The 461,373-nt window shown below is 72.0% G+C and carries 397 protein-coding genes, 3 tRNA genes, 8 pseudogenes and 1 riboswitch (1 of these 409 only partly in view); of the genes and pseudogenes, 168 read left to right on the top strand and 240 right to left on the bottom strand.

Annotated features, from left to right (window positions below; translation table 11 throughout):
• From atpA to ASC82_RS09260, 21 genes are all read right to left on the bottom strand, one after another.
• Positions 1–276 carry the beginning of a F0F1 ATP synthase subunit alpha gene (atpA, locus tag ASC82_RS09360; protein WP_024761912.1) on the bottom strand. 1,323 nt of this gene lie to the left of the window's left edge, so only the first 276 of its 1,599 coding nucleotides appear in the window; it begins with the start codon at positions 274–276; its stop codon lies beyond the left edge, outside the window.
• A gap of 143 nt (positions 277–419) precedes the next feature.
• A complete protein-coding gene (locus tag ASC82_RS09355; protein ID WP_056644112.1) occupies positions 420–1,235 on the bottom strand; it encodes a F0F1 ATP synthase subunit delta in 816 nt (271 codons plus the stop codon).
• Positions 1,232–1,777: a F0F1 ATP synthase subunit B gene (locus ASC82_RS09350; protein ID WP_024761914.1), complete on the bottom strand. Its 546-nt coding sequence runs from the start codon at positions 1,775–1,777 to the stop codon at positions 1,232–1,234. Before ASC82_RS09350 ends, ASC82_RS09355 begins: the two co-directional genes overlap by 4 nt.
• A 40-nt stretch (positions 1,778–1,817) precedes the next feature.
• Entirely contained in the window at positions 1,818–2,084 is a 267-nt protein-coding gene (atpE, locus tag ASC82_RS09345) for an ATP synthase F0 subunit C (RefSeq protein ID WP_024761915.1), read from the bottom strand.
• Positions 2,085–2,175: 91 nt separating this feature from the next.
• Positions 2,176–2,985, bottom strand: coding sequence for a F0F1 ATP synthase subunit A (gene atpB / locus ASC82_RS09340; RefSeq protein ID WP_055641315.1), 810 nt, complete (start codon positions 2,983–2,985; stop codon positions 2,176–2,178).
• A gap of 222 nt (positions 2,986–3,207) precedes the next feature.
• Complete coding sequence (locus ASC82_RS09335; RefSeq protein ID WP_024761917.1) at positions 3,208–3,621, bottom strand: hypothetical protein; 414 nt, start codon at positions 3,619–3,621, stop codon at positions 3,208–3,210.
• A gap of 262 nt (positions 3,622–3,883) precedes the next feature.
• Positions 3,884–5,215, bottom strand: coding sequence for an MraY family glycosyltransferase (locus ASC82_RS09330; protein ID WP_056644110.1), 1,332 nt, complete (start codon positions 5,213–5,215; stop codon positions 3,884–3,886).
• A 107-nt stretch (positions 5,216–5,322) separates the two neighbouring features.
• Positions 5,323–6,570 carry a serine hydroxymethyltransferase gene (gene glyA, locus ASC82_RS09325; protein ID WP_056644108.1) on the bottom strand — a complete coding sequence of 416 codons (1,248 nt, stop codon included), beginning with the start codon at positions 6,568–6,570 and terminating at the stop codon, positions 5,323–5,325.
• A gap of 104 nt (positions 6,571–6,674) precedes the next feature.
• On the bottom strand, positions 6,675–7,322 hold the full coding sequence (locus ASC82_RS09320) for a protein-tyrosine-phosphatase (RefSeq protein WP_056644106.1): 648 nt from the start codon (positions 7,320–7,322) through the stop codon (positions 6,675–6,677).
• The gene (locus tag ASC82_RS09315; RefSeq protein ID WP_024761921.1) at positions 7,319–7,966 is read right to left on the bottom strand and encodes an L-threonylcarbamoyladenylate synthase; all 648 of its coding nucleotides are present in this window, start codon (positions 7,964–7,966) and stop codon (positions 7,319–7,321) included. Before ASC82_RS09315 ends, ASC82_RS09320 begins: the two co-directional genes overlap by 4 nt.
• Positions 7,967–8,015: 49 nt before the next feature.
• Positions 8,016–8,861 carry a peptide chain release factor N(5)-glutamine methyltransferase gene (prmC, locus tag ASC82_RS09310; RefSeq protein ID WP_024761922.1) on the bottom strand — a complete coding sequence of 282 codons (846 nt, stop codon included), beginning with the start codon at positions 8,859–8,861 and terminating at the stop codon, positions 8,016–8,018.
• A gap of 37 nt (positions 8,862–8,898) precedes the next feature.
• A complete protein-coding gene (gene prfA / locus ASC82_RS09305; protein ID WP_056644103.1) occupies positions 8,899–9,975 on the bottom strand; it encodes a peptide chain release factor 1 in 1,077 nt (358 codons plus the stop codon).
• Positions 9,976–10,072: 97 nt separating this feature from the next.
• Positions 10,073–10,294: a 50S ribosomal protein L31 gene (gene rpmE, locus ASC82_RS09300; RefSeq protein WP_024761924.1), complete on the bottom strand. Its 222-nt coding sequence runs from the start codon at positions 10,292–10,294 to the stop codon at positions 10,073–10,075.
• Between the two features lie 146 nt (positions 10,295–10,440).
• A complete protein-coding gene (locus ASC82_RS09295; protein WP_056644101.1) occupies positions 10,441–11,571 on the bottom strand; it encodes an LCP family protein in 1,131 nt (376 codons plus the stop codon).
• A 206-nt stretch (positions 11,572–11,777) separates the two neighbouring features.
• Positions 11,778–13,844, bottom strand: coding sequence for a transcription termination factor Rho (gene rho, locus ASC82_RS09290; RefSeq protein WP_277914782.1), 2,067 nt, complete (start codon positions 13,842–13,844; stop codon positions 11,778–11,780).
• 429 nt (positions 13,845–14,273) lie between these two features.
• Positions 14,274–15,191 carry a homoserine kinase gene (thrB, locus tag ASC82_RS09285; RefSeq protein ID WP_056644096.1) on the bottom strand — a complete coding sequence of 306 codons (918 nt, stop codon included), beginning with the start codon at positions 15,189–15,191 and terminating at the stop codon, positions 14,274–14,276.
• A 296-nt stretch (positions 15,192–15,487) separates the two neighbouring features.
• Positions 15,488–16,558: a threonine synthase gene (gene thrC / locus ASC82_RS09280; protein WP_024761928.1), complete on the bottom strand. Its 1,071-nt coding sequence runs from the start codon at positions 16,556–16,558 to the stop codon at positions 15,488–15,490.
• A 7-nt stretch (positions 16,559–16,565) separates the two neighbouring features.
• A complete protein-coding gene (locus tag ASC82_RS09275; protein ID WP_056644094.1) occupies positions 16,566–17,858 on the bottom strand; it encodes a homoserine dehydrogenase in 1,293 nt (430 codons plus the stop codon).
• A gap of 147 nt (positions 17,859–18,005) precedes the next feature.
• Complete coding sequence (lysA, locus tag ASC82_RS09270; RefSeq protein WP_056644092.1) at positions 18,006–19,397, bottom strand: diaminopimelate decarboxylase; 1,392 nt, start codon at positions 19,395–19,397, stop codon at positions 18,006–18,008.
• An 18-nt stretch (positions 19,398–19,415) separates the two neighbouring features.
• On the bottom strand, positions 19,416–20,384 hold the full coding sequence (gene nrtL, locus ASC82_RS09265; protein WP_056644090.1) for an ArgS-related anticodon-binding protein NrtL: 969 nt from the start codon (positions 20,382–20,384) through the stop codon (positions 19,416–19,418).
• 199 nt (positions 20,385–20,583) lie between these two features.
• On the bottom strand, positions 20,584–21,090 hold the full coding sequence (locus ASC82_RS09260; RefSeq protein ID WP_056644086.1) for a response regulator: 507 nt from the start codon (positions 21,088–21,090) through the stop codon (positions 20,584–20,586).
• Between the two features lie 160 nt (positions 21,091–21,250).
• On the opposite strand from ASC82_RS09260, the gene ASC82_RS09255 reads away from it, so the two are divergent.
• A tRNA-Arg gene (locus tag ASC82_RS09255) sits at positions 21,251–21,322 on the top strand.
• Between the two features lie 289 nt (positions 21,323–21,611).
• On the opposite strand, the gene ASC82_RS09250 is transcribed toward ASC82_RS09255, so the two are convergent.
• The 4 genes from ASC82_RS09250 to ASC82_RS09235 form a co-directional block, all read right to left on the bottom strand.
• The gene (locus tag ASC82_RS09250; protein WP_056644084.1) at positions 21,612–22,226 is read right to left on the bottom strand and encodes a hypothetical protein; all 615 of its coding nucleotides are present in this window, start codon (positions 22,224–22,226) and stop codon (positions 21,612–21,614) included.
• 238 nt (positions 22,227–22,464) lie between these two features.
• Positions 22,465–24,069 carry an HNH endonuclease gene (locus tag ASC82_RS30355; RefSeq protein ID WP_056644082.1) on the bottom strand — a complete coding sequence of 535 codons (1,605 nt, stop codon included), beginning with the start codon at positions 24,067–24,069 and terminating at the stop codon, positions 22,465–22,467.
• A gap of 199 nt (positions 24,070–24,268) precedes the next feature.
• Entirely contained in the window at positions 24,269–25,768 is a 1,500-nt protein-coding gene (locus ASC82_RS09240) for a M4 family metallopeptidase (protein ID WP_107105872.1), read from the bottom strand.
• Between the two features lie 303 nt (positions 25,769–26,071).
• A complete protein-coding gene (locus ASC82_RS09235; RefSeq protein WP_056644080.1) occupies positions 26,072–27,013 on the bottom strand; it encodes a Ku protein in 942 nt (313 codons plus the stop codon).
• A gap of 53 nt (positions 27,014–27,066) precedes the next feature.
• Here ASC82_RS09235 and ligD point away from each other — a divergent pair, with 53 nt between their 5' ends.
• From ligD to ASC82_RS09220, 3 genes are all read left to right on the top strand, one after another.
• Positions 27,067–27,963 (top strand): non-homologous end-joining DNA ligase, encoded by an 897-nt coding sequence (gene ligD, locus ASC82_RS09230; protein ID WP_056644078.1) that lies wholly within the window; start codon positions 27,067–27,069, stop codon positions 27,961–27,963.
• 89 nt (positions 27,964–28,052) lie between these two features.
• Entirely contained in the window at positions 28,053–28,931 is an 879-nt protein-coding gene (locus ASC82_RS09225) for a DNA ligase (protein WP_242427616.1), read from the top strand.
• A gap of 272 nt (positions 28,932–29,203) precedes the next feature.
• On the top strand, positions 29,204–31,342 hold the full coding sequence (locus ASC82_RS09220; protein ID WP_056644076.1) for a hypothetical protein: 2,139 nt from the start codon (positions 29,204–29,206) through the stop codon (positions 31,340–31,342).
• 111 nt (positions 31,343–31,453) lie between these two features.
• On the opposite strand, the gene ASC82_RS09215 is transcribed toward ASC82_RS09220, so the two are convergent.
• The gene (locus ASC82_RS09215; protein WP_079039167.1) at positions 31,454–32,344 is read right to left on the bottom strand and encodes a type II CAAX endopeptidase family protein; all 891 of its coding nucleotides are present in this window, start codon (positions 32,342–32,344) and stop codon (positions 31,454–31,456) included.
• Between the two features lie 282 nt (positions 32,345–32,626).
• On the opposite strand from ASC82_RS09215, the gene ASC82_RS09210 reads away from it, so the two are divergent.
• From ASC82_RS09210 to ASC82_RS09195, 4 genes are all read left to right on the top strand, one after another.
• The gene (locus ASC82_RS09210; protein WP_056644075.1) at positions 32,627–33,412 is read left to right on the top strand and encodes a hypothetical protein; all 786 of its coding nucleotides are present in this window, start codon (positions 32,627–32,629) and stop codon (positions 33,410–33,412) included.
• Positions 33,413–33,477: 65 nt separating this feature from the next.
• Positions 33,478–34,824: a HAMP domain-containing sensor histidine kinase gene (locus ASC82_RS09205; RefSeq protein ID WP_107105871.1), complete on the top strand. Its 1,347-nt coding sequence runs from the start codon at positions 33,478–33,480 to the stop codon at positions 34,822–34,824.
• Positions 34,825–34,891: 67 nt separating this feature from the next.
• Positions 34,892–36,271 (top strand): FtsW/RodA/SpoVE family cell cycle protein, encoded by a 1,380-nt coding sequence (locus ASC82_RS09200; protein WP_056644071.1) that lies wholly within the window; start codon positions 34,892–34,894, stop codon positions 36,269–36,271.
• 60 nt (positions 36,272–36,331) lie between these two features.
• Complete coding sequence (locus ASC82_RS09195; RefSeq protein ID WP_056644069.1) at positions 36,332–37,807, top strand: penicillin-binding transpeptidase domain-containing protein; 1,476 nt, start codon at positions 36,332–36,334, stop codon at positions 37,805–37,807.
• Between the two features lie 54 nt (positions 37,808–37,861).
• Here the strand turns inward: ASC82_RS09195 and ASC82_RS09190 are convergent, their stop codons facing one another.
• The gene (locus ASC82_RS09190) at positions 37,862–38,971 is read right to left on the bottom strand and encodes a ferritin-like domain-containing protein (RefSeq protein WP_056644067.1); all 1,110 of its coding nucleotides are present in this window, start codon (positions 38,969–38,971) and stop codon (positions 37,862–37,864) included.
• A gap of 167 nt (positions 38,972–39,138) precedes the next feature.
• Here ASC82_RS09190 and ASC82_RS09185 point away from each other — a divergent pair, with 167 nt between their 5' ends.
• The 5 genes from ASC82_RS09185 to ASC82_RS09165 all read left to right on the top strand — a co-directional run bounded on the left by ASC82_RS09185 (position 39,139) and on the right by ASC82_RS09165 (position 44,243).
• A complete protein-coding gene (locus tag ASC82_RS09185) occupies positions 39,139–40,074 on the top strand; it encodes a diiron oxygenase (protein WP_056644065.1) in 936 nt (311 codons plus the stop codon).
• A gap of 211 nt (positions 40,075–40,285) precedes the next feature.
• The gene (locus tag ASC82_RS09180; protein ID WP_056644063.1) at positions 40,286–41,008 is read left to right on the top strand and encodes a TetR/AcrR family transcriptional regulator; all 723 of its coding nucleotides are present in this window, start codon (positions 40,286–40,288) and stop codon (positions 41,006–41,008) included.
• 42 nt (positions 41,009–41,050) lie between these two features.
• Positions 41,051–41,377 (top strand): hypothetical protein, encoded by a 327-nt coding sequence (locus tag ASC82_RS09175; RefSeq protein WP_056644061.1) that lies wholly within the window; start codon positions 41,051–41,053, stop codon positions 41,375–41,377.
• Positions 41,378–41,451: 74 nt separating this feature from the next.
• On the top strand, positions 41,452–42,873 hold the full coding sequence (locus ASC82_RS09170) for a C40 family peptidase (RefSeq protein WP_056644059.1): 1,422 nt from the start codon (positions 41,452–41,454) through the stop codon (positions 42,871–42,873).
• A gap of 95 nt (positions 42,874–42,968) precedes the next feature.
• Complete coding sequence (locus ASC82_RS09165; protein ID WP_056644056.1) at positions 42,969–44,243, top strand: MFS transporter; 1,275 nt, start codon at positions 42,969–42,971, stop codon at positions 44,241–44,243.
• Here the strand turns inward: ASC82_RS09165 and ASC82_RS09160 are convergent.
• From ASC82_RS09160 to ASC82_RS09135, 6 genes and pseudogenes are all read right to left on the bottom strand, one after another.
• Positions 44,224–44,752: pseudogene (locus tag ASC82_RS09160) on the bottom strand (DUF6584 family protein). The gene ASC82_RS09165 and the pseudogene ASC82_RS09160 overlap by 20 nt on opposite strands.
• Before the next feature lie 175 nt (positions 44,753–44,927).
• Complete coding sequence (locus tag ASC82_RS09155; protein ID WP_056644054.1) at positions 44,928–46,163, bottom strand: styrene monooxygenase/indole monooxygenase family protein; 1,236 nt, start codon at positions 46,161–46,163, stop codon at positions 44,928–44,930.
• A gap of 40 nt (positions 46,164–46,203) precedes the next feature.
• Positions 46,204–46,830 carry an ATP/GTP-binding protein gene (locus ASC82_RS09150; RefSeq protein WP_241775998.1) on the bottom strand — a complete coding sequence of 209 codons (627 nt, stop codon included), beginning with the start codon at positions 46,828–46,830 and terminating at the stop codon, positions 46,204–46,206.
• 37 nt (positions 46,831–46,867) lie between these two features.
• Entirely contained in the window at positions 46,868–47,287 is a 420-nt protein-coding gene (locus ASC82_RS09145; RefSeq protein WP_056644895.1) for a DUF742 domain-containing protein, read from the bottom strand.
• Between the two features lie 22 nt (positions 47,288–47,309).
• Entirely contained in the window at positions 47,310–47,801 is a 492-nt protein-coding gene (locus ASC82_RS09140; RefSeq protein ID WP_056644052.1) for a roadblock/LC7 domain-containing protein, read from the bottom strand.
• On the bottom strand, positions 47,798–50,773 hold the full coding sequence (locus ASC82_RS09135) for a nitrate- and nitrite sensing domain-containing protein (protein ID WP_079039166.1): 2,976 nt from the start codon (positions 50,771–50,773) through the stop codon (positions 47,798–47,800). The genes ASC82_RS09140 and ASC82_RS09135 overlap by 4 nt, the downstream gene beginning before the upstream one ends.
• A gap of 359 nt (positions 50,774–51,132) precedes the next feature.
• Between ASC82_RS09135 and ASC82_RS09130 the strand changes: the two genes are divergently transcribed.
• A complete protein-coding gene (locus ASC82_RS09130) occupies positions 51,133–51,915 on the top strand; it encodes a protein phosphatase 2C domain-containing protein (RefSeq protein WP_056644048.1) in 783 nt (260 codons plus the stop codon).
• A 15-nt stretch (positions 51,916–51,930) separates the two neighbouring features.
• On the opposite strand, the gene ASC82_RS09125 is transcribed toward ASC82_RS09130, so the two are convergent.
• On the bottom strand, positions 51,931–52,413 hold the full coding sequence (locus ASC82_RS09125) for a MarR family transcriptional regulator (protein ID WP_056644045.1): 483 nt from the start codon (positions 52,411–52,413) through the stop codon (positions 51,931–51,933).
• A 259-nt stretch (positions 52,414–52,672) separates the two neighbouring features.
• Between ASC82_RS09125 and ASC82_RS09120 the strand changes: the two genes are divergently transcribed.
• The gene (locus tag ASC82_RS09120) at positions 52,673–53,503 is read left to right on the top strand and encodes a lysozyme (protein ID WP_056644043.1); all 831 of its coding nucleotides are present in this window, start codon (positions 52,673–52,675) and stop codon (positions 53,501–53,503) included.
• A gap of 209 nt (positions 53,504–53,712) precedes the next feature.
• Entirely contained in the window at positions 53,713–54,597 is an 885-nt protein-coding gene (locus ASC82_RS09115; protein ID WP_056644041.1) for a lytic polysaccharide monooxygenase, read from the top strand.
• Between the two features lie 15 nt (positions 54,598–54,612).
• Here the strand turns inward: ASC82_RS09115 and ASC82_RS09110 are convergent, their stop codons facing one another.
• Complete coding sequence (locus ASC82_RS09110; RefSeq protein WP_056644894.1) at positions 54,613–55,227, bottom strand: DUF4240 domain-containing protein; 615 nt, start codon at positions 55,225–55,227, stop codon at positions 54,613–54,615.
• 156 nt (positions 55,228–55,383) lie between these two features.
• A complete protein-coding gene (gene lon / locus ASC82_RS09105) occupies positions 55,384–57,801 on the bottom strand; it encodes an endopeptidase La (protein ID WP_056644039.1) in 2,418 nt (805 codons plus the stop codon).
• A 131-nt stretch (positions 57,802–57,932) separates the two neighbouring features.
• On the opposite strand from lon, the gene ASC82_RS09100 reads away from it, so the two are divergent.
• Genes ASC82_RS09100 through ASC82_RS09070 form a run of 7 tightly spaced genes read left to right on the top strand, consistent with a single transcriptional unit; the run spans position 57,933 to position 63,443 of the window.
• Positions 57,933–58,571 carry a GNAT family N-acetyltransferase gene (locus ASC82_RS09100; protein ID WP_056644037.1) on the top strand — a complete coding sequence of 213 codons (639 nt, stop codon included), beginning with the start codon at positions 57,933–57,935 and terminating at the stop codon, positions 58,569–58,571.
• A gap of 44 nt (positions 58,572–58,615) precedes the next feature.
• Entirely contained in the window at positions 58,616–59,161 is a 546-nt protein-coding gene (locus tag ASC82_RS09095; protein WP_056644035.1) for a hypothetical protein, read from the top strand.
• Between the two features lie 56 nt (positions 59,162–59,217).
• Positions 59,218–59,826: an RNA polymerase sigma factor gene (locus ASC82_RS09090; RefSeq protein WP_056644032.1), complete on the top strand. Its 609-nt coding sequence runs from the start codon at positions 59,218–59,220 to the stop codon at positions 59,824–59,826.
• The gene (locus ASC82_RS09085) at positions 59,823–60,719 is read left to right on the top strand and encodes a hypothetical protein (RefSeq protein ID WP_056644030.1); all 897 of its coding nucleotides are present in this window, start codon (positions 59,823–59,825) and stop codon (positions 60,717–60,719) included. Before ASC82_RS09090 ends, ASC82_RS09085 begins: the two co-directional genes overlap by 4 nt.
• Positions 60,716–61,525: an ABC transporter ATP-binding protein gene (locus ASC82_RS09080; protein WP_242427615.1), complete on the top strand. Its 810-nt coding sequence runs from the start codon at positions 60,716–60,718 to the stop codon at positions 61,523–61,525. Before ASC82_RS09085 ends, ASC82_RS09080 begins: the two co-directional genes overlap by 4 nt.
• Entirely contained in the window at positions 61,522–62,847 is a 1,326-nt protein-coding gene (locus tag ASC82_RS09075; RefSeq protein WP_056644027.1) for a hypothetical protein, read from the top strand. The genes ASC82_RS09080 and ASC82_RS09075 overlap by 4 nt, the downstream gene beginning before the upstream one ends.
• Entirely contained in the window at positions 62,844–63,443 is a 600-nt protein-coding gene (locus tag ASC82_RS09070; protein ID WP_242427614.1) for a hypothetical protein, read from the top strand. The genes ASC82_RS09075 and ASC82_RS09070 overlap by 4 nt, the downstream gene beginning before the upstream one ends.
• 126 nt (positions 63,444–63,569) lie before the next feature.
• Here ASC82_RS09070 and ASC82_RS09065 read toward each other — a convergent pair whose 3' ends face one another.
• Positions 63,570–64,130: a TetR/AcrR family transcriptional regulator gene (locus ASC82_RS09065; RefSeq protein ID WP_056644025.1), complete on the bottom strand. Its 561-nt coding sequence runs from the start codon at positions 64,128–64,130 to the stop codon at positions 63,570–63,572.
• A gap of 134 nt (positions 64,131–64,264) precedes the next feature.
• Here ASC82_RS09065 and ASC82_RS09060 point away from each other — a divergent pair, with 134 nt between their 5' ends.
• Positions 64,265–64,873, top strand: coding sequence for a DUF2867 domain-containing protein (locus ASC82_RS09060; protein WP_056644024.1), 609 nt, complete (start codon positions 64,265–64,267; stop codon positions 64,871–64,873).
• A gap of 22 nt (positions 64,874–64,895) precedes the next feature.
• On the opposite strand, the gene ASC82_RS09055 is transcribed toward ASC82_RS09060, so the two are convergent.
• Positions 64,896–65,537, bottom strand: coding sequence for a TetR/AcrR family transcriptional regulator (locus ASC82_RS09055; RefSeq protein WP_056644022.1), 642 nt, complete (start codon positions 65,535–65,537; stop codon positions 64,896–64,898).
• Between the two features lie 173 nt (positions 65,538–65,710).
• Here ASC82_RS09055 and ASC82_RS09050 point away from each other — a divergent pair, with 173 nt between their 5' ends.
• The 7 genes from ASC82_RS09050 (at position 65,711) to ASC82_RS09020 (ending at position 76,947) form a co-directional block, all read left to right on the top strand.
• Positions 65,711–66,997, top strand: a complete 1,287-nt coding sequence (locus ASC82_RS09050) for an MFS transporter (RefSeq protein WP_056644020.1) — start codon at positions 65,711–65,713, stop codon at positions 66,995–66,997.
• A gap of 28 nt (positions 66,998–67,025) precedes the next feature.
• A complete protein-coding gene (locus ASC82_RS09045) occupies positions 67,026–68,771 on the top strand; it encodes a glycoside hydrolase family 3 N-terminal domain-containing protein (RefSeq protein WP_056644018.1) in 1,746 nt (581 codons plus the stop codon).
• 135 nt (positions 68,772–68,906) lie between these two features.
• Complete coding sequence (locus tag ASC82_RS09040) at positions 68,907–69,983, top strand: 5'/3'-nucleotidase SurE (RefSeq protein ID WP_056644016.1); 1,077 nt, start codon at positions 68,907–68,909, stop codon at positions 69,981–69,983.
• Positions 69,984–70,149: 166 nt separating this feature from the next.
• Positions 70,150–70,821: a hypothetical protein gene (locus ASC82_RS09035; protein WP_056644013.1), complete on the top strand. Its 672-nt coding sequence runs from the start codon at positions 70,150–70,152 to the stop codon at positions 70,819–70,821.
• A gap of 71 nt (positions 70,822–70,892) precedes the next feature.
• Positions 70,893–71,630: a response regulator transcription factor gene (locus ASC82_RS09030; RefSeq protein ID WP_056644011.1), complete on the top strand. Its 738-nt coding sequence runs from the start codon at positions 70,893–70,895 to the stop codon at positions 71,628–71,630.
• Positions 71,631–71,791: 161 nt separating this feature from the next.
• Positions 71,792–72,844, top strand: coding sequence for a HAMP domain-containing sensor histidine kinase (locus tag ASC82_RS09025; RefSeq protein WP_056644885.1), 1,053 nt, complete (start codon positions 71,792–71,794; stop codon positions 72,842–72,844).
• A 290-nt stretch (positions 72,845–73,134) separates the two neighbouring features.
• Entirely contained in the window at positions 73,135–76,947 is a 3,813-nt protein-coding gene (locus ASC82_RS09020) for a multifunctional oxoglutarate decarboxylase/oxoglutarate dehydrogenase thiamine pyrophosphate-binding subunit/dihydrolipoyllysine-residue succinyltransferase subunit (protein WP_056644010.1), read from the top strand.
• Between the two features lie 83 nt (positions 76,948–77,030).
• Here ASC82_RS09020 and fxsT read toward each other — a convergent pair whose 3' ends face one another.
• The 7 genes from fxsT to ASC82_RS08985 all read right to left on the bottom strand — a co-directional run bounded on the left by fxsT (position 77,031) and on the right by ASC82_RS08985 (position 88,718).
• The gene (gene fxsT / locus ASC82_RS09015; protein ID WP_056644008.1) at positions 77,031–80,048 is read right to left on the bottom strand and encodes an FxSxx-COOH system tetratricopeptide repeat protein; all 3,018 of its coding nucleotides are present in this window, start codon (positions 80,046–80,048) and stop codon (positions 77,031–77,033) included.
• A 59-nt stretch (positions 80,049–80,107) separates the two neighbouring features.
• Complete coding sequence (locus ASC82_RS09010) at positions 80,108–81,376, bottom strand: HEXXH motif-containing putative peptide modification protein (RefSeq protein WP_056644005.1); 1,269 nt, start codon at positions 81,374–81,376, stop codon at positions 80,108–80,110.
• A 78-nt stretch (positions 81,377–81,454) separates the two neighbouring features.
• Positions 81,455–81,664: a hypothetical protein gene (locus tag ASC82_RS09005; RefSeq protein WP_056644002.1), complete on the bottom strand. Its 210-nt coding sequence runs from the start codon at positions 81,662–81,664 to the stop codon at positions 81,455–81,457.
• 90 nt (positions 81,665–81,754) lie between these two features.
• Positions 81,755–84,967: an SAV_2336 N-terminal domain-related protein gene (locus ASC82_RS09000; RefSeq protein WP_056644000.1), complete on the bottom strand. Its 3,213-nt coding sequence runs from the start codon at positions 84,965–84,967 to the stop codon at positions 81,755–81,757.
• Positions 84,968–84,974: 7 nt separating this feature from the next.
• Complete coding sequence (locus ASC82_RS08995; protein WP_056643998.1) at positions 84,975–85,991, bottom strand: MoxR family ATPase; 1,017 nt, start codon at positions 85,989–85,991, stop codon at positions 84,975–84,977.
• A 211-nt stretch (positions 85,992–86,202) separates the two neighbouring features.
• Positions 86,203–88,227: a trypsin-like peptidase domain-containing protein gene (locus ASC82_RS08990; protein ID WP_056643996.1), complete on the bottom strand. Its 2,025-nt coding sequence runs from the start codon at positions 88,225–88,227 to the stop codon at positions 86,203–86,205.
• The gene (locus ASC82_RS08985) at positions 88,224–88,718 is read right to left on the bottom strand and encodes a CU044_2847 family protein (RefSeq protein ID WP_242427613.1); all 495 of its coding nucleotides are present in this window, start codon (positions 88,716–88,718) and stop codon (positions 88,224–88,226) included. Before ASC82_RS08985 ends, ASC82_RS08990 begins: the two co-directional genes overlap by 4 nt.
• A 99-nt stretch (positions 88,719–88,817) precedes the next feature.
• On the opposite strand from ASC82_RS08985, the gene ASC82_RS08980 reads away from it, so the two are divergent.
• A complete protein-coding gene (locus tag ASC82_RS08980) occupies positions 88,818–89,003 on the top strand; it encodes a DUF6104 family protein (protein ID WP_024761804.1) in 186 nt (61 codons plus the stop codon).
• 42 nt (positions 89,004–89,045) lie between these two features.
• On the opposite strand, the gene ASC82_RS08975 is transcribed toward ASC82_RS08980, so the two are convergent.
• Positions 89,046–89,861 carry a hypothetical protein gene (locus ASC82_RS08975; RefSeq protein ID WP_056643994.1) on the bottom strand — a complete coding sequence of 272 codons (816 nt, stop codon included), beginning with the start codon at positions 89,859–89,861 and terminating at the stop codon, positions 89,046–89,048.
• A 148-nt stretch (positions 89,862–90,009) separates the two neighbouring features.
• Between ASC82_RS08975 and ASC82_RS08970 the strand changes: the two genes are divergently transcribed.
• Complete coding sequence (locus ASC82_RS08970; protein ID WP_056643992.1) at positions 90,010–91,005, top strand: DUF4097 family beta strand repeat-containing protein; 996 nt, start codon at positions 90,010–90,012, stop codon at positions 91,003–91,005.
• A gap of 1 nt (position 91,006) precedes the next feature.
• Positions 91,007–91,951: a helix-turn-helix transcriptional regulator gene (locus ASC82_RS08965; RefSeq protein ID WP_056643990.1), complete on the top strand. Its 945-nt coding sequence runs from the start codon at positions 91,007–91,009 to the stop codon at positions 91,949–91,951.
• An 86-nt stretch (positions 91,952–92,037) separates the two neighbouring features.
• Here the strand turns inward: ASC82_RS08965 and ASC82_RS08960 are convergent, their stop codons facing one another.
• The 3 genes from ASC82_RS08960 to ASC82_RS08950 form a co-directional block, all read right to left on the bottom strand.
• The gene (locus ASC82_RS08960) at positions 92,038–93,417 is read right to left on the bottom strand and encodes a cellulase family glycosylhydrolase (protein WP_056643988.1); all 1,380 of its coding nucleotides are present in this window, start codon (positions 93,415–93,417) and stop codon (positions 92,038–92,040) included.
• A 77-nt stretch (positions 93,418–93,494) separates the two neighbouring features.
• The gene (locus ASC82_RS08955) at positions 93,495–94,460 is read right to left on the bottom strand and encodes a zinc-binding dehydrogenase (protein WP_056643986.1); all 966 of its coding nucleotides are present in this window, start codon (positions 94,458–94,460) and stop codon (positions 93,495–93,497) included.
• Positions 94,461–94,650: 190 nt separating this feature from the next.
• Positions 94,651–95,859, bottom strand: a complete 1,209-nt coding sequence (locus ASC82_RS08950) for an NADP-dependent malic enzyme (RefSeq protein WP_024761798.1) — start codon at positions 95,857–95,859, stop codon at positions 94,651–94,653.
• A 537-nt stretch (positions 95,860–96,396) separates the two neighbouring features.
• Here ASC82_RS08950 and ASC82_RS08945 point away from each other — a divergent pair.
• From ASC82_RS08945 to ASC82_RS08935, 3 genes are read left to right on the top strand one after another with little or no spacing between them, the layout of a single operon-like run.
• A complete protein-coding gene (locus ASC82_RS08945) occupies positions 96,397–97,371 on the top strand; it encodes an ABC transporter substrate-binding protein (protein WP_056643984.1) in 975 nt (324 codons plus the stop codon).
• A gap of 31 nt (positions 97,372–97,402) precedes the next feature.
• Positions 97,403–98,344 (top strand): amino acid ABC transporter permease, encoded by a 942-nt coding sequence (locus ASC82_RS08940; RefSeq protein WP_056643981.1) that lies wholly within the window; start codon positions 97,403–97,405, stop codon positions 98,342–98,344.
• Positions 98,341–99,102: an amino acid ABC transporter ATP-binding protein gene (locus ASC82_RS08935; protein WP_056643979.1), complete on the top strand. Its 762-nt coding sequence runs from the start codon at positions 98,341–98,343 to the stop codon at positions 99,100–99,102. Before ASC82_RS08940 ends, ASC82_RS08935 begins: the two co-directional genes overlap by 4 nt.
• 145 nt (positions 99,103–99,247) lie before the next feature.
• Here the strand turns inward: ASC82_RS08935 and ASC82_RS08930 are convergent, their stop codons facing one another.
• Positions 99,248–99,997, bottom strand: a complete 750-nt coding sequence (locus ASC82_RS08930) for a class I SAM-dependent methyltransferase (protein ID WP_056643977.1) — start codon at positions 99,995–99,997, stop codon at positions 99,248–99,250.
• Between the two features lie 94 nt (positions 99,998–100,091).
• Between ASC82_RS08930 and ASC82_RS08925 the strand changes: the two genes are divergently transcribed.
• A complete protein-coding gene (locus ASC82_RS08925; RefSeq protein ID WP_056643975.1) occupies positions 100,092–100,721 on the top strand; it encodes a CGNR zinc finger domain-containing protein in 630 nt (209 codons plus the stop codon).
• Here ASC82_RS08925 and sodX read toward each other — a convergent pair.
• A complete protein-coding gene (gene sodX / locus ASC82_RS08920; protein ID WP_056643973.1) occupies positions 100,625–101,059 on the bottom strand; it encodes a nickel-type superoxide dismutase maturation protease in 435 nt (144 codons plus the stop codon). The two genes, ASC82_RS08925 and sodX, sit on opposite strands and share 97 nt — an antisense overlap.
• Positions 101,060–101,233: 174 nt before the next feature.
• Here sodX and sodN point away from each other — a divergent pair, with 174 nt between their 5' ends.
• Positions 101,234–101,629 (top strand): superoxide dismutase, Ni, encoded by a 396-nt coding sequence (gene sodN, locus ASC82_RS08915; protein ID WP_015036129.1) that lies wholly within the window; start codon positions 101,234–101,236, stop codon positions 101,627–101,629.
• A 121-nt stretch (positions 101,630–101,750) separates the two neighbouring features.
• Here sodN and ASC82_RS08910 read toward each other — a convergent pair whose 3' ends face one another.
• Complete coding sequence (locus tag ASC82_RS08910) at positions 101,751–102,992, bottom strand: protein kinase (RefSeq protein WP_079039164.1); 1,242 nt, start codon at positions 102,990–102,992, stop codon at positions 101,751–101,753.
• Between the two features lie 65 nt (positions 102,993–103,057).
• Here ASC82_RS08910 and ASC82_RS30350 point away from each other — a divergent pair, with 65 nt between their 5' ends.
• Positions 103,058–103,234 carry a hypothetical protein gene (locus ASC82_RS30350; protein WP_157863456.1) on the top strand — a complete coding sequence of 59 codons (177 nt, stop codon included), beginning with the start codon at positions 103,058–103,060 and terminating at the stop codon, positions 103,232–103,234.
• On the opposite strand, the gene ASC82_RS08905 is transcribed toward ASC82_RS30350, so the two are convergent.
• Both ASC82_RS08905 and ASC82_RS08900 read right to left on the bottom strand, forming a co-directional pair.
• Entirely contained in the window at positions 103,211–103,828 is a 618-nt protein-coding gene (locus tag ASC82_RS08905) for a GNAT family N-acetyltransferase (protein ID WP_056643969.1), read from the bottom strand. The genes ASC82_RS30350 and ASC82_RS08905 overlap by 24 nt on opposite strands.
• A complete protein-coding gene (locus tag ASC82_RS08900; RefSeq protein ID WP_199862503.1) occupies positions 103,825–104,793 on the bottom strand; it encodes a LysR family transcriptional regulator in 969 nt (322 codons plus the stop codon). Before ASC82_RS08900 ends, ASC82_RS08905 begins: the two co-directional genes overlap by 4 nt.
• A 186-nt stretch (positions 104,794–104,979) precedes the next feature.
• Here ASC82_RS08900 and snpA point away from each other — a divergent pair, with 186 nt between their 5' ends.
• Entirely contained in the window at positions 104,980–105,636 is a 657-nt protein-coding gene (gene snpA / locus ASC82_RS08895; RefSeq protein ID WP_056643967.1) for a snapalysin, read from the top strand.
• A 94-nt stretch (positions 105,637–105,730) separates the two neighbouring features.
• On the opposite strand, the gene ASC82_RS08890 is transcribed toward snpA, so the two are convergent.
• The 3 genes from ASC82_RS08890 to ASC82_RS08880 all read right to left on the bottom strand — a co-directional run bounded on the left by ASC82_RS08890 (position 105,731) and on the right by ASC82_RS08880 (position 107,125).
• Positions 105,731–106,150, bottom strand: coding sequence for a DUF6304 family protein (locus ASC82_RS08890; protein WP_056643964.1), 420 nt, complete (start codon positions 106,148–106,150; stop codon positions 105,731–105,733).
• 42 nt (positions 106,151–106,192) lie between these two features.
• Positions 106,193–106,468: a hypothetical protein gene (locus tag ASC82_RS08885; RefSeq protein ID WP_157863455.1), complete on the bottom strand. Its 276-nt coding sequence runs from the start codon at positions 106,466–106,468 to the stop codon at positions 106,193–106,195.
• A gap of 75 nt (positions 106,469–106,543) precedes the next feature.
• Positions 106,544–107,125, bottom strand: a complete 582-nt coding sequence (locus ASC82_RS08880) for a dihydrofolate reductase family protein (protein WP_056643960.1) — start codon at positions 107,123–107,125, stop codon at positions 106,544–106,546.
• A 107-nt stretch (positions 107,126–107,232) separates the two neighbouring features.
• Between ASC82_RS08880 and ASC82_RS08875 the strand changes: the two genes are divergently transcribed.
• Positions 107,233–107,808, top strand: coding sequence for a TetR/AcrR family transcriptional regulator (locus ASC82_RS08875; RefSeq protein ID WP_056643958.1), 576 nt, complete (start codon positions 107,233–107,235; stop codon positions 107,806–107,808).
• An 18-nt stretch (positions 107,809–107,826) separates the two neighbouring features.
• Here ASC82_RS08875 and ASC82_RS08870 read toward each other — a convergent pair whose 3' ends face one another.
• Together ASC82_RS08870 and ASC82_RS08865 are read right to left on the bottom strand one after the other, a co-directional pair.
• A complete protein-coding gene (locus ASC82_RS08870; protein ID WP_199862502.1) occupies positions 107,827–108,891 on the bottom strand; it encodes a family 2 encapsulin nanocompartment cargo protein polyprenyl transferase in 1,065 nt (354 codons plus the stop codon).
• A gap of 75 nt (positions 108,892–108,966) precedes the next feature.
• On the bottom strand, positions 108,967–110,379 hold the full coding sequence (locus ASC82_RS08865) for a family 2B encapsulin nanocompartment shell protein (RefSeq protein ID WP_056643956.1): 1,413 nt from the start codon (positions 110,377–110,379) through the stop codon (positions 108,967–108,969).
• Between the two features lie 255 nt (positions 110,380–110,634).
• On the opposite strand from ASC82_RS08865, the gene ASC82_RS08860 reads away from it, so the two are divergent.
• Together ASC82_RS08860 and ASC82_RS08855 are read left to right on the top strand one after the other, a co-directional pair.
• Positions 110,635–111,225, top strand: a complete 591-nt coding sequence (locus ASC82_RS08860) for a peptidoglycan recognition family protein (protein ID WP_056643954.1) — start codon at positions 110,635–110,637, stop codon at positions 111,223–111,225.
• A 58-nt stretch (positions 111,226–111,283) separates the two neighbouring features.
• A complete protein-coding gene (locus ASC82_RS08855) occupies positions 111,284–112,198 on the top strand; it encodes a pyridoxal-phosphate dependent enzyme (protein WP_056644873.1) in 915 nt (304 codons plus the stop codon).
• Between the two features lie 62 nt (positions 112,199–112,260).
• Here the strand turns inward: ASC82_RS08855 and ASC82_RS08850 are convergent, their stop codons facing one another.
• Positions 112,261–113,859 (bottom strand): Na+/H+ antiporter, encoded by a 1,599-nt coding sequence (locus tag ASC82_RS08850; RefSeq protein WP_056643952.1) that lies wholly within the window; start codon positions 113,857–113,859, stop codon positions 112,261–112,263.
• Positions 113,860–113,898: 39 nt separating this feature from the next.
• Between ASC82_RS08850 and ASC82_RS08845 the strand changes: the two genes are divergently transcribed.
• The 3 genes from ASC82_RS08845 to ASC82_RS08835 all read left to right on the top strand — a co-directional run bounded on the left by ASC82_RS08845 (position 113,899) and on the right by ASC82_RS08835 (position 116,052).
• Positions 113,899–114,159 (top strand): UBP-type zinc finger domain-containing protein, encoded by a 261-nt coding sequence (locus ASC82_RS08845; RefSeq protein ID WP_024761154.1) that lies wholly within the window; start codon positions 113,899–113,901, stop codon positions 114,157–114,159.
• A gap of 412 nt (positions 114,160–114,571) precedes the next feature.
• Positions 114,572–114,985 carry an anti-sigma regulatory factor gene (locus ASC82_RS08840; RefSeq protein WP_024761155.1) on the top strand — a complete coding sequence of 138 codons (414 nt, stop codon included), beginning with the start codon at positions 114,572–114,574 and terminating at the stop codon, positions 114,983–114,985.
• A 77-nt stretch (positions 114,986–115,062) separates the two neighbouring features.
• A complete protein-coding gene (locus tag ASC82_RS08835) occupies positions 115,063–116,052 on the top strand; it encodes an RNA polymerase sigma factor SigF (RefSeq protein WP_242427612.1) in 990 nt (329 codons plus the stop codon).
• Positions 116,053–116,070: 18 nt separating this feature from the next.
• Here the strand turns inward: ASC82_RS08835 and ASC82_RS08830 are convergent, their stop codons facing one another.
• Positions 116,071–116,496, bottom strand: coding sequence for a hypothetical protein (locus tag ASC82_RS08830; protein ID WP_056643947.1), 426 nt, complete (start codon positions 116,494–116,496; stop codon positions 116,071–116,073).
• Positions 116,497–116,630: 134 nt separating this feature from the next.
• Between ASC82_RS08830 and ASC82_RS08825 the strand changes: the two genes are divergently transcribed.
• Together ASC82_RS08825 and ASC82_RS08820 are read left to right on the top strand one after the other, a co-directional pair.
• Positions 116,631–117,599: a diacylglycerol kinase family protein gene (locus ASC82_RS08825; protein ID WP_056643945.1), complete on the top strand. Its 969-nt coding sequence runs from the start codon at positions 116,631–116,633 to the stop codon at positions 117,597–117,599.
• 318 nt (positions 117,600–117,917) lie between these two features.
• Positions 117,918–118,175: a WhiB family transcriptional regulator gene (locus ASC82_RS08820; protein WP_004937597.1), complete on the top strand. Its 258-nt coding sequence runs from the start codon at positions 117,918–117,920 to the stop codon at positions 118,173–118,175.
• 151 nt (positions 118,176–118,326) lie between these two features.
• Here the strand turns inward: ASC82_RS08820 and ASC82_RS08815 are convergent, their stop codons facing one another.
• Both ASC82_RS08815 and ASC82_RS08810 read right to left on the bottom strand, forming a co-directional pair.
• Positions 118,327–119,793, bottom strand: a complete 1,467-nt coding sequence (locus ASC82_RS08815; protein ID WP_056643943.1) for a PAS domain-containing sensor histidine kinase — start codon at positions 119,791–119,793, stop codon at positions 118,327–118,329.
• Between the two features lie 293 nt (positions 119,794–120,086).
• On the bottom strand, positions 120,087–120,752 hold the full coding sequence (locus ASC82_RS08810) for a TetR/AcrR family transcriptional regulator (protein ID WP_056643941.1): 666 nt from the start codon (positions 120,750–120,752) through the stop codon (positions 120,087–120,089).
• Positions 120,753–120,836: 84 nt separating this feature from the next.
• Here ASC82_RS08810 and ASC82_RS08805 point away from each other — a divergent pair, with 84 nt between their 5' ends.
• Positions 120,837–121,598 carry an SDR family oxidoreductase gene (locus ASC82_RS08805; protein WP_056643939.1) on the top strand — a complete coding sequence of 254 codons (762 nt, stop codon included), beginning with the start codon at positions 120,837–120,839 and terminating at the stop codon, positions 121,596–121,598.
• Positions 121,599–121,808: 210 nt separating this feature from the next.
• On the top strand, positions 121,809–122,594 hold the full coding sequence (gene nagB, locus ASC82_RS08800; protein ID WP_024761162.1) for a glucosamine-6-phosphate deaminase: 786 nt from the start codon (positions 121,809–121,811) through the stop codon (positions 122,592–122,594).
• Between the two features lie 64 nt (positions 122,595–122,658).
• On the opposite strand, the gene ASC82_RS08795 is transcribed toward nagB, so the two are convergent.
• The 4 genes from ASC82_RS08795 to ASC82_RS08780 all read right to left on the bottom strand — a co-directional run bounded on the left by ASC82_RS08795 (position 122,659) and on the right by ASC82_RS08780 (position 127,516).
• Positions 122,659–124,182, bottom strand: a complete 1,524-nt coding sequence (locus tag ASC82_RS08795) for a glycoside hydrolase family 3 N-terminal domain-containing protein (RefSeq protein ID WP_056643937.1) — start codon at positions 124,180–124,182, stop codon at positions 122,659–122,661.
• Between the two features lie 9 nt (positions 124,183–124,191).
• Positions 124,192–125,028: a carbohydrate ABC transporter permease gene (locus ASC82_RS08790; protein WP_185909411.1), complete on the bottom strand. Its 837-nt coding sequence runs from the start codon at positions 125,026–125,028 to the stop codon at positions 124,192–124,194.
• A gap of 26 nt (positions 125,029–125,054) precedes the next feature.
• On the bottom strand, positions 125,055–126,077 hold the full coding sequence (locus tag ASC82_RS08785) for a sugar ABC transporter permease (protein ID WP_079039162.1): 1,023 nt from the start codon (positions 126,075–126,077) through the stop codon (positions 125,055–125,057).
• Positions 126,078–126,217: 140 nt separating this feature from the next.
• Complete coding sequence (locus tag ASC82_RS08780) at positions 126,218–127,516, bottom strand: extracellular solute-binding protein (protein ID WP_056643935.1); 1,299 nt, start codon at positions 127,514–127,516, stop codon at positions 126,218–126,220.
• Between the two features lie 286 nt (positions 127,517–127,802).
• Here ASC82_RS08780 and ASC82_RS08775 point away from each other — a divergent pair, with 286 nt between their 5' ends.
• The 6 genes from ASC82_RS08775 to ASC82_RS08750 all read left to right on the top strand — a co-directional run bounded on the left by ASC82_RS08775 (position 127,803) and on the right by ASC82_RS08750 (position 134,907).
• Positions 127,803–128,567: a GntR family transcriptional regulator gene (locus ASC82_RS08775; RefSeq protein ID WP_024761167.1), complete on the top strand. Its 765-nt coding sequence runs from the start codon at positions 127,803–127,805 to the stop codon at positions 128,565–128,567.
• A gap of 169 nt (positions 128,568–128,736) precedes the next feature.
• Positions 128,737–128,991 (top strand): DUF3311 domain-containing protein, encoded by a 255-nt coding sequence (locus tag ASC82_RS08770; protein ID WP_056643933.1) that lies wholly within the window; start codon positions 128,737–128,739, stop codon positions 128,989–128,991.
• Entirely contained in the window at positions 128,988–130,634 is a 1,647-nt protein-coding gene (locus ASC82_RS08765) for a sodium:solute symporter family protein (RefSeq protein ID WP_056643931.1), read from the top strand. The genes ASC82_RS08770 and ASC82_RS08765 overlap by 4 nt, the downstream gene beginning before the upstream one ends.
• Positions 130,635–130,717: 83 nt before the next feature.
• Positions 130,718–131,218, top strand: a complete 501-nt coding sequence (locus tag ASC82_RS08760) for a GNAT family N-acetyltransferase (RefSeq protein WP_056643930.1) — start codon at positions 130,718–130,720, stop codon at positions 131,216–131,218.
• 36 nt (positions 131,219–131,254) lie between these two features.
• A riboswitch (cobalamin riboswitch) is annotated at positions 131,255–131,396 on the top strand.
• A gap of 131 nt (positions 131,397–131,527) precedes the next feature.
• Positions 131,528–133,891, top strand: coding sequence for a ribonucleoside-diphosphate reductase subunit alpha (locus ASC82_RS08755; protein WP_056643928.1), 2,364 nt, complete (start codon positions 131,528–131,530; stop codon positions 133,889–133,891).
• Positions 133,891–134,907, top strand: coding sequence for a ribonucleotide-diphosphate reductase subunit beta (locus ASC82_RS08750; protein WP_024761173.1), 1,017 nt, complete (start codon positions 133,891–133,893; stop codon positions 134,905–134,907). Before ASC82_RS08755 ends, ASC82_RS08750 begins: the two co-directional genes overlap by 1 nt.
• A 63-nt stretch (positions 134,908–134,970) precedes the next feature.
• Here the strand turns inward: ASC82_RS08750 and def are convergent, their stop codons facing one another.
• From def to ASC82_RS08710, 8 genes are all read right to left on the bottom strand, one after another.
• Positions 134,971–135,609, bottom strand: coding sequence for a peptide deformylase (gene def, locus ASC82_RS08745; RefSeq protein WP_024761175.1), 639 nt, complete (start codon positions 135,607–135,609; stop codon positions 134,971–134,973).
• A 60-nt stretch (positions 135,610–135,669) separates the two neighbouring features.
• Entirely contained in the window at positions 135,670–136,650 is a 981-nt protein-coding gene (locus ASC82_RS08740) for a hypothetical protein (protein ID WP_056643926.1), read from the bottom strand.
• Between the two features lie 80 nt (positions 136,651–136,730).
• Positions 136,731–137,987: an HD domain-containing protein gene (locus ASC82_RS08735; protein WP_056643924.1), complete on the bottom strand. Its 1,257-nt coding sequence runs from the start codon at positions 137,985–137,987 to the stop codon at positions 136,731–136,733.
• A complete protein-coding gene (locus ASC82_RS08730) occupies positions 137,984–139,558 on the bottom strand; it encodes an HD-GYP domain-containing protein (protein ID WP_347336075.1) in 1,575 nt (524 codons plus the stop codon). Before ASC82_RS08730 ends, ASC82_RS08735 begins: the two co-directional genes overlap by 4 nt.
• 178 nt (positions 139,559–139,736) lie before the next feature.
• Positions 139,737–140,054 (bottom strand): mycothiol system anti-sigma-R factor, encoded by a 318-nt coding sequence (rsrA, locus tag ASC82_RS08725; RefSeq protein ID WP_024759461.1) that lies wholly within the window; start codon positions 140,052–140,054, stop codon positions 139,737–139,739.
• The gene (locus ASC82_RS08720) at positions 140,051–140,707 is read right to left on the bottom strand and encodes a sigma-70 family RNA polymerase sigma factor (RefSeq protein WP_055641410.1); all 657 of its coding nucleotides are present in this window, start codon (positions 140,705–140,707) and stop codon (positions 140,051–140,053) included. Before ASC82_RS08720 ends, rsrA begins: the two co-directional genes overlap by 4 nt.
• 252 nt (positions 140,708–140,959) lie before the next feature.
• Entirely contained in the window at positions 140,960–141,601 is a 642-nt protein-coding gene (locus ASC82_RS08715; RefSeq protein ID WP_056643922.1) for an alpha/beta family hydrolase, read from the bottom strand.
• A 37-nt stretch (positions 141,602–141,638) separates the two neighbouring features.
• On the bottom strand, positions 141,639–142,454 hold the full coding sequence (locus ASC82_RS08710) for an SOS response-associated peptidase (protein WP_056643920.1): 816 nt from the start codon (positions 142,452–142,454) through the stop codon (positions 141,639–141,641).
• A 49-nt stretch (positions 142,455–142,503) separates the two neighbouring features.
• Between ASC82_RS08710 and ASC82_RS08705 the strand changes: the two genes are divergently transcribed.
• From ASC82_RS08705 to ASC82_RS29385, 4 genes are all read left to right on the top strand, one after another.
• On the top strand, positions 142,504–143,187 hold the full coding sequence (locus ASC82_RS08705) for a M50 family metallopeptidase (RefSeq protein WP_056643918.1): 684 nt from the start codon (positions 142,504–142,506) through the stop codon (positions 143,185–143,187).
• 20 nt (positions 143,188–143,207) lie between these two features.
• Entirely contained in the window at positions 143,208–144,539 is a 1,332-nt protein-coding gene (gene aroA / locus ASC82_RS08700) for a 3-phosphoshikimate 1-carboxyvinyltransferase (RefSeq protein ID WP_024759456.1), read from the top strand.
• A 3-nt stretch (positions 144,540–144,542) separates the two neighbouring features.
• On the top strand, positions 144,543–145,556 hold the full coding sequence (gene rsgA / locus ASC82_RS08695; protein ID WP_056643916.1) for a ribosome small subunit-dependent GTPase A: 1,014 nt from the start codon (positions 144,543–144,545) through the stop codon (positions 145,554–145,556).
• Between the two features lie 92 nt (positions 145,557–145,648).
• Positions 145,649–145,972: a multidrug efflux SMR transporter gene (locus tag ASC82_RS29385; protein ID WP_078627169.1), complete on the top strand. Its 324-nt coding sequence runs from the start codon at positions 145,649–145,651 to the stop codon at positions 145,970–145,972.
• Here ASC82_RS29385 and ASC82_RS08690 read toward each other — a convergent pair.
• Complete coding sequence (locus ASC82_RS08690) at positions 145,864–146,508, bottom strand: TetR/AcrR family transcriptional regulator (protein ID WP_056643914.1); 645 nt, start codon at positions 146,506–146,508, stop codon at positions 145,864–145,866. The two genes, ASC82_RS29385 and ASC82_RS08690, sit on opposite strands and share 109 nt — an antisense overlap.
• Positions 146,509–146,643: 135 nt before the next feature.
• On the opposite strand from ASC82_RS08690, the gene hisN reads away from it, so the two are divergent.
• Together hisN and ASC82_RS08680 are read left to right on the top strand one after the other, a co-directional pair.
• Positions 146,644–147,453, top strand: coding sequence for a histidinol-phosphatase (hisN, locus tag ASC82_RS08685; protein ID WP_056643913.1), 810 nt, complete (start codon positions 146,644–146,646; stop codon positions 147,451–147,453).
• A gap of 248 nt (positions 147,454–147,701) precedes the next feature.
• Positions 147,702–148,094 (top strand): CBS domain-containing protein, encoded by a 393-nt coding sequence (locus ASC82_RS08680; protein ID WP_056643911.1) that lies wholly within the window; start codon positions 147,702–147,704, stop codon positions 148,092–148,094.
• Positions 148,095–148,155: 61 nt separating this feature from the next.
• Here ASC82_RS08680 and ASC82_RS08675 read toward each other — a convergent pair whose 3' ends face one another.
• On the bottom strand, positions 148,156–149,625 hold the full coding sequence (locus ASC82_RS08675) for a catalase (protein WP_056643909.1): 1,470 nt from the start codon (positions 149,623–149,625) through the stop codon (positions 148,156–148,158).
• Between the two features lie 152 nt (positions 149,626–149,777).
• On the opposite strand from ASC82_RS08675, the gene ASC82_RS08670 reads away from it, so the two are divergent.
• Positions 149,778–150,197, top strand: a complete 420-nt coding sequence (locus ASC82_RS08670) for a Fur family transcriptional regulator (RefSeq protein WP_056643907.1) — start codon at positions 149,778–149,780, stop codon at positions 150,195–150,197.
• 132 nt (positions 150,198–150,329) lie between these two features.
• Here the strand turns inward: ASC82_RS08670 and ASC82_RS08665 are convergent.
• From ASC82_RS08665 to ASC82_RS08650, 4 genes are all read right to left on the bottom strand, one after another.
• Positions 150,330–150,403: transfer RNA gene (locus ASC82_RS08665), tRNA-Met, on the bottom strand.
• Between the two features lie 60 nt (positions 150,404–150,463).
• Entirely contained in the window at positions 150,464–152,479 is a 2,016-nt protein-coding gene (locus ASC82_RS08660) for an SEL1-like repeat protein (protein ID WP_056643905.1), read from the bottom strand.
• 202 nt (positions 152,480–152,681) lie between these two features.
• Positions 152,682–152,755 (bottom strand) — tRNA-Met (locus ASC82_RS08655).
• A 45-nt stretch (positions 152,756–152,800) separates the two neighbouring features.
• On the bottom strand, positions 152,801–155,692 hold the full coding sequence (locus ASC82_RS08650) for a UPF0182 family protein (protein ID WP_079039160.1): 2,892 nt from the start codon (positions 155,690–155,692) through the stop codon (positions 152,801–152,803).
• A gap of 135 nt (positions 155,693–155,827) precedes the next feature.
• Here ASC82_RS08650 and ASC82_RS08645 point away from each other — a divergent pair, with 135 nt between their 5' ends.
• Positions 155,828–156,379 (top strand): PPA1309 family protein, encoded by a 552-nt coding sequence (locus ASC82_RS08645; RefSeq protein WP_056643902.1) that lies wholly within the window; start codon positions 155,828–155,830, stop codon positions 156,377–156,379.
• A 136-nt stretch (positions 156,380–156,515) separates the two neighbouring features.
• On the opposite strand, the gene ASC82_RS08640 is transcribed toward ASC82_RS08645, so the two are convergent.
• The 4 genes from ASC82_RS08640 to ASC82_RS08625 form a co-directional block, all read right to left on the bottom strand.
• On the bottom strand, positions 156,516–157,604 hold the full coding sequence (locus tag ASC82_RS08640) for a PDZ domain-containing protein (RefSeq protein WP_056643900.1): 1,089 nt from the start codon (positions 157,602–157,604) through the stop codon (positions 156,516–156,518).
• A gap of 75 nt (positions 157,605–157,679) precedes the next feature.
• The gene (locus ASC82_RS31355; protein ID WP_277914781.1) at positions 157,680–157,814 is read right to left on the bottom strand and encodes a hypothetical protein; all 135 of its coding nucleotides are present in this window, start codon (positions 157,812–157,814) and stop codon (positions 157,680–157,682) included.
• 312 nt (positions 157,815–158,126) lie between these two features.
• Positions 158,127–158,588, bottom strand: a complete 462-nt coding sequence (locus ASC82_RS08630; protein ID WP_024759046.1) for a molybdenum cofactor biosynthesis protein MoaE — start codon at positions 158,586–158,588, stop codon at positions 158,127–158,129.
• 118 nt (positions 158,589–158,706) lie between these two features.
• Positions 158,707–159,816: an SDR family oxidoreductase gene (locus tag ASC82_RS08625; protein WP_056643896.1), complete on the bottom strand. Its 1,110-nt coding sequence runs from the start codon at positions 159,814–159,816 to the stop codon at positions 158,707–158,709.
• A 208-nt stretch (positions 159,817–160,024) separates the two neighbouring features.
• Here ASC82_RS08625 and ASC82_RS08620 point away from each other — a divergent pair, with 208 nt between their 5' ends.
• Both ASC82_RS08620 and ASC82_RS08615 read left to right on the top strand, forming a co-directional pair.
• On the top strand, positions 160,025–161,455 hold the full coding sequence (locus ASC82_RS08620; protein ID WP_056643893.1) for a zinc-dependent metalloprotease: 1,431 nt from the start codon (positions 160,025–160,027) through the stop codon (positions 161,453–161,455).
• Complete coding sequence (locus tag ASC82_RS08615) at positions 161,452–161,976, top strand: NUDIX hydrolase (RefSeq protein ID WP_056643890.1); 525 nt, start codon at positions 161,452–161,454, stop codon at positions 161,974–161,976. Before ASC82_RS08620 ends, ASC82_RS08615 begins: the two co-directional genes overlap by 4 nt.
• Before the next feature lie 104 nt (positions 161,977–162,080).
• Here the strand turns inward: ASC82_RS08615 and ASC82_RS08610 are convergent, their stop codons facing one another.
• The 4 genes from ASC82_RS08610 to ASC82_RS08595 all read right to left on the bottom strand — a co-directional run bounded on the left by ASC82_RS08610 (position 162,081) and on the right by ASC82_RS08595 (position 165,889).
• On the bottom strand, positions 162,081–162,836 hold the full coding sequence (locus ASC82_RS08610) for an AIM24 family protein (protein ID WP_056643888.1): 756 nt from the start codon (positions 162,834–162,836) through the stop codon (positions 162,081–162,083).
• A 19-nt stretch (positions 162,837–162,855) separates the two neighbouring features.
• The gene (locus tag ASC82_RS08605; protein ID WP_056643887.1) at positions 162,856–163,536 is read right to left on the bottom strand and encodes an AIM24 family protein; all 681 of its coding nucleotides are present in this window, start codon (positions 163,534–163,536) and stop codon (positions 162,856–162,858) included.
• Positions 163,537–163,550: 14 nt separating this feature from the next.
• A complete protein-coding gene (locus ASC82_RS08600) occupies positions 163,551–165,182 on the bottom strand; it encodes a TerD family protein (RefSeq protein WP_056643885.1) in 1,632 nt (543 codons plus the stop codon).
• A gap of 131 nt (positions 165,183–165,313) precedes the next feature.
• Positions 165,314–165,889 (bottom strand): M48 family metallopeptidase, encoded by a 576-nt coding sequence (locus tag ASC82_RS08595; RefSeq protein ID WP_056643883.1) that lies wholly within the window; start codon positions 165,887–165,889, stop codon positions 165,314–165,316.
• 212 nt (positions 165,890–166,101) lie between these two features.
• Here ASC82_RS08595 and ASC82_RS08590 point away from each other — a divergent pair, with 212 nt between their 5' ends.
• Together ASC82_RS08590 and ASC82_RS08585 are read left to right on the top strand one after the other, a co-directional pair.
• A complete protein-coding gene (locus tag ASC82_RS08590; protein WP_056643880.1) occupies positions 166,102–167,253 on the top strand; it encodes a TOMM precursor leader peptide-binding protein in 1,152 nt (383 codons plus the stop codon).
• 41 nt (positions 167,254–167,294) lie between these two features.
• Positions 167,295–168,644: an AarF/ABC1/UbiB kinase family protein gene (locus ASC82_RS08585; RefSeq protein ID WP_056643877.1), complete on the top strand. Its 1,350-nt coding sequence runs from the start codon at positions 167,295–167,297 to the stop codon at positions 168,642–168,644.
• Positions 168,645–168,678: 34 nt separating this feature from the next.
• Here the strand turns inward: ASC82_RS08585 and ASC82_RS08580 are convergent, their stop codons facing one another.
• From ASC82_RS08580 to ASC82_RS08560, 5 genes are all read right to left on the bottom strand, one after another.
• The gene (locus ASC82_RS08580) at positions 168,679–168,861 is read right to left on the bottom strand and encodes a hypothetical protein (RefSeq protein ID WP_024758716.1); all 183 of its coding nucleotides are present in this window, start codon (positions 168,859–168,861) and stop codon (positions 168,679–168,681) included.
• A gap of 115 nt (positions 168,862–168,976) precedes the next feature.
• Positions 168,977–169,300, bottom strand: coding sequence for a hypothetical protein (locus ASC82_RS08575; protein WP_056643875.1), 324 nt, complete (start codon positions 169,298–169,300; stop codon positions 168,977–168,979).
• Complete coding sequence (locus ASC82_RS08570) at positions 169,297–169,668, bottom strand: WhiB family transcriptional regulator (RefSeq protein WP_056643873.1); 372 nt, start codon at positions 169,666–169,668, stop codon at positions 169,297–169,299. The genes ASC82_RS08575 and ASC82_RS08570 overlap by 4 nt, the downstream gene beginning before the upstream one ends.
• A gap of 171 nt (positions 169,669–169,839) precedes the next feature.
• On the bottom strand, positions 169,840–170,160 hold the full coding sequence (locus ASC82_RS08565; RefSeq protein WP_024758719.1) for a hypothetical protein: 321 nt from the start codon (positions 170,158–170,160) through the stop codon (positions 169,840–169,842).
• A 182-nt stretch (positions 170,161–170,342) separates the two neighbouring features.
• Entirely contained in the window at positions 170,343–172,520 is a 2,178-nt protein-coding gene (locus ASC82_RS08560; protein WP_199862501.1) for an ATP-dependent DNA helicase UvrD2, read from the bottom strand.
• A 161-nt stretch (positions 172,521–172,681) separates the two neighbouring features.
• Here ASC82_RS08560 and ASC82_RS08555 point away from each other — a divergent pair, with 161 nt between their 5' ends.
• Entirely contained in the window at positions 172,682–172,939 is a 258-nt protein-coding gene (locus ASC82_RS08555; protein WP_024758721.1) for a mycoredoxin, read from the top strand.
• A 138-nt stretch (positions 172,940–173,077) separates the two neighbouring features.
• Here ASC82_RS08555 and nudC read toward each other — a convergent pair whose 3' ends face one another.
• From nudC to ASC82_RS08520, 7 genes are all read right to left on the bottom strand, one after another.
• Positions 173,078–174,025, bottom strand: coding sequence for an NAD(+) diphosphatase (gene nudC, locus ASC82_RS08550; RefSeq protein ID WP_056643868.1), 948 nt, complete (start codon positions 174,023–174,025; stop codon positions 173,078–173,080).
• Between the two features lie 38 nt (positions 174,026–174,063).
• Entirely contained in the window at positions 174,064–175,473 is a 1,410-nt protein-coding gene (locus ASC82_RS08545) for a dipeptidase (RefSeq protein ID WP_056643866.1), read from the bottom strand.
• A gap of 10 nt (positions 175,474–175,483) precedes the next feature.
• A complete protein-coding gene (locus ASC82_RS08540; protein WP_056643863.1) occupies positions 175,484–178,876 on the bottom strand; it encodes an ATP-dependent DNA helicase in 3,393 nt (1,130 codons plus the stop codon).
• Between the two features lie 60 nt (positions 178,877–178,936).
• On the bottom strand, positions 178,937–179,788 hold the full coding sequence (locus ASC82_RS08535) for a hypothetical protein (protein WP_056643861.1): 852 nt from the start codon (positions 179,786–179,788) through the stop codon (positions 178,937–178,939).
• A 97-nt stretch (positions 179,789–179,885) separates the two neighbouring features.
• Positions 179,886–180,641, bottom strand: a complete 756-nt coding sequence (locus ASC82_RS08530) for a hypothetical protein (RefSeq protein ID WP_056643859.1) — start codon at positions 180,639–180,641, stop codon at positions 179,886–179,888.
• Positions 180,642–180,804: 163 nt separating this feature from the next.
• On the bottom strand, positions 180,805–184,323 hold the full coding sequence (locus ASC82_RS08525) for an ATP-dependent DNA helicase (RefSeq protein ID WP_056643857.1): 3,519 nt from the start codon (positions 184,321–184,323) through the stop codon (positions 180,805–180,807).
• 191 nt (positions 184,324–184,514) lie between these two features.
• Positions 184,515–184,880, bottom strand: a complete 366-nt coding sequence (locus ASC82_RS08520) for an MGMT family protein (RefSeq protein WP_056643855.1) — start codon at positions 184,878–184,880, stop codon at positions 184,515–184,517.
• 204 nt (positions 184,881–185,084) lie between these two features.
• Between ASC82_RS08520 and ASC82_RS08510 the strand changes: the two genes are divergently transcribed.
• The 3 genes from ASC82_RS08510 (at position 185,085) to ASC82_RS08500 (ending at position 191,034) form a co-directional block, all read left to right on the top strand.
• Positions 185,085–187,733, top strand: coding sequence for a lysylphosphatidylglycerol synthase transmembrane domain-containing protein (locus ASC82_RS08510; RefSeq protein ID WP_056643851.1), 2,649 nt, complete (start codon positions 185,085–185,087; stop codon positions 187,731–187,733).
• Between the two features lie 119 nt (positions 187,734–187,852).
• Positions 187,853–189,427 carry an alpha/beta hydrolase gene (locus tag ASC82_RS08505; RefSeq protein WP_056643849.1) on the top strand — a complete coding sequence of 525 codons (1,575 nt, stop codon included), beginning with the start codon at positions 187,853–187,855 and terminating at the stop codon, positions 189,425–189,427.
• A gap of 44 nt (positions 189,428–189,471) precedes the next feature.
• Complete coding sequence (locus ASC82_RS08500) at positions 189,472–191,034, top strand: alpha/beta hydrolase (protein WP_056643848.1); 1,563 nt, start codon at positions 189,472–189,474, stop codon at positions 191,032–191,034.
• Between the two features lie 62 nt (positions 191,035–191,096).
• Here the strand turns inward: ASC82_RS08500 and moeZ are convergent, their stop codons facing one another.
• The 12 genes from moeZ to ASC82_RS08445 form a co-directional block, all read right to left on the bottom strand.
• The gene (gene moeZ / locus ASC82_RS08495; protein ID WP_024759121.1) at positions 191,097–192,275 is read right to left on the bottom strand and encodes an adenylyltransferase/sulfurtransferase MoeZ; all 1,179 of its coding nucleotides are present in this window, start codon (positions 192,273–192,275) and stop codon (positions 191,097–191,099) included.
• Positions 192,276–192,338: 63 nt separating this feature from the next.
• On the bottom strand, positions 192,339–193,085 hold the full coding sequence (locus tag ASC82_RS08490) for a spherulation-specific family 4 protein (RefSeq protein WP_056643846.1): 747 nt from the start codon (positions 193,083–193,085) through the stop codon (positions 192,339–192,341).
• Positions 193,073–194,044, bottom strand: a complete 972-nt coding sequence (locus ASC82_RS08485; RefSeq protein WP_056643844.1) for an NAD-dependent epimerase/dehydratase family protein — start codon at positions 194,042–194,044, stop codon at positions 193,073–193,075. Before ASC82_RS08485 ends, ASC82_RS08490 begins: the two co-directional genes overlap by 13 nt.
• A 130-nt stretch (positions 194,045–194,174) precedes the next feature.
• The gene (locus tag ASC82_RS31005) at positions 194,175–195,773 is read right to left on the bottom strand and encodes a hypothetical protein (RefSeq protein WP_056643842.1); all 1,599 of its coding nucleotides are present in this window, start codon (positions 195,771–195,773) and stop codon (positions 194,175–194,177) included.
• Positions 195,774–195,786: 13 nt separating this feature from the next.
• Complete coding sequence (locus ASC82_RS08475) at positions 195,787–197,451, bottom strand: glycosyltransferase (RefSeq protein ID WP_056643840.1); 1,665 nt, start codon at positions 197,449–197,451, stop codon at positions 195,787–195,789.
• 190 nt (positions 197,452–197,641) lie between these two features.
• Entirely contained in the window at positions 197,642–199,294 is a 1,653-nt protein-coding gene (locus ASC82_RS08470; RefSeq protein WP_056643838.1) for an ABC transporter ATP-binding protein, read from the bottom strand.
• Positions 199,291–200,280, bottom strand: a complete 990-nt coding sequence (locus ASC82_RS08465; protein WP_056643836.1) for an ABC transporter permease — start codon at positions 200,278–200,280, stop codon at positions 199,291–199,293. Before ASC82_RS08465 ends, ASC82_RS08470 begins: the two co-directional genes overlap by 4 nt.
• Positions 200,277–201,224, bottom strand: coding sequence for an ABC transporter permease (locus tag ASC82_RS08460; RefSeq protein WP_056644859.1), 948 nt, complete (start codon positions 201,222–201,224; stop codon positions 200,277–200,279). Before ASC82_RS08460 ends, ASC82_RS08465 begins: the two co-directional genes overlap by 4 nt.
• Positions 201,225–201,265: 41 nt before the next feature.
• Positions 201,266–202,999, bottom strand: a complete 1,734-nt coding sequence (locus ASC82_RS08455; protein ID WP_199862500.1) for an ABC transporter substrate-binding protein — start codon at positions 202,997–202,999, stop codon at positions 201,266–201,268.
• A 198-nt stretch (positions 203,000–203,197) separates the two neighbouring features.
• Entirely contained in the window at positions 203,198–203,293 is a 96-nt protein-coding gene (locus tag ASC82_RS31450; protein ID WP_312846791.1) for an Ms4533A family Cys-rich leader peptide, read from the bottom strand.
• 101 nt (positions 203,294–203,394) lie between these two features.
• The gene (locus ASC82_RS08450) at positions 203,395–204,867 is read right to left on the bottom strand and encodes a DUF3152 domain-containing protein (protein ID WP_079039159.1); all 1,473 of its coding nucleotides are present in this window, start codon (positions 204,865–204,867) and stop codon (positions 203,395–203,397) included.
• Positions 204,868–204,875: 8 nt separating this feature from the next.
• On the bottom strand, positions 204,876–205,841 hold the full coding sequence (locus ASC82_RS08445) for an alpha/beta hydrolase (protein ID WP_056643832.1): 966 nt from the start codon (positions 205,839–205,841) through the stop codon (positions 204,876–204,878).
• Between the two features lie 142 nt (positions 205,842–205,983).
• On the opposite strand from ASC82_RS08445, the gene ASC82_RS08440 reads away from it, so the two are divergent.
• The 4 genes from ASC82_RS08440 (at position 205,984) to ASC82_RS08425 (ending at position 207,878) form a co-directional block, all read left to right on the top strand.
• Positions 205,984–206,199, top strand: coding sequence for a hypothetical protein (locus ASC82_RS08440; protein ID WP_024759554.1), 216 nt, complete (start codon positions 205,984–205,986; stop codon positions 206,197–206,199).
• A gap of 146 nt (positions 206,200–206,345) precedes the next feature.
• Positions 206,346–207,005: a TetR/AcrR family transcriptional regulator gene (locus ASC82_RS08435; RefSeq protein WP_056643830.1), complete on the top strand. Its 660-nt coding sequence runs from the start codon at positions 206,346–206,348 to the stop codon at positions 207,003–207,005.
• Between the two features lie 163 nt (positions 207,006–207,168).
• On the top strand, positions 207,169–207,396 hold the full coding sequence (locus ASC82_RS08430) for a DUF3107 domain-containing protein (RefSeq protein ID WP_015036001.1): 228 nt from the start codon (positions 207,169–207,171) through the stop codon (positions 207,394–207,396).
• 212 nt (positions 207,397–207,608) lie between these two features.
• The gene (locus ASC82_RS08425) at positions 207,609–207,878 is read left to right on the top strand and encodes a hypothetical protein (RefSeq protein ID WP_056643828.1); all 270 of its coding nucleotides are present in this window, start codon (positions 207,609–207,611) and stop codon (positions 207,876–207,878) included.
• Between the two features lie 70 nt (positions 207,879–207,948).
• Here the strand turns inward: ASC82_RS08425 and ASC82_RS08420 are convergent, their stop codons facing one another.
• Positions 207,949–208,671 carry a ferritin-like fold-containing protein gene (locus ASC82_RS08420; protein ID WP_024759557.1) on the bottom strand — a complete coding sequence of 241 codons (723 nt, stop codon included), beginning with the start codon at positions 208,669–208,671 and terminating at the stop codon, positions 207,949–207,951.
• Between the two features lie 484 nt (positions 208,672–209,155).
• Between ASC82_RS08420 and ASC82_RS08415 the strand changes: the two genes are divergently transcribed.
• Together ASC82_RS08415 and ASC82_RS08410 are read left to right on the top strand one after the other, a co-directional pair.
• Complete coding sequence (locus ASC82_RS08415; protein ID WP_056643826.1) at positions 209,156–211,639, top strand: DEAD/DEAH box helicase; 2,484 nt, start codon at positions 209,156–209,158, stop codon at positions 211,637–211,639.
• Between the two features lie 112 nt (positions 211,640–211,751).
• Entirely contained in the window at positions 211,752–212,642 is an 891-nt protein-coding gene (locus ASC82_RS08410) for an alpha/beta hydrolase (RefSeq protein WP_056643823.1), read from the top strand.
• Between the two features lie 5 nt (positions 212,643–212,647).
• Here ASC82_RS08410 and ASC82_RS08405 read toward each other — a convergent pair whose 3' ends face one another.
• A complete protein-coding gene (locus ASC82_RS08405; protein WP_223835462.1) occupies positions 212,648–213,481 on the bottom strand; it encodes an NYN domain-containing protein in 834 nt (277 codons plus the stop codon).
• 349 nt (positions 213,482–213,830) lie between these two features.
• On the opposite strand from ASC82_RS08405, the gene ASC82_RS29935 reads away from it, so the two are divergent.
• Positions 213,831–213,983, top strand: coding sequence for a hypothetical protein (locus ASC82_RS29935; RefSeq protein WP_099054331.1), 153 nt, complete (start codon positions 213,831–213,833; stop codon positions 213,981–213,983).
• 103 nt (positions 213,984–214,086) lie between these two features.
• Here ASC82_RS29935 and ASC82_RS08400 read toward each other — a convergent pair whose 3' ends face one another.
• The 4 genes from ASC82_RS08400 to ASC82_RS08385 all read right to left on the bottom strand — a co-directional run bounded on the left by ASC82_RS08400 (position 214,087) and on the right by ASC82_RS08385 (position 217,399).
• The gene (locus tag ASC82_RS08400; RefSeq protein WP_056643821.1) at positions 214,087–214,692 is read right to left on the bottom strand and encodes a MarC family protein; all 606 of its coding nucleotides are present in this window, start codon (positions 214,690–214,692) and stop codon (positions 214,087–214,089) included.
• A 333-nt stretch (positions 214,693–215,025) separates the two neighbouring features.
• The gene (locus tag ASC82_RS08395; RefSeq protein ID WP_056643819.1) at positions 215,026–215,886 is read right to left on the bottom strand and encodes a PHP domain-containing protein; all 861 of its coding nucleotides are present in this window, start codon (positions 215,884–215,886) and stop codon (positions 215,026–215,028) included.
• A 96-nt stretch (positions 215,887–215,982) separates the two neighbouring features.
• Positions 215,983–216,621 carry a DUF6758 family protein gene (locus ASC82_RS08390; protein ID WP_024758885.1) on the bottom strand — a complete coding sequence of 213 codons (639 nt, stop codon included), beginning with the start codon at positions 216,619–216,621 and terminating at the stop codon, positions 215,983–215,985.
• Positions 216,622–216,814: 193 nt separating this feature from the next.
• Positions 216,815–217,399, bottom strand: a complete 585-nt coding sequence (locus ASC82_RS08385; RefSeq protein ID WP_056643817.1) for a suppressor of fused domain protein — start codon at positions 217,397–217,399, stop codon at positions 216,815–216,817.
• A gap of 440 nt (positions 217,400–217,839) precedes the next feature.
• Between ASC82_RS08385 and ASC82_RS08380 the strand changes: the two genes are divergently transcribed.
• Together ASC82_RS08380 and ASC82_RS08375 are read left to right on the top strand one after the other, a co-directional pair.
• Positions 217,840–218,967, top strand: coding sequence for a magnesium and cobalt transport protein CorA (locus ASC82_RS08380; RefSeq protein WP_056643815.1), 1,128 nt, complete (start codon positions 217,840–217,842; stop codon positions 218,965–218,967).
• Positions 218,968–218,992: 25 nt separating this feature from the next.
• On the top strand, positions 218,993–219,499 hold the full coding sequence (locus tag ASC82_RS08375) for a hypothetical protein (protein ID WP_056643813.1): 507 nt from the start codon (positions 218,993–218,995) through the stop codon (positions 219,497–219,499).
• 12 nt (positions 219,500–219,511) lie between these two features.
• Here ASC82_RS08375 and ASC82_RS08370 read toward each other — a convergent pair whose 3' ends face one another.
• Complete coding sequence (locus ASC82_RS08370; RefSeq protein WP_056643810.1) at positions 219,512–220,270, bottom strand: hypothetical protein; 759 nt, start codon at positions 220,268–220,270, stop codon at positions 219,512–219,514.
• A gap of 295 nt (positions 220,271–220,565) precedes the next feature.
• Between ASC82_RS08370 and ASC82_RS08365 the strand changes: the two genes are divergently transcribed.
• The 3 genes from ASC82_RS08365 to ASC82_RS08355 are packed head-to-tail and all read left to right on the top strand — an operon-like array spanning position 220,566 to position 223,589.
• Positions 220,566–221,849, top strand: coding sequence for a CBS domain-containing protein (locus tag ASC82_RS08365; protein ID WP_056643808.1), 1,284 nt, complete (start codon positions 220,566–220,568; stop codon positions 221,847–221,849).
• The gene (locus ASC82_RS08360) at positions 221,839–222,411 is read left to right on the top strand and encodes a DUF1003 domain-containing protein (protein ID WP_056643806.1); all 573 of its coding nucleotides are present in this window, start codon (positions 221,839–221,841) and stop codon (positions 222,409–222,411) included. The genes ASC82_RS08365 and ASC82_RS08360 overlap by 11 nt, the downstream gene beginning before the upstream one ends.
• 44 nt (positions 222,412–222,455) lie before the next feature.
• The gene (locus ASC82_RS08355) at positions 222,456–223,589 is read left to right on the top strand and encodes an Mrp/NBP35 family ATP-binding protein (RefSeq protein WP_056643804.1); all 1,134 of its coding nucleotides are present in this window, start codon (positions 222,456–222,458) and stop codon (positions 223,587–223,589) included.
• Positions 223,590–223,634: 45 nt separating this feature from the next.
• Here the strand turns inward: ASC82_RS08355 and ASC82_RS08350 are convergent, their stop codons facing one another.
• The 5 genes from ASC82_RS08350 to sigE all read right to left on the bottom strand — a co-directional run bounded on the left by ASC82_RS08350 (position 223,635) and on the right by sigE (position 228,405).
• Positions 223,635–224,261, bottom strand: a complete 627-nt coding sequence (locus tag ASC82_RS08350) for a hypothetical protein (RefSeq protein WP_056643802.1) — start codon at positions 224,259–224,261, stop codon at positions 223,635–223,637.
• Positions 224,262–224,335: 74 nt separating this feature from the next.
• Complete coding sequence (locus tag ASC82_RS08345; RefSeq protein WP_056643799.1) at positions 224,336–224,779, bottom strand: sec-independent translocase; 444 nt, start codon at positions 224,777–224,779, stop codon at positions 224,336–224,338.
• A 104-nt stretch (positions 224,780–224,883) separates the two neighbouring features.
• Complete coding sequence (locus tag ASC82_RS08340; protein WP_056643797.1) at positions 224,884–226,638, bottom strand: trypsin-like peptidase domain-containing protein; 1,755 nt, start codon at positions 226,636–226,638, stop codon at positions 224,884–224,886.
• A 76-nt stretch (positions 226,639–226,714) separates the two neighbouring features.
• Positions 226,715–227,650: a zf-HC2 domain-containing protein gene (locus ASC82_RS08335; RefSeq protein ID WP_199862499.1), complete on the bottom strand. Its 936-nt coding sequence runs from the start codon at positions 227,648–227,650 to the stop codon at positions 226,715–226,717.
• The gene (gene sigE, locus ASC82_RS08330) at positions 227,647–228,405 is read right to left on the bottom strand and encodes an RNA polymerase sigma factor SigE (RefSeq protein WP_079039157.1); all 759 of its coding nucleotides are present in this window, start codon (positions 228,403–228,405) and stop codon (positions 227,647–227,649) included. The genes ASC82_RS08335 and sigE overlap by 4 nt, the downstream gene beginning before the upstream one ends.
• 142 nt (positions 228,406–228,547) lie before the next feature.
• Here sigE and ASC82_RS08325 point away from each other — a divergent pair, with 142 nt between their 5' ends.
• Positions 228,548–229,213, top strand: coding sequence for an O-methyltransferase (locus tag ASC82_RS08325; protein WP_024759307.1), 666 nt, complete (start codon positions 228,548–228,550; stop codon positions 229,211–229,213).
• 135 nt (positions 229,214–229,348) lie between these two features.
• On the opposite strand, the gene ASC82_RS29370 is transcribed toward ASC82_RS08325, so the two are convergent.
• Entirely contained in the window at positions 229,349–229,516 is a 168-nt protein-coding gene (locus tag ASC82_RS29370) for a DUF3117 domain-containing protein (RefSeq protein WP_017239934.1), read from the bottom strand.
• 312 nt (positions 229,517–229,828) lie between these two features.
• On the opposite strand from ASC82_RS29370, the gene ASC82_RS08320 reads away from it, so the two are divergent.
• The gene (locus tag ASC82_RS08320; RefSeq protein ID WP_056643792.1) at positions 229,829–230,632 is read left to right on the top strand and encodes an enoyl-CoA hydratase-related protein; all 804 of its coding nucleotides are present in this window, start codon (positions 229,829–229,831) and stop codon (positions 230,630–230,632) included.
• Positions 230,633–230,665: 33 nt separating this feature from the next.
• Here ASC82_RS08320 and ASC82_RS08315 read toward each other — a convergent pair whose 3' ends face one another.
• Positions 230,666–231,250 carry a DNA-3-methyladenine glycosylase I gene (locus ASC82_RS08315; protein ID WP_056643790.1) on the bottom strand — a complete coding sequence of 195 codons (585 nt, stop codon included), beginning with the start codon at positions 231,248–231,250 and terminating at the stop codon, positions 230,666–230,668.
• A complete protein-coding gene (locus tag ASC82_RS08310; protein ID WP_024759310.1) occupies positions 231,247–231,570 on the bottom strand; it encodes a hypothetical protein in 324 nt (107 codons plus the stop codon). Before ASC82_RS08310 ends, ASC82_RS08315 begins: the two co-directional genes overlap by 4 nt.
• A gap of 102 nt (positions 231,571–231,672) precedes the next feature.
• Here ASC82_RS08310 and folP point away from each other — a divergent pair, with 102 nt between their 5' ends.
• Positions 231,673–232,533: a dihydropteroate synthase gene (folP, locus tag ASC82_RS08305; RefSeq protein ID WP_056643787.1), complete on the top strand. Its 861-nt coding sequence runs from the start codon at positions 231,673–231,675 to the stop codon at positions 232,531–232,533.
• Between the two features lie 118 nt (positions 232,534–232,651).
• On the opposite strand, the gene ASC82_RS08300 is transcribed toward folP, so the two are convergent.
• Together ASC82_RS08300 and dapE are read right to left on the bottom strand one after the other, a co-directional pair.
• Entirely contained in the window at positions 232,652–233,401 is a 750-nt protein-coding gene (locus ASC82_RS08300; RefSeq protein ID WP_056643785.1) for a TIGR00730 family Rossman fold protein, read from the bottom strand.
• A gap of 84 nt (positions 233,402–233,485) precedes the next feature.
• The gene (gene dapE, locus ASC82_RS08295; RefSeq protein ID WP_056643783.1) at positions 233,486–234,580 is read right to left on the bottom strand and encodes a succinyl-diaminopimelate desuccinylase; all 1,095 of its coding nucleotides are present in this window, start codon (positions 234,578–234,580) and stop codon (positions 233,486–233,488) included.
• 29 nt (positions 234,581–234,609) lie between these two features.
• Here dapE and ASC82_RS08290 point away from each other — a divergent pair, with 29 nt between their 5' ends.
• Together ASC82_RS08290 and ASC82_RS08285 are read left to right on the top strand one after the other, a co-directional pair.
• Positions 234,610–235,584, top strand: a complete 975-nt coding sequence (locus tag ASC82_RS08290; RefSeq protein WP_107105855.1) for a hypothetical protein — start codon at positions 234,610–234,612, stop codon at positions 235,582–235,584.
• Between the two features lie 302 nt (positions 235,585–235,886).
• On the top strand, positions 235,887–236,336 hold the full coding sequence (locus ASC82_RS08285) for a hypothetical protein (protein WP_056643779.1): 450 nt from the start codon (positions 235,887–235,889) through the stop codon (positions 236,334–236,336).
• Positions 236,337–236,402: 66 nt separating this feature from the next.
• Here the strand turns inward: ASC82_RS08285 and ASC82_RS08280 are convergent, their stop codons facing one another.
• Both ASC82_RS08280 and fdxA read right to left on the bottom strand, forming a co-directional pair.
• Positions 236,403–237,497: a bifunctional succinyldiaminopimelate transaminase/glutamate-prephenate aminotransferase gene (locus tag ASC82_RS08280; RefSeq protein ID WP_056643777.1), complete on the bottom strand. Its 1,095-nt coding sequence runs from the start codon at positions 237,495–237,497 to the stop codon at positions 236,403–236,405.
• Between the two features lie 85 nt (positions 237,498–237,582).
• Positions 237,583–237,903, bottom strand: a complete 321-nt coding sequence (gene fdxA, locus ASC82_RS08275) for a ferredoxin (RefSeq protein ID WP_015035968.1) — start codon at positions 237,901–237,903, stop codon at positions 237,583–237,585.
• 112 nt (positions 237,904–238,015) lie between these two features.
• On the opposite strand from fdxA, the gene ASC82_RS08270 reads away from it, so the two are divergent.
• The 5 genes from ASC82_RS08270 (at position 238,016) to ASC82_RS08250 (ending at position 243,440) form a co-directional block, all read left to right on the top strand.
• Entirely contained in the window at positions 238,016–239,017 is a 1,002-nt protein-coding gene (locus ASC82_RS08270; RefSeq protein ID WP_079039156.1) for a GNAT family N-acetyltransferase, read from the top strand.
• Between the two features lie 7 nt (positions 239,018–239,024).
• Positions 239,025–239,909 carry a transglutaminase-like domain-containing protein gene (locus tag ASC82_RS08265; RefSeq protein WP_056643772.1) on the top strand — a complete coding sequence of 295 codons (885 nt, stop codon included), beginning with the start codon at positions 239,025–239,027 and terminating at the stop codon, positions 239,907–239,909.
• A gap of 100 nt (positions 239,910–240,009) precedes the next feature.
• Complete coding sequence (locus tag ASC82_RS08260; protein WP_056643771.1) at positions 240,010–241,575, top strand: serine/threonine-protein kinase; 1,566 nt, start codon at positions 240,010–240,012, stop codon at positions 241,573–241,575.
• Complete coding sequence (locus ASC82_RS08255; protein ID WP_056643769.1) at positions 241,572–243,143, top strand: serine/threonine-protein kinase; 1,572 nt, start codon at positions 241,572–241,574, stop codon at positions 243,141–243,143. The genes ASC82_RS08260 and ASC82_RS08255 overlap by 4 nt, the downstream gene beginning before the upstream one ends.
• 72 nt (positions 243,144–243,215) lie before the next feature.
• On the top strand, positions 243,216–243,440 hold the full coding sequence (locus ASC82_RS08250) for a hypothetical protein (RefSeq protein ID WP_056643767.1): 225 nt from the start codon (positions 243,216–243,218) through the stop codon (positions 243,438–243,440).
• A 69-nt stretch (positions 243,441–243,509) separates the two neighbouring features.
• On the opposite strand, the gene ASC82_RS08245 is transcribed toward ASC82_RS08250, so the two are convergent.
• The 4 genes from ASC82_RS08245 to ASC82_RS08230 all read right to left on the bottom strand — a co-directional run bounded on the left by ASC82_RS08245 (position 243,510) and on the right by ASC82_RS08230 (position 247,422).
• Positions 243,510–245,801: a hypothetical protein gene (locus tag ASC82_RS08245; protein WP_242427611.1), complete on the bottom strand. Its 2,292-nt coding sequence runs from the start codon at positions 245,799–245,801 to the stop codon at positions 243,510–243,512.
• 73 nt (positions 245,802–245,874) lie between these two features.
• The gene (locus ASC82_RS08240) at positions 245,875–246,303 is read right to left on the bottom strand and encodes a DUF6113 family protein (protein WP_056643765.1); all 429 of its coding nucleotides are present in this window, start codon (positions 246,301–246,303) and stop codon (positions 245,875–245,877) included.
• On the bottom strand, positions 246,300–247,190 hold the full coding sequence (mshB, locus tag ASC82_RS08235) for an N-acetyl-1-D-myo-inositol-2-amino-2-deoxy-alpha-D-glucopyranoside deacetylase (protein ID WP_056643763.1): 891 nt from the start codon (positions 247,188–247,190) through the stop codon (positions 246,300–246,302). The genes ASC82_RS08240 and mshB overlap by 4 nt, the downstream gene beginning before the upstream one ends.
• Positions 247,191–247,227: 37 nt before the next feature.
• Positions 247,228–247,422, bottom strand: coding sequence for a hypothetical protein (locus ASC82_RS08230; protein ID WP_024756440.1), 195 nt, complete (start codon positions 247,420–247,422; stop codon positions 247,228–247,230).
• A 169-nt stretch (positions 247,423–247,591) separates the two neighbouring features.
• On the opposite strand from ASC82_RS08230, the gene ASC82_RS08225 reads away from it, so the two are divergent.
• Positions 247,592–249,769 carry a prolyl oligopeptidase family serine peptidase gene (locus ASC82_RS08225; protein ID WP_056643761.1) on the top strand — a complete coding sequence of 726 codons (2,178 nt, stop codon included), beginning with the start codon at positions 247,592–247,594 and terminating at the stop codon, positions 249,767–249,769.
• A gap of 1 nt (position 249,770) precedes the next feature.
• Here the strand turns inward: ASC82_RS08225 and ASC82_RS08220 are convergent, their stop codons facing one another.
• From ASC82_RS08220 to ASC82_RS08120, 22 genes and pseudogenes are all read right to left on the bottom strand, one after another.
• Positions 249,771–250,730, bottom strand: coding sequence for a hypothetical protein (locus ASC82_RS08220; protein WP_056643758.1), 960 nt, complete (start codon positions 250,728–250,730; stop codon positions 249,771–249,773).
• A gap of 193 nt (positions 250,731–250,923) precedes the next feature.
• Complete coding sequence (locus ASC82_RS08215) at positions 250,924–252,084, bottom strand: dipeptide ABC transporter ATP-binding protein (protein WP_079039153.1); 1,161 nt, start codon at positions 252,082–252,084, stop codon at positions 250,924–250,926.
• Entirely contained in the window at positions 252,077–253,060 is a 984-nt protein-coding gene (locus ASC82_RS08210) for an ABC transporter ATP-binding protein (protein WP_056643756.1), read from the bottom strand. The genes ASC82_RS08215 and ASC82_RS08210 overlap by 8 nt, the downstream gene beginning before the upstream one ends.
• A 6-nt stretch (positions 253,061–253,066) precedes the next feature.
• Positions 253,067–254,053 (bottom strand): ABC transporter permease, encoded by a 987-nt coding sequence (locus tag ASC82_RS08205; RefSeq protein WP_056643753.1) that lies wholly within the window; start codon positions 254,051–254,053, stop codon positions 253,067–253,069.
• Positions 254,046–254,969 (bottom strand): ABC transporter permease, encoded by a 924-nt coding sequence (locus ASC82_RS08200; RefSeq protein WP_056643752.1) that lies wholly within the window; start codon positions 254,967–254,969, stop codon positions 254,046–254,048. Before ASC82_RS08200 ends, ASC82_RS08205 begins: the two co-directional genes overlap by 8 nt.
• 142 nt (positions 254,970–255,111) lie before the next feature.
• A complete protein-coding gene (locus tag ASC82_RS08195) occupies positions 255,112–256,740 on the bottom strand; it encodes an ABC transporter substrate-binding protein (protein ID WP_056643749.1) in 1,629 nt (542 codons plus the stop codon).
• A 182-nt stretch (positions 256,741–256,922) separates the two neighbouring features.
• Positions 256,923–257,315, bottom strand: a pseudogene (locus tag ASC82_RS31000) (peptidoglycan-binding protein); the annotation flags it as partial.
• 102 nt (positions 257,316–257,417) lie between these two features.
• Positions 257,418–257,843: pseudogene (locus tag ASC82_RS30995) on the bottom strand (peptidoglycan-binding domain-containing protein); the annotation flags it as partial.
• A 43-nt stretch (positions 257,844–257,886) separates the two neighbouring features.
• Positions 257,887–258,870 (bottom strand): peptidoglycan-binding protein, encoded by a 984-nt coding sequence (locus tag ASC82_RS08185; RefSeq protein WP_056643744.1) that lies wholly within the window; start codon positions 258,868–258,870, stop codon positions 257,887–257,889.
• A 52-nt stretch (positions 258,871–258,922) separates the two neighbouring features.
• On the bottom strand, positions 258,923–259,999 hold the full coding sequence (locus ASC82_RS08180; RefSeq protein WP_056643742.1) for an N-acetylmuramoyl-L-alanine amidase: 1,077 nt from the start codon (positions 259,997–259,999) through the stop codon (positions 258,923–258,925).
• 12 nt (positions 260,000–260,011) lie between these two features.
• Positions 260,012–260,443 (bottom strand): DUF2690 domain-containing protein, encoded by a 432-nt coding sequence (locus ASC82_RS08175; RefSeq protein WP_056643739.1) that lies wholly within the window; start codon positions 260,441–260,443, stop codon positions 260,012–260,014.
• Positions 260,444–260,459: 16 nt separating this feature from the next.
• The gene (locus ASC82_RS08170; protein ID WP_056643737.1) at positions 260,460–260,891 is read right to left on the bottom strand and encodes a DUF2690 domain-containing protein; all 432 of its coding nucleotides are present in this window, start codon (positions 260,889–260,891) and stop codon (positions 260,460–260,462) included.
• A gap of 23 nt (positions 260,892–260,914) precedes the next feature.
• Positions 260,915–261,340: a DUF2690 domain-containing protein gene (locus ASC82_RS08165; protein ID WP_056643735.1), complete on the bottom strand. Its 426-nt coding sequence runs from the start codon at positions 261,338–261,340 to the stop codon at positions 260,915–260,917.
• Between the two features lie 25 nt (positions 261,341–261,365).
• Positions 261,366–261,776 (bottom strand): DUF2690 domain-containing protein, encoded by a 411-nt coding sequence (locus tag ASC82_RS08160; protein ID WP_056643733.1) that lies wholly within the window; start codon positions 261,774–261,776, stop codon positions 261,366–261,368.
• Positions 261,776–262,201: a DUF2690 domain-containing protein gene (locus ASC82_RS08155; RefSeq protein ID WP_056643731.1), complete on the bottom strand. Its 426-nt coding sequence runs from the start codon at positions 262,199–262,201 to the stop codon at positions 261,776–261,778. The genes ASC82_RS08160 and ASC82_RS08155 overlap by 1 nt, the downstream gene beginning before the upstream one ends.
• Before the next feature lie 392 nt (positions 262,202–262,593).
• Entirely contained in the window at positions 262,594–263,682 is a 1,089-nt protein-coding gene (locus tag ASC82_RS08150) for a dipeptide ABC transporter ATP-binding protein (RefSeq protein WP_056643729.1), read from the bottom strand.
• Entirely contained in the window at positions 263,675–264,733 is a 1,059-nt protein-coding gene (locus tag ASC82_RS08145; RefSeq protein ID WP_056643727.1) for an ABC transporter ATP-binding protein, read from the bottom strand. The genes ASC82_RS08150 and ASC82_RS08145 overlap by 8 nt, the downstream gene beginning before the upstream one ends.
• A 14-nt stretch (positions 264,734–264,747) precedes the next feature.
• Entirely contained in the window at positions 264,748–265,701 is a 954-nt protein-coding gene (locus ASC82_RS08140; protein ID WP_056643724.1) for an ABC transporter permease, read from the bottom strand.
• Positions 265,694–266,626, bottom strand: coding sequence for an ABC transporter permease (locus ASC82_RS08135; RefSeq protein WP_056644848.1), 933 nt, complete (start codon positions 266,624–266,626; stop codon positions 265,694–265,696). Before ASC82_RS08135 ends, ASC82_RS08140 begins: the two co-directional genes overlap by 8 nt.
• Positions 266,627–266,802: 176 nt before the next feature.
• Positions 266,803–268,443: an ABC transporter substrate-binding protein gene (locus ASC82_RS08130; protein ID WP_056643722.1), complete on the bottom strand. Its 1,641-nt coding sequence runs from the start codon at positions 268,441–268,443 to the stop codon at positions 266,803–266,805.
• A 479-nt stretch (positions 268,444–268,922) separates the two neighbouring features.
• Positions 268,923–270,824, bottom strand: coding sequence for a translational GTPase TypA (gene typA, locus ASC82_RS08125; RefSeq protein ID WP_024756472.1), 1,902 nt, complete (start codon positions 270,822–270,824; stop codon positions 268,923–268,925).
• A 380-nt stretch (positions 270,825–271,204) separates the two neighbouring features.
• Positions 271,205–273,613: an ABC transporter family substrate-binding protein gene (locus ASC82_RS08120; RefSeq protein ID WP_056643720.1), complete on the bottom strand. Its 2,409-nt coding sequence runs from the start codon at positions 273,611–273,613 to the stop codon at positions 271,205–271,207.
• A gap of 248 nt (positions 273,614–273,861) precedes the next feature.
• Between ASC82_RS08120 and ASC82_RS08115 the strand changes: the two genes are divergently transcribed.
• Genes ASC82_RS08115 through ASC82_RS08100 form a run of 4 tightly spaced genes read left to right on the top strand, consistent with a single transcriptional unit; the run spans position 273,862 to position 277,673 of the window.
• On the top strand, positions 273,862–274,086 hold the full coding sequence (locus ASC82_RS08115; RefSeq protein ID WP_056643718.1) for a hypothetical protein: 225 nt from the start codon (positions 273,862–273,864) through the stop codon (positions 274,084–274,086).
• A 32-nt stretch (positions 274,087–274,118) separates the two neighbouring features.
• Positions 274,119–274,940: a hypothetical protein gene (locus tag ASC82_RS08110; protein ID WP_056643716.1), complete on the top strand. Its 822-nt coding sequence runs from the start codon at positions 274,119–274,121 to the stop codon at positions 274,938–274,940.
• A gap of 49 nt (positions 274,941–274,989) precedes the next feature.
• Entirely contained in the window at positions 274,990–276,906 is a 1,917-nt protein-coding gene (locus tag ASC82_RS08105; protein ID WP_056643714.1) for a fumarate reductase/succinate dehydrogenase flavoprotein subunit, read from the top strand.
• Positions 276,903–277,673: a succinate dehydrogenase/fumarate reductase iron-sulfur subunit gene (locus ASC82_RS08100; protein WP_056643711.1), complete on the top strand. Its 771-nt coding sequence runs from the start codon at positions 276,903–276,905 to the stop codon at positions 277,671–277,673. Before ASC82_RS08105 ends, ASC82_RS08100 begins: the two co-directional genes overlap by 4 nt.
• On the opposite strand, the gene ASC82_RS08095 is transcribed toward ASC82_RS08100, so the two are convergent.
• Both ASC82_RS08095 and ASC82_RS08090 read right to left on the bottom strand, forming a co-directional pair.
• Complete coding sequence (locus tag ASC82_RS08095) at positions 277,654–278,493, bottom strand: transglutaminase domain-containing protein (RefSeq protein ID WP_056643709.1); 840 nt, start codon at positions 278,491–278,493, stop codon at positions 277,654–277,656. The two genes, ASC82_RS08100 and ASC82_RS08095, sit on opposite strands and share 20 nt — an antisense overlap.
• A 70-nt stretch (positions 278,494–278,563) precedes the next feature.
• Positions 278,564–279,562 (bottom strand): hypothetical protein, encoded by a 999-nt coding sequence (locus ASC82_RS08090; RefSeq protein WP_056643706.1) that lies wholly within the window; start codon positions 279,560–279,562, stop codon positions 278,564–278,566.
• 160 nt (positions 279,563–279,722) lie between these two features.
• Between ASC82_RS08090 and ASC82_RS08085 the strand changes: the two genes are divergently transcribed.
• Both ASC82_RS08085 and ASC82_RS08080 read left to right on the top strand, forming a co-directional pair.
• Entirely contained in the window at positions 279,723–281,831 is a 2,109-nt protein-coding gene (locus tag ASC82_RS08085) for a TPM domain-containing protein (protein ID WP_056643704.1), read from the top strand.
• Between the two features lie 56 nt (positions 281,832–281,887).
• A complete protein-coding gene (locus tag ASC82_RS08080) occupies positions 281,888–282,595 on the top strand; it encodes a PspA/IM30 family protein (RefSeq protein WP_056643702.1) in 708 nt (235 codons plus the stop codon).
• A gap of 56 nt (positions 282,596–282,651) precedes the next feature.
• Here the strand turns inward: ASC82_RS08080 and ASC82_RS08075 are convergent, their stop codons facing one another.
• From ASC82_RS08075 to ASC82_RS08050, 6 genes are all read right to left on the bottom strand, one after another.
• Entirely contained in the window at positions 282,652–285,219 is a 2,568-nt protein-coding gene (locus tag ASC82_RS08075) for a SpoIIE family protein phosphatase (RefSeq protein ID WP_056643699.1), read from the bottom strand.
• A 144-nt stretch (positions 285,220–285,363) separates the two neighbouring features.
• On the bottom strand, positions 285,364–285,786 hold the full coding sequence (locus ASC82_RS08070; protein WP_056643696.1) for an ATP-binding protein: 423 nt from the start codon (positions 285,784–285,786) through the stop codon (positions 285,364–285,366).
• 143 nt (positions 285,787–285,929) lie between these two features.
• Positions 285,930–286,403 (bottom strand): (deoxy)nucleoside triphosphate pyrophosphohydrolase, encoded by a 474-nt coding sequence (locus ASC82_RS08065; RefSeq protein ID WP_242427610.1) that lies wholly within the window; start codon positions 286,401–286,403, stop codon positions 285,930–285,932.
• A gap of 40 nt (positions 286,404–286,443) precedes the next feature.
• Positions 286,444–286,623 carry an SPOR domain-containing protein gene (locus ASC82_RS08060; protein ID WP_024760848.1) on the bottom strand — a complete coding sequence of 60 codons (180 nt, stop codon included), beginning with the start codon at positions 286,621–286,623 and terminating at the stop codon, positions 286,444–286,446.
• Between the two features lie 154 nt (positions 286,624–286,777).
• Entirely contained in the window at positions 286,778–288,553 is a 1,776-nt protein-coding gene (locus ASC82_RS08055; protein ID WP_242427609.1) for a hypothetical protein, read from the bottom strand.
• Positions 288,554–288,789: 236 nt separating this feature from the next.
• Complete coding sequence (locus ASC82_RS08050) at positions 288,790–289,542, bottom strand: GntR family transcriptional regulator (RefSeq protein WP_024760850.1); 753 nt, start codon at positions 289,540–289,542, stop codon at positions 288,790–288,792.
• A gap of 295 nt (positions 289,543–289,837) precedes the next feature.
• Between ASC82_RS08050 and ASC82_RS08045 the strand changes: the two genes are divergently transcribed.
• Positions 289,838–291,169: a glycoside hydrolase family 18 protein gene (locus tag ASC82_RS08045; RefSeq protein ID WP_056643694.1), complete on the top strand. Its 1,332-nt coding sequence runs from the start codon at positions 289,838–289,840 to the stop codon at positions 291,167–291,169.
• A gap of 142 nt (positions 291,170–291,311) precedes the next feature.
• On the opposite strand, the gene ASC82_RS08040 is transcribed toward ASC82_RS08045, so the two are convergent.
• Both ASC82_RS08040 and ASC82_RS08035 read right to left on the bottom strand, forming a co-directional pair.
• On the bottom strand, positions 291,312–292,508 hold the full coding sequence (locus ASC82_RS08040) for a DUF4190 domain-containing protein (protein WP_056643692.1): 1,197 nt from the start codon (positions 292,506–292,508) through the stop codon (positions 291,312–291,314).
• A 218-nt stretch (positions 292,509–292,726) separates the two neighbouring features.
• Positions 292,727–294,298 (bottom strand): S8 family peptidase, encoded by a 1,572-nt coding sequence (locus ASC82_RS08035; RefSeq protein ID WP_056643690.1) that lies wholly within the window; start codon positions 294,296–294,298, stop codon positions 292,727–292,729.
• A 177-nt stretch (positions 294,299–294,475) separates the two neighbouring features.
• On the opposite strand from ASC82_RS08035, the gene ASC82_RS08030 reads away from it, so the two are divergent.
• Positions 294,476–295,609, top strand: coding sequence for a threonine synthase (locus ASC82_RS08030; RefSeq protein ID WP_079039148.1), 1,134 nt, complete (start codon positions 294,476–294,478; stop codon positions 295,607–295,609).
• An 80-nt stretch (positions 295,610–295,689) separates the two neighbouring features.
• Here ASC82_RS08030 and ASC82_RS08025 read toward each other — a convergent pair whose 3' ends face one another.
• From ASC82_RS08025 to ASC82_RS07975, 11 genes and pseudogenes are all read right to left on the bottom strand, one after another.
• Positions 295,690–296,478, bottom strand: a complete 789-nt coding sequence (locus ASC82_RS08025; protein ID WP_056643687.1) for a DUF4232 domain-containing protein — start codon at positions 296,476–296,478, stop codon at positions 295,690–295,692.
• 103 nt (positions 296,479–296,581) lie between these two features.
• Entirely contained in the window at positions 296,582–299,242 is a 2,661-nt protein-coding gene (locus tag ASC82_RS08020) for a transcriptional regulator (protein WP_056643685.1), read from the bottom strand.
• Between the two features lie 290 nt (positions 299,243–299,532).
• On the bottom strand, positions 299,533–300,003 hold the full coding sequence (locus ASC82_RS08015) for a DIP1984 family protein (RefSeq protein ID WP_056643684.1): 471 nt from the start codon (positions 300,001–300,003) through the stop codon (positions 299,533–299,535).
• Between the two features lie 252 nt (positions 300,004–300,255).
• Positions 300,256–300,486: pseudogene (ilvN, locus tag ASC82_RS08010) on the bottom strand (acetolactate synthase small subunit); the annotation flags it as partial.
• Entirely contained in the window at positions 300,483–302,213 is a 1,731-nt protein-coding gene (locus ASC82_RS08005; protein WP_056643682.1) for an acetolactate synthase large subunit, read from the bottom strand. The gene ASC82_RS08005 and the pseudogene ilvN, both read right to left, overlap by 4 nt.
• Positions 302,214–302,601: 388 nt before the next feature.
• Positions 302,602–303,816, bottom strand: a complete 1,215-nt coding sequence (locus ASC82_RS08000) for an MFS transporter (RefSeq protein WP_056643679.1) — start codon at positions 303,814–303,816, stop codon at positions 302,602–302,604.
• Between the two features lie 30 nt (positions 303,817–303,846).
• Positions 303,847–304,914: a methyltransferase gene (locus tag ASC82_RS07995; RefSeq protein ID WP_056643676.1), complete on the bottom strand. Its 1,068-nt coding sequence runs from the start codon at positions 304,912–304,914 to the stop codon at positions 303,847–303,849.
• Between the two features lie 11 nt (positions 304,915–304,925).
• Positions 304,926–306,752 carry an FAD-dependent monooxygenase gene (locus ASC82_RS07990; RefSeq protein ID WP_079039146.1) on the bottom strand — a complete coding sequence of 609 codons (1,827 nt, stop codon included), beginning with the start codon at positions 306,750–306,752 and terminating at the stop codon, positions 304,926–304,928.
• Positions 306,731–307,897, bottom strand: coding sequence for an FAD-dependent monooxygenase (locus ASC82_RS07985; RefSeq protein ID WP_056643674.1), 1,167 nt, complete (start codon positions 307,895–307,897; stop codon positions 306,731–306,733). The genes ASC82_RS07990 and ASC82_RS07985 overlap by 22 nt, the downstream gene beginning before the upstream one ends.
• Positions 307,898–307,901: 4 nt before the next feature.
• Complete coding sequence (locus ASC82_RS07980) at positions 307,902–308,570, bottom strand: cupin domain-containing protein (RefSeq protein WP_056643672.1); 669 nt, start codon at positions 308,568–308,570, stop codon at positions 307,902–307,904.
• Positions 308,554–309,390 carry a sugar phosphate isomerase/epimerase gene (locus ASC82_RS07975; RefSeq protein ID WP_157863454.1) on the bottom strand — a complete coding sequence of 279 codons (837 nt, stop codon included), beginning with the start codon at positions 309,388–309,390 and terminating at the stop codon, positions 308,554–308,556. The genes ASC82_RS07980 and ASC82_RS07975 overlap by 17 nt, the downstream gene beginning before the upstream one ends.
• 583 nt (positions 309,391–309,973) lie before the next feature.
• Here ASC82_RS07975 and ASC82_RS07970 point away from each other — a divergent pair.
• On the top strand, positions 309,974–310,810 hold the full coding sequence (locus ASC82_RS07970) for a UbiA family prenyltransferase (protein ID WP_056643668.1): 837 nt from the start codon (positions 309,974–309,976) through the stop codon (positions 310,808–310,810).
• A gap of 26 nt (positions 310,811–310,836) precedes the next feature.
• On the opposite strand, the gene ASC82_RS07965 is transcribed toward ASC82_RS07970, so the two are convergent.
• The gene (locus tag ASC82_RS07965) at positions 310,837–311,457 is read right to left on the bottom strand and encodes a helix-turn-helix transcriptional regulator (protein ID WP_242427608.1); all 621 of its coding nucleotides are present in this window, start codon (positions 311,455–311,457) and stop codon (positions 310,837–310,839) included.
• A gap of 292 nt (positions 311,458–311,749) precedes the next feature.
• Positions 311,750–312,838, bottom strand: coding sequence for a redox-regulated ATPase YchF (gene ychF, locus ASC82_RS07960; protein WP_024760863.1), 1,089 nt, complete (start codon positions 312,836–312,838; stop codon positions 311,750–311,752).
• A gap of 320 nt (positions 312,839–313,158) precedes the next feature.
• Here ychF and ASC82_RS07955 point away from each other — a divergent pair, with 320 nt between their 5' ends.
• Entirely contained in the window at positions 313,159–313,764 is a 606-nt protein-coding gene (locus tag ASC82_RS07955; protein ID WP_056644836.1) for a DUF6542 domain-containing protein, read from the top strand.
• Positions 313,765–313,929: 165 nt separating this feature from the next.
• Here the strand turns inward: ASC82_RS07955 and ppgK are convergent, their stop codons facing one another.
• Positions 313,930–314,673, bottom strand: coding sequence for a polyphosphate--glucose phosphotransferase (gene ppgK, locus ASC82_RS07950; RefSeq protein WP_056643664.1), 744 nt, complete (start codon positions 314,671–314,673; stop codon positions 313,930–313,932).
• Positions 314,674–314,702: 29 nt separating this feature from the next.
• Positions 314,703–315,737: a 4-hydroxy-3-methylbut-2-enyl diphosphate reductase gene (locus tag ASC82_RS07945; protein ID WP_107105854.1), complete on the bottom strand. Its 1,035-nt coding sequence runs from the start codon at positions 315,735–315,737 to the stop codon at positions 314,703–314,705.
• Positions 315,738–315,800: 63 nt separating this feature from the next.
• On the opposite strand from ASC82_RS07945, the gene ASC82_RS07940 reads away from it, so the two are divergent.
• From ASC82_RS07940 to ASC82_RS07925, 4 genes are all read left to right on the top strand, one after another.
• The gene (locus ASC82_RS07940; RefSeq protein ID WP_056643660.1) at positions 315,801–317,162 is read left to right on the top strand and encodes an APC family permease; all 1,362 of its coding nucleotides are present in this window, start codon (positions 315,801–315,803) and stop codon (positions 317,160–317,162) included.
• A gap of 118 nt (positions 317,163–317,280) precedes the next feature.
• Positions 317,281–318,498, top strand: a complete 1,218-nt coding sequence (gene xseA / locus ASC82_RS07935; RefSeq protein WP_056643658.1) for an exodeoxyribonuclease VII large subunit — start codon at positions 317,281–317,283, stop codon at positions 318,496–318,498.
• A 77-nt stretch (positions 318,499–318,575) separates the two neighbouring features.
• Positions 318,576–318,824, top strand: coding sequence for an exodeoxyribonuclease VII small subunit (locus ASC82_RS07930; RefSeq protein ID WP_024760869.1), 249 nt, complete (start codon positions 318,576–318,578; stop codon positions 318,822–318,824).
• A gap of 217 nt (positions 318,825–319,041) precedes the next feature.
• The gene (locus ASC82_RS07925; RefSeq protein ID WP_056643655.1) at positions 319,042–319,632 is read left to right on the top strand and encodes a malonic semialdehyde reductase; all 591 of its coding nucleotides are present in this window, start codon (positions 319,042–319,044) and stop codon (positions 319,630–319,632) included.
• A 79-nt stretch (positions 319,633–319,711) separates the two neighbouring features.
• Here the strand turns inward: ASC82_RS07925 and ASC82_RS07920 are convergent, their stop codons facing one another.
• Positions 319,712–320,245, bottom strand: a complete 534-nt coding sequence (locus ASC82_RS07920) for a DUF4245 domain-containing protein (protein WP_199862497.1) — start codon at positions 320,243–320,245, stop codon at positions 319,712–319,714.
• Positions 320,246–320,378: 133 nt separating this feature from the next.
• On the opposite strand from ASC82_RS07920, the gene glpX reads away from it, so the two are divergent.
• Positions 320,379–321,413 carry a class II fructose-bisphosphatase gene (gene glpX / locus ASC82_RS07915; RefSeq protein ID WP_024760872.1) on the top strand — a complete coding sequence of 345 codons (1,035 nt, stop codon included), beginning with the start codon at positions 320,379–320,381 and terminating at the stop codon, positions 321,411–321,413.
• A 140-nt stretch (positions 321,414–321,553) separates the two neighbouring features.
• Here glpX and ASC82_RS07910 read toward each other — a convergent pair whose 3' ends face one another.
• Both ASC82_RS07910 and ASC82_RS07905 read right to left on the bottom strand, forming a co-directional pair.
• Complete coding sequence (locus tag ASC82_RS07910; RefSeq protein ID WP_055641534.1) at positions 321,554–321,928, bottom strand: WhiB family transcriptional regulator; 375 nt, start codon at positions 321,926–321,928, stop codon at positions 321,554–321,556.
• 263 nt (positions 321,929–322,191) lie between these two features.
• Positions 322,192–322,911, bottom strand: a complete 720-nt coding sequence (locus tag ASC82_RS07905; RefSeq protein WP_056643653.1) for a DUF1707 domain-containing protein — start codon at positions 322,909–322,911, stop codon at positions 322,192–322,194.
• 252 nt (positions 322,912–323,163) lie between these two features.
• On the opposite strand from ASC82_RS07905, the gene ASC82_RS07900 reads away from it, so the two are divergent.
• The 3 genes from ASC82_RS07900 (at position 323,164) to ASC82_RS07890 (ending at position 326,643) form a co-directional block, all read left to right on the top strand.
• The gene (locus ASC82_RS07900; RefSeq protein WP_056643650.1) at positions 323,164–324,834 is read left to right on the top strand and encodes a fumarate hydratase; all 1,671 of its coding nucleotides are present in this window, start codon (positions 323,164–323,166) and stop codon (positions 324,832–324,834) included.
• A 244-nt stretch (positions 324,835–325,078) separates the two neighbouring features.
• Positions 325,079–325,738: an HAD family acid phosphatase gene (locus ASC82_RS07895; RefSeq protein ID WP_056643648.1), complete on the top strand. Its 660-nt coding sequence runs from the start codon at positions 325,079–325,081 to the stop codon at positions 325,736–325,738.
• A gap of 245 nt (positions 325,739–325,983) precedes the next feature.
• On the top strand, positions 325,984–326,643 hold the full coding sequence (locus ASC82_RS07890) for a lipoprotein (RefSeq protein WP_056643646.1): 660 nt from the start codon (positions 325,984–325,986) through the stop codon (positions 326,641–326,643).
• Between the two features lie 96 nt (positions 326,644–326,739).
• Here ASC82_RS07890 and ASC82_RS07885 read toward each other — a convergent pair whose 3' ends face one another.
• The gene (locus ASC82_RS07885; RefSeq protein WP_056643644.1) at positions 326,740–328,269 is read right to left on the bottom strand and encodes a ricin-type beta-trefoil lectin domain protein; all 1,530 of its coding nucleotides are present in this window, start codon (positions 328,267–328,269) and stop codon (positions 326,740–326,742) included.
• A gap of 142 nt (positions 328,270–328,411) precedes the next feature.
• Between ASC82_RS07885 and ASC82_RS07880 the strand changes: the two genes are divergently transcribed.
• The 3 genes from ASC82_RS07880 to ASC82_RS07870 all read left to right on the top strand — a co-directional run bounded on the left by ASC82_RS07880 (position 328,412) and on the right by ASC82_RS07870 (position 332,939).
• Positions 328,412–329,821: a class II fumarate hydratase gene (locus ASC82_RS07880; RefSeq protein ID WP_056643641.1), complete on the top strand. Its 1,410-nt coding sequence runs from the start codon at positions 328,412–328,414 to the stop codon at positions 329,819–329,821.
• Between the two features lie 74 nt (positions 329,822–329,895).
• The gene (locus ASC82_RS07875) at positions 329,896–330,561 is read left to right on the top strand and encodes a DUF402 domain-containing protein (RefSeq protein ID WP_056643639.1); all 666 of its coding nucleotides are present in this window, start codon (positions 329,896–329,898) and stop codon (positions 330,559–330,561) included.
• A 311-nt stretch (positions 330,562–330,872) separates the two neighbouring features.
• Positions 330,873–332,939, top strand: coding sequence for an ATP-binding SpoIIE family protein phosphatase (locus ASC82_RS07870; protein ID WP_056643637.1), 2,067 nt, complete (start codon positions 330,873–330,875; stop codon positions 332,937–332,939).
• 78 nt (positions 332,940–333,017) lie between these two features.
• On the opposite strand, the gene ASC82_RS07865 is transcribed toward ASC82_RS07870, so the two are convergent.
• A complete protein-coding gene (locus tag ASC82_RS07865; protein ID WP_056643634.1) occupies positions 333,018–335,285 on the bottom strand; it encodes a transglycosylase domain-containing protein in 2,268 nt (755 codons plus the stop codon).
• A 277-nt stretch (positions 335,286–335,562) separates the two neighbouring features.
• Between ASC82_RS07865 and ASC82_RS07860 the strand changes: the two genes are divergently transcribed.
• Genes ASC82_RS07860 through ASC82_RS07850 form a run of 3 tightly spaced genes read left to right on the top strand, consistent with a single transcriptional unit; the run spans position 335,563 to position 339,139 of the window.
• Positions 335,563–336,087: a PadR family transcriptional regulator gene (locus ASC82_RS07860; protein WP_024758654.1), complete on the top strand. Its 525-nt coding sequence runs from the start codon at positions 335,563–335,565 to the stop codon at positions 336,085–336,087.
• Positions 336,084–336,767, top strand: a complete 684-nt coding sequence (locus ASC82_RS07855; RefSeq protein ID WP_056643632.1) for an ABC transporter ATP-binding protein — start codon at positions 336,084–336,086, stop codon at positions 336,765–336,767. Before ASC82_RS07860 ends, ASC82_RS07855 begins: the two co-directional genes overlap by 4 nt.
• Positions 336,764–339,139 carry an FtsX-like permease family protein gene (locus ASC82_RS07850; RefSeq protein ID WP_079039197.1) on the top strand — a complete coding sequence of 792 codons (2,376 nt, stop codon included), beginning with the start codon at positions 336,764–336,766 and terminating at the stop codon, positions 339,137–339,139. The genes ASC82_RS07855 and ASC82_RS07850 overlap by 4 nt, the downstream gene beginning before the upstream one ends.
• Before the next feature lie 151 nt (positions 339,140–339,290).
• Here the strand turns inward: ASC82_RS07850 and ASC82_RS07845 are convergent, their stop codons facing one another.
• A complete protein-coding gene (locus ASC82_RS07845; RefSeq protein ID WP_056643627.1) occupies positions 339,291–340,265 on the bottom strand; it encodes a hydrogen peroxide-inducible genes activator in 975 nt (324 codons plus the stop codon).
• 134 nt (positions 340,266–340,399) lie between these two features.
• On the opposite strand from ASC82_RS07845, the gene ASC82_RS07840 reads away from it, so the two are divergent.
• A complete protein-coding gene (locus tag ASC82_RS07840; RefSeq protein WP_024758658.1) occupies positions 340,400–340,954 on the top strand; it encodes a peroxiredoxin in 555 nt (184 codons plus the stop codon).
• A 12-nt stretch (positions 340,955–340,966) separates the two neighbouring features.
• Positions 340,967–341,500 carry an alkyl hydroperoxide reductase gene (locus tag ASC82_RS07835; protein ID WP_024758659.1) on the top strand — a complete coding sequence of 178 codons (534 nt, stop codon included), beginning with the start codon at positions 340,967–340,969 and terminating at the stop codon, positions 341,498–341,500.
• Between the two features lie 96 nt (positions 341,501–341,596).
• On the opposite strand, the gene ASC82_RS07830 is transcribed toward ASC82_RS07835, so the two are convergent.
• The 5 genes from ASC82_RS07830 to ASC82_RS07810 form a co-directional block, all read right to left on the bottom strand.
• Complete coding sequence (locus tag ASC82_RS07830; RefSeq protein ID WP_056643625.1) at positions 341,597–342,343, bottom strand: hypothetical protein; 747 nt, start codon at positions 342,341–342,343, stop codon at positions 341,597–341,599.
• Positions 342,340–343,860: an AI-2E family transporter gene (locus ASC82_RS07825; protein WP_056643624.1), complete on the bottom strand. Its 1,521-nt coding sequence runs from the start codon at positions 343,858–343,860 to the stop codon at positions 342,340–342,342. Before ASC82_RS07825 ends, ASC82_RS07830 begins: the two co-directional genes overlap by 4 nt.
• 131 nt (positions 343,861–343,991) lie before the next feature.
• Positions 343,992–344,732 carry a transglycosylase SLT domain-containing protein gene (locus ASC82_RS07820; protein WP_199862496.1) on the bottom strand — a complete coding sequence of 247 codons (741 nt, stop codon included), beginning with the start codon at positions 344,730–344,732 and terminating at the stop codon, positions 343,992–343,994.
• Between the two features lie 360 nt (positions 344,733–345,092).
• On the bottom strand, positions 345,093–346,418 hold the full coding sequence (locus ASC82_RS07815) for a PhoH family protein (RefSeq protein WP_056643620.1): 1,326 nt from the start codon (positions 346,416–346,418) through the stop codon (positions 345,093–345,095).
• A 319-nt stretch (positions 346,419–346,737) separates the two neighbouring features.
• The gene (locus ASC82_RS07810) at positions 346,738–347,499 is read right to left on the bottom strand and encodes an isoprenyl transferase (RefSeq protein WP_056643618.1); all 762 of its coding nucleotides are present in this window, start codon (positions 347,497–347,499) and stop codon (positions 346,738–346,740) included.
• A gap of 127 nt (positions 347,500–347,626) precedes the next feature.
• Here ASC82_RS07810 and mgrA point away from each other — a divergent pair, with 127 nt between their 5' ends.
• The gene (mgrA, locus tag ASC82_RS07805; protein ID WP_024758665.1) at positions 347,627–348,664 is read left to right on the top strand and encodes an L-glyceraldehyde 3-phosphate reductase; all 1,038 of its coding nucleotides are present in this window, start codon (positions 347,627–347,629) and stop codon (positions 348,662–348,664) included.
• Between the two features lie 258 nt (positions 348,665–348,922).
• Here the strand turns inward: mgrA and ASC82_RS07800 are convergent, their stop codons facing one another.
• Positions 348,923–349,660, bottom strand: coding sequence for an A24 family peptidase (locus tag ASC82_RS07800; protein ID WP_056643615.1), 738 nt, complete (start codon positions 349,658–349,660; stop codon positions 348,923–348,925).
• Positions 349,661–349,699: 39 nt separating this feature from the next.
• Between ASC82_RS07800 and ASC82_RS07795 the strand changes: the two genes are divergently transcribed.
• Positions 349,700–350,071: a DUF192 domain-containing protein gene (locus ASC82_RS07795; RefSeq protein ID WP_056643613.1), complete on the top strand. Its 372-nt coding sequence runs from the start codon at positions 349,700–349,702 to the stop codon at positions 350,069–350,071.
• Here ASC82_RS07795 and ASC82_RS07790 read toward each other — a convergent pair.
• Together ASC82_RS07790 and ASC82_RS07785 are read right to left on the bottom strand one after the other, a co-directional pair.
• Positions 350,043–351,164: a mannosyltransferase family protein gene (locus ASC82_RS07790; RefSeq protein ID WP_056643611.1), complete on the bottom strand. Its 1,122-nt coding sequence runs from the start codon at positions 351,162–351,164 to the stop codon at positions 350,043–350,045. The two genes, ASC82_RS07795 and ASC82_RS07790, sit on opposite strands and share 29 nt — an antisense overlap.
• Before the next feature lie 30 nt (positions 351,165–351,194).
• Positions 351,195–351,557: a hypothetical protein gene (locus ASC82_RS07785; RefSeq protein WP_056643609.1), complete on the bottom strand. Its 363-nt coding sequence runs from the start codon at positions 351,555–351,557 to the stop codon at positions 351,195–351,197.
• Positions 351,558–351,722: 165 nt separating this feature from the next.
• Between ASC82_RS07785 and ASC82_RS07780 the strand changes: the two genes are divergently transcribed.
• On the top strand, positions 351,723–352,658 hold the full coding sequence (locus ASC82_RS07780; RefSeq protein ID WP_056643607.1) for a hypothetical protein: 936 nt from the start codon (positions 351,723–351,725) through the stop codon (positions 352,656–352,658).
• Here the strand turns inward: ASC82_RS07780 and ASC82_RS07775 are convergent.
• The 12 genes from ASC82_RS07775 to ASC82_RS07720 all read right to left on the bottom strand — a co-directional run bounded on the left by ASC82_RS07775 (position 352,655) and on the right by ASC82_RS07720 (position 362,002).
• The gene (locus ASC82_RS07775; RefSeq protein ID WP_056643605.1) at positions 352,655–353,284 is read right to left on the bottom strand and encodes an OmpA family protein; all 630 of its coding nucleotides are present in this window, start codon (positions 353,282–353,284) and stop codon (positions 352,655–352,657) included. The two genes, ASC82_RS07780 and ASC82_RS07775, sit on opposite strands and share 4 nt — an antisense overlap.
• Before the next feature lie 9 nt (positions 353,285–353,293).
• Complete coding sequence (locus tag ASC82_RS07770) at positions 353,294–353,866, bottom strand: hypothetical protein (protein WP_056643603.1); 573 nt, start codon at positions 353,864–353,866, stop codon at positions 353,294–353,296.
• A gap of 31 nt (positions 353,867–353,897) precedes the next feature.
• A complete protein-coding gene (locus ASC82_RS07765; RefSeq protein ID WP_056643601.1) occupies positions 353,898–354,506 on the bottom strand; it encodes a pilus assembly protein TadG-related protein in 609 nt (202 codons plus the stop codon).
• Between the two features lie 8 nt (positions 354,507–354,514).
• Positions 354,515–354,727 carry a Flp family type IVb pilin gene (locus ASC82_RS07760; protein ID WP_242427606.1) on the bottom strand — a complete coding sequence of 71 codons (213 nt, stop codon included), beginning with the start codon at positions 354,725–354,727 and terminating at the stop codon, positions 354,515–354,517.
• Positions 354,728–355,005: 278 nt separating this feature from the next.
• Positions 355,006–355,893: a DUF5936 domain-containing protein gene (locus tag ASC82_RS07755; protein ID WP_056643599.1), complete on the bottom strand. Its 888-nt coding sequence runs from the start codon at positions 355,891–355,893 to the stop codon at positions 355,006–355,008.
• Between the two features lie 18 nt (positions 355,894–355,911).
• Positions 355,912–356,856 carry a type II secretion system F family protein gene (locus tag ASC82_RS07750; protein ID WP_056643597.1) on the bottom strand — a complete coding sequence of 315 codons (945 nt, stop codon included), beginning with the start codon at positions 356,854–356,856 and terminating at the stop codon, positions 355,912–355,914.
• A 10-nt stretch (positions 356,857–356,866) separates the two neighbouring features.
• Complete coding sequence (locus ASC82_RS07745) at positions 356,867–358,210, bottom strand: CpaF family protein (RefSeq protein ID WP_056643595.1); 1,344 nt, start codon at positions 358,208–358,210, stop codon at positions 356,867–356,869.
• Entirely contained in the window at positions 358,207–358,593 is a 387-nt protein-coding gene (locus ASC82_RS07740) for a TadE/TadG family type IV pilus assembly protein (RefSeq protein WP_056643593.1), read from the bottom strand. Before ASC82_RS07740 ends, ASC82_RS07745 begins: the two co-directional genes overlap by 4 nt.
• The gene (locus ASC82_RS07735; RefSeq protein WP_056643591.1) at positions 358,590–358,961 is read right to left on the bottom strand and encodes a TadE family protein; all 372 of its coding nucleotides are present in this window, start codon (positions 358,959–358,961) and stop codon (positions 358,590–358,592) included. The genes ASC82_RS07740 and ASC82_RS07735 overlap by 4 nt, the downstream gene beginning before the upstream one ends.
• Before the next feature lie 3 nt (positions 358,962–358,964).
• Positions 358,965–360,218 carry a P-loop NTPase gene (locus ASC82_RS07730; protein ID WP_056643589.1) on the bottom strand — a complete coding sequence of 418 codons (1,254 nt, stop codon included), beginning with the start codon at positions 360,216–360,218 and terminating at the stop codon, positions 358,965–358,967.
• A gap of 7 nt (positions 360,219–360,225) precedes the next feature.
• Entirely contained in the window at positions 360,226–360,936 is a 711-nt protein-coding gene (gene cpaB, locus ASC82_RS07725; protein WP_056643587.1) for a Flp pilus assembly protein CpaB, read from the bottom strand.
• Between the two features lie 61 nt (positions 360,937–360,997).
• A complete protein-coding gene (locus ASC82_RS07720) occupies positions 360,998–362,002 on the bottom strand; it encodes a hypothetical protein (protein WP_056643585.1) in 1,005 nt (334 codons plus the stop codon).
• A 487-nt stretch (positions 362,003–362,489) separates the two neighbouring features.
• Between ASC82_RS07720 and ASC82_RS07715 the strand changes: the two genes are divergently transcribed.
• Positions 362,490–364,205 carry a glycoside hydrolase family 18 protein gene (locus ASC82_RS07715; RefSeq protein ID WP_056644827.1) on the top strand — a complete coding sequence of 572 codons (1,716 nt, stop codon included), beginning with the start codon at positions 362,490–362,492 and terminating at the stop codon, positions 364,203–364,205.
• A 357-nt stretch (positions 364,206–364,562) separates the two neighbouring features.
• Positions 364,563–365,930: a M14 family metallopeptidase gene (locus tag ASC82_RS07710; protein WP_056643583.1), complete on the top strand. Its 1,368-nt coding sequence runs from the start codon at positions 364,563–364,565 to the stop codon at positions 365,928–365,930.
• A gap of 69 nt (positions 365,931–365,999) precedes the next feature.
• On the opposite strand, the gene ASC82_RS07705 is transcribed toward ASC82_RS07710, so the two are convergent.
• The 3 genes from ASC82_RS07705 to ASC82_RS07695 are packed head-to-tail and all read right to left on the bottom strand — an operon-like array spanning position 366,000 to position 368,487.
• Entirely contained in the window at positions 366,000–366,410 is a 411-nt protein-coding gene (locus tag ASC82_RS07705) for a RidA family protein (protein ID WP_056643581.1), read from the bottom strand.
• Positions 366,407–367,171, bottom strand: coding sequence for an IclR family transcriptional regulator (locus ASC82_RS07700; protein WP_056643579.1), 765 nt, complete (start codon positions 367,169–367,171; stop codon positions 366,407–366,409). Before ASC82_RS07700 ends, ASC82_RS07705 begins: the two co-directional genes overlap by 4 nt.
• Complete coding sequence (locus ASC82_RS07695) at positions 367,168–368,487, bottom strand: sugar kinase (RefSeq protein WP_079039142.1); 1,320 nt, start codon at positions 368,485–368,487, stop codon at positions 367,168–367,170. The genes ASC82_RS07700 and ASC82_RS07695 overlap by 4 nt, the downstream gene beginning before the upstream one ends.
• Before the next feature lie 72 nt (positions 368,488–368,559).
• Here ASC82_RS07695 and ASC82_RS07690 point away from each other — a divergent pair, with 72 nt between their 5' ends.
• Both ASC82_RS07690 and ASC82_RS07685 read left to right on the top strand, forming a co-directional pair.
• Positions 368,560–369,888: an alanine racemase gene (locus tag ASC82_RS07690; RefSeq protein WP_199862509.1), complete on the top strand. Its 1,329-nt coding sequence runs from the start codon at positions 368,560–368,562 to the stop codon at positions 369,886–369,888.
• An 11-nt stretch (positions 369,889–369,899) separates the two neighbouring features.
• Complete coding sequence (locus ASC82_RS07685; protein ID WP_056643573.1) at positions 369,900–371,495, top strand: D-aminoacylase; 1,596 nt, start codon at positions 369,900–369,902, stop codon at positions 371,493–371,495.
• A 54-nt stretch (positions 371,496–371,549) separates the two neighbouring features.
• Here the strand turns inward: ASC82_RS07685 and ASC82_RS07680 are convergent.
• The 4 genes and pseudogenes from ASC82_RS07680 to ASC82_RS07665 all read right to left on the bottom strand — a co-directional run bounded on the left by ASC82_RS07680 (position 371,550) and on the right by ASC82_RS07665 (position 376,590).
• Positions 371,550–371,979, bottom strand: a pseudogene (locus ASC82_RS07680) (glutaredoxin domain-containing protein).
• A 176-nt stretch (positions 371,980–372,155) separates the two neighbouring features.
• Entirely contained in the window at positions 372,156–373,589 is a 1,434-nt protein-coding gene (mptB, locus tag ASC82_RS07675) for a polyprenol phosphomannose-dependent alpha 1,6 mannosyltransferase MptB (protein ID WP_056643572.1), read from the bottom strand.
• An 11-nt stretch (positions 373,590–373,600) separates the two neighbouring features.
• On the bottom strand, positions 373,601–375,622 hold the full coding sequence (locus ASC82_RS07670) for a bifunctional polysaccharide deacetylase/glycosyltransferase family 2 protein (RefSeq protein ID WP_056644824.1): 2,022 nt from the start codon (positions 375,620–375,622) through the stop codon (positions 373,601–373,603).
• Positions 375,623–376,071: 449 nt separating this feature from the next.
• Complete coding sequence (locus ASC82_RS07665) at positions 376,072–376,590, bottom strand: hypothetical protein (RefSeq protein WP_157863453.1); 519 nt, start codon at positions 376,588–376,590, stop codon at positions 376,072–376,074.
• A 135-nt stretch (positions 376,591–376,725) separates the two neighbouring features.
• Here ASC82_RS07665 and ASC82_RS07660 point away from each other — a divergent pair, with 135 nt between their 5' ends.
• The 7 genes from ASC82_RS07660 to ASC82_RS07630 all read left to right on the top strand — a co-directional run bounded on the left by ASC82_RS07660 (position 376,726) and on the right by ASC82_RS07630 (position 384,163).
• On the top strand, positions 376,726–377,937 hold the full coding sequence (locus ASC82_RS07660) for a pyridoxal phosphate-dependent aminotransferase (RefSeq protein WP_056643568.1): 1,212 nt from the start codon (positions 376,726–376,728) through the stop codon (positions 377,935–377,937).
• A gap of 81 nt (positions 377,938–378,018) precedes the next feature.
• Complete coding sequence (locus ASC82_RS07655) at positions 378,019–378,408, top strand: hypothetical protein (protein WP_056643565.1); 390 nt, start codon at positions 378,019–378,021, stop codon at positions 378,406–378,408.
• 219 nt (positions 378,409–378,627) lie between these two features.
• The gene (locus ASC82_RS07650) at positions 378,628–379,758 is read left to right on the top strand and encodes a hypothetical protein (RefSeq protein WP_199862494.1); all 1,131 of its coding nucleotides are present in this window, start codon (positions 378,628–378,630) and stop codon (positions 379,756–379,758) included.
• Positions 379,755–380,978: a toxic anion resistance protein gene (locus ASC82_RS07645; protein ID WP_079039141.1), complete on the top strand. Its 1,224-nt coding sequence runs from the start codon at positions 379,755–379,757 to the stop codon at positions 380,976–380,978. Before ASC82_RS07650 ends, ASC82_RS07645 begins: the two co-directional genes overlap by 4 nt.
• Positions 380,978–382,615 carry a VWA domain-containing protein gene (locus ASC82_RS07640; RefSeq protein WP_056644817.1) on the top strand — a complete coding sequence of 546 codons (1,638 nt, stop codon included), beginning with the start codon at positions 380,978–380,980 and terminating at the stop codon, positions 382,613–382,615. The genes ASC82_RS07645 and ASC82_RS07640 overlap by 1 nt, the downstream gene beginning before the upstream one ends.
• Positions 382,602–383,192 (top strand): hypothetical protein, encoded by a 591-nt coding sequence (locus ASC82_RS07635; RefSeq protein ID WP_199862493.1) that lies wholly within the window; start codon positions 382,602–382,604, stop codon positions 383,190–383,192. Before ASC82_RS07640 ends, ASC82_RS07635 begins: the two co-directional genes overlap by 14 nt.
• Before the next feature lie 17 nt (positions 383,193–383,209).
• Entirely contained in the window at positions 383,210–384,163 is a 954-nt protein-coding gene (locus ASC82_RS07630; protein WP_056643561.1) for a poly-gamma-glutamate hydrolase family protein, read from the top strand.
• 124 nt (positions 384,164–384,287) lie between these two features.
• On the opposite strand, the gene ASC82_RS07625 is transcribed toward ASC82_RS07630, so the two are convergent.
• Positions 384,288–386,111: a phosphoenolpyruvate carboxykinase (GTP) gene (locus ASC82_RS07625; protein WP_056643559.1), complete on the bottom strand. Its 1,824-nt coding sequence runs from the start codon at positions 386,109–386,111 to the stop codon at positions 384,288–384,290.
• Between the two features lie 197 nt (positions 386,112–386,308).
• On the opposite strand from ASC82_RS07625, the gene ASC82_RS07620 reads away from it, so the two are divergent.
• Positions 386,309–387,013, top strand: coding sequence for a hemolysin III family protein (locus ASC82_RS07620; protein WP_056643557.1), 705 nt, complete (start codon positions 386,309–386,311; stop codon positions 387,011–387,013).
• Positions 387,014–387,060: 47 nt separating this feature from the next.
• On the opposite strand, the gene ASC82_RS07615 is transcribed toward ASC82_RS07620, so the two are convergent.
• From ASC82_RS07615 to ASC82_RS07605, 3 genes are read right to left on the bottom strand one after another with little or no spacing between them, the layout of a single operon-like run.
• The gene (locus ASC82_RS07615; RefSeq protein WP_056643555.1) at positions 387,061–388,089 is read right to left on the bottom strand and encodes a glycosyl hydrolase; all 1,029 of its coding nucleotides are present in this window, start codon (positions 388,087–388,089) and stop codon (positions 387,061–387,063) included.
• A gap of 1 nt (position 388,090) precedes the next feature.
• Positions 388,091–388,741, bottom strand: coding sequence for a vitamin K epoxide reductase family protein (locus ASC82_RS07610; RefSeq protein ID WP_056643553.1), 651 nt, complete (start codon positions 388,739–388,741; stop codon positions 388,091–388,093).
• A 28-nt stretch (positions 388,742–388,769) separates the two neighbouring features.
• On the bottom strand, positions 388,770–389,273 hold the full coding sequence (locus tag ASC82_RS07605; protein WP_221890723.1) for a DUF5949 family protein: 504 nt from the start codon (positions 389,271–389,273) through the stop codon (positions 388,770–388,772).
• Between the two features lie 149 nt (positions 389,274–389,422).
• Between ASC82_RS07605 and ASC82_RS07600 the strand changes: the two genes are divergently transcribed.
• Together ASC82_RS07600 and ASC82_RS07595 are read left to right on the top strand one after the other, a co-directional pair.
• Positions 389,423–389,836, top strand: coding sequence for a tyrosinase family oxidase copper chaperone (locus ASC82_RS07600; protein WP_056643549.1), 414 nt, complete (start codon positions 389,423–389,425; stop codon positions 389,834–389,836).
• Positions 389,820–390,686 carry a tyrosinase family protein gene (locus ASC82_RS07595; RefSeq protein WP_056643547.1) on the top strand — a complete coding sequence of 289 codons (867 nt, stop codon included), beginning with the start codon at positions 389,820–389,822 and terminating at the stop codon, positions 390,684–390,686. The genes ASC82_RS07600 and ASC82_RS07595 overlap by 17 nt, the downstream gene beginning before the upstream one ends.
• Positions 390,687–390,753: 67 nt before the next feature.
• Here the strand turns inward: ASC82_RS07595 and ASC82_RS07590 are convergent, their stop codons facing one another.
• The 6 genes from ASC82_RS07590 to ASC82_RS07565 all read right to left on the bottom strand — a co-directional run bounded on the left by ASC82_RS07590 (position 390,754) and on the right by ASC82_RS07565 (position 394,920).
• Entirely contained in the window at positions 390,754–391,032 is a 279-nt protein-coding gene (locus ASC82_RS07590; RefSeq protein WP_056643544.1) for a chaplin, read from the bottom strand.
• Positions 391,033–391,318: 286 nt separating this feature from the next.
• Complete coding sequence (locus tag ASC82_RS07585) at positions 391,319–391,831, bottom strand: hypothetical protein (RefSeq protein ID WP_056643542.1); 513 nt, start codon at positions 391,829–391,831, stop codon at positions 391,319–391,321.
• A gap of 118 nt (positions 391,832–391,949) precedes the next feature.
• Positions 391,950–392,927, bottom strand: coding sequence for a chaplin family protein (locus ASC82_RS07580; protein WP_079039140.1), 978 nt, complete (start codon positions 392,925–392,927; stop codon positions 391,950–391,952).
• A gap of 158 nt (positions 392,928–393,085) precedes the next feature.
• Positions 393,086–393,355, bottom strand: a complete 270-nt coding sequence (locus ASC82_RS07575) for a hypothetical protein (protein WP_056643537.1) — start codon at positions 393,353–393,355, stop codon at positions 393,086–393,088.
• Between the two features lie 199 nt (positions 393,356–393,554).
• On the bottom strand, positions 393,555–394,403 hold the full coding sequence (locus ASC82_RS07570) for a hypothetical protein (RefSeq protein WP_056643535.1): 849 nt from the start codon (positions 394,401–394,403) through the stop codon (positions 393,555–393,557).
• Between the two features lie 277 nt (positions 394,404–394,680).
• Positions 394,681–394,920, bottom strand: coding sequence for a chaplin (locus ASC82_RS07565; protein WP_055646045.1), 240 nt, complete (start codon positions 394,918–394,920; stop codon positions 394,681–394,683).
• A gap of 382 nt (positions 394,921–395,302) precedes the next feature.
• Between ASC82_RS07565 and ASC82_RS07560 the strand changes: the two genes are divergently transcribed.
• From ASC82_RS07560 to ASC82_RS07520, 9 genes are all read left to right on the top strand, one after another.
• Entirely contained in the window at positions 395,303–396,361 is a 1,059-nt protein-coding gene (locus ASC82_RS07560; protein WP_056643533.1) for a DUF3344 domain-containing protein, read from the top strand.
• Between the two features lies 1 nt (position 396,362).
• Positions 396,363–397,508 (top strand): glycosyltransferase, encoded by a 1,146-nt coding sequence (locus tag ASC82_RS07555; protein ID WP_242427605.1) that lies wholly within the window; start codon positions 396,363–396,365, stop codon positions 397,506–397,508.
• The gene (locus tag ASC82_RS07550; protein ID WP_056643531.1) at positions 397,505–398,956 is read left to right on the top strand and encodes a sugar transferase; all 1,452 of its coding nucleotides are present in this window, start codon (positions 397,505–397,507) and stop codon (positions 398,954–398,956) included. The genes ASC82_RS07555 and ASC82_RS07550 overlap by 4 nt, the downstream gene beginning before the upstream one ends.
• 2 nt (positions 398,957–398,958) lie before the next feature.
• Positions 398,959–400,296 carry an O-antigen ligase family protein gene (locus ASC82_RS07545; RefSeq protein ID WP_056643529.1) on the top strand — a complete coding sequence of 446 codons (1,338 nt, stop codon included), beginning with the start codon at positions 398,959–398,961 and terminating at the stop codon, positions 400,294–400,296.
• Positions 400,297–400,573: 277 nt separating this feature from the next.
• Positions 400,574–402,274: a lipid II flippase MurJ gene (locus ASC82_RS07540; RefSeq protein ID WP_242427626.1), complete on the top strand. Its 1,701-nt coding sequence runs from the start codon at positions 400,574–400,576 to the stop codon at positions 402,272–402,274.
• A complete protein-coding gene (locus ASC82_RS07535) occupies positions 402,171–402,983 on the top strand; it encodes a polysaccharide deacetylase family protein (RefSeq protein WP_056643527.1) in 813 nt (270 codons plus the stop codon). Before ASC82_RS07540 ends, ASC82_RS07535 begins: the two co-directional genes overlap by 104 nt.
• Positions 402,980–404,113 (top strand): glycosyltransferase, encoded by a 1,134-nt coding sequence (locus ASC82_RS07530; protein WP_056643525.1) that lies wholly within the window; start codon positions 402,980–402,982, stop codon positions 404,111–404,113. The genes ASC82_RS07535 and ASC82_RS07530 overlap by 4 nt, the downstream gene beginning before the upstream one ends.
• Positions 404,114–404,126: 13 nt before the next feature.
• The gene (locus ASC82_RS07525) at positions 404,127–404,819 is read left to right on the top strand and encodes a hypothetical protein (protein ID WP_056643523.1); all 693 of its coding nucleotides are present in this window, start codon (positions 404,127–404,129) and stop codon (positions 404,817–404,819) included.
• Positions 404,816–405,955 carry a GNAT family N-acetyltransferase gene (locus ASC82_RS07520; protein WP_056643521.1) on the top strand — a complete coding sequence of 380 codons (1,140 nt, stop codon included), beginning with the start codon at positions 404,816–404,818 and terminating at the stop codon, positions 405,953–405,955. Before ASC82_RS07525 ends, ASC82_RS07520 begins: the two co-directional genes overlap by 4 nt.
• A 699-nt stretch (positions 405,956–406,654) precedes the next feature.
• Here the strand turns inward: ASC82_RS07520 and ASC82_RS30990 are convergent.
• A pseudogene (locus ASC82_RS30990) lies at positions 406,655–407,503 on the bottom strand (glycosyl hydrolase); the annotation flags it as partial.
• 427 nt (positions 407,504–407,930) lie between these two features.
• Between ASC82_RS30990 and ASC82_RS07510 the strand changes: the two are divergent.
• On the top strand, positions 407,931–409,154 hold the full coding sequence (locus ASC82_RS07510) for an ATP-grasp domain-containing protein (RefSeq protein ID WP_242427604.1): 1,224 nt from the start codon (positions 407,931–407,933) through the stop codon (positions 409,152–409,154).
• A 35-nt stretch (positions 409,155–409,189) separates the two neighbouring features.
• Positions 409,190–410,446 (top strand): FAD-dependent oxidoreductase, encoded by a 1,257-nt coding sequence (locus ASC82_RS07505; protein ID WP_056644802.1) that lies wholly within the window; start codon positions 409,190–409,192, stop codon positions 410,444–410,446.
• A gap of 68 nt (positions 410,447–410,514) precedes the next feature.
• Here the strand turns inward: ASC82_RS07505 and ASC82_RS07500 are convergent, their stop codons facing one another.
• Positions 410,515–410,748 (bottom strand): chaplin, encoded by a 234-nt coding sequence (locus ASC82_RS07500; RefSeq protein WP_056643515.1) that lies wholly within the window; start codon positions 410,746–410,748, stop codon positions 410,515–410,517.
• Between the two features lie 176 nt (positions 410,749–410,924).
• The gene (locus ASC82_RS07495) at positions 410,925–411,338 is read right to left on the bottom strand and encodes a rodlin (RefSeq protein WP_056643513.1); all 414 of its coding nucleotides are present in this window, start codon (positions 411,336–411,338) and stop codon (positions 410,925–410,927) included.
• 219 nt (positions 411,339–411,557) lie between these two features.
• Here ASC82_RS07495 and ASC82_RS07490 point away from each other — a divergent pair, with 219 nt between their 5' ends.
• The 3 genes from ASC82_RS07490 (at position 411,558) to ASC82_RS07480 (ending at position 413,906) form a co-directional block, all read left to right on the top strand.
• The gene (locus ASC82_RS07490) at positions 411,558–411,968 is read left to right on the top strand and encodes a rodlin (protein WP_056643511.1); all 411 of its coding nucleotides are present in this window, start codon (positions 411,558–411,560) and stop codon (positions 411,966–411,968) included.
• A 392-nt stretch (positions 411,969–412,360) separates the two neighbouring features.
• Positions 412,361–413,401, top strand: a complete 1,041-nt coding sequence (locus ASC82_RS07485; protein ID WP_056643508.1) for an LCP family protein — start codon at positions 412,361–412,363, stop codon at positions 413,399–413,401.
• 97 nt (positions 413,402–413,498) lie between these two features.
• On the top strand, positions 413,499–413,906 hold the full coding sequence (locus ASC82_RS07480) for a rodlin (RefSeq protein ID WP_056643507.1): 408 nt from the start codon (positions 413,499–413,501) through the stop codon (positions 413,904–413,906).
• 77 nt (positions 413,907–413,983) lie between these two features.
• Here the strand turns inward: ASC82_RS07480 and ASC82_RS07475 are convergent, their stop codons facing one another.
• From ASC82_RS07475 to mca, 5 genes are all read right to left on the bottom strand, one after another.
• Positions 413,984–416,011: a thioredoxin domain-containing protein gene (locus tag ASC82_RS07475; protein WP_056643506.1), complete on the bottom strand. Its 2,028-nt coding sequence runs from the start codon at positions 416,009–416,011 to the stop codon at positions 413,984–413,986.
• 70 nt (positions 416,012–416,081) lie between these two features.
• A complete protein-coding gene (locus ASC82_RS07470) occupies positions 416,082–417,623 on the bottom strand; it encodes a hypothetical protein (RefSeq protein ID WP_056643505.1) in 1,542 nt (513 codons plus the stop codon).
• Positions 417,620–418,252, bottom strand: coding sequence for an ATP-binding cassette domain-containing protein (locus ASC82_RS07465; protein ID WP_056643503.1), 633 nt, complete (start codon positions 418,250–418,252; stop codon positions 417,620–417,622). Before ASC82_RS07465 ends, ASC82_RS07470 begins: the two co-directional genes overlap by 4 nt.
• A 113-nt stretch (positions 418,253–418,365) precedes the next feature.
• On the bottom strand, positions 418,366–418,611 hold the full coding sequence (locus tag ASC82_RS07460) for a hypothetical protein (RefSeq protein WP_198540449.1): 246 nt from the start codon (positions 418,609–418,611) through the stop codon (positions 418,366–418,368).
• The gene (mca, locus tag ASC82_RS07455) at positions 418,604–419,485 is read right to left on the bottom strand and encodes a mycothiol conjugate amidase Mca (RefSeq protein ID WP_056643502.1); all 882 of its coding nucleotides are present in this window, start codon (positions 419,483–419,485) and stop codon (positions 418,604–418,606) included. Before mca ends, ASC82_RS07460 begins: the two co-directional genes overlap by 8 nt.
• A 98-nt stretch (positions 419,486–419,583) precedes the next feature.
• Between mca and ASC82_RS07450 the strand changes: the two genes are divergently transcribed.
• The 4 genes from ASC82_RS07450 to ASC82_RS31350 all read left to right on the top strand — a co-directional run bounded on the left by ASC82_RS07450 (position 419,584) and on the right by ASC82_RS31350 (position 425,548).
• Positions 419,584–419,985, top strand: a complete 402-nt coding sequence (locus ASC82_RS07450) for a DUF4307 domain-containing protein (RefSeq protein ID WP_056643497.1) — start codon at positions 419,584–419,586, stop codon at positions 419,983–419,985.
• Positions 419,986–420,174: 189 nt separating this feature from the next.
• Positions 420,175–420,672, top strand: a complete 498-nt coding sequence (gene greA / locus ASC82_RS07445; RefSeq protein ID WP_024757817.1) for a transcription elongation factor GreA — start codon at positions 420,175–420,177, stop codon at positions 420,670–420,672.
• 121 nt (positions 420,673–420,793) lie between these two features.
• Positions 420,794–423,199 (top strand): protein kinase, encoded by a 2,406-nt coding sequence (locus ASC82_RS07440; protein ID WP_079039138.1) that lies wholly within the window; start codon positions 420,794–420,796, stop codon positions 423,197–423,199.
• Between the two features lie 63 nt (positions 423,200–423,262).
• Positions 423,263–425,548 (top strand): serine/threonine-protein kinase, encoded by a 2,286-nt coding sequence (locus tag ASC82_RS31350; protein WP_056643491.1) that lies wholly within the window; start codon positions 423,263–423,265, stop codon positions 425,546–425,548.
• 15 nt (positions 425,549–425,563) lie between these two features.
• Here the strand turns inward: ASC82_RS31350 and ASC82_RS07430 are convergent, their stop codons facing one another.
• The 3 genes from ASC82_RS07430 to ASC82_RS07420 all read right to left on the bottom strand — a co-directional run bounded on the left by ASC82_RS07430 (position 425,564) and on the right by ASC82_RS07420 (position 430,468).
• Positions 425,564–426,370: an ABC transporter permease gene (locus ASC82_RS07430; protein ID WP_056643489.1), complete on the bottom strand. Its 807-nt coding sequence runs from the start codon at positions 426,368–426,370 to the stop codon at positions 425,564–425,566.
• Positions 426,367–427,413 (bottom strand): ATP-binding cassette domain-containing protein, encoded by a 1,047-nt coding sequence (locus ASC82_RS07425; RefSeq protein WP_056643488.1) that lies wholly within the window; start codon positions 427,411–427,413, stop codon positions 426,367–426,369. The genes ASC82_RS07430 and ASC82_RS07425 overlap by 4 nt, the downstream gene beginning before the upstream one ends.
• Positions 427,414–427,549: 136 nt before the next feature.
• Positions 427,550–430,468: a BTAD domain-containing putative transcriptional regulator gene (locus ASC82_RS07420; RefSeq protein ID WP_056643487.1), complete on the bottom strand. Its 2,919-nt coding sequence runs from the start codon at positions 430,466–430,468 to the stop codon at positions 427,550–427,552.
• 258 nt (positions 430,469–430,726) lie between these two features.
• On the opposite strand from ASC82_RS07420, the gene ASC82_RS07415 reads away from it, so the two are divergent.
• Positions 430,727–431,203, top strand: a complete 477-nt coding sequence (locus ASC82_RS07415; protein WP_056643485.1) for a helix-turn-helix domain-containing protein — start codon at positions 430,727–430,729, stop codon at positions 431,201–431,203.
• Positions 431,204–431,340: 137 nt separating this feature from the next.
• On the opposite strand, the gene ilvA is transcribed toward ASC82_RS07415, so the two are convergent.
• On the bottom strand, positions 431,341–432,570 hold the full coding sequence (gene ilvA / locus ASC82_RS07410; RefSeq protein WP_056643483.1) for a threonine ammonia-lyase: 1,230 nt from the start codon (positions 432,568–432,570) through the stop codon (positions 431,341–431,343).
• Between the two features lie 148 nt (positions 432,571–432,718).
• On the opposite strand from ilvA, the gene ASC82_RS07405 reads away from it, so the two are divergent.
• From ASC82_RS07405 to ASC82_RS07390, 4 genes are read left to right on the top strand one after another with little or no spacing between them, the layout of a single operon-like run.
• A complete protein-coding gene (locus tag ASC82_RS07405) occupies positions 432,719–433,255 on the top strand; it encodes a MarR family transcriptional regulator (RefSeq protein ID WP_024759499.1) in 537 nt (178 codons plus the stop codon).
• Between the two features lie 31 nt (positions 433,256–433,286).
• Positions 433,287–433,781 carry a sigma factor-like helix-turn-helix DNA-binding protein gene (locus tag ASC82_RS07400; protein ID WP_056643481.1) on the top strand — a complete coding sequence of 165 codons (495 nt, stop codon included), beginning with the start codon at positions 433,287–433,289 and terminating at the stop codon, positions 433,779–433,781.
• The gene (locus ASC82_RS07395) at positions 433,778–434,026 is read left to right on the top strand and encodes a hypothetical protein (protein WP_079039135.1); all 249 of its coding nucleotides are present in this window, start codon (positions 433,778–433,780) and stop codon (positions 434,024–434,026) included. Before ASC82_RS07400 ends, ASC82_RS07395 begins: the two co-directional genes overlap by 4 nt.
• A 59-nt stretch (positions 434,027–434,085) precedes the next feature.
• Positions 434,086–434,277, top strand: coding sequence for a DUF1059 domain-containing protein (locus ASC82_RS07390; RefSeq protein ID WP_056644791.1), 192 nt, complete (start codon positions 434,086–434,088; stop codon positions 434,275–434,277).
• Positions 434,278–434,371: 94 nt separating this feature from the next.
• Here ASC82_RS07390 and ASC82_RS07385 read toward each other — a convergent pair whose 3' ends face one another.
• Positions 434,372–435,526, bottom strand: coding sequence for a cystathionine gamma-synthase (locus tag ASC82_RS07385; protein WP_056643479.1), 1,155 nt, complete (start codon positions 435,524–435,526; stop codon positions 434,372–434,374).
• Positions 435,527–435,598: 72 nt separating this feature from the next.
• Between ASC82_RS07385 and ASC82_RS07380 the strand changes: the two genes are divergently transcribed.
• The 3 genes and pseudogenes from ASC82_RS07380 to erm (ASC82_RS07370) all read left to right on the top strand — a co-directional run.
• A complete protein-coding gene (locus tag ASC82_RS07380) occupies positions 435,599–436,708 on the top strand; it encodes a hypothetical protein (protein WP_056643477.1) in 1,110 nt (369 codons plus the stop codon).
• A gap of 120 nt (positions 436,709–436,828) precedes the next feature.
• Positions 436,829–437,497: a peptide-methionine (S)-S-oxide reductase MsrA gene (msrA, locus tag ASC82_RS07375; RefSeq protein WP_056643473.1), complete on the top strand. Its 669-nt coding sequence runs from the start codon at positions 436,829–436,831 to the stop codon at positions 437,495–437,497.
• Between the two features lie 413 nt (positions 437,498–437,910).
• Positions 437,911–438,663 (top strand): annotated as a pseudogene (gene erm, locus ASC82_RS07370) (23S ribosomal RNA methyltransferase Erm); the annotation flags it as partial.
• A gap of 293 nt (positions 438,664–438,956) precedes the next feature.
• On the opposite strand, the gene erm (ASC82_RS07365) reads toward erm (ASC82_RS07370), so the two are convergent.
• Positions 438,957–439,943 carry a 23S ribosomal RNA methyltransferase Erm gene (erm, locus tag ASC82_RS07365; protein ID WP_079039133.1) on the bottom strand — a complete coding sequence of 329 codons (987 nt, stop codon included), beginning with the start codon at positions 439,941–439,943 and terminating at the stop codon, positions 438,957–438,959.
• A gap of 3,026 nt (positions 439,944–442,969) precedes the next feature.
• Between erm (ASC82_RS07365) and ASC82_RS30580 the strand changes: the two are divergent.
• The 3 genes and pseudogenes from ASC82_RS30580 to ASC82_RS07340 form a co-directional block, all read left to right on the top strand.
• Positions 442,970–447,313: pseudogene (locus ASC82_RS30580) on the top strand (acyltransferase domain-containing protein); the annotation flags it as partial.
• Between the two features lie 280 nt (positions 447,314–447,593).
• On the top strand, positions 447,594–454,619 hold a 7,026-nt coding region (locus tag ASC82_RS07345; RefSeq protein ID WP_277914780.1), incomplete at its 5' end, for a type I polyketide synthase.
• 113 nt (positions 454,620–454,732) lie between these two features.
• Positions 454,733–461,373, top strand: a 6,641-nt coding sequence (locus ASC82_RS07340; RefSeq protein ID WP_079039193.1) for a type I polyketide synthase, incomplete at its 3' end; no start/stop codon positions are given.

Below are 461,373 nucleotides of genomic sequence, written 5' to 3'. Positions count from 1 at the left end.
CACCGACTGTCCCTCCTCGATGCCGCTGAATTCGCCGAGGACGATCGCACCGATCTCGCGCTCTTCGAGGTTCAGCGCGAGGCCGAGGGTGCCGTCCTCGAACTTCAGCAGCTCGTTCGCCATGGCCGAGGGAAGACCCTCGACCTTCGCGATGCCGTCGCCGGCCAGGCTGACCGTGCCGACCTCCTCGCGCGAGGCCGCGTCCGGCTGGTACGACTGGACAAAGTTCTCCAGTGCGTCCCGGATCTCCTCCGGCCGGATCGTGAGCTCCGCCATCTGGGTTCCCTGCTCTCCTTGTTGGGCCCGAAGTTTCTTAAGGGGTCTGGGGGCCGACCCCCAGGAATCTTCTGCAATCTCTGCACGGCCCAACCGGGCCGCTGGTGATGCTGTGATGCTTGTTGCTTTGGTGGCCGCAGCCGTCAGCCGGCCAGTCGTCGGGTCGCCTCGCCGAGGCGCTCCGCGATGGTCCCGTTGATGACCTCGTCGCCGACCTGCACCGTGATCCCGCCGAGGACCGCCGGGTCCACGTCCAGGTTCAGGTGCATCTCCCGGCCGTACAGCTTGGCCAGGACGGCACCGAGCCGCTGCTTCTGCTGGTCGGACAGCGGCACCGCCGAGGTGACGACGGCGACCATCCGGTTCCGGCGCGCCGCGGCGAGCTTGGAAAGGGACTCGAGTCCCGCTTCCAGGCTACGTCCCCGGGGCTGGGTCACCAGACGGACGACCAGGCGCTCGGTGGTCGCGTGGGCCTTGCCGCCGAGCAGGCTGCGGAGCAGCTCGCCCTTGGCGGTGGCCGTGGCGGCCTTGTCCGTCAGCGCCGAGCGGAGCTCGGGGCTGGAGGACACGATCCGGCCGAACCGGAACAGCTCGTCCTCGACGCCATCGAGCGCGCCCGCCTTCTGCGCCGCGGTGAGGTCGGCGATGTTCGCCAGCTCCTCGGCCGCGTCGACCAGGTCACGCGAACGCGACCAGCGGTTGCGCACCATGCCCGAGACCAGGTCGACGGTCTCGCCGCCCACCTGTCCGCTCAGGAGTCGCTGCGCGAGCTCGGCCTTGGCCTCACCCGACTGAGCGGGGTCGGTCAGGACCCGGCGCAGCGACACCTCGCGGTCGAGGAGCGCGGTGACGGCGGCCAGCTCGTCCGAGAGCTTCGTCGCGTCGACCGGCGTGTTGTCGGTCAGCGCGTCGAGGGACTCGCGGGCGGCGGACAGTGCCTCGCGGCTCGCTCCGTTCATCGGACGGCCTCTGCCTTCTCCTCGAGCTCATCGAGGAAGCGGTCGATCGTCCGGCTCTGGCGGGCGGTGTCCTCGAGGGACTCGCCGACCAGCTTGCCGGCCAGGTCGGTGGCGAGCTTGCCCACGTCCTGACGCAGCGACGCGGACGCGGCCTTGCGGTCGGCCTCGATCTGCGAGTGGCCGGCCGCGATGATCTCCTCGCGCTGGCGCTGGCCTTCCGCCTTCATCTCCTGGATGATCGCGGTGCCCTGCTCCGTCGCCTCCTGGCGAAGACGCGCGGCCTCGTGGCGGGCCTCGGCGAGCTGAGCCTTGTACTGCTCCAGCACGCTCTGGGCCTCGATCTGGGCCGACTCGGCCTTCTCGATGCCGCCCTCGATGGCCTCGCGACGCTCGTCCAGAACCTTGTTGATGTTCGGGAGGAGCTTCTTGGCGAGGAAGCCGAAGACGATGACGAAGGCGATCAGGCCGATGACGAGCTCGTCAAGATGCGGGATCAGAGGAGGCTGGGGCTCCTCCGCCTGCGCAAGAAGAAGCGCGTTCACATCAGTGCCTTCCGTAAAAGAATCGGGCAGTCGGTCCGGCTTACTGGTAGACGAAGCCCATGACGATGCCGATGAGGGCGAGCGCCTCACAGAAGGCGAAGCCCATGATCTGGTTGGTGCGGATCAGGCCGGCAGCCTCGGGCTGGCGGGCGAGAGCCTGCGTACCGTTACCGAAGATGATGCCGACGCCGACGCCGGGGCCGATCGCGGCGAGGCCGTAACCGATCGAGGCGACGTTGCCGACGACGTTGGTCTTGGCGCTGCCACCTTCGGCGGCAAGGTTGATCATGTCGAGAGCAGCGGACATGCCGTTACTTCCTTCTCTTTCAATGACCCGGTGGGGGTTGGCCACCGGACGACTGATGGTTTCGGGGGTGGAGCTACGGGGCCGGGACGGCTCAGTGGTGCTCGGAGAGCGCGCCCTGGATGTAGCTGCAGGCCAGGAGCACGAAGACGTACGCCTGGACGGCCTGGATGAAGAGCTCGAAGGCGGTCATCACGAGGACCATCACGAACGAGGCGCCGGCGTAGACGAAGCCCAGGCCGTTCATGAGGTACCAGGTGGCCAGCGAGAACATCACGATCAGCAGGTGCCCGGCGAACATGTTCGCGAACAGTCGCACCGCGTGCGTGAAGGGCCGGATCAGGAGGTTCGAGAAGAACTCGAGGACGACGACCATCGGGAGGATGGCACCGAGGGACTTGTCGTAGCCGACGATGTTCTTCCAGCCGCCCACGAAGCCGTGCTTCTTGAAAGTGAGCGAGATCCACATGACGTACACGATCAGCGCGAGACCGGCCGGGAAGGCGATCAGCGAGGTGACCGGGAACTGGGCGAGCGGAATGATCGACCAGAGGTTCATGATCCAGACGAAGAAGAACAACGACACCATGAAGGGGACGTACTTCTCGCCGTCCTTCTTGCCGATGATCTCGTAGACGATGCCGCGGCGCACGAAGTCGTAACCGGCCTCGCCGACCATCTGCATCTTGCCGGGGATCAGCTTGGGCTTGTTGAAGGCGGCCCAGAAGAACCCGACGACCACGATCGACCCGAGCACGGCGAGCAGCATCGGCTTCGTGATCTCGATGCCGGCCACCGTGGCGATGGGCTCGTACATGAACGTGTGCAGGCCCGGAGCCGGGAAGCCGCATCCACTGAAGATGTGGCAATCCGGGTCGAAGGCAAGCGTCTGGTCAGCACTCACCGCGGGCTCCTTCAGCGTGGCGCATAGGTACGGCAACCTCGTTGTGTCGGCGCGGCACGCAGCCGCGGGTCGGCACTGGACTGGTCTTACGGATAAGGGGGCGGCGGTTCGGCATCGAGCCTCGCGCTGGGACAGGCGTCTCGGATGCCCGCGCCCGCAGTGCCGCAGTTGGCACCGGACGATAGCAGGAAGCCGAACGTGGCTTTATCCCGGCCCTACCCTTCACGACTTCGACCCCGTGTTTCCGGGGTCGATGTACGTGATCTTGGCCTTCATGTAGGCACGGGCCTGTGCGGCGACCCACACCACGGTCGTCGCGAGCAGCGTGAAGGCGAAGGCCTTGAAGTCGAACAGCGTGGTGTTCTTGAGCAAGGCAAGGAAGATGAAGAGCACCAGCAACTGGGCCGTGTAGAGCATCAGCCCCATGGCCTGGAAGAGGTGCGGAAGCGACTTCGCCGTCCGCTGCAGAACCAACTGCCCGATGCCCATGAAGAGGATCACGACCAGAGTGCCGACGACGGCGCCGATCGCGCCCTTGCCACCCGCGAGCACGCCGCTGATGACCGTGGCGACAGCGCCGACGACAGCGGTGGGAACGATGGTGTGCAGAAGGATGCGTGCGTCGTTGGACGGCATGGCGGTGTCTCCGCTTGCTGGAGGGGGCGATGGTGTCGTCATGGACGAGCGTAAGCCCGGTCCGAGGTGGGTCTCGGGGCCAACGGACCGTCGCACTACGGTCTTTCGGCACTGTCGCCGGGTCTCGTGAACGGTATCACAAACTATTTGAGTAGTTCTTTACCCGTAAGGTGTGCCAACTGTCACACATGAGGGTTACTCCGCGCGTGTGTGCACGACACGAGGGCGAGTTGTCTGGTATTGGCCGCCGAAGCGGCTTTCGTCAACTCGGCGTTCCGGCCTTCCGCCGATCGGTGAAGCGCCCTCGGTTGCCGATGGCGGTGGCCCCGTGGAGCCCCGCGGGCACCGGAACCCGCTCTTCCTCCGACGCCGTCGGGTCCTCGTCGTCGTCACCGATCGCGACGGCCTCCGGCACGGGGGCCGGCTTGCGGCGCCGGTAGCGCGGCGGGACGACGGACTGCGCCCAGCGCGGGGCACGCGGCGTGAACCGCGGCAGCAGGAGCAGCACCAGACCGATCGCGCTGAGCACGGTGATGCCGAGGACGATCCACATCGAGGCCGAGTGGACCGAGTACGCCAGCGTCCCGAAGGCGATCAGCGCCGACCAGAAGTACATGATCAGCACCGCGCGGCTGTGGGAGTGCCCGATCTCCAGGAGCCGGTGGTGCAGGTGCCCGCGGTCGGCCGCGAACGGCGACTGGCCCTTCCACGTACGGCGCACGATCGCGAGGATCAGGTCCGCCATCGGGATCGCGATGATCGTCAGCGGCAGCACCAGCGGGATGAAGACGGGCAGGGCGGCGTGGGTGGCCTGCCGGGTCGAGCCCTCGAAGATCTTCAGCGCGTCCGGGTCGACCTGGCCGGTGATCGAGATCGCCGAGGCGGCCAGGATCAGGCCGATCAGCATCGAGCCCGAGTCGCCCATGAAGATCCGCGCCGGGTGCATGTTGTGCGGCAGGAAGCCCAGGCACATGCCCATGAGGATGGCGGTGAAGAGCGTCGCGGGGGCGGCGGCCTCGATCGTGTAGCCGTACCAGAGCCGGTACGCGTACAGGAAGAAGGCCGCGGCGGCGATGCAGACCATGCCGGCGGCGAGGCCGTCGAGACCGTCGACGAAGTTGACCGCGTTGATGGTGACCACGACCAGGGCGACCGTCAGGAGCGTGCCCTGCCCCGAGGTCAGCGAGACCACGCCGACGCCGGGGATCGGCAGCCACAGGATCGTCAGACCCTGCGCGACCATCACGCCCGCCGAGATCATCTGCGCGCCCAGCTTGATGAGCGCGTCCAGCTCGAACTTGTCGTCGAGGACGCCGATCAGCCAGATCAGCGCGGCGCCGGAGAGCAGCGCGCGCGGTTCGTTGGACTGCTCGAAGACACCGTTCAGGTTCTGCAGGTTGTCCGCGACGAGCAAGCCCGTGCACAGCCCGAAGAACATGGCGATGCCACCGAGCCGCGGAGTCGGTTCTCGGTGTACGTCGCGGGCGCGGATCTCCGGCATCGCCCCGGTCGCGATGGCGAACTTCCGCACCGGACCGGTGAGCAGATAGGTCACCGCGGCCGTGACACAGAGCGTCAGCAGGTAATCACGCACGGGCTGCCCCACAGGAATCGCTGGCCATCTCAGCCCCACACCCTAGCCGTGCCGTCCATGTGCTTGGAGACACGCGGGCCACCCGAACGGTTGCGCTCGGGTCCTCCTCAGCGTCCATACGGGGGAAATCGGCCGGTCAGAGCACGTACTTCCGCCCTGACGCGGGCGGTCTCAGCGGGTTCATCACGCAGCGCCGCGGTGAACAGTGCGGCAATTCTCGCCATCTCCGGGGCGCCCATGCCCTGCGTGGTGACGGCTGCCGTGCCGAGCCGGATGCCGCGCCCCTCCCCGTACGGGAGGGCGCAGGTGTCGAGCACCATGCCGGCGGCGGCCAGCCGGGCGCGGGCGGTGCGGCCGTCGATGCCGAGGGGTGCGGGGTCGGCGGTGATGACGTGGGTGTCGGTCCCGCCGGTGGTGAGCGCGAAGCCCTCGGCGGCGAGCGCGGCGGCGAGCACCTTCGCGTGTTCCACCACCTGATGGGCGTACGTGGCGAACGCCGGAGTGGACGCCTCGCCGAACGCCACCGCCTTGGCCGCGATCGTGTGCATCTGGGCGCCGCCCTGGGTGAACGGGAACACCGCCCGGTCGATCCGGCCCGCGAGCTCGGCGCCGCACAGGATCATCCCGCCGCGCGGTCCGCGCAGGACCTTGTGGGTGGTCGCGCAGACGACGTCGGCGTACGGAACGGGGCTGGGGGCCGCTCCCCCGGCGACGAGCCCGATGGGATGGGCCGCGTCGGCGATCAGATACGCCCCGACCTCGTCGGCGATCTCCCGGAAGATCCGGTAGTCGAGGTGGCGGGGGTACGAGATGGAGCCGCAGACGATCGCCTTGGGGCGGTGGTGCCGGGCGAGCGCGGCGACCTGCTCGTAGTCGACGAGGCCGGTATCGGCGTCGACCCCGTACGGGACGAAGTCGAACCACCGGCCGGAGAAGTTCGCGGGCGACCCGTGCGTGAGGTGCCCGCCGTGCTCCAGGCCCATGGCCAGGACGGTGTCCCCGGGCCTCAGGAGGGCCGCGTAGGCCGCCAGGACGGCCGAGGAGCCCGAGTGCGCCTGCACGTTCGCGTGGTCGGCTCCGAAGAGCGCGGTGGCCCTCTCCACGGCGATCCGCTCGGCGGCGTCGGCGTACTCGCAGCCGCCGTGGTGCCGGGCGCCGGGATACCCCTCGGCGTACTTGTTGGCGAGCGGCGACCCGAGGGCGGCGAGGACGGCGGGCGAGGTGAAGTTCTCGGCCGCGATCAACTGCAGACTGTCGCTCTGCCGCCGCACCTCGCCGAGCAGCACGTCGGCGATCTCCGGGTCCTGCCGGCGCAGGACGTCGAGATCCTCATCGGGGGGCGCGGTGACCGGCATGCCACCAATGTAGGCACGCCCCCCTCAGCCCGCCCGTTTTAGACCTGCTCCCGACGCGCCCCTCCGACCGCCGGGCCTGGCCGGGGTCACACGGCCGAGGGACGTCAGCCCCGCGCCGAAACGCCCGTCAGCGCCGTCACCACAGGATCCAGCGCCTGGTTGATCTCGTCGCCGATCGAGCGGAAGAAGGTGATCGGGGCGCCGTACGGGTCGTTGACCTCGTCCGCGTCCACCGAAGGGGCGAGGAGCCACCCGCGTAGAGCCGCTGCCGCGCGGACCAGGGCACGCGCGCGTTCCACCATGCCCTCGTCGTGGGCGTCCGGGAGGGTGGCGGGGTCGATCGCGCGGACCAGGCGGGTGAACTCCTTCAGGGTGAAGGTGCGCAGGCCCGCCGAGTGGCCCATCGAGATGACCTGGGCGCGGTGGTCGCGGGTGGCCGTGAGGACCAGGTCCGCGCGGATGACGTGCTCGTCGAGGAGCTCGCGGCCCACGAAGCCGCTGTAGTCCGCGCCGAAGTCGGCGAGGACCAGTTCGGCGTTGGCCTCCATGGGGGCGCCCTCGTGGCCCCAGGTGCCCGCGCTCTCCACGATCAGGCCGCCGCCGAGAGGGTCGCCGAGGCGGTCGCACAGGGCATGGCGGGTCAGCCGCTCGGTGATCGGCGAGCGGCAGACGTTGCCGGTGCTGACGTGGAGGATGCGGAAGGTGTTGCTGTCGTCGAACCCCGCTATGCCACGCCCCTCAGGGGCGGTCAATGTGCCACCTCGAGGTCGGGTACGACCTTCCGGAGCTCCTCCGGGGACAGCGCGCCCTCGCGCAGCAGCACCGGCACCTTGCCCGTGACGTCGACGATGGACGAGGGGACGATGCCGGGCGTGGGGCCGCCGTCGAGGTAGACGGAGACGGAGTCGCCGAGCATCTGCTGGGCGGCGTCACAGTCCTCCGGCGACGGGTGGCCCGTCAGGTTCGCCGAGGAGACGGCCATCGGGCCGACCTCGGTGAGCAGCTCGATCGCGACCGGGTGCAACGGCATGCGGATGGCGACGGTGCCGCGGGTGTCGCCCAGGTCCCACTGGAGGGACGGCTGGTGCTTGGCGACGAGGGTCAGGGCGCCGGGCCAGAAGGCGTCGACGAGCTCCCAGGCGTGCTCGGAGAAGTCCGTGACCAGGCCGTGGAGGGTGTTCGGGGAGCCGATGAGCACGGGCGTGGGCATGTTGCGGCCCCGGCCCTTGGCGGCCAGCAGGTCCGCGACGGCCTCGCTGCTGAAGGCGTCCGCCCCGATCCCGTACACGGTGTCGGTGGGCAGCACGACCAGCTCGCCCCGGCGGACGGCGGACGCGGCCTCGCGCAGACCGGTCACACGATCGGTGGCTTCGTTGCAGTCGTATCGCCGTGCCATCAGTTCCCGGCCTCCTCGTACGCGTGGTTCGTCATGGCGGTCATGCCGGTCATGGCATGGCCTTGCGGGCGGTCGCGAAGCGCGGCCGGTTGTTCAGGTCCGGGTGGTCGGCGGCGTCGGCCCAGCCGGCCTCTTCGTTGAAGATCCACGGCACCTGCCCGCCCTGGGTGTCCGCGTGCTCGATGACGACGAGGCCGCCGGGACGCAGCAGCCGGTGGGCGGTGCGCTCGATGCCGCGGATGGTGTCGAGGCCGTCCTCGCCGGAGAAGAGGGCCATCTCCGGGTCGTGGTCACGGGCCTCGGGTGCCACGTACTCCCACTCGGTGAGCGGGATGTACGGCGGGTTGGAGATGACCAGGTCGACCTGGCCGTCGAGCTCCGGGAGGGCGGTCAGCGCGTTGCCCTGGTGGACGGTGACGCGGGAGCCCTCGGCGTTCTTCCGGGTCCACACGAGGGCGTCGTCGGAGAGCTCCACCGCGTGCACGCGCGAGCGCGGGACCTCCTGCGCCATGGCGAGGGCGATGGCCCCCGAGCCGGTGCAGAGGTCGACGATGAGCGGTTCGACGACGTCCATGGCGCGTACGGCGTCTATGGCCCAGCCGACGACCGACTCGGTCTCGGGGCGGGGCACGAAGACGCCGGGCCCCACCTGGAGCTCCAGGTAGCGGAAGAACGCCCGGCCGGTGATGTGCTGGAGCGGTTCGCGGGCCTCGCGGCGGGCGATCGTCTCCCAGTAGCGGGCGTCGAAGTCCGCGTCCTTGACGTTGTGCAGCTCCCCCCGCTTGACGCCGTGCACGAACGCGGCGAGCTCCTCCGCGTCGAAACGCGGTGAGGGAACGCCGGCGTCGGCCAGCCGCTGGGTGGCCTGGGCCACCTCGGCAAGCAGCAGGTTCACGCTGGTCCTCCGTGGTGCGGGGTGGGGCTTACGGAACTTACGCCGCGGCGAGCTTGGCGGCCGAATCGGCGTCGACGCACGCCTGGATCATCGCGTCCAGGTCGCCGTCGAGCACCTGGTCCAAGTTGTACGCCTTGAAGCCGACGCGGTGGTCCGAGATGCGGTTCTCCGGGAAGTTGTACGTCCGGATCTTCTCGGAGCGGTCGACGGTGCGGACCTGGCTGCGGCGGGCGTCGGCGGCCTTGGACTCGGCCTCCTCCTGCGCGGCGGCGAGCAGTCGGGACCGCAGGATGCGCATGGCCTGCTCCTTGTTCTGGAGCTGGCTCTTCTCGTTCTGGCAGGAGGCGACGATGCCGGTCGGCAGGTGGGTGATGCGGACGGCGGAGTCGGTGGTGTTGACCGACTGGCCGCCGGGGCCCGACGAGCGGTAGACGTCGATGCGCAGGTCGTTGGCGACGATCTCGACCTCGACCTCCTCGGCCTCGGGCGTGACGAGCACGCCGGCGGCGGAGGTGTGGATGCGGCCGGCGGACTCGGTCGCGGGCACGCGCTGCACGCGGTGGACGCCGCCCTCGTACTTGAGGCGGGCCCAGACGCCCTGGCCGGGCTCGGTGGCGCCGTTGCCGCCCTTGGTCTTCACGGCGACCTGGACGTCCTTGTAGCCGCCCAGCTCGGACTCGGTGGCGTCGATGATCTCGGTCTTCCAGCCGACGCGCTCGGCGTACCGGAGGTACATGCGGAGCAGGTCGCCGGCGAAGAGGGCGGACTCGTCGCCGCCCGCGCCCGCCTTGATCTCCAGGATGACGTCCTTGTCGTCGCTGGGGTCGCGCGGGACGAGCAGGAGGCGGAGCTTCTCGGTGAGCTCCTCCCGCTGCTTCTCCAGCAGCTTGACCTCTGCGGCGAAGTCGGGGTCGTCGTGCGCGAACTCGCGGGCGGTCTCGATGTCGTCACCGGTCTGCTTCCAGGAGCGGAAGGTGGCGACGATCGGGGTCAGCTCGGCGTAGCGCTTGTTCAGCTTGCGCGCGTTCGCCTGATCGGCGTGGACCGAAGGGTCCGCGAGCTTGGTCTCGAGATCGGCGTGTTCGCCGACCAGTTCCTCGACCGCCTCGAACATCGGGGGCTCCTGGGTTTTCGTCAGTTGCTACGGGGACGGCAAAGCGCCGGTCCCGGCCACCCGCGCGGGGGCGACCGTGGACCGGCGCAGGGGCTCGCTACTTCGCGGCGGAGCCGGCCTTGCCGAAGCGGGCCTCGAAGCGAGCCACGCGGCCGCCGGTGTCGAGGATCTTCTGCTTGCCCGTGTAGAACGGGTGGCACTCGGAGCAGACCTCGGCACGGATGGTGCCTTCGGAGAGGGTGCTACGGGTGGTGAACGACGCGCCACAGGTGCAGCTGACCTGGGTCTCGACGTACTCGGGGTGAATCTCGCGCTTCAAGGTGTCTCCTAGTTTCGGGAGGGCACCGGGTCGCCTCCGCGGATTGCGGAAGACGTGAACCGGGGCCGACGTACCAGTCTGCCAGGACCGGCCGCATCTCCCCAAACCGGGGTCCGGCCGAAAGTATTCCCCGGCTGTCCGGGGGGCTACTTCACGAGGCCGTCGGCCTTGCCGGTGGCGGCGTCCTTCGTCGCCGACGCGGGGATCGGCCTGTCGGTCTTGAGGGCCGTCCAGACCTGCCGGGACTGGGCCTCCAGCGGGATGACGCGGTTGGGGTCGACGGGGTCGTACTCGACCGGCAGCGTGACCATGTGGACGTTCTGGGGGGCGATGCCGGAGAGGCCCTTGGCGAAGCCCATGAGCTCCTGGACGGAGTCGAGCTCGGAGTCCGGGGTGATGGCCTTGGTGGCGGCGTCGGCGAGGTCGAGGAGCTTGGCCGGGTTGGTGAAGACGCCGACGTCCTTGACCTGGTCGATGAAGGCCTTCATGAAGGCCTGCTGGAGCTGGATGCGGCCGAGGTCGCTGCCGTCGCCGACGCTCTTGCGGGTGCGGACGAGGCCGAGGGACTGCTCGCCGTCGAGGGTGTGGGTGCCGGGGGCGAGGTCGAGGTGGCTCTTGGAGTCCTGGATCGGCTGGGTGGTGGTGATCTCCACGCCGCCGAGTTCGTCGATGAGCTTCTTGAAGCCGGTGAAGTCGACCTCGATGTAGTGGTCCATGCGGATGCCGGACATCGCCTCGACGGTCTTGACGGCGCAGGCCGGGCCGCCGACCTCGTACGCCGTGTTGAACATCGCGCGCTGCTCGCCGGGGACGGAGGTGCCCTTCCCGTCGGTGCACCGCGGCCGGTCGATGAGGGTGTCGCGGGGGATGGAGACCACGCTGGCCTTCTTGTGGCCCTCGTAGACGTGGACGACCATCGCGGTGTCGGAGCGGGCGCCGCCCTCGTCCTCGCCGTACGCGGCGTTGGCGCCGGAGCGGGAGTCGGAGCCGAGGACGAGGATGTCCAGCGAGCCGTTGTCGACGTCGTCGGGGCGCTCGGTGCCGAGCTGGGCGTTGATGTCGACGCCCTTGATGTTGCCGTCGAGCTTGACGTACACGTACCCCAGACCGGCCCCGCCCAGGACGAGGACCGCGGCGGCCCCCGACAGGAGGATCGCCAGGCGGCGCCGGCCCTTGGCGGGCGGCTTGCGGCGGCGGCCGCTTCCCGCGCCTGGGGGTCCCCCCACGCCCCCGGGGCGTCGGGGGCGTATTCGGCCGGTGTTGTTCTGCTCGGTCATCGTCTTCCCTCAGGCCCTCGGTTCACCATGTGTGACGGCGAAGCACCCAAAAGGGTTGCATACGGACCTGTGAGGTTTCGGGGCACAACGCACCGCGCCCACCGTGCGGGGCACGGTGGGCGCAGTGGTTTGTGCAGGTCACGACGAGGTTACGAGACCGAGGCCCCGCTCCTGTCGCGCGACCGACGCGTGACGCAGGTCACACGTCAGTCGTCGTTCTTGCCGCCAGGCGTCGTCTTCTGGATCTGGAGCAGGAACTCGCCGTTCGACTTCGTCTGCTTCATCTTGTCGAGGAGCAGCTCGATCGCCTGCTGCTGGTCGAGCGCGTGCAGCACGCGACGCAGCTTCCAGGTGACGGCGAGCTCGTCGGCGCCGAGCAGGATCTCTTCCTTACGGGTGCCGGACGCGTCGACGTCCACCGCCGGGAAGATGCGCTTGTCGGCGAGCTTCCGGTCGAGCTTGAGCTCCATGTTGCCGGTGCCCTTGAACTCCTCGAAGATCACCTCGTCCATGCGCGAACCGGTGTCGACGAGCGCGGTCGCGAGGATGGTCAGCGAGCCGCCGTCCTCGATGTTGCGCGCGGCACCGAAGAAGCGCTTCGGCGGGTAGAGCGCGGTCGAGTCGACACCACCGGACAGGATGCGGCCGGAGGCCGGCGCCGCGAGGTTGTACGCGCGGCCCAGGCGGGTGATCGAGTCGAGCAGGACGACGACGTCGTGACCCAGCTCCACGAGACGCTTGGCGCGCTCGATGGCCAGCTCGGCGACGGTCGTGTGGTCCTCGGCCGGACGGTCGAAGGTCGAGGAGATGACCTCGCCCTTGACCGACCGCTGCATGTCGGTGACCTCTTCCGGACGCTCGTCGACCAGGACGACCATCAGGTGGCACTCGGGGTTGTTGTGCGTGATCGCGTTGGCGATCGCCTGCATGATCATGGTCTTGCCGGTCTTCGGCGGGGCCACGATCAGACCGCGCTGGCCCTTACCGATCGGCGACACGAGGTCGATGATGCGGGTGGTCAGGACGCCCGGGTCCGTCTCCAGACGGAGGCGGTCCTGCGGGTACAGCGGGGTGAGCTTGTTGAACTCCGGGCGGCCGCGGCCGGAGTCGGCGGCCATGCCGTTCGCGGAGTCCAGGCGGACCAGCGCGTTGAACTTCTCGCGGCGCTCGCCGTCCTTCGGCTGACGCACGGCACCGGTGACGTGGTCACCCTTGCGCAGGCCGTTCTTGCGGACCTGGGCGAGGGAGACGTACACGTCGTTCGGGCCGGGCAGGTAGCCGGAGGTCCGGATGAACGCGTAGTTGTCGAGGATGTCCAGGATGCCCGCGACGGGGATCAGGACGTCGTCGTCGGAGACCTGCGGCTCGCCGGCCTGGAAGTCGTCACGGCCACGACGGCCACGACGGTCGCGGTAGCGACCGCGACGGCCGCGACGGCCGCCCGCCTCGTCGTCGTAGTCGTCCTGCGGGCCGGCCTGCTGGCCACCCTGCTGACCCTGGCTCTGGCCCTGACCCTGGCCCTGCTGGCCCTGACCCTGGCCGCCCTGGCGCTGACGCTGGCCGCCCTGGCCACCGCCCTGCTGCTCGTCGCCCTTGCCGCGGTCGCGCTGACGGTCACGGCGGTCACGGCGCTCGCCGCGCTCCCCGCGCTCGCCACGGTCACGGCGGCCACGACCCTCGGCGCCGTCGACGGCACCCTCGGCCTTGGCGTCGGCCTGCGCGTCGGTCTTGACCTCGGTACGGGTCTCGGCACGGGCCTCGGTCTTGACGACCTGCGCGGCCTCGGCCTTGGCCTCGCCCTCCGGCGAACCGGCGGGGGCGGTGGCGCGACGACGACGGCGCTCACCGGCCGGCTGGTCCTCGGAGGCGGGCTGACCCGGGATGTCGATCTGCTGCTGGGCGACGGCCTTCTCGGCCTTCTCCGCCTGCGGCGCGGCGGCCTCGGCCGCGGTCTCGCCCGTACGGGTCTTGGAGGTGGCGCGGCGCTTCGGCTTGGTCTCAGCGGCCTCGGCGGTCTTGGCGGGGGCGGCGGAACCGCCTCCGGCCTGCGCCTCCTTGATGACCTCGATCAGCTGGCTCTTGCGCATGCGCGCAGTGCCCCTGATGCCGAGGCCGGACGCGACCTGCTGCAGCTCGGCCAGGACCATGCCGTCGAGGCCGGTGCCGGAGCGGCGGCGCCGTGCGGTGCCGCCGGAGGCAGCACCTGCGGCGGGCGCGGCGGTGTCGACACTGTTGTCGGCAGTCACGCCCATCAGATCGGTGGTGTCGCTCACGAAGGGTCCTTCCCTGGAGCGGACGTCGGCCATCTGGCTCGGCGACCGGTTGTGCTGTCCGGCAGCGGTCCCGTGTTGGGTGGACCGTGTCCGGGGCGGTGGTCCCGCCGGGTACGGCGGAGAGAGAAACGTGCTGGGGTCCGGCCCGAGCGCCCCCTGCTCGGCCCTCACTGCAGAAGAGCGAGGGGTGTCGTGCCGGTTCCGGAGCGTGCTCGAAACTGCTCAGGCAGGCTGCTCAGGCAGTTGGGGAGGCTCCCGGAAGAATCGGTGGTCCCTGATGGGGACACTCAGCACCGCGCCACAAAGGCGCCGGGTGCTGACTTGAGGTTAACACTACCGGCTCCAACAAACATTCCCCCTCTCCCTCACCGGCAATCTCTTGTCCGGAGCAGTGCGGGGGCGCTGCCCGGCGCCCCCGCCGCCGCGCCCCTAGGGCGCCAGCGGCAGCACGCTCGCTCCGGACGCGTCGAGGTCGAGCCGGTTCGCGGCCCAGCCCTCGCCCGCCAGTCGGGCGACCTTGTCGGCCGTCCCGTGTTCGGCCAGCGCGAGGACCGTGGGGCCCGCGCCGGAGATGACCGCGGGGACGCCGTCCGCGCGCAGTCGGTTCACAAGCGCGATGCTCTCCGGCATCGCGGGGGCCCGGTACTCCTGGTGCAGCCGGTCCTCGGTGGCCGAGAGCAGCAGCTCGGGGCGTCGGGTCAGGGCCTCGACGAGGAGCGCGGCGCGCCCGGCGTTGGCCGCGGCGTCCACGTGCGGGACGGTGCGCGGCAGGAGTCCGCGGGCGGTCTCGGTCAGTACGGGCTTTCCGGGGACGAAAACCACCGGAACGATGGAATCCGAGGGATCCATCCTGATCGCCCGCGCGGCGCCGGACTCGGTCCAGGCGAGCGTGAAGCCGCCGAGCAGACAGGCGGCGACGTTGTCGGGGTGCCCCTCGATCTCGGTGGCGAGTTCGAGCAGGGCCGCCTCGTCGAGCTTCGCGTCCCCGCCTATGGTCACGGCGCGGGCGGCGACGATGCCGGCGCAGATGGCGGCGGAGGAGGAGCCGAGGCCGCGGCCGTGCGGGATGCGGTTGGCGCAGACGACCTCAAGGCCGCGCGGCTGCCCGCCGAGCAGGTCGAAGGCCGTGCGCAGGGAACGTACGAGCAGGTGGCTCTCGTCGCGCGGGAGGGTCTCCGCGCCCTCGCCGGCGATGTCGACGTGCAGCCCCGAGTCGGCTACCCGGACGACGACGTCGTCGTAGAGGCCCAGCGACAGGCCGAAGGCATCGAAGCCCGGGCCGAGATTGGCGCTGGTGGCGGGGACGCGCACCCGTACGACGGCGGCGCGGAACGCTGGACCGGCCATCGCTCGATGACTCTCCTTGATTGCGACAACGGGTGGTTCACACAACAGGCTTGGCTTGAGAGGTACTCGGGGACCCGGGGGCCGTTTCGGCCACGGAGGCGACAACGGCAACAACACCGCGCATATGCGTCGGGGCGGGTTCGGTACAGCCTATCGAAGGAAGGTTCTGTGGCGACATAGGGCGCACAGGAGGCGCACGATGCGTGTCGCGAGCCAACCTGTGCGCCTATGTACGTTCCTGATCGGGTTTCGATCAGTGCTTCACCCCGCACGAAGCGCGGGGTGAAGCGGTGGGATCAGGCCAGACCCAGACGCTCGGCGGCGGCCGCGGCATCGACGGGAACGGTGACCGGCTGCGGCGCGCCGGCGACGGCCCAGTCGGGGTCCTTCAGGCCGTTGCCCGTGACGGTGCAGACGATCGTCTGGCCGGGGTCGACCTTGCCCTGCTCGGCGGCCTTCAGCAGACCGGCGACAGAGGCGGCCGAGGCGGGCTCGACGAACACGCCCTCCTGGGCCGCCAACAGGCGGTAGGCGCGCAGGATCTCACGGTCCGTCACCTCGTCGATGAAGCCGCCCGACTCGTCGCGCGCGGCGATCGCGTAGTCCCACGAGGCCGGGTTGCCGATGCGGATCGCGGTGGCGATCGTCGACGGGTCCTTGACGACCTCGCCGCGCACGAGCGGCGCGGAACCGGAGGCCTGGAAGCCCCACATGCGCGGCCGGCGCGTGGACATCGCGTCGGCGGCGTACTCGGTGTAGCCCTTCCAGTACGCCGTGATGTTGCCGGCGTTGCCGACGGGCAGCACGTGGATGTCGGGGGCGTCGCCCAGCATGTCCACGATCTCGAACGCCGCGGTCTTCTGGCCCTCGATGCGCACCGGGTTGACCGAATTGACCAGCGCCACCGGGTAGTTCTCGGAGAGGCTGCGGGCCAGCGTCAGGCAGTCGTCGAAGTTGCCGTCGACCTGGAGGATCTTCGCGCCGTGGATGAGCGCCTGGCCCATCTTGCCGAGGGCGATCTTGCCCTGCGGCACGAGGACGGCCGACACCATGCCGGCGCGTACCGCGTAGGCCGCGGCCGAGGCGGAGGTGTTGCCGGTGGACGCGCAGATGACGGCCTGCGCGCCCTCCTCCTTGGCCTTGGTGATGGCCATGGTCATGCCGCGGTCCTTGAAGGAGCCGGTGGGGTTGGCGCCCTCGACCTTGAGGTGCACCTCGCAGCCCGTGCGCTCGGAGAGGACCTGAGCGGGGACGAGCGGCGTGCCGCCCTCACGGAGCGTGACGACCGGCGTCGTGTCCGTGACCGGAAGGCGGTCCCGGTACTCCTCGATGATGCCGCGCCACTGGTGGGTGCCCTTGCTGGTCATGGGTCCTTTACTCCCCTTCAACACGCATGATGCTGGCGACACCGCGCACGGTGTCGAGCTTGCGCAGCGCCTCGACGGTCCCGGAGAGGGCGGCGTCGGGCGCGCGGTGGGTGACGACGACGAGAGAGGCCTCGCCGTCCTTGCCCTGCTGGCGCACCGTATCGATGGATACGCCGTGCTCGGCGAAGACCGTCGCGACCTGGGCGAGGACGCCCGGCTTGTCGGCCACGTCGAGGCTGATGTGGTACCGCGTCACCACGTCGCCCATGGGGCTCACGGGCAGCTGGGTGTACGCGGACTCGCCGGGGCCGTTGGCCTCGTTGAGCTTGTTGCGGCACACGGCGACGAGGTCGCCGAGGACGGCCGAGGCCGTCGGGGCGCCGCCGGCGCCGGGGCCGTAGAACATGAGCTGCCCGGCGGCGTCGGCCTCGACGAAGACCGCGTTGTACGCCTCGCGGACGGAGGCCAGCGGGTGGCTCAGCGGGATCATCGCGGGGTGCACGCGCGCGGTGACGGACTCGCCGTCGGCGGCCCGCTCGCAGATCGCGAGCAGCTTGATGGTGCAGCCCATCTGCTTCGCCGAGGCGAAGTCGGCGGCGGTGACCTCGGTCATGCCCTCGCGGTAGACGTCGTCGAGGCGCACGCGCGTGTGGAAGGCGATCCCGGCGAGGATGGCGGCCTTGGCGGCGGCGTCGAAGCCCTCGACGTCGGCGGTCGGGTCGGCCTCGGCGTACCCGAGGGCGGTGGCCTCGTCGAGCGCCTCGGAGTAGCCGGCGCCGGACGTGTCCATCTTGTCGAGGATGAAGTTCGTCGTGCCGTTGACGATGCCCATGACGCGGTTGATCTTGTCGCCGGCGAGGGACTCGCGCAGCGGCCGGATCAGCGGGATGGCACCGGCGACGGCGGCCTCGTAGTAGAGGTCCTGCCCGTGCTGCTGGGCGGCGGCGTAGAGCGTCGCGCCGTCCTGGGCGAGGAGCGCCTTGTTCGCGGAGACGACGGAGGCGCCGTGCTCGAAGGCGGTGGTGATGAGGGTGCGGGCCGGCTCGATCCCGCCGATGACCTCGACGACGACGTCGATGTCGCCCCGTTTGACGAGGGCGGTCGCGTCGGTGGTGATCAGCTCGGCCGGGATGCCCCCGCGGACCTTGTCCGGGCGGCGGACGGCCACGCCGGCGAGCTCGACCGGGGCGCCGATGCGCGCGGCGAGGTCGTCGGCGTGCGTCGTCATGATGCGCGCCACCTCTGAGCCGACCACTCCACAGCCCAGCAGCGCCACCTTCAGCGGACGCGTACGCATCATCCGACCTCTTTCTCGTACTTCTGCTTCGTATCTCTACGTTCGTATTTCTACGGTGGAACCAGTCTCACTCACCGGACGGGGGATTCCGCCCCCTGTCCGGATCCTGAGACATCTATTTCATCACTCGGCTATCACTCGACTATTTCATCACCCGACGTCGAGGCGCAGGAGATCTTCCTCCGTCTCGCGCCGGACGATCACCCGCGCCTCACCGTCCCGGACGGCGACGACGGGCGGCCGGAGGGCGTGGTTGTAGTTGCTGGCCATGGACCGGCAGTACGCGCCGGTGGCGGGCACGGCGAGGAGGTCGCCGGGCGCCAGGTCCGAGGGCAGGAAGGCGTCCCGTACGACGATGTCACCGCTCTCGCAGTGCTTGCCGACGACGCGGGTGAGCATCGGCTCGGCCTCGCTGGTCCGCGAGACGAGGCTGACGCTGTACTCGGCGTCGTACAGGGCGGTGCGGATGTTGTCCGACATGCCGCCGTCGACGCTCACGTACGTCCGCAGCCCTTCGAGGGGCTTGATGGTGCCGACCCGGTAGAGCGTGAAGGCGGTGGGCCCGACGATGGCGCGCCCGGGCTCGACGGAGATCCGCGGCGTGGCGAGCCCTGCGGACTCGCACTCCCGCGTCACGATCTCGCTGAGCGCCTTGGCGATCTCGTGCGGCTCGCGCGGGTCGTCCTCGGAGGTGTACGCGATGCCGAGGCCGCCGCCGAGGTCGATCTCGGGCAGCTCGACCCCGTGCTCGTCCCGCACCTCGGCGAGCAGCTGCACGACACGGCGCGCCGACACCTCGAAGCCGGCCATGTCGAAGATCTGCGACCCGATGTGCGAGTGGATGCCGATGAGCTCGAGCCCGTCGAGCTTCAGCGCCCGGCGCACGGCCTCCGCGGCCTGCCCGCCGGCGAGCGCGATGCCGAACTTCTGGTCCTCGTGGGCGGTGGCGATGAACTCGTGCGTGTGGGCCTCGACGCCGACGGTGACCCGGATCTGCACCCGCTGCCGCTTGCCGAGCGACTGCGCGATGTGCGCGACCCGGACGATCTCCTGGAAGGAGTCGAGGACGATGCGCCCGACGCCGGCCTCGACGGCCGTACGGATCTCGTCCTCGCTCTTGTTGTTGCCGTGGAAGGCGATGCGCTCGGCCGGCATACCGGCCGACAGCGCGGTCGTCAGCTCTCCCCCGGAACACACGTCGAGGTTGAGCCCCTCCTCCTTGAGCCACCGGACGATGGCCCGGGAGAGGAACGCCTTCCCGGCGTAGAACACGTCGGCGTCCTTACCGAAGGCCTCGGCCCAGGCGCGGCAGCGGGCGCGGAAGTCGGTCTCGTCGAGGAAGTAGGCGGGGGTGCCGAACTCCTCGGCGAGCGCGTCGACGGCGATCCCGCCGACGGTGACGACCCCCCGCTCGTCCCTCGCGACCGTCCGGGCCCACACCTTCGGGTCGAGGACGTTGAGGTCGGCGGGAGGCGCGGAGTAGTGCCCCTCGGTGAGGACGTCTGCGTGGCGGGGGCCTGCGGGGTGGGCGGAACGGCTCATGTCTGCTCTTCTGCTCTTTCAGATCCGGTCGGGTGCGCTGATGCCGAGCACGGAGAGGCCACCGGCGAGCACCGTCCCGGCGGCTTCGGCGAGCGCCAGCCGGGAGCGATGGGCGGCCGAGGGTTTCTCGTCGCCGAGCGGCAGGACGGTGTGCTGGAACGCGAGCAGCGCGTCGGCGATGGCTTCCAGGTGCCGGGCGACCCGATCGGGGGCGCGGTGGCGGGCGGCGGCGAGGAGGACGACGGGGTGGTCGCCGAGAACGCCGAGGAGTTCGGGTGCGTCGACGGGCGTCTCGCACGAGGGACCGACACCAAGCTGCTCACCATTGACGAGCAGCCGCTGGACACGGGAGTACGCGTACCGCACCCGGAAGAGAGAGTTGCGCTCGTGCTGCGCGAGGAGGGGCGCTCCGTCGAGGGGCCGATCGTGCGGGGCGGCCCGCAGCAGGGCCCACCGAGCGGCCTCCCGCCCGAGCCGCTCCTCTTCATAGCCCCCGGGAAACACGTACACCCGCTCGCCGTCACGCCCCCCGACCCCGGCATCACACCCCTGGGAACGCAGCAACCGGACAAGGGTCTCGGCCACCACAACGCCCCGCGACTCTGTCACCTCGGCGAAGCGGACGGTGGTGCCGGCGAGGGCGGTGCCGTGCCCGTACGAGGAGCCGGCGGCGAGGATCGTACGGACGAGGTCACTCCCGGCGTCACTCCGGAGGGTGAAGTTCAGGAAGCCGGGCCCGGTGATCTCGACACCGCGGATCCCGGGTGCGTCACGGAGGCGTTCCTCGATGATGGCGGCAACGTCACGCGCACTGCGCCCGGCGGACCGCGCAAGAGTCAGGGCGACGTTACTGGCGTACTCCCCGGAACCACCGGGCCGGGCCCGCTCGACCTTGACCCGCGGGGGCACCTCGACCCGCAGCGCACCGTCGTCGACCGCACGGCGCACGGCGTGCAGCACGGTGAGGGAGAGGTCCGCGGGGGTCACGGGGCAAGCCTAGGGGAGGAGGGGGGTGCGAACGCGAACCGGTTTCGCCATGCGGGCACCGGGCCTCGCCCACTGACTCCTCAGATCACTAGTCGACTACTCGTCGACCCACCCTTCAACCCACTCGTCGACCCAGCCTTCGACCCACTCGTCGACCCACTCGTCGACTCGCTCCTCGGATCAATCCTCGGGTCACTCCTCAGAGGGCGCCGGGCGCACTCCCGGCGCGCCGGGATCCCTCCCGGCTGTCCTGCCGCCCCTCCCCTGCGGGCGGCTCCTCTCCCCCGTCCTGCCCGGTGGCCTCCCGGCGCTCCCGACGCTCGTGGTGCATCAACTGACGCACGACACGGACGAGCTCGGAGGGCTCGAAAGGCTTGGCAAGAAAGGCGTCGACACCGGACCCGCTACCGGACCCGACCCCACCGGCCACCTCGTGCTCGCCGCAGGCACTGATGATCGCCACCGGCAGATGTCTGGTCCGAGGATCGGCACGCAGCCGCTCGGCCGTCTTGATCCCGTCCAAGCGGGGCATGACGACATCCAGGGTGACGACATCAGGACAGACCTGATGTACGACATCCAGACACTCGGCACCATCGGCCGCGGTCACGACCTCGAACCCCTCGAGTTCGAGATTGACCCTGATCAACTGCCGGATCACCTTGTTGTCGTCGACAACGAGCACCCGACCGGACACGCCTGACACACGAATGAGAGTAGGACGCCCCGAGGGGCTGCGTCCGGGTTTTGCCCACTTCCGACCCGTGCGAGGGACCCAGCCCCTGGTGACACCACGGAAATACCTGTTCACAGGCACGCCCAACGAGCTGGTAGGGTTCTACCCGTCGCCGCCGAACGCGGCGGACGCCCCCGTAGCTCAGGGGATAGAGCAACGGCCTCCGGAGCCGTGTGCGCAGGTTCGAATCCTGCCGGGGGCACTTCGCAGGAAGTGCCACACAGACCCCGTCAACAGCGGAAACGCTGAGGACGGGGTCTTGTTGTATGTGCAGGCGTGCGTCGGGGTGAGCGGCCGTAGGGCAGAGCGGGATGCCAGGCGGGGGAACCCTGGGTCCCACCTTGGGCCGGGATTCCGGGTCGTTAGTGGGCCGCGCGAGGAGGCTCAGGGGTGACCGGGAGTGACCAACATTGACGGGTCGGCTACTGGGGTGACTCGGGAACGCTCGGGTCAGAGGCCCCCGCCTACGGGCCGCTGCTGAGTGGTGGCGGTCAGGCAAGACGAGGTGCTTCTTGACGTGGCGGCGGATGAAGTTGTTCGTGATGGTGCCAGATGAGGTATCGGTCCTCTTGGCGCAGTTCCGCGGAGCCCCATTCGATGCGCATGACACCCTGAGCCATGGAGCAGGCGTAGGCGACGAGGACGAGCTTGACGTTCGCCGACAACAAGGCGAGGTCAGGGTGCGGTTCTTGCTCGTTCAACTCGTCGAGGCCCAGGTCGAAGGCTTGTTGCATGGGTTCAGGGCCGTGCCGGCGTATCAGGTCGGCACGGAAGCCCGTGGCCCGTCGTAGTCGTGCTGCCGTGACGGGTACGTCCTTCTTCGCGTAGCGCAACGGATAGATCACGTAGTCACCCAGGACCACGAGGGTTCGTCCTTGTAAGCGCATCGGGGCGGCGGCCGGAAGCGAGGCGAGGCCGACTTCCAGTTCTTCGTACTGAGCGGCGTACAGGCCGTGTCCGTAGGCCTCTAACGTCTGCGTCTGCACTCCCTCGTGGCCGCTACGCGCTCGCTCGTGGGCACGAACGAGGCCGGCAGGGATCAGGTCGGTCAACTGCCTTGCGGCGTCGCCGAAGGTCTTCTCAGCCCAGTTCGTCACGGTCCCCACGGCCTACCGCCCTTCCCCCTTGTGGCACCTGGGTGCCGAGCAGCATTCAACGGAACCGTGCAGCGTGAGGGTCAGCAGCGCAAGTGTGCATCCGTCGCACGATGGGGGGCGCACGGTGCGACGGAGCCGCGCTCCCGTCCATCGTGGACACGGTGAGGGCGGGGTCTTGTGCTTGCGCGGGCTTGTGCGGCTGTTCCTGGAGGCCGGTGCGCCGGTCTCCAGGAAAGGGAGGCGTCGTTCAGGCAGGCGCGCCTGGAGGTGTGTGCTCCGTTGTGTCCTTGCCGCAGAGCGCTCGGTGGTAGCGAAGGTGCGCTTCGCTAATGTGGTGGGTGGGATGCAGGCGGAGGCGGCCGGTGGTGCTGTCGTCCGCGGTCGAGCGAACGGCGCCCTGTTCGTCGATGTAGATCGCCAGCGTGTCGAACTGAACGTGGTGATTCGGGCACAGGACGATCAGGTTGGGCTGTTCGTCGGGGCCGTTGTGCGGTCGGCCCAGACCGCGGACGTGCGCGGCCTCGCTGTACGTACCGAAGCGGGTCTTCAGCTGTAGGTCGCAGATCTGGCAGCGGTCGCCGTGCAGGCGCTTCACTCTGGCCGTCAGTGCGGTATCGCGCACGACACGGGAGGAAGCAACCGTGCGGCGGGCTGCGGGGCCCGTTTCCCTCACGTCGCCCTCTGCAGCGTCCTCGATGCCGCTCGCGCTTTCGTGGCCGGCCAACCCCAGTCGCTCCATGAGGGCATGCTGGTCGACGTCGGCCAGGTACGTCTCCCTCAGGACGGCCACCGCCTGGGACCGCACATAGGGGTCCCCCAGCAGTCGTCCGGCCTGTTCGGACATTCCCCCTTCGGGATTGAGCCTGTCGAGCGTGCCGGCGTGGGTCACGGCAGCTCGATCGTGTGGGAGACCGTGGACATCCCACAGTCGGCTCGTCTGCAGGTGCCAGAACGGGTACTCGGGCGTGACGGAAGAGTCGGGAAGGCCGAACTCGGCCATCAGTCCGCCCACCTCGTCGCGGAACTCTCGCCAAGGCGCACGGTACGGCTTGCCCGTCGCCACCCGGGAGATGCCCCACAGCAGAGCCAGTGGCTTGTGCCTGGCCTGACGCCCGGCTCTCGTATGGACCCTGAGGTTCCTCAACCTCTCCATGAGGTTGCCGACCGTGAGCTCGGCGGACGACTCGACCGGGCCGATCGACCGGCGTCGAACGTCGGGCAGGGCAGCCCGTCCACTCTCCACCCATCGACGCCAGGCACGGGGAGCGAGCTCGAGCGCCTCTGCGGCCGACAGGTCAGGGTTGCCCCGGGCTTCGATCCATGACCATTCGACCCGATCGCCCTCTTCGCTCAGGTCCAAGACGGAGAGGTCGTAACGGTAGTTGGGAAACGCGCCGTCGTCCGACTGCTGCTCGATCTGCTCGGCGGAGTCGACGACCGCCACACCACAGAACTCGACGTACCCCTTGGGGGTCTTGTTCCGGGAGACCGCGGCGAACACCAACAGCGGTGCGGCCAGTGCGCGTTGCTCTGCCGTGCGCCCTTGGTGTTCTGCCAGCGTCTCCAGCAGTACGGCATTGCCCTGGGTGGTTCCCACCGGCACGGTGTGATCGGCCCTGTGGTCTCCGAAGTAGCGAATGCGACCGTTGGCCAGGTCGAACACGTCGCGCCAGGGAGTTTCGGCCGTGCCGGCCTTCCACGGGCTGGAACGGATCAGGATGCACGGGCGGCGGCGCCCGTCGGGTGCCGCGATCCTGGCAGTCGGGTTGATGCCCTTGCTGAGCTGGATCTGAGGGAGAACCTCGGAGGCTGTCGCGTGATGAATGTTCGGGTACCCGTCGATGTGCGTCACCGCGGGGTCCCTGTTCCGAGCAGATCGAAACACTTCACCGACACGCAAGTGGCTTCCCACCGGGCCTCCCCCATAACGCCGCTCCCCGGCACCGATGGTGCCAGGTCGGCGGAGGCACCGCCCATCCGGGTGGCAACGCACAGACCCCGCCTGCGGCATGAGCGCCGTGACGGGGTCCTCCGTGCGTGCAGGTACGGCGTTACTTCACGTTGATCGCCGTCCAGGCCTTGGCGACCGCCGTGTACTCCGGGCTGTTCGCGCCGTAGAGGTCGGTGGCTGCCGAGAGGGTGGCCGTGCGGGCGCCGGCGTAGTTCGTGGAGGAGGTCATGTAGGTGGAGAGGGCCTTGTACCAGATCTTGTAGGCCTTGGTGCGGCCGATGCCCGTGAGGGTGGAGTTGTCGTAGGTGGGGGAGTTGTAGGTGACGCCGTTGATCGCCTTCGTGCCGCTGCCTTCGGAGAGCAGGTAGAAGAAGTGGTTCGCCGGGCCCGAGGAGTAGTGGACGTCGAGGCGGCCGACGGAGCTGGACCAGTAGTCGGCGGAGTTGCCGTCCCTGCTGGGCTTGTCCATGTAGCGGAGCGGGGTGCCGTTGCCGCGGATGTCGATCTTCTCGCCGATGAGGTAGTCGCCGACGTCGGTGGCGTTGCCCGCGTAGAACTCGACCGAGGTGCCCAGGATGTCGGAGGTGGCTTCGTTGAGGCCGCCCGACTCCTTGCTGTAGCGGAGGCCCGCGGTGGAGGCGGTGAGGCCGTGGGACATCTCGTGGCCCGCGACGTCGAGGGACGTGAGCGGCTTGAGGTTGTTCGTGCCGTCGCCGTACGTCATGCAGAAGCAGGAGTCCGACCAGAAGGCGTTGACGTACGCGTTGCCGTAGTGGACCCGGGAGTAGGCGGCGACGCCGTCGCCGCGGATGCCGTTGCGGCCCAGTTCGTTCTTGTAGAAGTCCCAGGTGACGGCCGCGCCGTAGTGGGCGTCCGCGGCCGCGGTCTCCCGGTTCGTCGCCAGGCCGTTGCCCCAGGTGTCCGTGCTGTTGGTGAAGAGGGAGCCCGTGCCGTTGGTCCCGCCGTTCAGGTCGTACGTCTTGTGGCCGCCTCGCGTCGTGTCCGTGAGGGTGTAGCCGGGCGCCGTGCCGAGCGTGACCTGGCCGCTGTACTGGGTGTTGCCGACGCCCGTCTCGATCGCCTCGTACGAGTGGAGCTCCTTGCCCGTGGTCGCGTCCGTGATCACGTGGCGCTCGCTCGGCGTACCGTCCCGCTGGGTACCCGTGACGACCGTCTCCCAGGCCAGCGCCGGCTTGCCCGTGGCCGCCCAGATCACCTTGCGGGCCGTGCTCCGCGCCGTCGCCGCCGGGGCCTCGGCCTCCGTCGTCGGGACCGATATCCGGGCGCCGGTCGCCTTCGTGGTCGCGCGGGCGCCGTCCTTCTTCTGGTGCACCACCAGGTCGCCGCCCAGGACCGGCAGGCCTTCGTACGTGCGCTCGTAGCGGGTGTGGACCGTGCCGTCCGCGTCCTTGACGACGTCGCGGACGACCAGCTTCTCGCGGTCGGCGAGGCCGATCGCCTTGGCGGTGGCGGCGGCTCCCGCCTGCGCCTCCTGGACGGCCGCCGCGCGCTGCGGGCCCGTGAGGACGAGCGCGGTCGCGCCCGCCTCGCGCTGGGCGTCGGCGCTGGCCGATCCGGTCTGGATTCCGACGACGAGCATGGCCGCCGAGGCGATGAGGGCGGTCGAGAGGGCGGTACGGCGGTGCGAGGACTGCTGGCGGATCACGCGGGCTCCTTCGCTGAAGCACGTGGGGGTTGTGGGGGGGGTGGCGATGGTGGCGCGGCTGTGAGCGTGCCAGCGAAGGTGATTGTTTGGCAGGTCTGCGACAAGAATTTGACCATCTGTTGTCCGAAGGTCGGTCACTCCTGTCCGGTGTGCGGGGAGTTATCCGCGCAACGCCGAGGCCCCCGGTTCAATACCGGGGGCCTCTGGGGTGGGCTCTGTGGGTGCCTTGTTCGTCGTTCAGGCTGGGCGTTTGCGCGTCGCCTTCTTCGCCGGGGCCTTCTTCGCCGTTGCCTTCTTCGCCGTCGTCTTCCTTGCCGCCGTCTTCTTTGCCGTCGTCTTCTGTGCCGCCGTCTTCTTTGCCGCCCTCGGCTTCAGTTCCGTCACCTCCGCGTCCTCCCCCCGCGCCTCCTTCGCCGCCCGCACGCTGTTCTCCAGGGCCGCCATCAGGTCGATGACCTGGCCTCCGCCCTCCTCGCCCGGCGTCGGAGGCGCCACCGCCTCGCCGCCCTCCGCCTTGGCCGCGATCATCTGCTCCACCGCCGTGCGGTAGTCGTCGTGCAGCGTGTCCAGGTCGACCTCGCCGAGCGTGGCCATCAGGGCGTCCGCCAGGTCGAGTTCCGCCTCCCTGACCGTCACCGGCGTCTCCGGGGCCACGCCCTCCGGCGCCCTGATCTCGTCCGGCCAGAGCAGGCCGTGCATCGCGATCACGTCGTCCACGACCCGCAGCATGCCGAGCCGTTCCCGTCCCCGTAGCGCGAACTTCGCCACCGCCACCTTGTCGCTGCGCTTGAGGGCTTCGCGGAGCAGGGTGTACGGCTTCGCGGCGGGCACGCCGTTCGCCGAGAGGTAGTACGCCGCCTCCATCTGGAGCGGGTCGATCTCCCCCGCCGGCACGAAGGCCACGATCTCGATCGTCTTCGCCGTCGGGAGCGGCAGCGCGGCCAGGTCCTCGTCGGTGATCGGGATCATGGTCCCGTCGGCCTCCTCGTACGCCTTGCCGATATCCGCCGCGGCGACCTCCTGGCCGTCGAGCTCGCACACCTTCTTGTAGCGGACCCGGCCGCCGTCCTCGGTGTGGATCTGGCGGAACGATACGGACCGGCTCTCGGTGGCGTTCACCAGCTTGATCGGGATGCTGACCAGCCCGAAGGAAATGGCGCCGTTCCAGATAGATCGCACGTTTTCGTTCTCTTTCGCGCAGATATTTCCGGTACACGTGGGATTCTCATCGTATGACGCCCATCACAGAGGTGGAGGGGCGGCGCCTGGCGCTCAGCAACCTGGACAAGGTGCTCCACCCGCTCACCGGCACGACGAAGGGCGAGGTGCTCCACTACTACGCCACCGTCGGGGCCGCGATCCTGCCGCATCTGCGCGATCGGCCCGTCTCCTTCCTGCGCTATCCGGACGGCCCCGACGGGCAGCTCTTCTTCACCAAGAACCCTCCGCCCGGCACACCCTCCTGGGTGAACACCACCCCCGTCCCCCGCTCCGAGGACCCCCGGGCCCGGCAGGTCGTGATCCAGGACCTGCCCTCCCTCATGTGGGCCGCGAACCTCGTCGTCGAGTTCCACACGCCCCAGTGGCGCACCTCCTCCCCCGCCGTAGCCGACCGGCTCGTGTTCGACCTCGACCCCGGGCCGCCCGCGACCGTCGTCGACTGCTGCCGGGTCGCCCTCCACCTGCGCGAGCGGCTCGCCGCGGACGGCCTGGAGGCCTTCGCCAAGACCTCCGGCGCCAAGGGGCTGCACCTGCTGGTCCCGGTCGTGCCGACGCCCTCCGAGCTGGTCTCGGCGTACGCGAAGCAGCTCGCCGTCGAGGCGGAGGCCGCCCTCCCCCGGCTCGTCGTGCACCGGATGGCCCGCGCCCTGCGGCCCGGCAAGGTCTTCGTCGACCACAGCCAGAACGCCGCCGCCAAGACCACCGCCACCCCCTACACCCTGCGCGCCCGGGCCCGGCCCACCGTCTCGGCGCCCGTCACCTGGGACGAGGTGGCGGGCTGCGCCGACCCCTCCGCCGATCCGGAGGAGCTCGTTCTGACGATGGACGACATCGCGCCACGTCTGGAGCGGTACGGGGAGCTCTTGGCGCCCCTTTTCGCGCCCTCGCGCGCCGGGGGCGTGCCGTGAAGCCCGTGCGCGGGGGCGGAAGCGGGGAGGGTGGTGGGGGTCGGAGTGGGGGTGGGAGTGGGGGTGAGAGCCTGCGCGGCGGGGGGCTCGTGCTGCCTCCGCCCGTCGACGTCATGCGGCCCCGGTCCGCCGACGAGATCCCCGCCCAGGCGGAGCCGCCGCGGGAGCTCCAGTACTCCCTCAAGCTCGACGGGTTCCGCGCCCTCGCCTTCGTCCTCGACGACGGGAAGGTCGTCCTCCAGTCCCGCTCCCGCCGGGACCTCGCACCCGAGTTCCCCGAGATCACCGCCCACCTGCGCGAGCAGCTGCCGCCCGGGATCGTGCTCGACGGCGAGCTGTGCGCCTACCGCGACGGGCGGCTCAGCTTCACCGACCTGCTCCGCTCGCACGCCGACCGCGTACGGGCCGGGGTGCCCGTCTCGTACATCGCCTTCGACCTCCTCGCCGTGCCGGGGCGGGACGTGCGCGCCCTTCCCCTCCGCGACCGGTGGGAGCTGCTCGGGGCCGCCCTGCGGGAGGCGGAACCGCCCCTCCAGCGCGTCCTCGCCACCCTGGACGAGGAGACCGCCCGGGGCTGGTTCCGCGACCTGCGCGCCGCCGGTGTCGAGGGGCTCGTGGCGAAGTCGCTGAGCTCCGCCTACCGCGCCGGCGGCACCTGGGCCTGGCGCAAGATCCGGCACGCCGATACGAGCGACGGCCTGCTGCTGGGAGTGATCGGCCCGGCCGAGCGGCCCCGGGACCTGCTCGTTCGGCTCCCCGACGGCCGTACGGTCACGACCTCGCCCCGGCTCACCCCCGCACAGTCCCGCCAGGTCGGCTCCCTCGTCGCCGACCGTGCCGGCGCCCTCGCGACCGACCCGGAGCACGGGCCCGTGCGGTGGGTGGAGCCGCCCCTTCCCGTCGAGCTCCGGCAGCTCGCGGGGCGGCACGAGAACGTCGCCTTCGTCCGCATCCGGTCGGAAGGATGAGCGGAGGGACGGATCGGAGGATGCGCGGGAGGGGTGCGGGGGTGCGGTGAGGGGTGGGGGCACGGGCGGAGGTGCGGCGCGCGGGACGGCCGTGGCGAGGGTCGATCGGAGTGGATACCTAGAGCAACCGGGCAGCTCCGCCCCGTACATGGCGCAAAGAGAGCGCAACAAGGCTCCCCCGCGCGGCCGGTGTCGTCGGCACGGCGTTGTTGTCCTTCCTGTGGTGCACACTTGCTCACTGGTACAGCGCTCACGGGGAAGGCGGCCTGGCAATGCTGACGGGGATCGAGGAGGTCGACTGGGCCTCGCTGGGGCACGCCTACGGGCCCGCGGACGACGTGCCGGCGCTGCTCCGCGGACTCGCCTCCGCCGATCCCGCGGAGCGCGAGACCGCCCTCGACGGCATGTACGGCGCGGTGCACCACCAGGGCGACGTCTACGACTCGACGCTCGCCTGCATCCCCTTCCTCCTCGAACTCGTCGCCGACCCCGCCGTCCAGGACCGGGGCGGCATCGTCGAGTTGCTCACCAGCATCGGCGGGATCGAGCTGGACGACGATGAGGAACTGGACGAATTCGACCCGGACGACGAGGAGTTCATACCGGCGGCCAACTACGCGATGGCCGCGGCCGCCATCGCCGCCGGGGCCGACGTGTTCCTCGGGCTCGTCGGGGACCCCGACCCCGAGGTGCGGCTCGCCGCGCCCTGCGCGCTCGCCTCGCTGCACCCCGACCCCGCGCGCGTCCTGACCCTGCTGCGGGAGAGCCTCACCGTCGAGCGGGACACCGAGGTGCGGCTCGCCCTGGTGGCCGCGGTCGGGCGGATCGCCCTGCGCCACGCGTCGCTGCGCTCCGAGACCGTCGAGTGGCTCGACTGGCTGGCCCGCGCCGCGCAGGACCCCGGGCTGCGGCTCGCGGCCCTCGCCCAGCTGGCGCGCTGCGCGCCGGGCGAGATCCCGGACGACATCGTGCGGTGGGTGACGGAGCTCCTGGAGGAGATCAGGACCGCGGCCCACGGGGGCGGTGGGTGTACCGGCGCCGCCGGCGAGGGCGGTACGGGAACCGAGGGCGTACGGCCCGCCACGCCCACGCTCGCCGGACAGGTCAGGGAGCTCCTGGAGGAGCAGGTGGCCGGACGGCCCGCCCCCTGGACCGAGGAGCTGCTGCGGACCCTGCACTCCGCGCTCGACGACCGCGTCGACGACCGGATCGCGCTGATCCTGGCGCAGCTGCGCAGCCCCGACCGGTGGCAGCGGTCGGACGCGATCTGGCTGTGCGGCGGGTTGATCCGGGTGTGGCGCGGGCGGTACGAGGAGATCGTCCGGCTCGTCGGCGCGCAGCTCCACGATCCGGAGCCCCGGCTCCGGGAGGCCGCCACCTCCTTCCTTGAGCGGCTCTTCGAGCTCGGCGGTCCCGCCGCGGACGCGCTCACGAGCCGGCTCACGGCCGGGCCCGCGGGGCCCGGTGCCCGGCGGGACGGCTACGGCGGGCTCGTCGGGCGGTCCGGGCGGGACGGGGCGCTCCTCGCGCTGGCCCGCGCCGGGGACACCCGCGCGGTCCCGCTGCTCGCCCGCGCCCTGGAGGAGCCCGAGGTGCGGCGCGAGCTGCTGTACGCCATGGACGGCCTCGGGCCGGCCGCGGCGGGCCTCGCCCCGCTGCTGCGGCGCCGGCTCGCCGAGGTCGAGCTCGACGAGGGTCTGTTCGACCGGGCGGCGCCGCTGCTCTACGCCCTCGCGGCCGTACGGGGCGGTCAGGCGCTCCCCGAGGTGCTGCGGGTGCTGCGCGGTGCGCCGGAGCACCGGCGCGACTGGGTGCGGGAGGCGGCCCTGCGGACCCTGGCGGCCTTCGGCCCGGCGGCCCGGGAGGCCGTACCGGACCTGCGCGGGCTGCTGACCGCGGAGTCGGCCGCGGTCGCCACGATGGCGGCGCGTGCCCTGTGGGCCGCCGAGGGCGACAGGGGGGACGTGCTGCCGGCCCTGGAGCAGTGGCTGCGGCCCGGTTCCTCGGCCCCGGACTGGTGCTGCGCGGCCCTGTCCCTGGCGGCGATCGGCCCGGCGGCGGCCGGTTCGGCGACCGCCCTCCGGCCGGGGCTCGCCTCCCGTGACCTGTGGGTACGGGTCCGCAGCGCGACGGCCCTGTGGCGGGTCTCCGGCCGCGCCGACGAGGCGCTTCCGGTGCTGCTCGCGGCCTGGGAGGAGAACCGGCACGCGCGCGTGGACATCGCGGAGTGTCTGGCGGAGATGGGCCCCGCCGCGCGGGACGCCCAGCTCACGATCCTCACGGAGCTCACCCGCCGGCGCCGCCACAACGCCCGCGAGGGCGGCTCGGGCAGCCACGACATCCACCAGGACGAGAAGCTCCTGACCCTGTGCAGGGCGGCTCTGGCGAGGATGGAGCGGGGGGCGTTCTAGGTCCTGCCCGGCGGACCTGCCCGGCGGACGGGCCCGACGGACGGGCCCGACGGACGGGCCCGACGGACGGGCCGGGCAGGTCTCGGGGAGCGTCTTGTCGATCAGGGCCCTCTAAGGGGCATGAGGCGACGTCCGGGCGAGCGCCGGATCGGGCTCGTCTCCCCCGGCGTGCGGTGCCTTCGGGTCGTCGCGGACCAGGAAGACCGCGACGAAGGCGAAGACGACCATGAGGATCGTCGCCGACGAGGCCAGGAGCGCCCAGCCGCCCGACTGGGCGGTGACCGCCTCGTCGAGCCCGCCCGACGCCAGGAACGTCGACGGGTCGGTCATCCCGTGCAGCACGATCGCGGTCCAGATCGTCCCGGTCACCCGCATCGACAGGTACATGCAGGTGCCGAAGGCGAAGGTGTACACGACGGTCACGAGCACCGTGCCCAGCTCCATGCCGGACAGCAGGTTGGTGAGGTGCATGAGCGCGAACAGCACCGACGACACGACCATCACGAAGCGCTCGGGGCGTCCGGCGCCCCGGAGCATCCTCACCGTGAGGCCCCGCGTCGCGAGCTCCTCCGCCAGGCCGACGAAGACGCCGAGCAGCAGGATCAGGGCGATCCGGCCCGGATCCCAGGCGTCCCAGCCGGTGCCGCCGACGTGCCCGACGACGGCGAGCAGGACGAGGGCGGGCGCGATCCACATCCAGCGCCGGCCCCGTACGCTCTGGCGGCCGAAGACGTCCCGCAGCCAGCCGGCCGCGGCGGTGAGGCCGACCAAGGCCAGGGTGCCGATCGCGACCGGCAGGACGAGCGCGAAGAAGATGCTGCCGCCCGTCCCGAGCACGTCGTCGGTGTCGATCTCGTCCCCGGCGAAGAGGCCGATGAGCTGTCCGACGAGCAGGTAGAAAACCAGGTAGGCGACGATCACCAGGATCGCTTTCCCTGTCGTCGGACGGTCGAAGAACCGCCTCACCCAGGATGTGCGCCGTTCGCCGGTCCGGTGTGTCATGCCGTCTCCCCGCCCTCGCCGTGTCCATCTGTGTGTGCACGCTCGCGCACACAGCAGTACAGAGCGCTTGTTCCCGCATGTAACGTGCAGATAAGCGGTCGATTCGCCCAATCGAACAATAGGCCAATCGGGACGCGGGCAGTGCCACGACCCCGCCGCTCCCCGCCGAGAGGCAGGGGGAAGTTCTCTCCGCATAGGGTCCGCATAGGGTCCGCATAGGGTCGGCATCGGGCCGGCATCGGGTCGGCGGGACACCGGACCGCCGTGACGGAGGAGCAGCGCGTGAGACCGCAGGCCGCAGCCACCTTGGGAGTGGCCGGAGTCCTGTGCGCGCTCGCCGCGGTGACCGGCTGCGGCGGCGCGGAGGGCGGGCTCAAGAGCGCCGGGCCCACGCCCACCGCCGTCGGGCCCGTACGGCTCTGGCCCGAGCTGCCGCCCGCAACCGACCCGCCGATCGACTACGGCGAGTCGGACACCCAGCGCGTCCCCGGCGTGAAGGTGCCGGACAACGACGTCCACGGCGTCACCCCCGCGGCCGTCGTCCTCGCCGAGGTGCGGGCGCACCCCGACACGTACTCCGGCGCGGACGGTCTGTACGAGGAGACCGCCCGGGCGATCGAGGACTGCGCCGCGAAGCCCGCCGGGTGTCCCGTCCTGCGGCCGTACTACCGCGACCTCACCGGCAACGGGCGGGACGAGCTGATCGTCGGGATCCGGATGCCCGACCAGCAGGTCGGGGTGCGGGTCTACCTCGCCGAGAACGGCGGTCTCACCCGGATCATGTCCACCGTCGACCAGGTCATCAGCGTGGAGCTGGCCGGCCGGGACCTGATCATGCGGGTGAGTTCGGCCGGCATCCCCGGGTACGAGTACCGCACCGCCTGGTCCTGGGACGAGCAGCAGCACAGCATGCTGCCCACCCGGGACGAGATCGTGCGCGTGAAGCCGCCCGGCACCGGGGCGTCGGTCGCGCCGCCCGCGCCGAAGCTCGTGAGCCCGACGGCCACGCCCCCCGGGCCGGCGCCGGTGCCCGCGCCCGTCCCCCTGCCCGTGGAGCCGGGGCCGTGAGAGCGCCCCGGCTGCCCGCCTGGACCGCGACCCTCACCTGGAAGGCCGCGGTCTTCATCGCGGTCATGTGCTGCGCGCTCGCCGCGCTGCTCGGCATCCTCGTCCACGTCTCGGTGACCGGTCAGACCGTGCACGACGCGCGGGAGAAGGCCCTCACGCGGCTCACCGAGGTCAGCCGGCTCTACGAGGCGGGCGAGCCGCTCCCCCGGTTCTCCGGCATCGACCCGGCCGGACTCCCGGACTCGCTGCGGGCGCTCGCCGCCCGGGGCGAGCGCGGCACGATGGTCGCGAACCACGAGGGCCGGCCGACGATGTGGGCGGCGGGCCCCGCGGACGGCCGGGCGCTCGCCGTCCGGTTCGACTACACGCAGAGCGCCGAGACGATCGACGGGCTCGACCGGTCGATCCTCGGCTCCTCCGTCCTCGCGATCGGCGCGACGCTGCTCGTCGGCGCCTTCGCCGTCACCCGGGTCACGCGCCGCCTGCACCTCACGGCCCAGGTGGCCCGCCGGATCAGCGCCGGTGACCTGGACGCGCGCGTCAACGACCCCCGTACCGAGGACCCTTCCCGCCCGCAGGACGAGGTGGCGACGGTCTCCGGGGCGCTCGACACGATGGCCTCCTCGCTCCAGCGGAAGCTGCAGAGCGAGCAGCGGTTCACCGCCGATGTCGCGCACGAGCTGCGGACCCCGCTCACCGGGCTCTCGGCCGCCGCCGAACTGCTGCCGGACGGGCGGCCGTCGGAGCTCGTCCAGGACCGGGTGAAGGCGATGCGCGACCTCACCGAGGACCTCCTGGAGATCTCCCGGCTCGACGCCCGCAACGAGACCGTGGACCTGGCGGTGCACGAGCTCGGCCCGCTCGTCGCGCGGACGGTCCGCGCCTCGGGCACGCCGACGGAGGTGCGGGTCGCCCGGGACGCCACCGTGGAGACGGACCGGCGGCGCCTGGAGCGGGTCCTCGGCAATCTGATCGCCAACGCGCACAAGCACGGGGCCCTTCCGGTGGTGGTGACGGTGGACGGGCCGACGGTGACCGTGCGGGACCACGGGCCGGGCTATCCCGAGTACCTGCTGGAGTCGGGGCCGCAGCGGTTCCGTACCGAGAGCGGGGGCAAGGGGCACGGGCTCGGGCTGACGATCGCCGTGGGGCAGGCGGAGGTGATCGGGGCGGAGCTGGTGTTCGCGAACGACGCGGACCGCGGCGCCGTCGCCCGGCTGCGGCTTCCCGAGTACGTGCGCCTCGCCGAAGCCGAGCCCGGGTCCGAGCCCGGCTCCGGCTCCGAGCCCGGCCCCGGCTCCGAGTCCGGTCCCGGCTCCGAGTCCGGTCCTGGGTCCGGTCCCGGGTCCGGCTCCGAGCCCGGTCCCGGGTCCGAACGCGATCCCGGCCCCGGTCCCGTCCCGGAGGACTGAACAGCACCACACGGCACACCGTCACACAAAAGGGACATACGGCATACCGCTTGCTACGTTGCGGACCATGACCACACCGCGCTCGGACGCTCCCCCTCCCGGGGTCCGCATCCCGAAGCGCCGCGGCGTGGAACTCTCCCTCCTCGTCTGCGCCGTCCTCATCTCCGTCTACGGCTACGCCGCCGTCGGCCTCGCCCGCAGCGGCGCCGTGCCGCCGGACGCCGCCCGCTACGGCGCCGGGCTCGGACTGCTCGCACTCCTCGCCCATCTCGCGGTCCGCTTCCGCGCCCCGTACGCCGATCCGCTGCTGCTGCCGATCGCGGTCCTGCTCAACGGCCTCGGCCTGGTGCTGATCTACCGCCTCGACCTGGAGACGCCGAAGGACCAGGCGGCGGCGACCCAGCTGGTCTGGTCGACGCTCGGGGTCACGCTCTTCATCGTGGTCGTCCTGCTGCTGCGCGACCACCGCACGCTCCAGGGGTACGCGTACGTCTCCGTGGCCGCCGCGCTCGCCCTGATGATCCTGCCGATCTTCTTCCCCGCCGTGAACGGCGCCAAGATCTGGATCAGGATCGGCGGGCTCTCCTTCCAGCCCGGGGAGTTCGCGAAGATCCTGCTCGCCGTCTTCTTCGCCGCGTACCTCGCAGCGAACCGCAACGCCCTCGCGTACACCGGCCGCCGGATCTGGAAGTTCCAGTTCCCCACGGGCCGGGTGCTCGGGCCGATCGTGGCGATCTGGCTGCTGAGCGTCGGCGTCCTCGTCCTGGAGCGGGACCTCGGCACCTCCCTGCTCTTCTTCGGCCTCTTCGTGATCATGCTGTACGTGGCGACCGGCCGGACCGGCTGGATCGCGGTCGGCCTCGTCCTGGCCTCCGCCGGTGCCTTCCTCGTCGGCTCGCTCGAACCGCACGTGCACGGCAGGGTGCAGGACTGGCTCGACCCCTTCGCCTCGATCCGGGCCGGCGACGGACCGGGGCAGCTCGCGCAGTCGCTGTTCGCCTTCGCCGCCGGCGGCATGCTCGGGACCGGGCTCGGGCTCGGGCACTCGATCCTCATCGGCTTCGCCGTGAAGTCGGACTTCATCCTGGCGACGGCGGGCGAGGAGCTCGGGCTCGTCGGCCTCACCGCGCTCTTCCTCCTGTACGCGCTCCTCGTCGCCCGCGGCTACCGCGCCGGCCTCTCGCTGCGCGACCCCTTCGGGCGGCTGCTCGCGATCGGACTCGCCTCGATCGTGGCGCTCCAGGTCTTCGTCATCGCGGGCGGAGTGATGGGGCTGATCCCGCTCACCGGCATGGCGATGCCGTTCCTGGCCCAGGGAGGCTCGTCGGTGGTCACCAACTGGGTGATCGTGGCGCTCCTCATCCGGGTCAGCGACTCGGCCCGCGCGCCGCAGCCGGACTCGGCCGACACCGGGACGCTCGCCCCGGTCAGCGAGGACGCCCGGTGATCCGGTACGCCGAGAAGGGCGCCGCCCCGTGACCCCGTACGCCCGGAAAGGCGCCGCCCCGTGATCCGGTACATCCGGCGGGCCGCCGCCCTCTGTCTCGTCCTGCTGGTCGCGCTGCTCGTCAACGCGGCCCGCGTCATGGTCTTCGAGGCCGAGGAGCTCGACGACAACCCGGCCAACCGGCGGATCTCCATCGACCGGTACGCGGAGCCGCGCGGCGAGATCGTCGTCGACGGGAAGCCGGTGACCGGCTCGCGGGACAGCGGACAGCAGCTGCGCTGGGAACGGACCTACCGGCAGGGCCCGTTGTACGCACCGGTGACCGGCTACGCCTCCCAGACGTACGGCACGACGCTCGTCGAGCACGCCGAGGACGCGGTCCTCGGCGGGACGGACCCGATGCTCGCGCCGCTGCCCCTCTGGAACGACCTCACCCGGGGCCGACAGCCGGGCGGCGACGTCCTGACGACGGTCCGCGCCCCGATGCAGGAGGCCGCCTACCGGGGGCTCGACGGGAAGCGCGGCGCGGTCGTCGCCGTCGAGCCGTCCAGCGGCCGGATCCTGGCGCTCGTCAGCTCGCCCTCGTACGACCCCGGGGTCCTCTCGGGGACGGGCGGCGAGGTCAAGGCCGAGTGGAAGCGGCTCAACTCCTCGCCGAACCAGCCGATGCTGAACCGGGCGCTGCGCCAGACGTACCCGCCCGGCTCCACCTTCAAGATCGTGACGGCCGCGGCGGCCCTGGACGCGGGGGTGGTGCGGGACGTCGACGCGCCGACCGACACCCCGGACCCGTTCGTCCTGCCGGGCACCCGGCAGGTGCTGCCGAACGAGGCGCGGGGGTGCGGGGACGCGTCCCTCGCGTACGCGATCCAGTGGTCGTGCAACACGGTGATGGCCGGGCTCGGGGTGGAGGTCGGGCTCACCGGGATGGTCGACGCGGTGGAGCGCTTCGGCTTCAACGACACGGGCCTCCGGGTGCCGTCCTGGGTCGCGAAGTCCAACTTCGACCGGGCGATGAGCCCGGACCAGCTGGCGCTCTCGTCGATCGGGCAGTTCGACACGACGGCGACCCCGCTCCAGATGGCGATGGTCGCGGCGGCCGTGGCCAACAACGGGGAGATCGCCCAGCCGTACCTCGTCGAGCGCACCACGACCTCCGGCGGGACGACGGTGGACCGCACGGGCCGCCGCAGCTACCGGCAGGCGATGAACCCCTCGACGGCGATGCAGCTCCAGCGACTGATGGTGCGGGCGGTCGAGGACGGCACAGGCACGAACGCGGCGATCCCCGGGGCCCGGGTCGGCGGCAAGACCGGCACCGCGCAGCACGGCTTCGGCAACACCGGCACCCCGTACGCCTGGTTCATCGCCTGGGCGCAGGCGGAGGGCACGGCCCAGCCGGCCGTCGCGGTGGCGGTCGTCGTCGAGGACGCCGAGGCGGCCCGTACCGACATCAGCGGGGGCGGCAGCGCGGCCCCCATCGCGCGGGCCGTGATGCAGGAGGCGCTGCGACTGGAGGAGGAGGCACGGGGGTAGGCCGACGGGTGCCCGTGGGGCCTGTCCGACCCGCCGCCCCTCGCCCGGTGCGCCCTACTCCGCGGCCGCCCCCTCCTCGATCGCCTCCTCCACCTCCGCGACCCGCGCCCGCTCCTCCGCCGCGAAGCGCTCCGCGTCGAGCCGCTCCGCGATCTCCTCGTCCTGGGTCATCAGGAGGTCGAGGTTGGAGTCGCCGAGGTCGAAGACGCCCATGTCCAGATAGGCCTTCTGGAGGCGCTCGCCCCACAGGCCGATGTCCTTCACGCAGGGGACGATCCGGCTGAAGAGGAGCTTCCGGAAGAGCTGGAGGAACTCGCTGCGCTCGCTCAGCTCCTCGGCCTCGGCCTTGGGGATGCCGAAGTTCTCCAGGACCTCGACCCCGCGCAGCCGGTCGCGCATCAGGTAGCAGCCCTCGATCACGAACTCCTCGCGCTCGCGAAGCTCCGCGTCCGACAGCTGTCCGTAGTAGTCGCGCAGGGCCATCCGGCCGAAGGCCACGTGCCGGGCCTCGTCCTGCATGACGTACGCGAGGATCTGCTTGGGCAGCGGCTTGTCGGTGGTGTCGCGGATCATGCCGAAGGCGGCGAGCGCGAGGCCCTCGATGAGGACCTGCATGCCGAGGTAGGGCATGTCCCAGCGGGAGTCGCGCAGGGTGTCGTCGAGCAGGCCCTTGAGGTTGTCGTTGATCGGGTAGAGCATCCCGATCTTCTCGTGGAGGAAACGGCCGTAGATCTCGGCGTGCCGGGCCTCGTCCATGGTCTGGGTGGCGGAGTAGAACTTGGCGTCCAGGTCGGGGACGGACTCGACGATCCGGGCGGCGCAGATCATGGCGCCCTGCTCGCCGTGGAGGAACTGGCTGAACTGCCATGAGGCGTAGTGCCGGCGCAGGTCGCCCTTGTCCTTCTCGGTCATCTTCGCCCAGTGGCGGGTGCCGTAGAGGTTGAGGACCTCGTCGGGGGTGCCGAGCGGGTCGTACGGGTCGACGTCGAGGTCCCAGTCGATCCGGGTGGCGCCGTCCCACTGCTTGTCCTTGCCCTTCCGGTAGAGGGCGAGGAGGCGCTCGCGGCCGTCCTCGTACTCCCAGGAGAACCGGGCCGCACCGCCCGCCGGCACCTGCCAGACGGGTCCGGCGGGGGCGTTCACGTAAAGGTCGTGCGTCGACACTGACGACTCCTTCCGTCCGTTTCCAGCAGGCTCACACGTTGGTAGACGGGTGGTCAACAAGTCGCGCGCAAGGGATTGACGGCGTTACTGACGGGCAGTCTCATAAGGGTGACCCCCGGTAATGGATCCGGCGACGCGACGGCGAGTGCAGCGAGGTGCCCTCCACCATGACCCCCTTCACCGAGCCCGACTTCGGCCTCCTCCGGGACGCCCTGGGGCCGCTGCGCGACCGCGAACAGGTCGCCGAGCGGCTCCTGGAGTCCTCCCGCAAGCACTCCTACGACCCGGACACCGAGCTGGACTGGGACGCCCCCTTCGAGGACGGCAAGTGGTTCTGGCCGCCCGAGCTCGTCTCCCTCTACGACACCCCGCTGTGGCGCCGGATGTCCGAGGAGCAGCGGATCGCGCTCTCCCGCCACGAGGCGGCCTCGCTCGCCTCGCTCGGCATCTGGTTCGAGATCATCCTGATGCAGCTGCTCGTCCGGCACATCTACGACAAGTCCCTGACCAGCCATCACGTCCGGTACGCGCTCACCGAGATCGCCGACGAGTGCCGGCACTCGATGATGTTCGCCCGGCTCATCCAGCAGGGCGGCACCCCGGCGTACCCCGTCCCGCGGCTCTACCACAACCTCGCGCGCCTCCTGAAGACCGTCTCCACGACCCCCGGATCCTTCGCCTCCACCCTGCTCGGGGAGGAGATCCTCGACTGGATGCAGCGGCTGACCTTCCCGGACGAGCGGGTGCAGACCCTCGTCCGCGGGGTGACCCGGATCCATGTGGTCGAGGAGGCCCGTCACGTCCGGTACGCCCGCGAGGAGTTGCGCCGCCAGATGGCGACCGCCCCGCGCTGGGAGCGGGAGTTCACCCGGCTGAGCTGCGGCGAGGCGGCCCGCGTCTTCTCCACCTGCTTCGTCAACCCGCAGGTGTACGAGGCCGTGGGCCTGGACCGGCGCGAGGCCGTCGCCCAGGTGAAGGCGAGCGGGCACCGGCGCGAGGTCATGCAGTCGGGCGCCAAGCGGCTGACGGACTTCCTCGACGACATCGGCGTACTGCGCGGGGCGGGCCGCCGCCTCTGGAAGTCCTCGGGGCTGCTGGCCTGACGGGGGCGGGGAGGGGAGCCGGGTCGGGAGCCGATCGGGAGCCGGGTCCGGAGCAGGGTCGGAAGCCGGTCGGGAGCCGGGTCCGGAGCAGGGTCCGGAGCCGGTCCGGAGCCGCGTCCCGAGCAGGGGCGGAAGCCAGTCGGGAGCCGGGTCCGGAGCCGGTTTGGGACGGGCCGCCTGACCGGCGCGTTCCGCGGTTACGCTGCGGAGCATGACGAGCGCCGCCACACCCGCGTACCGCAGGCTCAGTGTCGAGGAGCGGCGCGGCCAGCTCCTCGACGCCGCCCTGGAGCTCTTCGCCCACCGGACGCCCGAGGACGTCTCGCTCGACGACGTCGCCGAGGCGGCCGGCGTCTCGCGGCCCCTCGTCTACCGCTACTTCCCGGGCGGCAAGCAGCAGCTGTACGAGGCCGCCCTGCGCTCCTCCGCCGACGCCCTGAACCACTGCTTCACCGAGCCGCCGGTCGGCGCGCCGACGGAGCGGCTCGGCCGGGTGCTCGACCGGTACCTGACCTTCGTCGACGAGCACGACGCCGGTTTCAGCGCCCTGCTGCGGGGCGGCAGCGTCGCCGAGACCTCGCGGACCACCGCGATCGTGGACGAGGTGCGGCGGGCCGCCGCCGAGCAGATCCTCGTCCACCTCGGGGTGGCGCGGCCGGGCCGCCGGCTCTCGATGCTGGTGCGGACGTGGATCGCGGCCGTGGAGGCCGCCTCGCTCATCTGGCTCGACGAGGAGAAGCAGCCCCCGGCGCGCGAGCTGCGGGAATGGCTGGTCGACCATCTCATCGCCCTCCTCGCGGCGACCACGGCGAGCGACGAGGAGACGGCGGCGGTCGTCAGCCGCCTCCTCGCGCAGGAGACGCCCGAGGGTCCGGTGGCCGCGCTCGCCCGCAAGGTGATCCCCGTGGTGGGCGAGGCGGCCCATCTGCTGTGAGCCGATGGGGGGCTCCCGGCGGCCAGGGGTGAGACTGGAGGGGTGAGAAGCGAGAACACGCCCTTCCGCGGCGGCCCCCTCGACGGCCGGGTCCTGCCGATCCTGGTCGGTCCGACCGGCCACCCGCCGAAGTGGTACGAGGTGCCGGTCCCGGCCCACGACGGACGCCCGCCGATGCTGCACGCGTACCGGCGCGAGCCCGCGGGCCACACGAAGCGGCTCGGGATCCAGCGCGGCTGGGTCTATGAGTACGTCCCCGAGGGCCGCGAGCGGCGCGAGTTGAAGTGGCCGTGGTCCAAGCCGAGCGGCGGGACGGACGGCGGTGCCGGCGGCGCGGCGCGGCCGACCGATGCTGAGCCGAACGGGTGAGCACGCCGAGCGCGACCCGATTCGTACGGTAATCGGATGAAGTGACACGTCATCATCCCCCTGGAGGTGGTGACGTGTCGCGAAGGCTGCTGCGTACGGTCTGCACGGGGGCGCTGGCCGCTGCGACGGCCCTCACGGGGGTGGTCCCGGCGGCGGGCGCGGGACCGACGGATCCACCCGTGGACCCGTCGGCACAGGCCCCGATCGCCTGGGCGGACCCGGCAGCGGAACCGGTCGGCCCGGTGGATCCGGAGGCCGGGACCGGGACGGGGACCGGAACCGGGGGCGATCCAGTGGCTCCGACCGCAGAGGCACCACCGGCACCACCGGTGACCCCGGACGCACCGGACGCACCGGACGCACCGGACGCACCGGAAACTCAGACCGACCCGGACGCGCAGACCGATCCCACGACCCCACCCACCACCCCCGTCGGCGACGACGCCTCCGCGCTGCCACCCCCCGGCGGCGACTCCGTCGCCGGGCTCCTCACGCGCCTGCGGACGCTCTACCGGCAGGCCGAGGAGGCCACCGAGCGGTTCAACGCCGCCGAGGAGGCACTCAAGGTCCAGGCCGCCGACACCAAGAAGGTCACCGCCCGGCTCATCGCCGCCCGGACCGACCTCGCCCGGGGCCGGGCCGCGGCCGGACGGCTCGCCAGGGAGCAGTACCAGGGCAGGGGCGCGCTCGCCTCGCTTCCCCCCTCCCTCCAGATGCTCTTCGCGCAGGACCCCCAGTCGGCCCTGGACCAGGGGCGGCTGCTCGCCCGGGCGGCCCGCGACCGGGCCGGGACCGTCGCGCGGCTCGAAGGGGCCGAGCGGCGGGCGGACACGCTCGCGAGCACGTCGCGCAAGGCCCTCGACCGGCAGCAGTCCCTCGCCGCCGCACAGCGCACCCGGCGCGACGAGGTGACGGCGAAGCTGCGCGAGGTCGAGAAGCTGCTCGCGTCCCTCTCCCCCGAGCAGCTCACCCGGCTCACCGAACTGGAGCGGGTCCAGACCGCGGGCGCGCAGCGCGAACTCCTCGACTCCGGCGCCCTGGACGGCCTGCGCACCCCGTCCCGGGCGGGCGCGGAGGCCCTGCGCTTCGCGGTGGGGCAGATCGGCAAGCCGTACGTATGGGGGGCCGAGGGCCCGGAGTCGTACGACTGCTCGGGGCTGACCCAGCAGGCGTGGGCGGCGGCGGGGCGGGAGATTCCGCGGACGAGCCAGGAGCAGTGGGCGACGCTGCCCCGGGTGTCGCTGTCCGAGCTCCGCCCGGGCGACCTGGTGGTCTACTTCCCGGGCGCCACCCATGTGGCGCTCTATCTCGGCGAGGGCCTGGTGGTGCAGGCGCCGCGGCCCGGCGGGAAGGTGAAGGTCTCCCCCGTCGCGGCGAACCCGCTGCTCGGCGCGGTCCGCCCCGATCCGGGCGGGGACGCCCTGGAGAAGTACGCGCCACCGGCGCTTCCGGAGGGGGCCACGGACGGCGGGGACGAGGGGTACGACCGCCCGTGAACTCCCCTTCATGGCAGGCCCCTTGCCTCACTACGTAATAAGCGAGAAGCTCTTCGGGTCCTTACAATCACCCGCCCCGGACCGGGAGCCCCGCCATGCCCAAGCTGCTGCCGGACACCGGCCCCCAGCGCACCCTCGCCGCCTCGAACTTCGTCTACACCGTCGGCAGCGGCCTCTTCCTGACCGCCGGGGTCCTGTACTTCACCCAGGCCGTGCACCTCCCGGCCGCCACCGTCGGGCTCGGGCTCGGCATCGCCGGGCTCCTCTCACTGGCCGTGGGCATCGCCGTCGGCCATCTCGCGGACCGGCACGGAGCCCGCACCGTCTACGCGACGACGCTGGTCGTGCAGGCCGTGGCCACGGCGGGCTTCGTCCTCGCGGACGGCTTCTGGCCGTTCGTGCTCGCCGTCTCGACGGCCACCGGGGCGAAGGCGGCCGGACTCGCCGCCCGCGCGCCGCTGATCCGGCACTACGGCGGCGACCGGCCGCAGGAGTTCCGCTCCTATCTGCGGGCCGTCACCAACGTCGGCATCTCCCTCGGGGCGCTGCTCGCGGGCTGGGCCGTCCAGGTCGGCACCCTCGACGCGTACCGGATCCTGGTCGCGGGGAACGCGCTCGCGTTCGCGGCCGCCGCGGCCGTCCTGGTCCTCCTGCCGCCCGTCGCCCCCGAGCCCGCCGCCGCGGGGCCCCGCCGGATCGCCCTGCGGGACCGGCCGTACCTCGTACTCACCGCGCTCGACGGCATCATGGCCATCCAGTTCAAGGTGCTCACGGTGGCCGTGCCGCTCTGGCTCGTCGGGTCCACGACCGCGCCGCACTGGCTGGTGTCGGGCGCGATGCTCGCCAACACCGTCATCGTCGTCGGACTCCAGGTCCGGGCGAGCCGCGGCATCGACTCGCCCCGGGCCGGCGGCCGCGCCTACCGTCGCGCCGGGGCGGCCTTCCTCGCCTCCTGCGGTCTGGTCTCGCTCTCCGCGGGCGTCCCGGCGTGGGCGGCGGTCGCCCTGCTCCTGACCGGCGTGGTGGTCCACACGGTCGGTGAACTCTGGCACTCGGCGGGCGGCTTCGAGGTGTCCTTCGCGCTCGCCCCGCGCCACGCGACCGGCCAGTACCTGGGCGTCTTCGGCCTCGGCGCGGGCCTCTCCGAGGCCGTCGGCCCCGGGCTCCTGATCGCCCTCTGCATCACCTGGGGGCGCCCCGGCTGGTTCGTCATCGGCGCCCTCTTCGCGGTCGCGGGACTCCTGACCCCGCTCGCGGTCCGCCGGGCGGAGGCGAGCCGCGTCCCCGCGCCCACATCCGCCCCCGCACCCACAGCCGTAGCCCTGCCTGCGCCCGCCGTTCGCCGGACCGTCACTCGAACAGGGCGATGACCCCGCGGATCCAGACCCCGACCGTCACGGTGACGCCGAGGAAGGCCCCGATCGCCGCGACGACCGCCGACCCCCGGCTGCCCCCGTCCGGCACCTCGTGGTACTCGTCGTCCTCCAGGGGAATCGGGTCGCCCCAGGCGACCGCCCGCCCCACCGCCTCCGAACAGGCCGTCCTCACCGCGACCAGCTGCCCCTCGGCGAAGGCCGTGCCGGCCAGCGCCTCGGGGCCGCTCCAGGCGAGGGCCTTCATCCGCCACCCGGGAGACCCGTACCGCTCCTCGAAGGCGGCGGTCTCGACCACGTCCCGGTCCTCTTCGAGGTACATCCAGCGCCCCGCCTCGGCCGCGTCGCCGTACAGCCGGTAGACCTCGGCCAGACGTCGGCGGAGGGTCAGGTCGTACGGGAAGGACGAGACGAGGCCGCGCAGACGCTGGCGCGCCATCGGCACGCGGCCCGCGGCCCGCGGCCAGGTCCGCGTCCACGCGGTCCAGGGTGTTCGAGAGGGACATGCCCGCATCATCGAACACCCTGAACCGGAATCCCGAATCCTTTTTCGACCGGAGACCTGCCGCCGGAGACGGCAGACCCGGAAGCCGGAGCTCAGAGCTCAGAGCTCAGAGCTCAGAGCTCAGAGCTCAGAGACTGGAGCTCGGAGACTGGAGGCCGAAGACCGGCGGCCTTTGGTCAGCCGCCCGCGACCTCCGCCAGGTACGCGGCCGTCTTCTCCGGGTCGAAGAAGAAGTTCTCGAAGTCGGACGGGTCGTTGAAGCCGTTCGCGAAGCGGTCGGCGACCGGCTGGAGCTCGCCCGCGGCGCCGATCAGCTGGAGGACGTGCTCCGGCGGGACGCCCAGCATCGCGTTCGTCCACTTGGTGACGTGCTGCGCGGTGTCCCAGTAGCGGTCGAAGGTGGCCTGCATCCACGCCTCGTCGAAGGGCTTGTCGCCGTGCTCGACGATCGCGTCGAGGTACGCGGCGGCGCACTTGGACGCCGAGTTGGAGCCCTGGCCCGTGATCGGGTCGTTGGCGACGACGACGTCGGCGACGCCGAGGACGAGCCCGCCGCCGGGCAGCCGGCCGATCGGGTTGCGGACGGTCGGCGCGTACCGGCCGGCGAGGGTGCCGCCCGCGTCCGTCAGCTCGACCTTGGTGGCCCGCGCGTACTCCCAGGGCGTGTACTTCTCCATCAGCTCCAGCGTCAGCGCCAGGTGCTCGGAGGGGTCCTTGATGCCCTGGAAGACGTCGACGGGGCCGCCGGGGACGCCTTCCCAGAAGAGGATGTCGGCGCGGCCGCCGGTCGTCAGGGTCGGCATGACGAAGAGCTCACCGACGCCCGGGACCAGGTTGCAGCGGACCGCGTCGAAGTCCGGGTGCTCGGGGCGCGGGCCGAGGCCGTGGACGTACGCGACGGCGAGCGCCCGCTGCGGCTCCGCGTACGGCGAACGGGACGCGTCCCGGCCGAACATGGAGACCAGCTCGCCCTTGCCCGCCGCGACGAGCACCAGGTCGTAGTTGCGGGAGAAGTAGTCCAGGTCGCCCACGGCGGCGCCGTGTATGACGAGCTGGCCGCCGCGCTGGGCGAAGGTCTCCATCCAGCCGGCCATCTTCACGCGCTGGTCGACCGACTGCGCGTAGCCGTCGAGCTTGCCGACCCAGTCGATCGCGCGGCCGGCGTCGGGGGCGGCGACGGAGACGCCGAGGCCCTCCGTCCGGGGGGCCTGCGACTCCCAGAAGTTGAGGCCGAGGTCCCGCTCGTGCTGGAGGGCCGTGTCGAACATGCACTGCGTGGACATGACGCGCCCGGCGCGGATCTCGTCCGCCGTCCGGTTCGACATGAGGGTGACCTCGTACCCCTGCGTCTGAAGTCCGAGGGCGAGCTGCAGACCGGACTGGCCGGCGCCGACTATGAGTATCTTCCGCATGGGTGGTGCTCCTGGCGACTGTGAGAACTGCTCGTGCGAACTATTCGGGGGTGGCTTCGAGCGCGTGCGCGACCATGGAGAGCAGGGTCTCGACGACGCTGTAGCGCTTGCGCGCGTCCATGATCACCACCGGCACGTCCGGGGAGACCGTCAGGGCCTCCCTGACGTCCTCCGGCTCGAAGCGTTCGGTGCCCTCGAAGTGGTTGACGGCCACGATGTACGGGAGGCCGCAGCTCTCGAAGTAGTCCAGGGCCGGGAAGCAGTCGGTCAGCCGGCGCGTGTCGGCGAGCACGATCGCCCCGATCGCGCCGCGCACCAGGTCGTCCCACATGAACCAGAAGCGCTGCTGTCCCGGCGTACCGAAGACGTACAGCACGAGGTCGTTGTCGAGGGTGATCCGGCCGAAGTCCATCGCCACCGTGGTGGTGAGCTTGTCCGGCGTGGACGTGAGGTCGTCGGTGTCCTCGCTCGCCCGGGTCATCAGCGCCTCGGTCTGGAGCGGAGTGATCTCCGAGACCGCGCGGACGAAGGTGGTCTTGCCGACGCCGAAGCCGCCCGCGACCACGATCTTCGTCGCTATCGGGGCCCGGGTGTGGTCGAGCTGCCAGTCCTGGGCGCCGTCCTCGGTATCGAGCAGGGGATCCTCGGCCCGCGGCTGGACGGGGATGCCGGCGACGGCCGGCGAGTCGGAGACGGCGGTGGCGTCAGAGACGACGGAGTCCACTCAGCACCCTTTCGAGGAGCGCGCGGTCGGGCTGGCCGGTGCCGTGACCGGTCCCGTACACACGGATCTTTCCCTGGTCGGCCAGGTCGCTGAGCAGCACCCGGACGACACCCAACGGCATCTTCAGGAGTGCCGAGATCTCCGCGACCGTACGCATCCGGCGGCAGATCTCGACGATGGCCCGCATCTCCGGCATCAGACCGCGGGCTGCGGGCCCGCCGTCCGTCAGGACCTTGCGCACGGGGGCCGCTTCGAGGGCGGCCACGAAGGTCTCGACGAGCAGGACGTGGCCGAAGCGGGTCCGGCCGCCGGTCAGCGAGTACGGGCGGACGCGCGAGGGGCGCCGCCCGTCGCCGCGGACCGGCAGTTTGTGGGCGTGAAAGGCGGCGGACGCGGACACGGACGTCACTGGGTGCTCTCCATCACTGGGTGCTCTCCATCGATTTGCGCAGCTCACTGCGGACTTCGGGGGTGAGTACGTGTCCGGCGCGGCCCACGAAGAGCGCCATGTGGTACGCCACGACGCTCATGTCGCAGTCGGGCGTGGCGTGGACGCCGAGCAGCGAACCGTCGCTGATCGACATCACGAAGACGCTGCCCTCCTCCATCGCCACCATGGTCTGCTTGACCCCGCCGCCGTCCATCAGCCGGGCCGCACCGATGGTGAGGCTGCCGATGCCCGAGACGATGGTGGCCAGGTCGGCGCTGGAGCCGCGCGGCCCGTCGGGACGGCCGGCGTCGGCGGCGGCCGTCGTGGCCAGCTGGGTGGCCGGGTCGGACGAGAGCAGCATCAGCCCGTCGGAGGAGACGACGGTGACCGAGCGGACTCCCGGTACCTCCTCCACGAGATTGCCCAGCAGCCATTGCAGGTTGCGGGCCTCCGTGCTCAGTCCGAACGTTCCCGTCGCAGTCAACTGCGTGCCTCCTCGACTGTGTCCCCCGTCATCTCCTCTGTACGTGCAGGCCTTACGGCGTCTATCCGCCCCGTGTCCATCTCCGCCTCGACGTCCCGGCGGCCGGCCTTGGCACCTTGGTGGAATCCGCCGAGCCGACGGCGCAGGGCCTCGGCGTCCACGCCTCCCTGACGGGGGGTGGTGGGGGCTTCGGCCTTGCGGATCACCTGCGGGGTGCGCTTGGGGAGTCCCTTGTCGGTGACCCGCTCCCACTGCGCGGTGCGCGGGCCGGGAACCGGCTGGTCGGCGACCGGTTCGGGGGCCGGGGCCGCGGGGGCCGCCGGGACGGACGGGGCCGGGGGCTCGATGTGGGCGCCGGCAAGGGCGTCCCCGTCGGCGGCGCGCTCGTGGGCGTCCGGCTCGGGCTGCGGGTCGGGCAGCCGGACCTGGAGCGTGGTCTCGGAGATCGACTCCACGAACGCGGCGGGCTCGGGCTCGGGTTCCGGTTCGTACGTCTCCTGCTGCGCGGGCTCGTACGTCTCCGCGGGCGCGGCTTCGTAGGTCTCCGCGGGCGCGGCTTCGTACGTCTCCGCCTGCGTCCGGACGCCTGTCGTGCTCGCCGCCTCCGTCTGCGCCTCCGCCTCCGCCTCGAGGAACGCGCGCTCGGCGGCCTCCACCAGCGGGTCGCGGGTCCGGGACGGCAGGGTGTTGGAGTTGGCCTCCGCCGCCGAGCCGGGCAGGTGGAGCGTGGGCGCCGTGCCCGGCACCCGTACCGGCTGCGGCACGGCCGCCGGAGGGGCCGTGGGCAGCAGGGGCAGCGGCAGGACCACGACGGCCGCGATGCCGCCGGGCTTCTGCTCGCGCAGCTGGACGCGGACGCCGTGGCGGGCGGCCAGCAGGGCGGTCACCCGCATGCCGAGGCCGTCGCCCTCGAAGGCGTCCGGGTCGGCGTCGGCGAGGCGCGCGTTGAGCTCGGTGAGCCGGGAGTCGGTCATGCCGATGCCCGCGTCCTGGACGGAGAGCATGACCTCGCCGGTCTCCAGGAGCCAGCCGGAGAGCTGGACCTCGGCGTCGGGCGGCGAGAACGACGTGGCGTTCTCCAGGAGCTCGGCGACCAGGTGGCTCAGGTCGTCGGCGGCGAAGCCCGCGATCTGGGCGTGCGGGGGCAGGGACTGGATGGTGACGCGCTCGTACCGCTCGATCTCGCTGACGGCGGCGCGCAGCACGTCGACCAGCGGGACGGGCCCGGCGTGGCCGTGGACGTGCTCGTGGCCGGCGAGGACGAGGAGGTTCTCGCTGTGGCGGCGCATGACGGTCGCCAGGTGGTCGAGCTTGAAGAGCGTCGCGAGGCGGTCCGGGTCCTGCTCGCGCTCCTCCAGCTTCTCGATGACGCCGAGTTGTCGCTCGACGAGCCCGAGGCTGCGCAGCGAGAGGTTGACGAAGGTGTGGTGGATGGTGCCCTTGAGGCGTTCCAGGTCGGCGGTGAGGAGGGCGACCCGGCCCTGGAGCTCGGCTCGCTGGGCGGCGATCTCCGCGCCGAGCGTCTCCTTGGCGGCGGCGAGCTCGGCGTGCTCGCCGGTGAGCCGGTCGCTGTGGGCGGCGAGGCCGGAGAGCTTGCCGTGCAGGGTGTTGAGGGAGCGGACGACCTGCGCGAACTCGTCGTTGCGGCCGGTGAAGCGGACCGGCTCCTCACCGTGCGGCTCGGGTGCCGCGGCGAGCCGGGCGGCGCCGATGCGCAGCACGGCGAGCGGCCGGGTGAGGGTGCGCGCGACGTACGTGGAGATGCCGATCGCGACGAGGAGGCAGCCGCCGAGGAACGCGATGCGCAGTTCGAGGGCGGTGACGTCGTCGTCCCGGAGCGCGGCGAGGTGCTCGACCCGCTCGGCGGCGAGGCGGGACTCGACGCCGCGCATCTGCTCGATACGGGCGGAGAGCGCGGCCTCCAGGTCGGTCGGGTCCGTGCCGCGCTCGGCCTCGGTCAGCCGGGGCTGGTCGGTGAGGGAGGCGAGCGCGAGCTCGGCGGTCTTGACGTCGGGGCCGGTGACGGTGGCCGCGAGCGCGTCTCGGGCGGCGGTGCCGGCGGCCTGGTCGAAGTCGCCGAGGGCGGCGAGTTCGCGGACGCGGGCCTGCTGGGCGCCGGCGGTGAGGGCGTCGCGGGCCCGGTCGGCCTCGGCGGTGCCCTCGGGCACGTCGGCGACGTAGGTGCCGGTCTGCGGGTCGTAGTGGACGTCCCCGGTGGGCTCGGGCTGCGGCACGGAGAGCGCGGCGACGAGCAGGCCGCGGGCGGCGGAGGCCTGTTCGACGGCGCGGCCGAGGGCCGCGGGGGCGCGGGTGGCCTCGGTGAGCGCGGAGTCGGCGGCGCGCGGCGGGGTCTTCTCGGCGAGCTCGTCGGAGAGGGCCTGGAGCTTGGTGATGACGTCCGAGTACGCCTTGTGGGCCTCCAGGGCCGTGCCCTTGCCCGTGAGGGCGGTGCGGCGGATGGAGGGGACGCCGGCGAGATCCCGGCGGAGCTCGGTGGCGGCCGCGGGGCGGATCTCGTCGATCTGGCGGTCGACGCGGGCGGACCGGGCGTCGGTGATCTGCCGCTTCTTCTTGGCGTCGCCGGTCTGCGCGTCGCGGCCCGCGGCGATGTAGGCGACGACCTCGTCGCGCTCGTCGGCGAGGGAGTGCGCGAGGGTGACGGCCTGCCGGTCGAGCTCGGCGAGGGTGACCAGGCGCTGGGAGTCGGTGAGGTCGGCGGAGGCGGTGAGGATCGCGGGGGTGCCGGCGACGAGGACGGTCACGCCCACGAGGGCGACACCGGCGACCAGGCGGTTGCGGACGCGCTTGGCGCGGCCGGCCGGGGGCTGCGCGGGGAGCGTCGCGGCGGTCTCCGAGGGGTGGCCGCCGGTGGACGCCGCGGCGCTGCCGACCGGGGTCGGCGGTACACCGGGGGTCTGGCTCCGCGCGCCGTTCTTGCTCCGAGGCCGCTTCTTCTCCACCGGTGCTCGCATTCTTGACTCGTCCGCCCACAAAGCAGAGGTGACGACCGGTCACGTGGAGCGCCCCCACCCCTGGTACGGCTTCCGACCATTCCAGCGCTTCTGGGAAGGGGGCGCGCATCGGCCGCTCCGCCACCCGAACGAGTGAACAACACTCATGAGTTGGCGAACAACTCCCCGGGGCGGGGCTCACGGGCCTCCGTGGACCCCCGGTTGGATCTTCCGCGCGGGCTTTGGCAGGATGCCCGCCCGCAGCTCGGCGGAGGTCCCGATTCCGCCTCGCGCGCCACCATCGGCGGGTTGGTACAGGCCTTTTCCGGCCGTTTGGAGGTGCCGTGAAGGAGTGTGGCGGGCCGGGCACACTGGGCATCATGCGCAGCGACGTCACCACCCTCCCCGGCAGCCCCGAACGCCCCAACGAGGACTGGGCAGCCGCAGCTCTGCCCGCCTCGGGCACCGGAGGGACGATCGTCCTCCTCGACGGCGTCACACCGCCGGCCGGTGATGACGGTTGTGTGCACACCGTGCCGTGGTTCACCGCTCGCCTTGGCGGGGCTTTGACCGAACTGTCCGCTTCTCGGCCGGACATGCCCTTGTTCGAGATCCTGGCCCGGGCAATCCGGCGCACCGCGGATGCCCACCGGGACACCTGTGACCTTTCTCACGTGCGTACGCCGCAGGCGACCGTGGTGCTGGCCCGCTGGGACGAGACCACGGTCGAACATCTCGTCCTCTCCGACTCCGCCCTCCTCCTCGAAGCGCCGGACGGCTCGGTCCGGGCGGTGCTCGACGACCGGCTCGACCGGGTCCCGGACGAGATCCTGCGCTCCCGGGAGGCCACGGACCGGCTGCGGAACCAGGAGGGCGGCTTCTTCACGGCGGCGGCCGACCCGGCGGTCGCGGAGCGGGCGGTGACGGGGACGACCCCGCGCGCGGAGGTACGGGCCCTGGCAGCGCTCACGGACGGGGCGAGCCGCTGGGTGGAGCTGTTCGGCGCGGGCGACTGGACGGACTGCTTCGGCGTCCTGCGCGAGGAGGGCCCGTCGGGACTGCTCCGGCGGGTGCGGGCGCTGGAGCAGGCGGACGCGGAGGCGGGCGGGATCCGGCGCTGGAAGCTCCACGACGACGCGACGGCCGTGTACGCGGAGCTGTGAGGTCCGGGGCCGGATTCAGCCCTCGGAGCGGACGTTGAAGTGGTGGAGCAGCCTCGCCAGTTCGGCGACCTCGGCGCGGTCCCAGTCGACGAGCTTGCGGACGTACCGCTCGCGCCGGGCGTCCCGGACGTGCCGGAAGCGGTTGCGGCCCTCCTCGGTGAGGCGGACGAGGGAGGCGCGCCCGTCGGCGGGGTCGGGGTCGCGGACGACGAGCCCGAGCATTTCGAGCGCGCGCAGCTGGCGGCTCATGGTCGCCTTGCCGACGCCGAAGTACCCGGCGAGCTCGGTGGCCCGCTGCGGGCCGGCGTCGTCGAGGCGTACGAAGAGCCCGTAGGCGGCGGGCTCCAGTTCGGGGTGGACCTCGCGGGCCATCTCGCCGGACTGGGCGCGGGCGCGGCGCAGGAAGACCGCCAGCTCCCGTTCGAGAGCGAGGAATTCCGGGTCGACCCCGGCGGGCGTGACGGCCCGGCCTTCACTTCCCGTACCGCTTCCGTGCACGTCAGCACCTCCCAGGCGTTCTCCGGCGGCTTCCCGGTGGCTCCTCGCGGCTTCCCGGCGGGTTTCCGGCCGCTGAAAGTTTCTTCCCGTCACGGCGAACGCCGCAGCTCCTCCAGTATTTCGCAGGATTAGACCAACGGCGGTATCCGGGCCCCCTTCCGCCGGGCGGGTCTACGTGCGTAGCGTCTCTCTCGACTCAATGACATGTCCACACCAGGACCTGTCGACATCGGTCCCCCACCGCCTTTCGGAGGCACGCATGCGTGTGCACAGATCCGGAACGACCCTCGCCGGTGCCGCCCTCGCGGCGCTGGCCCTCCTTCTCCCCCTCGCCGGGTCCGCCGGCGCCGCCCAGGACCCGGGGGCCCGGCAGGTGCCCGCCCGTGGTTCCGCCTCGATGGGGATGGGCGTCCTCAAGCACGACGGCAGCGGCGGCGCCCCCGGCGGGATCTCGATCCAGGCCGTCCAGACGGAGGGCGTGGACGTCTCCTCGCACCAGGGGAACGTCGCCTGGTCCACGCTGTGGAACAGCGGGGTCAAGTGGGCCTACGTCAAGGCCACGGAGGGCACGTACTACAAGAACACGTACTTCACGCAGCAGTACAACGGCTCGTACAACGTCGGCATGATCCGGGGCACGTATCACTTCGCCACCCCGGACACGACGACCGGCGCCGCCCAGGCCGACTACTTCGTCAACAACGGCGGCGGCTGGTCGGCGGACGGCAAGACGCTGCCGGGCGTCCTCGACATCGAGTGGAATCCGTACGGCGCGACCTGCTACGGCAAGACCGCGTCCGGGATGGTCGCCTGGATCCAGGACTTCGTGAACCGGTACAAGTACCGGACCGGGCGGGACGCCGTCATCTACACGGCGACGAGCTGGTGGAAGCAGTGCACCGGCAACTACGGGGGCTTCGCCTCCACCAACCCGCTGTGGATCGCGCGGTACGCCACGACCGTGGGCGAACTCCCGGCCGGCTGGCAGTACTACACGATGTGGCAGTACACGTCCTCCGGCCCGACGGTCGGCGACCACAACCACTTCAACGGCGACTACTCGCGCGTGCAGGCGCTCGCCAACGGCTGATCCCCCAAGGGTGATCCCTCCCCTCCTTCCGCGGCGGCTCTCCGGGTGCACGGCACCCCGGGGGGCCGCTGCGGTTTTTCCGCCCACCCCCTTGCCCATTGGTATGGACCAATGCGAGGCTCTACGGCGGTCGCCCGGAATTCAACTTCCGCGTACCCAGCGCGCGTTGCTCGTCCCGTACTCCCCCACGCACGAGAGAGAGCCCCCGCATGCCCTCCTACCGCCGCACCTCCGCCGTCGCCGCCTCCGCCCTGTCCGCCGCCGCGCTCGTCGGCCTCACCCCCGCCACGGCCGGTGCCCACGGCGCCGTCTTCAACCCCGTGAGCCGGGTCGCGGCCTGTTACGCGGAAGGCCCCGAGACCCCCAAGTCGCAGGTGTGCAAGGACCTCGTCGCCGACTCCGGCACCCAGCCGCTCTACGACTGGAACGAGGTCAACATCGCCAACGCCGACGGTCAGCACCAGGCCCTCATCCCGGACGGCAAGCTCTGCTCGGCGAACCGCGCCAAGTACCGGGCGCTGGACTGGGCGCGCACCGACTGGCCGGCGACGGCCGTCGCGGCGGGCTCCTTCGACTTCAAGGTCCGGGCCACGGCCGCCCACTCGGGCACGATGACGGTCTACATCACCAAGGCGGGCTTCGACCCGACGCAGCCCCTGAAGTGGTCGGACCTGGACGCGACCCCCGTCGCCGTCTACAACACCACCCGCACCGCGACGGACGGCTACTACAACTTCACGGGCACCCTGCCGGCCCGCACCGGCCGCCACATCGTCTACAAGGTGTGGCAGCGCAACGACAGCCCCGAGGCCTTCTACAGCTGCTCGGACGTCACCTTCGGCGGTGCGGCGGCGGCGCAGACCCAGGTGAAGGCCCACGCACCGACCGAGGCGAAGATCGCGGCGGGCGCCGACCTCTCCACCGTCAGCCACGCCGGCCACGGCGGCGACGAGCAGGCGCCGGCGCTCTCCGCCGAGACCGCCGCGGCCCCCACCTCGCCGCTCCCCCTGGCCCTCGCGGGCGCGGGCGCCCTCGCCGCCTTCGCCGGGGGCACCCTGCTCCTGGGCCGCCGCCGGAACCCGTCCGCCTCCTAGGAACCCTCCGGGGCCCTAGGAGCCGGACGATCCGAGGGGGAAGAGGGCGGCGAGCCGGGGCAGGGCCAACCCCTCCGGCCGGGACCCCCGGGGCCCGCCGTCCTCTTCCCCTTCTCCCTCGCCGAATTCCTCGAGGTCCTCGAATTCCTCGGCCTCTTCGGCCTCTTCGACCGCGTCGAGGAACTCGTCCCCCTCGTCGTCCTCCTGGCCGGTCAGCTCGTCGTACGCGTCCTGGGCGACGTAGTCGAGCTCCTCCCACTCGGGCCACTCGTGGTCGTGCCACTCGTCCCGGTGGCGCCCCACGAGGGCCCGGATCCCGGGGACGTCCGCCAGCGCGTCCGGGTCGGCGACGACCGACTCGTACACCTTCCGCCCCTGCCCCACCAGCCAGAGCGTGAAGTAGTGGAAGCCGTCGTCCGTGCAGCCGCCGCCCTCGACGCGGTTCGCCGCGGCCCAGACCGCGCGGGTGTCGGCCCGCTCGCACGCCTTCTCCAGCCGTACCTGGAACGCGACGCTCTCGCTCTCCGGACGCCGTGTCAGCTCCGCCCGCAGCCACTCCAGCCGCTCGTCCCGGTCACCGGTGCGGCGGCTCAACTCGTCGATGAGAGCCCAGAAGGCGTCGTCGTTCATGCGTACGAGCATGCCAGCCCCGACTGACATCCGCGTACACGGACCCGGGTGCACGGACCGGGTTCCCAGACGCGCGTAGACGGATCCGGCACCGGAACGCCGGAGCGGGGTGCCCCGATGAGGGCACCCCGCTCTCCGCCGGGGAGTTCGCGCCGGTTACGCGGCGACGGCCACCGGCACGGCCGCCGGGGCGAGCGCGATCTCCAGGACCTGCCGGACGTCCGTCACCGGGTGGACCTCCAGCTTCTCCAGGATCTCGGCGGGGACGTCGTCCAGGTCGGCCTCGTTCCGCTTGGGGATCACGACCGTCGTGATGCCCGCCCGGTGCGCCGCGAGCAGTTTCTGCTTCACGCCGCCGATCGGGAGGACCCGGCCGGTGAGGGAGACCTCGCCGGTCATGGCCACGTCCGTACGGACCTGCCGGCCGCTCAGCAGGGACGCGAGGGCGGTCGTCATCGTGACGCCCGCGCTCGGCCCGTCCTTGGGGACGGCGCCGGCCGGGAAGTGGATGTGCACGCCCCGGTCCTTGAGGCCGGTGACGGGCAGCTCCAGCTCCGCGCCGTGCGAGCGGAGGAAGGAGAGCGCGATCTGCGCGGACTCCTTCATCACGTCGCCCAGCTGGCCGGTGAGGGTCAGGCCGGCGGCGCCGGTCTCCGGGTCGGCGAGGGACGCCTCCACGAAGAGGACGTCGCCGCCCGCGCCGGTCACCGCGAGTCCGGTGGCGACGCCCGGCACCGCCGTGCGGCGCTCCGCCGGGTCCTGCGCCGATTCCGGCACGTGGTGGGGGCGGCCGATCAGGTCCCGCAGGTCCTCGGGCCGGACCGTGAACGGCAGCTCGCGGTCGCCGAGTTCGTGCTGGGCCGTGACCTTCCGGAGCAGCCGTGCGACGGCGCGCTCCAGGGTGCGGACGCCGGCCTCCCGGGTGTACTCCCCGGCGAGCTTCCGCAGGGTGGCGTCCTCCAGGACGACCTCGCCCGGCTCCAGGCCGGCCCGCTCCAACTGGCGCGGGAGCAGGTGGTCGCGGGCGATGACGACCTTTTCGTCCTCGGTGTAGCCGTCGAGCCTGACCAGCTCCATGCGGTCGAGGAGCGCCTCCGGGATGGCTTCGAGCACGTTGGCCGTGGCCAGGAAGACGACGTCGGAGAGGTCGAGTTCGACCTCCAGGTAGTGGTCGCGGAAGGTGTGGTTCTGTGCGGGGTCGAGGACTTCGAGGAGGGCCGCTGCCGGGTCGCCGCGGAAGTCGGAGCCGACCTTGTCGATCTCGTCGAGCAGGACCACCGGGTTCATGGAGCCGGCTTCCTTGATCGCCCGGACGATCCGGCCGGGCAGGGCGCCGACGTAGGTCCGCCGGTGGCCGCGGATCTCGGCCTCGTCGCGGACGCCGCCGAGGGCGACGCGGACGAACTTCCGGCCCATCGCGTGGGCGACGGACTCGCCGAGCGAGGTCTTGCCGACGCCGGGCGGGCCGACGAGGGCGAGGACGGCTCCGCCGCGGCGGCCGCCGACGACGCCGAGGCCGCGTTCGGCGCGCCGCTTGCGCACGGCGAGGTACTCGGTGATGCGCTCCTTCACGTCCTCAAGGCCCGCGTGTTCGGCGTCGAGGATCGCCTGGGCGCCGGGGATGTCGTACTGGTCCTCGGTCCTTTCGTTCCAGGGCAGTTCGAGGACGGTGTCGAGCCAGGTCCGGATCCAGGAGCCCTCCGGGGACTGGTCGCTGGACCGCTCCAGCTTGTCGACCTCCTTGAGGGCCGCCTCGCGGACCTTCTCGGGCAGGTCGGCGGCCTCGACGCGGGCGCGGTAGTCGTCGGACTCGTCGGCCGGCGAGTCGGGTCCGTCGCCCAGCTCGCGGAGCTCCTTGCGGACGGCTTCGAGCTGGCGGCGGAGGAGGAATTCGCGCTGCTGCTTGTCGACGCCCTCCTGGACGTCCTTGGCGATGGTCTCGGCGACGTCCTGCTCGGCGAGGTGCTCGCGGAGCTGGGCGGTGGCGAGGCGGAGGCGGGCGACGGGGTCGGCGGTCTCCAGGAGCTCGACCTTCTGCTCGACGGTGAGGAAGGGCGAGTATCCGGAGTTGTCGGCGAGGGCGCCGACGCCGTCGATCTGCTGGACGCGGTCGACGACCTGCCAGGCGCCGCGCTTCTTGAGCCAGCTGGTGGCCAGTGCCTTGTACTCCCTGACCAGCTCGGTCACGGAGCCGGGCAGCGGGTCGGGCAGGGTCTCCTCGACGGCGCTGCCCTCGACCCAGAGGGCGCCGCCGGGTCCGGTCGTGCCGGCGCCGATGCGGACGCGGTCGCGGCCGCGGATGAGCGCGCCGGGGTCGCCGTCGGAGAGCCGTCCGACCTGTTCGACGGTGCCGAGGACGCCGGTCGCGGCGTAGGTCCCGTCGACGCGGGGCACGAGCAGCACCCGCGGTTTGCCGCCGTCCGGGCGGGCGGCGGCCTGGGCGGCCTCGACGGCGGCCCGTACGTCGTTGTCGGACAGGTCCAGCGGCACCACCATTCCGGGCAGCACGACCTCGTCGTCGAGCGGCAGCACAGGCAGAGTGAGCGGCGCGGACGCCGTGGACGCAGAAGCCATGATCTCCCCTTCGGCAGTCAAGTTGAGCTGTACGGACTCAATGCACATGAGCCCGGGATTGTTCCCCGCGGGCAGTTCGCTCTGAGCGATCACTCTCGCGCCGAGCCCCGAGCTGCCGATGTAATACCTCCATGGATATGGGAGCTATTACCTCTGCATGGGTCGCCGGCTGGACCGCCTCCCGGGAGACCCCGCCCGCCGTCGTCGAGCCCTGGGGCTACCGGATCGACGTCGGCCTGCCCGAGCACGTCGTACGGCACGTCCTGCCCGCCCCCGACGCGGCCTCCGTCGGCGCGCTCTGCGAGCGGCTCACCGAGCCGTACACCTGGCTCAAGGTGATGGCGGCCCCGGAAGAGGTGGCGCCGTGGATCACCGAGGGGTGGACCGTCCCCGACGACCCGGGCTTCATGATGATCAAGCCGCTGGACCCGGGCGCCCGCCCCGCACCGCCCGAGGGGTACGCGCGGACCACCGAGGTCCGGGACGGGGTCATCCGGGTCCGCGTCCTCGCCCCGGACGGCACGCTCGCCGCGCGCGGCCAGATCGCCCCGACGGGCTCCACCGCCGTCGCCGACCAGATCGAGACCGACCCGGCGCACCGGCGGCGCGGCCTCGGCGCGAACGTCATGCGCACCCTGGAGGCGGCCGCCGCGCAGGCCGGCGCCGAGACCGGTGTCCTGTCCGCGACCACGGACGGCCTCGCGCTGTACGACTCTCTCGGCTGGCGCTACCGCGGGCGCCTCACCGGGATCGTCCGCTCGGGAACCTGACCGTCCGGCTGCGCGGGGGACCCGGTACGGGGCATGCTCGATCCATGGTGCGAGGCCGAGGCGTACGGGGGAAGTGGTGCGGGGCCCTGCTGCTGGCGGCGGTCCTGGCCGGCGGCGCGAGCGCGTGCGGGCCGGTGACGCCGCCCGCGCCGGGCGGGCCGGCGCCGGGCACGACGAGCGCGCCCCCCGAGCAGCCGGAAGCCCCGGCATCGACCGCTCCCACCGCTCCCCGTGACGAGCCCCGGCCCGGTGAGGTCCTCGTCGAGGTGGTCGTGAGCGGCGGCTTCGCCGGGGTCCGCAACCAGCTCGTCGTCCACCACGACGGCCGCTGGACCAGCCGCTCCGGCACGAAGCCGCCCCGGACCGGGCAGCAGACGCCCGCCGAGGTCGCCGAGCTGCGGGCCGCACTGGAGGACCCGGCGTACGCGCGGGTCCCGAACCGGCCCACCGGCAGCCCGATCGCCGACGGGTTCCAGTACTCCATCACGTACCGCCACCGCCTCGTCGTCGTGGGCGACGGCGAACGCCCGCCGGCCCTCCAGCGCGTCTTCGCCGCCCTGCCGGAAGGCGGCCCGCCGACGAGCCCCTGAGCCGGGGCGCCGGACCGCCGTGAACCGAACCGGGGTCCGTACGCGATAGAGAGGGCGTGAGACTCTTGCGCCCCTCAAGGGGAGGCCCCACAGGGGGAGACGAGGACGACGCGGCGCTGCTGCGCGCCGTCGCCAAGGGGGACACCGAGGCGCTCGCCGTCCTCTACGACCGGCACGCGGGCTGGCTGCACGCCCGGCTCGCCCGTCGCTGCCCGGACGAGGAGACCGTGCGGGAGGTCCTCCAGGACACCTTCGTCACGGTCTGGCGCTCGGCCGGCGGCCACCGCGGCCGGGGCGAGGCCGGCGGCTGGCTCTGGGTGATCGCCGCCCGGCGGCTCGTCGACGCCCAGCGCGCCCGGGCCCGCGCCGACCGCACCGAACGGGCCGCGGCCATGCCGCCGGAGCCCGCCACTCCCGCGCCCTCCGCCGAGGAGCGGGTCCTCGCGGGCCTGGAGTACGGGGAGGTGGGCGCGGCCCTCGACCGGATCTCCCCCGAGCTCGCCGAGGTCCTGCGGGCGACCGTCGTCGACGGTCTGACGACCCGCGAGACCGCCCGGCTGCTCGGCATCCCCGAAGGCACCGTCAAGACCCGCGCCCTGCGCGCCCGCCGCGAGCTGCGCGCCGCCCTCGGCGCCGGCCCGTACCCCCTGGGAGGCACCGCATGACGTCCCCCCGACCGGCCGCCGACTGGCACGTCACCGAGGCGCTCGCGCTCCGGTACGCGGAGGGCGCCGCCTCCGAGACGGACGCCTGGTCCCTCGAGAAGCACGTCGAGTCCTGCTCGCTCTGCGCGGGCCGCGTCTCGGCCGCCGTACGCGCCGGAGCCGCCGGCCCGGCCCTGGCCTCCCTGCGGGCGGAGCTCCTGGCCTCCGTGGGGCACCGGCCCGCCCCGGTGCCCGCCGTCGCCGCGAGCCCCCTCGGGCGGTGGGCGCGGCTCTGGTGGGCCGCCGGGCCCGCCCTGCGCGGGTCCTGGGTCGTGGCGGTGGCGCTCGTCCTGGGCGGGGCCTTCGCCCTGGCCTACGGCGCCGGGTTCCAGGGGGCTCGGAGCTGGCTGCTCGCGCTCTCCCCGGTCCTCCCGCTGGGCGGGGTCGCCGTCTCGTACGGACGCCACGCCGACCCCCTGTACGAGATCACCGCCGCGACCCCCTCCGGCGGGCTGCGGCTGCTCCTCACCCGTGCCGCCGCCGTGCTCACGGTCTGCGTGCCGCTGCTGACCGCCGGCGGGGCGCTGCTGCCGCCGGTGGCCGGTTTCCCGGGGGCGGCCGCCTGGCTGCTGCCGGGGCTCGCGCTGACCCTGGCGACCCTCGCCCTCGGTTCCTTCGTCGGCTGCCGGGCGGCGGCCGCGACCGTCGCCGGCGGGTGGCTGCTCGCCGTGACGGGCCCGCTCCTCGGGCCTTCGGCGACCGGTCCGACGGGGACCACCGAAGGCAGTGCCGCCGCGATCGCCCGCTACTTCTCCGGCCCGACGGCACAAGGGAGTTGGGCCGTCGCAGCACTCGCCTGCGCCGCCCTCCTCGTGCTGCGGCGCCGTTCCTTCGACCACCTGGAGACCCGGTGAACCAGCCCGCCACGGTCGCGGTGACCGGACTGACCGTCCGCCACCGCCGCACCGTCGCCCTCGACGCGCTCGACCTGTCCCTCTCCCCCGGCGTCCACGGCCTGCTCGGCCCGAACGGCGCGGGGAAGACCTCGCTCATCCGGGTCCTCGCGACCGTCGCCGCACCCTCCTCCGGGCGGGTGGAGCTGCTCGGCGGGGACGTCGCGGGCCACCGCGAGCGCACCGCGATCCGGCGCCGACTCGGCTATCTGCCGCAGGAGTTCGGCTACTACCCGGGCTTCACGGTCCGGGAGTTCGTCGCGTACGTGGCCTGGCTGAAGGAGGTGCCGGCGGACCGGGCCGCGGCCGCCGTGGAGCGGGCGGTCGCGCGGGTCGGTCTCGCCGACCGGATCGACGACCGGATCAAGACGCTGTCGGGCGGCATGGTCCGCCGGGCCGGCATCGCCCAGGCCATCGTGAACGAACCGGAGTTGCTGCTGCTCGACGAGCCGACGGCCGGTCTCGACCCGGAGCAGCGGGTCGACTTCCGCGAGCTGCTGCGGGAGCTCGGCACGGAGGCGACGGTCGTGGTCTCCACCCACCTGGTGGAGGACGTGGCCGCGGCCTGCACCGATGTCGCCCTGATCGAGGGGGGACGGCTCGCCTTCCGCGGCCCGACCGCCGAACTCGCCGCGCTCGGCGGCGAGTCGGCCGCACCCGGCGACTCGACGACGAACGCGATCGAGCGCGGCTACACGGCCGCCCTGCGCACCCACCGCGAGAGCGCCGGAGCCGGCGCGGTCCGCACGAAGGAGGCGCTCCGGTGACCGCGACCCTCACCCCGCCCCGCGCGGACCGACCGACGCCCGCCCGCCCGCCCGCCCCGCTCCGCACCGAGCTGCGCCGCGGCCTCGGGCCGTGGACAGGCGTCGCCGTCGCCCTCACCGTCCTGGTGACGATGTACGGCAAGGCGCCCGAGTGGCAGGGCCGTTGGGCCGACGCGACCAACCTGCTGCACGTCGCCGCCGGACTGCTCTGCGGGCCCCTCGCGCTCGCGGCGGGCTGCTGGCAGGGCGGCCGGGACCGGCGGCGCGGGACGACGGAGCTGTGGGAGTCCGTCCCCCGCTCTCCGCTGCGCCGCCTCCTCGTCGCGGTCGGCCCGTCCGCGTTCTGGCCCGCCGCAGGACTGCTGTTCGCCGACGCCGTCTGCCTCCTCGCCACCTGGCCGTACGTCTCCGCCGGGCGCCCCTTCCTCGAACTCCTCGCCGCCGACGCGGTCGCCGTCGCCGCCCTCGGCGCGCTCGGCCATCTCGCCGGGCGGGTCATCCGGTGGCGCCTCGCGGCCCCGCTGCTCGGGATCGTCGGATACGTCGTCCTCGGCCTCGCCGCCTACACGGCAGGCCCCGCGCGCTGGCTCGGCCCGGCGGGCGAGCACCAGTTCTTCTGGGACCGGCCGGTGTGGTGGTTCGGCCCGGTGTCAATGGCGTGGACGGCGGGGCTCGCGCTCGCCGCGCTCCTCGCGTACGGGCTGCGCCCGGCCCGCCTCCGGGTGCTCGCGCTGATTCCGCTGGCCGTCACGGTCGGCGCCGCCGGCCTGATCCTGCGGCTGCCGCGGGACGAGGGCCCGTGGCGCCCGGACCCGGCCCTGTCCCGGCAGGTCTGCGACGGCGGCACGCCGCAGGTGTGCCTGACCGCGGTGGACGAGAGCCTGCTGCCCGACGTCTCGGCGGCCCTCGCCCCGCTGAGCGCGCGCCTGAAGGGGGTGCCGGGTGCCCCGGTCCGCTGGGTCAGCGGCCTGGCGGGACCCGCCCTCCCCGGAGACGTCGCGCTGCCCTCCGTCCGGCAGGACGCGGTCCGCGACCGGCTCGCCCACCCCGACCTGTACCTCAACTCGGCCGTGAACTGGCTGTTCTCGGACTCGTGCCGGCCCGGCGACGGCACGGGCCCGAACGCCGAGCGGGCGAGCACGATCAATCTCGCCGTGATCGAGTGGCTGGCGCCGACCCCGGAGGGCTACGGCCCCGCCACCACCGGCGCCCAGCCGTACATCGACCGCCTGAAGGCCAAGTCCCCGGCCGAGCAGCGCGCCTACCTCACCCGCTTCCTCGCCGCGAACACCTGCCGCCCGGACGAGGTGCCGATCCCGTGAGGCTCTATCTGCGCTCCCGCGGCCTGCCCGGCGCGCTGGCCGCCCTGCTCGGCACGGCGGCGGCCGCCGCCTGGGCGGCCTGGTGGCTGGTGTCGCTGCCCGACTTCGACCACACGGCGCGGCTGCCGGTCGTGGTCCTCGGCCCGCTGCTCGCGGCGGGCGTGATCGGGACGAGTCTGCACACGCCGAGCGACGAGCTGGACCGTACGGCGGTACGCGCCTGGTGGCCCCGCCGCCTCGCGCACCTCCTCGCGCCGACCGCGCTGGCCGTGGGCCTGCTCGCGCTCGCGGTGCCTGGGCACGCGGAGGAGTTCGGCGCGCCCGCCGCCGTACGCAACACCCTGGGCCTGGTGGGCATGGCGGCGTCGGCCGCTCCCCTCGTCGGCGCCCGGCTGAGCTGGCTGCCGCCGACCTTCTACGCCGGCGTGGTCTACCTGGCGGCCCCCTCCGGCACGGAGGGCGGCGCGGCCTGGTGGGCCTGGGTGACGCGCCCCGGCCCGGAGGGCGAAGCGTGGGCGGTGGCCGCCGTCGCCTTCGCCGCCGGGACGGCGCTGTACGCGTGGCGGGGCTCCCGGCGTACGACCGGCGAGGCCTGAGCCTCGGCACGAGGGCGCGCAGGCACGCAGGCACGCAGGCATCCAGACACGGAGCCACGCAGCCGCGAAGCCCGCGAAGCCCGCGAAGACCCCAAGGCACGACGGAGCCTCAAGACACGACCGCGCCTAGCGGAGCAGCCAGCCCTTCGTCAGCTCCGCCATCTCCGCCTGCGTACGCCCGCCGTGGTCGACCGCGATGAAGTGGTCGGCCACGCGCAGCGAGAAGGCGATCAGGGAGCGGACCTCGACGTCGTCCTCGTCGGCGCAGAAGTCCCGGAAGAGCGCCCGCAGATACTCCATGCGCCGGTTGTCGGTGCGGCGGAGGCGTGCGGCGACGGTCTCGTCGCGCCGGGCCCAGTCGCGTACGGCGAGGTCGACGGCGAGGCCGGTCACGGGGCCTTCGGCGACGCCCTGGACGAAGTCGAAGAGGCGGCCGAGTTTGGCGCGGCCCTCTCCCCCGCCGCTCTCGATCCGCTCGATGACCGCTTCGGAGACCTCGCGCTCCCAGGTGTCGAGCATCTCGGCGAGCAGAGCGTCGCGGTTGGCGAAGTACCCGTAGAAGCCGCCCTTGCTGACGCCGAGGGCCTGGGCCAGCGGTTCGATCCGTACGGCCTCCGGGCCGCCCGCCGCGAGCGCGCGGAGGCCTTCCTCGATCCACCGGCCACGGGGTGTGCGGATCGCGCCCATGGTGTGCCCCTCCTCACCTCGCCATTCCTCGCCCCGACTATACGGTGCCGTACAGACGGGTCTACGCTTGATCTATACGCCACCGTATAGATGCCTCCGCGCAAGCGGCGGACCGTAGGAACAGGGGTACGACCATGAGACTTCCCCGCACCGCGCACACCTCCCGCCCGTGGCGGATCCACGAGGTCGCCCGGGACTTCCAGGTCGAGGACGTGTGGGAGCTGCCCGTCACCGGCGGCCCGGACGAACTCGACCGCCTCGTAAGGCAGTTCACGAACGGCGACAGGACCGCCCTCTCCTCGCCCGTCGTCCGCACGCTCTTCGCGATCCGCTGGAAGCTGGGGGCGCTGCTCGGCTGGGACAAGGCCGACGCCGGCCTCGACGGGCGGGTGGGCTCCCTGCGGGAGCGGCTGCCCGAGGACCTGCGCGCGGGGAACCGGGGGCCCGATCTCCAGGCGGTGCCGTTCACGTCCGTCTACCAGACGCACGACGAGTGGGTGGCGGAGAGCGCCAACCGGACCGTGCACGCGGTGATGCACATCTGCTGGGTTCCGGACCCCGGCCCCGGCGAGCCCGACCGCCACCGCGCCCGGATGGCCGTCCTGGTGAAGCCCAACGGGCTGCTCGGCGCGGTGTACATGGCGGGGATCAAGCCGTTCCGCCACCTGGGCGTCCTCCCGCGGATAATGCGCTCGATCGGCGACGAGTGGGAGGCGGGGAAGGCCAGGGAGGCGGCGGCCTGAAAAAGGCGCCGGAGGACCTCCCTCACCCCCGCGGCGCCGCCATCTCCGCGTACTGCCGCTCCAGGAAGGATCGGACGCGCGCGGGCATGTCCATCGACTCCGGGTCGAGGGCCCACTGGATCTGGAGGCCGTCCATGACGGCGAGGTGTTCCTGGCCGACGGCCCGGCAGTCGATGTCGGCGCGCAGCTCGCCGCGCCGCACGGCCTCCTCCAGGAGGTCGACCGTGTGCCGGAGCACGCGCGCGTAGCGCTCCTTGAAGTACGTGTGGGCGGGGTGGCCGATGTTGCCGGACTCGCCCACCAGGACGTTGTACATCCGGACGATGCCGGGGCGCCGGGTGTTCTCCTCGATCAGCGCGACCACGGTGTCCAGGTAGGCCGCGTACGAAGCGGGCTCGACGCTGAACAGGCGCTCTATGTCGTGCTGTTCGCTCTGCGCGAGGACCGAAAGGAGCAGGTCCTCCTTGCTGCGGAAGTGGTGCAGCAGTCCGCCCTGGGTGATCCCGCAGTCGTTGGCGATCCGGGCGAGCGAGGAGGCGTGGAAGCCCCAGCGCCCGAAGTGGTCGACGGCGGTGTCCAGGATCTTCCGGCGGCGCGCGTCACCGACCGCATAGCTGCCCCGGCCTGCGGATTTACGGGACGTCGGTTCCTTCTTCTCCGGCATGGGTCCCACCCTAGGGGCTGTCCCGCCGGGGCCGAATTCCCTCCCGAAAGGGGCCCTTCACTCTGTGATCCAGGACACATTCTAGAAACCTAGTGGTCACTCGGTTTTCGCGCTTAGCCTGGCGTCGTCGAAGGCCGGCACCGCTGTCGGCCCGTGAGCGACGGAGTCTCCCCATGGCCATCACCCACGACCCGGCGGATGTCACCACCACCGCCCCCGAGGTCACCGTCCCGCCGCCCGCCAAGGCCCCCGGCACCCTGATATTCGGCCTCGCCTTCGCCCAGCTCGGGCTGATGGTCGCCGTCCTCACCCCGGTGATGGTCACCCTCGCCCTCCGCGTCGCCCAGATCGTCCCGGAGGCCGACCGCGGCGCCGCCCTCGGCAAGGTCCTCTCCCTCGGCGCGGTCCTCGCGATGATCGGCAACCCCGTCTTCGGCGCCCTCTCCGACCGCACCACCAGCCGCTTCGGCCGCCGCCGCCCCTGGCTCGTCGGCGGCATGACCGTCGGCCTCGCCGGACTCGCGGTCGTCGGCACCGGCGGCAGCGTCCCGGTCCTGATGCTCGGCTGGGCCGTCGCCCAGCTCGGCTGCAACGCCGCGATGGCCGCCATGGTGTCCTGCATCCCCGACCTCGTACCGCCCCGGCAGCAGGCCCGGGTCTCCGGCATCGTCGGCATGATGACCTCGGTCGCGATGATCCTCGGCACCTTCCTCGCCGACGCCTTCGACACCTCCCTGTCCCTGGCGTTCCTCGTCCCCGCCGTCATCGGCCTCGCCTCGGTGCTCTACCTCTCCGCCGTGATGAAGGACCGCCCGGCGCGGACCGGGGCCTTCCCGCCGTACGGCTTCCGCGAGTTCCTGCGCAGCTTCTGGGTCTCCCCGCGCGAGCACCCCGACTTCGCCTGGAACTTCGCCGGCCGCTTCCTGGTCTTCGTCGGCATCTCCTGCGTCACCAGCTACCAGGTGTACTTCCTGATGGACCGGCTCGGTTACGGCCAGGACGAGGTCTCGGGGAAGCTCTTCACCGGCACCGTCGCCATGGTCGTCGCGGTGATCGCCGGCTCCCTCCTCGGCGGCGTCCTCTCCGACGGCTCCGGCCGCCGCAAGCCGTACGTCCTCGCCGCCTCGGTCGTCATCGGCGCCGGCCTCGCCCTCATCGCCACCGCCCACTCCTTCGGGATGTTCGTCCTCGCGCTGGTCGTCTTCGGCTTCGGCGAGGGGCTCTACCTCTCCGTGGACGTGGCCCTCGCCGCGGCCGTCCTGCCGAACCCCGAGGAGTCCGCCAAGGACATGGGCGTCCTCAACATCGGCAACGCCCTCCCGCAGTCGCTCGTCCCGATCGCGGCCCCCGCGATCCTCTCGATCGGCGGCGGCGGCAACTACGGCGCGCTCTTCCTCTTCGGCGGCGTGGCCTGCGTCCTCGGCGCGATCGCCGTCCAGTTCATCCGCTCGGTCAAGTAACCCGGTCACGCAAGCAGGGACGTACGACATGCACCCCTACCAGGACGCCACCCGCCCCGTCGACGAGCGCGTCGAGGACCTCCTCGCCCGGATGACCCCGGAGGAGAAGGCCGGCCAGCTCTTCCACGACATGCTGATGATGAACCCCGACGGCACCCCGGTGACCGAGACGGACGGCTCGATGCTGCCGCTCGCCACCCCCGAGCTCATCGAGGACCGGAAGCTCACCCACTTCAACCTGCTCGGCACCTACGGCGCCCGCGAGATGGCGCTCTGGCACAACGCCGTCCAGGAGATGGCCGCGGGCACCCGCCTCGGCATCCCGGTCTCGCTCTCCACCGACCCGCGCCACACCTTCACCGACAACATCGGCGCCTCCTTCAACGCCGGCGCCTTCTCCGCCTGGCCCGAGGCGCTCGGCCTCGCCGCCATCGGCGACCCCGAGCTGGTCTTCGCCTTCACCGACACGGTCCGCCGCGAGTACCTCTCGGTCGGCTTCCGTACGGCGCTCCACCCGCAGATCGACCTCGCGACCGAGCCCCGCTGGTCCCGCCAGTCCGGCACCTTCGGCTCCGACGCGAAGCTGACGGGCGAGCTGGTGGAGGCGTACGTCCGCGGGCTCCAAGGCGAGCGCCTCGGCAAGGACTCGGTGGCCGCGATGGTCAAGCACTTCCCCGGCGGCGGCCCGCAGAAGGACGGCGAGGACCCGCACTTCCCGCACGGCAAGGAGCAGGTCTACCCCGGCGGCATGCGGGAGCACCACCTGGAGCCGTTCCGGCACGCGATCGCGGCCGGCTGCGCGCAGATGATGCCGTACTACGGCCAGCCGGTCGGCACCGACTGGGAAGAGGTCGGCTTCGGCTTCAACAAGGGCGTCCTCACGGGCCTGCTCCGCGAGGAGCTCGGCTTCACCGGCATCGTCTGCTCCGACTGGGGGCTGCTCAACGACGCGGCCATCTTCGGGGAGATCCACGAGGCCCGGGCCTGGGGCGTCGAGCACCTGAGCGTGGCCGAGCGGACGGCGAAGGCGCTCGACGCGGGCGTGGACCAGTTCGGCGGCGAGCAGTGCCCCGAGGTGATCGTGGAGCTGATGGCCTCGGGACGGATCTCCGAGGCCCGCGTCGACGAGTCCGTACGCCGCCTGCTGCGCGAGAAGTTCGTCCTCGGGCTCTTCGACGAGCGCCGGTACGTCGACCCCGACGAGGCCGCGGAGACCGTCGGCCGCGCCGACTTCACGGCCGCCGGCGCCGCCGCCCAGCGCCGCTCCCTCACCGTCCTCACCGACGGGCCGCTCCCCCTGTCGGGCCGGCCGAGGCTGTACGTGGAGAACGTCGACCCGGCGGTCGCGGCGGCCTACGGCGAGGTCGTCGCCGACCCGGCCGGGGCCGACCTCGCGGTGCTGCGGCTGCGCACCCCGTACGAGGAGCGGCCGAACCTCTTCGAGTCCTTCTTCCACTCCGGCTCGCTCGCCTTCGCCGAGCCCGAGCTGACCCGGATCCTGGACCTGCTCGCCGCCGTGCCGACGGTCGTCTGCGTCAACCTGGAGCGGCCGGCGGTCCTGCCGGAGATCGCCGAGCACGCGGCGGCGCTGATCGCCGACTTCGGCGCGAGCGACGAGGCCCTGCTCGACGTGGCCTTCGGGCGGGCGAAGGCCGAGGGGCGGCTCCCCTTCGAGCTGCCGCGCTCGATGGCGGCGGTGGAGGCGGCCCGCCCGGACGTGCCGAACGACACGGTGGACCCGGTGTTCGCCCACGGCCACGGGCTTTCCCTGTAGCTGCCGGACCGCAACACCCATAGACCGCGGGGGACCTGAACGACCCCGCGAACGATCCGGGGGCCTGCCCTCCCCAGGGCCAAGCCCCCGGATCTCTTCTCCCTGCCCGCATGTCATGCACCTGAAGGGTTCTCCATGCGCACGTACGTCGCACTCTCCGCGTCCGCCGCCCTGCTCGTCAGCCTGGGCGCCACCGCCTACGCCACCACGGAGGCGGACACTCCCACCGCCACCCTCTCCACCGGGCCGCTCGCCGGGATGCGGATCCTCATCTCCAACGACGACTCGATGCAGGCCGCGAAGGCGAGCAACTCCGACGGCCTCGGCCTGTACGAGCTCCGCCGCGCGATGTGCGCCGCCGGCGCCGACGTCGTCGTCATGGCCCCCTGGCAGGTCCAGTCCGGCAAGGGCACCGCCGTCACCAACGGCGGCGTCGTCACCGCCCAGCGCCGCACCGCCCTGCCCGCCGGGTACGAGAACGACTGCGCGGGCGCCCCCGCCCGCGGCGCGGTCTACGGCGTCTGCCTCTCCGACGGCCCCTGTACGAAGGACTCCGCGAGCGCCACCCCGGCCGACACCGTCAAGCTCGCCCTGCGCGGCGGCCTCAAGGCCAAGGCCGGCTGGACCGGCGCCCCCGACCTCGTCCTCACCGGCATCAACTCCGGCCCCAACATCTCCGCGAGCGTCAACGACTCCGGCACCGTCGGCGCCGCCGTGGCCGCCATCGACCAGGGGGTCCCGGCCCTCGCCTTCTCGTCCTCGGGCGACGCCACCAACACCTCCTTCCCGCGCGTCAACTACCGCGCCCACGCCGAGTTCGGCGCCCGGTTCGTCGCCGGACTCACGCAGCGCGGGCTGCTGACCTCGAAGTTCGCCCTCAAGGTCGACTACCCCGACGTCAGCACCGGCATACCGGCCAAGGCCCCGGTCTGGACGCGCGTCGGCGACGGGGCGATCGTCTACCACGCCTTCGAACAGCGCGGGAACAGCGACTCGTTCGACATCGCGCTCGGCCTCTGCCCGACGGACGGCAGCGGGGAGGGCGAGTGCGCCGAGGGCCGGAAGGACGCCGACTCCACCTGGCTGCTCGACAAGGGCCACGTCACGATCGCCCCGATCACCTGGGACCGCACCTACGGCACGCCGGTCGACGCCCGCCGCGAACTGAACCGGATCGAGCGGTTCGTCGAGCACGAGGCCCCGCGCCCGTAACCCCGTATCCGCACGGCCCCGCGTCCCCGTGGCCCCGCATCCCCGTGGCTCCGCATCGGCCCCGTAACGCGGTAGCCGTACGGCTCCGTTAAGTGTTTGTCCCGGTCTCCCCGCCCCGCGAGGATGGCCGGGACACCGACTGCCGAGCCGAGCGGAGTGACCGACGTTGACCAGCCCCGTGACCCTCGACCGCCGCGAGGGGCCGTACGGAGAAGTCGTACTGCGCCGCCGCGCCGAGCACTACGAGATCATCGCCAACGGCACCTTCCTGATGGACACCTCCGACGGGCGCTCCGAGCGGCTGCTCGTCGACGCGGCCCTGGACGCCCTGCCCGAGGGGTCCCGCCCCGGCGCCTCCGTCCTCATCGGCGGCCTCGGGGTCGGCTTCTCCCTCGCCCACGCGGCGGCCGACCCGTGCTGGGGCCGCATCGCCGTCGCCGAGCGTGAGGGCGCGATCATCGACTGGCACCGTGAGGGGCCGCTCTCCGCCATCTCCGGGAGCGCCATGGCCGATCCGAGGACCGTGATCCTGCACACGGACCTCGTGGAGTACCTCCGCACCTCCTCCGACACCTACGACGCCCTCTGTCTGGACATCGACAACGGGCCGGACTGGACGGTCACCGAGGACAACGAAACCCTGTACTCGGCCGAGGGGTTGGCGGCCTGCGCGGCCCGTCTGAAACCCGGCGGCGTCCTCGCCGTGTGGTCCGCCCAGCCCTCGGTCGATTTCGAAGACTCGTTGCGGAATGCCGGATTCAGCGGGGTACGGACGGAAGAGATCCCCGTTGCCCGGGGCGTCCCCGACGTGGTCCACCTCGCCGTCCGCCCCCGATAACTCCTGGATAGCCGGGACACCACCAGTACCTCTAGGCTGCTGCACCGACATCGGCGACGCGAGGCGGGGCAATGGAGCAGACACACACCACTCACCACGGTGCGGCGGCCACTCCCGGGGCCCAGCGGCGGGTGCTCGTGGTCGAGGACGACGCGACGATCGTCGAGGCGATCTCCGCGCGGCTGCGTGCCGAGGGCTTCCTCGTGCAGACCGCGACGGACGGACCGGCGGCCGTCGACGCCGCCGAGGCATGGCAGCCGGACCTGATGGTCCTGGACGTGATGCTCCCGGGCTTCGATGGCCTGGAGGTGTGCCGCCGGGTCCAGGCCCAGCGCCCCGTCCCCGTCCTCATGCTCACGGCCCGGGACGACGAGACGGACATGCTGGTCGGGCTCGGCGTCGGCGCGGACGACTACATGACGAAGCCGTTCTCGATGCGCGAGCTCGCGGCCCGGGTGCACGTCCTGCTGCGCCGGGTCGAGCGGGCCGCGCTGGCGGCCGTCACCCCGCGCAGCGGGATCCTGCGCCTCGGCGAGCTGGAGATCGACCACGCGCAGCGGCGGGTCCGGGTGCGCTCCGAGGACGTGCACCTGACCCCGACCGAGTTCGACCTGCTGGTCTGTCTGGCGAGCACCCCGAGGGCGGTCCTCTCGCGCGAGCAGCTCCTCGCCGAGGTGTGGGACTGGGCGGACGCCTCCGGCACCCGGACCGTGGACAGCCACATCAAGGCCCTGCGCCGGAAGATCGGAGCCGAGCGCATCCGTACGGTCCATGGCGTGGGGTACGCGCTGGAGACCCCGGCGCCGTGAGACGGCCGGGGAGGCGTACGGGGGGCAGGCGGCCGACCGGGGCCGCCGGAGCCACCGTGCCCGCCGGAGCCACGGGGCCGGCCACCGCCCCGGAATCCGCCGAGGCCGGCGACCCGGGCGACGGCGGCACCGCCGGCGCGCGGCGGCCCGCCCGGCGCCGGATCGTCATCTCGATCAAGACCAAGCTGGGCGCCCTGGTCGTCGGCGCGGTCCTGCTGACCTCGTGCCTCGCCCTGGTGGCGATCCGCACCTCCACCGAGTTCCGGTACATCACGATCTTCGCGATGATCGCGACCCTGCTGATCACCCAGTTCGTGGCGCAGTCCCTGACCGCGCCGCTGGACGAGATGACGACGGTGGCCGGGTCGATCTCGCGCGGCGACTTCAGCCGCCGTGTGCGGGGCGCGGACCGGCGGGACGAGCTGGGCGCCCTCGCCTCGACGATCAACCGCATGGCGGACGATCTGGAGGCCGTCGACCGGCACCGCAAGGAGCTGGTCGCCAACGTCTCGCACGAGCTGCGCACGCCGATCGCCGCGCTCCGGGCCGTCCTGGAGAACGTCGTGGACGGGGTGTCGGAGGCCGATCCGGAGACGATGCGCTCGGCGCTGAAGCAGACGGAGCGGCTCGGCCGGCTGGTGGAGACGCTGTTGGACCTGTCACGTCTTGACAACGGTGTCGTCACGCTGAAGGCAAGCCGTTTCGAGGTCTGGCCGTATCTGTCGGGGGTCCTCCGGGAGGCGAACCTCGCCGCGTCCCAGCGCGGCCTGTTCTCCACGTCGGGGCTGCACAACCGTACGGACGTGCACCTGCACCTGGACGTGTCGCCGCCCGAGCTGGTCGCGCACGCGGACGCGGAGCGGCTCCACCAGGTGATGGCCAACCTGATCGACAACGCGGTGAAGCACTCGCCGCCGCACGGCCGGGTCTCGGTCCGGGCCCGGCGCGGCCCGTATCCGGACTCGCTGGAGCTGGAGGTCGAGGACGAGGGTCCCGGGATCCCGGAGTCGGAGCGGCACAAGGTCTTCGAGCGGTTCAACCGGGGAACGGCGGCGCACCGGCAGGGTCCGGGCAGCGACGGCGGCACCGGGCTGGGGCTCGCGATCGCCCGCTGGGCCGTGGATCTGCACGGTGGCGGGATCGGCGTGGCCGAATCGTCACGCGGCTGCCGTATCCGAGTCACTCTTCCGGGCAGCCTTCCTCCGAGAGATTGACGTAGGGTTCGAACCGGAAGAGCACGTTCTGCGTGTACGTGAGCGGGACCTGCGTGCACGTGAACGGGGTGCGATCAGGGATGCGGTCGAAGAGGGCCGCGCCCGCGCTTTTCCGTACCCTCACACGTGCGGAACCACGCTTGTTTCCCGCCATTCACGGTCCCGAAACGCCTCGTCAAGTGTGACTTGCGCGACGTTGGAGTGCCTGGCCTGCACCTCCCGGCCGGGTAGGCGTAGCCTTTATTTCCGCTGTCCATCACCTTGTGAAGCGGAAGAGGGCGGTTGCCGCCGTGTCGTCTCAGTCCCCCAGTACCCCGAGCTCCCCGACCGACCAAGACGGGCAGGGTCAGAACCCTGCCGCCGCCTTCGGTGCCAATGAGTGGCTCGTCGACGAGATCTACCAGCAGTACCTCCAGGACCCGAATTCGGTCGATCGTGCCTGGTGGGACTTCTTCGCCGACTACAAGCCGGGAGCGTCGGCGACCCCGACCGCCTCGGCCCCCACCACCACGCCGAGCACGCAGGGCGTGCCCGCCGCGACGCAGGCGGGCCCCGCACAGGCCGCGCCTGCCGCCCCGGCGGCCACTCCGGCCTCCGTGCCCGCTCCGGCCCCGGCTCCCGCCGCGGCTCCGGCTCCGGCCAAGCCGGCGGCGGCCCCTGCCGCCCCGGTCGCCGCGAAGCCCGCCGCCGCCGCTCCGGCGCCCGTGAAGGCCGCCGAGGCCACCGCGGCCCCGGCCGGCCCCGAGCTGGTCACGCTGCGCGGCCCCGCCGCCGCGGTCGCGAAGAACATGAACGCCTCGCTGGAGGTGCCGACGGCCACGTCCGTCCGCGCCGTCCCGGTGAAGCTGCTCTTCGACAACCGGATCGTGATCAACAACCACCTGAAGCGCGCCCGGGGCGGGAAGATCTCCTTCACGCACCTGATCGGCTACGCGATGGTGCAGGCGATCAAGGCCATGCCGTCGATGAACTACTCCTTCGCGGAGAAGGACGGCAAGCCGACCCTGGTCAAGCCGGAGCACGTCAACTTCGGTCTCGCGATCGACCTGGTGAAGCCCAACGGCGACCGCCAGCTCGTCGTCGCGGGCATCAAGAAGGCCGAGACCCTCAACTTCTTCGAGTTCTGGCAGGCGTACGAGGACATCGTGAAGCGGGCCCGCGTGGGCAAGCTGACGATGGAGGACTTCACCGGCGTCACGGTCTCCCTGACCAACCCCGGCGGCCTCGGCACCGTCCACTCCGTCCCGCGTCTGATGCCCGGCCAGTCGGTCATCATGGGCGTCGGCTCGATGGACTACCCGGCCGAGTTCCAGGGCACGTCCCAGGACACCCTGAACAAGCTGGGCATCTCGAAGGTCATGACCCTGACCTCGACCTACGACCACCGGGTCATCCAGGGTGCCGCCTCCGGCGAGTTCCTGCGCGTCGTCGCGAACTACCTCCTCGGCGAGCAGGGCTTCTACGACGACATCTTCAAGGCGCTGCGCATCCCCTACGAGCCGGTCCGCTGGCTCAAGGACATCGACGCGTCGCACGACGACGACGTCACCAAGGCCGCGCGCGTCTTCGAGCTCATCCACTCCTACCGGGTCCGCGGCCACGTCATGGCCGACACCGACCCGCTGGAGTACAAGCAGCGCAAGCACCCCGACCTGGACATCACCGAGCACGGCCTCACCCTGTGGGACCTGGAGCGGGAGTTCGCGGTCGGCGGTTTCGCCGGCAAGTCGATGATGAAGCTCCGCGACATCCTCGGCGTCCTGCGCGACTCGTACTGCCGCACCACCGGCGTCGAGTTCATGCACATCCAGGACCCGAAGCAGCGCAAGTGGATCCAGGACCGCGTCGAGCGCCCCCACGCCCGTGTGGAGCGCGAGGAGCAGCTGCGGATCCTGCGCCGGCTGAACGCCGCCGAGGCCTTCGAGACCTTCCTGCAGACGAAGTACGTCGGCCAGAAGCGCTTCTCCCTGGAGGGCGGCGAGTCCGTCATCCCGCTGCTCGACGCGGTCATCGACTCGGCCGCCGAGTCGCGCCTCGACGAGGTCGTCATCGGCATGGCCCACCGCGGCCGTCTGAACGTCCTCGCGAACATCGTGGGCAAGTCGTACGCGCAGATCTTCCGCGAGTTCGAGGGCAACCTCGACCCGAAGTCGATGCACGGCTCCGGCGACGTGAAGTACCACCTGGGCGCCGAGGGCACCTTCACCGGTCTCGACGGCGAGGAGATCAAGGTCTCCCTGGCCGCCAACCCCTCGCACCTGGAGGCGGTCGACCCGGTCCTGGAAGGCATCGTCCGCGCCAAGCAGGACGTCATCAACAAGGGCGGCACGGACTTCACCGTCCTGCCGGTCGCCCTCCACGGTGACGCGGCCTTCGCGGGCCAGGGCGTCGTGGCCGAGACCCTGAACATGTCGCAGCTGCGGGGCTACCGCACCGGCGGCACGGTCCACATCGTCATCAACAACCAGGTCGGCTTCACCGCCGCCCCGGAGTCCTCGCGTTCCTCGATGTACGCGACCGACGTGGCCCGCATGATCGAGGCGCCGATCTTCCACGTGAACGGCGACGACCCGGAGGCCGTGGTCCGCGTCGCGCGGCTCGCCTTCGAGTTCCGCCAGACGTTCAACAAGGACGTCGTGATCGACCTCATCTGCTACCGCCGCCGCGGTCACAACGAGGGCGACAACCCCTCGTTCACCAACCCGCAGATGTACAACCTGATCGACAAGAAGCGTTCGGTGCGCAAGCTGTACACCGAGTCGCTCATCGGTCGCGGCGACATCACCCTGGAAGAGGCCGAGCAGTCGCTCCAGGACTTCCAGGGCCAGCTGGAGAAGGTGTTCGCGGAGGTCCGCGAGGCCACTTCGGCCCCGACCCCGACGCACGTCCCGGACGCCCAGGCCGAGTTCCCGGTCGCCGTCACCACGGCGGTCTCCGCCGAGGTCGTGAAGCGGATCGCCGAGTCGCAGGTCAGCATCCCGGAGCGGATCACAGTCCACGCGCGACTGACGCCGCAGATGCAGCGCCGTGCCGCCTCCATCGACGACGGCACCATCGACTGGGGCTTCGGCGAGACCCTCGCCATCGGCTCCCTGCTGATGGAGGGCACCCCGGTCCGTCTCTCGGGCCAGGACTCCCGCCGCGGCACCTTCGGCCAGCGCCACGCGGTGCTGGTGGACCAGGAGACCGGCGAGGACTTCACCCCGCTGCTCTACCTGGCCGAGGACCAGGCCCACTACAACGTCTACGACTCGCTGCTCAGCGAGTACGCGGCGATGGGCTTCGAGTACGGCTACTCGCTGACCCGCTCGGACGCGCTGGTCATCTGGGAGGCCCAGTTCGGTGACTTCGTCAACGGCGCGCAGACCGTCGTCGACGAGTTCATCTCCTCGGCCGAGCAGAAGTGGGGCCAGACCTCCGGCGTCACGCTGCTCCTGCCGCACGGCTACGAGGGCCAGGGCCCGGACCACTCGTCCGCGCGCCCGGAGCGCTTCCTCCAGATGTGCGCCCAGGACAACATGACGGTCGCCATGCCGACGCTGCCGTCGAACTACTTCCACCTCCTGCGCTGGCAGGTGCACAACCCGCACCACAAGCCGCTCATCGTCTTCACCCCGAAGTCGATGCTGCGTCTGAAGGCCGCGGCGTCCAAGGTGGAGGAGTTCACCACCGGCGGCTTCCGCCCGGTGATCGGCGACGACACGGTCAACCCGGCGGACGTCCGCAAGGTCGTCTTCTGCGCGGGCAAGGTCTACTACGACCTGGAGGCCGAGCGTCAGAAGCGCGGCGACACGGAGACCGCGATCATCCGTCTCGAGCGTCTGTACCCGCTGCCGGGTGCCGAGCTCCAGGCCGAGATCGCCAAGTACCCGAACGCGGCGAAGTACATCTGGGCGCAGGAGGAGCCGGCGAACCAGGGTGCGTGGCCGTTCATCGCGCTCAACCTGATCGACCACCTGGACCTGGCGGTCGGCGCGGACATCCCGGCGGGCGAGCGCCTGCGCCGGATCTCGCGTCCGCACTCCTCCTCCCCGGCGGTCGGCTCGGCCAAGCGCCACCAGGCGGAGCAGCAGCAGCTGGTCAACGAGGTCTTCGACGCCTGATCGTCGTCCTCGGAGCACGTACGGAGGCCCGGCACCCCACTCGGGGTGCCGGGCCTCCGGCGTGTCCGGCGCGGGTCCGGGGCTCACCCCAGGTTGGCCTCGAAGTCCCAGTAGGGACGGTTGCGCTGACGCGCCGAGAGGGTGTGCGGGTGCTGGGCACCCAGCGTGCGGGTGAGGGTGAGCAGGGCGTCCTCCTCCAGCTTCCCGGCCTCCTCGTTCTCCCTGAGGCCACGCAGGTCGGTGGCGAGGGCCACCTGGCTCGACAGGGTGAGCGGATGCTCGTTGCCGAGGGTGTGCCGGGCGCGGCGCAGGGTGTCCCGGCTGAGCTCGGCGGCGTCGGCCACCCGGCCGTTGAAGTTCCGGGCGGCGGAGGCGTTGAGCGCGCAGCCGAGCACCCAGGGGTGGTCCGAGCCCAGCGAGGAGGTCAGTCCGGCGAGCGCGGCCTCCAGGATGGCCAGGGCGTCCGCGCGTTCACCGGACGCCTGGAGGACGAGGGCGGTGTTGGCAAGGACACCCGTGGCGACCGGGTGTGCGGGGCCGAGGAGGGCGCGGTAGCCGGCCTCGGCCTCGTGGCTGAGTTCGCGGGCGTGGTCGAGGTCGCCGTGCTCGCGCAGGTAGTTGGCGTAGTTGTTGAGGGAGGAGAGCGTCACGTAGTGGGTGCGGCCGTGCACCTGCTCCAGCTGTTCGAGCAGGCTGGCCATGGTCGCTCCGAGGTCCTGCTGGAAGCCGCCCTCGCGGCGCCGGCACAGGGCCAGCTGGGTGCGGGCGTACAGCGTCTGCAGGTGCTGCGGGCCGAGTACCTGCACATGGCGCAGGACGTTGGCCTCCTGGCGGGCGAGGGCTTCGCGGTACTGGCCGAGCAGCCGCAGGTCGTGCGCGAGGGCGTTGCTGGAGTTGAGGGTGTGGGAGTGCCGCTTGCCGAGCACCCGCTCGCTGTGGGCGAGGGTCTCGGCGTCGGACTCGTACGCCTCCTGGAAGCGGCCGAGCTGCCGCAGGGTGACGCCGAGGTTGTGCCGGGCGACGAGGGTGGAGAACTCTCCGGCTCCGAGGAGGCGTTCGGCGTCGGCGAGGACGTCGCGCTGGAGCCGTTCCGCCTCCTTGTACTGGCCGAGGAAGCGCAGGTCGCTGGAGATGGCGCTGCTGGAGAGCAGGGTGCCGAGCTCGTTGGGGGGCTGGGCTGCCGCGAGGCGTTCACGCTGGGCGAGGTCGAGGTCGTACGCCTCACGGAAGCGGCCGAAGGAGCGCAGGATGTTGCTCTGCTGGGTGGTCAGGTCCAGCATGGGCTGGTCCAGCGGGTCCATGAAGGTGGACCAGTTGTCCCGGATCTTCTCGGCGAGCTGGATGCCGGCCCTGAACTCGCCGCTGCGGAAGCAGTAGCGCAGGCAGTTGAGCACGGCGGTCTGGGTGCGCGGGTTGTGGCTGAGGAGCGCGCCGGAGGGTTCCAGGTGGGGCAGGAGTTCGGCATAGCGGGGCCAGTGCCGGCTGTCCATGGGGTTGCCGGGGTCGGCCTCGGCGAGCAGGGTACGGACGGCCTGGCGATGGGCGGCGCGGTGGTCGCCCTCGGTGAGCCGGGCGACGATGTCGTGGACGAGCCGGTGCATGTGCACGGACTCCTGGTGCGGTCCCACCTCGGCGTTGTTGACGGGGCCCCGGGTCTCGCGGGTGAGCACCGAGTAGTTGACCAGGGTGTCCAGGGCCCGGGACCAGGCGGCGAGATCGGTGACCATCCAGCGCAGGTCCTCGGGGAGGTCCGCCTGTGGATAGGCGCGGATGAGACCGAGCGGGATACGGCCGGGGGCGAAGGAAGCGCACAGGCTGAGCACGTCGATGGCCTGCGGCTGGGCGCGTCGGAGCCGGTTGATCAGTATCGACCACGAGGTCAGGGACGCCTGAGGGAAGCCGTCGCCGGACGGCTCGACGGCGGAGATCCGTCCTTCGCGGACCATGTGCAGGTACTCGGAGACCTCCATGCGGGACTCGCCGAGCCAGGCTGCGGCCTGGACGAGCGGCAGCGGTACGTCCCCGAACTCGGCGGCGACCTCGTCGGCCTCGGGCGCCGTGACGTGCGGGGCGCGCCGCATCAGATAGCCGGTGGACTCGGCGCGGTCGAAGCCGGGGACTTCGAGGATGTCGGTGTGGTCGCCCCAGCCGCGGTTGCGCGAGGTGACGAGGACGTGGCCGGGGCCGTGCGGCAGCAGGACGTTCGCGCCGTCCGTGTCGTCCCAGCCGTCGAAGACGATGAGCCAGCGGGAGTGCGGGGCGCCCCGGCGCAGGGCTTCACGGACGGCGCGGATGCGTTCGCCGGGTTCGTTGCCGGTGGTGAGGCCGAGTTCGGTGGCGAGCTCGCCGAAGCGGTCGCGTTGCACGTTGCGGTCGTCGGAACTGACCCACCACACGACGTCGTAGTCGGAGCTGAAGCGGTGGGCGTACTCGGCGGCGATCTGGGTCTTGCCGATGCCGGACATGCCGAGCAGGGTGCACGCGGCGCTGCCGCGCTCGGCGTCCATGAGCCGTTCCTGGAGCTCGGTGAGCAGGTCGTCCCGGCCGGTGAAGCGCGGGTTGCGGCGCGGGATCTCGCCCCAGATCTCGGGAGGGGTGTCCGGGAAGCGAACGAGTGATCCGGCGGGCAGCCGGCGGCCGGTGGCGCGGCGGGGTTCGATGCCGAGCCGGCTGAGCAGCCGGACTTCGGCCTCCTCCTCGCCGACGCCCCACAGGCTGACGGGTTCGAGGACGGCGGTGGCCGGGGGCAGGGTCCGGTTGGTGAGGTTGACCGCGGCGAACCGCTCGGCATGGGCGGCGACGAAGCCGCGCAGGACGTCGTTCCACTCGCCGGCCACCCGCGGGCCGAGCTGGAAGAACCAGTCGTCCAGGACGAGCAGCACCTGGCCGCGGGCGAGCAGCAGGTCGCCGAGCGAGTCCTCCAGAGGCACATCGCGCGGCGGGTCCCAGCGCTGGAGGCTCGCGCGCACCCCGTACGCGTCGAGCCGCTGGTTGATCCAGGTCGCCCACGGGCGGTGATAGCCGGGGAAGACCACGAGGACATGTTCCGGCGCGCTCCTGACTCCGTGATCCGCCGCACCGCCCGATCGCTGTTCCGCCATCTGTCGTGTCTCCCGTCCCGCTCCCGCGCAACGCAGTGTCATGTGCCGTGGGCACAGTGTTACCCACCGGCCAGAGGGGTGGCGCCGAGGCTCGCGTGGTGCAGCCTCATTTGATGCACGAACTCCCGCCCCTCCACAGTCAGTTCATCGGATTCAAGCAGGATAAGGAGGGCCAGGCCCACCTGATCGTGGATGTCGTCGAACTGTTGCCCGGCGGCGGACCGCCAGGACGCCGGCACCTGGTCGGCGGTGACCGCGCGCCACCACAGATCGGCCAGGGCCAGATGCGCGTAGGCACCGTGCAGCACACCGGCGATGGGCCGCGGGTCCGACCGCCAGCCGACCCGGTACACGGCGTCCCGCCCGGGGCCGTACAGCGGCACGAGTTCGTGGAGCGTCGCCAGCTTGCTGTGATGCAGCTCGTGCACGAGCGTTTCGGCCATCCCCTGCCCCTCGGCGGGCAGCGATGTCAGTACGGCTCCAGGGGCGGCGCTCAGCGTGGCACCCAGGTGCTGGGGTCCGCGCGGAACGACCGGGACGACCGCGCGGACGCCCTGGGCCACCTCGGCCGCCCGGCCGGGGTCCGTGCGGGCGAGGAGGTCCTGGGCGGCGTGCCAGGTGGCGGACCAGGCGGCGTGGTCGGTGTCGGCGGGGTCGGCCGCGGTGACCGCCGTGGCGCCGCCCACGCCGGACGGCACCCGGTACGGGTCGACATCGTCCAGGCGCGCGGCGCTGCGGGGCAGCGGGCGGACCGCGTGCCAGCCGGGCCCGCCGCCCCTGAGGCGCCGGCCGGTCAGGGTCAGGAAGGCTCGCGCGGCATGGCGGGCACCGTCCGGGTGGAACCGTACGGTCCGCTCGTCGGCGCTGACCCGGACACGGTCTGCGGCCACCCTCAGCCGGCCCACGCCGGGCAGCGGGAGCAGGCCGTCCGGGGTGTCCATGGTCAGGTCGAGCGGGCCGCCGCCGCGCAGGGCGGCGGTGACCGCGAGGTTGTCGAGGTGCCCGAGCAGCCTGTCGAAGGCCGGTCCGGCGGGCTCGGCGAGCGCGCCGGCCAGCCAGGCCCCGGTCGTCGGGTAGTCGAGAACGTCCCGGACCACGGCGGGATGGCGGCGCTCGACCCGTTCGAGCAGCTTCCAGGAGCGCTCGAACCGGTCGAGCGCGCCCGGTTCGACGGACACCCGGTGCCGGTGGACGCGCACCAAGAGCGCCTTGAGGAGCAGCAACCGCCGGGTGTGCAGGGCGGACCGCAGCAGCGTGAGCCCGTCCGGGGCGGGGCTGACCCGGGCCAGTAGGGCGAAGACGGGCGCGGGCAGGGGCGCGATGTTCACTCCCGCCTCCATGGCCCTACGACGGGCGGTGCGCATCTGACCGAAAACGGCCGGTCGGCGCGGCCACCCCGTCGGAGGTCAGCCGTGGATACCGTCCGATCCGCCCTCGACGAACCAGGAAGCCCCCAGCTCCTGCGGATGCCAGAGCACCCGCTCGACGGCGGCCGCCAGCTCGGGATCGTCCATGAAGCGCAAGGTCCGCAGGTCCACAGCGGTGAGGTCGGGCAGGTGCCATGGCCGTTCGCCACCCCGGTCCACGCCTGCGACCCGCTTCGTGTGCTCCAACACCCTCGGCTCCTCCTCACCGACCCTTGTCCCCCACGGTCGTAGCGGCGGAGCGGTTCTTCCCGACGCCTCACGGGCGGAAACCCGTTCGACTCAACTGCGCCCATGTGCGCCCCCGTTATCAAGCCGCTCCGCGTCCTCGTCGCGCCAGGCCCACCAGGGCGGCGCGATCCGGCGCCGCTCCTCGCGGGAGAAGCGGTCCGGCCGCGGGCGGGGGTCGGCGCCGACCTCGGCGAGCAGGGCCCGGGTCCGCTCCACGTCCGCCCAGTCCACCGCCACCAGCCGGCCGTCCAGCCGTCGCCACTGCTCGGCGGCCTCCTCCAGGACCGTCGCGGCCTGACCGGCCCGGTCCATCAGGTACAGCACGGCGCCCTGGGCGTGGAGCGCCCTGGCCAGGGTGATCGTGCCGGGGGTGTCGCCGCGGGCGGCGCGGGTGTCGTCGGCGGCGCGCCGGAAGGCGGTGAGGGCGCCCACGAGCTGCCCGTCCCTCGCGGTCTCGCTCAACTGCACCTGCACCCAGCCCACTTGCAGCCCGACTCCGGCCCGGGTCGCCGGGTCCCTGATGGTGCGGAGAGCCTCGTCGAGGAGATGTCGGCTCTCGTACAGGTCCGGCAGGAACCCCGCGCGGTCGAAGCGCAGGGCGAGCACGCTGCCGATGAGGATCCGGGTCCGCTCGCGGGCCTCGGCGGCGCCGGCGGGGAGACAGGTGAGTGCCTCGCGCAGCACGGACTCCGCGCGGTCGACCGGCCGGGTCCCGGTCCCGGCGGCGGCGCGGCGCAGCAGGGACTCGCCCCAGGTGAGCAGGAGCCGGCCGCGCTGTTCGCCCTGGGCGGGGGTGAGCAGCGTGGCCTGCTCGTAGGCCGCGTCGGCGGCCGGCCCGTCGCCGGTGGTCTCGTACAGGCGGGCACGCGCGGCGGTGTGCCGCAGTCTCAGGGTGCGGCCGTCGCCGAGGAGGGCTTCCGCGCGGTCGAGGACGGGGCCGATGCGGTCGGGGCCGGCCTCGGTGAGGTGCAGGGCGTCGGCGAGGTCGAGGAGGGTGGCGGCGTTCTCCCGGAGGGCGAGGGCCGCGGTCAGCTCTCCGGCCGCCGTCTCGCCGTCGCCCCGGGCCAGGAGCAGTCGGCCGCGGCGCAGGTGGAGGGTGTGCCGGGCGGTCTCGGGCCACCGGTCCGCGTCCTCGGCGAGGGCGGCGAGGGCGGCGTCGAGGTGGCCGGATTCGTCGGTGTCGCGCCACAGGGCGTGGTGGACGACGGCGAGTTCGAGCCGGGCCTCGGCCCACGCCTCCCCGCCGGTACGGGCCAGCTCCCCGGCCTGTACGAGCATGTCGGCGGCCTGGTCGAGGAGTTCGCGGCGCCGGTGGGAGCGGCGGGCGAGCGCGGTGCCGGCCTCGGCGTACAGGACAAGGCCGAGGACGGTCCGGGCCTCGACGGGGGCGGTGGGGAGCGCCGCCTCGGCGCGCTCGCGGGCCCCGGCGAGGAGGGCCGGGTCGGAGTGGGCGCGGCCCTGGGCGAGGAGGCTGCGGGCCTCGGTGAGCGGGTCGGGGGTGATGAGGTCGGGGTGGTAGAAGCGGAGCACGCGCGCGGGGATGCGGGCGAAGAGCTCGGTCTCGGCTCCTTCGGGGCCGAGGGGTTCGTCGGTCGCCTCGGGGAGCGCGGTGGCGCCGTCGCCCTGCCCGTACCGGCCTTCGCCCTCGGCGCCCGGCTCGGTGCCGGGCTCCGTGTCCGTGCCGGCGAGGCGGGCGGCGGCGAGCGCCGGGAAGTTGCGCATGCCCTGGCCGAAGTTCCGCTCCACGTAGTCGGAGCAGTGCTTGAGGACGAGCGCGGCGGCGCTGGGGTCGAGCGAGCCGAGGAGGTGCTGCTGGATGCCGGGCGGATAGCTGAAGCAGGGGTACGGGGTGGGTCCGGGGAGCCGCCGCAGGAGCCCGCTCAGGAGGACCTCGGCCAGCTCCATGGGGCCGGTGTCGGGGAGCATGGCGCGCTGGACGAGCTGCATGACGGGGAGGGCGAGCGGGGCCGCCGCGAGGTGGACGGCGAGGTGGATCGCGCCGGGTGAGGCACTGGCCCGGAAGGCGCGGAGGAGTTCGTCGTCGGGGCGCGGGGCGCGGGGAGTCCGGGGCGCGCGGGGCGGCGCCGCCGCCTCGGGGTCCAGCCAGGCGGCCCAGCCGCGTACGGCGTTGCCTCCGTGGCCGGTGTGGAGCCGGGTCCAGGAGGCGAAGGCCTCGGGGGTGGGGGTGAGCACGGGGACGGCACGGCGGCCGGGGACGGGCGGCCCCCAGGGGTCGTCGTCGGAGCGGAAGGGGGTGTGGCCGCCGGGGGTCGAGGCACGCTGGAAGGTGCCGGGTTCGGCGGGGAGGGCGGTGCGGGGCCACAGGCGCGGCGGCAGCGGCTGGACGAGGGCGAGCGGGGAGCGGCGGGGCCACTGGCGGAGGAAGCGCTGGGCGGCGCCGCGCTGCCAGAGGGGGCCGACGCAGTCGCTGACGACGAGGGTGAGCCGGCGGCCCGTGGGGTCGTGGAGCTGGTCGACGGGGCGCAGCCGGGGTCTGCCGTCGGCGCCGGAGGTGGTGGTGACGAGCGGGGGGCCTTCGCCGGTGTCGTAGAGCCGGTGCACCTGGACGTCGCGGAAGGCGCCGGACTGCTGGCAGGCCTGGCGGAGCTCCTCGACCATGCGGCTCCAGACGACCATGGCGGGGCCGGTGTCCATGAGGAGCTGGATGTCGGGGCGGCGGCCCGTCGCGGGGCGCAGGACGGGGGTGAGGATGCCGGCGGCCGCGCTGCGTTCGGCGGTGGCCTCCTCGTCGAGGCTGCCCTCGCCGGGGCGGTGCGGGACGAGGGCGTAGCCCCGCAGGGGGCGGAGGGCCTTCTGAAGGCCGAGGAGGCCGGGGAGCGCGTTGGCGCCGGGGGCGCGGACGGGCAGGGTCGCGGCCCGCTCCGCACGTCCGGGGCCGCGGGGCTCTCCGGTGGCCGCTCCCGTACCCGTACTCGTACCCGAGCCGGAGCCCGTACTCGTGGCGAGGGAGACGGAATCGGAGCGTGCCGCCCGCTCCGAGGGTGCGCCGCCCTTGGCCGGATCTCGCCCCTCGGAGGTGAGCCGCCGGTCGCCTTCGTCCGGCTCCTCGCCCTGCTCCTGCCCGGACCCCGGTCTCGGCCCCGCATCCGCATCCGACTCCGCATCCGGCATCGGCTCCGGATCCGGCGACTCCCCGGAGGCACCCGGAAGCCATCGCGACAGCCAGACGGCGTCCGCGATGTCCTCCGCCGTGGGGTCCTGGCCGCCCGCCCTGAGCCGGCGGATCAGCTCCTCCAGGTGCATCCGACCTTCACCTCGGCTGGTCGAGTGGCTGCATGAGCATGTCCTCGATGCGTTCCCTGGTCACCCGTTCGGCGCGGGAGGCGTGCTGGGTCAGGTAGAGGGCGTTGAGGAGCTGGTCGGTGGCGATCACCTCGCCGGGCTCGCGGTTCAGGAAGCGCCGGACGATGCCCCGCTCCTCCTCCCCCGCTGCGGCCTCGGCCCCGAGATGGGCCTCGATCATGGCGCCGACCTGCTCCTCGCCGGGCGCTTCGAGCTCCAGGCGGATGCAGCGGCGCAACAGCGCTGCGGGGAAGTCCCGTTCGCCGTTGGAGGTGAGCACGATGAAGGGGAAAGTGGTGCAGCGGACCCGGCCGCCGTACACCGGCACCTTGCGGCCGTCGTCGCTGAGCACCGCGACGACGGGCTCGCGGTCGGCGAGCCGCTCCAGCTCGGGGATGGCGAACTCGCCCTCCTCCAGGGCGTTCAGGAGGTCGTTGGGCAGGTCGAGATCGCTCTTGTCGAGCTCGTCGATGAGCAGCACGCGGGGCTGCTCGGAGGGGAGCAGCGCGGTGCCGAGCGGTCCGAGCCGGATGTACGAGCCGATGCCGGCGGGGGCCGCCGCGGCGGAACCGGGCGATCCGGCCTGGGCGCGCTCCAGTTGGACGTCCTGGAGGCGGCCGATGGCGTCGTAGCGGTAGAGGCCGTCCTGCAAGGTCGTACGGCTGACGATCGGCCAGCGCAGCACCCGGCCGAGGCGCAGTTCGTGGGCGACGGCGTGGGCGAGGGTGGATTTGCCGGTGCCGGGGTTGCCGGTGACGAGGAGCGGGCGCCGCAGGTACAGGGCGGCGTTGACGGCGTCGGTCTCGGCGGGCCGGGGGTGGTGGTTCTGGACGAGTCTGCGCCGGACGCCGAGCCTCCGGTCGGACCCGGCCAGGGTGTCGTCGGCGCCGCCGGCCGAGAAGTCGCGCCAGGGCGGCGGGGCGGGCAGCCGCTGGATCTCGTCGTGCGGAAGACCGGCACCACGGTAGATCCGCCAATCGTTCACGATGGACTCCTCCTGGCTGTGGTGTCGATGCCCGGCCTGTCGAACGTACCGCCCGGTGGTGGGGCGTGCCGACGCTCAATCCGGCCGCCCGCTGTCGGGCCCGAACGCCGGGCAGCACGCGTGCGCGTGCCCGTGTGCCTGCCCGTACGCATGCCCATGTGCGCGCCCGTGTACGTACGGTCGCTCGTGCGCGTACGCGTGGATGCCCGGGTCACAGGTCCCCCTCGCCGAGCAGCGGCGGCGCCTCCAGGCGCCCTCCGTGCGGCGGCCGGTCGGGCGGGTCGTAGAGGACGGCGATGGTCTCGGCCCAGGCCAGGGCCGCCCGGTCCGGCGCGCGGGTGCGCAGGGAGCGGACGGGCCCGCGCAGCCCCTGGGCCGTCACGGCCTTCGCGAGCAGCCGGTGGGCCCGCTCGTGGAACTCCTCGCAGTCCGTGTGGTCGTGGGCGCCGGTCCGCCAGAGGGCGAGGGGGTGGCCGGCGGTGAGCGCCGCGTTCATCGCCATGAGTCCGTCGCCGCTGCCCACCGGCCCGCAGTAGACGGGGACGGTGCCGCCCCCGGCCTCGCGGAGCCGGTCGTACGTCTCCGCCCAGGTCTCCCGGCGCACGCGCGCGGTGTGGGCGTCCCGGCCCGCGCCCGGCACTTCGGCGCGCAGGGGCGCCCCGCGCAGCGGCCCGCCGTCCGCCGCCTCCCAGCGGTCGCGCCACTCGGGGGACGGTTCCCTGCCGTGGCGGCGGGCGTCGCGGATGACCACGATCCTGCGCTGGCCGAGGGTGGCCGACCAGGCGTCCTCGGGCTCCTGGGAGGGTTCGAGCCGCCAGGTGTCGAGGGGTTCGTCGAAGAGCTCGCGGGGCAGCACCGCCTCGACGGCGGCCAGATGGGCGCCGCTGTCGCCGCGCCGCAGGGCGTCCGCGAGGGGTTCGCGCAGGGTCTCCCTGAGCCGGGAGCGCTCGACGCCCCGGTCGTCGCAGTGCAGCGGGCTGACCGTGTGCCCGTCCAGGAGGAGCTTGACCCGCCACGGATAACGCCGGTCGTAGCGGGGGGTGTCGATCTCCAGGAGGACGTCGGCACGCGCGCGGGGTTCCCGTACGGAGAAGGGGGCCGGCTTGCCGGGCGTGACGAGCCGGTCGATCTCCCGCCGGAGGTGGCGGTCGGCGTCGCCCGACTCGTCGACGATCCAGCGCGTGAGCCCGGCCGTGTCGACGCGCTCGCCGTACCGCACGGAGAGGTGCCGGACGACATGGGCCGCGTACAGGAGCACGGCGTCCAGGTCGAGGTCGCGGGCGGCGCTGCCGTGGACGGCGCGCAGCCCGCGCAGGAGCCCGGCGCCCTCGCTCCAGGTGCGCGGGTCGTCCTCCAGCGCGTCCGGCAGGCTGTCGTCCCGGATCCAGGCCTTGACCTGGTCGATCAGGTTCATGATCTCGCCGGGGGCGGTCGGCGCGGGCAGTTCGGCGAACCGGCCGTGCAGTTGGGTCCGCAGGCCGGGGCCGACCCCCGGCGAACCGGGCAGCAGCAGCTGCGCGCGGGTCCAGTCGGGCCGGTCGTCGAGCGAACGGTAGCGGTCGAGGTGGTAGCGGTCGTGGGCGCGCAGGGCCTCGCCCATCGCCTCGCCGCCGGGGAGGTCGTGGAGCCTGCGCAGGGCGGTGACGGGCACGACGGCGCCTCCGTCGGGCCCGCGCCCCTTGTTGAGGCCGACGACGGCGCCCTGCGCGTGGTCGACGACCGGGCCGCCGGAGCAGCCCTCGACCGGCATGACGCCCCGGGTGACGAGGGCCTGGCCGTCGCTGCCGTTGAGGGTGCCGTGGACGTGCCGGATGCCGAGCTCGCCGGTCTCCCGTGACCAGCCGTGCAGGCTGACGGCGGCCGGCCAGACGGCCGGGCGCTCGCTGAGGCGCACGCAGGACGCCTTCTGCGCGCCGGTGACCCTGACGAGCGCGATGTCGGGGAAGGCCCACCGGTCCGGCGGGTCCTCGGGGCGGTCGGGGCGCGGCAGGGCGAGCACGACCGTGCCCGTCGTCTCCCGGGTGGTCTTGCCGTCCTCCCAGGTGATGCCGACGGCCGGCTCGCTCCTCCACACCGCGCTTCCCCCCTCGGCCACGACATGGGCGCAGGTCAGCACCCAGCCGGGGGCGATGAAGAAACCGGTGCCCCAGTACCGGTCGCCGAACGGGTCATACCCGGTGCCGGGAGCGGCGATGCGTACGAGTGCGGGGCGCACGAGAGCGTCGAAGGCGCTCATGCGGACCCATCGACCGCCGGGCGCCCGTGCGGATCTCTCCCGGAACCCTCGTCGGGTGCGGGTGCGGGTGCGGGAGCGGCTGACGGGGCGGGTGACTGGGCTGGTACGGGTGCGGGTGACTGGGCCTGCACAGGGGCGGTTGCCGGGTCGGGGGCGGGTGCCGGGCCCGGTTCGGTCCAGGTGAGCGAGACGTTCACCGAGGCCTTGCCGGCGCCGTCCGCGAGGACCCCGATCACCTTGCCCGACTGCGCCGACAGTTCGATGCCGAAGCTGACGGCGACCTCCACGGGCCCCTGCGGTTCGAGTCCGGCGCGCAGCGAACCGACCACCCCGCGCACGACGTCCGTGAGTCCCCCGGCCATCGAGACCACCCGGTCCCGGACGCCGGTGTCCTGGAATCCTCCCCCTCTGCCGAGCTCCTCCGCCTCGCTGATCCGCGCCCACACGGGCGTGCCGTCGTCCAGCCGAATTCGAGCGATCCCGTGTGCCACAGCGGCCCCCCGCTCCCCGAAGCGATAAGTGGGGGAGAAGGCTAATCGGTGGGACTGACACGCGACAGGGGACGCGGAGGCACGGCCTATCCTGATCGCATGTACTTCACCGACCGGGGCATCGAGGAACTGGAGAAGCGGCGGGGCGAGGAGGAGGTCACCTTCGAGTGGCTCGCCGAGCAGCTGCGGACGTTCGTCGACCTCAATCCCGACTTCGAGGTGCCGGTCGAGCGCCTCGCGACCTGGCTGGCCCGTCTGGACGACGACGAGGACGACGACGAGTAGGAGTTCTTCCCGGCCGCGGGACCGGATGCGGCGTCCTGGCCGTCAGCGGTCCCGCAGCCGGTCGTAGACGAGTCCGAGCGCACCGTGCGCGACGAGCAGCGCCCCCGCCGTCGCCCAGCCGCCGCTGCGCCGGCCGATCCCCCAGATCAGCAGCGGGACACCCGCCGCGAGTTGCGCCCCGCCCAGTACTCGCGCCTTGGGGCCGCGCAGGTACGGGCCGAGGGGCCCCTCCTCCACCACGTCCAGCTCGGCGCGCACGGCGTCGCGCCAGCCGGGCCATTCGAGCTGCTCGGCGCCCTGGGCGAGGGCGACGGAGCGGAGCCGGTCGGCGCTGTCGCCGGGGACGAGCCCGGTCGGCAGGGCGAGGCCGGCGCGGGCGAGGACCGCGACGATGCCGACGAGCCGGCTGTGGGCGTCCGCGTCGGGGTCGGGCCGGGTGAGGGGTTCCAGGGCCTGGACGTCCAGGACGGGGTCGAGGGCGAGCCGGGCGGCGAAGGTGCGCATGGCCTCGTCCTCGCCGACGGGCGTGCCGTCCGCGAGCCAGGTGTAGCCGACGGTGCGGCGGAAGCCCGCGGCAAGCGTGAGGCCGGCCCGGTCGCGGTCCCACCACAGGGCGAGGACGGGCCAGGTCGCGGCGGAGACGGCGAGGGCGGTGGCCCAGCCGGTGACGACCTGTTCGACGGGCTCCCCGCCGTGGAGCCAGGGCTTCCCCTCCGGTACGAGCACGCTCCAGTCGTCGCCCGCGGGGGCGAGCAGCAGCCGCTCCCGCAGGAGCTGGGCCGGCGGCCGGACCGCCGAAGGGTCGGCACGGCAGAGCAGCAGTGCCCCTGAGGGGCTCGATCCGGATGTCGCGTTCATGCCCCTACGCTAGCCAATTTGTCCGTGTACGGCGGCGATTGCCCCCTACGCATCAGGGGAGAGTCAGGGTTGACTTCCGCTTTCCGCGATATATCGTGTCTATCGAGAGTCGCGATATGTTGCGTTGCCGAAACGGGAGGTCAGCACCATGACAGAGTGGTCCGTCACCGAGCCGACGAAACTTGCCCCGGCCGACCCCGTGACGCGCCTGCAGGTCCGCATCGTCAACGGCACGGTGAACGTGGTGGGGACGGACGAGAGTTCCGCCCGCGTCGAGATCTCCGAGATCGAGGGTCCGCCGCTGATCGTGTCGCAGGAGGGTTCCACCCTCACCGTGACCTACGAGGACCTGCACTGGAAGAACCTCCTCAAGTGGTTCGACCGCAAGGGACACCGGCGCAGGGCCGTCGTCTCCGTCGCCGTCCCGGCCGGCGTCGACGTCGAGGTCGGCGCGGTCGACGCCGAGGCGGTCGTCTCCGGCATCAGAGGGCGTACGGAAGTGCGCGGCGTCACGGGCGACACGACGCTCCTCGGGCTCTCCGGCCCGGTCCGCGCCGAGAGCGTCTCCGGAAGCCTGGAGGCCCAGTCGGTCACGGGCGCGCTGCGGATCACCTCGGTGACGGGTCCCGTCACCGTGATCGAGGGCGCGGGCGGCTCCGTGAAGGCCGAGACCGTCAGCGGTGACATGGTCATCGACCTCGACCCGGGCGAGCTGGACGGGCCGCCCGCCGACATCCGGCTCACCAGCGTCTCCGGCCAGGTCGCCATCCGGCTGCCGCACCCGGCGGACGCCCGGGTCGAGGCGAGCACGACGAGCGGCTCCGTGTCGAACGCCTTCGAGGACCTGCGGGTGACCGGCCAGTGGGGCACCAAGTCCGTCACCGGCACGCTGGGTTCCGGGCGGGGCACGCTCAAGGCGACCACCGTCTCCGGCTCCATCGCGCTGCTGCGCCGCCCCGAGACGACCGAGGAACCCGAGGCCGCCCCCGCCTCGACCGCCTCGGAGGCCCCCACCGCCGCTCCCTCGGCTGCCCCCTCGGCTGCCCCCTCGGACGACCCCACCGCCGCTCCCTCGGACGACTCCACCCCTTCCCCCTCGGCCTCCTCCTCGGATTCGCCCTCCGCGACCGGAAAGGTGCTCTGACATGTCGCCCGTCTTCGCCCATGGCCGCCTCCGCCTCTACCTGCTCAAGCTGCTCGACGAGGCCCCCCGCCACGGCTACGAGGTGATCCGGCTCCTGGAGGAGCGCTTCCAGGGGCTCTACGCCCCCTCGGCCGGGACGGTCTACCCGAGACTGGCCAAGCTGGAGGCCGAAGGCCTCGTCACCCACGCCAGCGAGGGCGGCCGGAAGGTCTACTCGATCACCGACGCGGGCCGCGCCGAGCTGGCCGGCCGCGGAGCCGAACTGACCGATCTGGAGCGGGAGATCCGCGACTCGGTCTCCGAGCTGGCGGCGGAGATCCGCGACGACGTGCGCGGCGCGGCCGGCCGGGTGCGCAGCGAGATGCGGGCGGCGGCGGGGCAGGCGCGGACGGCGGAGGCTTCGTCGTTCGCCGACGCCAAGGAGGAGCTGCGCCGGGCCAAGCAGGAGTGGAAGGAGCAGGCCCGCCAGGCCAAGGCGGAGGCCCAGTCGGCCCGCCACCAGGCGAAGGAGTTCCAGCGCATCGCCCAGCAGGTCCAGGAGGAGGTCCAGGACCGGTTCTCGCGGGGTGACTGGCCCAAGGGCGTCTGGGAGGGCCTCTCGGACATCACGGCCCAGCTCGGCGGCCTGGTGGCGGGCACGACCCACCCGAAGGCGGCGGCCAGAGCGGCCGCGGGAGACGCCACGGCGTCCGACCTCGTGGACGAGACCGCCGAGACGGGCGAGACGGGCGAGGCCGGGCGGACGCCGGAGTGGGCGCGGGACACGGAGGGTTCGGGCGATCCGGGCCGCGATCTGGACCGGTTGCTCGACCGCTTCCGGGACGAGATCCGGGACGCCGCCCGCGACCACGGAGTGAGCGGGGAGCAGCTGGCCGAGACCCGCCGCCATCTGTCGACGGCGGCGGTCCGGATCACGGAACTGCTGAACCCGCGACACAAGGGCTAGGTAGGGCCTGTCCGGCGGATCAGGGACCCCGGCCATGACCCGCCGGACAGGCCATGATCCGCCGGACAGGCCCTGAGCCGGCCGGGTCAGCCCCGGGTGGCGGTGACCGTCACCCGGGCGCCCGGGGCAGCGAGGATCCAGGCCCTCCCCCGGTCCTTGCGGAGGACGAGTGCCCCGCCCCGGGCCTTCACCCGCCAGTCGCCGGGCGGCAGGGAGAGCTCGGTGACCCGGGGGCCGCGCCGCCCCGCGGAGTCGTACGACAGGCGGTAGACCCCCGCCGCCGCGTCGTAGGCCGTGGAGCGGACCGTGCCCGCGACGGCCTCCGCGTACGGCTCGGCGGTCAGCTCCTTGTTCGTACGGAAGGCCCCGGCGCCGTCCACCGCGCAGTACCCGCCGCCGTAGCACCACTCCCATCCCGCCCAGCCCGAGCTGTAGCGGCCGAGGGAGGGCATCGCCTCGCGGTAGAAGCGGTTCATGTTCGGCAGGGAGTTGTTGAGCGGGCCCCACTCCCCCACCACCACGGGCACCTTGTACTCCTTGGGGTACAGCGTGACGGCCTGCTCGTAGTTCTCGATCCAGCGGGCGGCGGGGTCGTAGTCGGCGCCCGCCTCCATGCCGGCGTTGTAGAAGTGCGGGGCATAGACGATCTTCGGGTCGTCGATCCGCCCGAGGCCGGTGGGCACGCCCTCGCCCACGATGGGGGTCGGCTCGACGAAGATCCAGGTGTCCGGATCGACCGAACGGATCGCGTCCGCCACCCGGTTGTACATCGGGGTCAGCTGGTCGCGTTCGATACGGCGGGCCGCCGTCGCCAGGTCCTCGCCCTCCCGCAGCTCGCCCATCGGCTCGTTGATCGGGTCGTAGCCGAGGACGGCCGGGTGGTCCTCGAAGCGGTCGGCGAGCAGCCGCCACATGCGGGCCTGGGAGAGCTTGAGGTCCTCGTCCTCGTACAGGTGGGTGAAGGCCCGCTGGACGGCCGGCTCGAAGTACTCGGAGAACCAGTCGTCGGGGTGCGGGGTGAAGGGCAGGCCGTCGGTCCTGGTCGCCCACTCGGGGATGCCCCGGTGGCCGAAGGCGGGGCCGAAGACGTCCTGATGGGCGTCGATGAGGACCTTGACGTCATGCTTCCCGGCCCAGTCCAGGATCCGTTCGATCTTGCGCAGATAGGCCTGGCTGTACTGGCCGGGCCGGGGCTCCAGGTCGTCCCAGAAGACGAGGAGGCGGGCGAAGTTGAAGCCCTTGGCGCGCATGTCGCGGAAGTGCTTCTCGGTGATCGCCGAGAGGGCGGCGTCGCCGCTGTTCGCCTTGTCCGCGAGGTTCCAGCCGCGGAGGGTGAGGGTGCGGCCGTGCTCGTCGGTCAAGGCGGGTATGCCGTCGCCGCCCGCACGCCCGGTCTCGGCGTGGGCGGCCGTCGGAGTCAGCAGGGCGGCGACGACGGCGCTCGCCGCAAGGGTGGTTCGCAACAAGGAAGACCTCCGGCACGAGGATGTGAGAGATGTTCATGTTTCGTGCCGGAGATCCCATCAGCTCGACTGACGAGTCATCAAGAGGTCGTGAGGACGATCTTTCCGAAGAGTTCGCCGGAGGCCATCTTCTCGAAGCCCTCCCGCGCCCGGTCCAGCGGCAGGACCTCGTCGATGACCGGCCGGACGCCCGTCGCCGCGCAGAACGACAGCAGGTCCTCCAGCTCGTCCTTGGAGCCCATCGTCGAGCCGACGACCTTCAGCTCCAGGAAGAAGATCCGGGTCAGCTCGGCGTGCGCGGGCCGGTCGCCGCTCGTGGCGCCCGAGATGACCAGGGTGCCGCCCGGCCGCAGCGACTTGACCGAGTGCGACCAGGTCGCGGCGCCGACGGTCTCGATGACCGCGTCCACGCGCTGCGGCAGCCGCGCGCCCGGCTCGTACGCCTCGACGGCACCGAGCTCGACGGCGCGCTTGCGCTTGGCCTCGTCGCGGCTGGTCGCGAAGACCCGCAGGCCCGCCGCCTTGCCGAGGGCGATCGCGGCGGTGGCCACGCCGCCGCCGGCGCCCTGCACGAGCACCGAGTCCCCGGGCCGCACACCGGCGTTGGTGAAGAGCATGCGGTACGCGGTGAGCCAGGCGGTCGGCAGACAGGCGGCCTCCTCGAAGGAGAGCTCCTTCGGCTTGGGCAGCACGTTCCAGCGGGGGACGGTCACCCGCTCGGCGAACGTGCCCTGGTACCGCTCGGTGAGGATGGAGCGGGGCTCGTCCGGCCCGACGCCGTGGCCGGTCTGGCCGATCACGGAGTGCAGGACGACCTCGTTGCCGTCCTCGTCGATGCCGGCGGCGTCGCAGCCGAGGATCATCGGCAGCTTCTCTTCGGGCAGCCCGACCCCGCGCAGCGACCACAGGTCGTGGTGGTTGAGCGAGGCGGCCTTGACGGTGACGGTGGTCCAGCCGGACCGCACCTCGGGCTCGGGGCGTTCGCCCAATACGAGTCCGTTCAGGGGCTGGTCGCGGTCGATTCGGGCAGCGTAGGCAGCGAACATGGCCCCGACCCTAGGCTCGGACGACCGCACGACGGAACCACGCACCTGTGTGACACATGCCTCCGCCGGGCGCCGGGACACGAACCCCGCCCCGCCGCCCGCGGAAGGCCCCCGTACGCGAAACGGCCGCGTACGCGAAAGGGCCCCGCCCTGAGTCCAGGACGGGGCCCCTCACGGGGTGTGCGACGCGTCAGCGGCGCGCGACGCCCTCCGCGCGGGCGGCGGCGGCGACCGCGGCCGTGACGGCCGGGGCGACCCGCTCGTCGAACGGCGACGGGATCACGTAGTCGGCGGCGAGCTTGTCGCCGACCACGTCTGCGAGCGCGTTCGCCGCGGCGATCTTCATGCCCTCGGTGATCCGGGAGGCCCGGACCTGGAGCGCACCGGCGAAGATGCCGGGGAACGCGAGGACGTTGTTGATCTGGTTCGGGTAGTCCGAACGCCCGGTCGCCACGACGGCCGCGTACTTGTGCGCGATGTCGGGGTGGACCTCGGGGTTCGGGTTGGCCATGGCGAACACGAAGGCGTTCGGGGCCATGGAGGCGACGGCCGCCTCGGGGACCGTGCCGCCGGAGACGCCGATGAAGACGTCGGCGCCGGCGAGGGCGGTCTCCAGGGAGCCGGTCAGGCCCGCCTTGTTGGTGATCTCGGCGAGCTCGCGCTTGACCTCGGTGAGGTCCTCGCGGTCGCGGCTGACGATGCCCTTGCGGTCGGCGACGGCGACGTCACCGAGGCCGGCCTCCAGCAGGAACTTGGCGATCGCGACACCGGCCGCACCGGCGCCGGAGATGACGGCGCGCAGGTCGCCGAGGGTCCGGTCGGTCAGCTTCGCCGCGTTGCGGAGGGCGGCGAGGGTGACGATCGCGGTGCCGTGCTGGTCGTCGTGGAAGACCGGGATGTCGAGGCGCTCCTGGAGCTTGCGCTCGATCTCGAAGCACCGCGGCGCCGAGATGTCCTCCAGGTTCACTCCGCCGAACGACGGGGCGAGGCGGACGACGGTCTCGACGATCTCGTCGGCGTCGGTGGTGGCGAGGGCGATCGGGACCGCGTCCACGCCGCCGAACTGCTTGAAGAGGATGGCCTTCCCCTCCATGACCGGGAGGGAGGCCTCCGGGCCGATGTCGCCGAGGCCGAGCACCGCCGTACCGTCGGTCACGACGGCCACGACCTGGGACTTCCAGGTGTAGTCGTTGACCAGCTCGGGCTGCTCGGCGATCGCGGTGCACACCTTGGCGACGCCGGGCGTGTACGCGAGGGACAGGTCGTCCTTGTCCCGGAGGGGGACGGTGGCCTGCACGGCCATCTTGCCGCCCCGGTGGAGGGCGAAGACAGGATCGAAGGGCTCGGGTGCCCCGTCCGTACCACTGTCATTGCGAGGATTGACGATCTCCGCTGCCATTGGGAAGACCCCTTAAGTCTGTTTCATTTGAGGGTGGCCACTCCTGGTTGAGGAGGGGTGGGGAGGCACCGCGGCCGCCTTGTCTGGCAGCCGCTCGGGCGCGCCGCACAACGCGCCCTGAGCCCCGGATGAGGGGTGTAAGGATCCTTCTTACCGGACGGACGGCACCGCAGACGAGTCCATAACCGCTCGGTGACGCGACTCATACCGAGTGCATCCGGACACGGACGGAGAGCGACACGTCACCCGATGTCCCTATAGATGCCCACGGCACCCGAATGGCCGTCTTCGGCTCGTCCGAATGGCGAGATAAACCGGAGATTTTCCGGTGGCGGGGAAGGGATCCCGCAGAAGATCCGGCCTTGATGTACCGGCCTGTCGCGATTCGGGGGTCACCCGTTACCCGATTTTGACATCCGTGGCCGTCGGTTTGAGGCAGTCCGAATGGCAAGATGCCGTAATCACACGAGGTCGCGACACTCGAAGACGCGTACGTGACCTGCTGGCAAGCCCCTCACACGCCGGAGGAACCCGACCATGACCGCACGCTCCACGCGCTGTACGACCGCCGCCAAGACCCGTACGTCCCGTCTTGCCGCGGTCGCCGCCATCGCGGTCGCCGGCTCGATGCTGCTGACCGCCTGTGGCGACCAGACCGAGGGCGGCTCCTCGACCCCGACGAAGGACGGCGGCTCCGCCAACGCCGCGCCGCTGTTCTCGAAGCTCCCGGACGCCATCCAGAAGGCCGGCGTCATCAAGGTCGGTACGGACGCCACGTACGCCCCCATGGAGTTCAAGAAGGGCGCGGACATCGTCGGCATCGACCCCGACATCGCCGCCGCCATGTCGAAGCAGCTCGGTGTGAAGTTCGTGTTCGAGAGCGGCACCTTCGACACGCTGCTCACCTCGATGACGACCGGCCGCACCAACGCCGTCATGTCCTCCATGACGGACACCAAGGCCCGCCAGGAGGGCCTGGACGACCAGGGCAAGAAGACCGGCGCCGGCGTCGACTTCGTCGACTACTTCTCCGCCTCCACCGGCATCCTGGTGAAGAAGGGCAACCCGGAGAACATCAAGTCCCTCGACGACCTGTGCGGCAAGAAGCTCGCGGTGCAGCGCGGCACGACGTACGAGCAGGCCGCCAAGGACCTGGCCGCCAAGTGCGAGAAGGACGGCAAGCCGAAGCTGTCCTTCGAGTCGTACCCGACCGACGCCGAGGCGCAGACCCGCGTCAAGGCCGGCGGCGCGGTGGCCGACCTCAACGACTCGCCGGTCGCCGCCTACATCGCCCAGACGGCCGGTGGCGGCAACGACTTCGACGCGATCGCCAACAAGACGGACGCGGGCCTCTTCGGCATCGCCGTCGACAAGAAGAACACCCAGCTGCGGGACGCGCTCAAGGAAGCCCTTGACGCGATCATCAAGGACGGCACCTACAAGGCCGCCCTCGACAAGTGGAACGCCGGTGACGGCGCCATCCCCGCGGCCAAGATCAACGGCGGTTCCTGACCCTCTCCCGCAAGACTGAAGGGCAGTCGCTGTGACTGACAAGATCGACAAGGTTCCGGCCGGGGCGCCCGCCCCGGCGGGAGTCCCGCCGGAGGCCATCAAGGCCATTCCGGTCCGCCACTACGGACGCTGGGTCGCCGGCGTCGTGGTGGTGGCCCTGCTGGTGCTCCTCGGGTACGCCTTCTCCCAAGGCAACGTGCGCTGGGCGACCGTGCCGGAGAAGCTCTTCGACCCCACCATCCTGAGTGGTCTCTGGCACACCATCCTGATCAGCGTGGCCTCCATGGCCCTGGGTCTGGTCCTCGGCGTGGTGTTCGCCGTGATGCGCCTGTCGAAGAACCCGGTGACCAGCTCGGTCGCCTGGCTCTACATCTGGATCTTCCGCGGCACGCCGGTCTACGTGCAGCTGCTGATCTGGTTCAGCCTCGCCCTGATCTTCCCGGTGTTCAACATCGGGTTCTACAAGGACGAGATGACCGATGTCATGACCCCCTTCCTGGCCGCCCTGCTGGGCCTCGGCCTGAACGAGGGCGCGTACATGGCGGAGATCGTCCGGGCCGGCATCCAGTCGGTCGACGAGGGCCAGACCGAGGCCTCGCACGCCCTGGGCATGAGCCAGTCGAAGACCATGCGGCGCGTGGTGCTCCCCCAGTCGATGCGGGTGATCATCCCGCCGACCGGCAACGAGTTCATCAACATGCTGAAGACCTCTTCGCTGGTCGTGGCCGTGCAGTACCCGGATCTGCTGCGCGCCGCGCAGGACATCGCCTCGACCTCGTTCGCGGTCATGGAGATGTTCTTCGTCGCCTCGATCTGGTACCTGGTCCTGACCTCGGTGTTCAGCGTGGGCCAGTACTACCTGGAGCGGCACTACGCCCGCGGCTCCCTGCGGGCCCTGCCGCCCACGCCGTGGCAGAAGATCAAGACGAACCTGCTGTCCCTGAGGTCCGACCAGAGCGGAGGTGCCGCATGACCCCCATGGTGAAGGCCGAGGGCGTCCACAAGTCCTACGGCGCCGCGCACATCCTCAAGGGCATCGACCTCGAGGTGAACAACGGCGAGGTGTTCTGCCTGATCGGCCCGTCCGGTTCCGGCAAGTCCACCTTCCTGCGGTGCATCAACCACCTGGAGAAGATCAACTCGGGTCGGCTCTACGTCGACGGCGAGCTGGTCGGGTACCGCCAGAAGGGCGACAAGCTCTACGAGCTGAAGGACAGCGAGGTCGCGCTCCAGCGCCGCGACATCGGCATGGTCTTCCAGCGCTTCAACCTGTTCCCGCACATGACGGCCCTGGGCAATGTCATGGAGGCGCCGATCCAGGTGAAGGGCGAGTCGAAGGCCGTCGCTCGCGAGCGTGCCGAGCGGCTCCTCGCCCGCGTGGGCCTCGCCGACAAGGCCGGGAACTACCCCTCGCAGCTCTCCGGCGGCCAGCAGCAGCGTGTCGCCATCGCCCGCGCGCTGGCGATGGAGCCGAAGCTGATGCTCTTCGACGAGCCGACGTCGGCGCTCGACCCGGAGCTCGTGGGTGACGTCCTGGACGTCATGCGCGACCTGGCCGAGTCGGGCATGACCATGGTCGTCGTCACCCACGAGATGGGCTTCGCCCGCGAGGTGGGCGACTCGCTGGTGTTCATGGACGGCGGCGTGGTGGTCGAGTCGGGCCACCCGAGGGACGTCCTGACGAACCCGCAGCACGACCGGACGAAGGCATTCCTTTCCAAGGTCCTGTAACGACGAAGGCATTCCTTTCCAAGGCCCTGCGACAAGGCCGTGCAACAAGGCCCTGGAGCAAGGTCCCGCAAAAAGACACGAATGCCACGCCCCGGAAACGCGGAATGGGCCCACCGGAGAAATCCGGCGGGCCCATTCCGCATTCTCACTTCACCGCGAGTACGAGGCTGTCGCAGGGCGAGCCCCAAACGACCCGGGCCTCGCCGAAACCGGCGGCGAGGAGGGTCTCGGCGTGCCAGCGGGCGGAGGGCGTGTCGCCGTCGGCGTGCTCGCCGTAGATCTCGAAGCGGCGGGCGGTGGGCTCGGCGAGGACGGGGTCCTTGGCGGCGAGGGCCCACCACTCGGCCCAGTCGAGGACCCCGCCGGCCTTCTCGCGGTCCATGCGGGCGTGCCGCTGGGCCCGCTCGGCGGCGTTGATGCGGGGCGTGGCCGTGTCGATCATGTGGTCGGCGTTCATGAAGACGCCGCCGTCGCGGACGAGACCGGCGACCTGCCCGTAGAGGGCGGCCAGAGGCTCGCTGTGGAGCCAGTGGAGGGCCGTGGCGGTGAGGACGGCGTCGTACGAGTCATGGGGCAGCCGCGCGGCCCACGCGGGGTCCTTGAGGTCGGCGGTCACGAAGGTGACGCGCTCGTCGCCGGCGAAGTACCCCTCGGCAATGGCGAGCAGCGCAGGATCCAGATCGACACCGGTACTGGTCGCCTCCGGGAACCTCTGGAGGAGCCGATCCGTGATACTTCCCGTACCGCACGCGAGGTCGAGCACGCGGGGCTTCGGTCCCACCACGGCCTCGACCATGTCGAGCATCACGCGGAACCGCTCCTCACGGTCCGGCATGTACCACTCCTGCTGACGGTCCCAGCTCTGCTGCCAGCCCGCCCAGTCGGTTCCGGTCATCGCCGCTCCTCCCCCTCTTCGTAATACCCTCATAGGGGAAACAGGCGTTACCCCTTCCGACCGAGACCCTAGCCCGCCGGAGTAAGGACTACAAGTGGAACTGGCCTATTACTCGGATTACGCCGTGCGTCTGGTCAACACCGAGGAGCCGGCCCGCAACAAGGACGCCCTGACCTCCGTCGAGGTGATCCGCGAGCTCTTCGGCCCGGCCACCCAGATGGCCCGGCGGGCCACCGACTCCGACGTGACCCGCTTCCGCTCGGTACGCGCCCGCCTGCGGGCCGTCTTCACCGCGGCCGACGAGGGCGACCACACCGGCGCCGTGGACCTCCTGAACTCGCTCCTGCTGGAGTTCCCGGTCAGCCCGCAGATCTCCGGCCACGACACCCTCGACGAGGAGGGCCGCCCGCGCTGGCACATGCACCTCGCCGACCATCCTTCGAACGCGACAGCGGGTTACGCGGCCATCGCGGCGATGGGCCTCGCCTTCCACCTCACCGAGTTCGGCGCGGACCGGCTCGGCCTGTGCCAGGCACCGCCCTGCCGCAACGCCTACCTCGACACCTCCACCAACCGCTCCCGCCGCTACTGCTCGGACCGCTGCGCGACCCGGGCCAACGTGGCGGCCTACCGGGCCCGCAAGCGCCTGGAGGCCGAGCGGTCCGACCACACGGGCCTGACCGAGGAGAACAGCCAGGAGAGCACCACCCCGGCCGACCGCTGACGCCCCGGCGTCACCGGCCGGTACCGCGCCCGCACCCGCCCGAGGACCAGCTCGGGCGGTACGGCCCCGAAGACCCGGCTGTCCCCCTCGGCGTCCGGATTGTCACCGAGCACCCACCAGCCGCCGTCACGTCGCTCGATCAGCCGCTTCACGATGAGCAGATCCTGCTGGAGCGGATGCCGCAGCACGGCCACACCGCCGGGCCTCAACCGGCCGCCGTAGTGCACGAGCAGCTGGTCGCCGTGGAGCAGCGTGGGCACCATCGACACCCCCGTGACCTCGGCGATCCCGAACGGCGCCCCGTCCGCGCCCACCCGCTCCGGCCCCGATTCCCTCATCCGCACTCCCGACCCACGCACCGACGCACCTCGCCGGCCCGTCTCGTCCACTCGTACACGAGTCCCATGGTGACCCTGGACTTTTGACCTAAGCCCCAGGGGGCGCCCGCGAAAACGCCCTTCTCACCGAGTAATGTCCCACCTGAGAAGACGATCACGAGGAAGGACGGCTCAATGCTCTCCCGCCTGTTTGCCCCCAAGGTGAAGGTCAGCGCCCACTGCGACCTCCCGTGCGGCGTGTACGACCCGGCCCAGGCCCGCATCGAGGCCGAGTCGGTCAAGGCTGTCCAGGAGAAGTACCTGGCGAACGAGGACGCGCACTTCCGTGCCCGCGCCACGGTCATCAAGGAGCAGCGCGCGGAGCTCGCCAAGCACCACGTCTCGGTGCTCTGGAGCGACTACTTCAAGGCCCCGCACTTCGAGAAGTACCCCGAGCTCAACCAGCTGGTCAACGACACCCTGAAGGCCCTCTCGGCCGCCAAGGCGTCGACCGACCCGAAGACGGGCGAGAAGGCGCTGGAGCTCATCGCCGAGATCGACCGCATCTTCTGGGAGACGAAGAAGGCCTGACCTCCGGTCAAGCCGTCGGAGCGGCGGTTTCCCCGCCCATCCGATTTTCCCGGCCCGCACCCGGGTCCGCAGGACGCCCAGCATGGCGTCCATGGCGGGCCCGGGTGCGGTCTTTGGGGGCCTATCCGCGTTGGATGCCCTCGGTGTTCCAGACGAGGCCGCGGAGGCCGTCCTGGGTCTGGGCGATCAGGGCGGTCGCGTTGTTGCCCTGGTACCAGCCCACGGCCAGGTACCAGGTGTTCGGGGCCAGCCGGGCGAGGACCTTCGGGGTCAGGTCTTCCGGGACCAGTTGGCGTTCTTCGGGGACCGCGAACCAGAACGGGACGAAGGGCTGGTCGTGGGCGGGGCGGTTCCGTGGCGGTGGGAGAGAGCCGCGGGCAGCTGACGCGGGCCGTTCGGCGGCCGCGTCTCTCATCCGATTGACGTCGATGTCGATCCAGGTCGCCGCTCGGCCCTGCACGTGCCCGGTCCGGCCCCGCAGAGCTGCCTCGATGTCCTCCAGCTCCGTCCTGCGCCGGCCCTTCCCGGCCGCCACGAGGGCCTCGTCGGCATCGCGGTCGCGCTCCGCGTAGCGCAGCAGGGTGATCAGGTAGACGAGCGTGGTCGGGCGCTGGAGACGGCCCGCGTACCGCATCAGGTTGTCCGCCAGGAACGGGTACGCACCGGACCGCAGGGCGTGTGACAGGTCCAGCAGTTCCGCCGGGGGCCGGGCGCGTCCGGCGCGCTTCAGCACGGCGTGGACGTCCTTCTTCTCCCCGGCCTCCCAGCGGTCCGTCAGGGCGGGTGCCAGCCGCGCGACCGGCAGCTCGCCGAGGGCGTAGGCGTTGAGGGCGTGGACGGCGAGGGCGGGTTCTTCGCCTTCGCTCCCGGGGGCGGCTTGGGGCGGCACGTCCGGGATCGTCCGTTCGCGGGGCTTCGGCGGGACGGCGGCGGGGGCGGCCGTGACCGTGGGCCGTGCCGCGAGGGTGGCCGCCGTGGGGGCGGGCGCCGGAGCCTGGTGCGAGGCGCTCCGCGGGCGCTGGTGCCGGGCGAGCTCCGTGAGGGCCTCTCGCAGCGCCTCGGCGGTCAGCCGCGCTTCCGACTCGCGGGTGAGCAGTCCGGCCAGGACGGGGGCCAGTTCGCCGGCCCGCTCGGTCGGCCACGGCTCCTCGGTGCAGATCGCGTGGATGACCGCCGCGTCGATCTCTCCTCTGAACGGGCGCCGTCCCTCGACGAGCTCGTACAGGGTCACCCCGAGCGACCACAGGTCGGAGGCCGCGTCGCCCCGGTGCCCGCGCAGGCGCTCCGGGGCCGTGAGGGGACTTCCCCGCCGGCGCCGTTTACCGGCTCTGCGCCGACCAGGTCTGCCGGGATTGGCGGGCAGAGACTCCGGACGACCCGAGCAGCTTCTTCGGCGTTCCCCTGCCCGAGGCCACCGGGGAGCAGCAGGTGACCGTGCGCTTCCAGGTGACCCGCCCGGCCGGCGGCCGTAGCGTCTACGACCGTACGACGCAGGTCACGCTGCGCAAGTACACGCCCAACGGCGAGGGTTGCAGCCCGACCGTCTGGCAGGCAGGCCTCCGCGCCGATCCGGGCGAGGGTCTACTCCCCGTCGACCGAGGCTGAGGCGGCCGGATCCACCGCCAAGGTGTAGCGGCGCTTCTCCTTGGACGTCGCGCCCAGGCGGTCGTAGAAGCGGATCGCGCCCTCGTTCCAGGCGGGGGTCTGCCACTGGATCTCCGTCAGGCCCAGGGCGCGCGCCTCCGCGCGGACGGCGTCCATCAGGAGCGGGCCGAGGCCGTGGCCGCGGGCCGTGGACGTCAGGTAGAGGCAGTCCATGTGGAGGTACGCGACGCCGTCCCACGTGGAGAGTTCGGGCGCGCAGGTGGCGTAGCCCGCGAGGCTCCCGTCCGGGAGTTCCGCGACGAAACAGCGGAGGCGGGGCGACCCGCCACCCGGACCCGCCTGCCCGTGCGACTCGTCATCCGGACCCGCCTGCCCGTCCGACCCGTCATCCGAACCTGTCCGTCCGCGCGCCCCGCCGCCCGGACCCTCCCCGCCGAAGAGCAGGCCCGCCAGGCGGGTCGCGAGGCCCGGGGGCGGGGGTGCCGCCTTCTCGTACTCGGCATGTTCGGCGACGAGTTCGACGACGCGCCCCAGGTCCTCCGCGCGGGCGTGGCGCACCACGGCCCTTCCGCCCCCGCCGTCACGATCGCTCATACGGCCATCATGCACGGCCCCACCGACAGTCCGGCGGCCGCTCCCTGGCGGTGCAGCCACTCGCGGTACGGGGCGGCGCGCAGGGCCACCTCGCGGTAGGCGGCGGACAGCTCCGCGTACAGCGTGTCCAGGGACGTCTCCGGGCGGGCGTACAGCAGCAGCCGGACCGCCAGCGGGTCGCCGCGCAGGGGGCGGATCGCCATGTCCTCGCGGGGGCCGGACGTCGGCTGGCAGGGGGCGACGGCCTCGCCGAGGACGATGAGCGACGCGGCCGTGTGGTAGTCGCCGTGCAGCAGCGGCGGGTCGATGCCGGCCGCGCCGAGGACGCGCCGGAGGCCGTCCCATTCGCCGTCCACGGTCGGGTCGACCATCCAGTGGTCGCGGGCGAGGTCGGCGAGGTCGACGACGGGGTCCGCGGCGGCGGGGTGGTCGCGGGCCATGGAGATGAACTGCGGTTCGCGGGCGACCAGGACCCTCCGCTGGAGCCCCTCGGGCACCCGTAACGGGCAGCCCTCCACCTCGTGGACGAAGGCCACGTCGAGCTGGCCCGCGGCGACCGTGGTCAGCAGCGCGTTGGCGGAGACGTCCACGCGGAGGCCGACGTCCGTGCCGGGCAGCCGCTGGCGGAGCCGGCGCAGCCAGCCGGGGAGCGCCCGGCTGGCGGTGGAGCCGACGCGGAGGCCGGGGCCGTCGGTACGGGCGACCGCGGCGCGGGCCTCGGTGACCAGCGCGGCCATGTCCGCGACGAGGGGGCGGGCCCGGCTGAGCACGGAGCGGCCGAGCGGGGTGGGCAGGCAGCCGGTGCGGCCGCGGGAGAAGAGCTCGGCGCCCAGGGAGTTCTCGATGCGGCGCAGCTGGGTGGTCAACGAGGGCTGGCTCATGCCCAGTTGACGCGCCGCCTTGTGCAGGCTGCCGGCGTCCGCGATGGCGCAGAGCGCGCGCAGATGTCTCACCTCCAGCTCCATGCCCCCGAGGGTAGGGCGGTGATCTGCGTCGCACCAGACAGCCGGAGCAGGTCAAATACCTTGGTTTGCAAGGTAGTTGGGTGGGTTCGACCGGGTGATGTGGGCGGGCTATCGGCAGTTGACATCATCCCCACGCGCCCCGGCTTCCCCGAGACTCGCTCCGACCCCCTACAGGAGGAGCCCCCCATGCGTCACCCCAAGGTCCTCAACTCCATTCTGACGGCCGCCCTCGGCCTCGGTCTCGCCGCCTCGCTCGGTACGGCTCCGGCGTCGGCCGCGCCGACCGCCACGGACACCGGCGTCCGCGCCGCCACCGTGGCGTACGCCGGTTCGGCCGAGGAGGCCAAGGCCAACAAGGCCTTCTTCGACGCCGTCGTGAAGTCGGTGGCGAAGAAGCGGGCCGCCGCCCCGGGCGCGACCGCGGTCACCGTCGTCTACAGCGCCGCCAACGCGCCGAGCTTCCGCACCCAGATCGCCCGCTCCACCCAGATATGGAACAGCTCGGTGGTGAACGTCCGGCTCGTCGAGGGCAGCAACCCGGACTTCGCGTACTACGAGGGCAACGACTCCCGCGGCTCGTACGCGAGCACCGACGGCCACGGCAGCGGCTACATCTTCCTCGACTACCGGCAGAACCAGCAGTACAACTCCACCCGGGTGACGGCCCACGAAACCGGGCACGTCCTCGGCCTGCCGGACCACTACAGCGGGCCGTGCAGCGAGCTGATGTCGGGCGGCGGCCCCGGCACGTCCTGCCAGAACGCCCAGCCGAACGCCCAGGAGCGCTCGCGCGTCGACCAGCTGTGGCGGTACGGGCTCGCCTCCGCGTTCAAGGCCTCCTGACCCCCGAGGAGCGACCGTACGCGTACGAAAAGGACGGCGGCGCCCGCGAGGGGCGCCGCCGTCCGGCGTTCGGGTGGGGTGCGGGGCCCGGGTGTCAGGCCGCCTGGAGGAGCCGGCGGCCGAAGTCGGCGCCGGGCGGAAGCTGGCGCCGGACCCGGTCCAGCGCTCCCTCGAAGTCACCCCCGGCGACGCACGATTCGAAGGCCGCGCCACCGTAGTGGAGCGTCAGGCTGAGGTCCGAACGCTCACCGAGCGTCAGCAGACAGCTCAGCGTGGCCTGCTGGGCCACGCCGTCCATGACGACGGGGAGCGGCAGGTCCCACTCCAGGACGCAGCCGCCGAGGGCCTGCCCGCCGCTCTCGGCGGCGCTGAGCGCGGCGAAGGTCGCGCCCGTGTACTCGACCCCCCTGATCCGGGTGGCGACGTGCCGCCCGGTGGCCGTGATGACGATCGCTTCCGCGCCGCTGCGGTCCCGGTACCAGCCGGTCCAGACTTCTGTCGACTCCGATGACATGCGCGGACTGTAGCGGTATGACCGGCTCCGGCGCGCGGCCGGTCACCCGGTGGCCGGACTTCTCCCGATCTCGCCGTTCTTGCCGGTCACCTGCGTGCCGGTGGCTTCCGCATCCGGGCCCGGACCGCCTTCGGCGCGCGCCTGCGCGCCCTCGTACAGCGAGCAGTCCGGATTGCGGCAGGGCTGTACTTCCCACTCCGGCACCCAGGCCCCGAGGACCTTGTGCCGGGCGGCCATCTTGTCGCGCGGTCGACCACAGGCCGGGCAGTTGCTCACGGCCAAGGGGTCACGCGTCGTGCGAGGCACCTCGTCACCCATGTGTCCAGGGTAGGACGCCTCGCACGGACCCGCTCCCCGCCGATGCCGCGGCCCGGCGGTACCGCTCCCCCGCCGTTACCGCTGCCTGGTGTACTTGCGGACGAGCACGCCGTTGTCGAAGGTGCGCACGTCCTCCAGGACGAAGTCGCGGGGCTCGAAGCCGGCGCCGAACATCGGCATGCCGGAGCCGTAGACCTGCGGGTACGTCTTGATGACCAGCTCGTCGATCTCCTCGATGAGCTCGCCCGCGATGGTGGATCCGCCGCAGAGCCAGATGTCCAGGGGGCTGTCCTCGGCCTTGAGCTCGCGGACGCGGCCGACCAGGTCGTCGGCGATCAGCTCGACGTTGGGGTCGGGGGACTCGGCCAGCGACCGGGTGGCGACGAACTCGCGCAGGTGGCCGTACGGACTGGTGACGTTGATGTCCAGGGCGAGCTGGTACGACTTCAGCCCCTGGATGACGGTGTCGAACCGCTTGTTGTCGCCGTCGATCCCGACCGCCGCCCGAGCCTGCGTCGGGATGGTCTCCGGGTACTCGGCGTTCATGTACTGCAGGTACGGCGCGTCCACGTACTTGAACATGGACGTGGCATCGCCCTCGGGGTCACCGATGAAGCCGTCGATGGTGCAGGCGATGTAATAGGTGAGCTTGCGCAAACCGGTCCTCTTCGTCTTCGGGAAGTGGGCTGCAGTCGCAACCACGACGGCTATAGTGCTTCACTTGTAGTGGTTGCGCAAGCCCTCTTTGCGAAGGAGTTCGAAAAGTGGCCAGAAATCCTGAACGCCGTACGGCCCTGCTCGACGCCGCGATCGAGGTCCTGGCGGACGAAGGCGCCCGCGGCCTGACCTTCCGGGCCGTCGACGCCCGGGCGGGGGTCCCCACGGGCACCTCGTCCAACTACTTCAGCGACCGCGACCAGGTGCTGTCCGAGGTCGCCGACCGCATCTTCGTCCGGCTGACCCCCGAGCCCGGCGCCATCGACGCCGCGATGCTGCCGGAACCCAGCCGCGCCCTCGTCGTCGAGCTGATGCGCTGGCTCGCCCGCCGCATGGCCGCCGAACGCACCTGCTACCTCGGCCTCTTCGAGCTGCGTCTGGAGGCCGCGCGCCGGCCCGAGCTCCAGAAACGGTTCACCCAGGTGCTCCGGGACGACCTCGACCTGAACATCCGGCTGCACGTCGAATCCGGGATGCCCGGGGACGCGGACACGGTCCGGGTGCTGTACTTCGCCCTCACCGGGCTGCTGCTCGACCACTTCACCGTCCCCGGCCTCCACGCCGAACGGGACCTGGACGACCTGGTCGAGACCGTGGTCGACCGGATCGTTCCCGAGAGGTGACCGCGCCCCCGGCGGACCTCAGCGCGTACGCCGGGTGACGAACTCCGCGAGGGCGAGCAGGTCCCCCGCCGCCGTCAGGTCCGGGACCGCCTGCGCCAGGTACTCGACGGCGTGGCCCATGCGCTCGGCGGCCTGGGCCTGCGCCCAGTCCCGGCCACCGGCCCGCTCGACCGCGTCCGCCGCCGCCCGTACCGCCTCCGCGTCGAGGGTCGGGCGGGCGTAGAGCTCGGCCAGTTCCTCCCCCGCGGGGGTGCCCGAGGCGAGCGCCGCCACCACGGGCAGCGACTTCTTGTGGGCGACGAGATCGGCGCCCGCCGGCTTGCCCGTACGGTCCGGGTCGCCCCAGATCCCGATCAGGTCGTCGATCAGCTGGAACGCGAGTCCGGCCTCGCGCCCGAAGGAGTCCATCGCCGCGACCTCCTCCTCGCCCGCGCCCGCGTAGAGCGCGCCGATGGCGCAGGAGGCGCCGAGCAGGGCGCCGGTCTTCGCGGTGGCCATGGCCACGCACTCGTCGAGCGAGACCTCGTGCGGAGCGCGCTGCTCGAAGGCGCAGTCCGCCTGCTGGCCGGCGCAGAGCTCGATGACGCAGGCGGCGAGACGCGCGGCGGCGGGCGTCGACGCGGGGTGCGGGTCCTCGGCGAGCAGCCGCAGGGCGAGTGCGCTCATCGCGTCGCCGGCGATGAGGGCGTCGGGGATGCCGAAGACCTTCCAGGCGGTGGGCCGGTGCCGCCGGGTCGGGTCCTCGTCCACGATGTCGTCGTGGAGCAGGGTGAAGTTGTGGGCGAGCTCGACCGCCGCCGCGGCCTTCACGGCCTGGGTCGACTCGGCTCCGAGGGCACGGGCCGCCGCGAGCACCAGGGCCGGCCGGATCGCCTTGCCCGCCTGGCCCGCGGCCGGGGTGCCGTCGGCGTGCTCCCAGCCGAAGTGGTACATCGCGACCCGCCGTATGGAGCCCGGCAGGGACTCGACGGTGGAGCGCAGTTGGGGTTGGACGGCGGTCCGCGTCTGGTCCAGGAGCAGCACGGCCCCCTGTCCCTCGGTCGCGGAATCCGCGGTGGTGATGGCCACGGTCACTTCCTTCATGTCCTTCGCGGTGCGAGCACGGGAAAGCGCCCGGGGGGCGGGAGGTTCGGTCCCCGCCCCCCGGGCGTCACCGGCTCAGCGCCAGCGGCTGACCTCGACGTTCTCCAGGACGCCGAGCGCGTCCGGGACGAGGATGGCCGCCGAGTAGTAGGCCGTGACGAGGTAGGAGATGATCGCCTGCTCGTCGATGCCCATGAAGCGGACCGAGAGGCTCGGCTCGATCTCGTCGGGGAGGCCGGTCTGGTGCAGACCGATCACGCCCTGGTCGGCCTCGCCCGTACGCATGCAGATGATCGAGGTGGTCCGGGCGTCCGAGACCGGGATCTTGTTGCACGGGTAGATCGGCACGCCGCGCCAGGTCGGGATGCGGTTGCCGTTGACGTCGATCGTCTCGGGCACGAGGCCGCGCTTGTTGAGCTCGCGGCCGAAGGCGGCGATGGCGCGCGGGTGGGCGAGGAAGAGCTTCGATCCCCGGCGGCGGGAGAGCAGCTCGTCCATGTCGTCGGGGCTGGGGGCGCCGTCGTGGGGCTGGATCCGCTGCCCGTAGTCGCAGTTGGAGAGGAGGCCGAACTCCTTGTTGTTGATGAGCTCGTGCTCCTGGCGCTCGCGGAGCGCCTCGACCGTCAGCCGCAACTGCTGCTCGGTCTGGTTCATCGGCTGGTTGTAGAGGTCGGCGACACGGCTGTGCACCTTCAGCACGGTCTGGGCGACGCTCAGCTCGTACTCGCGGGGCGAGGCGTCGTAGTCGACGTAGGTGTGCGGGACGACCGCCTCGCCGACGTGGCCGGCGGAGAGGTCGATGGCGGCCTCGCCGTAGTTGTTGGTGCGCTGCTCGGGCAGGGCGGACGCGGCCTCCAGGTGCGCGGCGAGCGAGCCGACGCGGTCCGCGAGGTTCCGCACGTCGTCGCGGGTGAGTTCCAGGACCGTACAGGCGGTGGCGGCGCGGGCGGTCCAGCCCCAGACGGCGTCGGCGCTGGTCAGCGCGGACTCGCCGAGGTAGGCGCCGTCGGCGAGGACGCCGAGGACGGCCTCGTCCCCGTAGGGTCCCTCGCCGATCTGCTCGATCCGGCCGTGCGCGAGGAGGTGCACGCGGTCGTTGGCGGCGCCCGTGGTCGCGATGATCTCGCCCGCCGCGTACTCCCGCTGCGAGCAGCGGGACGCGAGCTCGGTCAGGGCGTCCTCGTCCTCGTATCCGCGCAGGGCGGGAAGCTCGCCGAGCTCGGCGGGGATGACCGCGACGCGCTGCCCCGTCTGGACGAAGGTGACACGGCCGTCGCCCACGGAGTAGCTGAGCCTGCGGTTCACCCGGTACGTACCGCCCTGCACCTGCACCCACGGCATCATCCGCAGCAGCCACCGAGAGGTGATCTCCTGCATCTGGGGCGCGGACTTGGTGGTCGTGGCGAGGTTCCGCGCGGCGGCGGTACCGAGACTCTGCTGCGGTGCCTGGTCCACACGGACCTCGTCGCCAACCGAACCAACGGACATGGAACTCCCTCTCGTATGCCTGAGTTTCGAGAGAAGCCTTTCAGCACGGAGCGTGTCGGCGCCATTACACATTCGGGTGGGACTGTTCGACGATCTTCGGGGCATGTCACGCGATTTCGCTCCCGAACAGCGGCGCACCAGGGGCCCCGCGCCGCCGTGTCCGGATCGGCTCGCACACCACCCGAACGGATGGCCGCGGAGGGGCGGACTCCGGTACTCCGGAAGTTCACCCCGTCCTCCCGAAGGGAGTCGGTCATGGCCTCACCCATGTCCGCGAACAGGTTCCTCGGCGCGCTGCGCGACGAGGGCCTCGTGGTCGTCCAGGTCGGCGACTGGTCCACCCACAACCGCAACCACAAGGGCCCCTGGGGCCCGGTGCACGGCGTGATGATCCACCACACCGTGACCCGGGGCACCGCGAGCACCGTCCGGATCTGCCGGGACGGCTACGAGGGCCTGCCGGGGCCGCTCTGTCACGGCGTGATCGCCAAGGACGGCACGGTCCACCTCGTCGGCTACGGCCGCGCCAACCACGCGGGGCTCGGCGACGACGAGGTGCTCAGGGCGGTCGTCGCCGAGCAGCGCCTGCCTCCGGACGACGAGGCCACGACGGACGGCAACCGGCACTTCTACGGCTTCGAGTGCGAGAACCTCGGCGACGGCGAGGACCCGTGGCCGAAGGTCCAGCTGGAGGCCATCGCGAAGGCGTCGGCGGCCGTGTGCCGGGCGCACGGCTGGACCCAGCGCTCGGTCATCGGGCACCGGGAGTGGCAGCCGGGGAAGGTGGACCCCCGCGGCTTCACGATGGCCTCGATGCGCGAACGGGTCGCCGAGCTGCTTCGCTGAGGGGCGGGTGCCGGGGCCGGCCGCGCCGGCCGGCCCGGTCGGCGACGACAATGGCCGGGTGAACGCGTTCGACCTCGCCCTCTCCCGTCTGCGGCCCCGGCTCCCCTCGCCCCTGGAGCCGGTGGAGGACGAGCGCTTCGCCCGGCGCGGTCTCACGCTGCTGCTCAAGCGCGACGACCTCATCCACCCCGACCTGCCGGGCAACAAGTGGCGCAAGCTCGCGCTCAACCTGCGCGCGGCGGACGGCCGCCCGGTGCTCACCTTCGGCGGCGCGTACTCGAACCACCTGCGCGCCACGGCCGCCGCCGGCCGGCTGCTCGGCTTCCCCACGATCGGCGTCGTCCGCGGCGACGAGCTGGCCGGACGCCCGCTCAACCCGTCCCTCGCGCGGTGCGCGGCGGACGGGATGCGGCTGGAGTTCGTGGACCGGGCCACGTACCGCGCGAAGGGCGACCCGGCCACGCTGGCCGCGCTCCTGGAACGGGCCCCCGCGGGCGCGTACGTGGTCCCCGAGGGCGGCAGCAACGCGCTCGCCGCGCGGGGCTGCGCCGAGCTCGGCCGGGAGCTCGCCGGGGCGGCGGACGTGGTCGCCGTCGCCTGCGGCACGGGGGGCACCCTCGCGGGCCTCGCGGCCGGCCTCTCCCCCGGGCAGCGGGCGCTGGGCGTCCCGGTCCTCAAGGGCGGTTTCCTGGGCGCGGAGGTCCGGGCGCTCCAGGAGGCGGCGTTCGGCGGCCCGCGCGGCGACTGGGCCCTCGACGAGCGCTTCCACTGCGGCGGTTACGCCCGTACCGGTCCGGAACTCGAGGCGCTCGCACAGGACTTCGAGGCGCGGCACGGACTCGCCATCGAGCGACTGTATGTCGCCAAAATGCTCTACGGACTCGTCACCCTCGCGGAGGAGGGCGCGTTCCCGGCGGGTACCCGGCTCGCGGCGGTGGTGACGGGCGCCCCCGATGCGTCGGAGGGGACGTAGGGGGCGTAGGGGACGTGACGTAGGGCCTACCGCCTACCCGACCCCGATGCGCCGGACAGGCCCTAGTCCGCCGTCTCCTCGCGGTACGCGGCGGCCTCTTCCAGGTCGAGGCGGCGGAGCAGCGTACGCATCATCTCGTCGTCGATCCGGCGCGCGTCGCGCAGCTGCACGAAGACCTCGCGCTCGGCGTCGATCATCTCGCGGGAGAGCCGCCGGTAGGTGTCGTCCACCGTCTCCCCGGTGGCCTCGTTGACCGCGCCGAGCCGCTCCCACACCGAGTTCCGGCGCCGCTCCAGGACCGTGCGCAGCCGGTCGGCGAGGGGCTGAGGGAGGGCGTTGCGCTCGTCGGCGAGGAGCGCGTCGAGGCGTTCCTCCGCGGCCCTGGAGGCCTCGCTCTGGGCCTGCGCCTCGGCGAGGGTCTCGGCGTACCGGTCGCGTCCGGGGAGCTTCAGGAACCGGATGAGCGGGGGCAGGGTGAGGCCCTGCACCACCAGCGTGCCGATGACGGTGGTGAAGGTGAGGAAGAGGACGAGGTTGCGGGCCGGGAACTCGACCCCGTCCGTGACGACGGGGATGGAGAAGGCGATCGCGAGGGAGACCACCCCGCGCATGCCGGCCCAGCCGACGACGAGCGGGGCCTTCCAGTCCACTCCCGGCTCGCGCTCGCGCACGCGCGCGGAGAGCCATCGGGGCAGGAAGGTCGCCGGGTAGACCCAGACGAACCGGACGACGACGACCGCCACGAAGACCCCGACCGCGTACCAGGCCGCCTCCGCGATGCCGTACTGGCCGAGGCCCTGGACGACGTACGGCAACTGGAGTCCGATCAGGGCGAAGACGGCGGACTCCAGGATGAAGGCGACCATCTTCCAGACGGCCTCCTCCTGGAGCCGGGTCGCGAAGTCGACCTGCCAGGCGCGGTGGCCGAGGAAGAGGCCGACCACGACGACGGCGAGGACGCCGGAGGCGCCGACCTCCTCGGCGGCCGCGTAGGCGACGAAGGGGATGAGGAGGGAGAGCGTGTTCTGGAGGAGGGAGTCGCCGAGGCAGCGCCGCAGCCAGTGGATGGGGACCATGAGGACCAGGCCGACGCCGATGCCGCCGACGGCCGCGAGCGCGAACTCCCAGATGCCGCCGGCCCAGCTGACGCCCTCGCCGACCGCCGCCGCGAGGGCGACCTTGTAGGCGGTGATGGCGGTGGCGTCGTTCACCAGGGACTCGCCCTGAAGGATCGTGGTGATCCGGTTCGGCAGGCCGAGCTTGCGGGCGATGGCGGTGGCGGCGACCGCGTCCGGCGGGGCGATCACCGCGCCGAGCACGAGCGCGGCGGTGAGCGGCAGGTCGGGGACGAGGACGTACGCCAGCCAGCCGACGGCCACGGTGGCGAAGAGGACGTAGCCGACGGAGAGCAGGGCGACGGGCCGGATGTTGGCCCGCAGGTCGAGGTAGGAGGAGTCGACGGCCGCCGTGTAGAGGAGCGGCGGCAGGATCAGGGGCAGCACGATGTGCGGGTCGAGCGTGTAGTCCGGCACTCCGGGTACGTACGAGGCGGCGAGACCGGCGGCGACCAGGAGCAGCGGGGCCGGCACCGGGGTCCTGCGCGCGAGCCCCGCAATCGCGGCGCTCGCCGCCACCAGTGCCACCAGCTGCAGTGCGTCCATGCCCGTCCCCGTCTCGTGGCGCAACGTAACCTGGCCATCATGAGCGAGTGCCCGCACGTTGCCGAAATGCCGCGCCCCGAACCGGCGGCGCTGGCCGAGACCTGTCCCGAGTGCCTGGCGGACGGGACGCACCCGGTCCAGCTGCGGCTCTGTCTGACCTGCGGGCACGTCGGCTGCTGCGACTCGTCGGCGGGGCGGCACGCGACGGGGCACTTCTCCTCCACCGGGCACCCGGTGATGCGGACCTTCGAGCCGGGCGAGGCCTGGCGGTGGTGCTTCGTGGACGGCTCGATCGTCTGACGGCCGTCGCTCGGTACGGCAGCCCTCCGGCAGCCGTACCGGCATCCGTACCGGCAGCCGTTCCGGAGGCTCTTCCGGCGGCTCTTCCGGCGGCTCTTCCGGCGGCGCCCTTCCTGCGGCTCTACCGGTGGCCCTTCCGGTGGCCCTTCCGGTGGTTCGACGGCTTCCCGGTTGGGTACGTCATCCCTCCGCCCGTCGCTCGTTTTCACTCCCCGCAGACCCCTACCCACTGTCCGCACCCATGGGCCTACCATGGGTGACGAGCATGATCGGGGGCCTCGGGGGCTCACGGCGACACGGCGGGACGGATCGCGATAGCGTCACGGCGGACTGCGCAGCCCCCTGCGCACCGCCCGGTTCGGGGCCTCTCCCCCCGGACCCCGAATGAGCTTGTGCCACCTTGGAGGTGAGGGTGTCCCAGATCACAGGCGAGCCCGGGACCCAGGACTTCGTGGAAGTCCGGCTGCCCGCTGCGGGTGCCTATCTGTCCGTGCTGCGAACGGCCACGGCCGGCCTCGCGGCGCGCTTGGACTTCACCCTCGACGAGATCGAGGACTTGCGGATCGCCGTCGACGAGGCCTGCGCGATCCTGCTCCAGCAGGCCGTGCCGGGGTCCGTCCTCAGCTGCGTCTTCCGGCTGGTCGACGACTCGCTGGACGTGACGGTCTCCGCCCCGACGACCGACGGCCGGGCGCCGGAGCGTGACACCTTCGCCTGGACGGTGCTGTCGGCGCTGGCCGGGAAGGTGGAATCGTCGGTGGCCGATGACCGTACGGTCTCGATCAGCCTGTACAAACAGCGCGGCGCGGGGCCAGGCCCGGCGTGAGGAGCGGGGACGCGACGGCCGGCATCCCTGAGCAGCAGGCGCGGCCGCATGAGGTCGCTACGGAGCAGGCGGACCAGATGAGCGAGCACGAGCAGCACCACCAGGTTCCCGAGACACCCGGCCTCCCGGAGGTCTCGCCGACGGCCGGGACCTCCGAGGTCGCCGGGGCCACCGAGGTCGCCGGGGCCTCCGAGGTCTCCGAGACCGCCGGGACTTCTTCGGGCCTGCCGAGCGCCGAGGAGGCCAAGGCGGACGAGGCTGACGAGGCTGACGAGCCGGACGAGGCCCCGGAGACCCACACCGTCCCCGCCCCGAACGACCGGAGCGGCGCCCGCGCCCTCTTCATCGAGCTGCGCGAGCTGCCGGAGGGCTCCCCGGAGAAGGCGGAGCTCCGCAACCGGCTGGTCCGGATGCACCTGCCGCTGGTGGAGCACCTGGCCCGGCGCTTCCGCAACCGCGGCGAGCCGCTGGACGACCTGACACAGGTGGCGACGATCGGCCTGATCAAGTCGGTCGACCGGTTCGACCCGGAGCGCGGGGTCGAGTTCTCGACGTACGCGACCCCGACGGTCGTCGGCGAGATCAAGCGCCACTTCCGCGACAAGGGCTGGGCGGTCCGCGTGCCGCGCCGCCTCCAGGAGCTGCGGCTCTCGCTGACCACGGCGACGGCCGAGCTCTCCCAGCAGCACGGCCGCTCCCCGACGGTGCACGAGCTGGCCGAGCGGCTCGGGATCTCGGAGGAGGAGGTCCTGGAGGGTCTGGAGTCGGCGAACGCCTACTCGACGCTCTCCCTGGACGTCCCCGACACGGACGACGAGTCGCCGGCCGTCGCGGACACGCTGGGCGCGGAGGACGAGGCCCTGGAGGGCGTCGAGTACCGCGAGTCGCTCAAGCCGCTCCTGGAGGACCTGCCGCCCCGGGAGAAGCGGATCCTGCTGCTGCGTTTCTTCGGGAACATGACCCAGTCGCAGATCGCGCAGGAGGTCGGCATCTCCCAGATGCACGTGTCCCGGCTGCTGGCTCGGACCCTGGCATCGCTGCGGGAGAAGCTTCTCGTCGAGGAGTAGGAACCCTCTGCGGGTTGTCTACGGAGTGTCCTGACCGGGGCGCCGGATGCCGAGCGCCTCGGTCGTGGCCGGGTTCACCAGGAGGACGAGCCCGGTGACGGCGAGCGCGCCGAGGACGACACCGGCCGGGATCAGCGCGCTGTTCGCCTGGAGCATCTGCCAGGCGACCGGCAGGGCCAGGATCTGGGTGACGACGGCCGGGCCGCGGCTCCAGGAGCGGCGCAGCCACAGCCCGCGGGCGGCGGCGAGCGGGATCAGGCCGAGTGCGACGAGCGTCACAGCGCCGGTCAGGGCGCCCGTGAGGTCGCCGGTCCCGTCCGTGAGGGCCTTCACCAGCATGTACACGCCGCCGGCGAGGAGCCCGAGGGCCTCGATGCCGGCCACGGCCGCCGCGGCGGCGAGGCGGGTGGGGCGGGAGGTCTGCTCCGTACTGCTGCTGCTCATAAAGGGCAGGGTAACCGGGGCACCCGCCGGGCCGGGCGGGCCGGGTGGAGCGGTCCCCCGCCCGAGCCCCGTGGGGTGTCCGACGGGTGGGCCTGGGCTGGGATCGGTACCGCCGGGTAGGTACGCTGGCGAACATGCGCGCACTTCTCGTGGTCAATCCGGCAGCCACCACCACCAGTGCCCGCACCCGTGACGTGCTCATCCACGCGCTGGCGAGCGAGATGAAGCTGGAGGCGGTCACCACCGAGTACCGCGGGCACGCACGCGACCTGGGACGGCGCGCCGCCGACTCGGGCACCATCGATCTGGTCGTGGCCCTCGGCGGCGACGGCACGGTCAACGAGGTCGTCAACGGACTGCTGCACGACGGGCCCGATCCGGACCGGCTTCCGGGTCTCGCGGTCGTCCCCGGCGGCTCGACCAATGTCTTCGCCCGCGCGCTCGGACTGCCGAACGACGCCGTGGAGGCGACCGGCGCCCTGCTCGACGCGTTGCGTGAGCGGCGGGCACGCACAGTGAGCCTCGGGCTTGCGGCCGGGACGCCGGGCACCGAGGACGAAGGGGTGCCGTCGCGCTGGTTCACCTTCTGCGCCGGCCTCGGATTCGACGCGAGCGTCATCGGCCGGGTCGAACAGCAGAGGGAACGCGGAAAGAGATCCACGCACGCCCTTTATCTGCGCCAGGTGTTCCGCCAGTTCCTGGAGGAACCGAACCGGCGGCACGGCACGATCACCCTGGAGCGCCCCGGCGCGGAGCCGGTCGAGGACCTCGTCCTCTCCATAATCTGCAACACCTCCCCCTGGACCTACCTGGGCAATCGTCCGGTGTACGCGTCCCCGGAGGCGTCCTTCGAAACAGCTCTCGACGTGCTCGGACTGAGCCGTCTCTCCACCCCCGCGGTGGCCCGCTACGCCACCCAGCTGCTCACTTCCACGCCGGAACGAGGGCCCCGCGGCAAGCACGCCGTGACTCTGCACGACCTGACCGACTTCACCTTGCATTCCAAGGTTCCGCTCCCCCTTCAGATGGACGGAGACCACCTCGGACTGCGTACGAGCGTGACGTTCACAGGCGTTCGCCGTGCACTGCGTGTGATTGTGTGAGTGGAAGGGCCCAAAGTCCTTTCACTCGAACGTTTAGGCTGGCATCCACCCCTTAGAAGTACGGCTGTGACCTAGTCGACACCGAGGAATCAAAAAAAACTTTCCGGAAGGGGTTGTATCCCCGTCCGAGGTTTGCGAGTCTCTTCTTGGCGATCGGGACGGCCCGCAACACCGGCCTCCAGTGAGAGTCAGAACCCCTCCTTAACACCAGGACCACACCAGTTCATCTGGCAGTCGGCCCTTCACTTACGGGGGGATTCGTGAAAGCGTTCACATTCACAAGCAACCAGCTTGTAACACCTTAGAGAGGTAGCAGCCATGGACTGGCGTCACAACGCCGTTTGTCGTGAGGAAGACCCCGAGCTGTTCTTCCCCATCGGCAACACCGGTCCTGCGCTGCTGCAGATCGAGGAAGCCAAGGCCGTCTGCCGCCGCTGCCCCGTCATGGAGCAGTGCCTGCAGTGGGCGCTCGAGTCCGGCCAGGACTCCGGCGTCTGGGGTGGCCTCAGCGAGGACGAGCGCCGCGCAATGAAGCGCCGTGCCGCTCGCAACCGGGCGCGTAACGCTACCGCCTGACACCCCGCCGAAAGCCTGAGGCCAGCGGCGCATACATCGCGTATGCAATCACCGCCCTCGAGTCGCAGCGCGCAGCAGTAACCCACAGCATTCGAGCCCCGGACCGATTTCCTCGGTCCGGGGCTCGCTGCTGTGTTCGCCTTGCCTCTGCTTACTTCTGCGCCAGTACGGGGATGTCGAGGATTACCTTCGTGCCGCGCTCGGCGCCGGGGACCATGTCGAAGGTTCCGCCCAACTCCCCCTCCACCAGCGTCCGTACGATCTGGAGTCCGAGGTTGCCGGCCCGCTGCGGGTCGAAGCCCTCGGGCAGACCGCGGCCGTCGTCCTGGACCGTGATCAGGAGCCGGGCGTCCATGCGGGGCTCGCCTCGGACGGCGGTGACCTCGACGGTGCCCTGCTCGCCCTGGGCGAAGGCGTGTTCCAGGGCGTTCTGGAGGATCTCCGTGAGGACCATGGAGAGCGGGGTCGCGACCTCGGCGTCGAGAATGCCGAAGCGGCCGTTGCGCCGGCAGGTGACCTTGCCCGGGGAGATCTCGGCGACCATCGCGATCACCCGGTCGGCGATCTCGTCGAACTCGACGCGCTCGTCCAGGTTCTGAGACAGCGTCTCGTGGACGATGGCGATCGAACCGACGCGCCGCACGGCCTCGTTGAGCGCCTCGCGGCCGCGGTCGGAGTCCATCCGGCGGGCCTGGAGGCGCAACAGGGCGGCCACCGTCTGGAGGTTGTTCTTCACCCGGTGGTGGATCTCCCGGATGGTGGCGTCCTTGGTGATCAACTCGCGCTCTCGGCGGCGCAGTTCGGTGACGTCGCGGAGGAGGACGAGCGAGCCGATCCGGGTGCCCTTGGGGCTGAGCGGGATCGCCCGCAGCTGGATCACTCCGCCGTTGCCCTCGACCTCGAACTCGCGCGGCGCGTAGCCGGAGGCCAGCTTGACCAGGGCTTCGTCGACCGGGCCGCGGGACGGGGCGAACTCCGCGGTGATCTGGCCGAGGTGCTGGCCGACGAGATCGGCGGCGAGCCCGAGCCGGTGGTAGGCGGAGAGGGCGTTGGGCGAGGCGTACTGGACGACGCCCTCCGCGTCCAGGCGGACGAGGCCGTCGCCGGCGCGCGGCGAGGAGTCCATGTCGACCTGCTCGCCGGGGAAGGGAAACGTTCCGGCCGCGATCATCTGCGCGAGGTCCGAGGCGGACTGGAGGTAGGTGAGCTCCAGGCGCGAGGGCGTGCGGACGGTGAGCAGGTTGGTGTTGCGGGCGATGACGCCGAGGACCCGGCCCTCGCGGCGCACGGGGATGGACTCGACCCGTACGGGGACCTCCTCGCGCCACTCGGGGTCGCCCTCGCGGACGATCCGGCCCTCGTCGAGGGCGGCGTCGAGCAGGGGGCGGCGGCCGCGCGGCACCAGGTGGCCGACCATGTCGTCCTGGTAGGAGGTGGGGCCGGTGTTGGGCCGCATCTGGGCGACGGAGACGTATCGCGTGCCGTCGAGGGTCGGAACCCACAGGACGAGGTCGGCGAAGGAGAGGTCGGAGAGCAGCTGCCACTCCGACACCAGCAGGTGGAGCCACTCGAGGTCGGAGTCGCTCAGGGCTGTGTGCTGGCGCACAAGGTCGTTCATGGAGGGCACGGTGCGAGGGTACCTGCGGAATTGCAGGGGCGGTGAACCTGGATCTCCGGGCGTCCGTGTTGGAGGATGGGCCGGGAAGGACCGCGTTCCTGTGGATGGACAGACAAGAATGGTCTAGTCCACAATGAACGCTATAAGCCTCCATCCTCCCCGCACAGGAGGATGGAACGAGGTACCCGACGCTCTCTGCCCTGACTGCGTCGAGACCTCCCACACGGCCGAGGGACCGCACACCCCCGGCCGAGCAACTCCGGGCTGCGGTGCCGGACGGGTTGAGGGTCCCGTCAGGCGCCGTAGCCCGCGGGTGTTTCCGAGGCCGTTTCCTGGGCCGCCCCTGGCGTGATCGCCGGGGTCGTTTCCGCAGGCCAGGACCGCATCGCCCACTCCGCGATCGCCGCGAGATCCTCCCGAGTCGCCCCGTCGCGGGCCTGCTGGGACATGCCCTGGAGTACGGCGCCGCTGAAGCGGGCGAGCGCGCGGGCGTCGGTGCCGGGTGACAGCTCCCCCGCCTCGATCCCCCTGCTGATCCGGGCCTCGAAGGAGGTCAGGTTGGCCTCCCGGCGCGCCCGGAGGGCCTCCTCGACCTCGGGGGTCGAGCAGTTGGTCGCGGCGGAGATCATCAGGCAGCCGCGCGGGTGACCCGACTCCGTGAAGAGCTCCGCCGCCTCCCGCAGGACGCGCCCGATGGCGCCGCGGGCCGTCGGCTCCTCGGCGAAAGCGCGGCCGCCGTACGACCCGTACGACCCCGCGTACGCCTCGACGACCTCTTCGAAGAGCGTCTTCTTGTCGCCGAACGCCGCGTAGAGGCTGGGTGCGCTGATGCCCATGGCGCGGGTGAGGTCGGAGACGGAGGTCGTCTCGTAGCCGTGCTCCCAGAAGGCCATCGTGGCCTGCTCCAGGGCCGTGAGCCGGTCGAAGGAGCGGGGCCGGCCGCGCTGTCTCGTCGCCATGGAGTGAATTCTATAGCGCACGCTAGCAAAAGTGGGGTACGGTCTTTTCGTAACGACCACTACACAAACAAGGGGGGCGTCGCCATGGGCGTGCTCGCAGGCAGGACGGCACTGGTCACGGGCGGCAGCCGGGGCATCGGGCGGGGCATCGCCGAGCGGCTGGGCCGCGAGGGCGCGCGGGTCGCCGTGCACTACGGGAGCAACGAGACCGCGGCGAAGGAGACCGTCACGGCGATCGAGGCGGCCGGCGGCGAGGCCTTCGCGATCGGGCAGGAGCTGGGGGTGCCGGGGGACGCGGCGGCCCTGTGGGAGGCGTTCGACGCGGCCGTCGGCGGGGACGGCGGCCTGGACATCCTGGTGAACAACGCGGGGATCGCGGCGTCGAAGCCGTTCGCGACCCTCGACGACGAGGAGTACGACCGGGTCTTCGCCGTCAACACCAAGGCGCCGTTCTTCCTCGCACAACTGGGCGCGGAGCGGCTCCGGGACGGCGGCCGGATCATCAACGTGTCGACCGGCCTGACCAAGGCGGCCGTCATGCCGGACCTGATCGCCTACTCGATGTCGAAGGCCGCGCTGGACGTCTTCACCCGGGACCTCTCGAAGGTCCTCGGGCCCCGGCGGATCACGGTCAACGCGGTGGCGCCGGGGATCGTGGACACGGACATCAACGCCGGCTGGCTGCGGGGCGACGAGCAGGCCTGGGCGGGGGCGGCGGCGATGTCGGCGCTCGGCGGGGTCGGGACGCCGGCGGAGATAGCGGACGTGGTGGCCTTCCTGGCCTCCGATGACGCGCGCTGGGTGACGGGCCATTGGATCGACGCCACGGGCGGCTCCCTGTCCTGAGCCGGCGCGAGGGGGCACAGAGGGGGCACGGGGGCCCAGGGCTGGGGGTTCGAGTGGCTGGGGGGACGGGGGCGGCAGACGATGGTGCCGGTGCCGTCCGCACCGCGGAACGACATGAGGAGACGGCCTCCCCTCTGCTAGATTTGGCTTTGATTGGTCTATACCACATGGCCCCTCCCCCAGCCCCTCCACCAGATCGGCAGGCACAGCGTGGAAGTTGTCATCGTCAAGGACGCCAAGGCGGGCGGCGAGCTCATCGCGGACGGCATCGCCGGCCTCCTGCGCCGCAAGCCCGACGCGCTGCTCGGCGTGGCCACGGGTTCGACTCCGATCCCCATCTACGACGCCCTGACCGCTCAGGTCGCGGCCGGCTCCGTGGACGCCTCCCGCGCCCGGATCGCCCAGCTGGACGAGTACGTCGGACTGCCCTCCGGGCACCCCGAGTCGTACCGCTCCACCGTGCTCCGCCAGGTCGTCGAGCCGCTCGGGCTCTCCCCGGAGGCCTTCATGGGCCCCGACGGCTCCGCCGAGGACGTCCTGGCGGCCTGCGAGGCGTACGACAAGGCGCTCGCCGAGGCCGGTGGGGTGGACCTGCAGATCCTGGGCATCGGCACCGACGGGCACATCGGCTTCAACGAGCCGTGCTCCTCGCTCGCCTCGCGCACCCGGATCAAGACGCTCACCGAGCAGACCCGCGTGGACAACGCGCGCTTCTTCGACAACGACATCGAGCAGGTGCCGCACCACGTCATCACCCAGGGCATCGGCACCATCCTGGAGGCCCGGCACCTGGTGCTGCTCGCCACCGGCGAGGGCAAGGCCGAGGCCGTGGCGCAGACCGTCGAGGGCCCGGTGGCGGCGCTCGTACCGGCCTCCGCGCTCCAGCTGCACCCGCACGCCACGGTCGTCGTGGACGAGGCAGCGGCCTCCAAGCTGAAGCTCGCGGACTACTTCCGCCACACCTTCGCGAACAAGCCCGCCTGGCAGGGCATCTAAGCGGTACGACGAAGGGGCCCGGCACCTGGTTCAGGTGCCGGGCCCCTTCGCGTACGGGCGGTGCTCAGCTGCCGGTGCCGGCCACGGCCTCGGCCGCCGCGCGGCCGCAGACGCGGGCCGCACCGTGCGTGGCGATGTGCAGGGCCCCGCGGGGCTCCGCCTCGTTGAGGCCCATCTCGACCACGACGGTGTCGGGGCGGGCCGCGAGGAGGCCGTCCAGGGCCTCGGTCATCCACGGGTGGCGGTGGGCGTCACGGACGACCGCGACGATCCGGCGCTCCCCCGCGGCGGCGAGGATGGCGTCCACGGAGGCCTCGGCGTACGAGCCGGTCTCCGTGCCGGGCAGCAGGCGCTCCAGCTCCGCCGCGATGCCCCAGGGCGTCTCGTCGCCGACCGCGAAGTTCGCGACCGGGGTGAAGGAGGCCACGTAGGGAGCGCTCGAAATCGGGGTGTAGGGCTGCTCCCCGCGGGTCACCTTGAGGGCCCGGCGGGCCGCCACGAGTCCGATGTCGGCGCCGGGCGCGGTCCCCTCCTGCACTGCCGCGCCCGGCGTCGATTCGGCCCCCCTGGCCCGGTGCGACTGGGTCCAGGCCGCCAGGGCGCGCACGCGCGCCGCGGCGTCGGCCAGCCGCTCCTCGGGCAGTTCACCGGTCCGTACCGCGTCGACCAGCGCGTCGCGCAGTCGCAGTACGGTGTCCTCGTCGCACAGCCCGCCGCCGACGCAGATGGCGTCGGCGCCCGCGGCGATCGCGAGGACGGATCCGCGCTCGATGCCGTACGTCGCCGCGACGGCCTGCATCTCCATGCCGTCGGTGACAATCAGCCCCTCGAAGCCCAGCTCCTGGCGCAGCAGACCGGTGAGGATCTGCGGGCTCAGGGTGGCCGGACGGTGCGGGTCGAGCGCGGAGAGCAGGATATGCGCGCTCATGACGGCTTTGGTACCCGCGGCGATGGCGGCGCGGAAAGGTACCAGCTCACGGGCGTGCAGTGTGGCGAGGTCCACATCGATCCGGGGCAGCGCGTCGTGCGAGTCGACGTTGGTGTCGCCGTGTCCCGGGAAGTGCTTCGTGCAGGCCGCGACCCCGACGCCCTGGAGGCCGTCGACGTACGCCACGGTGTGCCGGGCGACCAGGTCCGGGTCCGGCCCGAAGGACCGGACGCCGATGACCGGGTTCTCCGCGTTGGAGTTGACGTCCGCCGAGGGCGCCCAGTTGAGGTCGACGCCGCACTGGGCGAGCCGGCGGCCGAGCTCGCGGGCCACGGCCCGGGTGAGCTCGACGTCGTCGACGCTGCCCAGGGCGTAGCTGCCGGGGAAGGACGAGCCCTGCTTGACCTCGAGGCGGGTGACGTCCCCGCCCTCCTCGTCGATGGCGACGAGGACGTCGTCCCGCTCGGCCCGCAGTTGCGCGGTGAGCGCGGCGAGCTGCTCGGGGCTGACGATGTTCCGGCCGAAGAGGCCGACCGAGGACAGGCCCTCGCCGATGTGGCGACGCAGCCAGTCGGGGGCTGTGGTGCCGACGAAGCCGGGCTGGAGCACCGTGAGCGCGTCACGGGTGAGGGTGTCCGAGCCGTGTACGAGAGTGGTCATGAGACGCCGTTATCCCTTCACCGCGCCGGCGGTCATGCCGCCGACGGCCTTGCGCTGGAGGAAGAGGAACACGATGAGCACGGGGAGGGCGAAGAGCGTGGAGGCGGCCATGGTGGCGCCCCAGTCGCTGCCGAACGCGGTCTGGAACTGGGTCAGCCAGAGCGTCAGGGTCTGCGACTCCTTGTCCTTGTTCAGCATGAGGATCATGGCGAACTCGTTCCAGGCGGTGATGAAGCCGAAGAGCGAGGTCGACATGAGGCCGGGAGCGAGGAGCGGGAAGATCACCTTGCGGAAGGCCTGGCCCCGGGTGCAGCCGTCGATCTGGGCGGCCTCCTCCAGCTCGACCGGGACGGCGGCGATGAAGCCGCGCAGGGTCCAGATGGTGAAGGGGAGGACCATCACGAAGTAGATGAGCGTGAGCATCGGGATGCTGTTCAGCATGTCGTTCTCACGGGAGATCATGTACATCGCGATGACCATGACCTCCCAGGGGGCCATCTGCGCCATCATCACGATGAGGACGATGCCCTTGCGTCCCTTGAACTTCATGCGGGCGATCGCGAAGCTCGCGGCCAGGGCGACGAGGAGGGCGAGCAGCACCGCGCCGATGGTGACGGTGAGGCTGTTCTGCACGTAGGTCCAGAACAGGTCGACGCCGGTGGCCGTCGTGTAGTTGTCCAGCGTCGGCGTGAAGACGAAGATCGGGTCCTTCGTCATGATCTCGTGCTGCGGCTTCAGCGAGGACGAGAACATCCAGTAGACGGGGAAGACGAACACCACCGCGATGACGAGGGCGCTGAGGTTCTTGGCGACCGCGCCGACCGTGATCGGCTTCCTGGTGCGCAGCTTCTGCGGAGTCCGGGTGGTGGTGCTCACAGCTCCTCCTCCTGCTTCAGGATCAGGCGGAAGTAGAAGGACATGACCGCGATGAGCATCACGATCGTCAGGATGGAGATGGCGGCGGCGACACCGTAGTGGAACTGGCCGACGCCCTCGATGTAGGCGAAGACCGGGAGGGTCTCGGAGCCGCGGTCGGGGCCGCCCTGGTTCATGGCGTAGACCTGCGCGAACGCCTTGAAGATCCAGATGATCTCCAGGAACGTGGTGATCATGAAGAAGGACTTCAGGTTCGGGAAGACCACGGCCCAGAAGGTCCGCCAGCCGCTGGCGCCGTCCATCTTGGCGGCCTCGTACAGCTCGGTCCCGACGGTGGTCAGGCCGGCGTACATGTTGAGGGCGACGAAGGGCACGGAGCCCCAGACGAGCAGGATCAGGATGATGACGAGGGTGGAGAAGCCGGTCTCGAACCAGTTGTGCTGGTCGTAGCCGGAGAAGCCCAGCGTCCGCATCACCCAGTTCGCGACGCCGAACTGCTCGTCGAAGAGCCAGCGGAAGACGGTGACGGAGGCGACGATCGGCATGGCCCAGGCGAACATCAGGGACAGCGAGAGGACCAGTCGCATCTTCTTGCCGAGGCGGTTCAGCAGCAGGCCGATGCACGTGCCGATCAGCATGATCAGGGCGACGTTGAGGGCCGTGAAGACGATGCTTCGGATGGTGACGGACCAGAAGTGCGAGTCACCGAGGAGCTTCGTGTAGTTGTCGAAGCCGGTCCAGACCGTCTCGCGGGTGATGAACTCTTTCCGGTTCAGCTGCTGGAAGGAGAGGATCACATTGCGGATCAGCGGGTAGAGCAGCAGCACCGCCATGGACAGCAGGGCGGGGGCGACGAGCAGGTACGGCAGCAGCCCGCTGGGCAGGGAGCGCCTGCCACGCGAGGGCTGAAGGACTTCCTTCGTACCGGAAGGGGGTGGCGGAGTCTGAGACTTCCCTGCCGCCCTCCCGGGCGCGTCCTGGGGACCGGCGGTCGCCGTCCCCTGGGAGTCCACGGTCATGGTCTTATTCCTCGCGGTTCTGGGGCTCCCGCGCCCACCGGGACGCGGCCCGGGGGAGCGGGCCGCTGATCACACTGCATCACTGCAAAGCGCCGGTGGTGCGGCCGGTGCGACACCGGCCGCACCACCGGGGCTACGGATTACTGCTGGTTGATGCGCTCGTTGATGACCTTGTCGGCCGCCTCGGCGGCGGACTTGGCGTCCGCACCCTTCAGGACCTTGGTCATGTAGTCCTTGATCGGGTTCGGGGCGGTCTCGACGTTCGCCCAGCCCGGGGTGACCGGGGTGACCTTGCCGGAGACCGACGAGGCGGCCATCGACTCGGCGAAGGAGCCCGCGGCCGGCTTGAACTGCGCGGCGTCGGTGTTGGGAAGCAGACCGCCCTCGGTGGCGACGGCGTACTTCGTCATGTACTCCTTGCCGGCGGCGAGGGCCAGCCACTCCTTCGCGAGCTCCTTGTTCTGGGAGCGCTCGGCGATGGCGAGGTTGGAGCCACCGAGGAAGACGGAGCCCGGCTTGTCGGCGGTCTTGCCCGGGATCGGGAAGTAGCCGAAGTCGGCGGTCTTGCCGGCCTTCTTCATGGCGTCGATCGCGCCGCCGGCCTCCCAGCCGAGACCGATCCAGGACGCCACGCCACCCTTGGGGATGATGTCGGTGGACTGCTGCGGGGTGCCCTCGTCCTTGTCCTTCGGAGCGTTGGAGAAGGCCGCGAGCTCCTTGTAGAAGTTCATGGCGTTGACGGCCTCGGGGGAGGACAGGTTGCCCTTCCACTTGTCGCCGTCCTTGACCGCCAGGTCGCTGCCCTCGTCCCAGATGAGACCGGCGAGGATGTACCAGGACTGACCCGGCAGGTAGATCGCCTGCGACTTCGGGTCGGCGGCCTTGAGCTTCTTGAGACCGTCGATCCACTCGGCGCGGGTCTTCGGCGGCGTGACGCCGGCCTTCTTGTAGGCGGCCTTGTCGTAGATGACGACGCGGTTGGCGGCGTACCACGGGGCGGAGTAGAGCTTGCCGTCCAGCTCGCTGGAGGCGACCATGCCCTTGTTCCAGCCGTCGTAGCCGAGCTTGGCCTTGTCGCCGGTCAGGTCGGCGAGGCCGCCCGTGACGGCGTAACCCGCGGTCTGGGTGTTGCCGAGCTCGAGGACGTCCGGCGGGGTGTCCTCGGAGAGGGCGGTGGTGACCTTCTCCTGGATGCCGTTCCAGATCTGCTTCTCGACCTTGACCTTGACGCCCGGGTGCTTGGCCTCGAAGGCCTTGTTGACCTCGGTCATCCAGGCGTCCGGGGCGGACCCGTCCATGACCCAGACGGTCAGGTTCTTGCTGCCACCGGCCGACGGCTTGCCGGCGTCGGAGTCCTTCTTGTCGCCGTCCGAACCACACGCGGCAATAGAGACCATCATGCCCGCGACGCCGATCGCCGCGATGAGCTTGCGCTTCACGCCACCCTCCTCAGGGATGCCTGCAACCCCTGCCCACCGCGCGAAGACATACGTCGGGTAGTGCTTGATGGGGCTGGGACCTGGTCTTTAATGGTTTAGACCAGTACCCGGAGCTTGGCCTAGACCTTTAGGGGTGTCAAGGGTGTATAAGAAGGGCAGTCGCGTCCGTTATCGGACCGACACCTGAGGTAGGGCGACGACCCGTGACCGGTCCGTGCCACCATGTGAGCCGCTACAGACGGAGGAGCCGGTGACGGCAGCAGCACAGGAGTCGGGAAGGCAGGCCATGGCCAGGGACGCGGGCAGCACGGAACCGGAGGGCGGGGTCGCCACTCGCACCGCGCGCGTGCCCAAGTACTACCGACTGAAGCGGCACTTGCTCGACATGACGGAGACCCTGCCGCCCGGCACACCGGTCCCGCCGGAGCGGACGCTCGCCGCCGAGTTCGACACCTCGCGCACCACCGTGCGCCAGGCGCTCCAGGAGCTGGTCGTCGAGGGCCGGCTGGAACGCATCCAGGGCAAGGGCACCTTCGTGGCGAAGCCCAAGGTCTCGCAGGCCCTGCAGCTCACCTCGTACACGGAGGACATGCGCGCCCAGGGCCTCGAGCCCACCTCGCAGCTCCTCGACATCGGGTACGTCACCGCCGACGACACGCTCGCCGGACTGCTCGACATCTCGGCCGGCGGCCGGGTGCTGCGCATCGAGCGGCTGCGTCTGGCGAGCGGCGAGCCGATGGCGATCGAGACCACCCATCTTTCGGCCAAACGCTTCCCCGCGCTGCGCCGCTCGCTGGTGAAGTACACCTCGCTGTACACGGCCCTCGCCGAGGTCTACGACGTCCACCTCGCCGAGGCCGAGGAGACCATCGAGACCTCCCTCGCCACCCCGCGCGAGGCCGGTCTGCTCGGTACGGACGTGGGCCTGCCGATGCTGATGCTTTCCCGCCATTCTCTGGACGCCCAGGGCGAGCCGGTGGAATGGGTGCGGTCCGTCTACCGCGGCGACCGCTACAAGTTCGTGGCGCGCCTCAAGCGGCCCAACGGCTGAGCGGATCCGCACACCTGACGAGGAGGGTTGCCGAGGAGTCGGCGGCCCTCCTCGTTTTCGCGTTCCAGGGGATTCACTTCCGTTATGCGGACAGGGGTTCCGCGGAGCGTATGCGTCCCCTAGATTTCCCCAGCATTACCCAGGTGATCAGCGAGGGGACGAAATCGCCATGTCAGAAGCGACACAAGGGAAACAACCGACCATCACCCCCTTGCGGGTGGTGATAGCGCTCTGTCTGTTCGCACCGTTCGTGGCGATGCTCTGGGTGAGCTCCTACGCGAAGGCCGAACCGCTCTTCGCGGGCATCCCGTTCTTCTACTGGTACCAGATGCTCTGGGTGCTGATCTCCACCGCTCTCACCATGATCGCGTACAAGCTGTGGCAGCTGGACCAGCGTGCCCGCAAGGGAGGTGACGCGCGATGAAGGACGTCACCGGCGTGAACGGCGTGGCGCTCGCCGTCTTCGTCTTCTTCTTCGTGGCCGTCACGGTCATGGGCTTCCTGGCCGCGCGCTGGCGCAAGGCCGAGAACGAGAACAGCCTCGACGAATGGGGCCTGGGCGGCCGGTCGTTCGGCACCTGGGTGACCTGGTTCCTGCTCGGCGGCGACCTCTACACGGCCTACACCTTCGTCGCGGTCCCCGCGGCCATCTACGCGGCGGGCGCGGCCGGCTTCTTCGCCGTCCCGTACACGATCCTGGTGTACCCGCTCATCTTCACCTTCCTGCCGCGCCTCTGGTCGGTCTCGCACAAGCACGGGTACGTCACCACCTCCGACTTCGTGCGCGGCCGCTTCGGCTCCAAGGGCCTGTCGCTCGCGGTGGCCGTCACCGGCATCCTCGCGACCATGCCGTACATCGCGCTCCAGCTCGTCGGCATCCAGGCCGTCCTGGACGTCATGGGCGTCGGCGGCGGCGAGACCACGCACTGGTTCGTCAAGGACCTGCCGCTGCTCATCGCCTTCGGCGTCCTCGCGGCGTACACGTACTCCTCGGGGCTGCGCGCGCCCGCGCTCATCGCCTTCGTCAAGGACACCCTGATCTACATCGTCATCGCCGTGGCGATCATCTACATCCCGATCAAGCTCGGCGGCTTCGACGAGATCTTCGCCAAGGCCGGCGAGGCCTACGCGCAGACCAACCCGGCGACCGGCAAGCCGCGCGGCACGCTCGTCCCCGGCGAGGCCGGACAGTGGACGTACGCGACGCTGGCGCTCGGCTCGGCGCTCGCGCTCTTCATGTACCCGCACTCCATCACGGCGACCCTGTCCTCGCGCAGCCGTGAGGTCATCCGCCGCAACACCACGATCCTGCCGCTGTACTCGCTGATGCTGGGCCTGCTCGCGCTGCTCGGCTTCATGGCGATCGCCGCCGGGATCCAGGTCAAGAACGGCCAGCTCGCCATCCCGCAGCTCTTCGAGACGATGTTCCCGGACTGGTTCGCGGGCGTCGCCTTCGCCGCGATCGGCATCGGCGCGCTCGTCCCGGCCGCGATCATGTCGATCGCCGCGGCGAACCTCTTCACCCGCAACATCTACAAGGACTTCATCAAGCCGGACGCGACCCCGGCCCAGGAGACCAAGGTCTCCAAGCTCGTCTCGCTCCTGGTGAAGGTCGGCGCGCTGGCCTTCGTCCTCACCATGGACAAGACGGTCGCGATCAACTTCCAGCTGCTCGGCGGAATCTGGATCCTCCAGACCTTCCCGGCCCTGGTCGGCGGCCTCTTCACCCGCTGGTTCCACCGCTGGGCGCTGCTCGCCGGCTGGGCCGTCGGCATGGTCTACGGCACCGTCGCCGCGTACGGCGTCGCCAGCCCGACGCAGAAGCACTTCGGCGGTTCCTCCGCCGAGATCCCGGGCATCGGCGAGATCGGCTACATCGGTCTCACCGCCTTCGTCCTCAACGTCGTCGTCACGGTCGTCCTGACCTTCGTCCTCAAGGCCCTGAAGGCCCCCGAGGGCATCGACGAGACCTCCCCGTCGGACTACACGGCCGACGCGCCGGCCCGCACGGCGAAGCCGGACACGGACCCGCAGGCGGACCCGAAGGTCGGCGCCGGAGCGCACTGACCTGGCAGTACATCGGAAGGGGCCCGGGATCTCCGCCAGGAAATCCCGGGCCCCTTCCCGTACGCCCGGTGCACACTGCCCCCATGGACTTCACGATCAGGGCGGTACGCCCCGAAGAACACGAGGAGCTCGGGGAACTCACCGGGCGGACCTACCTCGACGACGGGCTGCTGCTGCACGGCGCAGACGACTTCTACCTGGATGTGCTGCGGGACACGGCCCGGCGGGCCCGCGAGGCCGAGGTGCTCGTCGCCGCCGACGAGGACGGCCGGATCATCGGCGGGGTGACCTTCGCCCCCGGCTCCACCCCGTGGGCGGACATCGCCGGTCCCGGCGAGGCCGAGTTCCGGATGCTCGTGGTCGCCCCCGGGGCCCGCGGCAGGGGCGTCGGAGAGGCCCTCGTACGCGTCTGTGCGGACCGGGCACGGGCCCTGCCGGGCTGCGTGCGGCTCGTGCTGTCCACGGACGCGAAGATGGTCTCGGCGCACCGGATCTACGAGCGCATGGGCTTCGTCCGCACCCCCGAGCGGGACTGGGAGCCGATTCCGGGCCACCGGCTGCGGACGTACGCCCTGGAGTTCTGACACACGGACGACACAACATGTGGGGGGTTCCGCGAGCGGCGCCCCCCACATGTATGCTCGTCCTCGCTGTCGACGCAGGGGAATCCGGCGCGAATCCGGAACTGTCCCGCAACGGTGTGCTTACGTGCGGTTTCGTACGAAGTGAGTCCGAGGACCTGCCGACAGCGCGCCCGGTCCGTCCGTTCCGGGTGTCACTGACGTCCGGGCCTCGCGGAGTGGGCCGGTGGACGCGGCGCGTCCGGCGCACGGATGCCCGCCTGCCCGCCTTCCCCCGCCGCGGCCCCGAGCCGAGCGAGGGAGAGCCCCCACGTGACCATCGCGCCCGCCGATCCGGCAACGGCGATCGAGAGCGACGGCCCCGGCACCGTACTGCTGCGGACCCTGACCGATCTCACCGCCGACCTCCCCGACACCGACCCCGGCAAGGTCGCCGCCGCCGCGCTCCGCGGCCGCAGCGCCACGTCGGACGAGGCGGAACTGCGCGAGCTGGCCACCGAGGCGGCCGCCGGCCTGATCTCCGAGGACCCGGCCTACTCCCGGCTCGCCGCCCGGCTCCTGACGATCACCATCGCCGAAGAGGCGGCCGGCCAGGGCGCCGTCTGCTTCTCGGCCTCCGTGGCCGTCGGCCACCGCGAGGGTCTGATCGCCGACCGCACCGCCGACTTCGTCGCGCTTCACGCGGACCGGCTCGACGCGACCATCGACCAGGCCGCCGACGACCGCTTCGGCTACTTCGGTCTGCGCACCCTCTTCTCGCGCTACCTGCTGCGCCACCCGATCACCCGCAAGGTGATCGAGACCCCCCAGCACTTCATGCTCCGGGTCGCCTGCGGCCTCGCCGAGGACGAGAGCGTCCGCGCGCTGGACGAGGTGGCGTCGCTGTACGGCCTGATGAGCCGTCTCGACTACCTCCCCTCCTCCCCCACGCTCTTCAACTCCGGCACCCGCCACCCGCAGATGTCCTCCTGCTACCTCCTCGACTCCCCGCAGGACGAGCTGGACTCCATCTACGACCGCTACCACCAGGTCGCGCGCCTCTCGAAGCACGCCGGCGGCATCGGCCTCTCCTACTCCCGTATCCGCGCCCGCGGTTCCCTCATCCGCGGCACCAACGGGCACTCGAACGGCATCGTCCCGTTCCTGAAGACGCTCGACGCCTCCGTCGCCGCCGTGAACCAGGGCGGCCGCCGCAAGGGCGCCGCCGCCGTCTACCTGGAGACCTGGCACGCGGACATCGAGGAGTTCCTGGAGCTCCGCGACAACACGGGCGAGGACCAGCGCCGTACGCACAACCTGAACCTGGCGCACTGGATCCCGGACGAGTTCATGCGCCGCGTCAACGCCGACGCCGAGTGGTCGCTCTTCTCCCCGGCGGACGTGCCCGAGCTCGTCGACCTGTGGGGCGAGGAGTTCGACGCCGCCTACCGCGCCGCCGAGGCGAAGGGCCTGGCCCGCAAGACGATGCCGGCCCGCGACCTGTACGGCCGGATGATGCGGACCCTGGCCCAGACCGGCAACGGCTGGATGACCTTCAAGGACGCCTCGAACCGGACGGCCAACCAGACCGCCGAGCCGGGCCACACCGTCCACTCCTCCAACCTCTGCACGGAGATCCTGGAGGTCACGGACGACGGCGAGACCGCGGTCTGCAACCTGGGCTCGGTCAACCTCGGCGCGTTCGTCGTCGGTTCGGACATCGACTGGGAGCGCCTCGACGCGACCGTCCGTACGGCCGTCACCTTCCTCGACCGGGTCGTCGACATCAACTTCTACCCGACCGAGCAGGCCGGGCGCTCCAACGCCCGCTGGCGGCCGGTGGGCCTGGGCGCGATGGGCCTCCAGGACGTCTTCTTCCAGCTGAAGCTGCCGTTCGACTCCCCCGAGGCGCGCGCGCTGTCCACCCGTATCGCCGAGCGGATCATGCTCGCCGCGTACGAGGCCTCCGCCGACCTCGCCGAGCGCAACGGCCCGGTCCCCGCCTGGGACAAGACCCGCGCCGCCCGCGGTGTCCTGCACCCGGACCACTACGACGTGGAGCTCAACTGGCCGGAGCGCTGGGCGGCCCTGCGCGAGCGGATCGCCGCGGTCGGCATGCGCAACAGCCTGCTCCTGGCGATCGCGCCGACGGCGACCATCGCCTCGATCGCGGGCGTCTACGAGTGCATCGAGCCGCAGGTCTCCAACCTCTTCAAGCGCGAGACGCTGTCGGGCGAGTTCCTCCAGGTCAACTCGTACCTCGTCGACGAGCTGAAGCGGCTCGGCGTGTGGGACGCCCAGACCCGGGACGCGCTGCGCGACGCCAGCGGCTCGGTCGCGGGCTTCACCTGGATCCCGGCCGAGGTGCGCGAGCTGTACCGCACGGCCTGGGAGATCCCGCAGCGCGGCCTGATCGACATGGCCGCCGCCCGCACCCCGTTCCTCGACCAGTCGCAGTCCCTGAACCTGTTCCTGGAGACGCCGACGATCGGCAAGCTGTCGTCGATGTACGCGTACGCCTGGAAGCAGGGTCTGAAGACGACGTACTACCTGCGCTCGCGCCCGGCGACCCGGATCGCCCGCGCCGCCCAGGCGTCGACGGCCGCCGCCACCATCCCCGTCCAGCAGGCGACCCCCGACGCGGACGCCCTCGCCTGCTCCCTGGAAAACCCCGAGTCCTGCGAGGCCTGCCAGTAATGAGCACCAGCGAGAACAAGAACCTCCTCGACCCTGGCTTCGAGCTGACTCTCCGTCCGATGCGCTACCCGGACTTCTACGAGCGCTACCGCGACGCGATCAAGAACACCTGGACGGTCGAGGAGGTCGACCTCCACTCGGACGTCGCCGACCTCGCCAAGCTCACCCCCGGTGAGCAGCACATGATCGGCCGGCTGGTCGCGTTCTTCGCGACGGGCGACTCGATCGTGTCGAACAACCTCGTGCTGACGCTGTACAAGCACATCAACTCCCCCGAGGCGCGGCTCTACCTCTCGCGCCAGCTGTTCGAGGAGGCCGTGCACGTCCAGTTCTATCTGACGCTGCTCGACACCTACCTGCCCGACCCGGACGACCGCGCCGCCGCGTTCGACGCGGTCGAGGAGATCCCGTCCATCCGCGAGAAGGCGCAGTTCTGCTTCCGCTGGATGGACTCGGTGGAGAAGATCGACCGCCTGGAGACCCAGGCCGACCGCCGCCGCTTCCTGCTGAACCTGATCTGCTTCGCGGCGTGCATCGAGGGCCTGTTCTTCTACGGCGCCTTCGCGTACGTGTACTGGTTCCGGTCCCGCGGCCTGCTGCACGGCCTGGCGACCGGCACCAACTGGGTGTTCCGCGACGAGACGATGCACATGAACTTCGCCTTCGAGGTCGTGGACACCGTCCGCAAGGAGGAGCCGGAGCTCTTCGACGACGCCCTCCAGCAGCAGGTCACCGACATGCTGAAGGAGGCCGTGGAGGCGGAGCTGCAGTTCGGCCGCGACCTCTGCGGCGACGGCCTGCCCGGCATGAACACCGAGTCGATGCGCGAGTACCTCCAGTGCGTCGCCGACCAGCGCCTCCAGCGCCTCGGCTTCGCCCCGGTGTACGGCTCGGAGAACCCGTTCGCGTTCATGGAGCTCCAGGGTGTCCAGGAGCTGACCAACTTCTTCGAGCGCCGCCCGTCCGCCTACCAGGTGGCCGTCGAGGGCTCGGTGGACCTGGACGAGGACTTCTAGTCCGTACGGATACGGCGAAGGGCCCCGCACTCTCGTAGTGCGGGGCCCTTCGCCGTACGGCGATCAGGCGTTCGGCACGGTCTCGTACCGCGGGGTGCCCTCTTCCATCTGGCGCAGGGCGTCCTTGCGGTCGCGCTTGGAGAGGCGGTCGATGTACAGGTAGCCGTACAGGTGGTCCGTCTCGTGCTGGAGGCAGCGGGCGAAGTAGCCGGTGCCGCGCACCTTGATCGGGTTGCCCTGGGCGTCCTGGCCGCTGACGACCGCGTAGTCGGGGCGGCCGAGCTCGGCGTAGGCCGTCGGCACGGACAGGCAGCCCTCGTTGGACTCGTCGAGGTGGCGCTGGTCGGCCGGCAGCTCCTCCAGGACCGGGTTGACCACGACACCGGTGTGCCGGACGCCCTCGTCGTCCGGGCAGTCGTAGACGAAGACCTTGAGGTCCACACCGATCTGGTTCGCGGCCAGGCCCACGCCCTCGGCGGCCTTCTGGCTGGCGAACATGTCGTCGATCAGCGCCGCGAGCTCACCGTCGAACTCGGTGACGTCCTTGCACTCCTTGTGGAGCACCGGGTTGCCGACGACAGTGATCGGGCGGGCCGTACCGCGCTCGCGGTAGGCGAGCTCGCGCGCCTCGCAGTCCTCCGTGTCCACGACGAACCCGTCGTTTCCTTCGTTGATCTGCTCGTCAGTGTCCTGCTGCGTCATGACCGGCGCGTGCCTTCCTCGGAACCCCAGTAAACGATCCCGTACAGCCTACGGGCAGCGTCAGCAGACCTCTTCCAGATCCCGCCACTCACGGCTGTCCGGGCTGTCGGCCACCCATCCGTCGAGGAGCCCGCGCACCAGGCCCGCCGGGGCCGCGATGCCGCACTCCCGCTCCGGGACCCACAGCTCGCCGGGCGAGCGGTGGCCGAGCGGCCCGGGATGCCCCGGCTCGCTGTGGTCGTGCGGGTCGGAGTGCTCGCCCTCGCCCTCGGCGCTCGGCATGGTCGACTCCGAGCAGGCACGGCAGAGCAGCCGCACGGACGACGACCAGTCCTCGGCGGCGAAGCCCGCCTCCGCGGCGAGCTGCTCCAGGGCGTCCCGGTCGGCCTCGGTGGCGGCCTCCAGGAGGACCACCCAGGTGGGGACGGGGGACGGCGCCCACAGCTCGATCTCGTCGAAGACCGGGTAGGACGGTCCCGCGGTGGTGGTGCGCTCGCCGTTCGGCACGCCGTCGTGGAGGACGACCTCGCCCCAGCGGCGCCCGGAGGACGGCAGCGGGATGGAGAGGACCTCGATGCGGGCCGGGTCGAGCCTGCGGCCCCACACGACCTCGGCCTCGCCCTCGGGCGAGAGTCGGACGGCGGCGCTGCCCAGCTCCATGCCGGCGGGCTCGCCGGTGCCGGAGGCGGCCCCTGGCACCTTGAGGCCGTACGCCTGCCAGGCGCGGCGGGCCAGCGGCCAGTCCTGGAGCGCGGTGGCGGCGATGCCGACGTTCCACCAGTCGGGGGCGCCGGTCTCCTTGTCGAGCAGCGCGACCGCGCGCAGCCCGGCGGCCCTGGCCTGTTCCCAGTCGTGCCGGAACTTGTGCAGCAGGGCCAGGTTGAACCAGGACTCCGAGAGCCAGGGCTCCAGATCCGCCGCACGTGTCAGCAGCGCGCCCGCGTCCTCGTACCGGCCGTCGCCGATCAGCGTGAACGCGCGGTCGGTGGCCTGCCGCCACGAGGCGGAGGGCCGATGCCGTACCTTCCCGAAGATCCTCACGATTCCCGCCTGCCGGTCGCTTTCACCCTCTTGTTCGCATCCAACCATGCCCGGTCGGACGCGCGCTCATTACCCATGGGTTACCCAGCGATCGTCGAGGTCACCCCACCGGCTCCGCCCCGCGCCAGGACCCTGGCCAGGCATTCGACGACGTCCGGGTGATAGTCCCGCGCGGTGCCGAGGCGGAGCCGCTCCAGAGCTTCGAGGGCGGCGCCCGCGCCGTCGCCCGCGAGGTCGTCGTAGGCGTTCACGGCCCGGACGATCCGGGCGGGCAGCGGCTGGTCGCGGTACGGGTCGGCCTGCCGCTCGACGACCACGGCGACGGCCGCGGCGACCCCGGTCCTGCGGACGACCTCGCCGCCCAGGAGGGCGATCCGGCGCTGCTCCTCGGCCGGGAGGAGGGCGGTCGCGCCGCCCTCGACCGGGTCGACGAGGGAGAGCTGTCCGATGTCGTGCATGAGCGCCGCGTGTTCGAGGACGGCCAGCTCGGGCCCCGAGAGGCCCAGCTCGCGCCCCACGGCGGTGCTGAGGGCGGCGACCCGGCGGGCGTGGCCGGGCGGGGTGCAGCCGGCGATCTCGGTGGCGCGGGCGAGCGAGGCGATGGTCTGCCGGTTGACGGTGCGCACGGCCGCGTACCGCCGGAAGGAGACCTGGGTGAGCAGGAGCGGGACGGCGAGCACGGGCAGCGCCCACAGCCCGGCGGCAGCCACGCCGAGCGCCATGACGGCGCCGGTGGCGCAGACGGCGGAGCCGATGCCGAGGAGGGCGCGCAGCTCGTCGCGGAGGAGGGGGCCGTACGGGAATCCGGTGCGGGCGCGGAGGAGGAGGGCGGCGAGCACGGCGTCGCAGAGGGCGGTCAGGCAGAGCAGGAGCAGCAGGAAGAAGGCGTACGGCGGGCCCTCGCCGAGGTGCTCGACGACGGCGCCGGAGTTGTAGAGGGGCTGGAAGCAGAGGGCGGCGAAGGTGACGGTGAGGATGCGGCGGGCGACGTGGTCGGCGCCCGGGCCGTGGCCCCTGGCCAGGTGGGGGACGATCCCGGCGAGGGCTCCCGCGACGACGACGGCGACGATCTGGAGGACGCCGTGGGTGGTGGCGGTCCCGGCGTCCGTACCGAGCAGGGCGTACGCGAGGGCTCCCGCGGCGGCGAGCGGCGCCGCCTCGCGCTCGCCGGGGACGGCGCCCCAGCGGGCGAGCTCGCCGAGGGCGATGAGCGTGCCGAAGGCGAGGGCGTTGCCGGGCTCGTCGACGCCGTACCAGAGGGTGGCGCCGAATCCGGCGAGGCTCAGCAGCAGGGCCGCCCCGTACACGGCGCCGACGGTGAGGACCCCGGGCCTCATGCGCGCTCCTTGGGCCGTACGTCCGAATCTTCGGGGCGGGGTTCCGGATCCTTGGTGCGTACGTCCGGGTGTTCGGTGCGTACATCCGGGTCTTCGGTGCGTACGTCCGGGGCCTCGGTGCGTACGTCCGAGTTCTCGGCAGCACGTGCGGCCGGGTTCTCGGCAGCACGTGCGGCCGGGGCCTCGGTCCGCACCGGCGGGTCCTCGGTCCGCACGGACTCTTCGCGCGGCGGAGGCACCCTCCCGCCGGGCGGGCCCGCCGCCGTGGTCTCGTCGGCGGTGACGCCGGTCTGCCAGCCGTGCCGGTCCAGGGCCCGGACCAGGGCGGCGACCATCCGGGGGTCGAAGTGGCTGCCCGCGCAGCGCTCCAGCTCGGCGACGGCGGTCGGGACCGGGCGGGCCCGGCTGTAGGAGCGGGTGGAGGTCATCGCGTCGAAGGCGTCGGCGACGGCGACCATCCGGGCGAACTCGGGGATCTGCTCGCCGTGCAGCCCGTACGGGTAGCCGCTGCCGTCCATGCGCTCGTGGTGGTGGAGGATCGCGGACCGGGCCTCGCCGAGGAAGCCGATGCCCCGGACCATCTCGTGGCCGTACTCGGGGTGCAGTTCGATGACCCGGCGTTCCTCCGGCGTCAGCGGCCCATCCTTGCGGAGCACGCGCGTGGGCACGCCCAGCTTGCCGACGTCGTGGAGGATGCCGGCGAACCGCACGACGTCGAGCCGGTCCTCCGCCATGCCGAGCTCACGGGCGATCAGGACGGAGGCGTGGCCGACGCGTTCGCTGTGGCCGCGGGTGTACCGGTCCTTGATGTCGACGGCCTGGACGAGGGCGCGGATGGTGGCCTGGTGGGCGGCCCGCTCGCGGTGGTACTGGGCGAAGACCCAGCAGGAGATGTACATCGGCAGCAGGACGAAGAGGGCCGCGGCCGGTCCGTACGAGCTGCGCCAGAGCACGGCCATCATCAGCCCGGCGAGTCCGTGCACGGCGTGCGGGGCGAGGGCCCGCCCGAGGAGCCCGCGCCAGGCGGCCCCGGCGGGCAGGCCGTCGGCGGTGGCCCGGATGCCGCCGTCGAGGGCGGTCAGGGCCAGGCAGAAGGCGAGCGCGGCGGCGCCGGCGGGCAGCAGCGCGTACGGGAAGTCGGGGGCGGCCGGTCCGTGGCCGAGGGCGGTGCCGCTGCCGAGGGCCCCGGCGGCCTGGGCGGCGGCCCAGACGGCGAGGGCCGTGGCGGCGGCCCGCCAGGCGCGGCGCGGTCCGGCGGGCGGCTCCTCGACGCGGGCGAGGAGGCTGCCGGGCACGGCGGTGAGCGCGGCGGCCGCGGGCGGCAGGAGCAGCGCGGAGGCGAGCAGGACGGGGAAGAAGGAGCCGGTGCCCATGGGGACGGAGCCGCCGAGGGAGCGGCCGAGGATGCGGCAGCGGGCGGGCAGCTCGCAGAGCGCGTACAGGGCGGCGAGGAGCGCGACGGTGCCCCAGGGGGTGGCAGCGCCGGGGCGCAGGGCGGGCAGCGTGCAAGCCCCGGCGGCGAGCAGGGCGCAGCAGATGTACACGGCGGCCGCCCGCGGAATGACCTTCACGCCCATCACAGCCGTCACGCTAGCGAGTTGGGCGGCCCGAGAGGCGGTGCTGCGGCCGATTCGCACCATCGGGTGATACAAGCCGATAAATGCGTGAGGCCGCCGCGATCACTTCGCGGCGGCCTTCGTCCCCGGTGCGCCGGGGCACGTCCTGCCTACTTCTGGGGAGCGGGCGTGCCTACTCCTGGGGAGCGGGCGTCGCCGGGGCGACCGCCGTGATGTCCTGCTCGGGCACCAGCTGTCCCGAGCGGATCAGGTCGATCCGGCCCATGACCTTGGACCGCAGGTCGGTGGGGACGTCGTCACTGCCGCAGCAGCGCTTGACGAGCTTCTTCACCGCCTGCTCCAGGCCGTACTTCTCCAGGCACGGGGAGCACTCCTCGAAGTGCACCTCGAACTTGGTGCAGTCGCTGTCGGGCATCTCTTTGTCGAGGAACTCGTAGAGATGATCCAGGACCTCTGAGCAATCCGTCTCGTGCGGCTCTCCGCAGCTCATGAGCCCGAGCCTTTCAGATCGTTCGACGACTCTCCGGCGCCCGCGGGTACCAGCCCGCGGTCGCGGGCGTAGTCCTCGAGCATGCCGCGCAGCTGGCGGCGGCCCCGGTGCAGTCGGGACATCACCGTACCGATGGGTGTCCCCATGATGTCCGCGATCTCCTTGTAGGCAAAGCCCTCGACATCCGCCAGATAGACGGCGATGCGGAACTCCTCGGGGATCGCCTGCAGCGCTTCCTTCACGTCGGAGTCGGGAAGGTGGTCCAGCGCCTGCGACTCGGCGGAGCGCAGTCCGGTCGACATGTGCGACTCGGCACGGGCGAGCTGCCAGTCCTCGATCTCCTCGGCGGCACTGCGCTGGGGCTCACGCTGCTTCTTGCGGTACGAGTTGATGAAGGTGTTCGTGAGGATGCGGTACAGCCACGCCTTGAGGTTCGTGCCCTCGCGGAACTGGTGGAAGGATCCGTACGCCTTCGCGTAGGTCTCCTGCACCAGGTCCTCTGCGTCCGCGGGGTTGCGCGTCATGCGCAGGGCGGCGGAGTACATCTGGTCGAGGAATCCGAGGGCGTCCCGCTCGAAGCGCGCGTTGCGCTCCGCGGTCGTCTCCTCGGGGCCGTCGTCGGTCCCTGTGTCGGTCCCAGTGACCGGACCCACCTCCTCCAGCGTGGTGGCGAGCCCGAAGGCGGACCCACTCGTTTCGGAGGATAGACGAGGAACCGCTCCGCCCGCCGCCCGAATAGGGGCGATCTTGGGCGCGGGCAGCACTGTCCAGTCGAGGTCAGCGGCCTGCGCGCGCTCGGGGCAGATGGTCGAACCCATGCGACGGACTCCCTCTTCCTTGGTCTCACACCGACGCTCTCCACAACAGAGGTGCCCCGCTCAACATTCCCGGTACGGGAGCCGGTGTCAGCGCAGTGTGACGAGCCACGCGGCGACGCCGGCCACGAGCCCGTCCAGAGCCTCGTCTTGGGTGAGCGGCGCGCGCTTGGGCACGGCGAAGCCGTGGTCTCCGTACGGCACCTCGACGAGCGCGTGCGGGCCCGCGGGGAACTCCTCGGGGCGTCCGAAGGGGTCGTTGCCGCCCTGCACGACGAGCGTGGGCAGGGCGGTGCCGAGGAGCTCGTCGGCGCGGGAGCGCTCCGGCTTCCCCGGCGGGTGGAGGGGGAAGCTCAGCGCGAGGACGGCGAGCGCGCCCAGTTCGCTCCCGGTCCGGCAGGCGACCCGGGCGCCGGCGCTGCGGCCGCCCGCGATCACGGGGAGTCCGGGCTTCGCGAGGGCCGGCCACAGGCCGCGCCAGCCGGTGTCGAGGGTCTTCGGCGCGGGCGCGACCTTCTTGCCGGCCACGCGCCAGGGCTGCTCGACGAGGGCCGTGGTCACGCCGCGGGCCGGCAGCGCGCCGGCCAGGGCCTGGAGGTCGCGGGCCTCGATGCCGCCGCCGGCGCCGTGGCCGAGGGCGAGGACGGCCCACGGCTCCGTCGCCTCGTACCAGGTGATGCGCGCCTCACCGGCGTCGGTGGAAACGGTCTCGTACTGTGTCACGTCGGTCACGCCCCCATCCTGCCTCCGTTCCGCTCCTCCGGAACGGTCAGAACAGCGTGCCGACCTCCGGGCCCTCCAGCTCCGTCAGGAGCTCGGGGCCGTTGTTGCGGACGTTGCTGACCGCCGTCGACACCGGGTAGGCCCGCATCAGCCCCTCCGGCGGCGCGGTGAGCAGTGCGCGCAGCTCCTCCTCTCCGGTGCGGGCCGGGTCGAGCCAGGCGTCCCAGCGGTCCTCCGTCAGCATCAGCGGCATCCGGGGGTGGATGTCGGCGAGCGAGCGCGGGCCCTCGGCCGGGGCCACGCCCAGCGGGCCCGTCTCGGCCTCGGTGGTGACGACCGAGCAGGTCACCCACCACGCGGAGGGGTGGTCGTCGGGGAGGGTGCGGTCGCGCCAGAACTCGTAGAGGCCGGCCATCGCGAAGACCGAGCCGTCCGCCGGGGTCACGAAGTACGGCTGCTTCCGCGGCCTCTTCTTCTTCCCCTCCACCTCCAGGTCCCGCTCCCCCGCGCCGGTCACCCATTCGTAGTAGCCGTCGGCGGGCAGGATGCAGCGGCGGGCCGCGAAGGCGCGCTTGAAGGAGGGCTTCTCGTGGAGGGTCTCCGCGCGCGCGTTGATCATCCGGGCGGCGCCCTCCGGCGACTTCGACCAGGACGGGACGAGGCCCCATTTCAGTGCGCGCAGCTGGCGAACCGGCCGCCTCGATTCGGCGTCCTTAAGAGGACGCTCCAGTACGGCCCAGACCTCTTTGGTGGGGGCCACGTTCCAGTCGGGGGCCAGGGTCTCCTCCGGCTCCCACTTCTCGATCCCGAAAGCGTCGACGAGGTCCTCGGGCCGCCGACTCGCTGCATACCGTCCGCACATACGTGCCACACTGCCACGATCCCCGACCACCCGAGGAGCGGCCCGGACAATGGACCTCTTCAGCCCGAAGGCCGCCCCGGCCGAATGGCTGGTGATCGCCACCGCGGTCGCCGCCCTCGCCGTCACCGTGCCCCGCCGCGTCTGGCTCCTGGCCCGCAACGCGATCACCATCGCCCACGAGGGCGGGCACGGGATCGTCGCCCTCGCGACCGGCCGCCGCCTGGAGGCGATCCGGCTGCACTCGGACACCAGCGGGCTGACCGTGACCCGGGGCCGCCCGACCGGCATAGGCGTGGTCCTCACCCTGGCCGCCGGATACACCGCCGCCCCGCTGCTCGGCCTCGGCGGCGCCGCCCTGCTCGGCGCGGGCCTGGTCACCCTGCTGCTCTGGCTCGCGACCGGCCTGCTGCTCGCGATGCTGGTGATGGTCCGGAACGCGTACGGGATCCTCACCGTCCTCCTCACGGGTGCGACGTTCCTCCTCGTCTCCTGGCTGACCGGCCCCGAGGTCCAGTCGCTCTTCGCCTACGCGGCGGTGTGGTTCCTGCTCCTCGGCGGTGTCCGCCCGGCCTTCGAGCTCCAGGCGAAGCGGCGCCACGGCGGCGCCCCCGACTCGGACGCGGACCAGCTCGCGCGCCTCACCCACGTGCACCCGGGGGTGTGGCTCCTCTTCTTCCACGCGGTCTCGATCTGCTCCCTGATCGGCGGCGGGCGCTGGCTCCTGGGCTTCTGACACCCCCGTACAGTGATTCCATGACCGCAGCAGCTTCCGTGCGCCCCGACCCGTCCACCGACCTCTGGCCCGCCCCGTATGCCCGCGGCGCCGTCGACGCGACCGTCACCGTGCCCGGATCGAAGTCGGTCACCAACCGCGGTCTGGTCCTCGCCGCGCTCGCCTCCGAGCCCGGCTGGCTGCGCCGCCCGCTGCGCTCCCGCGACACCCTCCTGATGGCCGAGGCGCTGCGTACGCTCGGCGTGAAGATCGAGGAGGGCGTGGGCCCGGACGGCACCGGCGAGGCCTGGCGGATCATCCCGTCCCCGCTGCGCGGCCCCGCCACGGTCGACGTCGGCAACGCGGGCACGGTCATGCGCTTCCTGCCCCCGGTCGCGGCGCTCGCCGACGGCTCCGTCCGCTTCGACGGCGACCCCCGCTCCCACGAGCGTCCGCTGCACGGGGTGATCGACGCGCTGCGCGCGCTCGGCGCCCGGATCGACGACGACGGCCGGGGCGCGCTGCCCATGACCGTGCACGGCGGCGGGGGCCTGGACGGCGGCACGGTCGAGATCGACGCCTCCTCGTCCTCCCAGTTCGTCAGCGCCCTGCTGCTCTCCGCGCCCCGCTTCAACCAGGGCGTCGAGGTCCGGCACGTCGGCGCGAAGCTGCCCTCGCTGCCGCACATCCGGATGACGGTCGACATGCTGCGCGCGGTCGGCGCCCAGGTCGACGAGCCGGAGCACGGCGGCGAGCCGAACGTCTGGCGGGTGGCGCCCTCCGCGCTGCGCGGCCGGGACCTGGTCGTCGAGCCGGACCTGTCGAACGCGCAGCCGTTCCTGGCGGCGGCGCTGGTGACCGGCGGCCGGGTGACCGTGCCGGACTGGCCCGAGCGGACCACCCAGCCGGGTGACGAGCTGCGCCGGATCTTCACCGAGATGGGTGGCTCCTGCGAGCTGACCGAGGCGGGTCTGACCTTCACCGGTACGGGCCGGATCCACGGCATCGACGTGGACCTCGGCGAGGTCGGGGAACTGACCCCCGGCATCGCGGCGGTCGCGGCCCTCGCCGACTCCCCCTCCACGCTGCGCGGGGTCGCCCATCTGCGGCTGCACGAGACGGACCGCCTGGCGGCCCTCACCAAGGAGATCAACGAGCTGGGCGGCGATGTGACGGAGACCGAGGACGGTCTGCACATCCGCCCGCGTCCGCTGCACGGCGGCGTCTTCCACACGTACCACGACCACCGCATGGCGACGGCGGGCGCGATCATCGGCCTCGCGGTCGAGGGCGTGGAGATCGAGGACGTGGCCACGACGGCGAAGACCTTGCCCGACTTCCCCGGGATGTGGACCGAAATGCTCGGGGTCTGAGTCATGCGGCGTTACGGCAAGAACACCGACGAGGACGACATCCGCCAGCGGCCCAACCGCAAGGGCACCCGTCCCCGTACGTCCATCCGCCCGAAGCACGAGGACGCCGTCGAGGGCATGGTCCTCACCGTCGACCGGGGCCGGCTGACCTGTCTGGTCGACGACCGGATCGTGATGGCGATGAAGGCGCGCGAGCTGGGCCGCAAGGCCGCCGTGGTCGGCGACCGGGTCCTCATCGTCGGCGACCTCTCCGGCGAGAAGGACACGCTGGCCCGGATCGTCCGGATCGGCGAACGCAGCTCGGTGCTCCGGCGCACGGCGGACGACGACGACCCGTACGAGCGGGTGGTCGTCGCCAACGCCGACCAGCTGGCGATCGTCACCGCGCTCGCCGACCCCGAGCCACGTCCCCGGCTGATCGACCGCTGTCTGGTCGCCGCGTACGACGGCGGGCTCACGCCGCTCCTCGTCCTGACCAAGTCGGACCTGGCGCCGGCGGACGAACTCCTCGACATGTACGGGGCGCTCGGCGTGCCGTACGTGGTGACCACCCGCGACGAGTTCGTGGACGGGGTCGCCGCCGAGCGGGTCCACGAGCACCTCAAGGGCCGCACCACCGCCTTCGTCGGTCACTCCGGCGTCGGCAAGACGACGCTGGTCAACGCCCTGGTCCCGGCGGACCGGCGGCGGACGACGGGCGTGGTCAACGCGGTCACGGGCCGCGGCCGGCACACGACGACCTCGGCGCTCGCCCTGCCGCTCAACGACAAGGAGGGCGGCTGGGTCATCGACACGCCCGGCGTGCGCTCCTTCGGACTGCACCACGTCGACCCGTCCCGGGTGATCCTCGCCTTCCCCGATCTCGTACCGGGCACGGAGAACTGCCCGCGCGCGTGCAGCCACGACGAGCAGGACTGCGCGCTCGACGCGTTCGTGGCGGAGGGACACGCGGACCCCGCGCGGCTCTACTCGCTGCGGCGGCTGCTCGCGACCCGCGAGCGACGCGAGGGTGACTGACCCGTCGGCGTTTAGGGCCCATCGCCACCGGTAAGTGCATAATCGCACCAAGTGCGACGAAGCAGTCACCGACGGCGTGGGAGGCACTGACGATGGCGTGGCTGCTGGTGGTGGTGGCCGGTGTCCTGGAGACCGGTTTCGCGGTCTGCCTGAAGCTCTCGCACGGGTTCACCCGGCTCTGGCCGACGATCGCCTTCGCGGCCTTCGCCCTGGGCAGCTTCGGTCTGCTCACCCTCGCGCTGCGGAAGCTGGACGTCGGTCCGGCGTACGCGGTGTGGACGGGGATCGGCGCGGCCGGGACCGCGATCTACGGCATGGTCTTCCTCGGTGACGTCGTCTCCACCCTCAAGATCGTCTCGATCAGTCTGGTGATCATGGGGGTCATCGGACTCCAGCTCTCCGGCTCCTCGCACTGAGCTCCCGGTTCCGCGGTCGGGACCGTGGGCGCGACCACGTGGCTGAGGGCCAGCCGGACGGCGAGCTCGCAGCCGGCCGCCCACCGCTCGCCCGCGCAGGCCGCGGTCGCCGCGACCAGCTCGCCCGGCGCGGGCGGCCCTTCGTCGGCGCGCCGCTGAGCGGGTACGGGGGCGGGGCGGGCGCCCGGTCTGAGGGGCCGGGGCGCGGGCAGTCTCTCGTTCCAGGCGCCGGTGAGCAGGGCCCGCAGGACGGGTCGGGCGGCGGCGCGGGCGACGGTCCACTCGGCGACGGCGACGAGGTTCCGCTCGGGCGGGGCGGGGGCGGCGAGCAGCGTCCGGACGCCCTGGAGATAGGTGTCGGCCTCCCGGCGCACGAGGGCGCGGGCGAGCCCCTCCTTGCTGCCGAACTCGTTGTAGAGGGTCTGCCGCGACACCCGGGCGGCGGCCGCGAGGTCGGCCATCCGTATCGCGGACCAGGACCGGTCGGTGAGCGCGGCGAGCGCGGCGTCGAGCAGGGTCTCGCGGGCAGTCGGCATCCTCGCCTCCCGGACCGACCGAAACGTTTCCGTGCTCAGCGTCGGCAGGGCTCCGCGCAGTGTCAAGGGGGCGCCGCCGCGGGCCCCCGTGGACGGGTCTCCGCGCGGGGATCACGCGGGGATAGAGTGCCGACCATGGCCGATTACCACGATGATCTGCGTCTCGCCCACGTCCTCGCGGATGCCGCCGACGCGGCCACCATGGACCGATTCCAGGCGCTCGACCTGAAGGTCGAGACGAAGCCGGACATGACCCCGGTGAGCGAGGCCGACAAGGCCGCGGAGGAACTGATCCGCGGCCAGCTCCAGCGCGCCAGGCCGCGTGACGCGATCCTGGGCGAGGAGTACGGCGTGGAGGGCTCGGGCCCGCGCCGCTGGGTGATCGACCCGATCGACGGCACCAAGAACTACGTGCGCGGGGTGCCCGTCTGGGCGACCCTGATCGCGCTGATGGAGGCCGGGGAGACCGGCTTCCAGCCGGTGGTGGGCGTGGTGTCGGCCCCGGCGCTCGGCCGCCGCTGGTGGGCGGCGAAGGGCCTGGGCGCGTACACGGGCCGCAGCCTGGCCTCGGCGACCCGGCTCGGGGTGTCGAAGGTGGCTTCTCTGGAGGACGCCTCCTTCGCGTACTCCTCGCTGAGCGGCTGGGAGGAGCAGGGGCGGCTCGACGGCTTCCTCGACCTCACGCGCGCGTGCTGGCGGACCCGCGCGTACGGCGACTTCTGGCCGTACATGATGGTCGCCGAGGGTTCCGTGGACATCTGCGCCGAGCCGGAGCTGTCCCTGTGGGACATGGCGGCGGTGGCGGTCGTCGTCCAGGAGGCCGGCGGCACGTACACGGGTCTGGACGGCCGGCACGGACCGCACAGCGGCAACGCGGCGGCGTCCAACGGCCTGCTCCACGGCGAGCTGCTGAGCTACCTGAACCAGGAGAACGCGGAGGCCTGAGGGTCGGCCGCGGAAGCTTGACGGGCGCGGAGCCTGAGGGCCGGCTGCGGAAGCTTGACGGGCGCGGAGGCTGGACCGGGCGCTGAGCTTGACCGGCGCGGCGCCCTGAGCGCCGTCGTCACTCCCCGGGGGCGCCTCGCGCGCCCCCTTGTCGGGCCCCTCCCCCGGTGCCACTCTGAGAGTCCCCCCACTTGTGAACTTGTGAATTCCTTCTTCTTGAAGGTTTCACCAAGGAGGTGGCTCCGTCCATGCTCGTCCGTGACGCCATGAGCACGGTGGTCCTCACCATCGGCCCCGCCCACACCCTCCGGCAAGCGGCCCGGCTGATGTCGGCGCGCCGCGTCGGCGCGGCCGTCGTCCTCGACTCCGACGCCGGTGGACTCGGCATCCTCACCGAGCGCGACATCCTCAACTCGCTCGCCCGGGACCAGGACCCCGACATCGAGACCGCGGGCTCCCACACCACCCACGACGTCGTCTTCGCCGCGCCCGCCTGGACCCTGGCGGAGGCGGCCGAGGCGATGACGCACGGCGGCTTCCGCCACCTCGTCGTCCTCGACGACCGGGGACCCGTCGGCATCGTCTCCGTACGGGACATCATCCGCTGCTGGATCCCGGTGCACAGCGTCGCCGGCCGATGAAAAGAGTCCGGGCCGGACTCCGTGAGGAGTCCGGCCCGGTCCCTGTCTACGACAAGCGCCCTCAGCCGCGCAGGGCCTGGACCGCGGCCTCGAGCCGCTTGCCGAAGTCACCGTCCGCCTGGCGGAAGTTGGCGATCGCCCGCTCGGCGATGTCGTCGCGCGAGACCTTGGCGATGAAGCCCGCCAGGTTCTCGACGAGACGGCCCTTCTCGTCCTCGGACATCAGGCGGTAGAGGTCGCCCGCCTGGACGAAGTCGCTGTCCTCGGAGTGCGAGGGGGCGGCGTGGTCACCGGTGAGACCGGTGACGGGGAGCGGCTGCCACAGCGGCCGGTCCGTCTGGTGCGGGCCGCCGAAGCTGTTCGGCTCGTAGTTCTTCGCGCCCTTGTGGCGGCCGTCGTACAGGTGGCCGTCACGGGAGTTGGTGCGCGCCTCGGTGGCGTGCGGGCGGTTCACCGGCAGGTGGTCGGCGTTGATGCCGACGCGGTAGCGGTGGGCGTCGCCGTAGGCGAAGAGGCGGCCCTGGAGCATCTTGTCCGGGGACGGGCCGATGCCGGGCACGAAGTGCGCCGGGCTGAAGATCGACTGCTCGACCTCGGCGAAGACGTTCTCCGGGTTGCGGTTGAGCTCCAGCTTGCCGATCTCGATCGGCGGGTAGTCCTCGTGCGGCCACACCTTGGTGAGGTCGAACGGGTTGAAGCGGTACTCGGCCGCCTCGGCCGCGGGCATGATCTGGACCTGCACGGTCCAGGTCGGGAAGTCGCCGCGCTCGATGGACTCGCGCAGGTCGCGCTGGTGCGAGTCCGGGTCCTCGCCGGCGAGGCGGTTGGCCTCGGCCTGGGTGAGGTTCTTGATGCCCTGGTCGGTCTTGAAGTGGTACTTGACCCAGAAGACCTCGCCGGCCTCGTTGTTCCACTGGAACGTGTGCGAGCCGTAGCCGTTCATGTGGCGGTACGAGGCGGGGATGCCGCGGTCGCCGAAGAGCCAGGTCACCTGGTGGGTCGACTCCGGGGAGAGGCCCCAGAAGTCCCAGACGTTGTCCGCCTCCTGCGAGCCCGTGTACGGGTCGCGCTTCTGGGTGTGGATGAAGTCGGGGAACTTGATGGCGTCCTTGATGAAGAACACCGGGGTGTTGTTGCCGACGAGGTCGTAGTTGCCCTCTTCGGTGTAGAACTTCAGCGCCCAGCCGCGCGGGTCGCGGACCGCGTCGGCCGCGCCGAGGTTGCCCGCGACGGTGGAGAAGCGCAGGAACGTCTCGGTCTCCTTGCCGACCTCGGAGAGGAAGGCGGCGCGCGTCCACTGCGAGACGTCACGGGTGAGCGTGAAGGTGCCGTAGGCGCCCGCACCGCGCGCGTGGACCACGCGCTCCGGGATGCGCTCACGGTTGAAGTGGGCGAGCTTCTCCAGGAGGAGCTGGTCCTGTACGAGGACCGGTCCGCCGACGCCCGCCGTCTCGCTGTTCTGGTTGTCGGCGACCGGCGCGCCGGCCTCCGTGGTGAGCGGTCCCTGCGTCACGTGCGCCTCCTGCGTCATGTCCTGCGAGTCCTGTCCCTCGGCCCGACCCCTTGTCCGGGGTCTTGGCCAATGCCGGTCTCGATCCTACGATAGACAATGTCTAAGTCAAGTGGGCTTCCAAAGTCACACCCGTTCGGGACCCGGTTCCCTCGACTGTTAGGCTGGCGCCCATGAGTGACCTGTTGGAACGACTGCGCGGACGCGGCTGGCGGATGACCGCGCAGCGGCGTGTCGTGGCCGAGGTCCTCGACGGTGATCACGTGCACCTGACCGCCGACGAGGTCCACGCCCGTGCCGTGTCGAGGCTGCCCGAGATCTCTCGCGCGACCGTGTACAACACGCTGGGCGAGATGGTCACCCTCGGCGAGGTCATGGAAGTCGCGACGGACGGCCGCGCCAAGCGGTACGACCCCAACGCCCACCGCCCGCACCAGCACCTGGTCTGCGGCCGCTGCGGCGCCATCCGCGACGTCCACCCGGCGGGCGACCCCATGGCGGACCTGCCGGACACCGAGCGCTTCGGCTTCACCATCTCGAACGTCGAGGTCACGTACCGCGGCATCTGCCCGAGCTGCGCCACGACGGCCTGACGCGCCACACACAGCCACGAGAAGAGCCCCCGCTCCGGCGGGGGCTCTTCTCGTCGTGCACTCTCCCGTACGGGAACACGACGAAGGCCCGGATCCGATCGAAATCGGATCCGGGCCTTCGTTGCTACTGAGTAGCGGGGACAGGATTTGAACCTGCGACCTCTGGGTTATGAGCCCAGCGAGCTACCGAGCTGCTCCACCCCGCGTCGGTAAACCCGACTCTACGGGACCTCCCCCGACCAGCGCAAATCCTTTCCCACCAGGGGTTACGCGGTCAGCTCCTGGTGCAGCGCCTCGCTCAGCCGGGCCGCGCGCTCGGCCACCTCCGCCGGGCCCAGCTCCACCGCGCGGGCGCACCAGTGCCGCCCCTCGGTGAGCTCGCCCCGGCGCGCCGCGAGCAGCGCGAGCCGGAGCGCGGCGCGGCCGTGGCCCGCCCGCGCGGCACGGGTCCACCAGAGGGCGGCCTCGCGCTCGCTGCCCTCGCGGGCGAGGAGCAGCCCGAGGTTGAAGGCGCCGTTGCGGCTGCCCGCCTCCGCCGCCTCGCGGTACCAGCGGTCGGCCTCGGCGAGGTCGCCCCGGCCGGCCGCGAGCATCCCGACCCGCACCTGGGCACGCCGGTGCCCCTGCTGGGCGGCGCGCTCGTACCACTCCTCGCACTCGGTCTTCTCGTCCCGGGGCGCGCCGAGCACGGCGGGGCCGGGCTCGGGGCGGCGCGCGTCGAGGACCGTGGCCAGCCGGAAGGCGGCCTCGGCGCTGCCACCGCCGGCCGCGCACCGCAGGTGCCGCTCGGCGGTCCGCTCGTCGCCGTCGCGCAGGGCGGCGATGCCGACCTGGAGGGCGGCCTCGGTGTGCCCGGCGGCGGCGGCCCGCTCGTACCAGACCAGGGCCGTACGGTCGTCGTCGCGGCCCGCGTGGAGGATGCCCAGGTTGAAGGCGGCGTCGACGCTGCCGGCCTCGGCGGCCTTGGAGAACCACGGCTCGGCGCCGTTCGCGTCGCCGGCCTGGAGGAGCAGCACGGCGAGCGCGTTGGCGGCCTCGCGGTGGCCCGCGTAGGCGGCGCGGCGGTACCACTGCTCGGCCTGCGGGATCCGGTCCTGGGCGGCGCAGAGCAGCCCGAGGTTGTACGCGCCGTTGACGTCGCCCGCGTCCATGGCGGCCCGGTACCAGCGCTCGGCGGTCTGCTGCTCGCCCCGGGCCGCGTGCAGCGCTCCGAGGGCGTTGGCGGCGTTCCCGTCGCCGTCCTGGGCGGCGCGCAGCCACCACACGGCGGCGCTCTCCTGGTCGCCCGCGTCGCGGAGGAGGAAGCCGAGGGCGCAGGCGGCCTTGGCCTCGCCCTCCTTGGCGGAGCTCAGGTACCAGCGGCCGGCCTCCTTGAGGTCGCCGCGCTTCTCCAGGATCGCGCCGAGGTGCAGCGCGGCACGCCGGTGCCCGCGGGCGGCGGCCTGCCGGAACCACTGCTCGGCCTCGGTGAGCTCGCCCTTCGGCGGGGCGGAGTCCGTGATGCCGCCGGGTCCCGCACCCGCCGGAGGGGCCGTGACGGCTCCCACGACGCCACCGGGCACCCGGAGCCGGGAGCCGGTGTCGTGCGGTCCACGGCCGCTGTCGTGGGGCCCCCGGCCGGTCTCGTGCGGTCCGCGGCCCGGCTCGGTCGCGCGGCGCTCCAGGGCGAGCGCGAGGCGGTACGCGGCCTCACGGTGGCCCTGCTCGGCGGCGGCGCGCAGCCAGCGCTCGGCGCCGACGTCGCTGCGGTGCTCCAGGAGGTCGGCGAGGGCGTAGGCGCCCAGGGCGTGGCCCTGCTCGGCGGCCTGGCGCAGCCAGTACTCGGCGGCCGGCTCGTCCCCGCGCTCGCGGTGGTGGCGGCCGAGGGCGTGTGCGGCGGGCGCGGAGCCGGCGACGGCGGCGACCCGCCACCAGCCGGCGGCCTCGTCGGCGTACCCCCGCTGGTGCAGCAGGACGCCCAGGTTGTTGGCGGCGGCACGGTCCCCCTCGGCGGTGGCGCCGCGCAGGAAGGGCTCGGCGCCGTCGAGGTCACCGCGGCGCAGCAGCAGCGCGCCGAGCGCGCTCATCGAGGCGAGGTCTCCGCGCTCGGCCGCGCGCCGGTGCCGCGCCTCGCTCTCGGTGTCCGTCTCGGTCTCGGTGTCGGCATCGGTCTCGGCGGTGGTGTCGACGGCCGCATCGACGGCCTCTACTGCCTCGATGATCTCGTCTGCGGCGTTTCTGGCGTGCCGCTGCACAAACCGCCCTGTCTCCAACAGAGTTGCCCTGTCCCCCATAAATACCATCGTCGCACCACCCGCAACCCGAGCACACCTGGTATACCGCAGCCAGTGAGGTCACTCAGCGTTTTGTCGACATGCCCACAGAGAGACAAGTCAAACACGCCTCACACCAACTCGCCCCCTCCGTACCGCTCTTCGGTGCCCCCCGTCATCTCGACACACGACGAGGGCCCGGATCCTTATGGATCCGGGCCCTCGTTCTGAGTAGCGGGGACAGGATTTGAACCTGCGACCTCTGGGTTATGAGCCCAGCGAGCTACCGAGCTGCTCCACCCCGCGTCGGTGAAACCACAGTATCACGACGCGGGGAGGGAAAACCTCAGGTCAGCCGCCTGATCCCGTGCTCTTGAGCTTCGCTCCGGCGTCCGCCGCGCGCTGGAGAGCCTCCTGGAGGTCCTCCTGCGCCTTGCCGTACGCCGTCCAGTCGCCCTTCTGCAGCGCCGCCTCACCCTCGTCGTACGCCTTCTGGGCGTCGGCGATGGCCGCCTTCAGCGCGGCGTCGTTCGACGTCGGCGGCGGAGGCGTGGTGCCCGGCGGCGGGGTCGTGGGCTTCGTCGGTGCGTCCACCCCGAAGACCGCGTTCAGCGCGTTGGTGAGGTTGTCCTCGAACACGGTGGTGTCCTTGGTCGTGTCACCGTCCGGCTGGTCCGCGTCCACATAGGACACGGCGACCTTCTTCAGGAGCGGGTAGAGCGCGTTCCGCCCCTGGGCGTACACCGGCTCCACGTACAGGAACCCGCCGTCGAGCGGCACGGTCAGCAGGTTGCCGTACTGGATGTCGGAGTCGGCGCCCTTCATGTCCCGGACGAACTGGGCGACGTCCGGCAGACCGTTGAGCTTGCTCTGCACCTGGGCCGGGCCCGGCACGTCCTCGGTGACCCGCAGCAGTCTCAGCCGGCCGTACTCCTTGCTGGTGGCGTCGGCGTCGACCGCCATGAAGCCGCCCAGGTTGGGCCGGCCGTTCGGCGTGAACGTCGTCGTCAGCGAGAAGCGCTGCGCCGTGTCCCCGGGCATCTTCATGCTCAGGTAGTACGGCGGGACCGCGTTGCCGTCCTTGTTGGTCGGGTCGTCCGGCACCTGCCAGGCGTCCGAGCCGCTGTAGAACTGCGCGGGGTCGGTGACGTGATAGCGGGTCAGCAGCTCGCGCTGGACCTTGAACATGTCCTGCGGGTAGCGCAGGTGCGCCATCAGGTCGCCCTTGATCTCGGACTTCGGCTTCACCGTGTCCGGGAAGGCCTTCATCCAGGTCTTGAGGACCGGGTCCTGCGTGTCCCACTCGTAGAGGTTCACCGTGCCGTCGTAGGCGTCGACGGTGGCCTTCACCGAGTTGCGGATGTAGTTGACCTGGTTCTGCTGGGCAACGACGGCGCGCTGCTGGTTGCCGACGGTCAGGGAGTCGGCCGTGGTGTCGCCGAGCGTGGTGCGCGAGGCGTAGGGGTAGCCGTTGGTCGTCGTGTAGGCGTCGACGATCCACTGGATCCGACCGTCGACGACCGCCGGGTAGGCGTCGCCGTCGATGGTCAGCCAGGGCGCGACGGCCTCGACGCGCTCCTTGGGCGTGCGGTTGTAGAGGATCCGCGAGCCGTCGCCGATGGCCCCCGAGTAGAGGATCTGCGGCTCGCTGAAGGCCACCGCGTAGGCGGCGCGGTTGAACGCGCCGGAGAGGCTGACGCCGCTCTTCTCCTTGTAGCTGGTGGTCTTCTCGCCGTTCTCCTCGTAGTCCAGCTCCTTCTGCGGGCCGCCCACGATCGAGTACTGGTCGGTCTTCTCGCCGTAGTAGATCCGCTGCTGGTACGTGCCGAGGTCACCGGTCGTCGGCAGGCCGGACTCGGTGAAGACCGGGGAGCCGTTGGCGTCGGTCGTCGTGCCCGCGGCCATGATCGCGCCGTAGCCGTGGGTGTACGTGAAGTGGTCGTTGATCCAGTTCCGCTTCGGGATGCCCTTGATGTTGAGCTCCCGGAGACCGACCACGGTGTCCTTGCCCTGGTAGCGGTCCACGTCCAGGGTCGTCGGGAACTGGTAGTACTTCCGCTTCTGCTCCAGCTGCTGGAACGTCGGCGAGACGATGTTCGGGTCGAGGACGCGGTAGCTGGCCGCCGAGTCGGCGTCCGCACGGAGCTGGTCCTTGGCCTTGACCGTCGACTTGCCCGAGTAGTTCTCGGGCTTCGTCGAGTCGATCGCGTACGCCTTGCGGGTCGCGTCGATGTTCTTCTGGATGTACGGCGCTTCCTTGGCCTGCTCGTTCGGCTGGACCTGGAACTTCTGCACGATCGCCGGGTACAGGCCGCCGATCAGGATCGCGGAGAGCACCATCAGGCCGAAGCCGATCACCGGCAGCTGCCAGGTGCGGCGCCAGAGCGTCGCGAAGAACAGCACGGCGCAGATCGCGGCAATGCAGAACAGGATGGTCTTCGCCGGCAGGTACGCGTTGGCGTCGACGTACCGCAGACCCGTCCAGTTGCCGGTGGCCTTGAAGTCGCTGGACTTCACCGCCAGGCCGTACCGGTCGAGCCAGTACGCCACGGCCTTGAGCGAGACGAAGACGCCGAGCAGCACCGAGAGGTGCCCGGTCGCGGCGGCGGTCGCGCGGGCGCCCGGGCTGGTGATCCGCAGTCCGCCGTACAGGTAGTGCGTGAGCGCGGCGGCGATCAGCGACAGGACGGCGGCGGCGAAGCCGAAGGCGAGGAGGAAGCGGTACCAGGGCAGGTCGAAGGCGTAGAACGACACGTCGAGCCCGAACTGCGGGTCCTTCTGGCCGAACTTCACGCCGTTGACCCACATGAGCCAGGTGCGCCACTGGCCCGAGGCGGAGGCTCCGGCGATCAGGCCCACCAGGACCGTGACCGCGAGCAGCACCCACTTCTTGAAGGGGGCGACCCCCATCCGGTACCGGTCGAGGCTCTGCTGCTCCAGCGACATCGCGCTCAGCGGCGGACGCAGCCGGTACGCCAGCCAGATGTTGAGGCCGACGGCGAGCCCCATGAGGAGACCGAAGACGGCGAAGAGGCCGATCTTGGTCCACAGGGTGGTGGTGAACACGGACGAGTACTCGACCGAGCGGTACCAGAGCCAGTCCGTCCAGAACCCGGCGAACATCACGAACGCCATGGCCAGGACGGCCAGCACCCCGAGTGTCATGAGCAGGGTGCGGGCCCGCCGGGACGGCCGGCCGACTCTCATCCTCGGCCCGGACGGGCTACCGCCGCGGTCCGGCATCTGGAAAGCCAACGTGCGCCCCTCGATGTTGATGCGTCTGAAAGCAGGCCCCGCGATCGTAGAGCCCACTGATGCAACTTACTGAGGCTTTACCTAGTTCCCGTCTTCGGGGGAAGAGGAGGCAGGATATTGGTCATGTCCAACGTTTCCCCCTCAGGCCCGGCGATGGCCGCGAGCCCCCTCACCCGCGCGGTACTCGAGATCGACGAGTACGCGTCGGGTCTCGGCTGGGACCAGCCGGCCCGTCTGTTCGCCCTCGTCGACACCGCACGGCTCCGCGCCAAGGAGCCCGCCCTCGCCTCCCAGCTCGGCCTGGGCGACGACGCCACCGCCTTCACCCCCATCGAGCAGGACAAGCTGCCGCGCGGGAAGCCGCTCGACGACTTCCTCGGCACGATCGCCTGGCCCGCCTCCGTCGCCGGCTGCGCCCTGACCGTGGAGCGGCTGATGCTGCCCCCGTCGGCGGAGTCCCAGGTCCCGCAGGGGCTGAGCGAGAAGCAGCTCGCCAAGTGGGTCGCCGCGCACCCGGACCGCCAGGAGGTCCGGATGACCGTGGCGGTGCTGCGCGGCGGCGCCCGCGAGGCGGCGATCCGGCTGCGCGAGAAGGACTCGACGACCGAGGTCCTGACCGGCCCCGACCTGGTGCCGGGCCTCGCAGAGGCGCTGGCGGCGACCTTCGAGTCGTAGTCACGCCGGAGCCGCGCCGGTCCCCGGCGACGGTACGAAGAGGGGGCGCCCGGTCTGCTGACCGGGCGCCCCTCGTCCGTATCCGGGTCCGTATCCGGGTCGTACCCGGGCCGTATCCGGGTCCTTTCCGGGCCGGTCAGCTCTTCGAGCAGCTCGGCAGGTTCGTGGTGTCGCCCTTGCGGAGCTTCTCCAGCGACTTCGTGGCGTCGTCGATGGTGTCGACCTTGATCAGGGTCAGGCCGGCGGGCGTGTCGGAGGCGGCGGACGCGCAGTTGTCGGCGGGGGTGAGGAAGTACTCCGCGCCCGCGTTGCGCGCGCCGACCAGCTTCATGTCGATGCCGCCGATCGGGCCGACCTTGCCCTTGTCGTCGATCGTGCCCGTGCCGGCGATGAACTTGCCGCCGGTGAGGTTCTCCGGGGTGAGCTTGTCGACGATGCCGAGGGCGAACATCAGGCCGGCGCTGGGGCCGCCGACGTCGGCGAGGTTGATGTCGATGGTGAACGGGAAGACGTGGTCGGTCCCGGCCTGGATGCCGACGATGGCCCGGTCGCCCTCCTCGGAGGTCGCGGTCTTGATGACCACCTTCCGGGTGACGGTCGGCTCCTTGCCCGCCTTCTCGGCCTCGGCCGCCTCCTTGGCGGGGACGATCGTGAAGGCGACGTCCTGGCCGGGCTTGCGCTTCGTGACCTGCTCGGCGACATCGCCCGGCTCGGTGACGGCCACGCCGTCGACGGCCTTGATGACGTCACCGGCGTGCAGCTTGCCCTCCGCCGGGGAGTCCTTGACGACGGTGGCGACGACGACGCGGCTGGTCACCGGGATACCCAGCTCCCCGAGGGCCGCCACCTTGGCGCTCTCCTGGGACTGGCTGAACTCCTCGGCGTTCTCCTGGCTCGACTCTTCCTCGGTCTTGCCGTCCGGGTAGAGCGTGTCGTGCGGCACCACCACGTTGTCGTGGGCGAGCCAGCCGTAGACCGCCTCGACGGCGTTCATCTTGTAGTCCGCGCTGGTGACGCGGACCGTCGTCATGTTGAGGTGACCGTCGGTCGGGTAGGTCTTGCGTCCGGAGATCGAGAGGACGGGCTCTCCCCTGGCCTCTCCCAGCGTGTTGACCGTGGGGCCGGGACTCATCTCCGCGTACGGCACCGGGATCAGGACGCCTGCGATGAGCAGACAGATCAACACCAGGGTGGAGGCGAGCATCGTCGCGGTGCGGCGTGGCATGGAACGACAGTACGGGACTCGTCTGTGGGTGCACCCCTGGGGCGGGCCGTACGGGGCGGCCGGCGGGGCGCCGCGTCAGCCGGACGGCGACGTGGAGACGGGGGTGACCGTCGTGGCCGGCTCGCGCTCCTGGACGACGGAGCCGTCGGTCGTGATGTGGGAACGCTCCATCGCGTCCCGGAAGCGTGCGTAGCCCGCGAGCTCGGCCACGTCACCTATCGTCTTGTTCCTCGAAGCCCAGCTTCCCCATATCGCCGCGCCGACGACTGCGAAAAGCGGAATCAGCAACCAGGCCAGCGCTGCCATCCCGGCCTCCCATCCCCAGTGAGTTGATCAGCAGATTATTCATCTGTGGCATCAACGCTCGCGCCTGGGGACCGGTTACGCAAATCGGGCGTTCGGCTACGCGCTGTCGGCGCGCCGCCTTGCGGGCCCGACGCGGACCCGACGCGGACCCGACGTAGACCCGAAGCCTTCCGGAAGCAGGGCCGAACCGCGTCCGAGCCGCTTCCGGCAAGGCCTTCAGCAGGCCCCGACCCACTCCTCCGTGCCGTCCGAGAAGGTCTGGTGCTTCCAGATCGGGACCTCGTGCTTGAGGTCGTCGATCAGCTTGCGGCAGGCCTCGAAGGCCTCGCCGCGGTGGGGGCAGGAGACGGCGACGACGACCGCGATGTCACCGATCCGGAGGTCGCCGACGCGGTGGACGGCGGCCAGCGCGCGGACCGGATAGTTGGCGACGACCTTCTCGGCGACGCGGCGCAGCTCCGCCTCGGCGGAGGGGTGGCAGGAGTAGCCGAGCCCGTCGACGTCCGCGCCTCCGTCGTGGTTGCGCACGGTGCCGACGAAGAGCGTCGTGCCGCCGGAGGCGTCGTCGCCGACGGCCCGGAAGACCTCGTCCACGGAGAGCGGGGTCTCCCGGATCGCGAGGAGCTTGATCGGGTCGGCGGCGGCCTGCTCGCCCGGGTGGTCGTGGGTGCGTGCCATGCGCCCATGGTGCCGCACATCCCCGACATCCCGGAATAGCGGTTTCGACCGGTCGTCGGAACCCTCCGTAGGAGGGTTCTACAGGCCGCCCGTCCGGGCGGCCCGCTCCCGGCGCGGGTCAGATCCCGCGGCGCTTCCGCATCTGCCGGACGAGCGCCGCCGTGCCGAGCAGCGCCACCGTCGCACCGGCCGCGCCGGCCGCCGTCGCGTCCTTGCGGCCCAGCCGGCGGCCGGCGACCGTGTGGCGGCCCTCGACCTCCTCCAGGAGCGAGGCGAGGACCTCCTCGTTCGTCCACTTCGGCCGCCAGCCGGCGTCGTGCAGCCGTCCGACGCTGACCACCCAGGGGTGCATGGTGTACGCGAGGTCGCCCGCCGGGGACGGGGTGAGCCCGATCCGATGGAGGCGGGCCGCCGCGCCGAGGGCGACGGCGGAGGGGAGCTCCATGCGCCGGATTCCGGAGAGCTCCTCGACCTCCTCCTGCTCCAGCCAGCCCTCGCAGCCCACGGCGAACTCGCCGTCGACCTTCTCCAGGGCCGCGTACTCCAGCGCGCTCACCAGGTCGTCGACGTGGCAGAACTGCCAGGTGGGCCGGGAGCCGGCGACGACGAGCAGCCGGGGCGACTCGAAGTAGCGGGTCAGCGCCGTGTCCGTACCGCCGACGAGGACGGCCGGGCGGACGACGGTGACGTTGAGGCCGGGGTGCGCGCGGGGGGCCCGGCGGCCGAGGCGCTCGATCTCCAGCATGTCGCCGACGCCGGTGGCCTCCGCGGTCGCCCTGAGCTCGGCGTCCTCGGAGAGGGGGATGTCGTTGTCGGGCAGGGCGCCGTAGACCATCGCGGAGGTGCAGAGCACCACGCGGTGCACGCCGGCGGCCGCGGCGGCGGTCAGGACGGTCTGCGTGCCGCGCACGTTGTAGGCCGTTCGGGCGGCGGGGTCGGTCTCCAGGTCGAGATCGACGGCGAGGTGCACGACGACGTCCGCGCCGCGCAGCTTCTCCGCGATGGCCGGATCGCGCACGTCGAGGATGTGCCACCGCGCCTCGGCGACCTCGCCGCGGCGCTCGTCGATCGCGATGACCTGCTTGATCTCGTCGGAGGCGGCAAGGCGCCTGGTCAGCAGCTCACCCACGCCGGAAGCGGCGCCGGTGACCGCGACGACGGGGCCGCGCGCGGCGGACCGGGTTGAGGGGTTTCGCGCTCCGCGAACCTGAGGATCTGGGGAACTCACCGGGCGTCTCCAGCGGTTGTCTTCAGTACGTACACGCATGACGCGTACGGACCAGGTGGCGTCCATCCTGCCGCAGGGCACGACCCGGCGGAGCACCGAGCCCATTTCCGGCCCGGATGTCAGGTGGTGTGCGGGGCCCGCCCATCGGGCCCTGGTCGGGCAGTCGCCGTCGGCAGGAGGCCGGCGGCCCTAAGAGCCGAGGAAACCTGTGAGTGACACCCCATTCGGATTCGGCCTTCCGCCGGAGGAGCCGGACAACGGCGACGAGGGCAAGAAGAAGGACCCCGCCGGAGGTGGCCAGGGCTCCGGCAACCCGTTCGGGGCGAACCCGTTCGGTTTCGGCGGGCTGCCCGGCATGGGCGGTCCTGGCGGCGCGGACAATCCCTTCGCGGCGATGTTCGGCTCGCTGAACCCCAACGATCTGGGTGCGGCCTTCCAGCAGCTCGGGCAGATGCTGAGCTACGAGGGCGGTCCCGTGAACTGGGACATGGCCAAGCAGATCGCCCGCCAGGTGGTGGCCCAGGGGACCGCCGACGGCACCAAGGACGCCAGCGTGGGCCCCGCGGAGAAGTCCGCGGTCGAGGAGGCCGTGCGCCTGGCCGACCTGTGGCTGGACGGCGTGACCTCGCTGCCCTCGGGCGCGAGCACGGCGGTGGCGTGGAGCCGCGCGGAGTGGGTCGAGGCGACGCTGCCGGCGTGGCAGCAGCTCGTGGACCCGGTCGCCGAGCGGGTCGGCGCGGCGATGGGCGATGTCCTGCCGGAGGAGATGCAGGCCATGGCCGGCCCGCTGATCGGCATGATGCGCTCCATGGGCGGCGCCATGTTCGGCCAGCAGATCGGGCAGGCCGTGGGCGCGCTCGCCGGTGAGGTCGTCGGCTCGACGGACGTCGGTCTGCCGCTCGGCCCGGCGGGGCGCGCGGCGCTGCTCCCGCTGAACGTCGAGGCCTTCGGCAAGGACCTGGGCGTGCCCTCGGACGAGGTGCGGCTCTACCTGGCCCTGCGCGAGGCCGCCCACCAGCGGCTCTTCGCACACGTGCCGTGGCTGCGGGCGCATCTGTTCGGTGCGGTCGAGGGGTACGCGCGCGGGATCAAGGTCGACACCTCGAAGCTGGAGGAGGCGGTGGGCCAGCTCGACCCGACGCATCCGGAGCAGCTGCAGGAGGCCCTCCAGCAGGGCATGTTCCAGCCGGAGGACACGCCGGAGCAGAAGGCGGCCCTGGCCCGTCTGGAGACGGCGCTCGCGCTGGTCGAGGGCTGGGTGGACGCGGTGGTCCACGAGGCCGCCAAGTCCCGGCTGACCTCGGCGGACGCGCTGCGCGAGACGCTGCGCCGGCGCCGGGCCTCGGGCGGTCCCGCCGAGCAGACCTTCGCGACGCTGATCGGTCTCGAGCTGCGTCCGCGGCGGCTGCGGGACGCGGCGCGCCTGTGGGCCTCGCTCACGGACGCGCGCGGGGTCGACGGCCGGGACGGTCTGTGGGAGCACCCGGACATGCTGCCGACGGCGACCGACCTGGACGACCCGGACGGCTTCGTGCACCGCGAGCACCTCGACTTCTCCGAGCTCGACAAGATGCTCGGCGAGGCGGCGAAGGGCGACGGCGGGAAGGGCGACGCGGAGGACGGGGACGACCAGGCGTGAGTCTCTTCGACGACGCGGTCCTCGTGCTGAAGGGGTACGAGGGCCAGCCGGAGCTGCGTGACGTCTATCTGGAGCACCTCGCGGCCCACCCGGACGGCATGTACAAGCCGTGCGGGGCCGGTCACCTGACCAGCAGCGCGCTGGTGATCGATCCGGCGCGGGAGCGGGTCCTGCTGACGCTCCACAAGAAGCTGGGCATGTGGCTGCAGATGGGCGGCCACTGCGAGGACGGGGACGCGACGGTCGAGGCGGCCGCGCTGCGCGAGGCGACGGAGGAGTCGGGCATCGCGGGGCTCACCCTGCTGCCGGGCGGTCCCGTGCGGCTCGACCGGCATCCGATCCCGGCGCCGTGCCACTGGCACCTGGACGTGCAGTACGCGGCGCTGGCGCCGGCCGGTGCGGTGGCGGAGATCAGCGAGGAGTCGCTGGACCTGCGCTGGTTCGCGTACGGGGAGGTGGCGGACGTCGCCGACACGTCGGTGGTCCGTCTCATGGAGGGCACGCTCGCGCGGCTCTCCTAGAGCGTGCGTGCCAGGCGTCGCCAGGCGGGCGGGACTTTCGAAACACGCCCTGGAGGACATGGCAGAGGGGGCGGTCGCCGTGGCGGCCGCCCCCTCCTCCGTACTCAGTTCCAGGCGTTGTTCTGGTTCTGCGCGTGGGCGCCCTGCTGGCCGGCGCCGAACTGGGCGGCGATGCCCTGGCCGATGGCGGCGTGCTGCGGGGGCATGACCTCGCTGGGCTGGACGAGTGCGAAGCCCTGGCCGAGGAAGCTGAGCTCCCAGCCCTCGCCCGTGTCGCCGCGGCGGCGGCGGACGCTGGAGTTGTGCGTCTGCGCCTGCATCTGGACGCGCAGCCCGGTGGACCAGGCGACGATCGCGTCCGCGTCGACGCTGACGTACTTCTCCGGCGTGACCTGCATCATCAGCGGCTGGCCGGAGGTCATGAGGGCGACCTTGCCGCGGCCGGAGATGTTGAGCTGGTACTTGCCGGAGCCGGAGATGCCGTACTGGCTGTCGACGGCGATGACCTCGGTGTGGAGGGTCGAGTCCAGCGCCAGGACGTAGGAGCTGTCGACGGTCAGGCCCTCCTGGTCGACCTCCACGACGTGGACGTTCTGGGCGAGGTTGGCGAAGTAGACCGTGCCCTGGCCGGAGCAGCGCATGAGGTCGAGGCCCTCGCCGGTGCGGGCGCGGGCCCGGCGCTGGTTCGGGGTCTGGTACTCGCCGTCGAAGTCGACGAGCCCCTGGTACGCGACCATGGCGCCCTTGCGGGCGAGGATGTCGTCCTGCCCGGTCAGGCTGACCCGCAGGAGCTGCGGGTTCTGGATGACGTACCGCTCCTGGCTCTGCTGTTCGGCGTGGTTGAAAAGCGGGCTCTGCATGGTGTGTTCTCGCTCCCCCTCAGCCCCGGACCCGCAGGCGGTCGGTGCTGTCCTCGCTCGGCTGTACGACGACGATGCCCTGGCCCGAGAAGGCCATCTGGTAGGCCTCGCCGCTGCCCCGTCCGATGAGGGAGGAGGCCTTGAAGCTGCGCTTGCCCTTGACCTTGAGCGCCGGCGACCAGGCGACGAGCGCGTCGGGGTCGACGTAGGTCTCGTCCTCGCCGCGGCCGCAGTCGACGACGATCGGGGTGCCGCGCGAGGTGAGCGCGACCCAGCCCGTACCGGCGATCTCCACGTTGAACAGGCCCTGGCCGGCGAACTTGGCGAGTCCCTTGACCCGCTCGACGCCCCACTGGAGGTGGGCGTCGAAGGCGAGCAGGTTGGTGCCGTTGACCGACAGGGAGTCGTTCTGGAGGTTGATCACGACGACGTCGGCGCCGTAGTCGGCGAGGTAGAGCAGTCCGTCGCCGGAGCACTTCATGATCGGCGCGCCCTCGCCCGTGGCCCAGTCCTTGGCGGCCTGGCGGACGCCGGGCGGGTTGGGCTCGTAGGTGATGAAGCCCTCGTAGGCGACCATCGAGCCGGTCCGGGCGTACAGGTCCTGGCCGGAGGCCATGGCGACCTTGAGCATGGCGCGGCCGTGGTTCTCCATCCGGGCCGCGATGGGGGTCGGGGCGTAGCCCGCGAGTTGCTGGTTCATGACTTCGGGCTCCCTCAGACCTCGTAGGGCTGGACGACGATGAAGTTGCCGGGGGCGCCCCGGAACTGGAGGTTCACGGTCTCTCCGCTGTGGCCCGGGTAGGCGTTGCGGCGGAGCCGCACCTGGCTGGAGAGGATGACCTGGGACGCGGACGACCAGGCGACGACGGCGTTGCAGTCGGCGAAGGTGGTCGGCGTGACGGGCAGGACCACGGGGATGCCGTGGGTCTTCACGACGACGGTGCCGGTGCCCTGGAACTGCATGGTGAACAGGGCTCCGCCGGGGATGCCGTGGCCCTCGATGCGGCGGACCTCGTACTGGAGGGACTCGTCGAACGCGAGGACGTTCTCCGCGGAGACGCAGATGCCGTCGCCCTGGAGCTCGATCGGGTGCAGATGGGCGCCTTCCTCGGCGAGGAAGACCTGGCCGCGGCCGCTGCACCGCATCAGCTGCATCTCCTGGCCCGTGGCGTTGCCGACGATCCGGCCGGCGAAGCCCGCGCCCTTGTGGGAGAAGTCGACCTTGCCCTGGTACATGACCATGGAGCCCTGCCGGGCGAGGACGGGCGTGCCGCCCATGGCGAGGTCGACCCGCATGAGCTGCTGGTTCTGCGGGGTCCACCGGGCGCCGGTGGCGGTCTCCTTGAACGGCGCGAGCGCGGCGGCGAGCCCCGCGCCGGTGGCCGGGACGCCCTGCGGGACGCCCGCGGGCTGCTGCCCGTACTGCGGCGCCTGCCCGTACTGCGGCTGTCCGTACTGGCCGGGGGGCGGCGTCTGCCCGTACGGCGGCTGCTGCGGCGGCTGCTGGCCCTGGCCGGGGAACTGCCCCGGGACCTGGCCGTACTGCGGCGGCTGCGGCGGCTGCCCGTACGGGGCGGGGGCCGGTGCGGGCGGCGGGACCTGGGCGGGGGCCATCGGCGCCACCATGGTGGGCGCCGTGTGGACCGGCTGCGGTGCGACGGGCGCCGGCGGGGCCGGCGGGGCACCGAACGCGGGCGCGGGGGCCGGCGGCTGGGGCGCCGCCGGGGCGGGCGCGCCGAAGGCCGGGGGCGCCGCCGCCTGCGGCGGCGGGGCGAAGCCGGGGGCCGGGGCCTGTGCCTGCGGCGCCGCGGGCTCCTCCTCGGCGACCTCGCCGCCGAAGTTCCGCAGGAGTGCCTCCAGGCCTCCGTCGAAGCCCTGGCCGACGGCGGCGAACCGCCAGACGTCCTTGAGGTAGAAGTCGCCGAGCATCACCGCGCGCTCGGTGGAGAACTCCGCGCCGGTGAAGGCGTACCGGGCGACTTCCTCGCCGCCCGCCACGATCCGCACGTGGCCGGGGCCGATCTGGGACATCTGGCCGGCACCGTCGATCGTCGCGGTGAACGACAGCTTCTGGATGTGCGCGGGGATGCGGTCGAGGGTGATGCGGAAGGACTCGGTGTCGCCGGACTGGGACCCGAGCAGCTGGATGGACTCCTCCGGCGACTTCGGCTGGTTGAAGAAGACGAAGTAGCGGTCGTCGGAGAGCCGCTCGTCCGCGTCGAGTCCGAAGCAGCTGATGTCGAAACTGAGTCCGGGGGCCGCGATCTGCACGCCCACGTACAGATCCGTACCCGCGGTCAGATCACTGATCTTGGCCTTGTGGCCGCGTTGGAATTCCCTGGCCATGCGTAACGACCGTCCCCCATCCCGAATGGCGAATGCTCGCGCCAGGCTAACGGCTGTGGGTGACATTGAGACAGGGCAGGTCGTTTTCGGTACGGAATCGGGAAACACAGGCGCTGCCGGTATCGGCGGCGTCACTCCTCGCGAGCGCCCGGAAGGTGCGGGAGCCGGGCGGCGGCGACGACGCCCTCCAGGTAGCCGCGGGCCCGCTCGGTGCGCGGGTACGCGTCGAGGAGCCGCCAGAACCTCGGTCCGTGGCCGGGGACGAGGAGGTGCGCCAGCTCGTGGAGGAGGACGTAGTCGACGACGTACTCGGGCATGCCCTGGAGCCGGTGGGAGAGGCGGATGCTTCCCTCGGAGGGGGTGCAGGAGCCCCAGCGGGTGTTCTGGTTGGTGACCCAGCGGACGGAGTCGGGGCGGGCCCGGCCGCCGTAGTACTGCTCGGACAGGCGCAGGGCCCGCTCGGTGAGCTCGCGGTCGCCGAGGACGCCCCGGCTCTCCTGGGCGGCGAGTTTGTCCAGCATGACGGTGACCCAGCGCTGCTCCTCCGCCTCCGACATGCGGGCGGGGATGAGCACGATGGTCCGGTCGCCCTCGCGGTAGGCCGAGACGGTTCTGCTCCGCCGTGCGCTTCTGCGGACCTCGACCGCACTCGTCCCCGAGCCGCGGGGCGGCTTGCTGGTCACGCTGCGCTGTGGATCGGCGGGCACGGCCCCGACGTTACCCGCTGGCGGTGGGGGAAGTCCTCCCTCCGGAGGGGTTTCGAGAACGATCCGCCCGCACCGCGCACCATTTGAATGACTAATCCCCCTGGCCTGTGGACAACTTTCGGCGACCGTCACGGCCGCGGGGCATTCTCGCTTCATGACGACGGAAGAGCCGTTGTCGATCTTGAAATGCGGTCATGGGCGGGGGCGGGGAAATGCATCCGATGGTGAAGCCGGCGCTGCGACGCGCCTGGCGGAGTCTCCAGTGCGTCCAGTTCGGGATCACCCCCGCCCACGCGGTGGTGATGAGTCCGGTCGACACGAGCACCGGGGCGCTCCTCGCGCTGCTCGACGGCACCCGGGGGACGGAGCTGCTGCGGGCGGAGGCCCGGGCGCTCGGGCTGCCGGACGGGCGTCTGGAGGCGTTCCTCGGCCGGCTGGCGGCGGCCGGGCTCCTCGCGGACGCGTCGACCGGGCGGCCCGGGAGGGCGGGTCCGGGCGCCGGCGCGGTCGACACCGCTCTCGATCCGCTCCGCGCCGACCTGGCCTCGCTCTCCGTCGTCCACCCCGAGCCCGGCCGGGCGCCGGGGACGCTGACGGCCCGGCGGGCCCTGCGCGTCCAGGTCCGGGGAGCGGGGCGGGTGGGGGCGATGGTGGCGGCCCTGCTGTCCGCGGCGGGCGTGGGCACGGTCGAGGTGCTGGACTCCGGACGGGTCGAGCCGTGGGAGACCGCCCCGGGCGGGCTGCCGGCCGAGGCGGTCGGCGAGCGCCGGGCGACGGCGGCCCGGCGCCTGGTGCGCCGCTGGGCGCGGGGCGGCGCAGGAAGAGCCCGGACGTCCGCGCCGGGTGACGGCCGTGGCGCGGCCGCGCTGTCACTCGTCGTGGTGACACCGCGCGACGGCCTCGGCGCGTACGTCCCCGACCCGCTGCCGGCCGGGCCGTGGATCTCCACCGGCACGCCCCACCTGTACGCGGGCGTCCTGGAGGCGACGGGGACGGTCGGGCCGCTGGTCCTGCCGGGCGGCACGGCCTGTGCCCGCTGCCTCCAGGAAGAACTGACGGACCGGGAGCCCGTCCGTCCCCGGCTCCTGGCCCAGTGGCGCTCGGGCGCCCCGCACCCGCTGCCCGCCTGCGACCTGGCGCTCGCCACGGCCGTGGCGGGGCTCACCGCCGCGCACGCGCTCGCCTTCCTGGACGGGGACCTGCCGGCGAGCACGGGCGCGCGCTGGGAGGTGTCGCTGCCGTTGCTGGAGTGGCGGACGGAGCGCCTGCGGCCGCATCCGGACTGTCCGTGCGGGGCGGCGCGTGACGGAGAAGGGGAGCGCGCCTCGGCAGCCGGAAGCGCGCAGGACACAATGGCGGGGTAACGGCCCTGCGCGACACGGCAGTCTGGGAATTGGAGGGGCTCATGTCTGATCTTCCCCGGAAGGCGGTCACCCGGACCGCCAAGTTGGCCGCGTTGCCGCTCGGCTTCGCCGGCCGGGCCACTTGGGGGCTGGGCAAACGGATCGGCGGCAAGTCCGCCGAGCTGGTCGCCCGCGAGCTCCAGCAGCGCACCGCCGAGCAGCTGTTCAAGGTCCTCGGCGAGCTGAAGGGAGGGGCCATGAAGCTGGGTCAGGCGCTGTCCGTCTTCGAGTCGGCCCTCCCGGAGGAGGTCGCCGGACCGTATCGGGCGGCGCTGACGAAGCTTCAGGACGCGGCGCCGCCGATGCCGACGACCACCGTCCACGCGGTCCTCGGCGAGCGGCTCGGCGAGAACTGGCGCGAGTTGTTCCTGGAGTTCGAGGACAAGCCGGCGGCGGCCGCCTCGATCGGGCAGGTGCACCGGGCGGTCTGGCACGACGGGCGCGAGGTCGCGGTGAAGGTGCAGTACCCGGGCGCCGGGGAGGCACTGCTCTCGGACCTCACCCAGTTGAGCAGGTTCGCCCGGCTCCTCGGGCCGCTCGTTCCGGGGATGGACATCAAGCCGCTGATCACCGAGATGCGGGACCGTGTCTCCGAGGAGCTGGACTACGCCCTGGAGGCGACGTCCCAGCGGGAGCACGCGGAGGTGTTCGCGGACGATCCCGACGTCGTCGTACCGGCCGTGGTGCACCAGTCGGATCAGGTCCTCGTGACCGAGTGGATGGACGGGATCCCGCTCTCGGAGGTGATCGCGGACGGCACGGAGGCCCAGCGGGACCGGGCGGGACAGCTGCTGGCCCGCTTCCTCTTCTCCGGCCCCGCGCGCACCGGCCTGCTGCACGCCGATCCGCACCCGGGGAACTTCCGGCTGCTGCCCGGCGCCGAGGACGACGAGGATCCGGCGAGCTGGCGCCTCGGCGTCCTCGACTTCGGCACCGTGGACCGGCTCCCGGGCGGGCTGCCGGAGACGATCGGCGTCTGTCTGCGGATGACGCTCGCCGGTGAGGCCGAGACCGTCTACGAACTGCTCCGCGCCGAAGGGTTCGTCAAGGACTCCGTCGCCCTCGACCCGGACGCGGTCCTCGCGTACCTGCTGCCGATCATCGAGCCGGCCGAGGCGGAGACCTATCTCTTCACCCGCGGCTGGCTGCGCGCCCAGGCCGCCCGGATCGCCGACCCCCGCTCCCCCGCCCACCAGCTGGGCAAGCAGCTCAACCTGCCGCCCTCGTACCTGTTGATACACCGTGTGACGCTGAGCACCATCGGGGTGCTCTGTCAGCTCAACGCGACGGTGCGGCTCAGGGACGAGCTGGAGGAGTGGCTGCCGGGCTTCGTCGCGCCGGACGAAGACTGAGGACGGCTCCGAAGGCCCGTCCCTCGACGGCCCGTCACCACCAGGCGGAGTCGAGACGGCCCTCGATGGCGCGGATATTGGCGCGGGCGCAGTCCTCGCAGAAGTACTCGCGCCGGCCGTTCTCCACCGAACACGTCCAGGTCAGCGGGAGGGTGTCGGTGGTCTTGCCGCAGCGCGCGCAGGCGAGGGGTGCCTCGGGGGTACGGGCGTCGTTCATCCTCGTGACGATAGCCCGGCGGGGGCGCCCGGACCGGGCAACGCACCGCGGGGGCCGGTCCGTTCGGACCGGCCCCCGGGGGGTGCGCCCCTGAGGGCGCGGGGTGGGAGACCCCTTAGTTCATGACAGCCATGGCCAGCGCGCGGCGGGCGCGCAGCGAGACGCGCTCGGCGCGGCGCTGCATGCGCCGGGCGGCGACCAGGCGCACGGCCTGGCGTTCCGCCTCGGCCTCACGCCGGCGCTCGTGCATATGGGCACGAGCCAGGGCTTCTGGGATGAGTTGCATTTCGCGAATCCTGTTCTGACGCGCGGTGTGCGCGGCGGTGGTGGAGAAGTCGGGGGTCACGGAGCCGATGGGCTCGATGGCGGAAGAGGTCATCGGTGCCTGCTTCTTGGGATCGTGCGTGGAGGGGCGGTCGATGGTTCCGGTGGCGCTCATGCCGCGACGACCGGGTTCTTGCGCGGACGGCCACGGGGCCGCTTCCGGGCGACGACCACGCCCTGGACGAAGAGCTCGCCACCCCAGACACCCCAGGGCTCGCGGCGCTCCTGGGCGCCGGCCAGGCAGGCCTCCATGAGCGGGCAGGTACGGCAGAGGGACTTCGCGTACTCGACGTCGGCCGGCGACTCCGCGAAGAAGACCTCGGGGTCGTAGGCACGACAGGGAACGGGGACGCCGAGGTTCTCGATGGCGTCGTCGAGCGCGGTGAGCGCGGTGAGGGGGGTCAAAGCGTGGTCCTCCGTGGAGCCGGGCAGGGAGATCGATTCGGAAGGCGGTACGGACGGGGCGTGCGCTTCGAGTTGCACGGTGGTCTTTCCTCGTCTGGTCGTTCCGGCCTGTTGGCCGGGGTTTCGGCTGGTACCGGGTGTTTCTGCCCGAGGCCCCTTCGCTCCGTCATCCCCGTTCGGGGACAAACAGAAGGGCCGCGGATCCCGGGTGGGGTTCCGCGGCCCTGAAGGCGCCGGTCCGATCATGGATCAGACTGGATCACTCCAGGGTTCGAGCCCACGGAAGGCCCACATCATGTGGTGGTGCGTCGTCGTCTGGCGCTGCTGGATTCCGGCACCGGTCGCGGCAAAGGCATAGGCCGTGGCCTTGCCTGCTGCTACTGCTTCCAGTGCCTTGGTCGGTCGCTCATTGCGCTCGATGGCGGGCGTGCCGAGACCGGACAGACCGGTGGCGGGCAGACCGCTGCCAAGGAACGCAGCGCCGGAGAGGCCGAGCGAGCAGGCGGAGACGATCGCGCGATCGGTCATTTTGGCGGTGCTGACGAAGCCGGCAGTGCTGGTCTCGATGATGCTGATCACGGGGAATCGCCTCCTCTCGGCGTCTCGGAGAGTTCGGGTGTGAGCCCAACCCTCGAATGTATGGGGACTAGTACAGCACGAAAACAGGGCTTCGAAGAAGCCGCTGTGTCCGTGGTTAAGAACCTATGGCGCTTGACGGGGCAGGCGCAAACTATTTTCGCGACGAGTTTTCCTCAGTGTTCGTCGTCCCCCGTCCCGCCGTCCCCACCTGCGCAGATGGCCAGGACATCGGCTCCGAAGCGGTCGAGCTTGCGGACGCCGACGCCGGAGATCGAGGAGAGTTCGCCGTCGGTCGTCGGGACGCGCTCCGCGATGGCCATGAGCGTCTTGTCGGTGAAGACGCAGTAGGCGGGCTGGGCCAGCTCCCGCGCCTGCTCGGCGCGCCAGTCGCGGAGCCGCTCGTACAGCGCCTCGTCCATGTCCGAGGGACAGTCCTCGCAGCGCATGAGCTTCATCGCGCCCGCTTCGGTGAGCGTCGCTCCGCAGACCCGGCACAGGACGGGGCCGCGCGGCTTGCGCCGGCCGCCGGCGATGCCCCGCTCGATGCCTCCGGCACCGGCGGCGGCGAGGGAGCCGAGGGAGCCGGAGCCCGGTCGCAGCCCCTTGAGGAAGCGGGTGGGGCGCCGGGAGGCGCGGCCGCCCGGGGCGCGGGACAGCGCCCAGGAGAGCGAGAGGTGGAGGCGGGCCCGGGTGACGCCGACGTACAGCAGGCGGCGCTCCTCCTCGACCTGCTCGTCGGTCTTGGCGTAGGTGATGGGCATCATGCCCTCGGTGAGGCCGACGAGGAACACGGCGTCCCATTCGAGGCCCTTGGCCGCGTGCAGCGAGGCGAGGGTGACGCCCTGGACGGTCGGGGCGTGCTGGGCGGCGGCCCGCTCGTCGAGCTCGGCGACCAGGTCGGAGAGGGTGGCCCCGGACTTGGCGCGGGCGAAGTCCTCGGCGAGCCGGACGAGGGCGGCGAGGGACTCCCAGCGGTCGCGGACCGCGCCGGATCCCGAGGGCGGCTTGCTCGTCCAGCCCTTGGTGGAGAGGACGGCCCTGACCTGCGAGGGAAGGTCGTCGGCGTCGTCGAGGAGGGAGTCGTTGCCCCCGGCGCGGGCGGCGCCGCGCAGGGCGATGCCCGCCTCCCGTACCTCCTGGCGCTCGAAGAAGCGCTCGGCGCCGCGGAGCTGGTAGGGCACTCCGGCGTCGGCGAGGGCCTGCTCGTAGACCTCGGACTGGGCGTTGATCCGGTAGAGGACGGCGATCTCGCCGGCCGGGACGCCCGCGGCGACGAGGTCCCGGATGCGGCGGGCGGTCCCCTCGGCCTCGGCCGGTTCGTCGGCGTACTCCGTGTAGGCAGGCTCGGGGCCCGGGTCGCGCTGGGAGATCAGCTCCAGGCGGTGCTCGGCGGCCCGGCCGCGGGCCTGGCTGAGCAGTCCGTTGGCGAGGTGGACGACCTGCGGGGTGGAGCGGTAGTCGCGGACGAGCTTGACCACCGTGGCGTTCGGATGGCGGTTGCGGAAGTTGAGGAGGTGGTCGGGGGTGGCGCCGGTGAAGGAGTAGATGGTCTGGCTGGCGTCGCCGACCACGCAGAGGTTGTCGCGGTCGCCGAGCCACAGGTCGAGCAGGCGCTGCTGGAGCGGCGAGACGTCCTGGTACTCGTCCACGACGAAGTGCTGGTACTGGCGGCGGATCTGCTCCGCGATGTCGTGCCGGTCCTGGAGGATGCCGACGGTGAGCAGCAGCACGTCCTCGAAGTCGATCACCGAGCGGTCGCGCTTGAGCTGCTCGTACAGCGCGTAGATCTGGCTGATCTCGGCCGGGTCGCGCGGGGCGTCCCGGACGGACTTGGCGACCGCGGCCGGGTAGTCGGCGGGGACCGTCTGGGTGACCTTGGCCCATTCGATCTCGCCCGTGACGTCGCGCAGCTCGTTCCGGTCGAGCCGGATGCGGCAGCGGGCCGCGGCGTCGGCGACGAGCTGGATCTTCCGCTCCAGGAGCCGGGGCATGTCGCCGCCGACGGCCTTCGGCCAGAAGAACTGGAGCTGTCGGAGGGCCGCGGAGTGGAACGTCCGGGCCTGGACGCCGCCCGCCCCGAGCTGCCGGAGCCGGCCGCGCATCTCGCCCGCGGCGCGGTTGGTGAACGTGACGGCCAGCACGCTGGCGGGCTGGAGTATGCCCGCCCGCACCCCGTACGCGATCCGGTGGGTGATGGCGCGCGTCTTGCCCGTGCCGGCTCCCGCCAGCACGCACACCGGGCCGCTCAGGGCGAGCGCGACCTCGCGCTGCTCGGGGTCGAGCCCGTCGAGCACCGCGTCGGCCGTCTCCGGGACCTGAGGGAAGAGAGTGGAGTGCGTTGCTGCTGTCACCTGTCCATGCTGCCAGGTCCGGCGAGCTCGGTGCCGCGGCTTGTCCACAGGCGGGAGGCGTCGGTCATACGAACGCCGGTCACACGAATGCCGGGAATGGGACGGCCGGGGCGTACGTTCTCCTTCTCGGCACCCGTCAGCGAAGAAGAGGAGCGCAGGCCATGCAGGGCACTGTGACGATGTACAGCACCACGTGGTGCGGCTACTGCCGTCGGCTGAAGAGCCAGATGGACCGTGAGGGCATCGCGTACTCGGAGATCAACATCGAGCAGGACCCGGAGTCGGCCGCGTACGTCGAGAAGGCCAACGGGGGCAACCAGACCGTCCCGACCGTCCGCATCCTCCCCGCCGCCGGCGGCGACGAGGTCGTCATGACGAACCCGAGCCTCGCGCAGGTCAAGCAGGCGCTCGGCGTCTGAGCCGGTACTCGGCGCCCGACCCCGCGACTCGCGAACCCCGACCGGAGAGCCTTCCGGTCGGGGTTCCGCGTTTCTCGGACGATGCCGGTCTCGTCCGAGACCGGTCTCAGACGATCCCGGTCTCGGACGACACCGGTCTCAGACGACGTCGCCCGGCTTCGGCAGCGGCTTGCCGTACCAGAGCTCGATCAGGCGGGAGGCGATCGAGATGCCGTACGGCGGCAGCACCTCGCCGGACTCGAAGCCGGCCGCGAGGTCCTCGCGGGAGAACCAGCGGGCCTCGTGGATCTCCTCGCCGTCCACGTTGATCTCCGAGGAGGTGGCGCGGGCGAAGAAGCCCAGCATGAGGCTGGAGGGGAACGGCCAGGGCTGGCTGGCGATGTACTCGACCTCGCCGACCGTGACGCCGGCCTCCTCGAAGACCTCGCGGGCCACCGACTGCTCGATGGACTCGCCGGGCTCGACGAAGCCCGCGAGGGTCGAGAAGCGGCCCTCCGGCCAGTGCACCTGGCGGCCCAGCAGGGCCCGGTCCTGGTCGTCCGTGACCAGCATGATGACCGCCGGGTCGGTACGCGGGTAGTGCTCGGCGCCGCAGGCCTGGCAGCGGCGGATGTGCCCGGCGGCGGCGATGACCGTGCGCTCACCGCAGCGCGAGCAGAAGCGGTGGAGGCGCTGCCAGTTCTCCAGGGCGACGGCGTGCACCATGAGGCCCGCGTCCCGCGGCGAGAGCAGCAGTCCGGCCTCGCGGAGCCCGGCCGGGCGCGCGGACTGGTCCATGCGGCCGGGCAGGGAGTCCTTCTGGAGGGCGAAGTAGGACACCCCGTCGGCGTCCGTGCCGAGGAAGTACCGGTGGGTCTCGGTGACGGGGGCTTCGAACGCCGGGGTCATGACGAGCTCGGTGCCGCCGTCGGGCCGGTCGTCGATCAGCACCTGGCCCCCCGAGACCACGAAGACCCGGGTCGTGGGGTGGCTCCAGGCAGCCGCCAGCCACGCCTCGTCGAGGCGGTGGTGGGCAGCCCGGTCGATGCCGCTCGGTGCGGTCAGCGAGATCGGGCGGTCCGTTGACGCGTTCTTCAAGGTGCTCACAGGTGCTTCCAGCTCCCCCGGATCGGTCGGTGTGTGGTTCAACGCCCTAGGGCGGCCGGCAGGTCGCCCCACAGATGAGCCGTGGTCTCGACGCCCTTCATGAGGAGATCGAGCTCGATCTTCTCGTTGGGGGCGTGCCAGCCGTCGGACGGGACGGAGATGCCCAGGAACAGCACGGGCGCCTCCAGGACGTCCTGGAGGTCGGCGGCCGGTCCCGAGCCGCCCTCACGGGTGTAGCGGACCTTGGCGCCGTCGAAGGCCCTGCTCATGGCCCCGGCCACCGCCTTGAGGGCGGGGTGGTCGAGGGGGGTGAGGCAGGGACGGGTCGGGGCGCCGAAGACGATCTCGTACCGGATGCCCGCGGGAACGAGCCCGGCGAGCCAGTCCCGTACGGCGAGCTCGATCTTGGCCGGGTCCTGGCCCGCGACGAGCCGGAACGACAGCTTGAGCTGGGCGGAGGCGGGGACGATCGTCTTGCCGCCGGGGCCCTGGTAGCCGCCGCCGATGCCGTTGACCTCCGCGGTGGGGCGTGCCCAGACCCGCTCCAGGGTGGAGAAGCCGGCCTCGCCGAGCGTGCCGTGGGACTTCGCCGTACGCAGCCACGCCGCCTCGTCGAAGGGGAGCTCGGCGACGAGGGCGCGCTCGGCGTCGGAGAGCTCGGTGACGCCCTCGTAGAAGCCGGGGATCGCCACGCGCTCGGTCTCGTCGTGCAGGGCGGCGACGATCCGGCCCGCGACGGTGGCCGGGTTCGGCACGGCGCCGCCGAAGGAACCGGAGTGGATGTCCTGGTCGGGGCCGTACAGCTCGATCTCGCAGTCGGCGACACCGCGCATGCCGGTGCACACGGTGGGCGTCGTCTCGGACCACATGCCGGTGTCGGAGACGATCACGGCGTCGGCGGCGAGCCGCTCGGCGTGGGTCTCGACGAGCTCGCGGAAGTGCGGGGAGCCGGACTCCTCCTCGCCCTCGACGATCAGCTTCAGGTTGACGGCGGGGGCGGTGCGGCCGGTCGCGGCGAGGTGCGCGCGGACACCGAGTGTGTGGAAGAACACCTGCCCCTTGTCGTCGGCGGCGCCCCGCGCGTACATCCGGCCGTCGATCACGGTCGGCTCGAAGGGCTCCGTGTCCCAGCCGTCCTCGCGGGCGGCGGGCTGCACGTCGTGGTGGCCGTAGACGAGGACCGTCGGCGCGTCCGGGTCCCCGGAGGGCCACTCGGCGAAGACCGCGGGGGCGCCGTCCGTCTCCCACACCTCGACCGTGGTGAAACCGGTCTCCGCCAGCTTGGCGGCGAGCCACTCGGCGCTGCGGCGGACGTCCCCGGCACGGTCCGGCTGCGCCGAGACGGAGGGGATGCGCAGCCACTCGGCGAGGTCGCCGAGAAAGGCGGAACGGTGCTGCTCGATGTACGTACGCACGGCGTGGACGACGCTGTCCGGGGTCTCGCTCATGCCTCCGAGCCTATCCGGCGCCGGGGGGTGCCCCACCCAGCAGGATGGCCTCCAGCTCGGCACGGCCGGGCAGGCGGGCGGGGCGGGCGACCTCACCCGTACGGACGTAGACGAAGGCGGCCGCGACGTCGTCGGGCGCGAGGCCGTGCTGCTCGGCCCAGGCGAGCCGGTAGATCGCGAGCTGGAGGGGGTCGGCGGTCCGGTGGTGGCTGGTCTTCCAGTCGACGATCTCGTACGCCCCGGTGTCCGGGTCCCGGTAGACGGCGTCGATCCGGCCCCGGACGACCCGGCCCCCGAGGGTGAGGTGGACGGGGACCTCGACGCGGTACGGGGAGCGGCGGGCGTACGGGGTGCGGGCGAAGGCCTCCTTGAGGGAGTCGAGGTCCCGCTCGTCGAGGATCTCGGGCTCCCCCGCGAAGTCCTCGCCGCCGGGGAGCTCCTCGGGGCCGAGGAACGGCAGCGGCAGCTCCTCGAAGCGGGACTCCACCCACGCGTGGAAGCGGGTGCCCCGGCGGGCTGCGGGCTGCGGCGGCTTGGGCATGGGGCGGGCCAGGTCCTGGGCGAAGCCGTCGGGGTCGGCGGCGAGGCGGAGGACCTGGGAGGCGGAGAGGTACGGGGGGAGGAGGACGTCTCGGGTTGTCGCGCGGGCGCGGCGGAGTTCGGTGGTGAGGGCGGTGAGGTCGCGGTCCCAGGAGGCGATGGTGCGGAGCTCCTCCGGAGTGAGGGTGCGCTCCGGGTCCCTCGGTGCCGGGACCGCGTCCGCGTGGGTGTCCTCGGGGAGGACCTCCTCGTCCCAGACGGGTTCCTCGTCGTCGGGCCAGAGGTCCTCGGGGTGCGGGTCCGGGAGGTCGGGCGCTGCGCCGGTGGGGTTGTGCCCGCCCTCCCCCAGAGCGGGGACCCCCACGCCCTGCGGGACGATGGCCCACAAGGCGGCGGCGACCTGCTCGGCCGCCTTCCTCCTCCGAGTCAGTGCCTCCGCGTCCAGCGGCAGCGGCCACGCCCGGTCGTTCGTGTCCTCCGTCAGGGACGGGTTCTCCGCGTCCTCCGCCGGGGTTTCGGCCCAGGCCTCGATGTCGCCGTGGCCGGCCTCGCAGTGGTCGTAGAGGGCCTGGAGGAAGTCCGAGGGGCCGCGGGGCTTCTTCTGGGACGGGCCCCACCAGTGGGCCGAGCCGAGGAGGAGGGAGCGGGGGCGGGTGAAGGTGACGTAGCCGAGGCGGAGCTCTTCCGTGTGCTGGTGGTCCCGCATGGCGTTCTTGAACGACGTGAGGGACTTGGCGTCCCAGGAGTCGATCCCCGGCAGGGTGTCCGCGTCGCCGCGCAGGGCGTGCGGGAGGACCTGCGGCTGCGAGGTCCACGCCTCGCGCGCGCGGGCGCTGGGGAAGGCGCCGGAGACCAGGCCGGGGACGGCGACGACGTCCCACTCCAGGCCCTTGGACTTGTGGGCGGTGAGGACCTTCACCGTGTTCTCGCCGCCCGGGAGGGCGTTGTCGAGGCCCTTCTCGAACTGGACGGCCGTGCGCAGGAAGCCGAGGAAGGCGAGCAGGCTCGCCTCGCCGTCGAGGGAGGCGAACCCCGCGGCGATGTCGAGGAAGTTCGAGAGGGTCTCGCGGCGGCGGGCGGCCAGGGCGTGCGGGGAGGCCGAGAGCTCGACCTCCAGGCCGGTCGCGGTGAGGATCCGGTGCAGGACGTCCATGAGCGGGTCGGCGAGCGAGCTGCGCAGGGTGCGCAGCTCGGCGGCGAGGCGTGCGAAGCGGACCCTGGCCTCGGCGGAGAAGGGCAGGCCGTCGTCGGCGGCGCCGCCGGAGTCCAGGAAGGTGTCGAGCGCGTCGGCGAGCGAGATCACCTCCGCCGGGTCGACGCCCTCGACGGCGGCGGCGAGCCGCTGCTCGGGGTCCGGGTCGTCGCCGCCGCGGTGGACGAGGAGCCGGGCGCGGCGGCCGAGGAGGGCCAGGTCGCGGGGGCCGATCCGCCAGCGGGGGCCGGTGAGGAGGCGGACGAGGGAGGCGTTGGCCCCCGGGTCCTGGAGGACCTCGCAGACGGCGACGAGGTCGGCGATCTCGGGCAGGTGGAGGAGGCCGGAGAGGCCGACGACCTCGACGGGCACGTCACGGGCGACGAGGGCGGCGTGGATCGCGGGGAAGTCGGTCGCGGTCCGGCACAGGACGGCGATCTCGCCGGGCTCGCGGCCGGTGCGGACGAGCTGGGCGAGGGAGTCGGCCAGCCAGTCGATCTCCTCGGCGTGGGTGGGCAGCAGGGCGATGCGGACGCTGCCGTCCTTCTCGGCGCCCGGCGCGGGGCGCAGCGCCTCCACGCCCGCGTGCATGGCGCGGAGGGGCTCGGCGAGGCGGTTGGCGAGGTCGAGGAGGCGGCCGCCGCTGCGGCGGTTCTCGGAGAGGGAGTAGCGGCTCGCGGGGGTGCCGTCGGCGCCGGGGAAGTGCTCGGGGAAGTCGTCGAGGTTGGCGACGGAGGCGCCCCGCCAGCCGTAGATGGCCTGGCAGGGGTCGCCGACGGCGGTCACGGCGTGTCCGGTGCCGTGGCCGAAGAGCCCGGAGAGCAGCAGCCGCTGGGCGACGGAGGTGTCCTGGTACTCGTCGAGGAGGACGACCCGGAACTCCTCGCGGAGCAGGCCGCCGACCTCGGGCCGAGTAGTGGCGAGCTCGGCGGAGAGGGCGATCTGGTCGCCGAAGTCGAGGAGGTCGCGGGAGCGCTTGGCGGCGCGGTAGCGGACGACGAGGTCGAGGAGCTCGCGGCGGGCGGCGGTTGCTTCGGGGATCTTGCGCAGCTCGGCGTTGCTGAGCTTGGCGCCGGCGAGCGCGGTGAGGAGCTCGGAGTCGTACGCCGTGAGGTCCCCGGGCCGGACGAGGTGCTCGGCGAGCTCGCCGTCGAGGGCGAGGAGGTCGGTGACGAGGGTCGGGAAGGACTTGGTCAGCGCGGGGTACGGGCCGGGGGCCTCGCGGAGCACGCGTGCGGCGAGCTGGTAGCGGGTGGCGTCGGCGAGGAGCCGGGAGGTGGGCTCCAGGCCGATGCGGAGGCCGTGGTCGGTGAGGAGCTGCCCGGCGAAGGCGTGGTACGTGGAGATGCGGGGCTCGCCCGGGGGCTCGTCCGGGTCGATGACGTCGGGGTCGGTGACCCCGGCGCGGACGAGGGCGGTGCGGACGCGCTCGGCGAGTTCGCCCGCGGCCTTGTTGGTGAAGGTGAGGCCGAGGACCTGCTCGGGGGCGACCTGGCCCGTGCCGACCAGCCAGACCACCCGGGCGGCCATCACCGTCGTCTTGCCGGAGCCGGCTCCGGCCACGACGACCTGCGGGGCGAGCGGCGCGGTGATGCAGGCCGTCTGCTCCGGGGTGAACGGGATGCCGAGGAGCTCCTTGAGCTGCTCGGGGTCGGTGAGGTGTGCGGTCACCTCAAAGAGGCTAACGCGACCGACTGACAGCGCGGCCCCGTACGGCTCCCGCCCGGGGTCCTACGCGGCCGTGCTGCCCGGGTCCAGCTTCGACAGGTCCACCGTCTCGTCGGCGGGCGGCACGGTCACGTCGACCGGCTTGTCGTAGTCGGAGAGGAGCATGGAGCCGGGTTCGTCACCGCCCGCCTTGACCATCTTGAGGATGTAGGGCTTGCCCTCCTCGGAGACGGAGACGGTGGTCGTCTCGCCGCCGGTCTTCTTCTTCACGAGCGTCGCGACCGGGGTGTCGTCCACCTCGCCGTCGGGCCCCCGCACCAGGCCGGTGCGCTCCTCCTTGTCCTCGTCGAGGTCGGCGAGGAGCCCCTTCAGGTCGCAGACGCCGCTGAGGTCGCTGCTGCCCGCCTGCCCCGGGGCGATCTTCAGCCAACGGCCCTTGATCAGCTCGATCGTGGCGTCGATCTGCGCCTCCGGCATCCCCTGGGAGGCCATGGAGACGCGCCAGAAGGCCTCGTCGCCCTTCATGTACGTGAGGTCGTCGACGCGGCGCAGCTCGGCGGTGCCGCCGCCGATCTTCATCACGCCGGTGCACTCGTCGCGGTCGTTGACGGCGAAGTCGATGTCGAGCGGCTCCCCGTCGGCGACGACCCGGCCCGTCATGCGGAGCGAGGTCGCGGACTGGGTGGCGGTGACGGCCCGTTCGGCGATCTCGTCGGGGGTGAGGTTCGCGAAGGGGTCCGGGGAGGGGGCGGGGGCCGGGGCGGCCGCCGGCCACGCGGGGACCGCCGCGGGGGCCGAGGCCGGGGCCTGGGCCGCCGTCGGGGCCGCCGCCCAGGCCGCCGCCGGTGCGGGACCCGCGACGGCGATCACGGCGCAGACGACGGCCGCGGCGCGGAGCTTTCGGTGGGACGCCATGCGAGCCTCCTCGCGGATTCCCCCCACCCCTGTCCACCAGGGTCGCCCCGCGCGCGCGTGCCCGCGACCGGACAGGGGGCGGGACGACCCGGGAGCGTCAGGAGGCGCCGGCGAGCTGCTCCATGTCGACGACCTGGTCGGCCGGGGGCGCGGTGACGGTGACCGGCTTGTCGTAGTCGGAGAAGGTGACCGTGCCGGGCTCCTCGCCGCCGGCCTCCACGACGCGGAGGATGTACGGCTTGGCGGCGTCCTTGGCCACGTAGAAGGTCGTGGTCTCGCCCTTCGTGCCCTTCTTCGTGAGGGTGGCGGCGGGCGTGCCGTCGACGTCGGCGTCGGCGCCGCGGGTCATGCCCTTGCGCGGCGTGTCCTCGTCCATGTCCTTGACGATGGTCTTGAGGTCGCAGAAGGCGTCGGGGCCCTCGCCACCGGCCGGCATCTTCATCCAGCGGCCCTTGAGCAGCGCGGACATGGCGCCGGCCTCCTCCGAGGAGTCGCCCTCCTCGCCGCCGGTGGTGCGCCAGAAGGCGTCGTCGCCCTTCATGTAGCTGGCGCCGTCGGTGCCGATCATCTCGGCCTTGCCGCCCTTGGCGGCCTGCATCGAGCCCTTGCAGGAGCCCTTGCTGTCGACGGAGAAGTCGACCGTCATCTCCTGGCCGTCGGTCTTGCCCTTGCCGTTCATGTGGAAGGCGGTGGCCGCCTTCGTGGTCTCGACGGCCTTGTCGGCGATGGCGTCGGCCGTGAGGCCCGCGAAGGGGTCCGCGGCCTTGTCGTCGCCCTGGGAACAGCCCGTGACACCGGCGACCACGGCCACGCAGACCGTCGCCGCGACCCAGAGCTTCCGATTGGCCTTCATCCGCGTACTCCTCAGCGTTCTTTCACAGCGTGTCTTCACGGCTGTCTTCACAGCTTGTCTTCACAGCGTCCTTATGCGGGACGCCGTGAAGAGTGACGTGCGAAAGCGAACAAAGGATGTACTAAGCGGAACGTGATGATCCGCACATGCTCCGCGTACGCCGTCATTCGACGATCTGGCGGCCCTCCGGCTGGGCGCTGCACGAGGCGCGGAAGGCGCAGTTCGCGCAGTGCTGGCCGGTGGTCGGGGTGAAGCGCTCGTCGAGGACGCGCCCGGCGGCGGTGGCGAGCAGGTCGCCGACCCACTCGCCTTCGAGCGGCTCCTGGGCCTGCACCTTCGGCAGCGCGTCCCCGCCCTCCTTCTTCGGAGCGGCCTGGCGCAGCTGTACGAGTTCGGCGCCGCCCGGCTCCGGCCGGTGCCCGTCGAAGACCTCGTCGAGAGCGCCCTCCCGCACCGCCAGCTGGTAGACGGCCAGCTGCGGGTGGTGGGCGACCTCGTCCCGGGTGGGTGCCGACTTGCCGGTCTTGAAGTCGACGACGTACGCGCGGCCGTGCTCGTCGGTCTCGACGCGGTCCATGGAGCCCCGGATGCGGACCTCGTACTCCCCCGCCTCCAGGGTCACGTCGAAGCCGTGCTCGGAGGCGGCGGGGGTGCGGCCGCCGCGGTCCATGACGTGCCACTGGAGGAAGCGTTCGAGCGCCACCCGCGCGTGGGCCTTCTCCTGGGCCGACTTCCAGGGGGCGTCGAAGGCGAGCGCGTCCCAGACGGAGTCCAGGCGGGCCATGAGGACGTCCAGGTCGGCCGGGGTGCGGCCGGAGGCGACCTCGTCGGCGAGGACGTGCACGACGTTGCCGAAGCCCTGGGCGGCGGTGGCCGGGGCCGCGGCCTTGACCTCGCGGCCCAGGAACCACTGGAGCGAGCAGGTGGTGGCGAGGTTCTCCAGGGCGCTCGGCGAGAGGGAGACCGGCTGGTCGCGGTCGCGCAGCGGCACCGTGCTCCGCGTCGGCTCGAACAGGCCCCACCAGCGGTCCGGGTGCGCGGCGGGCACCAGCGCCTGGCCCTCCTCGTCGGTCAGCGCGGCGAGGGAGGCGAGGCGGTGGGCGGCGGCGTCGCGGAGCGCGGGCGAGGCGTCCGGGTCGACGGTCGTCGCCCGGAGCTCGGCGACCAGGGCGGAGACGGCGAGGGGGCGGCGGGGGCGGCCTGGGACGTCCTTCGGCTCGACGCCGAGCTCGGTGAGGAAACGGGACGGCTGGTCGCCGTCCTCGGCCGGGGCCTTCACCGCGGTGACGACGAGGCGGTCGCGGGCGCGGGTGGCGGCGACGTAGAACAGGCGGCGCTCCTCGGCGAGGAGGGCGCCCGGGGACAGGGGCTCGGCGAGGCCGTCGCGGCCGATGCGGTCGGCTTCGAGGAGGGAGCCGCGTCGGCGCAGGTCGGGCCAGAGGCCCTCCTGGACGCCCGCGACGACCACGAACCGCCATTCCAGGCCCTTGGAACGGTGGGCGGTCATCAGGCGGACGGCGTCCGGGCGGGTGTGGCGGCGGGTGAGGGTGTCCGCGGCGATGTCCTGGGCGTCGAGCTCTTCGAGGAAGTTGAGGACACCGCGGCCGCCGACGCGCTCCTCGGCGCGGGCGGCGGTCTCGAAGAGGGCGCAGACGGCGTCGAGGTCCCGGTCGGCGTTGCGCCCGGCGGGGCCGCCGCGCAGGGCGGCGCGCTCCAGGCGGCCGGGCCAGGGTGTGCCGTTCCAGAGCAGCCAGAGGGCCTCCTCGGCGGTGCCACCGGCGGCGAGGAGCGTACGGGTCTCGCGGAGGAGGTCGCCGAGGCGGCGGGCGCCGCGGGCGTACGAGGGGTCGTGGGCGACGAGCCGCTCGGGCTCGGCGAGGGCCCTCGCCAGCAGGACGTCGGAGGGCGGCGGGACCTTGTTCCCGCCGGCCCGCTCCTCGTCGCGGAGGGCGCGGCCGAGGCGGCGGAGGTCGGCGGGGTCTACGCCGGCGAGGGGCGAGGCGAGCAGTTCGAGCGCGGTCTCGACGCTGAGCCAGGCCGGTGGCGCGGGGGCCTCGGCCGGCCGGGCGGGATCGGCTTCGGCGACCGGGTCCGGCGAAGGCGCTGGCTCGGGCTCGGGCTCGGCCGCGACGAGGTCCGACGAAGACGCGGGGGCGGCCACAACTTGGTCCGGCGAGGGCGCGGGCCCGTCGGCAACCGGGTCCGACGAAGGCGCGGGCGCGTTCGCGGCCGGGGCCGTCGGGTGCGCCGCTCCCTGTTTTGCGACCGCTCGGAGAGCGAGCAGGAGGGGGGCGACGGCCGGTTCGTGGCGGAGGGGGGTGTCCGCGGCGTCCGTTTCCACCGGGACGCCTGCCGAGGTGAGGGCTCGGCGGAGGGAGGGGAGGGAGGAGGAGGCGCGGGTGAGGACGGCCATGTCCTGCCAGGGGACGCCGTCCTCCAGGTGCGCCCGGCGCAGCAGGTCGGCGATGTTCTCGGCCTCGGCCGAGGCCGTGGGGTACGTGTACGCCTCGGCCCGGCCCCCGTCCCGCGCCGCGGCGAGCTCCCGGTGGGCCCGGACCTTGTCGGAGGGGAGCCGGGTCAGCGGCATCCGCTGGGTGAGGAGGCGGGTCGCCCCGAGGAGCTCCGCGCCCGCACGGCGCGAGGTGCGGAGGACCTGGACGCCGCCGCCTCCGAAGGCGGCCGGGAAGTCGAGGATGCCGTTCACGTCGGCGCCCCGGAAGGCGTAGATGGACTGGTCCGGGTCGCCGAAGGCGACGACCGTGGTCCCGCCCGCCGCCCGGCCACCGCCCCTCACGGACGCCCTTCGGGCGGCCCCTGTCGAACCGCCGGTGAGGGCGTGCAGGAGCCGGACCTGTGCCGGGTCGGTGTCCTGGTACTCGTCGACGTACACCGCGTCGTACGCGGGCAGCGTGACGCTCCCGGCGAGCAGGACGGCCCGGTGGACGAGCTCCGTGTAGTCGAGGACGCCCTGGAGGTCGAGGACGTCGAGGTACTCGGCGAGGAAGCCGGCCGCCGCCTTCCAGTCCGGGCGCCCGACCCGCTCGGCGAAGCGGGCGAGCGCGTCCGGGCCGAGGCCCAGCTCGCGGGAGCGCGCGAGGACCGCCCGGACCTCGTCGGCGAAGCCGCGGGTGGTGAGGCAGGCGCGGAGTTCGTCGGGCCAGCCGACGCTCCCGAGGCCCGCCTTCTCCAGGTCGATCTGGCCGGCGAGCAGCTCGCGCACGGCGAGGTCCTGCTCGGGTCCGGAGAGCAGCCGCAGCGGTTCGGCGAAGAGCTCGGCGTCCTGGTGGGCGCGGATGAGGGCGTAACAGTACGAGTGGAAGGTCGTCGCCTGCGGCGGGCGGCGGCCGCCGAGCCGGGTGGCCATGCGGTCGCGGAGCTCGACGGCGGCCTTGCGGCTGAAGGTGAGGACGAGAAGGCGCTCGGGGTCGGCGCCCCGCTCCATCCGGGCGGCGACCGACTCGACGAGGGTCGTCGTCTTTCCCGTGCCCGGTCCGGCGAGGACGAGAAGCGGGCCTCGGGTGTGGTCAACCACTTCCCGCTGGGCTGCGTCCAGCTGGGGGGGAACCAGTGGGGCCGGCGCGGTGCGCACCAGCCGGTACGCGCCTGGGGTCCGCTGCCGGCCCGGACCCGGGTACGGCTGTCCCTGGTGCGGCGTGTGCCGGGTGGTGGAGGAGGAGCTCACGTGGTTCGCCGGTCCTGGGGGATGGAGTGGTGCGGGTGAGGCGCCCGTGTGCGGCGGCCGTCGCCGCGGAAGACGCGAACGTCGACGTTACGCGAAACGGACCGCCGCCGAGCCGTACTCCGGGCCGTGCTCCGCGCCGGATCCGGCGCCGTACCCCGTACCGCTTCGGCTCCCGGACACCCCCTCGGACCTCAGGTGTGACTTCCGTCCCAGCGCGCCCGCCGCATGTCGATCCTCGGGACGTGTCCCTCCGCCGCCGGGCCCGCCTCACGCAGCGGCGTGCCCTCCTCGCGGTAGTGGCCGAGGGCCCTCAGCTCGTGCCCGGGGAGCAGCGTCCCGTCCGCGCGGACCACGCGCCACCACGGCGCCGTCCCGCCGTACAGGGCCATGACGCGGCCCACTTGGCGCGGCCCGCCCTCGCCCAGCCATTCGGCCACGTCGCCATAGGTCATCACCCGGCCGGGCGGGATCCCGTCGGCGACGTCGAGCACCCGCTCCGCGTACTCGGGCAGTTCTCCGGTCTCCCCCACGGGTTCCTCCACGCTCATCCGCCTCATCCTGCCTCACCCCACCGACATGGCCCTGATGCCTCCGCGCGGCGGCTCTTCATGCCACCATCGTCCGGGCGGTGACTGGTGATACGAGATCAAGAGCGACACATACAAGAACAAGAACGAGAACAAACACGGGACCACGAGCAAGCACAAGACCGACAGCGACAGCCGGAACGACACCACGCGCATGCAGAGACGGACACGATGATGGGGCAGGACACCCACCCTCCCGAGGAGGGCGAGTCCGGCGCGCCCGAGCGGGTCTCGGGGGACGAACCCCTGCTCGCCGCCCGCGTCCACCGGCCCTCCGACCTGATGCGGCTGCTCGCCGGTCTCCTCGCCATCGCCCTCGTCATCGCCATCGCCGCTTTCGCGCACGCCACGACGTCGGGCCTCGAGGAGGACATCAACAAGGGGGCCGTCGGCGCACCCGACGTCTTCGTCAAGATCGCCGGTCTCGTCTCCTCCATCGCCGTCCTGCTGGTCCCGGTCGCCTTCGCCATCGAACGGCTGATCAAACGGGACGGGCTGCGCATCGCCGACGGCGTCCTCGCCGCCGTCCTCGCGCACGGCGTCACGCTCGCCGTCGACCTCTGGGTCGCCCAGGCGGCGCCCGGCACGATCCAGGACGCGCTGACGCAGCCGCAGTCCGGCGGCGGGCTCACCGACCCGGTGCACAACTACCTCGCCCCGGTCATCGCGTACATGACGGCCGTCGGCATGGCCCGCAGACCCCGCTGGCGGGTGTCGCTCTGGGCGGTGCTGCTGCTCGACGCGTTCACGATGCTGGTGGCCGGCTACACCACGGCGCTCTCGATCATCCTGACCGTGCTCATCGGCTGGACCGTGGCCTACGGCACGCTGTACGCGGTCGGCTCCCCGAACGTCCGGCCCACCGGCCAGACGCTCCTCGCCGGCCTGCGCCGGGTCGGCTTCCGCCCCGTGACCGCGCTGCGCGCCGAGGGCGTGCCGGACGCGTCGGACATCGGCGACCGGGGCCGCCGGTACATCGTGACCCTGGAGGAGGGGGCTCCGCTCGACGTCACCGTCGTCGACCGCGAGCAGCAGGCACACGGCTTCTTCTACCGGATGTGGCGCCGGATCACGCTGCGGACGATCACCACCCGCCGCTCGATCGTCTCGCTGCGCCAGGCCCTGGAGCAGGAGGCGCTCCTCGCCTACGCGGCGATCGCCGCCGGGGCGAACGCACCGAAGCTGATCGCCACCTCGGAGCTCGGTCCCGACGCCGTGATGCTCGTGTACGAGCACATCGGCGGCCGGAGCCTGGACTCGCTCGACGACAAGGAGATCACCGACGAGCTGGTCCGCGGCGCCTGGCGGCAGGTGCGGGCGCTCCAGTCGCGCCGGATCGCCCACCGCAGGCTCGCGGGCGACGCGATTCTGGTGGATCGTTCCGGCAGGGTGTTCCTGACCGACCTGCGGGGCGGCGAGATCGCGGCCGGGGACCTGATCCTGCGGATGGACATCGCGCAGCTGCTCACCACCCTCGGCCTGCGGGTCGGGGCGGAGCGGGCGGTCGCGGCGGCCGTGGAGATCCTCGGCCCGGACAGCGTCGCCGACTGCCTGCCGCTGCTCCAGCCGATCGCCCTGAGCCGCTCCACGCGCGCGACGCTGCGGAGGCTGGCCCGGGAGCGGTCGCAGCGCGAGCGCGAGGCCGTACTCGCGGCCTCCGAGGCGGCCAAGCACGAGCGGGAGCTGGCGAAGGCCGAGGCCGCGGCGGACAGGACGGCGGACACGACCGTCGTGCGGTCCGAGACGAAGGCCGAGAAGAAGGCCGAGCGGAAGGCCGAGAAGAAGGCGCTCGACACGGCGCTCGACGAGGCCCGCGACGAGGACCTGCTGGCCCAGATCCGGCAGCAGGTGCTGCTGATCCGCCCGCAGGCGCCGGTGGAGCCGGTCCGTCTGGAGCGGATCAAGCCGCGGACCCTGATCAGCATGATCGCGGGCGCGGTCGCCGCGTACTTCCTCCTGTCGCAGATCGCCAGTACGCCGCTGTCGACGGTCAGCGAGGCGGACTGGCGGTGGGTGGCGGCGGCGGTCCTGTTCTCCGCCGTCAGCTACCTGGCGGCGGCGATGAGCCTCCTGGGCTTCGTCCCGGAGCGCGTCGGGTTCTGGCGGACGGTGGTGGCGCAGGTCGCCGGTTCGTTCGTGAAGATCGTCGCGCCCGCGGCGGTCGGCGGCGTCGCCCTGAACACCCGCTTCCTCCAGCGCTCCGGTGTACGGCCGGGGCTCGCGGTGGCGAGCGTCGGCGCCTCGCAGCTCTTCGGGCTCGGGGCGCACATCCTGCTCCTGCTCCTCTTCGGCTATCTGACGGGGACGGAGAAGACGCAGTCGTTCAGCCCGTCGAGGACGGTCATCGCCGGACTGCTGACGGTCGCGGTGATCGTCCTGGTGGTGACCGCCATCCCGTTCATGCGCAAGTTCGTGTCGACGCGGCTGCGGTCGCTCTTCGCCGGTGTGGTGCCGCGCATGCTGGACGTGCTCCAGCGGCCGATGAAGCTGCTGACCGGCATCAGCGGGATGCTGCTCCTGACCGGCGCGTTCGTGTTCTGCCTGGACGCGTCGATCCGGGCCTTCGGCCACGGCAACTACACCGTCAGCTACGCGAGCGTGGCCGTCGTCTTCCTCGCGGGCAACGCGCTCGGTTCGGCGGCGCCGACCCCGGGCGGTGTCGGCGCGGTCGAGGGCGCGCTCATCGCCGGTCTGCTCGCCGTCGGTCTCCCCATCGAGGTCGCCACCCCGGCGGTGCTGCTGTACCGCCTGCTGACCCTGTGGCTCCCGGTGCTGCCCGGCTGGATCTGCTTCAACTGGCTGACGAAACGCGGAGCGCTGTAGTCGGGGTCCGCGAGGCGTGCCGCAGCCACGGCCGCAGCGCGGCCTGCGGCACAGAGGTGCGCCACCCGTCCGGACCTCCGCCCCGCGCGGAGGTCCGGACCGCGGCCCACGATGGGCCTATGCCGATCTCCGCCGCCCAGCGCGCCGCCCTGATCACCGCCACGACCGTGCTGCTCGCCGCCGGGTGCTCGGACGGCGCGGACGACACGGCCGCGGCGACGAAGCCGTCCGGCTCGGCCGGACTCTCGGCGCTGACGGAGCAGAAACTGGTCTGGGCCCCCTGCACGGCGCCGTCCGCCGCCGAGGGCGGCGGGCCCGCGCCCTCGCCGCTCCCCGGCGGCACCCCCTGGGAGTGCTCCTTCCTCCAGGCGCCGCTGGACTGGGCGAAGCCGGAGGGCGAGACCATCGAGCTGGCCCTCATCCGGGCCAAGGCCCGCGACAGCGACAACCGCATCGGCTCGCTCCTCTTCAACTTCGGCGGGCCGGGCGGCTCCGGCATCACCGGCCTGCCGGGCTTCGCCAACGAGTACGAGTCGCTCCGCTCCCGCTACGACCTCGTCTCCTTCGACCCGCGCGGGGTGGGCCGCAGCGATCCCGTCGAGTGCGCCACCGACAAGGAGCTCGACGCGTACTACGCCCTGGACTTCACGCCCGACGACGCGGCCGAGGAGCGGACCCTGTCGGACGCGCAGAAGAAGTACGCGGCCGGGTGCGAGCAGGACGCGGGGGCGGCCCTCCCCCACGTCGGCACCGAGAACGCCGCCCGGGACATGGACCTGATGCGCCAGGTCCTGGGCGACGACAAACTCCACTACTTCGGCATCTCGTACGGCACGGAACTCGGCGGCGTCTACGCCCACCTCTTCCCGGAGAACGTCGGCCGGGCCGTCCTGGACGCCGTCGTCGACCCCGACGCGGGCGTCGAGGAAGGCGCCCTCGGCCAGGCGAAGGGCTTCCAGCTCGCCCTCGACAACTTCGCCCAGGACTGCGTGGACCGCGGCGACGAGTGCACCCTGCCCGGTACGAGCGTCGCCGAGGTCGAATCCTTCGTCACCGACCTCCTGGCCTCGCTCGACAAGAAGCCGATCCCGGGCATCGGCTCCCGCGAGCTGACGCAGACGCAGGCCACCAACGGCATCGCGCAGGCCCTGTACTCCAAGGAGTACTGGCCCTATCTGGAACAGGGCCTCGAAGCGGCCGACGGCGGCGACGGCGCCCTGCTGCTCTCGCTCTCCGACTCTATGAACGGACGCAGCCAAACCGGCAGCTACAGCAACATCCAGGCCGCGAACGCCGCCATCAACTGCGTCGACTTCAAGGAGCGCTACACCCTCGGCCAGGCCAAGGAGCGGCTCGGCGAGTTCCGCGAGGCCTCCCCCGTCTTCGGCGACTTCATGGGCTGGGCGCTGGCGAGCTGCTCGCAGTGGCCGGTACCGGGCACCTGGGAGAACCCGGACGTCTCCGCGCCCGGCTCGGCCCCGGTCCTGGTCGTCGGCACGACCGGCGACCCGGCCACACCGTACGAGGGCACGCGCGCGATGGTGAACGCGCTCGGCAAGGGCGTCGGCGTCGAGGTGACCTACGAGGGCGAGGGCCACGGCGCCTACAACAGCGGCAACGCGTGCGTGAAGAAGACCGTGGACGCGTACCTCCTGGACGGCAAGCTGCCGGCCTCCGGGACCGTCTGCAAGTGACGCCCCCCTAGGATGGCCGCCTTGCCGGGATCCTGGGGGAACGCATGTCCATACGTGTACGCATGACGGTGCTCGCCGTGACCGGGCTGCTCGTCGCGGGCTGTACGAGCGGCGGGAACGAGGGGGCCACGGCAGCGGCCCCGTCCGCCACCACCACCCCGCCGGCGACCACCGACGCCAAGCCCTCGGAGCCCGCCGCCGTCCCGCCGCTCCCCGCCGCCCTCACCGGCCAGCGCCCCGACTGGAAGCGCTGCGAGGCCCCGGAGAGCGGGCAGCGGCCCGGTCCGGAGTGGCGCTGCGCGACGGTGAAGGTGCCGCTCGACCACGCGAAGCCCGAGGGCGCCACGACCCCGGTCGCGCTGATCCGCAAGGAGGCCACCGACAAGGGCGGCCGGATCGGCTCGCTCCTCTTCAACTTCGGCGGCCCCGGCGCCTCGGGCGTCGACATCCTGCCTCAGGCGGCCACCGAGTACGCGAAGCTGGGCGAGCGCTACGACCTGGTCGGCTTCGACCCCCGCGGTGTGGGCGGCAGCGCCGGCGTGGTCTGCCGGGACGACGCCGAGCAGGCCGCCGCCGAGGCCTCGGTGGACCTCACCCCGGACACGGCCGCCGAGGAGGCCGCGTACCTCAAGGACAACACCGCCTTCGGCGCCGGCTGCGCCCGCCGCTCGGCCACGGTCCTCCCGCACACCACGACCACCGCCACCGCCCGCGACCTGGACCTGGTCCGGCAGGTCCTCGGGGACGACAAGCTCCACTACTTCGGCATGTCGTACGGGACGCAGCTCGGCGGCACGTACGCCCACCTCTTCCCCTCGCGCGTGGGACGGCTCGTCCTCGACGCGGTCGTCGACCCGACCGCCGACACCGCCGGGCACGCCCGCCACCAGACGATCGGCTTCCAGCGGGCGCTGGACAACTACCTGAAGAGCACCGGCGAGGACCCGAAGGCCGGGACGCGGCGGATCGCGCGCCTCCTGAAGAAGCTGGACCGCGAGCCGCTGGCCGTCGGCGACCGCCGGCTGACCGAGGGCCTCGCGCTCACGGGCATCGCGGTCACGCTGTACGGGCAGTCCAACTGGCCCCTGCTCACCCAGGCCCTGGCCGAGGCCGAGCGGGGCAGGGGCGGCGCCCTGCTCGAACTCGCCGACTACTACAACGACCGGGACGCGAAGGGCCACTACGCGACCCAGTCGCACTCCCAGCGGGCGATCTCCTGCGCCGACTCCAGCGAGCGCCCGACCGCCGCGGAGGCGAAGGCGCTGATCCCGGAGTTCCGCGGGCTGTCCCCCGTCTTCGGGGCGTTCCTCGCCTGGGACACGGCCGGCTGGTGCGCGAACTGGCCGGTGAAGGGCGAGCGGTCGACGCCGGAGGCGAGCGCGCCGGGCGCGGCCCCGATCCTGGTCGTCGGCACGACCGGCGACCCGGCGACCCCGTACGAGGGCGCGGAGAAGATGGCGAAGGAGCTGGGGGACGGCGTCGGCATCCTCGTCACGAACAAGGGCGAGGGTCACGGTGCCTACGGCACGTCGCCGTGCGTGACGAAGAAGGTCGACGCGTACTTCCTGAAGGGCACGGTCCCGGCGTACGGCACGACCTGCTCGTGAACGCGGAGAAGGGCCCGGTCCTCGTGACGAGGACCGGGCCCTTCTCCGTGTGACCGTGCGGCCTAGTAGACCGGCTTCTCGGGCTCGATCTGGTGTACCCAGCCGATCACGCCGCCGCCGACGTGCACGGCGTCGGCGAAGCCCGCGGCCTTGAGCACCGCGAGGACTTCCGCACTGCGGACACCCGTCTTGCAGTGCAGGACGATGCGCTTGTCCTGCGGGAGGTCCTGGAGGGCGGTGCCCATCAGGAACTCGCCCTTCGGGATCAGGCGGGCGCCGGGGATCGAGACGATCTCGTACTCGTTGACCTCGCGCACATCGATGATGTCGATGTTCTCGCCCTCGTCGATCCACTCCTTGAGCTGCTTGGGAGTGATCGTCGAGCCGAGCGCCGCCTCCTGGGCCTCCTCGGACACGACGCCGCAGAAGGCCTCGTAGTCGATGAGCTCGGTGACGGTGGGGTTCTCGCCGCAGACCGCGCAGCCGGGGTCCTTGCGGACCTTGACCTGGCGGTACTGCATCTCCAGGGCGTCGTAGATCATCAGGCGGCCGACCAGCGGGTCGCCCACGCCGGCGAGCACCTTGATGGCCTCGGTGACCTGGATGGAGCCGATGGACGCGCAGAGCACGCCCAGGACACCGCCCTCGGCGCAGGACGGGACCATGCCCGGCGGCGGGGGCTCCGGGTAGAGGCAGCGGTAGCAGGGGCCGTACTCGGACCAGAAGACCGAGGCCTGGCCGTCGAAGCGGTAGATCGAACCCCAGACGTACGGCTTGTTCAGCAGCACGCAGGCGTCGTTCACCAGGTAGCGCGTGGCGAAGTTGTCGGTGCCGTCGACGATCAGGTCGTACTGGCTGAAGATGTCCATCACGTTGTCGGCTTCGAGCCGCTCCTCGTGAAGGATCACGTTCACGTACGGGTTGATGCCGAGCACGCTGTCGCGCGCCGACGCGGCCTTCGAGCGGCCGATGTCGGCCTGGCTGTGGATGATCTGGCGCTGGAGGTTCGACTCGTCGACCTCGTCGAACTCCACGATGCCGAGCGTGCCCACGCCGGCGGCGGCCAGGTACATCAGCGCCGGCGAGCCGAGACCGCCGGCGCCGACACACAGCACCTTGGCGTTCTTCAGCCGCTTCTGCCCGTCCATCCCGACGTCCGGGATGATCAGGTGGCGGGAGTACCTGCGGACCTCGTCTACGGTGAGCTCGGCAGCCGGCTCGACCAGGGGTGGCAGCGACACGGGGACTCCGGTTGTCGGTATGTCAGTACGGTTGTTCTCCCCGTAACACTGCCACGCCCCTCCTCATTCCGAGACACCCGGTCCGATCCGCGAGACGATTTCGTCCCAGTAGCCGGGCAGCGAGTGAAATGCAGCGCTTTGTCCCTGACCCCCCGCGCGGTCGGTGAAGAAGATCGTCCCGGCCCCCTGCCAGCGGGCGACCCGCAGCGCCTCGTCGAGGTGCGTGCGCGGGACCCCGTGGACGAGGTGGACGAACTTCGCCTCCGGGTAGTCGGCGGTCCACTCCGCCACCTGCGACCAGCGGTAGTCCACCCACGAGCCGGAGAAGGTGACCAGCTGGTCGGCGGTCTCCGCGTACCCCGGGTGGGGGTGCGTGCCATGCCCGAGGACGAGGTGCGCCTCGCCGCCGAGGACGGCCTCCAGGGTGGCCGTGAGCCGCCGCGTCCCGGGCAGGTCGGCCCGGTCCGAGGGGGCGCGGTCCAGGTAGAAGCCGTCCACCTTGTACCAGTCGAGGAAGCGGTGGGCGTCCGAGACCAGCTCCCCGAAGGGCCGGGATCCGTGGGCGAGGTCCAGATGCCCGAGGACTCGGACCCCGGCGTTACGGAGCTTCCCGGCGGCCTCCAGACAGTGCGGGTCGGGGCGGCTGCCCGGGCCGTCCGCGACATTGAGCACGGCCCAGTGCAGCGGCGTCCCGGGGCGGGTCAGCTCGGCCCACTCGACCGGGGCGAGCAGCGGGTGGGCGTAGCCGGGGACGCCCACGCCGAGGGCCTGGACCGCCCCCGTGGCCGTGGTCGTCGTCAGATGCGACACGCCGCCTCCATCCAGATGTCGGCGAGCGACTCCTCCAGGTTGATCCGCGGCCGCCAGCCGAGCCGGTCGCGGGCGGTCCTGACGTCGGCCTGCTGCCAGGGGCCGCAGCCGTCGGGGTACGGGTAGGGGGCGGCGGCCAGCTGGTCGGCGATGGTCCCCTCGGAGCGGGGGGCGCCGATCATCGGGCGCTGCTGCATGCCGTGCGGGGCGTCCAGCTCGTGCAGGTTGCCGGTGTAGCCGGCGACCCGGGCGAGGACGGCGGCGGCGTCCCGGAGCCGGACCGCGCGGCCGGTGCCGATGTTGACGACGCCCTGGGCGGCGGAGAGCGAGGCCGCGTGGACGGCCCTGGCCACGTCCCGTACGTCGACGAAGTCCCGCTGCACGCCGAGTCCGCTGAGCTTGAGCTCGCCGTCCCCGGCCTGCATCGCGCGGCGCATCGCCTCGGCGAGGCGGCCGAGCGGGGAGCCGGCGGGCGTGCCGGGGCCGACGGGCGAGAAGACCCGCAGGACGACGGCGTCGAGGCCCGAGCCGAGGACGAGTTCGGTCGCGGCCAGCTTCGAGACTCCGTACGGCCCGCCGGGGCGGGGTACGGCGTCCTCGGCCGTGGAGGAGCCGGGCTGGCTCGGCCCGTACTCCGAGGCGCAGCCGACCTGGACGAGCCGGGCGCCGCAGCCGCTGCGGCGCAGGGCCTCGCAGACGGTGGCGACGGCGATGGTGTTGTGCCGGGTCAGCTCGCGGGCGCCGCCGCGGGTGGCGCCCGCGCAGTTGACGACGACCCCGGGGTGGACCGCGTCGAGGAAGCGGGTCAGCGCGCCGGGGCTGCCCGATGCGAGGTCGAAACGCACGTCGGCGTCGTCGCCCCGGCCGAGGGCGGTGAGGTGGACGGCCGGGTCGGCGAGCAGCCGGTCGGCGACGAAGCGGCCGATGAAGCCGTTGGCTCCGAGCAGTAGCACCCTCATCGTGCGGCCCCTACGTGCCGACCGGCCGGTCCTTGGGATTGAGGGGTCATGGTCTTCGGTCTCCTTGCGGGGTGATGAGAGAGGTGACGGGGCACGCCCGCGGCGTCGGCTCCGCGGGAGGGCGGGGGATTCACGAGGTGGTGGCGTGGGCCGAGGCCCGGGCGAGGGCGCCGGTCGCGTGGGCCAGCAGGCCGAGCGCGGCGGCGCCGCAGACGAGGGTGGGTACGGCCCCGGGTCCCGCGGCGTCGACGAGGGAGCGCACGGGGGCGGCGAGCGCGTCGAAGCCGGGGGCGGGGATGCGGGCGGCGAGGACGCTCGCGAGGGCGAGGGCCTCGGCGGCGCAGGCGGCGGCGAGCGCGGCGGTGGCCGTCTCGGGGAAGCCGTGGACGGTGAGGAGCCGGGCCAGCAGCAGGAGCGCGCCGAGGGCGAGGGCCCCCGGGCTGAATCCGGTGAGGGCCAGGAGGACGGTGAGGGCGAGGAGCTGGAGCGTCACGGTGCCGAGGAGCAGGGGGCGGGCCCCGGCGGCGAAGTCCGCGAGTCCCCTGCTGTCGGCGATCCGGCGGCGGGCCCGGCTCGCGAAGAGGTGGGCGCCCCAGGCGGCGGGGGCGACGGCGAGGGCGAGGGCGAGGAGGGGGCCGGGGGCGAGGGCCCAGGGCCCGTCGGGGCCGCCCGTGAGGACCTGCGCCAGGAGGCCGTCGCCGGCGACCGCGTAGGCGAGGAGCCAGAGGGTCCAGAGGCGGGCGGCGGGCACGGTCCGGCCGCCGGGGGCGCGGAGCGGTCCGCGCCGGACGGCGAGGAGGAGCGCCCCGGTGAGCGCGAGGGCTCCGGCGGCGCCGACGGCGAGGCGTACGGAGCCGTGGGTGAGGGTGAGTCCGAGCCCGGCGAGCGCGGCGGCGGCGCCGGGCGCGAGGGCGGCGAGCAGCCAGGGGGCGCGGATCCGCTCGGCCGGTGCCGGGGCCGGGGGCGTGCCGGCGCCGCGGGGCACGCGTACGTACAGCTCCTCGGCGAGCGCGAAGACGTCGCGGTGCCGGAAGCGGGCGGCGGTCCGGTCGGTGAACCCCTGAGCTTCGAGCCCGGCGGCGATCTCCAGCGGGTCGACGGCGCGCTCGCACAGCTCCCGGTGCCGGTGCATGAGCACCTTGACGGGGTCGGCGTTGCCGCGGCGCGGGCGGGGGGTGGAGGCCGAGGGAGCGGGCGCCGGCGCACCCGGCCCCTCGGCCGTCGTGAGGGCCGCGGCCGGCACGGGGGCCACGGCGCCGTGCCCGGCCGCCGCCGTGGTCGGCTCCTCCGCCGTGGCGGTCCCCTCCGCGGCCGTCGCCCTCCAGGCGAGACCGGGCTCGGGGGCGTCGGGGCGGTCGGCGTCTCCGTGGGCGGGGGGTTCGGCGTCTCCGTGCGCGGGCGATTCGGCGTCTCCGTGCGCGGGCGGGTCGGCGTCCTCGTACACGGGTGATTCGGCGTCTCCGTGCGCGGGCGGGTCGACGTCCTCGTACGCGGGCGGGTCGACGTCCTCGTACACCGGCAGGTCGGCCGCCGGCGGTTCCGACGTCGGGGTCTCGGGGGCGGACGGGGCTATCCCGGGCGGTGCGGCGCCCAGGGCGTCCGCCGGGTCGTCGGCGGCGCGGAGGTCGAGGGCGCCGGCGTCGGCCGGGGTCAGGGCCGGGGTGCCGAGGAGGGCTTCGGAGCGGGCGTCCCAGGCTCCGGGGCTCGTGGGGGCGGCGGGGCCGCGCATGGGGGTGCCTCCTTCAGGCATCGGGGGCTCCTGTGCCCGCGGTCACGGCCTGGTGCGTCCAGCTGCCCGGCACGTGGGCCTCGGCCGGGTGGGCGAAGAGCACGCCGTCCCCGGGGCGGTGGCGCACCGGCGCGTGGGAGAGAAGCTCCAGGTAGATGCCGCGGAAAGCGGCGAGGTTCTGGTCGACGGTGAAGAGTTCGAGCGCGCGGGCGCGGGCGGCGGCGCCCAGCCGGTAGCGGCGCTCGGGCTCGCGGAGCAGCGCGAGGCACGCGTCGGCGAGGGCCCGCGGGTTGCGCGGGGGGACGACGAGGCCGGTGCCGCCGATGACCTCGACGACCGCGCCGACGTCGGTCGAGACGGTGGCGCGGGCGCAGAACATCGCCTCGACGAGGCTCGTCGGGAAGCCCTCGACGACGCTGGAGAGGACGACGACCGCGGCGGAGGCGTAGGTGTCCTCCAGGGTGGGCGCCTCGGGCCCGCCGAGCTCCTCGAAGGTGACGGGGTTCTCCCCGACGGCGTGGGCCCCCGCGGCCTCGTCGGGGAAGAGCTGTGCCGCGAAGCCCTTGCAGTGCGTGAGGTACGCGTCGGCGCAGGGCTCGCCGGTCGGGACGGCGACGATCCGCAGCCTGACGTCGGGCTGCCGGGCCCGGATCTCGGCGAAGGCGTGGAGCAGGGCGACGAGGTCCTTGGCGGGTTCGACGCGGCCGACCCAGACGAGGGTGGCCGGGTCGCCGCTCTCCTCGTCCTCGCCGACCTCGGCGAAGCGGTCGGCGGCGAGGCCGGGGTGGACGGTCCGGATCCGGTCGCGGTCGGCGCCGCACTTCTCCTGCCAGCGGCGGGCGTGGGCGTTGCCGGGGGTGAGGAGCGCGGCCTGGCCGTAGGTCTCGGCGGCGAGCCGGCCGTGGAGGGCGGCGAGGAGGGCGCGCAGGGGGGCGGAGCGGTCGGCGACGGCCGGCGAGAGGTAGTGGGCGCGGAGCTGGACGCCGTACTCGGTGACGAGGAGCGGGGTGCCGAAGAAGCGTTTGGCCAGGAGGCCGGGGAGGGCGGTCGTGCCGCCGGCGGTGGCGTGGCAGAGGTCGACGGCGCCGAGCGCCTCGTCCTCGTACCAGTCGAGGGAGAGCGGGCGGAGTGCGCGCTCGAGCCGGTCGGCGAAGGCGAGGTGGTCGGGGAGGCCGGCCGCGGCGGCGGTCCGGCGGGCGCCGGGGGCGCGGCAGGCGGCTTCGAGGGCACGGACGGCGTCGTCGGAGCGGAGCGCGCCGGGCAGTCCGCCGCGTTCGCGGGCGAGGTCGGCGAGGGCGTAGAGCCCGGTGGCGAAGGAGGTCTCGTCGTGTTCGGCGCAGAGTCCGGTGGCGAGGGCGTGGAAGGCCTCGGTGAAGCGGCGGCGCTCGCGCCGGCCGTAGGCGCGGCGGGAGGCGCGGTTCTCGCCGAAGGCGGCGCGCTCGATGGTGCTCTTCGGTGCGTGGTCCTCGGGCCCGGTGCCGGGGCCGGTCACGTCTCCCGTGCGGACGGAGCGGACGGTCCGGGCGTTCGGGGGGAGGGGCAGGGTGAGGCCGGTGGGGCCGAGGGCGTAGAGGTCGAACTGGTGCTGTCCGAGCCCGTGTACGAGCCGTTCGCACCAGAGTCCGGCCTCACCGGCGGCGTACGGGTAGCCACCCTCCGTGAGCAGTCCGATCCGCACGAGTACACCCCCGATCTCCCTTGACGGCGGTCCCCGTTGGTCCGGCGACTCGCAGCGGGAAGAACGTAAGCGGAGATACCGGTGGTGCGACGGACGGTTGTCCGTCGCACCACTGGAAGGGGTGAATGCACGTAACTTTCCCACCCCGGTCGCGTTCTGTCGCGGTACGCGCCGGGATGGTTACGGAGTGTCAGGCGGCGGCCAGTTCCTGGCGGCGCCCGCGCCGCTCGGCCGCGTGGGCCGGATCGACGGACGGGACGGCGGCGAGGAGCCGGCGCGTGTACGGATCCTGGGGCGCGCCGTACACCTCCCGGACCGTGCCCTGCTCGACGATCCGGCCTCCGCGCATGACGGCGACGCGGTCGCTGACCTGCCGGACGACGGCGAGGTCGTGGGCGATGAAGACGAGCCCGAGGCCGAGTTCGGCCTGGAGTTCGGCGAGCAGCGCGGTCACCTGGGCCTGGGTGGTGACGTCGAGCGCGGAGACGGGTTCGTCGCAGACGATCACCCGGGGCTCGGCGGCGAGGGCGCGGGCGATGCCGACGCGCTGGCGCTGGCCGCCGCTGAACTCGTGCGGGTAGGCCTCGTACCGGTCGGGTTCGAGCCCCACCCGGTCGAGCAGCTCCCGCACCCGGGAGCGGATCCGGGTCTCGTCGCGCTCCCCCGCCGCGCGCAGCGGGTCGGCGATCGACTCGCCGACGGAGCGGCGCGGGTTGAGGGAGGCGACGGGGTCCTGGAAGACCATCTGGAGTTCGCGGCGGTACGGGCGCAGTTCCCGCTCCGACAGGGCGCCGATCTCCGCACCCCCGTAACGGAGTCGGCCGCCCGTCGGGTCGAGGAGCCGCACGAGCATGCGGCCGAGGGTGGTCTTGCCGCTGCCGGACTCCCCGACGACGCCCAGGGTTTCGCCGGCGTGGACGGTGAGGGAGACGCCGTCGACGGCGGTCACGGCACGCTTGCCGCGCCCGAACTCCCGCCGCAGGCCGACCGCTTCGAGGAGCGGCTCGCCGGCGGGCGCGGCGGTGGCGGGCCGCACGGGCCCGTCGAGCCGGGGCACGGCGGTGAGCAGCCTGCGCGTGTACGGCTCCGAGGGTGCGCCCAACACCCCGCTCACGGGCCCGCGTTCGACCTCGCGGCCGCCGCGCATGACGAGCACGTCGTCGACGCTCTCGGCGGCGACGCCGACGTCGTGGGTGACGAGGAGCAGCGCTGTGCCCGTCTCGCGCCGGAGCTCGTGGAGCAGGTCGAGGATCTGGGCCTGCACGGTCACGTCGAGGGCGGTGGTCGGTTCGTCGGCGACGATGAGCCGGGGTTCGCAGGCGAGGGCCATGGCGAGGAGGGTGCGCTGGCGCATGCCGCCGCTGAACTCGTGCGGGCGGGAGCGGGAGCGGCGGGCCGCGTCGGGGATGCCGACCCGGTCGAGGACCTCCACGGCGCGGGCGCGGGCGTCCCGGCGGGAGCCTCCGGCGTGGATCCGGTACACCTCGGCGATCTGGTCGCCGACGGCGTAGTAGGGGTCGAGGGCGGACAGCGGGTCCTGGAAGACCATCGCGGCGACCCCGCCGCGCAGGCGCCGCAGTTCGGCGGGGTCCGCGTCGGCGACGTCGATGCCGCCGACGCGGACGGTGCCGGTGACGCGCGCGCCCGTCCCCCGGTGGAGGCCGAGGAGGGCGCCGGCGACGGTGGACTTGCCGCTGCCGGACTCGCCGACGAGGGCGAGGGCGCGGCCTTCGCCGAGGGTGAAGGAGAGGCCGTCCACGGCCCGTACGGGGTCGCCCTCGCGGTCGAACTCGACGGTGAGGTCCCGGACTTCCACCAGGGGGCCTGTGCTCTGCGGGGTCACGTCAGGACCACCCTTCGGTCGGCGGCGGCGTACAGGAGGTCGGCGACGACGCCGGCGAGGACGACGGCCACGCCCATCACCATGACCACGCCCACCACCACGGGCAGGTCGATCGAGCGCACCCCTTCGAGGAGGGTCTTGCCGAGGCCGGGGATGCCGAAGAGGGACTCGGTGAGCACCGCCCCGCCGAACATGTAGCCGAGGTCGACGGCGCTGATCGCGATGACGGGCGGGACGGCGCCGCGCAGCGCGTGGCGGGTGACGACGGCCCGCTCCCCCACGCCGTAGGCGCGGAAGGTGCGGATGTGGTCCTCCGCGAGCGTCTCCAGGGTCGAACTCCTGGTGAGACGGGCGTATTTGGCGGATTCGAAGAAGCCGAGGGTAAGCCAGGGCAGCAGCATGTTCCAGGCCCACTGCTCGGGGTCCTCGCCGAGGGGGACGTAGCTCGGGAAGGGCAGCCACTGGAGGTAGGCGCAGACGACCATGAGGAGCAGCAGCCCGAGGATGAAGACGGGTGTGCCGGTCGCGGCGAGGGTGAGGACCGTGAGGATCCGCTCGGTCGGGCCGCCCCGGCGCAGCGCCGAGAGCAGTCCGGTGCCCACGCCGATGACGAGCCAGACGACGAGCGCGCCGAGGGCGAGCGAGGCGGTGGCCGGGAGCCGCTCCATGATGAGCCGGGTGACCTGCTGGTCGTTCTGGTAGGAGAGTCCGAGGCAGGGCGCGTCGCAGTGCACGACGGAGGTGCCCGTGGAGTAGTCGCGGCCGGTGAACACGCCCTGGAGGAAGTGCAGGTACTGCGCGACGACGCTCTCGTTCAGGCCGAGCCGCTCGCGCACCTGGGCGATCTGCTGCGGGTTGCAGCGCTCCCCGCAGGCGAGCCGGGCGGGGTCGCCGGGCGCCACGTAGAAGAGGGCGTACACGAGGACCGAGAGCGCCAGGAGGACGAGCGCGGCACCCGCGAGCCGCTTGAGGACGTAGCGGGTCATCGGGAGTTCTCCTTACGGGTGCCCACGCGCAGCCGGCTCGCCTCGCGCGGGTCGAGGGCGGTGCGGACCGCGTCGCCGAGGACGGTGAAGGCGAGCACGGTGACGAAGAGCAGTCCGGCGGGCAGCAGGACGTACGCGGGGTCGGCGCGGAACCAGGTCTGCGCGGTCGACAGCATCTGTCCCCAGGACGGGGTGGGCGGGGTGACGCCCACACCGAGGAAGGAGAGGGAGGCCTCGACGACCATGTTGGTGGGGACGAGGATCGCGGCGTAGGTGATGACGGGCGCGGCGAGCGCGGGCAGCAGCTCGCGGCGGGCCGTCCGCCACCGTCCGGAGCCCGCGAGGCGGGAGGCGGCGACGAAGTCGAGGCTCTTGAGGGTGAGCGTCTGGGCGCGCACGATCCGGGAGGTGCCGGCCCAGCCGAGCAGGCCGATGACGAGGATCAGCAGCAGCGGGCGGGGGAAGTCGCGGGGGACGACGGCGGTCAGCGCGATGGCGAGGACCAGCATCGGCAGGGCGACGAGCACGTCGGTGATCCGGCCGAGGAGTCCGTCGACCCAGCGGCTGCCGAGCCCGGCGGCGAGGCCGATGGCGACGCCGAGGGCGATCTGGACGGCGGTGGCGCCGACGGCGACGAGGAGCGAGATCCGGGCTCCGTACAGGAGGCGGACGAAGAGGTCGCGGCCGGTGCCGGGCTCGACGCCGAGCCAGTGGTCGGCGCTCGCCCCGCCGAAGGAGCCGTACGGGACGCCGCCGCGGGCCGAGTCGACGAGGTCGTCGTGGTACGCGTACGCATCCTGGCCCTCCAGGGCGGCGAGCAGCGGCGCGGCGACCGCGAGGAGGACGAGCAGGAGGAGGACCCCGGCGGAGACGAGGGCGGCGGGGCGGGTGCGGAGCCGCCGCCAGGCCTGCCGGGCGGCGCCCGTGGCGGGGGTGCCCGCCACGGGCGCCGAGGGGTCGGCGAGCGGTGTGCCGGTCAGAGCGGTCACTTGACCGCGACCTGCGAGATGTCGAGGACGCCGGTCCAGTCGCTGATGACGACGTTCTTGATGTCCTTGCCGACGAGCCGCTTGTAGACCGGGTGGAAGAGGGGCACGTCGAGCGCCTTCTCGCCGATCTTCTTGTCGAGGGCGCCCCAGCGTCCTGCGGCGGCCTGGAGGTCGGTCAGCTTGTTGATCTCGTCGATCTCCTTGTTGACCGCCGGGTCGTTCAGCTGCGCGTGGTTGTAGTTGGAGCCGTTGGTGACGATCTGGCGGCCGTCGAAGATCGGCGCGAGGAACGGGCCGCCGGCCGGCCAGTCGGCGCCCCAGCGGGAGAGGAAGAAGCCGGGCGCGTCCTTGACGCTCCAGCGCTTCTCGTTGAAGGAGTTGGGCTCCTGGCCGTCGAGCTTCACGGTGATGCCGGCCTTGCCGAGGGCCTCCTGCACGGCGGTGGCGATCTCGGGGCTGGTGGCGCGGTTCTGGGCGGTGGAGTGCAGCAGGGTGACGGTGAGCCCGTTCGGGAACCCGGCCTCCTTGAGGAGCTGCTTGGCCTTCTCCGGGTTGCCCGTCTTGCCGGCCGGGAAGTGGTCGTACGGCGTGAAGCCGAAGGACTTCTGCTCGGGCAGGAAGGTGGTGGCGGGCTCGGCGAGCGCGGAGCCGCCGGCGGCGTTGACGACGCTGGTGCGGTTGACCGCGTACGAGATGGCCTGCCGGACCTTGAGGTTGTCGAAGGGCTTCACCTTCGGGTTGAAGGCGAGGTAGTTGGTGAAGCCGAAGTGGCCGGTGCCGACGCGGGCGGCGAGCGCCTTGTCGGAGCCGACCTGGGCGAGTTCGGCCGGGCCGAGGTTGGTGTCGGTGGTGACGGCGGCGGAGTCGGCGCCCGAGGAGGTGGCGAGGCGCTGGTTGATGACGGCCTCGTCGAGCCCGGACCGGACGTCGATCTTGTCCGGGTAGGCCTTGCGCTCCTCGTCGGTCTTCGGGTCCCAGTGCTCGTTGCGCTCCAGGGTGAGGCGCTCGCCGTCGTTCTCGTTCTTGACGACCTTGTACGGGCCGGAGGAGACGGGGTGCTCCTCGTACTTCGCGCCGGTGTCCTTGGCCTTCGGGACGGGGGTGAACTGCGTCTGGGTGGCGACGAAGGGGAACTCGCCCTCGGGCTTCTTCAGCTTGAAGACGATGGTCCGGTCGTCGGGGGTGACGACGGACGCGAGGCCCTTCTTGTCCTTGAAAGGGCCCTCGTAGGTGTCGCCGCCGACGAGCCAGTCGCGCAGGTAGGGGGCGCCTCCGGAGAGTTCGGCGGCGAAGGAGCGCTCGATGCCGTACTTGATGTCGGCGCTGGTGATGGGCGTGCCGTCCTCGAACTTCAGGCCCTCCTTCAGCGTGTACGTCCACTCGGTGGCGTCCTTGTTGGGGCGGCCGATGTCGGTGGCGAGGTCGGGGACGACCTTGCTGCCTGCGGCGCCCGCCTCGCGGTTGCGGGTGGTGAGCGTACGGAAGACGAGGGAGGGGACGTTGCCGCCGCCGGAGGTGTAGAGGCGGGCGGGGTCGAAGTCGGTCTGGGCCTCGCTGTTGAGGACGGTGAGCGTGCCGCCCTTCTGCGGGGTGCCGGCGGCCGCCTTGCCGGCGGTGCCTCCCTTGGCGCCGGTGTCCTCGGGTCCCGCGCAGGCGGCGGCGCCCGAGGCCAGGACGAGACTGACGGCGGCCGCTGCCACGCGGCGCGAAATGACGGACGATTGACGCATCGGAGAAGACCTCTCGGAGAACTACGGGCGGGGAAAAGGGAATTCCGCGCAGGCAGCGGCGAGCGGCGTTGTCCGGGAAAGGGACGGAGTACCGGAAGAGCACAAGAGAAAGCCGCGCCTGCGGGAGGGAACCCGGGCGCGGAAAGGCGTCGGCGGTACGCGAAACGAGAAAAGGGCCGACGTGCGCTCGGGCTGGCGTCAGCTACAGAGAATGTCGGCCACGGCGTGCCCGGTCACGCCGATGAGCGCCAGCTCAATGGCGGCGCGATCGAAGGCGACGTGACGGTGCGACATGCCGAGAAATATGAACGAACGCACGAGCGATGTCAACGCGCATTCGGGGATTCCCGAGACACGCGTCTCACCATGTGATCATCATCGGATCGGACGGAACATCAACTTCCGGGATATACCCAGGGGTTGGGGCGGCAGGCGATTCCGTCGACCCGCAGCGACTTCGTCTGCTGCTGCATCACGGGCGCGAGAGCGCCAGGGGTGTCACAGCTCACATGGCCGTGCCCGAGCCGGTGTCCGACCTCGTGGTTGATGAGCATCTGGCGGTACGCGTACATGGCCTTGGGCCCGAAGGTGTCCGAGCCCTGCGCCCAGCGGAACGCGTTGATCATCACGCGCTCGGTGCTGGCGGAGTCACAGGACACGTTGTCGACGGTCGTGTCGAGCCCGGACTTGCCGCACCACTTTCCGGTGGTGCCGGGGCTCGCGAGCGTGATGACGAATTCGGGCTCGCCGCTGGAGATCCGCTCGAAGGTCATCTCGCCCTGACCGGCCCAGCTGCGTTCGTCGTTGAGCGTCTTCTGCACGGCCGAGGCGAAGAGCACGGGGTCCAGCCCGATCCCCTTCTCGACGTCGATCCGGTAGCGGACGAGCCGGCCCTTGCCGGGCGCCTTCTGGAAGCCCGGCACGGCCTCGAACTCGCCGGAGCCGGTCAGCTTCGGGTCGATCGGGAACTGCCGGGTCATCAGCTGCTCGTACGTCGGCACGGGGGCCGAGGCGGACGGCGAAGGGGTCGCGGGCGCGGCGGTCGCCGGGCGCGACGGGGTGATCCGGTCGTCGGAGCGGGAGGCGGAGGTGTCGCCCGAGGCCCGGTCGGTCCGCCCGTCGGCGGCGTGGGCGGTGCTCGGCGCGTCCCCCCGGTCGGCGACCTGTCCGGCGACGACGACGGCGAGGACGGTGGTGACGGCGGCGGCCGCGATGCCGGTCAGGGTGCGGCCCTTGAGGACCCGGCCGGCCGACTCGTCGGCCGGAGCCTCCTCTTCGGTCAGGCTCTCGCGCCTGGGACCGGGGATGAAAGCGGCCTGCTCGGACGGGGGCGCGTCCTGCTCGGGCGTCTCGGACCGGTGCGAGCCGCGCCGGCGGCCGTATCCCTCGGGTCGCGGGCCCGCGCCCTCGTCGTGCTGCGGATGCCCGCCGCGTACGGGAGAGGTCCCGTACGCGGGGATGCCGTACGCCGGGGTGCCGGGGGTCCCGTGCGCGGGGGTGTCGTAGGCCCCGCCTCCGTACGGCGGCGTTCCGTATCCCGGCGTCCCGTGCGGAGGCGTCCCGTACGGGGGTGTGCCGTATTGAGGGGTCCCGTACTGGGGTGTCCCGTGTCCCGGGGTGTCGGCGACGCCCGGCGCCCTGCGGCGGCGTCCCGTCCCCGCGGCGGCCTGCCCACTCGGGCCCGCGGCCTGCCCGGCCGCTCCCCCGGCCTGCCCCGTCACCGTCGGGGGCTGCGCCGTCACCGTCCGGGGCTGCCCGGCCGCGCCCGGCGCCGCCGTCCCCGTCGTTCCCGTCGTCCGTCCGGCCGCCGCGCGCTGCTCGGTGTCGGGCACCGAGGGCACGGGGCCCTTGCGACTATGTCGTCCCACGCCCCGGATCAGCTCCCGCCGTCTTCGGCGATCAGTTCCCGCGCGGCCTGGGCGACCGTCTCGGGGTACTCCATCATCGGCACGTGCCCCGCCTCCGGCAGGGTCAGCAGGCGCGAGCCGCGGAAGGCGGCGGCCGCCTTCCGCGCCATCCGGTACGCGACGAGCCGGTCGCGCCCGCCGTAGACGAGCAGCGTCGGGGCGAGCACGCGCTCGGCCTGCCGCCAGAGACCGTGCTGGCCGCCGAGCGTGTACGCGTCGACGATGCCGCGCGAGGAGCGGGCCATGGCGTCCCAGAAGTACGGGAGCTCCAGGCGCCGCTCCATCTCCTCGACCGCGTGCCGCAGCCCCTCGTCGGAGACCCGGCCGGGGTCTCCGTAACAGAGCGAGAGGACGCCGCGGACCCGCTGCTCGGGCGTCCAGTCCTTGGAGAGCTTCGCGAAGAGCGGGGCGACGCCGGGCACCGCGAGCATCACGGTGGGCCAGGCGGTGCGCTGGGCGCGCAGCTCGGGCAGGGCCGGGGCGATCAGGGTGAGGGTCCGGACCAGGTCGGGCCGGACGGCGGCGACCCGGGTGGCGACGGCGCCGCCCAGCGAGTTGCCGAAGAGGTGGACCGGTCCGCGCCCGCCGGCGTCCAGGAGCCGGATGACGGCCCGGGCGTGCCCGGTGACCGAGTAGTTGCCGTCGTCGGGCGGCGGGGAGTCGCCGAAGCCGGGCAGGTCGACGGCCTCGCCGTCGACCAGGTCCGCGAGCAGCGGCATGAGCGCCGACCAGTTCTGCGAGGAGCCGCCGAGGCCGTGGACGTACAGCGCGGGCGGCAGGCCGGGTCGGGTGCCGGGGCGGGCTCGCACGGTGAGTGTGAGTCCGGGCAGGGCGACGGAGCGGAGCTCCTCGCCGTCGGCGACCCGTACGGTGCGGATCCGCGACGCCTGCGGGGCGGCGGCGGTCCGGGTTTCCGGCAGCTCGGTCGAGGACATGGCCGCAATATTACGAGACGATCACGCGGGGGCGCGTGTGGGTGCCGTCACAAGTGCGTGTGCGGCGGGGCGCGTGTGCTCCTACGCTCGAAGGGAGGGCCATCGGAGAGGACCGCGGACCCCGCGCGCCGGAAGGAACCGCATGACTGTCGATCCGACCGAGCCGGACACATTCGCCGAGGAAGAGGTCGTCGTGCTCGACCAGGAAATCCCCGAGGCCGACGCGGCCGAGCAGCACACCGAAGTACAGCAGCGCGAGGACGAGCACCCCACACATATCGAGCACGAGTCGGCGAACGAGGCCGACGCGTCGGATCAGGCACGTGTCGTCGCCCTCGACGAGGACGACTATCGCTGATTTGTTCGGTTTAATCTTGAATCGACTGTCGACCAGGGCGTCCGGTCCGTGAAATTGTGCGTTCGCACCGCGCACAGCCGGGTTACCCAAAAGTACGATGGCGGCGCGGCGCGACAGCGCGCATGGATCGATTCTTGGGAGGCCGCGTGAGCGCCATCGAGCAGACAGAGGCAGCACGCCCTCGGGGCACGCGCCTGCCGCGACGTGCCCGACGGAACCAGCTGCTCGGCGCGGCCCAGGAGGTCTTCGTCGCCCAGGGGTACCACTCGGCTGCGATGGACGACATCGCCGAGCGGGCGGGCGTCAGCAAGCCGGTGCTCTACCAGCACTTCCCCGGAAAGCTGGAGCTCTACCTGGCCCTGCTCGACCAGCACTGCGAGTCCCTCCTGCTGGCGGTGCGCACGGCCCTCGCCTCCACCACGGACAACAAGCTCCGGGTCGCGGCGACGATGGACGCGTACTTCGCGTACGTCGAGGACGAGGGCGGCGCCTTCCGCCTGGTCTTCGAGTCCGACCTCACCAACGAGCCGGCCGTGCGCGAGCGCGTGGACCGGGTCAGCCTGCAGTGCGCCGAGGCGATCTCCGACGTCATCGCCGAGGACACCGGGCTCTCCAAGGACGAGTCGATGCTGCTCGCCGTGGGCCTCGGCGGCGTCTCGCAGGTCGTGGCCCGCTACTGGCTGTCCAGCGAGTCCGCGATCCCCCGCGAGAAGGCGGTGGGGCTGCTGACCTCGCTCGCCTGGCGCGGCATCGCCGGCTTCCCGCTGCACCCGGTCGAAGGCCAGCTGAGCGCCGAGGGCCACTGAGCCCCGGCCCGTGGGCATTCCCGGGCATTCCCGGGGACATTCCCGCGGGCTGTTCGCTCCTGGCGTGCTGCGGCTGAGCCGTGCGCGTCCCCTCTCCGGGCTAATGTGTGCAGCGTACGGCGCGGGAATTCGCGCAACGCTGACCGTTCGGAGGGACATAGCCGTGGAGGTCAAGATCGGCGTGCAGCACGCACCCCGGGAGATCGTTCTGGAGAGCGGGCAGTCCGCCGAGGAGGTGGAGCGCGCGGTGGCCGACGCACTGGCCGGCAAGGCGCAGCTGCTCAGCCTCTCGGACGAGAAGGGCCGCAAGGTCCTCATCCCGGCCGAGAAGATCGCGTACGTGGAGCTCGGCGAGCCCGCCGTGCGTCGGGTGGGCTTCGGCGCCCTCTGAGTCCCGGATCTACGGGAAAGGCCCGGCGGACCGTCACGGTCCGCCGGGCCTTTCGTCTGTACGCGGTCGGCCCCGCACCGGGCCCGTCCCCGACCCGTCCTCGACCCGTATGGCCACGTCAGGGCGTACGGGGAGGATTGGCGTCGGAGCGCCGGGGGTAGGAGGCCTACGACCGCAACACCCGCCCCGCAGCCACCGCGAGGTGATCCGCCGTGTTCCTGGAAGCCCTCGGTTCCGCCCTGCTCGGTTTCGCCCTGGCCTGGGCCGCCGTGCACCGGCTGGCCGACCGCCTCCCCTCCCGGGGGACCGTCCTCATGACCGGCGCCGTGGGCGGCGTCTTCGGCGCGCTCGTCACGCACGGGGCGCTGGGCCCCGGGCACTTCCTCGCGACGCTGATCGGCGCCGTGGCGGTCGCGGCGGTGCTGCTCTCCCTGCTGATCCGCCCGGCCTCGCGCAGGCTGCGACGATCAGCGGCGGCGTGAACAGCGCCGCGCGCTCCCGGAACGACTCGAACGACCCGGACAGCTCGAACGACCCGGGCCGTTCGGACGACTAGGCGGCCAGGCCGAGTGCGGCCATCCGCTTGGTGTGGGCCTCGGTGATCCGGGAGAACATCCGGCCGACCTCGGCGAGGTCGAAACCGTCCGCGACACCGCCGACCAGCATCGTCGACAGCGCGTCGCGCTCGGCGACGACGCGCTGGGCCTGCGAGAGCGCCTCGCCCATCAGGCGGCGCGCCCAGAGCGCGAGCCGGCCGCCGACGCGGGGGTCGGCGTCGATCGCCGCGCGGACCTTCTCCACCGCGAAGTTGCCGTGGCCGGTGTCGTCGAGCACCGACAGGACGAGCCCGCGGGTGTCGGAGTCGAGCCGGGCCGCGACCTCCCGGTAGAAGTCACTGGCGATCGAGTCGCCGACGTACGCCTTGACCAGGCCTTCCAGCCAGTCCGAGGGCGCGGTCTGGCGGTGGAAGTCGTCGAGCGCCTTGGCGAAGGGCTCCATCGCGGCGGTCGGCTCGGCGTCCACGGCGGCCAGGCGGTTGCGCAGCTGCTCGAAGTGGTGGAACTCGGCCGAGGCCATCTTCGCCAGCTCCGCCTTGTCGGCGAGGGTCGGCGCCAGCTTGGCGTCCTCGGCGAGCCGCTCGAAGGCCGCCAGCTCTCCGTAGGCCAGCGCGCCGAGGAGGTCGATCACGGCGGCGCGGTACTGCGGCTCGGCGGATGCCGTGGCCCAGTCCTCGGCGGCGATCCCGGTCGGTGTGGCGTTGTCAGGCGTCTCCATGGAGCGCACAATAGCCCGCTCCCGCCGCCGGGAAGGCCCTGGTCAGTCAGTGTGACCGTGCCCTCATCACGTTTTCTCCCAACACACATGCGCGATTCCGGGGTACAGTGATAAAGCGCCTGCTGAGTATGCGGACATGCTTTCGCACGTTCGGACGTATTCGGTGGGCCGACTCATGAATGAGGATGCCCGGTCGGTGCCCCGATCGGCTCCGGCCCGACAGCCCTTCCGGCGGACCCCGCGGAAGGGTCACCCTCAGCGGTACGACGCTCGAGCGACGGCAGTGGTCCCGTGCCACCCGGCAGTGATCTTTTCGATCCGGCCGGAAGTACCCGGCACGGTACGACCCCCATCGTTCGCCTCGCCCCGCGTCCACAGAAGAGGCAGCACCCTGACTACGACTTTCCGAGAGCTCGGAATCCTTCCTGAGACGGCCGAGGCCCTTGAGGCCGTCGGCATCGTCACCCCCTTCCCCATCCAGGAGATGACCCTCCCGGTCGCCCTCACCGGCACCGACGTCATCGGCCAGGCCAAGACCGGCACGGGCAAGACCCTCGGCTTCGGCCTTCCCATCCTGGAGCGCGTGACCGTTCCCGCGGACGTCGAGGCCGGCCGGGCCAAGCCCGAGCAGCTGACCGACGCCCCGCAGGCGCTCGTCGTCGTCCCCACCCGCGAGCTGTGCCAGCAGGTCACCAACGACCTCCTCACCGCCGGCAAGGTGCGCAACGTCCGCGTGCTCGCCATCTACGGCGGCCGCGCGTACGAGCCCCAGGTCGAGGCCCTCAAGAAGGGCGTCGACGTCGTCGTCGGCACCCCCGGCCGACTGCTCGACCTGGCCGGCCAGCGCAAGCTCGACCTGTCGCACGTCAAGGTCCTCGTCCTCGACGAGGCCGACGAGATGCTCGACCTGGGCTTCCTGCCCGACGTCGAGAAGATCATGAACATGCTTCCGGCCAAGCGTCAGACGATGCTGTTCTCGGCGACCATGCCGGGCGCGGTCATCGGCCTGGCCCGCCGCTACATGTCGCAGCCCACGCACATCCGGGCCACCTCGCCCGACGGCGAGGGCGCGACCGTCGCCAACATCAAGCAGCACGTCTACCGCGCGCACAACATGGACAAGCCGGAGATGGTCTCCCGCATCCTCCAGGCCAACGGCCGCGGGCTCGCGATGATCTTCTGCCGTACGAAGCGCACGGCGGCCGACATCGCCGAGCAGCTGGAGCGGCGCGGCTTCGCGTCCGGCGCGGTCCACGGCGACCTCGGCCAGGGCGCCCGCGAGCAGGCGCTGCGCGCCTTCCGCAACGGCAAGGTCGACGTCCTCGTCTGCACCGACGTCGCCGCGCGCGGCATCGACGTCGAGGGTGTCACCCACGTCATCAACTACCAGTCCCCCGAGGACGAGAAGACCTTCCTCCACCGCGTCGGCCGCACCGGCCGCGCGGGCGCCAAGGGCACGGCCGTGACGCTGGTCGACTGGGACGACATCCCCCGCTGGCAGCTCATCAACAAGGCGCTGGAGCTGGACTTCCACGACCCGGTCGAGACGTACTCCTCGTCCCCGCACCTCTACGAGGAGCTGGACATCCCGGCGGGCACCAAGGGCATCCTGCCCCGCACCGAGCGGACCCGTGCGGGTCTCGGCGCGGAGGAGCTGGAGGACCTGGGCGAGCCCGGCGGTCGCCGTGGCCGTGGCCCGAAGGCCGCCGAGCGGACCGAGCAGGTCGAGGAGCGCCCGGCCCGTACGCGGACCCCGCGTCAGCGCCGGCGCACCCGTGGCGGCAGCGAGCTCGGTGACGCCCCGGCGTCGACGGCTCCCGCCACCACCGTGTCGGCCGCTCCGGTGACCGAGGACGCCCCGGCCGAGGCCGGCCCGCGCACCCCGCGTCGCCGCCGCCGTACCCGTCCGGGCGGCCCCGGTGCCGCGCCGGTCGCCCAGGCGGCTCCGGTCGCCCAGGCTGCTCCGGTCGTGGAGACCGCTCCGGTCGTCGAGGCCGCTCCGGTCGTGAAGGCCGCTCCGGCCCCCGTCGCCGAGGAGCCGAAGGCTCCCCGTCGTCGTGCCCGCGCCGCCCGCCCGGAGGCCGTGACGGCCGCGCCCGTCGCCCCGGCCCCCGTGTTCCAGGAGGCCGCCCCGGCGCCCCGCCGTCGTCGCCCCCGCGTGCTGCGGCCGGTCGAGGACACCGTGTCGTTCCAGACGGTCGAGACGGCCGCTGCCGCCCTGCGGAAGGCTCCGATCGTCGAGGCGCCCGCCGCCCCGGTCGTCGAGGCCCCCGTGGAGACCCCGGCGGAGCCGAAGAAGGCCCCGCGTCGCCGTTCGGCCAAGAAGGCCGTCGCGGAGCCGGTCGTCGAGACCGTCGCCGCCCCGGTCGTCGAGGCCGTCGCCGCTCCGGTGGCGGAGACCGTCGAGGTCACGGCCGAGGTTCCCGCCCCGCGCCGTCGCCGTGCGGTCCGCAAGGCCACCGGATCCCCGGTGACCRCCGAGGCRCCGGTGGCCGAGGCCCCCGTCGYCGAGGCGATCGTCGAGCCGGTCGTCGAGGAGGCCCCCAAGGCCCCCCGCGCCCGCCGCACCGCCCGCAGGCCCGCCGGATCCCCGGTGACCACCGAGGCACCGGTGGCCGAGGCCCCSGTCGCCGAGCCGGTCGCCGCCCCCGTCGCGGAGCCCGTTGTCGAGGAGGCCCCCAAGGCTCCCCGCGCCCGCCGCACGACCAAGAAGGCCGCGGCCTCCGAGGTCGTCGCCGAGGCCGTCGAGGCCCCGGTGGCCGAGGAGGCCCCGAAGGCTCCGCGTCGCCGCGCGACGAAGAAGGCGGTCGCCGCCGAGGCGCCCGACGCTTCGGAGCCGAAGACGCCGACGCGTCGCCGTACGACGAAGAAGGCCGCGGCCGTCGAGGCCCCGGCCGTCGAGGAGGCCCCCAAGGCTCCGCGTCGCCGCACCACGAAGAAGGCGGCGGCGGCTCAGCCCGAGAGCTGATCCCCTCCCCCGTCACAGCCGTGCGGCCCGGTCCCTCCCCAGGGGCCGGGCCGCACGGCTGTGAGGGCAGGGGCCCCGGGCCGTACCCCGCTCCCGCCGTTACAGTCCAGATATGAGCAAGCCCCGTTCCCTCGCACTGCCTCCCCGCACCCGAGCCCGCCGCCTGGTGACCGCGCGGGGCGACTTCGCCGTCCTCGACGCGGCGCCCGAGGGCAGGCGGCGCGGGACGGTGCTGCTGCTGCCCGGGTACACCGGCAGCAAGGAGGACTTCCTGGCGCTGCTCGGCCCGCTGAGCGAGGCCGGGTACCGGGCGGTGGCGGTGGACGGGCGGGGCCAGCACGAGACCCCTGGCCCGCGCGGCCGGGCCGCCTACCGGCGCAGGGCGCTCGCGCTCGACGCGGTCGCGCAGGCCGCCGCCCTCGGCGACGGGCCCGTGCACCTGCTCGGCCACTCCTTCGGCGGCCTCGTGGCCCGCGCCGCGGCCACGCTCGCGCCGGACGCCTTCCGCTCGCTCACTCTGCTCTCCTCAGGGCCAGGCCGGGTCGCGCGGCCGCAGCGGATCCGGATCCGGGTGCTGCGGGCCGCGCTGGCGCTGCTGCCGAAGGAGCGGGTCTGGCAGGCGATGTGCTGGCTGGACAGTCGGGGCGAGGAGCCGGACACGGACGACGCTCCCGCACTCGCCGGCTTCCTGCGGCGGCGCTGGATGCGGACCCGGATCGCCCAGCTCGCCGGCGCCGGACGGCTCCTCCTGCACGATCCGGACGGCATGCCGGAGCTGCTGGCGCTGCGGATGCCGCTGCACATCGCGTACGGGGCGGACGAGATGGTCTGGCCGACGGCGGAGCTGGCCGCGGCGGCGACCCGCACGGGCGCGCACCACACGGTGGTCGAGGGCGCGGGCCACTCCCCGAACGTCTCGCACCCGCGCGAGCTGGCGGCCCGGCTCACCGGCTTCTGGGAGCGGGCCGCCGCCCGCGAGGAAGCCGGTGCGGCAGCCCCGTAAGCCCGTCAGTACTGCGTCTTGAGGTGCTGCCAGAAGCCGTCCCGCAGGGCGCGCCGCAAGGAGGCGTGCCCGCGCAGCGAGCGGCTCAGCAGGCGCTCCGCCTCGACGAGCAGGTCCTGGTCGACGGGGCCCGGGAGGTAGGGGGCGCCGGGCAGGAGCTCGGCGAGCCGGTCCCGGCCGCGCTCGGCGAGCCAGGTCGCGGCGATCTGGGCGCCGACGAAGCGGACCTCCTCGCGGGAGGGCGGCGGCTCGCCCTCGTTCTCGTACGTCGTGACGGGGCGGCGCGTGACGTACGGGCGGCAGAAGTCGAGCTCGAAGGTGCGCTGGCTGTCGACCTCCCAGAGGAGCGCCTCGGCCTGGTTGCGGCCCTCGGCGGCCTCGATGCCCCAGAGGTGGACGCGGGCGCCGTAGCCCTGGGCGGCCTCGACGGCCGAGACGAGGTCCTCGTCGCCGCCGACGAGGGCGGCGTCGCTGATGGCGCGGTGGCGGGCGAGGGACTCCAGATCGGTGCGGATCAGGGAGTCGACGCCCTTCTGCTGGTTGTTGGCGTTGAGGTTGCCGAGGCGCACCTTGACGTCGGGGAGCTCGGCGATGGCCTGCTGCTCGGGGGTGTGGATGCGGCGCCGGGCGCCGTCGTACCAGTAGACGCGGAGCAGTCTGCTGTCCGCGAAGATCGTGCGGGCCTTGTCAATGAAGGCCTCGATCAGGCCCTCGGCGTCGAGGTCGAAGGAGCGCCGGTCCTCGGTGCCCGTCACCAGCAACCCGGCCGCAGCATGGACGTAACCTGCGTCGACGAAGATGGCGTGGGTGGAAGGGGTTTTGGCTACCTCGGCCAGCATCCGCTGGAGGAGCTCATTGGTGCGCTCCACGCGGGCGTCGAGCGCGCTCAGACGGGCGTCGATCGACTGCGCGTCGGCGTCGGCGCTGCCTGCGTCGTCGGCTTCGGTGGCGGCGTCCGTGGTCGCGTCGGCGGTCGCGTCGGTGGGTGCGTCGGTGGTCTCTGCGTCGTTCATACGGGGCTCATTCTCCGCCGCCGGAGACCGTGCCGCCACACCCCCCTACCCGCCGGTAGTTAGACATCCGAAAATTTTCCTTAGCGTAAGGAATGTTTGCAGGATGCACGTCGTTGGACACCTACGTAACCCAGTTCTCCTCCAGGAGGATCAACTCAGACGAAGGGAGAAGCCCATGCGCTTCGAAATCCTGCGCCTCGACGACATCGACGGCACGCCCGTCGACAGCACGGTCGTGGACGCCGCCTCCGTCAATCGGATCGTGCAGCAGGCCGCCGCGATCGGCCAGCGCATCTGGATCCGCCCCGCCGAGACCTCGGCCTCGTAACAGGCCGGGTCCACCTCAACGCACCGCGCCCCCGCACGGACTTCGCAGAGCGGAATCCGTACGGGGGCGCAGTGGTGTCCGGAGCCGGGGCGGCCCCCAGGGGTCAGGCCCCCTGGATCACCTGCGTGATGCCGTTGATGATCTGCTGCACCGCGATGGCGGAGAGCATCATGCCGGCGAGGCGGGTCACGAGGACGACGCCGCCGTCCTTGATGACCCGGATGATCAGCAGCGAGTACCGCATGGTCAGCCAGAGCACGACGTGCATGGCGACGATGGCGGCCCAGACGGAGACCTGCGCGGCGGCGCTGTCGGCGTGCTGCACCGCGAGGATGACCGAGACGATCGCGCCGGGACCGGCCAGCAGCGGCATGCCGAGCGGCACCAGGGCGACGTTCACGTCCTTCGTCTGCTTCGGCTCGTCGGTCTTGCCGGTGAGCAGGTCGAGCGCGATGAGCAGCAGGAGCAGACCGCCCGCGATCATCAGCGCGGGCACGGAGACGTGCAGATACGCGAGGATCTGCTGCCCCAGGATGCCGAAGACGGTGATGACGCCGAGGGCCACGGCGACGGCCTGCCAGGCCATCCGGCGCTGGACCTTGGCCGGGCGGCCGGAGGTGAGGGCGAGGAAGATCGGCGTGATCCCGGGGGGATCCATGATCACGAAGAGGGTCAGGAACAGCGAGCCGAAGACGGCGGCGTCGAACACGGTGGGGTGCCTTGCGGGAGAGTCGAACGGTGGGGTGTGGGCTCCCACTGCCGGAATGTGGAGTTCCGCCAGCGGGCCGACGTGGGGACGTCCACCGCGCGGCACGGAGCCGCGCGGGTGACGCGAACGGGTACGGGTGGGGGCGGGGGCGTACGGGCGCCCCGCCGAGGGTGACCGGCGGGATTCCGCGCCGCCCGGCGCGCGCGGGACGAGCGCGGGCGCGGATCGGCGGATCGTGGTGTCCGCCCCGGCCGGCTCGACCGCGGGGTCCGTCCGTTCCGGACGGCCGCCGGGGCCGTGCCCCTCAGGGCCTCGGCCCCGCCCCCTCAGGGGCTAGGCGGCTCCCCCCGTGCCCGGGACCGCGAAGGCCCCTGTGGCACGGCGGATGATCTCGCCGTAGATCTCGGGGTCGGTGGTGCAGTCGCCGAGGCGACAGGTCTTGCGGCTGCCGTGGTAGTCGCTGGAGCCCGTGACCAGCAGGCCGAGCTCCTTCGCGAGCCCGCGCAGCCGCGCGCGCGTCGCCTCGTCGTGGTCCATGTGGTCGACCTCGATGCCGTCGAGTCCGGCGTCGGCCAGCCGGGCTATCGCCGCCTCCGGCACGACCTCGCCGCGCTTGACGGCGAGCGGGTGCGCGAAGACGGTGACGCCGCCGGCGGCCTTGACCAGGCGGATCGCCTCGATCGGGTCCAGCTCGTGCTTCCCGACGTACGCCCGGCCGCCGTCGGCGAGCCAGTCGGGCGTGAAGGCCCCGGACACGTCCGGTACGACCCCGAGCTCGACGAGCGCCTCGGCGACGTGCGGGCGGCCGACGGAGCCGTCGCCGGCGATCCGGGCGACCTGCTCCCAGGTGACGGGGACGCCGAGCTCCTGGAGCTTGCCGACCATGGCCCGCGCGCGCGGCACGCGGTCGTCACGGACGAGCTCACGCTCGGCGAGGAGCGCGGGCTCCTCCGGATCGAAGAGGTACGCGAGCATGTGCAGGCCGACGCCGTCGAGCCGGCAGGACAGCTCGGCGCCGGTGACGAGGGTCAGTCCCTCGGGCAGCGCGGCGATCGCCTCGGCGTGGCCCCGGGTGGTGTCGTGGTCCGTCAGCGCGACGACGTCGAGCCCGGCCGCGGCCGCGTTCCTGACAAGTTCGGCCGGCGAGTCCGTGCCGTCGGAAGCCGTGGAGTGGGTGTGCAGATCGATGCGCACGACGCGGTACTCCGGGGGCTCGGCACGGACGAGGGACGCTTCAGCATAACGGGCGAATCGAACAGCCCTGTACGGATCCGGTCCCCCGGTCGCCCGTTACTTCAGCAGCCTCGGGGTGAGGGCGCCGCACGGCAGGAGCTCGACCTCGGCGCCCGCGTCCCGGAGGTCCGTCAGGACCAGCTCGTCGTACATCAGGAGGCCGGACTGCTCGGGCCAGACGATCGCCCACAGCCAGAGGCCGCGCGCCTCGCCCGCGAAGACCGCCCGGTCCTGCGGGGTGCCGGTGACGTGCCACAGCGGGGTGGGACGCCCGGCGGCGAGCACCTTCGCCTGGGGCGGCTTGTCGATGGCCATGCCGGAGCCGGGATCGAGGCCGTCGATGCCGGCGTACCGCGCGCCGAGGCCGACGCCGAGTTCCTCGGCGATCAGGAGCAGCTCGCCGATCCCGCCGAGCGGGCCGGGGCCCGAGCAGGCGACGGCCGTCGCGCGGCCGCCGCTGCGATCGTCACCCGCGTACGCGACACCGGTGAAGAGCCAGCCGACGGGCAGGGGCCACGGCATCCACACCGGCACCTGGGACCGGTGCACGACGACACCGAGGGCCTCGACGCTGGGTGGGATGACGGGCTGGAGCGGGTGCACCGAGCCGTGCACGTCACACTGCCAGGAGTCGGCGAAGAGACCGGGCGCCCTGACCCTGCCACCGCACTTCGGACAACTGGGTTCGCCCCTCATAGGGCTCAACGGTCCTACCCCTCGGGCCCCGCGTCAAGGACGGCCGCGGACGATCACCCGTCCGGCCCGAGCCGTTCACCCGGGGTGGCCGGCCACGACACCCGGAAGACCCCCGGTCGAGGCCGGAGCCCGGTCCTCGGACCGAGCCCTCGGCTCACCGCCACGCCGCTCGGCTCACCCTCACGCCCCTCGGTCAGTCCAGGCTCACGGACTTGCGCAGCGGATCGCGCAGATCCGTCCCCCGGGCCAGCCAGCGCTCCTCCAGCGCCTGTGCCCCGTGCACCCGCTTCCACGCGGCCTCGTTCGAGGTCATCGGGAGGAGGGGCAGGAAGCGGACCGGGTCGAGCGGCGCGTCCAGCTCCAGGTCCTCCACCAGGCCGCCGGACTCGGCGACCAGGACCGAGCTGAAGCCGGCGCCCGGCCAGAGCGGCTCGCCGACGTCGAGCGAGGCGCCGGGGGCCACGACGAGGCCCTCGACCTGCGGGGTGGCGGCGAGCACGGCGAGCGGGCGCAGCACCTTGTCGGTGTCGGCGAGGCCGGCCCGCACGGTGAGGACGAGCTCCGCGCGCGGGCCCTTCACGGGGTCCGCGAGCGCGGCGGTCGGATCGGCCATCGGCGAGGCGGACATCCCGAGGGTCGCGTACCGCACGAGGTCGCCGTCGACGAAGCGGAGCACCTCGATCCGGTCGGTGCCGAGGAACGTCACCGCGGCCCGCGCGTCCGGTTCACCGAGCGCCGTCCGCAGCCGGGCTTCGACCAGAGCAAGAACTTCTCCCATGAGCTGAGCATAAAGCGCGTATGGAACGGGCAAAGTCAGGGATTGACCCTCTGTCGGCTGATAGTCTTGGCCGCTGGTCGGGAGTCACGAACTCCTGATTACTCGTCACACGTCATCCCCCAAGGGGGACCGGCCGGAGGAGGTGGGGCTGCGATGGACCGAAGTCGGTCGGGCAGTACCAGTCGCTCTTCCGCCCCGCACCCGAGCCCGGTGCGTCTCACTCTCCGGTGATCCCGGGTCCCGCAAGGGACCGGCCTTCTCCGGCACCGGGCATCCGGCATCTCGCACGACGGAAGAGCATTTCGCCTTTGCCTGTCTGTAGCGAACGCCGTCACCGCGATTCCCCGGTGCCGCCCGCTTTGTGGACGACGTAGCTCCACGTCCCCATTCCGGGCTGTGCCACGCATCGCACCGACGGCCTCTCCGTGAGGAGCATGCCCATGTCGATGATCCGTGACCTGCGCGCCGCCGTCCGGCCGAGCCTGCGGCACACCCTGCGCAAGACCCCCACCACGTACACCTCGTACGACCCCACCCGCGACCACTCGGCCTCCAGCGCCGTCGTCGACTGCGCCGTCTACCGCGACGGGCGCCGGGTCGACGACCGCGACTGCCTCACGCCCCGCGGCGCGATGAGCCAGGTGCGGGAGAGCGGCGGCTTCGCCTGGATCGGGCTCCACGAGCCCACCGAGGCCGAATTCGCCGGTATCGCCGCCGAGTTCGGGCTGCACCCACTCGCCGTCGAGGACGCCGTCCACGCCCACCAGCGACCCAAGCTGGAGCGGTACGACGACACCCTCTTCACCGTCTTCAAGACGATCCACTACGTCGAGCACGCCGAGCTCACCGCGACCAGCGAGGTCGTCGAGACCGGCGAGGTCATGTGCTTCACGGGCCCCGACTTCGTCATCACCGTCCGGCACGGCGGCCAGGGCTCCCTGCGCAACCTCCGCCACCGCCTCCAGGGCGAGCCCGAACTCCTCGCCAAGGGCCCCTCGGCCGTGCTGCACGCCATCGCCGACCACGTCGTCGACGGCTACATCGCGGTCGCCGACGCCGTCGAGCTGGACATCGACCAGCTGGAGATCGACGTCTTCTCGCCGGCCACGAAGGGCTCCACCCGCGGTACGGACACGGGCCGGATCTACCAGCTCAAGCGCGAGGTGCTGGAGTTCAAGCGGGCCGTCACCCCGCTCCTGCGCCCGCTGACGCTGCTCAGCGAGCGGCCGATGCGGCTCGTCGACCCCGACATCCAGAAGTACTTCCGGGACGTCGCCGACCACCTCGCCCGCGTCCAGGAGCAGGTCGTCGGCTTCGACGAGCTCCTCAACTCGATCCTCCAGGCCAACCTGGCGCAGGCGACCGTCGCGCAGAACGAGGACATGCGCAAGATCACCTCGTGGGCGGCGATCGTCGCCGTCCCCACGGCGGTCTGCGGCGTCTACGGCATGAACTTCGACCACATGCCCGAGCTGCACTGGAAGTACGGCTACCCGATGGTGCTCACCGGCATCATCGCGGTCTGCTTCACCATCCACCGCACGCTCAAGCGCAACGGCTGGCTGTAGGACGGCTCCCGCTAGGCTTCGGGCCATGACTGAAGAGCTGCCAGGGTCCGCCCTCGTCGAGGAGGCCACCAAGAAGTCCGGCCTCGTCTGGGTGCGCGGGACCGGCCCCGCCCGCGCGCTCTGGCACGTCTGGCACGACGGCGCGGCGCACGTCGTCGGCGACGGTCCTGGCGAGCAGCCGCTGCCGGGCCTCGCGGACGGCGGGACGGTGGAGGTCACGGTCCGCAGCAAGGACAAGGGCGGGCGGCTCGTCGCCTGGACGGCCGCCGTGCGCGAGCTCTCCCCCGGTACGGACGAGTGGGAGGCCGCGGTCGCCGAGCTGAAGGGCAAGCGGCTGAACGCCCCCGACGGCGAGGCCATGACGGGGCGCTGGGCGCGCGAATGCCGCGTGCTGCGGCTCGACCCCCGCTCCTCGACGACGGAGCTGCCGGACGGCTCCCTGGCCGCCGTACCGCTGCCCTCGGAGGCCACGACCCGCCGGCCGGTGCCGGCCGCGCTCCCGAAGCTGCTGTTCAGGAAGCGCCGCAAGTAACGCGGCGCGTCCTCACGTCCGCGGCAGCTGCTTGCCGTAGTCGAGGGTCTGGTCCTTCGACGGCTCCGCGAGCGGGAAGTCCTTGTTCCACTCGGAGAGCACCACGACGCCCGCTCCCCCGCCCCGCGCGAACTGCAGCGGGTACGGGGAGCCCTCCAGGGCCACGTCGAGCGTGCCGCCCTCGCCCTCCGCGCCGCCCTTGACCTTGATCGTGCGGACTCCGCCGATCTGGTCCCGGTCGCCCTTGACCTTCTCCCCGTGCAGGCCGATCAGCCCGGCGAGGAGCACGTCCATGTCGGTGAAGCCGCGGAACTGCTTGTACGAGGGGTCGCCCTGCGGCACCTTGACGTACATGTCGTCGAGCTTGTCGGCGGCCTCGGTGTCCGCCTCGGTGGGCTCCCGGGTCGCCTTGTCGTCGTGCGCCCAGAAGTCGGCGTCCGCCTTCAGGTAGAGCGCGTCGCCGATCCGCAGCAGCTCGAAGGTGCTGTTCTTCGTCGTCACCGAGCCGGCGGCGCCGTCCTGCTTGAGCCGCATGTTGAGCTTGAAGGTGCCGCCCTTGCTGACGAGCGTGCCCGAGAGGCGTACCGCCTTCGCCGCGTCCGCGGCCGACTGCGCCTTCTGCTCGATCTCGGGCGCGGAGAGCTTCCCGACCCCGTTGGTCCCCTCGTCCGGATCGGCGCCGCAGGCGGTGAGTCCGGCTGTCAGCCCGGCGCAGAGCGCCAAGGGCACGACGGCCCTGCGGATACGCGATGACGGGGTACGAACGGCCATCTGCGCTGCCTCTCGTGTCGTGGGGGGATACGCCGGGCGTGGCCCGTACGGGGTGCCGTCGGAGGCCGCGGGCCGGGGCCGGCGGAATGACCGGGTCCGGTGGCCGGGGCCGAGTGGGGGGACGGCAGACCGCAGCGTACCCGGGCGAGGTGACGGGCCCGGCAGGCAGCCGTACGGAGTCGTTGCCGGAGCGGGGCGGAACGGCACGGGCTAGCCTGAACCCGGCAAAGCTCTGCAATCACCGGCAAAGCTCTTGCCACGACTCGAATCGTGCGGCACCGAGGAGGCGCGTGGCATGGCGGCAGGCGCCCCCCGGATCTTCGTCTCCCACCTCGCGGGAGTCCCCGTCTTCGACCCCGTCGGCGACCAGGTCGGCCGGGTCAGCGACCTCGTCGCGATGCTCCGGGTCGGCCGCAGACCGCCCCGGCTGCTCGGCATGGTCGTGGAGGTGCTGAGCCGCCGCAGGGTCTTCGTCCCGATGACCCGCATCACCGGCGTCGAGTCGGGACAGGTCATCACCACGGGCGTCGTCAACATGCGGCGCTTCGAGCAGCGCCCCACCGAGCGGCTCGTCCTCGGCGAGCTCCTCGACCGGCGCGTCCGGCTCGTGGGCGCCGACGGCCAGGAGGGCGAGGAGGTCACCGTCCTCGACGTCGCCATCCAGCAGCTGCCCGCCCGCCGCGACTGGGAGATCGACAAGGTCTTCGTCCGCAAGGGCAAGGGCGGGGTGCTGAGCCGCAAGGGCGAGACGCTGACCGTCGAGTGGTCGGCCGTCACCGGCTTCTCCCTGGAGGAGGAGGGACAGGGCGCGGAGAGCCTCGTCGCCACCTTCGAGAAGCTGCGCCCCGCCGACCTCGCCAACGTCCTGCACCACCTCTCCCCCAAGCGGCGCGCCGAGGTCGCCGCGGCCCTCGACGACGACCGGCTCGCCGACGTCCTCGAAGAGCTGCCGGAGGACGACCAGATCGAGATCCTCGGCAAGCTGAAGGAGGAGCGCGCGGCCGACGTCCTGGAGGCGATGGACCCGGACGACGCGGCCGACCTGCTGTCCGAGCTGCCCGAGGAGGACCAGGAGCGGCTCCTGACCCTGATGCAGCCGGACGACGCCGCCGACGTGCGACGCCTCCTGTCGTACGAGGAGCGCACGGCCGGCGGTCTGATGACGACCGAGCCGATCGTGCTGCGGCCGGACGCCACGGTCGCGGACGCGCTGGCCCGGGTGCGCCAGCAGGACCTGTCGCCGGCGCTCGCCGCGCAGGTGTACGTGTGCCGGCCGCCGGACGAGACGCCGACCGGGAAGTACCTGGGCACCGTGCACTTCCAGCGGCTGCTGCGGGACCCGCCGTTCACCCTGGTCAGTTCGCTCGTGGACAGCGACCTGCCACCGCTCGGCCCGGACACCCCGCTGCCCGCCGTCACCAGCTACCTCGCCGCCTACAACATGGTCGCCGCGCCCGTCGTGGACGAGAGCGGTTCGCTGCTCGGCGCGGTCACCGTCGACGACGTGCTCGACCATCTGCTGCCGGAGGACTGGCGGGAGACGGAGTTCCACGAGGAGGGGACCGGGCATGGCCGCTGAGCGGGGGCAGGAGAGGGAGCGGGAACGGGAGCGGGACCGGCCGATGGTGGCCCGGATCCGGCTCGACCTGCCGCGCGAGCGCCGGCCCAGGTTCCTTCCGGAGTACGACCCGGAGGCCTTCGGGCGGATGTCCGAGCGGATCGCCCGCTTCCTGGGCACCGGGCGCTTCCTCGTCTGGATGACCCTGACGATCATCGTCTGGGTCGTGTGGAACATCTTCGCCCCGGCGACGCTGCGGTTCGACGAGTACCCGTTCATTTTCCTGACGCTCGCCCTGTCCCTCCAGGCCTCGTACGCGGCGCCGCTGATCCTGCTCGCCCAGAACCGGCAGGACGACCGGGACCGGGTCAACCTGGAGCAGGACCGGAAGCAGAACGAGCGGTCGATCGCGGACACCGAGTACCTGACCCGGGAGATCGCGGCGCTCCGCATGGGCCTCGGCGAGGTCGCGACGCGCGACTGGATCCGCTCGGAGCTCCAGGACCTGATCAAGGAGCTGGAGGAGCGCCGGGATCTATTCCCGACCGGCGAAGGTCACGGAAGTGACGTACCCGACCGTTGACAGCCCTTTCATGGGCCGGTGGTCGGCGCCGTACCATCGTCGGTATGGCTATGGAAGACGCGGTGCTCGAAGCACTGGCGACGGTGAACGACCCCGAGATCAACAAGCCCATCACTGAGCTCGGCATGGTCAAGTCGGTGGAGGTCCAACCGGACGGCAGGGTCGCCGTCACGGTCTACCTGACCGTCTCCGGCTGCCCGATGCGCGACACGATCACGCAGCGCGTGACCGAGGCCGTCTCCCGCGTCGAGGGCGTCACCGCCGTCGACGTCACGCTCGACGTGATGAGCGACGAGCAGCGCAAGGAGCTGGCGGCGGCGCTGCGCGGGACCGGCGCGGAGCGCGAGGTGCCGTTCGCGAAGCCGGGCTCGCTGACCCGGGTGTACGCGGTCGCCTCCGGCAAGGGCGGCGTCGGCAAGTCCTCCGTGACCGTGAACCTCGCCGCGGCGATGGCCGCGGACGGTCTGAAGGTCGGCGTCGTCGACGCCGACATCTACGGCCACAGCGTGCCGCGGATGCTGGGCGCGGACGGCCGTCCGACCCAGGTCGAGAACATGATCATGCCGCCGTCGGCGAACGGCGTGAAGGTCATCTCCATCGGCATGTTCACCCCGGGCAACGCCCCGGTGGTGTGGCGCGGCCCGATGCTGCACCGCGCGCTCCAGCAGTTCCTCGCGGACGTGTACTGGGGCGACCTGGACGTCCTCCTGCTCGACCTGCCCCCGGGCACCGGCGACATCGCGATCTCGGTCGCGCAGCTCGTGCCGAACGCGGAGATCCTGGTCGTCACGACCCCGCAGCAGGCCGCGGCCGAGGTCGCCGAGCGGGCCGGCTCGATCGCCGTGCAGACGCACCAGAAGATCGTCGGCGTCGTCGAGAACATGGCGGGCCTGCCGTGTCCGCACTGCGACGAGATGGTCGACGTGTTCGGCACGGGTGGCGGCCAGCGCGTCGCGGACGGGCTGACGCAGACGACCGGCACGAACGTCCCGGTCCTCGGCTCGATCCCGATCGACGTCCGGCTCCGCGAGGGCGGCGACGAGGGCAAGCCCGTCGTCCTCTCCGACCCCGACTCCCCGGCGGGCGCGGCCCTGCGCGCCATCGCGGGCAAGCTCGGCGGCCGCCAGCGTGGCCTGTCCGGCATGAGCCTGGGCATCACGCCGCGCAACAAGTTCTGAGCATGAAAAGGGGCGCCCCCGCTGGGGGCGCCCCTTTTCATGCCGTCAGGCGTACGCCTCAAGGTCCTTGATCTGCGAGAACCCCAGACCGTACGCGCTCATGCCCCGCCCGTACGCCCCGAGGTGCACCCCCGCCGCCGAGCCCGCCAACACCCAGCCGAACTCCGACTCGCGGTAGTGGAAGGGCATCGGCACCCCGTCCACGGGGAGCGACAGCGTCGACCAGGCGGGCCCGTCGAGGTCGTCGGCGAGCTCGAAGGCCGTCTCCGTCTGCTGGTCCAGCCAGTTGTCCCGCATCCCGTGGTCGAGCGACGCGGGCCAGGTGTGGACCAGGAGCCCCGAGCCGGCCAGCCAGGCGGCGGACGAGACCGTCGTGGCGTCGAGGACGCCCGTACCGTCCCCGGTCCGCCGGACCGGGCTCGCGGCGACCGTCACCACGACGGCGAAGCGCTCCTTCTCGGCAGCGCGCGCGTCCGACTTTATGGACGGCTCGTCACCGTGCCCCGTAGAACCGTGCTGCACGCTGCCGTCCGCGGCCGTGCCGACCTGCATCAGCCAGCGCTGCCCGGTGAAGGCCTCGTCGAGGCCGTACCAGGCGAAGGGCGCGCGCAGAAAGCCCTCGGGCGTACGCCGGGCCGTCGGTACGCCCTCCACCCGACTCGTGGTCTCCATCTCGGCCGCCTCCTCGTTCCGTCAACAGAGGGAGGATAGCCACCGGGACGCGTCGGGTCGGTGACAGCCCGTCGTCAGGTCGCGTCGGAGTCGTACGGCGGACGCTCTCCGGTGTCCGGCTTGTCCTGCTTCTTGAGGAGGTCCGGCGTGCCGGCGGCGGCGCTGCCGTTGACCGCGGCGGGCGCGGCCTCGCGGCCGTGGACCGCGTCGGCGACGTCGTTCATCTCCTTCTTGAGGTCGAACGACCCGCGAAGCTCCTTGAGCTCCTTGAGGTCCTCGTTCCCCTCCAGCTGCTTGCGGAGGAACGTCTTGGGGTTGAGGTCCTCGAACTCGAAGTCCTTGAACTCCGGCCCCAGCTCGCTGCGGATGTCCTCCTTCGCGCTGTCCGAGAAGTCACGGACCTTCTTGATGAAGCGCGAGACGTCCTGGATGACCTTCGGGAGCTTTTCAGGCCCGAAGACGAGCACGGCGAGGACCACGAGGGCCACCAGCTCGAGTGCGCCTATGTCGCTGAACACCTAGTAGCTCCTTCACGCCGGTCCAGGGCCCGGTCCACGGTACCCGCCGAAACTGTCGGACGGGTACCTCCCGGTGTCCGCCACATGGCACTCGCGTGCCGCACTCACGTGCCCTGCGACGAACCAAGGGTCAACGTCTTCGTCAGTTCCTTGCCGCCACGGGTCAGGGTGAGCCGCAGTTTGTCGCCGGGGCGGTGGGCGCGGATCTTCACGATCAACTCCTCGCCGTTGTGCACCCGCTGGCCGTCGACCTTGGTGATGACGTCGCCGGGCCGGAGCCCCGCGGAGGCGGCCGGGCCGCCGGGGGTGACGGAGGCGGCGCCGTCCTTACCCTTCTCGCCGACGCGGGCCCCGTCGCCGTTGAACTGCATGTCGAGGCTCACACCGATGACGGGGTGGGTGGCCTTGCCGGTGTTGATGAGCTCCTCGGCGACCCGCTTGCCCTGGTTGATCGGTATGGCGAAGCCGAGGCCGATCGAGCCGGGCTGGCCGGCGCCGCCCCCGTCGCCGTCGCCGGAACCGCCGGCGGCGCGGATCGCGCTGTTGATGCCGATGACCCGGCCCTTGGAGTCGAGCAGCGGTCCGCCGGAGTTGCCGGGGTTGATCGGCGCGTCGGTCTGGAGGGCGTCGACGTAGCTGATGTCGGTGCCGTCGCCCTTCTCGCCGCCGGCGGTGATCGGGCGCTCCTTGGCGCTGATGATCCCGGAGGTCACGGTGTTGGAGAGGTCGAAGGGGGCGCCGATGGCGACGACGGGGTCGCCGACGCGGACGTTGTCGGAGTTGCCGAGGGGCAGCGGCCGGAGGCCGGAGACGCCGGTGACCTGGACGACGGCGAGGTCGTAGCCGGTGTCCTTGCCGACGATCTTGGCGCGGGCGGTCTCGCCGCTGGAGAAGGTCACGGTGATGTCCCCGGAGGACTCGGCCGCGTCGACCACGTGGTTGTTGGTGAGGATGTGGCCCTTGGTGTCCAGGACGAAGCCGGTGCCGGTGCCGGAGGAGCCGCCGCCGCTGACGTGCAGGGTGACGACGCCGGGCAGCGCGCTGGCGGCGATCCCGGCCACGCTCTCGGGGGCGCGGTCGGTGTCCCCGCCGTCGGCCTGGGGCAGCTCGACGGTGGTGAGTCCGCCGTTCCGCTCGACGTAGGCGCCGATGCCGCCGCCGATGACGCCGGTGACGAGGGCGAAGACCAACGCCCCGGCGAGCGCGAGGCCCTTCCGGGACTTCTTCGCGGGCGCCGGCAGGACCCCCACGCCGCCGACGGCCCCGCCCCAGGGGTCGTACTGCATCCACGGGGCGGTCCCGCCCTGCTGCGGCGGTACGGGCGGTACGGCGGCCTGCTGAGGCGGTACGGGGGCCACGGGGCCCGGTGCCTGCGGCGGTGCGGGTGCCTGCGCCTGCGGGGGCACGGAGGCCGCCGGGTGCTGCACGGGCGGCGCGGGCGCCCACGGGCCGGGCTCGCCGTAGGGCGGCGTCCGGTACTCGTCGGGCGCGTGCAGGGGCTGGGGGGCGGGCTGCGCGGGCGCCGCCGGGGCCTGCGGCGCGTCGGCCACGGGCGCGTCTGCCACGGGCGCGTCGGCCGGCTGTTCCTTCGTCAGCAGGACGGCGGGCACGGGCTCCGGCTCGGGTCCGGGTGCGGACTCGACCTCGACCGCGGGCGCGGGCGCGGGCCGGGACACGTCAGAGATCTCCGTGGTCCCGGCATCGGCCACGGCCTCGGCCTCGACCGGCGGCTGGGGCGCGGGCAGGGGGAAATCACCGTCACCGTCGTCACCGCCGTCGGCCGGGGGCGGCGAGGGTATCTTCGCCGCCTCCGGCGCCGTCGAAGGCCGGCTCCACCAGTTCGGCTTACCGTCGTTCATGCTCTCCCCGCAACCGCTGACCCGTCCGCGCCCCTGGCTCGGGCGCCCCTGTCCCTGGATTCAACCAGGTCGCGGGTCAGCGGTGGGAGCCGAGCGGTGCGTTCGTCGGGCTCGCCGCCGGGCTGGGACCGGGGGCGAAGGCCAGATCGAGGGCCGGACCCGTCGGGCGTATGAACGGCGAGAGCGCGAAGAACGACTGCGCGGCCTGGTTCTGCAGGCGCACGGCCACCAGCGGAGCCCTACCGGAACGCACCGCGTCCGGCGGGATCGCGCCCGAGGGGACGGTGCCCGCGGGGGCCCGGCCGGCCGGGGCGCCCGTACGGGCCGCGAGGGGCGTGAGCGGCTCTTCGGCGACGGACTGGGCGCCCGCGCCCGTACGTTCCCCGGAGCGGGTGCCGCGCGACGCGGTGCTCGTGCCCTGGGCGCCGCCCGAGGCCGTGGCGCGCAGCGGGGTGACCGCGCTGCCCGTGCCCTGCCCGCCGCGTCCGCTCGCGCTCACCGAGGTCTCCACCGGCATCGTGCCGCCGAGGGCGATCGCCGCGAAGGAGACCGCGCTGGCCGCCGCGAAGGCGAAGCGCCGGCCGCGCCCGGACGTGCCGGAGGCGCGGTCGCCGACCTCGTGGATGCGGAAGCCGGTGCCGGGGTGCGGGGTGACGACGGCGGCGGTGGCGAAGCCGTCGGACTTCAGGGCCGCCTTGCCGAGCAGTTCTTCCAGGGGCCCTCGCGGGGCCCCGGGCCCGCCGGAGCCGCCCGAAGGCTCACCTGGTCCCCCGGGGAGTCCCTGGAGCCGGGCGAGGAAGCCCTCGGAGGGCGGCGGGGGCGCCGCGGAGGCGAAGACGCTCTTCACGGTGCGCTGGGCGTCGGCCTCGGCCTTGCAGCGCGCACAGGTCGCGAGGTGCGCGAGCACCCGCTCCCGGGCGTCGTGGCCGAGCTCGCCGTCGACGAGCGCCGCGAGCCGGTCCCCGAGGTGGTGTTCCGCGGGGGTCGGTGACGAGGGACGGGTGCCGCTCACGCTGTCCCTGCCTCCCATCCGACGGAGGCGAGGGCACGCTCCGCCCGGGCCTCGGGCGAGCGGTGCTTGAGGGCCTTGCGCAGGTGGGAGCGCCCGCGGTGGATCCGGCTGCGGACGGTGCCGAGCTTCACGCCGAGGGTCGCGGCGATCTCCTCGTACGAGAGTCCTTCGATGTCGCAGAGGACGACCGCGGCACGGAACTCGGGCGCGAGGGTGTCCAGGGCCTGCTGCACGTCGGCGTCGAAGTGGGTGTCGTTGAACACCTGCTGCGGGGACGGCTCACGGCTGGGCAGCCGCTCGGCGGCGTCGTCGGCGAGCGCGTCGAAACGGATGCGCTGCTTGCGACGGACCATGTCGAGGAAGAGATTGGTGGTGATGCGGTGGAGCCAGCCCTCGAAGGTGCCCGGCGTGTACGTCGACAGCGAGCGGAAGACGCGGACGAAGACCTCCTGGGTGAGGTCCTCGGCGTCGTGCTGGTTGCCGGTGAGGCGGTAGGCGAGGCGGTAGACCCGGCCACTGTGCGTGCTGACGATCTCCTCCCAGGTGGGCGGAGTCCACGCCTGCGATTCCGCATCCGATGCGAAGGTCGCGGTGGTGGGAGCGGAGTCGATGGTGCGGATTCGGTCAGCGGTGTCGGTCACGGATTTCGGCTCACCCGCCGACCTGAGAAGACGCCGAAGCACTCCTCCCCGATCCCCAGGCGCAGCCGCACCTCCCCTGTCGGCTCTGGTGGTGTCCAGTGGAGCCCCTACCATAGCCACCTCGCCCGTTAGCTCCGGATAAGAATCTTTACGCGAATTTGGAACCGGCTCGCCCGGCTGCCGCCGGCCGCGTCCCGCCTCCAGTGAACGCGCGGTCCCATCTGCGGGTTCCCGCTGACAGCGGATACAGTCACCGTTGCGTCAACTACGGGGACAGGAGAGGGCCATTACCGCCAACCGGCAGACGAGCTGGTCGTTCGCCGACGCCTTTGTCGCCGAGGACGAAGCTCTGCGCTGGGCCCGGGACCGGGCCCGGGAGGCAGGGCTGCCCTCGGTGTCGCCCGGCACCGGTGGCGCGCTGCGCCTGCTCGCGGCGACGGCGGATGCCAAGGCGGTGGCGGAGATCGGGACCGGCACGGGCGTGTCGGGCATCTACCTGCTGCTCGGGATGCGGCCCGACGGAGTCCTGACGACGGTGGACCTCCAGCCGGAGCGCCAGCAGTTCGCGAAGACGGCGTTCCGTGCGGCGGGCTTCGCGGGGAACCGGGCCCGGTTCATCCCCGGTCGCGCCCTCGACGTCCTGCCGCGGCTCGCGGACGGCGGATACGACCTCGTCTTCTGCGACGGCGACCGTCTGGAGTACCTGGACTACCTCGCTGAATCGTTGCGCCTGCTGCGACCTGGCGGTCTCGTCTGCTTCGAAGGCGTTTTCGCGGACGGCCGGACGGTCGACTCGGCGGCCCAGCCGGCGGAGGTCCTGCGGGTCCGCGAGCTGCTGCGCACGGTCCGGGAGAGCCAGGAGCTGCTGCCCTCGCTGCTGCCGGTGGGCGACGGCCTGCTCTGCGCGGTGCGCCGGGGCTGACGCCCCGTTCCTCCTGAAGGCCCGCGTTGTTTCTCCTGAAGCCCGCGTTTCCCCTGGGACAGCCCCCGGACACACCTCTGCCCCGGCACGGTCGAACCGTCCCGGGGCAGTGGCGAGGAATCGTCGAGGGTCAGGTCAGCCGACGACCTTCTTCAGGGCGTCGCCCAGCGCCTCGGCCTCACCCGGGGTCAGCTCGACGACAAGCCGACCGCCGCCTTCGAGCGGAACGCGCATGACGATGCCCCGCCCCTCCTTGGTCACCTCGAGCGGGCCGTCACCCGTCCGCGGCTTCATGGCCGCCATGCTTGTTCCCCTTCCTGAAACCAGCTCATCGTCAGCCGGGCAGCTCTTTGATGCGGAGCACGCTTCACCGGCTTCGAACACATTGCTTCCAGGTCATTATCCCGCATCGCAGGACCCGATGACCAACATCGATCTGCATCGCTTGCGCAACGCGCTCTCGCAAAACCCCACATTTCGGCGATCGGGCTGCGATACTGCGCCGCCCCGGAGTGCACCGACGGCCTGAATTCTTTGACGCAGCTCACATGGGCGGGGCGGGTGATCTCCGCCATGCTGGGCAGGTCAACCACGCAAAGAGGCGAAGGGAACCCCATGGCCGACACGGTGCTGTACGAGGTGAGCGACGGGCTCGCCACCATCACGCTCAACCGGCCCGAGGCCATGAACGCGATGAACGTGGCGACGAAGGTCGCGCTCCGGGACGCCGTGGAAACGGCAGCGGCGGACACCGCCGTACGGGCCGTCCTGCTCACCGCGGCCGGTGACCGGGCCTTCTGCGTCGGCCAGGACCTCAAGGAGCACGTGGGTCTGCTCATGGCGGACAAGGAGTCCGGCACGCGCGACACCATGAACACGGTCCGGGACCACTACAACCCGATCGTCCGGGCGCTCACCGGCATGCGGAAGCCGGTCGTGGCGGGCGTGAACGGCGTCGCGGCGGGGGCGGGCTTCGGCTTCGCGCTCGCGGCGGACTACCGGGTCGTCGCGGACACGGCCGCGTTCAACACGTCCTTCGCGGGCGTCGCGCTCACCTCGGACTCGGGCATGTCCTGGACGCTGCCCCGGCTGATCGGCGCGAGCCGGGCGTCCGACCTGCTGCTCTTCCCGCGCTCCATCTCGGCCCAGGAGGCGTACGAGCTCGGCATCGTGAACCGCCTGGTCCCGGCCGCCGACCTCACCGCCGAGGCCACGAAGGTCGCCCGCGCCCTCGCGGAGGGCCCCACGGTGGCCTACGCGGCCCTGAAGGAGTCCCTGGCCTACGGCGCGGACCACTCCCTCACCGAGTCCCTGGAGAAGGAGGACGAACTCCAGTCCCTCGCGGGCGCCTCGGAGGACCACACGATCGCCGTCCGCGCCTTCATCGCCAAGGAGAAGCCGAAGTACCTGGGCCGCTAGGCCACCCCTAGGGCCTGTGCTCCGGGGCGGTGCCTACCGGCCGCCCCGGGCCACGCATCCCTCCACGTGGTCGTCGACCAGTCCGCAGGCCTGCATCAGGGCGTAGGCCGTGGTGGGGCCGACGAAGCGGATGCCGCGCTTCTTGAGGGCCTTGGCGAGGGCCGTGGACTCGTCCGTGACCGCCGGGACGTCGGAGACCGAGCGGGGGGCGGGGCGGCCGGGGTCGGGGGCGTGGGACCAGATCAGGGCGTCGAGCTCGCCCGGGGACCAGGTGGCGAGCAGTTTGGCGTTGGCCAGGGTCGCGTCGACCTTGGCGCGGTTGCGGATGATGCCCTCGTCGGCGAGGAGGCGCTCCCGGTCGGCCTCGCCGAAGCCGGCGACGGAGTCGATGCGGAAGCCGTCGAAGGCCCGCCGGAAACCCTCGCGGCGGCGCAGGATCGTGATCCAGGAGAGGCCCGACTGGAAGGCCTCCAGGCAGAGCCGCTCGAAGAGCTCGTCGTCGCCGTGGACCGGGCGGCCCCACTCCTCGTCGTGGTACGCCACGTAGTCGTCGGTCGACAGGCCCCAGGGGCAGCGCAGCCGCCCGTCCGGGCCCGGGACCGGTCCGCCCTCCGTCATGAGCGGTCGTCCTCTCCCTCGCCGGCGGACGCGCCCGCGAGCGCCTCCTCCAGCTCGGCGATCCGGGAGTCCCGCTCGGCGAGTTCGGCGCCGAGGCGCACCAGGACGTCGTCCACGTCCGCCATCCGGTAGCCGCGGACCGCGACGGGGAGGCGGAGCGCCTCGACGTCGGCGCGGTCGACCGGGCGGGCCACCGGGAGGGGGTCGACGAGCTGTTCGGGCGCCACCTCCGGCAGCACCTCGCTGTCGCCTCCGCCGACCACCGCCAGAGTCACCGCGGCCACGACCACGACCATCGTGATGAGCAGAAACCAGAACACCTGCGCGCCTCTTCCCGGAGTGGAATTAGTCCCGTGCCGATCGTGCCATGCGCCACTGACGGTTAGGGTCGCAGCGAACGTACGCGAGGGAGGACAAAAGGGATGCTGCGCTTGGGACGGCGTGAATTCGGGCCGCACGAGCCGGTGATCATGGCGATCGTGAACCGGACCCCGGATTCTTTCTACGACCAGGGCGCCACCTTCCGCGACGAGCCGGCGCTCGCCCGCGTGGAGCAGGCCGTGGCCGAGGGCGCGGCGATCATCGACATCGGCGGGGTGAAGGCGGGCCCCGGCGAGGAGGTCACGGCCGAGGAGGAGGCCCGGCGGACGGTCGGTTTCGTCGCCGAGGTCCGCAGGCGCCACCCCGACGTGGTGATCAGCGTGGACACCTGGCGCGCGGACGTCGGCGCGGCGGTCTGCGAGGCCGGGGCGGACGTCCTGAACGACGCGTGGGGCGGGGTCGACCCCGGGCTCGCGGAGGTCGCCGCCAAGTACGGCGCGGGGCTCGTCTGTACGCACGCGGGCGGCGCGGAGCCGCGGACGCGGCCGCACCGGGTCGCGTACGAGGACGTGATGGCCGACATCCTGCGGGTGACCGTGGGGCTCGCGGAGCGGGCGGTGGCCCTCGGGGTGCGGCGCGACGGGATCATGATCGACCCGGGGCACGACTTCGGGAAGAACACCCGGCACAGCCTGGAGGCGACGCGGCGGCTCGGCGAGATGGCGGAGACGGGGTGGCCGGTGCTGGTGTCCCTGTCGAACAAGGACTTCGTCGGCGAGACGCTCGACCGGCCGGTCAAGGAGCGGGTCCTCGGGACGCTGGCGACCACGGCCGTCTCCGCGTGGCTGGGGGCGCAGGTGTACCGGGTGCACGAGGTCGCCGAGACCCGGCAGGTCCTGGACATGGTGGCGTCCATCGCCGGGCACCGGCCGCCGGCTGTCGCCCGGCGCGGGCTGGCTTAGCGGGGCGGGTGCGGGAGGGGGTGGGGGCGCCTGCGGCGGGCTCCTCCCCCACCCCGCCCCTTCCCGAAACCGGGGCTCCGCCCCGGACCCGCGCCTCAAACGCCGGCGGGGCCGACTTCTACTTGCCGGTCTCCTTCGTCACCAGCGCCACCGCCTCGTCCACGTCGTCCGTGACGTGGAAGAGGAGCAGGTCGCGCTCCGACGCCTTGCCGCCCGCGACGACCGAGTCGCGCAGCCAGTCGACGAGGCCCTTCCAGTACTCCGTGCCGAAGAGGACGATCGGGAAGCGGGTGACCTTGCGGGTCTGGACCAGGGTCAGCGCCTCGAAGAGTTCGTCGAGGGTGCCGAGGCCGCCGGGCAGGACGACGAAGCCCTGCGCGTACTTCACGAACATCGTCTTGCGGACGAAGAAGTACCGGAAGTTCACGCCGATGTCGACGTGCTGGTTGAGCCCCTGCTCGAAGGGGAGCTCGATCCCGAGGCCCACCGAGACGCCCTTGGCCTCCCTGGCCCCCTTGTTGGCCGCCTCCATGGCGCCCGGGCCGCCGCCCGTGATGACCGCGAAACCGGCCTCGACGAGCGCCCGGCCGATCCGGACGCCCGCCTCGTACTCCGGCGAGTCCGGCTTCGTGCGGGCCGAGCCGAAGACGCTGATCGCGCTCGGCAGTTCGGCGAGGGCTCCGAAGCCCTCGACGAACTCGGACTGGATGCGCATGACCCGCCAGGGGTCCGTGTGCACCCACTCCGAGTCGCCCTCGGTGTCGAGCAGCCGCTGGTCCGTGGTGCCCGACTGGACCTGATCCCGGCGCCTCAGCACCGGCCCCAGACGCTGCTCCTCGGGCTTCGCCATTCCCTCGGGAATGCCCATGGCCTGCTCCCTCCGCCGATCCACTGATCTTCTGGTCCGGTCAGCGTAGGACGACAGAGGTGACGAAACGCGAAATTACGGAAGTCAGGCAGTCAGCCAGTCGCGGAGTCGTGCCTCGCAGTGGTGGATCCTGTCGACGGGGACGTGCTCGTCGCGCTTGTGCGCGTAGATCGGGTCGCCGGGCCCGTAGTTGACCGCCGGCACGCCGAGGGCGCTGAAGCGGGACACGTCGGTCCAGCCGAACTTGGGCTGGGCGCTGCCGCCGACGGCCTTCATGAAGGCCTCGGCTGCGGGGTGGGAGAGGCCGGGCAGCGCGCCGGGGCTCTCGTCGTCGATCACGAAGTCGGCGATGTCGCAGTCGGCGAAGAACTCGCGGACGTACGCCAGCGCCTCGGCCGGGGAGCGGTCGGGGGCGTACCGGTAGTTGACCGTGACGGTGCAGGCGTCGGGGATGACGTTGGTGGCGACGCCGCCCTGGATCGCGACCGCGTTGAGGCCCTCGTGGTACTCCAGGCCGTCGATGACGGGCTTGCGCGGCTCGTACGCGGCGAGGCGGGCGAGGATCGGGGCGGCGGTGTGGATGGCGTTGGAGCCCATCCAGGAGCGCGCGGAGTGGGCGCGCTCGCCCGCGGTGTGCAGGATGACGCGCAGGGTGCCCTGGCAGCCTCCCTCGACCTGTGCGTCGGAGGGCTCCAGGAGGACGGCGAAGTCGCCCTCCATCCAGTCGGGGTGCGCGGCGGCGATCTTCCCGAGGCCGTTGAGGTCGGCGGCGACCTCCTCGTTGTCGTAGAAGACGAAGGTGAGGTCGCGGTTGGGCTCGGGGACGGTGGCGGCGATCCGGAGCTGGACGGCGACGCCGGACTTCATGTCGCTCGTGCCGCAGCCCCAGAGGATGCCGTCCTCGTCGAGCCGCGAGGGGACGTTGTCGGCGATCGGCACGGTGTCGATGTGGCCGGCGAGCACGATCCGCTCGGCGCGGCCGAGGTTCGTACGGGCGACGACGTTGTTGCCGACGCGGTCGACGGTGAGGTGCGGCAGGGCGCGCAGGGCCTGCTCGATGGCGTCCGCGAGCGGCTGCTCCGTCCCGCTGACGGACGGGAAGTCGACGAGTGCTGCGGTGAGCGCGGCCCCGTCCTGGGAGAGGTCCAGCCGGGTCTCGCGCGGAGTGATGTCAGCCATGTGCCGACCCTAACCCGGCCTCCAGTACGGTGGGCCCCGTGTCCGAGCCCACCCGCCCCGTCCGTCGCGGCCGCCCCGCCCGCCGTGGCCGTCTCGCCCGTTCCGCGGCCGCCCTCGCCGCGCTCCTCGGTCTGGCCTCGTACGTGGCCTTCCACCAGGTGACAGGGAGCAAGGGCACGCCGCGGTGCAGTGTCGGAACCGGTGAGAACCGGTACGAGTTCACGCCGGACCAGGCGTCGAACGCGGCGACGATCTCGGCGGTCGGCACCTCTCGGGGGCTGCCGGAGCGTGCGGTGACGATCGCGCTCGCGACGGCGCTCCAGGAGTCGGCGCTGCGGAACATCGAGCACGGCGACCGGGACTCGCTCGGTCTGTTCCAGCAGCGGCCCTCGATGGGCTGGGGGACGCCGGCGCAGATCATGGATCCGGTGTACTCGGCGGGGAAGTTCTATGAGGGTCTCGAGAAGGTTCCGGGGTACTCGCGGCTGCCGCTGACGGTGGCGGCGCAGAAGGTGCAGAAGAGCGGTTTCCCGCAGGCGTACGCGAAGCACGAGCCGGACGCCACCCTGCTCTCGGCGGCGCTGACGGGCCGGGCCCCGGCCGCTCTGAAGTGCACGGCGAGCGATCTGAAGGGCCCGCCGGGCGATCCGGAGCTGGTGCGCAAGGAGCTGGTGCGGGCCTTCGGCGAGAAGGCGGCGCCGAAGGCGGTCACGGGCGGGTCGAGCGCGGGCCGGTCGGCCACGGAACCGCCGGTGCTCGTGGTGCCGGTCCGGACGGCATCGGGCGCGGGTACGGCTCCGGGGGCCGGGACGGACGAGCGGCGCGGCTGGGAGCTGGCGCAGTGGGCGGTGGCGCGGGCGGATGAGCTGCGCGTCACGGAGGTCGCGTTCGGGGACCGGGTGTGGCGCGCGAGCGACTCGTCCGGCGGCTGGGAGAAGGCCTCCCCGACGGCTGCCGGTGCCGCGTCCGACGCGGGTTCGGTCCGCCTCCGGCTCGCTCGATAGCCGGTCACCCGTACGGTCGTTCACTCCTCCGTGGCATGCTCGCGGACGGAATTCCGAGAAATTCGCACGCACTCCGGGCGGGCATTTCGGCGTCGGGTCGCGACACCTCAACTCCCTTGCGACGCAAGGGAAGTGACGGTTCGGCAGGCATCCACACAATGAGACGTTCGTCCGTTTTCCTCCCCACCCGACAATACGACGCATTACCAATCCTTTACCTTCGACCGCCGCAACCTCTCCCACCCCGGAACCGGTTGTCACTGCGTCCGAACACCACTCGTCGCACCTGTCGAAGGAGCACCATGTCCCTCCCCCTGACCCGTCGGATCGCCCGCGCCGCCCTCCTCATCGCGGCCGGAGCAGCCCCCGTGGTCGGTGCGGCCGGCTCCGCGAGCGCCCTTGACCACAGCATCGCGCCGACCGGCGCCCTCGGCGGCATCAGCGCCTTGGACGCCGCCGGTGCGGGCACCGCTGTCGACAGCGGGGCGCAGGCCGCCACCGGCGTCGTCGGCGCGACCGGCAGCGAGGCCGTCGGCACGGCCGTCCCGGCCGCCGGAAAGACCGTCGGCGCGGCGGGCAAGACCGCCACCCCGGCCGCGCAGAAGGTGGCCGGCGAGGCCGCCGGCAGCACCGGCGAGGTCGTCGGCAAGACGGCCGGCGCCGCCGGCCAGAGCGCGCAGGGCCCGGCCTCCGGCGCCCTGGGCGGCGGCCTGCCCGCCGCCCCGTCCCTGGGCGGCCTGCCGATCGGCTGATCATCCGCAGAGACGCGGGAGGGCCCGGGGAGCAGGTGCTCCCCGGGCCCTCCCGCGTGTCGCCGTCTAGCCGAGCCGCTTGACCGCCGCGTCGACGCGCTCGTCCGTCGCCGTGAACGCCACCCGCACGAACCGCTCCCCGGCCTCGCCGTAGAAGTCTCCGGGAGCCACCAGGATGCCCTTGTCCGCCAGGTAGGCCACGGTCTCCCAGCACGGCTCGTCCCGGGTCGCCCACAGGTACAGGCTCGCCTCGCTGTGCTCGATCCGGAAGCCGTGCGCCTCCAGGGCCGCCCGCAGCGCCGCCCGGCGGGCCGCGTACCGCGCCCGCTGCTCGGCCACGTGCGCGTCGTCGCCGAGCGCCGCGACCGTCGCCGCCTGCACCGGGGCCGCGGTCATCATGCCGCCGTGCTTGCGGATCAGGAGCAGCTCGCCGAGCACGGCCGGGTCGCCCGCGATGAACGCGGCGCGGTAGCCGGCCAGGTTGGAGCGCTTGGAGAGCGAGTGGACGGCGACGATCCCCTCGTACGAACCGCCGCAGACGTCCGGGTGCAGGACGGAGACCGGGTCGGCCTCCCAGCCCAGCTCCAGGTAGCACTCGTCGGAGAAGACGAGCACGCCGTGCTCGCGCGCCCAGGCCACGATCCGGGTCAGCTCGTCCTTGCCGAGGACCTTGCCGGTGGGGTTGGACGGGGAGTTGAGCCAGAGCAGCTTCAGACCCGCCGGGTCGAGCTCCGTGGGGTCGTCGTAGACGACCGGCTCGGCGCCGCAGAGCCGCGCGCCGACCTCGTACGTCGGGTAGGCGAGGCGGGGGTACGCCACCTTGTCCCCGGCGCCGAGCCCCAGCTGCGTCGGCAGCCAGGCGACGAGCTCCTTGGAGCCGACCACCGGCAGTACGTTCTCGTGGGCGAAGTCCACCGCGCCGAGGCGGCGTTCGCACCAGCCGGTGAGCGCGTCCCGCAGCTCTTTCGTCCCCCACACCGTGGGATAGCCCGGCGAGTCCGCCGCCGCGACCAGGGCGTCCTGGATCAGCGCGGGGACCGGGTCGACGGGCGTGCCGACCGAGAGGTCCACGATTCCGTCCGGGTGCGCCACGGCCGTCTTCTTGTACGGCTCCAGCTTGTCCCAGGGGAAGACGGGCAGGCGCGAAGAGACTGCGCTCACGGGTTGGCTCTCACTTCCTGTACGTACGGGGAAACGCCTCGGTCCCGTACGGCGACCGACGCCGTACGGGACCGGATGCGGTCGATCAGCCGTTCTGCGGCGGCAGGGCGGCGATGAAGGGGTGGTCACGCTCGATCTCGCCGAGCTTGGAGGCACCACCGGGCGAACCGAGCTCGTCGAAGAACTCGACGTTCGCCTTGTAGTAGTCCTTCCACTCCTCCGGGGTGTCGTCCTCGTAGAAGATCGCCTCCACAGGGCAGACCGGCTCACAGGCCCCGCAGTCGACGCATTCGTCCGGGTGGATGTACAAGGACCGCTTGCCCTCGTAGATGCAGTCGACGGGGCACTCCTCGATGCACGCCTTGTCCTTCACGTCGACACAAGGCTGCGCGATGACGTAGGTCACGCTGTCGTTCCTCCTCGATAGGGCTGGTCTGCGCGGGAGCGCGGCGTCGTCGATGCCCGCACCTAGTATCTCCGTTCTTGGGGGCGATCCGAACAGGAGGGGCGGAGAAGCTGTGGAATTGACCGGCGGAGGACTCCTTGAGGTCCGAATCACCAGCGCTGACGTGGGAAAACGTGTCTCCGTTCGGTACGTGACAGACTCGGCCGCGCCGGGCGAGAGGTACACCGACGCGGTCGGAGTTCTCACATCGTGGGACTCCGGTGTGCTGCTGATCACACGAAAGAGCGGTGAAGCCGTCCGGATCGCGGAAAGCTCCCTCGCCGCGGGCAAGGTCGTACCGCCCGCTCCGGCCCGCCGCCGGGGGCCTTCGGCCACCTTCCCGGAGCTGGCCCGGGCCACCGCGCGCGCCTGGCAGCCGGTCGAGAGCGAGCCGCTCGGCGAGTGGACGCTGCGGGCCGCCGACGGATTCACCCGCCGCGCCAACTCCGTGCTGCCGCTCGGCGATCCGGGGGTCCCGGTGGCGGAGGCCCTGACCCGCGTACGGGAGTGGTACGCGGCCCGGAAGCTCCCCGCGTACGTCCAGACCGCGACCGGCGCCGAGGGCACGCAGGAGCTGCTGTGCGCGGAGCTCGACCGGCACGGCTGGCGGCGCGAGGTCTCCGCCCAGGTGCAGATCGGCGCGCTGGCCCCGATCGGCGACCAGGACGCCGACGTCTCCGCCGTACGCCTCTCGCGGACGGTCGACGAGGCCTGGCTGAGCCGCTACCAGCGCTTCGGGGAGCCGAGCCCGGCGGTGCGGCCGGTCCTCACCTCCGGGCCGAGTGTGTGGTTCGCGTCCGTGGCGGGCACGGGAGAGGTACCCGCGGCGATCGGGCGCTGCGTCGTCGACGGCCGCTGGGCCGGCTTCATGGCCGTCGAGGTCGACCCCGCCCTCCGGCGGCGGGGCCTGGCGACGACCGTCATGACGGCGCTCGCCCGGCAGGCGCTCGACGAGGGCGCGTCGGCGGCCTGGCTCCAGGTGGAGGCGGACAACGACGGCGCCCGGGCGTTGTACGACGGGATGGGCTTCGCGGTCCACCACCACTACCACCACTACCGATGGTCGGAGGCGTGACGGAGGCGTGACGGAGCACGGAGCCGGGTCCGACGGACCGGACGAACGGGCGAGCGGCGAACCGCCGGAGGACGCGCCGGACTGGCGGCGCGAATTCGCGGAGGAGGCCCGGGCCGAGCGGCCCGACCTCGCCCGGCTCTGTCTGCTCGTCGGGGCGGTCGCCGACCCGACCGTCACCCGGCACGCCATCGACGAGGCCGAGATCGAGCTCGACCGCCTCGCCGGACTCGTCCCCTACGCGACCCGCACGACCGGTGCCTGGGCCGCCGAGCTCGCCGCGCTCCTCGGCGACCGCGAGGGCTTCGAGGGCGTGCCCGCCGACTACCAGCGGCTGGAGTCCTCGCTCCTGCACGAGGTGCTGCGCCGCCGCCGGGGGCTGCCGATCCTGCTCTCCGTCGTGTGGATGGAGGTCGCCCGCCGGGCCGGTGCGCCCGTGTACGGACTCGGGCTCCCCGGCCATTTCGTCGTCGGCTTCGGCGACCCGGCCGACCTGAACCTCGCCGACCCCTTCGCCGGCGGCCGGGCCATGACGGGCGCGGACGCGGAGCTGCTCGTGGCGAGCGCGACGGGCGAGGCCCTCGACCGGTCCATGCTCAGACCGGCCGAGCCGGGCGCGATCGTGCTGCGCGTCCTCAACAACATCCGCGCCTGGGCGGCCCCCCGCCCCGAGCGCTCCGACGTGGGCCTGTGGGCCGTGGAGCTCGCGCTGCTGCTGCCCTCCCACCCGGCGCGCCTGCGCTACGAGCGCGCGGAGCTGCTCGTCCAGCGCGGCGATTTCCTCGCGGGGGCGGGGGAGATGGAGGCGTACGCGCGGGTGATGGACGCGGTCGACCCGGAGGCGGCGACGACCATCCGCAGGCGGGCGCTGGCGGCGAGGGCTCGCCTGAACTAGCCGTACGTGTGGGTGTCTTGTGGATCACGCGGAGAATCCGGAGTGATCCACGGCCACCCCGACTAGGATCCCTTCCGCGCTCACGGGGGAGGGTGATCACATGCGTCCACGGACGCCGAACGACCCGGCACAGGTCGGGCCGTTCCGTACGGTCGCGGTGCTCGGGCAGGGTGGCATGGGCCGGGTCCTGCTCGGTGTCGCGCCGAGCGGCAGTCTGGTGGCCGTCAAGCAGGTGCACGCCGACCTGGCCGAGGACGAGGGCTTCCGGTCGCGGTTCCGCCGCGAGGTCGACGCCTCGCGGCGGGTGTCCGGCGCGTACACGGCGCCCGTGGTCGACGCCGACCCGGACGCCCCGACCCCCTGGCTCGCCTCGCTCTTCCTCCCCGGGCTCCCGCTGAGCGACGTCCTCGCGGAGGGCTTCCTGCCCGAGGAGGCGGTACGGCAGCTGGCCGCCGGCCTCGCCCAGGCGCTCGCCGACATCCACCGGGTGGGCCTCGTCCACCGGGACCTGAAGCCGTCGAACGTGATGCTCACCGACGACGGCGTCCGGGTCATCGACTTCGGCATCGCCCGCGCGGGCGACCACCTGACGAAGCTCACGCACACGGGCGCCCTGATCGGCTCCCCCGCGTACATGGCGCCCGAGCAGATCACCGGCGGGGCGCCGACCCCCGCGGCCGACGTCTTCGCGCTCGGCGCCACCCTGGTCGTGGCCTGCACGGGGAAGACGCCGTTCGGCGGCGCCTCGGCGCCCGCGCTGATGTACAGCATCGCCCACGAGGAGCCCGACCTCGGCGCCGTACCGCCGGGGCTGCGCGGACTCCTCGCGGCCTGCCTCGCAAAGGACCCGGGGGCGCGCCCCTCCCCGCAGGACCTGCTCGCCCTCATCGGGCCGCTGACGCCCTCGGCGCGGCCGTGGCCGGAGGCCGTGCACCGGCGGATCGCGGAGCAGGCGGCGGAGACCGCCCGGCTGGTGAGCGCGGCGCCGCCGGCGGCCGCCCCCACGTCGCCCGCCCTCCCCCGGGTACGGAGCCGGGGCCGTCGCCGCTGGACGGTCGCCGCCGTCGCCGCGGGGGTCCTCGCGGTCACCGGGGCTCTGTTCGCGGTGAACGGCTGGGCGGACGACGTGTACTACACGTTCGTGGACGAGCCCGTCCCGACGCCGGGGAACGTCCCGCTGAGCCGGGTGGCCGACGCGTACGAGGGGCCCGTCCCCTCCTGCGTACAGCTGCGCCCGAAGATGAAGGTGCCGACCGGGTTCACCCAGCAGCGGGTCCAGGACGGCGGGCCCGCGCACACCCAGTACGACGGCGCCACGTCGAACCAGTGCACCTGGAACACCCGCTCCGGCGACCAGATCGTCCTGGCCTGGGACCTCTACCGCAGCAAGCCGGGCGGCCCCACCGGCGCCGAAGGCGCGAAGAGGCGCTACGAGGGCATGTACATGCGCGGCAGCACCCAGCGGGTCTCCCACCTCGACTTCGTCGAGGAGGCCCTCTGGTACAAGCCCGACGGCCACTGCGTGCTGTACGCCCGGGACGTCAACCTGGAGCTCTTCGTCCAGGTGAAGGGACCCAACTACCCCCTGGGCACGTGCGAGGCCCTGACCGAGGAGAGCGCGGAGCGGGCCTTCGCGCTCGTCAAGAAGAAGGCGGCGGCGCAGTGACGAGGCCCCTGAGCCCCACCGACCCCCGCGAGGCGGGCCCCTACCGGCTCCTCGCCGAGCTCGGCCGCGGGGGCATGGGCCGCGTCTACCTCGGCGCCGCGCCCGACGGGCGGCTCGCCGCGGTGAAGCAGGTGCACGCGCGGTTCGCCCACGACGAGGACTTCCGCGCCCGGTTCCGGCGCGAGGTCGACGCCTCGCGGAAGGTCTCCGGCGCCTGCACGGCCGCCGTGATGGCCGCCGACGCGGACGCGCCCGTGCCCTGGCTGGCCTCCGTGTTCGTCGCGGGGCCCTCGCTCGGCGCGGCGGTGGAACGGTCCGGCACCCTGCCCGTCGAGGCGGTGCGGCGCCTCGCCGTCCAGCTGGCGACGGCCCTGGACGAGATCCACCGGGCGGGGATCGTCCACCGCGACCTGAAGCCGGAGAACGTCCTGCTCTCCGGGGACGGCGCCCGGGTCATCGACTTCGGCATCGCGCGGATCGCCGAGGCGGGGAACGTCACCGAGCTCACCGGGACCGGCCTCGTCGTCGGCTCCCCGGCGTTCATGTCGCCCGAGCAGGCCGAGGGGAAGGAACTCACCCCGGCGAGCGACGTGTTCTCGCTCGGCTCGGTCCTGGCGCTCGCCGCGACGGGCACGAGCCCGTTCGCGGGCCCCTCGACCCTCCAGTCGCTCTACAACGTCGTCCACACGGAGCCCGACCTCACCGCCGTACCGGCGGAGCTGACCGGCCTCCTGGCCTGGTGCCTGGCCAAGGACCCGGCGGCCCGCCCCACCCCCGCCCGGCTCCTCGCCGAGCTCGGCCCCTCGGCACCGGCGGCCCGGCCGTGGCCGCCGGCCGTCCACGCGATGATCACCGACCAGCAGCGGGCGATCGACCACCTGCTCGCCCCGCGCGACGAGGACCCCGACCGCACGATGGTGGTGCCGCCCCGGAGGGCCCACACGGCCCCGACGGCCGTGGTCACCCACCTCTCCCCCGCCGCCCCGCCAGCCCGCCGCCGGGGCTCGATGGCCGTCGCCGCCGCCGTCGCGCTGTGCGTCCTCGGCGCGGGAGCCTGGTGGTACGTGGAGGACGGCAGGCCGGGGGCGGGCCCGCCGGACGCGTACGTGACGATGCCGGTCTGCGCGGACGTGGCCCCCAAGCTCCCGCTCCCGGCCCGGAACCCGACCCGGGACTCGTACACCGAGTACTCGGACACGGCGACGACCAGCTGTTCCTGGAACGACAAGGACGAGCCGCAGTCGGACGGCTGGAACTTCTACTCCCACGCCATGGTCCGCTGGGAACTGCGCCGCAGCGCGGGCACGGACGAGAACGCCACGGAACGCCAGGAGGACGAGTTCGCGGACGACGCCGAGGGCGAACGCCAGGCAACGGGCCTCGCCTTCGCCGACGAGGCCTTCTGGAGCGCCCCGAGCGGCGGCGACACGACCTGCTCGCTCTACGCCCGCAAGGGGAACCTGGTGGTGTTCGTGTCCCTGGGCGGCAAGCGGCACCCGGCCGAGACGTGCGAACGGGAGGCCGCGTCCATCTCGGCGGCGGCGTTCCTGGCGATGCCGAGCGCCTGAGGGGGCGGCGCCAGGCTAACGTGAGCCACGCCACTGTGTGACCGGAGCAGCACACGGAGCGAAAGGCCGGCGATGCACACCCCTCACGGCCCGGGCGCCTTCGTCGCCCACAAGGGCACCGACGCCTACGGCCCCGGCAAGGTCATCGGCGTGGACGGAGCGCACCGGCGGGTGCGTTTCACGCGGTACGTGGCGACGATCCGCGCGGACGACCTCCGCTCGGCGTCCCCCGCCGAGACGCGGGAGATCCAGGCCTGGCTGCGGGCGAAGCGGAAGCGGTACGGGGGCGACTGGTGATCGCCGATCGCCCGGACATGCGGGACCCCCGCCCGACGGTCGTCGGACGGGGGTCCCGGGTCCCTGGCGTCAGCCGTTGCCGCTCAGGTCGATGACCTTGGTGCGCTCGGCCTTCGTCTTGCCCAGCAGGGCGTCGCGCATCACGAAGGCCACGTCGTCGGCGGAGACCTGGTGCTTGGTGCCGTCGCCCTTGGTGATCATGACGCCGTCGAAGGCGCCGTCGAGGAGCCTCTCGATCGCCTTCTTGTCGTAGACCTCGACCAGACGGCCGTCGACGGCCTTCATGGAGAGGATCTGCGGCAGCGACCGCGCGGGGCCGAACTGGATCTCCTTGCCGCCCGCAACGATCGTGATGCGGTCGGACATGGCGGGCCGGGCGAACTCCTTCATCGCCCGGTCCAGCTCGGCCTTCGAGACCGATGGACGGAGCGTGGTGACCGGGAGTTCGACGACCTTGTTCTGCCCCGTCTCGACCTGGGCGCGGAAGGCGTCCCGGACGGAGATCATCGAGCGCTGGACGTCCATGCCGGCGCCGGGCTTGCCCTCGACGGCGGTGACCTTGTTCGGCGCGAAGCGGATCGTCGCCTCGGTCGCGGAGGCGGAGGCGCCCGCCAGGTCCCGCAGGGCGACGGCGAGCTTCTCCTCGTCGACCGGGAAGACCGGCTTGGCGATCCGCTCGCCGCCGAAGAGGGAGCCGATGACGGAGACCGGGTTGTAGTCGCTGCCGGCGGCCGCGCGGACGGTCTCCTGGCTGTCGAGGGCCAGGCCCGCCTTCTCGGGCGGCATCTGGACCTTCTTGCCGCCGATGCCGAGCTGGAGCGGCGCGGTGGCGCGCTTGCCGAGGGCGGCCTCCAGCTTGTTGACGGCCTCCTCCTTCGTGCCGCCGCCGATGTCCACGCCGAGCACCGTGGTGCCCTTGGGGACGTCGGAGTGGTTGAGGAGCAGTCCGGCGCCGTAGGCGACGCCCGCGAGGCCGACGACGCCCACGGCGACGAGGACCAGCTTGGAGCGGCCCTTCTTCGCCTGGGCGCGGCTCGGCGCCGGGGCGGGGCGGGGAGCGGCGGGCGCGGGGGCCGGTGCCGGGGTCTCCTCGATGCGCGGGGTGAGGTTCGGGCGGGCCGCCGACGGCGGGACGACCGGGATGCCGCTCGTGAGGGTGTCGCCGGAGACGTGACCGCCGCCGTCGGCGGCCATGCCCTGGCCGGGTCCCTGCGGGCGCATCGGCCCCGGGCCCTGGGCGGGCCCCTGGCCCGGTCCCCGCCCCTGGGCGGGCTTCGGGGCGGGCGGCTGCGGGGTCAGGATCGCCGTGTCGTCGGACATGCGCGGGGCCCCGCCCTGCGCGCCGGGGCCGCCGGGGAACGGCGCCGTCGGTGCCGGGCCGCCGAGCGAGGCGGTGCCGGTGACCGGGCCGGTGGTGGGTCCGGTCGGGCCCGCCTGCGGTCCGGCGCCCGGGCCGCGGTACGCGGGCGTGCCGCCCGAGGGCGTGCCGTCGTAGCGGGGCGTGCCGGCCGCCGGGGTCCCGTCGTACGCGGGCGTCCCGTCGTACATCGGCGTGCCCCCCGAGGGCGTGCCGTCGTACGGCGGCGTGGCGTCGTAGCCGGGGGTGCCCTCGTACCGGGGAGTGCCCCCCGCCGGTGTGCCGACCTCGTAGAGCGGGTTGCCGGCGCCGGGGTTCGCGACCGGGCGGCTCGACGGGGTCGTGCCGACCGTCGGGACGCCGGAGGTCGCGGAGCCCGCGAAGCCGGTGCCGGGGGCGTCGGGCGCGGTGCCGAGCGGGCCGGGTGCCGCCGGGGCGGACGGCGGCGCGGGGGTCGGGGCGGGGGCCGCCGACGCCTTGCGCGGGGCGAACCAGTCGCTCGTCTCCTTCGCCTTCGGCGCCTCCTCGGCACTCACCGGCTCCGGAGCCGCGACGGGCTCGGGCACCGGCGCCTGCACGGGGTCCGCGACGGGCGCGGGCGCCGGCTCCGGCTCCTTCTCCGCGGCGGGCGCCTCGGCGACCGGCGTACGGACCACGACCGGCGGGATCGGACGCGAACCCGGGATGTTGATCCGGATACGGGTCGTCAGCGTCGTCTCGGTCTTGGGCTCCTCCGGCAGCGCGGGCGCGGCAGGGGTCTCCTCCGGCGCGTCCTGCGAGGGGTGGAGCGACGGATACTGGCGGGATCCGTACGGCGGTGTACCCGAGGGGTACGCGGCTCCACCACGCCCCTGGGCGCCGGAGGACGAACTGTCAGTCTCTCGACCAGTTTCACGACTCAAAGCAGGATCTCCCGGTTGGCTCCACCGCCCGCTCTTGCAGATGCTCGTGTAACCCGGGCGGTTCGGCGGCGCGCACCACCATACTGGGCAGCGCCGCCGCATACCCGACCGATGGGCGGCGGACGACGGGCAATCCGGCCGAAGTCAGGACGTCCCCGGTATCAAGTCGTCCTGTTCACGGGGTCGGTCGCGGGAGCCGGGGCAACGTGGCGCAGATCACAGCGACCGCCATCCCGCCGAAGAGGAACAGCAGGTCTCCGGCGCCTCCGCCGAACACCCCGTCGCCTTCGGGGCGTCCGAAGCTGAGCAGGATGACGGCGAGGAGCCAGCCGCAGCCGGCGGCGACGACGCCGACCTGGGTGCCGGTGGCGCGGAGTCCTCCGTAGAAGACGGCGGCGGTGGCGAGGAGCCCGAGCAGCAAGCCGCCGGGGAACCAGGCGGCTTGGACGAGGGCTCCGGCGGTCCCGACGAGGGCCCCGAGGACGACCAGGACGCCGTACCAGGCGTACCGGGCGCCGCGGGAGCCCTGGAGGGAGGCCGGGGCGGTCGCGGGGGCGGAGGGCCGGGGCGCGGCGCCCGAGGAGGCCCGGGAGGCGGCGCTCACGCGGTCACCCCCGCGAAGAGGTCGGTCTCGCGGACGCCCGCGGGGGCGCCCGGGACGCCCTGGACCAACTCGTAGTACTCGGTGGTGAAGATCGGCTGGCCCAGGTCGTTGGAGAGGGCGAAGAAGGGTCCGTCGACGGCGACTTGGGTGGCGTGGGCGGCCATCGCCGCGCTCTTGCGAGCCGTATGCTCCGGGCCGGCGTCGATCTCGGTGGTGATCCGGTCCTCGTCGACGACCCCGGGGACGTCGTCGATCGCGGCGACGGCGGGGAAGACGGAGCCCTCGGCGCGCAGCCGGGCGAATCCGGCCTCGGCGACCGGGCGGGGGACGCGGTTCCAGTAGATCTTGGCGATCGTGTGGGCCGGACCGAGGTCGGGACGGTAGTCCGGGTCTGCGGCGAGTTCGGCGGCGCGCATCGCGACCCGGTGGGCCTGGATGTGGTCCGGGTGGCCGTAGCCGCCGTCGGGGTCGTAGGTGACGAGGACCTGTGGACGGGTCTCGCGGACCACGGCGACGAGGTGGGGGGCGGCGACGTCGACGTCCGTGTTCCAGAACGCGTTCTCGCGCTTGTTCTGCTCGGCGCCCATCATTCCGGAGTCGCGGAAGCGGCCGGGGCCCCCGAGGAAGCGGTGGTCGGTCACGCCCAGCTCGGTCATCGCGGCGGCGAGTTCGCCGACGCGGTGCGGGCCGAGCCGGTCCTCCCGGTCGGGCGCCAGGTGGGCGAGCCCGGGCGGGATGACCTCGCCCTCCTCGCCGAGCGTGCAGGTGACCAGCGTGACAAGGGCGCCCTCGGCCGCGTACCTGGCCATGGTGGCGCCGTTGTTGATCGACTCGTCGTCCGGGTGCGCGTGCACGAGGAGCAGACGACGGGCGGGGAGATCGGTCATGGCCCCACCCTACGAGACCCCTCCCGCTACGGCGGGGTCAGAACTTGAGACCGCCGATCATGCTCGCCACGTTCGTGGTGAGGGTGCTGATGGACGGGGCGATGGAGGAGCTCGCCAGGTAGAAGCCGAGGAGCGCGCAGATCGCCGCGTGTCCCGCCCTGAGTCCGGATTTCCGGATCAGCAGGAAGACGACGATCGCCAGCAGCACCACCACCGAAATCGAGAGTGCCACGGCGGTCCACCTCCACACTTCTTCGGTCGGATATTCGAACGGATCGGGCAAGGAGCATGTGCCAGTCGGGTACATACCCACCTAGCGCTACGGATCATAACTATCCGTGCCATCGCATCGATCGGCGGACGGAGGCACGAGGGGGGCGCACGGCAATAGTTTCAGCCGCATGACCTCGTCTCGAAAGCCGTCCCGCCCGTCGCCGGCCGCACCCCGGGCCGCGCTCTCCTTCCCCCGCCAGCACGCCAGGACCCAGCGGTTCACGCTGGGCGTTCCGCGCGGATTCACGGTCTCCCCCGACGGGGAGCGCGTCGTCTTCGTCAGATCCGGTTCCGGGACCGACCGTTCGCACAAGCTGTGGGTTCTCGACCTGCCGCCGGAGGGCGCGCCGGTGGAGCGGGTGGCCGCCGATCCGGAGGCGCTGCTCGCGGGCGCGGCGGAGGAGCTGTCTCCGGAGGAGCGGGCGCGGCGGGAGCGGAGCCGGGAGGGCTCCGGCGGGATCGTGGCGTACGCGGTGGACTCGGCCGTGGAGTGGGCGGCGTTCGCCCTGTCGGGGCGGCTGTTCGCCGCGGAGCTGCGGGCGGGGACGGCGCGGGAGCTGCCGGTGCCGGGGCCGGTGATCGACCCGCGTCCCTCGCCGGACGGGCGGCTCGTCGCCTACGTGGCGGGGGGTGCGCTGCGGGTGGTCGGAGCGGACGGTTCCGGCGATCGGGAGCTCGCCGCTCCGGAAGACGGGCACGTCTCCTACGGATTGGCCGAATTCATCGCCTCGGAGGAGATGAGCCGGGACCGCGGCCACTGGTGGTCGCCCGACTCGGACCGGCTGCTCGTCGCCCGCGCGGACGACCGGGCCGTACGCCGCTGGTGGATCGCCGATCCCGCGCATCCCGGGCAGGCGCCGCAGGAGGTCGGGTACCCGGCGGCGGGGACGGCCAACGCGGAGGTGCGGCTCTTCCTCGTGGGCCTCGACGGGGCGCGTACGGAGGTGGTGTGGGACCGCGAGCGGTATCCGTACCTCGCGCGGGTGCACTGGTCGGCGGCGGGGGCGCCGCTGCTGCTCGTGCAGGCGCGGGACCAGCGGGCGCAGCTGAACCTGGCGGTGGACACGGAGTCCGGGACGACCTCGACCGTGCGGGCGGAGGAGGACCCGGCGTGGCTGGAGCTGCTGCCGGGGGTGCCGGCCCGGACTCCGGACGGAGGGCTCGTCCGCGTCACGGACGAGAGCGGGGCCCGGGCCCTCGCCGTCGGGGAACGGATCCTCACGGACGGGCGGCTGCACGTCCGGGCGGTGCTCGGGATCGGGGAGGACGACGTCCTCGTCTCGGCGTCGGCGGGTGCGGAGGCGGCGGAACCGGAGACCGGCGAGATCCATGTGTACCGGGTGTCCGACCGGGGCGCGGAGCGGATCTCCGAGGGCGTCGGGGTCCACGGGGCGGTGCGCTCGGGCCCGGTGACGGTCCTGGTCTCGGCGCGGCCGGGAGTGCCGGGGAGCGTGGCGCGGGTGCTGCGGGACGGCGAGCAGGTCGCGGTGGTCGGCTCGTACGCGCAGGAGCCGGTGATCTCCGCCCGGGTGCGGCTCACGGAGGCGGGTGCCCGGCGGATCCCGTGCGCGGTGCTGCTGCCGTCGGGGTACGCGGAGGGGGACGGGCCGCTGCCGGTCCTCATGGATCCGTACGGCGGCCCGCACGGGCAGCGCGTGCTCGCCGCGCACCACCCGCATCTGACGTCCCAGTGGTTCGCCGACCAGGGCTTCGCGGTGATCGTCGCGGACGGGCGCGGCATGCCGGGCCGCTCCCCCGCCTGGGAGAAGGCGATCCTGCGCGATCTGACGCCGACGCTCGACGACCAGGTGGACGCGGTGCGGGCGCTGGCCGGGAGCTTCCCGCTGGACCTGGACCGGGTGGCGATCCGCGGCTGGTCGTACGGCGGCTACCTCGCCGCCCGGGCTGTGCTCCAGCGGCCGGACGTCTTCCACGCGGCCGTCGTCGGGGCGCCGGTGGCGGACTGGCGGCTGTACGACACGCACTACACCGAGCGCTACCTCGGCACCCCGCAGGACGATCCGGAGGTGTACGCGGCGCAGTCGCTGCTCGGCGACGACGGACTGACGGCGCCGGAGGAGCCCGCGCGGCCGATGATGGTCGTGCACGGTCTCGCCGACGACAACGTGGTGTTCGCGCACGCCCTGCGGCTCTCCTCGGCGCTGCTCGCGGCGGGCCGGCCGCACGAGGTGCTGCCGCTGTCCGGGGTCACGCACATGACGCCGCAGGAGCAGGTGGCGGAGAACCTGCTCCTGCTCCAGGTGGACTTCCTGAAGAGGTCGCTCGGGATGACCATGCCGGAGTGAGTCACCAGCCGGGCGGCGGCGGGTAGGGCGGGGCCGGGGGCGGTCCGTACGAGCCGTAGGAGCCGTACGGACCGTAGGGCGCGGGCGCGGTGGGCGGGGCGCCGCGCCCGGCGAGGAGGACGAGCACCGCGATGCCGCCGGCCGACCCGAGGACGGCGGTGAGGACGTACATCTGCTCGACGGTGGAGACCTCCGCGAAGTACGGGATCAGCTCGAAGTGGATGACCCGCGCGAGCAGGGCGATGCCGTCCGCCGTCAGGAACGCCCCGGCGAGCAGCCCGAAGGCCCGGGTGTGACGGGCGCGGGCGAAGGCGGAGACGGCGGCCGTGCCGTACAGCGCGACGAGGATCACCGACAGCCAGCCGGGCGGGGGCGCGAGGGCCGGTGCGATGACGGACCGGCCGCCGAGGAACCGGTCGACGGTCACCTCTGCGGGCAGCTCGACGGCCCGGTACACCTCCCACAGGACGACCGTGACGGCGCCGGCGGCGAGGAGGATCCCGGCGGTGACGGCCGGGCCCGTGCGGGGCCGGCCGGGGAGCTGCTCGTGCGGCCCTTCGGTCCGGCGGCGGCCCGCGGCGGCGGTGATGACGAGGCCGGCGGCGAGGGCCAGTTCGAGGAGGGCGGTGACGAGCGCGCCGCTCCCGGGCGCCCAGAGGCCGGGCAGGCGCAGGGCGAGGGTGACGGCGCCGGTGGCGACGAGCGCGGAGGCCGCGTGGCGGGAGCGCAGGGCGGCGACGGCGGTGGCGACGGAGACGAGGAGGAGCAGGGGGTCGAGGAGGGTCGTGGCGGCGCGCCCCCTCAGGACGTAGTGGGTGCGGGGGTCCCCGGTCCAGGACCATCCGAGGTCGGCGGGTGAGCCGACCGCGGCGAGGTCCTTGAGGATCCACACGGCGGCTAAGAGGGCGAGCGCGGCGCAGAGCGCGGCGCCCGTGAGACGTGCCGGTCGTGTCACAGTCACGGTTCCGATACTCACGGTCGCGACCGACCGAAACAAGCGGTTCCGCATGGACGGGGGTGACGAGGGGGGCGCGTGCAGCCGGCCGGGGGCGACATGGCGCGCTCCCGGCCGGCTTACGGCACCCGCACGGCCGTACCCGACGGAGCCTGCCGTGTCCGTATATCGGAGCGGAGTCGGTCGAGTTGCCTGCGGGTTAAAGCGACTTGGGCTCTTCCCCGCCGTTCGCCTCCTTGCCCGTCACGCCGTTCGCGCTGGTCTCGCCGCTCGCGCTGGTCTCACCGTTCCCGCCGGTCTCACCGTTCCCGCCGTTCCCGCCGTTCTCGCCGCTCTCCGGTGGGACGACCTGCTTCTCCTCCGCGAAGTGGCAGGCCGAGTCGTGCTTCGCCGGGCTGTCCGTGAGGCGGAAGACCGCCGGGACGGCGAGGAGGGGCACTTCGAGGGTGCAGCGCTCCTGCGCCTTCCAGCAGCGGGTGCGGAAGCGGCAGCCGGAGGGCACGTTGGCCGGGGACGGGACGTCGCCGGTGAGGATGATGCGCTCGCGGTGGGCGCGCGCGTCCGGGTCGGGGACGGGGACGGCGGAGAGCAGCGCCTGTGTGTACGGGTGGGTGGGGTGGTCGTAGATCTGGGCGTCGCTGCCGATCTCGACGATCCGGCCGAGGTACATGACGCCGACCCGGTCGGAGATGTGCCGGACGATCGACAGGTCGTGGGCGATGAACACGTACGACAGGGAGAACTCGGACTGGAGCTTCTCCAGGAGGTTGACGACCTGCGCCTGGACGGAGACGTCGAGGGCGGAGACCGGTTCGTCGGCCACGATGATCTCGGGCTGGAGCGCGAGGCCGCGGGCGATGCCGATGCGCTGGCGCTGGCCGCCGGAGAACTGGTGCGGATAGCGGTTGATGTACTCGGGGTTGAGGCCGACGACGTCCAGGAGGTCCTGGACCTTGCGGCGCCGGTCGCCCTTCGGAGCCACCTCGGGGTGGATCTCGTACGGCTCGCCGATGATGTCGCCGACCGTCATGCGCGGGTTGAGCGAGGTGTACGGGTCCTGGAAGACCATCTGGATGTTGCGGCGGACGGCCTTGAGGGCGCGGGCGGACAGCTTGGTGACGTCCTCGCCCTTGTAGCGGATCGTGCCGGACGTCGGCCGCTCCAGGTTGACCAGCATCTTCGCGACGGTCGACTTGCCGCAGCCGGACTCGCCGACGATGCCGAGGGTCTCGCCGGCCGCCAGGTCGAAGTCGACGCCGTCGACGGCCTTGACCGCGCCGACCTGCTTCTTGAAGAGGATGCCCTGGGTCAGGGGGTAGTGCTTGTGGAGGTCCCGGACTTCGAGAATCGCCTCAGCCATGGAGGCACTCCTTCCAGAAGTGGCAGGCGCTGGCGCGGGGCACCGGGGAGTCGGTCACGTCGTACAGCGGGGGTACGTCGGTCCGGCACACGTCCTGGGCCATGGGGCAGCGGGGGTTGAAGGCGCAGCCGGGCGGGATGTTCAGGAGGTTGGGCGGCAGGCCCTTGATCGCGTACAGCTCCTGGCCCTTCTGGTCCAGGCGCGGGATCGATTCGAGGAGGCCCTTGGTGTAGGGGTGGGCGGGGGCCTTGTAGATCTCGTGGACGGGGGCCTGTTCGACGATCCGGCCCGCGTACATGACGGCGATCTTGTCGGCGACGTCGGCGACGACGCCGAGGTCGTGGGTGATGAGGATGAGCCCCATGTTGAGCTCGCGCTGGAGCTCGGCGAGGAGGTCCATGACCTGGGCCTGGACGGTGACGTCGAGGGCGGTGGTCGGCTCGTCGGCGATGATCAGCTCGGGTTCGAGGGCGAGCGCCATCGCGATCATGATGCGCTGGCGCATGCCGCCGGAGAACTGGTGGGGGTACTGGCCGACGCGTTCCTTGGCGGCGGGGATGCGGACCCGGTCCATCAGTTCGACGGCCTTGGCCTTGGAGTCCTTCCGCGACATCCCCTGGTGGACCCGGAACATCTCGCCGAGCTGTTCGCCGACGCTGAGGACGGGGTTGAGGGAGGACAGCGCGTCCTGGAAGACCATCGCCATCTTGGCGCCGCGGATCTTGCGCCGCTCGGCCTCCGAGAGCTTCAGGAGGTCCTGGCCCTGGAAGAGGATCTCGCCCTGGGTGATCTTTCCCGGGGGGATGTCGAGGATGCCCATGACGGCCTGGGCGGTGACGGACTTGCCGGAGCCGGACTCGCCGAGGACGGCGAGGGTCTCCCCCGCGTCGACGGAGTAGTCGACGCCGTTGACCGCCTTGGCCACTCCCTCCCGGGTGTGGAACTCCACGTGCAGGTCGCGCACTTCGAGCAGCATGGGTCCCTACCTCAGCTTGGGGTCGAGGGCGTCGCGGACGGCGTCGCCGAGCATGATGAAGGCGAGCACCGTGATGGCGAGCGCGCCGGAGGGCCAGAGCAGCATCTGCGGTGCGTTGCGCACGTACGGGGCGGCCGAGGAGATGTCGATGCCCCAGGAGACGGTCGGGGGCTTGAGGCCGACGCCGAGGAAGGAGAGCGTGGCTTCGAGCGAGATGTACGTGCCGAGGGCGATGGTCGCGACCACGATGACGGGCGCGAGGGCGTTCGGCGCGATGTGGCGGAGCAGCATCCGGTTGTTGGAGGCCCCGAGCGCGCGGGCGGCGTGGACGTAGTCGTTCTGCTTGGCGGTGATGACGGAGCCGCGGGCGATGCGGGAGATCTGCGGCCAGCCGAGGAGCACCATGAAGCCGATGACGGGCCAGACGCTGTTGTTGCTGACGACGGAGAGCAGGACGAGGCCGCCGAGGACGACGGGGATCGCGAAGAAGACGTCGGTGATGCGGGAGAGGAAGCCGTCCCAGGCGCCGCCGTAGAAGCCGGCGAGGCCGCCGAGGACGGAGCCGAGGAGGGTCACGCCGAGGGTGGCGAAGAGACCGACCTCGAGGGAGGCCCTGGCTCCGTAGACGGTACGGGTGTAGACGTCGCAGCCCTGGCCGTTGAAGCCGAACGGGTGGCCGGGCTGGGAGCCCTCCTGCGCCTTGGAGAGGTCGCAGTCGAGCGGGTTGCCGCTGGCGATGAGCTGGGGCCAGATCGAGATGATCACCAGGAAGACGATGATCAGCCCGGAGATGATGAAGATCGGGTTGCGGCGCAGGTCGTGCCAGGCGTCGGACCAGAGGGAGCGGGGCTTCTTGTCGGGCCCGGTGCCCTTGGGTCCGCCTGGCGTCTTCTCCAGCGTCTCGCCCTCGTCCATCGCGAGGTCGGTGCCACCGCCGGCGCCGGTGTGGTTGATCGCGCGGCCGTCGTCGAACGGCTGAGGCTGCTCAGGCATAGCGGATCCTCGGGTCAAGGACGGCGTACAGGAGGTCGACGAGCAGGTTCGCCACCAGGAAGACCAGGACGAGGACGGTCACGAAGCCGACCACGGTCTGGGTGTTCTGGCGGAGGATGCCCTGGTAGAGCTGGTAGCCGACACCGTGGATGTTGAAGATCCGCTCGGTGACGATGGCTCCGCCCATGAGCGCGCCGATGTCGGTGCCGATGAAGGTCACCACCGGGATGAGGCTGTTGCGCAGCAGGTGGCGGCTGATGACGCGGTGGCGCGGCAGGCCCTTGGCGACGGCGGTGCGGACGTAGTCGGCCCGCTTGTTCTCGGCGATCGAGGTCCGGGTGAGCCGGGTGACGTACGCGAGGGAGACCGAGGCGAGGACGAGGCCCGGGACGATCAGCTCGTTCAGCGGGGCGTCGGTGGAGACGGCCGGTTTGATCCAGCCCCATTCGACTCCGAGGAGGAGCTGGAGGAGGAGGCCGGTGACGAAGGTCGGGATGGAGATGACGACCAGCGTCAGCAGCAGCACGGTGGTGTCGACGGGGCGGCCCCGCTTGAGGCCGGTGAGGACGCCGAGGCTGATGCCGATGACGATCTCGAAGAAGATGGCGACGAGGGTGAGGCGGATGGTGACCGGGAAGGCGCTGGCCATCAGCTCGGTGACTTCCTGGCCGTTGAACGCGGTGCCGAAGTCGCCGGTGAAGACGTTGCCCATGTAGATCAGGTATTGCTGCCAGACGGGCTTGTCGAGGCCGTACTCCTTCTCGAGCTGGGCCGCGGTCGCCGGGTCGCACTGGCGGTCGCCGCACAGACCGGCGATGGGGTCGCCCATCACGTTCACCATCAGGAAGATCAGCAGCGTGGCGCCGAAGAAGACCGGGATCATCTGCAGCAGTCGCCGGATCACATAACGACCCATGGGGGGCTCCGGGGGTTGGCTCCGGGTAGGGGGTTCGCTCTGGGGAGGGGTTGTCCCCGCTCCCGGGGGGGGCGGGGAAGGCGTACGGCCCGGCGCGGTGGTTTCCGCGGGCCGGGCCGTACGCCGCCGACCTCCTACGGCGTCAGTTGACCTTGATCTGGTCGTAGACCGGCACGCTGAAGGGGTTCAGCGTCACGTTGGAGACGGCCTCCGAGTAGCCCGCGCTGCCGTTCTGGTACCAGAGCGGGATGGCGCCCATGTCGTCGCGGAGGACTTCCTCGGCCTGCTGGAAGAGTCCGACGGCCTTGGCGATGTCGGTCTCGGCGTTGGCCTGGTTGACGAGCTTGTCGAACTCGGGGCTCGTCCACTTGCCGTCGTTGGACGAGGCGTTCGTGTAGTACAGCGGCTGGAGGAAGTTCTGGATGAGCGGGTAGTCCATCTGCCAGCCGGCCCGGAAGGGGCCCGCGAGCTTCTGCGACGTGACCTGGTTGCGGTAGTCGGCGAAGGTGCCGACGGGGTTGCCGACGCAGGCCTTGTCGTTGCCGAGGGCGCGGTTGATGGAGTTGCAGACCGCGTCGACCCATTCCTTGTGGGAGCCGGTGTCGGCGTTGTACGAGATCTTCATCGTGCCGCCGGGGATGCCGCCGCCCTCGGCGACGAGCTTCTTCGCCTCGGCCGCGTCGTACTTGCAGAAGTCGCCGCAGATGTCCTTGAAGCCGCCCTCCTCGCCGAGGACCGGGGAGGTCCAGTCGACGGCGGGGGTACGGGTCTTCTGGAAGATCGTCTCGGTGATCTGGTTGCGGTCGATCGCCATGGAGAGGCCCTGGCGGAGCTTCTCCTGGCCGGGCTTGTCCCAGGCGGGGTCGTAGAACGGGAAAGCCAGGGTCTGGATGATGCCGGCGGGGACGTTGATGTACCGGTCGCCGAGGTCGGCGGAGACGTTCTTCAGCTGGGCGGCGGGGATGTCGTCGACGAGGTCGAGGTTTCCGGCCGTCAGGTCGGTGTAGGCCGTGTTGTTGTCGGTGTAGACCTTGAGGGTGATGCCGCCGTTCTGGGCCTTGTCGGCGCCCGGGTAGTCGTCCCAGCGCTTGAGGGCCATCTGCGAGCCCTTGGAGTAGGAGTCGACGGTGTAGGGGCCGTTCCCGACGGGCTTCGAGAGCCAGGCGGCGTGGTCGTCGAAGAAGGCCTGGGGCAGCGGTGCGAAGGCCGCGTAGCCGAGGGTGATGGGCCAGGTGGAGAACTTCTGGGTGAGCTTGACCGTGAAGGTCTGGCCGCCGGTGACCTTGAGACCGGACATGGTCTCGGCGGTGGGCTCGCCCTTCTCGGGGTGGACCTGGTCGTACCCCTGGATCTGGCCGAAGAAGTAGGCGTTCTTCTGGTTGTTCTTCAGGTGGGCGCCGTAGTTCCAGGCGTCGACGAAGGACTTGGCGGTGACCTTCTCGCCGTTGGAGAAGGTCCAGCCGTCCTTGACCGTGATGGTGAAGTTGGTCGAGTCGGTGGTCTCGATCTTCTCGGCGAGCATGTCCTTGGCCTCGCCGGTCTTCGGGTCGTACTGCTTGAGCCCCCGGAAGATCATGGAGAGGACCTTGCCGCCCTGCACCTCGTTGGTGTTGGCCGGCTCCAGTGGGTTCTGCGGGTCTCCCCACGAGGAGGTCACGATGCCGTCGGCCCCTCCGCCGCCGCCGCTGTCGTCACCGCCGCCACAAGCGGTCGCCGCGAGGGCGACTGCGGTGGCCAGTGCGGCCCACTTGGCGTGCGTGGCTCCGCGCATGGAGTGCCTCCCATATGTCCCTAAGTGTGACTTAGGGCTCAATATGACCCGAAATCAGAAGGCATGCATGTTGTCGGCACCCATTGGTGCGCCGGAGGCCGCTCGGGAGACGTGGCGCGACGGCGGCCGGCCGCGGCGTGTTCCGCCGCGGCCGGCCGCCGCCCCGAGTGGGTGTCTCCGCGTCAGTTGAGGAAGGTCACGTCCCAGTGGTTGCTCTCGCGGGCGTAGATGTTGCCCGAGGGGGCGGTGTAGAGCGCCGCGCCGTCGGCGCGGGTACCGGTCCGCGGGAAGGTGCCGGTGATGTAGTTGCTCAGGCAGCTGGTCGGGCTGAAGTCGATCTTGTAGCCGTTCCAGTGGCTGTACGTGCCGCTCGCGTGCCCCGTCTCCGTACCGCCCGTGATGGTCAGGGCGCAGCCGCTCGCCCTGCGCAGGGTGACCGTGCCGTCGGCGGAGGCCCGGCGCAGGCCGTCGAACGAGGTGCAGCTGCTGCTGTTGCGGTTGGAGCAGTTGCCGGAGGAGGTCCAGGTGATGCCGCCGGCCGAGGTGAAGATCGAGGCCGCCTCGGAGTGGGTCAGCAGGCCGCTGTCGCCGCCGCTGCCGCCGGAGGTGCCGGTGACCAGGGCGCGCCAGGTGTCCGGGCCGACGATGCCGTCCGCGTCGAGGCCCTTGGAGGTCTGGAAGCTCTTGACCTTGCCGTCGGTGCCGTCGCCGAAGGCGCCGTCGACGGCGAGGCCCGCCCCATAGCGGTTGAGCTGGGTCTGGAGGGCCTTGACGGCGGATCCGTTGTCGCCCTTGCGGACGGTGACGATCAGCTTGGACCAGGTGTCGGCGCCGACGATGCCGTCCACCGGGCTGAGACCGGCGGCGCTCTGGAAGCTCTTCACCTTGGCCTCGGTGCCGTCGCCGAAGGCGCCGTCGGCGCCGGTGGCGTAGCCGCGGGCGGTCAGCAAGTGCTGGACGGTCGTCACCTGGACGCTGTTGTCGCCCTTGCGGACGAGCGGCCAGTCGGCGGCGAGGGCGGGGCCGGCCGAGAGCAGCCCGGCCGTCAGCGCGGCCACCAGGGCGGCGAGCAGCGTGGCCGCCAGGCCCGGGATTCTTCTCATCGTCTCTTCTTCCTCATGGTCGTGGATGCCGTGGCGGCAGCCGTCAGCACTGGTACGAGGCGTTCGGGTGGACCGGCTCGCAGTACCGGATGTGCAGGTGGTTGTCGTGGTTGGGGTACTGGACCGTCAGCCCCTCCGCGATCAGCTGGGGGTCGTTGAAGTACACGAACTTCACGTGGCCGGGGGCCGCCGCGAGCAGGGCCTTGACCAGCTCGCGGGTCGCGCCGCGGTCGTAGGCGGCCGACTGCCAGGTGATCCGGGAGCCGCCGCACTGGGCCGAGTCCGTACGGACGGGCCAGAGGTCGGCGTCGAGCCCGACCTGGTGGCTGGCGTGGCCGGTGATGCTGCCGCCGTGCTCGAAGCTCACATCGCCGACCGGCAGCTTGCCGCGGCCGAGGGCGGAGAAGCTGCGGGCCGCGGCCTCCAGCTGGCCGACGGCGGCCGCGGTGCCCCAGTCGGCGGAGCTGTTGCCGTCGGGGCTCTGGTTGCAGAGGGTGCCGGCGTTGTAGTCGACGTACTCGTAGTGCCAGAGGAGGTTCGTCCAGGTGTCCGGGCCGACGACGCCGTCCGCGCCGAGACCCGCGTGGCCCTGGAAGGTGCGTACGGCCGAGGCGGTGCCGGGGCCGAAGGCGCCGTCGACGGTCAGGCCGGCTCCGCGCTTGGCGTTGAGCAGGTGCTGGACGGCCTTCACCGCCTCGCCCTGGCTCCCCTCTCGCACGGTGGGCGTGAGCGCCTTCCAGGTGTTGGGGCCGACGATGCCGTCGGAGTCCAGGCCCTTGGCCGACTGGAAGGAGCGGACCGCCGAGTCGGTGCCGGCCCCGAAGGCGCCGTCGGCGGTGAGCCCGGCGCCCTGGGCGTTGAGCAGGTACTGGAGTGCGGCGACGTCCGACCCGCGGTTGCCCTTGCTCTGGGTCGGCGCGAAGGCGCCGGCCAGGGCCTGGGCCGGGGAGACCAGGCCGACGAGGAGGGCGACGACGGCGGCGAGGAGAACCGCCCATCGGGCGGTGGGCAGAGTGTGCGAGGGCATGGCTGAGTGCTCCTCCTGCTGAGGGGAGAGGGGAAGGCGGCCCGGGCTCGGGTCAGCCGAGCAGGCGGCCGAAGGTACGGGCGTCGACGAGACCGTCGGCGGGAAGCCCCGCGCCCGACTGGAAGGTGGTGACCGCCGCCTGGGTGCCGGACCCGAAGACGCCGTCCACCGTGGTGGGGACCCCGCGCGCGCCGAGCAGGAACTGGACGGCCTTGACGGCCTCGCCCGACTCGTCCCGCCGTACGGGGGCGACGAGTTGGTGCCAGGTCTGGTTGCCGGCCAGGCCGTCGGCGGTCGCCCGCGTCAGGGTCTGGAGGTCGCGTACGGCCTTCTCGGTGGCCGGGCCGAACGACCCGTCGACGGTGAGCACGGCGCCCCGCCCGGCCAGGAGGTGCTGGAGCGCCCGCACCCGGTCGCCCGAGTCGCCCGTGCGCAGCAGCGGCCAGACGGGGGCCGTCGGGTCGCCGCCGATCCGTGCGGCGACGTCCCGGCGGAGCTGCGGGAGCAGCGCGTACAGGCGGTCGCCGGGGCATTCGGTCGCGTTGAAGTCCCGGTGCCCGTAGATCTGGTAGGCCCGCAGGCCGTACTGGCGGCAGATGTGGGCGCAGAGGTCGACCAGGGCCGCGTACTGCGCGCCGCGCGGGTCGACGGAGGTGTAGGTGCCCTCGTTCTCGATGCCGATGGCGACGGTGTTCTGTCCGGTGCAGTGCGCGGACTCGACGGTCCGGGTGCCGCGCTGGAGCTCGGCCAGGCTGCTGTGGCGGCCCTCGACGACGTGGGCGCCGCGGCTGACGGTGAAGTGCTGCCCGGTGTCGATCCAACCCCGGTCGTCCATCGCCCAGTTCTGCATGGACCGGGCGAGCTTGAAGGCCTGGTCCTGCGAGTAGTCGGTGACGTTGGGGGTCGCCGTGTGGTGCACGATGATCTTGACGGGCGGGGTGGGCAGGATCGTGAGGGGGCTGCTCGCGGGGCGGGCGCCCCAGGCGGCGCAGTCCGCGATGACGGGGACGCCGGCGGCGGCCCGTGCCCGGTCGGCGAGGCCCACGGGCAGGACGGTGGCGGCGCCGAGGGCGAAGGCGCCGGTGAGGAGGGTGCGACGACGGGGGTTCGGTCCGGTGACCGTGGTCATGGGCGATCGTCCTTAGTAGCGCTCGGTGCAGTCGGTCTGGCGGGTCTCGTAGGCGCGCACCTCGCACGCCCAGGCGAGGATGTCCTTGTCGTCGACCATCGCGGTGTACGCCGTCCCGTTGCCGCCGTAATAGACCCCCCGCGAGGCCCCCTGGGAGTTGTGCACCCAGATCTCCGTGTCGAGGGAGCCACCGGAGGTCTTGCGGGCCCAGGCGGCGCGGCAGGTGGGGCTGTAGCGGAGCTCCACGCCCCAGGCGGCGGTCCGTACCGTACGGGCGTCGCTCTGGCAGACGGTGGTGGCGGGGTCGAGGCCGGTGCAGCCGCTCCCGTAGCAGGAGGTGGCGGCGGAGGCCGGCGACGAGGCGAGGAGCAGGCTCGACGCGGCGAGCGCCAGGGCCGAACCGACGGTGGTGAGCCTGCGGGTCAGGGTCCGGGGAAGGTGCATGAGGGGCGCTTTCCGACTAGTACGGATCGGAGCAGTCGTAGCGATCGGTGCCGTCCAACAGGAAGACGCAGGCCCTGGACAGAGCGTCCTTGTCGTTGACCATGCGGGTCCAGACGGTGACGCCGTCACCCGCGTAGCGCGTCGTCAAGGTCGCGCTGCCGTCCTCGCGCCGCACGGCGACGGTGATGGGCTCGCCGGACGTCGTCTTGTAGCGCGTCCACGCCGCTCGACAGGTGGGGCTGTAGCGCAACTCCTGTGCGTGGAACCAGCCGTAGGCCACGGTCTTCGCGTCGTTCTGGCAGATCGTCGTCGCGGGGTCCAGGCCATGGCACGACGAGGCGTAGCAGGACGTGGCGGCCGAGGCCGGCGAGGAGGCGAGCAGCAGGCTCGACGCGGCCATCGCGAAGGCCGAACCGACGGTGGCGAGCTTGCGGGTGAGTGCCTTCATGGCGGGTTCTCCTTCCGAAAGGTCTAGTACCAGGACGTGCATTCGGGCTGGAAGTCGCCCTCGTAGTGGTCGCAGGCCCGGGCCAGGAGGTCCTTGTCGTTCAGCATCTGCGTCCAGACGGCGTTGCTGCCGTTGGTCTTCACCGCGTAGAGCCCGCCGCCGCCACTGCGCTGCACCCAGATGGTCAACCGGGCCGGCGTGAACGTGGGGAAGCGCGCCCAGGCCGCCCGGCAGGTGGGGCTGTAGCGCAGCTCCGTCCCCCAGAAGCTGGTCGTGCCGACGGTACGCGCGTCGTTCTGGCAGATGGTCGTCGACGGGTCCAGGCCCTCGCAGCTGCTCGCGTAGCAGCTCGTCGCGGCGGACGCCGGCGACGAGGCGAGCAGCAGGCTCGACGCGGCCATCGCGAAGGCCGAACCGACGGTGGCGAGCTTGCGGGTGAGTGCCTTCATGGCGGGTTCTCCTTCTGAGAGGGGTCTAGTACCAGGTCGTGCAGGACGAGCCGAAGCCCGTGACGTGGCCGCAGGCCCGGGCGATGATGCCCCGGTCGTCGATCATCGCGGTCCACGCGGTGCCGTTGCCGGAGTAGTGAATGGCCTGCTCCAGGCCGGTGTTGCTCTCGACCCAGACGGTCATCGCGGTGTCGCCGCTCTGCCGTGCCCAGGCGGCCCGGCAGGTCGGGCTGTAGCGCAGCTCGGTGCCCAGGCTGTTCGTGGCGACCGTGCGGGCGTCGTTCTGGCAGACGGTGGTGCTCGGGTCCTTGCCGGTGCAGTCGGGCCCGTTGCAGGAGGTCGCGGCGGACGCCGGCGACGAGGCGAGCAGGAGGCTCGATGCCGCGAGGGCGAGGGCCGAACCGGCGGTCGCGAGCCCTCGGGTGACGGTGCTCATCAGTTGAACCATCCGGTATCGGAGGCGTGGGTCCCGTCCGGGCGATAGTCGGCGGCGTACGAGGGGATGTCCTTGACGTCGACCATGCGGGTCCAGACCGTCCCGCCCGACGTGTTGGGCGTCACCGTCCACTGCTCGTACCGTCCGTTGACGGCCCTGTACGAGTGTCCCGCCACGGCCGAGGACTTGCGGGCCCAGGCGGCCCGGCAGTACGGGCTGTAGCGCAGCTCGACGCCCGTCGAGCTGGTGAGGACGGTCCTCGCGTCGTTCTGACAGACCGTCTGTGCCGGGTCCAGACCCGCGCAGGTGATCGAGTTGCAGACCGACGGGGCCGCCGACGCCGGCGACGAGGCGAGCAGCAGGCTCGACGCGGCCATCGCGACGGCCGAACCGACGGTGGCGAGCTTGCGGGTGAGTGCGTTCACAGGGACCCCTGGTGATGAGGCGGCGGGCGGCGCGGTGAGCTGCGCCGCCGAACACGCTGCCAGTCCCGGCGGGCCTCCCCCGGTGTCCCACTGCCGGGACGCGTCCCGGGGCGGATGGGGTGGGTCGGCATGCCGTCGACGGTCCAGGCGGGGGGTGCCCGGACGGGGCTCCCGTCCCGTCGGCCTCACGGGACGGGCGGGGGGACGCGGGACGGGAACGGGACGCCCGTACCCCCGTTCCGTGGGACACCGGGGTTCCGGACTCGGCCGTACGCGAGATCCCGGCGCCGTACGCGACACCCCCAGGGAACGCGAAAGGCCCCCGGCACCCTTGCGGGTGGCGGGGGCCTCTCGGTCTCCGGGCGAACCGGATCAGACGGCGTGTCCGTGCGTCAGTGCACCGGGACGACCTGCTTCTCCTCGGCGAAGTGGCACGCCGAGAAGTGGGCGGCCGGGGTGTCCTGGCCCTGGAAGACCGTCGGGATCGCGAGGATCGGAGTCTCCTGGGAGCACTTCTCCTGCGCCTTCCAGCAACGGGTGCGGAAGCTGCAGCCCGACGGCGGGTTCGCCGGCGAGGGGACGTCACCGGTGAGGATGATCCGCTCGCGGTGCGCGCGGGCCTGCGGGTCCGGCACCGGCACCGCGGAGAGCAGCGCCTGCGTGTACGGGTGCGTCGGGTGCTCGTAGATCTGCTCGTCCGTACCGATCTCGGCCATCTTGCCGAGGTACATGACGCCGACGCGGTCCGAGATGTGCCGGACGATCGACAGGTCGTGCGCGATGAAGAGGTAGGAGAGGTTGAACTCCTCCTGCAGCTTCCCCATCAGGTTGATGACCTGCGCCTGGACGGAGACGTCCAGGGCCGAGACCGGCTCGTCGCAGATGATGATCTCCGGGTTGAGCGCGAGGCCGCGGGCGATGCCGATGCGCTGGCGCTGACCGCCGGAGAACTGGTGCGGGTACCGGTTGATGTACTCCGGGTTCAGACCGACGACGTCGAGGAGCTCCTGCACCTTGCGGCGCCGGTCGCCCTTCGGGGCCACCTCGGGGTGGATGTCGTACGGCTCCCCGATGATGTCGCCGACCGTCATACGCGGGTTCAGCGAGGTGTACGGATCCTGGAACACCATCTGGATGTTGCGGCGGACGGCCTTCAGCGCGCGCCCGGACAGCTTGGTGATGTCCTGGCCCTTGTAGAAGACCTCGCCGGCGGTGGCCCGCTCCAGGTTCATCAGGAGCTTGGCGACCGTGGACTTGCCACAGCCGGACTCGCCCACGATGCCGAGGGTCTCGCCCTGGTAGAGGTCGAAGGAGACCCCGTCCACGGCCTTGACCGCGCCGACCTGCTTCTTGAAGAGGATGCCCTGCGTCAGCGGGAAGTGCTTCTTCAGGCCACGCACCTGGAGGATCGGCTCGCCGCGGCCCACGGGAGCCTCGATGGCGGCGGCCACGGCCTCGTCGTTCGTGCTGAGGTCAGCCATGGATCGTCTCCTTCCAGAAGTGGCAGGCGCTCTTACGGCCCGGGAGATCCGCGCCGTCCTGCTCGGTGACCGGCGCCAGGGCCGGGATCTCCGTACGGCAGATGTCGTCGGCCTTGGGGCAGCGCGGGTTGAAGGCACAGCCGGTGGGCACGCGGAGCAGGTTGGGCGGCAGGCCCTTGATCGCGTAGAGCTCCTGGCCCTTCTGGTCCAGGCGCGGGATCGAGTCCAGCAGGCCGCGGGTGTACGGGTGCGCGGGGCGCCCGTACAGCTCGTGGACCGGCGCCTGCTCGACGATCCGGCCGGCGTACATCACGGCGATCTTGTCCGCGACGTCGGCGACGACGCCGAGGTCGTGGGTGATCAGGATCAGGCCCATGTTGTATTCCTGCTGGAGCTCCGAGAGGAGGTCCATGACCTGGGCCTGGACGGTCACGTCGAGAGCCGTGGTGGGCTCGTCGGCGATGATCAGGTCCGGCTCCAGGGCGAGCGCCATGGCGATCATGATGCGCTGACGCATACCGCCGGAGAACTGGTGGGGGTAGTCGCCGACCCGCGCCTTGGCGGCGGGGATCTTGACCTTGTCCATCAGCTCGATGGCCTTGACCTTGGCGTCCTTCTTGGACAGGCCCTGGTGCACCCGGAACATCTCGCCGAGCTGGTAGCCGACGGTGAGGACCGGGTTGAGGGAGGACAGCGCGTCCTGGAAGATCATGGCGATCTTCCGGCCGCGGATCTTGCGGCGCTCCTCTTCGGACATCTTCAGCATGTCCTCGCCGCGGAACAGGATCTCGCCCTGCGGGATCTTGCCCGGCGGCATGTCGAGGATGCCCATGATGGCCTGCGCGGTGACGGACTTGCCGGAGCCGGACTCGCCAAGGACGGCGAGGGTCTCGCCGGCGTTCACCGAGTAGTTGACACCGTTGACCGCCTTGGCCACACCGTCACGGGTGTGGAACTCGACGTGCAGGTCGCGGACTTCGAGCAGCGGGCCGTTGTAGTCGGCTCCGGCGCGCGGCGCGGGGACGGCCGCGGTCTTGTCGATGATGCTCATCTTTTACGCCCTCCTCAGCGCAGCTTGGGGTCGAGGGCGTTGCGGACGGCTTCGCCGAGCATGATGAACGCCAGAACGGTGAGGCTCAGCATGATCGAGGGCCAGAGCAGGACGTGCGGGGCCACTCGGATCTGGGCGACACCCGCGGAGATGTCGACACCCCACGAGACGGTCGGGGCCGCGAGGCCCAGACCGAGGAACGACAGGGTGGCCTCGGCCGAGATGTAACCGCCGAGCGCGATGGTCGCGACGACGATCACGGGGGCCATGGCGTTCGGCAGGATGTGCCGGAAGAGGATCCGGGTCGTGCCGGCGCCGAGGGCCTTGGCCGCGTGGACGTAGTCGGCCTGCTTGACGGTGATCACGGCACCGCGCATGACGCGGGTGATCTGGGTCCAGCCGAGGAACGCGAGGGCGAAGACGACGACCCAGACGGTCCGCTCGACGAAGGCCTGAAGGACGACCATGGCGCCGAGCAGGAACGGGATGCCGAAGAAGACGTCGGTGAGACGGGAGAGCACCGCGTCGACCCAGCCGCCGAAGTAGCCGGAGATCATGCCCATGATGCCGCCGACGATCGTGACGATCGCGGTGACGCAGACGCCGACGATGATCGAGGCGCGGGTGCCGTGGATCAGGCGGGCGTAGACGGAGCGGCCCTGCTGGTCGTAGCCCAGCCACTCCGGCGAGCCGATGCTGCCCAGTTCGGGCTTGCTCAGGAAGTGGTGGACCAGGTCACCGGCGGTCGGGGACGCGCTGGTGAAGAGGGTCGGCCACGCCGAGATCAGCAGCAGCAGCGCGATCAGCACCGACGAGACGATGAAGTACGGGTTGCGACGGAGATCGGCCCAGGCGTCGCCCCAGAGGCTACGAGCCTTCTCCTGCTTGGGCGCCGGAGCGGACGCGTCCACCGAGGGGGTGGCGACGGCGTCCTCGACTGCGATGGCGGACTTGGTCACGTCAGGCATACCGGATCCTCGGGTCCAGGACCGCGTACAGCAGGTCGATGAGCAGGCTGGTGACGAGGTAGACGATCACCAGGATGGTGACGAGGCCCACCAGGGTCGAACCTTCGCGCCGGGAGATCGACTCGGCGATGACGCCGCCGATTCCCTTGATGTTGAAGATCGCCTCGGTGACGACCGCGCCGCCCATGAGGGCGCCGATGTCGGTGCCGAGGAAGGTGACCACGGGGATCATCGAGTTGCGCATCAGGTGGACGCCGATGACCCGGCGCCGCGGCAGGCCCTTGGCGACAGCCGTACGCATGTAGTCGGCGCGCAGGTTCTCCGCCATGGACGTACGGGTGAGCCGCGCCACATAGGCGAGGGAGAGACCGCCGAGCACAATGGCCGGAGCGAGCATCTCGCTCAGGACCGGCTCGGTACTCACGTTCGGTGCGATCCACTCCAAGTTGAAGGCGAACACCATCTTGATGATGTAGCCGAGAACGAAGACCGGGATCGAGATGATCAGCAAGGTGAAGATCAGGATCGCGTTGTCGGCCAGCCGGCCGGCGCGCAGACCGCCGATGATACCCAGGCCGATGCCGAAGATCAGCTCGATGGCGAACGCGAGGGCCGCCAGCTGGAGCGTGATGGGGAACGCGTCGCCGAGCACTTCCGTGACCGGTCGGCCGTTACGGATCTGGGTACCGAAGTCCTGGTGCCAGATCATGTCCCACATATACGTGACGTACTGCACCCACTGGGGCCGGTCAAGGCCCAGCTCATGGCGCTTCGCGGCGAGAGTCGCCGGGTCGGCGCCCTTGTCGCCGAACATCGCCAGCACGGGATCACCGGGCAGGCTGCGCACCATGAGGAAGATCAGCAGGGTCGTCCCGATGAAAACCGGGATCATCTGGAGCAGTCGTCGTGCGACATAACGCCCCATCATGCCTCCGTTGAGATGTGACAGCGGCAACCGACGGGCCCTCCCATGGCACAGCTATGCCCGAATTCGGGCATGGCTATGTCGTGGAAGGGCCCCCCAGCCGCTGCGTAGGGCACCGAGACGGGACTTGACGATCCGTCAAGTCCCGTGACGGCGTGCGGACTACGCTTGGGTGATTACTTCTTGACCTCGACGCCGGTCAGGATCGGGTCGCCGTCCTGACCGTAAGCCACGCCCGAAACCTTCTCGGAGTAGCCCGCGTTGACCTTGTAGTACCAGAGCGGGATCGACGGCATGTAGTTGACCAGGTCCTTCTCGATGGCCTGGAACTGCTTCACGGACTCGTCGAGCGTCGCGGCCGAGTCGGCCTTGGCGATCTTCGCGTCCAGCGCCTTGTTGGAGAAGTCGCCCTGGTTACCCGCCGCACCCGTGCGGAACAGGTCGGAGATGAAGTTGGCGTTCACCGGGTAGTCGAGCACCCAGCCGGAGCGGTAGAGCGACTTGACCTGCTTGGTCTTGCGAGCGGTCAGGTCGGCCTGGAAGTCCGGCTTGCCGTCGCCGACGCACTGGACGCTGGTGGCCTGGGTGATGGAGTTGCAGACAGCGTCCACCCACTCCTTGTGGCCGCCATCGGCGTTGAACTGGATGGAGATCTTGTTGCCGGGGACGCCGCCGCCGGCCGCGATGAGCTCCTTGGCCTTCGCCGGGTCGAACTTGGTGACGCCGGCGCCACCGTCCTCCTGGAAGCCCAGGACACCCTTGGCGACCCAGCCGGTCGCGGGCTCACGCGTACCCTGCAGCACCGTCTTGGTGATGGTGGCACGGTCGATCGCCATCGACAGACCCTGGATGACCTTCGGGTCGATCGCCTTCGGCTTCTTCCACTGGTCGGAGTAGAAGGCGACGGCGATGGTCTGGATCGCGGAGTACGGCTGGTCCACGGCGCGGTCGCCGAGGTCCTGGCGGTAGACCGGGAGGTCCTTCGGCGCGATCTGACGCAGAACGTCGACGTTGCCGGACTTCAGGTCCTCGTACGCGGCCTCGAGGGTGGTGTAGTTCTTGAAGACCACACCGCCGTTCTTCGCCTTGTTCGGGCCCTTGTAGTCGTCGTAACGGACGATCTCGATCTTCTTCTTGCGGTCCCAGTTCTTGAACTTGTAGGGACCGTTGCCGACCGGCTTCAGGCCGCCCGCGGTCGGGTCCTTGTAGAAGGACTCGGCCATCGGCGCGAAGACGATGTAGGCCAGCTTGTGACCGAAGTACGGGACGGCCTTCGAGAGCTCGATCTTGAAGGTGGTCTCGTCGACGACCGTCAGACCCTCGAGCTTGTCGGCGGTCTGCTTGGCGCCCTCGGCGTCCGGGTGGACCTTGTCGTAGCCCTTGATGTCCGCGAACCAGGACGCGAGGCCCTGGGCGTTCTTCAGGCTGGCGTTCCAGTTCCACGCGTCCACGTAGGACTTCGAGGTCACCGCGGTGCCGTCGTGGAAGGTCCAGCCCGGCTTGAGCTTGACGGTCCAGGTCTTCGAGTCCGTCGTGGTGACCGACTCGGCGTTCACCATCTCCAGCGAGCCATCGGCCTTGTAGTCGACCAGGGTCGAGAACAGGCCGGCCATCACGGCGGAGCCGTTGGACTCCATCGTGTCGCCGGTGAGCAGGGGCTTCTCAGGCTCGCCCAGCTCGATGGAGAAAATTCCGTTCGGGTCAACAGCGCCCTTGCCGTTGCCGGCATCGTCGCCCTTACCCCCGCCACAGGCGGTCGCAGCCAGGGCGACGATGATCGCGCCCGTTACCCACTTGGCGCTCTTGGCACCGCGCATGGGTTCCTCCTCATGAGTCCACTTTGTCACTACAAGAGGGGCACTCCGAGTTTTGCCGACACCCCTGACGGCTAGCACTCAAGTGCCCCGAGTGTGCTCGTGAGTCGGCACTCCCCACAGTGCGTGACCCATTGACCCGAGCTCAATGGAGCCAACTATTAAGTACGTCCGGGCTGTAAACCACACTTAAGTGGTCTCGTTTTGACAACATCACCAAGGCCCCGGATACCGAAATCCGGACAAACTGAGCACAGACAGACACGCCCGAAACGGACCGTTAACACACGTACCGGAGAGCGATGGCCGATATCCGGACACCTGGCCTTCGAAATGAAGTTGACGGAACTTGACGAAAAGCCCGGGCCCCCACAGGTATCTGTGGGGGCCCGGGCTCCGGTCCTGACGCTATGTCAACCGAGAGCGGCGAAGATCACAGATCGATGATCTACCCCGCCGCACTCGGCCGTATGCGACCCTACTCAGCCGTTCTTGGCACGGGAAGACGCACGACCGCGCGCGTTCTGGTCCAGGATGACCTTGCGGATGCGCACGGCCTCCGGGGTCACCTCGACGCACTCGTCGTCGCGGCAGAACTCCAGGGACTGCTCCAGGGACAGCTTCCGCGGCGGGACGATCGCCTCGAAGGAGTCGGCGGAGGAGGAGCGCATGTTGGTGAGCTTCTTCTCCTTGGTGATGTTCACGTCCATGTCGTCGGAGCGCGAGTTCTCGCCGACGATCATGCCCTCGTACACCTCGGTGCCGGGGTCGGTGAACAGGACGCCGCGCTCCTGGAGGTTCGTCATCGCGAAGGCGGTGACGGCGCCGGCGCGGTCGGCGACCAGCGAACCGTTGTTACGGGTCGTCAGCGTGCCGAACCACGGCTCGTGGCCCTCGTGGATCGAGTGGGCGATGCCCGTACCGCGGGTGTTGGTCAGGAACTCCGTACGGAAGCCGATGAGGCCACGGGACGGAACGACGAACTCCATGCGGACCCAGCCGGAGCCGTGGTTCGACATGTTGTCCATGCGGCCCTTGCGGACGCCCATGAGCTGCGTGACGGCGCCCATGTGCTCCTCGGGCACGTCGACCGTGAGGCGCTCGACGGGCTCGTGGGTCTTGCCGTCGACCTCCTTGGTGACGACCTGCGGCTTGCCGATGGTGAGCTCGAAGCCCTCGCGGCGCATCTGCTCGACCAGGATGGCGAGCGCGAGCTCACCACGGCCCTGGACCTCCCAGGCGTCGGGACGCTCGGTGTCGAGGACGCGGAGCGAGACGTTACCGATCAGCTCGCGGTCCAGACGGTCCTTGACCTGGCGGGCGGTGACCTTGCGCTGCTTGACCGCGGACTTGGCGTCCGCGCCCTTGCCCGTGCCACCGCGGCCGACGAGCGGCGAGGTGTTGGTGCCGATGGTCATGGAGATGGCCGGCTGGTCGACCGTGATCAGCGGCAGCGCGATCGGGTTCTCCGGGTCGGCCAGGGTCTCGCCGATCATGATGTCGGGGATACCGGCGACGGCGCAGATGTCACCGGGGCCGGCGACCTCGGCCGGCTTCCGGGTGAGCGCCTCGGTCATCATCAGCTCGGTGATGCGGACGTTGGAGATCGTGCCGTCCCGCTTGATCCACGCGACCGTCTGGCCCTTGCGCAGCTCGCCCTGCTCGACGCGGAGGAGCGCGATGCGGCCGAGGAAGTTGTCGGCGTCCAGGTTGGTGACGTGGGCCTGGAGCGGGGCCTCCTCGTCGTACACCGGGGCCGGGACGTGCTCGAGGATGGCCGAGAAGAACGGCTCCAGGTTCTCGGAGTCCTGCGGGACCGTGCCGTTCTCCGGCTTGGTCAGCGAGGCGATGCCGTCACGGCCGCAGGCGTAGACGATCGGGAACTCGATCTGGTCCTCGTCCGCGTCCAGGTCCAGGAACAGGTCGTAGGTCTCGTTGACGACCTCGTCGATCCGGGAGTCCGGGCGGTCCGTCTTGTTGATGCAGAGGATGACGGGCTTGCGCTGCTGGAGGGCCTTGCGCAGCACGAAGCGGGTCTGCGGAAGCGGACCCTCGGAGGCGTCCACGAGGAGGACGACCGCGTCCACCATCGACAGACCGCGCTCGACCTCGCCACCGAAGTCGGCGTGGCCGGGGGTGTCGATGATGTTGATCGTGATCGGGGCCCCGCCGTCCTTGGGGTGATACTTCACCGCCGTGTTCTTGGCGAGGATCGTGATGCCCTTCTCACGTTCCAGGTCGTTCGAGTCCATCATGCGGTCGTCGAGCTGCTGGTGGGCGGCGAAGGCACCGGCCTGCTTGAGCATGGCGTCGACGATGGTCGTCTTGCCATGGTCGACGTGGGCGACGATGGCGACGTTACGGATGTCGTGGCGCGTGGGCATGGGTGCTTGCGCTTCTCTCGGATCGTGGGTGCGGCGTCAGTTCCTCGTACGCCCGCCGGGCGGACGCGCCACGGCTATGTCCTATGGTACGGGGCTGCCGCGCAAGGGGCTTCCCCGCCCGGATCCGAGAGGGTCTACTGGGGGGTTTCGGAGTGTGCTCAGGCTGCTTCGGCGTGTGCTCAGGCTGCTTCGGCGTGTGCCCGGTCGCGCTGGGGACGCTCCGGGCACGGCATCTGTGGTGCTGTGGTGCGACTGCGGTGTGACAGCGGACCGGCCGGGTCAAGCGGCCGACGCGATCCTGCCCGCCGGGATCACCGGCGGGCAAGGAACTTGAGCTGGTTCTGAGGTTGTGATCAGCGGTTTCGGAGACTTTGGAGCTTTCAGCGGTTTCGCTCTGCTCCCTTGGAGGATTCGGGCTTCTTGAAGCCGATGTCCTGGTAGCGGGGTCCGGCGAGGCCCCAGGCCCCCGCGTTCACGATCTCGGCCTTCGCGGCGACGAGCTGCGGGCGCTGGTAGAGGGGGATGGAACCGGCCGCGGCCCAGATGCGGGCGTCGGCCTGGCGGACGAGCTCGCGGGACTCCTCCTCGTCGAGCGTCCCGGCCGCCTGGTCGAAGAGCTGGTCGATGCGGTCGGTGCCGACCCGCGAGTAGTTCTGCTCGACCAGGAGCGAGCCGTCCGACGCGGGCTCGGGCTTGGCGAAGATGGGCCGGGCGTCGGTCGCCGGGAAGGCGGAGGCCGGCCAGGAGTAGAGGGCCAGGTCGTAGTCGCCGGCGGCGACGTGGTCCTTGAAGAAGCTGTCGTCGGAGACCTTGGTGACCTGCGTGCGGATCCCCACGGCGTCGAGCATCCGGACGATCCGGTCGCCGACGGCGCGCAGCGACTCGGAGCCGGGCCCGGAGGGCAGGACGAAGCGGAGGCTGAGTTCCTTGCCGTCCTTGCCGAGGGCCCGCGAGGCCTGGGGCGCGGTCACGGGGGCGGCGGTGCCGAGCGGGGCGTAGGCCCCGGCGACTCCCCGGTCCGGCTTGGTGACCGAGTGGGCGGCCCGGGCGCCCGAGCCCGCGCCGGTGTCGAGCGCCTCGGCGCGGGCGAGGAGCGCGGCGCTCTGGCGTGCGGCGGCGGGGGCCGGGGCGAGGATGCCGGTGCCGTTCTCGGGGCCCGCGGCGCCGATGACGGGGGCGGGGAGGGCCCTGGGGTCGCCCGGCTTGTCGTCGCCGACGATGTAGAGGCCCTCGTCGGAGGCGGTGTCCGCCTTCTTCTTGGCGTCGGTGGAGCCGTCGGCCTTCTTGTCCTTCTTCTCCTGCTCCGCCTTCTCGGTCTTCGCCTTCTTCGCCTTCTCCGCCTCGCTGCCGGCCTCGGCGCCGTCCTTCGCGCCGGCCGGCTTGCGGGCCGCCCCGCCGGGGACCCAGCCCGCGTCGGCGAGGAGCGCCCGCGCCTCCTTGGTGTCCTGGTCGCCGAGCGCGTCGCTGCTGTCCGCGTACGCCGCCTGCCCGGCGAGGGCCAGGTGGCTGCCGGGGGGCGTCGCCGGGAGGCCGAGCGGCTTGAGTACGGATTCGGCCAGCTCCTGGCGGTTGATGGCGCGGGCCACCGCCCGTCGTACGCGCTCGTCGGCGAGCGCGCCGGACTCGCCGTTCAGGGAGAGCTGAGTGTAGGCGGGCTCCAGGGACTTGCGGACCACGAAGCCGGCGAGGGCGTCCTGCTCGCTCGCGTATCGGGCGACGGCCTTCTGGTTCTTCTGGCGTGCGGCCTGCACCTCTTCCGCCTTCTCCTCGTCGGAGCCGTGCGCGAGGGCCCAGGACTCCAGGGCCTTGGAGGAGGTGATCGCCGAGCCGGGGCCGTGGGCGAGGGCCGCCTGAGCGCCGTTCCGGCCGGCGCGGGCGTCGCGGAGCGCGAGGGCGATCCGGTCGGCCGTGGAGCGATCGATCTCGGCCAGGTCGAGCTTGTCCGCGGCGAGGGCCGCTGCCCGGTCGGCCCGGGGGACGGCCTTGAGGACGAGGCTGTCGAGCTTGGCGGACTGCCCCCACCAGCGGGGGTTGCGGGTCAGGGTGACGTCGCCGCTCCCGCGGTTGATCGACTTCAGCAGGAACGGTCCTGCAGTGGCCTTGAGCGTGGTGCGCGCCCCGTCGTTGAAGGAGTTCGGGGAGCCCATCACCTGCTTGGGGTAGAGCGGGGTGAAGAGGGACTGCCAGTCGGCGTAGGGCTTGGAGAAGGTGATCCGCACCTCCAGGTCGTTCTTGCCCTTCTCGATCTTCTCGATCCGCTCGTAGCCGGAGTTGCGGGCGGTCCAGTACGCGGTGTCGCGGCCGCTCAGCGCCCGCCACTGGGCGACGAAGTCGGGGGCCCCGATCTCGCGTCCGTCGCTCCACACCGCCTGCTGGTTGAGCTTGTAGAGGACGACCTGCTTGGGCTCGGTCTCGACGACCTGCGCGGACTCCAGGTAGTCCGGGTTCAGCTGCGGTCGGCCCCGCTCGTCGATCGTGTAGAGGGAGGGGAGCACGGCCCCGGCGATGCGGGCGGTGGTGCCGTCGGCGTCGGCCTGGAAGCTGTTGAGGGTGGTGGGCAGCGCGTCGACGGCCCAGCGCAGGGTGCCGCCGTCGGCCACCGCTTCGCGCTTGGCGGGGGCGTTGTCCTGGGCTGCGGCCGGGGCTTCGCCGGTGTCGTCGCCGGAGCTGCAGCCGGCGAGCACGGTGACGGCGAGGACCGCACTGGTGAGGGTGGCGACGGAGCGGAGCGTGCGGGAGCGGGGGCTCCTGGAGCATGTCCTCCCGCGAGGGGCGCCGAACTGGGACATGACTTGTACCCCTTCGTCCAGATTTATGCCATTTGGAGATGATCAGACCTATTGCTCATACACTGAAAAGGACGGAGCGGATCCGGCCACGGCGACACGGCGGCACGTCCGGAAAACCCCACTCGTGCGGCCCAACAGCCCGGGGACGGTGCGCTCCGGACGAGTGGAATCCCGTGCACATGGCTTCCCAAGCGAGATGTGACGCGCGACACTCCTGCGGAAGCCGCTCGCGGAAGTGAGGGCAACCCATGTCCGTTCAGGACGATCTGGCGGCCGTCAAGCGCTGCCTCGAAGACCTGGTCCGCACGGTCGGCCAGCTGGAGCGCGGCATCGCCGCGGAGCGGGGCACTCCCCCGCCGCCCGCCGCCCGCGCCGAGAGCCTCGTGACCATCCCCGACGCCCCGTACGACAGCGGGCTGTGGAAGGACGTGGACGACGAGGGACTGGGAGCACGCGACCGCCACGCGCCATAGGACGTACCGGCAACCGACCGTAGGAGGGCCTGTTGGCCACAGGTACGGAACCGCCCGGGTCCGCGACGGGGGTGCGCTCTCCGGGGCGCGCCTCCATCGCCGCCCGCCATCTGCGCACCGACCGCTGGTGGCTCTCCCCCGCCGCCACCGCGGCCGGTCTGCTCGCCTTCGTCGCGTACTCGACCTGGCGGGCGTTCGCCGCCGCCGACTACTACGCGGCCCCTTACGTCTCGCCGTTCTACTCGCCGTGTCTGGCGTCGAACTGCGTCCCCATGAAGGGCGGGCCGAACTGGGAGGTCTTCGGCAGCTGGTGGGGGCTCTCCCCCGCCCTGCTGATCCTGATCTTCCCGCTCGGCTTCCGCCTGACCTGCTACTACTACCGCAAGGCGTACTACCGCGGCTTCTGGGCGTCTCCCCCGGCCTGCGCGGTCGCCGAGCCCCACCGTACGTACACGGGCGAGACCCGCTTCCCGCTGATCCTTCAGAACGTCCACCGCTACTTCTTCTACGCGGCGCTGCCGGTCGCCGGGATCCTCACGTACGACACCGTCCTGACCTTCCGCGACTCCTCGTACGCCTGGGGGCACGCGGGGCTCGGGACGCTGATCTTCCTCGTGAACATCGCCCTGATCTGGGCGTACACCCTGTCCTGCCACTCCTGCCGGCACATCGTCGGCGGGCGGCTCCGGCACTTCTCGAAGCACCCCGTCCGCTACCGGCTGTGGACCTGGACCGGACGGCTGAACCGACGGCACATGCAGCTCGCCTGGGCCTCGCTGATCAGCGTCGCCGTGTGCGATCTGTACGTGTACCTGCTCGCGACCGGCGCCTTCGACGACCCGAGGTTCTTCTGACCCGAGGTCCTACTGACGTGAGGTTCTTCTGACGTGAGGTTCTTCTGAGATGGCAGTGGTGGAACGACAGCAGTGGGACGTGGTCGTGGTGGGCGCCGGAGGGGCCGGGCTGCGGGCCGCGATCGAGGCGCGCCGGGCGGGCGCCCGTACCGCCGTGATCTGCAAGTCCCTCTTCGGCAAGGCCCACACCGTCATGGCCGAGGGCGGCATCGCCGCCTCCATGGCCAATGCCAACGAGCACGACGACTGGAAGACGCACTTCCGCGACACCATGCGCGGCGGGAAGTTCCTCAACCAGTGGCGGATGGCCGAGCTGCACGCCCAGGAGGCCCCCGACCGGGTCTGGGAGCTGGAGACCTGGGGCGCGCTCTTCGACCGGACCCCGGACGGCCGGATCTCGCAGCGCAACTTCGGCGGGCACGAGTACCCGCGGCTCGCGCACGTCGGCGACCGGACCGGCCTCGAACTCATCCGGACCCTCCAGCAGCGGATCGTCGGCCTCCAGCAGGAGGACCACCGCGAGACCGGCGACCACGAGGCGCGGCTGAAGGTCTTCCAGGAGTTCACCGTCACCCGCATTCTCAAGGGCGCGAACGGGCAGGTCGCCGGCGTCTTCTGCTACGAGCGGGAGAGCGGCCGCTTCCTCGTCCTGGAGGCGCCGTCGGTCGTCCTCGCGACCGGCGGCATCGGCAAGTCCTTCAAGGTCACCTCGAACTCGTGGGAATACACGGGCGACGGGCACGCGCTGGCCCTGCTCGCGGGCGCGCCGCTGGTGAACATGGAGTTCGTGCAGTTCCATCCGACCGGGATGGTCTGGCCGCCCTCGGTGAAGGGGATCCTCGTCACCGAGTCCGTACGCGGCGACGGCGGGGTCCTGCGGAACTCCGAGGGCAAGCGGTTCATGTTCGACTACGTCCCCGACGTCTTCAAGGAGAAGTACGCGCAGACCGAGGACGAGGGCGACCGCTGGTACGAGGACCCCGACAACAACCGGCGCCCGCCCGAGCTGCTGCCGCGCGACGAGGTGGCGCGGGCCATCAACTCCGAGGTGAAGGCGGGGCGCGGCTCCCCGCACGGCGGCGTGTTCCTCGACGTGTCGACACGGATGCCGGCGGAGGTGATCCGACGGCGGCTCCCCTCGATGTACCACCAGTTCAAGGAGCTGGCCGACGTCGACATCACGGCGGAGGCCATGGAGGTCGGGCCGACCTGTCACTACGTGATGGGCGGCGTGGCCGTCGACTCCGAGACGGCGGCGACGGTCGGCGTGCCCGGGCTCTTCGCGGCCGGGGAGGTCGCGGGCGGCATGCACGGCTCCAACCGGCTCGGCGGCAACTCCCTCTCCGACCTGCTCGTCTTCGGCCGGCGGGCCGGGCTCTACGCGGCGCAGTACGCGATGTCCGGAGCGGGCGGCGGCGTCGTGCCGTCCGAGGTCGACGCGGCGGCGGAGGAGGCGCTGGCCCCGTTCGGCGGCGCCGCCGTCCCGGGGCCCGCGGAGAATCCGTACACACTCCACCAGGAACTCCAGCAGACGATGAACGACCTCGTCGGGATCATCCGGCGGGAGGGCGAGATGGCCGAGGCCCTGGAGCGGATCGCCGCCCTGCGGGAGCGGGCCCGCCGGATCGCCGTCGAGGGGCACCGGCAGTTCAACCCGGGCTGGCACCTCGCCCTCGACCTGCGGAACATGCTCCTCGTCGGCGAGTGCGTGGCCCGGGCCGCCCTGGAGCGTACCGAGTCCCGGGGCGGGCACACCCGGGAGGACCATCCGGCGATGGTGCGGGAGTGGCGCCCGGTGAACCTGCTGTGCCGCCCCGACGGCGACGGCATCGCGCTCGAACGGATCCGTACCGAGCCGATCCGTCCGGACCTGCTCGCCCTCTTCGAGCAGGAGGAACTGGCCAAGTACCTCGCCGGCAGTGAGCTGGAAGGCGGCGACGAGCTGGAAGGGGAGGTGAGGTCATGAGTACGTACGACGCGCGGTTCCGGGTGTGGCGGGGCGACACCGACGGCGGCGAACTGACCGACTACACGGTCGAGGTGCACGACGGGGAGGTCGTCCTCGACGTCGTCCACCGCCTCCAGGCCACCCAGGCGCCGGACCTCGCGGTGCGCTGGAACTGCAAGGCGGGCAAGTGCGGTTCGTGCTCGGCCGAGATCAACGGTCGGCCCCGGCTGCTCTGCATGACCCGGATGTCGGTCTTCGGGCGGGACGAGGTGATCACCGTGACCCCGATGCGCGCCTTCCCGATCGTCCGCGACCTGGTCACGGACGTCTCCTTCAACTACGCGAAGGCCCGGGAGATCCCGGCCTTCGTCCCGCCGTCCGGGCTCGGCCCCGGCGAGTACCGGATGCGGCAGGAGGACGTGGACCGCTCGCAGGAGTTCCGGAAGTGCATCGAGTGCTTCCTGTGTCAGGACACCTGCCATGTGGTCCGCGACCACGAGGAGAACAAGCCGGCCTTCGCCGGGCCCCGCTTCCTCATGCGGATCGCGGAGCTCGACATGCACCCGCTGGACGCGGCGGACGAGGCCGGGATCGACCGGCGCCGCGACGCGCAGGAGGAGCACGGGCTCGGCTACTGCAACATCACCAAGTGCTGTACGGAGGTGTGCCCGGAGTCCATCCGGATCACCGACAACGCCCTGATCCCGATGAAGGAGCGGGTCGTGGACCGGAAGTACGACCCGCTGGTGTGGCTCGGCAACACGATCAGGCGGCGGAAGGCCTAGCCGGCGGGCCGGCGGGATCCTGCAACGCGGGTGCCGCCGCTCCCGCGCTCCACCGGCCGAGGACGGGCTCGGCGAGGGTGCGGGTGGGGCGGCACAGCGTCTGGCCGTGACGCGCGAACAGCTCGTCGCGGGAGGCGAAGCGGCCGAGGTCGGTGCGGAGGTGGGCGGAGAAGTCGCAGGGGGCGGCGGAGTCCGCGCCGCACGCGGAGGGCGCGTCCCAGTCGACGCCGGTCCGGGCCACGGCCTCGAAGAGCGTCTCCGCACCGGTGTTGGTGAAGCCGTGCTCCCGGGTCCGCTCGTCGCCTCCGAAGAGGCCGTCGATCGCCACCCAGGCGCCGTCGAGCCGGAACTCCGGCCAGGCGAGGACCACTTCCTCGGGGACGAAGGCGTGCAGCCTCGGGAACCGTGGGTACCAGAAGGCCCCGTCCACGCACATGCCCCGCACCCGGGTCGGCACGCCGAACGACCGGGCCACCGCCTCCAGGACCGCCATGCGCTGACTGCACGAGCCGCGCCCGAGCCGCAGCGTCCGGGACACACGGCGGAGGTCCTCCACCGAGTACACCGGCCGTACGGTCGCGGCGACGATCCCGTGGGCCACCCGGAGCCGGTCACGCGCCGTCACCGCGCCCCGCTCGTCCGCCTCCCGCAGGACCCTCGCCACGAACGCGACGACTCCCGGGTGTTCCAGGTCCAGGATTGGCGTGGGCCGGGTGGACCCGGCGACCTCCTCGGCCCCGGTCCCGATCGCGGTCCGGGCCGCAGTGCGGTTCGTGATGCGGGTCTTGATGCGGACGGGCATCAGCAGGCGACTGATCATGGCGTACTCCCCCTCGGTACGGCGGCTCAGCGGGCCACCGGCCTCATTCTCCTCAGCCGTCCGCCGGCGCTCAGTGCCAGCCCTCGCGGTAGGCCGCCCAGTCCCCTTCCTCCGCGGCGAAGTCGACGTACAGCGCGACACCGAACCGCTCGCGGTCGTGGTCCGTGCGCCCGAGGCCGAGCCTCGTGCCGCGGATCGCGGCGGCGACGGTCTCCGCGTTCTCGTGGTGGCCGAGGTCGTCCTCGTGGAAGAAGGGGAGTCCCATCAACAGATCGGTGGATTCGGGCGTCACTTCGAGGGCGAGGCTCGTCTGCTGGGCGACGTAGCCGCCGTAGAGGCCCTCCAGCGGCATCCACGTGTCGTACGACATGACGGCTATCTGGTCGACGCGCCGAGCGACCTGCCCGAAGAACTCCTGCGACCACCACTTCTCACTGCCGCTGACCGCACCGTTCACCGAGTGCGCGGCCGGCACCGGGTCGATCTGGTGGGCGGCGACCGACAGCGGCACCTTCCGGGCCCGGGTCAGCTCGCCGAGGTCGTCGAGGAGCGACAGGTAGTTCCCGTCGTCGGAGAGCAGCGGCTCCAGGTCGAAGTGGACCCCGTCGAAACCGGCGTCCAGGATCTGCCGGGCCGAGGTGACCACGGCGGCCCGGGACTCGGCCTTGTCCAGGCGCAGCCCGTCGGGACCCTCGGTGGCCAGGACGTCGCCGAGCCAGGCCTGCACCCGTATCCCGGGCATCGTGCGGTGCACCGCGTCGATCAGCCACTTCGCCCGGGGGTACTTGGTCGCGGGCAGGGTGCCGTCGTGCCGCAGCGGTCCGGCGTGGACGTACAGGTCGCGTATCCCCGTGCCCTTGATCTGCGCGGCGAAGGCCGCCAGGTCGGCGTCCTTCTTCCGCCCGTCGACCCAGGCGTGTCCGAGCCAGATGGCGTCCTTGCCCCGGGTCCGCGCGTCCTCCCTGACATCGCCCGTGAAGTTGAGGCGCAGCGCGACCGCTCCGGTGAGCAGCGGCAGGACGAGCACCATGACCAGCCCCAGGACAAACCAGCGCCCCCGCCGCCACATACCCCTCAGCCGTGCGTTCACCCGAGCCCCCCAAGAGCCGTCGTGCCACTGAAGCCACCGTAGAGGCGGCCACTGACAGTGACGTCGGGCGGCCTCGAACGGTTTCCGGATGGCATCGGTCCGGTCGCGAAGCCGCATACCCGGACATAACCTCCACTTTGTGACGCGAATAGCCACCCGAGCCCTTCTCGCGGTGCTGGTGGCGGCGTGGTGGCTCATCGTGCCCGCCGTTCACGGTGCCCACGCCGACGACCCCGTCGCCCTGTCCCGCGAGGGGCAGATCACCGACCGGGTGGGAGCCCTCGGCGACCGCCGCGCCTCCGTGGCCCAGGCCCTCGACCGGCTCTACGACGACCGGCGCGTGCAGCTCTTCGTCGTGTACGTACGGGACTTCTCCGGCCGCTCGGGGCAAAGCTGGGCCGACGCCACCGCGGAGCGCAACGGCCTCGGAGTCGAGGACCTGCTCCTCGCCGTCGCCACCCACGACCGGCAGTACGGCTACTCCGCCGACCCGGACTCGCGCTTCACCCAGGAGCAGTTGGACGACGTCGCCCGGACCGCGATCGAACCGGCGCTGCGGCAGAACGACTGGGCGGGCGCCGCCATCGGCGCGGCGAACGGCTACGACGCCGTCCTCGCCGGCCTGCCCGTCCCCACTCCGGCGATCACCCCCGGGCCCGCCGACCCCGGCGCCCCGGCCGACGACGGCACCTCGGCGACCGACCTGGTCCTGCCGGTGGTCCTGGTCGGCGGCGCGGGGGCCGTGGCGGCGTACGCGTACACCAAACGGCGGCGGCGGACCGAGACCCGCACGACCCCGCAGGGCGGTCAGGGCTGGGGCCCGCCGAAGGAGCCGGCGCCGCCGTCCCTGGACGAGCTCGACGGGGAGGCCCGTCGGACGCTGGTCGCCACCGACGACGCCGTCCGCACCAGCCAGGAGGAGCTCGGCTTCGCGTCCGCCCAGTTCGGCGAGGAGGCGGTGCGGCCCTTCACCGAGGCGGTCGCCTTCGCCAAGGAACAGCTGACGGCCGCCTTCCGGCTGCGGCAGAAGCTCGACGACTCCTTTCCCGAGGACGACTCGACCCGCCGGAGCATGCTCGACGAGATCCTCCGGCGCTGCGCCGAGGCGGACGCCCGTCTCGACGCCGAGAGCGAGGACTTCGACCGGCTGCGGGCCCTGGAGCGGACCGCTCCCGAGGCGCTGGCCTCGGTCGAGGCCGCCTTCCGCGAGCAGACCGGGCGCATGGGCATGGCCGAGGCGGCGCTCACCGCGATGCGCGAGCGGTACGCGGAGTCGGCCGCGGCACCCGTCGCGGGCGACATCGAGCAGGCGAAGGACCGGCTCGTCTTCGCGACGACCCACGTCAACCAGGCCCGCCAGCAGATCGACGCCGGGGACAACGGCGGGGCCGCCGTGCACATCCGGGCGGCCGAGGGCGCCGTGGACCAGGCGGCCCGGCTCGTCGAGGCCGTGGACCGGCGGGCACAGGAGCTGGCCGAGGCGGTGGGCAAGCTGCCGGGCGCGCTCTCCGAGACGGACGCGGACCTCGCGGACGCCCGCGGCCTGCTGAAGGGGACGGCCGAAGGGGTCTCCACCGCCGACCTCCAGGGCCGGATCGCCCGGGCCGAGTCGGTGGTCGCCGAGGTGCGGCGCGGGGTGGAGGCCGGGCGGTACGACCCGATCGACGCGCTGCGCCGGGTCGAGGAGGCCGACGCGGCGCTCGACGAGGCGCTGGAGGGCGCGCGGGAGCGCGAGTCGGGCACGCGGCGCGCCCGTGCGCTCCTCGATCAGGCGATGCTGACGGCCCGTTCGGCGATCGGCGCGGCCTCGGACTACCTCACCACCCATCGGGGCGCCGTGGGCAGCGAGGCCCGTACGCGCCTGGCCGAGGCCCAGCGCCGCTGGGAGAAGGCGCATGCGCTGGCCGAGGCCGAGGACCCGCAGACCGCCCTCGCGGAGGCCCAGCAGGCGGACGCGCTGGCCCGGCGTGCGCAGGAGCTCGCCGAGCAGGATGTCCGGACGTATGGGAACCCGAACGGCTTGGGCGGTGTAACAGGGGTGGGAGGAAGCGGTGGCGGCGGGCTCGGCGGTGCCGTGCTCGGCGGCATCATCCTCGGCGGACTGTTCGGCGGGGGAAGGGGAGGCGGACATGGGGGGTTCGGTGGAGGTTCGGGCGGGGGTTTCGGGGGCGGAGGTTTCGGCGGCGGGCCCGGCAGCTTCGGCGGCAGCGGCACGCGCGGCCGGCGGGGCGGCGGCGGCCGGTTCTGAGGAGCGCGCGTTCCGCGTCCCCTTTTCTTTCCTGTCCCTCTCCAAGGAGAAGAGCCATGAGCAAGCAGACCATCCTCGGCCGGGTCACCCAGCTGGCGAAGGCCAACATCAACGCGCTGCTGGACTCCGCGGAGGATCCGCAGAAGATGCTGGACCAGCTGATCCGCGACTACTCGAGCAACATCTCGGAGGCCGAGGAGGCGGTGGCCGCGACGATCGGCAACCTCCGGCTGATGGAGCAGGACCACCAGGAGGACGTGGGCGCGGCGAAGGAGTGGGGCGGCAAGGCCCTGGCCGCGAGCCGGAAGGCGGACGAGCTGCGGGCCGGCGGGCAGGCGGCGGAGGCGGACCGCTTCGACAACCTGGCGAAGGTGGCACTGGGCCGCCAGCTCCAGTCGGAGAAGGAGGCGCGGACGGCGGAGCCGACGATCGCCTCGCAGACCGAGGTGGTCGACAAGCTGCGGACCGGCCTCGACCAGATGAAGGCCAAGCTCGGCGAGCTCCGGGCGAAGCGCGACGAGCTGGTCGCGCGCGCCAAGTCGGCGCAGGCGCAGAACACGATGATGGACGCGGTGAAGGGCATCGACGTCCTCGACCCGACCAGCGAGCTGAGCCGCTTCGAGGACAAGGTGCGCCGGGAGGAGGCGAAGGCGATGGGCAAGCAGGAGCTCGCCGCCTCCTCGCTGGACGCCCAGTTCGAGCAGTTGGACGCGCTCGGCGACAGCGCGGAGATCGAGGCCCGGCTGGCCGCGCTCAAGTCCTGATCCGGTGCTTGCTCGGGCGGGCGGTGCGGTGCGCCGCCCGCCGTGGGTGGCATCGGTCAGAACATGCTGAGGAGCTGCTCCACCGTCGGTTCGGCCGTGCCCTCGCCGTCCGGCAGGGCCAGTTCGAACCAGACGGTCTTGCCGCGCGGGGTGCGCCGGGATCCCCAGGAGGAGCTGAGCAGCCCGACCAGCTGGAGACCGCGCCCGCCCTCGTCGGTGTCCCGGGCCCGTCGGCGCCGCGGCTGGACCAGGCCCGCGTCCCAGACCTCGCAGACGAGGGTGCGGTCGCGCAGCAGGCGCAGCCGGATCTCGCCCTCCCCGTAGCGCAGCGCGTTGGTGACGAGTTCGCTGACGAGGAGTTCGACGGTGTCGACGAGGGGTTCGAGGTCCCAGGCCTTCAGCTGGGCGCGGGCCAGTTCGCGGGCCCGGCCGACCGAGCGGGGCTCCCTGGGCAGCCGCCAGTCGCCCACGGCCTCGCTGGGCAGGCCCTGGATCCTGGCCATGAGGAGGGCGATGTCGTCCTCGCCGTGGCCGGTGTCGAGGCTGGTCAGGACCCGGTCGCAGACGTCTTCGAGCGGGCGGGCCGGGTCGGTGAGGGCGCGCCGGAAGGCGCTGAGCCCCTCGTCCAGGGGATGGTCGCGGGACTCGACGAGCCCGTCGGTGTAGAGGGCGAGGAGGGCGCCCTCGGGCAGTTCGACCTCGACCTCCTCGAAGGGTTCGCCGCCGACCCCGAGCGGCATCCCGGGGGGTACGTCGAGCAGCAGGGCCTCCTCGCCGGGTTCGACGAGCACGGGCGGGAGGTGGCCGGCGTTGGCGAAGGTGCAGCGCCGGGTGACCGGGTCGTACACCGCGTAGACGCAGGTGGCGAGGTAGACCTCGGAGAGTTCGGGGCCGCGGGACTTCTGCGTGCGGGACTGCTGGGTGCCGATGGGGGCGCCCAGGCCGCGGGCGATCTCGTCGAGGTGGGACAGGACCTCGGCGGGCTCCAGGTCGAGCTGGGCGAGGGTACGGACGGCGGTGCGCAGTTCGCCCATGGCGACGGCGGCGCGCAGGCCGCGGCCCATGACGTCGCCGATGACGAGGGCGGTGCGGTGGCCGGGGAGTTCGATGACGTCGAACCAGTCGCCGCCGACCTCGGTGGCGGTGGTGCCGGGGAGGTAGCGGCAGGCGATGTCGAGTCCCGCTGCCTCGGGGTCGCCGGGCGGGAGGAGGCTGCGCTGGAGGATGAGGGCCCGCTCGTGTTCGCGGCGGTAGAGGCGGGCGTTGTCGATGCAGACGGCGGCGCGGGCCGCGAGTTCGACGGCGAGGGCCCGGTCGCGCTCCCCGAAGGACTCGCTGCCCTTGGCCCGGGAGAACTGGACGAGACCGACGACGGTGTCGTGGGCGACCATCGGGACGATCAGCGTGGACTGGACGAGTTCGCCGTCGGCGCCCGGCACCGTCCGGATCCGGCCGGTCCGCAGCGCTCCGGCGCACGGCGAGTTGAACGGGTAGCGGTGGACGGCCCCGACCTCGATCGGTACGGGTCCGCAACAGCCGCTGTCAGGCCCGTGTCCCTCGTCGGTTCTGAGGGGGGTGTCGGCGACGGCGCTGGCGAAGGCGACCCTGCGGAGCTCGGCGCTGCCCGCCCCGTAGCCGACGTCGTGGGAGCTTCCCCACCGGCCCGGTGGTGCTTCGTCACCGGTCAGCAGGCCTTGGTAGAGGTCGACGGAGGCGAGGTCGCAGAAGCCGGGGACGGCGACGTCGAGGAGCTCGCGTGCGGTGGCCTCCAGGTCGAGGGAGTTGCCTATGCGGGCGCCGGCCTCGTTGAGGAGGGCGAGGTTGCGGCGGGCGCTCGCCGCCTCGCGGGCGGCGTTGTGGCGGCGGGTCACGTCGATGCCGAGACCGGCGACGCCGATCGGCCGGCCGGAGCCGCTGTGCACGCGGTAGAGGTTGATGGACCAGTGGCGGCGGTCGCGGGCGCCGGGGGCGGCGCCGACGATCTGGAGGTCGGTGACGGATTCGCCGGTGTCCAGGACCCGCTGGAGGGCGGTGGTCATCCGGTCGGCCTCGGAGCGGGCGAGGTAGTCGTGGACGGTCCGGCCGCGGTGGTCGTCGGCCGAGCCGCCGAAGACGGTGGCGAACCGCTGGTTGGCCCGCTTCACCGTGAGGTCGGTGCCGAAGAGGAGAAAGCCGAAGGGAGATTGACCGAAAATCGCCTGGGAGGCGGCGAGGTCCGTCTCGATGCGGCGGAGGGCGCGCACATCGACGACGATGCACAGCGCGGCCCGCTCCCCGGTCTCGGTCTCGCTCGGCATGACGTACATCTCCGCGATGCCGTGGGGTCGTTCCTCGCCGGGCATGCGGAAGGGGACGAGGCCCGTCCATTCCTTGCCGTCGAGGATCTCCTTGACCCGCCGGTGACCGCGCTCGCGCAGGTCGGCGGGCATGAAGGCCTCGACCGGGTCCTTGCCTCTGGCCTCTTCGGCGGTCACGCCGAAGAGGTCCACGGCCCGCCTGCTCCACTGCTCGACGAGGCCGTCGGGCCCGATCGAGAAGGACGCGACCCGGATGTAGTCATAGATGGAGCCGGGCGGGCTGCTCTGCCACACGAAGCCGCTCGCCGTCTCGGATATCTCGCTCACGCGACCGTCCCCTCCAGCTCACCGCACCGGACCGGCCATGCCCGCAGTATTCAATACGGCAGGCCCCGACGGCACGACGTTCACGATCACAGGGTGGTCTCGTTCGCTTCGGACCGAGTGCCGGTGATCGTTGTCCCACCCTGTTTACTCACCAGGGAGAGCCAGCTCGAACCATACGGTTTTGCCCGTCCTTCCCTTACGGGTCCCCCAGCGCCGTGCGGAACAGGCCACGAGACCGAGTCCGCGGCCCCCCTCGTCCTCCGGTCCCGCGGGCCTCTCCGTCGGGGGATCCGGAAGTGGATCCGAAACCTCCACGAGCAGCGCGGGATGCGGTGCGGGTTCGGCGCCGTCGAGGCGGGGGCGGACCAGGCGGACGCCGATCGGCCCGGAGGCGTACCGCAGGGAGTTGGTCACCAGCTCGCTGACCAGCAGGACGGTCACATCGCCGAGGGCCGCGTCGAGGTCCCAGGACCTCAGGGTTTCGCGCACCGCGTGGCGGGCGGTGCGCACGGCATTGGCCTCTGCCGGGAAGTACCACTCGGCACAGTCGCCGTCGGTGTCGATCACACCCGATCACTTCCCCAGCCGTGTGTCAGCAGGAAGGCCCGCGTCCCCTTCCAGGGGATCAATCAGCACATACCCGATATTTGGGGCGGGATATCGTGTCGGGCGCAGCCGTGGGCGCACGGTGGCACGAACGGCGTAGAGACTCAGTCGCGCGCTCCGTCGACGGGAGCGGTCGGGAGCCGCAGTGCGGCCTCGGCGACGGCCGGGCGGTCCTGGTCGAGCCAGTCGACCGAGTCCAGCTCGTGCCGGGAGAGCCAGCGCAGCTCGTCGTGGTCCTCCAGCGGTCGCGGTTCGCCGGAGAGCAGCCGGGCGGTCCACACCCGCAGGACGTATCCGGGCTTCAGCGGCCACTCGCCGGGAATGCGCTCACCGGGTTCGGCCTCGACGCCGAGCTCCTCGCGCAACTCCCTGACCAGGGCCTCTTCGGGACTCTCGCCCGGTTCGAGCTTGCCGCCGGGGAGTTCCCAGCGGCCGGCCAGCTCGGCAGGGGCGCTGCGGCGGGCGGCGAGCAGGCGCCCCCGGTCGTACACGGCCCCCGCGACGACGACCACGACACCGGGGTCGGTGCCGTGGTGGTGCTCGTGGGGCGCGGCGGGGTCGGTGGTGCGTTCCGTCATGGGCGCGAGCGTAGCCCGGGCCGGACGGCGCCCGCCCGGCTCAGAGAGCAGGGCTGGCGATGCGCTCGACCCAGTAGAGCTGCTTGTGGCCGCGGTCGTCGAGGCTGTCCGCGATCTTCTGGGCTTCGTCCTTGGTCGCGTACCGCCCCACGCGGTAGCGGTTGCCGTTGTCGTCCTGCCGTATGACAAGCCAGGGAAGAACGGCGCCGCTGTCGCTCATCAGGCTTCTCCCTCCGCCGGTCCGGGCATCTCCAACGATCTCCGGGAAACCGCAATCCGCATATGCCGGAGCTTACGCCTGACCTTCACACAGCGGATATGCGTTTTCACAAAGAGATACGGATCGGCCGGTAACCGACGGAGGGAGGCCGAAGCTACGCCCTGGCTGCGGCCGGGGGGACGGTCGGCATCGGCAGCAGGACGGGGGCGCCGGCGCCCTGGGGGTCCTTGCGGCAGACGTCGCCGCACTCGGCGTCGAGCGAGCAGCAGAGGGAGCAGACGGGGCCGGACCGCACCGGGCAGTCGGCGATGTCGGGCAGTTCGTACGCCGTCTCGCACTCGGCGCAGGTGTGGGTCGCGCGCTCGTCGGTCACCGTCGCGCCCGGTCCGTCCAGCACGCCGGGTCCGTTCACCGGGTTCGGGCGGGCCAGGTAGTAGCGGCCCTTGGTCGCCCAGGCGATCAGCGGGCAGAGGACGAGGGCGAGACCGGCCGCGATGAACGTGGAGAACGCCTCCGCGTAGGTACCGAAGAGACCGAAGAAGGCGAGGATCGAGACGACCGAGGCGATGACCATGGCACCGAAGCCGGCCGGGTTCACGGCGTACAGATAGGCGCGCTTGAACTCGATGTACGGGGGACTCCAGCCGGCCCGCTTGTTGATGACGAGGTCCGCGGCGACGGCGACGATCCAGGCGATGCCGACGTTGGAGTAGAAGCCGAGCAGCTTGTTGAGGGCCGCGAACATGTTCATTTCCATCAGCGTCAGCGCGATGGCGAGGTTGAGGAAGATGTACCAGACGCGGCCGGGGTGGCGGTGGGTGACGCGGGAGAAGAAGTTCGACCAGGACAGCGATCCGCTGTAGGCGTTGGTGACGTTGATCTTGATCTGGGAGACGATCACGAAGAGCGCGGCCGCGGGCAGCGCGAAGGAGCCGAGCCAGGGCTTGAGCGCCTCGATCTGCGGGGCGATCGGCTCCAGGGCGTGGGTCTTGCCGACGGCCTCCAGGGCGACGAAGGCGAGGAAGGCGCCGCCGAGCTGCTTGGCCGCGCCGATGATGACCCAGCCGGGTCCGGCGGCGAGCACGGCGAGGTTCCACCGGCGCTTGTTGGCCTCCGTCTTCGCGGGCATGAAGCGCAGATAGTCGGCCTGCTCGCCGATCTGCGCGATCAGGGAGAGCGCGACGCCCGTGCCGAGGCCGAAGCCGATCCACGAGAAGCCCGCGCCGGCACCCTCGGTACCGCCGAAGGAGCCGAAGGCGCCCCAGGCGTCGGGGGCCTCGAAGGCCAGGACGGCGAAGGGCAGCACCATGCCGATGATCCAGATCGGCTGGGTCCAGGCCTGCACCTTGGCCAGCGCGCCCATCCCGCGGAAGACGATCGGGATGACGATCAGCGTCGTGATCAGGTAGCCGATCTCGACCGGGAGGCCGACGGCCTGATGCATGGCCTGGGCCATGATCGAGCCTTCGAGCGCGAAGAAGATGAAGGTGAAGGAGGCGTAGATCAGGGAGGTCAGCGTGGAGCCGAAGTAGCCGAAACCGGCGCCCCGGGTGATGAGGTCCATGTCCAGGCCGTACTTCGCGCAGGCGCGGGCGATGGGGATGCCGGTGAGGAAGATGATCGCGGCGGCGGTGAGGATCGAGGCGAGGCCGCTGCCGAAGCCGTAGGTGAAGACGATCGAGGCGCCGATCGCGAAGTCGGCGAGGTAGGCGATGCCGCCGAGGGCCGTGCCGGCGACGGTGGCGGGCGACCAGCGCCGGAAGGAGTGCGGCGCGTAGCGCAGGGAGTAGTCCTCGCGGCTCTCGTCCGCGGCCAGTTTGGCGTAGCTGCGGCGGGGCCCCGGCGGCGGCGCGAGCTCCTCCCGCGCCTCCAGGGTCCGGGAGGGGCCCCCACCCGGCTCCGGGGTGGGTGTGGTGACTGTGTCCGTCATGAGGGTTCCTGTCGTCCGACCGGATCGCGGGTACGGAGCAGGAAGGTAGGAGCCGGGCGTGACGGCTTGTCGCGGTCCACGATTGCCGGGCGGTTACGGGGATTGACGGTCCGTTAACTCCCGGTCAAGCGGCCCGGACAGCCGGGTCCGCTCACCGGTCGGCCTGCCGGCCCACTCGCCGGTCGGCCCACCGCTCGGCCCGCCGCCCGGCCGGGCACCCCCAGGCCGGACGCCCCCTAGCGGACCGGGAGGTGGTAGGAGATGCGGTAGCGGTCGGCCGGGACCACGACGTCCGCCGTCTCGACGGCCCGCCCCGACGCGTAGTACGTCCGCTCGACGACCATGACCACATGGCCCGGCACCCCGCCCAGCGCGAGGAGCTCCTCGGCGAGGCCGGGGCGGGCGCCGACCTCTTCGACCACGTTGTCCACGACCACGTCGATGGCGGCCATCCGCTCGACGACGCCGCAGCCGCCGAGCGGGCCCTCCTCGGGCAGCATCACCGGCGTCCGGCCGGTGACCGCGAGCGGCTCCCAGGAGGTGGAGACCATCATGGGCTCGCCCCCGTCCCGGTATACGTACCGCGTGCGCATCACGCGCTCCCCCGGCTCGATGTCGAGCCGGGCGGCCACCTCGGCGCTCGCCGGCTCCTGCTCGCTGCGCGACTCCCAGGTCCCCCGCGCCCCTTCGGCCGCCTGCTCCTGCCGGAACGGGGTGGCGCCGGAGGCCGGGCGGTAGCCGGAGCGGGCGATCCGGCGCGGCACCGGGCGCTCCCGCACGTACGTCCCCGAGCCGGACCGGCCCTCGACGAGCCCCTCGGCCATGAGCACCTTGCGGGCCTCCAGCGCGACGGTGTCCGACACCCCGTACTCCTCGCGGATGCGCGCCTGCGACGGGAGACGGGTGTGCGGCGGAAGCGAGCCGTTGGCGATCTTCTCCCGCAGATCGCTCGCCACGCGCAAGTAGGCGGGCTGCTCACCGAATGTCACTGGACACTCCCCTCAGGTTGACTGTCAGCTACAGACTGACAACCGAGGGTCGCGATCCGCAAGCATGGGCCAAAGTTTCACTCGAAGTGATGACACGCCGGTCGCAGGCCTTGCTACCCACGGTCACCGCGAGTAGGTGACGTCGAGACGGTGCCGCACCCCTTGACCTCTATTGGTCCAGACCAATACCTTCCTGTGCACGCACGACTCACATGCCCGACACACATGCTCGACCCACACGCTCGACTCGCACTCCACTCGCACGCGCCATCCCGCCTCGCACAGGAACGAGCCCATGCGCCCCAGAGCCCTGACCAAGCTGACCTTCGGCGCCGCCGCCGCGGCCACCCTCGGCCTCCTCGCCACTCTGACCCCCACGGCCGACGCGCACCAGCCCTCCGCCCCCACCCACTCCCTGAAGCGCATCGGGTACTTCACCCAATGGGGCATCTACGGGCGGAACTTCCAGGTCAAGGACCTGGAGACCAGCGGCACGGCCGCGAAGCTCAGCCACATCAACTACGCCTTCGGGATTGTCGGTTCGAACGGCAAGTGCCTCATGGGCAATGTGCCCGGCTCCGACCCGTGGGCCGACTACGTGCGCCCCGTCGACGCGGCCGCCTCGGTGGACGGCGTCGCCGACACCGCCGAGCAGCCCCTCGCCGGAAACTTCAACCAGCTGCGCGAGCTGAAGGCGAAGAACCCGGGCCTCAAGGTCATGATCTCGCTGGGCGGTTGGAGCGGCTCCGCCCACTTCTCCGACGCCGTGCGCACGGACGCGGGCCGCAAGACGCTGGTCGCCTCCTGCATCGACACCTACATCAAGGGCAACCTGCCCGCCGACGGCGCCCGCGGCGGCGCCGGAGCCGCCGCCGGCCTCTTCGACGGCATCGACCTCGACTGGGAGTGGCCCGGCTCGGACGGCGCCCCCGGGAACGTGATCCGCCCCGAGGACAAGCCCAACTTCACCAAGCTCGTACGGGAGTTCCGCACGCAGCTCGACGCCTACGGCCGCTCGCTGCCCCAGCGCAAGCGCTACGACCTCAGCGCCTACGTCCCCACCGCCCCCGCCAAGATCGACGCGGGCTTCGAAGTCGCCAAGATCATGCGGGACTTCGACTTCGTGAACCTCCAGGGCTACGACTTCCACGTCTCCGGCGAGACGAAGACCGCCCAGCAGTCCGCGCTCTTCGCCAAGAACGACTTCAGCGTCGACGGGACCGTGAAGTCCTGGCTGCGGCGCGGCGCCCCCGCCCACAAGCTCGTCGTCGGCATGCCCTTCTACGGCCAGGGCTGGACCGGCGTCACCGGCGGCGGCGACGGCCTCGGAAAGCCCGCGACCGGGCCCGCCCCGGCCACCTGGGTCGCCGGCTCCGAGGACTACAAGCACCTCAAGACGCTCGCCGACTCCGGTGCGTACACGCTCCACCGCGGCTACAAGAACGGCCACGCCTGGCTCTTCGACGGCACCACGCTCTGGACCTACGACGACCCCACCGTGCTGCGCACCAAGGCGACCTACGTCCGGCAGCGGGGCCTCGGCGGCGCCATGGTCTGGTCCCTCGACGGCGACACCCCCGACGGTGAGCTGATCACCGCGATCGACCGGGGCCTGACCCGACGCTAGACGCGACGCCGGACGCGAAGCCGGACGCGAAGCCGGACGCGAAGCCGGACGCGAAGCCGGACGCGACGGCCGCGGGGCCGGGACTCTCGAAAGAGCCCCGGCCCCGCATCCGTACCCGCGTCCGTACCCGCGTCCGTCCCCCTCAGGCCGTGCGGCTCGGGCCCTCCTGCACCGGCGGCGTGTCCGTCAGGCCGAGCCCGGTCCGGGCCTTGGCGCCCAGGTCCTCGGGCAGGGTGTCCCAGGCCGTCTCGTACGCCTCCCAGTAGGCGTCCGCGTCGGCCGCCACGGCCAGCTTCCGCCACTCCCGCGCGGCCGCGTCGAGCTCCTTGCCGAGCGCCGCGACCGGGGCCGTGGAGGCGCCGGGCCAGTAGTGCTTCGCCAGATCGAGACGCGCCGTCTCGACCGCCTTCAGCATCTCCCCGGACCACGCCTTGTTGGCCTCGAAGTCCTCGTCCGGGTCGTCCTCCGGCTCCCGGAACCCGACCGTCTCGATCGGGTTGACGGCCTTCAGGAAGTACTCCTGGTCGGCGGTCAGGGTGCTCGCGTCGGACCGCACCGAACCGGTGAACTGACCCTCTTCGCTCGCGAACGCGCAGATCACGGTCCGGTCGCCGAGGCGCCAGCTCTCGCGGCTCGGCATGTAGTAGTACACCCACACGTCCACGGGGACGGCCCAGGTGTCCAGCGCGTAGGTGGAGTTGATCGCCTCGCAGCGCTTCTCCCCCACCGTCTCTATCTCGCTCCTCCCGGGCCACTTGTCGTAGCCGGTGAGCTTGAAGCTGCCGGAGACCTCGCCGTCGTGCGGCTTCGCGCAGTCGATGACCTCGATGTCCTCCGCGTACTCCTCCAGCTTGCCGTCGTCGCCGAAGCACTGCCCGATGCGCAGCGCGAACGGGGACTTGGTGCGCGACGCCTCGTCCACGCCCTCCTTGAAGCCGTCGATGGCCGAACCGATGCCGCCGGTCACGAGGCCGATGGTGAGCAGCAGGCTGCTGACGACGGAGAGGATGACGCCGGCGATCGCGAGTCCCTTGCCCGCCTGGTTCTTCTTCTTGATCTGCGGGAGGGCGATCAGGCCGAGGACCAGTCCGAGGGGCGGGAGGCAGCAGACGATGCCGGAGACGAGAGAGGCGACGGCGAACCCGTTGGTGGAGCGCTTGGGCTGCCCGTAGGGCCCGATGGCGGGAGCACCGGGGGCGCCGGGGACGCCCGGCGGGCCGTAGGGACCGGCCGCGTACGGCCCTCCTGGCGAGGTGTACGGGCCGGGGGCGGGCCAGCCCTGCTGCTGCGGGGCCCCATGGGGCGACGGGGGCTGCTGGGGCGGCTGGGTCGGCTCCACGGCTGACGTGCTCCTGTTGAGACGGCTTGGGGCGGCTTGGGCGACTGACGGCGACTGACGCGGCTGAAGCGGCTGACGCGTGCAGACGCCGAACGAGCGCGCATCGTACGTGGTCGGCCGCCCCACCCCCCGACCCGGGGTACGCCGAAGGGGCGGCCGCCCTCAGGCGACCGCCCCTCACCGTTGCTTCGGCTCAGCCGAGCGACAGGGGGCTGGGCTCAGAACTGCAGCGCCCAGCTGTCGATCTTGCCGACGTCGGCGTTCGCGTTGTCCGTGACCCGCAGCTTCCACGTGCCGTTGGCGACCTCCGAGGAGGCGTTCACGGAGTACGTGGTGTTGATGTTGTCCGAGCTGCCACCCGTACCGAAGGCCTTCAGCGTGTACGCCGAGCCGTCGGGGGCGATCAGCTGGACCTGGAGGTCACCGATGTAGGTGTGGACGATGTTCACCGGCACCTGGAGGGCGGAGGGGGCGTTGCCCGAGACCCCGCTGACGGTGACCGGGGACTCCACCGTCGCGTTGTCGGCGATGGCGAAGTCCGCGGTGTTCTCGAACTTCGGGCCGGGCGGGGTGGTGGTGCCGCCGCCGACGAAGAGCAGCCGGTTCGGGGAGCCGGTGCCGGGGTTGGTGACGACGTTCGGGGTGGCGGCGGTGGTCAGGGCGGTGGAGACCTGGGCCGGGGTGGCCGTCGGGTTGCCCGCGAGGTAGACGGCCGCGGCGCCCGCGACGTGCGGGGTCGCCATCGACGTACCGGAGATGGTGTTGGTGGCGGTGTCGCTGCTGTTCCAGGACGAGGTGATGGAGGAGCCCGGGGCGAAGATGTCCAGGACCGTGCCGTAGTTGGAGAAGCTGGAGCGGGCGTCGGTGTTGGTCGTGGAGCCGACCGTGATCGCCTCGGAGACGCGCGCCGGCGAGTAGTTGGAGGCGTTGGAGCTGTCGTTGCCCGCCGCGACCGCGTACGTGACGCCGGAGGCGATCGAGTTGCGGACGGCCGCGTCGAGGACGGTGTCGACGCCGCCGCCGAGGCTCATGTTGGCGACGGCCGGCTTCACGGCGTTCTGCGTGACCCAGTCGATGCCCGCGACGACCTGCTCGGTCGTGCCGGAGCCGGAGTTGTCGAGGACGCGGACACCGACGATCTTGGCCTTCTTGGCGACGCCGTACGACGTGCCCGCGACCGTACCGGCGACGTGGGTGCCGTGGCCGTGGCCGTCCTGGGCGGTGTTGTCGTTGTCGATGGCGTCGTAGCCGTTGAAGGCGCGGCCGCCGAAGTCGCTGTGGCTGATGCGCACACCGGTGTCGATGATGTACGCGGTCACGCCCTGGCCCGCGGTGTCCGGGTAGGTGTAACTCTGGTTCAGCGGGAGGGCCTTCTGGTCGATCCGGTCGAGGCCCCAGGACGGCGGGGAGGGCTGCGTACCGTCGATCGTGAAGACGCGGTTCTGCACGACGGACTTCACGGCGGGGTCGCCCGCGAGCTTCTTCGCCTGCGCCTCGGAGAGCTCGACGGAGTAGCCGTTGATCGCCGAGGTGTACGTCCGCTTGATCTTCGCGCCGAACTTGGCGGCGACCGCCCGGCCCTTGGCGGTCTCCGCCTGCGCGGACTCGTCGAGGGTGACGATGTAGCTGCCCGCGATGGTGCCTTCGGCTCCGGCGTTCTCGATGACGCCTTCCGCGGCGGCCGGTGCGGCGGCGGCCGGGAAGGTGGAGGCGGAGCCGAGGGCGAGGGCTGCGACGGCGATGGCCGCGGCCGTGGCTATTCGGCGACGTGAATCACGCATCACTGACATGTGAGGGGTCCTCCTCATTGGTGGTGCGTTGCTGTGGGGGAAGGCATGGGCATGACAAGACGACGCGAGATGTCCGCGCCGTTTCCCATGTCCGGCTGCCGAGCGAAAGATTGGCGGATCCATAGGAATCACACAAGGGTCACGCAGGAGCCGACACGCGCGTGTCACACGGCTGACATGCTGGGCCCCATGACCGCCTACGTGTGCCCCGATTGCCAGGTTCACTCCCCCACGGACGCGCTCACCTGGTGTTGTCCGAAGTGCCGGGGCCCCTGGGATCTGGAGTTCACACCGGCGCCGTCATCCCTCCCGTCGCTCCCGTCCCTCGCGTCACGTGTGAATTCCTTGTGGCGGTACGCGGAGGCACTGCCGCCGATGCCGTACGGGACCGAGGTGACCCTCGGGGAGGGCCGCACGCCCCTCGTCCCGCTCACCGACGCCGTCTCGGCCAAGCTCGACTTCCTCATGCCGACGCTGTCCTTCAAGGACCGGGGCGCGGTGATGCTCGCCGCGCACGCCCTGCGCCTGGCACGCGCCGGGGTCCTCGACCGGGTCGTGGCCGACAGCAGCGGCAACGCGGGCACGGCCATCGCCGCGTACGGCGCCCGGGCCGGGCTCGACAGCCTCGTGTACGTACCCGAGGGCACGTCCCCGAAGAAGCTGGAGCAGATCCGGGCGCACGGAGCCCGCGTCGTCGAGGTGCCCGGCGACCGCGAGGCCACCGCCCGGGCGGCCCGGGAGGCCGCCGACGCGCCCGGCACGTTCTACGCCTCGCACGTCTACAACCCGTACTTCCTGCACGGCACCAAGACCTACGTGTACGAGCTCTGGGAGGAGCTCGGCGGCCGGCTCCCCGACACGATCGTCGTCCCCGTCGGCAACGGCACGCTGCTCCTCGGCGCCGCCCTCGCCCTCGACGAACTGCACCGGCAGGGCCTCACGGACAACCGGCCCGCCCTCGTCGCGGTCCAGGCCGAGGCCGTCTCCCCGCTGGCGGCCGCCTTCCACGCGGGCGCGGACGACATCGACGGCCCGGCCCCCTCGCGCCCCACCCTCGCCGAGGGCATCGCGATCCCGGCGCCGCCCCGCGCCCGCCGGATCCTCCGGGCGGTACGCGAGACGGGCGGCACGTTCCTGACGGTGACCGAGGACCAGATCCGCACCGCCCAGCGGGACCTGGCCGCCCGCGGCCTCTTCGTCGAGGCGACGGGCGTGGCCTGCTGGGCGGCGGTCGGCGCCAACCCGCCGCGCCCCGGCCTCACGGTCGTCCCGCTGTGCGGGGCGGGCGCGAAGACGGGGCTGGCGCGCTAGGGCGGGTCGGAGCCGGGCGGGCCCCGGGGCGTGTCCCGCGGCCGGACGGCCCCGGGGGGCGTGTCCCGCCCTCGTGCCGATCAGAACTCGTCGGCGCCGGTGCGCAGTTCGTACGTCCAGTAGCCCGTCTTGGCGGCGGCCTCGTCGACGGCGATGCCGCCGGCGGGGGCGTTGACGACGATGCTGCCCTCGGCCGGGCCGTCGGCGGCGAAGAGGTTCACGTTGAAGCTCTTCACGACCTTGTTCTCCTCGTCGACGCCGCCGAGCGCGACGCGCACGTTGGCGTACGCCGGGCTGCCGGGCTTCAGGACGACCGGGGCGGCCGGCTTGCTCTTCGCGACGGCCGGGACGTCCTTGGCCGTCTGGATGTCGCCGAAGGCGATGAGCGGGTACTGGAGGAGGGTGCAGGAGCTGCCGGAGACGTTGGTGGCGGTGAGGACGATGTGCTCGGTGGGAACCTCGTCCGCCTTCGCCGCGGTGATCTTGACGTCGCCGTGGGCACAGGCACGGGCCGTGGCGGCGGTCTTGCCGCCGGTGGAGCCGGTGGAGCCGCCGGCCTTGCTCGTGGAGCCGCCCGCGGTGGCGCCCTTCACCGAGGCCTGGTCGGCCGTGCCGGCGGTGTCGCCCGAGCCGGTGGAGCCGGTGGAGCCGGTGGAGCCGGTGGAGCCCGAGCCCGTGGAGCCGGTGCCACCGGAGGCGGTGTCCGCCGTGCCCTTGTCCGTGGTGCCGGCGGCGGACTGCTGCGAGCTGCTCGCGCTCCCCGCGTCCTTGGCGCCGGTGTCGGTGTCGCCGCCGCAGGCGGTCAGACCGAGCGAGAGGGCGGTGATCGCGGCCGCGGCCAGGACCGTGCTCTTGTGCTGAATACGCATGATGTTTCTCCCCCGTGAAGCTGTAGGTCGACGCGGTACGCAGTTCCGTACTGCGTGCTGTATCCAGCTTCCGGTCCCCCGCTGCCGTCCGGCTTGCGTACCGCTAACGATCCGCTGACAGCCGCGAAAGCCGCTCCGCAGCCCGCGCCGATCCCTCGGTGAAACCGGCCGCGTCGGCCGCCACGATCGCCCGTTTCAGCTGGTCAGCTGCCTCCTCAAGGCGGCCTATGCCGGCCAGCGCCTCGCCCCGGACGATCTGGAGCTGCGCCCGGACGACCACGGCGTCGGGTGCGACCAGTTCCCCCGCGCGAACGGTGTGTGCGAGCGCCTCGTCGTACTGCTCCGCCTTCAGGCAGTGCGTCGCCAGGTGCTGGAGGGTCAGCACCTGGGTGGACGGATGGCCGGTGCGGTCGGCGAGCGAGACCGCGTGGACCATGAGCAGCCCGGCCCGCTCGGGCTCGCCCGTCGAGTCCAGGACGGCGGCGTAGTTGACGTACGCGATCGCCTCGCTGACGGCGTCCCCGGCCCGGGCGGCGAGGATCGGCGCCTTCTCCAGGTGGACGAGCGCCTCGGCGTCCCGCCCCTCCTCGTGCAGGACCCAGCCGAGGAGCGCCCGCGTCCGCGACTGCGCGTCGAAGTTGCCCTCGAGCTCGGCGGAGGCGAGCCCGGCCTCCAGGAGCGGCGTCCAGCCGTCGCCGATCCGCATGAGCATCAGCGGCCACTGCACGAGGGCGAGCCGCCAGGCCCGGTCGTGGAGGCCGAGCGCCGCGGCGGCGGCCACCGCGCCCTCCAGGGCGGGGCGTTCGGCCGCGTACCAGTCGAGCGCGGCCGTACGGTCCTCGAACTCCCGCGTGGCGGCGGGCCGTCGCGCGTCGGCGGGCAGCGAGTAGCAGGGCTGGGAACCCGGTTCGGCGGCGGCGTCGGCCGCGAGCCCCGTATAGAGGTAGTGGTCCAGGAGGCGGGGCAGGCCCTCGGGGTCGGCCTCCGGGGCGAGGAGACGCGCGTAGAGCCGCACCAGGTCGTGCGGGCTCCAGCGGCCCGGGACGGCTTCCGCGAGGAGGTGGGCGGCGGCGAGCCGGTCCAGGTCGACGGAGGCCTGCGCGGGCGAGGTGCCGGCGAGCGCGCCCGCCGCGAAGCGGTCCAGATCGGATCCGGTGTGCAGGCCGAGCGCGCGGAACATCCGGGCGGCGGACTCGGGCAGCTGCTGCACGGTGAGGCGGAGTGCCGCGGAGACGCCGACGTCCTCCACGTCCAGCAGTGTCAACCGGATCTGCTCGTCGGCGAGCTCGCCGACCATCGCACCGAGGGTCCACTGCGGCCGCTCGGCGAGGCGGGCCGCCGTGACGCGCAGCGCGAGCGGCAGCCCGTCGCAGAGCCCGGCGAGCCGCTCGGCGGCGGCGGGCTCGGCGGCGACCCGCGCCTCGCCGAGCACGGTGGCGAGCAGGGCGGCGGAGTCGGCGGGCGGCAGGTGCCCGAGCGGCACCGGCCGGGCGGCGTCGGAGGCGATGAGGCCGCTGAGCCGGTCGCGGCTGGTGACGACCGTCACGCACAGGTCGCCGCCGGGCAGCAGCGGCCTGACCTGCTCGGAGGAGCGGGCGTTGTCGAGGACGACGAGCAGCCGGCGGCCCGCCGTGAGGGAGCGGAAGAGCGCACCCCGCGCGTCGGCGGCCTCCGGGATCCGCAGCGCCGGGACGCCGAGGGCGAGCAGGAACTCGCGGAGGACGGCGGCGGTGTCGGGCGCCGGGGTGTCGCTGAAGCCGCGCAGATCGGCGAAAAGTCGCCCGTCGGGGAAGCCCGCCCGACGCTCGTACGCCCAGTGGACGGCGAAGGCCGACTTGCCGACGCCGGCGGGTCCGGTGACGAGACAGAGGGGGGCGACCACGCCGGCGATGGCCCGGTCGAGGGCGGCCAGCTCGGCGCCCCGGCCGGTGAAGCCGCGCGGCGCGCGCGGCAGCTGCTCCGGCGCCGCCACCGCGACGGACGCCTCGACCGGGAGGGCCGGGCGGGGCACGCGGGCGACGGGCTCGGCGGCGCGGAGGAGCGTCGTGTACGCCTCGCTGAGCGCCTCGCCGGGGTCCACCCCGAGCTCCTCCGCGAGGAGCCGCCGGGTGCGGTGGTACCAGTCGATGGCGTCCGACTGGCGCCCCGCGCGGCCGAGCGCCAGCATCAGCGCGGCGGCCAGGGACTCGCGCAGGGGGTGGGCGACGGCCTCGGTACGGAGCACGGCGGCGGCCCGGCCGTGCTCGCCGAGCGCCCCGTACGCCTCGGCCAGCGCCTCCACGGAAGCCAGCCGCAGCTCCTCGAGCCCCCCGGCGGCGGCCTCCAGCGGCCGGCTGTGGACCGTCCCCGTGAGCGCCGGCCCCTGCCAGTACGAGAGCGCCTCGCGCAGCATCCGTACGGCGTCACCGGGCTGGCGCTGCACCCCGGCGAGCGCGACGAGCTCCTCGAAGCGGTGGGCGTCGACCAGCGACTCCGGCATGCGCAGCACGTACGCCGAACCCTGCGTGGCGAGCTCGACCCCGTACGCCTCGGCCCCGTGCTCGGCGAGCAGCGCCCGCAGCCGCGAGACGTGCCCCTGGAGGACGGTCTTGGCGTGCGTGGGCGGCTCGTCCTCCCACAGCGCGTCGATCAACTGCCCCACGTTCACTGCACCGTTGGGCCGCAACAGAAGCATGGCGAGCAGACTGGACCGCTTGGCGGGCCCCAGGGCTACATCGCCGTCCTCCGTCACCAGCGCAACGGATCCGAGCAGCCGGAACTCCACCTGATACCTCCGCGATCCCTTGTCCCCCGGCCCCCGATCCCCAGCAGTCGAGGATACGTGGGCCGAAGGGGTCGCCCGTGACGTGGAGATCCCCGATCCCGCCCTCGTCGTCCGAATCTGCACATGGTGGTGAGCTGTGCGCTGTGCACCATCACCTGTGCGGTGTGCTGAGCGGCTGTGTAAAAGGGGAATCGAACCCCTGCGCTGCTCTCCACGCACCAGGAGGGACCGATTTGACCGTCGGCCCACGGCTTGTGCACGCCTTCGTGACGACTACCGACTCCACGCGCTCAGTCCAGCAGGTCGACCTCCCAGTTCGACCGCTGGATCAGTACGTCGGTCTCCCGGATCTCCCTGGCAAGCACGTCCGCCCGCGCCCGCAGCTCGCCGACCGGCAGCGTCGACAGCATCTTCAGCTCGGACCGCAGCTGCCGCACCGCACCGTGCCGGTCCCGACCGGCGGCGGCATCGGCCGCATCGGTGATCACGGCATGCCGCAACCGCAGCACGTCCCGCCGCGCGAGCGCGTCCGTGAGCGTGCCACCACCGTCGACGACGGCCTGGGCATTGGTCCGGTTGATCCGCCGGATCAACCCCTCCAACTCGTCCAGCACCTCACCGGCCTCGGCAAGCAGCACCCCGGCGTTCTCCGCCGGCTCCTCACCCTCCTGATGCCGAGCACTGCTGACCACCCGCGCCCGCAACTGCTCCACCCGACGAACAGCATCCGCCCGCAACGCCAACGCCTCGGCAAGCTTCAAGGTCCCCCACCTCCGTCACGACGATCACCCCGAGTATGTCAGCCGCCATCAGCCCCACCCCGAGACCGCACGCCCGGCCGGACGCGCCTGCACACCAGGAAGGGGCCGGACTCGTCGAGTCCGGCCCCTTCCTGCTGCGATGCGGCGGGGAGGGGCGAGCCGGAACTCAGGACGTTGTTCCGGTGGGTGCCACGTCCCCGCCTCGGCTCAGTCCGCCACCGATTCGTACACGGACTCCGGCCGCGCACGGCCGACTTCCGTGACGCTCAGCACGTTGACGAGCTTGTCGAGTTGCCTGGTCACCTGCTCCAGCGGTGTGTCGTCCGCGTCGACCACGAGGGTGACCCGGGAGAAGCCGTCCCCCTCGGCCGGGACGACGGCGAGGGAGTCGATGTTGAAGCCGCGCCGGCTGAAGAGGGCGGTGACCCGGGTGAGCGCGCTGGGCTTGTCCTCGACGAGGACCGACAATGTGTGCTTGCTCATGAGTCGTCGCTCTCCCACCTCGGAGTCATGTCTCGGGCGATCTTGATGTCGTCGTTGCTGGTCCCGGCGGGGACCATGGGCCAGACCATGGCGTCCTCGTGGACCACGAAGTCGACGACCACCGGCACGTCGTTGATCTCCATTGCCTTGGCGATCGTGGCGTCCACGTCCTCGGGCCGTGTGCACCGCAGACTGACGCAGCCGTAGGCCTCCGCCAGCTTCACGAAGTCGGGGACGCGCTGGGCCGTCTGCAGATCGGAGTTGGAGTACCGCCGGCCGTAGAAGAGCGACTGCCACTGGCGGATCATGCCGAGGTTGCCGTTGTTGATGACCGCGACCTTGATCGGGACACCTTCCAGCCGGCAGGTGGCGAGCTCCTGATTGGTCATCTGGAAACAGCCGTCTCCGTCGATCGCCCAAACCACCGAGTCCGGCCGCCCCATCTTGGCGCCCATCGCGGCGGGCACGGCGAAACCCATCGTGCCCAGGCCGCCGGAGGTGATGAAGGCGCCGGCCTTCTCGAAGCCGATGAAATGGGACGCCCACATCTGGTGCTGGCCGACGCCGGCCACGTAGAGGGCGTCCGGCCCGACGATGGAGCTGAGCCTTTCCAGGACGTACTGCGGAGCCAGCGAGCCGTCCCCGAAGTCCTCGTACCCCAGCGGGTAGGTCTCCTTCAGCCCGTCGAGCAGCGCACGCCACTTGGCGTAGTCACCAGGGCGATCGATCGCGTGGACGAGGGCGCCGATGACCTCCTTGCAGTCACCCACGATCGGTACGTCCGCCGCCCGGTTCTTGGAGATCTCCGCCGGGTCGATGTCCGCGTGGATGACCTTGGCCCGCGGTGCGAACGACGACAGCTCCCCGGTGACCCGGTCGTCGAACCGCACGCCCAGGGCGATGAGCAGGTCCGACTTCTGCAGAGCGCCCACCGCCGAGACGCTGCCGTGCATGCCGGGCATCCCCATGTGGAGCGGGTGACTGTCGGGGAAGGTGCCCCTGGCCATCAGCGTGGTGACGACCGGAATGCCGGTCAGCTCTGCCAGACGGAGCAGTTCCGCCGAGGCGCCGGCCTTGTGCACGCCGCCGCCGACGTACAGCACCGGGCACTCGGCCTCGGAGATCAGCTTGGCCGCCTCCTGGATCTGCTTGGCGTGCGGCCGGGTGACCGGCCGGTAGCCCGGCAGGTGGGTCGTCGGCTCCCAGTGGAATTCGGTGCTCGCCTGCAACGCGTCCTTGGTGATGTCGACCAGTACCGGCCCGGGACGGCCGCTGGAGGCGATGTGGAAGGCTTCCGCGATGGTGCGCGCGATGTCGTCCGGGTCCGTCACCAGGAAGTTGTGCTTGGTGATCGGAAGGGTGATGCCGCAGATGTCGGCTTCCTGGAAGGCGTCCGTGCCGATCATGCCGCTCGGCACCTGACCGGTGATGGCGACCATCGGGACGGAGTCCATGTACGCGTCGGCGATCGGAGTGACCAGATTGGTGGCGCCCGGGCCGGATGTGGCCATGCAGACGCCGACCTTGCCGGTGGCCTGGGCATACCCCTCCGCAGCGTGTCCGGCGCCCTGCTCGTGCCGAACCAGCACGTGGCGGACCTTGGTCGAGTCGTAGAGCGGATCGTAGGCGGGGAGGATATGACCGCCCGGATATCCGAACACGGTGTCGACTCCGACGTGCTCCAAAGCCCTGACCAGAGCTTGAGCACCTGTCATCTGTTCGGTCATCTGCTCGTTCCTGTTGGCTTGGCTCGAATGCTGGGGCGTGCCTGCTGACCCGAGTCGGATGAGAGGAGAACGCCCGTTCGCAAGACTGATTCGAAGGGCAGCGCGCAGAATTCAGCAGTCGGACGGTAAGTCCGGAAGTACTACAAGATGGCGCGCAAAGAGCGGTGTCGGGTGACGACTACGCGCTCGGCGACTCCGAGGGACCAGAACTCCCGTCGGAGCAGAGCGAATCCGTTCGTGACGGCTCAAGCAAGTTCTCGCGGTAAACCATGAGAATGCGAGGCCTCAGCCTATATTCCCGCTGCGTGGGGATGCCAGTCCCCCGGGCTCTGAGTCACCGTCGGCAGGGTTCGCCGGCCGCGGTGACCGTGTGGCGGAAGCCTCCGGATCAGGCAGCCGGCGCGGGACGCCGCGGCATCAGCTCCGTCAGATAGTAGAGGCCCGCCAGCAACGGGAAGGCAATACCGCACCAGGCGATACCCGCCCACCCGTACGACGCGTACACCGAACTGGCCACGGCGGACCCGACCGCGCCTCCGGCGAAGAAAATCGCCATGTAGAGGCCGTTGAGTCGACTGCGTATCTCCGCCCCCAGGGAGAAGATCGCGCGCTGCCCCAGCACCAGGTTGCACGAAATCCCCACGTCAAGCAGGAGCGCCGCGACGAACAGCGCCGCGACGACGTGTCCACCACTGGCAAACACCAGAAGAAAACAGGCCACGACAGTCAGGATCGCGAAGCCTGTCGCGGGTTTCGTCAGACCACGGTCGGCAATACGGCCCGCAACCGGCGCGACAAAGGCCCCGAGCACCGCCGCCAGGGAGAACAGGGCGATTCCGCCTTGGCTCAGACCGCACGCCGGGCTCGCCAGAATCAGTGGCACGGCAGTCCAGAACAGACTGAACGCCCCGAACAACATGGCGTGGTAGAACGCCCGTCGCCGCAGGATCGGCGTGCGGACGAGCAATTGCCCCATCGAACCCAACAACGCCAGGTAGGGGACGGAGGTGCTCGGCTTCCTCTCCGGAAGGACCGAACGCAGGGTGACGGCAAGCACCAGCATCAGGCCGGCGGAGATGGCGAATATCGCACGCCAGCCGAGCAGATCCGTCGTCATGCTGGCCACAGGACGCGCAAGCAGGATTCCCATCAGCAAGCCGCTCATGACGTTGCCGACGACCTGTCCACGGCTTTCCTCCGGGGCAAGGTGAGCCGCGAAGGGCACCAGCATCTGCACCACGACCGAACTCAGGCCGATGACCAGCGAAGTGGCAAGAAACAGGCCGGCGTTCGATGCGACCGACGCGCTCAGCAACGCCGCCATGCATGCCGCCAAGGTGACCATGATGAGACGACGGTTCTCGAAGATGTCGCCCAGCGGAACCAGCACGACGAGGCCGACGCCATAGCCGATCTGGGTCAGGGTCACCACAAGACTGGAGGCGTTCGCGCTCAAGCCCACATCGGGGCCGATCAACGCCACCAAGGGCTGCGCGTAATAGATGTTGGCTGCGACCGCGCCGCAGGCCAGAGCCATCAGGAAGGTCAGGCCGCGTGACATGCCGAGCTGCGCCGTCCGGCTTGTTGCACTCTCAGTGGTCATTGCTCTCTCGACAGGATAGGGATTCGACGTTCAGACGGCACGTGCTTGGATGACCGAGAATTCCGGACGCGCGGACAGGATCCGAGGAGCGGAAAAGCCTGCCGCATTCAGGAGTCGCGTGAAGTCGTCCAGTGTGCGCTCACGCCCGCCGTGCAAGACCAGCATCTGCAGATCCAGCACCAGATCAAGCGGATCGCAATCCTTCGGAGACTCCTGCAGAACGCGATCCACGACAACGATTCGGGCGCCGGCGCCCATCGCCTTGCGGCAGTTGCGAAGAATGGACTCCGCCTTCTCGTCCGGCCAGTCGTGAAGAATCCACGACAGGATGTAGATGTCTCCGCCGGTGGGTACCGCGTCGAAGAAACTACCCGCACGCGTGCTCAGTCGGTCGTCCCCCGGCGCCCCGGTCAGGGCCGAAATCACGCTGGCCTGGTCGTACACGACGGCGTGCGCGTCCGGATTTCGTTCGAGGATCGTCCGCGCCAGGCTTCCGGTTCCCCCGCCGACGTCGATCACTCGTTCGCCAGGGGCCACCGTGAGCACGTCGGCGATCGCGGCATAGCGCCCCGGATATCCGCTCGCCATATAGCGCTGATAGAGCGCTTCCTCTTCAGGGCTTCCGTTCATGTAGGAGAAGAAGTCCTGACCGTTGACGTGCGAGAACGCTTCCTCGCCGGTACCGGCGCAATGGCTCAGCGCTCCCCAGGACCGCCAGATGCCCGGCATGCCCCAGAATCGCGCGGCCCAGTGGAGCGAGGGGCCGGCCGTGGTGGTCCTCAACAGGCGCGAGGCCTCATTGTGGCGAATTCCACCGTCCGCATCGACATCGAATATGCCGAAGGACGACAGTGCTCGGGCGAGCCGCGTCAGGACGCCCGCGTGCACCTTGAGGCGTCCGGACAGAGAGGTCAGCGAGGTCCCGTCGTCGTCGACCGCATCGGGGAGCCCGACTTCGCAGGCCGCGGCGATCATCTGGGTGACCGCCATCCCGCGAATCAGCTCCTGCATCCTGCGGATGTCGCCGGCGGCAGATGCCCGGACCTCAGGACCTTCGTGCGCAACGGGCCCCGTCTGAAAAGACGTCTGGATGGTCATACGCACCTCTCCTACTTGTTCATCGCCATGTCTGGACGGGCCGCCGAGGCCCGCTCGCTTCCGGAGCGCATCAGCCCATCCCGATCGCACCGCCCGTCCGAACCGCGCCCGAGAATCTCGCGCAGGGCTGCGCGCAGCGAGTCCACGGCCGCAGAGGAGTCCGCCTTGCGCCAGGCGACAAACGCGTCCGGACGCACCAGCAGACAGCCGTCTTCCGGCATTTCCGTAACGTCGGCCCAATCGCCGTAGAGATCCTGAAGGGCGTGTCCGGGGCCGATGACATGCGCAGCGATCTCGATTTTCAGCTCTTCCGAGAGACGCTCGGCGGCCTGGAGCCAGATGTGCCCGTTCAGCCCCGTCAGCAAGGTGAACTTCCCCTTGCCCACCACGTCCAGGCTCGAGACCTGCGTGCCCTGCCGGTCGAGCCACGCATGGGGCAGGCGGGCGCCGGGCCGGCTGGACGCCTGGTAGTACAGCTCGGGGTCGCGCTGCCACGCGGGCTCTTCGGTACCGTCCGGGCAGACGGCATGTGACGCATAGCGTTGATTGAGTTCGACGCCTTGCGTCGCGAACTCATACGATTTGAGCTCGATGGCCTCGCGCAACATCTTCCGCTTTTCGGCGCCCGCCGCGGAAGCCTCCTTCAGGACGGACATGTTGATACGCATCTGCTGCGCATCCAGGTTCGCGTCCAACCCGAGCGCGGAAAAGATGCCTCCGAACTGCTCGATGCTCTTGTTCGCGCGTTCGACTATCTGCTTGCCTATGGGCGCGCGTTCTTGGTCGTAGGTATCCAGGAGTCGGTCCGACGCCTGCCCCTTCAAGACCATCGCCATTTTCCACGCCAGATTATAGGCGTCCTGAATCGACGTGTTCGATCCCAAGCCGTTCGACGGTGGATGGCGATGCACCGCATCGCCCATACAGAACACCCGCCCTCGGGAGTACTTGGTGGCGTACTTCTGGTTCACGGTCCACGTCGAGACCGAACGTATGGTGATGTCCACCGAATCGTCGCCGATCAGTTGACGGGCGATGCCGACCGCATCGATTTCGGAGACATCGGGCTCTCCTGCGCTCATGTCGTAGCCCCACACGATCTGCCACTCGTTCCACGGCCTGACCATGCGGAGGAGGCCCATGCCGATGCCCCCGACGTTGGCGCCCGGCTGCATGATCCACCAGAGGTAGCCGGGACGGTGTGCCACGAGGTGGGAGAGATCCGCTTGCAGAATGATGCTGATGCTGCCGGCGAGCCCCATGTGGCCTTCCATGGGCAGGCCGATCTGCTCCGCTACGAGGCTGTTGCCGCCGTCCGCCCCGATCAGGTACTTGGCCCGGATCTCGTAACGCTCGCGCTTCAACCTGTCCAGTACCTGCGCGGTGACACCGTGCTCGTCCTGGTCGAGAGACAGGAATTGCGTGTCGAATCGGACGTGGCTGCCGCGCGCAGCAGCATTGGACAGCAGGATGGGTTCCAGCAGGGTCTGCGGCAGGTCGCAGTGTTCGGCCGGGCTGGCCGACGCGTAATCGCTCTGCCGTTGTGCCCTGTTGGCGCCGTAGGGCAGTCGCCCCAGTTCCTCGCCCACCAGACTGGTGCAGAAGACGACATTGCCCATGACTTCCTTGGGTGAGGCCTTGGCAAGGATCTCGTCCGCCACGTTCAGGTCTCGGAAGACCTCCATGGTGCGCTGGTTCTTGTAGTGCGCACGCGGAGTGTCGGCCAGCCAGCGATGTTTCGTGATCACGAGGTTGTCGATGCCGTACGTGCTCAGCATCAATCCTGCGGATGACCCCGCCGGACCGCTCCCGACGATCAGGACGTCAGTGTCGTACACGTGGCATCTCTCCTGAATTCATGTAGATCAACGTTCATCGCGTCATAGGTGAAAACCCAGGCCGGGTCTTCGGCGTCCTTGAGCCACGAGTTCTCGGCGGAGACGGCCTGGACCCGAGCGGTACGTTGCTTGCGGCTCTCGGCGTAACGCCAGAACGCGGCCTCGATCTCGTGCTCGGCTTCCAGGCAACGCAGCAGCAGCACGCCGTCCTCGATGGCCATGGCCGCCCCCTGCGCCATGTGCGGCCTCATGGGGTGACAGGCGTCGCCGAGGAGCGCGATTCGCCCACGTCCCCATTGCTGCAACGGCGGGCGCTCGAAGAGCGGCCATTTGGTCAGGGACTGAGCCGCATGGAGCAGGCTGAGGACTTCATCGCAAGATCCGGTGAAAGCGTCCAGCATCTCGTCCTTGTCGCCGTCGACCCAGGACTGCGGATGCGTCCACGTGTCGGCCGCTGCGCCGGCGACGAAGTAGTAGTCATCGCTCCGGGAGTCGGTCGGGTAGCCGATGACAAAACTCTCGTCGGCCCACCACTTGGTGATGCACCGCCTGTCGACCGGGACTCGGGTGTGCGCGGGCACTGTCGCCCGGTACGCGATCTGGCCGGAAAAACTGGGGCGTTCGGCGCCGTGCATCACTTCACGGACCTGAGAGCCCAGACCGTCGGCACCGATGACGCAGGAGGCTTCGGCCGTGCTTCCGTCGGCGAAGCGCATCCGCACCTCCGTGCCGCGGTCGTCGAGCGAGACCAGCCGCTTGTCGTACTGCACGCTGCCCGGCCGCAGGGCGTCGATCAGCTCTCGGTGGAGAACGCCGCGACCGACGGTGAGATAGGGAGCTCCGTACCTCTCCTTGGCTTGGTCACCGAGCGCCAGTGCACTCCTGACGGAATTCGATGTCAGGTTCCGGCTGGTGAACGACTCGGGAAGGAATCCGGACCTGACGAGTGCGTCATCGATCCCCACATGGCCCAGGATGCGCATCACGTTGGGTGACAGATGGATCCCGGCGCCGGCGGGCTCGAACGTGCGCGCCTGCTCGAATACCGCCACGGAATAGCCGGCCTGCTGAAGCAACACGGCCGTCGCGGCTCCGCCCAATCCACCGCCGACGATGGCAATTGAGGTCTTTCTGTCGATGCCCATGAGACTACGCCTGCGCCTCGATCTCATCGTGCAACAGGTTCAGCAGCCTCCCGCGACTGTCGCTCGGCAACCATTCGGGCCTGTCTTCCACGACGCCCTTGACGAAGTCCCAGAAGTCCGCGCTCTGGTTGATGCCGTAGTCGCGGGCCATGGAAACGAGACGAATCCGGGACAGGAACTCCGGCTCCGTGATGTCCTGCTTGCTGGTCACGACCTTGCCCGCGTTCATGAAATACGGGAGGATGGAACTCTCCGGCGTGTCCGGCGACCAGACCAACCACATCTCCTGGTTGACATTCGTCGTATTGACGAAACCATGCGTGTAGTTGCGCGGAACGTAGAGCAGTTCCTTAGGGCGCATCGGCAGCATGGCGACCGTTTCCTTCTCGGCACCATCGCCCGGCGTGATGTCCAGATCAGGGAATTCGTTGGGCCCCATGAAGATGCTGAATCCGCCGTTCGGCGCATAGAACCATTCATCGGTACGGTGATGGATGTGCGGCGGCGGGCCGACGTGCGGCGGCACGGTCAGCTTGGAGAACAGGAACTTGCCACCGTTGCTCTCGCCGGTCTGCACGAAGTTGAAGACCTCGCCCGCCGGGCCGAGTACCAGCGGCTTCTCCGGGCCGGGTTCGACGTCCGGGAAGTCGAATATTTCATATTCGGTGCTCATGGAGCTGCCTTCCTTCTCGGGGAGCCGGCAACATCGCCGCCGACGTGACTTCGCGCAAGGCGGTCATACCTTGTCGCGCCAGTGGCGCAGGGGGCCGCGCCTTGTAATGGTCGTTGAATATCTCAAGCGAAATCGGGCCGTCATAACCGTTGGCCAGCACAGGCGCCAGAAACGCGGCTACATCGAAATCGCCCTCACCCGGCAGGCAGCGGTGATGCCGGCTCCAGGACTTCACATCCATGTCCATGCGGGGAGCATCCGACACCTGGATCAGCGCGATGCGATCGGGCGGCACGTCGGACAGGTCATCGAAATGGTCGTTCAGCGCCAGGGTGTGAAAGCTGTCCAGCACCAGGCCTATGTTTCCGGCGCCGGAACGCTCGATCATTCGCCAAGCCTGACGGAACGTATTGACCCGCAGCCCCCAGGACAGCGCTTCGTAGCCGATCGAAAACCCTCTGGCCGCGGCCCTTTCCCCCAGGAGCGCCAGATCTTCGGCGACTGCGTCGTCATCGAGGTCCGAAACGTCGCTGACGTTGCTACACAGGATCAGCGTGCTCGTCCTCAACTGCTCCATACAGTCGAAGATCCGCTCGATTCGGTCCAGCTTGGGCAGCAGCTGGTCCCTGGGGCCGCCTTCGAAGTCCCTGAGCGGTTGATAGTTGATGATTTCCAGGCCGAGGTCTTCCGCCAGGGCTCGGGCGACGGACACCGAGGATCCCTGAAGGTCCCATTCCATCAATTCGATACCCGAGAAGCCGGCGTCAGCGATTGCTTCCAATTTATCCGGTAGCGAGCCACCCAGGGTGACCGTACCCATGTGGTAATCCACTTCGCTTACCTCCCGATAGTGGGACGGCACGTCACATTGCAGATCGATAGCTGCTTTCGCAGTCGGCAGGCAGCTACATCGAAACCGGGATCACCCGGTCGACGGGAATGCGGTGAACGTTTCCCGCTGCCGGGGTCGAGCAGTCCAAACCTGCCTGAATCCACGGCGGTGTTCCGGCGAGCGGTTTCAGGCGGCCTTTGGCAGATCGGCAGTCACACGCCGAGCATTTTTGATGCCGGCCGCTTATGACTCTCTCCTGCTTCCTCGGTCGACCCATACGATGTCAACCAGGAGCGGCGGGCAGGCGGAACTACACCCAAGGATGCACCCTGCCCGCGACCGCGATCAGGACGAGGTCGTGGGCGGAGGCGAGGACGCGGGCGCGGACGCGGGCGAGGTCCCGAGTACCTACACCCTTGGATGCAGTCACGGCCCGCGACGAAGCGTTCCTCGTAGGCTGAACGCCGTGACAGTGACCTCCGGCAGAGTTCTCCTCCCTGAATCGCGGCCTCGTGTGTCGCTTTGCCGCGGCCTCCGCTACGCGCGTCTGAGCCTGGTCGAGGCACGACCTGTGGTGCAGATCGTGTTCCTCACGCGGTTCACGGTGGGGGCCGCCTTCGTCTCCCAGGATCTGGCGGACGGACCGCACCTGGCCGCCGGGGTTCTCGTCTGGTGGCTGGCCGTGGTGGCCGCCTACCTCGTCAACGGTGTGCTGGACGTCAAGGAGGACCGCGCCAACGGGTCCGCCCGTCCGATCGCCCGGGGCGATCTGCCGGAGCGGACGGCCGCGTTGCTCACCGCGGTCGCGGCCGCGGGGTCCCTTCTGCTGTCGCTGTACGTCCCCGGGCTCACCCTGTGGGTGGCGCTGTTCCTGTTGCTCGGCTGGCTCTATTCGGCGCCGCCGTTTCCCGCGAAGCGCTGGAGCAGCACCTGTGCGGTGGTGGTGTTCGGACTCGGTTGGACCTCGTTCGCGTCGGGTGCCGCTGCCGTGGGAGGCGAACCGGGCCCTGCCGGACTGGTCTTCGCCACGGTGATGAGCGCCTGGATGGCCCTGGTGGGAGCGGTCGTCAAGGACCTCGGTGACGTCGAAGGAGACGCCGTCGGCGGGCGCCGTACCGTGGCCGTGCGCTACGGAGCCGCCCGGGCCCGCGCGCTCGCGGTGGCGGGTGCTCTCCTCGTCGGAGCGGGCGGGGTGGCGGCGGCGCTGGTCTGGGCTCCGCTGACGCTGGCCGGAGCGGTCCCCCTGGCGATCGGAGCCGTCTCCATGGTGGCGCAGATCGTCCGTACGGCCAGGGCAGCCGACGGGGACAAGGAGACCCGCCGCAGTGCGTACCGCGTGTTCATGCGCACCCAGTTCGCGGCGAACGTCGCCATGCTGCTCGCGCTCCTGCTGCACGGACCTGCGTGACCGTCGCCCGTGCGGAGGTCCTCGTGTCAGTAGCGCCCGAAGGCCTTGTTGACCGCGTCGATGCGGGACACGGCGCCCAACTTGCCGTAGATGTTGTTGAGATGCCGCTTCACGGTCGCCGTGGTGATGCCGAGCCGACTGGCTATCTGGCTGTTGGTCATCGCCTTCGCCACCCCCTCGAGCACCTCCTTCTCACGCCGGGACAACGCCACGCCCACCCCGGCGTGCATCGGCGCCGCCTCGGAGACGCCCGCCGCGGCCGCGGTGTCGTCATCGTTCGGCAGGGCGTCGGAGGACCGGGCGGTGGCCCCGCCGTAGCCGACGGCGCCCGCGTAGAGCCGGCTTCCGGCGCTGGAACGGAACGCGGTACTGATCAGCAACAGCGCGGGGGCCCGTCGCGCGGGCGCCTCGTGCTGTACGGCGGAGTTGATGGTCGGCTGCATGGCATTCCACAGGATCTCCACCGCACGCACCGACTCGGCGACCGCGATTCCCTGGTTGGCTCGGTCGGTGCCCACGAGATGCGAGTACCGCCAGGCTTCGGCCGACTCGAGCGGGCCGTCCCCGGTCAGTCGCGCGACGCAGTCCTCCACGATCGCCTGCGCCTGGTCGCGGCACTTCGGCCACGCCTCCTTGCGCATGGCCAAGGGACTGCGGACCGTCCTCAGCGCCGTCTGATAGGCGTGGATGACGTCTGGTATCGCGCTACGCAGAAACTGCGCCGCAGCTGGGTAACGCAAAGACCCTCCCTGCCACAGCCCTCTCGAACGAGCCGGATACACAGTTAGGGGCCGTAGCTCAGTGTGACGATGTTCGATCCGAACACAATACCGAACACCCCCGTGCGAAGCCCGAGCAGCCCACGCTGCGGACTCCGGGCGGACCGCAAAGGCCGCCCAACCCACTCATTCGCAGGTCAGACGGCCTTTCGCGGACGTATCAGACGTTGAAGCGGAACTCCACCACGTCGCCGTCCTGCATCACGTACTCCTTGCCCTCCATGCGGGCCTTGCCCTTGGCGCGGGCCTCGGCGACCGAGCCGCATTCGACGAGGTCGGCGAAGGAGATGATCTCCGCCTTGATGAAGCCGCGCTGGAAGTCGGTGTGGATGACGCCGGCGGCCTCGGGGGCGGTGGCGCCCTTCTTGATCGTCCAGGCGCGGGTTTCCTTCGGGCCTGCCGTCAGGTAGGTCTGGAGGCCCAGGGTGGCGAAGCCGACGCGGCCCAGGGTGGCCATGCCCGGCTCTTCCTGGCCGACGGACTGGAGGAGCTCCAGGGCCTCGTCGTCCTCCAGCTCGATGAGCTCCTGCTCCAGCTTCGCGTTCAGGAAGATGGCCTCGGCGGGGGCGACCAGCGCGCGCTGCTCCTCCTTGAAGGCCTCGTCCGTCAGCTCGTCCTCGTCCACGTTGAAGACGTAGAGGAAGGGCTTCGTGGTGAGGAGGTGCAGCTCGTGGAGGAGGTCGCCCTGCTCCGTGCCCTTGGCGATGCCCTTCGAGAAGAGCGTGTCGCCCGCTTCGAGGATCTTCTTCGCCTCGAGGACGGCCGCGAGGACCGCGACCTTCTCCTTCTGGAGGCGGGACTCCTTCGTCAGGCGCGGCTCCGCCTTCTCGATCGACTGGAGGTCGGCGAGGATCAGCTCCGTGTTGATCGTCTCGATGTCGTCCTTCGGCGAGACCTTGCCGTCGACGTGGACGACGTTCTCGTCCTTGAAGGCGCGGATGACCTGGCAGATCGCGTCCGACTCGCGGATGTTCGCGAGGAACTTGTTGCCGAGGCCCTCGCCCTCCGAGGCACCGCGCACGATGCCGGCGATGTCGACGAAGTCCACCGTCGCGGGGAGGATCTTCTGCGAGCCGAAGATGCCCGCGAGGACCGCCAGGCGGGCGTCGGGGACACCGACGACTCCGACGTTGGGCTCGATCGTGGCGAACGGGTAGTTGGCCGCCAGCACGTCGTTCTTGGTCAGGGCGTTGAACAGGGTCGACTTGCCGACATTCGGCAGACCGACGATTCCGATCGTGAGCGACACGGTGGCGACTTCCTGAAGTGTGGATGGTGGGCCGATCCCCCAGTTTACGGGCGGGGCGAACCGGCCAGTGACGCCGACCTTCGGTCGATCTCGGGGGCAAGGTCACCCAAAGGGCGTGTCCCGGACCCGTTTCCCGCCCTCTCCCGACCTACGTTGGTGGAGTGGAGCAGCACAGGACAAGTCAGCCGCGAGGCCGCCGACGGCCGCAGACCCCCGTCACGCCGCCCGTGACACCGCCCGGCGCGCTCGTGGAGGGCCCGGCCGTGGAGGGCGTGGCCGTGTACCGCGCGACCGGCAGGGCCGGACGCGGAGCCGCCCGGATGGAGCGCGCCGCCGGGTCCGCCGCTCCCGCGCGCGGTTCCGTGCGGCCTCCGGGCGCCCGGCCCGTGCCTCCCTTCGTCCTCGCGCTGCGCCGGCTCCCCTCGCCCCGGCTCACCGGTCTCGGCGCCGGCCTCTTCGCCTCCGCCGTCATGCTCGTGATCGGGTTCCTCGACCGGCTGATCCTCGACGGCTCCCCGATCGTCTTCGGGCTGCTGTTCCTGCCGGTCAGCGCCCTGACCGCGCTGTGGGTCCGTACCGCCGACCTCGTCACCGCCCCCATCAGCGTGCCCATCGCCTTCGCCGTCGGGGTCGTCCCCATCGCCGGCGGTACGGGTGGGCTCGGCGGTCAGGCCATGGCCGTCGTGACCGCGCTCGCCGTGCACGCCGGGTGGCTCTACGGCGGCACCCTCGTCGCCGGGCTCATCACGAGCGTCCGGAAGGTACGGGACATGGGCCGCCGCCAGCAGCAGTCCGGTGGCGGGGCCGGTGGCGGGGCCCGTGGCGGGGCCGGGGCCGGTACGGGTGGTGGTCGGGTGGCCTCCGGTGCGGCTGGGGAGAAGCCGGGCGGGCGCCCTTCCGCGCCCGGTCGCCGACCCGTCGCCTAGCGTCCGCGCTCGCGTACGCCGTCCGGCGCCTCGGCCTCCGTCCACCTACGCCGTCCAGGCCCTCGGCCTCCGCCCCCGTACGCCGTCCCGCGCCTCGGCCTCCGCCCCCGTACGTCCTCCGGGGCGCCGTCCCCGCCCCCGTACGCCGTCCAAGGCCCCGCCCTCTCAGGCCTCCCCCGCCGCCATCGCCGCCCCCACGATCCCCGCGTTGTTCTGCAGCTCCGCCGGGACGATCTCCGCGCGGATGCCCTCGATCAGCGGGAGGAACTTGTCGGCCTTGCGGCTCACGCCGCCGCCGATGATGAAGAGCTCCGGCGAGAACAGCATCTCCACGTGCGCGAGGTACTTCGTCAGCCGCCGTTTCGCCCAGTGTTCCCAGCTGAGGTCCTCGTCCTCCTTGGCCTTCGTCGAGGCCCGCGTCTCCGCGTCGTGGCCCTTCAGTTCCAGGTGGCCCAGCTCCGTGTTGGGTACGAGCCGGCCGTCGACGAAGAGGGCGGAGCCGATGCCCGTGCCGAGCGTCAGCAGGATCACCGTGCCCTTGCGGCCCCGGCCCGCGCCGAAGGTCATCTCGGCGACTCCGGCCGCGTCCGCGTCGTTCAGGACGGTCACCGGGAGGCCGCCGAGCCGCTCGCTCAGGAGCGTGCCCGCGTCGACGCCGATCCAGGCCTTGTCGACGTTGGCGGCGGTACGGATCGTCGAGCCCGTCACCACGCCGGGGAAGGTCACGCCCACCGGTCCGGTCCAGCCGAAGTTCCCCACGACCTCCGCGACGCAGCCCGCCACACCGTCGGGTGTGGCGGGCTGCGGGGTCAGCACCTTGTGGCGCTCCTCGGCGAGCGCTCCGCGCTCCAGGTCCACGGGGGCGCCCTTGATGCCCGAACCGCCGATGTCCACTCCGAAGACGTTCATGGACCCACGGTAAGGGCTTCGGCGGGGAGTTACTCCTTGACGGGAACCGTCGCGGCGAGCTTCTCCGCCTCGGCCCGCAGGTCCTTGTTGCGGAGCTCCTTGGGGAGGGAGAACGTCAGGGACTCGTCCGCCGTCTTGACGATCTCGACGTCCGCGTAGCCGCGCTCGCCGAGCCACTCCAGGACCTCCTGGACCAGGATGTCCGGGACGGAGGCGCCGGAGGAGAGGCCGACGCTGGTGACGCCCTCCAGCCAGGCCTCGTCGATCTCGCTCGCGAAGTCGACCAGGTACGCGGCGGGCACGCCGGCCTGCTTGGCGACCTCGACCATGCGGATCGAGTTCGAGGAGTTCTTCGAGCCGACGACGATCACGAGCTCCGCCTGGCCGGCGAGCTCCTTGATGGCGATCTGGCGGTTCTGCGTGGCGTAGCAGATGTCGTCGGACGGCGGGGAGATCAGCTGCGGGAACTTCTCCTTCAGCGCGTCGACCGTCTCCATCGTCTCGTCGACCGAGAGCGTGGTCTGGGAGAGCCAGACGACCCGCGAGGGGTCGCGGACCTCGATCTTGGCGACGTCCCCGGGGCCGTCGACCAGCTGGATGTGGTCGGGCGCCTCGCCGGAGGTGCCGATGACCTCCTCGTGGCCCTCGTGGCCGATGAGGAGGATGTCGAAGTCGTCGTTGGCGAAGCGGACGGCTTCCTTGTGGACCTTGGTGACGAGCGGGCAGGTCGCGTCGATCGTCGCGAGCCGGCCCTGGCGGGCCTCCTCGTGGACGGTCGGGGCGACGCCGTGCGCGGAGAACATCACGATGTTGCCCGGCGGCACCTCGGTCGCCTGGTCGACGAAGATCGCGCCCTTCCGCTCCAGGGTCTGGACCACGTACTTGTTGTGGACGATCTCGTGGCGTACGTAGATCGGCGCCCCGTACTGCTCCAGGGCCTTCTCCACGGCGATCACGGCACGGTCCACGCCCGCGCAGTAGCCGCGGGGAGCGGCGAGCAGGACACGCTTCGGGCGGTTCGTCGCGGGAGCGGACTCGGACGTCGACGCGGGCGTTGCAGTCATGCGTCCCATCGTAAGGCCGCGTCGGTCAGCGGTTTGATCGGTGCCGTGGCCGAGACTGGCCGCATGGCCGAGGAACCGCAGGTGGCTGCGCGTGAGGAACACACAGATCTCCGCCGGAGCCTCGGCTTCCGCGACCTCGTCGTCTACGGACTCCTCTTCATCGCGCCGATGGCTCCCGTCGGCGTCTTCGGCACGCTCGACGCCAAGTCCCACGGGTCCGTCGCACTGGTGTACATCGTGGCGACCGTCGCCATGGCCTTCACCGCGTTCAGTTACGCCCAGATGATCCGGGTCGCGCCGCAGGCCGGCTCCGTCTTCACGTACGCCCGCAAGGGGCTCGGCGAAGGGCCCGGTTTCGTGGCCGGGTGGATGGCCCTGCTCGACTACCTGCTGATCCCGGCCGTGGCCTATCTCTTCGCGGGCATCGCGATGGAGGCGCTGGTCCCGGAGGTGGACCGGTGGGTGTGGACCGGGATCGCCGTCGTGGTCACCACCCTGCTCAACCTGTGGGGCGTCCGGGCGGCGGCCCGGGTCGGCTTCGCCGTGCTGGCGATGGAGATCGTCGTCCTCCTCGTCTTCGTCGTGTCGGCGGTGGTGGTGCTCGTACGGGACGGGGCCCGGCGCGACTGGTGGTCGCCGCTCACCGGCGACGTCTCCTTCTCGACGGCCGCGGTCCTCGGCGCCGTGTCGGTGGCGGTCCTGTCCTACCTGGGCTTCGACGCCATCGCCTCCTTCGCGGAGGAGGTCACCGGCGGGTCGGCGAAGGTCGCGCGGGCGGTGCTGTTCTGCCTGGCGCTCGCGGGGGTGCTGTTCGTGGCGCAGACCTGGCTCGTGGCCCTCCTCCAGCCGGTCTCCTCGGCCGAGCTCGCCGCCGATCCGGTCCGGCAGGGTTCCGCCTTCTACGACGCCGTGGAGGTGTCGGTCGGCGGCTGGCTGCACGACCTGGTCGCCGTCTCGAAGGCGATCGGCGCCGCCTTCGCCGCCCTCGCGGGCCAGGCGGCCGGCGCGCGGCTGCTCTTCGCGATGGGCCGCGACCGGCGCCTGCCGCACGTACTGGCCCGGACGGACTCGGGCGTGCCGCGCGTGGCGCTGCTCGTGGCGGCGACGGTGACGATGATCGCGGCGGTGTGGGCGGCGCGGCGGGACGACGGCCTCGACCACTTGGTGTCGGTGGTCGACGTCGGCGCGCTGACGGCGTTCGTGCTGCTGCACGCGAGCGTGGTGGGGTGGTTCGCGGTCCAGCGGGCGGAGGGCCCGCCGAACTGGCTGAAGCACGTCGTCATGCCGGTCGTCGGTGCGGCCATCCTGATCGCCGTGATCGTGGAGGCCTCGGTCGCCGCGCAGGTGGTGGGCGTGGTGTGGCTGGGGATCGGGCTCGTCGTCCTGGCCATGCAGGGGACGACCCGGCCGACGGCTCGGTCCTGAGGTCCCCCGTACCGTTCCCGTACACGCGGCTCCCGTACCCGCACCCGTACACGCACCCGTACACGCGGCCGTCGCCGTCGTCGTACACGTTGTCGTACCGCGCCGTTACGCTCGGTCCATGGCTCTGAACACGTCCGCCGAAGCACCGCTTCCCGTCGGTGAGGTCTCCCGCCTGATCGGGGGCTGGATCGACCGGCTCGGAGCGATCTGGGTCGAGGGGCAGATCACGCAGCTGTCGCGGCGCCCCGGCGCCGGGGTCGTCTTCCTGACGCTGCGGGACCCCTCGTACGACATCTCGATCAGCGTCACCTGCTACCGCCAGGTCTTCGACTCGGTCGCGGACCTGGTCTCCGAGGGCGCCCGGGTCGTCGTGCACGCGAAGCCCGAGTGGTACGCGCCGCGCGGGCAACTGTCGCTGCGGGCCGTGGAGATCAAGCCGGTGGGGATCGGCGAGCTGCTCGCCCGCCTGGAGCAGCTGAAGCGGAGCCTGGCGGCCGAGGGGCTCTTCGCGCTCGACCGGAAGAAGCCGCTGCCGTTCCTGCCGCACCTCATCGGGCTCGTCTGCGGACGCGCCTCGGCGGCGGAGCGGGACGTCCTGGAGAACGCGCGGCGCCGCTGGCCGGCCGTCCGCTTCGAGGTGCGGAACGTCCCGGTGCAGGGCGTGAAGGCCGTCCCGCAGGTCGTCCAGGCGGTGAAGGAGCTCGACGCCCACGAGGACGTGGACGTGATCATCGTCGCCCGGGGCGGCGGCAGCGTCGAGGACCTGCTGCCGTTCTCGGACGAGCAGCTCGTACGGGCCGTCGCCGAGTGCCGTACGCCGGTGGTCTCCGCGATCGGCCACGAGCCGGACTCGCCCCTCCTCGACCTGGTGGCCGACCTGCGGGCCTCGACGCCGACGGACGCCGCCAAGAAGGTCGTGCCGGACGTCGGGGAGGAGCTCGACCGGGTACGCGGGCTGCGGGACCGGGCGCTGCGGACCGTGCGGGGGCTCCTGGAGCGGGAGGAGCGCGGCCTCGCGCACGCGCTCGCGCGGCCTGTCATGGAGCATCCGCAGCGGATGGTCGAGGTCCGCGAGGACGAGATCGACGCGCTGCTCGCGCGGAGCCGGCGGGTCCTGGGACACCTCCTGGACCGGGCCGACTCGGAGCTCTCGCACACCCGGGCGCGGGTCCGGGCGCTGTCGCCCGCCGCGACGATGGAGCGGGGGTACGCGGTGCTCCAGCGGGCGGACGGGGCGGTGGTCCGCTCTCCCGAGGAGGTCGCGGAGGGCGAGGAGCTGCGGGCCCGGGTCGCCGAGGGCGAGTTCGCGGTGCGCCGCGTGGCCGACCCGGCCTGAGCGGGTCCCGAAGATCATGGAGAGAGGACTCGCGCGGCGCGACGTCGAGCGAGAGAGCGACACGGAGGGTGGAGCAGATGGCAGCCGGTACGGAAGAGGCGGCGCTCGGCTACGAGCAGGCGCGGGACGAGCTCATCGAGGTCGTCCGGCGACTGGAGGCGGGCGGGACGTCCCTGGAGGAGTCCCTCGCGCTCTGGGAGCGCGGCGAGGAGCTGGCGAAGGTCTGCCGGCGACGCCTTGAGGGGGCCCGGGCCCGCCTCGACGCCTCCCTGGCGGCGGAGCGCGCGGCCGAGGCCGCGGAGGAGGCCTCGGGCGGGGAGGAGTAGCCCGGCCGGTGACCTGCCGGTGGTCTGCCGGTGGTCCGGTTGGTGGTCCGGTTGGTGGCGTACCGGCGCCTGTCGGCGCCCTTCCGCGCCCCGCCCCGCCCTGTCGTAGACTCGGGAGTGAAGCGGATCACTATCCGGATGGATTAGTTGAAGTTTCATCAATCATGCGCGTACTGTCGAGGACATCGCTTGATCCGCAGTCCGGAAGGTACGCAGCATGTCTCTCGCCCTTGACCCCGCCGCCCAGGACCTCCTCTTCCGCGAGGCCCGCACCGCCAACACGTTCACCGACGAGCCGGTGACCGACGAGCAGGTCCAGGCGATCTACGACCTGGTGAAGTACGGCCCGACCGCCTTCAACCAGACCCCGCTGCGCATCACGCTGGTCCGCTCCCCCGAGGCCCGTGAGCGCCTGGTCAAGCACATGGCCGAGGGCAACCAGCCGAAGACCGCCGCCGCCCCGCTGGTCGCGATCCTCTCCGCCGACAACGAGTTCCACGAGGAGCTCCCGGCCCTGCTCCCGCACTTCCCGCAGGCCAAGGACATGTTCTTCGCCGAGCGCCCGGTCCGCGAGCAGTCGGCCGTGCTGAACGCCGCCCTCCAGGCCGCCTACTTCATCGTCGGCGTCCGCGCCGCCGGCCTCGCCGCCGGCCCGATGACCGGTCTCGACTTCGCCGGGCTCCAGAAGGAGTTCCTGGACGACGACCACACCCCGCTGATGGTCGTCAACATCGGCAAGCCGGGCGAGGACGCCTGGTTCCCGCGCTCCCCGCGCCTGGCCTACGACGACGTCGTCACGACCGTCTGAGCCCGAGCACCGCACGCACAGCCCGAAGGGCCCCGCACTCACCGAGTGCGGGGCCCTTCTCGTACGCCTCGGGCGTCTCTCAGACCTTCTGGGACTTGAGCGAGCCCGCCATCTCGGCCAGCCGCTCGAAGGAGGCCGTGCCGGTCACGACGGTCGTCGCGCCGCCCTCCGTGCGGACGAGCGCGTCGTACTTCGGCCCCTCCCAGCGCTGCCAGACCTGGCCGGCCACCGTCTGGGTCTTCCCCGTGTTCTTCGCCTCGTGGGTGACCTCGGGCACGTACTTGCCCGGCGCCGCCGTCGACTGGTGGATCGCCACGTACTGCGTGTCCGGGGAGAGGAACCCGAGCTGCCAGGCGTCGCCCTTCTCGCGCTTGTACGAGACGACCGTCGCCTTCCAGTCCGCCCCGAGCCCCTCGGGGGCCAGCACCGGATAAGGCGCCGCCCGCTGGGCCGTCAGGAGCTCGACGCGGTAGTCCTTCGCCTTGACCGGCGCCGCGCTCTCGTCGTGCGGGATGAAGAGATACATCACTCCCGCAGCAACCATGATCACCCCGAGGGACTGGAACATCCCTCGTACCGTCTGCCTACCTCGCATACCTGCCACGCCCATCATGGTCGCATCAGGGTGCCGTGCTCAAACGTGGGCCCCTCTGCTCATTTTGTCGACGTACCGATAGAGTCGGAGCACCCTCGTTTTTCCGGCCGTCGCCGTTCCCGGCCGTCGCCGTACAGAAAGGTGCGCTTCGATGACCGAGAGCCATCACCTGCCGCCCGAACTCGTCGTCTCCCCCGAGGCCCCCGACCGCAACCTCGCCCTTGAGCTGGTCCGCGTCACCGAGGCCGCCGCCATGGCCGCCGGCCGCTGGGTCGGCCGCGGCGACAAGATCGGCGCGGACGGCGCGGCGGTCAACGCCATGCGGACCCTGATCTCCACCGTCTCGATGAACGGCGTCGTCGTCATCGGCGAGGGCGAGAAGGACGAAGCCCCGATGCTCTTCAACGGCGAGCGGGTCGGCGACGGCACCGGCGCCGAGGTCGACATCGCCGTCGACCCGATCGACGGCACCACGCTCAACGCCAAGGGCATGCCGAACGCGATCGCCGTCCTGGCCGCCGCCGACCGCGGCACCATGTTCGACCCGTCCGCGGTCTTCTACATGGACAAGCTGGTCACCGGCCCCGAGGCCGCCGACTTCGTCGACATCAACGCCCCCGTCTCGGTCAACATCCGCCGGGTCGCCAAGGCGAAGAACTCCTCGCCCGAGGACATCACGGTCATGATCCTGGACCGCCCCCGTCACGAGGGCATCGTCAAGGAGATCCGCGAGACCGGGGCCCGGATCAAGTTCATCTCGGACGGCGACGTCGCCGGTTCGATCATGGCCGTCCGCGAGGGCACCGGCGTCGACATGCTCATGGGCGTCGGCGGCACGCCCGAGGGCATCATCTCCGCCTGCGCCATCAAGTGCCTCGGCGGTGTGATCCAGGGCAAGCTGTGGCCGAAGGACGAGGCCGAGCGGCAGAAGGCGCTCGACGCGGGCCACGACCTGGACCGGGTGCTCTCCACGAACGACCTGGTCAGCGGCGACAACGTGTTCTTCGTCGCGACCGGCATCACCGACGGCGAGCTGCTGCGCGGCGTGCGCTACCGCGCCGAGACGGCGACCACGCAGTCGCTGGTCATGCGCTCGAAGTCCGGCACGATCCGCCAGATCGACTCGACGCACCGGCTCTCGAAGCTGCGCGCGTACAGCAAGATCGACTTCGATCGCGCCAAGTAAGCCGCGTCACTGGCTGAGCCGCGTCACCGGCCGAGCCGAGCCACCGGCTGCTGAGCCGAACGGCACGAAGAGGGGCGCCCCCATGTGCGGTGGGGGCGCCCCTTCCCGTACGGGCCGCGACGGCGTCCGCTCCGGACCCGTCAGCCCGCCTGGGCGATCCGTCCGTCGGTCGCGGACGCCTTCCTGAGCTCCACCTCGCGCCGCCTGCGCCTGGCCAGGACCACGCGGCGCTCCGCCGCGGTGAGCCCGCCCCACACCCCGTACGGCTCGGGCTGGAGCAGCGCGTGCTCCCGGCACTCGACCATCACGGGACAGCGGGCGCAGACCCGCTTGGCCGCCTCCTCCCGCGCGAGCCGCGCGGCGGTCGGCTCCTTGGAGGGGGCGAAGAACAGCCCGGCCTCGTCCCGGCGGCACACCGCCTCCGCGTGCCAGGGGCCGGCCTCGTCCTCCCGGGCAGGTGTGCGCTGAGGGGGAACGGCGGCGACCTGGAGGGGCTGATGCGGCAGTGGCAGCACGGTCTACTCCTGACGACGGCTTCGCGAGCGAGCGGCGATGCAGCAGCCCTACCCGCTGTGCGCGCGCCTATGCACTGCGTGCCGCCTCGTTCCGCACTGCGGATACCCACGGGCGAAATCCGGTCACCGGCGCGAGCACGGAGACCGCCTCGCCGTCCGCCCCGACGCCCGGTACGTCCGTGCCGCGTCCGTCCCGACATCCGGCCCGCGTCCGTCCCGACGCCCGGCCCGTGTCCGTCCCGACGCCCTTCGAGCTCCCGGCGTCAGTGCCCTAGGTGTTTGCGCAGCTTGCCCTGGAGGTCGGTGATCCACTTGCCGCGCTTGGGCCTCGCCTCGACGTTGCCGAAGACCGAGTAGCCGTTGACGACGACGACCGGGGCCTGCGGGTCGACGCCCTCCAGGGTCACGACCTCGAAGTTGCCGAAGACCCCGCTTCCGTTGCCGCGCAGGCTGATGTTCTCCGGGACCCGCACCTCGACGTTCCCGAAGATCGACGTGGCGTTGATCGTGGTCAGGCGCTGCGCGAAGATCGCCTCGGTCAGGTCGATCTCGATGTTGCCGAAGAGCGCGAAGGCGTTCGTCCTGCGGCCCACGCGCCACCGGCCCTTGCGGGTGGTGCTGGAGAAGATCGCGACGAGGCTGTCCGCGGCGGCGTCGGGGTCGCCCGGGTCGTCGTCGTACGCCGGCGCGGGCTCCCTGCGGGTCCGGGGGCCCGGCAGGTCGCTGACGATCGGCTCCAACTCCCCGACGGTCTTGGCGCGGTAGACCGCGTCGATCCGGTCGGAGTGCTCCTCGGGATCGATCCGGCCCTCGGCCAGGGCGTCGCGGAGGATGTCCGCGATCCGGTCCCGGTCCGCGTCGGAGGCCCTCAACGCCCCCTGCGGGTCGGCGAAAGCGGTCTCGGCCCGGGCGGGCTCGACGGGAGCGGCCGACCGCTGCGGCTGCGGCTGCTCTTCGGGTTCGGGCTTCTTTTCGAGGTCCACGGCGCCAGCCTAGCGAAACGCGATAGATCGCGACCAGAGGGCGGGGCCGACGGCCTCCCTCTCGTACGGAAGCGGCAGACGGCGAGAGCGAGGGAATCGGGGAGCGCGAGGGAAACGCGCCACATCGGCGCGGTCCCGGCCCCTACTGAGCCTTACCTCACAGGATCCGGACCGCGCCCTCGTTCTACGCTGGAGGACGCGCGGCCAATGGAGGCGGCGCCGCTGTCTGTCGAGTGAGGAATGGCTGCCGTCATGCCAGAGTTTGCGTACTCCGATCTGCTCCCCCTGGGAGAGGACACCACGCCCTACCGCCTGGTGACCTCCGAAGGTGTCTCCACCTTCGAGGCCGACGGCCGTACGTTCCTCAAGGTCGAGCCCGAAGCGCTGCGCACGCTGGCCGCCGAGGCGATCCACGACATCCAGCACTTCCTGCGCCCGGCCCACCTGGCCCAGCTGCGCCGGATCATCGACGACCCGGAGGCGTCGAGCAACGACAAGTTCGTCGCGCTCGACCTCCTCAAGAACGCGAACATCGCCGCCGCGGGCGTCCTGCCCATGTGCCAGGACACCGGCACCGCGATCGTCATGGGCAAGCGCGGCCAGAACGTGCTGACCCCGGGCCGCGACGAGGAGGCCCTGTCCAAGGGCATCTACGACGCGTACACCAAGCTCAACCTGCGGTACTCGCAGATGGCCCCCGTCACCATGTGGGAGGAGAAGAACACCGGCTCGAACCTGCCCGCGCAGATCGAGCTGTACGCGACCGACGGCGGCGCGTACAAGTTCCTCTTCATGGCCAAGGGCGGCGGCTCCGCCAACAAGTCCTTCCTCTACCAGGAGACGAAGGCCGTCCTCAACGAGGCGAGCATGATGAAGTTCCTGGAGGAGAAGATCCGCTCGCTCGGCACGGCCGCCTGCCCGCCGTACCACCTGGCGATCGTCGTCGGCGGCACGAGCGCCGAGTTCGCGCTCAAGACCGCGAAGTACGCCTCCGCGCACTACCTGGACGAGCTGCCCACCGAGGGCTCGGCCGAGACCGGTCACGGCTTCCGCGACAAGGAGCTGGAGGAGAAGGTCTTCGAGCTGACGCAGAAGATCGGCATCGGCGCGCAGTTCGGCGGCAAGTACTTCTGCCACGACGTCCGCGTCGTCCGCCTCCCCCGCCACGGCGCCTCGCTGCCCGTCGCGATCGCCGTCTCCTGCTCGGCCGACCGCCAGGCCGTCGCGAAGATCACCGCCGAGGGCGTCTTCCTGGAGCAGCTGGAGACCGACCCGGCGCGCTTCCTGCCGGAGACGACCGACGAGCACCTCTCCGAGGAGAGCGACGTCGTCACCATCGACCTGAACCAGCCGATGGACGACATCCTCGCCGAGCTCACCAAGTACCCGGTCAAGACCCGCCTCTCCCTCAACGGCCCGCTGGTCGTGGCGCGCGACATCGCGCACGCCAAGATCAAGGAGCGCCTGGACGCGGGCGAGGAGATGCCGCAGTACCTGAAGGACCACCCGGTCTACTACGCGGGCCCGGCGAAGACCCCCGAGGGGTACGCCTCCGGTTCCTTCGGCCCGACGACGGCCGGCCGCATGGACTCGTACGTGGAGCAGTTCCAGGCCGCGGGCGGCTCGAAGGTCATGCTGGCCAAGGGCAACCGCTCCGGGCAGGTCACGGCCGCGTGCGACGCGCACGGCGGCTTCTACCTCGGCTCGATCGGCGGCCCGGCGGCCCGGCTCGCGCAGGACTGCATCAAGAAGGTCGAGGTCGTCGAGTACGAGGAGCTCGGCATGGAGGCGGTCTGGAAGATCGAGGTCGAGGACTTCCCGGCGTTCATCGTCGTGGACGACAAGGGCAACGACTTCTTCCAGAACCCGGCGCCGGAGCCGACCTTCACGCACATCCCGGTGCGGGGCCCCGGCCTCGGCTGAACCGGCGATCCGCTGATCCGTTGATCCACTGATCCGTTGATCCACTGATCCGTTGATCCACTGATCGGCCGATCCGCGCGCACAACGCCCCGAGCGCCCCCCGGTCCGTACCCACGGACCGGGGGGCGTTGTCGATCTCCGCTCAGAAACTCGCTACCGACCGGTAGACCTCTCGTTACCTACCGGTCAGTATTGGCCGCGAGCATGTCAACCACTGAGCCGGTAGACCACTCGGGAGCCCCCCATGACCTCCGCATCCCCCACCCCCCGCACGTCCGCCCGCAGGCGCGTCGCCGCCGGCGCCACGGGCGCGCTGGCCCTGACGGCCTTCCTCGTCGTCGGTCCCGCCCCCGCCGCCTCCGCGGCCGACCCGGACACCCACCTGGTGTCGGCCGCCGCCCTCGCGGACGTCGACTACGCGACCTGGCGCAAGGACGTCGCGGCCGTCGTCGCCGAGGCCCGCCCGTACATCGAGGAGCGCGCGAAGGACGCCGGCAGCGAGAAGCAGGCCATCGTCCTCGACATCGACAACTCCTCCCTGGAGACCGACTTCCACCCCTTCTGGGAGCTGCCGACCCCGGCCATCGCGGACGTCCGCGACCTGGTCCGCGACGCCCGCGCCAAGGGAGTGGCGGTCTTCTTCGTCACCGCCCGCCCGGGGATCATCCACTCCCTGACCGACTGGAACCTGAAGCGCGCCGGATACCCGGTCGACGGCCTGTACGTGCGCTCGCTGCCCGACCTGTTCGCCGAGGTCAGCGCGTACAAGACGGCGAAGCGCGCGGAGATCGAGGCCAAGGGCTACACGATCATCGCGAACATCGGCAACAACACCACCGACATCGTCGGCGGGCACGCCGAGCGCGCCTTCAAGCTGCCCGACTACGACGGCAAGCTGTCCTAGCGCAGGACCACCTCCAGCGCGGGACCACCTCCGGCGCGGGACCGCCTCCAGCGCGTGGCGATGAGGAACTCCATCCGCTCGCAGTCCCGTCGGTACTCGGGCGGATGGAGCCGTGCGCGTTCTTGAAGCCGCCCGTGTCGCCCGTGCCGCCCGTGAGGGGACGTCCTCCGGCGCCTGCCGCTCCTCCGCCATCGTGTCCGGCGCCCCTCCCGGAGCCGCCCGCTAGCGGAGCTACTCTGACGCGCATGGAACACCGGATACGGATCATGGTCCCCGCCGCCGCGCTGCTGGTGGGCGGGGTGCTGACCGGCTGCGGCGAGGCCGAACCGCTGCCCGAGATCACTCAGGGCGCGCGGCCCACGACGGCACCCGCCACGACGGCCCCGGAGGCACCGGAGGCGAGCGCGTCGGCCGTCGCGGGCGCGTCCCTCGGCGGGCCGGGGACGGCCTGCGCGCTGCCCGTCTCCTTCACGCTGGCCGAACAGTGGGAGCCGGAGGCCGTCAAGGACCCCGAGAACCCGGACTTCGCCGCGCTCATGCGCCAGGGCCCGGCCACGGTCCGCTGCGAGGCGGACGCCAAGCCGAGCGGGCACGTCGGCTATCTGCGGGTGTGGACGGCGGAGGGGAAGGGCCCGGCCCGGACCACCCTCGAAGGTTTCGTGAAGGCGGAGAAGGGCAGCTCGGCCGCCGTCTACCGCGAAACGAAGGCGGGCACGCTGCCCGCCACCGAGGTGACGTACACCGTCCACAACGAGGTGATGGAGGAGACCAAGGAGGAGCGGGCCTTCGCCGTCGCGACCCCGAAGGGGACGGTGATCGTCCACCTCGGCGGCCTCGACACGGCGGAGCACCGGGCGATGCTCCCGGCGTACGAGCTGGCCAGGACGACGCTGAAGCTCGGCTGAGCCGTCGCGGAATCCACGGAAGCCACGACCGTGGCCCCTCGTCCCGCACCGGACGGGGGGCCACGGCGTTCGTGGGGCCGGACTACGGCGTCGGGGCTACGCGAACTTCTGCTTCGCCGAGCCGTCGCAGTTCTGCAGCCGGATCGGCTCCTTCGCCGCGCCTTGGGCGAGGCAGAGTCCGGTCGCGCCGGCGGGCCGGATCGTGGCGCCGTCGCGGACGAACTTCTGGTTGGCGGCGCCGCTGCAGTTCCAGATGATGAGCGCCTTGCCCGCCTGGTAGACGGCGCCGGGCACGTCCAGGCAGCGGTCCTGGGTGAGCTGGGTGTGGAGCGTCTGCCGGGCGGAGTCGTACCACCAGCCCTGGTTGCGGCCGCCGTGGCAGTCCCAGCCGAGGACGGCGGTGCCGTTGGCGGACTCGGACGCGTTCACGTCCAGGCAGTTGCCGGTGGCCTCGACCTTCAGCGGCTTGTACGCGTCGTCCCAGGCGACCGGGAAGAGGGTCGGCGTGCCCGAGGAGTTGACGTCGGCGCAACCGGCCTCACGGAGACCCGAGTTGTAGATCTGGGTCAGGCAGGACGCGAAGGCGCCGTGACCGCTCTTGTTGGGGTGGAAGGACTGGCGGGTGCTGTTCTCGTCGATCCCGCCGGGCTTGGAGAGGTCGATGTAGAGGCCCCGGGCCCAGGTGTCCTCCATGCAGACCTCGTGCCCGTGGAAGAGGCGCGAGTTGTCGAGGTAGACGGCTCCGGTGTCCGCCGCGACCTTGCGCATGCCGCGTTCGAAGGCGGGGACGGCGGTGTTGCGGCCCCACTTGGTGTCGGAGTCGTAGCCCATGCCGCCGCAGGAGAGCTTCCCGGGGAAGTTCGGGTTGTCGTAGAAGTCGGGACCGATGGGGCTGGGGTAGCCCATGACGACGAGCTTGTAGTCGCCGTCGGCGTATCCGGCGTCGCGCATGACGGTCTTGAGGTCGCGCACGGTCTGCTCGACCTTGGGGACGAGCGCGTCGACGCGGGCCTGCCAGCCGGGGGCGTACTTGGGCTCGCAGGCGCCCTGGCTGAGTACGTACCGGGTGACGCAGTCGGTCATGACGGGGCCGAACTGCAGGTCGTCGTTGGCTCCGGCGACGAGCAGGACCATCTTGATCCGGGTGTTGCGGGCCTTCACGGCGAGGTTGTCGCTCTGGACGAGCTCGTCGGCGTACTGCTTCGAGCCGCCGATCCGGATGTTGCCGGTGTAGGCGCCGGAGCAGGACACGTTGAAGGTGAGGTCCGCGGGGATGCCGGTGCGGTGGATGGCGGCGTCCGACGAGCGGTGGCACCAGTTGGTCGGGCCGTTCGTGGGGGATTCGTACGTACCGACGCCCTCGCCGGAGATCTCGCTGTCGCCGAGGGAGATGAGGCCGGTCTTGCGCTGCGCGAGCGGGCGCTCGGCCGGGTCGCCGTAGATCTTGGTGGCCTCGGCGGCCCGGATCGCCTCCAACTCGGGCGGGAGCGGTACGGAAGCGGTGACCGGTGCGGTGAGGGTGCCGGCGGCTCCGGCGGGGGCCGCCGCGGTCATCGTGCCGAGCGCGGCGGCGGCCGCGGCGACGGCCGCGATGGGCCAGCGGAGTCTGTACCTGGTGCGCTTCATTGCGCCTCCTGGAAGTGGGGTTACCCACGGTTTTTACTGGTCGGTACGCGGGTTGGGAATACATCGAACAAGACAAGTGCTCATGTTTTTCGGGGGGTTCGGGGGTCGACCCCCGATGAGCACGGCCAGGAGGCAGAGGAAGATGACGACGAACAGCGCAGCCGACGAGTACCGGATCGAGCACGACTCCATGGGCGAGGTGCGGGTCCCCGCGCACGCCAAATGGCGTGCGCAGACCCAGCGGGCCGTGGAGAACTTCCCCGTGTCGGGCCAGCGCCTGGAGCGCGCCCACATCGAGGCCCTGGCCCGGATCAAGGCCGCCGCGGCCACGGTCAACGCCCGGCTCGGGGTGATCGACGCGGACCGGGCGGAGGCGATCGCCTCGGCGGCCGAGGAGGTCGCCGAGGGGCGCTGGGACGACCACTTCCCCGTGGACGTCTTTCAGACCGGCTCCGGCACCTCGTCCAACATGAACGCCAACGAGGTGATCGCCACGCTCGCCGGCGAGCGGCTCCCCGAGGGCCGGGACGTCCACCCCAACGACCACGTGAACGCCTCGCAGTCCTCCAACGACGTCTTCCCCTCCTCCATCCACATCGCGGCCACCGGCGCCGTCACCCGGGACCTGATCCCCGCGCTCGATCATCTGGCCGCCGCCCTGGAGCGAAAATCGGCCGAATTCGCGACGGTGGTGAAGTCCGGCCGCACGCACCTGATGGACGCCACCCCGGTCACCCTCGGACAGGAGTTCGGCGGCTACGCGGCGCAGGTCGGGTACGGCGTGGAGCGACTGCGCTCCGCCCTCCCCCGGCTCGCCGAACTCCCCCTCGGCGGTACGGCGGTGGGCACCGGCATCAACACCCCGGCCGGCTTCTCCGCCGCCGTCATCGCGGAGGTCGCGCGGGCGACCGGCCTGCCGCTGACGGAGGCCCGCGACCACTTCGAGGCGCAGGGCGCCCGCGACGCCCTCGTGGAGACGTCCGGGCAGCTCAGGACCATCGCCGTCTCCCTCACCAAGATCTCCAACGATCTGCGCTGGATGGCCAGCGGCCCGCGCACGGGCCTCGCGGAGATCAACCTCCCCGACCTCCAGCCGGGCTCGTCGATCATGCCGGGCAAGGTCAACCCGGTGGTCCCCGAGGCGGTCCTGATGGTCGCCGCACAGGTGACCGGAAACGACACCACGGTGGCGGTGGCGGGCGCCGCGGGGAACTTCGAGCTCAACGTGATGCTGCCGGTCATGGCCAAGAACCTCCTGGAGTCGATCCGGCTGCTCGCCAACGCCTCCCGGCTGCTCGCGGACCGCACGGTCGACGGGATCACCGCCAACGTCGAGCGGGCCCGCGAGTACGCCGAGTCCTCGCCGTCCGTGGTCACCCCGCTGAACAAGTACATCGGCTACGAGGAGGCCGCCAAGGTCGCGAAGAAGTCCCTCGCCGAGCGGAAGACCATCCGCGAGGTGGTGCTCGCGTCCGGGTACGTCGAGCGGGGCGACCTCACGGTCGAGCAGCTGGACGAGGCGCTCGACGTCCTGCGGATGACACGTCCGTGACCGACCGGCCGGTAGCTGACCGATCAGTGACGTGTGCCGCAGCGGCGGTGGGAGCGCGCCCCTAAGATCTGCGCATGACAGAGTCGGGCGGTCCACAGCACTGGGCGCCGGGGGAGCAGATCCTCTGGCGCTACCGCGGCAACGGCACCGGCGCCGTGCACATCTGCCGGCCGGTGACCGTCGTCCAGGACACGTCGGAGCTGCTCGCGGTCTGGATGGCGCCCGGCACCGAGTGCGTACGGCCCGTGCTCGCCGACGGCACGCCCGTGCACGAGGAGCCGCTCGCCACCCGGTACACCGCCCCGCGCACCACGGAGCGGTCCCGCTGGTTCGGCAGCGGGGTCCTCAAGCTGGCCCGGCCCGGGGACCCCTGGTCGGTCTGGCTGTTCTGGGAGCGGGGCTGGCGCTTCCGCAGCTGGTACGTGAACCTGGAGGAGCCGCGCACCCGTTGGTCCGGCGGCGTCGACTCCGAGGACCACTTCCTCGACATCTCCGTCTACCCCGACCGCAGTTGGCTGTGGCGTGACGAGGACGAGTTCGCGCAGGCCCAGCGGTCCGGTCTGATGGACCGGGAGCAGGCCGCGCGGGTGCGGGCCGCGGGGCGGCGGGCCGTGGAGCAGATCCACTCCTGGGGGGCGCCGTTCGCCGACGGATGGGAGGACTGGCGGCCCGATCCGGGGTGGCCCGTGCCGCAGCTTCCGGGCGACTGGGACCGCACTCCGGCCCATACGGCCCCGTGAGACCCTTGATGCGCCCCCGGGGTTCAAACGTAGGATCGTCCTCCGCACGGCAGAAGCGGATCGAACACCACGTCAGACCGACCGAGCACCACGCCAACGACTCAGCACAGCGCAGGACCTGACCACAAGTCATCCACGAGGGGGAGAGCAGTGCCGGACGTGCGCCCGGGTGTTCCGACCCCTGCCGTTGCCGCCTCTCACGGAACGTCCACATCCGCTGCATACGAGGGGTTTATCCCTGCCGAAGGCGCGGCATCGGCGAGAAGAGCGAGTGCATCGCACCACCGGCCCGGACGGACGGAATCCCACGCGTGACGGAGCATCCCACCTCCCACGAAGGCCGACAGCCGCTGGCTGCCCGGCCGCAGGAACGCGCGCGCCCTCGCCAGGAGGCGGCGGCCCCCGGCCTGCCCTCCGACGTGCCCGCCCAGCCGGGCGGCCCGGCGGACCGGACGGCGACGGCCCCTGGTACGGACACGACCGTGCCGAACGGCACCTCAGGCACCTCCAGAACCTCCAGTGCCCCAGGCACCCCCAGCGCCCCCGGCGCGCCCGCCGAAACCGCCGGTCCGGCCGCCGGTCCCGGTCCGGCCTCCGGCCCGGTCGGCGGGGGCGGGGCCCCCGGGGCGGTGGCGGTCGCCGTGACCGCGCAGAGCTCCGGCGCGGGCCGGGGTCCCGACGGCGCCGCGCGGCGCGAAGGAGAGCGGCTCCGGTTCGTCGGCGCCGCGACCCGCCGGATCGCGCGCGGGCTCGACCTCGACGAGATCGTCCTCGGCCTGTGCCGGGCGACCGTGCCCACCTTCTCCGACGAGATCCTCGTCTACCTGCGCGATCCGCTGCCGGTGGGCGACGAGCGCCCGGTGGCGCCGTTCGTGCTGCGGCTGCGCCGTACCGACCGGCTCCGGTTAAGCGAACTGGAGGGCGAGGAGCTCGTCCTCGTACCCGATCCGGATCCGACCCCCGCGGCCGAACTCTGCGAGGTGCGGTCCGGCGGGGCGCTCGCCGAGGTGCTGCGCGGCGTGCGCCCGGTCTTCGGCGACTCCGCCGCGGCCAAGACCGCGCTGACCGAGCTCCTCGGCCCCGAGCACCCGCTGCCCGGCGGGCTGCGGGCGATACTCGCCCCGCTGCGCGGCCGGCGCCGGGTGATCGGCGCGGCCGTCTTCCTGCGCCGCCCCGAGCGAGCCGGTTTCGAGCCGAACGACCTGCTCGTCGCGGCGCAGCTGGCCACGCACACCGCGCTCGGCATCGACAAGGCCGTGCTGTACGGCCGTGAGGCGTACATCGCGGACGAGCTCCAGCGGACGATGCTCCCGGACTCCCTCCCGCAGCCGACGGGCGTGCGGCTCGCCTCGCGCTACCTCCCGGCCGCCGAGACGGCCCGGGTCGGCGGCGACTGGTACGACGCGATCCCGCTGCCCGGCAGCAGGGTCGCCCTGGTCGTCGGCGACGTCATGGGCCACTCCATGACCTCGGCGGCGATCATGGGCCAGCTGCGCACCACCGCGCAGACCCTGGCCGGGCTCGACCTGCCGCCACAGGAGGTCCTGCACCACCTGGACGAGCAGGCGCAGCGGCTCGGCGAGAACCGGATGGCCACCTGCATGTACGCGGTGTACGACCCGGTCTCGCACCGGATCACCGTGGCCAACGCCGGCCATCCGCCGCCGATACTGCTCCACCTCGGCGGGCGTGCCGAGGTGCTGCGGGTGCCGCCCGGCGCCCCGATCGGGGTCGGCGGCGTCGACTTCGAGGCGGTCGAGCTGGACGCCCCGGCGGGCGCGACGCTGCTGCTGTACACGGACGGTCTGGTGGAGTCCCGGCTGCGGGACGTCTGGACCGGGATCGAGCAGCTGCGGGAGCGCCTCGCGGCGACCGCGCAGCTGACCGGGCCGGACCATTCCCCGCCCCTTGAGGCGCTCTGCGACGACGTCCTGGACATGCTGGGTCCGGGCGACCGGGACGACGACATCGCGCTGCTCGCGGCCCGGTTCGAGGGGATCGCGCCGAGCGACGTCGCGTACTGGTTCCTGGAGCCGGAGGACGCGGCTCCGGGGCGGGCGAGGCGCCTCGCCCGGCGGGCGCTCGCCCGCTGGGACCTGGAGGAGCTGACGGACTCGGTCGAGCTGCTCATCAGCGAGGTCGTGACGAACGCCGTGCGGTACGCGGAGCGGCCGGTGACCCTGCGGCTGCTCAAGACGGACGTGCTGCGCTGCGAGGTCGGCGACGACTCGCCGCAGCTGCCCCGGCAGCGGCGGGCGCGGGACACGGACGAGGGCGGGCGCGGCCTGTTCCTGGTGAACCGGCTGGCCAGGCGGTGGGGGGCGACCCGGCTCTCGGGCGGCAAGGTCGTCTGGTTCGAACTGGCCACGCGCGGCTGATTCGGAGAGAGACACGACGATGGCCGGACCCCGGTAAGGGTCCGGCCATCACTCTCTTACGGCCTCACGGCCTCACGGTCACCGCTGAGGGCGGCCGGTGTTGGTGTCACCGGTCTGCCCCTCGTCCGGGTCCGGGTTCGGCGGCTGAGCCGTCGTCGGGTCGGTGGTCGGCGGCTCGGTCGTCGGCGGCGCCGGCGAGGTCGGCTCGTCGGTCGGCTCCGTCGGGTCCTCCGTGGGAGGCTGCGGTGGCGTCGTGGTGGTGGGCTCGCGGGTCGGCTCCGGCGGCGTGGTGGCCGTCGAGGTCGGCGGAGGCGTCGGGTCCGGGGACTCGGTGGTCGGCTCGTCGGTCGGCTCGTCGGTCGGCTCGCCGGTGGTCGGGGTGGGATCCGGGTTCTGGTCGTACGAGCCCGAGCCGTCGGTCTCCAGGTCGAAGCGGGCGTCGGAGCCGCCGTCGAGGGCGCTGGTGGTGTAGTCGCCCCAGATCTGGGCGGGCGTGCGGCCACCGTTGGCGCGGCCCTCGTTGATCGTGTTGGTCAGGGTCACCTGCTTGCCCTTGGCGTCCTCGCCGAAGAGGCCGACGGCGGTGACGAGTTCGGGCGTGTAGCCCACGAACCAGGCGGAACGATTGTTCTCGGAGGTGCCGGTCTTGCCTGCGGCGTCGTAGTCGCCGGCGGCGCGGAAGCCGGAACCGCTCTGCACGACGCCCTGCAGGGCCTTGGTGGTGGTGTCGGCGGCCTCGCGGCTGATGACCTGGCTGCCGATCGCGTCCACGGCCTGGACCTTGCGGTCCTTGTGCGAGGCGGCCTTCACGAGGGTCGGGGTGACCTTCTTGCCGTGGTTGTCGAGCGTGGCGTACACACCGGCCATGTCCATGGTCGAGGCGCCCATGGTGCCGAGGGACATGGCAGGGCTGAGACCGAAGTCCGGGCCGTCCTTCATGCCGAGGTCGAGGGCGGTCTTCTTGGTCTCGGCCTCGCCGACGTCGACGATCATCTGGGCGAAGACCGAGTTGATGGACTTGTTGGTGGCCTTCTGGACGGTGACGGGGCCGTGGTTGCGGTCGTCCTCGTTCTCCGGCGCGAAGGGGATGTCACTGCCGACGACCGGACGCTTGCTGGTGCCGTCATAGATCGTGCCGAGTCCTATGTCCCACCCGCCCTGCGTCTCCGCCTCGGTCTCGACGGCCGTGGCGAGGACGATCGGCTTGAAGGTCGAGGCGGGCTGGTAGTCGCGACGGGTCGCGTTGGACATCCAGTGCTCGGTGGCGCCGACGCCGCCGTACATGGCGACGACCGCGCCCGTCTTCGGGTCGACGGAGGTGGCGCCGGCCTGGACGGTGGCGTCCTTCTTGTCGCCCTTGCGGTCGAGCTTGGCCTCCAGCTGCCGGTCGACCGCCTTGACGAGGTCCTTCTGCTTCTTCTCGTCGATGTTGAGGGTGATCGTCCAGCCGCCGGCCTTGATGTCCTCCTCGCTGACGCCCTGGCGCATCAGCTCCTGGTTGGCGGCCTCGACGATGTAGCCGGTCTGGCCCTCCATGCCGGGGGCGGGCTTGGGCTTCTGCGGCACGGGGAACTTCAGGCCGGCGCGCTCGGTGGACGAGAGCCAGCCCTCGCCGACCATGTTGTCGAGGACGTAGTTCCAGCGCTCCTCGACGAGCTTGCGGCCGGTGGCGCTCGCGGAGGTCCAGTCGTACTGGTTGGGCGCCTGGAGCAGCGAGGCGAGGTAGGCGCCCTGGGCGGTGGTGAGCTCGGTGGCGTCGACGCCGTAGTACGAGCGGGCGGCGGCCTGGATGCCGTAGGCGCTGCGCCCGTAGTAGCTCGTGTTCATGTACCCGGCGAGGATCTCGCTCTTGCTCGCCTCCTGGTCCACCTTGATGGCGATGACCATTTCCTTGAGCTTGCGGGTCGCCGTCTGGTCCTGGCTCAGGTAGAAGTTCTTGACGTACTGCTGGGTGATGGTCGAGCCACCCTGCTTGCCCTGGCCGGTGAGGGTCGACCAGGCGGCGCGCGTGGTGCCCTTGATGTCGACGCCGTTGTCCTTGTAGAAGCTCTTGTTCTCGGCGGCGACGAAGGCCTTCTGGACCTTCTCGGGGATCTTCTCCAGGCCGACGATCTCGCGGTTGATCTTGCCGGTGCGGGCGAGGATCTTGCCGTTGGCGTACTTGTAGATGTTGCTCTGCATGGTCGCCTCGGCGTTGGCCGTCGGCACGGGGACCATGATGTAGACGACGTACAAGGCGCCCATGGCGAGCAGGCAGAACACGAAGAAGGTGCCCAGGAGCTTCTTCCAGGAGAAGAAGCGGCGTATGCCGCGTTTCTTCGCCTTGCTCTTGTCCGGTCGGCCCATGGGTCCTGTCGCTCCACTCGTCGTGTGTCTCGGCGCCTCGGCTGTCTCGCGTCCCCGTCGAATCAGCTCAGCAAGCTAACACCGACGATGCAGACAAACAGCAACCGATCACGCCTTTTCCGGACGTGAGAATCAGCACCCACCCCCAGAGGAACCGACGCTCGATCGGGCCCGATGGTTGCGCGCCCGCAGCAACGAACTCGGGCGGCGACATGCGCCCCACACCCGTTCCGGCCACTATGCACCGTGCGTATACACACCATGTACAGTGACCCGCATGTCCATCGGTCACACCCTTCTGGGGCTCCTGGAATCCGGACCGCGCCACGGCTACGACCTCAAGCGCGCGTTCGACGAACGATTCGGTCACGACCGGCCCCTGCACTACGGCCAGGTCTACTCGACCATGTCCCGGCTCCTGAAGAACGGCCTCGTCGTCGTCGACGGCATCGAGGCGGGCGGCGGGCCCGAGCGGAAGCGTTACGCGATCACCGAGGCCGGCATCACCGATGTCGCCGCCTGGCTCGCCACCCCGGAGAAGCCGGAGCCGTACCTCCAGTCCACGCTCTACACGAAGGTCGTCCTGGCGCTGCTCACCGGCCGCGGGGCCGCCGAGCTCCTGGACACCCAGCGCGCCGAGCACCTGCGGCTGATGCGCGAGCTCACCCGGCGCAAGAGGGACGGCGACTTCGCCGACCAGCTCATCTGCGACCACGCCCTCTTCCACCTGGAAGCGGACCTGCGCTGGCTGGAACTGACCGCAGCCCGCCTCGACAGGCTCGCCGAGGAGGTCCGCCGATGAACTCCGTACCGCTGCTCAGGGCCACCGGCCTCGACAAGGCCTACGGCCCCACCCCGGCGCTCGCGGGCGCCGACTTCGCCCTCCGGGCCGGCGAGGTCGTCGCCGTCATGGGCCCCTCCGGCTCCGGCAAGTCCACGCTGCTCCACTGCCTGGCCGGAATCGTGCGCCCCGACGCGGGCACGATCACCTACGACGGGCGCGATCTCACCGCGCTCTCCGACACGGCGCGCAGCTCCCTGCGCCGTACCGACTTCGGCTTCGTCTTCCAGTTCGGCCAGCTCGTCCCCGAGCTGACCTGCGTCGAGAACGTCGCCCTCCCGCTCCGCCTGAACGGCGAGCGCCGGAAGGCCGCCGAGGCCAGGGCCGCCGAGTGGCTCGCCCGTCTGGAGGTCGACACCGTCGGGCACAAGCGCCCCGGCGAGATATCCGGCGGCCAGGGCCAGCGCGTCGCCGTCGCCCGCGCCCTCGTCACCGCCCCGCGCGTGATCTTCGCGGACGAGCCGACCGGCGCCCTCGACTCCCTCAACGGCGAGCGGGTCATGCGACTGCTCACCGACGCCTCCCGGGACACCGGCGCCGCCGTCGTCCTCGTCACCCACGAGGCCCGCGTCGCCGCCTACTCCGACCGGGAGATCGTCGTACGGGACGGCTCCGTACGGGACTCGGAGTGGGCCGCATGAGCCTCGCCACCTGGGCCCGCGACCTGGCGCTCGGCGCCCGGTTCGCGGTCACCGGCGGCCGCCCCGGCCTCCTCCGCACCCTGCTGACCGCCACCGGCGTCGGCTTCGGCGTGGCCCTGCTGCTCATCGCCGTCTCGCTGCCCAACATGATGTTCCAGCGGGAGGTACGGGAGTCCGAGCGCGCCGTCGACGGCAGCGAGCAGGTCACCTCCCCCCGGCCCGACTCCTTCCTCCACCTCGGCCAGACGACGGTCTACCGGGACGACGTCGTCACCGGTCAGCTGATCAGCCCCGAGGGCGACGCGACCCCGACCCCGCCGCCGGGCACCACGGCGCTCCCCGGGACCGGCGAGATGGTGGTCTCCCCCGCGCTCCGCGACCTGCTGGACTCCCCCGAGGGCGCCCTCCTCAAGGAGCGGATCCCCTACAAGGTCACCGGGACGATCGGCGAGGCCGGACTCATCGGCCCGGCCGAGCTGCGGTACGTCGCCCACGTCGACTTCCTCACCACCGACAACTTCGACGGGCGCGGCACGCGCTACGGCTGGTCGGTGCCCGGGGAACCGATGAACGCGTTCCTGATCCTCCTCGTCATCGTCGCCTGTGTCGTCCTGCTGCTGCCGGTGCTCGTCTTCATCGCCACCGCCGTCCGCTTCGGCGGCGAGCAGCGCGACCGGCGGCTCGCGGCGCTGCGGCTGGTCGGCGCGGACACGGCGATGACCCGCAGGATCGCGGCCGGCGAGTCCCTCGCGGGCGCGCTGCTCGGCCTGCTCATGGGCCTCGGACTCTTCGCGGTGGCCCGGCAGTTCGCCGGGGCGTTCACCATCTGGGACGTCAACGCCTTCCACTCCGACGTCGTGCCGATGCCCACGCTCGCCGTGATCGTGCTCGTCACGGTCCCGGTCTCCTCGGTCGTGGTCACGCTCGTCGCGCTGCGCGGGGTGGTCATCGAACCGCTCGGGGTCGTCCGCGTCTCCACGCCCCGGCGCCGCCGCGTGTGGTGGCGGCTGCTGCTCCTGGCGGCCGGCGCGGCGCTGCTCGTCCCGCTCATGGGACAGGTCGAGATGGCCCAGACGAGCGTCGACACCCTGGGGATCACGGCCGGCACCACGCTCGCCCTGATCGGTCTCACCACGCTCCTGCCGTGGCTCGTCGAGTCCTGCGTGAAGCACCTGCACGCCGGCCCGGTCGCCTGGCAACTGGCCGTCCGCAGGCTCCAGCTGAGCAGCGGGACCGCGGCCCGCGCGGTCAGCGGCATCGTCGTCGCCGCGACCGGGGCCATCGCCCTCCAGATGCTCTTCCAGGCCATGGAGCACGACTTCACGCAGCTCACGGGCGAGGACTCGTCCCGCGCCCAGATCGCGGTCGGCGCCGACGCCAGGACGGCCGACGAGGCCCGCGCGATCATCTCCCGCATCGAGGGGACCGAGGGCGTCACCGGGGCGGTCGGCATCATCCAGTCGAACGCGTGGCGGCCCGGACCCCTCAAGGACGGCGAGGAGTTCTCCCCGATGACCTCGCTCAGGGTCGGCGACTGCCCCTCCCTGAAGGAGTACGCCGCGCTGCCCTCCTGCAAGGACGGCGACGTGTTCGTCTTCCTCGCGCACGGCGCGCAGGGCGGCCCGGACGACAGCCGGGTCACCAGCACCGCACGGCCCGGCGCGATGGTCGCCCTGCGCGACCCGTATCCGCACCCGAGCGAGCCGAAGCGCCCGGCGGGCACGCCCGTGCCGCAGTGGCGCATCCCCGACTCGGCGCGGGTCGTGGACTCCCGCCCGGACCCGACCGGCATGTACGAGTACGGCATCCTCGCCACCCCTTCGGCGATCGACGCCGGTCTGCTCGACGAGCCCGACGCCCAGACCATGGTCCGGCTCGACCCGGCCGTGCCGGACGCCGCCGAGCACGTACGGAACACGGCGGCGGCCATCGACCCGACGTCCTGGGTCCGCACCCTGAAGGACACCCAGCGGGACGCCGCGTTCTCCAGCGTCCGCACCGGCATCCTGGTCGGCTCCACGCTGACGATGCTCCTGGTGGCGGCCTCGCTCCTGGTCGCGACCCTGGAGCAGCTCAGGGACCGCAAGCGGCTGCTCTCCTCGCTCGTCGCCTTCGGCACCCGGCGCTCGACCCTGAGCTGGTCGGTGCTGTGGCAGACGGCGGTCCCGATCGCCCTCGGCCTGCTCCTCTCCGTCGCCGGCGGGCTCGGCCTCGGGGTCGTCCTGCTGAAGCTGGGCGGCCAGCGGGTCCAGGACTGGTGGGCCTTCCTGCCCGTCGTCGGGATCGGACTCGGCCTCATCGCGGCCGTGACGCTCCTGAGCATGCCGGTCCTGTGGCGCCTGATGCGGGCGGACGGGCTGCGCACGGAGTAACCCGTCGAGCGGATGTACGCAGGGTGGGCGCGGGATCCTGGAGCCGGGGGGCTTCGGGAACCCGCGCCCGCCACCCGTTCGGGGATCGGGACCCGCGCCCACCCCCTCCTGTACAGGGGTCAGGAACCCGCGCTCATCACCCGTACAGGGGTCAGGAACCCGCGCTCATCACCCGTACGGGAAGCCCCTTCATCGCGCCGCGCAGCTCCTCCGCCAGCTCCTCGAACTCGGCGTGCCGGGCCGCGCCCGTCCGCATCGCGAGGGCGATCCGCCGCGAGGGCGCCGGTTCCGTGAACAGCCCCGTCCACAGGGCGCTGTTGCGGGCGGTCTCGACGGTCACGGCGGTGCGGGGCAGCAGGGTCACCCCGAGGCCCCCGGCGACCAGCTGGACCAGGGTGGAGAGCCCGGCGGCGGTGGTGGTGACCTCGGCGCCGTCCGTGCGGCCGGCCTCGCGGCAGATGTCGAGGGCCTGGTCGCGCAGGCAGTGCCCCTCGTCGAGGAGCAGCAGCCGGAGCTCCTTGAGGGCCTCGCGCGGGATGTCGTCCCGCCCGGCCAGCGGGTGCCCCTGCGGGGTGACCAGGACGAAGTCCTCGTCGAAGAGCGGCAGTTCGGTGACGCCGGGCACCCCGAGCGGCACGGCGAGCAGCAGCAGGTCGAGCCGCCCGGCCGCGAGCCCCTCCAGGAGGGAGGAGGTCTGCTCCTCGTGGACCTGGAGGTCGAGGTCCGGGTAGCGCCGGTGGACGAGCCGCAGGACGGTGGGCAGCAGATAGGGGGCGACGGTCGGGATCACCCCGAGCCGCAGCACCCCGGTGAACGGCGCCTGGGCGGCCTCCGCCTCCTCCATCAGCTCGGCGACCGCGTCGAGGACGGCCCGCGCGCGCACCGCGAGCCGCTCCCCCGCGGGCGAGAGCAGCACCTTCCGCGTCGTACGCTCGAGGAGCTGGACACCGAGTGCCTCTTCGAGAGCCGAAACCGCGCCCGAGAGCGCGGGCTGGCTCATGCCGATGGCCGCCGCCGCATCGCGGAAGTGCAGATGCTCGGCGACCGCCGCAAACGCTCTGAGCTGGGAAAGGCTCGGCTGCTTGCCTCGGTGCGGGGTGTACGGGGGGCTGTACGGGGACGCCACTGATAACCACCTTCGATCAACACGACCCACTCTAGCTATTTCACTGATCAATGCACTCCGTGCCATGCTGTGAACACGTCCAACCCCCACGGAAGACCTCAAAAGGGACCCTTCCCGTTTCGCAAGGAGAGCGCGTGCTCACTGTCGGTGACAAGTTCCCCACCTACGACCTGACCGCCTGCGTGTCGCTGGAGAGCGGCAAGGAGTTCGAGCAGATCGACCACAAGGCCTACGAGGGCAAGTGGCGCGTGGTGTTCTTCTGGCCGAAGGACTTCACCTTCGTCTGCCCGACCGAGATCGCCGCGTTCGGCAAGCTGAACGACGAGTTCGCGGACCGCGACGCCCAGATCCTCGGCGTCTCCGGCGACTCCGAGTTCGTGCACCACGCCTGGCGCAAGGACCACGCCGACCTGCGTGACCTGCCCTTCCCGATGCTCGCCGACTCGAAGCACGAGCTCATGAGCGACTGCGGCGTCCGGGGCGAGGACGGCTTCGCCCAGCGCGCCGTCTTCATCGTGGACCCGAACAACGAGATCCAGTTCACCATGGTGACCGCCGGCTCCGTCGGCCGTAACCCCAAGGAGGTCCTGCGGGTGCTCGACGCCCTGCAGACCGACGAGCTGTGCCCGTGCAACTGGAACAAGGGCGAGGGCACCCTCGACGCCGCCGCCCTCCTCTCGGGCGAGTAAGGGCGATCTGAGATGGCTCTCGACGAACTCAAGGCCGCCATACCGGACTTCGCCAAGGACCTGAAGCTGAACCTCGGTTCGGTCATCGGCAACAGCGAGCTCCCGCAGCAGCAGCTCTGGGGCACCGTGCTCGCCTGCGCGATCGCCTCGCGCTCGCCGAAGGTCCTCAAGGAGCTGGAGCCCGAGGCCCAGGCCAACCTGAAGCCCGAGGCGTACCAGGCGGCCAAGTCCGCCGCCGCGATCATGGCGATGAACAACGTCTTCTACCGGACCCGGCACCTGCTGTCGGATCCCGAGTACGGGACGATGCGCGCCGGCCTGCGGATGAACGTCATCGGCAAGCCGGGCGTCGAGAAGGTCGACTTCGAGCTGTGGTCGCTGGCCGTCTCCGCGATCAACGGCTGCGGCCAGTGCCTGGACTCGCACGAGCAGGTCCTGCGCGAGGCCGGTGTCGACCGCGAGACGATCCAGGAGGCCGTGAAGATCGCCGCGGTGATCCAGGCGGTCGGCGTCACGCTGGACGCGGAAGCGGTCCTCGCCGAGTAGGGCGTGACCGTCGCACGAACCGTCGTACGAGAAGGGCCCCGGGGCACGAAGCCCCGGGGCCCTTCCTCGTACCCGCACCGGTCGTCCCCGGACGGGTCACTTCTTGAGCGCCGCCATGAGGGCGAGCATGTCCTGGGCCAGCGGGACCTCGACCCCGGAGAGGTCGACCCGCTTGGTCTGGCGGGTCGGTTCGTCCGTGTCCTCGTTCCAGCCGGACGTCTCGTTGAAGCTGATCGAGATCTCCACCTGGCCGTCGAGCACCCGGAGCTCCGCCCCCATGTTCTCGTAGACGCTCAGGTAGGCCTTCTCCCCCAGCCCCTCGTACGGCTCGACCTCGCCGTAGCGCCGCGCCAGCGCGTCGAACTCGGGCCCCGGGTCGGTCACCAGATGGCGGGTGTACGTGACGTCCCCGCTGTAGCCGGTCTCGGGGGGCCCGAACATCAGCGAGCACTGCGCTATCTCCAGCACCGAAGGCTCGGCCCCCTCCGCGCCGCCGACCGACCCGCTGTCGACGCCGGAGTCCGATCCGCCCTGGGAGCTGCTGTCCCATCCGCTGTCGGTCGACCGCTTCCCCAGGACTCCGACGAGCCCCTTGAGCTCCGCCGCCTCGCAGAGGCTCGTCGTGCTCTTGTACCCACGCATGTCCAACCCGACATCCTGGCGCTTCTCGTACGCGTAGAGCCCGCCGGCCCACACCGCCGACGCCACGACCGCGCCGCCGAGCGCCCACAGCCAGGGGCGGCGGGCGCGGGGCGGGCCCGGCGGGCCGGGCGGCGGGGTCTCGGTGAGGACCTCGGAGGTGACGAAGCCGTCCCCGCCGTCCAGTTCCGGCTCGGATATCACGTGATCTTCTCCCCCTTGACGGCCACCGAGCCCGGTGCCGGGGTCGGGGCCACTTCGAACGCGGTCGCGCCGCGCGGTTCCGGTGTGCTGCGCAGGGCCTGTTCGGTGCTGTACGCGCGCAGGTAGCCGACCACCGTGTTGGAGACGGCCACCAGCGGGACGGCGACCACGGCGCCGCCGATGCCCGCGGTCAGACCGCCGGCCGCGACCGCGAGGACGACCGCCAGCGGGTGGACCCGGACCGCCCTGCCGAGGATGAAGGGCTGGAGCACGTGGCCCTCGATCTGCTGCACGGCGAGGACGACGACGAGCACCATGAGCGCGGTGAAGAGCCCGTTGGTGACGAGGGCGACGACGACCGCGAGGGCGCCGGAGATCACCGCGCCGACCAGCGGGATGAAGGCGAACAGGAAGATGAAGACGGCGAGCGGCACGGCCATCGGCACGTCGAGGAAGTACAGGCCGAGGCCGATGAAGACGGCGTCGATCAGGGCGACGAGCACCGTGCCGCGCACATAGGCGGTGAGGGTGCGCCAGGCGCGCGGCCCCGCGCCGGCGACGCCGGGCCGGGCCTGGGCGGGCACCAGCTTGAGCGTCCACTCCCAGACCTTCTTCCCGTCGTAGAGCAGGAAGAGCGTCGAGAACATGGCGAGCAGGATGCCGGTGAGCGCCTCGACGACGACCGTGACGCCCTGGAGTCCGACCTGGGTGATCTGCTCGGCGTTGGCGCCGACGGAGTCGCTGAGGTTCTTCGCGATGCCGTTGATCTGCTGCTCGGTCACGTGGAAGGGGCTGTTGAGCAGCGCGCGCTTGAGCTCCTCGATGCCGTCCTTGACCTGGTCGGACAGATTGTCGATGTTGTCCATGACCTGCCAGACCACGAACCAGCCGACGAGGCCCATCACGACGAAGCCGGAGACGGCGGTGACGGCGGTGGCGAGTCCGCGGGGCAGGCCCTTCCTGCGCAGCATGGCCACGGTGGGCTGGAGCAGGGCGGTGACGAGCAGCGCGGCGACGAAGGCGAGGACGACGAGCTGGACGGAGCTGATCACCTTCATCAGCACCCAGAGCGTGCCCGCGAAGACGAGGAGCCGCCAACTCGCCTCCGCCGCGACGCGCATGCCCCAGGGGATCGCGGCGACGGGGTCGGGGCGGGCGGCGACGGCGGGGGCGTACGAGGGCGGCGCGGGGACCGAGCGGCCCGCTCTGTCCTGGGCCTCCTCGGCCGTGACGGCCGGCGCGTCCGTCGATACGGGCGGGACGGCATCCGGCAGGCCGGGCGCCTCCGGCGCGGGGACGGTCACGTCCTCGTGCGGGGCACGCTCGGGGGCGGGCTCCCCGGCCTCAGGGCCGAGGCCGTGACCATGACCCCGGCCGGAATCGCGCCCCGGGCCGTTCGGGTACGGGGGCCCGAGCGGATCTTCTCGTTCCGCCTCGGCCCTGCGCTCGTCCAGGCGTTCGCCCATGCGGCTCAGGCTCTCGCCCAGCAGTCCCAGCCAACCCGGCAGTCTCGACATCGCTTCCTCTTCCCCCCGCTCGTCTTCCGGCCCACCCGCTCCCCCGGAAGCCCATGGGCCTTCGCAACCTACACGCAAGAGCCCCCCACCGTAGGACGGTGAGGGGCTCCCCGAAGTTGAGCGCGCCGGTACTAGTACCAGCGGTTGGCCTGCCAGAACGACCAGGCGCCACACGGGCTGCCGTAGCGGCTGTCCATGTAGTTGAGGCCCCACTTGATCTGGGTGGCGGGGTTGGTCTGCCAGTCGGCACCGGCCGAGGACATCTTGCTGCCCGGCAGCGCCTGCACGAGACCGTAGGCACCCGAAGACGGGTTGACCGCGCGGTAGTTCCAGGTGGACTCGTGGTTCACGATGTTGCTGAAGCACTGGAACTGCGAGGCCGGGATCATCTGGCGGGCCATCGCCTTGACCTCGGCGACGGAGTACGAGCCCTGGGCGGAGAAGCTGGAGGCGTCGCGTACCGCGGAACGGCTGGCGCGTTCGGCCTCTTCCTTCTCGCGCTCCTTGCGCTCCTCCTCGGCCTTGGCCTCGGCGGCGGCCTTGTCGGCTGCCTCCTTCTTGGCCTCGGCGTCCTTGGCGGCACGGAGCCGGGCGTTCTCCTCCGCGGTCTTCTTCGCGGTGGCGTCGGCGGCCGCGGCCTGGACGTCGGCCTGCTCCGAGAGCGAGGAGACCTGGACCTGCGCCTGCTCGCCCGCGGGGATGTCCGCAAGCAGCGTGGTGTCGGCCGCGGTGGCCTCGAAGTTGTCATCCGAAGCCTGCGCGACGTTGCCCGAGGCAACGCCGACGACGGCGCCGACGGTGGTGACCGCAGTGGCCGAAGCCACCGCGAATCCCCGGACCGAGATCCGGCTCACACGGTTTCCTTCCAGCATCGCTCGCACAGGTGACCACGCGGGCGAAATCGTGCCCCTGGCGCTGGTCTCCGACGTACTGGGTCACTGAAGACACGGGCCCGTGGTGCTGTGGGCGGCATACGGCTGACGGCTGTTGAGTTGTACGTGGTTGCGCACCTCTGAAGGTGCACGTGTGCCGTATGCGGGGCCTGACGGAAGCAAGACTTTGCCGGACGGCGACACCGCAAGGCAATTCCGTCCTGCGTGTGAAAGGTCACACCTCGGTGGACGCAGGTGTTTTGGGAGATACAGCGGACACAGGGGCGCCGCCCGGCTAAGCTCCTGCGCTTTGCCGGGCGGCGCCAACTTCCGTACGCGTACGAACGCGTACCAATCGGGTCAGATCTGACCGTCCTCCAGCATCTCGGTCACGAGCGCGGCGATCGGCGAGCGCTCGGAGCGGTTGAGCGTGACGTGGGCGAACAGCGGATGCCCCTTCAGTTTCTCGACCACGGCGACGACTCCGTCGTACCGGCCCACCCGGAGGTTGTCGCGCTGGGCGACGTCATGGGTCAGGACGACCCGCGAATTCGCCCCGATCCGGGACAGAACGGTCAACAGGACGTTCCGCTCCAGGGACTGGGCCTCGTCCACGATGACGAAGGCGTCGTGGAGGGAGCGGCCCCGGATGTGGGTGAGCGGCAGGACCTCCAGCATTCCGCGCCCGAGCACCTCCTCGATGACCTCGCGGCTCGCGACCGAGGACAGCGTGTCGAAGACCGCCTGAGCCCAGGGGCTCATCTTCTCCGCCTCGCTGCCCGGCAGGTAGCCGAGCTCCTGGCCGCCGACCGCGTACAGCGGACGGAAGACCATCACCTTCTGGTGCTGACGGCGCTCCAGGACCGCCTCCAGGCCCGCGCAGAGCGCGAGCGCGGACTTGCCGGTGCCGGCCCGGCCGCCCATCGAGATGATGCCGACGTCCGGGTCGAGGAGCAGATCGAGCGCGATCCGCTGCTCGGCGCTGCGGCCGTGGAGCCCGAAGGCCTCCCGGTCGCCGCGGACCAGCCGGACGTTCCCCTCGGGGGTGACCCGGCCGAGCGCCTTGCCGCGCTCGGACTGGAGCACCAGACCCGTGTGGACCGGGAGCTCGGCGGCCTCCGGGACGTACAGCGTGCTCTGCTCGAAGAGCAGGTCCACCTGCTCGCCGGAGAGGGCGAGCTCGGACATCCCGGTCCAGCCGTTGGCGTCCGTGATGGCGAGCTCGGCGCGGTACTCCTCGGCGAGGAGACCGACCGAGGAGGCCTTGATGCGCAGCGGCAGGTCCTTGGAGACGACCGTGACGTCGTACCCCTCCGCCTGGAGGTTGCGCGCGACCGCGAGGATCCGTGAGTCGTTGTCCCCCAACCTGTAGCCGGCGGGCAGGATGCCGGGGTCGGAATGGTTGAGTTCGACACGCAGGGTGCCGCCCAGCTCCCCGACGGGGAGAGGGGCGTCGAGGCGTCCGAACCTGACCCGGAAGTCGTCCAGCAGGCGCAGGGCCTGCCGGGCGAAGTACCCGAGCTCGGGGTGGTGCCGCTTGGCCTCCAACTCGGTGACCACGACGATCGGGAGCACCACTTCGTGCTCGTCGAACCGGGACACGGCGTTGGGGTCGGCCAGCAGGACGCTGGTGTCGAGAACATAGGTGCGCCGGTCGTTAAGGCGGCGCTTCGTGCTGGTCACCACGGAAGGACAGACCCCCTCTGAAGACCCCTGTGAGGTCGGGGCGCGACGGAACCGGTGTCGCTACGGAATGGGACCGGGCTCAGGCCGCGATGCACGGGCCGAACCACGGCCCTCCGCTTCTCCCGTACGTGTCCCGCACGGTCGTCCTGGTGCAAGGGGCCTCCCGGGTGGCGGTCTCCGTGCCGCTCACTTCACCAGGGATATGCCCTAGAACCAGCCGTGCCATGCCATGGCATATGACGACGTGTTCGTGAACACGAGGTGATCGATTCCGAGAGGATGTGTCCTACGTTTGACAGAGGGGTTCGGGTGCCCCGGTTCAGGTGCCGTAGCGCCGGTGCCGGGCCGCGTAGTCGCGCAGCGCCCGCAGGAAGTCGACCTTGCGGAAGGCCGGCCAGTGGACCTCGCAGAAGTAGTACTCGGAATGGGCGCTCTGCCACAGCATGAAGCCGGACAGCCGCTGCTCGCCGCTCGTACGGATCACGAGGTCCGGGTCGGGCTGGCCGCGCGTGTACAGGTGCTCCGAGATGTGCTCGACGTCGACGATCTCGGCGAGCTCCTCGAAGCTCGTCCCCCGCTCCGCGTGTTCCAGGAGCAGCGAGCGGACCGCGTCCGCGATCTCCTGCCGGCCGCCGTACCCCACCGCCACGTTCACCAGTATCCCGGCGTTGGCGTGGGTGGCCTGCTCGGCCTCCTTCAGCACCGACTGGGTACGGGCGGGCAGCAGGTCCATCGTGCCGACGTGGTTGACCCGCCAGCGGCCGTCGGCGGCGAGCGCGCGCACGGCGTTCTCGATGATGCCGAGCAGCGGGATCAGCTGCTCCTCGGGCCGGTTCAGGTTGTCCGTGGACAGCATCCAGAGCGTGACGACCTCGACGTCGGTCTCGGCGCACCAGCCGAGCAGCTCCTGGATCTTGTCCGCGCCCGCCTTGTGCCCCTGCTCGGGGGTCCCGCCGGACGCCTTGGCCCAGCGCCGGTTCCCGTCGAGGATGACCCCGATGTGCTTGGGCACCTGGTCATGGTCGAGGCGGCCTTCCACCCGGCGTGCGTAGAGCCCGTACACCAGGTCGCGCAGGTTCACCGTTCTTTACCTCTCCATGCAGCGGCGGTCCGCCCGGCAGCGGCGGTCCGCAAGCCGCCACACTACTGCGCACGGGCGACAGGCTCCCAGCCCGGGACTGTCACAAGTCCGTGATAAGCAGAGATACGTGACTGATTCCCCCCTGTACCGCGCCTCCGCGGACCGCTACGACACCATGGAGTACCGTCGCACGGGCCGCAGCGGCCTCAAGCTCCCGGCGGTCTCCCTCGGCCTCTGGCACAACTTCGGCGACGACCGCGCCCTCGACACGCAGCGCGCGATCCTGCGCCGCGCCTTCGACCTCGGCGTCACCCACTTCGACCTGGCGAACAACTACGGGCCGCCGCCCGGCTCCGCCGAGCTGAACTTCGGCAAGCTCTTCGCCCAGGACTTCGCGCCCTACCGCGACGAGCTGATCATCTCGACCAAGGCCGGCTACGAGATGCACCCCGGCCCGTACGGCGAGTGGGGCTCCCGCAAGTACCTGCTGTCCTCGCTCGACGCCTCCCTGAAGCGGATGGGCCTCGACTACGTCGACATCTTCTACTCGCACCGCTTCGACCCGCACACCCCGCTGGAGGAGACGATGGGGGCCCTGGCCTCCGCCGTGCAGCAGGGCAAGGCGCTGTACGTCGGCGTCTCCTCGTACAACAGCGAGCAGACCGCCGAGGCCGCCGGGATCCTCAAGGAGATGGGCGTCCCCGCCCTCATCCACCAGCCCTCCTACTCGATGATCAACCGCTGGACCGAGGAGGACGGCCTCCTCGACACGCTGGAGGCGGCCGGCATGGGCTGCATCTCCTTCGTGCCGCTGGCGCAGGGCCTGCTCACCAACAAGTACCTGAAGGGCATCCCGGAGGGCTCGCGGGCCACCCAGGGCAAGTCCCTCGACCCGAACCTGCTCTCGGACGAGGTGCTGCGGCGCCTGCGCGGTCTCGCGGAGATCGCGGAGCGGCGCGGGCAGTCGCTGGCGCAGCTGGCGCTGTCGTGGGTGCTGCGCGACGAGCGGATGACCTCGGCGCTGATCGGCGCGTCCAGCGTCGCCCAGCTGGAGGAGAACGTGGCCGCGCTCGCGGCCTCGCCGCTGACCGCCGAGGAGCTCAAGGAGATCGACTCGTTCGCGGTCGACACCGACGGCACGAACATCTGGGCCGGCCGGGGCTGACACCCCGCGAGGGAAGAAAAAACGGGCCGGTCCGTGGGGGGGATACGGACCGGCCCGAGGGGGGGTTTCCACCATAACCCTTCGATAGTCGTCCTGCGCGCCACGTGCACGGAACTCACCGCCCGGGATTCGCCGGATCCCGGGCGGGACAAGGGCTGTGGGGCCCTGTGGCGGGTTTGCGCCCCGGCGTGGCGGCGGAGTTCCGTCCCTCCCAAGGGGGACCGGCCGGCAGAGGCGCGGCGTTGACGGGAAGGCCCGTCACGGGAGCGCGGTGAACGCGCCGAGCAGGAGCCCCAGCAAGGCTCCCACCAGCATGAACGGGCCGAAGGGGATCGCCGAGGAGCGGCCCGCGCGGCGCAGCAGGACGAGCCCGAGGCCGTATACGGCCCCGAGGAGGAAGCCGGCGAAGGCTCCGGCGAACAGGACGCCCCAGCCGTACCAGCCGAGGGCGGCGCCCAGCGGAAGCGCCAGTTTGACGTCGCCGAAGCCGAGACCGGCCGGGTTGATCAGGAAGAGCACCAGATAGGCCCCGCCGAGGGCGAGCGCGCCGAGGACGGCGTGGAGCCAGGAGCCCGCGTCGTACGGCAGGAGTTCGGCGCCGCCGAGGAGCAGCGGGACGGTGGCGGCGAGCGGCAGCGTGAGCCCGTCCGGGAGCCGGTGGACGCGGGCGTCGACGCAGGCGAGGAGGACGGCGAAGGGCGCGGCGAGCAGCCAGACCGCCAGCTCGGGCCGGGGCCCGCCGGTGGCGGCGGCGAGCGCGGCGCAGGCGAGGGCGGTGAGGAGCGGCGCGGCGAGCGGGGCGGGGGTGGTCGCGCAGTCCTGCCGCCCGGGCCCGCCCAGCCAGCCGCGCGCGGGCCCGGCGAGCGGGTGCCCGGCGGGGCAGCGGTCCCGCCACGGCTCCTCGGCCGGGACGGCGAGCCGGTACGCGGCGCGCGGGACGAACAGCCCGGCGGCGAGCCCCCACAGGGCGGCGACGGCGATCAGCGTGACGTACACGGACCGACCCTAGGACGCGGTACGGCTACGGTCTGGCGCATGGGGAAATGGACGGACGGAACGGGGACGCTGACGGTGGCGGCCCGGGAGGTTCCGCTGGAGGTGGCGGCGTCGTACCGGGCGCGGCGGCGAGGGCTGCTCGGCCGGGACGGGATCGCGGGGGCGATGCTGATCACGCCGACGAACAGCGTGCACACCTTCGGCATGCGGTTCGCGATCGACGTGGCCTACCTGGACCGGGAGCTGCGGGTCCTGTCCGTGGTGACGATGCGGCCGGGGCGCCTCGGCATGGTCAGGCCGCGCGGCCGGCACGTCCTGGAGGCGGAGGCGGGCGCGATGGCCGGGTGGGGGCTGCGGCCGGGCGCCTCGGTGCAGGTGCAGGTCACGGCGGGCCCGAGCCGAGCAGGGTGAAGGCCCCGTAGGCGGCGGAGGCGAGCGCGAGTCCGGAGAGAACGGGCAGGGCGGTGCGCGTCCTGAGCCGCGCGAGGGCCACGGCGGGCGGCAGGAGCAGGCCGAACGCGGGCATCATCAGGCGCGGCCGGGAGCCGAAGTAGGCGGCGCCGACGAGGGAGACGAAGACGACGCCGATCGTGTAGACGAGCAGGGGCAGCGGCTGCTTCTGCCGTACGCAGAGGGCGACGAGCCAGCCGAGGAGCGCGAGCGCGGCGCACAGGCCGAGGGCGGCGGGCCAGGGCAGCCCGGCGATGAAGCGGGCGAGGGCGACACCGCCGTCGATGGAGTTGCCCCAGGCGGCCTGGACGTCGAAGTAGGCGGTGGGGCTCTGCTCGCGGACCCCGACGTAGGCGATGTACGCGAGCCAGCCCAGCGGCGCGAGCAGCACGCCCGCCACCGTCCGGAGGGGCAGCCTCCGATCCCGTACGAGGGTGACGAGGGCGGTGATCCCGAGGGCGGCGATCAGCGCCACGGCCGTGGGCCGGGTGAGCCCGGCGACGGCGCAGAGGGCGCCGGCCAGGATCCACCGCCCGCGCAGCACGGCGTAGAGGGACCAGGCGGCGAGAGCGGTGAAAAGCGTCTCGGTATACGCCATCGACTGCACGAACGCGGTCGGGTACACGCCCCAGAGGACCGCGAGCAGGATCCCGGTGCGTTCCCCCGCGACGTGGGCGCCGCATTTGTAGATGCCCACAGCGGCGGCGAGGCCGGCCGTCCAGGAGACGGCGAGCCCGGCGGTCGCCGCGTCGATCGGGAGGACGGCGGACAGGCCCCGCTCCAGGGCGGGGAGGAGGGGGAAGAAGGCCAGGTCGGAGTGGACGTCGCCGTTCGGCAGGGTGACCTCGTACCCGTATCCGTGCTCGGCGACGCGGACATACCAGACGGAGTCCCAGCGGCCCTTGAGGCGGTGCAGCCCGTCCTTGCCGGTAGCGGCGGCGGCGATCGCGAGGACGGCGAGGCCGATGAGGCGGGTGAGGGCGTAACCGCCGAGGGCGATGACGGCGGGACGGCTGAGGTGCGTGAGCCTGCGGGGACGGTCGGGCGGGGGCATGCGCCGATTATCCCGGGGCGGTCACCGCGCTCAGCCGAGGGGCCTTATCCGCACGAACTTCGCCGACAGGACGGGACCGAGCTGGTCGACGATGGCGTGACCGGGCTCCTGCGGGGAGGGCAGGTCGCCGAGGAACGAGGTCACGATGACCTCGTCGATGCCGATGACACCGCGACAGCACTGCTCCTCCAGGAAGTCGAGCGTGCGGCGCCAGTCGGCGGCGGCCGGGTCCTCGCCGAGGAAGGAGCGGACGGTGCCCTGGACGACGTCCCAGAAGAAGACGTGCGGCAGGACACCGCCCTGCGTGAAGACATGGGTCTCGTACACGCCCCGGAACTCGGGAATCCGGGTGACGAGATCACTGACCAGCTGGACACTCGGCGTCGACGTCATCAGCAGCCCTATTCGGAAAGGTCCCTGCGGTGTTCGGGTACTCCGCTCCAGAATGCTCCTGCTCGGCGCATACGTCCCGTCACTTTTGCACTTTCCTGACGACGACTTTCGTCGGGTTTTCCACAGGGGGTGCGAAGTGTCCCTCTTCCGTGGATCGTTGGGCGTATGTACGAGTTGGCGATCCTCGCGAGGGGCGGGGTACTCCTCACGGTCTGGGCGGTCGCGGCGGGCTGGTCCCGGGGCCGGCTGGCCGGCCGCCTGCGCCGGGACGGATGGCAGGGGATCTGCCGGGGCGCGTGGGCGGTCCCGGGCAAGGACGTGGACTGGCGGGTGCGGGCGACGGCCCTTCAGTTCCTGCGCCCGGAGCTGGTGTGCAGCCACGGGACGGCGGCGCGGCTGCACCGCATCGAACTGCTGGACGGGACCGTCGACCCCGGCTCCCTGGACTTCACGGCCCCGGCGTCGTCCCGCTCGACCCACGACGCCCGGAACCGGATACGGGTCCACGCCACGTCCTCCCTCACGGCCGGGGACCGGTCGGTACGGCGTGGGCTTCGCGTGACCACCCCGGCCCGGACGGTCGGCGACCTCATACGGAGCTGCGGCAGCCGCGAGGAGGCGGTCGTCGCGGCGGACTCGGCGCTGGCGCGGAGGGCCGTCGGGGGCGTACGGCGCGAGGCGCTCGTCCGGTACGAGGAGCTGGCCGCCGAACTGGCCGCACCGAGACCCGGCGGCCCCCGCGCCCGCGCCTGGCTGCCGCTGACCGAAGCGGCCTCGGGCTCCCCGGCGGAGTCGGTGGCCCGGCTCCGGATGCGGGACGCCGACCTCTTCCCGGAATCCCAGCCGCCGCTCCGGACGGCCGGGGGCCGGACCCTGCGCCCCGACTTCCTCTTCCGCGAGGCGGGCCTGGCGGTGGAGGTGGAGGGCTACGCCTTCCACGGCACACGCCGGGCCCACGAACGGGACATCGCCCGCTTCAACGCGCTCCAGTCCTGCCCGGAGGTCCGCCGGGTCCTGCGCTTCACGGCGAGGGGGGTCTTCGCGGCCCCGGACCGCATGACGGCGACGATCCGGACGGCCTTGGAGTCGCTCGCGCCCTAAGGCGCGGGGGCCGGCACCGGTGCCGTCGTCCGCGGGAAGGAGACCTCGACGCGCCGGTTCTTCTTGCGGCCTTCCTCGGTGGCGTTGTCGGCGATCGGATAGTCCTCGCTGTACCCCCGGACATCGAAGGCCGTCCCCGGGTCGAGCGCCCGCGCGAGCACCTGCTGCACGGCGACGGCCCGCTGCTTCGACAGCTTGAGCCCGTGCTCGTACGTCCCCAGGTTGTCGGTGAACCCGAACACCCGGACCCGACCGGAACCGAGCTTGTTGACCTCGGCGGCGATCGCGGCGATACGGGAGCTGGCGGCGGGGCTCAGCTTGGCGCTGTTCTTCGGGAACAGGACCTCGGCCTGAAGCGCGAAGGTCACGTCCACATTGGTGTCCTGCCGCCGCTCCGCACCGCCCTCCTCCTCGACGATCTGCTTGATGTCGAGCACCTTGGCGGGCGCGAGGGTGGCCCCGTCGGGAAGCATGAGGCCGGGCGCGTTGGCATCGATGGCGGGTGGCGGGGAAGCGCTGCCGGCGGACCCGGGCGGATCGTCGGCGTGCGCGGTGGGCACGGTCAGCGGCCACATGGCCACGGAGACGAGGGCCAGGGCGGCCAGGCGGCGGTTCGTCGTCGTCATGGCGTCGCCTCAGGAGAGTTTGAGGGTGGCGGGTTCGAAGGTGGGGAGCTGGAAGGAGACTTCGGGGGTGGAGGCGGGGGGTGCGGGGAATTGCATGAAGACCTCGGCGGTCTCCCCTGCCGAGAAGATATCGAGCGCCGTGGTGGTCAGCGGTCGTCCGTCCGTGTCCCGCAGAACGTAGTACCTCTTCTTGCCGGCAGAATCTATGAGCGTTGCACCACCCAGAGAGTTGCCGTGCTTCACGACCTCGTTCTCGTCGCCCCTCATCTGAGAAGGAAGCGCAACAGCAGAATCCGAGGTGTTCTTCAACTGGCCCTTGATCGTCAGGAATCCACCCGCGTCACGTTGCGCAGAATTGATCGAAAGTTCCAAACCCTTCTGCCCCTTGAGGACAGCCAGCGTCTCGGTCGGCACCTCCGCGCTCGGCTTCCCTTGCTCCGCTTGCGTCGTCTGGGCGGCAGTGGTGGTCGCGGCTGGCTTGTCCGCCTTCGGCTTCTCCTCGGCCCCGCAGCCTGCTACGAGGAGAGCCACCGCCGCAGCTGCGAGGGAAGCCAATCCCCTGCGTGCGTACAGAACGTTCATGAAGCGCCCTTCCTTTACTCGTCGTCGCAGGTCATTCGGACAGTCGGACCGTGAAGAGATCGACGGCTCCCGGCAGGGTCGGCTTCTCCGGGTCGATCTCCCAAGCAACCCCGTCGCACACGAGCCCAACGATCGGACTCTCTTCCTCCTCTTCACCCTCGCCGGGTGGCGTCGGCGTGGAGGTGGGCGGCTCCGAGGCGGGCTCCGGCTTGAACTCGCAGAGTGGTTCTATAACTGCTGAAGCAGAGGCCGTTGCAGGATGCGACTCCGTGCCGTTCGTACGCACCGTCACACGGAAACCTCCTGAGCCGAGGGGCACACAGGCGTCTCCGGAGAATGCGGCACCGTTCAGGGCCGCGAACTCCGCCGCCTGATCACACGCAGCATCACTGTCGTAGTCCAGTCCGTCGAGGAACCCACCCCACTGCCCGGGGTCGCGGATCACCTCGACCCAACCCTCCCGTAGCTGCTCCCGAGCATCTTGAGCAGCCGCTAGGGCTGCCGCATCGGCCGCAGTCTGGGCACCGTTCCGAGTGAATGCTGCCTGGCCCACCGCGAAGTAGGCGAACGCAAGGAACAGCAGGCCTCCTACGACTGCGATATAGACAGGGAACGCCTGCCCCTCATCGCCTCGCCGCATGCACCCGGCTACTTCGTCAGGTCGGCAATCTTCTGCGTGATGGCGTTCTTGATCGAGCTGCCGATGTCCGTGCCGGTGATCGCCACGACGATCGCCACCACCACCACAATGATCCCCAAGTACTCCACCGCCGTCTGCCCGCGGTCCCTCGAAGACCTTGCCGTCCAGCTCCATGCCCGCACCTTGGCCTTGGTCATGGCCTTCAGCATCGCGTCGTTCATCGTGGTCCCCTCCGCGTTCAGACGCCTGCGCACCGGCGCGGTAGGCCGGTGGTCGTGTCGGCTCACCGGGCCCGTGGGCCCGTCTGTGGGCCCTGGTCATCGGGTTGGGGGGTCGGCGCAGACGCGGTCGCGGTAAGTCGCTGTGACCTGCCGGTTGTTCGGGTCCATCACTCCCACCCCTCTCACACCCAGTCCGCACTCTGTCACATGCGGTTGCGTCCGCGAAGCGGGATCGTCAATCTTCGGCAGGATTGAGACAGTCCCGCCTCGTCGCCGGCTCATTCGCCCGTGACCGAGCCGAAGTCGGTTCCCGTGCCCAGGAAGAGGCCCGCGCCGAGGAGGATCATCGTCGCCGGGACCATCAGGGTCGTGATGACCATGGTGGCCTTCGGGACAGCCTTGGCCGCCTTGCGGCGGGCGTTCTGGGCGTCGGTCCGTCGCATGTCGTTGGCGATCTGGATGAGGGTGTCGACGATCGGGGCGCCGAGCTCCTCCCCCTGCTGGAGCGCCGTCACGAACTGCGCCACCTGCTCCGAGTCGTTGCGGCGGCGCAGTTCGTCGAAGGCCTGGCGGCGGCTGACGCCCATGTCCATCTGGCGGAGGGTGATGCGGAGTTCGTCGGACCACGGGCCCGCGTACTGTTCCGCGACCCGCTCCAGGGCCTGCCGGAAGCCGAGGCCGGCGCTGACCACGACGGCGAGGACGTCGAGGAAGTCGGGCAGGGTGCGTTCGATCTGGTCCTTGCGGATGCGGACGGCCGACCAGATGCCGACCTCGGTCCAGAACGCGCCGAAGGCGAAGAGGAGGAGTGCGACCAGGACCGACCCCCTGGCCAGCATCAGTAGGCCGCCGAGGATGCCGAGGAATCCGTAGACCGCGCGCCTCGCCCCGTATCGGTCGATCGTCAGGCCGCCGGGGTTTCCCGCGAGGTCGATGCGGCGGCGTACGGCGCTGACCCGTTTCGGGCCCATGAGGCGCAGTACGGCGGGCGAGTACCGCATGCCGAGGCGGTCGACGGCGGAGTCGACCGCACCGGTACGGGTGGCGCCGACTTCCAGGGCGAGCTTGAGGTCGTCGGGGAGGCGGGCGTCTGCGCGGTAGAGGCGCAGGCCGTAGGCGATGCCGGTGATGGAGAGGCCCGCGAGGAGGGCGAGGAGGAGGTCCATGAAGCGCGGCGCCCTTCCCTATACGTCGATCTTCGAGAAGCGGCGGATGGCGGCGAAGCCGACCACGTACAGAGCGGTGGCGGCGATCACCGCGAACTGTCCGACGGTCGAGCTGGTCATGCGGTCGAGTGCGCCGGGTTGCATGTTGTCGATGAGCAGGAGGGAGCCGACGCCGATGACGGGGACGGAGTACGCGGTCATGCTCACCTGGGAGAGCTGGGTGCGGACCTCGCGCCGGGTCTCCTTCCGTTCCTCCAGGGTCTCGGTGAGGTTCCGGAGGGAGGAGACGACGGTGCCGCCCGCCCGGTTGGCGAGGACGAGCGTGGTGACGAGGACGACGAGCTCGCGGGAGGGGAGCCGTTCGGCGAGCTCGCCGAGGGCGTCGTCGAGGGAGGTGCCGACGGCCAACTGCTGGGCTACCTTCTCCAGTTCGTCGCCGGCCGGGGACTCCAGCTCGTCGGCGGCGAGGCTGAGCGCCATGCGCAGGGCGAGTCCGGCCTGCGTGGCGTTGGCCAGGATGCGGGAGAGTTCGGGGAGTTGGTTGATGAACTTCTCGATGCGCTTCTGGCGTTGCCAGTTGAGGTAGCCGAGGGCCACCCATACCCCGAGGAGTCCGCAGATCGGGCCGAAGAACGGGGAGAGCGCCGACTGCCCGACCGCCCACAGGACGGCCACCGTCACCGTGAGCGCCACCGTGAACTCGCCCGGTGTGACGTCGAGTCCGGTCGCCGCGATCCGCAGCTCCAGCTTCCGGCCGAGGGACGTCCGGCGCACGCGGCGGTCGATGCCCCGGAAGTGGCGCCGACGGCGGCCGGTCGTCTCGGGCTCGCCCGTCTCGTCGAGCCGGGCGACGAGCGCCGCGTGGCGGCGGGCCCCGCTCGCGTACACCTGGACGCCCGTGACGGCGAGGACGCAGCAGAGCAGCGCCACGCCGATCGTCAGCCAGAAGGGGTCGGTCAGCATGCCCTCGCTCCTAGTTCGCTTCGCGGGTGGCGAGCCCCGCGTCGGTCGCGGCCACGCCGAATGCCTGCGGGATGGGCTGGCCTGCCATGTAGAGGCGCTCGGCGACCCGCCGGGGCAGCGGGTGGTACGTGAACTGTCCGTACACCCGGCCGTCGGCGGCGACCGGCTGCGCCTGGAAGCGGCAGATCGTGGCGAGCAGGAAGCGCTCGCGCCCGTGGGAGGCGAGGACGGCGATCTCGGTGATCCGGCGCGTGCCGTCCGGGTGCCGGGTCAGCTGGACGAGGACGTCGACGGCGCTGTTGATCTGGTCGCGGAGCGCCTCGAAGGGCACTTTCACCTCGGACATCGAGGCGAGCGTCTGGAGCCGCATCAGGGCGTCCTCGGCCGAGTTGGCGTGGACGGTGGCGAGCGAGCCGTCGTGGCCGGTGGACATCGCCTGGAGCATGTCGAGGGTCTCGCCGCCGCGGACCTCACCGACGATGATCCGGTCGGGGCGCATGCGGAGGGAGTTGCGGACGAGGTCGCGGATGGAGATGGCTCCGCGGCCCTCGATGTTCGGCGGGCGGGCTTCGAGGCGGATGACGTGGGCCTGCTGGAGCTGGAGCTCCGCCGAGTCCTCGATGGTGATGATCCGCTCGCCCTCCGGGACGAGGCCGGAGAGGGCGTTGAGGAGGGTCGTCTTCCCGGTGCCGGTGGCGCCGGAGACGATCAGGTTGAACTTGGCCTGCACGAGCCCGGAGAGCAGGAGCAGCATCTGCTCGTCGAGCGAGCCGAGGCCGATCATCTCGTGGAGCGTGTACGCGCGGGGGAAGCGGCGGATGGTGAGCGTCGCCCCGGTGAGGGAGAGCGGCGGGATGATGACGTTGACGCGCTCGCCGGACGGGAGCCGGGCGTCGACCATGGGGTTCGACTCGTCGACGCGGCGGTTGACGGTCGAGACGATCCGCTCGATGGTCTGCATCAGCTGGTCGTGGGAGGCGAAGCGGAGCGGGAGCAGCTCGACGCGGCCGGCGCGCTCGATGAAAATCTGGTCAGGGCCGTTGACCATGATTTCGGTGATCGAGGCGTCTTCGAGGAGCGGTTCGAGGACGCCGAGCCCGAGGGCCTCGTCGACCACGCGGCGGATGAGCTGGCCCCGCTCGGCCGTGGAGAGGACCGGGCCCTCGCGGCTGATGATGTGGCCGAGGACGCGCTCCAGGCGGGCGCGCCGTTCGGCGGCCGCGAGCGCGGACATCTCGGTGAGGTCGATCTCCTCCAGGAGCTTGGCGCGGAAGGCGGCGACGAGGTGACCGTCCTCCCGGCCGGCTCCGGCGCCCTTGTCCTCGGGGGCGTTGATCCGGGCACGCAGGCTCATGGCCCCTCCTGGTCCTGTGGCTTGGGCATGGTGGCGGTCTTGACGATCGGGTCGAATTCCCAGAAGGGGAGGACGCTGGGGATCTCGACGCGGACGGTGATCACGGCCGCCTCGCCTCCCCCCTCGCAACCTCCGATCGCGGGGTCGACCCAGCTGCTCACGGCCGCGTGACCCGCCGTCTCGCAGTCCGGCGCGTTCTCTTCGTCGGTGGTCGCCGCCCGCGCGGCGGCACGGGCCGCCGTGCCCGCCTGCTGGGCGGCGTACGCGGCGATGCCGAGCTGAAGGCCCGCGAGCCCGACAATGAGCAGGATCGGGAGGAAGCCGAGGTACTCGATGGCGGCCTGACCTCGGTCGCGCGCCCGCTCGCGGAGGTGTTTCCTCATGGCTTGAGGCCCTCCTCCGAGACCGCGCCCGCCGTGGCGTCCACGCGGAAGAGGCCGCCTACGCCCGGGAACAGGACGGGGACCTCGACGCTGACCACCGCGGTCGCCATGCCGCCGCTCGTCGAGCAGCTCGGCTCGGCGCTGCCCGCCCAGGCCCCGTCCAGGTGCCGGACTGCGGCGCCCGCGCAGTCACCGCCGACGGCCTCCGCCCGCGCCCCCTCGTCCGCCGCATTGGCGGCCAGCGTGTACGTGTACCCCACCAGAACGACCTGCCACAGCAGCGCCAGCGTGATCAGGATCAGCGGCACCATGCCGAGGAACTCGATCGCCACCTGTCCTCTGTCGTCGTCCCGGTAGGCCGCCCGCATGGCTCAGCGGCCTCCGGTGCGGCGGCGCAGGCCGAGGGAGCCGCGGTCGCCGGCGCGGGCGAGCTGCTTGCCGGCCGCCGGGGCCGTGGGCTGGACGAGGCCCAGTTCGCCCGCGAGGGCCCACAGCGCCTGCTTGACCGTCGATTTCGCGTCGAGGTCGTGGAGTCGGCCCGCGTCGACGACGGCCTGGAGTTCCTTGAAGTTGGCGGGGACGGAGACGCCCGCCGTGCGTGTGCCGGTGATCTTCTGGACGAGGGGTGGCTGGATCTCGGTGGACCGGTGGTGGCGGTTGACCAGGGTGATGGTCTCCTCGGCCTTGCGGACCTGGAGGCGTTCCCACATCCGTACGGTCCGCTTGGCGGCCCGTACCGCGACGACGTCCGGGGTGGTGACGAGGAGCGCGGTGTCGGACATCTCGATCGCGGCGGCGTTGGCGCCGGTGAGCTGGGAGCCGCAGTCGACGACGACGACCTCGTGCCGGGCGCGCAGGGCGCTGACGATCTGGCGGGCGGCGCGGTCGGTGACCTCCTCGCCGCGCTCGCCCTCGGCGGGGGCGAGGAGGAGGGCGAGGCCGGTCTCGTGGACGTAGACGGCGTCCTGGAGGACGCGGGGCGAGATGTCGGTGATCGCCGCGAGGTCGGCGGCCGACCGCCGGAACTGGACGTCGAGGTAGGAGGCGATGTCGCCGCCCTGGAGGTCGAGGTCGAGGAGGGCGACGCTGCGGCCGGAGGCGCGGGCGGCGAGGGCGAGGTGGACGGCGGTGACGGTGGTGCCGACGCCGCCCTTCGCGCCGCTGACGGTGACGACGGTGCCGCCGGGGCCGGTGGCGAGTTCGGCCCCGGCGCCGAGGTGGCGGCGGACCCCGGCGGACCACTGGGCGGCGGCCTGGACGCGGCTGGCGAGTTCCTCGTAGCCGAGGGGGAGGGTGACGAGTCCGCGGGCGCCGGAGTCCATGGCGGCGGAGAAGAGGACGGGGCTGGCGTCGGCGGTGATGAGGACGACGCCGACGGCGGGGAAGCGGAGGGCGACCTCGCGGACGACGTCGAGCGCGGGGACGGGGCCGATCCGCTCGTGGACGAGGACGACCTCGGGGAGTTCGTCGAGGGACTCGGCGGCGAGCCGGGCGAGGGTGTCGACGAGCTGGGTGGAGTCGGTGACGGGCGCGGCGGGTTCGGCGTCGGGAAGCTGGCTGAGCAGGGTGACGACGGACCGGGCCGCGTCGGGGTCCCCGACGGCCGGCAGGATCCTGGTGGTCATACCGGCCTCACTTGTCCTTGTCGAGCGTGTAGGTGCGGTCGCGCTGGTCGGCCGGGGCGCCGCCCGTGGTCGGGGCGACGAGGGCGAGGCGTACGTGCTCGGCGAAGGACTCGGCGTACGCGACGCGCTGGGTGTCGAGGGTGGAGAGGGCGAAGCTGATGGGGACGGCCGCGGTGGCGCCGCGGCTCGTGCGGTCGGAGCTGTCGCTGATGGGGGTGAGCTTGCCGACGGAGAGGACGCGGGCGCCGGCGACGATCATCCGCGACTGGGAGGGGTCGTCCTTCTTCTCGCCCTCGAAGGTGGCGTAGATGTTGACGGTGGCACCCGCGGTGATCTTTCCGGCGACGCCGGTGGCCGCGTCGATCATGATCGCGATCTCCTGCTCGCCCGGCTTGAGTTCGGGCCGCTCCACGATCATGTCGGTCTGGAGCAGGGAGCCTTCCTTGAGCTCGGTGACGGCGATCTTGCCCTCGATCTGGCGGAGATCGGTGACGGCGGTGGCGGAGAGCCAGCGCTCGGGCATGGTGATCTTCTCGAACTGGCCCGCGTTCAGGGTGGCGTAGGGCTTCACGTTCTCGCTGAGCCGGTACGCGGTGACCTCCGGGCCGACCTTCGCGTTCACGTCGCTGATGACCGTGAGGACGCCTGCGAAGGCGCCGAGGGCGCACAGGACGGAGAGCAGCAACAGGATCACGCCGCGGCGCTGGCGGGAGTTCATGGCCGTACTTCCTCGATCGGAGACGTGGGTCTGGGCGGGCGGGGGTGGCGCGCGGCGACGCTCACGGGACGGTGCGGGGATCGATCGCGGGTGCGGCGGCCGCGGCGTCGAGGGCCCGTGCGGCGCCGAGGGCTCTGGTGGTGCCGCGGGCCGGAACCGGGTCGAGTGCCGGAGCCGGGCCGCGAGCCGCGCCGAGCGCCTGGGTCGTGCCCCGGGCCATGGCGGCCTGTGGCGCGGCGAGGGCCGTCAGGGGCGACGCGCAGAAGCCGCAGCGGTCGCCGATGAGCTCCATCCCGCACCAGTGACAGGTCTCGCGCCTGACGGAGGCGACGAGTTGGTACAGGACGGGCAGGTCGGGGAGGTACGCGACGAACTCCACGAGCTTGCCCGTGCCCCACCAGCCGGGCGAGGTCTCGGGAAGCGCGGTCTCCTGGGCGGGGTTCTGGATCCGCCAGGCGGGGACGAGTGCGGTGGCGGGCCAGTCGGTCTGGAGCTGGCCGCGGGCGACGAGGAGCTGTGTGGCGAACTCCGGTCCCGCCAGGCGCTGGTCGCCCGATCCGCCGAGCCGGACGATCTGCGGCGTGGGCCCGGCGAGGACCGCGAAGTGGGCGCCGGGCAGCCAGCCCTTGAGGTGGGAGGAGAGGCTGACGGGTACGCGGTCGAGGCGGGAGACGGAGCCCAGTACGGCCCCCGCGTAGATGTAGTGGGCGAGCAGCCTGGCGGCGGAGGCGAGCACGCCGGGGCTGAAGTCGCAGGCCGCCAGCTGTCGGAGCTGTCGGACGAGCACGGCCGCGCCGAGCGGCGGCAGGTCGGTCCTGACCAGCGCGATCCGGTCGCTTTCGAGGAGGCCCCGGACGGCGTACAGACGGCGCTCGACGGCGGCGGGGGCGGAGGTGGGGCAGACGACGACCACGCTTCCGTACCGCAGGAGGAGTTGCTGCATGTCGGCGACGGAGGCGTCGAGGGACCGCGCCTCGGGGGCCGGGAGCACGGCGGCGTCGGGCGTCTGCGGGTCGCTGGGCGGCAGCACCAGGTCGGCGCTGGTGACCGCGATCGCTGTCGGCACGTCAGACCCCCGTCCCCTCCGGCCTCGGGATTCCCCGGGGCCGCAGATCACCTACCGCGTTCGCGGCGTCACCGCAGGGCGCCGCCGCCTCTGCACTTTATCCACGTCACCCGGGGTGGTGAACACACAATCCGCCAAGCTCCCCCGACTTTCTTGGGTCCACTTCCCGGCTCGACAAGTGGCCGAAAAGCGCTCCACACAGCGGCCCAGGCGGCGGCCCGACGAGTGGCCCGACCAGCGGGCCTTCCAATGACCCGACGCGGAACCTCACCGGCAGACCACTCGCCCACCCCTCCGCCGCGACTTCCCCCCGGCGACCACCCCTTGCTGCCAGAGGTCTTGACAACGCGATTGGTCTGGACCAGCTTGTTCCGACAACGGTGGCCACCGTCCGCACCCCCGCACCAGCCTCGTACCCCCGTACGAGCCCTCCGTACGACGACGTACGGCACCTCCACATCCCCAACTCCCCCACCGGAGGATGCACGTGGACCGCACCACCACCCGCCCGCACGGACGCCGTTGGCTCGGCGGAGCCCTCGCGCTCGCCGTCGGCTCCGGGCTCGTCCTCGTCGGCGGAGCCGGCACCGCCCAGGCGGCCGACGTCAACGTCGCCAAGAACGCCGGGTTCGAGAGCGGCCTCGCCAACTGGTCCTGTTCCGCGGGAAGCGGCGCCGCCGTCTCCACGCCGGTACGCACCGGCGCCGGCGCCCTGAAGGCCACCCCGGCCGGTCTCGACAACGCCAAGTGCGTGCAGACCGTGGCCGTGAAGCCCAACTCCACGTACACGCTGAGCGCCTGGGTCCAGGGCGGGTACGCCTACCTCGGCGCGAGCGGCACCGGGACCGGCACGGGCAGCGTCTCCACCTGGACGCCCGACAGCGCCGCCTGGAAGCAGCTCACCACCAGCTTCACCACCGGGGCGAGCACCACCTCGGTCGAGATCTACACGCACGGCTGGTACGGCACCTCCCCCTACGTCGTCGACGACGTGAGCGTCTTCGGCCCCGACGGGGGCGGCGGCCAGGACCCCGACCCGGTCGTCCCGGCCACCCCCGCAGGCCTCGCCGCCGGCACGGTCACGTCGAGCTCCGTCGCCCTCAGCTGGGGCGCGGTCTCCGGCGCCACGGGCTACAAGGTGTACCGCGACGGCGCCAACCCCCAGGTGGTCACCGGCACTTCGACCACCGTCACCGGCCTCACCGCCGACACCGCCTACCAGTTCCAGGTCGCCGCGACGAACTCCGCGGGCGAGTCCGCGAAGTCCGCGGCCGTGTCGGCCCGCACCGCCAAGGTGACCGACCCGGGCCCCGGCCCGGCCGTCCCGAAGCACGCGCTGACCGGCTACTGGCAGAACTTCAACAACGGCGCGACCGTCCAGAAGCTGCGGGACGTCCAGTCGCAGTACGACATCATCGCCGTCTCCTTCGCCGACTCGACCACCACGCCCGGCCAGATCGTCTTCAACCTCGACCCGGCCGTCGGCTACGCCTCCACCGCCGACTTCAAGGCGGACATCGCCGCGAAGAAGACGGCCGGCAAGTCCGTCATCATCTCGGTCGGCGGCGAGAAGGGGAACGTCACGATCAACAGTGACGCCTCCGCGACCGCCTTCGCGAACAGCGCGTACGCCCTGATGCAGGAGTACGGCTTCAACGGGGTCGACATCGACCTGGAGCACGGCATCAACTCCACGTACCTGACCAAGGCGCTGCGCCAGCTCTCCGCCAAGGCCGGTTCGTCGATGGTGCTGACGATGGCCCCGCAGACCATCGACATGCAGAGCACGGGCACCGAGTACTTCAAGACGGCGCTCGCCGTGAAGGACATCCTCACGGTCGTCAACATGCAGTACTACAACAGCGGTTCGATGCTGGGCTGTGACGGCAAGGTCTACAGCCAGGGCTCGGTGGACTTCCTCACCGCGCTCGCCTGCATCCAGATCCAGGGCGGTCTCGACCCGTCCCAGGTCGGCCTGGGCGTCCCCGCCTCCAGCCGGGGCGCGGGCAGCGGCTACGTCGACCCGCAGATCGTGAAGAACGCGCTCGACTGCCTGACCAAGCTCACCGGCTGCGGCACCTACAAGCCCGCCCAGGCCTGGCCGACCGTGCGCGGCGCGATGACCTGGTCGACCAACTGGGACGCGACGGCAGGCAACGCCTGGTCGAACGCCGTCGGCCCGCACGTCCACAACCTCCCCTAGCGGTACGGGGATCCCGCGCAGCGCCGCCGCTCCCCCGGCGGCGCTGCGTCGCGTTTACGCCACGCGAAGCCCGAAGGGTGGGCCCGGGGCGGCCCAGGGGGCGGGCCAGGGGCGAGTTCCGGCCGTGCGGCCCCCGGCTCGGCGGCGCGCCCGCCGCGCGATCGGGCCAGGTGGGCGGTTCCCGCGCCGCCGTCACCTAGCTTGTGCTCGATGACGTATCTGCCGACCTGGGTCCCCCGCGCGGGCCGGTATGGCCGAAGTCATCGTCTTGACCGGTCCATGACATGCCTCCACCATGTGGCCGGACACCCGCACGAGTTTGTCGCACTCCCCCACACTCCCCACCCAGGAGACACCATGCGACGTCCCACCCGCGGCAGAAGGTCCGCCACCCTCGCGGCCCTCGTGGCGCTCGCCCTCGCGGCGCCCCTCTCCGCCCTCTCCTCACCCGCCGGGGCCGACCCGGCGCCGACCGCCGCCCGGATCGCCGTCGGCGCCGAGGAGGTGATCCGGCAGTACGAGATCGCCGGACCGTCCACCCCGGCCGCCCGCACCGCACTCACCGCCACCGGCGTCTCGATCGACGAGGTCGACGCCCGCTCGGTCGTCGTCAGCGCCAACACCGAGCAGCTGAGGAACCTCAGGGCGCTCGGCTACAAGCCGGTCGCCCTCCCCGGCCCGCCGAACCGCAGCACCGCCGAGGACCTGGCCCACGACCAGGCCGTCGGCCCGCTCGACTTCCCCTCCGCCGACGCGAGGTACCACAACTACGCGGAGATGAACGCCGAGATCGACCAGCGGCTCGCCCAGTACCCGTCGATCATGCGTAAGCAGGTCATCGGAAAGTCCTACCAGGGCCGGGACATCATCGCGATCAAGATCAGCGACAACGTCGCCACCGACGAGAGCGAGCCCGAGGTCCTCTTCACCCACCACCAGCACGCCCGCGAGCACCTCACGGTCGAGATGGCGCTCTACCTGCTGCGCGAGCTCGGCGCGGGGTACGGCACCGACTCCCGGGTCACCAACGCCGTGAACGGGCGCGAGATCTGGATCGTCCCGGACCTCAACCCGGACGGCGGCGAGTACGACATCGCCTCCGGCTCGTACCGCAGCTGGCGCAAGAACCGCCAGCCCAACTCCGGCTCCTCGTACATCGGTACGGACATGAACCGGAACTGGAACTACAAGTGGGGCTGCTGCGGCGGCTCTTCGTCCTCCAAGAGCTCCGAGACGTACCGCGGCACGGCCCCCGAGTCGGCCCCCGAGGTGAAGGTCGTCGCCGACTTCGTCCGCTCGCGGACGGTGGGCGGCAAGCAGCAGATCACCGCGGCCATCGACTTCCACACCTACAGCGAGCTGGTCCTCTGGCCCTTCGGCTGGACCACCGCGAACACCACCACCGGCATGACCCAGGACGACCGCGACGCCTTCGCGACCGTCGGCGGGAAGATGGCGGCGAGCAACGGCTACACGCCCGAGCAGTCCAGCGACCTCTACATCACGGACGGCTCGATCGACGACTACCTGTGGGGCACGCACCGGATCTTCGGGTACACCTTCGAGATGTACCCGTCCTCGTCCGGCGGCGGCGGGTTCTACCCGCCCGACGAGGTCATCGAGCGCGAGACGAGCCGCAACCGCGACGCCGTCCTCCAGCTCCTGGAGAACGCCGACTGCATGTACCGCTCGATCGGCAAGCAGGCGCAGTACTGCACGGCCTGACGATCGGCACGGCATGAAGGGCGCCCCGGCGGCGGCACGCCGGGGCGCCCTTCCCCTGTCCGCCTGCGGTCAGCCGAGGACGGCGAGCGCGTCGATCTCGATGAGGAGGCCGGCCGGGAGCCCGACGTACACGGTCGTCCGGGCGGAGGCGGGGGCCTTGAGGCCCTGCTCCTCGAAGTACTGGTTGTAGATCGCGTTCATCTCGGCGAAGTGGTCCACGTCGGTGAGGTAGACGCGCATCATCATGACGTCGTCCCAGCTCGCGCCGCCCTCCTCCAGGATCGCCTTGACGTTGGCGAAGGTCTGGAGGGTCTGCTCGCGCAGGGTCGGGCCCGCGACCGTCGGGGCCTGGCCCTCGACGGCCGGGAGGAAGCCGACCTGGCCGGCGACCTGGAGGATGTTGCCCTTCCGCACGCCGTGCGAGAACTTCGCGGGCGGCGCGGTGTGGGTGGCGGGCGTGAGGGCGATCTTCTCGGTCATGCGCTGGCTTCCTTCGTCGGGGTGGTGCCGGAGTACTCGCGGCTGATGTCGTCGGCGGTGCGGCGCACCAGCGGGAGGAGCGTGAGGAGTTCCTCCGCCGTGACGACCACGTTGGGCGCCGAGACCGACATGGCGGCGACGACCCGGCCGTCGGCGCCGCGGATCGGGGCGCCCACGCAGTTGATGGACTCCTCGTGGCCGCCGAGGTCGGTGGCCCATCCCTGTTCGCGTACGGTCGCCAGCTCCTTGAGGAAGGCGGCGGCGTTCGGGGTCGAACGGGGCGTGTACGGGGGGTAGTCGAGCTTCGCGGCGACGGCGCGGCGCTCGGGCTCGGGCAGGTCGGCGAGGAGCAGCTTGGCGACGGCGGCGACGGTGATCGCGACCGGCTTGCCGATGCGGGAGTACATCCGGACCGGGTAGCGGCTCTCGACCTTGTCGATGTAGAGGACCTCGCCCTCCTCGTACACGGCGAGGTGGATCGTGTGCCCGATCTGCTCGTTGAGCGCGGCGAGGTAGGGGTGGGCGATCTCGCGGACGTCGAGGTTCTCGACGGCCTCCTGGGCGAGGGCGAAGAGGCGGGCGCCGAGGCGGTAGCGCTGGTCCTGCTGGCGGTGGACGAGACCGTGCTCGTGGAGAGTGCGCAGCAGGCGCAGGGCGGTCGACTTGTGGACGCCGAGCCGCTCGGCGACCTGCCCGAGGTCGGCGGGGCCCTGCGCGAGCAGCGGCAGGATGCTGAGCGCCCGGTCGACGGTCTGGCTCATGGCGTACGTACCTCCTGGTCGTCCCCCGACCGGTCGGGGCCCTCCTGGTCGTCCCCCGTCCAGCCGGGGCCGAGGTGAAGTGTCCCCCAGGCGCGCGCGTCGAGGGCGGCGAGCCGGTCGGCGTGGGCGCGGCGGGGCGGGACGGCGACGTCGCCGGGGACGGTGAGGGCGGCGGCGGCCATGAGGTGGCCGTGGCGGATCCGCGCGGTGGTGTCGAGGCCGCGGAGGGTGGCGGAGAGGAACCCGGCGGCGAACGCGTCCCCGGCGCCGACGGGCGCGACGATGTCGACCCGGGGGGCGGGGACGGAGGTGACGGTGTCGGGGGCGGGGGTGACGGTGTCGGGGACGGAGGTGACGGTGTCGGGGGCGGGGGTGTGCGGGGCCGTTCCCCACCCCGCCCCTTCCCGAACCAGGGTCTCCGCCCCCGGACCCCCGCGCCTCGAACGCCGGCGGGGCTGAATTTCAGCCCGCCCGGCGTTCGAGGGCACGGCCGCAGGCCGTACGGGGGTCTGGGGGCCTGCCCCTGGTTCGGGAAGGGGCGGGGTGGGGGAAGAAGCCGCGCCGCGCTCGAACACGACCGCCCCCTCCCCGCCCCCCTTCACCACAAGAACCGCCGGTTCCGGCAGCACGCCCCGGATCGCGGCCGGATCGCGGACCCCCCACAGCACCCTCGCCTCGTCCTCGCCCACGAAGACCAGGTCCGCGCGCCGGGCGAGTTCGAGGAGCACCTCGGGGGCGCCGCCGTCGCGCCACAGGCCGGGCCGGTGGTTGACGTCGAAGGAGACGAGGGGGCGCCCGGGGCGGGGGGCCGTGAGTTCGCGTACGAGGGCGAGGCAGTCGGCGGAGAGTGCGGCGGTGATGCCGGTGAGGTGGAGGATCCGGGCGTCGGCGACGGTGTCGTACGGGACGGTCTCGGGCGACATCGCGGAGGCGGCGGAGCCGGCGCGGTAGTAGGCGACCTCGTGGGCTTCGGTGGCGCGGTCCTCGTCGGTGCGGAAGTAGACGCCGGTCGGCCGGTGCGGGTCGTGGCCGACGGCCGTGACGTCGACGCCGTACGCGCCGATCGTCTCCACCAGGTGCAGGCCGAAGCCGTCCCGGCCGACGCGGCCGACCCATTTCACGCGGTGTCCGGCGGTGGCCAGGGCGCAGGCGACGTTGGATTCGGCACCGCCGATCGCGCGGGCGAAGGAGGGGACGTCGGCGAGGCGGCCGGGCCGGGAGGGGAGGAAGGCGACCATGGACTCGCCGAGGCAGACGACGTCCGGGACGGCGCCCACGGACGGGGTTCCGGTCACTGCGGACGGGGTTCCGGTCACTCTGGTGCTCCCCGCGCTCCTACGGGTCCATTGACCCGGCCTTGGCCCGGATGTTAGACAGCCATGAGCAAGATGCGCAATGACCGTTGCAGTTGCTGCAACGCTGGACGAGGAGGCCCCGTGCCCGACCTGGCGAACGAGCGAGTCGACCACCGCTTCAAGGGGCTGCCCCCGGACGCCGAGGGCCTGACCGTCGGCGAGCTGGCGGCGCAGCGCCGCTCCCTCTTCACCGGCGGCTTCACGACCCCCGTCCTCGCGCTCTCCGCCGAGTCCGTCGAGCACAACCTCCGCCTCCTGGAGGTCTACGCCGAGCGCCACAACCTCGCCTTCGCCCCGCACGGCAAGACCTCGATGGCCCCCCAGCTCTTCGACCGCCAACTGGAGCACGGCGCCTGGGGCATCACCGCGGCCGTGCCCCACCAGGCCCGCGTCTACCGCGTCCACGGCGTCTCCCGGATCTTCCTCGCCAACGAGCTCGTCGACGCCGTCGCCCTGCGCTGGCTGGCCGCCGAGCTCGACGCCGACCCGGACTTCCGCTTCGTCTGCTACGTCGACTCGGTCCGCGGCGTGGAGCTGATGGACGAGGCGCTCCGCGCGGCCGGCGCGGGCCGCCCGGCGGACGCCCGCCCGGTCGACGTCGTCATCGAGCTCGGGGCCGGCGAGGGAGCCCGTACCGGCGTCCGTACGGAGGCGGAGTGCGCGGCCGTCGCCGACGCCGTGGCCGCCACGGCCACGCTCCGCCTCGTCGGTGTCGCCGGGTACGAGGGCGAGGTGCCGCAGGCCACGCCGGAGCGGGTCGACGCCTGGCTGCGCCGACTCACCGCGCTGGCGGTCGAGTTCGACAAGGCGGGCAGGTTCTCGGCGGACGCGGGCGAGATCATCGTGAGCGCGGGCGGCAGCGCCTGGTTCGACACGGTCGCCGACGTCTTCGCCGAGCTTCCCGAACTCTCCCTCCCGACGCTGAAGTTGCTGCGTTCGGGCGCCTACGTGTCGCACGACGACGGCCAGTACCGCAACCTCACCCCCTTCAACCGGGTCCCCGAAGAGGGCGCGCTCCAGCCCGCGTTCAGGCTCTGGTCGCAGGTCGTCTCCCGCCCGACCCCCGAGCAGGCGTTCACCAACGCGGGCAAGCGGGACGCGGCCTACGACCTCCATCTCCCCGAGGCGCAGGTCGTCCGCGACGCCCGCACGGGCGAGGTCCGCGCCGCCGAGGGCGTCACCGTCACGGGCCTCTCCGACCAGCACGCCTGGCTCCGCACGGCCCCCGAGGCGGACGTCGAGGTCGGCGACTGGGTGGGCATGGGCCTGTCCCACCCGTGCACGTCCTTCGACAAGTGGCAGCTGATCCCGCTGGTCGAGGCGGACGGCACGGTCGTCGACTACATCCGCACGTACTTCTAGAAGGAGTCGGCATGGACCTCGTCTTCCGCGACGTGGAGGTGGTCGACGGCAGCGGCGGCCCCTCCTACCGGGCCGACGTGGCGATCGACGGCGGCCGGATCGCCGCGATCGTCAAGGAGGGCGCGGCCGCCGGCTGCCAGCGCCCCACCGCCCGCCGCGTCGTGGACGCCGAGGGCCTCGCGCTCTCCCCCGGCTTCATCGACATGCACGCCCACAGCGACCTCGCGCTGCTCCGCGACCCCGGCCACGCGGCGAAGGCCGCGCAGGGCGTGACGCTCGAAGTCCTGGGCCAGGACGGCCTGTCGTACGCGCCGGTCGACGACCGCACGCTCGGCGAGGTCCGGCGGGCGATCACCGGCTGGAACGGCGACGGCTCCGACCTCGACCTCGACTGGCGCACGGTCGGCGAGTACCTGGACCGCCTCGACGGCGCGCACGGCGGCCGGGGCATCGCGGTCAACGCCGCGTACCTCGTCCCCCAGGGGACGGTCAGGATGTACGCGGTCGGCTGGGAGGACCGCCCCGCGACCGCGTCCGAGCTGGACCGGATGCGGCAGCTCGTCGCCGAGGGCCTGGAGCAGGGCGCGGTCGGCATGTCCTCCGGCCTGACGTACACCCCCGGCATGTACGCGCCGGACTCCGAGCTCACCGAACTCTGCCGGGTCGTGGCAGCGTACGGCGGCTACTACTGCCCGCACCACCGCTCGTACGGCGCGGGCGCCCTCCAGGCGTACGAGGAGATGGTCGCCCTCACCCGCGAGGCCGGCTGCGCCCTCCACCTGGCCCACGCCACCATGAACTTCGGCGTGAACAAGGGCAGGGCGCCGGAGCTCCTGGCCCTCCTGGACGAGGCCCTCGACGCCGGCGCGGACATCAGCCTCGACACGTACCCGTACACGCCCGGCAGCACCACGCTCGTCGCCGTCCTCCCGAGCTGGGCGAGCGAGGGCGGCCCTGAGGCGGTCCTGACCCGCCTGCGCGACGAGGAGACGGCGGAGCGGATCCGCCACCACCTCGAAGTCACCGGCTCGGACGGCTGCCACGGCGTGCCGGTCGACTGGGACACGATCGAGATCGCGGGCGTGACCGAACCGGGCCTCGTGGAGCACGTGGGCCGCCGGGTGGACAGCTGGGCCACGGCCCGCCGGCTCCTGCTCGACGACCGGCTCGGCACGACGATCCTCCAGCACGTGGGCCACGAGGAGAACGTCCGGACGATCATGCGGCACCGGGTCCACACGGGCGGCTCGGACGGCATCCTCCAGGGCCTCAAGCCGCACCCGCGCGCGTACGGCACGTTCCCGGAGTACCTGGGGCGGTACGTGCGCGAGCTCGGCGTCCTCTCCCTGGAGGAGTGCGTCGCCCACCTGACCTCCCGCCCGGCGGCCCGCCTCCGCCTCCCGGACCGGGGCCTGGTCCGCGAGGGCTACGTGGCGGACCTGGTCCTCTTCGACCCGCAGACGGTCGCGTCGGGAGCGACGTACGCCGCCCCCCGCACCCTCCCGACGGGCATCCCGCACGTCCTGGTCGACGGCAGATTCGTCATGGATGACGGCCGGCGCACGGACGTCCTGGCGGGCCGCGCGATCCGGCGGAGCCCTGCCTAGGGGGTGCCCGGCGGATCAGCGCCGCGACCCCGGCCATGGTCCGCCGGACACGCCCTACCGGCGAGCCAGCTGGTCGCGCACCCAGGCCGGGTCGGGGTTCACATGGGCCCGGCCCGCCACGACGACGGTCGGCACCGTCTCGTCGCCGCCGGTGGCCTCCCGCACCACCGCCGCGGCCGCCGGGTCGCGCCAGATGTCGACCCAGTGCGCCCGGTGGGCGCGGCCGCCGAGCCGCACGCGCAGCCGCAGGCAGTACGCGCAGCCCGGCCGCCAGTAGACGACCGGGCGGCCGTCGGCCGCGGCGCGGCGCCGGGCCTCCGCCGCCCCGGTCGACCGCGGGAAGACCAGGGGTGAGGTGGCGGCGGCGAGCAGAACGAACAGCAGCAGGAAGGCGACGGCCCCGCCGGGGCTCGGCGGCCCGCCCCGCCGCGGCGAGCACACCGCAGAGCAGCAACAGCACCGGCAGGATCCAGGCACGCATCATGGTGCCGGAGGGTAGCGCGCCGGGAGATTTTCGGGCCCGGAGGGTTCAGTGGGCCCGGAGGATCCAGTGGACCCGGGAGGGTCTAGTGGCCCGGGAGGGTCTAGTGGACCCGGAAGGCATCGGCCCCGACGCTCTGATGCTCTGAGGCCCCGACGCTCTCTGAGGCTCTGGGTCCGTTATCGGACCCGGACGCTCTCGGCGCCCGGTTGCCCGCCGGCCGGTGCGGCGGCGGCCCACCGCTCACGCCGCATCCACACGAGACCCACCGCCACCACTACCCCCGCCAGCACGAACCCGTACCAGGGTGTCCGGCCCGACGGCGCCGTCTCGTACACGAGCGCCGCCGACAGCACCATCAGCAGCTGACCCGCCCGGCTCCGCCAGGCGACCGCCGCGACGACGACCGTCCCCCACAGCAGGTACCACGGCTGCACCATCGGCGAGAGCGCGACGAGCGCCACCAGTGAGAGCCCGAGCCCCAGCACCGGATCCAGCACCCCCCGCCACGCCCGCCACGCGAGCACCAGGATGACCGCGACGGCGACGGCGAGGCCCAGCTTCTGGACGACGCCCTTCACGGGGTCGGGATCGTCCGCGACGAGCAGCCCGAGGCCGAGCCCGAGGTCGCTCGTCGCCGAGAGCGCCGTGTGGATCGCCCCGGCGACGCTCTGCGTCCGCAGCCACCCGAACCCGGTCCCGGCGGCCAGTGTCGCCCCCACGGCGACCGCGCCCGCCACGAGCCCCGGCAGCACGAGCCCCTTCGCCACACCCCGGGCGCCGCCGTCCCGGCGCGCGATCATGACGCCGATGAACAGCAGGGCCACCGCCGCCGGCGACTTCACCATCATCGCGAGGCCGACGAGGACGCAGCCGAGCACCCACCGCCCGCGCACCGCGAGGAGCACGCCGCCGAGCATGAGGCCGATCATCAGCCCGTCGTTGTGCATTCCGGCGACGACATGGATCAGCAGGAGGGGGTTGAGCGCGGCCAGCCACACGGCCCCGTCCCGGCCCCCGGCTCCCCCGCCGAGCCCCCGTACGGCCCAGACGATCAGCGCGAGCGCGCCCAGGGCGATCAGCCGCATCCCGAGGACGGCCGGCACGACCGCCCCGCCGGTCGCCTTCACGACGACCTCGGCGAGGAGCAGGAAGACCGGGCCGTACGGGGCCGGGGTGTCGGTCCAGTGGCCGCCGACGCTCGCCGCCGCGTCGGCGCCGAGGTCGCCGGGGCCGAGGACGGAGGGCCCGCCCCCGTACACGTCGTGGCCTTCGAGGACCATCGCGCCCTGCGCGATGTAGCTGTAGACGTCGGCGCTGTAGAGCGGCGGGGCGAGGAGCAGCGGCGCGGTCCAGAGGGCCAGGGTCCGGAGTACCCCGTCCCGCACGCCGCGGGCGAGCAGCACGCCGTACCGCCACCAGGCGGCGACGAGCAGGGTCAGGCCGAGATACGCGAGGAGGGCGCCGGCCAGGGTGAGCGCGGAGCCGCGCGGCTCCCACAGGCCCCAGCCGCCGCGTACGGGCAGCGTCCCGGCGGCCCACCCGCCCACGGCGACGGCGAGCGATCCGGCAGCACCCAGCCACCGGCATCCGGAGGCACTGAAAACCCACATGACGTGCCAACCTATCCCGCGGGCCGTCCCCCGGACGCCGCCCCCGTCCGCTCCAGGGTCTCCGTGGCCGTACCCGTGCGGTGCATCCGGTGCCAGCGCAGCCGGCTGCCGAGGAGCGCGGTGACGACCGACTGGACGACGACCAGGTACATGAGCTGGCGGTAGACGACGATCTGCAGCGGGAGGGTCCAGATCGGCTCGAACCGCTCCTTGTCCAGGCGGAGCGCGTACACGGCCGTGCCGACCTGTACCGCCGTGAAACCGATCCAGACCCCCAGCGCCTGCCCGGGGTCCTGGAAGAACAGGCCGTAGACGGCGAAGACGTCGACCAGCGGAGCGAGCAGCGGCAGCACCGTCTGGAAGAGCAGCAGGTAGAGGAGGCCCCGGCGGCCGAGCTTGCCCGACTGGCCCCTCTCGACGACCGCCCTGCGGTGCTTCCACATCGCCTGAAGGGTGCCGTAGCACCACCGGTAGCGCTGCTTCCACAGCTGCCGGACCGTGGACGGCGCCTCCGTCCACGCGATGGCGGACTCCTCGTACACGACGCGCCAGCCGGCCCGGCACAGCGCCATCGTCAGGTCGGTGTCCTCCGCGAGGGTGTCCTCGCTGACCCCGCCGACACCGGCCAGCGCGTCCCTGCGGAAGGCGCCGATGGCACCGGGGACGGTGGGCATGCACTCCAGGACGTCGTACATCCGCCGGTCGAGGTTGAAGCCGATCACGTACTCCAGGTGCTGCCACCGGCCGAGGACGCCCTGCCGGTTGCCGACCTTGGTGTTGCCGCTGACCGCGCCGACGCGGGGGTCCGCGAGCGGCTGGACCAGGCGGCGTACCGCGTCCGGTTCGAAGACCGTGTCGCCGTCGATCATCACGACGATGTCGTGGTGGGCCCACGCGAGGCCGGTGTTGAGGGCGGCGGCCTTGCCCGCGTTGGGTTGGCGCACGACCATCACCCGCGGATCGTCGATGGACTCGGCGATCTCGAAGGTGCGGTCGGAGGAGCCGTCGTCGACGACCACGACCTGGATCGCGCCGTACGTGGAGGCGAGCAGGGAGCGGACGGTCGCCTCGATCCCGGCCTCCTCGTTGTAGGCGGGGACGAGGATCGAGACCGGCTCGGTGACAGGCGGCAGCCGGGGCGCGCCGCGGCGGCGGCGGGACCGGGTACGCCGGACGTGGACGCGGGCGACGCCGATGAGCAGGGCGAGCCGGACGGCGGTGATGACACCGGCCACGACGAGCAGCCCGGTCATGGCGTCGGCGAAGCCCCGGGACGCGGCCTGGGCCTGGACGAACGCGGCGCCCTTCCATTCGGCGAACGTGGAGACGCGGTACGTGGTGTCGGAGATCCCGAGGGCCTGGCCGACGGAGGTGTGACGGGTGGCGCCGCCGGCGCGCGTGAGGAGGTTCTCGGTCTCGTCGACGGCCTGCGGGGAGCCAGTGAGCTGGAGGACGGACTTCCCGTCGGCGGTCACCAGGACGTAGCCGGCCCCGGCGGCCCGGCGGCCGGCCTCCCACTGGTCGGCGCAGAGCGTCGCGAGGCCGGTGGTGTGCGGCAGCCGCAGCAGGCGGGTGCCGAGGCCGGTGCTCGCCGCGAGCGCGTTCTGGGTGAAGGAGAGCTCCAGGTCGGCGCGGGCGGCCGAGACCTGGGCGAGGTCGACGTCGGTGTACGTGTGCGAACCGAGCTCGTGGCCGTCGGCGACGATACGGCGGACGAGGTCGGGGTGGGCGGCGGCCTCGGAGCCGGTCAGGAAGAAGGTCGCCTTCGCGTGGCGTGCGGCGAGGACGTCGAGAAGACGCGGGGTCCAGTCGGGGCTCGGCCCGCCGTCGTAGGTGAGGGCCACCGTGCCGTCGGGCGGGGTGGCGCTGCGCACGATGCCGTTCTCGTCCACCTGGACGACCGGGCCTTCGCCGCGGGGCTCGGGGGCGGTGGGACAGTGGGGCCGCGGCGGCGCGGTCGCGGCTATCTCGTGGCGGCCGTATCCGGCGAAGACGAGCGCGGTGGCCGCGACGAGGAGGAGCAGACAGAGCATCGCCCAGTGGGCCCGCGGGTCCCGCCGCAGCGCGTGCCGTGTGCGGGGCGCGCCGGGCTGGGCGGGCGTGGCCGGCCGGGAGGAGGTGACAGGGGGAACAGGAGCCTCGTACGTCTCATACGTCTCGTACGTCTCGTACGTCTCGTACGTCTCGTACGTCTCGTACGTACGGTCCATGGCATACGCGGACGGGGCGTCCGGGGCGTAGGGGGTGTACGGCTCCGGGGTCGCGGGCGCGGCGCCCTGCCCGTACGACCCGTACGTCCCGGACGGGTGCCGGTACGGCTCCGCGTCGGCCTGCCCCTGGTGGGCGGGGTCCTCGTACGTGCCTCCGTAGCCGTGGCCGTACGCGTACCCCTGCCCGGCGGTGTGCGCCCGGGAATGGTCGGAGTGCATGGAGCCCTCGTACTCGGGCTCCTCGCGCCCGGACCCCTCGCGCCCGAAGTCGTTCACCTGGGTCTCTTCGTGGCGCCCGGGGCCTCGTCGGCCTTGCCGGGACCCGTGTCGGTCGTCTCGCCGCCGCCCCCGCCCGCGCCACCGCCACCTGGGGTGGCCGTGGGCGAGGGGACCGTCGGGGTCGCGGAGGTGCTGGTGCTGGGCGCCGGGGCCGAGGTCGTGGCCTCGACCGTCGGCGTCGATGCCGATGCCGGCGTCGATGTCGGCGTGGCAGAGGTTCCGGAGGCGTCCGCCGTGCCGCGCGGGGTACCCGTGCGCTTCGGCGTGCCCTCGGATTCGCCGTCCCCGTCCCCGGACGTCGCAGGGGTCGGCTGGATGAGCGCAGGGGCGTCCCGCCGCTCCTCGTCGGCCCAGGGCAGCGGCCCTCCCGCGGGTCCGGCACCGAAGGATCCGGCGATGACGATGCCGAGGAATCCGAGGCACGCCACACCCACTCCGGCAGCGCTCCACCGCACCAAGCGGCCGCGTCGCCCCGAGGCGTCGACGAAGACGCTGTTGTCCTGGTGGCTCATGTGCGCGCATTGTAGGGAGCACATCAGTGCGGCGCGAGTCCACACACATTCCGGACAGTCTCCGATGACATAGCCGCTGTCCGACGTGTCCCAAAACACGAGGCGTCCCGCCCCGCCCCGCCGTAAGCTCTCGACATGCAGGTGATCCAGTCCACGAAGCTCGCCAACGTCTGTTACGAAATCCGGGGTCCGGTGCTCGAAGAGGCGATGCGGCTGGAGGCTGCGGGTCATCGCATCCTCAAGCTCAACACGGGCAACCCGGCGGCCTTCGGCTTCGAGTGTCCGCCCGCCATCCTCGAGGACGTGCTGCGCAACCTTTCCGAGGCGCACGGCTACGGCGACGCGAAGGGCCTGCTCGCGGCCCGCCGTGCGGTGATGAGCCACTACGAGACGAAGGGCATTCCGCTCTCCGTCGAGGACATCTACCTCGGCAACGGCGTCTCGGAGCTGATCCAGATGTCGATGCAGGCGCTCCTCGACGACGGCGACGAGGTCCTCGTACCGGCCCCGGACTATCCGCTGTGGACCGCCTCGGTCTCGCTCGCGGGCGGTACGGCCGTGCACTACCGCTGCGACGAGCAGGCCGACTGGATGCCGGACCTCGCCGACATCGAGCGGAAGATCACCGACCGCACCAAGGCGATCGTGATCATCAACCCGAACAACCCGACGGGCGCCGTCTACGACGACGAGATGCTCCGCTCCCTGACGGAGATCGCCCGCCGCCACAATCTGGTGGTCTGCTCGGACGAGATCTACGACAAGATCCTCTACGACGGCACGACGCACACGCCGACCGCCGCGATCGCCCCCGACCTCCTCTGCCTCACCTTCAACGGGATGAGCAAGAACTACCGGGTGGCGGGCTTCCGCTCCGGCTGGCTGGCGGTCTGCGGTCCGAAGCACCACGCGTCCTCGTACATCGAGGGCCTCACGATCCTCGCGAACATGCGCCTCTGCGCGAACATGCCGGCGCAGCACGCCGTGGCCGCCGCCCTCCAGGGCCGGCAGTCGATCGAGGACCTGGTGCTGCCGGGCGGGCGGCTGCTCGAGCAGCGCGACACGGCGTACGAGCTGCTGACGCAGATCCCGGGCGTGACGTGCGTGAAGCCGAAGGGCGCCCTGTACCTCTTCCCGCGCCTCGACCCGAACGTCTACAAGATCAAGGACGACCGGCAGATGGTCCTGGACCTGCTGCGGGCCGAGAAGATCATGGTCGTGCACGGGACGGGCTTCAACTGGCACGAGCCGGACCACTTCCGGATCGTCACGCTGCCCGCGGCGGCGGACCTGGCGGACGCCGTGACGCGGATCGGCCGGTTCCTCGACGGCTACAGCCAGCCCTGACCCCATCACACCCGGACAACGCTCAACTTTAGACCGAATCTAAGCTAGGATGGCTCCCAGAGCACTCAGGAGGCCATCCCCATGTACGAACCGATCCGCACCAAGTCGGTCCACCGGATGGCCGACGACGACCACGCGTACCCGCACCGCTCCCGCGAGGAGGAGCTGGACATCCAGCTCGCCGGACACCTCGCCGCCCTGCTCGCCGTCACCGACGAGCTCGGCGACACGGAGGCGGGCGAGCTCATCGCCCGCCAGGTGGCGCGGCTGCGCGGCGCACCGCCCGCCCGCCACGCGGGTCTGAGCGGCTCGCCCGCGCGGGACCTGCACCACAAGGCGCACGCCCTCGCGGGCCGCGCCCTGGTCGTCGCCGCCTCCCGGGCCGACACGGCCGCCGCGATCCTCGCCGCAGGGCGCATGGACGCGCACACCGCGGCACTGGCCGGGGAGACCCTGGTCGGCGCCCCCTGACGGCCCCGGTCCGCGCGGCACGAACCGCGCGGACCGGGCGCCACCCACCGGACCCGACACGCCTCGGACCGGGCGCCACCCACCGGACCCGACACGCCTCGGACCGGGCGCCACCCACCCGGGACCACCAAGGCCACCGACTCCCATCCGGCACCCCCCGCTCCGGTTCGGTACCGGGATCGGCACTTCACCCCCCGTACACCCAACTCCCCCTGGAATGTGGGTTTCCGCGAGCACGCTGCCCGCGTGAGACGCATCCTGGGAATCGTCCTGGCCGTCCTTCTCCTCGGCGGCGTGGCCGCCGTCCTCGTGACGGGCGGCGACAAGGACACAGGCACGGCAACGAAGACCGTGCGAGGAGTCATCGGGTCGGAGAAGGCGGAGTTCTTCGCCGACCCACAGGTCGTGAAGGCGCTGGCCGCCAAGGGCTTCACCGTGGGCACCGAGACCTCCGGGTCCTGGGATATGGAAGAACTGCCCCTCGACGGCTACGACTTCGCCTTCCCTTCCTCCAGGGGACCCGCCGACGGGCTCCGCGCGAAGGCGAAGACGAAGGACAAGGCGGCCACCGCCCCCCTGCGGCCCTTCTACTCGCCGCTCGTCGTCGTCGCGCACAGCACGGCGGCCCGGGTCCTCGCGGGCAACGGCCTCGCGACCCTCGGCGAGCGCGGAACGACCGGCACCCTGAAGATGGACGCCTACCTGGCCGCCGCCCGCGCCGACCGGACCTGGCAGCAGCTGGAGGGCTCCGCCGGGCACGCCGAGCTGAGCGGCACCCTCTTCATCACCTCCACCGATCCGGTCGCCTCCAACTCCGGCGCCCTCTACCTGGCGGCCGCGAGCTACGTCGCCGACGGCGGGAAGGTCGCGGGCGACGTGGCCGCCGTGACCCGCACCGCGCCGCTCATGCGCAAGCTGATCCAGGTGCAGGGCGCCCAACAGGCGGGCTCCGACGCTCCGTTCCGCGACTTCATCAGCGGCGTCGGCAACCCGCTCGTCCTGGTGTACGAGTCCCAGGTCGCCGCCCAGCTCCTCGCGGGCCGGCCCATGGGCGACCTCGTCGTCCTCTACCCGGACACCACCGTCAACAGCGACCACACCCTCGTACCGCTCACCGAGAACGGCCGGGCGCTCGGCGAACTCCTCTCCACCGACCCCGAGTTGCGCAAGCTCGCGGTCCGCCACGGCTTCCGCCCGCAAGGCGCGGGGAGCGAGTTCACCGCGGCCACGACCGGCCACGCCGCCTACCTCAACCAGACATTGACCGGTGTCCGCCAGGCGCCCGTGCCCACCGGCAAGGTGCTGCACGAGATGGCGCTGCGGGCCCGTGACCAGGGGGACACCGCATGACCACACCCGAGGATCCGAGAAGAACGATGGCCCTGACACCGCCCGGGAACGACAGCCCGCTCGTCCTCACCCCGCCGGAGCCGGTGGCGCCCGTCCGCTCCGAGCAGGCCGCCGCCGGCCTCGTGCCGCTGGACGAGGCCACCCGCACCGAGATGTCCCGGCGGGCCGTGGAGTACGTCGGCTCGCTCTCCGGCCTCGACCCGCGCTCCCCCGAGTTCTCGGGCCGCATCGGCGAGATCGCGGCCCTCGGCGCCGGCGAGATGCGCTCCGCCGCCCAGCAGTCGAACCGCATGCTCGACCGCACGGTCCGCTCCCTCGGCACCGGCGCGCCCGGCGGCGACGCCCAGACCCGGGTCGGCGCCTCGCTCGTCGAACTCCGGCGCACGGTCGAGGACCTGGACCCCCGCGACACCCCCGCCAAGGGCATCAAGGGGCTGCTCTCCAAGCTCCCCGGCGGCAACAAACTGCGCGACCACGTCGCCAAGTACGCCTCCTCGCAAGCCACTCTGAACCGGATCATCGGCTCGCTCCGCGGCGGCCAGGACGAACTGCGCCGCGACAACGCCGCGCTGCAGACCGAGCGGGCCCGCCTGTGGGAGACCATGGGCAAGCTCCAGGAGTACGCGGTGCTCACCGAGGCCCTCGACGCGGCCGTGGAGGAGCACGTCGCCCTCACCCCCGACCAGGCCCAGGCGGACGCGCTGCGCGCCGACGTCCTCTTCCCGGTCCGGCAGAAGCACCAGGACCTGCTGACCCAACTCGCCGTCTGCGCCCAGGGGTACATGGCGATGGACGTGGTCCGCCGCAACAACGACGAGCTGATCAAGGGCGTGGACCGGGCGGCGTCGACGACCCTGACGGCCCTGCGGATCGCGGTCATGCTCGCCTCCGCCCTGGAGAACCAGCGCAAGGTCACCGAGCAGGTCAACGTCCTGCGCTCGACGACGGAGGACCTGATCCTCGGCAACGCCGCGATGCTGTCGCAGCAGGCCGACGACATCCACGAGATCGCGGCGAACCCGGCGGTGGGCGCGGAGACGCTCCGCACGGCGTTCCAACAGATCTACTCGACGCTCGACGCCATCGACACGTACAAGGTGCGGGCGACGGAGTCGATGGCGGCCACGGTCGAGTCCCTGACGGCGGAGCTCCAGGTGGCCGGTTCCCACCTGGAGCGCAGCCGCCGCACCAGCGCCCTGGAAGGCGGCGGCCTCTCGTGATCACCACCCCCCGACGCCGCTCCCGCCCCCGCTCCCTGGCCCGGGCCCTCGCCGGCCTGGCCCTCACCCTGCTCGTCACGGCCACCGGCAGCGCCTGCTCCACGATCGACAACAGCTCCTCCGGCGGCCAGGGCACCCCGCCCATCGACCGGTACGGCAAGAGCTACGCCCCCGGCACCCTGCGGGTCCTCGCCTCGTCCGAGCTGGCCGACATGGCCCCCGTGCTGGAAGAGGCCCGCAAGGCCACCGGCGTCACCGTCCGCCCCACCTACGCCGGCACCCTCGACGCCGTCGAGCAGATCGCCTCCGGCGAGGCGGAGAAGGCCTACGACGCGATCTGGCTCTCCTCCAACGACTACCTCAGGCTCCGCCCCGACACCGCCAAGAGGATCACCGGCGAGACCTCGATCATGACCTCGCCGGTGGCCCTCGGCGTGCGGCCCGCCGCCGTCGCCCGCCTCGGCTGGGACCCGGCGAAGGTCACCTGGTCGCAGCTGCACAAGGCGGTGGCCGAGAAGAAGCTGACGTACGGCATGACGGACCCGATGCGCTCCAACTCCGGTTTCTCCGCGCTCGTCTCGGTCGCCTCGGGGCTCTCCGGCGCCCAGTCCGCCCTCACGGAGCAGGACGTCACCCGGGCCACGCCCCGCCTGAAGGAGTTCTTCGCGGGGCAGAAGCTGACCTCCGGCTCCTCCGGCTGGCTCGCGACCGCCTACGGCCGCCGCGCCGACGTCGACGCGCTCGTCAACTACGAGTCGGTGCTGCTGTCCGCGCCCGGGAAGCTCACCGTCATCCGGCCGTCGGACGGCGTCGTCACCGCCGACTACCCGCTCACCCTCCTCACCTCCGCCCGCGCCGAGGCGAAGGAGGCGGCCGGCCGGCTCACCACCTACCTGCGCACGCCGGACGCCCAGCGGCGGATCACGGAGACGACCCTGCGCCGCCCGGTCGTCCTCGGCGTCCCGCCGGCCTCCGCGCTCGCCGAGGACCAGCGGCGCGAGCTGCCGTTCCCCGGCAGCCGGGCCGTCGCCGACGGCCTGCTCGACGCGTACGACAACACCCTGCGCAGGCCCTCCCGCACGGTCTACGTCCTCGACACCTCCGGCTCCATGGCGGGCGATCGCCTCGAACGCCTCAAGACGGCACTCGCCGAGCTCACCGACGACTTCCGGGACCGGGAGGAGGTCACCCTGATGCCCTTCGGCTCCGCGGTGAAGCAGGCGGAGGTCCGTACGCACACGGTCGACCCGGCCTCCCCGGCGGCGGCGCTCGACGCGATCAGGACCGACGCACGGAACCTCTCGGCCTCCGGCGGCACCGCGATCTACTCCAGCGTCCAGGAGGCCTACCGCTTCCTCGGCACGTCCCGCGACGGCGCCTCCCCCGCCGACACGTTCACCTCGATCGTCCTCATGACGGACGGGGAGAACACCGACGGCGACCCGGCCTCCGCCTTCGACGGCTTCTACCGCTCCCTGCCCGCCGAGCAGCAGCGCACCCCGGTCTTCCCGATCCTCTTCGGGGATTCGGACCGCGGCGAGCTCGACCACATCGCGAGCCTCACCGGCGGCAAGCTCTTCGACGCCCAACAGGGTTCGCTGGACGGCGCCTTCGAGGAGATCCGTGGCTACCAGTAACCGCCTCCTGCGGTACGCCGAGTCCCGCAAGAACCTGACGGGCTGCGCCGCGGGCCTGGCCGGCCTGGGGCTCACCCTCACCGGCGCCGCCGGCTCCCTGTGGCCGCTGGTGGTCGTGGGCCTGTACGGGGCGGGGGCGCTGATCGCCCCGCCCGAGCGCCCGGACACCCCGCACTTCCCGAGCGCCGACGAGCAACTGGACGCCCTGCGCGCCGACTTCACGTCCCTGCGGGCGTATCTGGCCGAGGTGGAGCTGCCGTCGGCCCTGCGCGAACGGCTGACCGCGCTCGACACCCTGATCGAGGCCCTGCTCGAACCGGGCTGGGTGAGCGACCCGGAGCACCTCCACGTCCTGGCCCGAGCGGTCCGCCTGGACGTCCCGGAGGCCGTCGACACCTTCGTACGGACCCGGTGGTGGTCCCGCTTCACCTCGGGCGCCGACGCGCCGGAGAGCCATCTGGAGCGGCAGCTGACCGCGCTCCACGAGGAGGCGACGGCGATCGCCACGGCCCTCCAGGAAGCGGAGGCGATCCGTCAGCACATCCACACGGAATACGTGGAGGGACGCGGCAACTGATCGACTACGGTCCGCACATGACGTCATTCGAACACTCGACCTCCCGCCGCAACGTCCTGACCGCGCTGGCCGCGGCGGCCACGGCAGGAGCCCCGCTCCTCGGCCAGCTCGCCGCCGCCACGCCGGCCTCCGCCGCCCCGCCGTCCAGCACCACGCTTCCGGACCCGATCGAGTACCCCTCGAACACCGCCCTCTACCAGGACACGGACCTGGTAGAGGGCACCTCGTACAGCCGCCGTTACCGCCGCCACCAGCAGTTCGACCTCAAGATGAGCCAGAAGTACGACTTCCCGCGCACCGCGATCCTCGCGCTGCACGGCGGCGGCATCGAGATAGGCACGAGCGAGCTGTGCCTGGGCATCGCCGGCTACAGCCCGGGCAGCGCCCCGGGCGCCGGTATGGGCGACCCCGCGGGCGACCCGATCCTGCCGACCGTGCACGACTACTTCATGTTCGAGGGCCTGCTCGCCAACGGCAACACCGCCCTGCACGTCACCTCGAAGAACTGTGACGACCACGTCGCCCTGTCGATCGCGGCGAGCCACCTCAACGTCCTGTCCCTGCACGGCTGCAAGTTCGAGCAGCTGAACCTGCCCACGGCCACCTACCCGCCGACCGGAGACCTCGCCGTCGCCGTCGTCGGCGGCCTCAACGCCGCGTTCCGCTCGGCCCTGGTGACCGAGATCAACAACGCCGGCTTCCAGGCGGTCGACGCCTACGACCCCCGCTACTCCGCCACGCTCGGCGAGTTCAACGGCAGCCACGTCAAGAACCCGTGCAACCGCACGATGCTCGCCATGGGCGCCCAGCTGGAGCTGACCACGGAACTGCGCAAGAGCCTCTTCGGCGACCCCTCCTCCCGCGGCGGGCGCGCGGAGACCTGGTACCAGTCGGGCGGCCGCTTCGAGCGCTTCCGCGACGCCTGCCGCCGGGCGATCGCCACCGTCGAGGCCGGCCAAGCCATCCTCTGACCGGACATGCGCCGGCCCCCGGAGCCTGAGGGGGCTCCAGGGGCCGGATGCGTCGTGGTGGGCCGTCGTGACCCCACTGGTCAGGGCGGTGTTTCGGGGCAACCCACCACGAGTCTCGAAGGGACTAGCCGAGGCGCTCCACGAGCGCGTTGTACTCGTCCCACAGCTCCTTCGGCGTGTGGTCGCCGAAGGTGTTCAGGTGGTCCGGGACGAGGGCGGCCTCTTCGCGCCACACGTCACGGTCGACCTTGAGGAGGAACTCCAGGTCCTCGGCCGGCAGGTCCAGGCCCTCGGTGTCGAGGGACTCCGGGGTCGGCAGGATGCCGATCGGGGTCTCGACGCCCTCGGCCTTGCCCTCCAGGCGCTCCACGATCCACTTCAGGACGCGGCTGTTCTCGCCGAAGCCGGGCCACACGAACTTGCCCGCGTCGTTCTTGCGGAACCAGTTCACGTAGTAGATCTTCGGCAGCTTCGCGGCGTCCGCGTTCGCGCCCACCTTGACCCAGTGGGCCATGTAGTCGCCCATGTTGTAGCCGCAGAACGGCAGCATGGCGAAGGGGTCGCGGCGCAGCTCGCCGACCTTGCCCTCGGCGGCGGCGGTCTTCTCGGAGGCGACGTTCGCACCGAGGAAGACGCCGTGGTTCCAGTCGAAGGACTCGGTCACCAGCGGGACGGCGGAGGCGCGGCGGCCGCCGAAGAGGATGGCCGAGATCGGCACGCCCTTCGGGTCCTCCCACTCCGGCGCGATGATCGGGCACTGCCCGGCCGGGACGGTGAAGCGGGCGTTCGGGTGGGCGGCCGGCGTCTCCGACGCGGGCGTCCAGTCGTTGCCCTTCCAGTCCGTGAGGTGCGCGGGGGCCGTCTCGGTCATCCCCTCCCACCACACGTCGCCGTCGTCCGTGAGGGCGACGTTCGTGAAGACGGAGTTGCCCCACATGGTCTTCATGGCGTTGGCGTTGGTGTGCTCGCCGGTGCCGGGCGCGACGCCGAAGAAGCCGGCCTCGGGGTTGATCGCGTAGAGGCGGCCGTCCTCGCCGAAGCGCATCCAGGCGATGTCGTCGCCGATGGTCTCGACCGTCCAGCCGGAGATCGTGGGCTCCAGCATGGCGAGGTTGGTCTTGCCACAGGCCGACGGGAAGGCGGCGGCGACGTACTTCGACTCGCCCTGCGGCGGGGTGAGCTTGAGGATCAGCATGTGCTCGGCGAGCCAGCCCTCGTCACGCGCCATGACGGAGGCGATGCGGAGCGCGTAGCACTTCTTGCCGAGCAGGGCGTTGCCGCCGTAGCCCGAGCCGTACGACCAGATCTCGCGGCTCTCGGGGAAGTGCGAGATGTACTTGGTGGTGTTGCAGGGCCACGGCACGTCGGCCTCGCCCTCGGCGAGCGGCGCGCCGAGCGTGTGCACGGCCTTGACGAAGAAGCCGTCGGTGCCGAGCTCGTCCAGGACGGCCTGTCCCATGCGGGTCATGGTGCGCATGGAGACGGCGACGTACGCGGAGTCCGTGATCTCGACGCCGATGGCGGAGAGCGGGGATCCGACGGGGCCCATGCAGAAGGGCACGACGTACATGGTGCGGCCGCGCATGGAGCCGCGGAAGATGCCCTCGGAGCCCGCGAAGAGCTCCTTCATCTCGGCCGGGGCCTTCCAGTGGTTGGTCGGGCCCGCGTCCTCCTCCTTCTCGGAGCAGATGTAGGTGCGGTCCTCGACGCGCGCGACGTCGGAGGGGTCGGAAGCGGCGTAGTACGAGTTCGGGCGCTTGACCGGGTCGAGCTTCGTGAAGGTCCCCTTGGCGACGAGCTCCTCGCACAGGCGCTCGTACTCCGCCTCGGATCCGTCGCACCAGACGATGTTGTCCGGCTGGGTGATCTCGGCGATGTCGTTCACCCAGGAGACGAGCTCCTGGTGCTGGGTCGGGACGGTGGTGGGAGCCGCGTTGTCGCGCGCCACGATTGCTCCTTGTTGAGGGGTTTTTTTGGTGTATGCCCCGTGGGGGCCGCGACCCGGATGCTTCGTAGCTGCTCATCCGGTGCCGACCGCACTCATTTGATCATCCGATGTTAACGCCCATATGTCCAGAGGGCCGCACACGTGAGCATCGCCACTCATATCCGGGACCTACGGACGCGTAGGTACGATTCGTTGTCATGACTGCAGCCACGCCGGAAGTGAGCCCGACCGATTACCCGCCGTCGGTCGAGAACCCCCCGTCGCTCCCGACGAAGCCCCACCTCAGAGGCTGGCTGCACGCCGGCATGTTCCCCGCCGTGATCGTCGCGGGCCTCGTCCTCGTCGCCCTCTCCGACTCGCCCCGCGCCCGGATCGCCTGCGGGATCTACGTCCTCACCGCCTGCCTGCTCTTCGGCATCAGCGCGCTCTACCACCGCGGGAACTGGGGACCGCGCGGCGAGGCCATCCTGCGCCGCCTCGACCACGCCAACATCTTCCTGATCATCGCGGGCACCTACACCCCGCTCACCCTGCTGCTGCTCCCCGACTCCACGGGCGAGCCGCTCATGTGGGCGGTGTGGGCGGCGGCGGCCGCGGGCATCGCCTTCCGCGTCTTCTGGGTCGGTGCCCCGCGCTGGCTGTACACGCCCTGCTACATCGCGATGGGCTGGGCCGCCGTCTTCTTCCTGCCGGACTTCATGCGCGCGGGCGGCATCGCCGTCCTCGTCCTCGTCATCGTCGGCGGCCTGCTCTACAGCGCGGGCGGGGTCATCTACGGCATCAAGCGCCCGAACCCCTCACCCCGCTGGTTCGGCTTCCACGAGGTCTTCCACTCGCTGACCCTCGCGGCCTTCATCGTCCACTACGTCGGCATCTCGCTGGTGGCCTACCAGCACGCCTGACCGGGCACGACGCCCCTCAGGACCTCAGGCCTCAGGACCTCAGGGCCTCAGGGGCGTACGGGCGCGCCGGCGGGAGACCCCAGCGCGCCCCTGACGACCCGCGCCGACTCCGGATTGTCCGCGCACTCCCACACTCCGTGCGGGCAGTAGTCCGTCACCGTCTGGTAGACGGGCCGGTGCGCGGCGAACCAGTCGAGCATCCCCCGCACGTACACCGGGTTGTCCCCGTTCCTGAAGAGCCCCCACTCGGGGTACGAGACGGGCTTCCCGTGCGCCGCCGCGAACCGCACGTGGTGCTCCAGCCCGTACTCCTCGGTCACCTGCTCCTCGAAGGAGAGCCCGGCCGGCTGGTCGTAGGCGTCCATCCCGATGATGTCGACGACGTCGTCCCCGGGGTAGCAGAGCGGCCACGCCACGGCGTCGAGCCCCCGGCTCGGGGTGAAGTCGAAGCGGAACCGCTGCCCCTCCACGTCCCGCAGCACCCCCACGACCCGCCGCCAGTACGCCTTCCAGGCCGCCGGGTCCGGGCCGCAGCGGTGGCTGTACGTGGTGCCGTTCATCTCCCAGCCGAGCACCAGGACCGCGTCGCCGAGCCCGTGCTCCACGAGCCGCTTCCCCAGGACCTCGAAGTGCGCGTCGAAGGCGCCTCCCGCGCCGCGCCGCAGCCCCGCGCGCACCTCCGCGTCGGGCAGCCCCGCCTCGTTGCGGTCGAGGAGCGGCACGTTCAGGACGAAGAGCCGCCCCGGCCGCTCCTCCTTCCAGCGCGCCCAGGGCTCGAAGAGCGCCGGATGCCCCTCGATGTTGGACCAGCGGTCGCCGGGGAGGTACGTGTGCCCGACGGTCAGCGTCTCGCCGCCGAGCCAGGCCTGCACCTGCGCGATCCGCCGCACCCCGGCCTCGTCGGATCCGGTGAAGAAGCCGGACGGCACCCCGGGCAGCGGCTCGGGGTCCACCGGGGCCCGGCTCCCGGTGTGCCGCCCGCCGGGCGCGATCCCGTCGTGGGGCAGCAGGAGCACGAGAAGGGCCGCGAGCAGCACGACGAGTGCGGCCCGCGGCCAGAGCAGGAAGGGATTCACGTCAGCTGGTCCAGAAGTCCCACCAGCGGGTCAGGATCAGCATCCCGATGATCCCGATGTGCAGGACGGGCAGGGCGAACGCGAACTCGCCGAGGAAGGTCCGCACCCCGGCCGGCGCGGGCAGCAGCCCGGCCCGGACGTTGTGCGCGGTCACGTACCAGAACATGACGATGGTGGCGACCCACGCGAGGCAGCACCACAGGCAGAGCGAGTTGATCTCGTACAGCGACTGGTACATGAGCCAGGTGCAGAAGCCGACCCCGAAGAGCATCCCGGCGTTGAGGCCGAGCCAGAGCCAGCCCTTGTAGCGGGCGCCGGCGAGCAGCCCGGCACCGACGGCGACGACGACGGCGTACGTGACGAGCCCCAGCATCGGGTTGGGGAAGCCGAAGACCCCCGCCTGCTCGCTCTTCATGATGTTGCCGCAGGACACGACCGGGTTCAGGCTGCACCCGGGCTGGAAGCCGGGGTCCTCCAGGAGCTTGAACTTGTCGATCGTGATCACCCAGCCGGACAGCACGCCCGCCGCCCCGGTGATCATCAGCATCCAGGCGAAGGCCCGGCTCGCGCCGATGCCCGTCCCCGCGGTCTCCCGCTCGGACTCCTCCTGCCGCTGCCCGGGCACCCCGCCCCGTACGTCCGTCGTCGCCATGCCGCGACCCCCTTCCGTTCTCTCCCGCTCAGCCCTGGAGGCGCCGGACCGGCATCAGGACGTGGGCGCTCTCGGCGAGCATCTCCTCGTCGGAGACGAAGGAGCGCAGCCGCGCCTCGTCGACCGGCTGCCCGGGGACGGCCTCGGGCCAGGGCCGGACGGAGCAGATGAGGTAGACCTGGCCGCGCTCGCGGGCGGCCGCCTGCCACTCGTCGGGCACCGGGCACTGCGCCTTCAGGAACGGCAGGTTGAGGACGACGGAGCCGCCCTCGACGAGCAGCGTGGCGTTGATCCCGGCGTCCTTGTCGAGGTCGAAGAGCCGGTCGCCGACCGAGAGGCCCATCGACTCCAGGGCCGTCCGCATGGCCTGCTGACCGGCCTCCGGGCCGTCCCGGCCGTCGCCGAGCGAATACGCCATGAGGAACGGCGTGCCCGCCGAATCGGCGGAGGGCTCGCTGGACCACGGAATCACCGTGAGAGTTCCCAGCGGAGAGGCGCTGCGCGCCGACGAAACGACATTGGAAGTGGTCATGAATATGGATGCTAGTGGCCCAACCACCCTTTCCCCGCGCCGATTTCACCCGAACGGTCGATATTCACGCCGCTGGCATTTCCGACGCAACGAACCCGGGTTTTCATCGTTGTGCCCTGAGGGCAATTGCCGACCCGAGGAGATCACTCATGATCGTCCCGCGCCGCGTCGCACTGCGGTCCCTCTTCGCTCTGGCCGTCACCGCCTTCACCGGCGGTGCGCTCGGCCGCATCGCGACCCGCACCCCTTCGGGCGAACCGTCCGGGGCACCGCACGACCCGCTCGCCTTCGACGAGATGTACGGGGGCCGCCGCATCCTGGGCTTCGCCGGGCCCGGCGGCGCCCCGGTCGCCTTCGTCGACGGCCGGCCGCTGCACCTGATGCGCTGCGCCGACGGCGGGTACGTCTCGCCGATCGACCACTACGAGTCCTGCCCGACGCCGCTGGCGGCCACCCGCGCCGCCGTCGACGAGCTGGGGGCGGCCCGGCTGTCCCGGTTCGCCGCCGCCCACGGCGACCACACCGAACCGACGGGAGGGAGCCCGCGTGGTGTACACGCGTAAGAACCAGCGCGACCTGACCGGCGCCGAGCGCCGGAAGTTCGTCGCCGCCGTCCTGGAGCTCAAGCGGACCGGCGCGTACGACGAGTTCGTCCGCACCCACATCGACCACTACTCGGCCGACGGGGAGGGGCGGCTCAGGACCGCCCACATGGCGCCGAGCTTCCTGCCCTGGCACCGCAGGTTCCTGCTGGAGTTCGAGAAGGCCCTGCGCCGGATCGACCCGACGGTCTCCGTCCCGTACTGGGACTGGACCCGGGACAACAGCCCGGCCTCGTCGATCTGGGGCGAGGACTTCATGGGCGGCAACGGACGCCGGGCCGACCTCCAGGTCATGACCGGCCCCTTCGCCCACTCCACGGGGCGGTGGAACGTCACGTACGCAATGTCCGAGACCCGCTTCCTGACCAGGGACTTCGGCCGGCCCCGCGACCCGGTGGCGCTCCCCACGCAGGCCCAGCTGGACGAGGTGATGCGGGAGCGGGTGTACGACGTGGCGCCCTGGAACTCGACGAGCGCGTCCGGCTTCCGCAACCGCCTGGAGGGCTGGGCCCCGGGCCAGGGCAACGAGCGGTTCCGGATCCACAACCGGGTCCACCGCTGGGTCGGCGGGCTGATGCTCGGCGGCGGCTCCGTCAACGACCCGGTCTTCTGGCTGCACCACTCCTTCGTCGACCTGGTCTGGTCGCGCTGGCAGCAGCGCAATCCCGGGGCCGCCTACCTGCCGGCGGAACCGCCGCCGCTGGGGGACTCGCAGTACCGCAAGGTCGTCGCCCGGCACCAGCCGATGGCGCCGTGGGGGGTCACCCCGGCGGAGCTGTTCGACCACAGCCGGATCTACCGGTACGCCTGACCCCGCACACAGGTGTGTCCCCCCGGCCCGCTGGGGCCGGGGGGACACACCTGTCGGAACGGGGGGATCAGCCGCCGTAGCCGCCGTCACCGTTGTCGTGGCCACCGTCGGCGTTGATGCAGGTGTTGCCGAAGGCCGGGTTGAGCAGGCCGATGACGTTGACGGTGTTGCCGCAGAGGTTGACCGGGACGTGGACCGGGACCTGGACGACGTTGCCGGAGGCGACACCGGGCGAGTGGGCGGCGACGGCCTCGGCGCCCGAGTCGGCGACGGCCAGGCCGGCTCCGCTGAGGGCAACGGCACCCGTGCCGGCGAGAACAGCGGCAGCCTTCGCGATGCGAGACATCAAGAACTCCTTGGACGTGGAAAGCGACCGCAGGAATCACGGCCGACTCCCCTTCAACGCCCGTCACGGGGACTGGTCACGGTCATTGCGCCGAACGGGCCGAAAGAAATCCGAAAAGATCCGAAAGGAATGGCCCGTGGACCGGAGGCGCCCGCCGCCGGATACGACGGGGCGCTCCTCGGTCCACGGGCCGCGGCCATGCGACGAGCCTCTCTTCCAACGATCAACGACCCCTGGGGTGGCGGGGAAGAATCGTGTCTTCACCCGCCCGGGGGGCCGGACGGCGTCAGTGCGAGGACGGCGCCAGACCCAGCTGCGGGTCGAGTGCTCCGCTCAGTACGGGGGTGAGCAGGCCGACCTGAGGCTTCGTCAGCTCCGGCAGCCCGGCGAGCCCGTTGCCGCGCGGGGCCTCCACCGGGTTGCCGACGACGGCGCCGGGGGTGGCGGCCTTCATCTCCGAGTGCGGGCTGCTGAGGAGGGCCCGGCCGAGGTCGCTGCCGTCCAGGACCTCCGGCAGCGGCGCATCCACCACGGTCTTCGGGAGGGTGCCGGTGAGCGGCACGCTGGGCAGGGCGACGTCCGGCAGGGAACCGAGGCCCTTCTGGAAGCCGGTGGGCGCGCCGGGCACCGGGACGGGCACACCGGTGGCCACCGTGGGGGCGTCCATCGGGAGCACCGGCTCCAGGCCCTGGAGCGGGACGATCACCGGCGCCTCGACGGCGGAGGCCGGTGCGGCCAGTGCGGCGGAGGCGAGCGCGGTCATGAGGATTCCCATGCCGGCGTGAGAGCGCAGAGTCATGCTCTGTTGAACGAGGCGTTCGGGGGAAACGTGGCGGAATACCCCCGTGTGCAGCAACGCCGGAGGCCCTCACCGGTGAAGGCGAGGGCCTCGCTTGACGTTCCGTCAGCCCGTGGGGTCAGTGACGGCGGGAGATGCGTCCGCCCCGGAGGTAGACGACGGTGCCGCCGATGATCAGCGCGGCACTGATGGCGGCCGCGCCCATGAGCGCGGGATCGCTGCCGGTGTCGGGGAGTTCGGGACCCGGCGGGGTCGTCGGGTGGCTCGGCTCGTCGGTCGGCGGAGTGGTCGGCTCCTCACAACCGGGCTCCGGCTCCTCACCGGGCGCGGGCTCCTCGCACTCACCGGGCTCGTCCGGGTTGGTCGGCGGCGTCCACGGCGGAGAGGTGGGCGGGGTGGTGGGCGGAGTGGTCGGCTCCTCACAACCGGGCTCCGGCTCCTCACCGGGTGCCGGCTCCTCGCACTCACCGGGCTCGTCCGGGTTGGTCGGCGGCGTCCACGGCGGCGAAGTGGGCGGAGTGGTCGGCGGAGTGGTCGGCTCCTCACAACCGGGCTCCGGCTCCTCGCCGGGGGCGGGGGCCTCGCACTCGCCGGGCTCCTCCGGATGGGTCGGCGGAGGCGTGGTGTGCGGCGGAGTCGTCGGCGGCTCCGTGTGCGGCGGCTCGGTCTGGGGCGGAGTCGTCGGCGGCTCGGTGTGCGGAGGCTCCGTCTGGGGCGGCTCGGTGTGCGGCGGAGTCGTCGGCGGCTCCGTGTGCGGAGGCTCGGTCTGGGGCGGCTCGGTGTGCGGCGGAGTCGTCGGCGGCTCCGTCGGCTCGCCGGGGTGAGTGGGCTCGCCCGGCTCGTCGCCGTAGCCGCCGGGTTCCCCCGCCTGGGCGCAGAGGTCGCCGACGGCTTCCGCGACGAATCCGCCGAGTTCCATGCTCTTGCCGCAAACGTCCGCCGGGAGGTGGGCCTGGACTTGGTTCCCCGTACCGGGACCGGGGGAATCGCCCGTACCGGCATGGGAGTTGGCGGCAAGTGCGAAACCGCCGGTCAGCGACAGGATGCCGGTCGCTGCCGCTGCGGTGAGTACTTTCCTGCTGATGATGGACCGCATACCGCTCTTCCTCTGGAGAAAGGGAGAGACCGGCGAGGATCCCCCCTCGCTCCGACCGGCCAGTCCACGCAGACGCTCGCGTGGATGGACCAGACAGTAGGGAGCGGGGCCCCGCGTCGAGCGGGGGCCACACGGCGGCCGATCAGAAAATCATTCGATCAGCCGCCCAGCGGGAGTCCGCCGAGCAGCGCCGAGCCGCCCTTGCCGGCCTCGTTGAGCTGCCCCAGCGCGTCCGTGGCGGTGTTCAGCGGGGAGCCCTCGGTCGTGGTGCTCAGCATGTCCGTCTTCAGTCCATTGGCGGCGATCGCCTCCAGCCCACCGTTCAGGCTGGTGGGGGTCAGCGCCTCCGCGGCGGCCATGGCGGGCGTGGCGGCGCCCAGCGCGACGAGCGAACCGGCGACGACCGCGGCGACCTTGGTGGACTTCATGGGGAGAATCCTTCCTCTGTGCTTTCACGTCACGTCCCACACGGGCTTCTTGGCCGAATCCCATGTGTTCCTTCGTCTCCTGTAACGAGAGGCGCCCTGCCCCGGAAACTCCGGAAGGAAGGATTTCTCGACATTTGTCGCACGCGAAGGCCCGTACCGGTGCGGCGGACGCCGGGCCGGTACGGGCCTGTGCGGGGGACTACCTGACGGGCAGCGGGGGCTTGACCGGCAGGTCGGGGACGTCGACGGGCGGCTTCACGGGCGTGTCGACCGGCAGCTCCGGCGGGTCGACGGGCAGCTCGGGAACCGCGACCGGGAGCGCCGGGAGGGCGGGCAGACCGGCCAGGTCCGGCGCGGGCAGACCGCTGCCGAGCACGGTGGCGACCGCGAGGTTGACCAGCGAGGTCAGGGTCGCGGTCACTTGCGGTACGACTCCGCCGGCGTCGCCCGAGGTGACGGCGGCGAGCAGGGCGGCGACGGCCTTCTCGACCGTGGCGAGGGCGTCGTCCACGACGTCCGCGGGGGCGGCGATACCGGGGGCGGCCTTCGCGCCTGCGGCGACGGGCAGACTCACCGGCGGCTTCACGGGGAGATCCGGCGCGGGGAGATCAGGCGCGGGGAGATCCGGAGCCGGAAGATCCGGAGCCGGGAGATCCGGAGCCGGGAGGTCCGGCGCGGGAAGGTCCGGGGCCGGGACGTCCGGTGCCGGGGTTTCCGGCAGGGGTGCCGGGGCCGTGTCCTTGGCCTGGTCGACGGCCGCCGCGATCTTCGCCTTGAGGGCGTCGGCGTCGGCCGCGGGCAGCTGGCCCGCGTCGGCCTTGAGGGCTGCGGTGACGAGTTCGGTCACGGGGGTCGTCACCGAGCCGAGCTCACCGAGCGCCTCGGCCTGGGTCAGCAGGGCGGCGGCTTCGGGGAGTGGCGCGTGGGCGGCCCGGTCGGCCGCGGAGGACGGATGGTGCTCGCCGGCGACGGCGGGTCCCGCCGCGCCGAGGGTGATGGCGGCGGATATCGCCAGGGCGGTGATGCGGCGTGTAGCCAGGGGACGCATATGTGTTCCTTTTCCTTATGCGTCGGACAACTTCTCTCCCACCGTGCCTGCGGGTATAGCCCTCCGCAACCGGGGAACTACTGAGCGCCACGTCTCCGTTCGAGTGAATCCACCCTTCTGGCCTGCCCCCCGAAGGGGCGTACGCCGTTGCACCGAACGGCGCACGACGGTGCGGCCGAACGAGTAGCCCACCAGTCCCCGCAAGGAAAAAGCCGGTGCGCCCACCCCGATCGGGGTGGGCGCACCGGCTTCGGAAGGACCGATCCGCTGTGCGAGATCAGACGTTGGCGCAGAAGTTGCCGAAGGTCGGGTTCAGCGCGCCGATGACGCTCACGGTGTTGCCGCAGACGTTCACCGGGATGTGGACCGGGACCTGGACGACGTTGCCGGAGCCGACGCCCGGGGACTTCACGGCCGCGCCCTCGGCGATGGAGTCGGCGGCGGCGACGCCGGCGGCACCGGCGACCGCGGCGGCGGCACCCACGGTCAGGACAACGGCCTTGGCGATACGGGACATGGGGAGGAGCTCCTCGATCGAATTCATCCAACTCGGACTGCGCGGACTGTTCGGCCCGGCTCCCTCAACAACGCCCCGGGCTTTCATCGGTTGCTCTCCCGAACGGGTGACGTTCAACCGATCTTTGGGCCATAAGAGGGCCATTGGAGGGACTGGGCGTGGAATGGCGCAACACGCTCAACGAGGAACCTGCCGCGTGGATACGGGAGTTAGCGTTTCCGAGCATCTAATGCTTACTATCGCCCCGCGTCGGGGTTATAACGTTCCCGAACGTTGCTTCCGGGCCGGCCGCGCGTTCACCCATTTCGTGCGGACGACACCTTCCCCTCTCCCGGCCTTCTCGGGTCTTCCCTTCCTCCTCTCATCAAAGCGGAGAACCTGTATGCGGAATTCAGCGTTTCCTGCTGTGCGTCGCAGTGTGGTGTGCGCCCTGTCGTGTGCGGTCCTGTCCGCCGCGCTGCCGGTCGCCTCCGCCGCCGCGCCCCGGCCCGGTGAGGCGGCGCGCGTCCCCTTCGCCCCGCGCTACCAGGCCGAGCAGCACGGCGGGATCGTGCGGGCCGCGAACACCTCGGCGAAGGGCGTGAAGGGCACCGAGTCGGTCAACGACAACGCCTCGATCGCGTACGTCGACGTGGACAAGGACCCCAACACATACAACTCCAGCCGCGCCGAGCTGGCGGTTCCCGCGGGCGCCCGGGTGAGCTGGGCCCGTCTGTACTGGGGCGGGAACCTGCGGGTGGGCGAGCAGAAGCCGCCCGCGGACAACGGGCGCGTCCTGATCGCCGAGCCCGGCGGCCAGTACAAGGCGCTGCTCGCCGACACCCTGATCGGGCACCGCACCGCCGTCGGCGCGGACGCCTTCCAGGCCTCCGCCGACGTCACCGAGCTGGTCCGCTCGGCCCGCCCGGGGCAGTGGACCGTCGCCCAGGTCAATGTGGCCATGGGGCGTTCGAAGGTCGGCGGCTGGGGCGGCTGGACGCTCGTCGCCGCGTACGAGAAGCCCTCGGAACCACTGCGCCGACTGGCCGTCTGGGACGGTTTCGAAACGGTCGGCCCCGGGGGCGGTGAGCTGCGTGTCCCGGTCGATGGAAAGCGTTATCCGAAGGGCGCGGGCGGACGGCTCGGCGTGATCGCCTATGACGGTGATCGCGGCACTTCCGGTGATTACCTGGCGGTCGAAACGGGCGCGTCCAAGAGCGTCCGAATGGCCGATTCCGCCAATTCCGCGGACGACGTCATGAACTCCAGCATCACCGAATTCGGCACCGGTCGGACGGTCCGTTATCCCGATGGTACGAACACTCTGGGGTACGACTCCGACGTCTTCGATCTGCGGGGGGCGCTGCGTGAGGGGGCGGATCGTGTCCACGTCCGGTTCGGCAGCCGGAAGGACACCGTCTGGCTCGGTGCGCTCTTCCTCCAGGCCGACGTCCGGCGCTGACGTGCGGCCTCCACTGGCGCCTGAAGCGCCGGACCTCTCGTCCGTCACCGTCCTGCACGCGGTCCAGCCCGGTGACGGCGGGGTCGCCCGCGTCGTCGTCGACCTGGTCCGCGCCCAGCGCGCCGCCGGCCTGCGGGTCGCGGTCGCGTGCCCGCCGGACACCTCCGTCTCCGCCGCGGTCCGCGTCGAGGGCGCGGAGACCCACGACTGGCCGGCCGGCCGGGACCCCGGCCCCGGGCTGGTCCGCGAGACGACGGGGCTGGCGCGGGTCATCCGCGCCGTCCGGCCCGGTCTCGTCCACGCGCACAGCGCCAAGGCCGGTCTCTGTGCCCGACTCGCCCTGCGGGGACGGGTTCCGACGGTGTATCAGCCGCATGCCTGGTCCTTCGAGGCGGTCACCGGGACGACCGCGTCGCTGGCCCGCCGCTGGGAGCGGTTCGGCGCCCGCTGGGCGGACCGGATCCTCTGCGTGAGCGAGGCCGAGCGCCGTACCGGCGAGGAGGCCGGGGTCGTGGCGGACTGGTCCGTCGTCCACAACGGTGTGGACGTGGCCCGGTTCGCGACCGCGGGCCCGCCCGGCAATCCCGTGCCCACCGTCGTCTGCGTGGGCCGGCTCTGCCGCCAGAAGGGACAGGACGTGCTGCTCGCCGCCTGGCCCGCGGTCCTCGCGGAGGTGCCGACGGCCCGTCTCGTCCTGGTCGGTGACGGCCCGGACGGCGCGCGGCTGCGGGCGGCGGCCGGCCCTTCGGTCCGCTTCACCGGCGCCGTCGACGACACCGTCCCCTGGTACCGGGCCGCCGACGTGGTCGTCCTGCCGTCCCGCTGGGAGGGCATGGCGCTCGCGCCCCTGGAGGCCATGGCGAGCGGCCGGCCGGTCGTCGTCAGCGATGTGGACGGAGCGCGCGAGAGCCTGCCGCCCGCCCACGAACCCCTGTGCCTGGTCCCGCCCGAGGACCCGGCCGCGCTCGCCGCCGCTCTCGGCCGCCTCCTCGGCAGGCCGGAGCTGCGGCACCGTCTGGGCCGCGAGGCCCACGAACACGTACTCAGCAGTTTCGATGTCCGGCGCACCGGCGCGGCCGTCGCGGACGTCTACCGCGAACTGGCCGGCGTGCGGGGGGCCGAGCACAGAGAGCCGATTGCGCAGTGACCACGGAAAGTACCAGCGTTCCTCCCTCGCCCGGCCCCTGGCCCACGGCGGGCCAGGCCTTCGGCCTCGTCTCCCTCGCACAGCGCCGCGGCACGACCGACCGGCTCGCGCTGCCGCGCCGCCCCGCCCGGCGGCGGCGGTCCGGCGCCGGGCCGCTCGTGGCGGTCGACTGTCTCGCCGTCCTCGCGGCAGCCTCGCTGCTGAGCGCGGCGCACCACGACGCCCGGCTGCTGCTGCCGATCGCGGCGCTCGTCCTCGTCCTCGACGGGCACGGGGGTCTCTACCGGCCGGCCGCGCACGCCCGGGTGCTCGACGAGCTGCCCGCGCTCGCCTCCCGCGCCGGGGTCGCCTGGTGTCTGGCGGCGGCCGGGGTCGCCGCGTACGCCCCCGCCCTGGCGATCGGGCCGCTGCGGCTGTGTGCCGCGTACGGCACGCACGTCGCCGTCGCGTGCCTGGTCCGCGCGGTGCTGCTCGCCCGCAGGCGGCGGGTGGCGCGGGAGCACCCGCGCTCGGCGCTCGTCGTCGGCGGGGCGGGTGCCGCGCGCCGGTTCGCCGCCGCGGCGGCCCAGCACCCCGAGTACGGGCTGCGGCCGGTCGGGATCGTCGGCGTGCCGGAGCAGGGCGGGGCTTCCCGGACGGCCCGGGAGGCCGGACTCCCGGTGCTCACCACGACCGAGGAGATCCACCGGGCCGTCATCCAGAACAGCGTGTGCGAGGCGGTGTTCCTCGACGACGACCCGGGTCTGGTGACGCTCTTCCAGCACTACGGCTGCACGACGTGGCGCGTGGGCGGCGAGCGGCAGACGGGGCCGATGGGCGAGCACCTGTGGGGGTACGCCCGGCACCGGATCGTCCCGCTGGGCGAGCGCCGCGGGCTGACCGCCAAGCGCGCGCTCGACATCGTGCTCGCCGCGCCCGCGCTCGCGCTCGCGCTGCCGGTGCTGCTGCTGTGCGCGCTCGCCGTGCGCCTCTCGGACGGTCCGGGGGTCCTGTTCCGGCAGGAGCGGGTGGGCCAGCACGGCCGCCACTTCACGCTCCTCAAGTTCCGTACGCTGCGGCCGTCCGACGACACCGAGTCGGCGACCCGCTGGAACGTGGCGGGCGACCGGCGGATGAGCGCGGCCGGCAGTTTCCTGCGCAAGAGCTCGCTGGACGAGCTGCCGCAGCTGTGGAACGTGCTGCGGGGGGACATGAGCCTGGTCGGGCCACGTCCCGAACGTCCGTACTTCGTCGCCCAGTTCAGCAAGATCCACGCTGGTTACGCGGCCCGGCACCGGATGCCGGTGGGGCTGACGGGTCTGGCGCAGGTGCACGGGCTGCGCGGCGACACCTCGATCGAGGACCGCTGCCGCTTCGACAACCACTACATCGACCACTGGTCGCTCTGGCAGGACGTCTGCATCCTGCTGCGTACGGCGGCCGGGCTCGTCCGACCCACAGGGAGCTGAGGATGGCCACGGCCGTGACGCATGTGCCGGCGGTCGCCCCGGAGGCCCGGGACCGGTACCGCGAGGACGTACGGGACTGGGCCCGCCGGGCCGGGGCGCTGTCCCCGGTCCTGGCCGTGATCGCGCTGCTGCTCGTCCCGGGCGGCGGCGGCGCGCAGGGCGGGACCGGTGGTACGGGCACGATCGCGGACGCGGCCTCCGGGCTCCTCGTCCTGATCTGTCTCGTGCGGGTGCTGCGCGGCGGCGCCCGGCCGCTGACCCGGGCGGCGGCCGTCGTCCTCGGCCTGCCCGTCCTCGGGATCTGTCTGGCCGCGATCACGTCGAGCGACCCGGCGGCGAGCCTGCCGGGCGTCGCCCGCTACGTACAGATCTTCGTCCTCGTCCCGGCGGCCGTGCTCCTGATGATCCGCGACCGGCGGGACTTCGCCGTCGTCGCCTGGGGCCTCGTCGGACTCGCGCTGCTCCAGGGCGCGGTGGGCGTGCTCCAGTACCTGACCGGGACGGGCGCCTCGTACATGGGCGAGGACATCCGGGCCGTCGGCACCTTCGGGCCGACCGATGTGATGGGCATGGCGACGGTCGTGTCGTACGGGCTCGTCATCGTCACCGGGATCGCGCTCGGCAGCGGGCCGGGCCGGACCCGGACGGCGGCGCTGGTCTGCGCGGGGCTGCTCTTCCTGCCGCTGGTGCTGTCGTTCAGCCGGGGCGCGTGGATCGCGACCGTGCTCGCCTGCGGGATCCAGCTGCTGCTCTCCGGGCCGCGCCGGGCGGCGCGGGTGGCGCTCGCGGCGGGCGCCCTCGGGGTCGTCCTCGTCGGCGGCCTCGGCATCGGTTCGGCGATGGTGAAGGAGCGGGTCGCCAGCATCACGCAGGTGGCGGCAGCGCCGGACCAGTCGGTGACGGACCGGTACACGATGTGGGCGGCGGCCGGACGGATGTGGAGCACGGAGCCGCTGACGGGAGTCGGGCTCAAGGGCTTCCCCGCGTACCGCGACTCGAACGCCTCGCTGGCACTGTCCTCCGGCAGCGACACGGCGGGCGCGGGCGCGGCCTTCCAGCGGCAGCCGCTGCTGTCCCCGCACAACATGTACCTCCTGGTCCTCAGCGAGCAGGGGCTCGTGGGGCTGCTCGCCCTGGCGGGCAGCTGGGTGGCGCTGCTCGTCGGCGCGCTGCGGCGGCGGCGCCTCGGCGCGGACTGCGCGCTCGTCGCGGCGGGGCTGCTGTCGTGGCAGCTCATCGACTTCTTCTACGCGGACATCGGCGGCCCGTCGACGGTGCTGATGTCCGTCGTGTTCGGCCTGGCGGCCTGGTGGTCGCTGGCGGAGGTGCGGCGTGCGTGACCCGTGGGCCGGGGAGCCGGAGCCCACGGACACTCCGTGGCCCGGCGCCCCGCGCTCCGCTCCCCGGCCGCCCTGCGGCACCCCGCTCGCCGACCCCTGGCCGACCGCGCCTCCGGGCCCCACGGACTCCCCGTGGGCCCCGGAGGCCTCGGCGCTGCCGGGGGTCGGTGCGGTGGGGGCCGCGGGTGCGGCCGGGAGGACGGCGACCGACACGGTCGTACGGGCCGACCGGGTGCGGGCGCAGCCGCCGCCGCGCGGGCGCCGGGCGCACGCCCGGGTGCGGGTGCGGGCGACGGCGGCGGACCGGGTGCAGGGGCGGGGCTTCCTCGCGAAGGCCGCCGCCGTCACCGCCGCGCTCACCGCCCTCGGGGCCCTGCTCGGGCTCGTCCGGGACCAGATCCTCGCCGGGTACTTCGGCGCGGGCGCCGAGACCGACGCGTTCCTCGTGGCGTGGACCGTGCCCGAGTTCGCGTCGACGCTGCTGATCGAGGACGCGCTCGCGCTGATCCTCGTGCCCGCCTTCTCCCGGGCCCTGGCCCGCCGCTCCGGCAGCCTCTTCGGGGATCCGGTGCGCGCGCTCGTGCGGGGCACGCTCCCGCGGCTCACCCTCGCCGTCGCCGTCGCCGCCGCCGTACTCGTCCTGGCGGCGCCGCTGATCGTCTCCGCCCTCGCACCCGGCCTGCCCGGCCCCCAGCTCGCCGTCGACTGCACCCGGCTGACCGCGACCTGCGTGCTGTCCTTCGCGCTGGTGGGGTACTGCTCGGCCGCGCTCCGCGCGCACGGCTGCTTCGTGCCGCCGGCCGCGATCTACGTGGCGTACAACGTCGGCATCATCGGCACGATCCTGGTGCTGCGCGAGCCGTGGGGCGTGCGGTCGGCCGCCGCCGGGGTCGCGGTCGGCGGGGTCCTGATGGTCCTCGTCCAGGCGCCCTCGCTCCTGCGCGAGCTGCGGACCCGGCCGGTCCCGAAGGAGGAGCCGACCACGCTCGCCCCCGAGAGCGGGCGGGTCGGCGCGGAGGGCCGCATCCTGGTCCTCGGTCTCATCGCGCCCGTCGTCGCCTTCTCGCTCTGCCGCCAGTCCCAGACCCTGATCGAGCGGTTCCTCGCCTCGCCGCTGCCCGCCGGGGCGATCTCGCATCTGAACTACGCGCAGAAGGTCGCGCAGATGCCGATGATCCTCTCCCTGATGCTGTGCACGGTCAGCTTCCCGGTGGTCGCCCGCGCGCTCGCGGCGGGCGACACGGAGGCGGCCCGCCGCCGGGTCGAGCGGGATCTGCTGCTCGCCGCGGTCGTCGTCCTCGTCGGTGCCTCGACGGTGATCGCCGCCGCCCCGAAGATTGTCGAACTCCTCTTCGAGAGGGGCGAGTTCGACCGTACGGACACGGTGGCCACCGCCGCCGTCATGCGCGTCTACGCCCTCGGCCTGCTGGGCCAGACCATGGTCGGCGCCCTCGTCCGCTGCTACTTCTCCGCCGCCCGCCCCCTCTGGTACCCGGCCGCCGCCATGGCCGCCGGGCTCGCCACGACCACCGTCGCCGGGATCCCCGGCGCCCACTACTGGGGCGCCGTCGGCATCGCCGCCGCCAACGCGCTCGGCATCACCTTCTCCGCCGTCCTGCTGCTGCGCGGCGCGCACCGCCAGACCGTGCCCGTCCAGGTCGACCGGCTCGGCGAGGGCCTCCTCCGGCTCGCCACCGCCGGCGCCTGGGCCACCGGCGCCGGCTGGCTCTGCTCGGTCGCGATCGACTCCGCCGCCCTCGCCGTCGCCGTCGCGAGCCTGGTCGTCAGCGGCGTCTTCCTGCTCTTCATCGCCTGCGCCGCCAACGCGCCGGAGATTCCGCCCCTGCCCCGCTCCGCCTCACGGAGGACCGACCATGCCCGCCCCCACCGCGCTGCGCCGACTGCTGCCGAAGCCGCCCCTGTGGGTGAAACCGCCCCTGTGGGTGGCGATGTACCACTCGATCACGGACCCCGGTGACGACCCGTACCACGTGACCGTCTCCCCCGTCCGCTTCGCCCGGCAGCTGCACTGGCTCGGCGACCGGGGGCTGCGCGGGGTCTCGGTGCGGGAGCTGCTCGCCGCCACCGCCGCCGGGCGCGCCAAGGGGCTCGTCGGCCTCACCTTCGACGACGGCTACGCCGACTTCCACGAATCGGCGCTGCCGCTGCTGCGCCGCCACGGCTTCACCGCCACCGTCTACGTCCTGCCCGGCCGGCTCGGCGGCGAGAACGCCTGGGACGCCGACGGCCCGCGCAAACGGCTCCTCGACGAGGACGGCATCCGGCGGATCGCCGAGGCCGGCATGGAGATCGGCTCCCACGGCCTCACCCACATCGCCCTCACCGAGGCCGACGACACGACGCTCGCCGACGAGACCCGGCGCAGCCGCGAGCTCCTGGAGGAGATGACCGGCGACACCGTCGACGGCTTCTGCTACCCGTACGGGAAGGTCGACCCGCGCGTGATCCACGCCGTGCGGAAGGCCGGCTACCGCCACGCCTGCGCGATCGACCCGGGCCCGCACACCAGCGCGTACGCCCTGCCCCGCGTCCACATCGGCGAGGACGACACCTCCTGGCGGCTCACCGCCAAGCGCGTGCTGCACCCGCTGCGCCGCCGCCACCCCGTCGACGTGTTCCCCCCGCGCGCCGCCCAGGCCGGACCCGCCGTGGTCGGTGCGCCGTGAAGGTCCTGCACGTCATCACCGGGCTCGGCATCGGCGGCGCCGAGCAGCAGCTGCGGCTCCTGCTGCGCCACCTCCCGGTCCAGCACGGGGTGGTCACCCTCACCAACCCCGGTGCGGTCGCCGCGGGCATCGAGTCCGACGGCACCCCCGTCACCCACCTGGGCATGGCCGGCAACCGCGACCTCGGCGCGCTCCCCCGCCTCGCGCGGATCGTCCGCCAGGGCCGCTACGACCTCGTCCACACCCACCTCTACCGGGCGTGCGTGTACGGCAGGCTCGCGGCCCGGCTCGCCGGGGTCCGCCGGGTCATCGCCACCGAACACTCGCTCGGCGACGCCCAGATCGAGGGCCGCCCGCTCTCCGCGGGCACCCGCGCCCTGTACCTGGCGTCCGAGCGGCTCGGCACGTCCACGGTCGCCGTCTCGCCCAGCGTGGCCCGCCGGCTCGCCGACTGGGGGGTGCCCGCGGACCGCATCCAGGTGGTGCCCAACGGCATCGAGAGCGGCCGCTTCGCCTTCGACGCCCGCGCCCGCCGCCTCACCCGGGGCGTCCTCGGCATCCCCGAGGACGCGCACGTCGTCGGCGGGGTGGGGCGGCTCGCGCCGGGGAAGCGGTTCGACCGGCTCGTCCGGGCCGTGGCCGCCGTGCCGGAGGCGCGGCTGCTCCTCGTCGGCGAGGGCGAGCACCGCGAGGAGCTGCTGCGGATCGCCCGGGAGTGCGGGGCCGCCGACCGGGTGCTGCTCGTCGGGGCCTGCGAGGACCCGCCGTCCGTCGCCTCGATCGGCCCCTCGCTGCCCGAACTGCTCTCCGCCATGGACGTCTTCGTGTCCACCTCCCCCGACGAGACCTTCGGGCTCGCCGTCGTCGAGGCGCTGGCCGCCGGCCTTCCCGTGCTGTACGTGGCCTGCCCCGCGATCGACGACCTGCCCCCGGACGCGGCCCCCGGCGCGCGCCGGATCGGCGAGTCCGTACCCGAGCTGATCTCCGCGCTGCGCGGCATCCGCAACGCACGGCTCGCCCGGCTCCCGCAGCCGGCGGCCGCCCGCCGCTACGACATCACGCGGAGCGCCGGGCAGTTGATGTCCCTCTACGACCAGGCCGTCCACGGCACCCCGTCCCCCGCGAAGTGAGAGAGCCCGCACGATGAACACCACCCCACCCCGCGCCTTCCCGCCCGCCGGTCTCCGCCGTCCGGGCCGCTGGGCCGTGCTCCCCGCCGCCGTCCTCGCCGGAGCGGTCCTCGGCGGCGGATACGGAGCGCTCAAGACCCCGCAGTACGCGGCGGTCAGCTACGTCATCGTCGTACCGGCCGAGAAGTCCGACCCGGCGGCGGCGCTCGGCTTCGCCCAGGCCTACGGGCGGGTCGCCACCGACATCGCGGTGACCGGCGACGCCCAGGTGTGGGCGGGCGTCACCGCCGACACGCTGCGCAAGAGCGTGCAGGCCGCGACCTCCCCGGACGCGCCGATGATCTCGATCACCGCCCGGGCCGAGAAGCCCGCGAAGGCCGTGTCCATGGCCGACGGGGTGGCCCGCGCGCTCGTCCTCAACAGCACGCACGTCGCGGGCAGCACGGGCGTCAAGGTCGTCCAGTTCTCGCGCGCGACCAAGCCGGTCGCCCCGGTCTCCCCGTCCGCGCCGCTCTCCGCGCTCGTGGGCGGCTGTGCGGGCGGGCTCCTCGGCGGCCTGGTCCTCCTCGTCCGCCCGAAGCGCTCCTCCTCGCGCGGCGAGGCCCGCCACTCCCGCCAGCCCGCCACGGCCTCGCCCGTCACCTCGCCCGCCGCGGTGCCCGCCCCCGCGGTCGCCGCGCACCAGCCGGAACCGGAGGCGGTGTGACCCCGAGAGCCCTGCGGACCGAGATCTGCCGTGACGAGGAACGGTTCGGGCGGCTGGCGGCCGAGTGGACGGCGCTGTACGGGCGCTGCTCCTCCGCCACCCCCTTCCAGTCCCACTCCTGGCTGCACTCCTGGTGGCTCTCGTACGGGCGGCCCGGTGCGCTGCGGGTGGTGCTCGTACGACGGGAGAGCGGCGAACTCGTCGCCGCCGCGCCCCTGATGCGGGCCCGCGGGCCGCTGCCCGTCCTCACCCAGCTCGGCGGCGACATCACCGACTTCACGGACGTGCTGCTCGACGACGACTGCCCCGAGGCCGCGCCCACCCTGGCCCGGGCACTCGCCCGGGCGGCCCGGGCCGCGGTGATCGACCTGCGGGAGGTACGGCCCGGGGCGGCCACCGAGCGGGTCTTCGCCCGCTGGCACGGGCCGCGCCGCAGGCTGCCCGACTCGCTGTGCCTTGAGCTGCCCGCCGTCCCTATGGAGGGGCTGCTCGAACGGATCCCCTCCGGGAAGGCCCAGCGGGTCCGCGCCAAGCTCCGCAAGCTCGACGCCCTCGGCATCGACTCGCACGTCGTCACCGGCGACGAGGTCCCGGCCGCCCTCGACCGGCTCCTGAAGCTCCATCAGCTCCAGTGGGCGGGGCGGGGCGTGACCGCCGAGCACACCAGCCGGCGCTTCGCCCAGCACCTCGCGCGGGCGGTCCGCCCCATGGTGGAGCGCGGCGACGCGATGGTCACCGAGTTCCGGCTCGCCGGGGACGTGGTCGCCGCCGACCTGACCCTGATGTCGCCCCGGCTCGCCGGCGGCTATCTGTACGGCGCCGACCCGGCGCTGCGGGCCCGCAAGGTCGACGTGGCGACGATGCTGCTCCGCCACGGGGCCCGCGAGACCAGCACCGGCGGCCGGGCCACGCTGAGCATGCTGCGCGGCACCGAGCCGTACAAGCAGCACTGGCGCCCCGAGGCCGTCCGCAACCAGCGACTGATGCTCGCCGGGCGCCGTACGGCCCCGCTCCTGTGGCTGCGCGCGGGCGCCGCGAACGGCCGCCGCTGGGCCGCCCGCCAGGCCCGGGAGCGGGCCTGGGTGGGCCGAGCCCTCGCCCGACTCCCCGGCCGGACGCCGCACGGCGGCGGATGATCTCCGCCGCCGTGCGGATCCGGCCCGGTCCAGGGCCGGATCCGGCTCCGGTCAGAAGGGCCAGACGCCCTTCAGCGCGTCCTTCCAGTCGAGGTCGACCTCGTCCTTCCAGGAGTCCTTCGGGACACAGACGGGCCCACCGATCCAACTCTCGACCCACGAACCGAGGTTCACGGTCCAGCAGTCGGGCTTGGGTTCCGGCTTCGGCTCGGGCTCGGGCTTGGGTTCCGGCTTGGGCTCGGGCTTGGGTTCCGGCTTGGGTTCCGGCTTGGGCTCGGGCTTGGGTTCCGGCTTGGGCTCGGGCTTCGGCTCCGGCTTGGGCTCGGGCTTGGGCTCGGGCTTCGGCTCCGGCTTGGGCTCGGGCTTCGGCTCCGGCTTCGGCTCGGGCTTGGGTTCCGGCTTCGGCTCGGGCTTGGGCTCAGGCTTCGGCTCGGGCTTCGGCTCAGGCTTCGGCACCGGAACCGTCGGGTCTGTCGGATCCACAGGGTCAACCGGATCCACAGGGTCAACGGGATCCACGGGGTCGACCGGGTCAACCGGGTCAACCGGATCCACAGGGTCCACAGGGTCCACAGGGTCCACAGGGTCCACCGGATCGACCGGGTCCACCGGGTCCACCGGATCCACAGGGTCCACCGGATCCACAGGGTCCACCGGATCCACCGGAATCTCCGGGATTTCAGGGATCTCCGGTTCCGTCCCGAACAGCATCTGACGGAACACCAGCGACGACTTCGGATTGTCGTCGCACTGCCAAACACCGTGCGGACAGTAATCCGTGATGGTGTGGTATAGCGGCTTGTGCAGCTTCATCCATTCGAGCATGCGCCGCATGTACACGGGGTTGTCGCCGTTGCGGAAGAGCCCCCATTCGGGATAGGAGATCTGCTTTCCGTGCTCGGCGGCGAAATCGACCTGCTTCTGCAGCCCGTACGGCTCGCTCACGTGTTCGTCGAAAGACATTCCCGGCGGCTGGTCGTACGAGTCCATGCCGATGATGTCGACGACGTCGTCGCCCGGGTAGCACTCGGTCCACGGAACGGCGTCCCGGCCCCGGCTCGGGTTGAAGTCGAAGCGGAACTTCTGCCCCGGCACGGCTCGCATCGCGGTGACGATGCGGGTCCAGTACTTCTTCCAGGCCGTGGGGTCCGGCGCGCACCGGTGGGTGTACGTCGTGCCGTTCATCTCCCAGCCGAGGACGATGACGGTGTCGGTGGCCCGGAGCTCGACGAGCCGCTGGGCGAGGGTCGTGAAGTGGTGGTCGTAGTACCCGGCGGCGCCGAGCTGGAGCTGGCGGCGGACCTCGTAGTCGGAGACGCCGGCCTCGTTCCGTTCCAGCATGGGGACGTTGAGGACGAAGAGCCGGTCGTCCTTCTCGTTGCGCCAGTCCGCCCAGGCGTCGAGGAAGCCGGGCGGGCCCTCGATGTTCTTCCAGAGGTCGCCCGGCAGGTAGGTGTGACCGACCCGGAGCTCGCGACCGCCGAGCCACCGTTCGAGCTGCCCGATGCGGGCGACCCCGAGTGCGCCCGAGTCGAGGAAGGCTCCCATGGCGCTGGAGAGAGTCGGTCCGGGGTCCTTCGTCGTTACGGAGTCGGTGGCGTGGGCGGGGGACGACAGGACGACCGAGCCCGAGGCGAGGAGACCGGCGGTGAACACCCCCAGCCACGCTCTCGATGTTCTCCGCTGTGCAGCTGCCATGGCCGCTCCTTCACGTCGCTCGCTTTTTGATGATCCGTCAATCCGATACTCCGAAAGTATTCCTAATGAGCCGACCGTGAACTCGGCTTCCCTCTGATCAGTAGTCCATTAGAGGATTTGATCGCCCAGTTGGGGCACCCGAGATGAAGGGCATGCCGTGCCGCGCCGTCAGAGTTTCGACACCCGCGTACCCACCGTTCTTGTGCGGCTCGACCGGAACCCCTTCCATCACGGCACTCTCGGCGCCGCCCGATCGCTGGGACGGGCGGGAATTCCGGTGCATGCCGTCATCGAATCGAGCACCAGTCCGGTCGCCCGGTCCCGGTATCTCCGCTCGGCCCGCACGGGCCCCGCCACGACGTCCTCCGCCGCCCTCACGGAGCTGCTGGTCCGCATCGCCGAGGAGATCGGCCACGCCGGCCACGCCATCGAGGACCCGGCATCCGACGGGGCCTCACATCCCGTGCTCGTCCTCCCCCTGGACGACATCAGCGCCCTCGCCCTGGCCCGCCGCCGCGCCGAGCTCGCCCCGCGCTTCCTGCTGCCCGAGCAGACCGAGGACCAGCTCCTGCGGGTCGCGGACAAGGCCGCGCTCGCCAGGACCTGCGCGGCGCTCGGACTGCCCCACCCGCGGACCGAACTCCCCACCGGCGCCGACGAGGCCGCCGCCATGGCCTGGTCGCTCGGCCTCCCGGTGGTCGCCAAATGGAGCAGGCCCTGGCTGCTGCCGGCCGGCCGCGGGCTGCGCAGCACCTCGATCGTGGGGTCCCTCGCCGAGGTGCGGGAGTTGTACGACCGCACGCCCGAGGCCGGCAGCCGGCTGCTGCTCCAGGAACTCCTTCCGGCGGGCCGGGACCTGGACTGGTTCTTCCACGGGTACGTGGACTCCGCAGGCCGCTGCGCGACGGGGGCCACCGGCCGCAAGGAGCGCTCCTGGCCCGACGGGGCCGGGCTCACCGCCGTGGGCCGCTGGGCGGCGAACCCGGCCGTGGACCGGGCGGCCCGCGAGCTGCTCGACGCGCTGGGCTACCGGGGCGTGTGCGACCTGGACTTCCGGCTCGACCGGTCCACGGGCGCGTACCACCTGCTCGACTTCAACCCCCGGCCCGGCGCGCAGTTCCGTCTCTTCGCCGACTCCGAGGGGCTGGACGTCGTGCGGGCGGCGCACCTGGACCTGACGGGCCGTCCGGTGCCGCCGCACTCCCCCGCGTACGGCCGCCGGTTCGTCGTCGAGAACTACGCGGCGCTCTCGCTCGTCGCCTCCCCGCGCCCCCGGTGCGCGGCCGAGCCAGGCGCCGCCCGGCCGGGGCGGACCGAGTTCGCCTGGTACGCGGCCGACGACCCGGTGCCCGCGCTCGCGATGGGCCTCGCCTGGCTCTCGCACCTCCTGCGCAAGGCCGTCGGCGCGGTGTCCCGGCGGCTCCGGAGCGGCCGGGCCCGGCATCGGGCCACCCTCCCCGGGCCGGCCCGCACCACCCCCGACCAGCTCACCCAACGATGAGAACGATGAAGGCGGAAGGCACGATGTCAAAGTCGATGCACGACCTGGTGGTCGTCGGGGCCGGGCCGTACGGTCTGTCCGTGGCCGCGCACGCGGCGGCCCACGGGCTGGACCTGCGGACCTTCGGCCGCTCGATGGAGTCCTGGCACGCCATGCCCGCGGGCATGTTCCTGAAGTCGGAGCCCTGGGCCTCGCACCTGTCCGACCCGGAGGGGGCGTACGGCCTCGACGCGTACGCCGTGACGCGGGGCGTCCGCGCCGAGCACGGCGTGCCGCTCCCGGTCGACTTCTTCGCCGCGTACGGCGACTGGTTCGCCCGCCAGGCCGTGCCCGCGCTCGACGAGCGCCTGATCGCCTCGATCGCGCCCGCGGCCGGGGGCTTCGAGCTGCGCACGGAGGACGGCGAGCCGCTCCGGGCGCGGACGGTGGCCCTCGCCGTCGGGGTTCTGCCCTTCATGGAGATCCCCGGTCCGCTGCGGGGGCTCCCCCGGCGGTACGTCACGCACTCCAGCCACCACGGCGGGCTCGACCGCTTCGCCGGGCAGGACGTGACCGTCGTCGGCGCCGGTCAGGCCGCCCTGGAGACGGCCGCGCTCCTCACCGAGCAGGGCGCCGCCGCCGTCCGGATCGTCGCCCGCGCGGACCGGCTGAACTGGAACACCCTGCCGCCGGCCCTCGACCGCGGCCTGTGGCCCTCGGTGCGCGCCCCGCACACGGGCCTCGGCTGCGGCTGGCACAACAAGCTCTACGCGGACAGCCCGGGGTTCTTCCGGCGGCTGCCGGCCGCCACCCGCGAGCGGATCTTCGACTCGGCGCTCGGTCCGGCGGGCGCGTGGTGGCTGCGCGAGCGGTTCGCTGCGGTCGGGGACGTACGGCTCGGGCAGCGAGTCACCTCGGCGGCCGTGACCGGGGACGAGCGGCTCCGGCTCGACGTCAGCGGGCCGGGGGGCACGACGGTCCTGGAGACGGACCACGTCGTCGCGGCGACCGGCTTCACCCCGAGTCTGGAGCGGGCGGGGATGCTCGACCCGGCGCTGCGCGGGGCGCTGCGGACGGTCGGCGCGGTCGGCGCCCCGGAGGTCGGCGGCCTCTTCGAGTCCTCCTGGCCGGGGCTCTTCCTCGCGGGGCTGCTCACGGCCCCGTCGTACGGGCCGTCGATGCGGTTCGTCTTCGGCGCCGAGTACACGGCGGGCCGGCTGGTGAAGGGGGTCCGGCAGCGGCTGCGGTCGGGCGCCCGGCGCGGCACGGTGGCCCGTCCCCGTACGGGCGGTGAGGCTCCCGTACGGGCATAGGCGAGGGCCGCCCCCGGGGAGCGGGTGCTCTCCGGGGCCGGCCCGTGTGTCCGAGTGCCGCTGAGGACTCAGAAGTTGCCGCAGAAGTTGCCGACGGCCGGGTTCAGCACGCCGATGACGTTCACGCTGTTGCCGCAGACGTTGATCGGGATGTGGATCGGGGCCTGGACGACGTTGCCGGACAGGACGCCCGGCGAACCGATGGCCACGCCGTGCGCGTCCGCGTCCGCGAAGGCGGGCGACGCCACACCCATGGCCATGACGATTCCGGCGATGACGGCCGCGGCCTTCTTACAGTTCATTGCGTCTGCATCCTTTCCTCGGCGGAATAGATTTCCGCTGCACACCACACAACGAACACGCCTCACAAAGGAAACCTAAACAACGGCGACGTCGCCTCTTTCACTCCATTGCGCGCACAAATCAGGGCCGGAGGGAACGTGGACGTTCCCTCCGGCCCTGTCGTGCGCGGTGCGGATCAGCCGTTGTAGGCGCCGTTACCGGAGAGGACCGGGATGTCCTCGACGATGTGCGAAAGCGGCTCGTCACCCTTGGCCTGGGTGGAGTTCTCCGCGCACTGCTGGTTCTGCGGGGAGGACAGGACGTTGACGTCCTGGACGGCGACCGGGACGAGGACGCCGACGACCGAGCCGACGTTGCCCTTGACCGGGACACCGAGGCAGAGCTTGTTCAGCGAGCCCTGGATGGCCGAGAACTGCGGGCTCATGTCACCGGCGGTCTTGGAGTTGCCGAAGGACTGGTGGGCGCCGTTGCCGCTGAGCGACGTGGTGCCGCCGTCGTTGGCGATGGCGAGCGCCGGGGAGGCCGCCGCAGCGGAAGCGCCGACAACAGAGGCCGTCACAGCCGCAGCCGCCATAATCTTCTTGATCACGGTGATTCCGTTCCTGTTCCCACCAATCGACCTGATTGATGCGACGGGATCAACTCCGGCGAGTGGCAATGGTTCCGGCGCTTCACTCGTTCGACTGGGACATCGTTTCGCGCTGCCGAGTGCGCTCCGCCAAGGGGGTGACACAGCGGAACCCGGGCGTCCGGAGGGCAGTTGATCAGGGCGCTCCCTGCACGGAGCCGGTTCTAGAAGGGAACTCCCGTGATCAAGAAGGTTATGGCCACCGCGGCCGCAGCCGCTTCCATCGTCGGCGCCACCGCCGCGATGGCGACCCCGGCGCTCGCCATCGCCAACGACGGCGGCACCACCTCGCTCAGCGGCAACGGTGCCCACCAGGAGTACGGCAACTCCGCCACCTACGGCAACATGAGCCCGCAGTTCGCGCTCGTCCAGGGCTCCCTGAACAAGCCGTGCATCGGACTGCCGGCCAAGGTCAACGCCGGTTCGCTCATCGGCGCCATCCCGATCGCGGTCCAGGACATCAACGTCCTGTCCTCCCCGCAGAACCAGCAGTGCACCGAGAACTCCACCCAGGCCAAGGGTGACGAGGCCCTGTCGCACATCCTGGACGACATCCCGATCCTGTCGGGCAACGGCGTCGGCAACAACTGACGTACCGCTCACGCGTGAAGGGGCCGCCCTCCCGGGGCGGCCCCTTTCCGTGTTCTTCTACGGGCGCGGCCAGACGGGCGTGGCCATCAGTCGTTCCCACTCCCGGTCCGGCATTCCCGGCACCGTGCGCCCCGCCTGCACCCACTGCGTCACCAGTGAGGAATAGACCGGGAACGGCGTGCGATCGGCGTTCGGCTGGTCACTCACATATCGGCTCTTCGGAATGAAGGCCATCCGTTCCCATTTCCCGGGACCCGGCGCCATCTTCGCTCCCTCCGCTGCGATTCACGCATCATTGGACAGCATTACACAGGCGCCGCAGGAGAGTGATTCGCTCTCTCCATGTCGCGTCGCGTACCTCTGTACGAGCGGGGTCGAATTAGCGTGCGGGCATGAATTTCCCGCGCCCGAAGCGGCCACGGCGGCTGCTGTTCGTCCCCGCGGCCCTCGCCGCGCTCACCGCACTCGTTCCCGGCGCGCTCGCCGCCGTCCCGACCGAACTCCCCGAACCTGAACAGGGGCTGAACCTCCTGGTGGTCGGCCTCGACACCCGCAAGGGCGTCACCGCGGAGGAGAAGGAGCGCTTCCGGCTGGGCGGCCAGGGGTGCGACTGCACGGACGTGATGATGCTCGTGCACGTCTCCGCGGCCAACGACCGGGTCGACGTCGTGAGTCTGCCCCGCGACTCGCTCACCTCCTTCCCCGCCGACCACCGCGACCGACGGACCGGCAAGGTGCACGCCGCCCACCCCGCGAAGATCAACAGCGCCTGGGCGGAGGGCGGTTCCTCCTTCGCCGTGGAGACCGTCGAGTCGATGACCGGGCTCGACGTCCACCGGTACCTGGAGATCGACTTCCGACGCTTCATGGACACCGTGGACCGCGTCGACGGCGGGGTGCCCATCTGTACGGCCGAGCCCCTCAAGGACCCGTCCACCGGCATCGACCTCCAGCCCGGGACCAAGCGCGTCGCCGGCGGCGAGGCGCTCCAGTACGTCCGCTCGCGGAAGGCGGACGGACAGATGGACTTCGGCCGGATCCGCAAGCAGCAGCAGTTCGTCGTCAACACCCTGGAGCGGCTGCGCGAGGGCGTCCTCGACGACCCGGAGCAGCTGCACGACTTCGCCGCCGCGCTGCGCGGGACGGCGGAGGCCGAGCGGGGGATCTCGACGGGAGAGCTGCTGACGCTCGCCGCCCGGCTGCGGGACCTGCCCCCGGACCGCATGGAGTTCGCGACCGTGCCCGTCCGGGGCTTCAACGCGAACATCGAGGGCGTCGGGTCCACGCTCGCCTGGGACGAGGAGGGGGCGGCGGAGGTCTTCGGGCGGATGCGCGAGGACCGGCCGCTGCCGGTCGCCGGGGACGTCGCTCCGAGCACGATCCCGGTGGGCACGTACGCGCCCGCCGCGGGGGCCTCGCTCATCTGCCCGTAGGCCGTCCGGTGGACTTACCGGAACCTCCGGGCCTCTGACCAGTTGATCAGCACGGCTCGGCACTCAGCGCGAGCCAGTATCCGAAAGGCCTTACCTCATGAAGAAGCTGTTGGCTACGGCTGCTGTGGCCGCGTCGGTTCTCGGCGCGACGGCGGCGGGTGCCGGGCAGGCGCTCGCCATCGCCGACGACGGTGGCACGACCTCGCTGAGCGGCAACGGTGCCCACCAGGAGTTCGGCAACTCCGCCACGTACGGCAACATGAGCCCGCAGTTCGCGCTCGTCCAGGGCTCCCTGAACAAGCCGTGCGTCGGTCTCCCGGCCAAGGTCAACGCCGGTTCGCTCATCGGCCTCATCCCGATCGCGGTCCAGGACATCAACGTCCTGTCCTCCCCGCAGAACCAGCAGTGCACCGAGAACTCCACCCAGGCCAAGGGTGACGAGCCGCTGTCGCACATCCTCAGCGACATCCCCGTGCTGTCCGGCAACGGCGCCGGCAACAGCTGAGCGACGCCGCTCGGCACGGCGGCCCCGCCGCCCCTCCTCGGAGGGGTGGCGGGGCCGTCCCCTTTACCGCGCCGGGTTCACAGCTTCCCGGCGAGCTCGGCCGGGTCGGTGACCGGGGCGTCGCACACGAAGTGACGGCAGACGTACGCGGCGGCCCCGCCGCCCACCAGCGGGCGGTCCTTCAGGAGCGGGAACTCCTCGCTGCCGGGGGCGCCGGTCGCGAGCACCGCGCCGGGGGCGGTGGCCAGGAGCGCGGTACGGCGCAGCTCCTGGAAGGCCTCGTCGGCGGGGGCGCCCACGACGGCGATCTCGCGGGGCCCGTCGAGGAGGGCCTCGGCGACCGCAAGGCCCCAGCCGATGAAGCGGGGCGCGCGAGGGCCGAGGGCCTTCACGACGCCGAGGGCTCCTTCGGCGGCGGTGCGGTGGGCCTCCGAGCCGGTGTGGGCGGCGTACGAGAGGAGCGCTCCGGCGGCGGCGGTCCAGCCCGAGGGGGCGGCGTTGTCCGTGGGGTCCTGCGGGCGGCGGATGAGGGCCTCGGCGTCGTGGGCGGTGTCGTACAGCGCGCCGCCCTCGCCGGTGAAGCGGTCGAGGACGATGTCCAGGAGGAAGCCGGCGAACTCGAGCCAGGCGCCTTCGCCGGTGACGGCGGCGAGGGCGAGGAAGCCCTCGGCGACGTCGGCGTAGTCCTCCAGGACCCCCGCGTTGGTGCCCGCCCGGCCGTCCTTGGACGTACGGGTGAGGCGGGCGGTCTCGTCCATGTGGACCCGGACGAGCAGGTCGGCGGCCTCGGTGGCGCGCTCGACGAGGTCGGGGCGGCCGAGGAGGGCGCCGGTCTCGGCGAGGGCGGCGATCGCGAGGCCGTTCCAGGCGGCGACGACCTTGTCGTCGCGGCCGGGGCGCTCGCGCTCCTCGCGGGCGGCGAGGAGCCGGGCGGCGATCGAGGCGATCCGGTCGGCGTCGGCGACGGCTGTTTCGACGGACCGCGGGAGCTGGAGGACGGAGCTGCCGTGCTCGAAGGTGCCGTCCTCGGTGACGCCGTAGTGGGCGGCGGCGAGGGCGGCGTCCTCCTCGCCGAGGACGGCGGTGAGCTGCTCGGGGGTCCAGGCGTAGTAGGCGCCCTCGACGTGCTTGCCGGTGCCGTCGTCGGAGTCGGCGTCGAGGGCGGAGGCGAAGCCGCCCTCGGGGGTGCGGAGCTCGCGGACCATGAAGTCGGCGGTCTCCAGGGCGACCCGGCGGGCCAGGTCGCTGCCGGTGGCCCGCCAGAGGTGCGCGTACACCCTGCACAAAAGGGCGTTATCATAGAGCATTTTCTCAAAATGGGGCACAACCCACTCCCGGTCGACGGCGTAGCGGGCGAAGCCGCCGCCGAGCTGGTCGTAGATCCCGCCGCGGGCCATGGCCTCGCAGGTGTCGGCGGCCATCTGGAGCGCGCCCTCGGAGCCCGTACGGGCGTGGTGGCGGAGCAGGAACTCCAGGGCCATCGACGGCGGGAACTTGGGGGCGCCGCCGAAGCCGCCGCGGGTGGCGTCGTACTCGCGAACGAGGCCGAGGAGGGCCTGCGCGAGCTCCTCCTGGCCGGGGACGCCGTCGCCGCCGTAGGCGAGGGAGCGGCCCGCGAGGTCCTTGACGATCCGGCCGGCGACCTCGCCGACCTCGTCGCGCCGGTCGGCCCAGGCGTCGCGGACGCCTTCCAGGACGTCGGCGAAGGAGGGCATGCCGTGGCGGGGCTCCGGCGGGAAGTACGTGCCGAAGTAGAAGGGGGCGGCGTCCGGGGTGAGGAAGACGGTCATCGGCCAGCCGCCCTGGCCGGTGGCGGCCTGGACGGCCTCCATGTAGACCGCGTCGACGTCGGGTCGCTCCTCGCGGTCCACCTTGACGGCGACGAAGTGCTCGTTGACCAGGGCCGCGGTGGCGTCGTCCTCGAAGGACTCGTGCGCCATCACGTGGCACCAGTGGCAGGAGCTGTAGCCGACGCTGAGCAGCACCGGGACGTCGCGGCGCCTGGCCTCCTCGAAGGCCTCGGCCGACCAGGGCCACCAGTCGACCGGGTTGTCGGCGTGCTGAAGGAGGTAAGGGGAGGTCTCATGGGCCAGTCGGTTCGCCATGGGGCCCATCCTGCCCTGCCGTCCCGGGGTCGTGCGGGATGCCTCCCCCGTACGACCGGGGAGGACACCCCTAGGCGCGGCCGAGGCGGGTGAGGAGGCGGCGGAGGGGCCGGCCCGTGCGGCGCAGGCCGGCGCGGAGGCACCAGGCGGTGAGGGCGAGGGCGGTCAGGGTGGCGGTGGGGGTGGAGGGCATCTCGTTCATGACGAGGACGCCGGCCAGGACGACGACGAGTCCGTCGAACTGCCAGACGAAGACGCGGAGGGCGGAGAGGTCGCCCAGGGGCGTGATGACGGGGAGCAGGAGCTCGATGGGGAGGTTCGTCTTCATCTCGCGCAGGAACCTGGCGCCGAGCGCGAGCACCACCGACGCCGTGACGAGCAGTGCCGGGCCGCCGGCCTGGAGAGGCGACCGGGTCAGGATCACGGTGCCGCTCGCCAGACCTACCGTGACCGTCACGACCGCGACGGGCCAGGCCAGGGTGCGGGCGAGGGTTCCGCCCCACCGTTCGCCGAGCAGCGGGGTCAGGGTCAGTTCGTCGCGCAGGCCGCGCCAGGTCTCGCCGACCCAGCCGGATCCCCAGTACACGCCCGCCGCGCCGGCCGCCCAGGACAGTGTCGATAAGCGGGCGTCCGGGGTCGTGACGCCGAGCGTCAGGACGGCGCCGCCGGTCAGGAGGAACACCGCGGCCGCGATGGCGCGGCCCCTTGTGCGGAGCGCGCGGACCGCTCCCTGGGCGAGGTGGCCGCGCAGACGTCCGTCGGGGCGGGTCAGGGCCGAGGTGAGTCCGCGGGGTTCCGGGCGGTAGAGGTCGAGCGCGTGGTGGAGCGTGCCGGTCCAGGCGAAGGTCTGGGCCTCGGCGGCGCGGGCCGATTCGCGGGCGAGCCGGGCGAGGTCGACCGTTGGGACGGATCGGAAGGCTGAACTGCCGAGTACCGCCGCCGCGACCGTGAGGACACCGGCGACGAGCCAGAGACCGGCCCCGCCCAGGAGGGCCGACCGGCCCAGCAGGGTCACGGTGACGGCCGTTGCGGCCACGGCGGTGGCCAGCAGGAGGTTGTCTCGCACCGTTCGGACCTGGCCCCACAGCCACGCCACGGGGGCTACGGCGCCGGTGGCGAGCGCGACGGCCGCGCTCTGCGGGACGAGTGCGCTTCCCGCGTGGTCGAACAGGTCGGTCGCGAGGAACGTCGCCGTGCACATGACGAGGAGCGTGCCGAGGCCCGCGTACGCGAGGCGGCGGCGGGCGATCGCGCCGAGGTAGGAAGCGGGGGGCAGGTCGGTGTTCATGAACACGTGCAGCAGGAACGGCTTGAGCACCAGTGGCCCCCAGAACCGGCCGGCGAGCTGGGCGCCCCAGACGGCCGCCGCCGCGACCAGGCACGCCACGGGGGTCGCCGCCGCGGAGGACTCCAGGGAGAGGAGCGGCCGGGTGGTCCTGACCAGGTAGACGACCGGAGCCACGTAGACGAGGCCGAGGATGGCGGTGAGGTAGACGGAGTACGCCCGGTCCTGCGGAGTGGCGCGGTCGCCGCGGTGGGCGTACCGGTGCCGTACGGCGTGGACGCGGGCCCTGGGGTCGGCCTCGGTCTCGGTGATGCTCCCGGTCGTCATCCCAGCTCCATGACACCGTCGCCGGCCTTCACCAGGGCGGGCTCATGGGTGGCGACCAGGAACGACGTGCCCTGTCGCGCGCGCTCGGCGAGGAGGGCGCCGACGAGGGCGACGCGGTCGGTGTCGAGGTGCCGCTCGGGCTCGTCGAGCAGGACGACGTCGGCGGGGCGGACCAGGGTCAGTGCGAGGTGGAAGAGCTGGAGCTGGCCGGAGGAGAGCTGGGAGGGGAAGCGGGTGCCCAGTGTGGTGAGCCCCAGGCGCCCGATGATCTCGTCGGCGCGTTCGGCGGTGGCCGCGGTGTTGCCGTACCAGGAGGCGGCGACCAGGGTCACCTGCTCGCGCAGGGTCATGTCCCGCGCGACGGGAACCGGTTCGACCAGCGAGGCCACGAGCCGCCGGTGCCGGGGCCTGGCCATGTCGACGGGCTCGCCGTGCACGAGGACGGTGCCGTCCGTCAGCCGCCGGCTCCCCAGGAAGGCCCGCAGGAGGGTCGTCTTCCCCGAGCCGTTGCTGCCGGTGAGACACCGGAACTCGCCCGGCATCACCGAGAAGGTCGTGGGTGCGAGGAGCGTGGTCCCGTCCAGGTCGACCGCGGCGCCCTCCGCGGCGAGCGCGGGCACGTCGCTCACCGCCCCGCCCTCTAACCGGTCAGTACGCATCTCCGTGCACCTCGTGTCTGGGGCAGGCGTACGGGCGCCCCCTGTCCCGTACCGCCACGGGTACGGGACAGGGGGCGTCGTCGCTACTTTCCGGTGGCGCCGGCCTCGGCCGCCGGGGTGTCCGCGGTGGCCGCCGGGTCCGGGGCCTCCTCGAAGGAGACCTTGCCCATGTGGCGGTTCATCGACTTCATCAGCTGCCAGACCGCGAGGGCCAGGACCGCGAAGACGACGAAGCCGAGGACGCCGGGGGTCACCTTGTTCTTGTCCAGCTCTTCGGCGGCGAAGGGGACAAGCTGGGTCAGTGCCAGGTGTGCGCTCATGTCAGGCATTGTCGCGGATGCCCGCGAAGAGATCTTCCTCGGGGAGGGAGGTCGGGACCAGCGCCTTGCTGAGCTCGTACTCCTCCGTCGGCCAGACCTCCTTCTGGATGTCCATCGGGACCCGGAACCAGCCACCGTCGGGGTCGATCTGGGTGCGGTGGGCGATCAGGGCCTTGTCGCGGGTCTCGAAGAACTCGGCGCAGGGCACGAACGTGGTCAGGGTCCGCTCCGCGCGCTGGAACTCCTTCCAGCGCTCCAGCCACTCCCCGTAGGGGGACTCCATGCCGCGGGCGATCAGCGCCTCGTGCAGGGCGACCGTGCGGGGACGGTTGAAGCCCTGGTTGTAGTAGAGCTTCAGGGGCTGCCAGACCGGGCCGAACTCGGCCTCCGGGTACTTCTCGGCGTCGGTCGCGCCGTCGAAGGCCACCATCGTGATCTTGTGGGTCATGATGTGGTCGGGGTGCGGGTAGCCGCCGTTCTCGTCGTAGGTCGTGATGACCTGCGGGCGGAACGAACGGATCTTGCGGACCAGCTCACCGGCCGCCGTGTCGACGTCCTCCAGGGCGAAGCAGCCCTCGGGGAGCGGGGGCAGCGGGTCGCCCTCGGGCAGGCCCGAGTCGACGAATCCCAGCCATTCCTGGGAGACGCCGAGGATCTCGCGGGCCTCGTCCATCTCCTTGCGGCGCACCTCGTGGATGTTCGCCTCGATGTAGGCGTCACCCTGGAGCTGGGGGTTGAGGACCGAGCCGCGCTCGCCGCCCGTGCACGTCACCACGATGACGTCCACCCCCTCGGACACGTACTTGGCCATCGTGGCCGCACCCTTGCTCGACTCGTCGTCGGGGTGGGCGTGCACGGCCATCAGTCGCAGTTGCTCGGTCAAGACTCGATCCTCAGTGATTCGACGCGGAGGGAGGCTTCTATAGTGACGGAATCGGGGGATCGAAAATTCCGCCACCCCCGGCTTCGAGAGGATCCACCATGAGCGCGGTGCGAGAGCAGCTGCCCGAAGGGCGCTACGGGCGCTCCGCGGACGAGCGGGCCGACCGCAAGCTCAAGGTCATCGGAGCGACGCTGGGTGTCCTCTTCCTCGGCCTGATGGGCTGGTTCGGCTGGTACTACGTCGTCGACAACAAGATCAGCGCCGAGATGATCAAGTTCGACGTGGTGAGCCCCACCGAGGTGCAGGTGCACCTGGAGATCCGCAAGGACGAGGGCGTCAAGGGCGTCTGCACGCTGCGCTCGCGGGCCGAGGACGGCACCGAGGTGGCTCGCAAGGATGTGCGGATCGACGACCCCGCCGGCCGCGTCGACAGCGTCTTCACGCTCCGCACGACCGCGCACGCGACGAGTGCCGAGCTCGTGGGGTGTACGGCCCGGTAGCCGTGGGTAGGGACCGGGTGACGAGTCCCGGCGGGTCACGTGCGTGACCTGGGGTGACGCCATCCTGATGGTTTATGTCCTCCCGCTTTTCGCCACTCATTGTTAGGCTCGTGGTTTCGCCCGCTCGGGAAGCGCATGCTGCCCGTGTAGGGCGATGCTTTGTATTCCCAGTACCTACGAGGAGCACCTGTGACCCAGACCAGCGACAACGTCACCTGGCTCACCCAGGAGGCGTACGACAAGCTCAAGGGAGAGCTTGAGTACCTGTCTGGTCCCGCGCGTACCGAAATCGCGACCAAGATCGCGGCGGCGCGCGAAGAGGGAGACCTGCGCGAGAACGGCGGGTACCACGCGGCCAAGGAGGAGCAGGGCAAGCAGGAGCTCCGGGTCCGTCAGCTCACCCAGCTCCTTGAGCACGCCAAGGTCGGCGAGGCCCCGGCGGACGACGGCATCGTCGAGCCGGGCATGGTCGTCACGATCGCCTTCGACGGCGACGAGGACGACACGATGACCTTCCTGCTCGCCTCCCGCGAGTACGCGAGCGACGACATCGAGACCTACTCGCCGCAGTCGCCGCTCGGCGTCGGCGTCAACGGCAAGAAGGCCGGTGACGACGCCGAGTACGAGCTGCCGAACGGCAAGAAGGCCACGGTGAAGATCCTCAGCGCCACGCCGTACGGCCGCTGAGCCACCGCCTCGCCCGCTCCGTGTGACGGGCTTCGCATGACGGGCCGGACCCCTCGGGGGTCCGGCCTTTGCCTTGCATGCACATGCAATGATGCGGCCTGACGTTGCGTCATCAGGGGGGATGGGCACAGTGCTGGGACCGCTGCGTGAGGGCACGCCACCACAGATCGGACCGTACGAGGTGCTGGCCCGGCTCGGCGCCGGCGGCATGGGCGAGGTCTTCCTGGGCCGGGGAGCGGCCGACGGGGTCTACGTCGCCGTGAAGACGGTGCGGCGGGACGTCGCCGGCGATCCGGCCTTCCGGGACCGCTTCCGGCGCGAGATCCGGGTCGCCTCGCTCGTCTCCAGCCCGTACGCCGCCGCGCCCGTCGGCGGCGACGCCGACGCCGAGGTGCCCTGGCTGGCCACCGCGTACGTCCCCGGGCCCAGCCTCTCCCAGGCCGTGCGGCGCGGCGGCGCGCTGCCCGTCGCCACCGTGCGCGCCGTCGGCGCCGGGATCGCCCGCGCCCTCGCCGACCTGCACGCGGCCGGGGTCCTGCACCGGGACCTCAAGCCGGGGAACGTCATGCTCTCCGTCGACGGGCCCCGCCTCATCGACTTCGGCATCGCCCGCAGCAACGCCGCCACCACCATGACCGCGACGGGGGTGATGGTCGGCACCCCGGCCTTCATGTCGCCCGAGCACGTGGCCGGGGCCCGGCGGGTGACGGCCGCCTCCGACGTCTTCTGCCTCGGCTCGCTCCTCTGCTACGCGGCGACCGGCGAGGACCCCTTCGGCGACGGGCCGCTCGCCGCCGTCCTCTACCGCGTCTCGCAGGCCGAGGCCGACCTGAGCCGCGTGCCGGAGGAGCTGCGCGCGACCGTCGCCGCCTGCCTGGCCGCGGACCCGGCCGACCGGCCCACGCCGGAGCGGCTCGCGGAGCTGCTCGGCGCGGACGCGGGGAGTCGCTTCCCCTGGCCGGAGGGCGTACGGGACCACATCAGCGAGTACGGGACGGAGCTCGCCCAGCTCGTCGCCTCGGGCGGGCCGCTCCTGGAGGTCGCGGCCCCGCCCGATCCCCGGGGGCCCGTGGTGACGTCCGGGGTGCCCGGGCTGCACTCCGTACCGACGCAGGGACCGCTGTCCGCGCCCGCCGCCGCGCCCGCGCGTCGGGGGCGGCGGGGGCGGATCCTCGCCGCCGCTCTCGCGCTCGTGGTCGTGGCCGGGGGCCTCGGCACGTATCTGCTGTGGCCGGAGAGCGAGGCGAAGCAGCGGAAGGCCCCCGCGAAGGCCGCCCCGCCCGCCGCTCCCCGTATCCCTGGCGTGGACGACCGGGGACTCGCCGACGCCTCCGGGGTCGTCCCGCAGAACACCGCCCAGCGGCCGGCCGGCTGGAAGCCGTGGAAGGCGAAGCTGGGCTCGCCGGCGTTCGGCTGCTCGGCCAACGAGAAGGTGCTGGTCTGCCGGACGACGGACGGGCGGTACGAGGCGCTGGATCCGGCGAGCGGGAAGAAGCTGTGGGGCGTCGAGCGCGCCGAGAACTCCCCGCCCGAGACCTATGTGACCGGCAAGGGGTTCCCCCACGCGGCCGGTGGCGCCACCCGCCCCACCGTCCACGAGGGCAGCGTGGTCCTCGTCGCCGCGCAGTCCCTCCAGGTGCGCGACGCGCGCACCGGAGCCGTGCGCTGGGAGAAGCCCGCGCAGGGGCCGCAGGGCTTCTTCGAGACGCGGCCCGTCGTCGGCGACGGGATCGTCTTCGTCGCCACGGAGGTCAGGGAGGACAACTCCTGGGTCAGGGCCGCCCTGACGGCGTTCTCCCTGGCCGACGGGAAGCAGCTCTGGTCGAAGGAGCTCACCAACGGGCAGATCTCCCTGGCCGAACGCATGCCGTACGAGCCGCTCGCCTACTCCCGGGGGGTCGTCTACGCCCTCAGCCAGGGCGGGCTCGTCGCGTACGACGCCAGGAAGGGCACCCAGCTCGGGCAGGTCGACCAGGACGCCAACTCCTGCCAGAAGATCAAGGTGCTCGGCGCGGCGGCGTACTGCGCGGGCGTCGGGAGCGGCAGGGACTCCGCCCTGCACCTGCTCGACGCGCGCACCCTCGCCTCGAAGGGGTCGCTGCCCGGCCCGCTCGGCAGGACCGCCCCCGCGGCGGTCGGCCCTCGGGCCGTCCTGGCCTGGGACAAGGGTCTGAAGATCCTCGACCCGCGCACCGGCGGGACGCGCGCCTCCTTCCCCGCCTCGGCGGCCCCGGCCGGCCTGGCCCAGAGCTGGTCCTCGCCGCTGCTCGTCGGCGACCGGGTCGTGTACGCCGACTACTCCTCGCTCTACACCGTGCGGCTCGCCGCCGACGGCACGCCCGGCGGACTCAAGGTCACGGCGGTGCCGGGGGCCCCGGGGGCGCGCGCCGAGGAGGAGGACTACGACCCGAACTGGGGCGAGTTCCCCTCCCTGCAGATCCGGGGGCCGGAGGTCCTGCCGGTGGGCGGGATCGCGTACGTCGTCTTCGACAAGGGCGCGGTGGCGTCGGTCGAACTCCCCAAGTGACCCCGCCGATCTGATCCCGCTCGCGTGATCCCGTTCAAGTGACGTCCTGAAAGGACCTGTTCGGTGCTGGAAGCTCTCCCCTCGGGGCAGCCCCCGCGGCTCGTCGGGCCGTACCGGCTGCTGGCCCGGATCGGTGCGGGCGGCATGGGCGAGGTGCATCTCGCCTGCCGGGCCGACGAGCCGACGGCCGATCCGTACCGGATGGTCGCCGTGAAGACCGTGCGCGAGGACCTGGAGGTCGACGGGGACTTCCGGACCCGCTTCCGGCGGGAGATCGCGGCGGCGCGGACCGTGGACGGGCCGGGCGTGGCGCGGCTCGTGGACGCCGACGCCGACGCGCCCTCGCCGTGGCTGGCGACGGAGTACGTGCCGGGGCCCTCGCTCGCCGAGGCCGTCGTCCGGTCGGGGGCGCTGCCCGTCGCGGCCGTACGGGCCCTCGGGACCGCGCTCGCCACGGCCCTGGCGGAGGTGCACCGGGTGGAGGTCCTGCACCGGGACCTCAAGCCCGCGAACGTGCTGCTCGGCGCGGCCGGGCCGAAGCTGATCGACTTCGGCATCGCCCAGGCCTTCGAGGCGACGGCGCTGACCTCGACGGGGCTCGTGATCGGCTCCCCGGGGTTCATGTCGCCCGAGCACCTGGTGGGGAGCCGGGCGGTGGTGCCCGCATCGGACGTCTTCTGTCTGGGCGCGGTGCTCGCCTTCGCGGCCAGCGGCCAAGGTCCGTTCCAGGACGACGAGATGGCCGCGGTGATCTATCGGATCACCCGGGCGGACGCCGAACTGTCGGGGGTACCGGAGGAGTTGCGGCCGATGGTGGAGCGCTGCCTGCGGCTCGACCCGGCGGCGCGGCCCACGGCCGTGGAGCTGGTGGAGCTGCTCGGCGGCGGGGCCGCTCCCGAGGTCTTCCCTTGGCCCGGTGGGGTGTTGTCGCTGCTCGCCACGTACGGGGAGGCCGCGCGTGACATCGGGGAGGCCGCGTCCTCGGGCGCGGGCGTGGCGGACCTGCCGACGCTCGGGCCCGTCGTGCCGTACTCCCCCACCGCCATGACGGACCGGCCCGTGACGCCGGCCGCTCCCGTGGCGCCGCGCCGGCGGCCGTGGGGCGCGGTCGTCGCGGGGGCGGTGGCCGTGGCAGTGCTCGCGACGGTCGGGGTGGTGCTGCTCAACCGGAACGACGGGGACGGCGGTTCCGCCGGCGGGGTCGCGGGGGCGCCCACCACGTCCGGCACGCCCAGCGCGTCGGGGAACCCGGCTCCGGCGGCGCTGAGCCAGGTCGTGCTGCCGTACGGCGGCGCGGGCCACACCAACGACTTCGGCAAGGCCGGCACGGACCGCGCGTACCGCCCGGCCGAATGGTCGCCGTGGACCACCGAGGTGGAGCCCGGCGCGGGCACCTGCGCGCTCTCCCCCAAGGTCCTCGTCTGCCCCGGGTCCGGCGGCGCGGTCACCGGGCTGAACGCGGCGGACGGCAAGCAGAGGTGGAAGGTGCTGGGCCGGGGCGAGGGGGTGCGCAGCGGAGCCCAGTATCCGGCGGTGATCGGCGACACCGCGTACGTCACGGGGCCGGACGGGGTCGTCGCGTACGGGGTCCTGGACGGAAAGGTGCGGAGCCGGATCCCGGCGCCCGGGCCGGACTGGGCCGTGAAGGGCACCGACCTGCTCGACGGGGTCCTCTACTCCACGTACGTCAACATGCGCGACGAGCGGACGGGGCTCGTGACCGCCGTCCGCCTCGGCGACGGCAAGACGCTGTGGCAGACGCCCCTCGACGCCCTGCCGGAGGAGCCGGTCTCGGCGGCCGGGCGGGTGTTCGTCCCGCTCGGCAACGTGCCGGTCGCCCTGGACGCCCGTACCGGCAAGGTGACGGCGCGGGGCACGGAGGCCTGCGGCGGCTTCACCGTCCACGAGAAGAGCGGCAGCGTGCTGTGCTCGGGCCGCCAGGACGGCACCGTCGGCGTCCTCGACCCCGCGACGCTCGCGCTGCGCCGCACGCTCGGCAGCCAGGTCTCGGCCGGGCCCGCGGTGAGCGCTGACGGACTCGTCGCCGTCATCGACGCGGGCGACAAGGTCGTCACGTACGACCTGGAGAGCGGCGACGAGCGGTGGCGGGCGTGGGCGGACTTCGGGCAGCGCGTCTATCTCGCGGGCGATCGGGTCGTGGTCGCGGGCACGGAGACGGTCGTCTCCTATCCGGCCTCCGGTCCTACCGACGACAACGACAGGGAGGACTACCGACCCAACATGCCCGACGGCTTCACGCCGCAGGCCGCCGGAGACGCGCTGGCCGCCGGAGGGGCGGTGTTCCTCGCCCTCCCCGACGGCCTCGTCGTCTCCGGGTATCTGCCCTGACCGGGGCAGGGGCGGTCAGCCGTCCGCGCGGCGGTACTTGCGGACCGACAGCGTGCGGAAGATGACGACGATCAGGACCGAGTAGATCAGCGACGCCCAGATCGGGTTCGTCATCGGCCAGGCGTCGGACGGGGACAGACCCGGGTCGCCGAAGAGCTTGCGGCAGGCCTGGACGGTGGCGCTGAAGGGGTTCCACTCGGCGATCGGCTGGAGCCAGGACGGCATCTGGCTGGAGTCCACGAACGCGTTCGAGATGAACGTGACCGGGAAGAGCCAGATCAGGCCGCCGGACGTCGCCGCCTCCGGGGTGCGGACCGAGAGGCCGATGAGGGCGCCGATCCACGTGAACGCGTAACCGAGGAGCAGGAGCAGGGCGAAGCCGGCCATGACCTTGCCGAAGTTGGTCGGCGCCGCGTAGCCCGGGCGCCAGCCGATGAGCAGCGCGACGATCGCGAGGACCAGGAGCGTCAGCGCGGTCTGGACGAGGTCCGCGAGGGTACGACCGGTGAGGACCGCGCCGCGCGCCATCGGCAGGGAGCGGAAGCGGTCGATGAGGCCCTTGTGCATGTCGTCCGCGATGCCCGCGCCCGCGCCGGCCGTGGCGAAGGTGACGGTCTGCGCGAAGATGCCCGCCATCAGGAAGTTCTTGTAGACGTCCGGATCGGTGCTGCCGCCGATGCTCATGGAGCCGCCGAAGACGTACGTGAAGAGGATCACGAACATCACCGGCTGGATCAGCCCGAAGAGGATCATCTCGGGGATCCGGGTCATGCGGATGAGGTTGCGGCGGGCGATGACCAGGGAGTCGTTCACGGTGCTCACTTGGCCGCCTCCTTCGCCACGTCACGGTCGCGGCCGCGGCCGCCGGGGTCGTCCTTGGGGGTCGACTCGCCGTTCTCCTCCTCCGTCAGCGCGGCCGCGTGGCCGGTCAGGGAGATGAAGACGTCGTCGAGGGTGGGGCGCCGCAGGCCGATGTCGTCGATCTCGACGCCGACGGCGTCCAGGTCGCGGATGACCTCGGCGAGGATCTTGGCACCGCCGGAGACGGGGACGGTGAGCATGCGCGTGTGGTCCTCGACGGACACCTCGGCCTGGCCGCGGCCCGCGATGCCGTAGCGGGCGAGGACGTCGCGGGCGCCCGCGATCATCTCCGGTTCGTGGACGACGACCTCGACGCGCTCGCCGCCCGTCTGGGCCTTGAGCTGGTCGGACGTGCCGCGCGCGATGACCTTGCCCTGGTCGACGACGCAGATGTCGTGGGCGAGGTGGTCGGCCTCCTCCAGGTACTGGGTGGTGAGGAGCAGCGTCGTACCGCCCGCGACGAGTTCCTTGATGACCTCCCACAGCGCCTGCCGGTTTCGGGGGTCGAGGCCCGTCGTCGGCTCGTCCATGAACATGACCGGCGGGGAGACGACGAGAGCGGCCGCGAGGTCGAGGCGCCGGCGCATGCCGCCGGAGTACGTCTTGGCGGTGCGGTCGGCGGCGTCCGCGAGCCGGAACCGTTCGAGCAGCTCGTCGGCCCGTACCTTCGCCGCCTTCGCCTTCATCTGGTAGAGCTGCCCGACCATCTGGAGGTTCTCGCGGCCGGTGAGGTACTCGTCGACCGCGGCGAACTGGCCGGACAGGCCGATCGAGCGGCGGACCTGTTCGGGATGCTTGAGGACGTCGATCCCGGCGACGACGGCCCTGCCACTGTCGGGCTGGAGGAGCGTCGTCAGGACGCGCACGGTGGTGGTCTTCCCCGCGCCGTTCGGGCCGAGGAGGCCCAGGACGGTGCCCTCCGGTACGTCGAGGTCGACGCCGTCCAGAGCTCGTACGTCACCGAAGGTCTTCACCAGACCCTCGGCGTAGATCGCGCCTGGCATGTGGGTTCTCCCAGGGAGATTCGGGCGTTTCCTACCGATCCTAGGTTTGCCGGGCGGCCCCTGCCCAGTGAATTTGTGACTTGCGCCACATGATCTTGGGGGGCGCGGCGCCCGCGGGATCGGGGTCCGACAGGCCCTACGCCCCCGCCAGGCGCTTGCGCAGGTCGACGGACCTGCCCTGGTCGCCGAGGCGTTCCATCCAGCGGAGCGCCTTCCCCCAGCAGGCCTCGGCCTCGGTCCGGCGCTCCAGGTCGGCGAAGGCGTCCCCGAGCCCCATGAGCGAGACGGCCTCGCTGTGCTGGTCCCCGCCGAGCCGCTGGAGGGCGAGCGCCCGCCGGTACGCCTCGACCGCCTCCGCCGCCCGGTCCGCCGTGCGCAGCACGTCGCCCCGCACCCGCAGGCCGATGGCGAGGCTGACGAGGTCCCGCGTCGCCCGCTGGATCGCCTCGGCCCGGTCGAGCACGTCGAGCGCCTCGTCGTGGCGGCCCAGGTGGGACAGCGCGTCCGCCATGTTGTTCAGGGTGGCGCAGCTCTCCGGTTCCCGCACGAGGGACTTCCGGTAGTGGTGGAGCGCGGACTCGTGGTCGCCGAGATCGGTGAAGCACGTGCCGATGTTGTTGAAGACGGCGGAGAGCTCGGCGTCCCGGCCCGGCATCCCCTCGTGGATGCGCAGCGCCCGGCGGAAGTAGCCGATCGCCTCGGCGGGGCGGCCCGTGTTGAGCACCTGGTTCCCGAGGCCGTTCAGCATCCACGCCTCGGCCCGCTCGTCCCCGGTGGCCCTGGCCGCCGCGAGGCCGACGGTGTGCGTGGTGAGCCAGTCGTCGTTGCGGCCGAGCCTCAGGTACGCCCAGAGGGAGGCGGCGAGGCTCCAGGCCTGCGCGTGCAGGCCTGCATCGTGGGCCAGGCTCACCGCGGCGACCAGCACCTCCCGCTCCCGCTCGTACCAGCCGTACGCCTCGTCGTAGTCGGCGAAGGGGCCGCGCAGTCGCGCACCGGCGTCCAGGGGTACGCGGCGGGCGGCGGGTGCCAGGCGGGCGGTGGCCGCGTCGGCGCCGTGCAGGCACCACAGGACGAAGCGCTCGACGGCCAGCGCGCGCTCCTCCTCGCTGTCCGATTCCTCGGCCAGCTCCACGGCGAGCGCCTGGAGCAGGCAGTGGAACTGGTAGCGGCCCGGCGCGGGGGACTCCAGGAGGTGGGCGTCGACGAGCGCCTCCAGCCAGTCCTCGACGGACTTCTCGTCGCAGTCGAGGACGGCCGCGGCGACGGCGGTGCCGAAGGCCGCGCTCGGCATCAGGCCGAGCAGCCTGAACGCCCGCGCGGGGCCTGTGTGCCCCGGGGACCCCGTGTGCCCCGGGGACCCCTGGGCCGCCTGCGACTCCTGTGACTCCTGCGACTCCTGCGACTCCTGCGACTCCTGGAGGAGGAGCTCGTAACTCATCTGGAGCGCCGTGCGGACGTGCAGGTCGTCGGCGTAGAGCTCCCGCAGGACCCGGCCGTGGCTGGTCAGCCGGTGGGCCAGGTCCTGCACCGACCAGGCGGGGCGCGCCGCGAGACGGGACCCGGCGAGGCGCAGCGCCAGCGGCATCCCGCCGCAGGCGCGCAGGACCTCCGCCGTGGCGGCCGGCCGGGCCGCGACCCGGTCCTCGCCGGCGATCGACGCGAGGAGCCGGCGGGCCGCGTCGTCGGGCAGGGCGCCGAGGTCGATCCGTACGCCCGGGAAGCTGACCAGTCTGCGGCGGCTGGTCACCAGGACGGCGCTGCCCGCCGAGCCCGGCAGCAGGGGCCGTATCTGGGCCGCGTCGCCCGCGTCGTCCAGGAGGATCAGCATCCGCCGGCCGGCGATCAGGCTGCGGAACTGTGCGCTGCGGGCCTGGAGCCCGCACGGCACCTCCTCCGGCGCCACGCCGAGCGTGCGGAGCAGCAGGCCGAGCGCGCTCTCGGGAGACATGGGCATCGTCGTCATGCCGCCCAGGTCGAGGAAGATCTGGCCGTCGGGGAAGCGCTCGCGGATCTCGTGCGCCGCCCGCACCATCAGCGTCGTCTTGCCCATGCCGCCGCTGCCCGAGACGCGGTGGACGAGGACCGTCGCCCCGTCGGGGCGGTCTGCCTCGGCCAGCTCTCCGACGATGCGGTCCAGCTCCTGCTCCCTGCCGGTGAAGTCGGCAGGTGAGGAGGGGAGTTGGTGCGGGGTGGGGTGGGGTTCGGCGGATGGGTCCGCGGCGATGGGGTGGGGGATCGAGAGGTCGGTGGTCGGGGCGTTCGTGGCGGGTGCGGGCGTGGTCTGCGGTTCCGCGGCCGGTTGCGCGGTGAGCGACGGGTCGAGCGTCAGGATGCGGCGGTGCAGTTCCACGAGCCCCGGCTCCGGGTCGACGCCCAGCTCCCGGCGGATCGTCCGGCGGGCGGTGTCGTACGCGAGGAGGGCGTCGGCCGGCCGGCCGCTGCGGTGGAGGGCCAGCATCAGCTGGCCGACGAATGTCTCGCGCAGCGGGTGGGCCGCGACCAGTTCGGCGAGCTCGGCGGCGATGCCCTGGTGTCTGCCCAGGTGCAGGTCGGCCTCGTAGCCCCACTCCAGCACCTGGAGCCTGGCCTCCTCCATGCGCCTCACGAACGGTTCCCGTTCGGTGTCGGGCAGGGGTACGTCGGAGAGCGGCGCGCCACGCCACAGGGCGAGCGCCGAGCACGTCAACGCCTCGACCTCCGCCCAGTCCTCGGCCAGGCGCGCCGTCCGCGCCCGGCAGACGTACCGGTCGAAGAGGGTGACGTCCAGTTCGTCGTCGAGGACCCGCAGCCGGAAGCCGGCCGGGGTGACCTGGATGCGGTCGCCGCTCTCGTCCAGATCGCGCCGGAGGCGGGCGACGTGGTTGTGGAGCGAGGCACGCGCGGTGGCCGGAACGGACTCCCCCCAGATCGCGGTCTTCACGGTGTCCCAGGACACCGGCGAACCGCCCCGCAGCAGCAGCACGGCCAGCAGGGCACGCGCCTTCGGCGTCCCGATCTGCCGGGGCGTGCCCCCGGCGTCCTCCACGACGAACGAACCCAGCAGCCCGAAACGCACGGCGAACCATCCCCCCAAGGCCGTCCACCAGCCGCCAGGGTGGTGATCCGACGAACGCATCGTAGGCACGGGCACGGTGATTCGTGAGGGGGTTTCCGCATGGTGGGCGAGTCGTCGTCCCAGGGACGCGGGAGGGCCCGGGACGACCGCTACCGGTCACCACCGGCCGCCCCCGTTGGCGCTCCGTTGGTGGACCGTTGGCCCCGCGGGCGAGGCTGTGGCTCCTGGCGAGAAGGACGACTGATCGGGGGATCGGGGATGGCTGCGAACGGTGGCCGGGGATGCGCGGGATGCGAGGCCGCGCCCTGGGCGGAGCTGACGGCCGAGATGCGGCGGATCAAGTGCGCCATGGAGCTCAGCTACGGCAAGCTCGCGCAGCGCACGCACTACAGCCGCTCCTCGTGGGAACGGTTCCTGAACCAGAAGCAGTTGCCGACCCGGATCGCCGTGGAGCAGTTCGCGGCGGCCGCCGGGCAGGACCCCCGGCCGCTGCTGATTCGCCTGGAGCACTCGCTCGCGCACGAGTCCGCCGCGCGCGCGACGACCGGGGCTCCTGCTCCAGTCCCGGGGCGTCACGGGGACGGTCGTCACGTCGCCGTCCGGCATGTGGCCGTCCGCCAGGGCGGCGTCCGTCCCGCCGGTGTCCGGCCCCTCGGCCTGGTCGTGGCGGGTGCCCTGCTCGGCGGCCTGGCGGCCGAGCTCACCCGGGCCGCCCGGCTCCACCGCCCGGGCTGACGGGACGACGCGGAACGGCGTACGCGTAAGGGGATACGGGGTACGTGTACGGCGGGGAGGTGCGGGGGTACGCGTACGGGGGTACGCGTACGGGGGTACGCGTACGGGGGTACGCGTACGGGGCGCGGGCGCGCCCGTCAGCCGAGGACCGTGTAGCCCGCGTCCCGCAGCGCCTCCTCGACCTCCCGGCAGTGCTCCGGGCCCTTCGTCTCCAGGTGCAGCTCGACCTCCGCCTCCGTGAGGCCCAGGCGCGGGTCCGTCCGCACGTGGCTGACGTCGAGGACGTTCGCGTCGACCACCGTGAGGACCGCGAGCAGGGTCGCGAGCGCCCCCGGCCGGTCCGTCACCCGCAGCCGCAGGCTCAGATAGCGGCCCCCGGCGGCCATGCCGTGCCGCAGGATCCGCTGGAGGAGCAGCGGATCGACGTTCCCGCCGGACAGGATCGCCACGACGGGCCCCTGGAAGGCCGTCGGGTCGGCGAGGAGGGCCGCCACCGGGCTCGCGCCGGCCGGTTCGACGAGCAGTTTGGCCCGCTCCAGGCAGAGCAGCAGCGCCGAGGACAGCTGGTCCTCGGAGACGGTGCGGACCTCGTCCACGTACTCCTGGATCAGGGAGAACGGCACGTCGCCCGGCCGCCCCACCTTGATCCCGTCCGCCATCGTCACCGGCGACTCGATCACCACCGGATGCCCGGCGGCCAGCGAGGGCGGATAGGCCGCCGCGCCCTCCGCCTGCACGCCGATCACCTTCACGTCCGGGCGCAGCGACTTCACCGCGAGCCCCACCCCGGCCGCCAGACCGCCGCCGCCGATGCCCACGAGGATCGTCCGGACCTCCGGGCACTGCTCCAGGATCTCCAGGCCGACCGTGCCCTGCCCCGCGATGATGTCGGGGTGGTCGAAGGGGTGGATGAAGACCGCGCCCGTCTCCCGGGCGTACTCCTCCGCCGCCGCCAGCGTCTCGTCGACGACGTGGCCGTGCATCCGGACCTCCGCGCCGTACTCCCGGGTCGCCGCGACCTTCGGCAGCGGGGCGCCGACGGGCATGAAGACCGTCGCGTGCACGCCGAGCAGCTTCGAGGCGAGCGCGACGCCCTGCGCGTGGTTGCCCGCCGAGGCGGCGACGACCCCGGCGGCCCGCTCCTCGGGGCGCAGCCCGGCGATCCGCACGTACGCCCCGCGCAGCTTGAACGAACCGGTCCGCTGGAGGTTCTCGCACTTGAGCTGGACCGGCGCCCCCACCAGCGACGACAGGTGGCGGCTGCCCTCCATCGCGGTCACGCGGGCCACCCCGGACAGCATCTTCTGCGCCCCGCGCACGTCGTCCAGCATGAGGTGGTGCAAGGGGTCTCGCGTACGGAAGCTCATGACAGCAAGTCTCGCAGCTCACCGCCCTCGTGGCCGCTCGGCGGGCAGGCGCCGGATCCGGTTTGCGCAGCCCCGGTACGGACCCCGTTTCGTACGCGTACTCTGTCCCCCACCAACCGACCACCCCGCACGAGAGAGACCCACAGCCATGCCCACATCTCAGGACATGACGACTGAGCTCGACCCCGGTCTCCTCGACGCCCTCCAGCACCAGGTGGCCGTCTTCGCCCGCCGGGCCGAGCAGACCCGCCTGGGCGGCACGGGGCAGCTCCGCAACTCCATGGACCGCGCCGCCTACCTGCTCCTCAACCGGCTGGACCAGGAAGGGCCGATGGGCGTCAAGGCGCTCGCGGCGGGCATGGGGATCGACTCGTCCACGGTCACCCGGCAGGTCGCCCCGCTCGTCGACACCGGCCTGGTCAAGCGGACCTCGCACCCGGAGGACGGGCGCGCGGTCGTGCTCCAGCTGTCGCCGCGCGGCCTCGCCCGCCTGGAGGAGGTCCGCTCCTCGCGCCGCCAGCTGATGGTGGAGGTCACGGACGGCTGGACGCAGGCCGAGCGCGAATCCTTCTGCACCCTGCTCACCCGCTTCAACACCGCCCTGTCCGCACGGCAGTCGGCGCACGTCGGGCACCCGGGGACCGGCTCCGGGACTTCGTCGACGGAGTCCGCGCCGACCTCTTGACCCCGGCCCCTCGCTGCCCTCCTATGAGGGGGTGCGAGAGCATCGGAGCGGACCTGACGGCGAACAGGCCCGCCGCACCCGGGAGTTCGAGGATTTCGTGGCCGGGGCGGCAGGGCGGCTGCTCCATGCCGCGACCCTGCTCACCGCCGAGTCCCGTACCGACAACCCCCATGCCAGGGCCCTGCTGACCGCCGCGCTCGCCCATACGTACGCGGTGTGGGCGCGGCTGCGCGACGAGGACCCGTACGACCTCGCGCGCCGCGATCTCGCCGCCCGCTTCGCCCGCACCGCCTGGCGGCACCACGGCGGACGGGGGCCGCTGGCCGCGCTCACCCCGCAGGAACGGCTCGTCGTCGTCCTGCGGCTGTACGAAGGCGTGGCCGAGGAGCAGGTCGCGGCCGTGCTCGGGCTCTCCGAGGCCCGCGTCCGCGCCGTCTGCGCCCGCTCGGTCGCCACGCTCCGGGCCGCGGCGCGGGAGGCGCGGCGGGAGGGTGCGCGCGTGCCCCGGCACGAGGACGCCGCGTGAGCCGGCACGAGGACAAGGAGGCGGCGGTCCGGCGGATGCTCGACACCCCGCACCCGCCGGTCCCCGCCGACCTCGCCGTACGGGCCGTGGAGAGCGGATCGCGACGGGTCCGCCGGGACCGGACGGCCCGCCGGGTGCTGTGGGGGCTGTGCCTCGTCGCCGTGATCGTCTTCACGGTGTGGGCTTCGGCGACCCGGCCCTGGGAGGTCCCGCCGGAGACGACGCCACCGCTCGAAGGCTGGTGACGACGCGCCTGCCCCCCGGCCTGGGCCTAGCCTGGAGGAGGGGTCGACGGGAGGTCGTCATGGCCAGGAAAGCTACCGACTGCCGGGACACCCCGAGCGTCTCGGGCTGCTCGCTCTACATCTCGGGCGAGGAGGACGAGGTCGTCCGGGCGGCCGCCGAGCACATGGTCTCCGTGCACGAGCACACGGACTCGCCAGAGCTCCGCGAGCAGGTCCGGGCCGAGCTGAAGGAAGCGCTGCCGGGGACCTGACCGCGCCGGAGGGCCCGGGCCGCCCCTGGGGGTGCCCGAGCCCTCCGTACCGCCGGCCGGTCCGCCGACCGGCGGCGCCGACCGGCCCCGCCGACTAGCCCAGGGCCTGGCGGAGGTCCGCGAGCAGGTCCTCGACGTTCTCGATGCCCACGGAGACGCGGACCAGGTCGGCCGGGACCTCCAGGGCGGAGCCCGCGACGCTCGCGTGCGTCATGCGGCCCGGGTGCTCGATGAGGGACTCGACGCCGCCCAGCGACTCACCGAGGGTGAAGAGCTGCGCGCGGTTGCAGACCTCGACCGCCGCCTCCTCGCCGCCCTGCACGCGGAAGGAGATCATGCCGCCGAAGGAGCGCATCTGCTTGGCCGCGATCTCGTGGCCCGGGTGCTCCGGCAGGCCCGGGTAGAGGACCTGGGTGACCTTCGGGTGCTGGGTCAGCATCTCGACGATCTTCGTGGCGTTCTCGCTGTGGCGGTCCATGCGCACCGCGAGCGTCTTGATGCCGCGCAGCACGATCCACGAGTCGAAGGGCCCGGCGACCGCGCCCATCGCGTTCTGGTGGTAGGCGAGCTCCTCGCCGAGCGCCGCGTCGGCCGTGACGAGGGCGCCGCCGACGACGTCCGAGTGCCCGCCCATGTACTTGGTGAGCGAGTGCACGACGACGTCCGCGCCGAGCGCCAGCGGCTGCTGGAGGTACGGCGAGGCGAAGGTGTTGTCGACGACGAGCTTCACGCCGGCCTGGCGGGCGACGCCGGCGACGGCCTCGATGTCGGTGATGCCGAGGAGCGGGTTCGAGGGGGTCTCGACCCAGATCAGCTTCGTACGGTCGTTGACGGCCTCCCGCACCGAGGCGATGTCGGAGGTGTTCGCCACCGAGAAGTCCACGCCCCAGCGCTCCACGACCTTCGCGAAGAGCCGGAAGGTGCCGCCGTAGGCGTCGTTCGGGATGACCACGTGGTCGCCGGGCGCGAGGAGCGTGCGCAGGAGGCAGTCCTCGGCGGCGAGCCCGGAGGCGAAGGCGAGACCGCGCCGGCCGCCCTCCAGGGCCGCCAGGTTCTCCTCCAGGGCGGTACGGGTCGGGTTCGCGCTGCGGCTGTACTCGTAACCGCCGCGCAGCCCGCCCACGCCGTCCTGCTTGTAGGTGGACACCTGGTAGATGGGCGGGACGACCGCGCCGGTCAGCGGGTCGGCGGTGTTGCCCGCGTGGATCGCGCGGGTCTCGAAGCTCTGGTGAGAGTGCTGGTCGCTCATGGGTCAGGAGCGTAGTGCCGCACGCCCCCCGCCGCCTCGATCGTCTCACCGGGTGTCCTGGACAATGGACGCATGGAGATTCTCTTGTTCCTGATCGCGATGGTGCTGCTGTTCGGCGTGCTCAGCCGCTTCGTGCTGGCCCGCCGGGGCGGCGGCGGAATCCGTCAGGTCTCGCCGGGCGCACCCGACGCGGCGGACCCGGAGGCGTACGGCTTCATGCGCCAGGAGGAGCAGGACGTACGGCTGCCGGGGGCCGACGACGACCTCCTCCACGTCCTCGACGTCGTCCAGGCCACCCAGGACTGGCGGGCGGCCTCGCGGCTCCTCGCCGACACCGGCAAGGACGGCGAGGTGCGCTGGCAGCGCGTCCAGGCCTTCGCGGGCGCCGCCTCCCTGGAGCTCCAGGAACGGCCGGGCGCCGGCGGGGCGTGGCTGCGGGCCTGGCGGGCGGACGCTCCGAAGGACGCGGGCGGCGCGGCCGTGCACGCCGAGTTCCTGGTGCAGCAGGCGTGGCGCTCCTCCGCGGCCGGGAGCGACGACTTCCGGATCATCCTGGAGGAGGCGCGGAAGGTCGCCGACGAGGCGGCGCTGCTCGCGCCCGGGGACCCCGTCCCGTACATCACGCAGCTGGCCGTGGCGCGCGGCCTCGGCTACGGCCACGAGCAGTTCGACCAGGTGTGGGCGAAGGTCATCGACCGGGCTCCGCAGCACATGGGGGCGCACCTGGCGGCCCTGCACTACTGGTGCGAGAAGTGGCACGGTTCGCGCGAGGAGGCCGACCACTTCGCGACGACGGCCGCGGCGCGCGCCCCGCACGGTTCGCTGCTCGCGGCGCTTCCGCTGTTCGCGGTGTACGAGCACGTGCCGGACGTGGTGCTGGTGCAGGACTTCTTCCGTACGGCCGTGGTGAGCAAGGCGACGGAGGGCGCGCTGTACGCGGTCCACTCGGCCCGGCCCGACGACCCGATGCTCGCGCACGTCCGGCACCTGCTCGTCTGGTTCCTGGTGCGCGGCGAGCGCTGGGCGGAGGCCATGCACCAGCTGGTGCACGTCGACGGGCACGTGGGTGCGGTGCCGTGGACGCTGAGCGGGGACCCGGCGGCGGAGTACACGGTCTTCCGGAACCTGGCGGTGGCGGGGTACGAGGCGAACGGCGGCAGCCCGGTGACGCTGCCGCGCTGAGGCCCGCGTCTTTCGGCGGTCGATTGCCGGGGAGGGCCAGAGGGGGCCGGGGGGCCGGGGGGAATCCCTCCCGGCCCTCCCTTGTTGTGCGTAGCGCCGACCGTCGAGGAGAGATGCAGCATGTTCCTGTCCCGCACCCCCGTCCTCCCCACCCCCGAGCAGGCCCTGCGCGGGCGCCCGGAGCCGGAGTTCTCCGTCCCGGAGCGCCACACGGTCCTCGGCAACCCGCTCCTCGGCCCCTACCCGGAGGGGCTGGAGGTCGCCGACTTCGCCCTGGGCTGCTTCTGGGGCGCCGAGCGCAAGTTCTGGCAGACCGAGGGCGTCTGGACGACGCTCGTCGGCTACCAGGGCGGCATCACGCCGAACCCGGTGTACGAGGAGGTCTGCTCGGGCCTGACCGGCCACACCGAGGCCGTCCGGGTCGTCTTCGACCCGTCGAAGGTGTCGTACGAGTCCCTCCTGAAGCTCTTCTGGGAGTCCCACGACCCGACCCAGGGCTTCCGCCAGGGCAACGACGTGGGCACCCAGTACCGCTCGGCGGTCTACACCCACTCCCCCGCCCAGGCCACCCAGGCCGAGGCCTCCCGCGCGGCCTACCAGAAGGTCCTCGCGGGCTCCGGCTACGGCGAGATCACCACCCACGTCCTGCCGGCGGACGAGGAGCGTCCGTTCTATCCGGCCGAGGGATACCACCAGCAGTATCTGGACAAGAATCCGGCGGGCTACTGCGGCATCGGTGGTACGGGCGTCTCCTGCCCGATCGGCGTCGCCGAGGCGCCGGGGGCCTGATCCCGGCCGACGCCCCCGCCGCGACGGACGCCTCCTGCGGGGGCTTCCGGACCGGCGGGGGCGTCGGGGTCGGCAGGGGCTTCGGGGTCGGCGGGGCTTCGGAACCGGCAGGGCTTCGGGTCGGCGCGGCTTCGGAACCGGCAGGGGCTTCGGGGTCGGCGCGGCTTCGGAACCGGCAGGGGCGCCGGCTGTTCCGGGGCTCCAGGAACCTCAATCGGGCCGGATTCCGGCGGTGTTACGCTGGCGCCATGCAGTTCTGCCACTCTCAGGCCCGTTACATGAGGCTGCGCCGCGCCTAGCGGCGGGCCCCTCTTCTCGCGCTTTCGCGCTTTGTTCAGGCCCTCCGCTTCCGGGTCCCGCCGGTGCGGCTCTTCGTGCTGCTCCGGCTCCGAACGGTTTCGCGGAGCAGACTCATGCCTTTTTCCCCGTTTTCCCCGCAGGGCGGCCGACACGAGCTCGGTCAGAACTTCCTCGTCGACCGGTCCGTGATCGACGAGATCGACGGTCTGGTGGCCCGCACCAAGGGTCCGATACTGGAGATCGGTCCGGGTGACGGAGCCCTGACCCTCCCCTTGAGCCGGCACGGCAGGCCGGTCACCGCCGTCGAGCTCGACGGGCGGCGGGCGCAGCGCCTCGGTGTCCGTACCCCCGGTCATGTGACCGTGGTCCACCACGACTTCCTGCGCTTCCCGCTGCCGCGCCACCCGCACGTGGTCGTCGGCAACGTCCCCTTCCACCTCACGACCGCGATCATGCGGCGGCTGCTCGACGCCCAGCACTGGCACACCGCCGTCCTCCTCGTCCAGTGGGAGGTCGCCCGCCGCAGGGCCGGCGTCGGCGGGTCGACCATGCTGACGGCCTCCTGGGCGCCCTGGTACGAGTTCGACCTGCACTCCCGCGTCCCCGCGCGTGCCTTCCGTCCCATGCCGGGGGTGGACGGCGGGATCCTGGTCATCCGGCGGCGGTCCGCGCCGCTCGTGGGCCAGGTGAAGACGTACCAGGACTTCGTGCGCCAGGTGTTCACCGGCAAGGGGAACGGGCTGAAGGAGATCCTGCGGCGCACCGGGCGGATCTCGCAGCGCGAGCTCGCGGCGTGGCTGTGGAACAACGACATCTCGCCGCACGCGCTGCCCAAGGATCTCAAGCCCGGCCAGTGGGCCTCGCTGTGGGAGCTGGCGGGCGGTACGGCCGGCGGGGCCATCGACGGTGTCGACGGCGCGGTCGTCGGCGCGGCCGGAGCGCCCGGGGTGTTCCGGGCCGGGGCCGGTCATCCGGGAGGCCGGGTGTCCGGGAACCGCCGGGGTGTGCCGCAGGCGCGGCGCGGGCGTGGGCGCGCCGTGCGCAGCTCCACCGGGTCGGAGCCGGGGCGGGGCCGGGGGCGCCCGGAGGGCTCCTGACCTGCCCCCCCAGGGTGGGGGGCGTGGGGCTGTGGGTCCGCGCGGGCCTCTTACCTGCCCGTTTACCTGCCCGTGCGGCGGCCGTACGACGAGCCTCGCGCGCCCTGGCGGCCCTTCGTCTGCCGGACCTGGCCGCGGGGAGCGTAGGGGTCGCCGCCGCGCTGGGGGCCGAGCCTGCGTCCCCCGGGCGTCGCGGGCTCGTGGTCCCGGCCGGAGCCCTGGGCGGGCGTGCGCGGGCTGGTCCCGCCCGGCGCGTGCCCGGACCGGGAGGCCTCGAAGAGGGCCACCCACTGGGTGAGGTTCAGGTCCTTCGGCAGTCCGCCGTCCGGAATTCCGTGGCGGTCGGCGAGGGAGCGGTACGTCTGCCGCGGGATGTGGCGCCGGAGGATCTCGGCGAGGCCCCGGCCGGGGCCGGTGAAAACGGCTTCGGCGAAGTTCTGGAAGGCGCGGCACGCGCTCTCCGGCAGCAGGGGCCGGGGGCGTCGCCTGATCGTCAGGATGCCGCCGTCGACGCGGGGCATCGGACGGAACGACGCGGCTCGGACGCGGTCGTGGACCTCGAACTCGTACCAGGGCGCCCAGGAGGTGGTGAGCAGCGATCCGCCGCTGCGGCCGGCGCGTTTGCGGGCGACCTCCCACTGCACGATCAGCGCCGCCGACTGCCAGTCGGTGGATTCCAGGAGACTCCGGAGGATCTGGGTGGTGATACCGAAGGGAACGTTTCCGACCACGGTGTCGATCTCACGCGGAAATCGAAAGTCGAGGAAATCCCCCTGGAATACGGTGACCCTTTCCCCTTCGAACTTCCTCCGCACGTGCTCGGCCCAGTGCGGGTCCATCTCCACGGCCGTCACGGTGTCGAAGGAGCGCACCAACTCCTCGGTGATCGCGCCCTTTCCGGGGCCGATCTCGAGAACGTGCCTTCCGTCTCCTTCGGCCAGTCGGACGAGATTGCGCACGGCTCTGTCGTCCTGGAGGAAATTCTGCCCCAATTCGCGGCGGAGGACGTCTCGATCCGCTCGTCTCGGTGCGGAGTCGCGCACGGCCATGAACGATCCCCTCCCTGGCTTCCGTGATCAATGGACTTGGCACGGACCATACCTCACGGGTCACCGCGCGGCCGGGGAGCGAGTTGACAGAGTGACGGACCGTCACGAGGGCTTCTGGATGGGCCTGACGGGGGCTCGCGAGGGGTGGGGCGGAGGGGGCGGGAGAGGACGTCGGGAAGTCGTCGATCCCCAAGTGAGGTGTGGAGACGTGACATTGGGGGCGCTCGGGGAGTCGTTGGCTGGCGTCCCCGTCAACGGTCCTCTCTGCTAGCCGGGTTGAGCCCGCCTCCGGCAGGCCTCCACTTCCTAATCGGCCGGAATATGTCAGGTCGGGGGGTGGAAACAAGCCAATCCATCAAGATCGGCCGTTGCTCTCTCTTTACCTGGCGCAGATTTCCCGACCATTGGTATAGAGCGGGAGTCGACGCAACACCATGGGCTCCGCACAGGTGGCGATCAGGCCCTCCCGGACGTCCCGACAAGGGGGGTCCCGCGCGCCGCCGGACATCCCTGGCCTGGGGTCCACGCCAGGTATAGGGGGAACCTAGGGGGAGCATAGGGGGGGTGCCCTGGGGTTGGGTGAAAGGGCGGCTTCCGGAAACGGAGCCGGATGTCTTCAGCCGGAATTACCAGGACCGGTGCGAGAACACCGGTGACAGGGCGTGGGGCGGCAGCGTGGTACATGGGGGAAGTGCGGGTCCGACGGGGGTTTCCCCGGCCGGACCCGATCGTGCGGAGCACTCCTTCTCTCGTGCTTCCCACCGGTGGTGTGCGCGCCGAATTGATTCGTGGAGAGATGTCGACAGTGTCCAAGAGTGAGTCCGAGGAATTCGTGTCCGTGTCGAACGACGCAGGTTCCGCGCACGGCACAGCGGAACCCGTCGCCGTCGTCGGCATCTCCTGCCGGGTGCCCGGCGCCCGGGACCCGAGAGAGTTCTGGGAGCTCCTGACCGCCGGCGGTCAGGCCGTCACCGACGTCCCCGCGGACCGCTGGAACGCGGCCGACCTCTTCGACCCGGACCGCTCCGCCCCCGGCCGGATGAACACCCGCTGGGGCGGCTTCATCGAGGACGTCGACCGCTTCGACGCCGCGTTCTTCGGCATCTCGCCCCGCGAGGCCGCGGAGATGGACCCGCAGCAGCGGCTCGCCCTGGAGCTGGGCTGGGAGGCCCTGGAACGCGCCGGGATCGACCCGTCCTCGCTCACCGGTACCCGTACCGGCGTCTTCGCGGGCGCCATCTGGGACGACTACGCGACCCTCAAGCACCGCCAGGGCGCCGCCGCCATCACCCCGCACACCGTCACCGGACTCCACCGGGGCGTCATCGCCAACCGGCTCTCCTACACGCTCGGGCTCCGCGGCCCGAGCCTCGTCGTCGACTCCGGCCAGTCCTCGTCGCTCGTCGCCGTCCACCTGGCGTGCGAGAGCCTGCGACGCGGCGAGTCCGAGCTCGCGCTCGCCGGCGGCGTCTCGCTCAACCTGGTGCCGGACAGCACCATCGGGGCCGGCAAGTTCGGCGGTCTCTCCCCCGACGGCCGCGCCTACACCTTCGACGCGCGCGCGAACGGCTACGTACGCGGCGAGGGCGGCGGCTTCGTCGTCCTGAAGCGGCTCTCCCGGGCGATCGCCGACGGCGACCCGGTGCTCGCCGTGATCCGGGGCAGCGCCGTCAACAACGGCGGTGCCGTCCAGGGCATGACGACCCCCGACGCCGCCGCGCAGGAGGCCGTGCTCCGCGAGGCCCACGCGCAGGCCGGGACCGCGCCGTCCGACGTGCGGTACGTCGAGCTGCACGGCACGGGCACCCCCGTGGGCGACCCGATCGAGGCCGCCGCGCTCGGCGCCGCCCTCGGCACCGGCCGCCCGGCCGGACAGCCGCTCCTGGTCGGCTCGGTCAAGACGAACATCGGGCACCTGGAGGGCGCGGCCGGCATCGCCGGCTTCATCAAGGCCGTCCTGGCGCTCCGTGGCCGCGCGCTGCCCGCCAGCCTGAACTACGAGACCCCGAACCCGGCGATCCCGTTCGAGGAACTGAACCTCAAGGTGAACACGGCGTACCTGCCGTGGGAGCCGGAGCATGACGGGCAGCGGATGGTCGTCGGCGTGTCGTCGTTCGGCATGGGCGGGACGAACGCGCACGTGGTGCTTGAGGAGGCTCCGGTCGCCTCCGACGCCGGCTCCGACGCCGGCTCCGACTCGGACGCCGGCTCCGGCTCCGGCTCCGGCTCCGGCTCCGGCTCCGGCTCCGGCTCCGAGGGCACCCTGGCCGTCGGGCCTTCGGCCGGCGGTGTCGTGCCGTGGGTGGTGTCGGCGAAGACCGCGGGCGCGCTCGATGCGCAGCTCGGGCTGCTCGCCGCGTTCGCCGACGCTCGTACGGATGCCGATGCGGGCGCCGTCGCGCGCGTACTCGTCGGCGGGCGTGCCCGGTTCGAGCACCGGGCCGTCGCGATCGGCGCCGGACGGGACGACCTCGCTGCGGCGCTGGCCGCTCCTGAGGGTCTGGTCCGGGGCGTCGCCTCCGGCGTCGGCCGGGTGGCGTTCGTGTTCCCGGGCCAGGGCACACAGTGGGCCGGGATGGGCGCCGAACTTCTTTATTCTTCCCAGGAGTTCGCCGCGGCGATGGCCGAGTGTGAGGCCGCGCTCTCCCCGTACGTGGACTGGTCGCTTGAGGCCGTCGTCCGGCAGGCGCCGGGTGCTCCTTCGCTGGAGCGGGTCGATGTCGTTCAGCCCGTCACCTTCGCGGTGATGGTGTCGCTGGCTCGGGTCTGGCAGCACTACGGCGTGACGCCGCAGGCCGTCATCGGGCACTCGCAGGGCGAGATCGCCGCCGCATACGTCGCCGGGGCNGGTGTCGCTGGCTCGGGTCTGGCAGCACTACGGCGTGACGCCGCAGGCCGTCATCGGGCACTCGCAGGGCGAGATCGCCGCCGCATACGTCGCCGGGGCGCTGACTCTGGACGACGCCGCTCGGGTCGTGGCCCTGCGCAGCCAGTCGATCGCCGCGCACCTCGCCGGCAAGGGCGGCATGCTCTCGCTCGCCCTGAGCGAGGCCGCTGTCCTCGAACGGCTCGTGGACTTCGACGGGTTGTCGGTGGCCGCCGTAAACGGGCCGACCGCCACCGTTGTCTCCGGCGACCCCGTACAGATCCAGGAACTCGCCCGCGCCTGCAAGGCCGACGGGTTCCGCGCGCGGATCATCCCCGTCGACTACGCCTCCCACAGCGCTCAGGTCGAGATCATCGAGGCCGAGCTCGCCAAGGTCCTCTCCGGGCTGACCCCGCAGGTGCCGCAGGTGCCGTTCTTCTCGACGCTCGAAGGCACCTGGATCACCGAGGCCGCTCTCGACGGCACCTACTGGTACCGCAACCTCCGCCACCGCGTCGGCTTCGCCCCCGCCGTCGAGACCCTCGCCACCGACGAAGGCTTCACCCACTTCATCGAGATCAGCGCCCACCCCGTCCTCACCATGGCCCTCCCCGAGACCGTCACCGGACTCGGCACCCTCCGCCGCCAGGAGGGCGGCCAGGACCGGCTCATCACCTCGCTCGCCGAAGCATGGACCAACGGCCTCGCGGTCGACTGGAGCCCGCTCCTCCCCGCGACGGCCGGCCATGCCGACCTCTCCGACCTCCCCACGTACGCCTTCCAGACCGAGCGCCACTGGCTCGGCGAGATCGAGGCGCTCGCCCCCGCGGCCGAGCTGCCGGTCCAGCCCGCCGTGCTGCGCACGGAGGCCGCCGAGCTCGCGAAGCTCGACCGGGACGAGCAGCTGCGCGTGATCCTGGACAAGGTCCGGGCGCAGACGGCCCAGATCCTCGGGTACGCGTCGGGCGCTCGGATCGACGTCGACCGGACCTTCCGTGAGGCCGGCTGTACCTCGCTGACCGGTGTGGACCTGCGCAACCGGATCAACGCGGCCTTCGGCGTGCGCATGGCGCCGTCCATGATCTTCGACTTCCCGACCCCCGAGGCGCTGGCGGAGCAGCTGCTCGTCGTCCTGCACGGCGAGGCCCTGGGGCAGCGGGCCGGTGGCGCGGAGTCGCTCCCAGCGGACAACGGTGTCGCCGACGAGCCGGTGGCGATCGTCGGCATGGCGTGCCGCCTGCCCGGCGGCGTCGCCTCGCCCGAGGACCTGTGGCGGCTCGTCGCGGGCGGCGGGGACGCCATCTCCGGCTTCCCCGAGGACCGCGGCTGGGACGTCGAGGGGCTGTACCACCCGGACCCCGAGCACCCCGGGACGTCGTACGTCCGGCAGGGCGGGTTCATCGAGAACGTCGCAGGCTTCGACGCGGCGTTCTTCGGCATCTCGCCCCGCGAGGCCCTCGCCATGGACCCGCAGCAGCGCCTCCTCCTCGAAACCTCCTGGGAGGCCGTCGAGGACGCCGGGATCGACCCGACATCGCTGCGGGGACAGCAGGTCGGCGTCTTCACCGGGGCGATGACCCACGAGTACGGGCCGAGCCTGCGGGACGGCGGGGAGGGCCTCGACGGCTACCTGCTCACCGGCAACACGGCCAGCGTGATGTCGGGCCGCGTCTCGTACACGCTCGGCCTTGAGGGCCCCGCCCTCACCGTCGACACGGCGTGCTCGTCGTCGCTGGTCGCGCTCCACCTCGCCGTGCAGGCCCTGCGCAAGGGCGAGGTCGACATGGCCCTCGCCGGCGGTGTGGCCGTGATGCCGACGCCGGGGATGTTCGTCGAGTTCAGCCGGCAGCGCGGTCTCGCCGGGGACGGCCGGTCGAAGGCGTTCGCCGCGTCGGCGGACGGCACCAGCTGGGCCGAGGGCGTCGGCGTCCTCCTCGTCGAGCGCCTGTCGGACGCGCGCCGCAAGGGCCACCAGGTCCTCGCGGTCGTCCGCGGCAGCGCGGTCAACCAGGACGGCGCCAGCAACGGCCTCACGGCCCCGAACGGCCCGTCCCAGCAGCGCGTCATCCAGCGCGCGCTGGCCGACGCCCGGCTCACGACGGCCGACGTGGACGTCGTCGAAGCGCACGGCACGGGCACGCGCCTCGGCGACCCCATCGAGGCGCAGGCCCTCATCGCCACCTACGGCCGGGGCCGGGACGCCGAACAGCCCCTACGGCTCGGCTCGTTGAAGTCCAACATCGGACACACGCAGGCCGCCGCCGGCGTCTCCGGTGTGATCAAGATGGTCCAGGCGATGCGCCACGGCGTGCTCCCGAAGACCCTGCACGTGGACGAGCCCTCGGACCAGGTCGACTGGTCGGCGGGCGCGGTCGAGCTGCTCACCGAGGCCATGGAGTGGCCGGAGAAGGGTGACGGCGGTCTGCGCCGCGCGGCGGTCTCGTCGTTCGGCATCAGCGGTACGAACGCTCACGTCGTCCTCGAAGAGGCCCCGGCCTCCGCCCCCGAGGCGGCGCAGGCCGTCGAGTCCCCGGCCGGTGTCGTGCCGTGGCTCGTGTCGGCGAAGTCCCCGGCCGCGCTCGACGCGCAGATCGGGCGGCTCGCGTCGTACGCGGACGGTCGTACGGACCTCGATGCGGGTGCCGTCGCACGCGTACTGGCCGGTGGACGTGCCGCGTTCGAGCACCGCGCGGTGGCTCTCGGTGCCGATCAGGACGCCCTGATACAGGCTTTGGCCGCTCCGGAGGAGCTGATACGCGGCACGGCGTCCGACCTCGGTCGCGTGGCGTTCGTGTTCCCCGGCCAGGGCACGCAGTGGGCCGGGATGGGCGCCGAACTTCTTGATTCTTCCCAGGAGTTCGCCGCGGCGATGGCCGAGTGTGAGGCCGCGCTCGCCCCGTACGTCGACTGGTCGCTTGAGGCCGTCGTCCGGCAGGCGCCGGGTGCGCCCTCGCTGGAGCGGGTCGATGTCGTCCAGCCCGTGACCTTCGCCGTCATGGTGTCGCTGGCTCGGGTCTGGCAGCACTACGGTGTGACACCGCAGGCCGTCATCGGCCACTCGCAGGGCGAGATCGCCGCCGCATACGTCGCCGGGGCGCTGACTCTGGACGACGCCGCTCGGGTCGTGGCCCTGCGCAGCCAGTCCATCGCCGCGCACCTCGCCGGCAAGGGCGGCATGCTCTCCCTCGCCCTGAGCGAGGACGCTGTCCTCGAACGGCTCGTGGACTTCGACGGGTTGTCGGTAGCCGCCGTGAACGGGCCCACCGCCACCGTCGTCTCCGGCGACCCCGTCCAGATCGAAGAACTCGCCCGCGCCTGCAAGGCCGACGGCGAACGCGCACGGATCATCCCCGTCGACTACGCCTCCCACAGCGCCCACGTCGAGATCATCGAGGCCGAGCTCGCCGAATTCCTCGCCGGGCTGAACCCGCAAGCACCCCGCGTGCCGTTCTACTCGACGCTCGAAGGCACCTGGATCACCGAGGCCGCTCTCGACGGCGCCTACTGGTACCGCAACCTCCGTCACCGCGTCGGCTTCGCGCCGGCCGTCGAGACCCCCGACGAAGGCTTCACCCACTTCATCGAAGTCAGCGCCCACCCCGTCCTCACCATGGCCCTCCCCGAGACCGTCACCGGACTCGGCACCCTCCGCCGCCAGGAGGGCGGCCAGGACCGCCTGGTCACCTCGCTCGCCGAGGCGTGGGCCAGTGGCCTGCCCGTGGACTGGACGCCGCTGCTTCCCGCTGCGGCCGGGCGGCCCGGCCTTCCCACGTACGCCTTCCAGGCCGAGCGCTACTGGCTCCAGAACACTCCCCCCACCACGACCGCCGACGACTGGCGCTACCGCGTCGACTGGAAGCGTCTGACGGGCACCGAGCAGGCCGGGCAGAACGCGCTGTCCGGGCGCTGGCTCGCCGTCACTCCCGAGGACCGCTCCTCGGAGGCGGCCGCCGTGCTCGCCGCGCTGACCGAGGCCGGTGCCACGGTGGAGGTGCTGACGGCCGGTGCGGACGACGACCGTGAGGCGCTCGCCGCGCGGATCGCCGGGATCACGGACGGCGACGCGTTCGCCGGTGTGGTCTCCCTGCTCGACGCGCTCGTCCCGCAGGTCGCCTGGGTGCAGGCGCTCGGGGACGCCGCCGTCACCGCGCCGCTGTGGTCCATCACGCGGAACGCCGTCTCCACCGGGCGCGACGACACGCCCGCCGACCCCGACCAGGCCATGCTCTGGGGCCTCGGCCGCGTCGTCGCCCTCGAACACCCCGAGCGCTGGGCCGGTCTCCTCGACCTGCCCACCGAGCTCGACCCGTCGACCCTCGGCCACCTCGTGACCGTCCTCGCCGGCAGCACCGGCGAGGACCAAATCGCCATACGCACCACCGGACTCCACGCCCGCCGCCTCGCCCGCGCCCCGCTCCACGGACGCCGACCCGCACGCGACTGGCAACCCCACGGAACCGTCCTCATCACCGGCGGCACCGGAGCCCTCGGCACCCACGCAGCCNCGTCGACCCTCGGCCACCTCGTGACCGTCCTCGCCGGCAGCACCGGCGAGGACCAAATCGCCATACGCACCACCGGACTCCACGCCCGCCGCCTCGCCCGCTCCCCGCTCCACGGACGCCGACCCGCACGCGACTGGCAACCCCACGGAACCGTCCTCATCACCGGCGGCACCGGAGCCCTCGGCACCCACGCAGCCCGATGGATGGCAGAACACGGCGCCGAACACCTCCTCCTCGTCAGCCGCAGCGGCGACCAAGCCCCCGGAGCCACCCAACTCNCTCGGCACCCACGCAGCCCGATGGATGGCAGAACACGGCGCCGAACACCTCCTCCTCGTCAGCCGCAGCGGCGACCAAGCCCCCGGAGCCACCCAACTCACCGAAGAACTCACCACGCTCGGCGCACGCGTCACCATCGCCGCCTGCGACGTCGCCGACCCCGACGCCATGCGAACGCTCCTCGACACCATCCCCGCCGACACCCCCCTCACCGCCGTCCTCCACACCGCCGGCGCGCTCGACGACGGCATCGTGGACACGCTGACCGCGGAGCAGATCCAGCGGGCCCACCGCGCCAAGGCCGTCGGTGCCACGGTGCTCGACGAGCTGACGCGGGACCTCGATCTCGACGCCTTCGTGCTCTTCTCCTCGGTGTCGAGCACCCTGGGCATCCCCGGCCAGGGCAACTACGCCCCGCACAACGCCTATCTCGACGCCCTCGCCGCCCGGCGCCGGGCGCGCGGGCAGACCGCCGTCGCGGTGGCCTGGGGTCCCTGGGACGGTGGCGGCATGGCCTCCGGCGACGGGGTGGCCGAGCGGCTGCGCAGCCACGGCGTGCCCGGCATGGACCCGGAACTCGCCCTGGCCGCGCTGGAGTCCGTACTCGGCCGGGACGAGACCGCGATCACCGTCGCGCACATCGACTGGGACCGCTTCTACCTCGCGTACTCCTCCGGCCGCGCGCAGCCCCTCGTCGAGGAGCTGCCCGAGGTGCGGCGCATCATCGAGGCGCGGGAGAGCGCCGCGGCCGGGCAGGGCGCGAGCCCCTCGGCGGGCGGCAACCCCCTGGCCGAGCGGCTGGCCGCCGCGGCTCCCGGCGAGCGTACGGAGATCCTTCTCGGTCTCGTACGGACGCAGGCCGCCGCCGTGCTCCGGATGCGTTCGCCGGAGGACGTCGACAGCGACCGGGCCTTCAAGGACATCGGCTTCGACTCGCTGGCGGGCGTCGAGCTCCGCAACCGGCTGACCCGGGCGACCGGGCTGAAGCTGCCCGCGACCCTCGTCTTCGACTACCCGACGCCGCTGGCGCTCGTGTCGCTGCTCCGTACCGAGTTCCTCGGCGATGAGGAGACCCCCGGGGCCGCGGGGGCCGTGGAATCGCGGCAGCAGTTCGTCCCGGGCTCCGCCGACGGCGACGCTGACACCGACACCGACACCGACACCGACACCGATCCCATCGCGATCGTCGCGATGAGCTGCCGCTTCCCCGGGGGCGTCCGCAGCCCGGAGGACCTGTGGCGGATGCTGTCCGAGGGCGGCGAGGGCATCACGCCGTTCCCGACCGACCGCGGCTGGGACCTGGAGGGTCTGTACGACGCGGACCCCGACGCGCTCGGCAGGGCGTACGTCCGCGAGGGCGGGTTCCTGCACGACGCGGCCGAGTTCGACGCGGAGTTCTTCGGCGTCTCGCCGCGCGAGGCGCTCGCCATGGACCCGCAGCAGCGGATGCTCCTCGCGACGTCCTGGGAGGCCTTCGAGCGGGCCGGTATCGAGCCGGGCTCGCTGCGCGGCAGCAGCACCGGTGTCTTCATCGGCCTCTCCTACCAGGACTACGCGGCCCGCGTCCCGAACGCCCCGCGCGGCGTGGAGGGTTACCTGCTGACCGGCAACACGGCCAGCGTCGCGTCCGGCCGCATCGCGTACACCTTCGGCCTCGAAGGGCCCGCGACGACCGTCGACACCGCCTGCTCGTCCTCGCTGACCGCCCTGCACCTCGCGGTGCGGGCGCTGCGCGGCGGCGAGTGCACGATGGCGCTCGCCGGCGGGGTGGCGATGATGGCGACGCCGCACATGTTCGTGGAGTTCAGCCGTCAGCGGGCGCTCGCCCCGGACGGGCGGAGCAAGGCCTTCTCGGCCGACGCCGACGGGTTCGGCGCGGCGGAGGGTGTCGGGCTGCTGCTCGTGGAGCGGCTCTCGGACGCACGGCGCAACGGGCACCCGGTGCTCGCCGTGGTCCGCGGCACCGCCGTCAACCAGGACGGCGCGAGCAACGGTCTTACGGCTCCGAACGGGCCGTCGCAGCAGCGGGTGATCCGGCAGGCACTGGCCGACGCGCGGCTGGCGCCCGGCGACATCGACGCCGTCGAGACGCACGGCACGGGAACCGCGCTCGGCGACCCCATCGAGGCCCAGGGCCTGCAGGCCACGTACGGGAAGGAGCGGCCCGCGGAGCGGCCGCTCGCCATCGGCTCCGTGAAGTCCAACATCGGGCACACGCAGGCCGCGGCCGGTGCGGCGGGCATCATGAAGATGGTCCTCGCGATGCGCCACGGCACCCTGCCGAAGACCCTGCACGCCGATGAGCCGAGCCCGCACGTGGACTGGGCGAACAGCGGTCTGGCCCTCGTCACCGAGGCGATCGACTGGCCGTCCGGGACCGGCCCGCGCCGGGCCGCCGTCTCGTCGTTCGGCATCAGCGGGACGAACGCGCACGTGGTCCTCGAGCAGGCGCCGGAGCTCGTCGAGGCGGCTCCCGAGGCGTCCGCCGGTCCGGTGGAGTGCCGCCCCGGGCACCTGCCCTGGGTGCTGTCCGCCAAGGACGAGCAGTCGCTGCGCGGCCAGGCCGCCGCCCTGCACGCCTGGCTGAGCGAGAGCGCCGCCGAGTCTCCCGTGGACCTGCGGGACGTCGCGTACGCCCTCGCCACGAGCCGTACCGCCTTCCCCCAGCGGGCCGCCGTGACCGCCGCCGACCGGGACGGGTTCCTGGACGGCCTGGCCACCCTGGCCCGGGGCGGCACCTCGGCCCACGCCCACCGGGACACCGCCCGGAACGGCTCCACCGCCTTCCTCTTCACCGGCCAGGGCAGCCAGCGTCCGGGCGCCGGACGTGAGCTGTACGAGCGGTACCCCGTCTTCACCCGGGCGCTCGACGAGATCTGCGCCCACCTCGATGCTCACCTCGAACTGCCGCTGCTCGACGTGATGTTCGCGGCGGAGGGCAGTGCGGAGGCCGCGCTGCTCGACGAGACGCGGTACACGCAGTGCGCGCTGTTCGCCCTGGAGGTCGCGCTCTTCCGGCTCGTGGAGAGCTGGGGGATACGGCCGGCCGCGCTGCTCGGCCACTCGGTCGGCGAGATCGCCGCCGCGCACGTCGCCGGGGTGTTCTCGCTCGCCGACGCCGCGCTGCTCGTCGCCGCCCGCGGCCGGCTCATGCAGGAGCTGCCCGCCGGTGGCGCGATGCTCGCCGTCCAGGCCGCCGAGGACGAGATCCGCGCGTGGCTGGAGTCGGAGGAGCGGTACGCGGGACGCCTCGACGTCGCCGCCGTCAACGGCCCCGAGGCCGCCGTGCTCTCCGGCGACGCCGACGCGGCGCGGGAGGCGGAGGCCCACTGGTCCGGTCTCGGCCGCAGGACCCGCACGCTGCGGGTCAGCCACGCCTTCCACTCCGCGCACATGGACGGCATGCTCGACGCCTTCCGCGCCGTCCTGGAGACGGTGGAGTTCCGGCGCCCCTCCCTCACCGTGGTCTCGAACGTCACCGGCCTGGCCGCCGGTCCGGACGAGTTGTGCGACCCCGAGTACTGGGTGCGGCACGTCCGCGGCACCGTCCGCTTCCTCGACGGGGTCCGCGTCCTGCGCGGCCTCGGCGTGCGGACCTGCCTGGAGCTGGGCCCGGACGGGGTCCTCACGGCCATGGCGGCCGACGGCCTCGCCGAGCCCGAGACCAAGGCCAAGGCCAAGACCGAGACCGAGACCGAGGGCGAGACCTCCGGCGCGGGCTCCGACGCCTCCGCCGCCGCTCCCCGGCCGCTGCTCGTGGCGCTGCTGCGCCGCAAGCGGTCGGAGGCCGAGACCGTCGCGGACGCCCTCGGCAGGGCCCACGCGCACGGCACCGGACCCGACTGGGACGCCTGGTTCGCCGGATCCGGGGCGCGCCGCGTGGACCTGCCCACGTACTCCTTCCGACGCGACCGGTACTGGCTGGACGCCCCGGCGGACGACACCGCGGCGGACACCGCGGGCCTCGGCCTGGGCGCCGCCGACCACCCGCTGCTCGGCGCCGTGGTCAGCCTCCCGGACCGGGACGGCCTGCTGCTCACCGGCCGCCTCTCGCTGCGTACCCACCCGTGGCTCGCGGACCACGCGGTCCTGGGGAGCGTCCTGCTGCCCGGCACCGCGATGGTCGAACTCGCCGCCCACGCCGCGGAGTCCGCCGGTCTGCGGGACGTGCGGGAACTGACCCTGCGCGAGCCGCTGGTGCTGCCCGAGCGGGACGGCGTCGAGCTGCGGGTGACGGTCGGCGAACCGGCCGGGGACGGCGCACGGCCCGTCTCCCTCCACTCCCGGCTCGCCGACGCGCCCGCCGGCACCCCGTGGTCCTGCCATGCGACCGGCGTGCTGGCCACCGGGGCCGACGAACCCACCGGGTCCGACGAACCCACCGGGAGCACCGGGGCGGTCTGGCCGCCGCAGGGCGCCGAAGAGGTTCCGCTCGACGGCCTCTACGAGCGGCTCCACGGGAACGGCCTCGACTTCGGCCCGCTGTTCCGGGGGCTGAGCGCGGTGTGGCGGTACGAGGGCGAGGTCCTCGCCGAGATCGCCCTGCCCACGGACGCGCCCGCGAGCGCGGCGGCGGACGGCTACGGCATCCACCCCGCTCTGCTCGACGCGTCCCTGCACGCCATCGCCGTCGGCGGCCTCGTCGACGAGCCCGAGCGCGTCCGCGTCCCGTTCCACTGGAGCGGTGTCACCGTGCACGCGGCGGGTGCCGCGGCCGCGCGGGTCCGCCTCGCAGCCGCGGGGAAGGACGCCGTCTCGCTGTCCCTGACGGACGGCGAGGGACGGCCGCTGGTCTCCGTGGAGCGCCTCACGCTGCGCCCGGTCAGTGCCGACCAGGCGGCGGCCGGCCGTGTCGGCGGGCTGATGCACCGGGTGGCCTGGCGTCCGTACGCCCTGGCCTCCGCGGGCACCGGACAGGACGAGCACACCTCGGCCTACGGGCCGACGGCCGTCCTGGGCAAGGACGAGCTGAAGGTCGCCGCCGCCCTGGAGTCCGCGGGCGTCGAGGTCGGGGTCTACCCCGACCTGGCCGCGCTGGCGCAGGACGTGGCGGCGGGCGCCCCGGCACCCCGTACCGTCCTGGCCCCGCTGCCCGCGGGTCCCGCCGACGGCGGCGCCGAGACCGTACGGAGCACGGTGGTCCGCACCCTGGAGCTGCTCCAGGCGTGGCTCGCCGACGGGCACCTCGCGGGCACCCGGCTGGTGCTCGTCACCCGCGGCGCGGTCCGGGACCCCGAGGGGCCCGGCGCCGACGACGGCGGCGAGGACCTGTCGCACGCGGCGGCCTGGGGTCTCGTACGGACCGCGCAGACCGAGAACCCGGGCCGGTTCGGCCTGCTCGACCTGGCCGACGACGCCCCGTCGTACCGGGCGCTTCCGGCGGTGCTCTCCGAGGCCGCCCTCCGCGACGAGCCGCAGCTCGCCCTGCACGACGGCACCGTCCGGCTGGCCCGCCTGGCCGCCGTCCGCCCCGAGACCGGCGCCGACGCGTCGGCGCTCGACCCGGAGGGGACGGTCCTGGTGACCGGCGGCACCGGCGGTCTGGGCGGAGTGGTCGCCCGGCACGTGGTGAGCGAGTGGGGCGTGCGGCGCCTGCTGCTCGTGAGCCGTCGCGGTACGGACGCGCCGGGCGCGGCGGAGCTGGTGACCGAGCTGGAGGGTCTGGGTGCGGTGGTGTCGGTGGCCGCGTGTGACGTGGCCGACCGGGAGTCGATGACCGCGCTGCTGGCCGGGGTTCCGGCCGAGCACCCGCTGACCGCCGTCGTCCACACGGCGGGCGTCCTGTCGGACGGAACGGTTCCGTCGACGACGGCCGCGGACGTGGAGCACGTCCTGCGCCCCAAGGTCGACGCGGCGTTCCTCCTCGACGAGCTGACCTCGGCGTCCGAGACCGACCTGGCCGCGTTCGTCATGTTCTCCAGCGCCGCCGCCGCTTTCGGCGGAGCGGGCCAGGGAGCGTACGCGGCGGCCAACGCCACCCTCGACGCCCTCGCCTGGCGCCGCCAGGCATCCGGGCTCGCCGCCCTCTCCCTGGGCTGGGGCCTCTGGGCCGAGAAGAGCGGCATGACCGGCGGCCTCGGCACGTCGGACCTGCGCCGCATGAGCCGCGCGGGCATCGGCGGGATCAGCGACGCCGAGGGCACCGCGCTCCTCGACGCCGCCCTCCGCGACGGCCGCTACCCGGTCCTGCTGCCCCTGCGGCTCGACACCGCCGGACTGCGGGACGCGGCCGGGAACGACCCGGCCGGAATCCCCGCGCTCTTCCGGGACGTCGTCGGCGCCAGGACCGTCCGGCCCCGGCCGGCCGCGTCCTCCGCCACGGCGACGCAGGGAGCGCCGGGCACGGCGGCCGACGCGAAGGAACCGGCGGCTGCCACGCTCGCCGAACGGGCCGCAGCCGTGGACGGGTCCGCACGGCAGCGCCTGCTCCTGGAGTTCGTCGTCGGCGAGGTCACGGAGGTGCTCGGCCACGCCCGCGGCCACCGGATCGACGCCGAGCGGGGCTTCCTCGACCTGGGCTTCGACTCCCTCACCGCGGTCGAACTCCGCAACCGGCTCAACTCCGCCGGCGGCCTCGCCCTCCCGGCCACCCTGGTCTTCGACCACCCGAGCCCGGCCGCCCTCGCCACCCACCTGGACGCCGAGCTGCCGCGCGGCGCCGCAGGTAACGGGAGCGGGGACGGGAACGGGTCCACGGCCTCCAGGAGCATCGCCGACACGGACGCGCTCCTCGCTCAACTCACCCGCCTGGAAGGCGCCTTGGTCCTGACGGGCCTCTCCGGGGGCCCCGGCGGCGAAGAGGTCCTGGAGCACCTGCGGTCCCTGCGCTCGATGGTCACGGGCGAAGAGGGAACCGCGCCCGGGACCGGGGCTCCGGAGGAGTCCGGGTCCTCGTACGGCGCCAAGGCCGAGGACCGGGCCGGGGGCGGAAACGGAGACGGCGCGGACGTGCCGGACTTCATGAACGCCTCGGCCGAGGAGCTCTTCGGCCTCCTCGACCTCGACCAGGACCCCAGCACGGACTGATCCCTGCCGCACGGTCGCCTCCCGCCCGGACCCCCGTCCCGGGCACCACGACTCGAATCACGTCATGCGCGCCTCGGGCGCCTCCAGGAACTCAAGGGGACAGCGTGTCCACGGTGAACGAAGAGAAGTACCTCGACTACCTGCGTCGTGCCACGGCGGACCTCCACGAGGCCCGCGGCCGCCTCCGCGAGCTGGAGGCGAAGGCGGGCGAGCCGGTGGCGATCGTGGGCATGGCCTGCCGCCTGCCGGGCGGTGTCGCCTCGCCGGAGGACCTGTGGCAGCTGGTCGCGGGCGGCCGGGACGCGATCTCCGAGTTCCCGCAGGACCGCGGCTGGGACGTCGAGGGGCTGTACGACCCGGACCCGGAGGCGATGGGCAAGAGCTACGCCCGCGAGGCCGGATTCCTGTACGAGGCGGGCGAGTTCGACGCCGACTTCTTCGGCATCTCGCCGCGCGAGGCCCTCGCCATGGACCCGCAGCAGCGGCTCCTCCTGGAGGCGTCCTGGGAGGCGTTCGAGCACGCGGGGATCCCGGCGGCCACCGCGCGCGGCACGTCGGTCGGTGTCTTCACCGGCGTGATGTACCACGACTACGCCACCCGTCTCACCGACGTCCCGGAGGGCATCGAGGGGTACCTGGGCACCGGCAACTCCGGCAGCGTCGCCTCGGGCCGGGTCGCGTACACGCTCGGTCTGGAGGGCCCTGCCGTCACGGTCGACACGGCGTGCTCGTCGTCGCTCGTCGCCCTGCACCTCGCGGTGCAGGCCCTCCGCAAGGGCGAGTGCGACATGGCCCTCGCCGGCGGTGTCACGGTCATGTCGACGCCCAGCACCTTCGTGGAGTTCAGCCGCCAGCGCGGCCTGGCCCCGGACGGCCGGTCGAAGTCCTTCTCGTCGACGGCGGACGGCACCAGCTGGTCCGAGGGCGTCGGCGTGCTCCTCGTCGAGCGCCTGTCGGACGCGCGGCGCAAGGGCCACCGGGTCCTCGCCGTGGTCAAGGGAACCGCCGTCAACCAGGACGGTGCGAGCAGCGGCCTCACGGCCCCGAACGGCCCGTCGCAGCAGCGCGTGATCCGGCGCGCCCTGGCCGACGCCCGGCTCACGGCGGCCGACGTGGACGTCGTCGAGGCGCACGGCACGGGTACGCGCCTCGGCGACCCGATCGAGGCGCAGGCGCTCATCGCCACCTACGGGCAGGAGCGCAACGGCGAACAGCCGCTGCGGCTCGGCTCGTTGAAGTCCAACATCGGACACACGCAGGCCGCCGCGGGCGTCTCCGGCGTCATCAAGATGGTCCAGGCGATGCGCAACGGCGTGTTGCCGAAGACCCTCCACGTCGAGAAGCCGACGGACCAGGTCGACTGGTCGGCGGGCGCGGTCGAGCTCCTCACGGAGGCCATGGACTGGCCGGACAAGGGCGACGGCGGACTGCGCCGGGCCGCGGTCTCGTCGTTCGGCGTGAGCGGTACGAACGCGCACGTCGTCCTGGAGGAAGCCCCCGCTGTCGAGGCGACCCCCGCCGTCGAGTCCCCGGCCGGTGTCGTGCCGTGGCTCGTGTCGGCGAAGACCCCGGCCGCGCTCGACGGCCAGATCGGTCGGCTCGCGTCGTACGCGGGCGGTCGTACGGATGTCGACGCGGGTGCGGTCGCACGCGTACTGGCCGGTGGACGTGCCGCGTTCGAGCACCGCGCGGTCGCCGTCGGCGCCGACCAGGACGCCCTGGTACAGGCCCTGGCAGCTCCGGAAGGGCTGATACGCGGCGCGGCGACGGACCTCGGTCGCGTGGCGTTCGTGTTCCCCGGCCAGGGCACGCAGTGGGCCGGGATGGGCGCCGAACTCCTCGACTCATCACAGGAGTTCGGCGCCGCGATGGCCGAGTGCGAGACCGCGTTCGCCCCGTACGTCGACTGGTCCCTTGAGGCCGTCGTCCGGCAGATGCCGGGCGCGCCCTCTCTGGAGCGCGTCGACGTCGTCCAGCCCGTCACCTTCGCGGTGATGGTGTCGCTGGCCCGCGTGTGGCAGCACCACGGTGTGACGCCGCAGGCCGTCATCGGGCACTCGCAGGGCGAGATCGCCGCCGCCTACGTCGCCGGGGCGCTGACCCTGGACGACGCCGCCTGCGTCGTGACCCTGCGCAGCAGGTCGATCGCCGCGCACCTCGCCGGCAAGGGCGGAATGCTCTCCCTCGCCCTGAGCGAGGAAGCCACTCAGCAGCGGATCGAGAACCTCGACGGGCTTTCGGTGGCGGCGGTCAACGGGCCGACCGCGACCGTGGTCTCGGGCGACCCCGCCCAGATCCAGGAACTCGCCGACGCCTGTGAGACCGACAGGATCCGCGCGCGGATCATCCCCGTCGACTACGCCTCCCACAGCGCCCACGTCGAGACCATCGAGAACGAACTCGCCGAGGTCCTCGCCGGACTCGCTCCCCGGACTCCGGAAGTGCCGTTCTTCTCCACCCTCGAAGGCGCGTGGATCACCGGCCCCGTCCTCGACGGCGCCTACTGGTACCGCAACCTCCGCCACCGCGTCGGCTTCGCCCCCGCCGTCGAGACCCTCGCCACCGACGAGGGGTTCACGCACTTCGTCGAGGTCAGCGCCCACCCCGTCCTCACCATGGCCCTGCCCGAGACCGTCACCGGCCTCGGCACCCTCCGCCGCGACAACGGCGGCCAGGACCGGCTCGTCACCTCCCTCGCCGAGGCCTGGGCCAACGGTCTCCCCGTCGACTGGGAGCCCTTCCTCCCCGCCGCCACGTCCCACCCCGACCTCCCCACGTACGCCTTCCAGCGCCGCCACTACTGGCTCCACGACTCCCCCGCCGTCCAGGGCTCCGTGCAGGACTCCTGGCGCTACCGCCTCGACTGGAAGCGCCTCTCCGCCGGCGAGCAGGCCTCCGGGGCCGGGCTGTCCGGCCGGTGGCTGGTCGTCACCCCCGAGGAGCGCTCCTCCGAGGCGGCCCCGGTGCTCGCCGCGCTGGCCGGTGCGGGCGCCGAGCCCGTACAGCTGGACGTGTCCGCGCTGGGCGACCGGCAGCGGTTCGCGGAGCTGCTGGAGGAGGTCCGGGCGGCCGGTGCGGCCGTCGAGGGCGTCGTCTCGCTGCTGGCGTGGGACGAGCGTGCCCACCCCGGCCACCCCGCGCCCTTCACCCGGGGCACCGGCGCCACCCTCACCCTGGTGCAGGCACTGGAGGACGCCGGCGTCGGCGCCCCGCTGTGGTGCGTCACCCGGGGCGCGGTGTCCGTCGGCCGGGCCGACCACGTCACCTCCCCCGCCCAGGCCATGGTCTGGGGCATGGGCCGGGTCGCCGCGCTGGAGCACCCGGACCGGTGGGGCGGCCTGATCGACCTGCCCTCGGACATCGGCCTGGCCTCGGACACCGGCCGCGCGAAGGACGCCGGCCTCGCCTCGGACACCGGCCTCGCGAAGGACGCCGGCCTCGCCTCGGACACCGGCCTCGCCGAGGACGCCGGCCTCGCCTCGGACACCGGCCTCGCCGAGGACGCCGGCCTGCTCACGGACGCCGACCGGGCGGCCCTTGACCGTATGGTCACGGTCCTCGCCGGCGGTACGGGCGAGGACCAGGTCGCCGTACGCGCCTCCGGGCTGCTCGCCCGTCGTCTGGTCCGCGCCCCCCTCGCCGCCCGCGGCACGGCCGCGCCGTGGTGGCAGGCCGACGGGACGGTGCTCGTCACCGGCGCCGACGAGCCGGCCGCCGCCGAGGCCGCGCGCCGGCTGGCCCGTGACGGCGCCGGACATCTCCTCCTCACCGTCCCTTCCGGCACCACGGGCACCGGCGTGGAAGCGGACCTCGCCGAGCTCGTCGCCGAACTCGCGGACCTGGGCGCCGCGGCCACCGTCGTGGCCTGCGACCTCACGGACGCGGACGCGACCGCCCGCCTGCTCGCGGACGTCCCCGCCGAGCACCCGCTCAGCGCCGTCCTGCACCTCCCGCCGACGGTCGGCTCCGACCCGCTCGCCGCGACCGACCCGGACGCCCTCGCCCGCGTCGTGACCGCGAAGGCCGCCGGTGCGCTACACCTGGACGCCCTGCTGCGGAAGGCCGGAGAGGCCGCGAAGGCCGGCGAGACCGGAGAGGCCGCCTCGGCCGGACACCGTCCGCCCGTCCTCGTCCTCTTCTCCTCCGTCGCCGCGATCTGGGGCGGCGCCGGGCAGGGCGCGTACGCCGCCGGTACCGCCTTCCTCGACGCCCTCGCCGGCCGGCGCCGGGCCGAAGGCGGCCCCACCGTGACCTCCGTGGCCTGGAGCCCCTGGGAGGGCGCCGCCGTCACCGAGGGAGCGACGGGCGAGCGGCTGCGCCGCCTCGGCCTGCGCCCCCTCTCCCCCGCGACGGCGCTCACCGCCCTCGACACCGCGCTCGGCCACGGGGACACCGCCGTCACGATCGCCGACGTCGACTGGGCGAGCTTCGCCCCCGGTTTCGCCACGGCCCGGCCGAGCACCCTCCTCGCCGACCTGCCCGAGGCGCGCCGCGCGCTCGACGAGCAGCAGACGACGACCACCTCGGACGACACCCTCCTGGGCCGGGAGCTCGGCGGCCTGTCCGGAGCCGAACAGCAGCGTCGTATCCAGGAGTTGGTGCGCGAGCACCTGGCCGTCGTCCTCAACCACCCCTCCCCGGAGGCCGTCGACACCAGCCGGGCCTTCCGTGACCTCGGCTTCGACTCGCTGACGGCGGTCGAACTCCGCAACCGCCTCAAGAACGCCACCGGCCTGGCCCTCCCGGCCACCCTGGTCTTCGACTACCCGACCCCCCGGACGCTCGCCGACTTCCTCCTCGCGGAGATCCTGGGCGAGCAGGCCGGTGCCGCCGAGTCGCTCCCGGCGGACAACGGCGTCACCGACGAGCCGGTGGCGATCGTCGGCATGGCGTGCCGCCTGCCCGGCGGCGTCGCCTCGCCCGAGGACCTGTGGCGGCTCGTCGCAGGCGGCGGGGACGCAATCTCCGGCTTCCCCGAGGACCGCGGCTGGGACGTCGAGGGGCTGTACGACCCCGACCCGGACGCCTCCGGACGGACGTACTGCCGCGCCGGCGGTTTCCTGGACCACGCGGGTGAGTTCGACGCCGACTTCTTCGGGATCTCGCCCCGCGAGGCCCTCGCCATGGACCCGCAGCAGCGCCTCCTCCTCGAAACCTCCTGGGAGGCCGTCGAGGACGCCGGGATCGACCCGACATCCCTGCAAGGGCAGCAGGTCGGCGTCTTCGCGGGCACCAACGGCCCCCACTACGAGCCTCTCCTCCGCAACACCACCGAGGACCTGGAGGGCTATGTCGGTACGGGCAACGCGGCCAGCATCATGTCGGGCCGCGTCTCGTACTCGCTCGGCCTGGAGGGCCCGGCGGTCACCGTCGACACGGCGTGCTCGTCGTCGCTCGTCGCCCTGCACCTGGCCGTGCAGGCCCTGCGCAAGGGCGAGTGCGGGCTGGCGCTCGCGGGCGGCGTGACGGTCATGTCGACGCCCACGACCTTCGTGGAGTTCAGCCGGCAGCGCGGTCTCGCGGAGGACGGCCGGTCGAAGGCGTTCGCCGCGTCGGCGGACGGGTTCGGCCCGTCGGAGGGCGTCGGCATGCTCCTCGTCGAGCGCCTGTCGGACGCGCGACGCAACGGACACCGGGTCCTGGCGGTCGTCCGCGGCAGCGCGGTCAACCAGGACGGCGCGAGCAACGGCCTGACGGCCCCGAACGGCCCGTCCCAGCAGCGCGTCATCCGGCGCGCCCTGGCCGACGCCCGCCTGACCCCGAACGACGTGGACGTCGTCGAGGCCCACGGCACGGGTACGCGCCTCGGCGACCCCATCGAGGCGCAGGCCCTCATCGCCACCTACGGCCAGGGCCGGGACGCCGAACAGCCTCTGTGGCTCGGCTCGTTGAAGTCCAACATCGGACACACGCAGGCCGCCGCCGGCGTCTCCGGCATCATCAAGATGGTCCAGGCGATGCGCAACGGCGTCCTGCCGAAGACCCTGCACGTGGACCGGCCGTCGGACCAGATCGACTGGTCGGCGGGCACGGTGGAGCTGCTCACCGAGGCCATGGAGTGGCCGGAGAAGACCGACGGCGGACTGCGCCGCGCGGCCGTCTCCTCCTTCGGCATCAGCGGCACGAACGCGCACGTGGTGCTCGAGGAAGCCCCGGTCACCGAGGCGGCTCCGGCCGTCGAGCCTTCGGCCGGCGGTGTCGTGCCGTGGGTGGTGTCGGCGAAGACCCCGGGCGCGCTGGACGCGCAGCTCGGGCGGCTCGCCGCGTTCGCGGACGCTCGTGCGGACGTCGACCCCGGCGCGGTCGCCCGCGTACTCGCCGGTGGACGTGCCCGGTTCGACCACCGGGCCGTCGCGATCGGGACCGGACAGGACGACCTGGCTACGGCGCTGGCCGCTCCCGAGGGCCTGGTCCGGGGTGTCGCCTCCGGCGTCGGTCGGGTGGCGTTCGTGTTCCCCGGCCAGGGCACGCAGTGGGCCGGGATGGGCGCCGAACTCCTCGACGTATCGGAGGAGTTCGCGGAGGCGATGGCCGAGTGCGAGAAGGCGCTCGCCCCGTACGTGGACTGGTCGCTCGAAGCCGTCGTCCGCCAGACGGAGGGCGCGCCTTCACTGGAGCGCGTCGATGTCGTCCAGCCCGTCACCTTCGCCGTCATGGTGTCGCTGGCTCGGGTCTGGCAGCACTACGGCGTGACGCCGCAGGCCGTCATCGGGCACTCGCAGGGCGAGATCGCCGCCGCATACGTCGCCGGGGC

It is taken from the genome of Streptomyces sp. Root431, from assembly GCF_001426585.1.
Lineage (GTDB): Bacteria > Actinomycetota > Actinomycetes > Streptomycetales > Streptomycetaceae > Streptomyces > Streptomyces stackebrandtii.
The sequence above is the reverse complement of the archived record's forward strand: the minus strand, read 5'-3'. Positions and strand labels throughout refer to the sequence as shown.

Coding starts and splice junctions, on each gene's coding strand:
- ASC82_RS07505 (WP_056644802.1), top strand. CDS start 409,190: ATGCACGACCTGGTGGTCGTCGGGGCCGGGCCGTACGGTCTGTCCGTG.
- ASC82_RS07855 (WP_056643632.1), top strand. CDS start 336,084: ATGAACTCCGTACCGCTGCTCAGGGCCACCGGCCTCGACAAGGCCTAC.
- ASC82_RS29370 (WP_017239934.1), bottom strand. CDS start 229,516: ATGGCGGCCATGAAGCCGCGGACGGGTGACGGCCCGCTCGAGGTGACC.
- ASC82_RS07480 (WP_056643507.1), top strand. CDS start 413,499: ATGAAGAAGCTGTTGGCTACGGCTGCTGTGGCCGCGTCGGTTCTCGGC.
- ASC82_RS09110 (WP_056644894.1), bottom strand. CDS start 55,227: ATGAACGACGACGCCTTCTGGGCTCTCATCGACGAGTTGAGCCGCCGC.
- thrC (WP_024761928.1), bottom strand. CDS start 16,558: ATGACCAGCAAGGGCACCCACCAGTGGCGCGGCATCATCGAGGAGTAC.
- ASC82_RS08055 (WP_242427609.1), bottom strand. CDS start 288,553: ATGACGGACACAGTCACCACACCCACCCCGGAGCCGGGTGGGGGCCCC.
- ASC82_RS08215 (WP_079039153.1), bottom strand. CDS start 252,084: ATGGCTGAGGCGATTCTCGAAGTCCGGGACCTCCACAAGCACTACCCC.
- ASC82_RS08455 (WP_199862500.1), bottom strand. CDS start 202,999: ATGCGTCAATCGTCCGTCATTTCGCGCCGCGTGGCAGCGGCCGCCGTC.
- def (WP_024761175.1), bottom strand. CDS start 135,609: ATGACGCAGCAGGACACTGACGAGCAGATCAACGAAGGAAACGACGGG.
- ASC82_RS07765 (WP_056643601.1), bottom strand. CDS start 354,506: ATGCGGCGAGGCGATGAGGGGCAGGCGTTCCCTGTCTATATCGCAGTC.
- ASC82_RS09120 (WP_056644043.1), top strand. CDS start 52,673: ATGCGTGTGCACAGATCCGGAACGACCCTCGCCGGTGCCGCCCTCGCG.
- ASC82_RS07925 (WP_056643655.1), top strand. CDS start 319,042: ATGTCTCTCGCCCTTGACCCCGCCGCCCAGGACCTCCTCTTCCGCGAG.
- cpaB (WP_056643587.1), bottom strand. CDS start 360,936: ATGAACTCCCGCCAGCGCCGCGGCGTGATCCTGTTGCTGCTCTCCGTC.
- ASC82_RS08100 (WP_056643711.1), top strand. CDS start 276,903: ATGAGTACGTACGACGCGCGGTTCCGGGTGTGGCGGGGCGACACCGAC.
- ASC82_RS07985 (WP_056643674.1), bottom strand. CDS start 307,897: ATGGGCATCGACAGAAAGACCTCAATTGCCATCGTCGGCGGTGGATTG.
- ASC82_RS08095 (WP_056643709.1), bottom strand. CDS start 278,493: ATGATCAGTCGCCTGCTGATGCCCGTCCGCATCAAGACCCGCATCACG.
- ASC82_RS08205 (WP_056643753.1), bottom strand. CDS start 254,053: ATGCCTGAGCAGCCTCAGCCGTTCGACGACGGCCGCGCGATCAACCAC.
- ASC82_RS08585 (WP_056643877.1), top strand. CDS start 167,295: ATGTCTGATCTTCCCCGGAAGGCGGTCACCCGGACCGCCAAGTTGGCC.
- ASC82_RS08905 (WP_056643969.1), bottom strand. CDS start 103,828: ATGAGCGATCGTGACGGCGGGGGCGGAAGGGCCGTGGTGCGCCACGCC.
- ASC82_RS08580 (WP_024758716.1), bottom strand. CDS start 168,861: ATGAACGACGCCCGTACCCCCGAGGCACCCCTCGCCTGCGCGCGCTGC.
- ASC82_RS07890 (WP_056643646.1), top strand. CDS start 325,984: ATGGAACACCGGATACGGATCATGGTCCCCGCCGCCGCGCTGCTGGTG.
- ASC82_RS07975 (WP_157863454.1), bottom strand. CDS start 309,390: ATGGGTACGGTCACCCTGGGTGGCTCGCTACCGGATAAATTGGAAGCA.
- ASC82_RS07825 (WP_056643624.1), bottom strand. CDS start 343,860: ATGTCGAGACTGCCGGGTTGGCTGGGACTGCTGGGCGAGAGCCTGAGC.
- ASC82_RS08765 (WP_056643931.1), top strand. CDS start 128,988: ATGAAGGACGTCACCGGCGTGAACGGCGTGGCGCTCGCCGTCTTCGTC.
- ASC82_RS07900 (WP_056643650.1), top strand. CDS start 323,164: ATGCCAGAGTTTGCGTACTCCGATCTGCTCCCCCTGGGAGAGGACACC.
- ASC82_RS07755 (WP_056643599.1), bottom strand. CDS start 355,893: ATGGACCTCCTCCTCGCCCTCCTCGCGGGCCTCTCCATCACCGGCATC.
- ASC82_RS08735 (WP_056643924.1), bottom strand. CDS start 137,987: ATGAGGCCCGGGGTCCTCACCGTCGGCGCCGTGTACGGGGCGGCCCTG.
- ASC82_RS07610 (WP_056643553.1), bottom strand. CDS start 388,741: ATGGCGACGACGGACGTACGGGGCGGGGTGCCCGGGCAGCGGCAGGAG.
- ASC82_RS07920 (WP_199862497.1), bottom strand. CDS start 320,245: ATGATGGGCGTGGCAGGTATGCGAGGTAGGCAGACGGTACGAGGGATG.
- lon (WP_056644039.1), bottom strand. CDS start 57,801: ATGGCTTCTGCGTCCACGGCGTCCGCGCCGCTCACTCTGCCTGTGCTG.
- ASC82_RS09200 (WP_056644071.1), top strand. CDS start 34,892: ATGACCACACCGCGCTCGGACGCTCCCCCTCCCGGGGTCCGCATCCCG.
- ASC82_RS08865 (WP_056643956.1), bottom strand. CDS start 110,379: ATGTCCGTTGGTTCGGTTGGCGACGAGGTCCGTGTGGACCAGGCACCG.
- rsgA (WP_056643916.1), top strand. CDS start 144,543: ATGCGGCGTTACGGCAAGAACACCGACGAGGACGACATCCGCCAGCGG.
- typA (WP_024756472.1), bottom strand. CDS start 270,824: ATGCCCACGCGCCACGACATCCGTAACGTCGCCATCGTCGCCCACGTC.
- ASC82_RS08080 (WP_056643702.1), top strand. CDS start 281,888: ATGAGCAAGCAGACCATCCTCGGCCGGGTCACCCAGCTGGCGAAGGCC.
- ASC82_RS07980 (WP_056643672.1), bottom strand. CDS start 308,570: ATGAGCACCGAATATGAAATATTCGACTTCCCGGACGTCGAACCCGGC.
- ASC82_RS08820 (WP_004937597.1), top strand. CDS start 117,918: ATGGACTGGCGTCACAACGCCGTTTGTCGTGAGGAAGACCCCGAGCTG.
- ASC82_RS08845 (WP_024761154.1), top strand. CDS start 113,899: ATGAGCGAGTGCCCGCACGTTGCCGAAATGCCGCGCCCCGAACCGGCG.
- ASC82_RS08760 (WP_056643930.1), top strand. CDS start 130,718: ATGGACTTCACGATCAGGGCGGTACGCCCCGAAGAACACGAGGAGCTC.
- ASC82_RS08675 (WP_056643909.1), bottom strand. CDS start 149,625: ATGACGCAGGAGGCGCACGTGACGCAGGGACCGCTCACCACGGAGGCC.
- ASC82_RS07775 (WP_056643605.1), bottom strand. CDS start 353,284: ATGACGACGACGAACCGCCGCCTGGCCGCCCTGGCCCTCGTCTCCGTG.
- ASC82_RS08610 (WP_056643888.1), bottom strand. CDS start 162,836: ATGCAGAGCCCGCTTTTCAACCACGCCGAACAGCAGAGCCAGGAGCGG.
- prfA (WP_056644103.1), bottom strand. CDS start 9,975: ATGTTCGAGGCGGTCGAGGAACTGGTCGGCGAACACGCCGATCTCGAG.
- ASC82_RS08260 (WP_056643771.1), top strand. CDS start 240,010: ATGCGTCCACGGACGCCGAACGACCCGGCACAGGTCGGGCCGTTCCGT.
- ASC82_RS08645 (WP_056643902.1), top strand. CDS start 155,828: ATGTCCAACGTTTCCCCCTCAGGCCCGGCGATGGCCGCGAGCCCCCTC.
- ASC82_RS08605 (WP_056643887.1), bottom strand. CDS start 163,536: ATGAACCAGCAACTCGCGGGCTACGCCCCGACCCCCATCGCGGCCCGG.
- ASC82_RS09205 (WP_107105871.1), top strand. CDS start 33,478: ATGTGCTGCGCGCTCGCCGCGCTGCTCGGCATCCTCGTCCACGTCTCG.
- ASC82_RS09000 (WP_056644000.1), bottom strand. CDS start 84,967: ATGCACCTGGAGGAGCTGATCCGCCGGCTCAGGGCGGGCGGCCAGGAC.
- ASC82_RS07535 (WP_056643527.1), top strand. CDS start 402,171: ATGCCCGCCCCCACCGCGCTGCGCCGACTGCTGCCGAAGCCGCCCCTG.
- ASC82_RS08825 (WP_056643945.1), top strand. CDS start 116,631: ATGCGCGCACTTCTCGTGGTCAATCCGGCAGCCACCACCACCAGTGCC.
- ASC82_RS08420 (WP_024759557.1), bottom strand. CDS start 208,671: ATGGAGACGCCTGACAACGCCACACCGACCGGGATCGCCGCCGAGGAC.
- ASC82_RS07590 (WP_056643544.1), bottom strand. CDS start 391,032: ATGTCTCGCATCGCGAAGGCTGCCGCTGTTCTCGCCGGCACGGGTGCC.
- ASC82_RS29385 (WP_078627169.1), top strand. CDS start 145,649: ATGGCGTGGCTGCTGGTGGTGGTGGCCGGTGTCCTGGAGACCGGTTTC.
- ASC82_RS07940 (WP_056643660.1), top strand. CDS start 315,801: ATGGCCGAGGAACCGCAGGTGGCTGCGCGTGAGGAACACACAGATCTC.
- ASC82_RS08135 (WP_056644848.1), bottom strand. CDS start 266,626: ATGGGGCGTTATGTCGCACGACGACTGCTCCAGATGATCCCGGTTTTC.
- ASC82_RS08555 (WP_024758721.1), top strand. CDS start 172,682: ATGCAGGGCACTGTGACGATGTACAGCACCACGTGGTGCGGCTACTGC.
- ASC82_RS07700 (WP_056643579.1), bottom strand. CDS start 367,171: ATGAGCCAGACCGTCGACCGGGCGCTCAGCATCCTGCCGCTGCTCGCG.
- ASC82_RS09185 (WP_056644065.1), top strand. CDS start 39,139: ATGACCCCCTTCACCGAGCCCGACTTCGGCCTCCTCCGGGACGCCCTG.
- ASC82_RS08590 (WP_056643880.1), top strand. CDS start 166,102: ATGCATCCGATGGTGAAGCCGGCGCTGCGACGCGCCTGGCGGAGTCTC.
- ASC82_RS07785 (WP_056643609.1), bottom strand. CDS start 351,557: ATGACGTCGACGCCGAGTGTCCAGCTGGTCAGTGATCTCGTCACCCGG.
- ASC82_RS07655 (WP_056643565.1), top strand. CDS start 378,019: ATGTACGAACCGATCCGCACCAAGTCGGTCCACCGGATGGCCGACGAC.
- ASC82_RS08535 (WP_056643861.1), bottom strand. CDS start 179,788: ATGGCGTCCCACCGAAAGCTCCGCGCCGCGGCCGTCGTCTGCGCCGTG.
- ASC82_RS07750 (WP_056643597.1), bottom strand. CDS start 356,856: ATGCTGACCGACCCCTTCTGGCTGACGATCGGCGTGGCGCTGCTCTGC.
- ASC82_RS08850 (WP_056643952.1), bottom strand. CDS start 113,859: ATGGACGCACTGCAGCTGGTGGCACTGGTGGCGGCGAGCGCCGCGATT.
- ASC82_RS08900 (WP_199862503.1), bottom strand. CDS start 104,793: ATGGAGCTGGAGGTGAGACATCTGCGCGCGCTCTGCGCCATCGCGGAC.
- ASC82_RS09165 (WP_056644056.1), top strand. CDS start 42,969: ATGCCCAAGCTGCTGCCGGACACCGGCCCCCAGCGCACCCTCGCCGCC.
- ASC82_RS08950 (WP_024761798.1), bottom strand. CDS start 95,859: ATGGCAGCGGAGATCGTCAATCCTCGCAATGACAGTGGTACGGACGGG.
- ASC82_RS08805 (WP_056643939.1), top strand. CDS start 120,837: ATGGGCGTGCTCGCAGGCAGGACGGCACTGGTCACGGGCGGCAGCCGG.
- ASC82_RS08355 (WP_056643804.1), top strand. CDS start 222,456: ATGGCTATGGAAGACGCGGTGCTCGAAGCACTGGCGACGGTGAACGAC.
- ASC82_RS07795 (WP_056643613.1), top strand. CDS start 349,700: ATGGGGAAATGGACGGACGGAACGGGGACGCTGACGGTGGCGGCCCGG.
- ASC82_RS08375 (WP_056643813.1), top strand. CDS start 218,993: ATGACTGAAGAGCTGCCAGGGTCCGCCCTCGTCGAGGAGGCCACCAAG.
- xseA (WP_056643658.1), top strand. CDS start 317,281: ATGGCTCTGAACACGTCCGCCGAAGCACCGCTTCCCGTCGGTGAGGTC.
- ASC82_RS08485 (WP_056643844.1), bottom strand. CDS start 194,044: ATGAGGGTGCTACTGCTCGGAGCCAACGGCTTCATCGGCCGCTTCGTC.
- lysA (WP_056644092.1), bottom strand. CDS start 19,397: ATGAGCCGTTCCGCCCACCCCGCAGGCCCCCGCCACGCAGACGTCCTC.
- ASC82_RS08980 (WP_024761804.1), top strand. CDS start 88,818: ATGTACTTCACCGACCGGGGCATCGAGGAACTGGAGAAGCGGCGGGGC.
- ASC82_RS07580 (WP_079039140.1), bottom strand. CDS start 392,927: ATGCGGTCCATCATCAGCAGGAAAGTACTCACCGCAGCGGCAGCGACC.
- ASC82_RS08410 (WP_056643823.1), top strand. CDS start 211,752: ATGAGCAAGCCCCGTTCCCTCGCACTGCCTCCCCGCACCCGAGCCCGC.
- ASC82_RS08000 (WP_056643679.1), bottom strand. CDS start 303,816: ATGACCACTGAGAGTGCAACAAGCCGGACGGCGCAGCTCGGCATGTCA.
- ASC82_RS08775 (WP_024761167.1), top strand. CDS start 127,803: ATGGCCAGGGACGCGGGCAGCACGGAACCGGAGGGCGGGGTCGCCACT.
- ASC82_RS08870 (WP_199862502.1), bottom strand. CDS start 108,891: ATGAAGGAAGTGACCGTGGCCATCACCACCGCGGATTCCGCGACCGAG.
- thrB (WP_056644096.1), bottom strand. CDS start 15,191: ATGGCCGGTCCAGCGTTCCGCGCCGCCGTCGTACGGGTGCGCGTCCCC.
- ASC82_RS07770 (WP_056643603.1), bottom strand. CDS start 353,866: ATGAACGTTCTGTACGCACGCAGGGGATTGGCTTCCCTCGCAGCTGCG.
- ASC82_RS09315 (WP_024761921.1), bottom strand. CDS start 7,966: ATGGCACGGCGATACGACTGCAACGAAGCCACCGATCGTGTGACCGGT.
- ASC82_RS08530 (WP_056643859.1), bottom strand. CDS start 180,641: ATGAAGGCCAATCGGAAGCTCTGGGTCGCGGCGACGGTCTGCGTGGCC.
- ASC82_RS08465 (WP_056643836.1), bottom strand. CDS start 200,280: ATGACCCGCTACGTCCTCAAGCGGCTCGCGGGTGCCGCGCTCGTCCTC.
- ASC82_RS07745 (WP_056643595.1), bottom strand. CDS start 358,210: ATGAGCCTGCGTGCCCGGATCAACGCCCCCGAGGACAAGGGCGCCGGA.
- ASC82_RS08030 (WP_079039148.1), top strand. CDS start 294,476: ATGCTGGGCCCCATGACCGCCTACGTGTGCCCCGATTGCCAGGTTCAC.
- ASC82_RS09055 (WP_056644022.1), bottom strand. CDS start 65,537: ATGCCGGAGAAGAAGGAACCGACGTCCCGTAAATCCGCAGGCCGGGGC.
- ASC82_RS08150 (WP_056643729.1), bottom strand. CDS start 263,682: ATGGCTGACCTCAGCACGAACGACGAGGCCGTGGCCGCCGCCATCGAG.
- ASC82_RS09275 (WP_056644094.1), bottom strand. CDS start 17,858: ATGATGCGTACGCGTCCGCTGAAGGTGGCGCTGCTGGGCTGTGGAGTG.
- ASC82_RS07835 (WP_024758659.1), top strand. CDS start 340,967: ATGGCTCTCGACGAACTCAAGGCCGCCATACCGGACTTCGCCAAGGAC.
- ASC82_RS07995 (WP_056643676.1), bottom strand. CDS start 304,914: ATGACCATCCAGACGTCTTTTCAGACGGGGCCCGTTGCGCACGAAGGT.
- ASC82_RS31005 (WP_056643842.1), bottom strand. CDS start 195,773: ATGCGCGGCCCCGCCGCCCCCACGAGCCCCGGAGCCTGGGACGCCCGC.
- ASC82_RS07475 (WP_056643506.1), bottom strand. CDS start 416,011: ATGGCGAACCGACTGGCCCATGAGACCTCCCCTTACCTCCTTCAGCAC.
- ASC82_RS07860 (WP_024758654.1), top strand. CDS start 335,563: ATGTCCATCGGTCACACCCTTCTGGGGCTCCTGGAATCCGGACCGCGC.
- ASC82_RS08600 (WP_056643885.1), bottom strand. CDS start 165,182: ATGGCCAGGGAATTCCAACGCGGCCACAAGGCCAAGATCAGTGATCTG.
- rsrA (WP_024759461.1), bottom strand. CDS start 140,054: ATGAGCTGCGGAGAGCCGCACGAGACGGATTGCTCAGAGGTCCTGGAT.
- ligD (WP_056644078.1), top strand. CDS start 27,067: ATGACGCCCATCACAGAGGTGGAGGGGCGGCGCCTGGCGCTCAGCAAC.
- ASC82_RS09295 (WP_056644101.1), bottom strand. CDS start 11,571: ATGACCGAGCAGAACAACACCGGCCGAATACGCCCCCGACGCCCCGGG.
- ASC82_RS08445 (WP_056643832.1), bottom strand. CDS start 205,841: ATGTCCTCGACCGAGCTGCCGGAAACCCGGACCGCCGCCGCCCCGCAG.
- ASC82_RS08505 (WP_056643849.1), top strand. CDS start 187,853: ATGCCGATCTCCGCCGCCCAGCGCGCCGCCCTGATCACCGCCACGACC.
- ASC82_RS31450 (WP_312846791.1), bottom strand. CDS start 203,293: ATGTCGCACCGTCACGTCGCCTTCGATCGCGCCGCCATTGAGCTGGCG.
- ASC82_RS07945 (WP_107105854.1), bottom strand. CDS start 315,737: ATGACTGCAACGCCCGCGTCGACGTCCGAGTCCGCTCCCGCGACGAAC.
- ASC82_RS08750 (WP_024761173.1), top strand. CDS start 133,891: ATGAGCACCAGCGAGAACAAGAACCTCCTCGACCCTGGCTTCGAGCTG.
- ASC82_RS08965 (WP_056643990.1), top strand. CDS start 91,007: ATGTCGCCCGTCTTCGCCCATGGCCGCCTCCGCCTCTACCTGCTCAAG.
- glyA (WP_056644108.1), bottom strand. CDS start 6,570: ATGCCGGTCACCGCGCCCCCCGATGAGGATCTCGACGTCCTGCGCCGG.
- ASC82_RS08545 (WP_056643866.1), bottom strand. CDS start 175,473: ATGAGCGAGACCCCGGACAGCGTCGTCCACGCCGTGCGTACGTACATC.
- ASC82_RS07760 (WP_242427606.1), bottom strand. CDS start 354,727: ATGAACGACGCGATGCTGAAGGCCATGACCAAGGCCAAGGTGCGGGCA.
- ASC82_RS08660 (WP_056643905.1), bottom strand. CDS start 152,479: ATGGTATTTATGGGGGACAGGGCAACTCTGTTGGAGACAGGGCGGTTT.
- ASC82_RS08405 (WP_223835462.1), bottom strand. CDS start 213,481: ATGCTGGCCGAGGTAGCCAAAACCCCTTCCACCCACGCCATCTTCGTC.
- sigE (WP_079039157.1), bottom strand. CDS start 228,405: ATGGTAGGGGCTCCACTGGACACCACCAGAGCCGACAGGGGAGGTGCG.
- ASC82_RS07450 (WP_056643497.1), top strand. CDS start 419,584: ATGAGCGCGGTGCGAGAGCAGCTGCCCGAAGGGCGCTACGGGCGCTCC.
- ASC82_RS09065 (WP_056644025.1), bottom strand. CDS start 64,130: ATGGGCGCGATCCGCACACCCCGTGGCCGGTGGATCGAGGAAGGCCTC.
- ASC82_RS08165 (WP_056643735.1), bottom strand. CDS start 261,340: ATGAAGGCACTCACCCGCAAGCTCGCCACCGTCGGTTCGGCCTTCGCG.
- mshB (WP_056643763.1), bottom strand. CDS start 247,190: ATGACCGATCTCCCCGCCCGTCGTCTGCTCCTCGTGCACGCGCACCCG.
- ASC82_RS07405 (WP_024759499.1), top strand. CDS start 432,719: ATGCCCACATCTCAGGACATGACGACTGAGCTCGACCCCGGTCTCCTC.
- ASC82_RS07390 (WP_056644791.1), top strand. CDS start 434,086: ATGGCCAGGAAAGCTACCGACTGCCGGGACACCCCGAGCGTCTCGGGC.
- ASC82_RS08795 (WP_056643937.1), bottom strand. CDS start 124,182: ATGACCACTCTCGTACACGGCTCGGACACCCTCACCCGTGACGCGCTC.
- ASC82_RS09240 (WP_107105872.1), bottom strand. CDS start 25,768: ATGCTCGTCGTCGGAATCCAGACCGGATCGGCCAGCGCCGACGCCCAG.
- ASC82_RS08245 (WP_242427611.1), bottom strand. CDS start 245,801: ATGCGGCGGCGCTGCCCAGTATGGTGGTGCGCGCCGCCGAACCGCCCG.
- msrA (WP_056643473.1), top strand. CDS start 436,829: ATGTTCCTGTCCCGCACCCCCGTCCTCCCCACCCCCGAGCAGGCCCTG.
- ASC82_RS07820 (WP_199862496.1), bottom strand. CDS start 344,732: ATGCTGGAAGGAAACCGTGTGAGCCGGATCTCGGTCCGGGGATTCGCG.
- ASC82_RS07500 (WP_056643515.1), bottom strand. CDS start 410,748: ATGAACTGTAAGAAGGCCGCGGCCGTCATCGCCGGAATCGTCATGGCC.
- ASC82_RS08815 (WP_056643943.1), bottom strand. CDS start 119,793: ATGAACGACCTTGTGCGCCAGCACACAGCCCTGAGCGACTCCGACCTC.
- ASC82_RS07660 (WP_056643568.1), top strand. CDS start 376,726: ATGCAGGTGATCCAGTCCACGAAGCTCGCCAACGTCTGTTACGAAATC.
- ASC82_RS08935 (WP_056643979.1), top strand. CDS start 98,341: ATGACCCCCATGGTGAAGGCCGAGGGCGTCCACAAGTCCTACGGCGCC.
- ASC82_RS07710 (WP_056643583.1), top strand. CDS start 364,563: ATGCGACGTCCCACCCGCGGCAGAAGGTCCGCCACCCTCGCGGCCCTC.
- sodX (WP_056643973.1), bottom strand. CDS start 101,059: ATGAGGGAATCGGGGCCGGAGCGGGTGGGCGCGGACGGGGCGCCGTTC.
- ASC82_RS07440 (WP_079039138.1), top strand. CDS start 420,794: ATGGGCACAGTGCTGGGACCGCTGCGTGAGGGCACGCCACCACAGATC.
- ASC82_RS08670 (WP_056643907.1), top strand. CDS start 149,778: ATGAGTGACCTGTTGGAACGACTGCGCGGACGCGGCTGGCGGATGACC.
- ASC82_RS08285 (WP_056643779.1), top strand. CDS start 235,887: ATGTCCCTCCCCCTGACCCGTCGGATCGCCCGCGCCGCCCTCCTCATC.
- ASC82_RS08115 (WP_056643718.1), top strand. CDS start 273,862: ATGTCCGTTCAGGACGATCTGGCGGCCGTCAAGCGCTGCCTCGAAGAC.
- ilvA (WP_056643483.1), bottom strand. CDS start 432,570: ATGAGCTTCCGTACGCGAGACCCCTTGCACCACCTCATGCTGGACGAC.
- ASC82_RS08990 (WP_056643996.1), bottom strand. CDS start 88,227: ATGAGCGCCTTCGACGCTCTCGTGCGCCCCGCACTCGTACGCATCGCC.
- mptB (WP_056643572.1), bottom strand. CDS start 373,589: ATGTGGGTTTTCAGTGCCTCCGGATGCCGGTGGCTGGGTGCTGCCGGA.
- ASC82_RS08090 (WP_056643706.1), bottom strand. CDS start 279,562: ATGTGGCGGCGGGGGCGCTGGTTTGTCCTGGGGCTGGTCATGGTGCTC.
- ASC82_RS08640 (WP_056643900.1), bottom strand. CDS start 157,604: ATGCCACGCCGCACCGCGACGATGCTCGCCTCCACCCTGGTGTTGATC.
- ASC82_RS09130 (WP_056644048.1), top strand. CDS start 51,133: ATGCGCAGCGACGTCACCACCCTCCCCGGCAGCCCCGAACGCCCCAAC.
- ASC82_RS08770 (WP_056643933.1), top strand. CDS start 128,737: ATGTCAGAAGCGACACAAGGGAAACAACCGACCATCACCCCCTTGCGG.
- ASC82_RS08035 (WP_056643690.1), bottom strand. CDS start 294,298: ATGTCAGTGATGCGTGATTCACGTCGCCGAATAGCCACGGCCGCGGCC.
- ASC82_RS09135 (WP_079039166.1), bottom strand. CDS start 50,773: ATGCGAGCACCGGTGGAGAAGAAGCGGCCTCGGAGCAAGAACGGCGCG.
- ASC82_RS07705 (WP_056643581.1), bottom strand. CDS start 366,410: ATGACCGAGAAGATCGCCCTCACGCCCGCCACCCACACCGCGCCGCCC.
- ASC82_RS08650 (WP_079039160.1), bottom strand. CDS start 155,692: ATGCCGGACCGCGGCGGTAGCCCGTCCGGGCCGAGGATGAGAGTCGGC.
- ASC82_RS07470 (WP_056643505.1), bottom strand. CDS start 417,623: ATGACGACCGGGAGCATCACCGAGACCGAGGCCGACCCCAGGGCCCGC.
- ASC82_RS07670 (WP_056644824.1), bottom strand. CDS start 375,622: ATGCTCTGTCTGCTCCTCCTCGTCGCGGCCACCGCGCTCGTCTTCGCC.
- ASC82_RS08705 (WP_056643918.1), top strand. CDS start 142,504: ATGGACCTCTTCAGCCCGAAGGCCGCCCCGGCCGAATGGCTGGTGATC.
- ASC82_RS08835 (WP_242427612.1), top strand. CDS start 115,063: ATGAGCGAGCACGAGCAGCACCACCAGGTTCCCGAGACACCCGGCCTC.
- ASC82_RS09030 (WP_056644011.1), top strand. CDS start 70,893: ATGGAGCAGACACACACCACTCACCACGGTGCGGCGGCCACTCCCGGG.
- ASC82_RS09215 (WP_079039167.1), bottom strand. CDS start 32,344: ATGACACACCGGACCGGCGAACGGCGCACATCCTGGGTGAGGCGGTTC.
- ASC82_RS07585 (WP_056643542.1), bottom strand. CDS start 391,831: ATGACTCTGCGCTCTCACGCCGGCATGGGAATCCTCATGACCGCGCTC.
- ASC82_RS08315 (WP_056643790.1), bottom strand. CDS start 231,250: ATGACGGAGGGCGGACCGGTCCCGGGCCCGGACGGGCGGCTGCGCTGC.
- ASC82_RS07630 (WP_056643561.1), top strand. CDS start 383,210: ATGACGTCATTCGAACACTCGACCTCCCGCCGCAACGTCCTGACCGCG.
- ASC82_RS08785 (WP_079039162.1), bottom strand. CDS start 126,077: ATGACCGTGGACTCCCAGGGGACGGCGACCGCCGGTCCCCAGGACGCG.
- ASC82_RS07525 (WP_056643523.1), top strand. CDS start 404,127: ATGAACACCACCCCACCCCGCGCCTTCCCGCCCGCCGGTCTCCGCCGT.
- ASC82_RS07740 (WP_056643593.1), bottom strand. CDS start 358,593: ATGAGGAAACACCTCCGCGAGCGGGCGCGCGACCGAGGTCAGGCCGCC.
- glpX (WP_024760872.1), top strand. CDS start 320,379: ATGACCGAGAGCCATCACCTGCCGCCCGAACTCGTCGTCTCCCCCGAG.
- ASC82_RS09045 (WP_056644018.1), top strand. CDS start 67,026: ATGCACCCCTACCAGGACGCCACCCGCCCCGTCGACGAGCGCGTCGAG.
- ASC82_RS08360 (WP_056643806.1), top strand. CDS start 221,839: ATGGCCGCTGAGCGGGGGCAGGAGAGGGAGCGGGAACGGGAGCGGGAC.
- ASC82_RS08210 (WP_056643756.1), bottom strand. CDS start 253,060: ATGCTGCTCGAAGTGCGCGACCTGCACGTGGAGTTCCACACCCGGGAG.
- ASC82_RS08045 (WP_056643694.1), top strand. CDS start 289,838: ATGCGCCCCAGAGCCCTGACCAAGCTGACCTTCGGCGCCGCCGCCGCG.
- ASC82_RS07425 (WP_056643488.1), bottom strand. CDS start 427,413: ATGCCAGGCGCGATCTACGCCGAGGGTCTGGTGAAGACCTTCGGTGAC.
- erm (WP_079039133.1), bottom strand. CDS start 439,943: ATGGCCGTGCGCGACTCCGCACCGAGACGAGCGGATCGAGACGTCCTC.
- ASC82_RS08690 (WP_056643914.1), bottom strand. CDS start 146,508: ATGCCGACTGCCCGCGAGACCCTGCTCGACGCCGCGCTCGCCGCGCTC.
- ASC82_RS08970 (WP_056643992.1), top strand. CDS start 90,010: ATGACAGAGTGGTCCGTCACCGAGCCGACGAAACTTGCCCCGGCCGAC.
- ASC82_RS08160 (WP_056643733.1), bottom strand. CDS start 261,776: ATGAGCACCGTCACCCGAGGGCTCGCGACCGCCGGTTCGGCCCTCGCC.
- hisN (WP_056643913.1), top strand. CDS start 146,644: ATGGCCGATTACCACGATGATCTGCGTCTCGCCCACGTCCTCGCGGAT.
- ASC82_RS08385 (WP_056643817.1), bottom strand. CDS start 217,399: ATGGGAGAAGTTCTTGCTCTGGTCGAAGCCCGGCTGCGGACGGCGCTC.
- ASC82_RS08365 (WP_056643808.1), top strand. CDS start 220,566: ATGGCGGCAGGCGCCCCCCGGATCTTCGTCTCCCACCTCGCGGGAGTC.
- ASC82_RS07875 (WP_056643639.1), top strand. CDS start 329,896: ATGACAGAGTCGGGCGGTCCACAGCACTGGGCGCCGGGGGAGCAGATC.
- ASC82_RS08370 (WP_056643810.1), bottom strand. CDS start 220,270: ATGGCCGTTCGTACCCCGTCATCGCGTATCCGCAGGGCCGTCGTGCCC.
- ASC82_RS08380 (WP_056643815.1), top strand. CDS start 217,840: ATGTCGATGATCCGTGACCTGCGCGCCGCCGTCCGGCCGAGCCTGCGG.
- ASC82_RS08120 (WP_056643720.1), bottom strand. CDS start 273,613: ATGTCCCAGTTCGGCGCCCCTCGCGGGAGGACATGCTCCAGGAGCCCC.
- ASC82_RS08025 (WP_056643687.1), bottom strand. CDS start 296,478: ATGCGTATTCAGCACAAGAGCACGGTCCTGGCCGCGGCCGCGATCACC.
- ASC82_RS08890 (WP_056643964.1), bottom strand. CDS start 106,150: ATGTCATCGGAGTCGACAGAAGTCTGGACCGGCTGGTACCGGGACCGC.
- ASC82_RS08180 (WP_056643742.1), bottom strand. CDS start 259,999: ATGACCACGGTCACCGGACCGAACCCCCGTCGTCGCACCCTCCTCACC.
- ASC82_RS08005 (WP_056643682.1), bottom strand. CDS start 302,213: ATGACCGAACAGATGACAGGTGCTCAAGCTCTGGTCAGGGCTTTGGAG.
- ASC82_RS08060 (WP_024760848.1), bottom strand. CDS start 286,623: ATGAGCGACAGCGGCGCCGTTCTTCCCTGGCTTGTCATACGGCAGGAC.
- ASC82_RS29935 (WP_099054331.1), top strand. CDS start 213,831: ATGCGCTTCGAAATCCTGCGCCTCGACGACATCGACGGCACGCCCGTC.
- ASC82_RS09060 (WP_056644024.1), top strand. CDS start 64,265: ATGAGACTTCCCCGCACCGCGCACACCTCCCGCCCGTGGCGGATCCAC.
- ASC82_RS07665 (WP_157863453.1), bottom strand. CDS start 376,590: ATGAGCCACCAGGACAACAGCGTCTTCGTCGACGCCTCGGGGCGACGC.
- ASC82_RS07895 (WP_056643648.1), top strand. CDS start 325,079: ATGACCTCCGCATCCCCCACCCCCCGCACGTCCGCCCGCAGGCGCGTC.
- folP (WP_056643787.1), top strand. CDS start 231,673: ATGCTGCGCTTGGGACGGCGTGAATTCGGGCCGCACGAGCCGGTGATC.
- ASC82_RS08440 (WP_024759554.1), top strand. CDS start 205,984: ATGACTGTCGATCCGACCGAGCCGGACACATTCGCCGAGGAAGAGGTC.
- ASC82_RS07380 (WP_056643477.1), top strand. CDS start 435,599: ATGGAGATTCTCTTGTTCCTGATCGCGATGGTGCTGCTGTTCGGCGTG.
- ASC82_RS07570 (WP_056643535.1), bottom strand. CDS start 394,403: ATGCGTCCCCTGGCTACACGCCGCATCACCGCCCTGGCGATATCCGCC.
- ASC82_RS08510 (WP_056643851.1), top strand. CDS start 185,085: ATGGGGCAGGACACCCACCCTCCCGAGGAGGGCGAGTCCGGCGCGCCC.
- ASC82_RS09095 (WP_056644035.1), top strand. CDS start 58,616: ATGGTGCGAGGCCGAGGCGTACGGGGGAAGTGGTGCGGGGCCCTGCTG.
- ASC82_RS08955 (WP_056643986.1), bottom strand. CDS start 94,460: ATGTTCGCTGCCTACGCTGCCCGAATCGACCGCGACCAGCCCCTGAAC.
- ASC82_RS07645 (WP_079039141.1), top strand. CDS start 379,755: ATGACCACACCCGAGGATCCGAGAAGAACGATGGCCCTGACACCGCCC.
- ASC82_RS09100 (WP_056644037.1), top strand. CDS start 57,933: ATGGATATGGGAGCTATTACCTCTGCATGGGTCGCCGGCTGGACCGCC.
- ASC82_RS08390 (WP_024758885.1), bottom strand. CDS start 216,621: ATGAGGGGCGAACCCAGTTGTCCGAAGTGCGGTGGCAGGGTCAGGGCG.
- ASC82_RS07955 (WP_056644836.1), top strand. CDS start 313,159: ATGGAGCGCGCCGCCGGGTCCGCCGCTCCCGCGCGCGGTTCCGTGCGG.
- ASC82_RS07575 (WP_056643537.1), bottom strand. CDS start 393,355: ATGAAGTCCACCAAGGTCGCCGCGGTCGTCGCCGGTTCGCTCGTCGCG.
- ASC82_RS07880 (WP_056643641.1), top strand. CDS start 328,412: ATGACGACGAACAGCGCAGCCGACGAGTACCGGATCGAGCACGACTCC.
- ASC82_RS07620 (WP_056643557.1), top strand. CDS start 386,309: ATGACTGCAGCCACGCCGGAAGTGAGCCCGACCGATTACCCGCCGTCG.
- ASC82_RS08185 (WP_056643744.1), bottom strand. CDS start 258,870: ATGCCCTCGCACACTCTGCCCACCGCCCGATGGGCGGTTCTCCTCGCC.
- ASC82_RS07560 (WP_056643533.1), top strand. CDS start 395,303: ATGCGGAATTCAGCGTTTCCTGCTGTGCGTCGCAGTGTGGTGTGCGCC.
- ASC82_RS07600 (WP_056643549.1), top strand. CDS start 389,423: ATGATCGTCCCGCGCCGCGTCGCACTGCGGTCCCTCTTCGCTCTGGCC.
- ASC82_RS07865 (WP_056643634.1), bottom strand. CDS start 335,285: ATGGGCCGACCGGACAAGAGCAAGGCGAAGAAACGCGGCATACGCCGC.
- ASC82_RS07885 (WP_056643644.1), bottom strand. CDS start 328,269: ATGAAGCGCACCAGGTACAGACTCCGCTGGCCCATCGCGGCCGTCGCC.
- ASC82_RS08680 (WP_056643911.1), top strand. CDS start 147,702: ATGCTCGTCCGTGACGCCATGAGCACGGTGGTCCTCACCATCGGCCCC.
- ASC82_RS08575 (WP_056643875.1), bottom strand. CDS start 169,300: ATGAGCGCCACCGGAACCATCGACCGCCCCTCCACGCACGATCCCAAG.
- ASC82_RS08145 (WP_056643727.1), bottom strand. CDS start 264,733: ATGAGCATCATCGACAAGACCGCGGCCGTCCCCGCGCCGCGCGCCGGA.
- ASC82_RS08175 (WP_056643739.1), bottom strand. CDS start 260,443: ATGCACCTTCCCCGGACCCTGACCCGCAGGCTCACCACCGTCGGTTCG.
- ASC82_RS07690 (WP_199862509.1), top strand. CDS start 368,560: ATGCGCAATGACCGTTGCAGTTGCTGCAACGCTGGACGAGGAGGCCCC.
- ASC82_RS08225 (WP_056643761.1), top strand. CDS start 247,592: ATGACCTCGTCTCGAAAGCCGTCCCGCCCGTCGCCGGCCGCACCCCGG.
- ASC82_RS07685 (WP_056643573.1), top strand. CDS start 369,900: ATGGACCTCGTCTTCCGCGACGTGGAGGTGGTCGACGGCAGCGGCGGC.
- ASC82_RS09115 (WP_056644041.1), top strand. CDS start 53,713: ATGCCCTCCTACCGCCGCACCTCCGCCGTCGCCGCCTCCGCCCTGTCC.
- ASC82_RS08320 (WP_056643792.1), top strand. CDS start 229,829: ATGGCCGACACGGTGCTGTACGAGGTGAGCGACGGGCTCGCCACCATC.
- ASC82_RS08810 (WP_056643941.1), bottom strand. CDS start 120,752: ATGGCGACGAGACAGCGCGGCCGGCCCCGCTCCTTCGACCGGCTCACG.
- ASC82_RS07460 (WP_198540449.1), bottom strand. CDS start 418,611: ATGCCTGACATGAGCGCACACCTGGCACTGACCCAGCTTGTCCCCTTC.
- ASC82_RS07485 (WP_056643508.1), top strand. CDS start 412,361: ATGAATTTCCCGCGCCCGAAGCGGCCACGGCGGCTGCTGTTCGTCCCC.
- ASC82_RS08140 (WP_056643724.1), bottom strand. CDS start 265,701: ATGCCTGACGTGACCAAGTCCGCCATCGCAGTCGAGGACGCCGTCGCC.
- ASC82_RS09085 (WP_056644030.1), top strand. CDS start 59,823: ATGACGTCCCCCCGACCGGCCGCCGACTGGCACGTCACCGAGGCGCTC.
- ASC82_RS09180 (WP_056644063.1), top strand. CDS start 40,286: ATGACGAGCGCCGCCACACCCGCGTACCGCAGGCTCAGTGTCGAGGAG.
- ASC82_RS07780 (WP_056643607.1), top strand. CDS start 351,723: ATGTACGAGTTGGCGATCCTCGCGAGGGGCGGGGTACTCCTCACGGTC.
- ASC82_RS07790 (WP_056643611.1), bottom strand. CDS start 351,164: ATGCCCCCGCCCGACCGTCCCCGCAGGCTCACGCACCTCAGCCGTCCC.
- ASC82_RS08340 (WP_056643797.1), bottom strand. CDS start 226,638: ATGAACGACGGTAAGCCGAACTGGTGGAGCCGGCCTTCGACGGCGCCG.
- ASC82_RS09335 (WP_024761917.1), bottom strand. CDS start 3,621: ATGCCGTCCAACGACGCACGCATCCTTCTGCACACCATCGTTCCCACC.
- aroA (WP_024759456.1), top strand. CDS start 143,208: ATGACCGCAGCAGCTTCCGTGCGCCCCGACCCGTCCACCGACCTCTGG.
- dapE (WP_056643783.1), bottom strand. CDS start 234,580: ATGGCTGACATCACTCCGCGCGAGACCCGGCTGGACCTCTCCCAGGAC.
- ASC82_RS07545 (WP_056643529.1), top strand. CDS start 398,959: ATGGCCACGGCCGTGACGCATGTGCCGGCGGTCGCCCCGGAGGCCCGG.
- ASC82_RS08200 (WP_056643752.1), bottom strand. CDS start 254,969: ATGGGTCGTTATGTGATCCGGCGACTGCTGCAGATGATCCCGGTCTTC.
- ASC82_RS08945 (WP_056643984.1), top strand. CDS start 96,397: ATGACCGCACGCTCCACGCGCTGTACGACCGCCGCCAAGACCCGTACG.
- ASC82_RS08830 (WP_056643947.1), bottom strand. CDS start 116,496: ATGAGCAGCAGCAGTACGGAGCAGACCTCCCGCCCCACCCGCCTCGCC.
- ASC82_RS09050 (WP_056644020.1), top strand. CDS start 65,711: ATGGCCATCACCCACGACCCGGCGGATGTCACCACCACCGCCCCCGAG.
- ASC82_RS08105 (WP_056643714.1), top strand. CDS start 274,990: ATGGCAGTGGTGGAACGACAGCAGTGGGACGTGGTCGTGGTGGGCGCC.
- ASC82_RS08300 (WP_056643785.1), bottom strand. CDS start 233,401: ATGGGCATTCCCGAGGGAATGGCGAAGCCCGAGGAGCAGCGTCTGGGG.
- fxsT (WP_056644008.1), bottom strand. CDS start 80,048: ATGGCGGAACAGCGATCGGGCGGTGCGGCGGATCACGGAGTCAGGAGC.
- ASC82_RS08065 (WP_242427610.1), bottom strand. CDS start 286,403: ATGACGGAACGCACCACCGACCCCGCCGCGCCCCACGAGCACCACCAC.
- ASC82_RS09355 (WP_056644112.1), bottom strand. CDS start 1,235: ATGAACGGAGCGAGCCGCGAGGCACTGTCCGCCGCCCGCGAGTCCCTC.
- ASC82_RS07735 (WP_056643591.1), bottom strand. CDS start 358,961: ATGCGGGCGGCCTACCGGGACGACGACAGAGGACAGGTGGCGATCGAG.
- ASC82_RS08930 (WP_056643977.1), bottom strand. CDS start 99,997: ATGACCGGAACCGACTGGGCGGGCTGGCAGCAGAGCTGGGACCGTCAG.
- ASC82_RS08250 (WP_056643767.1), top strand. CDS start 243,216: ATGCACACCCCTCACGGCCCGGGCGCCTTCGTCGCCCACAAGGGCACC.
- ASC82_RS08195 (WP_056643749.1), bottom strand. CDS start 256,740: ATGCGCGGAGCCACGCACGCCAAGTGGGCCGCACTGGCCACCGCAGTC.
- ASC82_RS09155 (WP_056644054.1), bottom strand. CDS start 46,163: ATGCGGAAGATACTCATAGTCGGCGCCGGCCAGTCCGGTCTGCAGCTC.
- ASC82_RS07385 (WP_056643479.1), bottom strand. CDS start 435,526: ATGAGCGACCAGCACTCTCACCAGAGCTTCGAGACCCGCGCGATCCAC.
- ASC82_RS07605 (WP_221890723.1), bottom strand. CDS start 389,273: ATGACCACTTCCAATGTCGTTTCGTCGGCGCGCAGCGCCTCTCCGCTG.
- ASC82_RS08350 (WP_056643802.1), bottom strand. CDS start 224,261: ATGGAGACCACGAGTCGGGTGGAGGGCGTACCGACGGCCCGGCGTACG.
- ASC82_RS08885 (WP_157863455.1), bottom strand. CDS start 106,468: ATGGGTGACGAGGTGCCTCGCACGACGCGTGACCCCTTGGCCGTGAGC.
- ppgK (WP_056643664.1), bottom strand. CDS start 314,673: ATGAACGTCTTCGGAGTGGACATCGGCGGTTCGGGCATCAAGGGCGCC.
- ASC82_RS07415 (WP_056643485.1), top strand. CDS start 430,727: ATGGCTGCGAACGGTGGCCGGGGATGCGCGGGATGCGAGGCCGCGCCC.
- ASC82_RS08630 (WP_024759046.1), bottom strand. CDS start 158,588: ATGGCACGCACCCACGACCACCCGGGCGAGCAGGCCGCCGCCGACCCG.
- ASC82_RS08710 (WP_056643920.1), bottom strand. CDS start 142,454: ATGTGCGGACGGTATGCAGCGAGTCGGCGGCCCGAGGACCTCGTCGAC.
- ASC82_RS08500 (WP_056643848.1), top strand. CDS start 189,472: ATGTCCATACGTGTACGCATGACGGTGCTCGCCGTGACCGGGCTGCTC.
- sodN (WP_015036129.1), top strand. CDS start 101,234: ATGCTCTCCCGCCTGTTTGCCCCCAAGGTGAAGGTCAGCGCCCACTGC.
- ASC82_RS07930 (WP_024760869.1), top strand. CDS start 318,576: ATGGCAGCCGGTACGGAAGAGGCGGCGCTCGGCTACGAGCAGGCGCGG.
- ASC82_RS09220 (WP_056644076.1), top strand. CDS start 29,204: ATGCTGACGGGGATCGAGGAGGTCGACTGGGCCTCGCTGGGGCACGCC.
- ASC82_RS07730 (WP_056643589.1), bottom strand. CDS start 360,218: ATGACCACCAGGATCCTGCCGGCCGTCGGGGACCCCGACGCGGCCCGG.
- ASC82_RS08975 (WP_056643994.1), bottom strand. CDS start 89,861: ATGAACGCGACATCCGGATCGAGCCCCTCAGGGGCACTGCTGCTCTGC.
- ASC82_RS09040 (WP_056644016.1), top strand. CDS start 68,907: ATGCGCACGTACGTCGCACTCTCCGCGTCCGCCGCCCTGCTCGTCAGC.
- ASC82_RS07850 (WP_079039197.1), top strand. CDS start 336,764: ATGAGCCTCGCCACCTGGGCCCGCGACCTGGCGCTCGGCGCCCGGTTC.
- snpA (WP_056643967.1), top strand. CDS start 104,980: ATGCGTCACCCCAAGGTCCTCAACTCCATTCTGACGGCCGCCCTCGGC.
- ASC82_RS08520 (WP_056643855.1), bottom strand. CDS start 184,880: ATGAGGCGGATGAGCGTGGAGGAACCCGTGGGGGAGACCGGAGAACTG.
- ASC82_RS08860 (WP_056643954.1), top strand. CDS start 110,635: ATGGCCTCACCCATGTCCGCGAACAGGTTCCTCGGCGCGCTGCGCGAC.
- ASC82_RS08170 (WP_056643737.1), bottom strand. CDS start 260,891: ATGAAGGCACTCACCCGCAAGCTCGCCACCGTCGGTTCGGCCTTCGCG.
- ASC82_RS08130 (WP_056643722.1), bottom strand. CDS start 268,443: ATGCGCGGTGCCAAGAGCGCCAAGTGGGTAACGGGCGCGATCATCGTC.
- ASC82_RS07565 (WP_055646045.1), bottom strand. CDS start 394,920: ATGTCCCGTATCGCCAAGGCCGTTGTCCTGACCGTGGGTGCCGCCGCC.
- atpE (WP_024761915.1), bottom strand. CDS start 2,084: ATGTCCGCTGCTCTCGACATGATCAACCTTGCCGCCGAAGGTGGCAGC.